This is a genomic window from Falsirhodobacter sp. alg1 (assembly GCF_000739715.2).
In the GTDB taxonomy this organism is placed as follows: Bacteria; Pseudomonadota; Alphaproteobacteria; order Rhodobacterales; family Rhodobacteraceae; genus Falsirhodobacter.
Genome location: NZ_BBJC02000001.1, coordinates 130001 through 589026, shown reverse-complemented (window position 1 = coordinate 589026; position 459026 = coordinate 130001). Strand labels below are relative to the sequence as shown.

Sequence of the window (459026 nt, the reverse complement as noted above, 5' to 3'; positions counted from 1 at the left end):
CGGCATCGCCTATCGTGAGGATGTTCCACGCGGCACTGCCGCGATGCAGGAAGCCTATGACCGGATCATCCAGATCCCGGAAATTGCGGCCGACATTATCTCCCCTCTGGAAATCCACGGTGTCACCTCGTTGGGGGCGGATTCGGTTAATATCCGCGGCCTGTTCCGCACCCTTCCGGCAAAGCACTGGGGGATCGGTCGCCGCTTTACCCAGATTCTGAAAGAGGTGATGGACGAACGCGGCATCGAAATCCCGTTCCCGCAACGCCAGTTGCATTTTCCTGAAGGGTTCGAGCGTTTGCTGAACAACCCCAAGGACGACGACCGTGTTGTCGAGGGAACGGCCAAGGCCGTGACCGAAACCTAAGCCGCCAGAAAATGCGCCGCTTTTGCCAGATCCTGGCAGAAGCGGACGCGTTCGGCGCGGGCCAGTTCCGCGTCCGGCAATCGCAACAGATAGGAGGGGTGTATGGTTATCAGAACCGGCACCCCTTTTTTCGTCTGCTCCATCATCCCGCGCCGCTGCAAAAGCCCGGCACCAGATCCGGTCAGCGTCTGAAGCGCCGTCGCGCCCATGGCAACGATCAGCCGGGGACGGATCATGGCCAGTTCCGCCTCCAGCCAGCCTTGGCAGGCATGGATTTCCGGCGTGGCCGGGCGCTGGTGGATGCGGCGCTTGCCACGCTGGGTAAATTTGAAATGCTTGACGGCATTTGTGATATAAATCCGCCCCCGGTCCAGCCCTGCCTCCAGGGCCACCTCGTCAAAGACCCGACCTGCAGGGCCGATGAACGGGCGTCCTGCCAGATCCTCCTGATCGCCGGGCTGTTCACCGACAAAAACCACGGGGGCATCCGGCGGCCCTTCGCCGAACACCGTCTGTGTGGCGGGGGCGTGCAACGGACAGCGCGCGCAATCCGCAGCCTGTGCGCGCAGGGCCTCAAGGCTCCCCGCCTCGGGCATGGGGCGGTCGGGGGTTGCCATCCGGCGGGCCACAGCCAGCCTGCGGGCGGGGGCCTCTTCGGCCTCGCGTTCCTGCATCTGGCGAACCCGCGTCTCCGCACCCCGGATCAGGCCCGGAATCAGATCGGCCTCGGGCAGGTTTTTCCAGAACTTGCGCGGCATTTCGGATTGCATGGCCTTTACCATCACCCGAGCCGGATTGAAGATGCTGGCGTAATAGGTGCGCCACAACTCCTCGGTCGCATCGGGCGGCGGGGGGGCGGTGCTGCGGGTTTCCTCGAACCGCAGTTGGCCGTCAAACCGCGCGGTTACCAAAGGTGTCGCGATCACCCAATCCATATCACCGAAGCGTTTGGCAAAAAACGGTGTTCCGACCTCAACGATCGAATGTTCCGGTTCGAACCAGGCGGCAAAGGCGCGGCGGGGGCCTGACGCCCCCACCTCGCGAAAACGGACGAAAGCATGCATCTTGTGAATATCACGCCGAACGGATTTGGCCTGTTCCAGAATGCGGCGTACCGCCGGGTCTGTCCGATCCCCCCATACCAGCCCGTCATTCAGGCGCAGCAGCACATCATGCGCGCGATTGAACCGTTCGGGGTCGGAATGGCACAAAGCCGTTTCAATCTCGTGCAGTGCGGCACGGTTGATGCGCAACTGACGCGGTGGAATGCTGGGGCGGGCATCGGCAAACAGGGTACCGGCATCCTCCCCCACCTGCCAGACCACATCCCCCGGCGCGATACCTTCGGCGGCAAGCCCGCGCACCCGCGCCCGCCATGCGGCCACCGTGCCAATGACGGGCAGCGTCATATGCATCAGAACAGGCTCAACTGTTCAGGGGGCGGCGCAAAACGCGCACGCAGATCGACGGCGTCCAGTCCGCGGGGCGACCAGCCGGGCATCGTGATGAACGGGCGCGCCTTTTTCAGGATTGCGCCCATGGCCAGCAGATGTTCGTATCGTACCGCCCCCCGGCGGCGCGCGGCCAGTACACGGTCCACCGTGCGCACCCCGAACCCCGGCACGCGCAGCAGAACCTCCCGTGGCGCACGATTGATATCCACGGGAAATGCCTCACGGTGGGCCAGCGCCCAGGCCGTTTTGGGATCTATGTCCAGATCGAGCATTCCGCCGCCGGCAATTTCCCCAACATCGAAACCATAAAAGCGCAGCAGCCAGTCGGCCTGATACAGCCGATGTTCCCGCATCAGGGGCGGCTTGACCAAGGGCAGCATTCGCGAGGCGTCAGGAATGGGCGAAAACGCAGAATAATAGACGCGGCTCAGCCCGTAATTGGCATAAAGATTGGCCGATTGCCCCAATACGGCCCGATCATCCGCCCCGTCCGCCCCGACGATCATCTGGGTGGATTGCCCTGCAGGTGCAAAACGGGCCCGTCGCTTGCCGGTATGGGTCACCTCGCGCGATTCCTCCCGCTTCAGGCGGACGGCTCCCATCGCCCGCCGAATTCCCCTAGAGGATTTTTCGGGGGCGAGTTCGTTCAGCCCACGCTCGGTCGGCAGTTCGATATTGATCGACAGGCGGTCCGCATATTTCCCTGCCTCGTCGATCAGATCTTGCGAGGCATCGGGAATCGTCTTTAGATGGATATAGCCACGGAAATGCTCCACTTCGCGCAGGGTCTTGGCGATCCGCACCATGTCGGCCATCGTATCATCCGACGACCGGATAATGCCCGACGACAGGAACAGTCCTTCGATATAGTTCCGCCGGTAAAATTCCATTGTCAGGCGGACAACCTCTTCCACGGAAAACCGCGCGCGCTCGACCTTGGAGGACACGCGATTGACGCAATAGACACAATCAAAGATGCAGAAGTTGGTCATCAGTATCTTCAGAAGGCTGATGCACCTACCATCGGGGGTATAGGCATGGCAGATGCCCGAACCACCGGAACTGCCCACCCCCTTACCATCGCGTGAATCGCGTTTTTCCCCGCCGCTCGAGGCGCAGGAAGCGTCATATTTCGCTGCATCCGAAAGCAGCGCCAGCTTTTCCGAAAGGGTACGTTGTGCCATGTGTTCACTATATGTTCACGAACGGCAAATGCCAATGAAAAAGGCCCGCTGATGCGGGCCTTTCAATCACGATCCGGATGGAATCAGCCCTCGTATTCGGGCAGCGCTTCCATCTCGTCTTCGGTCATCGTGGTATAGGCGCGAACCGTATCACCATCGGTTTCCTTGAAGAAGTTCAGCTCGGACACATTCAGCGCAACCGATTTTGCACCGATCCCGAGGAAGCCACCGACATCAACGATCACCTGCTGCGGGGTGCCTTCGGCCGGAATGACTTCGGATACACTGCCGATCGATTCGTCATCATTGCCGTAGACGTCGATACCGTCGAGCATATCCGGCTCCAGCATCGTTGCCTCGGTCGCCATGAAGCCTTCCGGCGGCTCCATCATATGTGCATCACCCATGGTCGAATGATCGTCTGTCATGGGGGCAGCATCCGTGTCACCCATGTCCGTTTCGGGCATTGACTGCTGCGAACCTTCAGGCATCGTGGTGGAATGATCGTTGTCCATTCCTTCTGATTCCAGGGCCGGTGCACCACCTTCATCACCCGTATCTTTCGGCGGGGCTTCGGGCGAGGCGGTGTTACCTGTCAGCGGGGCTTGCGACGCCCCTGTTCCGGTCGTCGTTTCACCCGTACCAGTGGTTGGTGCGGTTGATGTTTGAGCGAATGCTACACCCGACATGAGGGCAAGGGCGGCGGTCGAAATCGCAAGCTTTTTCATCTTCAAACTCCTGTTTCAGCGGCGTGTTGATGCCGCATACCCCCCTACAACCACACGACCCGCCGGATGGTTCCGCATCTAAAAAACGATAGGCGGGGGAACTCCTGCCCCCCCGCGCGGCTTGATAGATATCCCTGTAACCCGAGGAAAAAAATGACCCTTCCGACTGCGCTCTATCATCTGCTGCTGCGCAACGGGCGCAGTTTCCAGACAGGAACAGACATTTTGCCGCACCTGAAAGATCTGGGTGTCACGCATCTTTATCTTTCGCCTATCTTTCAGGCAACCACAGGGTCAACCCATGGGTACGACATAACAGATCCAAGCAGGATCGATGAAAGTCTGGGCGGGCGGGCCGGCTTTGATGCCCTGGCCGCAGCCGCCTCGGAGGCGGGCATTTCGCTGGTACTGGATATCGTGCCGAACCACACCGCCTTCAATCTGGAGAACCCTTGGCTGGTCGATGTTCTGCGCCATGGCAAGAACAGCCGCTATGCGCATCATTTCGACATCGACTGGGAGGCAGGGCGATTGCTGTTGCCATTCCTGACCGCCCCCTTTGCCGAAACCGACACATTCCGCATCGATCCTGCAGACGGCGGATATCTGACCGATGGCACATTGCACCTGCCCCTTCGCCCCAGCACGTGCCCGGATGGCGGGTTCGATGATCCGTCCGTCATTTCCCGCACCCATGACGCGCAGGCGTGGCGGTTGGTCCATTGGGAAATGGAGCGGGACAGCATCACCCACCGCCGCTTTTTCAACGTCACCGGCCTGATCGGAATGCGGGTAGAGGATGCAAATGTATTCGAGGACACCCATGCACTGATATTCGATCTGGTGCGCGGCGGTCAGGTACAGGGCCTGCGGGTGGATCACATAGACGGGCTGGCAGACCCCGCGAAATATCTGGAGCAGTTGGCTGCGGCATTGCCGGGTACCCCGGTATGGGTGGAAAAGATTCTTTCGGGGGATGAGCGGCTGCCCCCGGACTGGAAAACGCTTGGCACGACAGGGTACGAATCCGCATGTGCACTGACACGTGTGCTGACCGATGCCGAAGGGCTGGCACTGCTGGATACCCTGTGGCGGCGCGAAACAGGTATGACCGGAACCTTCGAACAGGCCCTTGAACAGGCAAAGGATGAGGTGGCCCAAGGCGATCTTGCTGCCGAACTGTTGCAACTGGTGGCCCTGGGTCGCCGCGCAACACTGGCCGGGTTCGGCGATGAATCGCTGCGCGAGGCTGTTCTGGCCCTGCTGCGGCATTTCCCCCGCTATCGCACCTACATCACCGACACGCTGACCAGCGAAGAGGATCGCGTCCTGATGGAACGCGTCGCGGATGCGGCGGCACAGGATGTACGCTCCGATCGCGCCATCCGCGCCCTGACCGCCACCATTCTGGACGCGACAACCGAGGAGGCGCGGGCCTTTCGCCAAAGGTTCCAGCAGGTCACCGGTGCCCTTCTGGCAAAATCACACGAGGATACGGCTGCATTCCGGTGGAACCGGTATCTGGCCGCCAACGAGGTCGGTAGCCAACCGGATGAGGCGACACTGGATGTTGCAGGGTTCGACCAATGGCTGGCCGGGGTTCGGCCCACCCATGTGAACCTGACATCGACACATGATACCAAGCGGGCCGAAGATGCCCGCATGCGTCTTGTGGCCATCAGCCACCTGCCCCACCAGTTCGACGCACTTTGGCAGGACGCCAACCGGATGCCCCATGCCGAGGGGGTGGATGCCAACCTGCGCTGGTACATTCTGCAAAGCCTGCTGGCGATCTGGGAAACAGGCCGCAGCGATCTGGGTGACCGGCTTGCCACCCACATCGAAAAGGCGATGCGTGAAGCAAAGCTTGTGACCAATTGGACCCATCCCGATGCCGAAGCGGAAAAACGCGCGCAGGTCTTTGCCGCCGCCCTCTGCGCCCATTGGCACACCATGCTGCCAGAGGCCGCGCGCGCGCTGATGCTGCGGGGGGATCAGCTTTCCCTTGCACAGGTTGCCCTGAAATTCGGGCTGCCGGGGATTCCCTATATCTATCAGGGGACCGAGGTCATGGCGCACCATCTTACCGACCCGGACAATCGCCTGCTGGTGGATTTTGCCGCCGTATCGAGCGCGAAAACAGCCAAGGCAAAACTGACCCGTCAGATGATGGCACTGCGCAGCCACAACCCGGCCTTTTTCGAGCACGCCGATGCACATGCCGATACCCCGGCAACAGGGGTGTTGAGATTGACCCGCACCTATCAGGGGGACAGGCTGGAAATCCATGTGGCGCTTGATGGGTCCTCCTTGTCCGATGGATCCGAAAACAGCCCTGTGCGTCTGTTCTGGAATGGCAAGGTGCCTAATAATTAGACAGAATATGGCGGTGATGCATGATATTTATGAATCCGCGTCGGACAGCTGGAACCAAGGCATCATACAAAAGGTTCTTCGGATGAAGACGGGCGGAGACCTTCCATGACATTGCAAAAGACCCTTGATCTAGGCCGGACGCTTGGCGTTCTTTTGGCGGGGGGGCAAGGCTCCCGTCTGTTCGAACTGACAGGGGCCGAGTGCAAACCCGCCCTGCCCTTCGGCGAAACGCGCCGCATCGTGGATTTCACCGTGGCGGGCGCTGTCCGCTCCGGTATCCGCAATTTGCTGGTGGGCACCCAGTACTGCCCCGCCACGCTCGAGGCACATATGACATCCCGCTGGGGGCATGCCTTCAACAGCATCCACATGCGCCACGGCCCCACGGTCACCGGGACTGCCGAAGGATATGCCGGTACCGCTGCCGTCCTGTCCGACAATATTTCAGATATCGATGCAAGCGGCGCGGCCGAGGTTGTGGTTCTGGCGGGTGACCATGTCTATGACATGGATATTGCCGCGATGATTGCCGACCACCGCAGCGCCGGCGCCCAGGTGACGGTGGCCGTGGATGCCGTTCCGCTTTCGGATGCATCCTCCTTTGGTGTCATGGGAACCGATGCGGATGGCCGCATCCGGATGTTCGTGGAAAAGCCCCGCAATCCGCCACATATGCCCGGTGATCCGTCACGGGCATTGGCAAGCATGGGGATCTATGTTTTCAACTGGAAATGGTTGCGTCAGGTCCTGCTGGCCGATCGTGCCAACCCGGAGTCCTCGCATGATTTCGGCAAAGATATCCTGCCGCATGCGGTGGCAGAGGGTGTGGCCTTTGCCCATACCCGCAAGGCCGATGCGGACGGTCATGCCCCCTATTGGCGCGATGTCGGCACGCTGGATGCCTTCCGGCTTAGCTGGATCGATCTGCGGGACGGCTTGGCCCGCTGCCGCCTGCCCGAAACGGCAGCCCCGTTGCACCGCACCCTGACCCCCGGACAAAGCGGCTGGGCAGGCTACAGCATTCAGGCCGGAGGGCTTTCGCTGATGCCTCCCTTGGGTGGAACGCGGCGCTGGACGCTGCTGGACGGAACAGTCGTCCTGCCCGGCGCCCGGATCGAACCGGGTGCCCGCCTGACCCGTGCCATCGTGGCCCCGGGCACCATCATCCCTGCCGATCTGGTGGTGGGGGAGAATGCATCCGAAGACGCGCGCTGGTTCCGCGTCACGGCCGGGGGCACCACACTGGTGACAGCCCCGATGCTGGCGCGGCGGATGGCCGCAAAAGTTACGCAGTATCGTTCGGCATCTCTTATCACGGATCATGTATGATGAAATTTTCCTTTGATCGCGACGCGTCCCGTTCGGATGTTCTGGGTGCGGATGTGGATGCCGAAGGCACCAACTTTGCGCTATTTTCGGAAAATGCCACGCGGGTGGAACTGTGCCTGTTTGATGAAACAGGAGAGAATGAACTGCAACGGCTGGATATGCCCCTGATGGAGGGCGGGATCTGGCACGGCTATATTCCCGGCATCCGCCCGGGTCAGGCCTATGGCTACCGCGTCCATGGCCCCTATGAGCCGACGCAGGGGCATCGCTTCAACCCCAACAAACTGCTGCTGGATCCCTATGCGCGTGAGGTTGTGGGCCATACCGTCTGGGATGATGCGCTTTTCGGGTATGAACTGCCCGGTGACGATCTGACCTTTGATGAACGTGACAGCGCGCCATTCATGCCCAAGGCCGTTGTCGCGGACCCCGAATTCGATTGGGACGCCGACCGGGCGCTGAACCATCGCTGGTCTGACAGCCTGATCGTTGAGGCCCATGTCAAAGGATTGACACAGCTGCATCCTGATGTGCCGGAGGCGGATCGGGGTAGTTTTGCCGGTCTGGGATCGGATGCCGTTATCCAGCACATGCACCGCATCGGGGCCACTGCGATAGAACTGCTGCCCATCCACGGCTTTCTGCATGACCGGCATCTGCAGGAAAAAGGGCTGAGCAATTACTGGGGTTACAATTCGATCCTGTTTTTCGCGCCGCATCGCGGATACCTGAAAAGCGGCACCTCGAAAGAAATGAAGGAAGCCATCCGCAAGCTGCACAAGGCTGGTTTGGAGGTGATCCTCGATGTGGTCTACAACCACACGGCCGAAGGGAACGAGCGTGGCCCGACCCTGTCCTTCAAGGGGATCGACAATGCATCCTACTATCTGCTCTCTCCTGAAAACCCGCGCCATGCGTTCGACACCACCGGAACCGGCAACACGCTGAACGTGGCGCATCCCATGGTCTTGCGCATGGTACTGGATTCCTTGCGGTACTGGGTGCAGGTGATGCATGTGGACGGGTTCCGCTTCGACCTGGCCTCTACGTTGGGCCGTGAACCCCAGGGGTTTGAGCGTGAAGGCGGGTTCTTTGCCGCCATCCGTCAGGACCCGGTCCTGTCGAAGGTAAAGCTGATTGCCGAGCCGTGGGACGTGGGTGAAGGCGGCTATCAGGTCGGCGGGTTTCCATGGCCGTTCCGTGAATGGAACGACAAGGCCCGCGACGACTTGCGCGCCTTCTGGAAACGCACTGACGGAATGGTGCCGCGCGTCAGCGAGCGTCTGACCGGGTCACCGGTACAATTCAACCATTCGCACCGTCCGGCCAACAGCTCCATCAACTTTCTGGCGGCGCATGACGGCTTTACCCTGTGGGACACGGTTTCCTACAATGACAAGCATAACGAGGCGAACGGCGAGGACGGGCGCGACGGCCACTCCAACAACCTCTCGGACAACATGGGGATCGAGGGAGAAACAGAAGACCAGGGCGTGAACGGATCACGTGAACGTCGGGTCAAGGCAATGCTGGCCTCGTTGTTTTTCAGCCAAGGGGTGCCCATGCTGCTGGCGGGTGACGAATTGGGCCAAAGCCAGTACGGCAACAACAACGCCTATTGTCAGGACAATGAAACCGCATGGATCCATTGGGCCAAGGCACGTGCGCCCCTGACGGAGGCTGTCACCGCCCTGATGGCCTTCCGTACCGAAATGCAGTTGGGCCAGTTGAACTGGGCCAAAGCACCCGAGGATGACAGTCGCGAGGGGCCGAATGTGTCGTGGTACAGCCCGACCGGTTCCCTGATGACCGATGAGGATTGGGCAGATACCGAGCGGCAGGTCATTGCCATGACCATCACCACCCCGAAGGCCGAAGTGCTGATTATCCTGAATGCCGGCGATGAAGGCGATTTCACCCTTCCCGAAGGATCATGGATCCGCAAGATCGATACGGCGCTGGACCCGATCACCTGTGATGATGCCGTCGAAGGCACGGTTATGCTGAACTGGCAAAGCGCAAGCGCCTATATCCGCGCCTGACGTTTGCGGCGGGCATCGCGCCATGTCAGATAGGCGAGGGCCAGTATGATGCTGGCCCCGCCGATCATCACATAGGGGTCTACCGGCTCTCCGAACACCAGCCATCCGATCAGGGCCGCAAAGACCAGCTGGGAGAAGGTGACGGGTTGAGTGACGGTCAACGGCGCGGATTTGAACGCGCGCGTCATGCAATAATGCGACAATGTTCCAAACAGAGCGGCCATTGCCAGAAACAGCCACTGCCGCCCGTTCAATGGTACCCAGACCGACCATGCCAGCGGTGCCAGAACGATTGTCACGATGATTGTCATCAGCATGACCACAGTTGTAGCCGGAGCAAGGGATGACAGCTTTTTTGCCGTCAGATAGCTGGTTGCGAACATAAAGGCTGCGCAAAGCTGCGCGATATGACCCGGCTCGATTGCCCGCATGCCGGGCCGCAAAATGATCAATGTTCCGATCAGCGCCACGACCACGGCCGCCGCCCTTTGCCACGACAGCCCTTCGCGGAACAGGATGGCACCGCCCAGGGTCACCAGAACCGGGTTCAGGTAATTGATGGCCGTCACCTCGGCGATGGGCAAGTGGGCCATGGCAAAAAACCAGCAGACCACGGCCACCGAATGGGCAAGGCCGCGCAATCCGAACAGGGCCCAGACAGGAGCAGCCACGCGCAGTTGCATCAGTTGCGGCACCGCGGGCAGCAACAGTAGCACCCCGATCGCAAAGCGCACGAAGGCCGCCTGTGCCGAGGGCACCCCCGGCCCCAGACCACGCACCACGCCGTTGACGGCAACGATGCTGAGAACGGCCGCCAGCATCCACAGCACCCCCGCCATCGGTCGGGAATGGGGTGCAGGTTGGATCACAACCCCAGAAGCAGCGATAGCGCGATCGTCCACATGACCACTCCCACAAGGGTTTCAAGCACACGCCAGGCGGCAGGCCGGCGAAACAACGGAGCAAGCCCCCTTGCCCCGTATCCCAATGCCGCAAAGAACACAAATGACGCCAGAACCGCCCCCGTGGCAAACATTCCCTGCCATGGCGCATATCGGGTCGAGACCGAGCCGATCAGCATCAGCGTATCCAGATAGACATGCGGGTTTGCCCATGTCAGCAGCAATGTGACCGCCACGATACGGGCCCGCGGAACCGGGGCTGCCTCGGCCTCCAGCGCCGCGCCCCCGCGCCATGCCGCAAGAAAACGGAGCCCACCATAGACGATCAGGAATGCGGCCCCCGCCCCGCGCATGACGGGCCCCAGCCATGGAACGGCCTGTTCGGCCAGCCCGAAACCGGCAACCCCTGCGGTGATCAACAAAGCGTCCGAGAACGCGCAGATCAGAACGACCGTGCCCACGTACTGACGGCGAAGCCCCTGCCGCAGCACAAAGGCATTCTGCGCCCCGATCGCAAGGATCAGGCTGAGCGAGGTAAAAAAGCCGGAAATGAATGCTGGCAGCATGAAAAGAACCCGGAATGAACCCTTCCCGGTTCCCGGCATGACGGAACCAGATGATCGGTAGCCCACCCGGTCACAGGTGCGCTACCCCAAATCTGCGGATGGATCAGTTTCCACCCGACGCACGACCATGCTCAGTCTAGCTGTGCTGCCACATCTGCGGGAATATCGAAGTTGGCAGTGACGTTCTGGACGTCATCATCTTCTTCCAGCGTATCGATCAGCTTCATCAGCTTTTGTGCGGTTTCCAGATCGACTTCGGTGCGGGTCTGCGGTTTCCAGACCAGTTTGGCCTCGGTCGCCTCACCCAGCGCGCTTTCCATGGCATCGGACACGGCCGCCAGATCGTCCATCGGACAATAGATCCAGTGACCGTCCTCGTCACTGTCCACATCCTCGGCGCCTGCCTCCAATGCGGCCATCATCACGGTGTCCGCATCCCCTGCCGTGATCGGATAGGTGATTTCACCAACCCGGTCGAACATGAAGGCAACCGAATTCGTGGTGCCCAGATTGCCGCCGTTCTTGGAGAAGTAGCTGCGGACGTTGGAGGCGGTCCGGTTGACGTTATCGGTCATCGTTTCCACGATCACGGCAATGCCGTTCGGACCGTAACCTTCGTAGCGCAGTTCCGTATAATCCTCGGAATCCCCTGCCTGCGATTTCTTGATCGCACGGTCGATCACGTCCTTGGGCATCGAAACGGCCTTGGCCGCCTTGACGGCCAGACGCAGCCGCGGGTTCTTCTCAGGGTCCGGGTCACCCATCTTGGCCGCGACGGTAATTTCCTTCGACAGCTTTGAAAACGCCTTGGCGCGCAGCTTGTCCTGCTTGCCTTTACGATGCTGGATGTTTGCCCATTTCGAATGGCCTGCCATGATACCCGTCCTCGTCGCATGAAACCCGCGCTGTCTATAAAACGGCGCGGGGGAGCACTACAAGCCCTAGAGCCCGTAAACCAAGGGGATGACAATCGCGGCGACAATCCCCATCAGGATGTTGAGCGGGATACCGACCCGCAGAAAATCCCCGAATGTGTACCCGCCCGGCCCATAGACCAGCAGGTTGCACTGATACCCGATCGGCGTTGCAAAGCCGAACGAGGCCCCCAGCATGACCGCGATCAGGATCGGCCGCGGATCGATCCCGAGCCCGAGCGACAGGCCGATTGCCACAGGCGTCACCACCACGGCCACGGCGTTGTTCGACAGCAGTTCCGTCAGCAGGGATGTCAGGGCGAACACAAAGAAGATCAGCGCCCAACCGGGCAGACCGGCCAGATAGGGCTGGGCATAGGTCACGATCAGCTCCACCGCGCCGGAATGCTCCATCCCCTGCCCGACGGCAATCATGCCGAACAGCATTCCCAGCAAACGCCCGTCGATGGAGGCAAAGGCCTCATCCGCGTCGATGCAGCGGGTGACCAGCACGACGGCCACACCAAGAAACGCAAGAATCTCGATGGGGGCCACGTTGAACGAAGACAGCACGATGATCCCCAACAGGACCGCCACCACGATCGGCGCGCGTTTGCGCCGGAACGGGCGTTCTGTCGGGTGGCTGATTTCTACCATGTCCATATCGGCGGCCAGACGTTTGACATCCTCCATCCGCCCTTCAAGAAGCAGGGTATCGCCGACGGCCACCACCAGATCATCCAGCTGGCGGCCGATGTTCTGATTCCGGCGGTGTGCTGCCAGCACATAGATACCGTAGCGGCGGCGCAGACGCACCTCTCCCAGACGGCGGCCGATCATCCGGCAGCCGGGGGTGATCAGCACCTCCACCGTGTCGGTCTGGACCGAAGACAGCTTGTCGATGGATTGCAGATCCTTGTGGTCCTGAAAGGACAGCAGCTCCTGCATCGGGGTGCGCAGAACCACGCGGTCCCCTGCCATCAGAACGGTTTCATCCAGATTGCGCCGCAGGGAATTGTCGCCCCGCAGCACGTCGATCACCCGGACGCCGCTCCGCTTGAACAGGTCCGCCTCCAGCACCGGCACCCCGACGAGGGAGCTGTCATGCGCGATGGCAACCTCGGTAAAGAATTTCATCTTGGAACGGCCACCCAGCAGCGTGCTCATGGATTCGCGGCTGGGCAGAAGCCAGCGGCCCACGGTGGCCAGATACAGCATGCCCACAATCGCGATCGGAATCCCGATGGGGGTGATCTCGAAGATGCCGAACGGCTCCAACCCCGAAGATCGGGCAACCCCGTCCACGACGAGGTTGGTGGATGTGCCGACCAGCGTCATGGTTCCGCCCATGATCGACAGATAGGACAGCGGGATCAGCAGCTTGGACGGCGCGATCTTCATTGTGTGCGCCAGCTTTATGAACACCGGAAGAAAGACCACCACCACCGGCGTGTTGTTGACCACGGCCGAAAGCCCGACGATGCCCATGCCCAGGGCAGCCACTGTGGCCGCCGGATGCGTGCGCACCCAGCGGTCGGCCAGATGGGTGATGCTGTCCAGCGTACCGGTCCGGACCAGCGCCCCCACCACGATGAACATCAGCGCGATGGTCCAGGGCGCATTGTTGGACAGGATATTCTTGGCCTCGCTCAAAGGCAGAATACCCAGCACCGTCATCAGTGCGGCGCCGGCAATGGCCGTCACCTCCACTGGAAAAGTCTCGAGTATGAACAGAACCAGCATTGCCAGAATGATTGCGATCGCAACCCAAGGCATCGCAGTGGCGGAAAGTTCAAACATTCGGCAGAGACTCCTGCAAACGTCCGCCCGTGCGGACCATTGTGATGCTTTTGGCCTTGCCCGTCCGGTCATCCGTTTCCACGAACGCCCCGGACAATGTGGCAGGGCCAGCAGCCGGTTCAAACCTGTCTTTCGGCATGCCGGTAATGAACCGGCGCAGCGGTTCCAGCTTCTGCATGCCGATCACGCTGTCATAATCGCCACACATTCCGGCATCGGTCAGATAGCCGGTGCCCCCGGGCAGGATCTGCGCATCCCCGGTTGGAATATGGGTATGCGTGCCGACCACCAAACTGGCCCGCCCGTCACACCAATGGCCCATGGCCATTTTCTCGCTGGTCGCCTCACAGTGCATATCGACAAGCACGGCCTGAACCGATCCGCCATGCGTCTTCAGGGCGGTATCCACCGCCGAGAACGGATCGTCATAGGCCCGCTTCATGAACACCTGCCCCAGAACCTGCGTGACAAGCACGCGGCGCCCGTTGGTGGCGTTCAGCACCCGCGCGCCCTTGCCCGGCGCGGTCTTGGCAAAATTCAACGGACGGATGATGCGCGGCTCGGTTTCGGCATATTGCAGCATGTCCTTCTGGTCGAAGGCGTGATCACCCAGGGTGATCGCATCCGCCCCCGCCTCGAACAGCAGGCGGGCATGGGCCCCGGTCAAACCGCGCCCACCGCTTGCATTCTCGCCATTGATTACCACGAAATCGAGACCGAGGTCGGTTCGCAGCTTGGGCAAACGCTCGGCCACCGCTGACCGACCCGCACGCCCCATTACATCGCCTAAAAACAGTATTTTCATCCTGTCAGCGTTAGGGGTGGGTCGCGCAGCAGGCAAGAACAATTTTCTCGGCCTTTGCCCTCGGGCAACATCCCCTTATCTATTGGGCGATGGATTTATCGCATTCCCTCTCCGACTGGTTTGCTGCGCGCAACTGGCAGCTTCACCCGCATCAACGCGCCATGCTGAACGCCGCCGATGCATCGGCCACCCTGCTGATCGCCCCCACGGGCGGAGGAAAGACGCTGGCCGGTTTCCTGCCCACGCTCGCCGAACTGGCGGACGGGCGGCACAAGGGGCTGCACACGCTTTATATTTCGCCATTGAAGGCGCTGACTTCGGATATCCGGCGGAATCTGACCGCCCCGGTTGAGGGGGCAGGCCTGCCGATCCGGATTGAGGACAGGACCGGCGATACCTCCTATACCGCACGGCGGCGGCAACGCGCCGATCCGCCGCATATTTTGCTGACCACCCCGGAATCCCTGGCGCTGCTGCTGTCATATGAGGATGCACCGCGCATCTTTGCCGGGCTGCAGCGGGTGATTGTGGATGAAATCCACGCACTTGCCGAAAACAAGCGCGGGGATCAGTTGATGCTTGGCCTGGCGCGCCTGCAAACGCTGGCCCCCGACATGCGGCGGATCGGCTTGTCGGCCACGGTAGAGGACCCGCCCGCCCTTGGCCGGTTTCTGGCACCGGAGGGGTGCCGGATCATCGATGCCGATCCCGGCCCTGATCCCGACATTTCGATGATGGCCACCAGCAGGCCACCGCCATGGGCCGGAAGCGGTGGGCGCTATGCCATCCCCGAGGTTCTGCGCGAGGTCGCCCGCCACCGCACCACCCTGATCTTTCACAACACGCGCGCCCAGGCCGAGCTGTTTTTCCACGAGCTTTGGCTGGCCAATACCGATGACCTGCCCATCGCCATCCATCATGGTAGCCTGTCACTGGAACAGCGCAAACGTGTGGAATCCGCCATGGCTGCGGGCGCGTTGCGCGCCATCGTCTGCACCGGCAGCCTTGATCTGGGAATTGACTGGGGCGACGTGGATCTGGTGATCCAGGTCGGCGCGCCGAAGAACGTCAAACGGCTGGTGCAGCGCATCGGTAGGGCCAATCACCGATACAATGCCCCGTCAAAGGCACTGCTGATCCCTGCCAACCGGTTCGAGGTGGTCGAATGCGTGGCCGCCCTTCAGGCGGTCCGTGCCCGCGATCTGGATGGAGAGCCACGGGGGAGCGGACCCCGCGACGTGCTGTGCCAGCATATCCTTGCCACCGCCTGCGCCGGCCCGTTCGATGCCTCGTCGCTTTATGCCGAAGTGGTGACGGCGGGCCCCTATGCCGCCCTGACCAGACCGCAGTTCGATGCCTGCCTGGAGTTCTGTGCAACCGGCGGCTATGCCCTTCAGGCCTACGACCGCTGGCGGCGGCTTATGGAAAAGGGGGGATTGTGGCAATTGCGCGATCCGCGCAGCGCCTCGGTCATCCGCCAGAACCTCGGGACGATCATCGACACCGAAACGCTGAAGGTCCGGTTCCGTGGCCGGGGTACCCCCTTGGGAGAGATCGAGGAGGGGTTCGCCGCCACCCTTACCCCCGGCGATACCTTCTTGATGGCCGGTCAGATCGTTCGCTACGAAGGATTGAGCGAACTGACGGTAGAAGTGACCCGCGCACCCGGTCGCGACCCGAAGGTGGCGACATTCGGCGGAACGAAATTCGCCACATCCACCCTCCTGACCCACCGCATCCTGCAGATGTTTCTGCAGGATCACTGGCCCGACCTGCCCGCCCACACGGCCGAATGGCTGGCGCTGCAGCAGCAGGCCTCCCGCCTGCCGACCGAGCATCGGCTGCTATGCGAGACATTCCCGCATGAGGGGCGCGCCCATTTCTGCGTATACGGATTTGCGGGCCGCAACGCGATGCAGACACTTGGCCTGCTGCTGACCAAACGGATGGAGGCGGCAGGCCTTGCGCCCTTGGGATTTGTGGCAACGGATTACGCCACGCTGATCTGGGGGCTGGAAGAGGTGACGGACCCCGCCCCCCTGTTCACACCGGACGGGCTGCGTGAGGGATTGGAAACATGGCTGGCCGGCAATGCGGTCATGAAACGCACCTTTCGCAATTCGGCCATCATCGCAGGGTTGATCGAGCGCAGCCATCAGGGCCGGCGGAAATCGGGGCGTCAGGCCACATTCTCCTCCGATATCCTGTATGACACGCTACGCAAGTTCGACCCCGATCACCTGATGCTGCAGATCACCCGTGAGGAAGCGGAACGCGGACTTGTGGATTATGCCCGGATTGAAGACATGCTGGCCCGCATTCAGGGGCGCATCGATCTGGTCGCCTGCCCCCGCGTCACCCCGCTGGCGGCTCCCATGCTGCTGGAAATGGGGCCTGTGCCGGTGGTGGGGGCCGCAAGGGAACGGCTGATGGCGGAAGAGGCCGCGCGCCTGATGCGCGAGGCTGGTCTGGCAGACCTCTGATCAGATCCACTTGGCCAAGGGAGGCAGGCTCATCAGGACGGCGTTGGCATCATGGCCGGATTCCAGCCCGAATTTCGTGCCGCGGTCATAGACGAGGTTATATTCCGCATAGAGGCCGCGATGGACCAGCTGCGCCTCGCGGTCGGCCTCGGTCCACGGGGTATCCCGCCGACGGTCGGTCAGGGGCAGGAACGCGGGCAGAAAGGCACGGCCCACAGATTGGGTAAAGGCAAAATCGGCCTCCCAATCGCCGGTGTTCAGATCATCAAAGAAAATGCCGCCAACGCCCCGCGCCCGTTTGCGGTGCGGAATATAGAAATACTCGTCGGCCCATGCCTTGAAACGGCTGTAATAATCCGCACCATGGTCATCGCAGGCCGCGCGCAGCGTGTCGTGAAACTGCGCCGTATCCTGATCGTATTCGATGCAGGGGTTCAGGTCCGCCCCGCCCCCGAACCACCATGCGCCGGGGGTCCAGAACATCCGCGTGTTCATATGCACCGCCGGACAGTGCGGATTCTGCATATGGGCCACCAGGCTGACCCCGGATGCCCAGAACCGCGGATCATCCTCGATCCCCGCCACCCCGCGCGAGGCCATGGCCCGCGCCGCCCCTGCCGACAGTGTGCCATGCACCGCCGAGACATTGACCCCCACCTTTTCAAACAACCGGCCGCCGCGCATCACGCTCATCCGGCCACCCCCACCCTCGCCGTTCGCACCGCGGCGGGTCGGCGTCACCTCGAACCGGCCTGCGGGCAGATCGGAGGTGGTGCTGTCCTCGGCCGCCTCAAAGGCGGAAACGATGGTATCGCGCAACTGGTCAAACCAGGTGGCAGCAAGCTGTTTCTTATCATCCATGGGGGGATCCCTTCGCTATCACCCACCCCTAGCAGATGCGCGGGGACCATTGGAAGCGCAACGCGCCCGCGCTATAAAACGGGGGTGGAGGAGGCCCACCATGAAGCCATTGATTCTGCTGCCCGTGATCCTTGCACTTTCGGCCTGTGCCACACCGCGTGAACGGTGTGTCAGCGATGCCACCCGGAATCTGCAGGTTGTGGACAGGCTGATCGCCCAGACCGAGCTGACGCTGGACCGGGGATATGCCACGGAACAGTATCAGGTTTCGCGCCCCACCTATCGCCAATGCGGCTTTTACAGCACGCGCACCCGAGACGGCCGGATCGTGCGGGGGGCACCGCGGATGTGCTGGGATGACGAAATCATCACCCGTACGCGCCCTGTCGCCGTCAACCTGACGGAACAATCGGAAACGCTGGCCTCACTCAAGGGGAAGCGGACCGCCCTGGCGCGCGAAGCGCAGGCAACGGTGCAACAATGCACCGCCCTTTACCCCGAATAATCAGCGTCGGCGGTTCGGGCCTTCGGCACGCACCACGCGAAACGCGCCGTCGCCGCCAATTTCCTCAACCTTGCGAAAGGCCGCCTGCAGCACCTCGCGATACGGCAGGTGGCGGTTCGCGACCAGCCACAATGTCCCCTCGCTTGCCAGAATACGTGCGGCCTGCGTGATGAACGCGATGCCAAGCGCCGGATCGGCATCCCGCCCCGTATGGAACGGCGGGTTGCAGACCACATGGCGCAGCGACCGGTCGGGCGTCCAGGTCGTGGCATCGGCCCAATGGAAGCGCACATTCTCGCCCGGCACATTGATGCGGGCGCATTCAAGCGCTGCCGCATCCGCCTCGACCAGATCCAGCTCGGCCGCGCCTTTGGCCAGTGCGGCACGGGACAGATATCCCCAGCCCGCGCCCAGATCCGCAACACGCCCCTTCAGCGGGCCCAGCAGATCGGCCAGCAGCACCGATCCGCGATCCGGACCATCTGCAGAAAATACCCCCGGCACCGTCTGGAACCCTTCGACCATCCGCGGCGCGGCGGCCCATTCATCCAGATCGGCTTCGAATACGGCCAGTTTGCCATGTGCCTTGGTCACCGCCTCTCCGACCGTGCCGCGCGCCCGCAGATCCCGCAGAACGGAATCGATGCCGTCCGTCTTCTGTCCGTCCACGACTGAGACACCGACCTTGGCCGCTACGGAAAGCATCGCCTGCGCATGCGCCTTGGCACGGGGCAGGCAAACGATCATCGTCGTGGCATCGGCGGGCGGAACCACCGCTGTCTGCCAGCCCTGAGCTGCAAAGTGATCGTGATCCGGGCGGAACCCCTGCACGACAACCGTGCGGTCCTTGGGCAGGGCGGAAATATCGTCACCGGCATGCGGACCCAATATCGCGATACGCCCCTCGGGCAACGTCAGCGCGCCGGTATCCAGCGCCAGACCAAGGCGGGCTGCCCTCATTCTTCTTTTTCCATCGTGCATTGCAGCGGATGCTGGTGGCGGCGGGCGAAATCCATCACCTGCACGACCTTGGTTTCCGCGATTTCATGGCTGAACACGCCCACAACCGCGAGGCCTTTCTTATGCACCGTCAGCATGATCTCGAAGGCCTGTGCATGGGTCAGGCCGAAGAACCGCTCCAGAACATGCACCACAAACTCCATCGGAGTGTAGTCATCATTCAGGATCAGCACTTTGTACATCGGGGGCCGTTGCGTTTTCGGCCGTGTCTTGGTCATAAGGCTGGGATCGTCGCCCGGCTGATCGGGCGGGCCGGCCATGAAATGCGGTCTCGGTGCCATGCGTTGGGCCTTCAAAGGTTCACGTGCGGGGATTGCACCAATATAGCCTATTTCACGGCAAGGAAAAGGGGCGCAAAGACGACCATGCTGACGACCATCGGATTTGATGCGGATGACACCCTCTGGGCCAACGAGGCCTACTTCAGGCTGACGCAGGAAAGGTTTGTCGAACTGCTGGCGGATTACGCCCCCGTTCCCCATCTGAACGAACGCCTGCTGGAGGCCGAGCGCCGCAATCTGGGCCATTACGGGTTCGGGGTGAAGGGCTTTACCCTGTCGATGATCGAAACCGCGATCGAGGTGACAGAGGGCCGCGTGCCGGCCGCTGTCATATCGGAACTGCTGGCGGCGGGGCGGGACATGCTGGAACATCCGGTCAACCTGCTGCCCCACGCCCGCGCCACGGTCGAAACCCTGTCCCGCAGCCACCGCATTCTTCTGATCACCAAAGGGGACCTGCTGGATCAGGAACGGAAGCTGGCGGCCTCCGGCCTCGGGGATCTGTTCCACGGGGTCGAGATCGTTTCGGACAAGACGCCCGAAGTCTATACCCGTATCTTTGCCCGCCACGGTCAGGGGGCGGGGCAGTCGCTGATGGTCGGCAATTCGATGAAATCCGACGTATTGCCGATTCTTTCGGCGGGCGGGTGGGGTGTACATGTGCCCTACGGCCCGATCTGGGCGCTGGATCATGCCGATCCACCGGAACACCACCCGCGGTTCCACGAGCTGCCGGATCTGGGCGGACTGCCCCATCTGGTTCTGGAAATCGAACGCGGCACATGATCTGGGCAGGGTGGGCTTTTCCGCCACCCTCCCCTTTCTGTGAGGTGAAAAAGGTTTCGGCACCCTGTCGGCTGTGGTACCTTTTTAAGCAATCGACAAGTCCCTTCGGCATAAAGAAAGGGACCACCGAGGCAGGAACAAAAATATGGGACAGGCGATGAAATCGCTTCTGGAGCAGTTCGTCCGGCTTTCGCTGCTGGCATTGGTTGTGGTTGTCATGGCCAGCGGGATCTCCCGCGCGGCGCCCTATGCCGCCTTTGTCATGGATGCGCGAACCGGGGAAACAATCTACGAGACCAATGCGAACACGCGGCTGCACCCCGCATCGCTGACCAAGATGATGACGCTGTATATCGCGTTCCAGTCGATCAAGGAAGGCAAGGTCACGCTGGATACCATGATCACCGTGTCCAGCAATGCCGCGTCGCAACCCCCCTCGCGCCTTGGCCTGCGGACCGGACAGAAGATCGCCCTTCGCTATCTTATCCGCGCCGCAGCCGTCAAATCGGCCAATGATGCGGCTTCGGCCATCGGGGACGCCCTTGGCGGGGATGAGGCAACATTTGCCGGAATGATGAACCGCACCGCTGCGGCTCTGGGCCTCGAGAATACCACATTCAAGAATGCGAACGGCCTGACAACGGCAGGCCACCTCTCCACCGCGCATGACCTGACCATTCTGGGCCGTCACCTGCTGTTCGATTTCCCGGAATACTACAACCTGTTCTCACGCCGCAGCACCGATGCGGGCATTGCCACGGTCGCCAGCACGAACCGCCGCTTTCTGGATGCCTACGAGGGGGCCGATGGCATCAAGACCGGCTATACATCGGCGGCGGGCTTCAACCTTACGGCCTCGGCCTTGCGTGGCAACGTCCGGATCATTGCAACAGTGATGGGTGGCACCTCCACCGCCGACCGGAATGCAAAGATGGCAAAGCTGCTGGACATGGGTTTTGACCGTGCGCCCCGCTCCGCCACGATCATTCCGCCAAGCGCACCCGATTATTCCCAAGCGGGGCCGGTCATCGCCAATATCCGCACGCCTGTCGTGACGACGGTCAGCACATCGCCGCGGCCACGGGCACGCGGCGACGGCGCATCGGCGACCGCGCTGGCCGAACTGGAAAGCCGGCCGGTCACGACAGCCTCGACGGCCGGACTGGAAAGCTCTCCGGTCCCCGAGGCAAGATCCACGACGGATGCGGCCTCCATCAATGCCGCCATCGCCTCCGCGACCAGCCAGCCCCTGCCGTTCGAACTGGTTGCCGAAAAGACCCCGACCCCGCAACCGCAAGAGGTGGTGACGACCATGTCCACCTCTGGGGGCCGGTTCTGGGGCGTGAATGTCGGGCGCTTCAATTCCAGCTATGCCGCCGATCGGGCCATGACCAAGATCACATTGGTCGAAAGCAGTACCCTGGGCGACGGGCTACGCAAGATCGTCCAGCGGTCCAGTGGCTATGATGCGAACATCATGGGATTGACCGAGGATCAGGCAAGCCTTGCATGCCGCAGGCTGCGGGCGCGTTCGGAAGAGTGCTTCGAAATCGGGCCATGAGCCTTTGCTGCAGCTGTTGAAAAGGCCGGGCGACTTGCCCGGCCTTTTTCATTCGGCAACGGCGCCCCTCGGAAGTGGCTGAAGACGTCCCGCCTGAAAGCTTTCGATCAGCGCGATCTGGCGCGGGAGGCAGATGTTGCGCAGATCATACCGGGACTGGATGGTCGCACGGGCAGCGCTTCGCAGCGCGGCAAAATCGGCAGGCCGGCTTAATGCGTCAATCAGGGCAGCGGACCATCCCGCAACATCGAAAAAATCCACCAGAAGGCCGTTCCCACCGGTTTCGATCACTTCGCGCACCGGCCCTGTATCCGAGGCCACCACCAGCGCCCCCGCCGACATCGCCTCCAGCAAGGACCACGACAGGACAAACGGATAGGTCAGATAGGCGTGGACGCGGCTTACCTGCATCAGGGACCGAAAACTGTTGTAGGGCAGCATCCCCGTGAAATGCACGCGCGACATGTCCAGCCGGTCCTGAACCTCGGCCAGAAACCGCTCTTTCCATGAACCGGATGCGGGCGTGGTGCCATAGCTGACACCATCGGCCCCCACCAGAACCACATGGGCGTTCGGTCTGGCCGCCAGAACCGCGGGAAGCGCTCGCATGAACGTGTGATACCCGCGGTATGGCTCCAGATTGCGGTTCACGAAGGTCAGGACTTCATCCCCTGCTGCGAACTTCGTACCGTCCGGCAGGATGACGCTGGCATTCGGGTCCGGGGCCACGCGGGTCGTATCGATGCCGTCATGGATGACGTTGATCATCCGTCGCAATGCGGGCGGGTGGCTATCGGCCTGCCAGCGCGTGGGAGAAATGGCGGCATCGGCATGCAATAACGCCTGCCCCAGATGCGCCGCACGCCCCTGCGCGATCATATCGGCATCCAGCCCCTCGCCCCCGAATTCCGGGTCGAACCCGACATCCATGCCCCGACCGTTGTAATAGAGCTCGGCATAGGCAATCAGCCGGGCCTCGGGCCAGACGTTCTTCAGGAAAAGCGTCTCACCCCAACCCGAATGCCCGACGATGAGATCGGGCACATAGCCGCTCTGCCGCATCTGCTGCGCCGCGCGGGCCACGACCACACCCCGATCGCTGTGCAGGGTATAGGTCCGTCCCAACCGGGTGGCCGCAGAATCCACCCCGACCGGATTAAATATGTAGCGCACCACAGGGCATATATCCGCACGCCGGTTGCTTGCGTCCGTCAGGGCACGGACATCGTGCCCCCGTGCCATCAAGGCAGGTGCAAGATGCAGAAACTGTCCGGGAAAGTTCTGGTGGACGAACAGGATCCTCATTTGCCGTGGCCGGACATTGCCGCCGCCAGAAGCGCGCGGGTATAGTCGCTTTGCGGAGTGTTGAAAACGCGCTCCGCCGGGCCGCTTTCAACCACATCACCTGCACGCATCACCATGATCTGATGCGACAACGCCCGGACCACCCGCAGGTCATGGCTGATGAACACATAGGCCAGCCCCCACTTCCGCTGCAGATCCCGCAGCAGATCCACAATCTGCACCTGCACCGTCATATCCAGGGCCGAAGTCGGCTCGTCCAGAACCACGAGTTTGGGCCGCAGGATCATGGCACGGGCAATTGCAATCCGCTGCCGCTGCCCGCCCGAGAATTCATGCGGATAGCGGGTCATCGTGGCAGGGTCCAACCCGACCTCCACCATGATACGGGCCACGGCATCGTGACGGTCGACACCGGGATCGGTGCCATGCACCCCCAGCCCCTCGGCGATGATCTGTTCGATCGTCATGCGGGGTGAAAGACTGCCGAAAGGATCCTGAAAAACGACCTGAAGGTCACGCCGCACGTTCCGCAGATGCTTTGCCTGAACATTCTGGATGTCCTGCCCCATGAACAGGATGGGGCCCTCGCTCTGGATCAGGCGCAGGACTGCAAGCGCAAGGGTCGTCTTGCCCGATCCGCTTTCGCCGACAACGCCCACCGTTTCACCGGCGCGCACCGACAGGCTGGCGGCATTCACCGCCTTCACATGGCCGGTTACCCGCCGCAGCAGCCCTCCGTGGATCGGAAACCATACGCGCAGGTCATCGGTACGCAATATCTCCGGCGCATTCCCGGCTATGGGATCAGGGGTACCCGTGGGTTCGGCCCCCAGAAGTTTGCGGGTATAGGGATGCTTCGGCGCGGCAAACAGCTCTGCCGTGCGCCCCTCCTCCACGATCACACCGTTCTGCATGACACAGACACGATCCGCGATCTTCTTGACCACGCCAAGATCATGGGTGATGAACAGCAGGCTCAATCCCTCCCGCTCTTTCAGCTCTGCCAGGAGATCGAGGATCTGCGCCTGAATGGTCACATCCAGCGCCGTGGTCGGCTCATCCGCGATCAGCAGATCCGGCCCGTTCGCCAGTGCCATCGCGATCATGACGCGCTGACGCTGCCCGCCCGAGAGCTGGTGCGGATAGGCGCCAAGGCGGCTTTCGGCATCGCGGATCCCGACCCTGTCGAGCAGCTCCAGCACCCGCGCACGGGCGGCAGCCCCGCGCAGCCCCTGATGCAGCGCAAGGCTCTCCACCAGTTGCCGTTCGATGGTATGCAGCGGGTTCAGCGAGGTCATAGGCTCCTGAAAGATGAAGCTGATGTCATTTCCCCGCACCGCCCGCAGATCGCGGGCCGCAGCCCCGACCATCTCTTTCCCCTGATATCTGACCGAGCCTGTCACCTCGGCCGCATCCCCCAGCAGCTGCACGGTGGACAGGGCGGTCACGGATTTTCCAGAACCGCTTTCCCCGACCAGCGCCACGGTTTCCCCCCTGCCCACTGCAAAGGAAACGCCCTTCACCGCGTGATGGGTCGCCCCCTCCTGACGGAAGCTGATGTTCAGGTCACGAACCTCCAGTACATTCATTTGAAGGTCTTTCTGGGGTCAAACGCATCGCGCACCCCTTCGAAGATGAACACAAGCAGCGACAGCATCAGCGCAAAGGTGAAAAAGGCGGTAAAGCCGAGCCACGGCGCCTGAAGGTTCTGTTTCGCCTGCAGTGTCAGTTCCCCCAGTGAAGGGGCCGAAGATGGCAGACCGAAGCCCAGAAAATCAAGAGCCGCAAGGCTGCCGATGGCCCCCGCCGTGATGAAGGGCAGCATCGTGACCGTGGCAACCATCGCATTGGGCAGCACATGCCGCCACATGATCGTGCCATCGCTAACGCCCAATGCCCGCGCCGCCCGCACGTATTCAAAATTGCGGGCCCGCAAAAACTCGGCCCGCACCACACCCACAAGCGCGGTCCAGCCAAAGACCACGGTCAGGATCACCAGCAGCCAGAACCCCATCTGCCAGATCGCACCGACAATGATGATCACATAGAGCATGGGGGTGGAGGACCATAATTCGATCAGCCGCTGGAAGGTCAGGTCGATCCAGCCCCCGAAATACCCCTGAACCGCGCCGGCGGCGATCCCGATCACCGATGTCAGAAAGGTTACGATCAGCGCAAAGCCGACAGACAGGCGAAATCCGTAGATCACCCGCGCCAGCACATCCCGCGCCGTATCATCCGTACCCAGCCAATGGTCCGCATCGGGCGGCGACGGGGCTGCCCGGTCCAGATTGTTCACGGTGTCATAACTGAACGGGATCAGCGGCCACAGCATCCAGCCTTTTTCAATGGGCTCTCCGTCCACCGTTCCATGCTCTCCCGCCTCGGCCATGACGCTTTCGGGATCATCGAAGCAGGCATCCGACCCGCCGGATACGATCAGGCACTGGACCTCGGGCACCTTGTAATCGGCCTCGGTCCTGAAATCGCCTCCAAAGGCGGTTTCGGGGTAGAACTTGGCGACAGGCACCATCCATTCGCCGCGGTAGCTGACCAGAATGGGGCGATCGTTCGCAACAACCTCGGCCATCAGCGACAGACCGAACAGGACCGCAAATATCCACAGCGACCAGAAGGCCCGCCCGTTCGATCGAAAATTGCGCCAGCGGCGTTTGTTCAGCGCACTCATTTCCGGCTCCCGAAATCAATTCGCGGGTCGATCCAGACATACATGAGATCGGAGATCAGCCCTACGACCAGACCGATCAGGCTGAAGACGAACAGGGTACCGAACACGACCGGGTAATCCCGTCCCACCGCAGCCTCATAGGCCAGACGCCCCAACCCATCGAGAGAGAAGATCGTCTCGATGATCAGGCTGCCGCCAAAGAAAACCGATACGAATACCGCCGGAAACCCCGCGACCACGATCAGCATCGCATTACGGAACACATGGCCATAAAGGACACGCCGTTCGGCCAGTCCTTTTGCGCGGGCGGTCATTACATATTGCTTGCGGATTTCATCCAGAAAGCTGTTCTTTGTCAGCAGCGTCAATGTGGCAAAGCTGGCGATGGTGGAGGCCAGTACCGGCAGCGCAATGTGCCACAAGTAATCCCCGATCTTGGCAATAAATCCGAGCTGGGACCAATTATCCGAGGTCAGCCCCCTGATCGGGAACCATTGGAAATAGCTGCCCCCCGCAAATACGACCAGCAGCAGGATCGCGAACAGAAACCCGGGAATGGCATAGGCGACGATGATGAGGGCCGAGGTCCATGTGTCGAACCGCGTGCCGTCCCGCGTTGCCTTGGCAATGCCCAGCGGAATGGAAATGGCATAGGCAATCAATGTGGACCAAAGCCCCAGCGAAATGGATACCGGCATCTTTTCCAGTACCAGATCGACCACCGAAATCGACCTGAAATAGCTTTCTCCGAAATCCAGCCGCAGATAGTTGCCCATCATCAGCATGAACCGCTCCAACGGCGGTTTGTCGAAGCCGAACTGTTTTTCGAGGTCGGCGATGAATTCGGGCGGCAACCCGCGAGAGCCGACATATGTCGTGCCGGTCAGCCCCGAGGTCACCTCGCGATTGGCGCCGGCATCACCGGGACCACCGGTCACGCCCTGCATCACATCGCCCTGCCCTTCCATGTTGGCGATGATCTGCTCGATCGGGCCACCCGGCACGAATTGTACAAGCGCAAAGTTGATGACCATGATTCCGAACAGGACCGGCACGATCAGCAACAGGCGGCGGAGGATATAGGCGCCCATCAGGTTTTGTCCGACCACCAGAAATCAAGCTGGCCCAGCGCATAGGGCGGCAATGTCTGGGGGCGACCGTAACCCTGCCAGTAGCTGACCCAGAATTTCCCCAGATACCAGGTCGGCACCATGAATTGTTCATAGCGCAGAATGCGGTCGACCGCGCGCACGGCAGCGGCCATATCCGCCTGCGTCGTGGCGGCGACCACCTTTTCAATCAGATGGTCCACGGCTGGTGACGCAAAGCCCGCAGGGTTGAAGATGTCTTCCTTGGCATCCGAGCCGAACCGCTGGCCAAGCCCGATCCCCTCTTCGGGGCCGTTGTTATAGGCGTCGTAGATCATGTCCCAATCGAACGCCCGTTCGCGGCTGGTATATTGCGCAGGGTCCACCCGGCGGTAGGTGGCATTCACCCCCAGCGCCTTCAGGTTATCGACATAAGGAATGACGTAGCGGTCCATCTGCGGATCCTGCGTCAGGAATTCCACCACAAGCCCTTGGCCGTCCTTCATCAGCTGACCGCGGTCATCGGAGGCATACCCCGCCTCTTCCATCAAGGCCAGGGCGGCACGCAGATTGCGGCGGTCCAGCTGGCGATCGCCAGAGGTGGGGGGCACCGTCACCTCCTCCGTCAGGATTTCCGGCGGGATCTGGTCTGCCACCTCTTGCAACAGCGCCAGTTCGTCCCCCTCGGGTACGCCCTTTGCCTGCAGGTCGGTATTCTGCCAGAAACTCTGACGTTGCTGGAACAGCCCGTATTGCAGCGTATCGTTGGTCCAGGTGAAGTTGTACATCATGCCCAGCGCCTGCCGGACGCGCCTGTCCTGAAACTGCGGACGCCGCAGGTTCATCACGAACCCCGATGCGCTGGGCATGGAGCCGTCCGGCAGTTCTTCCTTGACCACCTCACCGCGGGTCAGCGCGGGAAAATCATATCCAGTCGCCCAAGTAATAGAGCTGTTTTCCTGCCGGAACGTATATTGACCCGCCTTGAATGCCTCGAATGCGGCATTGGTATCGGCAAAAAATTCCACACGGATCGTATCGAAATTTGCGCGTCCCCGCATGATCGGCAGGTCACGTCCCCAGTAATCGGGATTGCGCTTCAGGATGATGCGGCGGTTCACATCCCAGCTGTCCAGAATATACGGCCCCGAACCCGGTGAGGTCTCGAACCGGCTTTCATCCAGGCGCGCGCCGGTTTTATCGTACCACGCCTTTGACCAGATCGGGACGCCGCCGGCCTGGCTGATCAGGTTCTTGCGTGGCACGCCATCGGCGAACACGAAGCGAACGGTATGATCGTCGATGACCTCTGCCGTCGGGATCAGCGCCTTCACGGCCTGCGCATAGGAAGGCAGGCCCTGTTCCAGCAGCAGGTTGTGCGAAAACACGACATCTGCCGCCGTAACGGGCGTCCCGTCCGAGAACATCGCTTCGGGGCGCATGTGGAAGATCACCCAATCCTGCGTTTCGGGATATTCGATCTCATGGGCAACCAGACCGTAGGCGGCGCTGACCTCATCGGCCACATCACCCAGCAGGCTTTCATACGGCATGACGGAAACCGCCGGGGCACGGCCCACGCGCGCATAGGGGTTGAAGCTGTCGAACGTTCCCTGGGACCAGATTGAAATCTCCCCGCCCTCGGGGGCATCGGGCCGCACATAGCCCAGATGCGAAAAATCGGGCGGCAAGCCCAGTTCGCCGAAAGTAGAAAACCCGTGGCGCTTCAGGATTTTCGATGGATCACCGGATGGTTCCTGCGCCCCTGCCGGTGACGGGATCAACCCCGGATAGGCCAAGCCAAATGCCGAAAGCCCGAAGCCCCCCAGTACCGCCCTGCGCGACATCCCCATACGGTTATCCTCCAATTCATTCCGTCCGATGGTAAACCGCACCACCGTCCGGCCTCAAGTTGCGATTACGTGAGACGGGGGCAAGGAAAAACTACGGCACCGTTTCAAGATAGGCGATAATGGCCTTGCGATCTTCTTCGCGCGGCAGACCTGCAAAGGCCATCTTGGTGCCCGGCGCGAACCCGCGCGGGTTGGTCAGGAATGCCTCCAGCCGTTCAGGGGTCCAGGGGGCTCCCTCCATCCGCTGCAGGGCGTTGGAATAGGCAAATCCTTCCACCGATGCTGCGGGCCTGCCAACCACGCCATTCAGATGCGGGCCGATCCCGTTGCTGTTATCCACGGCGTGGCAGGCATGGCACCGGGCGAACACCTTGCTGCCGGCTGCTTCCGCCGGATCGGTCGATGCCGTGACCACCGTGTCCGCATCCCCCACCGCACGGGGCACAAAAATCAGTGCAGCGGTCCAGTTCAACCCCGCCAGCAGGACCACTGCCCCGCCGATGCCCGTACCTGCCCGCAACAGGCTATGCCATTGAACCATGGTGCCCCTTTCCTGTTCCGGCACCTGACATCTATGCGCTTCCCCCGCTGGCCTGCAAGGTATAGGAACACCACATCTACGAGGGGGATTACGATGAAAACCGGACGCATTTCCTTTCAGGGTGAATTGGGCGCCTACTCCCATTCCGCCTGCCGTCAGGCCTTTCCCGATATGGATGTCCTACCCTGCCGGACATTCGAGGATGCGATAGAGGCCTGCCTTTCCGGAGAGACGGATCTGGCCATGCTGCCGGTTGAAAACTCGACCTATGGGCGCGTTGCCGATGTCCACTCTCTGCTGCCTGCCTCCGGCCTGCGGATCATCGATGAGGCATTCGTCAGGGTGGAAATCGCCTTGATGGGCCTGCCCGGCACGAAACTGGACCAGATCACCCACGCCATGAGCCATGTGGTCCTTCTGGGACAGGCGCGCAGCTTTCTGAACAAGCACAACATCCAGCCGAAGATCGGGGCAGATACCGCCGGATCGGCGCGGGCCGTGGCCGAGGCAGGCGATCCGACCATGGCCGCCATGGCCTCCAGCCTGGCAGGCGAGATCTACGGGCTGGACGTGATTGCCGACGGGATCGAGGACCAGCAGAACAACACCACGCGATTTCTGGTTTGCGCCCGTGAAGCGGATTACAGCAAGCGCGCGGAACGCATGGTCACGACATTCACCTTCCGCGTCCGCAACATTCCGGCCGCCCTTTACAAGGCGATGGGTGGGTTTGCCACCAATGGGGTGAACATGACCAAGCTGGAAAGCTACATGGTCGGCGGCAGCTTTATCGCGACCGAATTCTATGCCGACATCGAGGGCCACCCCGAAGAGCCGCATGTGAAACGCGCATTGGAAGAGCTGGATTTCTTCACCAGCCACGTCACCATTCTGGGAACCTATCCGCGCCGTCGCGCCTGATCGCGTTCAGCGCGGGGCTGCGGCCCTGCGCAGGCGGTCGTTGATGGCGCGGCCAAGGCCTGTTTCCGGCACCGGGGCAATGGCGATCGTGCCCCCCTCGCCGGCCAGATCATCGGCCACGCGCAACATGTGGAACAGGTTGGCTGCCGCCTCGACCAGATCCCCGGTTCTTGACAGGTTCAATGCCGCTGGCCCCGGACCGAACCCGATGGCAATTTCGTCCGGACCGGCCATGGCATTCAGCCGGACCCGCCCGCGGGGCGCGTAATGTGACAGCAATTGCCCCGGAGCCGAAGGTTTCGCCGCATCCCCGCCCGTCCCGATCGGGCCCAGAACCGCCTCCAGCGCCTCCAGCGCGACGCCGCCCGGGCGAAGCAATACAGGTGGCGCTTCGGGATCCAGGATCGTGGATTCCACCCCGACGGCACAGGGCCCGCCATCCAGAACAGCCTCAATCCGCCCGCCAAGCCCGTCCATCACATGCGATGCGCGGGTGGGGCTGATCCGCCCCGACGGATTGGCCGACGGCCCCGCCAGCGGCCCGTCAAAGGCCCGCAACAGTGCCCGCGCCACCGGATGCGCCGGAATGCGGATTGCAACCTTTGCCAGCCCTGCCGTAACCAAAGGGGACAATCCTGCATCCGCACGCAGGGGCAGCAGCAATGTCAGCGGACCCGGCCAGAACCCTGCCAACCGGTCGAACCCTTCAGGCAGATAGGCATAGCGGCCGATATCTGCGGCATCGGCCAGATGGACGATCAACGGATTGAAGCTGGGCCGCCCCTTTGCCTCATATATCCGTGCCACGGCACGATCGTTGCGCGCATCACCGCCAAGGCCGTAGACCGTCTCGGACGGAAATGCGACCAGACCGCCGGCATCCAGCAGACGCGCGGCTTCGGACAATCCCGCATCATCGGGGCAAAGCAGGCAGGTTTCGAGCATATTCGGTGGCCTTCGCAACACAGCCCCCTCGCTACCCGCCCGACCTGACCGACGCAAGCGTGACAGACAACTTCTAATCCGCTATGGCCCCAATATCCCGAGAACCCAAGGCCGGAGCCCATGCGTAACATCCTTCTCTGCCTCATCGCGCTTGTCAGCCTTACGGCATGCGCTGAATCCCGCTGGGCACCCGATGCGGCCGTTGCCCGTGCAGCCTATCATTCGGACGATCCATCCTCGATCACGCTGTTTACCGTGGTCCGGAAAAAAGATGGTCGCGGCGGCCATTCGGGCCTGCTGATCAACGGCAGCCAGCGCGTCCTGTTCGACCCCGCCGGAAGCTGGCAGCATCCGCAATTGCCCGAACGCAACGATGTGCATTACGGCATCACCGACAAGATGGTGGATTTCTACATCGACTATCACGCGCGCGACACATGGGATGTGGTGGAGCAGACCTATCTGGTACCGACCGAGGTTGCCGACCAGATTGCCAGCCGCGCCCAGGGCTGGGGGGCGGTCGGCAAGGCCCAATGCACCCATTCGATCACAGGTGTCCTGCAGGGCGTTCCGGGATTCGAGGGGCTGCACCGCACCTGGTTCCCCGTCAACCTGATGGAGCAGTTTGCCAAGCTGCCGGGTGTGACCACCCGCCGGATCACCGATCAGGAGGCCAACAAGGATTACGGTGTGATGCTGGTGCCGCCGGGGGATTCCCGCGCCACCCCCGTGGCCTATTGATCCGTTACAGCGCCCAAAGCAGGGTATAGAACGTCACACCACCGGCGAGGATCGCGATGAACGTGCTCCTCGCCCAGATACCGGCGGCCACGGTTACGGCTGCCGCGCCCAATCGTGCGGGATCCACTGCCCCCCCGGTCGCCTCGGGCCATAGCACCATCGGTGCGACCAGCCCCGGCAGAACTGCAACGGATGTGTACCGGAGCAAACGGCGGGCCCATTCCGGGAACGCAACCTCCCGCGCCAGAAACGAATAGCGCAGCAGGAAGGTGCCGATCCCCAGCCCGATGATGATGATCCATATCTCGGCGGTATTCATGCGCGCGCCCTCCGCTTTAGCCAGACCTCGGTCTGGGACCCTACGATCATGGCGATCACAGCCGCGACCAGCACCCCCGTGCCATAGGGCATGAAGGTCAGCATCAGCGACACGGCAACCGATGCCGAACAGGCCGCAACATGCGGCAAGGATCGCAACGAGGGTGCCAGCAACGCGATGAAACTGATCGGCAGCGCGAAATCGAGCGCAAAGCTTGGCGGGATCGCGCTTCCGGCCACGGCGCCCACCAGCGTGAATCCGTACCATATCATCAGTAGCGGCACTGCCGAACCGGTATAGAACGCCAGCCGGTTGCTCAATGTACGCGGGTGACGCTCGGCATCGGCCACGGTTACGGCAAAGCTCTGATCTGTCAGCGAATAGGCGATCAGCAGCCGCTGCCACAGCGTTGTGCCCTGCAGATAGGGTGCGATGGCCGCGGAATACATGACCAGCCGCAGATTAACCGCAAGGGAGGTCAGCAGGATGATGGCCAGCGGCGCATTCTCCCCTGCCAGCTGCAGGGCCACGAATTGCGCGGCACCCGCCACCACAAACAGCGAAAACCCCATGATCTGCACCAGATCCAGCCCCGCCTCGGTGGCCACGACGCCAAACAGGATCGCAAAGGGTGCCACCACCAGCAAAAACGGAGAGACGGCGATAAAGCCTTGCCAAAGGGCCTTGCGGGTTGATGTCATCCTGAAGAAACCTTCGCACTTTACTGGCGTTCCCAGCTGGCATAGGCGCTGACGGGCAGCAATGCAACGCTACAGGGACGGGGCGCATCGTGGCAAATCTAAGGATCGAACAAGGCCTTGCGCCGGAATTCCGCGATCAGGCCGCCCATTTGTACTGGCAGGCATTCGGCCCCAAGCTGGGTCGGGTTATGGGTCCGGACGACCGTGCGCGGTCGTTCATCTCGGGGGCCTTGCAGGCGGACCATACCCTTTCGGCGGTGGAGGGCGGGCGGCTGGTCGGACTTTGCGGCTTCAAGACCGCGCGGGGGGCCTTTGTCGGGGCGAACGCTGCGGCGATGCGCAGCGCCTACGGGCGCTTCGGGGCAACATGGCGACGCTATGCCTTGGGGCTGCTGGTTCAGGATACGGACAACCAGCGTTTCCTGATCGACGGGTTATGTGTTGTGCCCGACCGGCGTGGCCAGGGGATCGGCACAGCCCTGATCAATGCCATATGCGCGGAGGCCGTCACCCGCCGCTACAGCGCCATCCGGCTGGATGTGGTCGACAAAAATGAAGGGGCGCGTCGCCTGTACGAACGAAACGGTTTTGCCGCAATCCATCGGCACCCCGCCGGGGCAACTGCGGCGCTGTTCGGGTTCGACAGCACCGTCACCATGGTCCGCCAGCTTTAGACGAAGGCGCCCGCAGCCCGGGCCAGCAGCAGGAATGCGCGCGCCGTACGGGTTTCGGCCAGGGCCAACAGCTCTCCATCCGTGGCGAACTGGGCAAAGGCGGGCAGGCTTTTGTCGAATGTGCGCATGAAATGATGGGCGACATCGCGGAAAATGGCATCCTCGCGAATACGCTGCGCCACAAGTGTGACCGCGGGCCGGTCACGCACCGTACCGATGGCGCTGGTTGCGGCCCCCCGTTCTCCGGCGCTGAACCGGCGCCACAGGTCGGCGCGCGGTGGATCGCTGGCCAGCCCGTCCATGAACACTCCGTCCTCGGCCAGCAGCGTCAGCACGTCCTGCGCCGCGCGGATCAGCCGGGCCGAATCCGGGTCGGACAGAACCTGGCGCAGGGCAATGATGCCTTCCTGATCATCGGCAGAATCGGGAAAGTTCAGCGCCCGCAGATAATCGTCCATGGTCAGGCCGGCAGGTTCCGCATCATCCACCAGATCCAGCTCCGGCTCTTCCTCCACCGGTGCCGGTGGCGGGGCCATGGGCCGCGGCGCGGCCGTCGGGCGGGGTGGCGCCGGGGATTGGGCTTCTGCCCGCATTTGCTCCAGACGCGCCCGCAGGCCGTCCGCCTCCTGCTGCACATCGCGCAGCATGCGCAGGCTTGCGACCAGCCCTGCAATCAGCAGCAGCGGCACGACAAGCAGCAACAGCCCCATCAGCGCCCCCGGCCCCTGCCCCTCGGGGCGAGAGGTCCACCACCACAGACAGACCACTGCCCAAAAGACAGCACCGATCGCACCGCCAAGTTCCGGCAATGGTCCATCAGCCCCCGGACCGGAGGCGCGTGTGTGGTTCGGATTCATGCCATATCTCAGATGAAGCGGACCGAGAGCACTTCGTAGCTGCGCTCTCCACCCGGGGTTTTAACCTCGATGGAATCGCCTTCGTCCTTGCCGATCAGCGCCCGGGCCAGCGGAGACCGCAGGTTCAGGCGGCCATTCTCGATGTCGGCCTCCGGCTCTCCCACGATCTGGTAGGTCCGCTCATGCTCGGTCTCTTCGTCCAGCAGTGTCACGGTGGCGCCGAATTTGATCGAGCCTGACAGTTTGGACGGGTCGATCACCTCTGCAAGGCTCAGCAGGCCCTCCAGCTCCTTGATCCGTCCTTCGATAAAGCTCTGCTTTTCACGGGCCGAATGATATTCGGCATTCTCGGACAGATCGCCCAGTTCACGCGCCTCGGCGATGGCACGGATCACCGCAGGCCGTTCCACCGATTTGAGCAGTTTCAATTCTTCATCAAGCGCTTTGAACCCTGCGCGGGTCATCGGAATTTTGTCCATAAGCCTTTACCGTAAAAGCAAAGCCACGAACCCGGCGGGCACGTGACTTTCATATCGTTGCATCAGACCAGAACGCAATGCGCCCCGAATTGCAAGCAGGTTGACCGGCCATCGGCAAAGGTTGTCGCATGCAGAGATTGACGCTCCATGCCAGCTACTCCATTACTTTCGGACCATAGCGACAGGGCATGGCCCAAAGCCGGAGAGTGATATGACCGCCGAAACCAGCCGTGAATCGATGGAATATGACGTTGTCATCGTGGGTGGCGGCCCTGCGGGTCTATCTGCGGCGATCCGGCTGAAACAGATCAACCCGGATCTTTCGGTGGTACTGCTTGAAAAGGGGTCCGAGGTCGGTGCCCATATCCTGTCCGGTGCCGTTCTGGATCCGGTGGGCCTGACGGCGCTGTTTCCCGACTGGAAGGAAAAGGGCGCGCCCGTCACCGTGCCAGTGACCGAGGACCAGTTCCTGTTCCTGACGGAAACAGGGCAGACGCGCCTTCCCAATGCGCCCATGCCCAAGCTGATGTCGAACCACGGCAATTACATCGTCAGCATGGCGAACGTCTGCCGCTGGCTGGCCGAGCAGGCCGAGGAGCTTGGCGTCGAAATCTTTCCGGGCATGTCCTGCTCCGAGGTGGTCACGGGCCCCGACGGGGACATCAAGGGTGTTGTTGCAGGCGAATTCGGCCTGAACCCCGATGGCACCCCCGGCCCGAATTACGAACCGGGGATGGAGCTTCTGGGCAAATACGTCTTTCTGGCCGAAGGCGTTCGCGGATCACTCTCCAAGCAGGTCATTGCCAATTATGGCCTGGCAACGGGGTACGAGCCGCAGAAATACGGCCTCGGGATGAAAGAGATCTGGGAGATCGACCCGGCCAAGCACAAGGAAGGCACCGTCACGCATACGATGGGCTGGCCTCTGGGCTCCGAAGCCGGGGGTGGCTCGTTCATCTATCATGCCGAAAACAACCAGATCCTTATCGGGCTGGTCGTGCACCTGAACTATGAAAATCCCTATCTTTATCCCTATGCCGAATTCCAGCGGTTCAAGCACCATCCCGTGGTTGCCGAACTGCTGGCGGGGGGCAAGCGCGTGGCCTATGGCGCGCGCGCCATTTCCGAAGGTGGCTACCAGTCCATGCCGAAGATGGTGGCGCCGGGTGTGGCGCTTCTGGGATGCTCGGTCGGAATGGTCAATGTGCCGCGAATCAAGGGCAACCATAACGCGATGCTGTCGGGCATCGCCGCGGCAGAGGCCGCAGCGGCCGCCATCGCGGCAGGACGCCAGAGCGATACGCTGGATGATTACGAGCATACGGTCCGCACAGGTGCGATCGGACAGGACCTGAAAAAGGTGCGCAACGTCAAACCGCTCTGGTCCCGCTACGGGCTTTATGCCTCGCTGATGCTGGGCGGCTTCGACATGTGGACGAACGAGCTGTTCGGTTTTTCGGTGTTCGGCACGCTGTCGCATAAAAAGACGGATGCTGCGGCAACGGGCAAGGCCAGTGATTTCAAGCCGATCGATTATCCAAAACCCGACGGCGTCCTGTCATTCGACCGGCTGACCAATGTGGCCTTCAGCTTTACCAACCATGAAGAAAGCCAGCCGTCCCACCTGAAGCTGATGGATCCTGCGGTTCCCATCTCATTGAACCTGCCGACCTATGCCGAACCCGCGCAGCGGTATTGCCCCGCCGGTGTCTACGAGGTCGTGGGCGAAGGCGACGCCGCGAGGTTCGTGATCAATTTCCAGAACTGCGTGCATTGCAAGACCTGCGACATCAAGGACCCTGCACAGAACATCCGCTGGACCACGCCACAAGGGGGCGACGGGCCGAACTATCCGAACATGTGACAGATCACGTCCGCGGCATTGCGGGCGTCCTGACGCCGCATGGGGGTTTGCGGTCGGTGAAAAAGCGCCATATCGTCGGGTCGTACAGCCGGAGGCCACATGCGCGACCAGATGATATTCCGCCCTGCCCTATTGGCGCTTGCGCTATGCCTGCCATCCGCCACGATGGCGCAGGATGCGGGGGCCTATCTGGCCGCCCAGAATGCGGCCAGCAGCAGCGATCACCGCGCCGCGACCTATTGGCTGGACCGTGCCCTGCAAGCCGACAGCGGCAATCCAGACCTGCTTGAAGGCAGTGTCGTGGCCAATATCGCAAGCAACAACTTTCCCGCGGCCATTGCCGTGGCCCAGACCATGGGATCATCGGGCCTGCAAAGCCCAGCGATGTATATCGCGCTTCTGGACCAACAGGCCAAAGCCAAAGACTGGGCCGCCATTCTGGACTGGAAGATGGACCAGCAGCCCATCGGCGCCCTTCTGGAAAACCTCGTAAAATCATGGGCCTTGCTGGGTCAGGGCAAGCCCGCCGCCGCCATGAAGCGTTTTGATGCCATTGCCGCGACCCAAGGGCTGGAATCCTTCGGGCTGTACCACAAGGCCCTCGCGCTCGCCTCGGTCGGCGATATGGAGGGGGCGGAGGCCATTTTTTCCGACGCCGACCATCCGCTGGCCCTGACGCGCCGTGGCGTTCTGGCGCATATCCAGATCCTGTCGCAACTGGACAGGAACGAAGATGCCATTGACCTGGCGACCGAAGCCTTTCTTCCCAGCGATCCCACGTACAAGGCCGTGACCGCCGAATTGCGGGCAGGCGAGACGCTGGACTGGACCGTGGCCCGCAACGCCAGCGATGGCGTCTCCGAAGTGTTCTATACGCTGGCCTCCGCCCTTCAGGGCGAGGCAGGCGATACGTTCACCCTGCTTTATGCCCGCGTGGCCACAGATCTGCGCCCCGATCAGGCCGAAGCGCAGATCCTTGTCGGGGAGCTGCTGGACCAGCAAGGCCAGACTGAACTGGCAATCGATGCCTACGATCAGGTTTCCCCCGATGACATGCTGCATGAAGCCGCAGAAGTTGCCCGCGCCGATGCCCTGTTCGGCAATGGACAGCAGGACGAGGCGCTGGCTGTTCTTGCAACCCTGATCGACGAGCGTCCGGACGCCTTGGGACCACAGGTCGGCTATGCCGATGCCCTGCGCCGCATGGAGAATTACAAGGACGCCCTGCCCGCCTATGATCGCGCGTTGCGCACCATCGGTCGTCCCTCGGCGCAATACTGGCCTGTCCTGTTCAGCCGCGGCATCGTGCATGAACGTCTGGGCCAATATACGGAATCCGAGGCGGATATGCGCGCGGCGCTGGAATTGCAGCCTGACCAGCCGGACGTGCTGAACTATCTTGGATATGCCTTGGTAGAGCAGGGTCGCAAACTGGACGAGGCGCTGGATATGATCCAGCGGGCGGTCGAGGCCGAGCCTGATTCCGGCGCGATCCAGGACAGCCTTGGCTGGGCATTGTTCCAGCTTGGCCGGTTTGACGAAGCCGTGGAGCCGATGGTTCAGGCCGTCGCACTGGAACCGTCCGATCCGATCATCACCGACCATTTGGCCGATGTATATTGGGCGGTCGGTCGCAGGGCCGAGGCGCGCTTTCAATGGCGACGCGCCCTGTCGTTCGATCCGACAGAGGCCGAGGCCGAACGCATCCACAAAAAGCTGGAACTGGGGCTGGAGCAGGTCCTGACCGATGAAGGCAAGACCGATCTGGCCACGAAGATAACCGACGCGCATGACAACACGAATTGAGGCTCTGGCACGCGCCAAGGTCAATCTTGCCCTGCATGTCACAGGCCGTCGGGAAGACGGATACCATTTGCTGGATAGCCTGGTCGTGTTCGCGGGCGTGGGTGACCGGCTGACCGGCACCACAGCGGATACCCTGACACTGGAGGTGACGGGGCCGGAAGCCGCCGGGTTAAGCGGTGACAATCTGGTTCTGCGGGCCGCCCGGCTGATGGAGGGGACAGCTGCCCTGCATCTGGAAAAGGTTCTACCGGTTGCATCTGGCATCGGCGGCGGCTCGGCGGATGCAGCGGCGGCGCTTCGGGTGATGGCGGGGCTGACGGGTGCGCCCCTTCCCATGGCATCCGATGTGCTGAAGCTGGGGGCCGATGTGCCCGTCTGCCTGAACGGAGCCTCGGCCCGTATGGGCGGCGTCGGCGAACGGCTGGACCCGGTTCTGCTACCCAAAGGATGGCTGGTTCTGGCAAATCCGCGCGTACAGGTGCCCACCGGACCGGTGTTCAAGGGACTTCAGGCCTTCGGGGCTGCGCTGCCGGATATTCCGGCATTCGCAACCGTCATGGATCTGGTTCAATGGTTGCGGAACACGCGCAACGATCTTGAAGCCCCCGCAATTACCCTGCAACCGATTATTGCCGATGTCCGTGATACTCTGGCGGCTACCACGGGCTGCCTGATGGCACGCATGTCCGGATCAGGGGCCACCTGCTGGGGCCTGTTCGCATCCGAACGGGAGGCGCGTGCTGCCGCAGCCGCCCTGCCCCCCGAATGGTGGAGCGCGGCCGCCCCGATGGAGGGTTAGCGGATCCGCGCCACCACGTAATCCGCCACATCCATCAGCATGCCGCGCAATTCATGATCGGGCAGCGGTGCAAGGGCTGCCTTGGCGTGTTCCACCCAGGCGAGCGCATCATCCCGCGCCGCAACCAGCGCACCGTGGCGTTTCAGGATCCCCTGCGCCTGCTCCAGATCACCATCCTGCTGTTCGCCCATGGCGATCGTGCGGGTCCAGAAGGCCATCTCTTCTGCATCCGCCTTGGCCAAGGCCTTGATCAACGGCAGCGTCAGCTTGCGTTCACGGAAATCATCGCCCGTGTTCTTGCCGATCGTTTCGGCAATACCGCCATAATCCAGCAGGTCATCCACGATCTGGAAGGCAATCCCGAGCGCATCGCCATAATCGCGCAATCCGGCCTGCTGCGCCTCGGTCGCACCGGCAATCATGCCGCCCACCTCGGTTGCGGCGCCGAACAGGGCCGCGGTTTTGCCCCGTACCACCTGCAGATATACATCCTCGGTCGTGGACAGATCCTGTGCTGCGGTAAGTTGTAGCACCTCCCCCTCGGCAATTGTGGCGGAGGCGTTGGCAAGTACGCCCAGCACATCGATCCGGTCCGCCTCGACCATCAGCTGGAACGAGCGGGCAAACAGGTAATCCCCGACCAGAACCGAAGATTTGTTATCCCATAGAAGGTTGGCCGTCGGCCGACCGCGGCGACGCTCGCTTTCATCCACCACATCGTCATGGAGCAGTGTCGCGGTGTGAATAAATTCAACAGTTGCAGCCAGATGCACGTGATAGGGGCCGTCATAGCCACACATCCGCGCGGCGGCCAGAACCAGCATCGGGCGCAGACGCTTGCCCCCGGCCTCCACCAGATGGGCCGTCACCTCGGGGATGCGCGGGGCATGCCGGGAAGCCATCCGTTCACGGATAAGATCGTTTACTGCGGCCATGTCGGCGGCCAGCCATTGACCCAGGCGGTCATGCGGTTTTTGCGAAAGGTCGTCCACGTCAATTCCCGTCTCTCGACAAGCAGCGATACGCCACCTATCTGTTTGCCATGAAAGAGCTTCTGCGCACCACCGATCCCACTGTGATCGCCTTCGCTCAGGCGCTGCTACAGGGCGAGGGTATAACGGCCTTTGCAATGGACGTCCACATGAGCATCCTCGAAGGCGGGATCGGAGCATTCCCCCGCCGCCTGCTGGTGCATGAGCGGGATCACTTCCTTGCCAGCAAGATCATGCTGGATAACAAAATTCCGCTTGGGCAATGATGTTCGACGAAAGCCATCTGACCGAAGACGGCTTTCTGGACGGGCGGTTGCGGATCCTGCAACCGCGCGACGGGTATCGCGCGGCCACGGACCCGGTATTCCTGGCGGCTGCCGTACCGGCAAAACAGGGTGAGCGTGTTCTGGAATTGGGATGCGGCGCCGGAGTGGCCAGCCTGTGCGTAGCCTACCGCACCGGAGCCCTGCCAACGGGGGTGGAGGTGCAGCACCCCTATGCCGATCTGGCGCGCCGCAATGCCGCGCGCAATGGCCTGCCCCTGACCGTGATAGAGGCCGATATCGAGGCACTTTCGCTGGCGGAAACCTATGATCATGTTTTTGCCAATCCACCCTATTACGCGGGTGGCACCCCTTCGGCGGATGCGGGTCGTGACATGGCACTGCGGGAACGCATGCATATCGGACGCTGGATTGCCGTCATGGCGCGGCGGGTGCGCCCTGGCGGGACAATCACGCTGATCTTCGGTGCAGACCGTTTGCCCAATGCCCTGATCGGCATGCCTCCCAGCCTCGGCTCTACTGTCGTGCTGCCTCTTGCTGCGCGGATCGATCGTGCACCGAAGCGCCTGATCCTTCAGGCGCGCAAAGGGGGGCGTGCGGCATTTTGTCTTTTGCCCCCTGTGATTCTGCATGCAGGCACAGCACATGAAGGCGATGGTGTTGATGATACAATGCCTTTGCCGCGCAGCATCCTGCGCCACGGCAGCGGCTTTCCGCCCCTTGAGTTGGCCAAAACCGGCCCGCGCAAGAAAATTACCGAAATAGATAGGTGACACGACTCAGAAAGCGTGTTGCACTTCTGTCATCTGCAATCAGATGGAGACCGTTATGTCGATCGCTTCGCACCTGCAAGAACTACGCCGCAAGCACGAATCGCTCTCAAGCTCGGTTACGTGGGAACAGCGCCAGCCCGCCTCTGACCCCCTGAAGATCGCCGAACTGAAACGGAAGAAGTTGCGCCTGAAAGAAGAGATCAGTCGCCTGTCGCAACACTGAACGTTTCGGCGCTGGCGGCAACCGCCAGCGCCCCTCTGATTATCACGCCCGCAGTTTGTCGCGTTTTTTGTCCCATGCGGGCCGCGTCGTAGGCGCCCCGAACAGATACCCCTGAAAACAATCGACGCCGATGGATTGGAGGAACTTGGCCTCCGCCACCGTTTCAACAGCCTCGGCAACCGTGATCATCTCGAAATGCTCTCCGATGGATTGCAGTGCGCGGGTCAGCACCTGGTTGTCGCGATCCTTGTCAATGCCGCGGATGAATTGCCCGTCGATTTTCACCATGTCGAAGAAGAATTCCTTGAAGTAGCGGAATGCGGTGAACCCCGCCCCGAAATCATCCAGCGCAAAGGCAATGCCATACCGCTGCAGCTCCCCCATGAAAGAGGTCACCAGCTCCGGCACAAGCATGGCCGAGGATTCGGTAATTTCCAGAATCAGCCGTTCAGCCACGGTCGCATCCTGTGCAAGACCGTGATGTAGGGCGCGCATCCAGGGGGCATAGCCGATGGAACGGGCCGACATGTTGATGGCCAGACGGATCTTCGGATTGCGCACCAGGGTCAGCATCCCCTGCTCCAATGCGGCGACATCGATGCGGCGGCCAAGCTCCTGCTCTTCGACCACGCTCATGAAATCGCGCGCGGGAATCACCCTGCCCGACGGATCCATGATGCGGATCAGCCCTTCATGAAAGGCAACCTTGCTTGTATCCCTGCCCAGAACAACCGGTTGAAAGGCCAATGCGACACGCTGTTGGTCCAAGGCAGATGCGACCATGGAAATCGTCTGCCGATCATTTTCCGAGACCGCAAAACCGAGCGGCGTCCCGTCAATTCCGACCTTACGCTTGTTATCCGTCATATTCCGCCCCTGTATCGCGCTGTCGACAGACTTGGCCTTTGATCGTAAACAATCCCTGAATATTAGCCGTTAGCTCTAATTTTAGGCAACTTTTGAGAGGGCCGATGCAACGCTGCCAGTGGTGCGGAACAGATCCCGTCTATGTCGCCTATCACGATACCGAATGGGGTATGCCGGAATATGATTCCCGCGCGCTCTATGAAAAACTGATGCTGGACGGCTTTCAGGCCGGCCTGTCATGGATCACGATCCTGCGTCGGCGTGACGGCTTCCGGGAGGCCTTCGAAGGATTCGAGCCCGCCACAATCGCCCGCTGGGAAGAGCCGGAGGTAGCGCGCCTGCTGTCCGATACGCGAATCATCCGCCACCGCGGCAAGATAGAGGCGACAATCACCAACGCCCGCGCCTATCTCGAGATACCGGATTTTTCGGCATTCCTATGGGATTATGTTGGAAATACGCCTTTGGTGAACAGCCCGGAAACGCAGGCCGATGTCCCTGCGGCTACCGATCTGTCACGCCGGATCTCCAATGACCTTCGAAAGCGGGGGTTCAAATTCTGCGGGCCGACGATCACCTATGCATTCCTTCAGGCAACCGGTCTGATCAATGACCATCTGCTGACCTGTGCGGCGCGTGAACGGTGCATCCTAGCTGCCAAGCGCATCGAAAAAGGCCAGGGCGTCCGGACCTGACCAATCGGCATCGCCCGTCAAACGCCCCACGACCTGCCCATCCGGGTTCAGGATCAGCGTGACAGGCAGGCCGATAACCCCTGCCTTGCGCGAAAGCGACTGATCCGGATCGCGCAGGGATGTCACCGCCCCTATGTCCGCATGATCGAAGAATGCCCTGATCTTGGGCAAGGGATTCCGGCCGGATGCGATGGTGACCACCTTCAGATCAGGCCGCTCCACCTGCAGTTTATCCAGCGATGGCATCTCGTGGCGGCAGGGCGGGCACCAGGTTGCCCAGAAATTGACCACCGTCCACTGACCCGCCAGATCGCCCGTCGGCACTTCCGCACCGTCCATCGTCAGCAGCGTTCCCTCGGGCATCGGCTGCGGATCCTGAAATGCGACCTTGCGCATATCCCCCGCTTGTACTGATTGTGCAGCAGGAACATCCGCAATCGCCGCATTTGCGCCAAGCGCCAAGGCGGTATAGACGACACAAAGACCGATCCGAAGCATACCATCCTCCAAAGGCTATCTCATGACCGTATCCGATAAGACCTCTGCCAACGCTATGTGGGGCGGACGATTTGCCGCCGGACCGGACGCGATCATGACGGCAATCAATGCCTCGATCGGGTTCGATAAACGTATGGCGGCACAGGACATTGCCGGATCACGGGCCCATGCGGCAATGCTGGCCGCCACAGGTATCATTACGGATAACGATGCAGAAGCCATCGGCCAAGGTCTTCTCACGGTCTTGTCAGAGATCGAGGGCGGTGAATTTCCGTTCCGGGTAGAGCTGGAGGACATTCACATGAATGTGGAGGCCCGCCTCAAGGAAGTGATCGGTGAACCTGCGGGCCGTCTGCATACGGCCCGGTCGCGCAACGATCAGGTCGCGCTCGATTTCCGGATGTGGGTACGCGACCAGTGCGATGCGGCAATTACGGGTCTCGAGGCGCTGATCCGTGCATTCGTATCGCAGGCCGAGGCCGGGGCCGATTGGGTCATGCCCGGCTTTACCCATCTGCAAACAGCACAGCCCGTCACCTGGGGCCACCACATGCTGGCCTATGCCGAAATGCTGGGGCGTGATCTGTCGCGCTTCCGCGATGCCCGGGCACGGATGAACGAATGTCCGCTGGGTTCTGCTGCGCTGGCCGGCACCAGCTTTCCGATTGACCGCGAGGCTACGGCTCGCGCGCTCGGCTTCGACCGGCCCACGGCCAACAGCCTCGACAGCGTGGCCGACCGTGATTTCGCGCTGGAATTCCTTTCGGCGTCCTCGATCTGCGCGATGCACCTGAGCCGTTTTGCCGAAGAGCTGGTGATCTGGTCCAGTGCCCAGTTCCGCTTTGTACGCCTGTCGGATCGCTGGACAACCGGCAGCTCCATCATGCCGCAAAAGAAGAACCCCGATGCCGCTGAACTGCTCCGCGCCAAGATCGGGCGGATCATGGGGGCCACAGTAGCTCTGTTCACGGTGATGAAAGGTCTGCCGCTGGCCTATTCCAAGGACATGCAGGAAGACAAGGAACAGGTTTTCGATGCCGCTGACACGCTGATGCTCTGCCTGGCCGCGATGACGGGCATGGTCGGCGACATGCAGGCCAATACCGAGGAACTGCGGCGCGCCGCGGCCTCCGGCTTCTCCACCGCGACCGATCTTGCCGATTGGCTGGTGCGGGAACTGGGCCTTCCCTTCCGCGATGCCCACCACGTCACAGGCACACTGGTGGCACTGGCCGAATCCAGGGAATGCGATCTGCCGGATCTGACCCTGACCGACATGCAGGGCGTGCACGCCGGCATCCGCGCCGATGTGTTCGCGGTTCTGGGTGTAGAAAATTCCGTCCGTTCCCGCATGTCCTATGGCGGTACGGCCCCCGATCAGGTGCGCGCGCAAGTCGCCCGCTGGAAAGAGCGTCTGGGATGAACCCTTTTGCCATCCTTCCCCTCATGATGCTCGCCGCATGCCAGCCCGCACCCCTTGCGGGTTCGGACAGCGGCACGGTGCAGGATGGTGCCAAGTTCTCACAATCCGTCAGCAGCCGCATCGGCTCCGTTGGCGTCCACGTCAATCGCTGAGGTTATGATGAGCCATCCGATCCTTCTGGCCTGCCTTCTGGCCTTTGTCGCCTTTACGACCATGTCCGGTTGTGGCGTCGATGGTGAACCGATTGCCCCCAATGGCAGCGATACCTTCCCTGCCGAAACAGTTGCCGAGATTAATCGCTGATGGACCATTTCTTGTACCGTTCGGGCACCCTGCATGCCGAAGATGTCGCCCTTGCCGATATTGCCCAGGTCGTGCAAACGCCGTTCTACTGCTATTCCACCGCCACGCTGACCCGCCATTACAAGCTGTTCACCGAGGCGCTGTCCCCCCTGCCGCATATGGTATGCTTTGCGATCAAGTCGCTGTCGAACCTCGCGGTGCTGAAAACCCTTGGGGAACTGGGCGCAGGCATGGATGTGGTGTCGGGTGGCGAATACATGCGGGCCAAGGCCGCAGGCGTGCCGGGGGACAGGATCGTCTTTTCCGGCGTGGGCAAAACCCGTGATGAAATGCGCATGGCGCTGACCGGCGGTATCCGCCAGTTCAACGTGGAATCGGAACCCGAGATGCGCGCCCTGTCCGAGGTCGCCACCTCCCTGGGGCTGGTCGCGCCCATCACGATTCGCGTGAATCCCGATGTGGATGCCCGCACCCATGAAAAGATCGCGACAGGAAAATCCGAGAACAAATTCGGCATCCCGATTGCCCGCGCTTCCGAGGTCTATGCCGAAGCCGCATCCCTGCCCGGCCTTGAGGTGATCGGCATCGACGTGCATATCGGCAGCCAGCTGACCGAACTGGAACCCTTCGAGCAGGCCTATACCAAGGTTGCCGATCTGACCCGGCAGCTGCGGGCCGAGGGGCATGACATCCGCCGTCTGGATCTGGGGGGTGGCCTTGGCATCCCCTATGCCCGCGGCAACGAGGCGCCCCCCCTGCCTACCGAATACGGCGATCTGATCAAACGCACCGTAGGAGATCTTGGCTGCGAGATCGAGATCGAACCCGGTCGCCTGATCTCCGGCAATTCCGGTGTTCTGGTCAGCCGCGTCATCTACGTCAAGGAAGGAGAGGGTCGCGATTTCCTGATCCTTGATGCCGCAATGAACGATCTGGTCCGCCCGTCGATGTATGGCGCGCATCATGACATCGTCGCGGTGGAAGAGCCGGAGCCGGGTGTCGATACCCATACATTCGATGTGGTGGGTCCAGTATGCGAAACCGGGGATACCTTTGCCAAGGCGCGGCCCCTGCCGCAGCTCAAGGCCGGGGATCTGGTCGCCTTCCGTTCAGCAGGGGCCTATGGCGCGGTCATGGCCTCCGAATACAATACGCGGCCGCTGGTGCCCGAAGTGCTGGTGCATGGCGATCACTATGCCGTCATCCGCGCGCGACCCACATTTGAAGAAATCCTCGCACGCGATACGATCCCGGAGTGGTTGTAACAATTATGGCCACGTAAGGCAGGTGGAATGACCGGCAACGATACGATCCTCAAGCGGCTGATCTGGCCCATCCGGCTGACATGGGCCGGATTATGGGCCGAACGTCTGTCACGGTCATTCTGGCCGCTCTGGACCATCGCGCTTCTGACATTCGCCATTCTGGCCTTTGGCGTACAGGACCAATTGCCGCTGGAGGTCCTCTGGGCCTGGATGGTGATCGTGGTTCTGGGCGGGATCGCTTCGGTCGTTTACGGCATCCGCACCTTCCGCCGTCCAAGGCGGGCCGAGGCGATTGCCCGCCTTGATGCCGCTATGCCCGGCCAGCCGATTGCGGCATGGCACGATACGCAGGCCATCGGCGCTACCGATCCCGCATCTGCCGCAGTATGGCAGGCACACCGCGAACGGATGGCGAAACGTGCAGCCGCGGCCCGCGCCGTGCCACCCCGGCCCGATCTGGCCGCACGCGATCCCTTCGCCCTGCGCTATGTGGCGCTGACGGCGCTGGTGGCCGCGCTGATGTTCGGCTCGGTCTGGCGGGTCGCCACGGTATCCGATCTCGCCACCGGCGGGGCTGCCGCAACCACCGGTCCGCAATGGGAGGCATGGGTCCAGCCCCCCTCCTATACCGGCAAACCCTCGCTATATCTGAATGACCTGACGGCAGGACCGGTAGACGCGCCCCAGGGCAGTCGTATCCAGATCCGGCTCTATGGCGCGCCAGGCGCCCTGACCGTGGATGAAACCGTCTCTGCCCGAACCGAGGCCGCCACCGCCTCCGATCCCCGGCAGGACTTCGTGCTGAACCGCTCCGGCACCCTGACGATCGCCGGTAACGACGGTCGCGAATGGTCCTTGCGGATGATCCCCGACATGCCGCCCCGCATCAGCGGCCCCGCCGACATGGAGCGCGAGACGAGCGGGGAAATGCGCCTGCCCTTTCAGGCCGAGGATGATTACGGGGTCACAGCCGCCAATGCCACCATCGCATTGGACATGCCCGCCATTGACCGCCGTTATGGCCTGACCGTCGATCCCGAGGCGCGCGACCCCATCACGCTGGATCTGCCTTTGCCCATCGCCGGTGATCGTCGCAAGTTCTCCGAGGTGCTGACACAGGATCTGGCGCAGCATCCCTTTGCCAATCTGCCCGTCACCATCAGCCTTGTCGCCACGGATGCCGCCGGTCAATCCGGCACGGCAGAACCCTTGCACGTCACCCTGCCCGGCAAGCGGTTCTTCGATCCACTGGCCTCGGCGTTGATCGAAATGCGGCGCGATCTGCTGTGGTCCCGCGCGAATGCCCCGCGGGTGGGCGAGGTGCTGCGGGCGATCACCTATCGCCCCGAGGGGCTTTTCACCAACGAACGCGCCTTTCTCCGGCTGCGCGTGCTGACACGGGAACTGTCATCGCAGGCCACGACCCTGACCCCCGAGGCGCGGGACGGCATTGCGGCGCAATTGTGGGAAATCGCCCTGCTGATCGAAGAGGGCAACCCCGATTCCGCCCTTGAACGCATGCGTCAGGCACAGGACCGCCTGTCACAGGCAATGCGCGACGGTGCCGATCCTTCGGAGATCGAAGACCTGATGCGCGACCTGCGGGAAGCCACCGACGATTACATCAGCAAATTGGCCGAAGACGCCCGACAGAACCCCGACAGTCAGCAGGCGCAGGGGGAAACACAGGAACTGTCCAGCGACCAGTTGCAACAGATGATGGACCGGATCCAGCAGTTGATGAACGAAGGCCGCATGGCCGAAGCCCAACAGCTCATGGAGCAGCTGCGCCAGCTCATGGACAATCTTCAGGTTGCCGAAGGCGGCAATGGCGAAGGGAGCGGACAAAGCGGAATGCAGGGCCTGCAGCAAACACTGCGCGACCAGCAGGAGCTGTCGGACGATGCCTTTAGGAACCTGCAGGATGCCGACCCCGGCCAGGGCAGCAGGGATCTGGCGGATCGCCAGCGTGCGTTGCGCGATCAACTCGGAGAGCTGGGTGACTTGCCCGATGGGGCCGATCAGGGACAGCAAAGCCTGGACCGGGCCCGCCGCGCGATGGAGCAGGCGGAACAGGCCCTTCGGGAGGGCGATACCTCGGGCGCATTGGACCGGCAGGCACAGGCAATGGAGGAAATGCGCGAGGGGCTTCGCCAGTTCGACCAGGCACTTGCCGAAGAAGGGAACCCCGGTTCGGATACCGCCGAGGACGGGAATGACGGTGCCCCCGACAAGGACCCGCTTGGACGCGCTACGGGCGAAGGCCGGCGGATCGGATCGGATGACAACCTAAACCAGAGTGAAGACGAATTGCGTCGCCGCGCCGAGGAACTGCTGGGGGAAATCCGCCGTCGCTCCGGAGAGCAGTCGCGCCCCGAGGCGGAGCGTGACTATCTGCGGCGGCTGCTGGATTTCTTCTGATCAGCGGACCTTCTGGACCTGTCGCTGGATCAGGTCGTCGAACCACAGGCGGGCATCATCCACGGCATCCGTGTACCGGGCCAAGGGGGGCGCCAATGCGGGCGCTTCCTGCGACAGACGGGGCGCACCGACATAGACCGCCGCCGCCAGCGCCAAGGGCAATGTCGCCAACAGGAAGCCCGACATGAATCCCCCGCCACCGCGACCCGCCCGACTGTCGGCGGGCATTGCGGCAGATGGCGTATCAGGCACGGGTACGCCTTCGCGGCGCCGCGCCGCAGCCTCGCGCTCGGCCTCTTCGCGCAACAACTGTCGAAAATCGGCGGGCGGAACGGCGGCTATGCCCAGCGGAGTTTCTGCGGGAAATTCGTCATCCGGCTCCGGTTCGGGCGGAAGGTCCGGCGGGGGCATCCGGGGGCGTGCGGGGCGCGGTGCGTCATGGCCCAGTGCCGCAACCACCGGATACTGGACCCATTCATGCCCGCAGGCCGAACATTCCACCTCCCGCCCGCTGGCGGGAATGGCATCCGCACTGACCTCGTAATGCGCGCCGCAACGCGGGCAGCCTAGACGCATACGTTTATCCCCCAGTTTTCGATGTTGTAGCAATGATACGAATGCTATCCAAGCCTCGGACGTTGTAACCCGCCCGACCCTTGGGCAAAGTTGCACCAAACGCGTGGAGAACCCTGTGATCGCCTTCGAGAACGTCGCCTACAGCTATGGCGGAGGAGAGTTATTGAGCGGCGTCGATCTGACACTGCAACCCGGATCGTTCCATTTCCTGACCGGCCCATCCGGCGCGGGCAAATCGACGCTTTTGAAGCTGTGCTATGGCGAACTGCTGTCAACCAAGGGGCGTGTCGTGCTGTTCGACCGGGACATCCGCGGTGTCGGACGCGACGGTCTGGCACGGATGCGCCGCAGGGTCGGCGTCGTGCAACAGGACTGCCAGTTTCTGGACCACCTTTCGGTTGCCGCGAATGTGACCCTTCCGCTGAGTGTGACCGGCCGAGAAGGAGATCCACAGGACCTGTCGGATCTGTTGGGCTGGGTCGGGCTGACACATCTGGCCGGGGCACGTCCGCCGCAGCTTTCGGGCGGGGAACGCCAGCGCGCGGCTTTGGCGCGCGCGGTGATTACATCCCCCGATGTAATGCTTGCGGATGAACCCACAGGCAATCTTGATTGGGAGATGTCGTTGCGGTTGCTGACATTGCTGGTGGAACTGAACCGGATGGGCAAGACCATCCTGATCGCCACCCATGACATGAACCTGATCCGCGCGGCCAAGACGCAGGTCGCCGCACGGGTGCTGCGGATCAAGGGCGGGCGCGTCGAACTGGCGGGGGCGGAACTATGAGCGGTCTGGGAACGGCATTGCGCGATCTGGTCCGCCCCGATCCGGGCGCGGACCGTCTGGTTCCACCGACGGGCATGGGATCATGGCTGACGGTGTTCACGGCCGGCGTAATGGCCTTTCTGGCGGTTTTCGCCCTTGCCCTGTCGCTTGCGTCGGGACGGCTGGCGGATCGCTGGGCCGATGCGCTGGCCCGCACCTCGACCATCCGTATTTCCGCCGAAGGGGCACAGGTTGCAGCCCAGACCGAGGCAGTGCTGGCGCTGCTGGCCACCACGCCCGGCGTTGCCAGCGCCCGCGCATTGAGCGAAACCGAAGAGCGGGCCTTGCTTGTGCCATGGTTCGGCAGCGACCTGCCGCTAGAGGATCTGCCAATTCCGCAGTTGATCGAAGTGACGGAGGAGGGCAGCGGCTACGATGCCGAAGGCCTGCGCCTCCGGCTGGAGGCCGAGGCCCCCGGAGCCGTGCTGGACGATCATGCCCGCTGGCGCCAGCCTCTGGCCGAAGCGGCCAGTCGCCTGCGGTTCCTGGGATGGGGCGCGCTGTTGCTGATTCTGGCAACCACCGGTGCGATCATCACGCTGGCCGCCAATGCCTCCCTTTCGGCGAATGAATCGATTCTGAAGGTTCTGCGCCAGATCGGCGCGCAGGATGCCTATATTGCCCGTGCGTTCGTGCGACGGTTCACATTGCGGACATTGGGCGGGGCCGCCACAGGGGTGGTCTGCGGCCTGATTGCCGTATGGATTCTGCCGTCGGGGGATACCACGGGCGGCTTTCTGACGGGCCTCGGTTTCTCGGGAAGCAGCTGGCTGCTGCCATGGCTGCTGCCCGTGCTATGCGCCATTGTGGCCTTTGTCGCGACCCGCGCCGCTGCATTCCGCAAACTGGCCGAGATGACCTGATGCCCCGCCCCGCCCTGATCCAGAAACTGCTGTCGCTCCTGTTTACCTTGCAGATGTACATGGTGATGGCGGTGCTGGGTCTGGTGATGCTGCCGGCGGCACTCGTCTCACCCGAGGGGGCGCGGCGCGCGTGCAAGGCCTATTGCCACTGGGTGCGCTGGACGGCGCGCTGGATGGTTGGCATCCGTACCGAAGTGCGGGGCCCTGTTCCTGCGGGCCCTGCGCTGGTTGCGGCAAAGCACCAGTCGTTTCTGGATGTGCTGATGATTTTCGCAGCCCTGCCCCGTCCTCGATTCGTGATGAAGGCAGAGCTTTTGCGGATGCCCGTGTTCGGCTGGTATGCAACAAGGCTTGGATGCATTCCCGTATCACGGGGCGGCGGTGCATCCGCGATTGCCGAGCTGATCGCAGCCGCCCGCACAGGCGCGCCCTCCCAGCTGGTCATCTATCCGCAGGGTGCGCGCCTGAAACCGGGAACGATCGCGCCCTATAAATACGGTGTTGCGGCATTGTATGAAGCGTTGGATCTGCCCTGCGTACCCGTAGCGGCCCACACCGGGCACGTATGGCCATTGGGCCCATGGCGTCATGCGGGGGTGGCAGTGGTCGAATTCCTGCCGCAGATTGCCCCCGGCATGGACCCGGCGGACTTTTTGCGGCGGCTGGAGGCGGATATCGAACCCGCCTCCGACAGGTTGGCTTCTTAGGCCGAAAGACCCTTGCTGCCCATGCGCAGAAACTTCTGCCGGCGGTCCTTGATCAACGTTTCACGCGGTTTACCCGTCAGATCCTTGAGCATGGCCGCAATCGCCTTGCCCACAGCTTCGATCGTTTCATCCCGTCCGCGCTGTGCCCCGCCTAGCGGTTCCTGAATGATCCGGTCGATCACACCCAGCTTCTGCAGATCTTGCGCGGTCAGACGAAGGGCATCGGCCGCTTCACGCATCTTGTCGGCATCTTTCCACAGGATCGACGCGCATCCTTCGGGCGAGATGACGGAATAGACCGAATGCTCCAGCATCGCGACGCGGTTGCCCGCGGCAAAGGCGACGGCCCCGCCGGATCCGCCCTCACCGATGACGGTAGCGATCAACGGAACACCGATCTCGAGACATTTCATGGTGGATCGGGCAATGGCCTCGGACTGCCCACGCTCTTCCGCGCCCTTTCCCGGATAGGCACCGGGTGTGTCGATCAGCGTGATGACGGGCAGGTTGTAGCGGTCGGCCATATCCATCAGGCGGATCGCCTTGCGATACCCCTCCGGACGGGCCATGCCGAAATTGCGCTCAATCCGGCTTTTGGTGTCATTGCCCTTTTCATGGCCGATCACCATCACCGGCTGGTCATGGAACCGCGCCAGACCGCCCATGACGGCATGGTCGTCGGCAAAATTGCGGTCACCGGCCAGCGGTGTGTATTCTGTAAACAACGCGTCGATGTAATTCTTGCAATGCGGACGCTCTGCGTGGCGGGCCACCTGCGTCTTCTGCCAAGCGGTCAGCCCCTTGTACATGTCGCGCAGCATTTGCTCTGCCTTGCGATCAAGGGCGGCTGCCTCTTTCTCGATGTCCATCTTCTCGTTCTGGCGGGCCATGGCCCGAAGCTCTTCAGCCTTGCCCTCGATCTCGGCCAGCGGCTTCTCGAATTCCAGATATTGCATGGTTCGGTCCCTGATGGATGCTGGTGGTCTATATGCCCGCAGATTTTCCGCGATGCAACTAGAGGGCCGAAACGGTAACGCCCCGAGGCATGACCTCGAGGCGTTCCGTCCTCCCTGGATTGACTGCGGGTAGCCTCCCCGCCTCCGCAGCCGGTATTCAGGTTGATGATATTCGCATCATCTATGCAGTCAGACTGATCGAAAAGAATGCACCCTGTCAACAAATCTTTACAAAAATGTGACGGGCCGCGCATTCCCCCGCTTTGCGGGGATTTGTTGCTAGCACATCAATCCAGGCGCGATTTTATTTTACTTATCCGAAATATAATCGAATATTCTTCACCACTATCGACAATGCAATGCCAACAACGCGAAGCTATTTCACGGCATAGATCGTAAGGTCAGCACAGATCATTGAATGGAGTTTGCCATGATTCAGACGCCTTATCTGTTGTTCCTCGGCGATGCCCCCGACGCATTGGCTGCAAAAGTCGCGCAGGGCATCAAGGACTGGCGTCCGGACTTTGCCGCCGCTCAGTTCCGCATGGAAGGCTGCAAGGCCGACATGGGCCTGACGGACATGTCGCTGGCCGAGGCGAAAGCCGCGGGAATCAAGACATTGGTCATCGGCGTGGCAAACCGCGGCGGCGTCATCAGCCCTGCGTGGAAGAAGATCCTTGTCGAGGCACTGGAGCAGGGATTCGATATTGCCTCGGGTCTGCACAATCTGCTGCGGGACGAACCGGATCTGGTGGCCGCTGCCAAAGCGAACGGCCGTACCCTGCATGACGTGCGCGTCCCGTCGGTCCAATATCCGATCGCCAACGGCAAGAAGCGCATCGGCAAACGAATGCTGGCCGTGGGTACGGATTGTTCCATCGGGAAGATGTACACCGCGCTGTGCGTGGAAAAGGAAATGCGCGCACGGGGCATGGCCGCCGACTTCCGCGCCACCGGACAAACAGGCATCCTGATCACCGGGGGCGGCGTGCCGCTGGATGCCGTGATCGCGGATTTCATGGCGGGTTCGATCGAATACCTGACCCCCGACAACGATGCTGACCATTGGGATCTGATCGAAGGTCAGGGATCATTGTACCATGTATCCTACTCCGGGGTGACGCTGGCCCTGATCCACGGCGGCCAACCCGATGCATTGATCGTGTGCCACGAACCCACGCGGGACCACATGCGCGGCCTGCCGGAATACAAGCTTCCCACAATTGCCGCCGTCCGCGACACGGCGCTGGCACTGGCACGCGTGGCCAACCCCGATTGCGTGGTGGCCGGATATTCGATCAATACCCAGCACATGAACGAAGAAGATGCCAAAGCCTATATCGCCAAGGTAGAGGCCGAGTTGGGCCTGCCCGCCACGGACCCCTACCGCTTTGGGGCGGGCAAGCTGGTCGATGCATTGGCAGGCCTGTGAGTCACGCACAAAGGAGTATCGTGGCATGATCGAAGTACTGGCCCAAACCTTCAAACTGGCACAGGTCTTTACGATCAGCCGCGGTTCACGCACGGAAACCAATGTCATTGCGGTCAAGATATCCCGCGGCGGCGTGGTGGGCTGGGGGGAATGTCTGCCCTACGCCCGCTATGATGAAACCCTGGAAAGCGTAGCCGCACAGATCGCGACCGTCCCTGAAGGCGTGACACGGGCCGAATTGCAGGGGCTTCTGCCCGCAGGCGCAGCCCGGAACGCCCTGGATTGCGCCCTTTGGGATCTGGAGGCCAAGGCCACGGGCAAGCGGGTATGGGAACTGGCAGGGCTACCGGCTCCGAAACCGGAAATCACCGCTTACACCCTGTCGCTGGACACACCGGAAAACATGCGCGCTGCCGCCGCCAAGAATGCCCACCGCCCGCTGCTGAAGATCAAGCTGGGCACGCCCGATGACATGCCCCGGCTGGAGGCCGTTCGCTCCGGCGCCCCGAACACCACGATCATCGTCGATGCGAACGAAGGCTGGACGGCGGATGTCTACTCCGACCTGGCGCCGCATCTGGTGCGGATGGGTGTGGCGATGGTGGAACAGCCGCTGCCCGCCGGGGATGACGGAATGCTGGCCGAAATTGCACGCCCCCTGCCCGTCTGCGCGGATGAGGCCTGCCATGACCGCGCCAGCCTGCCCCACCTCAAGGGCAAATATGATGTGATCAACATCAAGCTGGACAAGACCGGCGGCCTGACCGAGGCGCTGGCCCTGAAAGAAGCGGCCTTGGCCGAAGGCTACGGGCTGATGGTCGGCTGCATGGTCGGAACCAGCCTTGCCATGGCCCCGGCCCTGCTGGTTGCGCAGGGTGCCAGCTTTGTCGACCTTGACGGACCGCTGCTTCTGGCCGAAGACCGTGACCACCCGCTGACCTTCGATCAGGCCGGCGTCCACCCGTCCGACGCGAAACTCTGGGGATGACCATGACACGCACAGTCTATGTAAACGGCAACTACCTGCCCGAGAACGAAGCCACGATCTCTATCTTTGATCGCGGGTTCCTGATGGCCGACGCGGTCTATGAGGTCACCTCGGTACTGGACGGCAAGCTGCTGGATTATGCGGGCCATGAAGCGCGCCTGCAGCGTTCACTGTCGGAACTGGGCATGGCGAATCCCTGCACTGCCGAGGAATTGCTGCAGGTCCACCGAGACCTGGTGGAAAAGAACGGCATCGTGAACGGTCTGATCTATCTGCAGATCAGCCGCGGAAATGGCGGCGATCGCAGCTTCATCTTCCCCGATGCAGCCACGGTTCCCTCGACAATCGTGCTGTTCACGCAGGACGTTCCAGATCTGGCGAACCCGCCTGCGGCCTCCAAAGGCATCAAGGTCATTGCGTTCGAGGATCTTCGCTGGGGCCGCCGCGACATCAAAACGGTACAACTCCTGTGGCCATCTCTGGCAAAAATGGCCGCGAAAAAGGCCGGATGTGATGATGCATTCTTTGTGATGGACGGCCTTGTGACCGAAGGGTCCTCCAACAACGCCTATATCGTGAAGGGTGGCAAGATCATCACGCGCCCCCTGTCCAATGACATCCTGCACGGCATCACCCGCGCAGCGCTCCTGACCTATGCAGCCGAAGCGCAGATGGTCGTGGAAGAGCGCCCCTTCACCATCGAAGAAGCTAAATCGGCGGATGAGGCCTTCATCACGGGTGCATCGACCTTCGTAATGCCGGTGATCGAGGTTGATGGTGCCACCATCGGCTCCGGTACGCCTGGCCCTGTGGCCAAGCGTCTGCGTGAACTCTATCTGAGCGAAGGCCGCAAGGCGGCCATCTGATTCGGCGTGGCCCCGGTTAACCCCGGGGCGCGCTTTCCCGTAGCCACAGGTCGGCCACGTCGATCGCATCCTCGGTGGCATGCTCGACCCCCGAGCCTGCCTCGAAGCCCATCAGCGCCTCATCTTCCGGCCATTCGGATGCCAAGGCAGGGCCCATTCCGCCCAGCATCATCATTGCCGCAAACAGTCGTAACATCGCAAACCTCCATCTTGGTGTCGCAAAAGCAAGATGGTCGAGGATGCGGGTAACGTCAAAACGCTGCTGCGTGATGCGGCGAAATCACTCCAGATCGGCGACGGCGGCCGTAATGATGGGGGCCAGACGGGCCGCCCAGCTTTCCTGCGCCCCGGCTGTGCCGATCAGATCGTTGCGCACCTCGATCAGGGTGTTCAGTCTGCCCACCTGAAGCGCATGCCGGTCGATCGCATCACCCGGCAGGTGGCCCATGTAGGGTTCGTTATCCCCAACCACCAGATCGGATTCGGCCTGCAGCCGGGCGATCAGCCTGTTGCTGAGGCGGCTGTCCAGATGGGAATGCAGCACCCCCACATGCCACGGGCGCGAGGGGCGCCCCCGCAAACAGGGCGTGAAACTGTGGATGGCAACGATCACCGTATCCGGCCGCCGCGCCGCCAGCCGTGCCAGTGCGGCATGATAGGGGCGATGCAACGTGGCCAGTCGCCGCTCCGTTTCGGCAGCATCGGCATGGCGATTGGCGGGAATGATTGTGCCGTCATAAAGGCGCATCAGCAGGGTCGGATCATCCTCTCCGCGATTCGGATCGATCACCAGCCGTGAAAAATCCGAAAGCACCGCCGTGCATCCCAGATGATCCGCAAGGGCAACGGACAGGCCTGCAGCCCCCACGTCATAGGCGATATGCCGCTCCATATCCGCGGCCGCGATCCCCAGATTACCGCCGTTCACATCCTGCGGCACCCGGTTGGACGCATGGTCACAGGTGATTAAAATACGCGCATCACGCGCCTCGCCGTGGATTCGAAAGGGCTGCACGGGGGATTTCCTGTCGTATTTTGTTGCCACGGGGGGTATATGCCGGAACGAAAGTAAACATTCCAGTTGCGTGGATGTTGTACGCTAACATGAAAGCGGGCAGAACATCTGCAACGGATGGGAGAATTAAATGAGACGCCTTCGCAACGTCAAGATCGTGGCCACCCTGGGCCCGGCTTCGAGCAGCTATGAAATGATCCGCGCCTTGTTTGAGGCCGGTGCAGACGTGTTCCGCCTGAACATGAGCCACGGCAGCCATGATGATATCCGTGCACGCCACGAAATCATCCGGCAGATCGAAAAAGACACCGGCCGCCCGATCGGGATTCTGGCCGACCTTCAGGGACCAAAGCTTCGCGTCGGCATTTTCGGCAGCGACACGGCCGAGCTGGTCGAAGGTGCCGCGTTCCGTCTGGACCTGTCGGACGAGCCGGGCGACGCTGCCCGCGTCTGCCTGCCGCACCCCGAAATCTTTGCGGCGCTGGAGCCGGGCTCTGCCCTGCTGGTCAATGACGGCAAGATCCGCCTGCAGGTGGAACGTTGCGGTCCCGATTTTGCCGAATGCAAGGTCATCGTCGGTGGAACGATTTCCAACCGCAAGGGCGTGAACGTGCCGGACGTTGTCCTGCCGCTGGCCGCACTTTCGGCCAAGGACCGCAAGGATCTGGAATTCGTCTGTGAGCTGGGCTGTGACTGGCTGGCCCTGTCGTTCGTACAGCGCCCCGAAGATGTTCTGGAAGCACGCGAACTGGCCAAGGGCCGCGCCGCGATCCTGTCGAAGATCGAAAAGCCTGCGGCCGTAAAGGCCTATGACGCGATTCTCGAAGTTTCCGACGGCATCATGGTCGCCCGCGGTGACCTGGGTGTCGAACTGCCCGTCCATGCGGTTCCTCCGATCCAGAAGCGTCTGGTTCGCGGCGCACGCGCGGCAGCCAAACCGGTGATTGTGGCCACACAGATGCTGGAATCGATGATCGAATCGCCGATCCCGACACGCGCCGAAGTATCCGATGTTTCCGGTGCGATCTATGAAGGTGCGGATGCGGTCATGCTCTCGGCAGAATCGGCAGCCGGCCAATATCCGATCGAAGCCGTGAAAACGATGAACAACGTCGCCATCTCGGTCGAAAGCGATCGCACCTACCGCGAGGTCATCGAGGCCAGCCGCCGGGCAGAGCGCTCGTCGGTGGCGGATGCCATCGTGGCTGCGGCCCGTGAAATCGCGGAAAGCACCCCGATCAAGGCAATTTGCTGCTTCTCGCAAACCGGCACGACCGTGTCGCTGGTCGCGCGCGAGCGGCCGCGGGTTCCGATCATGGCATTGACACCATTGATGGAAACCGCCCGCCGCATGACCCTGACATGGGGCACGCATTGCGCCATCACGCCGGTACAACACCGCTTCAAGGGTGCTGTTCTGGCCGCAGCCAAGGCTGCACGTGAAGACGGTTTCGCCACCACCGAGGAATCGGTCGTGGTCATGGCGGGTGTGCCCTTCAACCGTGCGGGCACGACCAACATCCTGCGCGTCGCGCCCTGCGACGAATCGAAGATCACCAACGCAGAAACCGAATAACCCTTGCGGGGGGCGGCTTTTGACCCTACAAGCCGCCCCCTGAATACCCGCGCGCCCGGCCAATGCGGCATTGCCGAGGCGCACGTTCACAACTCGTAAGAGGAGATAGAAATGCCCAAGATGAAGACCAAATCGGCCGCCAAGAAGCGCTTCAGCTTCACGGCCTCCGGCAAGGTGAAAGCCGGCCCGGCCGGCAAGCGCCACGGCATGATCAAGCGTTCGACGAAATTCATCCGCGACGTTACAGGAACAATGATCCTGTGCGCATCGGACGAGAAAATCGTTAAAAAATACATGCCGTATAACCGGTAAGGAGAGCGTAAATGTCCCGCGTTAAATCCGGCGTCGTTACGCACGCCCGTCACCGTAAAGTCATCAAGGCTGCGAAAGGCTACTACGCCGCTCGCTCCACGAACTTCCGCACCGCTACTCAGGCCGTCGACAAGGCCAACCAGTACGCAACGCGCGACCGCAAGACCCGCAAGCGCACGTTCCGCGCCCTGTGGATCCAGCGGATCAACGCCGCAGTGCGTATGTTCGATGCTGAAATGACCTATTCGCGCTTCATCAACGGTCTGGCCAAAGCCGGTATCGAAGTGGACCGCAAGGTTCTGGCCGATCTGGCCGTACGTGAGCCCGATGCGTTCAACGCAATCGCCGAGCAAGCGAAAAAAGCACTGGCATAAGCCAACCTGCTGCATAGGATCCTGAAGCCCCGCCTTTTGGCGGGGTTTTTTCATGCCTGCCCTTGCCAGCAAGGCGCGGCACGGCTAACCCAAACCCGACACACGGAGGCTGGCATGAACGGGATCGACACGCTGCGCGGCGCGTATCTGGAGCGGATCAAGACGGCGGCGGATGAAGCCGCTGTCGAGGAAATCCGGCTTGCCGCCCTTGGCAAAAAGGGCGAGATCAGCCTGAAGATGCGTGAACTGGGGAAAATGACCCCGGAAGAACGCCAGACCACAGGCGCATCGCTGAACCGCCTGAAGGACGAGATCGACGCGGCCCTGCGTGCCCGCAAGGCCGGGCTGGCAGATGCGGCGCTAGACGCCCGCCTTGCCTCGGAATGGCTGGATGTGACCCTGCCCGGCCGTCCACGCCGGATGGGCACGATCCACCCCGTCTCGCAGGTCATGGAAGAGCTGACGACGATCTTTGCCGACATGGGCTTTGCCGTGGCCGAGGGGCCGCAGGTCGAATCCGACTGGTTCAACTTTGACGCCCTGAACATTCCGCCAGAGCATCCGGCCCGGCAGGAACACGATACCTTCTTCATGAATCGTGCCGAGGGGGATGATCGTCCGCCCCATGTTCTGCGCACCCATACCTCGCCTGTTCAGATCCGGGCGATGACGGATCAGGGCGCCCCCATCCGCGTGATCGCGCCGGGCCGCGTGTACCGTATGGACATGGACCAGACGCATACGCCGATGTTCCACCAGGTCGAAGGTCTGGCCATCGACAAGAATATCTCCATGGCGCACCTGAAATGGGTGCTTGAGGAATTCTGCCGCGCGTTCTTCGAGGTTCCTTCGGTGGAACTGCGTTTCCGTGCGTCGCACTTCCCCTTTACCGAACCATCGGCCGAGGTCGATATCCGCTGTTCATGGAAAGACGGACAGCTCAAGATCGGGGAAGGCGACGACTGGATGGAAATCCTAGGGTCGGGCATGGTCCACCCCAAGGTCCTGAAGGCCGCAGGCGTCGATCCGACCGAATGGCAGGGTTTTGCCTTCGGCATGGGCATAGACCGGATCGCGATGTTGAAATACGGCATTCCCGATCTGCGCGCCTTTTTCGAAAGTGATCTGCGCTGGCTTCGGCATTATGGCTTTGCCGCGCTGGATATGCCCGATCTGGCGGGTGGCCTGAGCCGGTGAGCCTGTCCGACCATCTTTTCCGACACGAGCATCGTGAAACGACCGCGGAGACGCGCAAGCTTTACGCACGATTCGAGATTGCCCATACGCTGATCGATTTCGGGGCGGCTGCGGCGTTTCTTGTCGGATCGATACTGTTCTTTTTCGAATCGTGGCAAACCACGGCGACATGGCTTTTTACAATCGGTTCGGTTCTTTTCGCGATGAAGCCGACCTTGCGCCTGTGGCGCGAAGTACGGCTGTATTACATGGGCCGGACCGCCCGATTAGCAAAACGCACCGACTGATATCGACGGGGTTGTGCCAATACCCCCAACTTTTCGCGCCGGATCAATCCTGACGGAGCTTCTTCGATGAAATTCACCCTCTCCTGGCTCAAAACCCATCTCGACACGCAGGCGTCGCTTGATGACATAGTCTATGCCCTGACCGATCTGGGGCTGGAGGTGGAGGGCATCTCCGATCCCACGGCAAAGCTGAAATCCTTTACGCTGGCCAAGGTGGTCCACGCCGAACAGCACCCTGATGCCGACCGCTTGCGCGTATGTCGCGTTCAAACGGATGAGGGTGAAAAGCAGATCGTCTGCGGTGCCCCCAATGCGCGCGAAGGCATCACGGTGGTTCTGTGCAAGCCCGGCGATTATGTTCCGGGCATCGATACGACCCTTGGCATCGGCAAGATCCGGGGCGTTGAATCGCATGGCATGATGGCCTCGGAGCGGGAACTGGAACTGTCGGAAGAGCATGACGGCATCATCGAATTGCCGTCGGGTGAGGTCGGAGATCGTTTTGTCGATTGGCTGGCAGCCAACCGGCCCGCGCAGGTGGATCCGATGATCCACATAAAGATCACGCCCAACCGCCCCGATGCGCTTGGCGTGCGCGGCATTGCCCGCGATCTGGCGGCTCGGGGGCTGGGCACGCTGCGTCCGTTGGCCGTTACCCCGGTGCCCGGCACCTTTACCAACCCCGTCAACCTGCGGCTGGAAACCCCGGCCTGCCCGCTGTTTGCCGGCCGTGTGATCCGCAATGTCACTAATGGACCGTCCCCCGCGTGGCTTCAGGCGCGACTGCGGGCCATCGGCCTGCGCCCGATCTCGACGCTGGTCGATATCACCAACCTGTTCACCTTCGATCTGAACCGCCCGTTGCATGTGTTCGATGCTGCCAAGGTGCAGGGCGATCTGGTGGTGCGGGCGGCCAGGGAAGGCGAAGAGCTGCTGGCCCTTGACGGCAAGACCTATGCCCTGCGCGAAGGTATGGTCGTCATTGCCGATGATGCAGGTATCGAGAGCCTTGGCGGAATCATGGGCGGTGAAACCTCTGGCTGCACCGAAACCACAACCGATGTGTATCTGGAGGCCGCATATTTCGATCCGATCACAACAGCCACGACAGGGCGTGCGCTGAAGATCAATTCCGATGCCCGCTACCGTTTCGAACGCGGAATCGACCCTGCCTTCACGCTGGACGGGATGGAGCTTGCAACCCGCATGATCCTTGATCTTTGCGGCGGTGAGGCTTCGGAGGTGCAGGTGGCGGGGGCTGTGCCCGATACCGCCCGGGCCTATCGGCTGGATACGGATCGCGTGGTCAGCCTGGTCGGCATGGACATTCCCGCAGATGAACAGCGTGCGACGCTTACCGCCCTCGGTTTCCGGCTGGAGGGGGATATGGCGCATGTGCCGTCATGGCGCCCCGACGTTCTGGGTGAGGCCGATCTGGTTGAGGAAATTGCCCGTGTCGCCTCGCTGACCAAATTGCAGGGCACACCGCTGCCCCGCAACCAGCCGGGCGTCCCCCGCCCTATCCTGACGCCATTGCAGCAGCGTGAACGCGCGGCACGCCGGATGATCGCGGGCCTCGGTTACAATGAATGCGTCACCTACAGCTTCATCAACGCAGCCGATGCGGCCATGTTCGGCGGCGGGCAGGATGCGGTGCGGGTGGAAAATCCGATCAGCTCGGAAATGACGCATCTGCGGCCCGATCTTCTGCCGGGTCTGCTGCGGGCTGCAGCGCGCAATCAGGCGCGCGGTTTTGCCGATCTGGCCTTGTTCGAGGTTGGCCCTGCCTTTACGGGCGGAGAGCCGGGTGAACAGGTTCTGCAGGCAACGGGCTTGCTTGTGGGGGCTTCGGCGCAGCGCGATACATTCGCTTCGCGCAGGCTGGTGGATGTCTACGATGCCAAATCCGATGCCGAGGCCGTGCTGGCCACGCTTGGTGCCCCGGCCAAGGTGCAAGTATCACGCAAGGTTGCAAGCTGGTGGCATCCCGGACGCTCGGGCGTAATCGGATTGGGCCCGAACATGCTGGCCACCTTCGGAGAGGTTCACCCCCGCGTGCTGCAGGCGATGGATGTCAAAGGTCCGGCTGTGGCCTTCACCATCCAGATTGCGGCCATCCCCTACCCCAAGGTCAAGACACCCACGCGCGCCGCGCTCAAACTGTCGGACCTGCAGGCGGTGGACCGTGATTTTGCCTTTGTGGTCGACAACCGGATCGAAGCACTGACATTGGTCAACGCGGCGGCGGGCGCTGACAAGGTGCTGATTGAATCGGTACGTGTGTTCGACCAGTTCACCGGAGAAAAGGCGGAATCGCAAATGGGTGCGGGCAAGAAATCCATTGCCCTGACGGTACGCCTGCAACCCACCGACAAGACGCTGACCGAAGCCGAGATCGAGGCGGTCAGCGCCAAGGTCGTGGAAAAGGTGGCCAAGGCCACAGGCGGCACGCTTCGCGCGTGACGCCTGTCAGACGGCGAGGTTGTCGATCAGGCGCACGCCGTCCAATGTTGCCGCCACCAACAACCGCGCTGGACGATCGTTCAGCGCGGATACCGGTTCCAGCGTCTCGGCATCACAGAACGCGACATAATCAATCGGGCTGAAACCGGCCTTGTGCAGATCATCCCTTGCCTGAGCCAGTGCATCTGCAACCTCCGCCCCCTGCCGGATCGTCCGCGCCGCACGCGCCAGCGTCTGCGGAATGGCCACGGCACGCGCGCGGGCCGCTGCCCCCAGCCGCCGGTTGCGGGAGGACATGGCCAGCCCTTCTTCCTCGCGCAGCGTCGCACAGCCGACGATCCGGATCGGCAGGTTCAGATCTGCCGTAAAACGACGTATGATCTGCAGCTGCTGCCAGTCCTTTTCCCCGAAAAAGGCCGTATCCGCCCCCGACATCGAAAACAACTTGGTCACCACGGTCGCCATGCCATCGAAATGACCCGGCCGATGCGCACCTTCCAGCCGTTCGGCCAGCGCCCCCACCTTCAGGGATGTGGCAAACCCCTGCGGATACATCTGCTCGACCGACGGCAGGAATATCGCATCGACGCCCGCCTCTGAAAGCAGTTCGATATCCCGTGCCTCATCCCGCGGATAGGTTTTCAGATCCTCCGGATTGTTGAACTGCGTCGGATTCACAAAGATCGTCACGATCACCCGATCACATTCCGCCCGCGCGGTGCGGACAAGGCTCAGGTGACCATCGTGCAATGCCCCCATGGTCGGGACAAGGCCGATGGTTTCGCCCGCCGCGCGCCAGACGGCGGCCTGGCTACGAAGGGCTTCGACTGTTTTCAGGATCATGATGTCTGACTGCTGTTATCGGCAAATGAATGTTCAGGGCCGGGAAAGGCACGCGCACGGACATCCGTCGCATAGGCGGCAATCGCATCTTCGGCCACGCCCGCCATTTCGGCATAGCGGCGGACGAATTTCGGACGAAAGGCGGCAAACAGCCCCAGCATGTCATCCACCACCAGAATCTGGCCGTCGCAATCAACGCCCGCGCCAATGCCGATGGTAGGAATGGCAACGGCCCCGGTGATACGCCTACCCAGAGTTTCAGGTAGTTTCTCCAGCACCACGGCAAATGCACCGGCCTCGGCCACGGCAAGGGCATCGGCAAGAACACGGTCGGCATCGCTGGCACGGCCCTGCACCTTGTATCCGCCCAGCACATTCACAGCCTGCGGCGTCAGCCCGATATGGGCCATGACCGGAATGCCCCGTGCCACAAGAAAGGCGATGGTCGGGGCCATCGTGACACCCCCCTCCACCTTTACAGCACCTGCCCCGGTTTCACGCATCAGGCGCGCAGCATTGCGAAATGCCTGTTCCGGGCTTTCCTCATAACTGCCAAAGGGCATGTCGATCACGACCAATGATCTGGAACTGCTGCGCATCACAGCTTGGCCATGGGCGATCATCATATCCATCGTCACGCCAAGCGTGGAGGGAAGCCCGTAAACGACCATCCCAAGGCTGTCGCCAACCAATGTCACATCGCAATGGGCATCGACCATGGAAGCCATCGCGGCGGTATAGGCGGTAAGGCAAACGATGGGCGTCGCGCCCTTGCGTTCGCGGATGGCAGATGCCGTCAGGCGGCTGTGGTGTGCTGTCGCGCTCATCCCGGTTTCCCCCTGTGAAACGATTGGCGTTATAAGCCGCGGCAAAAGGGGAAGCCAGCCAAACCCGCCTAATTTGACGGCAGAATGAAAAAAGCCGCCCCGAAGGGCGGCTTGTTCAGGTCCGGATCAGCCTTGAACCGATGTATCGGCCGAGGCGGTCAGCATGTATCCCGGCGGATGGATGTCGCCATTTTCATCCTCGACCCATTTGCCTTCGTATTGCAGGCTCTCGGCCTCGGTGCGCACCTTCACACGGGTGCCGGTTTTCACACGTTCATACAGGTCGATGATGTCCTGATTGAAAAGGCGGATACAACCGGCAGAGCTTGCGCGCCCGATGGAACGGTTATCGATCGTACCGTGGATCCGGTAATAGGTGTCACGCCCGTTGCGGAACAGATACAGCGCACGTGCACCCAGCGGGTTTTCCAGACCACCCGGCAAGCCTGCGGCATATTCCGCATAAAGCTCCGGCTGGGTCCGGATCATGTTCTGCGTCGGGGTCCAGCTGGGCCATTCACGCTTCAGGTTGATCGTGGCATTGCCACGGAACGCCTTGCCCTCGGGGCCGACGCCGACCGCATAGCGCATCGCCTGACCGTCTTCCATGACGTAATACAGGCGCCGCGCAAAGGGATCCACGACAATGCTGTTCGCAGGTTCCGGACCATTATAGGCCACCATCTGACGCGTATTCTCTTCGGTCAGGATCGTCGGATCCACCGCGGGGATATAATAATCGCCATCCTGAATCGCGGCATAATCCGGATTGACAGGCGGCGGCGTGAGTTGTGCCGGTGGTGCCCCACACGCGGCAAGCACGCCAAGAGACAGGACAGCGGCGATGTGGCGAAGGCTAAAACGCACCAGGATTCCCCATTTTATTGGTCTTACCGGGCCAAACTGCTGCATCACACGCCAAGGTCAAGAGCGGAGCGTGGCTTTCATGTCTATGCCGTGACAGGAATACCACCCTTTTGTCCTAGCCATAACTGCGCACCAGTGCCGCAGAAATGAGCGACCATCCATCTGCCACGACGAAAAACGCCAGCTTGAACGGCAGGGAAACGACCGCCGGGGGGACCATCATCATCCCCATCGACATCAGCACTGCCGACACCACCAGATCGATAATCAGGAAGGGGAGATATACCAGAAACCCGATCTCAAAAGCGCGCTGGATTTCGGACAGAAGAAAGGAGGGGACCAGCACCGACAGCGGCGCAGCCTCAATACTCGTTGGCGGATCGGGACGCAGTGCGGCCAACGTGCGAAATGCGTCGGGGTCCAGACGCGCCGACATGAACGCCCGGAACGGACCGATGATCTGCGGCCACGCCGTCTGCAGATCCACCTGTCCATCGGACAGCGGGCGCACACCGTTCACCCATGAATCCGTCAGCACCGGGTCCATGACGAACCATGTCAGGAAAAGTGCCAAACTGATAATCAGCATGTTCGGCGGCGCCTGTTGCAGGCCCATTGCCTGCCGCAGGATTGACAAAACTGTGACTATGAACGGAAAGCAGGTGACCATGATGGCCAGCCCCGGCACCACGCTCAATACGCTGATAAGCGCGATTAGCTGGATCGACCGCCCGGCAAGGGTGCCATTCGCCAGATCCAGCGTCAGCTCCTGCGCCATGGCCGGGCCTGCCAGCAGCAAAAGGGCAAGGGTGCCCAGCGCCAGTTTCACAGACCGCCCCCGGGCGCCACGACCTCTGTCAGGCGGACGGCCAGCTGACCGGCCTGATCGCCCTCCCCCTCTTCCAGGATTCCGCGACCAATCAGCCGGTCACCGACATAGAGATCGACCGGATCCTCAATCCGCCTGTCCAGTGTCAGCACCGCATCACGTTGCAACCGCAGCAATTCACGCACCTGCGGGCGGGCGCGACCAACCGAAACCGTGATTTCGATCGGGATCTGGGCAAAGGGGGTATCAATACGGTCATCCATGCAGGCGTGCCTCATGAGGGGTGAAATAATCGTTCAAAGCGGCAATGGTTTGCGCCACCGCCTGCGATGGATCGATGCGCGTTTCCAATCCATGCTGGGAAAGGATGGCCGTGCCGCGCGCAATATTTGTATCGGGCAGCAATCTGACGGGTAATGCCGCCTGCCCCACCACGGCGGCACAACGGGCAGCCATGTCGGGGTGGACACCCAGCAGGATCGGCTGTTCGGCCGCCGTGCGCGCCATTGGTACCAATACCTCAAGAATGATTGGCACCAATGCATCCTGCGTCGCGACAGGCAGCACTGCCGCCAGCACGTCCCGGACCAGAGGGGCCAACCCGTCCATCAGGTGGGTCCGTGCCTCGTGGTAGGAAAATGCCATGTCCTGCAAAACCTCGGCCAATTGCGCCATGCCCGCCTCCTCTGCCCGGGCGGCTTCGGCACGTGCCTCGGCAGCCCCTGCGGCATGTCCCTCGGCAAAGGCGGCAGCCCGGGCCGCCTCCAGATCGGCGGCATGGGTCACGAACAGATCAGCCGCGTCATCCTCGAAAGCCTCCAGTCGAAGGGGCATCATGCCCGCTCCTCCCGGTCCATCCAGCCACGCAGTATCTCGACGCTTTCGACCTGCCGTGTCTCGATCAGACGGCGCAGGCGTTCCACAGGATCGGCAACATCATTGGTTATTGCAGGCGGCTCCCCCTCATCAATCTCACCCGTCAGGGTTTTGGAAACCGTGCCTGGCAATGCCAGCATCGGCGGCGGCGCATCCAAGGCCTCGGGCGGGCGCCGCATCAGGATCGGCCTGACAACGAACAGCCCCAAAATCAGCGCAACCAGCGCCAGAACGGCAATTTGCGCCATCTGCATCAGATTGAGAGAAGCCAGCATCCCGGGGACCGCCGCCGCCTCACCCTGTGTGATCCGGTCAAAGGGAAGCGAGCGCAGCGTCAGGACATCCCCACGGGATGTGTCCAACCCCACGGCAGAGGATACAAGCTCCTGCAATGCCTGGATCTCGGCATCGGGGCGCGGGGTCCATGTGACACTCCCGTCAGAGGCGGTTGTAGCCAGTTCATCCACCAGCACCGCCACACTGATCCGTTTGACGGAGCCCGGTTGGCGGACCACCTCGCGTTTGGTCTCGGATACCTCATAATTTACGGTTTCATGCGTTTCCGAATTGCTGCTGCGCCCCTCACTACTGCCAGAGGAGGCATCGCCTTCGGGCAGGTTTGACGCCACGGTCACGGCACCGGACGGACGTGTGTCGGATGCCGATTTTTCCACTGTTTCTGACGAGACCGGAACCCTGCCCTGCGGATCGATATGCCGCTCGGTGATAGATTCGCTCTGGCTTTCCAGATCAACCGACACCTCCACCACGGCATGGCCATTACCGACACGGGCGGCCAGCAGGCGCTCCACATTACGGCGCAGTTCCTCGGCCCGGTCGGTAGAGGGGGCGATACGGTCGGTGTCGATCAGGCCGCGCAGGCTATCGATGACAGAAACATCCTCGGTCCGCATACCCGACACGGCCCCCGCAACCAGATACTTCAGTGCCCGCGCCTGCTCGGGGGACAACCCGTCCTGCCGCGTGGTCAGGGTGATGCTGGCGGTGGGATGCACTTCACGCCGGAAGGGCTGGCCATTTTCCTGCGCCAGATGCACGCGGGCCGTCCGCACTTCGGGCATGGCCAAGATTGTCCGGGCCAGCTCACCCTCCTTGGCCCGTAGATAGGCGGCATCGAACATCTGCGATGTGGTGCCGAAACCCGACAGACCGTCAAGGATCTCGTACCCGGCCGCGCCCGAGGCCGGCAAACCCGCAGCGGCCAATGTCATGCGCAAACGATCCCGCTCCCGTGCATCGACACGGATCGAATCACCGTCGATGCGATAGGTGACGCCGGCCTGCTCTATCGCGGTCACGACCTCTCCCGCCGCTTTGGCATCCAGACCGGAATAAAGCAGCGCCATTTCAGGCTGGCTGGCCATTCGCGACAGCATCAGAACAGCGGCGAACATTGCAACCGTCGCCCCGACGACCGCAATGCGGCGGCCAAGGGTCAGGGCATTCCACAAGGACAGCGCATTCTGCATGACGATCTCCGGTATCTTCGGGCTTCTGCCCTATCCTGCCCTTCTGCCGCATGCCCCTTAACAGTCGGTTAGTGGACTGGGGCCTATACCCGCTTTCGACGCAGAAAGCGGAGAGATGGAATGACGGACGCAGCAGTATCGCCGGAACAGCCTGCCAAGGGATCGCGCAAGGGATTGATGATTGCTGCGGCCCTTGCATTGCTTCTTGGGGGCGCAGGATTCTATGCAACCTATGCCGGGTTGCTGCACCTTCCGTCCGGCCACGGTGAACAGGAATCCGCCCTGCCCATCGCGTTTGTTCCGCTGGAACCGCTGATCGTTTCCCTCGGGGCGGCCGACAAGCGGCAGCACCTGCGATTCGCGGCCGAGCTTGAGGTGGCTCCCGAACATCAGGCCGAGGTGGCCACTCTCAGCCCGCGCATTCTGGATGTGCTCAACGGCTATCTTCGGGCCGTATCCGTGGCCGATCTGGACAATCCCGCCCAACTGGTACGTCTGCGCGCGCAGATGTTGCGCCGTATCCAGATCGTGACGGGCGAAGGGCATGTCCGTGACCTGCTGATCACAGAATTCGTCATGAACTGAGGGGGCCGCAATGGATATGATTGCCGATATGTTTCTTGGGGCGGGCGCATTGGGGGCCGCCTTCTACTGTCACATCCTCAGCCGCCGTCTGCGCGCATTGTCCGGCCTCGAATCGGGGCTGGGGGGGGCGATCGCCGTTCTTTCGGCGCAGGTGGACGACATGACCCGCGTTCTGGAGGCTGCCCGCACCACCGCAGGCAGCTCTGCCGATGCGTTGGAGGACCGCGTGACCCGTGCCGAGGCAGCAGCGCGCAGACTGGAGCTTCTGGTCGCCTCGCTTCACGATTTGCCGGAAACAAGGGGGGCGGAATGATGCGCGCACGTTCGGGCGGCGCCCTTGTAACACTTGCGTTGCTGCTGGCCTCGGCCGGGGCGCTGAAGCTGGGGGGCGGCATCGGCGCCGCTTTGGCCCGTGCCCCCGATCCTGCCGAAACACTGGTGGAAGAGCCGCCGGCCACCTGTGCCGAACTGCCCGCGGCACTGGCCGAAGCCCTGCGTTTGCGCGAAGCACGCGTTGCCGCACAGGAAAGCGCCATTGCCGAACGCACAGCCGCGCTTGATACCGCCAATCAGACCATCGACCAACGTCTGGCCGAATTGCGGGATGCCGAATCCAAACTGTCGGAAACCCTGGCACTGGCTGATGGCGCGGCAGATGCCGATCTGACCCGCCTGACCGCAGTCTACGAATCCATGAAACCCCGCGATGCCGCCACATTGTTCACCACGATGGAACCGGATTTCGCTGCAGGCTTCATCGGCCGCATGCGCCCCGAGGCGGCGGGGGCCGTTCTGGCAGGGATGCCGGCAGAAAACGCCTATGCTGTCAGCCTTCTGCTGGCAGGTCGCAATGCGCTTGTGCCAAAGGAATAAACGATGCTCGGAATCGTCGGAATCGTCGTTATTTTTGTGATGGTCTTTGGCGGCTACAGCTTTGCCGGGGGGAAGATGGGGGTGATCCTGCACTCCCTTCCATACGAGCTGGCCATGATCGGCGGCGCGGCCTTGGGCGCATTTCTTCTGGGCAACAACGGCGCCACCGCCAAGGCAACGTTGCGGGACCTGAAAAAGGTGTTCAAGGGCGCAAGCTGGTCGTCCGAGGATTACCGCGATCTTCTGTGCCTGCTGTACGAACTGGTCAGGATCGCCCGCGCAAACCCGATTGCCCTGGAAGAGCATATCGAGAATCCCGAAAGCTCCTCTGTTTTCGCACGTTACCCCAAAATTCGTGCTGATCATGAAGCCGTGGATCTGATCTGCGACACCCTGCGCGCCGCTTCCATGAATTATGATGATCCCCATCAGGTAGAGGCAGTTCTGGACAAACGGATGGAGGCATCCGCCCATCACGCACAGGCCAGCAGCCACGCCCTTCAGACCCTTGCCGATGCCCTGCCCGCCCTAGGCATCGTGGCTGCGGTGCTGGGCGTCATCAAGACCATGGCCTCTATCGATCAGCCCCCCGAGGTTCTGGGAGGAATGATCGGAGGCGCATTGGTCGGAACATTCCTTGGCGTTTTTCTAGCCTATGGCTTTGTGGGCCCGGCAGCCATGCGGCTGCACGCCATAGCCGAGGAGGAGGGGCAGTTCTACACCCTGATCCGCGAAGTGCTGGTCGCCAATCTGTATGCGCACCCTGCCAATATCTGCATCGAGGTGGGTCGCCAGAACACCCCCCATCACGTGCGCCCGAACTTCAACGAGCTGGACGCGGCCCTGCGTGGCCTGAAAGAGGCCGCATGACACGGATTCTGGGCCTTGCCGCCCTGGCAATCTGCCTTGGCAGCGCTGCATCGGCCGAAACCATTACCGTAAGGTCCGGCGATCACGCTGATTTTTCCCGTATCGCGATGGAACTGCCCGCAAATGAAGGATGGAGCTTCGGCCGTGTCGGCAATGGCTATGCGCTGAAACTGGAGGGAAAGCAGACGCTGGATCTGTCCCGTGTCTGGCGTGCGATGGGCCGTTCGCGGATCGCCGGTTTGCGGGTGGACAGCTATGGTGCCCTCCGCATCACACCTGCCTGTACCCCCTGCCATGCAGTGGCCTTCAGGTCCGGCCCCGGGACGATCGTCATTGATCTGCGCAACGGGCCCGCGCCGGAAAATTCCAAGTTCGAGGCCCCCCTGGCCCTGCCCTACAGCGCCCCGCCGCGCCGCCCCGACAGGATGAAGCCGCCCGTCACGAGCTATGACTGGACGGCCATTCCCAAACCGGAGGTGGCAATGCCCCTTGCCGCCGCCCTGGACCCGTTCCGAACGGCAGTAGTTCGGCAGATGGCCGAAGGCGCATCGCGTGGTTTGATCGAGATGGTTGAAACGCCGCCTCCCCTGCCCGCCGGACCGCCCCTGCCACCCAACATGCAGATCGGGGCCGATGAACCGGCGTCCCCGTGGGACAGCGCGATAAATGCCGATGGCTACAAATGCCTGTCCCCCGATCAGATTGCGATCGAGACATGGGGCGATGACACAAAGCCTGTCGCCTATTCGCTCGGACCGGCACGGGCCGGTCTTGAGGGCGAATTCGATCGCCCCGATCTTGATGCGGCGCGGCGCGCTGTCCGATATTACCTCTACCTCGGTTTCGGGGCGGAGGCACGCCAGATGGCAGCGCTGTACCCGCTGCCCGAAGCGGAACGCGCGATATACGACGCCTTGGCCCATGTGATGGATGACGAACCCGCCGGGGATGGTCCTCTTACCGAACTTGCCGGATGCGAAGGGGCCTCGGCGCTCTGGGGTATTCTGGCACGACAAACGCCAGCCATCGGGCGGGTGGAAAATACAGGGGCAGCCCTTCAGGCATTTTCGGGCCTGCCGGTTCATCTGCGCCGCCAACTTGCCCCAAAGCTGGTCAGCCGGTTCGAACAACGGGGCAATGAGACATCGGCGCATATCGCACGCGATTCGGTTTTGCGCGCCACCCCGGACCCGGATGCAGCCACGCGCCTCATGGTTGCGCGCATGGATGACACAAGTGACAGCGGATTGAAGCGTCTGATCAAAGAAGGTGGCAATGGTGCCGATGATGCCGTGATCACCCTTGCGGATCGCAACCTGCGCCGGGGCGAGGCGATTGCCCCCGAAACCCTTACAGCCCTGCAGGGCCTGTTGCGCGAACGTCGCGGCGGCACGAACGAAGGGGATCTGCAACGGCTGGTCATCCTCGGGCTTGCCTCGAATGGGAATTACGATGCCGCATTCAATGCGCAGAAAGCACATCCGGTCACCGGAACAGACCTTTGGGCGTGGCTGGCCCGCAGCGGCGATGATGAGGCGCTCTTGCGACATGCGGTACTGCCATCAACAGCGAAGACCACCGATGTGCCACAGGATACGCGGCTGCTGCTGGCAAACCGGCTGATTGATCTTGGATTTGCGGATTCAGCCCTGATCTGGCTGCCACAGGAAAATGCCGCTGCATCTGCCGCCGAACGTCTGGCCAAGGGGCGAGCCTATATGGGACAGCGGGATGGCCGCTCGGCCCTGACCGTAATCGCGGGGCTTGAAGGTCCGGATGCCGACCAGATCCGGTCCCAAGCCGAAGCAGCACTGGCACCGCCCACCCCGCCGACAACGGCACCGCCCCAAAACGACACGCAGCAATCAGCCCCGACAGCCGGCCCGCTGACACGGTCCCGAACATTGGTGCTGGAGGCGGATGAAACCCGCGCGAAACTGGAGGCGCTTCTGCATCCCAAAACGAATACCCCGCAGTAACAGATTGGAAAGCTCTCTGCCCTAGGGTCAAAACAGGTGCGGCAAAGCCGCTTTGCGGGTGAAACCCAATGACTTTGCGTGTCCCTATACTTTGCATCGCGCTTTGGCTGGCTCTTGGGGGGGCGGCCGATGCGGCTGCCGATCCGGCGCAATTATGTGAACGTGCGGCAGCGCTTGCTGCCAGACAGGAAGGCGTTCCGCCGGATGTGATGCGCGCCCTGACATTGGCCGAAACCGGACATCGGCGTGACGGCGTTCTGCAACCCTGGGCGTGGGCGGTAAACCGTGCTGGGGACGGCCAATGGTTCCAGACCGAAGAGGAGGCCATCCGGTTTGCCGAGGCCACCCTCAGGCAGGGACTACGCAACTTCGATGTGGGTTGCTTTCAGCTGAACCATCGCTGGCATGGAGATCAATTTCCCGATTTGCGGACCATGTTCGACCCGGTCGCAAATGCCCTTTATGCCGCGCGTTTCCTGCACAGCCAATACGAAGCCACAGGAGACTGGACCGCTGCCGCAGGGGCCTACCACTCACTTACACCCGAATTTGCGCAGCGATACAGCGCGCGGTTTGCAGCCCTGCGCAACGGTGCCGCCAATACGCCGATCACCCCCGTGCAGGTGACCCAATTACGGGTGCGCGACAACAATTTCCCCCTTTTGCGCGGCGGGCAGGGACTGGCCGGATCTCTTGTCCCGCTGAGCGGTGGCACGCGTTTGATCGGACAATGACATGAATTGGCGCACCCTGTACCAACCCACCGTTCTGCTGGCGCTGGCCCTGACGGCCGTTGTCGTGATGATGGTGCTTCCCGTACCGGCATGGTTGCTGGATGTAGGCCTTGCCACATCATTTGCGCTTGCCATCCTGATGCTGACGGTAACGCTGTTCATCGAACGCCCGCTCGATTTCTCGGCCTTCCCCACGATCCTTCTGGCCTCCTTGATGCTGCGGCTGGCATTGAACGTCAGTTCCACCAAATTGATCATCGGTCAGGGGCATACGGGCACCGATGCGGCAGGCCATGTAATTGCGGGTTTTGCCAATTTCATCATGGGCGGAAATATCCTGCTGGGCCTCGTCATTTTCTGCGTGCTGCTGATCGTGAATTTCATGGTCATCACCAAGGGCGCGGGGCGGATGGCCGAGGTGGGCGCACGCTTTGCCCTGGACGGGATGCCGGGCAAGCAATTGGCCATTGATGCCGACATGTCTGCAGGGGCAATCGACCATACCGAAGCGAAACGCCGCCGCGAACAGGAACTGGCCGAAACGAATTTCTTCGGGGCGCTGGATGGTGTCTCGAAATTCGTCAAAGGGGATGCGGTTGCAGGCCTTCTGATCACCGGCCTGAATATCGTGGTGGGCCTGATCGCTGGGCTGGTGATGCACGACATGCCGGTGGGGCAGGCCTTTCAGACCTATGCCGTTTTGACGGTCGGGGATGGTCTGGTCGGACAGATTCCGGCGGTGCTCATCTCCATCGCATCGGCCCTGCTCCTGACGCGCGGCGGGGCGACCGGCCCTGCGGATGTGGCCTTTTTCAAACAATTGGGGCGCTATCCTGCAGCCTTGGGCACCGTTGCGGCCCTGATGGCATTGTTCGCCCTTATTCCCGGCATGCCTTTCGTTCCTTTCATTGCGGCAGCGGCCGTACTTGGGGCCGCCGCATGGTATGGCGCGCGCCGCCCTGCCCCCCTGTCCGCCCCCGAGATGCCGGCGGAAAATGCACCGCGCCCGTTGGGGGACATTCTTGATTTTGACGATATCCATATTGAATTCGCGCCCGACCTTGTCCCGATGGTGCTTGACCCGGCAACGGGCCTGGACGCCCGCATCACCAATATGCGCACCCATATCGCAACCGCCTTCGGCCTGATCCTGCCCGAAATCCGCCTGACGGATGAAGGGACATTGCCCATGGGAACATATCGAATCCGGCTGCATGGCGTTGAACAGGCGCGGGACCGTTTGCGGCCCGAACAGGTTCTGGTCCTGCTGGCCGATAACGCGGCCGCCCCCGCCGGCGATGATGTGAAAGAGCCCGTCTATGGCGCCCCGGCACGCTGGATTCCCCGCGCGCAACAGGAAGATGCGGCGGTGTCCGGCCTGACCGTCGTGGCCCCGACCGAGGTTCTGGCCACGCATCTGCTGGAGGTGATGAAGGCGAACATGGGGCGCCTTCTGACGCTCAAGGGCTTGCGGCGGCTGCTGGATGAATTCGTGAATCTGTCCGACCCGAGCCGTGCCGCCGCGAACCGTCGGCTGCTGGACGAACTGATGCCGGACAAGGTCCCTGCGGATCTGCTTCTGGCGGTCTTGCGTTTGCTGCTGGAAGAGCGTGTTTCCATCCGGAACCTACCGCTCATTCTGGAATCGGTGGCAGAAGGCAGGGGGCTGGGGGCACCCGAATCTGTCTGCGAGCATGTTCGTCAAAGACTCGGGTTCCAGATGGTGGCCGAGCTGAAACGGCCCGATGGAACAATCCCGCTGATCCAGCTGGCGCAGGATTGGGAGCAGGCCTTTGCCCGCCATACAATGGATGGTGCGCGCGATGTTGCCCTGCCCCCCGATATATTCAACCGGCTGGCCGCAGGGATGGCCGACCGGCTGAACATGGCAGCAGAAAACGGCATTTATCCGGCCATAGTTACATCTGCGCTGCGGCGCCGCTTTCTACGTACGGTCGTTGCGGCCAAAGGCTTGGGCGCACCGGTACTCTCCTATGAGGAAATCGGCCTCGATGCGCGCCCCTCCATGGTCGGTGTCGTTCCGGCATGACCGAATTATTCGCGGCCCTGACACAAATGACCGGAGAGGCGACCGATCTCTGGCGTCAGGCATTCATCATTTTCATCCGGGTCGGCGCGATGGCGGCCCTGATGCCGGGCTTTGGTGAGCAGACGATACCCGCACGGGTCCGTCTGATTATCGCGCTGGCCTTTACAATGGTGGTAGCGCCGGCTGTCCACGTTCCGGACATGGGGATGGGCGGATATGCAGGTGAATTGGCTTCGGGGTTGGCCCTCGGTTTCGGGCTGCGGTTGTTCGTCATGGTATTGCAGACCGGCGGCGCGATAATCGCGCAGGCCACCTCCCTTTCCCAGATTCTAGGCGGAGCCGGGGAGGCGCAGCCCGCCATCGGCCATCTTTTAACCTATGCCGGATTGGCACTGGCAATGGCGGCAGATCTCCACCTACGTCTGGCTGAGTTGATCATCCTGTCGTACCGGATTCTCCCGGCCGGCGGCATTCCAGATCCTTCTGTGATTGCGGAATGGGGTGTCGGACAAGTGGCGCATGCCTTCCGCCTTGCCTTCGGCATTGCGGCCCCGTTCGTTGCCGGATCGCTGGTTTACAATGTCGCGATCGGGGTAATCAACCGGGCAATGCCGCAACTGATGATGTCGATGGTCTTTGCACCGGCGCTGACCCTGGGGGGATTGATCCTGCTGGCGATCGTGGCCCCGATTTCGCTTGGCGTCTGGATCGCGGCGTTCAACGTCTGGCTTGGAAATCCGTTCACGGTCCTGCCATGAGCGAGGATGCCGAAAAAAGCCATGACGCTACCGAGCAAAAGCTTCGACAGGCCCGTGAAAAAGGCGAGATTCCCCGCTCTCCTGATCTGACATGGGCCGCAGCCTGCGCTGGTTTTGTCTGCGCTGCGGCAATGGCAGGTTCGAATGCACTGCGCAATGCCGGCGCTACGGCAGAGGTGCTTCTGGATCAGGCCGACACGCTATCGACGTTGCTTAGCACAAGTGCGCCGGCACCACTTTCGGGAATAATCCTGCAGATCTCCAGCAGTCTGTGGCCATTCTTCGTCTTTCCCGCAGTTGGCGCATTGGTGGCACTGACGCTGCAGGGCAGCTTCCGGATGACACCCTCCAAACTCGGGTTCAAGGGATCGCGAATATCGCCCTTATCCAATGCCAAACAAAANTTCGGGCCGGACGGGTTATTCGAATTCGGCAAGAACCTGATAAAGATGATCCTGATTGCGAGCGTCCTTATCCTGTTTCTACGTGGGCGGGCGGCCGAAATCATTTCCACTGTCTATCTGGACCCGCCGGTTGCGGTGGCGATGATGCTACGGCTTGTCCTGTATTTCCTGACCATGGTGCTGGGACTGAAGATTGTACTTGGCGGGGCGGATTATGCCTGGCAGCGGCATTCCCATGCAAAAAGAAACCGGATGTCACGTCAGGAAGTCATGGACGAATTCAAGCAGAACGAAGGTGATCCCCATATCAAAAGCCAGCGTCGTCAACGCGGCATGGATATTGCCATGAACCAGATGCTTGCAGAAATTCCGAAGGCCGATGTCGTGATCGTCAACCCGACCCATTATGCCGTTGCCCTGAAATGGGATCGGGCGGCGGGGCGCGCGCCGGTTTGTATCGCGAAAGGTGTCGACGAAATTGCAGCCCGTATTCGTGAACGGGCCGCCGAAGCGGGCATCCCCCTGCACAGCGATCCCCCGACAGCCCGCGCGTTGCACGCGACATTGGAAATCGGGGACCAGATCCACCCTGATCAATATCGCGCCGTTGCCGCCGCCATCCGTTTTGCCGAAGCCATGCGACAGCGTGCAAAGGACCGTTCATGACCAAGCTTGACCGTCTTCATCAGATCGCGCAGCTGCTTCTGGATACGAAACTGGCAGAGGTGCAGCGCACGGCCAAGGTGCGGGAGACAAGCCTGTCCCATCTTGCCGCGCTGAAAACCGCCCCGCAAAATGCCGGACCCGATGTGCTTCTGGAGATACAGACGGTGCTGCGTTACGAACGGTGGGCTGATGTGCGCCGCGCCGAGATCAACGCCCGGCTGGCCCAGCAAACCGCGGACTGGATGGAAGCCCAAGATAACGCGCGGATGGCATTTGGCCGCGCGGAAGTTCTACGGAAGCTGGCCTCACGCTGATCACGCATCCTGCCGCATGATGTCGATGATCAGCACGTCTGAAAGCATAGAACCGAGCACGCGCTGCCCCGCCTCCAACAGCGACCGGCGCAGCACAATCAGGTTATCGGAATCCGTAAAACTGCCCCGAAATCCGCCCGTGTTTGCATGGTCGAACAGCACCTGCAAAAAGCTGTCACGCAGTTTCGGTTCTTTGGCATAAACGGCTTCCTGTCCGCCCACCGCGGTTTCCAGAGAGAGGGACAGCACAACCAGTGACGCAACCCGCCCCGCCTCCACGACGGGGATTACGAACTGGTTGTTCAGTTTTACATAGTCATGTTCTGTGGCCGAAGCGGCGGCGTTATCCCCATCCTCGACAGATGCCTCTACCGCAGCCGGGCGCAGCATGAACCCTGCCCCCAGTCCGATGCCCAGACCCAATACGACCAGTACCAAAGGAATGATCTTATCCATCAGAACGGCAACACGATATCTGCGATCTGCTGACCGTACCGCGGTTGCTGTACGTCGGTAATCTGGCCACGTCCGCCATAGGAAATGCGCGCGCCCGCAATCTTGTCATAGGTCACCTCATTCTGGCGCGTAATATCGGCAGGACGCACATAGCCGGATACCACGAGTTCACGCAGTTCATAGTTCACCCGCACCTCCTGCTGCCCTTCGATCCGCAGCACGCCGTTCGGCAATTCCTCTACGACTGTTGCCGCCACACGCAGCTCCAATTTCTCATTGCGCTTGGTAGAGCCATCGCCCGCATATTTATGTGTGGAAGATGTATCCACCGCACTTCCCAATGAAGCGTCGCCGGAAATCTTGCCTTCCAGGCGCTGCGGCAAGCCCAGAAGATCAGGGATCTTCATCGTGTCCGAACCCGCGCGAGAGCGGTCCGACGTGTTCGACATTTCCGCCTTTTCATCAATTTCGATTACGACGGTCAGGATGTCTCCGCGGCGTTCGGCCCGTCGGTCACTCAGCAACGCCGTGCGCCCGCCCGTCCACAAGGAGGATGTCACGGCCGGCGTATTCTGTGCTGCACTATCCGGCAACGGCGTCGAATACAGCGCGTTGTACTGATAGCTGTCCTGCAATGGGGAGAAGTCCGGCGCCTTGCCAACCTGCGACATGCGTCCACAGGCTGACAGAGCGATCAGGCACAAGATCATGGCGCGCATGGCAGCCCTTTCAAAGTTGGGGACCGACGACGACCTGACCGTCCTCGGCAATGCGCCCCGTTACGGTGGCGCGCGATTGCAAATTCATTACGCGGATAACATCCCCCACACCGCCCCGCCCCAGGGCACGCCCTTCGGTCACGATCATCAGGGCACCGTTGCGATAACTGAGGGCGACAAGCTGGTTGCGATCGATAATTGCAGGGGCCCCCAGATCGGCCGCCAGCACGGGGCGCCCTGCATAAAGCGTGACCCGCGTTTCCATCCCCACGGCCAGAAGGGAATCGTCCAGCGATCCGGCGACATCGCCTGCAACCATGGTGACATCGGCCGGTCCGATGACGCTTTCGGCCCGCAGGGTGCGCGTTGCAACAACCGTATCCGCGATTGCGAAACCGGGAAAAAGGGCGATGACAAGGGCGGCCCGGATCATTTTACCTGCACCGTTGCAGACAACATCTGGTCGGCCGCCATGATGACCTTCGAATTCAGTTCATAGGCCCGTTGTGCCTTGATCAGTTCTGTCACCTCGCGCACGGCATCGACCGTACTTTCCTCCAGATAGCCCTGGCGCAGGGTACCAAGCCCATCCTCTCCGGGTGTTGAAGATATTGGCGGGCCCGATGCTTCGGTTTCCAGAAACAGGTTCGACCCCGTCGCTTCCAACCCCTTGGCATTGGTGAATGATACGAGATTCATCTGGCCCATCAGCTGCGGCTGAACCTGATCTGCAAAATAGGCGTAAACCTCTCCGTCAGCATTGATGGACAGGCTTTTCGCATCGTCGGGAATGGTAATTCCCGGCGCCACCTCGTGCCCGTCTGCCGTGACGATCAGGCCATCGGCTGACCGTTTCAGGGCCCCGTCACGGGTGTAGGAGGACACGCCACTGGGCAGCGTTACCTCCAGATATCCCGCCCCTTCAATTGCGACATCCAGATCGCCGCCGGTCTGTACCAAGGAGCCTTGCGCCAGAACCACCGAAACCGAAGACGGCCGCACGCCAAGCCCCAACTGTACCCCGGTCGGCAGCATCGTCCCATCTTCGGCAGCGACCGTTCCCGGGCGGGTCAGCTGCTGATAGTGCAGATCAGCAAAATCCGCGCGGCGAGCGTTGTACCCCGTCGTCGACATGTTGGCGAGGTTGTTGGACACGACATCGACACGCATCTGTTGCGCAGCCATGCCCGAGGCAGCAATCTGGAGGGCCTTCATCCTGTGTTCCTATTTTCCAAGGGTCTGAATAACCGATCGTAGCCGGTCATCCTCTCCGTCCATAAAACTCTGGCCCATTTCATAGGCGCGCTGCACATCGATCATCCGGGCAATTTCCGCGACCGGATTCACGTTGGAGTCCTCCAGCTGCCCTTGAATGATCATCGCGCCCTCGGCGGGTTCGGTTGCATCTGCTGCAAACACGGTGCCCCCCTCATGCCGCAGGGAAAGCGGATCCTGCGGCTGCCATACCCCCACCCGGCCAATGGGTGCGCCAGCAACAGAGATTGTCCCGTCCTGCGCCACGGCCACCCCCCCCGCATCCGGTGGTATGAAAATGGGCGCGCCGCCATCATCCATCAACGAATACCCGTCCGCATTCACCAGCAACCCCTCGGATGAGGGCGTGAAATTGCCGGCCCGTGTCAGCCGTTCGCCCGTGGGCGTCTGCACCGCGAAAAAACCGTCACCCTGAATGGCCAGATCGAAAGCCCCGCCCGTGGCCGTCAATCCGGCCTGCGACAGATCCACCTGACGCGCCGAAGCGGTGGCCATAGACAGGGACGGACCATCTTCCATTCGCTTGATGTATTCGGAAAAAACGACACCTTCGCGGCGGAAGCCCGTGGTGGAAATATTGGCGATATTGTTCGCCACGGATTGCATCTCACGCATCAGGCCCGATTGCCGTGACAGGGCCGTATATCCGCTTGCGTCCATTCTAATGCCCCACGATCCGGGGCAGCACCCCGTCATTGAAAAATGCGACAAGCGTCGAGGTCATGAAGCTCATCGAGACCCAGAAAACTGCCAGCATCCCTGCCACTTTGGGCACGAAGGTAAGGGTCATTTCCTGTACCGAGGTCAGAGCCTGAAAGAGGCCGATCACGACCCCTGCGATCAGGGCAACTGCCAGCAATGGCGCCGAAACCTGAACCGCAATCCACAAGGCCTGCCGCATGACATCGTAGATGTCGCTTTCGGTCATCAAACCTGCATCCGCAGGATTTCCTGATACGCCTCCACCACCTTGTTGCGCACGGTCACCGCAGTTTCGACCGCCAGTTCAGAGGCGGAAAGCGCCTGAACAAGGGCATGCGGATCAGCCCCGCCGACCATTGCGGCTGCGGAGGTCTGCTCCCCCTGTTCCAGTGTTTGCGCAAAGCTGTCCGCCGCCCGCATGAAGCTGTTTTCCGAAGGCTCGGTGGCGGGGCGCGCCCGTGCATAATTCTGCGCGGCAAAGGATGCTGAAATTTCCATGGAATACCTTGTTAGCTGCGGAGAAGATCAAAGAGGCTCTGGCTCATCTGCCGGGCCTGATCGAACATGCGTAGATTGGCCTCGTAGCTGCGCTGCGCCTCACGTGCGTCAGCAACCTCGACCACCAGATCGACGTTGGAGCCATCGTAATGCCCGGTGGCATCGGCCAAGGGATGCGAAGGGTCGTAAACCTGAACGAGTTCCGAACGGTCCAGATCCACCGGCCCCGGTGTGACGCCACCATCCATCGTTTCGGCAAAGCTGATCGTCTTGCGATGGTACCCCGGCGTGTCGGCATTCGCGATATTTTCGGACACATGGCGCAACCGCTGCGATTGCGCGGTCATGCCGGATGCAGATGCGGCAAGGCTCTGGAAAAGATCGCTCATCACTGCCGCCCCAGACTGGTTCGCAGGATATTCGCGGTCGCACGATAGATCGACAGCGCCATGTCGTGATCCTGCCGTATCTCGGCGGCCTTCACCATTTCGCTCTCGAGCGTTACGCCGTTGCCGTTCGGATCCGTGATGCCGGAACTGACGATGACGGATTCCCCCCCCTGCGCCTGCCGGATATGACCGGCACGCGTTGTCCGCAGCGCGCCCGCCGCTTCGTAGGATGCGGCAAAAGGCGCAAGGTCGCGCGCCTTGTATCCGGGCGTATCTGCATTCGCGACATTCTGCGAAACCAGACCCTGCCGCGCACCGGCATGTGCTGCAAACGCCTGTGCCATTTTGACGATCGGTAGACTTTCGAACATCGGGGCTTCTCCCTCGATAGGTTTCACCAAGGCTTAAGAGTGATTCCTTTAGAAACGGTAAGCGGCCGACAAAGGACACGAAATGAACACCCCTTTTGCCCCTCTCAGCGCGGTGCTTGCCGACATAACCCCTGCGCATCGGATCGGTCGTATCGCCGCCTTGGGCGGTGGCACCGTCACCGTCTCGGGTCTGTCTGACGTGGCGGCATTGGGGGACCGCCTGCAAATCGACGGCAGGATGGGTGGCGAGGTTCTGGGCCTGACACCCGACAGCCTGACGGTGATGTGCGATGATGCGCCGGACGGGCTTGCCATCGGGGATGAGGTTCTCTGGAAAGGCCCCGCATCCTTGTCCCCCGACACCTCTTGGCTAGGGCGTGTGATCGATCCGCTTGGCCAGCCGATAGACGGGCGCCCTCTGTATCGGGGACCAGAAGCCCGGCCTTTGCGTGCGCCGCCGCCGCCCCCTGCGAGCCGGCGCGGATTGGGGGCGCGTCTGGCCACCGGAATGGCTGTTTTCGATACGTTGCTTCCCGTGGTTTGCGGGCAGCGGATCGGATTGTTTGCCGGGTCGGGCGTCGGAAAATCAACGCTTCTGGCAAGTTTTGCGCGCGGGCTTTCGGCAGATGTGGTTGTGATTGCCCTGGTCGGGGAACGTGGGCGCGAGGTACGCGAATTCGTGGAGAATGTCTTGGGGACCGACGGCATGACACGCGCGATTGTCGTTGCCGCCACGTCTGACCAATCGCCGATGATGCGCCAACGTTGCGCCTTGGCCGCGATGACTGTGGCCGAACATTTTCGCGATCAGGGCCGACATGTATTGCTGCTGGTGGACTCCATCACCCGTTTTGCCGAGGCGCACCGGGAAGTGGCCGTTGCTGCCGGAGAGGCCGCGAGCCTTCGGGGCTACCCCCCCTCCACCGCCCATGCGATCATGTCGCTTGCCGAACGTGCCGGTCCCGGAGCGGGAAGTTCCGGTGATATTACGGCCGTCTTTTCCGTGCTGGTTGCCGGCTCGGATATGGATGAACCTGTGGCCGATATCCTGCGCGGAACCATTGACGGGCATGTGGTAATGGACCGGAAGATTGCCGAACGCGGGCGGTTTCCAGCCATCGATTTACTCCGCTCTGTCTCGCGAAGCCTGCCCCATGCTGCCACACCACAGGAAAACGCGATGATCCGTCGGGCACGGCAGGTTTTGGGTGCATGGGACCGCGCGGAAATGATGGTACAGGCCGGGCTTTATGCAAAGGGCAGCGATCCGCAGATTGATGATGCAATCCGCCTGACACCGGCCCTCGACATGTTTCTGGCCGAAAAATCTGAAGGGATCGGCGCGTCATTCCGACGGCTGGAGGGCTGTCTGATCTAATGCAGAATCGAGAGTATATTCGCTGCCGATCCGCTGCTTTGCAAAAGGGTCAGCGCGCTGCTTCCCTTTGTCGTGGCCGAAGAGGAGCTTCCCGTCAGATCGGACATGATCAGAAAGCGTTTTATCAATGCATCAACCTTGTCAGAATTGGCAAAGTCGGAAATGGAGGAACTGCCGAACAGGGATTTTGCCTTTGCCTTCATGACAGTCAGCTGTTGATCCAGATCGATCGAGGCAAAGGATGTCGGCAGCCCAAAGGCTGTCTGGAACACGCTTCGCAAGGATTCCGAACCCAGAATCTTGAACCACTTGGTATCGTCGCTGCTGCTTGATGCAGCCAGCGTCCCGAGCTCTCGTTGGGCATTCAGGGCCAACCGCATATCGGTATTCTGATCGCCCACGGCAGCTTCGAACTGACGCTCTCGATAAGCTGAAAGAATTTCTTCGGGAAAGTCGGATAAAACCGTCCTTGGTGTCGTGAAATCGCCAAAGCCGAAGGCCTTGGTCAACTCCAGGTACCGCTTGTCCGTCAGCTTGTTCGCAAGCGAACTGCTGTCCAGTGATCCTTCTTCCAGTACCTTTCGGATGTAGAACTTGTTCGACAGATCATCATCCAGCCCGAATGCCCCCAGGGAAACTTTCAGAAGCCGGTAATCGGATACCAATTCTTCTGCAGAACGGATCGAGCCTATTTTTGCGGTGAAATAATCTTCATCCCGCTGCTGCGCCGCCGAATTATCGAAGGCCGCTTTTTGTGTATCAAGCGTGCGTTGCAGGAATGTCCAGCCAGCATAGCCGGTCAGGGGGATGACGGGTGTAAAGCTCACGCCGGATGCGCGGCCAGAAGCCGCTCCTCCCGGGGTAGCAGACCGCGCAGGGCCTTCAATGCCAGATAGGGCTGCGAGTGAAGAACGGCCGTTGTTGCTTCGGTCAGGATGGTGCGGCTGTCGTGATCGGTCAGTGCCTGGCTCAATTGCTCGATACCGCTCAGCAGTTGGCGGCGGGCCTGGGCCGGATCGGCATCACCGGACAGGATCAACTGCGCAATATAGCAGACGCGACGCACCGGCGTATTGGCATCATCAGGGTGGATGGCGTCCCGCAGCCGCAGGATATTCGCGTTGGGTGTCTTGATCGCCAGCCGCGTCCGACGTTCACCGTTTTCCACCACGACACCGTTGATCAACACACGTTCATGCGGACCAAGTTTCAACACGAGGCCGGTCATACCGCAGCCTCGCCACGCAGGCCGCGCATGACGGCAATATTGATGTCGATCAGTGCCGTTGCATCAGCCGTCTTGCGCAAAACCTTCGGCGTATGCTGGGCCGTGAATTTATAAAGGTAGAACAGGCGTGCACGCAGATCGACGGGCAGACCATTCTCTTCCAACGCCAGATCCGTGGCCAATACGGTCCACAACCGAAGATTGTCATGCAATGCAGAAACCATCGCATTGAAATCCGGGGCACCGTCATTGTTCGCCTGCTTCATGGCGCGGGTCACCCGGGCCAGCGCATCATATTCTATATTGCGGGGGCTGCGCGTAACGGCGGGTGCGGCGCCGTAGATATTTCGGGGCATATGGTGAGCGGTCAATCCGGTTTCTCCTGATCGGGCTGCAAATCAGGGTGGGCGGGAATTTCCCCGCCCACCCCCTTGGATTATTTGAACAGAGACAGGATGTTCTGCGGCGACTGGTTCGCAATCGACAAGGATTGAACACCCAGCTGCTGCTGAACCTGCAGGGCCTGAAGACGCGCCGAGGCCTCTTCCATATCCGCATCAACCATCGAACCGATGCCGGTTTGCATGGCATCGGTCAGTTTCGATACGAAATCGGCCTGCATCGACAGCCGGTTCTCCGACGACCCGAAAGAGGCGGCCGCATCGGTGGCCGTCTTGATCAGCCCGTCGATTGCCGCCAATGCGCCCGTGGGGTCGGAGGTGACATCGATACCACTCATCGCGCTCAGGCCACCGGCCCCGGCGTTCTGATATTGGCCCGATACAGTCACGGCATCTGCATTGTCGTTCTGCAGAACCAGTGTTCCGGCATTCGCACTGTCATAATCAACCGAAATGCCGACATTGGCCCCTTCGATCGCTTTTTTCAGTCCGTTCGCCACAACACTCGATGCATCCGTCGAGGCCAGGTCAGCGGCCGTTACCGTGTAGGAAATCCGCTTGTTCCCGATGGTCAGGTTCAGCGAATCCCCTTCGGCAAGAACGCTTGCGTCAATGTTCATGCTGCTGGTGCCACCGGCATCCATTGCCGCGCTGAACACATCGCCAGCCGTGCCCACACCATCAGAACCGGTGAATGCCGCAGCCGCCGTGTAACCGCCCGTCTGCAGATCCGCCCGAGCCACCGAGATCTGGCTGGACTTCACGCCTGCGCCGCTACGGTCCAACGACGAAAGCACATTCATGCTGTCGCCGCCCTGCACCAGATTGAGACCGTTGAACTGTGCGGCCCCGACCACCGAAGAGATCTGGTCCTTCAGTGCAGCGATATCTGCCTGGATCTTTTCACGATCCACGTTCTCGCCCTGTGCCGAAACGATTTTCGTTTTCATCGAGGTCAGCAGGTCGGTTACCGTTTCTGCGGCCTGACGGGCAACGGCAACGGTCGATTGGCCCAGGGACAGGCTGTCAGTAATTCCCTGAAAGCTGTCCACATCGGATTCCATCGTCTTGGAAATGGCCCAGATGGCGGCATTGTCCTTTGCCGAGGACACCGTTTTCCCGGTAGAGATTTCGCTCTGTACTTGGCTCAGCCCGCTATTGATGCCCTTGAGTGTCTGAAGGGCAACCATCGCGCTGGAGTTGGTCAGGATCGAAGACATGTTAATTCCCCTTGCCACATTTTTGGTGGCCTGTGCCGAAATTGGCGGAAACCGGGTTTCTACCCTGCGCGGGTCTGATCGCCCTACGCGCCGCCCCAACCTTGGAACGCAGTCTTTCTTCGATCCTGAACCCTTAATCAGCGCCTAATTTCGCCACAGGCGCCCCGGCCTTTTCAATTCAACTTTTAACTTTCGTTCCCGCTTTTCACAGACGGCGCGACAGTGTGGTCTGCGCTGCCGCATCTGCACGCCGCCCCTGCCCGTCATAGGTCACCAACGACGCCCCCGTGGCCCCCATCGCCCGGATATCGGCCAAGCGCCAGGATGCGGCCCGTACCCCCTCTGCCGCTGCGGCCAGCTTGCGGGACAAGCGCTGCGCCTTGGCGTGCAGGGCCGCCAGATGCGCACCGTCCGACATTCGCAGGGTCCGGATTCCATCCTCCAACGCTGTATCAAGGCCGCCCAGTCTTTCGAACTGCCCCGAGGAAAGGGCGTTTTCCACTTGTGTCATCACGTCTTCAAGCGTGGTCATCTGTCCCTCCCATCGCACGGTAGATCGATTCGCTCAGTCCGATTCCGCCCTTTTGCACCATTGCCTTGGCCTGTTCCGCACGCAGGAATGAGGAAAACTGTTCCTCCCCTGCGCCCCCACCGAAATCGCCGGACAAACCATCAAGGCCGGCATGCCCCAGCATTTCTGCCAGAAAGGCTGCCTCCAGTTCCTGCGCCTTTTCGCGTAACGGGTTCGGGGGGGGAGATATGGCTGATGAGACGGGTGGGATCATGACGGCACCTTCGGTTTTTTCGCAAGATGGCTTGGGCGGGTAAAGAAAGCGGTAACGCTCATACGCCAATACAGAAGGGATTGCGTGGAGAATCCCGATGAACGTCCAGCCTGTACAAAGCCTACCGCAGAAAACGGCATCCCCCNTTTCCCAGCAAAAGGGCGATTCCGAGGGCGGGTTTGGCGCCGTGATGGATGAACTGGCCGCAGCCGATCAGCCCGCCGAAGACACGGATACTGAAGAGCCCGAGGGACTGGACGTTGAAATTCCTCTCCCTGAGGAGCTGCTGAATCCGCCCACCCCTGCCGAGCAATCCGTCAGCCTTTCAGCGTCCGTAAAGCCGACACTTACCGCAGCCGGACCGGATATTGCCGGTGCTGATCCGGTGCCATCCGCGATGGATACCCCGCAACCCTCCGGTGACGATGCGGCCACAGGTGGGGCAACGCCCGTGAAAAAAGCGGAGATGAACATTCCGGCCGCGACCATATCTGCGTTGCACGCTCTGGCCGATCATCATGGGGCGGCAATCGACCTTGCCGCTCCGCAGGCTGCTACGTCGGATATACAGGCCCCCTCGGCCATCACTATGCCACAGGCAGCGACCCATGCGACCGAGGCGCGGGCCATCCCCATGCCGCAACCCCGCCCTGACGCGCCCACGCCCGCGCAACAGCCTGCTGCAGAAACCGCTGACAGGGATACGACCGACGCCATTCGCATCGCCGTCCATCGCGACGGTGACCAGATGCGCCTTGTGCTGAGCGCGGACCAACCCGCCACTCTGGATCTGATGCGCCGCCATGCAGACCAGCTACAGGCCGACCTGGCACGAGAGGGGGTGCCCGAAACCGCCTTCACATTCTCGGATGGGGCGGGACAGGGCCATACCGAAGATCGCCCCGCCCCGCCAACCCGCCGCAGCGCCGAACATGCCGCAGCCCATTTTATTCTTCCCGCCGGCCCGACAGGCACCGGCCTGGACCTTCGCCTCTGAAAGGGTCGTTATGGACGTTCTCTCCTCTACCGCCGTGACCACGGCCACCGCCGCCAGCAAAACAACGGAGACCAGTTCGGATTATCAGACCTTTCTGAAAATGCTGACGACCCAGCTGAAATATCAGGATCCGATGTCACCGATGGAATCGCAGGAGTTCGCGGTGCAGCTTGCAACATTTTCGGGGGTGGAGCAGCAAACGGTCACCAACCAGTTGCTGGAGAAGATGGGCGCGAAACTGGATGCGATGACCCTGTCGGATCTGTCATCCTGGCTGGGCGCAGAGGCCCGTGTGGAAACTCCGATCACCGTCGATGGCAGCGGTGTCACCATCTACCCGCAGGCAGACGATACGGCAGATACGGCAGTGCTGGTGGTGCGCGATCAGGGCGGCGCCGTGGTGGCACGAGAGCCGATCTCGCCCTCGGCCTCCTCCATGGTGTGGATGCCATCCGATGCAACAGGCAATGCGCTGACGATGGGAAGCTATTCGCTGTCCACCGAAAGCTATTCCGGCGACGTTCTGCTCTCAACAACGGCGGTTGCGCATTATGCCAAGGTGACCGAGGCGCGGAACGGCACGGACGGCACAATGCTGGTGCTGGACAACGGAACGGAGGTGGCTGCCTCCGCCGTCAGTTCCCTCCGCCGCTAAAGCATCTGGCCAATCGCGACGCCCACCAATGCGATCCCTGCCCCCACGACCACCCACATCAGGCGTGAGGGGGCGCGGACAACAACCGTCGTCTCCGGGTCGTCGGGGCGCAGCAGGCGCGCCTCGACCAGCTCCGGCAGTCGGGGGCCAAAGCGGGACAACACCCGTGCCGTCCGTGTCAGGTCACGCAGAACGGCCTTCGGCCCAATATTCTCGCGCACATAGGATTCCACTACAGGGCGGGCCACCTGCCAGATGTTGATCTTCGGATCCAGTGACCGCGCAACCCCCTCCACCACAACCATAGTGCGTTGCAGCAGGATCAGCTCGGTCCGCGTCCGCATTCCGAACCGTTCAGTCACTTCGAACAGATAGGAAAGCAGCCGCGCCATGGAGATATGGGAGGCATCCATGCCGAAGATGGGCTCCCCGATCACACGCAAGGCGCGGGCAAACTCATCGATATCCCGATCCCGCGGCACATATCCGGCCTCGAAATGCACCTCCGCCACGCGTCGGTAATCCCGGCGGATAAATCCGTACAGAATCTCGGCATAGACACGGCGCGTGTACAGATCCAGCCGTCCCATGATTCCGAAATCATAGGCAATGATCGCACCGTCCGGCCCGACCTTCAGGTTGCCGTGGTGCATATCGGCATGAAAGAATCCGTCACGCAGGGCATGGTTCAAAAACAGCTGCAATACGCGCGCACCCAATGCCTCCCGGTCATGACCCGCAGCATCGATCGCAACCGTATCGGCCAATGACAGTCCATCGGCCCAGCCCATGGTCATCACCTGCCGCCCCGACAGGCCCCATACCGGCTGCGGCACGCGAAAACCGGTATCGGCTGCCGTGTTCAACGCAAATTCCGCAGCCGAAGATGCCTCCAGCCGCAGATCCAACTCTCCCATCACCACGCCATCGAAATGGCGGACCACTTCCGTCGGGCGCAGGCGTCGTGTTCCCGGCAGGCATAATTCGACCAGACGTGCCCCTGTGTAGAAGGCATCGACATCCACACGGAACGCCCGTTCAATTCCGGGGCGCAGGACCTTTACGGCAACTTCGGTTCCGTCAGCCAGCCGCGCGTGATGCACCTGCGCGATAGAGGCGGCGGCAACAGGTTCCGAAAATTCGGTAAAGGCGCTGTCGGCGGCAATTCCCAGATCGGCCTCGACCATCTGCTTCGCAACCTCGATCGGGAACGGCGGCAAGCGGTCCTGAAGGAACCGCAGCTGCATGGCCAGATCGTTGCCCACGATATCGGGGCGTGTCGAGAGGATCTGGCCGAACTTGATATAGGCGGGGCCAAGCGCCGTAATGGCCCGCGTGACCGGCGGCAGGTCGGGATCACCCTTCAGGCCCAGCCATTTGAACGGCCACGCCAATGCATGGGCCACCATCCGCAGCCGTGCAGGGGCCTCGGCCTGTTCCAGAATGATCGGCAGCGCACCCGTACGGGAAAAGGTGGCCAATGTCCGGATCAGGCGGAGAAAGTTATGGGGGCCTCGCAACTCAGACCTTCCAGCCGGAATGCAATGCGGCAATTCCCATCGACAGGTTCCGGTATTTCACAAGGCCGAAGCCCGCTTTGCGGATCATTCCGGCAAAGGTTTCCTGATCCGGAAACTTGCGGATCGATTCGACCAGATACTGGTAGCTGTCACGATCCCCGGTCACCATCTGGCCCATCGCGGGAATGACATTGAAACTGTAGACGTCATAGGCCTTCTGCAACGCAGGGTTCGGCAGCTGGCTGAACTCCAGCACCATCAGCCGCCCCCCGGGACGCAGCACCCGATAGGCCTCGGCCAATGCATCCTCGATCCGGGTCACGTTCCGGATACCGAAGCTGATGGTATAGACATCGAAGCTGTTGGACGGCAGCGGCAGGGCCATCGCATCGCCCACCACCCAGTCAAGTCGGTCAGCCATGCTTTCGGCATCGGCACGCTTGCGCCCCGCCACCAGCATCGATTCGGTCATATCCAGAACCACGGCCTTGGAATTGGCGGCGCGGCGCAGAAAACGGAACGCGACATCGCCGGTTCCCCCGGCCACATCCAGAATACGCTGACCAGGGCGCGGGGCCAGCCAGTCCATCATCGCATCCTTCCAAAGCCGGTGGACACCCGCCGACATCAGATCGTTCATGATATCATAGCGCGAGGCGACGCTGGTAAAAACGCCATGCACCATGCCAGCCTTTTCGCCCTCATCCACCGTGCGAAAGCCGAAATGCGTGGTCCTGTCGGTCATGCTGATCTCCGTCTTTGGGCCGATGGGTATACTGCCGCGCGCGCCGGGAAAACCGCTTTGTCGCTGCATTCCCCCCACTATATAGCGAGCAAGTGGAGGACGCCCATGCCAGAATTGCCAGAAGTTGAAACTGTTCGTCGCGGGCTGGAGCCTGCAATGACCGGAAACGTGATCGTAGGGGCCGATATCAACCGGCCGGATCTGCGCTGGCCGTTCCCGCCCCGCATGGCGGAACGGCTGACGGGGGCACGAATTCTGGCCCTGCGGCGCCGGTCGAAATATATCCTTGCCGATCTGTCCACACAGGAAACGCTGCTGATCCACCTGGGAATGTCGGGGCGGATGCTGGTATCGGGCCTCATGCTCGGGGAGTTTCACCATCACCACCCTGCCCCCGAAAAGCACGACCATGTCGTATTGCATATGGATAGCGGTGCACGCGTCACCTTCAACGATGCCCGCCGCTTCGGGGCGATGGATCTGATGGCGACAGGGGCAAGCCACCCCTTGCTGGAGGCTTTGGGGCCGGAACCCCTGGGCAACGGCTTTGATGCCGAACATCTGGCCGCCCGGCTAAAGAATCGGGCCAGCCCGATCAAGACATTGCTGCTGGATCAGCGAATCGTTTCAGGGCTGGGCAATATATATGTGTGCGAGGCCCTGTTCCGTGCCCGCATCGATCCACGGCGCAGCGGGGGGGACCTGGCCCGGTCCGAGGTAGAGGTTCTGGTGCCCGTCATCCGCGATGTCCTGACCGATGCAATCGCCGCCGGAGGGTCCTCTTTGCGCGATTATCGCCAGACAGGGGGCGAGTTGGGCTACTTCCAGCACAGTTTCCACGTCTATGGCCGCGAGGGGGCCGCCTGCACGAATTGCGGGGCCCCGATTGCCCGGATCGTACAGGGGGGGCGCTCGACCTTCTTCTGCAATGCCTGCCAGAATTGAGGATAACGTGTTGACTCATACCCAAGCAGGGCCTAAAGACCCGTCTTCAATATAGACATCGACAAAACCGGAAACCGTACTTATGGCAAATACGCCCCAGTCCAAAAAGCGCGCCCGTCAGTCCGAGGCCCGCTTTGTCGTGAACAAAGCTCGTCGTTCGCGCATCCGCACTTTCATTCGCAAAGTTGAAGAAGCAATCGCTTCGGGCGACAAAGACGCAGCAGTCGCTGCCCTGCGCGCTGCCCAGCCCGAAATGGCACGTGGCGTTTCGAAAGGCGTTCTGCACAAGAACACCGTTTCGCGCAAAATCTCGCGTCTTTCGTCGCGTGTAAAAGCTGTAGGCGCTGCCGCCTAAGCTGCGAATAACCCGTTGAAAAGGCGCGCTTTCAGGCGCGCTTTTTTTATGCCTGGTGATCAGGCGTGGCGCGAATGTCAAACGTTCCGGATTCGGCCCGACCATTTTCCTGTCAACAGCGAAGATCGGTTGCGGTTCCTCCGAAACGCGGGCTAGCGTCACTAAGCGATTCACTGTCCTGGGGGACATTGATCGCATTCTGGGACCGGTCCGGCTGCCACGCTGTGTTGCTTGATTTTCGATGCAACTGGGACATGTCCTGCGAATGCGATTCAAACGCACACCGGCTGGCGCCGAATGGTGCCTTATCTTTTGTACGCGAAGCTTATGGCTTCGTGCCAATATGGTGTTGTTGTAGGCCACCGGATATCTCCGGCGGTCATCCCCCTTGGTTTGCCATCTGGCAAATCAGGTGATCGCGCGAAAAGGCCCGATGACTGTCGGGCAGTTGATGGAGCGGTCGGGAAGACGATGACGAACGAGAACTGGGCGAAGTTGCGTGAAGATCTGCTGGTTCATGTTGGACGCAACAATTACGTCACCTGGATCGAGCCGCTCAAGCTGACCCGTTTGACCGAAGGACGCGCCGAGTTTGAAGTGCCCACCTCTTTCTTCGGAAATTGGGTGCAGCGCAATTTCTCGGATCAGATCCGCCACCGGTTGAACGAGGCCGGGCATGACGTTTCACGCGTGGAATTTTCGGTGGCCCGCATGTCGGCGCCCGCAACAGCACCGGCCCAAACACCGGTGGCAGCCGCAGCACAGCCTGCGGCCCCCGCGGCCACCCCGCGCCCTTCGCCCCTGCGCAGCCGTGCACCGGACGAAGAGCTGTCGGGCGCCCCGCTGGACCCGCGTTTCACCTTCGACAGTTTTGTCGTGGGCAAACCGAACGCCTTGGCCCATGCAGCCGCGCGCCGCGTTGCCGAAGGCGGTCCTGTCACCTTCAATCCGCTGTTTCTTTATGGCGGCGTCGGCTTGGGCAAGACACACCTGATGCACGCGATCGCGCATGAGCTGCAGCTGCGTCAGCCGCATCTGCGTGTTCTGTACCTGTCGGCGGAACAGTTCATGTACCGCTTTGTGCAGGCTTTGCGCGAACGCCAGATCATGGATTTCAAGGAAATGTTCCGCTCGGTCGATGTCCTGATGGTCGATGACGTGCAGTTCATCGCCGGCAAGGATTCAACGCAGGAAGAGTTCTTCCATACGTTCAACGCCCTGGTCGATCAGAACAAGCAGATCATCATCTCGGCCGACCGTGCGCCGGGGGAAATCAAGGATCTGGAAGAGCGGATCAAATCGCGCCTCCAATGCGGCCTGGTCGTGGATCTTCACCCGACCGATTACGAACTGCGCCTTGGTGTGTTGCAGCAGAAGGCCGAAGTCTATCGCCACCAGCTGGGCGATCTGGAAATTGCCGACGGGGTATTGGAATTCCTGGCCCATCGCATCACGACAAACGTCCGCGTGCTGGAAGGTGCCCTGACACGCCTGTTCGCCTTTGCAAACCTGGTCGGTCGCCCTGTCACGCTTGAGGTAACGCAGGAGTGCCTGTCGGACATTCTGCGCGCGTCTGACCGCAAGGTCACGATCGAAGAAATCCAGCGCAAGGTCGCAGAGCATTACAATGTGCGGCTGTCCGACATGATCGGCCCGAAGCGCGTCCGCACCATCGCCCGTCCGCGTCAGGTGGCAATGTATCTGGCCAAACAGCTGACCCCGCGGTCATTGCCGGAAATCGGCCGGCGGTTCGGTGGCCGGGATCACACCACGATCATGCATGGCGTCCGCAAGATCGAAGAGCTGTTCGCAACGGATTCGCAGCTTGCCGATGACCTGCAGATGCTCAAGCGTTTGCTTCAGGGCTGATCTCTTTGGTGGTGCCCTTGACGCGCCCCTGAAACAATCGGAAAGTCTGCGCTAATAATTCGGCCTTCGGGCGGGAAACGGGAAAGACGGCAATGAAGATCAGCATCGAACGCGGCACACTTCTGAAAGCGGTCGCACAGGCCCAATCGGTGGTGGAACGCCGCAATACGATTCCGATTCTTGCCAACGTGCTGATCGAGGCAGAGGGCGACCACGCCTCGTTCCGCGCAACCGATCTGGACATCGAGGTGATCGATCGTGCCCCGGCACAGGTGGAACGTGCGGGCGCTACAACCGTGTCGGCAGTGATGCTGCACGAGATCGTCCGTAAACTACCGGATGGTGCCCTGGTCAGCCTGACCGAAGACAGTGCCTCAGGTCGTCTGGTCGTCATGGCCGGCCGGTCGAATTTCAGCCTGTCCACCCTCCCGCGTGAGGATTTTCCGGTGATGGCCTCATCGGAATATGCCGCAAAATTCACGGCAAAGGCAAAGGTGCTGCGCCGCCTGTTCGACAAGGCGAAATTTGCGATCTCGACCGAGGAAACCCGCTATTACCTGAACGGCGTATACATGCACGTGGCTACGGGGGACGAGGGTCCGGTTCTGCGCTGCGTTGCAACGGATGGTCACCGCCTTGCCCGTATCGATGCCCCGCTGCCCGAAGGGGCGCAGGGAATGGCGGGCGTGATCGTCCCTCGCAAGACCGTCAACGAGCTGCGCAAGCTGCTGGATGATGACGATGCGGATATCGCGGTCTCCGTCTCGGAAACAAAGGTGCGTTTCGCCACACCTTCGCTGACCATGACCTCCAAGGTCATCGACGGCACATTCCCCGATTACACACGCGTCATCCCCACGCAGAATACCCGCCGGCTGGAGGTTGATGCCAAGGATTTTGCCAAGGCCGTCGACCGTGTCGCGACCGTCAGCTCCGAACGTTCGCGCGCCGTCAAACTGAGCCTTGACGAAGACCGCCTTGTCTTGTCGGTCAATGCGCCGGACGCGGGCAACGCTGAAGAGGAACTGGCCGTCGCCTATGCCGATGAAAAGCTGGAAATCGGGTTCAACGCCAAATACCTGCTGGAAATCGCCAGCCAGGTTGACCGGGAAAACGCGGTATTCATGTTCAATACCTCCGGTGACCCGACGCTTATGCGCGAAGGCAACGACAGCAGCGCCGTCTATGTCGTGATGCCGATGCGTGTCTGACACGACGCTGACATCCCTGAATATCTCGCATTTCCGGTCGCATCGTGCGGCCGGTTTGCGCTTTGACGGTCGGCCCGTCGCAATTTACGGGGCGAATGGCGCAGGCAAGACGAACCTGCTCGAAGCTGTCTCGCTGTTATCGCCCGGTCGGGGGCTACGCCGCGCCGCGACCGAGGATTTTGCCCGCCGTCCCGAGGCATTGGGCTGGAAGATCCGCGCCGAAATAGGCGGTCATGAAATCGAGACCTGGGCCGAAGGCGACAGCCCTCGGCAGGTCAGGATCGACGGCAAGGCCACACCACAGACGGCCCTGTCACGTATCCTGCGCCAGGTCTGGCTGGTTCCCTCGATGGACAGGCTGTGGATAGAGGCAGCCGAGGGCCGTCGCCGCTTTCTGGACCGCATGACGATGAGCTTCGAGCCGTCCCATGCCGAGGCTGTTCTGGCCTATGACAAACCGATGCGCGAACGGAACCGGCTGCTGCGTGACGGCATCACAGATCCGGCATGGTACAATGCGCTGGAACAACAGATGACCGAGGCGGCCGAGGCGATCACCCGCAATCGCGATCTGGCCCTGAACCGGATTGCCGCCGCACAGAACGATGCCGAAACCGCCTTTCCACGTGCCGATCTGCTTATAACCGGCAATGACGAGGATCTGGCTTCCCTTTGGGCGGACACCAGGCGGCGCGATATGGCCGCGGGGCGCACATTGCACGGGCCGCATCGGGCGGATCTGGTGGCGACCTATGCGGCCAAATCCATGCCTGCCGCGCAATGTTCCACCGGTGAGCAGAAGGCCCTGCTGGTCAGTCTGATCCTGGCCAATGCAAGGGCGCTGGCAGGCACATCCCCCCCCGTGATCCTCTTGGACGAGGTGGCCGCCCATCTGGATGCAGACCGTCGTGCCGCGCTTTATGACGAGCTGCTGGCGCTGGACGCGCAAACCCTGATGACCGGCACGGGGCCAGAGCTGTTCGACACCATCGCCCCCTCTGCGCAAATGGTTGAAATCACGGAATTTGCGCAGATGTCGGTGATCGGGTCAAAATAACGTCNACCCCCCCCTGTCACAGGGCGAAAAAGCGCCCCCCGCGCGTGACATCCCCCCCCGCTGCCTGTATAAAAAGACAACATTGCAAGAGGGTGGTCCGAATGGCCGAAACAGCACGGCAGCCAAACGAATATGGCGCGAGTTCCATCAAGGTGCTCCGGGGGCTGGAAGCGGTACGCAAACGTCCCGGAATGTATATCGGCGATACCGATGACGGGTCCGGCCTGCACCATATGGTGTATGAGGTCGTTGATAACGGCATCGATGAGGCGCTGGCAGGCCATGCGACCGCGGTCACCGTGAAGATCCACGCCGACAGCAGCGTTTCGGTCCGGGACAACGGTCGCGGCATCCCTGTGGACATCCACGAAGAAGAGGGCGTTTCGGCGGCCGAGGTCATCATGACCCAGCTTCACGCGGGTGGTAAATTCAACAACACAGATGATTCCGGCAATGCCTACAAGGTGTCCGGCGGTCTGCACGGTGTCGGTGTTTCGGTTGTGAACGCCCTGTCGGAATGGCTGGAACTGCGCGTGTGGCGCGACGGCAAGGAATATGCCGCGCGGTTCGAACATGGCGAATGCGTGGAGCATATCCATGTCGTGCGCGAAGCGCCGGGCGAAAAGGGCACCGAGGTGCGCTTCTTTGCCGCCAGCAAGGAAAACGATCCCGAGGGAACCTTCTCCAACCTGAACTACAGCTTCAAGACGCTGGAAACCCGCCTGCGGGAGCTGGCATTCCTGAACTCCGGCGTCCGGATCATCATCGAGGACGAGCGTCCGGCCGAACCGCTGAAGACCGAATTGTTCTACGAGGGCGGCGTGCGGGAATTCGTGCGCTATCTGGACCGCTCCAAGACATCGCATATGGCCGATCCCATCTTCATGGTCGGGGAAAAGAACGGAATCGGCGTTGAAGTGGCGATGTGGTGGAACGACACCTACCACGAAAACGTCCTGCCCTTTACCAACAACATTCCGCAGCGCGACGGCGGCACGCATATGGCCGGCTTTCGCGGAGCACTGACCCGGACGATCAACAGCTATGCCCAATCCTCCGGGATCGCCAAGCGCGAGAAGGTGGATTTCACTGGCGATGACGCGCGCGAAGGTCTGACCTGCGTTCTGTCGGTGAAGGTGCCGGATCCCAAGTTCTCCAGCCAGACCAAGGACAAGCTGGTTTCTTCCGAGGTGCGGCCTGCGGTCGAGAACCTTGTGAACGAAAAACTGTCCGAGTGGTTCGAGGAAAATCCCGCCCAAGCAAAAATCATCGTCGGCAAGATCGTGGAGGCCGCTCTGGCCCGTGAGGCTGCCCGCAAGGCACGCGAGCTGACGCGTCGGAAAACCGCGCTGGACGTCGCCTCCCTGCCGGGCAAGCTGGCCGATTGCCAGGAGCGTGATCCCGCAAAATCCGAACTGTTCCTCGTCGAGGGGGATTCTGCCGGCGGTTCCGCCAAGCAGGGCCGCTCGCGGGCCAATCAGGCTGTTCTACCGCTCAAGGGGAAGATCCTGAATGTGGAACGGGCGCGTTTCGACCGGATGCTGGCCAGCCAGGAAATCGGCACGCTGATCACCGCGATGGGGACCGGTATCGGCCGGGATGAATTCAACGTGGAAAAGCTGCGCTACCACAAAATCGTCATCATGACCGACGCCGATGTTGACGGGGCGCACATCCGGACGTTGCTGCTGACCTTCTTCTTCCGGCAGATGCCCGAAATCATCGAAGGCGGGTACCTCTATATCGCGCAGCCGCCGCTTTATAAGGTCGCGCGCGGCAAATCCGAGGTTTACCTCAAGGATCAGGCCTCATTGGACGATTACCTGATCGAACAGGGCACCGACGGGGCAACCCTGCGCCTGCACAACGGTGAGGTGCTGGCGGGTCAGGATCTGATCCGCGTCATTGACGGTGCGCGCCAGTTCCGCCGCGTTCTCGAAGCCTTTCCGACCCATTATCCGCGCCACGTTCTGGAACAGGCCGCCCTTGCCGGCGCCTTTGACCCGACCGAGGATGACCTGCAGAAACTGGCAGACCGCGTTGCCACACGTCTGGACGAGGTTGCCGCCGAATTCGCAAAGGGCTGGACAGGCCGGATCACGCAGGATCATGGCATCCGCCTCAGCCGCGTCTTGCGCGGTGTCGAAGAGTTGCGGACGCTGGACGGTGCGGTTCTGCGCTCGGGCGAAGGGCGGCGCATCGCGCAGGTCTCCCAGCCGCATCGCAACGTTTATGAAGGCACGTCGCGCCTTGTCCGCAAGGATCGGGAACAACTGATCCACGGCCCGATGGATCTGCTGAAGGCCATTCTGGCCGAGGGAGAAAAAGGGCTGTCGCTGCAACGCTACAAGGGTCTGGGTGAAATGAACCCCGATCAGCTGTGGGAAACCACGCTGGACCCGGATGCACGTACCCTGCTGCAGGTGAAAATCGACGATACGGTCGAAGCCGATGACATCTTTACCAAACTGATGGGTGATGTCGTAGAACCGCGTCGGGAATTCATCCAGCAGAACGCCCTGAACGTCGAGAATCTGGACATCTAGATGCCGGGCCTTGTCGAAGTCTATGATGCACGCATTGCGGCGGGGACGCTGAAGGCGGACCCCGCACAGCGGGCCGTTCTGGCCGAGCTGGAACGGATTCGGCTGGCATTGACCGAGGCCCCCGCCCCGGCCAAACGCGGATTCTTCGCGCGGTTTTCCAAGGCAGAGGTGCCGCAGATCAAGGGCCTCTATCTCTGGGGCGGCGTGGGCCGGGGCAAATCCATGTTGATGGATATGTTTGTCGAAAGCGTGGAGATCACGGCAAAACGGCGCGTCCACTTCCATGCCTTTATGCAGGAAATCCATCATGGCATGCATGAGGCGCGCAAGCGTGGCGTGGATGATGCCCTGACGCCCGTTGCGGATGCGATTATCGAAAAACTGCGCCTGCTTGCCTTTGACGAGATGCAGATCACCGACATCACCGATGCGATGATCGTGGGTCGCCTGTTCCAGAAACTGTTCGAGGCGGGCGTGGTCATCGTCACCACATCCAACAGACCGCCGGATGATCTGTACAAGAACGGCCTGAACCGCCAGATTTTCGTGCCTTTCATCGGCATGCTCAAAGAGCGTCTGGTCGTGCATGATCTCGAAAGCCCGAACGACTATCGCCAGCACAGGCTGACGGGGCAGCAGGTCTACTTCCATCCAGCAGCCGGGGCGCGGGTGCAGATAGATACGATATGGGATGACCTGACCGGCGGTCAGGACGCGCCTCCTCTCCATCTGCCAGTGAATGGCCGTCAGGTGGAAATCCCCCGCTTTGCCAATGGTGTCGGTCGGGCCAGCTTCTGGGATCTTTGCGCCAAGCCGCTTGGACCCGCCGATTATCTTGCGGTCGCCGATGCCGTGCGCGTGCTGGTTCTGGAGGATATTCCAAGGTTGTCCTCGACCAATTTCAACGAGGCCAAACGCTTCGTGACGCTGATCGATGCCCTGTACGAGGCGAAGGTGCGGCTGATCGCCAGCGCTGCCGATGAACCGGAACGCCTTTATTCCGAAGGTGAGGGCGCATTCGAATTCGAACGCACGGCCTCTCGGCTTCGGGAAATGCAGGATGCGACCTGGGGCAAATCCTAGGCGTTATCCGATGCGTCCTGCATCCGCGCCGCATATTCCCGACGGATCGTGCGGCGCAAAACGGCTCCACGATGGCGCTGCTCCTCCACCGGGGTTTGCGGCACCAGGGGGGGCACCGCAACCGGCCGCCCATCATCCCCGACGGCAACCATCGTAAAGTAGCAGGAATTGGTATGGCGGCGGTGCCCGGTACGGATATTTTCTGCCTCTACCCGGATACCGATCTCCATGGAGGTACGGCCCGTATAATTCACCGATGCCCGGCAGGTGACCAGCTCGCCCACGTTGATCGGTTCCTTGAATGTCACTTGATCCACCGAAAGCGTTACGGAATAGTTTTTCGAATATCTGGACGCCAAAGAGAAGGCGACGCGGTCCAGTAACCGCAGCAGATCACCGCCATGCACCTTGCCGCTGAAATTCGAAAGATCGGGCGTCATCAGTTCCGTCATTTCCAGCTTATGGTTCGGCGAGGATTGCATATCGGCTCCACGGTTGAATTGCCCCTCCATACCAGATGCAGGACAGGGACGATGAAGTAAATCACCTTTACTCCGCAGGCTTTGCCCGTGAAAAATGCACAAGACCGGAGGGGGAAACAGGATGACCATCACACCAGTGCTGCTTTGCGGCGGATCGGGCACGCGCCTTTGGCCGCTGTCACGCAAAAGCTATCCCAAGCAGTTCACGCCCCTGATGGGGGATGAAACGCTGTTTCAATCTGCGGCAAGGCGCGCCACCGGCGCGGAATATGCGCCGCCCGTCATCGTCACCGCTTCCGATTTCCGTTTCATCGTGACTGAACAGCTGGCGGCTGTCGGCATCGATCCGGGGGCCATCCTGATCGAGCCTGATCCGCGCAATACGGGGCCGGCCGTACTGGCCGCAGCCCTGCACATCGCCACGCGGGACCCTGCCGCCCTGATGCTGGTCACCCCTTCGGATCATGCCGTACCGGACCCGGAGGCTTTTCGCGCCGCCGTCGCGCTGGCAGTGCCCGAGGCCGAAGCCGGCCGGATTGTCACCTTCGGCATCACGCCGGACCGCCCCGAGACCGGCTATGGCTGGCTGGAAAGGGAAACGCCTGCCGCCACCCCCACGCCCCTGCTGCGCTTTGTCGAAAAGCCCGATGCCGCCAGTGCGGCCGACATGCTGACCGATGCAAGGTTTCTCTGGAATGCCGGCATTTTCCTGTTCCGGGCCGATACGATCCTTCAGGCCTTCGGCAGATATGCCCCGCACCTCATGTCCCCGGTCCAGGCGGCAGTGGATCAGGCGACCGTCGATCTGGGCTTTCTGCGTCTTGCCCCCAAGCCATGGGGGCAGGCCGAGGATATTTCGGTGGATTATGCCGTGATGGAGCGGGCGGGCAACCTGACCGTGGTTCCCTATACCGGTGGTTGGTCCGATATGGGCGGCTGGGATGCGGTGTGGCGGGACAGCGGGCCGGATGCCCAAGGCGTCGTGGCACACAACGGGGCCATCGCGTTGGAATGCGAGAATACGCTGTTGCGGGCCGAAAGCGGCACACAGGCCGTGGTGGGCATCGGCCTGAAGGATATCATTGCCGTCGCCATGCCCGATGCGGTGCTGGTCATGGATCGCAACCGGGCGCAGGATGCCCGTCTGGCCGTTTCCGCCCTCCGCGCCATAAAGGCGCCGCAGGCCGTCGATTTCCAGCTGGATCACCGCCCTTGGGGCCATTTCGAAACACTCGCCCTGTCCGACCGTTTTCGCGTAAAGCGTATAACGGTGCATCCAGGGGCAGCCCTGTCGCTGCAAAGCCATGTCCACAGGTCCGAACACTGGATCGTTGTGTCAGGCACGGCCCGCGTTACGGTAGAGGGTGAGGCGCGCCTGTTGACCGAAAACCAGTCGGTCTATGTTCCGCTCGGGGCGCAGCACCGGCTGGAAAATCCGGGAAAGCTGCCGATGGTGCTGATAGAGGTGCAGACCGGCAGCTATCTCGGGGAGGACGACATCACCCGTTATGATGATGTCTATGCGCGCGGCTGAATGAATTCATCCCGCCCGTAGCCCTGCAGATACAACAGTGCGGTCAGATCGCCATGGTTGATACGCAGGGCACACTGCGCGGCGACCGCCGGCTTGGCATGCAGCGCCACGCCCATTCCGGCCAGCCCGAGCATGCCCAGATCATTGGCCCCGTCGCCCACCGCAATCGCCTCGGCGGGGGTAACACCCATTTCTGCCGTGATCTCGTTCAGCGCGGTTACCTTTGCCTCACGCCCCAGAATGGGGGTTCCGACCTCACCTGTCAGCACACCGTCCGCCGCAAGCAGCGTATTCGCGCGGTTTTCGTCAAACCCCAGCCGTTGGGCAACGCGGGCCGTAAAATCCGTGAACCCTCCGGATACAAGCGCGGCCTTGGCCCCCTGCCCCTTCATCGTGGCAATCAGCGTTGCCCCCCCCGGCATCATCGTCAGCCGCGTATCGACCACACGGTCAATCACCGAAACAGGCAACCCCTTGAGCAGGCCAACCCGCTCCCGAAGGGCGGCATCGAAATCCAGCTCACCGTTCATGGCTCGGGCGGTAATCCCCGCAACATGGGCCCCGACCCCGGCCTCATCCGCCAGTTCGTCAATGCATTCCTGCTGGATCATGGTCGAATCCATATCCGCCAGCAGCAGACGCTTGCGCCGCCCCGTATCCGGAACCAGTGCCAGATCGATACCCTCGGCCTGCAGCAGCTGCCATCTATCCCAGAAATCCGCCGGTTCTGCCGAGATCGCGAATTCGGCAGCGATCCCTGCATTCAGCCAGCGCGTTTCGGATCCGCCCCAGTCCTTGCGTACCGCATCCACAGTCCCGTCATCCAGCACGGGGCGCAGGGGTGAAGTCATCATGAGAACGACAGGCATGAAAGCATCTCCGCAAAAGGGTCATGCCCAGCATAAACCAGATCGCGGGGCTGGGCCAGCATGGCCGGTCGTTCAGCCCTTCGCCTTGCGGATGGCCCGCTCCAGTGCGTCCAGAAAACGCGATCGGTCGGCCTTGGAAAAGGCACGCCCCCCGCCCTGCCGGAACGGATCGGCACTGCGCAGATCCGCCATCAGATCCCGCGTGGCCAGCACATTGCCAATGTTCGCGGCAGTCAGCGGGTCACCGTCGGGGCGCAGAACCAACGCCCCCGCCTCCACACATCTGGCCGCCAGCGGGATATCGTTCGTAATCACCACATCCCCGGCACCTGCCCGATCGGCAATCCACATATCTGCAACATCCGGCCCTTCGGAAACGAACACGCTCTGGATCAGCGGATTGGCCGAAGGGCGTATGCCGCCATTCGACACCATGTGGACGCGCACCTGATTTCGGGTGGCCACACGTTCCACCTCGGCCTTCACGGGGCAGGCATCGGCATCGACATAAACCTCAGTCATACAGGGCCGTCGCATGAAAACCGATATGCTCTTCCATGAAGGTCGAGACAAAGAAATAGCTGTGGTCATAGCCGCGCTGCATCCGGAATGCCCCGTCCTGACGCCTTGCGACCATCGCCTCGGCCAAGGCCTCGGGCATCAGTTTGTCCAGAAACGGATCGGCGGTTCCCTGATCAATCAGCACCGGGCCGTCAAAGCCGCGACGCCCCATCAGCAATGTGGCATCATGGGGTGCCCAAAGCGCCTCATCCTTGCCCAGATAGGCCGCGAACTGCCGCCGCCCCCAGTCCGAGGCGGTCGGATGCGCGATCGGTGCAAATGCCGAAACCGAGCGGAACCGCCCCGGCAGCCCCATCGCCAGCGTCAATGCCCCATGCCCGCCCATCGAATGCCCCGAGATTGCCTGACGGCCCGGATCCAGCGAAAAGCTGCGAAAGACCAGCTCGGGCAATTCCGTTGCTACGTAGTCCCACATCCGGAAGGCAGGCGCCCACGGATTTTCGGTCGCGTTCACGTAAAACCCTGCGCCCTGCCCCAGATCCATGGCCGGATCATCGGCAACTCCATCCCCCCGCGGCGAGGTATCGGGAAAGATCAGCGCAATGCCTTCTTCCGCCGCCCATTTCTGCGCACCGGCCTTGACCATCGCATTCTCATGCGTGCAGGTCAGGCCCGACAGAAACCACAGGACCGGAACGGGGTCGGTTTCCGCCTCGGCCGGCAGGAACAACCCAAAGGTCATATTCCCGCCCGTCGCATCGGATGGATGGCTATAAACCCCCTGAACGCCCCCGAAAGCCCGACTTTCAGCAATGGTTTTCATCGTAATCTCCTCTGGCGGCCGCATGGGGGGCAATCTTCCGGAAACACCCTTTCACGCGCCCATGGGTGATGCAAGATCAGCGCACCAGCACCTCGACCCGGCGGTTGCGGGCACGCCCCGCCTCATTGGCATTCGTATCGCGCGGGGCCAGAAAGCCGACGCCCTCGGTCTCTATCCGTGCCGTATCGATCCCCCCGGCAACCAGCCAGTCACGCACCGCGCCGGCCCGCGCCCTCGACAGATTGATGTTGATGTCCAATGCGCCGGAATCATCGGTATGCCCGACCAGAATGATCCGGCGGTCGGGATGTGCGGTCAGCCATTGCAGCAGCGGCTGCAACTCCGGCTGCTCACCTGTCAGAGAGGTTCCCCCCTGGGCAAACTCCACCCCCTCCAGCACGGTGGCGCCCTGCCCGAACTCGGCCTGCGTGGGTGGTGTTTCCCCTGTTACCACCTGCGGGGTTCCCTTGGGCGTTTTCCCCGCGGGAGAAACCTCTGTCAGCTGTACGAACCCCAGTTTGGCCGTACGGCTGATGACCACGGCAACCCGCTGTTCCGCACGGTGCGCCTCCAGAAACCGGTAGTCCCCCAGATCGACGTGCATTTCCGGTTCGGGAAACAGATCCAGCGCATAGCGGAAATCGTAGCCGCCACATTCGTCGGTTTCGCAATCCAGCCCCAGTGTCCAGCCATCGCCCGCCAGTGCCTCGCGGATGGGTTGCAGGATCGAAAGGGTGGTAAAGCCTTCGGGCGGGGTTGTCTGCCATGCGGTGCGGCGGATCTCGCCCTCCACCTCATCCTTCGGCAAGCCGTCCCGGGTCCAGCGTCCGGTGGGGATCCATGTGCTGTCCAGCGCCGCCTCCTCGGTCCGGGTGACCTGGACCTGACCGGCCAGAGGTGGATCGAATGCAAAGGCGGGACTTGTACCGCACACAATGGCCAGCGTGGCCCAGATGCCCTTCATCCGGCAACCCGGCGATAATGGTAATGGCCGGCAACACGCATTCCCAACCCTTTATACAGCGCATGGGCGATGGGGTTGTCATCCGACACCACCAGTGCAAAGCGCGTGGCACCCCGGACCACCGCCCAAAGCGCGGCCCCACGGATGATCTCACGCGCGCGGCCCTGACGGCGATGGGCTGGCGAGACCTCCAGCGCATGAAGCACGGCAAGATCACCGTTCACCCCCAGAAAACCGGCGCCCCCCGGCATGGAGATGACCGTCTTGGGATCGGCAGCCCGCTCCATGACCGCAAGACGTTCAGGCCCGATCTTGCCCTGTTCTGCCCACATTTCCACCGTCGCAGCCGAAGGCGGCCATTCCGCCACGGCATCGGACGGCCCCGCGATATCCGCAACGGCGGCCTCGTACAGCGTCACGGCAGAGACACGCCCGCCACCGCCACCGCCATCGCGCATGGTCCACTCCCCCTCGCGCCAGGCACGCAGGGGCGGCCAGGTCGGCTCCATCGCCTCCAGCAAGCAGGTGGTCATGCGGGAAACAGTGCCGCCAGGCGGGTCATCGCCTCATTCAACCGCGCCGGATCGGTGCCCCGGATCACCAGGTTCGTGCCCGTGACCCCGTTCATCGTAAAGGGATAGCTTCCCATCTGCAGGTCAGGGTATTCCGCCGCAAAGGCACCGAATTCGGAGGCAACCTCGCCCTCGCCCCGCTCTACCCGCAAGGATTGGCTCAACAAAGGGCTCCCCCCCGTGATACCGGCCAGAACCCCCGCCAGCATTGCCTCGAACACATTCGGCACACCGGCCATCACATGCACATTGGCAACGGTGAATCCGGGCGCGATGGAAACAGGGTTGTCGATCAGCGTTGCCGTATCGGGAATGCGGGCCATCCGCTGGCGCGCCTCGTTGAACGGGCGGTCCATCCGGGCGTAATGGGCACGCAGCAGCTCTGCCGCATCCTCACGCACGCCAATATTCAGATCAAAGGCGGCCGCAACGGCATCAGCGGTGATGTCATCATGCGTTGGCCCGATTCCGCCCGAAGTGAACAGATGGTCCACACTGGCCGACAGGGTTTTCACGGTTTCGACGATGATCGCATGGTCATCCGGAATGAAGCGGACCTCACGCAGGTCCACACCGGCCGCGGTCAGCTCCTTGGCCAGATGGTTGGAATTGCTGTCGCGTGTACGGCCCGACAGGATTTCATCCCCGATTACAATCATCGCTGCGGTTGGGTTTGGCATGATACCTCCTGCGGGGCTTGTTTTCTAAGGTATAGGGCGCGGCGCAACACGTTCCAAGGGGTGGGGGACTGGCATCCTGCGCCACATGCGATTATCTTGTGCCTGCACAGCAAAGGACCGATCCGTTGGAAGATACCAAAGGCCGCGTGACCCGCGAAGGCATTCGCATCTATGAATCGTCGGATTTCGATGGGATGCGCAAGGCTGGCCGTGTCGCTGCACAGATTCTTGATGAAGTCATCCCGCTTGTGGTGCCCGGCACCACGACGGGGGCGATCAATGCCTTCATCGATGACCGTATCCGCGAACTGGGCGTGGAGTCCGCCACCGTCGGATACCGCGGGTATGAACATGCCTCCTGCATTTCCATAAACCACGTCGTGTGCCACGGGATCCCCGGGCCAAAGGTGGTCAAGGAAGGCGACATTCTGAACATCGACGTCACCGTCATCGTGGACGGCTGGTTCGGGGATACCAGCCGCATGTATGTGGCCGGAACCCCCAGCCGCAAGGCCGAACGCCTGATTGAGGTCACCCATGAGGCGTTGATGATCGGCATTGCCGCCGTCAAACCGGGAAATACCTTCGGGGATATCGGCCATGCCATCCAGACATTCGCCGAGGGGCACCGCATGTCGGTCGTGCGCGATTTCTGCGGCCACGGGCTGGGGCGTGTTTTCCACGCGCCGCCGAACGTGCTGCACTATGGCCGTGCGGGTACCGGCGCCAGGCTGGAAGAAGGCATGATCTTTACCATCGAACCGATGGTAAATCTGGGTCGCCCCGAAACCAAGGTTCTGGCAGATGACTGGACGGCGGTCACCCGCGACAAATCCCTGTCGGCCCAGTTCGAACATTCGATCGGCGTCACCGCTGACGGATGCGAGATCTTCACGCTCTCGCCCGCCGGACGTTTCCATCCTACCTACAAGTAACGACAAGGCGCCCCTTCCGGGCGCCTTGTCATTTCATCACAGGCCCAGAAGGCCCGGCAGATCCGCCATGTCATGAAAGGATTCCGCGCCTTCGGCCTCCAGATGCTTGCTGCCATCGGGCGCGAAGCCAAGGCAACGGATTCCCGCCAGCCGTGCCGCACGGGCCCCTGTCAGACTATCCTCGACCACGATGCAATCCTGCGGGGCGTGGCCCAGAAAGCTTGCGACATGCAGGTAAAGCCCGGGGTCCGGTTTGGGCATATTCATGTCCTGCCCCGAAAACAGCCGTCCCTCCAGCCGTGACCATAGGCCCGGATGCTGCCCCAACGTAATGGCCATCTTCTCGCCAGAGCCATTCGACCCCACACCATAGGGAATTCCCGCAGCATCCAGACGGTCCAGAACAGCTTCGATCCCTTCTATCTTGGGCGTATGCTGGCGCAATTCGGTATAGAGTGCGGCATAGAAATCCGCGACCCAATCCGCAGGCAGATCAGCCCCCATACGGCGCGCGCCGTCATAAACTTCATGGATCGTGCCGCCCAGAAACTGCTCTTCCAGATCGGGGATAGACATGGTCAGGCCATGCGCGGCCAGATTGCGCGCAAGCGCATGGAAGGTCGCGGCCTCGCTATCGACAAGAACGCCGTCACAATCGAAGATTACTGCCTTGACCATATCACTCTTCCGCTTCGGGGCCGCGCAGGATGCTGACCCATGTTTCGCCATAGCGGCGCTGATCCAGCAGCGCGAACGGTTCGGGTGCAGCAAGGGCCGCCCCTTCTTCCCAGACCACCAGCGCCCCATCCGCCAGCCAGCCACCGCCAGCCACCGCGCCCAAGGCCAACTGCCCCAAGCCCTTGCCATAGGGCGGGTCCAGAAACACCAGATCATAGGGCGCACCGGTGTTCGGCCCCAATCGCGTGGCATTGCGACGCAACAGATCGGTCTGCGGGGTCATACGGGTGATCTCGGCGTTCCGGCGGATCAGCTTCTGCGCGGCCATGCCGTCATCCACAAATGTGGTATGGGCCGCCCCGCGGCTGATCGCCTCCAGCCCGATGGCACCGGTGCCTGCAAACAGGTCCAAGACCCGCGCATCCTGCAGGGGGTTACCGTATCCGCCGTTGATCAACAGGTTGAATATCGCCTCCCGCACCCTATCCGATGTGGGGCGAAGATGTGCGGCAGGATCACCGGCCCCGACATCGGCCAGCCTTGTCCCCCGCGCGCGGCCTCCGACGATCCTCACAACAAGTCCTGCACCTTCACGGCACCCGCCACGGCCTCGGGCGAAACCGAGCGCCCCGCCTCCAGCAGGCGCTTGCCCACCATATAGGCGCGCGGGTCATTTGCCGCATCCACGGCAATCAGCTGTCCCGCTGCAAACGACCAGAAGGATGTCCCGCCATCCTGCCGGGTAATCACCTGATCGTATCCACGATGAAGCCCCGCAATCTGCAGTTTCACATCATACTGGTCGGACCAGAACCACGGCATCGGCGCATAGCTTTGACCGGCCCCCAGCATGTTGGCGGCCACGCATTCAGCCTGCTCGATCGCGTTCTGCACCGATTCCAGCCGCATCCGCTGGCCGCGCCACATGAAAGATGTGCAATCGCCGGCAGCCCAGATATCGGGGTCAGATGTGCGGCCAAAGTCATCCACCGCAATGCCGTTGTCGATATCCAGCCCTGCGGCCTCGGCCATTGCCGATACAGGCTCGATCCCGATTCCCGTCACGACCAGATCAGCCGGAAGCACCCTGCCGTCCACCAGTTCCACCCCGGTGACACGACCCGCGTCCCCCTCGCCAGCCAGATTGGCAACGCCCGTTTCCTCCAGGATCGTCACGCCGTTCTGCTGGTGCAGGTCCCGGAAGAATGCCGCCGTTTCGGAATTGGCCACACGGGCCAGAATACGCGGAGCGGCTTCGACCAGCGTCACCTCCAGCCCCAGCTTTGCCAGCACCGCCGCTGCCTCCAGCCCGATGTATCCGCCACCGATGACCACTGCACGATGCCCGGGTGCCAGATCGGCGCGCATCGCATCGACATCGCCGCGGGTCCGCACCGTATGTACACCGGGCCGTTTGCCGCCCGCTGCAACGGGCAGACGCCGCGCCACCGATCCCGTGGTAAAAGCCAGCTGGTCATAGGGGATCCATTCGGACCCCAGCCGGATATTCCTGGATGCGCGATCAATGGACGTGACAGGATGGCCCAACCGCAGATCGATGTCGTTTTCGGCATAGAAGGAATCGCTGCGCAAGGTCAGGCGATCCACCCCGATCTCTCCCAGCAGATACCCCTTGGACAGAGGCGGGCGCTGATAGGGCGGGGTCGTTTCCGCACCGATCAGGGTGATCGGCTGGTCTGCCCCCAACCCCCGCAATTTTGCTGCCAGCGCCACTCCGGCCTGCCCGGCCCCGATTACCACGATACCCGTCATCTTTTCCATTCCCACCCCAACGCGCGGAGCCTATATCTGCCAGTAGTCAAAACACAACATGAGGGCGACGCAATGACCATCGCAAAAGGGGACCGCCTACCGACCGCGGATCTGGTCCGTCTGGGCGCAGACGGTGTGGAAACGGTTGATCTGGGCGCGCACCTGAAGGGCCGCAATGTGGTTATCTTTGCCGTTCCGGGGGCATTTACACCCACCTGCCATTCGGCGCATATGCCCAGCTTCATCCGCACCGCAGCCGAATTTCGGGCCAAGGGCGTGGACGAGATCATCTGCCTTTCGGTCAACGACCCCTTCGTGATGAAGGCATGGGGCGATTCCACCGGCGCGGCGGATGCCGGCATCACCCTGCTGGGCGATCCGCAAAGCACCTTCACCAAGGCGATCGGGCTTGATTTCGATGCCCCCGGTGCCGGTCTGAACGCCCGCTCGCGCCGCTATGCGATGCAGGTCATCGACGGCACCGTGACCCTGCTGCACCTGGAGGAATCGCCGGGCACCTGCGACATTTCCGGGGGTGAGGCGCTGCTGGCAGAACTGGCCTAAAGCCCTTCGTCGGCATCGGCCTGATCCTTGCGGAACGGGCCGTATGAGGTCAACACCTCGATCTCCTCGTCCACTGCGGCGCGTTCGGCCTTCAGATACTGGCCGACCGCGTCACGGAACCCAGGGTTGGAAATCCAGTGCAGGGAATGGGTGCTGACCGGCAGATACCCCCGCGCCAGTTTGTGTTCCCCCTGCGCGCCCGCCTCTACCCGCGCAATACCATGGGCAATCGCGTAATCCATCGCCTGATAGTAGCACAGCTCGAAATGCAGGAATGGATAATGCTCGGTAGAACCCCAGTATCGCCCGTAGAGTGTATCCCGCCCGATGAAATTGAGCGCGCCCGCCACCCAGCGTCCGTCGATCTCGGCCATCACCAGCAGGATGTCATCTGCCATGGTCCGGTGGATTTCATCGAAGAAGGCCCGGGTCAGATAGGGCGTACCCCATTTCCGGGCCCCCGTATCCTGATAGAACCGCCAGAATGCATCCCAGTGTTCAGGCCGCAGGTCATCGCCGCTCAGGGTATGGATCGTGCCACCGAAGGCCCGTGCGCCCTCACGCTCCTTGCGGATCGCCTTGCGTTTGCGTGACGACAGATCTGCCAGAAATGCGTCGAAATCGGCATAGCCGCGATTGGCCCAATGGAACTGCTGGCTGGTGCGGGGCATCAGGCCTGCCTGCGTACCGGCCTCCGCCTCTTCACCGGTGCAGAAGGTTATATGGACCGAGGACAGGTCATTCTGGTCAGCCACCGCCACAGCCCCTTCGATCAGGGCGGCACGTCCGGTTTCCTCGAACCCCGGCAGGGTCAGGAAACGGCGTCCGGTGGCAGGGGTGAACGGAACGGCAATCTGCAGCTTGGGGTAATATTGCCCGCCTGCCCGCTCGAATGCATCTGCCCAGGCAAAATCGAAGATGTATTCACCCTGACTATGGTGCTTGATGTACAAAGGAGCCGCCGCAATGATCCGGCCGTCAATGCTGGCCGTCAGGGGACGGGCCTGCCAGCCGGACCGCCCTCCCGTGGACCCTGACGCCTCCAGCGCCATAAGGAACCGATGCGTGGTGAAAGGGTCCGCGGGGCGGCCCGCGTCGGGCGCCGCCAGCGCATCCCATTCCGCAGCGGGAATGGAGGCAAATCCCTCATGGGCCGTTACGGTGATCTCTGTGCTCATTCCCCTATGCTGGCGCGGGGCACCGCAGGGTCAAGACGCTTTTGCAGCCAAATAACCCTCAAAGGTCACATTATCGGCAATGCGCCGCGCTTCATCCTCTGCCTCGGCCGAACGGATGGTCCAGCACAGCACCGCAGCCCCGCCGGATTTCAATTCAGAGATGCGGTTCCGACCCAGTTCATGCGCCTCATGGGAAATGAAGCTGGCCAGAACCCGGTCGTAATCGGGGATTTCCCGCAGCATGTCGCATTCGGCGTGGGTCAGTTCCGGCCAGTCGGCATAATCGTAGCCACAGGTGGTCAGACCGCGCGGCACCGTAGGGGCAAATTCCGCCATGCGCGCCATCGATTCCGGATCGAACGACATCACTGCCACCGGCCCGACATATCCCGTCAGGGCCTGCGCCGTGGCCCGTTCCAGCGCACCGTTGGTCGGGGTCTGCGCCTTGATCTCGATCAGCAGCGGCACCTTTCCCGCAACCAGATCCAGCACCTCTGCCAATGTCGGAATGCCGTCCTCGGCATCACGAAGACGGATACGTCCCAGGTCAGCCGCACTGCGGGCAAAGACCGGCCCTGTCTCGGCTGTCAGCCGGTCCAGTTCGGCATCATGGAAGACCATGGCCACACCATCCGCCGACAGTTGCAGGTCAATCTCGATCCCGTAGCCAGCGGCAACAGCGGCGCGTACCGCAGCACGGGAGTTTTCGGGCCGCCCCTCTGCCCGCGCATGAAGGGCACGATGCGCAATGGGAATGCGCAGGAACATGGCAGGCAAAGGGACGCGCATCAGCGAACCTCGAACAGGCCTTCGATTTCCACCGCGACCCCCATCGGCAAGCTGGCCGCCGAAACCGCCGAACGGGCATGCCGACCAGCATCGCCGAATATGGCAACCATCAGATCGGATGCGCCGTTGATCACTGCCGGTTGATCGGTGAACTCCGCGGTAGAGTTCACAAACCCCACCAGCTTGACCACACGCACGACGCGGCCCAGATCCCCGTCACAGGCCGCGCGAAGCTGCGCCAGCAGGCTGAGCGCGCAGAGCTTTGCAGCCTCGGCCCCCTCCTTGACTTCAAGCCCCGCACCCAGCTTTCCGGTGACAGGGCCATCGTCATTCCGTGCCACCTGCCCCGAAATATGCACCAGATTGCCCGTACGCACGAAAGGGACATAGTTCGCAACCGGCAGCGGTGCCTCGGGCAGGGTCAGGCCCAGTTCGGAAATACGGCTTTCGATGGCGTTCATGAAGCGGCTCCTGTTGATTTCTGCGGCACGCTAGCGATGCGCCAAAGGCAGGGCAAGTCAGCTTTCCCTCAATGCCCTGTCAAAATAAACGGCAAAAGGCCGAAGCAGATAGGCAAGCGGCGTGCGGCTTCCGGTACGGACAAAGACCTCTGCGGGCATTCCCGGCACCAGCGACGCGGGTACTGTACCGCTGTCCAGCGCCACCTCGGCACGGTAATAGGGTGCGCCTCTGTCATCGCGCAGGGTATCAGCCGAAACCGAGGTGATGGCCCCCTCGACATCCGGTGCATTCCGCATGGGAAAGGATGGCAGAACGATCCGCACGGACTGACCTGTCCGAACCTCGTCGATATTGCGCGGGGGGATGCGTGCCTCGAGCACCAAGGCCCGGTCTTGCGGGATCAGATAGAGGATCGGGTCCGCAGGGCGCACCACGGCGCGGGGGGTGGTCACCGTCAGCCCCAGCACGACCCCCGCCACGGGTGCGCGCACATCCAGATCTGCGATCTTTTGCGTCAGTGCCCGCCGGCGTTCCTGCAACTCCATCCGCTGGTAGGCGAAATCACGTGTCTGGCTGATCGCATCCTCACGGCGGGCCGCCGTCAGTCGCAATTCTTCCAACCCGAATTCGGTGATGCGGCCCTGCGCCTCGGCCTTTTGCGCATCCACGCCGCCCTGTTCGCCAGTCAGTCGGGCGGCCTCCCGCTCCAGCGCCATCACACGGCTGACCTGCGTCAGACCTTTCGAAAGCAATATGCGCTGATCCTCCAGTTCACGCCCGATCAGATCGGCCTGCCTGTCCAGCGCCGTGCGTTGGGCAGTCAGCCCTTCGATCTCGTTTCCCGTCTGCTCCTGCCGGCGATGGATCTGGTCTATCTGGCGGGCCAGCGTTTCACGGCGGGCATCGAACAGGCGCGTCTGACCCTCCATCTGCCGCCGGATCTCGGGGTTGGTCCGGGATGCCTGCAGCAGATCATCGGCAAAGATGATCCGGTCAGCCCCGTCACGCTCGGCATCCAACCGGTCGGCGCGGGCCATGATCTCGAACAGCTGCGCCTCCACCACGAACAGTTCCGACCGCAGGGCATTGCCGTCCAGCCGCAGCAGAAGCTGGCCTTCTGTAACGGATTGCCCTTCCTTTACGGCAATCTCCGCCACCACACCGCCATCGGGGTGCTGCACGATCTGGCGATCACGCTCCACCCGCACCTCGGCCATGGCGACGACCGCACCATCCAATCGCGCAAGCCCGCCCCACGCCCCGAGCACCACCCCCAAGGTCGCAATCGTCGCAAACCCAGTCATGGCAAGCGGGCGAACGGACCAGCTCATGCCATGGACCCTGCTGCAGGTCGCACGATTTCTGTATGGTTGCGCACCATCTGGCGCAGGATGTCATTGCGCAGGCCGAAGGCACGGCGCTGCCCCGCCTCCATCACCATCAGCAGATCGCACTCCTGAATGGCTGCAGGGCGATGCGCGATCACCACCACGACACGCCCCGCCATTTTGGCCGTCCGGATCGCCGACGAAAGGGCTTCGGTTCCGGTATTGTCGAGGTTCGAATTCGGTTCATCCAGCACCAGTAGTACAGGATCGCCGTAAAGCGCGCGGGCCAATCCGATCCGCTGGATCTCACCGCCCGACAGCCAGCCGCCTATGGCCTGCACCGGCGTATCGTACCCCTGCGGCAACCGGAGGATCATGTCATGCGCGGCGGCCTCCCTGGCGGCGGCAATGACGCGGGCCGCATCGGGTGTCCCCATGCGGGCAATGTTCTCCGCCACGGTTCCGTCGAACAGGGCAACCCGTTGCGGCAGATATCCGACATAGGCCCCAAGGGTATCCCCCGCATATTGCTCCAACGCCGCCCCGCCAAGCCGTACCGTCCCCGTCTGCGTGCCCCATACCCCCGTCAGCACCCGCGCCAAAGAGGTCTTTCCCGCACCCGACGGCCCGATCACCCCCAAAGCCTGTCCGGGCTGCAGGGCAAAGGACATATGCCGCAACACGGGATGCTCCGCCCGTGGCGGAATGGCCGTAACCCCTTCAACTTGCAATACCGCAGCAGGGCGCGGCAATGGCAGCGGCGGTACGGGGGATTGCACATTGGCCAGCGTAATGGCCAGCTTTTGCCAGCCCTCCTGTGCGCGGCTTACCAATGACCATTGTGCAATGACAGTCTCCACCGGAGCCAGCGCCCGCCCCATCAGGATGGAACAGGCGATCATTGCACCCGCCCCCACCATCTGATGCAAAACGAGCCATGCCCCGACCCCCAGCATGGCCGATTGCAGGAACAGCCGCATGACGCGGGTGGTGGCTGTAAAGCCGCCCGTCAGTTCTGCCGCGCGTGCCGCATCACGCAACCCCTTCCCTCGTAGCACCTGCCAGCGCCCCTCTATCGCGCGGGACATGCCGAGAGCCCGGACCACATCCCCCTCGGAACGCAGCATTCCGGCCACCCCCTCCGCCCCTGCCGCATATTGACCGGCAGCAATCAACGGCGGGCGGGACAAATGGCGGTTTAACAGCGTTACTCCGGCCAGCAGCACCCCGCCCCCCAATGCCAATCCGCCCAAAACGGGGTGAAAGACGAATATCAGCGCCATGAACAGCGGCGTCCCCGGCAGATCGAACAGGGCGGGCACCACCGGCGAGGCCAGAAAACGCTGGACGGCCTCAAGATCCGCCGGGCCACCACCCTGCGCCCCGGCTGGATCACGCATCGATGCCTGAAGCACCCTCAGATCAAGCCGGTCCTGGAATGCGGCACCGACCCGCACCATGATCCTGCCGCGCAACACATCCAGCAGAGCCATGGCCGCGAACAGCAGAACCCCTAGGGCGGACAGGGCCACCAGCGTTTCGGGCGAACGTCCCGGCAGCACCCGGTCATAGACCTGCATCATATACAGCGGGCCGGTCAGCATCAGGAGGTTAACGATGACCGAAAAAACGGCCACAGCGACGATCGCGCCCCTTGACTCGTATAAGGCGCACTTCAATTCTTTCGCACCACATCGTGAATTCGCGCGAGCCATCCGGCTTCCATTCATGCTGGATCATTGTCATCCCTGCGTGACGCGCATAAGTCGGTGCCAAATGCCCGCGACTGGGAACAATCTGTAGGAAAGCGATAGGACATGGGCCTTAATATTTCATTGCCGAAAAAGGCCTCCGCCTTTGTTGCGGCTTCTACTCTGGCCGTCCTTGCAGGCTGTGGTGCGCCCCAGAATGCGACGGGCACGAATGACCCGCTGGAATCGGTGAACCGTGAACGCCACGAGTTCAACAAATCCTTTGACCGCCGCTTTTTGCGCCCGGTATCGCAGGGATACGGCAAGGTCGTGCCCGGCCCCGTGCGCAGCGGCATCTCCAATGTCGCGGAAAACCTTGACCTTCCCAAGGAGGTCATGAACGGCCTGCTACAGGGCCGCCCCGTCCGCGCGCTGGAAAATTCGGCCCGCTTCGTCGTGAACTCCACCATCGGGATCCTGGGGATCTTCGACCCGGCGACGCCGCTCGGGCTTCGGGGGCATGAAACCGACTTCGGCGAGACCCTCTACACGTGGGGCGTCGGTGAAGGGCAATATGTCGAGAACCCGTTCTTCGGCCCGTCGACCGAGCGTGATACATGGGGGATGATCGTGGATGTGATCGCGAACCCGACCCACTTCGTGATCGAATCACCCGAAAGCACCTATGGCCTTGCCGCCAGCGGTGGCGAAATCGCCAATGATCGTTATGTATATGACGGTGCCATCAACGACCTGTTGTACGATAGCGCCGACAGCTATTCGCAGGCACGTCTGGCATACCTCCAGAACCGTCGCTTTACACTGCAACAGAACGGGCGTGGAACCGCGGCAGCCGATGACGGGTTTATAGACCCATATGCCGATGCAGCCGGAACCGGGGCAGCCGCCCCGGCGCCAGCAGACTTCATAGATCCCTACGAGGACGCAAATGTACAATAAGATGACCCTTCCGACCCTGAACCGCCGCGCAGTCACGGCTGGCATGCTTGCCGGCGGGGCGGTCTTTGCCCTTCCGGGAGTGACGCTGGCCCAAAGCGGCGCCGATGCGGCACGCCGGGCGGTGGAGCAGGCGGTAGCAGCCGTCAACCGCACAATCGCCTCGGGTGAATCCACCCAGGCGATGTACAATGATTTCGAGCGTATTTTCGCACAATACGCCGATATCCCGACCATTGCCCGCTCAACACTGGGCGTGGCCGCACGTCAAGCCTCTGCAGCGCAGCTACAGGCCTACACCAGCGCCTATCAGGGGTATGTGGCCCGCAAGTACGGTCGCCGCTTCCGTGAATTTGTCGGCGGTGAGATCAAGGTGACCGGCGTGAACCCGATCAAGAGCTATTATGAGGTTGTCTCCACAGCCTATACCCGCGGCAATTCGCCGGCAGACGTCCGCTGGCATGTGTCCACCTCGTCGGGCAGCCCCAAGTTCTTCAACATCATCATCCAAGGGGTGAACATGCTGGCGTCCGAGCGGACCGAGATTCAGGCGATTCTGGATCAGCAAGGCGGCAGCATCGACCGTCTGACCCGCGCCTTGCAAAGCGCCTGATCATCAATAGGCCGAATAAAAAGCCCCGCCGGTCTGGCGGGGCTTTTTTCATTCATCCACCGAAGGCGCGGCGAACATCGTTCAGGATGCGTTCCGCCACATTGGGATCATCCTGCTGCTGTTGCTGCACAGGTGGTGCCGTTTGCTGCGTGACCGGCTGGTTCGTCGGCTCCGACGGCGGGACGCGGGGGGCAGGAACGATCTTGCGCAAGGGGGTCAGAGGGCGGCCATCTTCGACCCGGCTCATCACCTCGCGCCAGATATCGGCGGGCAGCCCGCCACCAGTGGTCCCCTGAAGCGGGGTATTGTCATCATACCCCATCCAGACACCGACCACGTAATCGGCGGTGAAGCCCACAAACCACGCATCGCGTGCAGCTTGCGTTGTTCCTGTCTTGCCGGCTGCTTCACGTCCGGAAGGCAGCCGGGCCCTGCGGCCTGTTCCGCTCTCCACGACTTGGCTCATCATGTAGGTAAGCAGCTGCGCCGCCTCATCCGAGATGACACGCTCTCCCGTACCGCCGGATTTGCCGATCAGCGGGGCGGTGTCGCCCTGCAAGCGCAGTTCCAGCAGGCCGTAGGGTTGCACCGCGGTGCCCCCATTCAGGATACCTGCGTAGGCGCCCGTCATTTCCAGCAGCGTGGCTTCGGACACGCCAAGCGCCAGCGACGGGCTGTTCACCAGATTGCTATGGATCCCGAATTTCTCGGCCACCTGGATGACCTTTTGGCGTCCGACCGCCTCGGAAACCCGCACGGCCGGAATGTTCAGCGATTCCTGCAGGGCCTGCGTCAGCGTCACAACCCCGCGGAAACGGTGATCATAGTTCGAAGGGGTCCATGGCCCCGATCCCGGAATATTTAGGGTAAAGGGCTTGTCCTCCACGAAATCGGCAGGGCTGAAGCCTTCGTTCAGGGCTGCAGCGTAAACGAACGGCTTGAATGCCGATCCGGTTTGCCGCAGGGCCTGCGTTGCCCGGTTGAACGAGCCTGCAGGCTCTACCGTCCGGCCGCCCACCATGCCGCGCACGGCCCCGTCCGCAGACATCACGACCACAGCCGTCTGTGCCTTGGAACCGGGGCTGACCTTTTCCTTGAACACCTGCGTCACGGCCTCTTCGGCGTTCCGCTGGATCCGCTGGTCTAGCGTGGTCTGGATGATCACATCCTCGGTCGTATCACGTGTCAGGAAGGACGGGCCGGATTCCATTACCCAATCGGCAAAGAAGCCGCCGGTCCGGCTTTGTGCCGCCTGCGACAGTGTCGCCGGATGGGCGATCGCATCCTGCTCCTGCGCAGCCGTCAAATAACCTTGTTCCTCCATCAACCCGAGGATGACATTGGCCCGATCTGTGGCGCGCTGCATGTTGTTCGTGGGCGCGTAATACGAGGGCGCCTTCAACAGGCCCGCCAGCATCGCCGCTTCGGACGGGGAAACATCCGCCGCCGATTTTCCGAAATACCGCTGCGCCGCAGCCTCGAAGCCACGTGCGCCCGCACCCAGATAAACGCGGTTGAAATAGATCGTCAGGATATCGGCCTTGGAATATTTCGCCTCCATCGCAAAGGCGAAGGGTACTTCCTTGATCTTGCGCCAAAGGCTGGTCTGGCGGCAGTCCGCCTCGTAATCCGCCTCGGTATCCCATTTGTCATGGTCGTATTCCACGCCAAGGCACAGCAGCTTTGCGACCTGCTGCGTGATCGTGGACCCCCCGTTCCCCTCGAACGGGCCGCGCCCTGCCCGGAGGTTGATCGCCACAGCCGAAGCGATCCCACGGGCGCTGACACCGTAGTGCCGGTAGAAACGGCGATCTTCGGTGGCCACGACGGCATTGCGCAGGTTGGCCGAGGCATCTTCGGAGCGCAGCGATCCGCCGTAGGTCTCCCCCCGCCAGGCAAAAACCTCTCCCGCGCGGTCCAGCATGGTGACAGAGCCGCGGATACGGGCATCCAGCAGATCGTTCACGGCCGGCAACTTGGTCGAGAAATAGAAGGTGGCCCCCGCGACGACCAGCACCACAGCCAGAGTAGCGCGCCAGAACACGCCCCAGACCAGTTTGCGCAGCAGCGTCCACAGGCCGACGATCATGGCCACCAGCGGATTCCGCTTCTTCCGGCGTTGCGGCGTCTTGCGTTTGGGCGGGGGGCGCTTGTTGTTGCCCCCACCACCCGTGCCGCCGCCACTGCGGCCGCGACCCGTGCCGGATGCTGCCGCATAGCGTCGCTCCGCCACAAGGGGCTTTCCCTTACCCGGTCCACTCATGCCTGTCCGCCTCGTTCACCTTATTATTGCCTGGATCATATCCTGATTGCCGCACGATGTTTAGGGGGGCTCTACAAACCGCCAATTGTCGAACAGCCTATTTTTTAGCCATGAGGTGCAGATATAAGGCAAAACCGTTACATGCCCCCGATACACCTGCCTTATCGTTCAGCGGAACGTTGCCGAATGCCTCAAAAGCCCGCCTTCTTTCTGCAGGGCCGGGAAAGGCCGCCACCGACGAGGGGATGCACTGTGAAACTTATCATTGCAGCGATCAAGCCGTTCAAGCTGGAGGAGGTCCGCGAAGCCCTGACCACCATCGGCGTGCGCGGCATGATGGTAACAGAAATTAAGGGCTTTGGCTCACAATCCGGCCACACGGAAATCTATCGCGGCGCCGAATATGCCGTGAATTTCGTACCGAAGGTTCGACTGGAAATTGTGGTATCGGACGCCTTGGCCGAACCTGTCGTAGAGACGATCCGCACCACAGCCAAAACCGACAAGATCGGTGACGGTAAAATCTTTGTGCTGGATGTCGAGAATGCGGTTCGTGTCCGGACGGGCGAAATCAACGACGACGCGCTCTGAACGCGCGCTAGGGGACATAGGGATAATGAAAAACTTGATGAAAACCGCAAGCCTCGGCGCGCTTGCAACGCTGGCCGCCCTGCCCGCGTTGGCCCAGGATGCGGTCGCGCCGGTTGAACCGATCATGGACAAGGGTGATGTCGCGTGGATGATGATGTCCACCGTTCTGGTCCTGTTCATGATCCTGCCGGGCGTCGCATTGTTCTATGGTGGCCTTGTACGGTCCAAAAACATGCTTTCGGTGCTGATGCAGTGCACCATGATCACCGCCCTGGTCATCGTGATCTGGGTAACATACGGCTATTCGTTCGCGTTCGGCGGCGGTGAAGGCCCGTTCTTCGGCGGCTTTGCCAAGATGTTCCTTGCGGGCGTCACGCCTGACAGCATGGCTGCCACATTCTCGGATGGTTACGTCATTCCGGAATATGTCTTCATCTGCTTCCAGATGACATTCGCCTGCATCACCCCCGCCCTGATCGTGGGTGCCTTTGCAGAGCGTGTGAAATTCGGCAGCCTGATCCTGTTCACCCTGCTGTGGGTAACCTTCATCTACTTCCCTGTCGCCCACATGGTCTGGGATGGAAACGGCCTGCTGTTCAACATGGGTGCGCTTGATTTTGCAGGCGGTACGGTTGTGCACATCAATGCCGGTATCGCCGGTCTGGTAGGCTGCCTGTTCCTTGGCAAACGTCTTGGCCTTGGCCGCGACATGATGGCGCCGCATTCGATGACACTGACCATGGTCGGCGCCTCGATGCTGTTCGTCGGCTGGTTCGGATTTAACGTCGGCTCCAACCTCGAAGCCAATGGCGGTGCCGCACTTGCCATGATCAACACCTTCACCGCCACTGCCGGCGCTGTTCTGGCATGGGCTGTCATCGAAACGGCAACCCGCGGCAAAGCTTCCATGCTGGGCGCCGTATCGGGCATGATCACCGGCCTGGTCGCCGTGACACCGGCCGCCGGTCTGATCGGTCCGATGGGCGCGATCGTTCTGGGCGCAATCGCCTCGGCCATCTGCTACTTCTTCGTGGCAACGGTGAAGAACAAGTTCGGCTATGACGACAGCCTTGATGTGTTCGGCATCCACGGGGTTGGCGGTATCGTCGGCGCGATCGGCACGGGGATCTTCACCTCCGCCTCGCTGGGCGGGATCGGATATGGCGAAGGCGTCACGATGGGCGGACAAGTCTGGACACAGATCCTCGCCGTGGCCGTCACGATCGTATGGTGCGGCATCGGAACGGCCATCCTGTTCAAGATCGTGGATATGGTCATGGGCCTGCGTGTTACCGCAGAGCAGGAGCGCGAAGGCCTCGACATCACATCGCATGGGGAAAGTGCCTACCACTCCTGAGTGCAGGGCATTTCCAGAACAGGGCGGAGCTTCGGCTCCGCCCTGTTTGCGTTCAGGCAGTCACCTCGGCAATGGCACGGGCCAGAACCGGCACCGTTGCCGTGGTCAGGCCCGCCACATTCATCCGGCTGTCACCCAGCATATAGATGCCATACCGCTCGCGCAGCGTATCGACTTGCGGCACCGTCAGCCCGAGGCGTGAGAACATGCCCCGATGCTCTGCCACGAACCCGAAGCGGTCCGTCCGGCACTCTGCGCGCAATGCCTGTGCAAGCGCCTCCCGCACGCTGATCATGCCTTGGCGGATGCCCTCCACCTCGGCCAGCCAATCCGCCCGCAGATCGGGAGATTGCAGCACCGTGGAGACCAATCGTGCCCCGTGATCCGGTGGAAAGGAATAGGCCAACCGGTTGAGGGAGGTCAGATTGGCCTGCACCACATCACGCTCGCCCCCGTGGCGATCAGGATCCCTGTCCGCTCACGATAAACACCGAAATTCTTGGAACATGAGGCCGCGATCAGCACCTCGGGCAGATGGGCAACCAGCCTGCGGGTCGCCAGCGCATCCTCTTCCATGCCATCGCCGAAACCCTGATAGGCCAAGTCGATCAAGGCCACGGCGCCCCGCTGCTCCAGAACCCGGGCAACCTGCATCCACTGGGCAGGCGTCAGATTGGCCCCTGTCGGATTATGGCAGCAGCCGTGCAGCAGAACGACATCCCCGCGCGCCACCTGCTCCAGATCCGCCAGCATCCCTTCGATATCCAGACCGCCGGTTTCGGCGTTGAAATAGCGGTACTCCCGGTGGGCCATTCCCATTCCGTCCAGCATTGCCGGATGGTTGGGCCATGTCGGTGCCGACAGCCAGACCGTCACGGTAGAAGATGTGCGCCGGACAAGCTCGAACGCCTGCCGCAGTGCACCGGTCCCGCCCGGCGTGGCCACTGCGGCCCCCATCAGGGAAAGCTCCACGTTCCCGAGAATCAGCTGCTGCATTTCCGCCAGAAAGGTCTGATCCCCCGTCATGGCGGTATAGACCTTCGTCTCCTCTACCTCCCAGATGCGGCGGGCGGCTTCACGCACTGCGCGCATCACCGGCGTCTGCCCCGAGGCATCACGGTACACGCCCACCCCGAGGTCGATTTTTTGCGTACGGGTATCGTCACGGAACATCTGCATCAGGCGCAGAATGCCGTCAGGGGCCTGCGGGCCCAGCTTTTCGAACATCACCCCTGCTCCAGCGGCAGCGAGGCATCGGCGCCCCATTCGGCCCATGATCCATCATAAAGCGCATGCCCCTGATGGCCCGCCCGCTCCAAGGCCAGAAACAGAACCGCAGCCGTGACCCCCGAACCGCAAGAGGTGATGATCGGACGCGTCAGATCCACCCCCGCCCCGGTAAACACCTGGCGCAACTGTTCCGGCGGCAGCATGGTCTTGGCCTCGGTCAGTACCGCGCCATAGGGCACATTTTTCGCACCCGGAATATGGCCTGCACGCAAACCTGCGCGGGGTTCGGGGGCATCCCCGCGAAAGCGGGCCGCCGCACGGGCATCGACAATCTGGGCTGAACCGGTGTCCAGCGTTGCCGCTACCTCGGCCTTGTTCCGCACCAGCGTGTTGTTTTGCGTGGCGGTATATTCGGCGGGGGCAATTTCGGGGGCTTCGGCACTGACGGGCAGGCACTCGGCGCGCCATTTCGGAAACCCGCCATCCAGCACGGCCACATTCTCGTGGCCCATCAGGCGGAACAGCCACCAGACCCGGGCCGCCGAAAACAGGCCAGCAGTGTCATATACCACCACCTGCTTACCGGTGCGGATACCGAAATCCTCCATCGCCTTTGCGAACAGCGCCGGCGGCGGAGCCATGTGCGAGGATTGGCCATCGGGATCGGAAATAGCATCCAGGTCGAAAAACCGGGCGCCGGGGATGTGCATCGCATCATACTCGGCGCGCGCATCGCGGTTTTCGGTGGGCAGATACCATGTGGCATCCAGCACGATGACTTCGGCCAGCCGTTCGGCAAGCCATGCGGTAGAAACAAGCGTCTTGGGATCGTCGGCCATGTTGGGGCACCTCCGGCCCCGATAGGTAACCGCCGGTCAGCCCTGCTTCAAGAGCCGCGCCTTCTGCCGGTCCCAATCCCGTTTGGCCGAGGTCTGCCGCTTGTCCGCGGCCTTCTTGCCCTTTGCCACGCCGATCTTGATCTTCACCATGCCGCGTTCGTTGAAATACATGCGCAAAGGCACAAGCGTCATGCCCTCGCGCTTGGTTGCATTCCACAGACGGGACATTTCCTTGCGGCTGACAAGCAGCTTGCGGCGGCGGCGCTCCTCATGCCCCCAGGTTTTGGCCTGAAGATAGGGCGCGATATAGCCGTTGATCAGCCACAGCTCACCGCCCTCGACGCTGGCATAGCTGTCGGCAATATTGGAACCGCCCTGACGAAGCGACTTCACCTCGGAACCGAGGAGCATGATCCCCGCCTCGATGTCATCCTCGATTGCGTAATCGAACCGCGCGCGGCGGTTCTCGGAAATCAGTTTGCTGTTGGGGTCGGATATTTTCATGATGGGAAACAGATAGGCGCGGGAAGGCCCCGCGTCCAGATCAGTTCAAAAGCCCCGCATGGCGAAGGGCCGCATCGATCCGCGCCTTGACCCCGTCGATCACCGGCAGGATCGGCAACCGCACCTCATCCCCGCACAGGCCCAGACGGGACATTGCGTATTTCGCCCCCGACAGGCCCGGCTCCAGGAAAATCGCCTCATGCAGGGGCATCAGGCGATCCTGATAGGTCAGCGCCTTGGCATAATCCCCGGCAAGGGTGGCCGCCTGGAATTCGGCGCACAACCGCGGCGCCACATTGGCCGTCACGGAAATACACCCGACACCGCCATGCGCGTTGAACCCAAGGGCGGTCGCATCCTCCCCCGACAGCTGCACGAAATCCTTGCCACAGGTGATGCGCTGCTGGCTGACACGCTCCAACCGGCCTGTTGCATCCTTGACGCCGATGATCCGCGGCAGTTTTGCAAGCTGGCCCATCGTGTCGGGGGTCATATCCACGACCGAGCGGGCGGGGATATTGTAGATGATGATCGGCAGATCACAGCTGTCATGCAATGCGGTGAAATGCGCGATCATGCCGGCCTGTGTCGGACGGTTGTAATAGGGGGTCACGATCAGCGCCGCATCCGCGCCCACTTCGGCCGCATGGCGGATCAGCTGGATGCCCTCGGTCGTGGAATTCGATCCGGCGCCGGCAATGACCGGCACGCGTCCGGCGGCGTATTTCACCACCTCGGCCACCACTGTCTGATGCTCTTCATGCGTCAGGGTCGGGCTTTCACCGGTTGTTCCAACGGGCACCAGACCGGAGGATCCCTCGGCAATATGCCAGTCGACCAGCTTCTTCAGCGTGTCCAGATCCAGGGCGCCGTTCTTGAACGGCGTCACGAGGGCAGGAATGGAACCCTTGATCATGGCGCAAACTCTCCGGATATCGGGCGGGATTCGCCCTGCTGCAAACCAGCCTTCCATACGCGCCTTGTCCTGCTTTGCCAAGCTGGCGCGCTTGTGTGTTGCCGCGCCGACGATGCTTTGACACACTCCGCCGCATGAAACCGATTGCCCTTGCCCTGTGCCTTGCCCTGACCGCCCCCCTGCCGCTTTGGGCACAAGATGCCGATAGCGGCCTTGCAGCGGCCCTGAAACTGGCGGCGACCCGCGATTGGTCGGGTGCCATCGCGGTGGCCGACGGGCAGATCGCCAAGGATATCATCGAATGGCAACGCCTGCGGGCGGGGGATGGAACACTTCAGGAATACGAGATGTTCCTTGCCCGCCGTGCCGATTGGCCCGGCCTTCCCCTGATGCACGAAAAGGGCGAGGCCACGCTGGCCACGACCACGGATGCCCAGCGCATCACGGATTATTTCCGGACCTATGCGCCGCAAACTGCAGAAGGGGCGATCACGCTGTCCCGCGCGTGGCTGGCACAGGGCCGCAACGATCTGGCCGAGCAGGTTGCCGTGCAAGCATGGGCCACCCTGTCATTCACCGAGGAACAGCAGGACGAAATTCTGCGGATGTATCCTTCGGCCTTGGCGGCGGGCAACATTGCGCGCACGGACCGCCTGCTGTGGGCGGGCGAACTGGACGAAGCTGCGCAGATGATCCCGCATCTGCCGTTCGAATGGCAGGCCCTGACCCGGGCACGCATTGCCTTGCGCAGTGGTGCCACTGGGGTCGATGATTTGATCAATGCCGTCCCCGACCTGTTCGCAACCGATCCGGGGCTGGTTTACGAACGTTTCGCCTGGCGCATCCGTGCAGGGCGCGACGCCGATGCCGCCGAACTGCTGGAACAGCAGGATGCCGACCCGAACGGGCTTGGCCAGCCCGAACGCTGGGCACGCTATCGCATTTATCTGGTACGAGAGCTGAAGGATTCGGACCCTGATCTGGCCTATAAACTGGCCAAGGAGCATCAGCTGACCGAGGGAGGCAGCTTTGCCGATCTGGAATTTCTAGCCGGCCATATCGCCCTGCGCCGTCTGAACAACCCCGCCTTGGCGCTGGAACATTTCAGCCATCTGGAAGAGGGCGTCAGCACAGAGATCAGCCTGTCGCGCGCCTATTACTGGAAGGGCCGCGCCTATGAAGCGATGGGCGATACGGCCGCCGCAACGCAAGAATTCGAGCGGGCCGCGGCGCAATCCTCGGCCTATTACGGGCTGCTGGCGGCCGAGCATCTGGGCCGACTGACAGATCCGGCATGGCTGGCACCGCCCCCCGCCTCCAACTGGCAGCGGGCAGGCTTTGCCAATTCCAGCGTCCTGAATGCGGCACAGCAATTGCTGGCGGCAGGGGATTTCCAGCTGGGCCGCAGGTTCATCCTGCATCTGGCGGAAACCCAAAGCGGCGATGATCTGGAAAGCCTTGCCGATATGGCACTGGAAATGGATGAGCCGAACATCGCCCTCAGCATCGCCAAACAGGCCGCCTATCGCGGGGTGATGCTGCATGGCGCTTATTATCCCACCCCGTCGATGGTGCCCGAGGGGCTGGCCGTGACACGGGCCTTCGCACTGGCTATCTCGCGCCGCGAATCCGAATTCGATCCGAAGGTCATCAGCCCTGCCGGTGCCCGCGGGTTGATGCAGTTGCTGCCCGGCACCGCCAGCCTGATGGCAGACAAGCTGGGCACACAGTATTCCGTGGCCCGTCTGACCGAGGAACCCGGATATAACGTGCGCCTTGGCGCTAGCTATCTGCAAAGGCTGGTAGAAGAGTTCGGCCCTTCGGTCGCGCTGGTGGCATCGGGGTATAACGCAGGGCCGGGACGCTCTCGTGCGTGGATCGAATCCCTTGGGGATCCGCGCGATCCGAATGTCGATATCGTGGATTGGGTAGAGGATATTCCCTACGGGGAAACGCGCACCTATGTGATGCGCGTCGTGGAATCTCTTGTGATCTATCGGGCCAAGCTGGCCGGCGTTCCCATTCCGGTGCGTGTCACGGACGAGCTACGGGGGTAGCGGCCTCCCCCTTGCGGCCGGCCCGCCACAGCGTGAACAACCCCGCGCTGACCACAATGGCTGCCCCGATGATCATGTTCAGCGTCAGCGTTTCCCCGATGAAAAGGACACCGATCCCCATGATCCAGACCAGCTGCAGGAATGAAAACGGCTGTACGGCACTGGCCTCGGCATAGTCATAGGCACGGATCACACACCAATGCCCTGCAACGCTGGTGCAGCACAGGGTCAGCATATACGGCCATGCATCAGGCGAAAGCGGCTCCCACGAGTGCAGGCCCAGTGCTGTCGTAACCACGGCCCCCGTGATCCCCGCCCAGAAAAAGCTGACCGCCGATCCGTCCTTGGCCGCGACATATCGTGTCAGCAGCGCATAAAGGGCAAATGAGAGCGCACCGAAAATCGGCAGGAACGACCATACCGACAGCACACCCGCGCCGGGATTCAGGATCACGAGGATTCCGACCGCGCCCACGGCCACTGCGGTCCAGCGGCGCCACCCCACATATTCCCCCAGGACCGGCCCCGACAGAGCCGCCACCATCAGCGGAAAGGACACCGCGATTGAATGGGACGCGACCAGCCCCAGCTTTACAAAGGAAAAGGTCATCAGAAAGATCTGGGAGATCAGCAGCAGACCGCGTACGAACTGGATCTTCGGGAAATGCGGACGCAATACGCGGCGTATTCCCCCCGGCGCCCGCATGGCGATGGCCACCACGAACAGCGCAAAGAACCAGTAGCGGATCATCAGCACGACGGAAATGTCGTTCCCCAGGGCCAACCGCCGCGTCACCGTATCCTGCAGCGCGAAGATGAATGTGGAGGCCACCATATAGGCGATCCCCCGTCCGGTTGATGAAAGTGTCATCCCCGCACCCCTGCTGTCATGTGCCGTTTGGTTCCGAAGCCCGTACGCCGCTCCACCGTGAAACCAGCCTCGGTCAATGCCCTGCGGACATGTCCCGCTGCGGTATAGGTCGCAAAGGTACCGCCCACATGCGTATGCGCCCCGACGGCGGCCATCATCGCCCCGTTCCACAATTCGGGGTTCTTGGCGGGGGAGAATCCGTCCAGAAACCATGCGTTGGCCATGCCCTGCCAAGCCGGCAGGGTCTGCTGTGCATCGCCTGTGATGATTTCGGCCTGCAGGTCTGGCAAGGTGATGTGCCGCGCGCCGCTGCCCCATTGTTCCACGATGGGGGCCGCCACATCCGCAACCTCGGGAAACGCGGACAGGGCCCGCGCCATTTCATCACCTGTCATCGGATAGGCCTCGAAGGAGGTGAAGCGCAGCGGTCCATCCATCCCGGCCGAACGCCACGCCAGCAATGCGGCCAGCAGGTTCAGCCCTGTCCCGAACCCCAGTTCGGCAATATGGAAACCCGGCACGAACCGTGCGGGCAGGTCATTTCCATCCAGAAACACATGCCGCGTTTCCGCCAACCCGCCCACAAGCGAGAAATAGGGATCATCGAACCGTGTCGAAACCGGAATTCCGCCATCCCGCCAATCAAGATCTGCCTGCATCTTGCCCCCCCTGTTCAGGCTTCTCTGCGCCTTCATCCGCCCAAGCGCAACACCCTGCGGCACCTTTCGTCCCTACGGAATCTGGCCTAGAAGGCAGGCATGAAACCAGATCTGATCATCCATGGCGCAGGTATTTTCGGACTGACCCTTGCATGGGAGGCCACCCTGCGCGGTGCCCGCGTGGTGGTGGCAGACCCCTACGGCATAGGGGCTGGTTCATCAGGCGGAATCGTCGGTGCCCTTGCCCCGCACGTGCCGGAAAACTGGAATGCGAAAAAGGCGTTCCAGCTGCAAAGCCTGCTGGCCGCAGAGGCGTTCTGGGCCAAGGTGGCTGCAACCTCGGGGCGCGATCCGGGCTATGCGCGAACCGGCCGCCTGCAGCCCTTGGCCGATGACGCCGCCGTGGATCTGGCCCGTGCCCGCACTTTGGGGGCCGAAAGCCTGTGGCAGGGCCGTGCTGTCTGGCGTGTACGAAAGGCATCCGGCGTCTGGTGCCCGCCCTCCCCCACGGGGCTGGTGGTGGAGGATACGCTAACCGGTCGCATCCACCCCCGTCTTGCCCTGAATGCCCTTGCGGCAGCCATACGCGAAAAGGGGGGCGTGATCGGTGCCGAGGCCCCAAGCACCGCGCCCACCGTATGGGCCACGGGCGCGGTCGGGCTGGAGGATCTGTCCCGCAGCCTTGGCCGGACCGTGGGCACCGGCATCAAGGGACAGGCCCTGCTGCTGGATCATGCCGCCCCCGAGGCGCCCCAGCTGTTTGTTGACGGTTTGCACATCGTGCCGCATGCCGATGGCACCACGGCCATCGGCTCCACCACCGAGCGGGATACGATCGATCTGATCACGGATGGCCAGTTGGATGGTCTGCTGGCCCGCGCGGTGGCCGCTGTGCCCATGCTCGCTGAAGCCAAGGTAATCGAGCGTTGGGCCGGTCTGCGCCCGCGGGCCCGCAGCCGCGCGCCGATGCTGGGCCCCTGGCCCGATCGCCCCGGCCATTTCGTCGCCAATGGCGGGTTCAAGATCGGGTTCGGCATGGCTCCCGGCATTGCCCGTGTCATGGCCGATCTGGTTCTGGAAGGGCGGGACACAATTCCGGACGGCTTTCGCGTCACGGACAACACCTAACGGATATCCATATCGACCCAGACCGGCACATGGCGCGAGGCGGCCTGCGCCGTTGCCGCAAGATCCCCCTCGGTCCCGGCCAATCCTGCCGTCATGACAGGTATTCCGGCGGATGGCAGAACATATTCCAGCCGCAACCCGCCGGTCCGGTCATAGACTGCGGTGTGCAAAGATGCGTCGCCCCGCCTGAAAGGATCGCGTACCGCACCGCGCGGCTGTGGGTCCTGCAGCATCGGATGGGCCAGAAGCCGCGCAATTCCATCCGGCAGCCCGTCACCATCCACCGGATCGGCATTCGCATCGCCCAGAATGACAAAGGGGGCCTCCGGCGAGGCGAAGGGCAAGCGCCCCTCGATCAGATCGATCCAGAAAACCGATTCGTCATGATTGCGGCGGCCATTCCGGTCTTCGGGGCCGTCGAACACCGGAGGGGTCGCGTGAAAAGCCAGCAGCCGGACAACCGCCCCTGACGGAAGCATCACCGGCACATCCCAATGGCCGGTCGTGGATAACCGCTGCACGGCCCTTGCCTCTGCCGTCATATCGGCAGGCAGCATGGCACTGGGCAGATCGACCCATAGCATTGCCGAGAAATCACGCGGCGCCCCCAGCGGAAAACGGGACAGCAAAGCCATGCCCCCATCCCCGGAAAAGAACCCGAAACCCTGTGCGTCCCCTGCGCCGCCCGAACGGCCATCGCCATCCATGTCCAGCCCCGTCGCCATGCCCGTATTGGGCCGCAGCGCCAGACTATGGGGATAGGGCACGGCAAGCGTCTGATTGAAGGCATTCAGCCCTGCCCCCTGCAAATCATAATCCACATCGGTCAGGAGGATCACATCCGCATCGGTCGCATCCACCATTGCCGCGGCGGCCAGCACCTGCGCATCCCGCCCGATGATATCCCGCAGCATCAGCCCCGGGCCCTTGCGCGACAGGTCGGTGTTATATGTGGCAATGCGGATCTGTTCTGCAAAAGCAGCCAGAGGGAACATCATCAGCAGAAACAGAAACACCCCGCGCATCGGCGGGGTGTATCGGATCGTGATTAATGAACGCTTAATCAGATCCAGGGGCGCGCGGTGGCCATCTGCTCCTCGAAGCCCCGGATTGAATCGGCCTTTTCCATGGTCAGGCCGATGTCATCCAACCCGTTCAGCAGACAGTGACGGCGGAAGGGGTCCAGTTCGAACGGAAACTCTGTTCCATCCGATGTCACGACCTTCATACCCTCCAGATCGATCGTCAGCCGAGCATTCGATCCGCGCCCGGCATCTTCCATCAGGGTATCCACGACGTCCTGCGGCAAGGCGATGGGCAGGATCCCGTTCTTGAAGCAGTTGTTGTAGAAGATGTCGGCAAAGCTGGTCGAAATCACGCAACGCACGCCAAAATCCAGCAGTGCCCATGGCGCATGTTCGCGCGATGAACCGCAGCCGAAGTTATCGCCCGCAATGATGATTTCGGCATTGCGATACGCCGGCTGGTTCAGCACGAATTCCGGCTTTTCCGTACCATCGGCTTCGTAGCGCAGCTCATCGAACAGGTTCTTGCCAAGGCCCGACCGTTTGATCGTCTTCAGGAACTGTTTGGGAATGATCATATCGGTATCGATATTGACCAGCGGCATGGGGGCCGCGACGCCCGTCAGTGTCGTGAACTTGTCCATCACACGCCCTCCGCCATCAGTTCGCGCACATCGGTCAGCCGTCCGGTGATCGCCGCTGCCGCCGCCATCGCGGGCGACATCAGATGCGTGCGTCCGCCCCGGCCCTGCCGCCCTTCGAAGTTGCGGTTGGATGTGGCGGCGCAACGATCCCCCGGATTCAGCTGATCGTCATTCATGCCAAGACACATTGAGCAGCCGGCCAGACGCCATTCGAATCCTGCATTCCTGAAGATGTCCGCAATCCCCTCGGCCTCGGCCTGCGCGCGCACCAGCCCTGATCCGGGCACCACCATCGCGCGGATACCCGGCGCAATGCTGCGCCCCTTCAGCACTGCGGCAGCGGCGCGCAGATCTTCGATCCGGCCATTGGTGCAGGACCCGATGAAGACCGTATTGATCGCGATCTGATCCAGTTTCTGCCCGGCCTGAAGCCCCATGTAATCCAGCGACCTTTGTGCCGCGGCCACCTTGCCCCCGGCAAAGCTGGCAGGCTCGGGCACGACACCCGTAATCGGCAGAACATCCTCGGGCGAGGTGCCCCATGTGACCACCGGCGCGATATCTTCGGCGCGGATGGTGATAACCTTGTCGAATTTGGCGCCATCATCTGTGAACAGCGTTTTCCAATAGGCCACAGCGGCATCCCACTGTTCCCCCTTCGGCGCATTCGGGCGGCCCTTGCAATAGGCAAAGGTGGTCTCGTCCGGGGCCACAAGCCCCGCACGCGCGCCGCCCTCGATCGCCATGTTGCAGACCGTCATCCGTCCTTCCATCGACAGTTCGCGGATGGCCTGACCGCAATATTCGATCACATGCCCGTTGCCTCCGGCGGTTCCGGTCAGCCCGATCACGGTCAGGGTGATATCCTTGGCCGTCACCCCCGGAGGAAGAGAACCCGTGATCTCCACCTTCATGTTCTTCGATTTCTTCTGGATCAGCGTTTGCGTGGCCAGAACATGCTCCACCTCGGAGGTGCCGATCCCATGCGCCAATGCGCCAAAGGCACCATGCGTGGCCGTGTGGCTGTCACCGCAGACGACGGTCATGCCGGGCAATGTCCACCCCTGCTCAGGCCCCACGATATGCACGATGCCCTGACGGATGTCGTCGATGGGGTAATAATGCACCCCTGCGGCACGCGCATTCGTATCAAGAGCGGCCACCTGGATGCGCCCCTCCTCGTTGTCGATGTGCTTTTCGCGGCCGGCAGTGGTCGGCACGTTGTGATCGGGCACGGCAATGGTCTTTTCCGGCGCGCGCACGTTGCGCCCGGTCATCCGCAGCCCTTCAAAGGCCTGCGGGCTGGTGACCTCATGCACCAGATGGCGGTCGATATAGAGAAGGCAGGTGCCGTCCTCATCTGTCTGGATGACGTGATCGTCCCAGATTTTGTCATAGAGCGTACGCGGTGTGTTCGGAGCGGTCATGGCTCGTCCTTACGAAGGATAGCTGTGAAAGGGGGTTCGGAAACGCGGCATCAGGGCAGCGAAATCGCCGCCCGCCGCATCAAAGCCGTGCTAGGACAGTGCGCGCAGCACCGAAGAACCGCGCCGGAAGGCGGGCATGATCGGTGATATTGAAATAAATGAACCCTTGCATGGGGTGATTCCTACCCTTTCTTGCGTTGCGTTTCAAGTGCGGCGCTAGCTCTCGACGTTCGGCAGGAAAGGGGCTATGGGGTGCGGCTTGCCTTGGCGCAGACGGCTTTCGGTGCTAGGCTTTGCCATGCGTCGGGTATCTGCGACGCGTACGACAGCTGGAGGACGATGTCCTGTCTCATTCTGATCCATCGACCGGCCTGCCGGTCGGAGAGCGCCCCGCAATGACCGGTGGCGATTCCAACCAAGACCTCAGCAAGGCACTGCTTGCGCGTGTCCTGCAATCGCTTGACGATGACAAGGCCGAAGAGATCGTTGAAATCGATCTGCGCGGTCGCTCCGACATGGCCGATTACATGGTCATCTGTTCGGGCCGTTCGTCCCGCCAGGTCGCTTCATTGGCCGAAAAGCTGACCGAGATGGTCAAGCGCGAATTCAACCGTGTTTCCAAGCTTGAGGGCAAGGATACCGGCGACTGGGTGCTGATCGACACGGGCGATGTCATCGTTCACGTGTTCCGCCCCGAAGTGCGCGAATTCTATCAGCTCGAAAAGATGTGGCTGCCTTCGGACCAGCAACCCGAAGAGCTTTGACACGCGTCCATCTGTGCGCTGTGGGGCGGCTCCGGCAAGGCCCCGAGCGGATGTTATTCGATGATTATGTCACCCGGTTCGACCGGACCGGGCGGGCGCTTGGCTTGGGCCCCTTGTCGGTCCATGAGGTCGAGGACAAGAAAAACGCAGGCCCCGAGGCCGAAGCCGAGCTTCTGTCCCGCGCCTTGCCGCAGGGTGCCGTCATCGTTGCGATGGATGAACGCGGCAAGACACCGAACAGCCCCGAATTTGCCGACCATCTGGCCCGTTGGCGCGATGCCGGTCGCGCGGATGTCGCCTTCGTGATCGGCGGCGCCGACGGGCTGACCCCTGCCCTGCGGGACAGGGCAGATATGTCCCTGTCATTCGGGCGCATGGTCTGGCCGCATATGCTGGTGCGGGTCATGCTGGCCGAACAGTTGTATCGCGCGGCCAGCATTCTGGCGGGTGCACCCTATCACAGGGCGTAACCGCCGGTTTTTCATTCGGTCGACACGACGGTCCGTTCCGTGGCCGATATCCAGATGTAACCGCTTGGCCCCAGTTCCAGCGTATCCCCCGTCAGCGTTGCCGCTCGGTGCGGCCCCATGGCCTCTCCTGCATCCGTCACAGTCAGCGTCACCGGTTTGGCGCCCAGATTGAAGATGCACAGGATGCGCGCGTCATGCTCCTCATGCCAGCGGGTAAAGGCAAGAACCGGCTCCGGCAGATCCACAAATTCCGTATGCCCGATCCGCATGACCGGATTCGCCGTGCGAAAGGCCAGAATCGCGCGATAGGCATTCAGAACGGTATCACCCGTTTCCTGTGCGGCCACATTGCGGGCGGCCTGGGGTGGTTTCACCGGCAACCACGGCTTGCCGGTGGTAAAGCCACCTTCCGCACTATCATCCCACGTCATGGGGGTACGACAACCGTCCCGTCCCTTTTCATCCGGCCAGAAACGCAGCCCCTTGGGGTCCGTCAGCTCGCTGTATTTCAGCTCCGTATCGGTCTGCCCCAGCTCTTCGCCCTGATACAGGCAAATGGAGCCTTCGAAGCTCAGCAGCAACGCGGCGGATTGAAAGGCCACATCCTCGGACGAATTGCCGAATGATTCCCACCGTCCGGCATGGCGGGGAACGTCATGGTTCGAAAAGGCCCAGCACGGCCAGCCATCGGGCGCATCCTCGAAGAAGGACCGGATCGCCTTGGTGAAAAACCGCGCGTTATAGATGTCGCCCAGCATCTCGAAGGAATAGGCCATGTGCAGGCGTTTGTTGCCCTTGGTGTATTCGCCCATGATCTCGATGGAACGAAGCAGATCGCCCACCTCCCCCACCATCATGCGGGCACCGTATTCATCGGTCAGGCTGCGCATCCGTTCCAGCCAGGCAATATTCTCCGGCCGGCTTTTGGAATAGATCTGGCTTTGCATGTCATAGGGGTTGACCGGAACCGAACCGGTATCCAGCGGCGGGTTCGACCGCAATTGCTCATCGTGAAAGTAATAGTTCACTGTATCCAGCCGGAAGCCGTCCACGCCCCGGTCCAGCCAGAACCGCAGCACGTCGATGAAATACTCCTGCACTTCGGGATTATGGAAATTGAAGGTCGGCTGCTCGCTCAGGAAATTATGCATGTAGAACTGGCGTCGACCGGCATCCCATGTCCATGCCGGCCCGCCAAAAATGGCCAGCCAGTTGTTCGGAGGCGTGCCATCGGGTTTGGGATCGGCCCAGATGAACCAATCCGCCTTGGGGTTGGTCCGGTCCAGCCGGCTTTCCTCGAACAGCGGATGGATCAGGGCGCAATGGCTGATGACCTGATCGATGATGACCTTCAGCCCCAGATCATGGGCCACCCGCAGCAGTTCGTCAAAATCCTCCAGCGTGCCGAAATCGGGGTGGATGCCGTAATAGTCGGAAACGTCATACCCCATGTCCAGCATGGGTGAGGGGAAAAACGGGGAAAGCCAGATTGCATCCACCCCCAGGGACGCCACATGCGGCAGCCGCCGGGTGATGCCCTTCAGGTCGCCGATCCCGTCACCGTTCGAATCCTGAAACGAGCGGGGGTAGATCTGATACGTAACCGAGCCGCGCCACCAATCCTGCATCATCACTCTCCCATAGGGTTCAGATTATGAACGTAGCAACCGTTTCGAAGAAATAAAGCGGGCAATGGACGTGACCACGCAACCGCGTTACGTCAAAGGATATGGAACCCCGTGTCATTGCCCCGAATCTGAAACGTCGCCTGTCCGGAGTAACCGCCACCATCGCGCGGCTGGTTCCCCTGCAGGCCCGCGATATTGCCATTGTGGCCACAGGACCCGGCCTGCCGGAGGGCGTCCCGCACATGCCAATGTCAAAGGTCATCACCTTGCCGCGCAAGGAAGTGCGCGTCTGGCATGCCCGCCGCAATTCGGAAATGTTGCTGGGCCTCTTGCTGCGGACTGTTCTGCGCAAGAACCTGCGGCTGGTATTCACCTCTGCCTCGCAGCGCAAACATACGGCCTACAGCAAATGGCTGATCGGCAAGATGGATGCCCTGATTGCCACATCGGCCAAGGGGGCCAGCTATCTGGCCGCAGAGGCGCAGGTTGTGCCGCACGGGATAAACACCGACCGGTTTGCCCCTTCACCCGACCGCGCCGCGCTGCGGGCCCGGCTGCACCTGCCGGATGAAGTTCTGGTGGGATGTTATGGCCGCATCCGATCATCCAAGGGCACCGATAATTTCGTGACGGCCATGCTGGCCGCACTCCCCTCCCGCCCGGGCGTCACGGCAGTGGTGATGGGCCGCGCCGTGGACAGTGACCGCAGCTTTCTTGAGGAGTTGAAATCCCGCGTGACCGCCGCCGGACTGGAATCGCGCATCCTGTTCCGCCCCGAGGTGACCGTGGATGACATGCCCGACTGGTATGCCGCGCTCGATCTTTACGTAGCGCCGCAACGCTGGGAAGGGTTCGGACTGACCCCGCTGGAGGCGATGGCCTCGGCGGTTCCCGTTGTGGCCACCCGCACAGGTGCATTCGAGGAACTGGTGGATCAGGGCACGACAGGGCTGCTGGTTCCGACCGATGATGTCCCCGCTTTGCAGGCTGCCATCGAATCCCTGCTGGACGCGCCTGACGTATTGCACCGGATGGGACCGCTTGCACGCCACCGGGCCGAACAGCATTTCCGGATAGAAACCGAAGCCGAGATATTGAACGCCCTTTACCGGCGTCTGCTGGCATGACGCGCCTCGGATTCCTCTGGGCCCGCCTGATGCGGCAGGAAGCTCCGCTCTCTGCCCTTTCGGTGCCCGAGGATGCGCTGATGCAGGCGCTGGCGGGGCGGTCTGTGGCCTTGGTCGGCAATGCACGCGGGCTGGCCCAGACACAATTCGGCCCGCAGATAGATTCGGCCGATCTGGTTATCCGCATCAACCGGGCCCCGATGCCCGATCCCGCTTCGCACGGCAGGCGGACGGATTGGCTGGCCTTGGCCGTACGGCCGGATGAACGGTTGATGGAACGGCTCCACCCGTCGCGCGTGCTGTGGATGTCCCCCAAGCGCAAGCGGTTGCCGTGGAACATCGCCAGCACAGAAGGATTCTACCTGTATCCGCTGCAACAGGCGAACCGGCTGCGCGCAGCCCTGAACGCCCCTCCCACGACGGGAGCGATGCTGATCGACATGCTGGAACGGTCCGGCGCGGCGCGGATCGACCTGTACGGCTTTGATTTCTTTGCGACGCTCTCCCTGTCAGGCAGGCGCACCGCAGATCAGGTGCCCCATGATTTTACTTCCGAAGGGGATTGGGTGCGTGGCATTTGTGCCCGTGATACCCGTTTCCGCCTGAATTAATCGGTCTGTTTTGCGATGTATTCAGCAATAATCCTTTCATCGCACGGCATGGTACGGTAAGGGAACGCGTCCCTCATGAAGGGTACGTCCCTCAGACGCAAAGGAGGTCCACTATGGGCTACAGGGTCGTCATCGCGGGCGCCACGGGTAACGTCGGTCGCGAAATGCTGAACATCCTCGCCGAGCGCGAGTTTCCTATTGATGAAATCGTGGCTCTTGCCTCGCGAAAATCCATTGGAACCGAGGTCAGCTTTGGCGATAAGACACTGAAGACCAAGGACCTCGATACATTCGATTTCACGGGTTGGGACATGGCGCTGTTCGCCGTGGGTTCCGATGCCACGAAAACCTATGCTCCCAAGGCTGCGGCTTCGGGCTGCGTGGTCATCGATAACTCCTCGCTTTACCGTTATGATCCGGACGTCCCGCTGGTCGTGCCGGAGGTGAATGCCGAGGCCGTCGACGGCTACAAGAAGAAAATGATCATCGCGAACCCCAACTGCTCAACCGCGCAGATGGTCGTCGCACTGAAGCCGCTGCATGACCGCGCCCGCATCAAGCGCGTTGTCGTCTCCACCTACCAGTCCGTATCGGGCGCGGGGAAGGAAGGCATCGACGAGCTGTGGAACCAGACCAAGGGCCTTTACGTCCCCGGTCAGGAAGTTGCGCCTTCGAAATTCACCAAGCAGATCGCCTTCAACGTGATCCCGCATATCGACGTTTTCCTGGACGATGGTTCGACCAAGGAAGAATGGAAGATGGTGGCCGAAACCAAGAAGATCCTTGATAAATCCATCAAGGTCACTGCCACCTGTGTGCGCGTGCCGGTCTTTGTCGGCCATTCGGAATCAATCAACATCGAAACCGAGGATTTTCTGGACGAGCATGAAGCACGTGACATCCTGCGCGAAGCCCCCGGCATTCTGGTCGTGGATAAGCGCGAGAATGGCGGCTACATCACGCCGATCGAATGCGTCGGCGAATACGCGACCTATATCAGCCGCATCCGTCAGGACAGCACGATCGACAACGGTCTGAACCTGTGGTGCGTTTCCGACAACCTGCGCAAGGGTGCCGCCCTGAACGCGGTCCAGATTGCGGAAACACTCGGTAAACGCTGCCTGAAAAAAGGCTGACGGAATAGCGCCCTTCGGGGCGCTATTTTATTGCAGGGCTGTGGTTTGTACGACATCTAGTTCCGATAACGGAATATTGAGGTGCAGACGTGGTAGACATCCAGCAGCAGATCCTGATCGAACAGCGCGTTACCAACGAGTCCAAATCGGCAGGAATTGCTTATGCCCTGTGGTTCTTCACGGGCAGCCTCGGCGGGCACCGTTTCTATCTGGGGCGCACAGGCACAGGACTTGCGATGCTGGCCCTGCTGATCGTCGGCGTTGCCACCTCGATATTGGGCGTGGGACTGGCGCTTCTGGCCGCCCTTGGCATCTGGGTACTGATCGACGCCTTTCTGATCCCCGGCATGATTTCGGCCGACCGCAATGCGTTGCGGGACCGCCTGTTGGCGGCGGCCCCCAGAACCTGATCAGACCGGAACGAAGGCGCGCTCCTTGTAGTCATACTGCTCCAGCCCGCCTTCACCGATATCGTTCCAGCAGCCATGCAGGCTCAGAACGCCACTTTCCACGGCCTCGCGGACGAAGGGGAACGTCATCAGGTTTTCCAGACTTGTCAGGATCGCCTCGTTCTCCAGCTCGCGCATCGGATTCGAAACACCCTTGGCCTTCACGCGCTCGTAGCCCGGACGCAGGATTTCCATCCAGCGACCAACGAAGGATGTCGCGGCCTCCAGTTCCGGTGCGTTGCCTTCGCACATGTCATGGCACCCCTTCACACCACCGCAGTGCGAATGGCCCAGTACCACCAGATGCGCCACTTTCAGCGATGTCACGGCATATTCCACCGCAGCCGATGTTCCGTGATAATCGTTGTCCGGATTGAACGGCGGAACAAGGTTGGCGACGTTGCGGTGGATGAACAGCTCACCCGAATCGGCACCGAAAATCGCGGCAACGTCCACACGGCTGTCACAGCAGGCGATTACCATGGCGCGGGGATGCTGCCCTTCGGTGGCCAGTCGGCGGTACCATGCATTATTGCTTTGGAAAATCGTGGCACGCCAGCCGTGGAATCTCTGGATCAGATAGCTGGGAAGGGGACGCGCGTCCTGCATGGCAACTCCTGTAATGGGCACGCCCGGCAATATTCGGGCGCATCCGCTTTTTGCCACGGATAAACCGCAAGGAACATACGGTTCCTTTACCCTTGATGATGCAAATTGAAGCAGAAGTCACAGGACCTGCCATGCAAGACCCCATTTGCCGCCTGACCCCGCGCGATCATATCCGCCGTGACCCCATGCCGATGGACCGTATATTCTGCGAACACGGGCGCATTGCCCCTTGGGTCGTGCGACGGCGTGTTGCACTGCTGGCACGCGCCGTGGCCGAGATGGAATTCCGCGTGCGGGCCCGCCACGTTGCCGAACTGCCGGATCTGCTGCGGGCCTTTGGGCGGCAGGCCGGTCGGCTGGGGCTGCTGTCCCTCTCCTTCGTTGCACGAGAGGCGGCCGCATGCCTCGCCACCGATGACAGCGTTGCCTTTTCGGCGCTATGGGCCCGGCTCGAACGGGAGGCAGAGGCAGGGCTTCGCCCGCTTCGCGCCCTGATCCGGGCCGCGCTTTAGGGGGGTTGCGGCTGGACGGCAGAGGGATAGTCTTCGCGCCGCCATAAAAGCCGGAGCCGTGATATGGACCTTCCCCTTTCCCCCGCCAACGCGCATTCGCGTCCGCTGCACATTCTTGATCCGCAGGGACTGGATGGCTGGATGGCAGATCAGCCTGCAAATGTTCGTGCGTGGCTGGAAGGAAGCGGCTTTGCGGCAGCACTCGGGGATATGCGCCTGCTGCCCGGCCCGGATGGCACCCCCGTGGGGGCCGTCATCGGTCGCGGCAGCGAAGCCGCCCGCCGCCGTACCCGTTTCGGACTGGCCGCCGCCGCCCGCCTGCCTGCGGGTGACTGGCATCTGGCGGGTGACCTGCCGCCTGCCCTGCGGGATGAGGCTGTCTTGTCCTTTCTGCTGGGCAGCTACCGGTTTGACCGTTATCGCGCCATGCCTGCGGAACGTCCGCGCCTGAAGCTGCCCGAAGGTGCCGAACGCATGGCTGTTCTGGCCCGAGGCGAATGGCTGACCCGCGATCTGATCAATACTCCCGCGGCCGATATGGGCCCGGTAGAGTTGCATGCCGCCACGGCCGCCCTTGCTGCAAAGGCACAGGCCACACTGACCGTGATCGAGGGTGAAGCACTTCGCACAGGGTTTCCCATGATCCATGCCGTCGGCCACGGCTCCGATCGCGCGCCGCGTCTTCTGGATATGCGGTGGGGCACGACAGGCCCCACCCTGACACTGGTCGGCAAAGGGGTGTGCTTCGATACCGGCGGGCTGGATCTTAAAGGGGCAGCCGGCATGCTTCTTATGAAAAAGGACATGGGCGGTGCGGCCACCGTTCTTGGCCTTGCACAGATCATCATGGAACTGGCGCTGCCCTTGCGGTTGCGTGTGTTGATCCCCGCGGTGGAAAATGCGGTGTCGGGCCGTGCGTTCCGGCCCAAGGATATCCTGACCTCCCGCAAAGGTCTGACGGTCGAGGTGAACAACACCGATGCCGAGGGCCGGCTGGTTCTGGCGGATGCCCTTGCCTATGCCGATGAGGAAACGCCCGATCTTACCATCTCCATGGCCACGCTGACGGGCGCGGCACGGGTGGCCCTTGGCCACGATCTGGCCCCGTTCTATGCCAGCGATGATGCTGACGCAGATGCCCTTTCGGCTACGTCCGGCCTTGATCCGGTATGGCGGATGCCGTTCTGGGATGGCTACGAAGGGTTGATCGAACCGGGCATTGCCGATCTGGACAATGCCCCCTCCGGCGGTATGGCAGGGTCGGTCACGGCAGCCCTGTTCCTGCGCCGTTTCGCCCCCGCGCGTTACATGCATTTCGACATATACGGCCATCAGCCGTCGGATGCGCCGGGGCGGCCCAAGGGCGGCGCGGGCCAGGGCGCGCGGGCCATTCTGGATGCCCTGCCACGTTTGCTGGGGCTTTGAATCATGGATCGTCGTCTGTTTCCCGCCACGTCCACCGTTGCCCATGAAAGCCTGAAGGGCATCTTCGACTGCGCCCGCTACACCAGGGGAGAGGCCCGGCAGGTGTCGATTCCGCTGGTCGATCTGCTGGCAGCCCCCCAAGGCGCGCGTGAACGCCAGTTGACGATGGGCGAAGGTTTCACCGTCATCGATCATGACCGCCATTTCGCCTTCGGCTTTGCCGCGCGTGATGGATATTGCGGCTGGGTACCCGTCACGGCACTGGAGCCGGAGACGGTGGAAACCCATTGGGTTGCTGCCCCTGCCAGCCATATCTACCCCGAACCCCGTGTTCAGGCCCGCGAGATCGCGACGCTCAGCATGGGGGCAAAACTGACGATCGTTGCCGAACAGGATGGCTGGGCCGAAACCACCAAAGGCTTTATCTGGGCCGCACATCTGCGCCCCTTGGGGGAATGGATGGCGGATCCGGTGGCCGTGGCCGAACGATTCCTTGGCACTCCCTATCTCTGGGGGGGGAACAGCCGGGCCGGGATCGATTGTTCGGGGCTGGTGCAGATCTCGCAGATCGCCTGCGGGCGTCCCTGCCCCGGCGATGCCGACCTTCAGCAATCCATCGGCACCGAGGTCGAAGGCGAACTGACGCGCGGCGATCTGCTGTTCTGGAAGGGGCATGTGGCCCTGGCCATGGACGCACGCCGGATCATACATGCCACGGGCGCCTTCATGCAGGTGGTCATCGAGGAAACAAGCACCGCCATCGCGCGGATCGAGGCGGCCGGTGGCGGCCCGGTCACGGCGCAGCGCAGACCCTAATCGATGATGCGGATCGCGCGTTTCTCCAGAACGCGCAACACCTGGGCCAGATCATGCCCCCGCCGCAGGATCTGGCCATCCATCGCCACCACCGAATACATGCCTTGGCGGTTGCGCAGACGCGGCCTTTTTTCGATCCGGTACAGCGGCGTTTCGGCTGTCCGGCGGAATATGGAAAAGACCGCCAGTTCGCGCAGGGCGGATATGCCGTAATCCCGCCATTCCCCCATGGCCACCATCCGGCCATAGACCGACAGGATCGTACCCAGCTCCTTCCGGTCGAAATGGACCGTTTCGGGGGCGGGGTCGGGAAAAGGGATCGGGCTGCTCATGAAATTGATCTTGTCACGCAGCCGCGACAAATCAAGCGGCGAAGCTGCCCGAGGTCCGCAGAAGGCCCGTTTCCATCCCGCGCCAATTGGTCTGCACCGCATCCAGCCGTTTGCGCGTGGCAGGGTGATCGTATTCCAGCGCCCCCACCCGAACCAAGAGCCGGGCAATCGCGGCCTCGGCGGCACGTGTGCTGCCATCCTCGATCTTCAGGGCAATTCCCAGCCCCTGAACCGGAAGAATGGCCACGAAAACCGCTTCGGCCCCCGTCTTGATGGCCACACCGTCCATTGCACGCATCAGTTCCGTACAGGCGCGCCCGTCACCGGCCACCAGATAGGGATGCGCGATCATGGCCTGTGTCAGCCGATGGGCCGCGCGGTCCCGTGCATTGCCGGATCCGGTGGCACCCGCAAACCTGCCCATTGCCCGGGCCAGCCCTGTCAGCGACGTGGCAAAGTTCGGGGCGGAGCATCCGTCAATGCCGTAGCCGGGCGATTCCTCTTCGCAGATGTCTTCGAAGGCCGTCCGCACCGCACGCTGCACTGGGTGATCGATATCGATATATTCGCTGCCACCGCCCAGATGGCGGTTCAGGGTCAGAAAGCCCGCATGTTTGCCGGAACAGTTGTTATGCAGCTGGCACGGCGCCTCTTCTGCGCGGATCAGCCGCTCCCGTTCGGTCGCATCGCTTGGCATATGGCTGCCGCACCGCAGGGCGTGCTGGTCAACCCCCAGATCGTTCAGCCAGCGGTCCACCAGCGCGACATGCTGGGCCGATCCGGTATGGCTGGCACAGGACAGGGCCAGATGCGCATCGGTCAGGCCCATCGCCTCGGCAGCGCCGCTTTGCAGCAGCGGCAGCGCCTGAAGCATCTTGCAGGACGACCGGGGGAACATGGTCAGCGCCGGATCGCCCCATGCCTCGACCACCTGTCCGGCTGTGTCGCAAATCACGGCATGGCCCCGATGAACGCTCTCCAGCATACCACCCCGCCACAACTCTACCATGGAAACTGCCGTCATCGTTCCGCCCCCTCACAGATATGCGATTTTGAAGTATATGGCCTTTGAAACCGCGCACGATCCAAGGTATACCTGAGCGATATCGAGATGAACGAGCCCACGCCAGACAAAAGCACGCAATAAGGCGGCAGGCGGGGTCGGAACGGAGGCTGGTACATGATTTCGACGAACAGACGCCTGATGGGTGCCGCCTTGCTGGCCGCAACGCTGGGGTTCAGCGCAAACGCGGTCGTGGCGCAGGAATCCACAAACCGCGTAGCGACGAAGACCGACTGGAGCGTTTTCACCGAGAACAGCCCCAAGGAATGCTGGGGCGTTTCCAGCCCGAAGAACACCGTGAACTCGCGTGATGGTGCGGTCGTCGAGGTGCAGCGGGGGGATATCCTGCTGTTCGTGACCTTCCGTCCGGGTGCGGGCGCCAATGGCGAAGTGTCGTTTACAGGCGGCTACCCCTTTGCCAGCAACTCCACCGTCGAAGTGGCGATCAACGGCAAGACATACCAGATGTCCACCGATGGTGAATGGGCATGGCCTGCAGACAGCGGTGCGGACCGTACGATTCTTGCCGCGATGAAGGCAGGCAGCGAAGCGGTTCTGACGGCCCGTTCGGGCCGTGGCACACAGACCAAGGATACCTTCTCTCTCATGGGGTTCACCGCCGCCATGACCGAGGCCGAAAACCGCTGCAAGTAATCTTTGCGGCCTGACGAAAGCGCCCCGGCAACCGCCGGGGCGTTTCTGCATTTAAAAATCCGGCGGATATTGCTATATTACGCCTTTGCCAAACCGAGGACGCCATGAACGCCACCCCACCGATCACGCAGGATGTGCTGACCCTTCCGCGCAAGCTGCCCGAAGGTGGCAAGCGGAACATCATCGGCCTGACCCGCCCGCAGCTTCTGGCAGCGCTGGTGGAAATGGGCACGCCCGAACGTCAGGCAAAGATGCGCCTTGGCCAGATCTGGCAGTGGCTTTATCACTGGGGCGTCCGTGATTTTGAAAACATGACCAATCTGGGCAAGGACTACCGTGCCCAGCTGGCCGCACATTTTGAAATCGCATTGCCCGAGGTGGTGAACCGCCAGATTTCGGCCGACGGTACACGCAAGTATCTGGTGCGGATCGCCGGCGGGCATGAGGTTGAAACCGTTTACATTCCCGAAACGGGCCGTGGAACGCTGTGCGTATCCAGCCAGGTCGGCTGCACATTGACCTGTTCGTTCTGCCATACCGGCACACAGCGTCTGGTCCGCAACCTGACGGCTGGTGAAATTGTCGGCCAGTTGATGCTGGCGCGCGACGATCTGGGTGAATGGCCTGAACAGGGCGCGCCGCGCGAACATACGCGCCTTGTGTCCAACCTCGTGCTGATGGGCATGGGAGAGCCGCTGTACAATTTCGAAGCTGTTCGCGATGCGATGCATGTCGTGATGGACAACGAGGGGCTAACCCTGTCCCGTCGCCGGATCACGTTGTCCACGTCGGGCGTGGTGCCCGAGATTTCCCGCACGGCCGAGGAAATCGGCTGCCTGCTGGCCGTTTCGTTCCACGCCACCACGGATGAGGTGCGGGATACTCTGGTACCAATCAACAAGCGCTGGAACATCAAGACGCTGCTGGACACGCTGCGGGAATATCCCCGCCTGTCGAACAGTGAGCGGATCACTTTCGAATATGTAATGCTGAACGGCGTGAACGACAGCGATGCCGACGCCCGCCGGCTGGTAAAGCTGATCCAGGGAATTCCCGCCAAGATCAACCTGATCCCGTTCAACGAATGGCCGGGCAGCGCGTATCAACGGTCCACCCCGGAACGCATCGCGGCCTTTGCCGAGATCGTCTTCAATGCGGGATATTCCAGCCCCGTTCGCAAACCGCGCGGCGAGGATATCATGGCAGCCTGTGGCCAGCTCAAGTCCGCAACCGAGCGTCAGCGCAAATCACGCGCCCAGATTGCCGCCGAAACCGGCACCTGACCGGAACCGCCTGCGGCCCGGCACCGTTCCCGTCAAAAGGGAGCGGTTTCATGGCAAAGTTTTCCAAGGGCGATACGGTTGAATGGAATTGGGCATCAGGCACGGCCAGCGGAACGGTTGAACAAAGCTTCACCCGCCGCGTGCAGCGCACGATCAAGGGGCGCAAGATTGTCCGTAACGGAAGCACGAAGCGCCCCGCCTATCTGCTGAGCCAGAAAGACGGGACCAAGGTGCTGAAGCTGGAAAGCGAGCTTTCGAAAGCTTAACGCACGGCCTTGCGTGGGGGCGGGGCAACCCAGTTGTCCATGTACTCCATCGCCTCCTCGGCAGTTTCCACAAACTGGAACAAGCCGAGATCGGCATCGGAAATGGTTCCGGCATCCGCCAGAACCTGCCAGTTGATGATGCCCTCCCAGAATGCGCGACCGAACAACAGGAAAGGAATAGGCTCCATCCGGTGGGTCTGGATCAGCGTCAGCGCCTCGAACATCTCGTCCAGAGTTCCAAATCCGCCGGGGAACACGCAGATCGCATTCGCCCGCATCAGGAAATGCATCTTGCGGATCGCGAAGTAGTGGAAGTTGAAGCTGAGCTCCGGCGTCACATAGGCGTTCGGCGCCTGTTCGAACGGCAGCACGATGTTCAATCCGATAGAGCGGCCGCCCGCATCCTGGGCCCCGCGGTTTCCCGCCTCCATCACACCAGGGCCGCCGCCGGTGCAGATCACATCCTCATGGCCGCCGCCCGCCATCGACCGTTCGGTCATCATGCGGGCAAAGCGGCGCGCCTCTTCGTAAAAATGTGAAAGATCGGCCAATGCGGGCGTGCGCGCCGTTTCGCGCCGTTCCGGAGCCGGAATACGCGCCCCCCCGAACAGCACGATGGTGGAGGTGATGTTCTGCTCGTCCAGAATCATCTCGAACTTCTGCAGTTCCAGCTGCAAACGCACGGGCCGCATCTCAGGGCGCGTCAGGAACTCGGAATCGGCAAATGCCAGACGATAGGAGGGGGACTGGCTTTGCGGCGTCTCGGGCACATTATGCGCGGTGCGGATATCCTGCGTTGAATCACGCAACGGCTGCTGTTTGCGGCTGTGTTTTGTCATGACGCCTTCTTTCGCTTTGGCCCTTGGGAATTGCGGGACCGTCCCCTGCCGTTTATAGGCGTTAGGCAATCAAGGCCATTGGAAAGGGACCACCCATGACGAACGCTGCGCTGGAAACCGCTATTAATGCCGCATGGGATGCACGCGACCAGATCACCCCCGCCACCACGGGAGAGGCGCGTGATGCCATCGAAGCCACGCTTGCCGCGCTGGACTCCGGCAACCTGCGGGTGGCCGAGCCGCGCGACGACGGCAAGTGGCACGTGAACCAATGGGCGAAAAAGGCCGTCCTGCTCGGCTTTCGCCTGAAGGATATGGAAATGCAGTCCGGCGGCCCCCAGGGTGGCGGCTGGTGGGACAAGGTGGACAGCAAGTTTGAAGGCTGGGATGAAAGCCGCTGGCGCGAGGCCGGTTTCCGCGCCGTCCCGAATGCGGTCGTCCGCCGCTCGGCCTTCATCGCCAAGGGCGTGGTCCTGATGCCCAGCTTTGTGAACCTGGGCGCCCATGTCGGTGAGGGTACGATGGTCGACACCTGGGCCACGGTCGGGTCCTGTGCGCAGATCGGCAAGAACGTCCACCTGTCGGGGGGGNTCGGCATCGGCGGCGTATTGGAACCGCTGCAGGCCGATCCGACAATCATCGAGGACAACTGCTTTATCGGGGCCCGGTCCGAGGTCGTCGAAGGCGTAATCGTCCGTGAAGGATCGGTGCTGGGCATGGGAGTCTATCTTGGCCAATCCACCAAGATCGTGGATCGCGAAACCGGCGAAGTGTCCTATGGCGAGGTACCGGCAGGATCGGTTGTCGTCTCTGGCACCATGCCTTCGAAAAACGGCGTAAACCTGTACTGCGCGGTGATCGTGAAAAAGGTGGATGCAAAAACCCGGTCGAAAACATCGATCAATGAACTTTTGCGTGACTGATCGAAGGAACTTTCCCCGGCCAGATCACGTTGCTCCTTTGAACTAGAATTGCAGAAGGGACAACGGATATGGCTGGACTAGGTTGGATCGGCGCGATCATCATCGGTGCTATTGCAGGTTGGATTGCAGAGAAATTGATGAAATCGGACCACGGACTGCTGATGAACATCATTCTCGGCATCCTCGGCGCCGTACTCATGAACTTTCTGCTGGTTGCCATTGTCGGCGCAACGGCCGCAGGCGTGTTCGGACAGCTGCTGGTCGGCGTGATCGGTGCCTGTATCCTGATCTGGCTGGGACGGGTGCTGCGCAGCCGCAGCTAACCGACCTATCCTTGTTGCAGAAACCTCCGTACCCGCATGGGTGCGGAGGTTTTTCATTGCCTGCCCTGTCTTGCGATCATGCCCCGAACCTGCGACATCAAAGGCCGAACCGCAGGAAACAGCCATGACCGAAAAGCGCCCGCAGCAGGTTTTTACCCTTGTCATCGAAGTCGGCCGCAAGGCTGGTGACGGATTGCCCCACAAAGCGAAGGGGGCCGCCCTGATGTGCTATGCCTCGGGGGTGGATGAGGCAGAAGCCGTGCGCGAGACGGTGGCCATCCTCAAGCAGGCCAATCTGGCCCCGCTGGACGTATCCGGCTATGGAACGCTGGAAGAGCGTGAAAAGAACGGGGACGAGATCGACCCCGAAGAACGCGCCCTGATGGATCGCGCTTTGGCCGAGAATTCGGTCATCGTTGCGCAGATGACCCCCTTTTACGACTGAGGCCCCCATGACCATTGATCCCGTCGCCCTGACCGTTGACCTTGTCCGCTGCCCATCGGTCACACCGGACGAAGGCGGGGCACTGGTCCTGATGCAGCAATTGCTGTCGGATGCCGGTTTTGAATGCACACGGGTGGATCGGGGCGGCATCAGCAATCTTTTTGCCCGCTGGGGTCGCAAGGGTGCAAACCGGACGTTCGGCTTCAACGGACATACAGATGTGGTGCCCGTGGGCGATGCCGACGCATGGACCTATGATCCCTTTGGCGGCATCATCGACGGGGACTGGCTATATGGCCGCGGGGCCACGGACATGAAATCGGGTGTGGCCGCCTTTGCCGCCGCCGCCATCGATTTCGTGAAGGAAACACCGCCCGAGGGCTCCATCATCCTGACCCTGACCGGGGATGAGGAAGCTTCGGCCGAACATGGAACGGTGGCGATCCTCGACTGGATGGCTACGACCGGCGAACGGATGACCGATTGCCTCGTGGGCGAACCGACCTGCCCCGAGGTCATGGGCGACATGATGAAGGTGGGCCGTCGTGGATCGCTGACGCTACGGTTCGTCGCGCGCGGCGTGCAGGGCCATGTGGCCTATCCCCACCGCACCAAAAACCCCGTGGCCGCCTTGGCGCGCCTGATCGCGCGGCTTGAGGAAACGCCGCTGGATGAGGGGAACGCCCAATTCGATGCGTCCAGCCTTGCCACAGTCACCTTCGATGTCGGCAATCCGGCCACCAATGTGGTTCCGGCCGAGGCGCGGGCCACCGTCAACATCCGGTTCAATGACATTCATACGGGCGAAAGCCTGACCGCCCGTATCGCCGCCGTCACAGCCGAGATAGAGGAAGCGACAGGGGTTTCTATCGCCATGACCCCGACCATCGGCGGTGAAAGCTTTGCTACCCCGCCCGGTGAATTGACCGAACTGGTCGCCAAGGCGGTTCAGGCGGAAACGGGCGTCGCGCCTGCCCCTTCGACCTCGGGCGGCACATCGGATGCGCGTTTTGTAAAGAACCATTGCCCGGTGGTGGAATTCGGACTGGTCGGGCACCGCATGCACGCCGTTGATGAACGTGTGCGCGTGTCCGATATCACCAAGCTCAAATCCGTTTACGGTCGTATCCTGCGCGACTACTTCGCCTGAGCTGCCCGGAGGGTGCCCCCTGCGGGGCGCCTTTTCCTATGCGATGTCGCGCGCCAGAAGCTGGCCACCCTCTCCCAGAACCACCTCGAACCGGCTGACCTTGCGGACCAGATCCGAGAGTTTTGCCGCCCCGTAGGTCCGCGTGTCGAAATCGGGGTTTGCCTGGGTGATATATTGCCCGATCTGGCCGAGTGAATACCATTCCCCCTCCGGATCGATGGCGCGCATCGCCGCTGCGATCAGCGGGATGGCATTGGCGGGGGCCTCTTTGGCAGGGCGGGCAATGGCCGGCGTTTCTTCGGGTTCGTCCGGCTCCCGTGATGTCATGTTCTCAACATAGATGAACCGCTTGCACGCCATGCGAAACGCCTCGGGCGTCTTTTTTTCACCGATCCCGTACACATCCAGCCCCTGTTCGCGGATGCGCGCTGCCAACCGGGTGAAATCACTGTCGGAACTGACCAGCACAAAACCGTCGAACAGGCCGGAATGCAGAAAATCCATGGCCGCGATCACCAACCCGATATCGGAGGCATTCTTACCCCGCGTATTGGAAAACTGTTGATCGGCCACCAAGCCCAGATGCGCGACCTTTTCGGCCCATCCCTTCAGCCGCAACGATGACCAGTCGCCATAGATCCGGCGCACAGAGGCCTCTCCCAGCGATGCGACCTCTTCGAAAATGGCCGCTGCGTAATGCGCGGGCACATTGTCGGCGTCGATCAGAACACACAAGCGGGGGGCGCGATCTTCGGGCATGAAGCCTCCTTATTTCGGGATACTTTAACAGGCATTGCGCAGGGTGCCAGTTGCCGTATCCAAGGACACCGCTATTTCCTGCAAATAAAGGAGGACGGGATATGACACGAACCACGCGGATAGCCATGGGGATCGGCATTGTACTCGGCATCGTGGCCTGCAACCGGGAACCGGAACCGCAAGTGCAGGCGGCGGTCTGCGATCCGGACGCCTTTCAGACACTGGTGGGGCAGCCGACCAGCGCCATGTCGGGCATGGATCTGCCCCGTCTGACGCGAATCCTGCGCCCCAACCAGCCGGTAACGCTGGATTTCAATCCCGAACGGCTGAACATCCAGACCGATCGGGAAAGCATCATCACCGAAGTGCGCTGCGGTTAACGCAGCGACGCCAAGAGCGCGGGGCTGGCAAATCCATCCGGAATCAGGCCGGCCTGACGCTGATAGGCCGAAATCGCCTTGGTCGTATTGGGGCCGATCCGCCCGTCTGCCCCTTGGGTATCATACCCGGCGCGTGTCAGCCGTTCCTGCAGCTCGACCCGTTCGGCCCGGCTTAGCGCCGGTTCGGGGTTTGTGGGAATATTTCGTAGCGGACCAAGGCCGCGCAAACGGTCGGCAAGATGCCCGACGGCAATCACATAGCTGTCTGCCGCGTTATACCGCTCGATTGCGTGGAAGTTGTTCTGGATCAGGAAAGCCGCGCCTTTGGCCCCACCTGGCAGCAGGATAGAGCCTTCACCCGCCGGAATGGTACGGCCATCAGCCGAACGCACGCCCTGCGCTGCCCATGTTCCCGAAGGCTTGGTGATGGATTTGCCGATCTGTGTGTAATCGAAGCCCTGCGGCAGGACGACCTCCATCCCCCACTGGCCGCCTCGCTGCCACCCTGACCGTGCAAGATAATTGGCGGTGGACGCCAGCGCGTCGGTCGGATCGTCGGACCAGATATCACGCCGCCCGTCGCCGTTGTAATCCACGGCATATTCAAGGAACGACGATGGCATGAATTGCGTATGGCCCATCGCACCGGCCCAGCTTCCGACCAGATTGTCGGGGGTAACATCGCCGGCCTGCACGATCTTCAACGCATCGATCAGTTGCGCCTCGAAGAATTCGCCACGACGGCCGTGATAGGCAAGGGTTGAAAGGCTCTCGATCAGATGCGTGCGTCCGCGATTGCCGCCAAAGTTGGATTCCATGCCCCAGATCGCAACAACGACCTCCTTGTCCACACCATAACGGGCCTCAATCCCGTCAAGCGTCGTGGCATAGCGCGCCAGCATCGCCCGCCCCTGTTCGATCCGGTTGGCATTGACTGCCCCGGCAAGGTAATCCCAGATGGTCTTGGTGAATTCCGACTGGCGACCGTCCAGCGATACCACTTCCGAATTGTAATGCACGCCGGCAAATGCCGTGTTCAGGGTGGCGGGGCTGATGCCCGCCCGCGTGGCCCGTGGCCGGAAATCGGCAATCCACGCCTGAAGGCCCGCATCCGTGCCCGGCCCCTGGATTGGTGCGGACACCGGACGGGGCGAGGAGGTGACATTGCCCGCGCCGGGGCCGGCGCAGGCCGTCAGAAGCACAAGAGCGCTGGCCGACAAAAGGATATTCCGCATGATCTTACCGCTCGGTTTTTTATTCGTTGAACCGAGTGTAACGATTCCGCACCGATCCGTGAAGCGCGGGGTTAGGACCGTTTGCGGATCACACGCCGTTTCCGCTCCAGCTTGGCGGGTTTTCGCGGAGCAAAGCGCCCTTTGCGCTGGCTGCGACGGGGCAAGGGATCCCCCTCGACATCCAGCAATTCCAGCAAAAGCCCCCCCGTGACCGGCGTCGCCTCGGTCAGGCGCACGCGCACGCGCTGGCCGATGGCCAAAGTCAGTCCCGAATCGCTGCCGACCAGCGATTGCGCATCGGCATCGAAATGGAAGAATTCATGCCCCAGCGACCGGACCGGGATCAGTCCGTCCGCACCGGTTTCATCCAGTTTGATGAACAGGCCGAACCGCTGCACCCCGGAAATCCGGCCTGCAAATTCAGCCCCGATCCGCTCCGACAACCAGGCAGCCAGATAGCGGTCGTTTGTATCACGCTCTGCCGTCATGGACCGGCGTTCGGTATCCGAGATTTGTTTGGCCGTCTCGCCCAGATTTTCGGTATCAAAGGCAGACAAGCCATCCTTGCCCCAACCGTGCCCCGAAATCAGCGCCCGATGCACGATCAGGTCTGAATAGCGCCGGATGGGAGAGGTGAAATGCGCATAATTGCGCAGCGCCAGACCGAAGTGCCCGAAGTTTTCCGGGTAATAATAGGCCTGCGTCATGGACCGCAGGGTGCTGATATTCATCAGCTCATCGTAATCCGTTCCCTCTGCCTGCGACAACAGGCGGTTGAGATGCGCGGTTTTCAGCACCTGCCCCTTGGCCAGGGTAAAGCCTGCGCCCTGCGCCACCTCGCGCAGCGATTCCAGCTTGTCCGGGCTGGGCTCTTCATGCACGCGGAACAGCAACGGCTGTTTCAGGCGCACCAGTTCCTCGGCGGCGGCGACATTGGCCAGCACCATGAATTCCTCGATCAGGCGGTGCGCATCCAGCCGTTCGCGAAAGTTGACGGAAGACACCTTGCCGTCCTCGGTCAATTCGATCCGCCGTTCCGGCAGGTCCAGATCCAGCGGCTGACGACGTTCCCGCGCGGCCTTGGCGGCGGCATAGGCATCATACAGCGGCGTGATAATCCTCTCCATCATGGGGGCCACACGATCCGACGGGGCCCCATCCTGCGCGGCCTGCACCTCTCCATAGGTCAGGCTGGCGATGGACCGCATCATTCCGCGAACGAAACGATGGTCGATCTTGTTGCCCTCGGCATCCAGTGTCATCCGCACCGCAAGGCAAGGACGTTCCACCCCCTCGTGTAGCGAGCACAGATCGCCCGACAGCGTATCCGGCAGCATCGGAACGACACGGTCGGGGAAATAGGTGGAATTGCCGCGGCGCCGCGCCTCGCGGTCCAGCTGCGAACCGGGCGTGACATAATGTGCCACATCGGCAATCGCGACCCAGACGATATGGGTACCCCCGGGGCCCGCCTCGGCAAAGACGGCATCATCATGGTCACGGGCATCGGCAGGGTCGATCGTGACCAGAGGCAGATCGCGCAAATCTGTCCGCGCCCCCATCGGCGCGGGGCGGGCGGCATCCGCCTCCGCCACCACTGCATCGGGGAAATGATCGGGGATTCCATGCTGGTGGATCGCGATCAGCGAAATGGCCCGAGGGGCCGAAGGATCGCCCAGACGGGCCAAGATCCGCGCACGCGGCAATCCCATACGCTTGGGGCCGGATTGCTCGGCCTCCACCAGTTCACCATCCCGCGCACCATCGGTATCCTGCGATCCGACGATCCACTCCTTATCCTGCTTCTTGTCGATCGGCACGATCCGCCCGCCTTCGGAAGCGGCCCGGAAAACCCCGAGAATTCGCAGCGGGTTCGATCCGATCTTGCGGATCAAACGCCCGACATAGGCATGATCCTCATCCTCCACCTGCTCCAGGCGGGCAAGGATCTTGTCTCCCTCCCCCAGGGCATCGGAGGCGCGCGTCTGCATAAGGATGCGTGGCGCCGTACCCTGCCCGTCCCAATCCAGCGGTTCGGCAAACAGATCGCCCGCGGCATCGGGGGCCAGAACCTTCAGCACGGAAACGGGCGGCAGGCCTGCGGCATCACGATAGACGCGCTTGGATTTGGCAAGTGTGCCTTCACCCTCCATATCCTTCAGCAGACGCTTCAGCTCGATACGAAGGGCACTGCCCTTGATACCGAACGCCTTCGCGATCTCGCGCTTGGAGCTTTGGGTCGGATGATCTGCGATCCATTCAAGGATCTGCGCTTTTGAAGGGAGCTGTTCCATATACCGCAGCTAGCACGCTGCGATACCGTCGTCACCTACACCTTCACTTCAGGACAAAGTTTCCATGCAGTGACGCCGAAAAGCACGCCGCAACAGGTCCAGTTCCGCCCGGAGCGCTGCAAGTTCGGCCTGCATGTCGCTTTGATCGGGGCTGGTGGTCGCAATATTGAAATGCCCGGCCACCGTGCCATCCTCCAGCCGGATCAGGAACGTGTGCATTCCGTCATCCAGCAATTCCACGGGAACCGGCACGGAAATACGGTGAACACCCTCCCCCTCGGGCATGACGCTGATGTTCTCCAGCAGTTCTCCGCGATGGACGACATGAATGCCCGGATCATCCTCTGCGCCATGCAGAACCCCGTGCCACGTGCCGGCGTGCCAGCCTTCCTGAACCAGTGTCACCATATCAAATCTCCGCCCGGGGCCGTCGTGTAAGTGTCAGGTCTTTCAATACGATACAATTCATCCGCGGATCCTCGAAAATCAGATCCAGCCAGATCTTCTCGACCCGTGCCTCGTTCATGTTGGTATAGGCCAGATCGAATTCCGCCTGAAGGATTCCGTCTTCGTACCACAGTTCACGCACAACCTGTTCGGTATTCGGGCCATGCTGTACATTCAGCCGTGCCGATATGCGCGACGGACGCTCTTCCTCGACATCGACCGTCAGGCAGATCAGGTGCTTGCGCAGCAATCCCTGAACAGCCTCTTCCGGCAGTTCGATCGCAAGCGACATGAAGCTGCCTTGAAAGGAGAAGACATCCATCTGCAAGGCATATTGCCCGTTCGGGCGCCGTATCTGGCGCACGCCCACTTCTTCGGCAGGACAATCGTGGAACAGCGTGACATCCCCTGCCAGCTTGTCATGGGACCGCAGGGCAAGGCCTGCCGAAATGGCATCCCCCGTCCACAGCTCCGGCCGCCACGACCAATCCGTCCCCAAGGGGCGCGGAATAGGCTGATCCGCCAGCGCCCGACGGTCGGCCGTTGCAATCAGCCGGTCCAGTTGCGTGCGCAATGCCGTAGCACGTTTCCGCAAGGCCATCAGACGCTCGGGCGGGGTGGTATCCGCCTGACTGGCCGCACGCGTCCACCCGGCAATCACACGGCGGTGCAAAAAGCCTTCGATCTTGCCGTCACGATGCTGACTCTGCGTCACACGAACCCTCCAAGCTTGCCCTTCAAAGTCTTTGCGCGAATCCTCCCACTGTGCAATCCCGTAAAAAGGATGTGATCACTTGTTTTTTTGCACCATCGCAGCCAGAAAATTCTCTGTCAGGGTACGGCCAGCCGCAGGATTCAGGCCGATTTCCCCGGTCACGGTCAGCGTCACCAGCCGGTCCTGCAAAGGCACCAGAACCCGCCATCCCGGCTCTGCCAGCCCGGCATCCCGCACCAGCATGACCAGCGCCGAACCCCGGCTGCTCAGCTCCAGTATAGAGATATCTTCGGCCCGGTTGTTCGCCGACATTGCCGCCCGCCCCTGTGGCGAGGAGATCCATTGAACCGCCTCAATCGTGTCGGACAGGGCAGCGGCACTGCCCTCGGCGCCGGCCAGGGCCGTCAGCAGAATGTCCGGTGCATCGGCTTCCTCGCAGGGCCGGATCAGGACCCGCTCTTCGATCGTACCCTCGGCCACGCAAAAACCGTCGGGGGCTGCAACCTCCACCGCAGCCGCCTGGGCCACTGCGGTGGAAAGAAGCAGGAAAGCTGCACTATTGGTCCATATAGACATGGGTTTCGGCCTTTGCGCCCGGATGCGTTACCGCACCATATCGTGCGCCGCCCACAAGTCGCGCATATTTCCACAACGCGCCCGATTCATAATCCGTAGGCTTGGGCCCGGTCCATGCCCCATGGCGGTGGCGCAATTCGTCATCGCTCAGATCGACAGACAATTCTCCGGTCACGGCATTCAGGGTAATCATGTCCCCGTCCCGCAGCAGGGCAATCGGCCCGCCGTGCGCGGCCTCCGGCCCCACATGCCCCACGCAGAAGCCGCGCGTCGCGCCGGAAAAACGCCCGTCGGTGATCAATGCCACCTTCTTGCCCATTCCCTGCCCCGATAGCGCCGCCGTGGTGGACAGCATCTCGCGCATTCCCGGGCCGCCCGCGGGGCCTTCGTTGCGGATCACGATCACATCCCCCTCCGCGTAGCGACGGTTCTGGACAGCCTCGAACGCCTCTTCCTCGGATTCGAATACACGGGCAGGACCGGTAAATACCTGTTCGGCCTCGGTCATGCCCGCCACCTTCACGATGGCCCCTTCGGGCGCCAGATTACCCTTCAGCCCCACGACACCGCCGGTCTTTGTGATCGGTGCATCGATGAAATGGATCACCTTTCCATCCGGTTCATGCGTGATGCGGCCCAGGGCATCGCCCAATTCCTCTCCCGAGGCGGTTAGGCAATCAAGGTGCAGAAGTCCGGCCCGTGCCAGCTCGTTCATCACCACCGGCACGCCGCCAGCCTCGAACAGATCCTTCGCCACATACTCTCCGCCCGGACGCAGGTTCACAAAGTAGGGGGTATCGCGGAAGATCTCGCATACATCGAACAGGTCGAAATCGATCCCCGCTTCATGGGCGATGGCCGGAAGGTGCAGACCGCCATTGGTGGAACCGCCGGTACAGGCCACGACGCGCGCGGCATTCTCCAGCGCCTTGCGGGTTACCACATCCCGTGCGCGGATGTTCCTCTCGATCAGCTTCATCACAGCCTGACCGGAGAAATCCCCATATTGGTCACGTGATTCATAAGGTGCAGGCGCCCCTGACGAATTCAGCAGGGCAAGGCCGATCGCCTCGGACACGCAGGCCATCGTGTTGGCGGTGTACTGCCCGCCGCAGGCGCCGGCCGAGGGGCAGGCCACCCGCTCCAGAATCTGCAGCTCGGCATCGGACATGGTGCCGGCAGCGTGCTTGCCCACCGCCTCGAATACGTCCTGCACAACCACATCCTTGCCGTTCAGCTTACCCGGCAGGATGGAGCCGCCATATACGAAAACGCTTGGCACGTTCAGCCGCACCATCGCCATCATCATGCCCGGCAGGGACTTGTCACATCCTGCCAATCCTACCAGCGCGTCATAGCAATGCCCGCGCATCGTCAGCTCGACCGTATCCGTGATCGCATCCCGCGAGGCGAGCGAGGAGCGCATCCCCTCATGCCCCATGGCGATACCGTCGGTCACGGTGATGGTGGTGAATTCACGGGGGGTGCCGCCCCCTTTTTTCACCCCCATCTTCACGGATTGTGCCTGACGGTTCAGGGCAATGTTGCATGGGGCCGCTTCGTTCCAGCAGGTCGCCACCCCCACCCATGGCTGGTGGATTTCCTCCTCGGAAATTCCCATGGCATAGAAATAACTGCGATGCGGCGCGCGGGATGGTCCCTCTGTCACATGACGGCTGGGCAGTTTTGATTTGTCAAAACGAGCATTGGACATGGAAACCTCCGGTTTGATCCCTATATGGGTTATAATGATGACGATATATCCCATCAACCCGTAACTTTATTACCTGAATTCATTCGGGAATATGAGTTTACGGGCCATGACGAACGCCATACTGTCAGGTCATGCTTACATCCCGCCGAACTGTTTATTCCCGCACCGAATGGATCAGCGATGCAACGGTGCATGTGCTGGGCGTTGTCCTGTCGCTGATTGCCGTTCCCGTACTGGTCACGATGACCGCCATTCTGCGCCCCGAGGTCTGGCCGATCCTCGGCACCTCCATCTATGGCGCGACGATGATCGCGATGTTCCTCTGCTCGGGGCTTTACAACATCATCCGTGCCCCCGAATGGTGCGGCACGCTGAAGCGGATGGACCATTCGGCAATCTACCTGAAGATCGCCGGCACCTATACCGCCTTTGTCATGCTGTCAGGGGCTGCCGAAATCGCCTTGATGCTGCTTTTGTGGATCGCCGCAATTGCGGGCGTGGTGCTGAAGGTCGCCGCACCGAACAGGTTCGAATGGGTGGGTTTCACCCTCTACATCGCCATGGGGTGGATCGGCGTTGTGGCCGGCTGGCCGCTCTTTGCCACAATGACCAAACCCGTTCTGACGCTGATTGTGGCCGGGGGGCTGACATATACCTTGGGCACGCTGTTCTACCTGCGCCACAACATGCCGTTCCACCGTACGATCTGGCATATTTTCGTGGTGGCCGGAACGGCCATATTCTACGCGGCCGTTCTGACTCAGGTGATCCTGACCCGTTAAACCCAGAGAACGGGCTGCACCGCATATCCGATATAAAGCGGATGTTTCGGGTGCCCCGCCTGCGACAACCCGAGGTGATAGAGCGGCCTGCCCGTTGCCCGCAGGACCGCCTCTACCTGCGCACCCCGGTTCATGAAGGCGCCATGCGTCCCCCATGCGCATACGATGGTATCGGCCCAAAGCGCGCTTTCGGCGATGGCAGCATCATTTTCCGCACCAACCGGATCAGCGGCGGCGCGCATCTTCTTGGGATCCGTATCGCGCCATGCAAAGATGTTGCACACGCGAAAGGCCCCGAATCCCAGCGTCCGCGCCCGCCGTTCGCACCGCTCCACCGTCGGATCATTCTGCGCCTCGGTCGCGGTAGAGGGGTTGAGCATGATGAACAGCACCCGCTTGCCCCCCTCGTCCCATGTCCGCGTCAGCAGGAAACGATAGGCCTCATCATCTGAATAGACGGCTGTGGAGGGCGCATCGCCCTTCACGAAGGTACGCGATATCACTGCACGAACACCCGGCTGGGGTGCAGCTCACCCGCCTTGTAGATGCCGACGGCCAGCGCACGCCCCTCATAGCTGGCCCATGCCTCGTCGCCGTATTCCGCGCCGGTCAATACCATGCCCGGATTGCCGTTCCGCAAACGCGCGGCACCTTCGGGTGTCGCCTGCAGTTCGGGCAAATCGGCCAGACCGATCTCCAGCGGCCTGATATGGGCATCAAGCTCGGGCGTCTGCGCCAGCCGTTCGATCTCTTCCATGCTGATCCCGCCCTCGGCAGTGAACGGGCCTGACCATGTCCGACGCAGCCATGCCACATGGCCAAAGCATTCAAGCGCCGCCCCCAGATCGCGGGCGATGGAGCGGACGTAACCGCCTTTGCCGCAGACCATCTCCAGCTCTACATGATCGGCATCGGGGCGGGCGATCATGGTCAGGCTTTCGACCCACAGGGGGCGGGCAGCCAGATCCATTTCCTCACCACCGCGGGCAATGTCATAGGCACGCTCGCCATCCACTTTTACCGCGGAAAACTGCGGTGGCACCTGCTGGATCTCTCCGCGAAAGGCGGCCAGCGCCGCCTCGATCGCAGCATCATCAGGGCGGATGCCGGATTCCGAAATCACTGGCCCCTCGGCATCATCCGTGGTCGTGGCCTGACCCAGCCGCACCATGAAACGATAGCATTTTAGCGCATCGGTAATGTAGGGGACGGTCTTCGTCGCCTCGCCCAGTGCCACGGCCAGAACCCCGGTCGCATCGGGATCAAGCGTTCCCGCATGGCCGGCCTTTTGCGCGCCCAGGGCCCAACGTACCTTGTTCACCACAGAGGTAGAGGTGATGCCCGCAGGCTTGTCGACCACAAGCCAACCCGATACCGCGCGGCCCTTGCGTTTCCTGCCCATCCCAAAATCTCCGTCTGGCGAAAGGCCGGGTGCTACATCACCCGACCCGACATGGTCAACGGGGAATGGCCAATCCGACGATCGGACCCAATGGAAACCCGATATCGCTCCGCCCCAGATCGGGGGAATAAAGGCGCGAAATGGAACCGTCGAAATACAGCGCATTCGGGGTTTCCAGTCCGTCCCTGAAAAAGCGTCCGAATTCGTCGAACGTCACATAGTCCGATGACATGACGAACCATGCCTTCTGCCCGTCCGCGCTGACCCCTACCCCGTTGCGAATATGGCGCGAGGTGCTGTCAGGAAGAAACCGCGGATGCAGCGCCCCGTCGATCACCAGCATCGGCCCGGATTGCGTGGCAAAACGGCACCGGGGTGGATCGGCGGCATAGGCACGCGTTTCCACAACCGAAAACCGATCCCCGATGCAGAACACGCCGTTCGGAAGCAGCCCGAAATTGCCGTCGGAGGCCCCCGTCACCAGACGCGCCCTTTGCTGACCATCCTCGATCAGCAGCCCGACGGGGCTACGATCGGGGTGGTACATACCTGCATTCATGGCAAAGCCGAGGGTCTTGCCCTCGGCCTTCAATGCATTGTCCACACGGGTAAAGCTGCCATAGGTCCGCCCGTCGGGGGCCGTCTGGAACACGCGCACATCATCCGAGGCATTTGCTTCGCATACCGCGAAATCCCGCCCCTCGAACGCCATCATGTCGCATGAGGCATGGGCGGCGACAGGCATGAAGAATGCCGTCAGGGCTGCGAGCAGCCTATGTTTCATCGCCATCCTCGGCCTGAATATCGCGCTGCACCCGTTCGTCGGCAAACAGGCGGCGCGTTTCATCCAGCCGGTCGAACGTCTCGTCCGCGCGGAACCGCAGGTCGGGCGCGAATTTCAATGTCATTTCCTTGGCAACACGATGGCGCAATTCGCCCTTGTTGCGGGCCAGTGCCGCGATGATCGCCTGCACCTCACCGCCGCCAAGGGGCATGACATAGACCGTGGCGATCTTCAGATCGTTGGATACCGAAACCTCGCCCACCGTGATCGACACGGAGGTCAGGTCGGGGTCATGAACCTCACCCCTGTTCAGCACGTCCGAAAGGACGCGGCGGATGAGTTCCCCCACCCGAAGTTGACGTTGTGATGGGCCGGAGCCTGCGGATTGCGAATTACGTGCCATGCTTCGCGATGTAAGGCTTTTGTCCGCGCTTCGCAATGCGGGGGTTTCGCAACAGATCCACGCGCGTTACCACCACAGCAAAAGCATGGAGGATCAGATGGGCGAACTTCCCGGACTGGTGGTAACAGGGGCAGCGGGTCGCATGGGCAGGCTGCTGATCGCGGCCGCGCTGGCCTCCGATCATGCGCGGCTGACAGGTGCGGTCGTACGCAAGGGGCACGATTGGGCCGGTCAGGATGTGGGCGTGGCGATGGGCGGCGCCCCTGTCGGCATCATCGCGACCGATGACCCGCTGGAAGCCTTTGCAACAGCACAGGGCGTTCTCGATTTCACCACACCCGATGCCTCGGTGGAGTTTGCCGCATTGGCCGCACAGGCCCGCGCCGTGCATGTTTGCGGATCGACAGGCTTCACCCCCGCGCATCTGGCCAAACTGGAGGCGGCAGGCCGCCATGCGGTCATCGTGCAATCCGGCAATACCAGCCTTGGACTTAACCTTCTGCTGGGGCTGACCCGAAAGGTCGCCGCTGCGCTTGATGCCGATTGGGATATCGAAATTGTGGAGGCGCATCACCGCGCCAAGGTCGATGCCCCGTCCGGCGCGGCCCTGATGCTGGGCGAAGCGGCGGCCGAGGGGCGCGGCGTTGCGCTTCAGGATGTGCGCGATTCCGGGCGTGACGGCATCACCGGGGCACGCACAACGGGTGATATCGGATTTTCCTCTATCCGGGGCGGGTCCATCGTAGGCGAGCATGACGTGATCTTCGCCGGCGAAGGCGAACGGCTGGTCCTGCGCCATATTGCCAATGATCGTGGCATTTTTGCCCGGGGCGCGCTGAAGGCAGCCCTTTGGGGCCAGCAGCAGAAGCCGGGCATCTACACCATGTCGGATGTGCTGGGCCTGTGAACCCCACAGGCCCCGGCCCTCAGAAGTCGATGGCGAGGCCCTTTTTCTCCCAGTCGCCATAGCGGACGGGTTCGGGGCCCTCGCGCCCTCCAAGCTCGGTCGGCAATTGTGCGGCACGATCCGCCTCGGCGCGGCGCTCCGCAGCTTCGGCCAGCGCGCGTTGTGCGGCGGGCGGTAGAATTTGGTCGGTCATCGCGGCCTCCTTGTTTCGGGGGGTAAGGCTGATATACCGCAGGAAACCACGGGAACAAGGGGACGCGCCATGGCGGTCGAAGGCTTTCGCGCGCGGCATGCGGCGGTACAACTTCTGGGGGCAGTGCTGTCCGAGGGGGAAATGCTGTCGCAACTGATGACCCTGCCCAACGGGCCGATGGATGCGCTACCGCCGTCCGAGCGTGCCCGCGCTCAGCGCCTGGTCACGCTGACATTGCGCCATCTGGAACAGGCGGACCGCTTGCTGGAACCGCATGTCCGCCGTGCCCCGCCCCGTCTGGTACAAAACGCACTGCGGCTGGCAGTGGTCGAAATGGCCGTAGACGGAGCCGCTGCGCATGGTGCTGTGAATGCCGCCGTGGATATTGTACGTCATGGACGGAAAACGGCACATCAGGCGGGCTTTGCCAATGCCGTGCTGCGTTCGGTTTCCGCCGAAGGTGTGACGTTTGACGGGATGCCTCCCCAACGTCTTCCGCGCTGGTTGCGCCAACCCCTTGTCCATGCCTGGGGGCGCGAGGCGGTTGCCGCCATTGAATCCGTCCATGCATCGGCCCCGCCGGTGGATCTGACGCTGAAATCGGACGCGGCGGCCGTGCCCGAAGGCACTGCCCTTCCCACAGGCAGCCTGCGCCTTGATGCAGGCGCCCAGATTTCCGCGCTGCCCGGCTACGAGACGGGCGATTGGTGGGTGCAGGATGCCGCGGCGGCAATGGCTGTCCGCCTTTTGGCCCCCAAGGCGGACGAGAACATCGCCGACTTCTGCGCGGCCCCCGGTGGCAAGACGATGCAATTGGCCGATGCCGGCGCCAAGGTCACGGCCATCGACATTTCCGGCCCGCGCCTCAAACGCCTTTCGGCCAACCTGACCCGTACCGGGCTGACGGCCGAGGTCATTGCGACCGATGTGCTGACCTACGCCGGCGGGCCGTTCGATGCGATCCTGCTGGATGCCCCCTGTTCGGCCAGCGGCACGATCCGGCGGCACCCCGACCTGCCCTTTGTCAAAACGGGCGAGGAACTGGCCACCCTCGTTCCCCTGCAGGCGAAACTGATCGACCACGCCCTGACATTGCTGGCCCCGGGCGGGCGGCTGGTGTTCTGCACCTGCTCTCTTTTCCCCGAGGAGGGCGAAGGGCAATTGGCCGCCGCGCTGGAGCGCCATCCCGATCTGCGCGTACTGCGCCCGGATATGGCAGGCATCGATCCGGCCTGGATCACCGAAGCCGGCGGCTTGCGTCTGCGCCCCGACCTGTGGGCCGACAAGGGCGGAATGGACGGGTTTTTCATGGTGGCCCTGACCAAATAAGCCATCCTTTGCGGTGACAGACTGCCAAGTCGCGGTTATCCTTGGTCCATTCTGGACGTGGGGATCATTGGGTGTGACCGAAAGGGCAGGGAAAAACGGTCTCGGGGACCGGTTGGCGGTATGGCGCAGCAGAGGTGGCCCGACCCCGCAGATACTGAATCCGATGCGGGATCTGCCGATGGGCGGCAATGCCGTCCGCGGGGCCGAGCTTTGCGCCAGTCCCGTCTGGCATGGCGCCCATGTGCAAACCTTTGCATGGCTGTCCGACCTTGCGGCCCTGGGGGATGAGGCTGCCGGACGGCGGGCTGCCAGCGCCACCGAGGAATGGCTCTCTCTTTGGGGCAACGGCACAGGCTGGACCCCCGATGTTACGGGGTTGCGGCTGCTGCACTGGATCGTCAATGCCCGCTTTGTCCATCCACGGGGGGTGCCGCCTGCCGCAATGGCCGCACTGGGGCATCAGGCGCGCTACCTTGCCCGACGATGGGCGGCAGCGCCGAACGGCCTGCCCCGCCTTCAGGCCCTGGCGGGGCTGGCCATCGTTGGCCGCGCCCTGGATCTGCCGCACCTGATCCCCGACACGCAGACGGTCGAGGCAACACTGGCAAAGGCGCCTTGCCCCGCAATCCCCGACCTGCCCGAGGTTCTGTCGCTGCTGCTGTGCCTGCGGACCGCCTGCCCCGACCTGTTCCTGACCGAGTCCATCACACGCATCGGCACCACGTTGCGCGCGCTGCGGCATCCTGACGGCACGATGTCCCGGTTGGCCGGAGGGGACGGCGGCGATCCCGAGCGGATGGACGCCGCGCTTGTTCTGGCTGCCCTGCGGGGAACGACCCAGGCCCCCATGAGCGGTTTTGCCCGGCTGGCACGCGGACGCACCACGGTGATCCAGCGATTGAAGGGCGCGCTCCCCTTCGAGATGAGCAGCTGCCGCCACCCCGTCATCATTGCCACACCGGAGGCGATGGCAGAGATACAGCTTCCCAGTGTGCCGCTTGGCCCGGATGCCCTCAGCGATGTTCTGGCCACACCCTACCGGATTGCCGCACGACAGGATGGCTGGCAGAAGGCCGGGCTGGCGCAGCACCGCAGCATCACCCTGTCCGCCGATGGCAGCGCACTACAGGGCACCGACCTGATAGAGCCGCGAACCGCCAAACTGCAGCGCCGCGCCCGCCGACGGTTGCCGCTGCGGCTTGCCGTGCAATTTCCCCTTGCCCCCGATCTGGGAGTGGAGGTTGACCAAACGGGCGTCAGGCTGGCCCTGCCGAACGGCGAAATCTGGGTCTTCACCGCATCCCACCCCGTTCTGATTGTACCCCATCCGACAAGAATCGTGCTTAGTCACAGCTTTGATGACTTTCCGGCCCGCTTCGACTGGACCTTGGCGAAGACAGAGGGTACCTCCCGTGCCATCCGCTGAACGGCCGCATGATTCAGGAGTCTGAAATGACTGACCTCGTATACATTGGGCGCGCGCTCTTGTCTGTTTCGGACAAGACCGGGCTTCTGGACCTCGCAAAAGCGTTGCACGCACGGGGGATCGAGCTGATCTCCACCGGCGGCACCGCCAATGCCCTGCGCATTGCCGGCCTTCCGGTCAAGGATGTGTCCGAGATTACGGGATTCCCCGAAATGATGGACGGCCGCGTGAAAACGCTGCACCCGAATGTGCATGGTGGCCTTCTCGCCCTGCGCGACGATGACGAGCATCTGCTGGCCATGGCCGCCCATAGCATCGAGCCGATCGACCTTCTGGTCGTGAACCTCTATCCGTTCGAGGCCACCGTGGCCCGTGGCGGCAGCTACGACGATTGCATCGAGAATATCGACATCGGCGGCCCCGCCATGATCCGTGCCGCATCCAAGAACCACCGCTTCGTCAACGTGGTTACCGATGTGGAGGATTATGAGGCCCTGCTGGCCGAGATGGAGGCCCATGACGGCGCAACCTCCTATGCCTTCCGCCAACGCCTGGCCCTGACGGCCTATTCACGCACCGCTGCCTATGATGCAGCGGTTTCCAGCTGGATGGCACAGACACTGGACGAGGTTCCACGCCGCCGCGCCTTTGCCGGAACGCTGGCGTCCAACCTGCGCTACGGCGAAAACCCGCATCAGGCCGCCGCCTTCTACACCGACGGCACCAATCGCGCCGGTGTCGCAACCGCCAAACAGTGGCAGGGCAAAGAGCTTTCGTACAACAACATCAACGACACCGACGCGGCGTTTGAGCTGGTGGCGGAATTTGCCCCGCAGGATGGTGCCGCCGTTGCCATCATCAAGCACGCGAACCCTTGTGGCGTTGCCCGCGGTGCCACCCTAGCCGAAGCCTATGAGCGCGCATTCGACTGCGACCGCACCTCGGCCTTCGGCGGAATCGTTGCGCTGAACCAGCCGCTGGACGGCCCCACGGCGGAAAAGATCACCGAGATCTTCACCGAAGTGGTCATTGCACCCGGTGCCGATGAGGAGGCCAAGGCCGTCTTTGCCAAGAAGAAGAACCTGCGCCTGCTGACCACGCGCAACTTGCCGAACCCCAAGGCCCCCGGCCTGGCGTACAAGCAGGTGGCGGGTGGCTTCCTGGTGCAGGACAAGGATACGGCCGACCTGCCCGAACTGCGCGTCGTGACCAAGCGCCAGCCGACCGAAAGCGAGATGGCAGACGCATTGATCGCATGGACCGTGGCCAAACACGTGAAATCCAACGCGATCGTCTATGTGAAGGATGCCGCCACCGTCGGGATTGGCGCAGGCCAGATGAGCCGGGTGGATTCCACCCGTATCGCGGCGCGCAAGGCCGAAGATGCCGCCGAGGCGATGGGCCTTGACGCCCCGCTGACCAAGGGCTGTTCGGCCGCGTCGGATGCCTTCTTCCCCTTTGCCGACGGGGTAGAGGTTCTGGCAGGCGTAGGGGCCACCTGCGTTATCCAGCCCGGCGGCTCCATGCGCGACGCCGAGGTGATCGAGGCGGCAGACCGCTTGGGCCTTGCCATGATCTTCACCGGCCAGCGCCATTTCCGGCACTGACATGCGCCTGCTTGGCCTGACCGCTCTGGTCGTCTTTGTGCTGGATCAGCTGTCGAAACTGGCCGTGATCCACGGGCTGAACCTGCCCGTGGTGGGCCGGGTCGAGGTCATCCCCCCGTTCCTGACATTTCAGATGGCGTGGAATCAGGGAATGAACTTCGGCCTGTTCGCCGGTGACGCAAACGTTACGAAATGGCTTCTGGTGATCATTGCCCTGTCCATTTCGGGCTGGGTGCTGTGGTGGATGCGCAAACCGGGCCACACCCGGACGGCACAGATCTCGGCCGGGCTGCTGATTGGCGGGGCGCTCGGGAATGTGATCGATCGTTTGCTGTATGGGGCAGTGGCGGATTTTCTGAATATGTCGTGCTGCGGGATCGACAATCCCTATGCCTTCAACGTGGCCGATATCGCCATTTTCTTGGGGGCAATCGGTCTCGTGGTCTTTACCGGCGAACCGAAGCCACCGAAAAAACGTGTCCGAAAGAGCACGTGACCTGACTGGGGCTTTAGGCTACAGACGGGATTAGTAAGCTGATGGAGGCAGGGATGCAGGCAGCGCGTGGCGCATTTGCACTGGCAGGGATGGCGCTTTTTGCCCTGACTGCCTGCGGTGGCGGTGATCCTGATTTGGTACGCATCAAATCAACCAGCAACGGGCCGGATGAATTTTCGGTTGTGCCGCACAAACCGCTGGAAATGCCTCCGTCGTTGAATGACCTGCCCGCCCCCACCCCCGGCGGCGTCAACCGGACCGAGCTTGATCCACGGGGGGATGCGATCGCAGCCCTCGGGGGCAATCCGAACGCCCGCAGCGCATCGTCAACCGATGCGGCGCTTCTGACCGCAGCGGCCCGCTACGGGAATGAGGCGGCAATCCGCCCGGAACTGGCTGTCGAGGACGCGGAATTCCGCAATGAAAATCGCGGCAGCCTGCTGGAGCGCGTGTTCCGCAATACGACCTATTACCGGGTTTATGACGACCAGATGCTGAATCCGCAGGCCGAAGCGCAGCGTTGGCAGCTTCAGGGCACGCAGACGCCCGCAGCCCCGCCCGTGGATCAATAATCACAACCGTGTAGACCGCCCGCTGTCGGCTTGCCCTTACCTGCCCCATCAGGTCAGGTGGGGCCAACGACATTACGGGAGGATGTTAATGGCGTATCGCTTGCCGGCCCTGCTGGTCATGGGCCTGTCATGTGGCCCTGCATTCGGGCAGGACATTACCGACTTCACACTGGATAACGGGCTTCAGGTCGTCGTGATCGAAGACCACCGCGCCCCCATCGTCACCGATATGGTCTGGTACAAGACCGGCTCGGCAGATGAAAAGGCGGGCGAATCCGGTGTGGCGCATTTCCTGGAGCATCTGATGTTCCAGGGTACGCAGAAAATGGCTCCGGGAGAGTTTTCGGCCACCGTTTCTGCGCTTGGCGGGTCGGACAATGCATTCACATCCTACGATTATACCGCATATTTCCAGCGCGTATCGGCAGATAATCTGGAACGGATGCTGACAATGGAAGCGGACCGGATGGAAAATCTGGATCTGTCGCAACCCATCGTAGACAACGAACGGCAGGTGATCCTGCAGGAGCGCAGCCAGAGGGTGGACAGCAACCCATCGTCCCTGTTTCAGGAGCAGCTGAGCGCCGCGCAATATCTGAACAGCCCCTACCAGAGCCCGGTGATCGGCTGGCGTGCGGAAATGGAGGCCCTGTCGCGTGAGGATGCGCTGGACCATTACCATACCTTCTATGCACCGAATAATGCGATCCTCGTGGTGGCTGGCGATGTCACCCCAGACGGGGTACGCGAACTGGCAACCAGGCACTTCGGCCCCCTCAGCCCGTCCACGACCATTCCACCGCGTGAACGTCCGCAGGAACCGCCGCAATTGGCCGAACGCCGGATCGTGTTCAAGGATGCCCGGGTGGCACAGCCCTATGTCATGCGCAGCTATCTTGCCCCCGAACGGAATGCCGGGGATCAGAAATCCGCCGCCGCCCTGACGGTTCTGGCAGAGCTGTTGGGCGGAGAACCGACGAACTCGGTACTGGCCAAATCCATGCAATTCGGTGCAGATGCCCCCGCGATCTACACGATGGCCTCTTATGATGGCACATCGGTGGATCAGACCACCTTCAACATCGCCGCTGTTCCGGCAGAGGGTACGACGATCCAAGAGGTGGAGAACGCGATGGATGCCACCCTGCAAACCTTTCTGAAGGACGGGGTGGACCAGACGCAACTTGACCGGATCAAGACGCAGCTTCGCGCCTCCGACATCTATGCGCGCGACGATGCGGACGGTCTTGCACGCATGTATGGCTCCGCGCTGGCCGTGGGCCTGACGGTGCAGGATGTAAAGGACTGGCCGCAGATACTGCAGGATGTCACCGCCGATGAGGTGATGGCCGCCGCGCAAAGTGTGCTGGACAAACGCCAGTCGGTGACGGGCTGGCTGGAATCTGACGAGGTGACGCAATGAAGATCCTGAAAACCGCGATTGCCCTGATCTGTCTGTCATTGCCGGCATATGCAGCCGTTCCGATCCAGAAAGTGACCTCGCCCGGGGGCATTACCGCGTGGCTGGTCGAAGAGCATGACATCCCCTTTACCGCGCTGGAAATCGAATTCCGGGGCGGCACTTCGCTGGATGCCGAGGGGAAACGCGGCGCAACCAATCTGATGGCCGCAATGCTCGAAGAAGGAACGGGTGACATGGACGCGCAGGCCTTTGCCGCCGCCCGCGACACATTGGCCGCCGACATCGACTTTTCGTCCAACAAGGACATGGTTTCCGTCTCGGCACGTTTCCTGACGGAAAACCGCGATCAGGGGGCCGATCTGCTTCATTCGGCGCTTGTGGCGCCCAGCTTCAACGAAAGTGCGATCACCCGCATCAAGGCGCAGATCATCTCGGGCATCCGGTCATCGAACCAAGACCCGGAGCATATTGCACGCCAGGCGATGGCATCGCTGGTGTTCGGCAACCACCCTTACGGCAGCGATGACAGCGGCACCGAGGAAAGCGTGGCCGCCTTGACCGCTGATGATCTGCGGGATGCCCATGCAGCAGCGCTGGCCCGGGACCGGGTCTATGTGGCCGCCTCGGGTGACATTACCCCCGAGGATCTGGGCAAGCTTCTGGACAGAGTTCTGGGCGATCTGCCGGCCACGGGTGCGCCCATGCCGGCCGATACCACGCTGGATGACAAGGGCAGCACCACCGTCGTCGATTTCCCGACGCCGCAATCGGTCGTCTCGTTCCTGCAGCCGGGCCTTGATGTGCAGGACCCCGATTTCATGGCCGCCTATGTCGTGTCCGAAATTGTCGGGGGCAGCCGCTTTACCGCACGCCTGATGGATGAACTGCGGTCTAAACGCGGGCTGACCTATGGCGCCTACAGCAATATGGTCACCATGGATCACGCCAACTTCATGTCCGGGCATTTCGCCAGTGATAACGACAAGGTGGCCGAGGCTGTGCAGGTCACCCGCGATGTCTGGGCAGATGTGGCGGAAAACGGCGTCACCCAAGAAGAGTTGGACGCCGCCAAGACCTATATGACCGGCGCCTATCCGCTGCGGTTCGACGGGAACGGCCCGATCGCCTCCATCCTCGTCGGAATGCAGGTTCAAGGGTTCGACATCGATTACCCCAAAACCCGGAACCAGTTGATCAACGCGCTGACACTGGAGGACGTCAACCGGGTGGCGAAGAAGCTCTACAATCCCGACGCGCTGCGGTTCGTGATTGCCGGGCAGCCCGAAGGTATGGACCAGAATTGAAAAGGCGGGCGCGGGGGCCGGTAGCCAATCCCCCCCGCGCCTGCTAAAATCGCGGGATCATGCCTGATCCCCGAATTCGCCCCGTAATCCGCCAGCTTGACGAAAGTGCCATCAACCGCATCGCAGCGGGGGAGGTTGTCGAACGGCCTGCATCCGCCGTGAAGGAACTGGTGGAAAACGCGCTGGATGCCGGGGCAAGGCGCATTTCGATCGAAGTGGCGGGCGGCGGAAAAACCCTGATCCGCATCACCGATGACGGCTGCGGCATGTCCTCCGAAGATCTGCCCTTGGCCCTGACGCGCCATGCGACCTCCAAGATCGACGGTTCGGATTTGCTGGATATCAGGTCCTTCGGATTTCGTGGAGAGGCGCTTCCCTCCCTCGGGGCCGTGGGCCGCCTGACAATCACATCACGCGTCGCCGGCATGGAGGGGGCCTCCATCACCGTATCTGGCGGGCGGATCGACCCTGTGCGGCCGGCAGCAGCAGCCCCCGGCACGGTGGTCGAACTGCGGGATCTGTTCTATGCCACCCCTGCCCGCCTGAAGTTCCTTCGTACCGACCGGGCTGAAACACAGGCCATTTCCGACGTTGTGCGCCGGCTGGCCATGGCAGAACCCCAAGTGGGCTTTTCGCTGACGGACACCGAAACGGGTCGTACCCTGTTTCGTGCGGACCCCGAATCCGGAGAGCTGTTTCAGGCGCTTGCAGGTCGGTCCGGGCGCATTTTCGGGGCCGAGTTCATAGATAACGCCATTCCCGTGGATATTGAACGGGACGGGCTGCACCTGTCGGGCTTTGCCGCCCTGCCGACCTATTCGCGCGGATCCTCGACCCAGCAGATCCTGTTCGTGAATGGACGCCCCGTGCTGGACCGTATGCTGACCGGCGCGCTGCGGGCCGCCTATATGGATGTGCTGTCGCGGGACCGGCATCCGGCCGCAGTGCTTGGCATAACCTGCGAACCGGAACTGGTGGATGTGAACGTGCATCCCGCCAAATCCGAGGTACGCTTCCGGGATCCGGCACAGGCACGGTCCCTGATCGTATCGGGGCTGCGACAGGCGCTTTCGGACGCAAGGCATCGCGCCTCAAGCACGGTAGGCACCGCCACGCTGGAGACGATGCGACCGGAACCGCCGCGCGTCTACCAGATGGATCGCCCCTCGCAGCCCATGATTGCCCGGACCATCGCATGGCAGGCACCGGGATTTGCCGAGGCCCCTTCGGCACGAATGGACATCACGCCAGAAGCCCCGCCCGATCCGGTGCCCGAGGCCGCCCCCCTCGGGGCCGCCCGCGCGCAGGTGCATGGCAACTACATCATCGCACAGACCACCACAGGGATGGTGATCGTGGACCAGCATGCCGCCCACGAACGGCTGGTCTATGAACGGCTGAAGGCGCAACGTGATGCTGCGGGGATTGCGGCACAGGCCCTGCTGATTCCCGAAATTGTCGAACTCTCCCCCACCGATGCCGCGCAGATCTTGGAGATTTCCGACGATCTGTCACGCCTCGGCTTGTCTATCGAACCGTTTGGCGCCGGGGCCATTGCCGTACGCGAAACCCCGGCCATTCTGGGCCAGGTCGATGCCACGGCCCTGTTGCGCGATATTCTGGACGAACTGGCAGAAGGTGACAGCACGACCCTGATGGCCCGTATGGATGCCATCCTCAGCAGGATGGCCTGCCATGGCTCCGTTCGATCCGGGCGCTCCATGCGCGCAGAGGAAATGAACGCCCTGCTGCGCGAAATGGAGGCGACCCCGAAATCGGGTCAGTGCAATCACGGCCGCCCCACCTATGTCGAGCTGAAGCTGCAGGACATCGAACGTCTGTTCGGTCGCCGTTAGGTGATCGCGGTATCGAAGGCGGCCTTGGCCCGCATCCATACGCCCTGATCCAGATGCTCCAGCGCATGAAGATGCGGCAACAGCTGTGCCGCATAATCGGCAGAGCTTTCCTTCGGCAGCAGGGACGGTAAATTGTCGATCGCAACCACATCCAGCGGCGGCTCCATAGCCACCCGCAAGGCAGGGTTTTCCCAATCCGTGGTATGATCATACACGCGGATCGGTGAAAAATCCGAGGCCGGGTCGCAGGCGATATCCCCGATGACGCGGAGCGCCCGTTCAACCTGACCCGCATTTTCCGGCACGAACACCGGACAACCGGGCTGCGCGAGGATACAGTTCAACAGAACCGGATGTGCCAGTATTTCGGGGAACGGCCCTCCCGAGGCCGTATGTTCGGCATCCCAGGCAGTGACGGGGATATTCATTGCCCCGCATAAATCCGCCGCGCCCGCACCGACACGGCCATTCGCACCAACGATCAGCACGCGCGGCATCGCAAGATCCGCCATTTCGGCTGTGACCTTTTCCACAAGGTCCTCCTTGTCGGCAAACGGTTCAAGCGGCCCGCAGATTCCCCCGCGATGCTGGGCCGCCAGCGCGATAAGGGTGACCGCCGCCCCGACGTATCCGGCCCAATATCCAAACGCCGCAACCCGGCGGCCATCTTCGTCCACCAGAGCCTCCAGATCATAAAGCGTTCCACCGCCATGGCGAAAACGGTCCAACAGCCGCTGCCCCGCCGCCTGCCCCTTGAATGCATGGCCGAACATGATGTGGCGATGCACCAGCGGCGCATCATCATCCGGCAGCTCCTTGAGACCAAGGATAATCGCATCCTGCGGGGCCATGACCCAGCTTGCCGCGGGTGCGATATCGGCCCCGGCATCGATATATGCCTGTGTCGGCACGCATCGGGCGGGACTATCCTCAACCGTGATGTGAAAGCCGCTGTCGATCAGGGCCGCGACGCCATCTGGCATCAGTCCGGCACGCTGCTCGTGGGGCCGCTGTTCATGGCGCAGCCAAAGATGTGGTTTCATGCCGTATTCCAATATCCCCGCCGCCTTGCGACGATTGCAGCGCTCGGCACCGATACAGGCATCAGAGGCAGTTTGCGGGCAGTTGCCCCTTTTGCCCTAGGACCGTAGTGATAGCCGAACAGGTTTGATCCCATCTTTTCTAATCAAAGCTGCAGGCAATCCGCGGCTCGACCAGTCTGGAACAAATCCTAGCCTGCAATCGGCAGTAGGAAAGGCCTATCGGACAATGAATTCGGCGTGCAATGCCCCGGCGGCATTGATGCTTTTGAGAATGTCGATCATGTCATAGGGGGCCACGCCCAGGGCGTTCAGGCCGGCCACCACCTGTGACAGGCTTGTGGTTCCCTGCAGCTCTACAAGGCCGGTACCTTTTTCCTGCTCTATCTGCGCCTGCGTTCGAGGTACGACAATGGTTTGCCCCGGAGAAAAAGGGTTGGGCTGCACCACTACCGGCTCTTCCTGAATGCGCAGCGTCAGATTGCCCTGCGATACCGCAACGCGGTCGATCCTGACATCTTCGCCCATCACGATCGTACCCGATCTTTGATCCACGATCACGCGGGCGGCAGTTTCCGGTTCAACCATCAGGTTTTCCAGTCGTGCAAGGACATGTGCCGGTGATTGGCCACGCAAATTCAATTCCACGGTGCCGGAATCGGTCATGGTTGCCATGCGGCCACCGAAGGCCTGGTTGACGACCCCCTCGATCCGGGCCGCTGTGGTGAAATCCGGATTTCGCAGGGCCAACCGCAGGGTTTGCAGGCCGGTCAGATCGAATTCCACTTCCCGCTCCACCCTGGCCCCTGCAGGAATTGTTCCCGATGTAGGAACACCCTGGACAACGCGGGCCGCCTGCCCTTCGGCAGAGATACCGCCGGCAATGATGGTCCCCTGTGCCACCGCATAAATCTGCCCGTCGGCCCCGTTCAACGGTGTCATCACAAGCGTGCCGCCCAGCAGGCTCTTTGCATCCCCGATGGCCGAAATTGTCACATCGATCTGGCTACCGGAGCGGGCGAACGGCGGCAGACTGGCCGTGACGAACACGGCAGCAACGTTTTTGGGCCGCAGCATTTCACCGGTGACATTGACGCCCAGCCGTTCCAGCAGGTTAGACATTATATCCTCGGTGAAGGGCGAATTGCGCAATCCGTCCCCCGTGCCATTCAGCCCCACGACAAGGCCGTAGCCCACAAGGTCGTTGCCCCGCACCCCGTCTACATTCGCAAGATCCTTGATGCGGACCGGCGCTGCCATGGCGGGCAATGCGAGGCATAGAAACAGCACGAGCCAGCGCAGCATCAAAGATAATCCGTCAGGTTCAGGCGCGAAATCCGCGCGGTCACGGTATAGAGGGTTTCTATCTGCGTCTGCGTCGCCTCCAGCCGCGTGGCCGCTTCGTAGGGGTCAACGGCCAGAAGGGATGTCTGCGCCATCTCCAACGCGGATTTTTCGGCCTGATGGCGTGTCGAAAGGCTGTCGATCCGCGCCTCGACCGCGCCCAGTCTGGCAGCGGTCTCGTTGCGCTCGCCATCGGCGGAGATCAGTACAGCGCCCGCCGCATTGGCCAGCACCGCCCGTTGTTCCGGCTCTGCCTGAAGTGTACCCGACGCCAGAAGCGCGCCCAGTGCCAACCCCTTCAATGTGTTGCGAAGCCCGGTATCCGCCGCCGTCAGCCCTAGACTGACACGATCCGTTTCGCCCAGCACCATAGGTGCGCGCGGCGCCCCGCCGAGATAGGCTGTACTGTCAAATCCACCGCCGGAAGCGAACCACGCGTCGACAGCCTGCAGAATCCCCGCAGCACCATCAGCGCCCGCTACAAGCGTTTGCAACGCGGACAGAATTGTATCGGCATCTGCCAATGCAGGCCCGTTCGGCGCATCACCGGAAAACACGCCCTGCCCCGCCACCTGCACATTCAGCGCGGAGATGACGGTTTCAAAGGCCTGCTTTGCCACCTCGGCGGTTGCGCCCAAGGTGGTCGGGTTGGAGGTAACCGACGGATCCGACAAGATTGTGCCAAGCGTACCAACCGCATCATCGATAACCGACAATCCTGCCTGCTGTGCGGTGGCCAGCGTGCCCGCAAGGGATGTTGCGTTCGCCAGCGCCTGATTGCGCGCAAGGGATGTCGTGATTGCCGCCTGCTGGGTAAAATCCCCCCGCACCGCCCGCCCGGTATCGGCGGCAACACCGCTAACCACCTCTGTCGCAAGGCGTTGTTGCTGCACTTGCAGCGCGGTGTTCTGCCGCCGCAGGGCAAAGGATTGGGCCATATCGGCCAGGGAAATTGCCGACATCTACAGCTCCAACAACCGTTGCATCATCTGATCGACCGCCGACAGCACCTTGGCATTGGCGGCATAGCTTTGTTCGATCAGCAGAAGATTCTGCATCTCAACATCTGTATCCACGCCCTGCCCGAGCTCTGCCGTGTGCAGCGTGTCGTAGCGGGCCGTCGCAAAATCGGCCTGATCTTCGGCGGCAATCCGGCGCGTGGAGACGGATGAGAGAAAATCGGCCACTGTTCCCGCCGCCCCGCCGCCGGAGTCCAAGGCCGATACAAGACCATTCAGCAGTGTAGCATTGCCCCCCGCCGATGGAGTTGTCGCGCCCATACCATCACGCACCCGCCAAGGTTCGGCCAGCAATGCCGGGTCCGTTGCCAGATCGCCGTTCGCATTGCGCGTTATAAGTCCACTTCCCCCCAAGCGGGCAACAAGATCATCCCCCACCGCATCAAGCTGCTGCTGAACGGCCACAGCCTCCTGATCCCGCAGCGCAAAATCGGCGGCCATCGCGCCATTTCCCAGCCCGGCAACAGGTACGTCCCGACCATTCAGGGTCAATCCTGACAATCCCCGGCTTTCGATTGTCATATCCGGCGTTACCAGATTCATCGGTGAAAATCCGAGGGTAGCGGCCTTACCGTCCAGCAAGGTCAGCCCGCTTGTGGTGATCAGCGCAATACGCCCGTCATCCCGGGTGATTTCGCGCACCGGAATCTGCGCGGCTACCGTATCCACAAGCTGCTGGCGCTGGTCCAGAAGGGATGACACATCGCGCCCCTGCGCGGATTGCGAGGCAACGGCCGTGTTCAGCACTTCAAGCTGTTTCAGTGCCGCATTGATATCGGCCACGCCCCGTCCGATCCGCGTATCAGCCTTCAGACGAGCGGCCTGCACCTGATCCCCCAGCGAATTGACGCGGGCCGACAATGTGGAAGCCGCCGTGACCACTGCATCAAGACGCGAGATCGATTGCGGCTGGCTGGATGCGTCGATCAAGGCCGTATCAAGCGATGACAGCAATGTCCCCAATGCGCCGGCGTCCCCGGTGACGCCGATATCCCCCTCGATCCCGGAATAGAATTCCGCCAGCCGCCCGCTTGCCACCTGCGCCGCTTCGGCCACACGCCGATCCGCCGTCAGCGCCCGGTCGGCAAATCGCGTGATGCCCACGATATCCACACCGCCCGTGGAGCGCGTAGCCAGCGACAGCTCCCGTTTGCCATACCCTTCGGTCAGTGCGTTGGCGACGTTCTGTGATGTCACGTCGGCCGCTCGTGCGCTGACCGACAACCCCGAACGCGCCACCGAAAATGCGGAGCTTAGCGTCATGAAAGATCCTAACGTTTCAGATTGGTGGTTTCCTGAAGCATCTCATCCACCGTCTGGATGATCTTTGCGTTCGAGGAATAGGCGTTCTGTGTCTGGATCAGTTGCGTCAGCTCTTCCGCGACATCGGTTGTGGATTGTTCACGCGTGAAGCCCTTGGTGCTGCCCGTCGGCCCGTCCCCCGCATCCCACAGATAAAATGCCCCTGAATCAGCCGTGATCGAAAAGGTCTGGTTATCCAGAGACCGCAGGCCATTCGGGTTCGGCACATCGACCACCGGCACCTGATAAAGAACGCGGCTGAACCCCTGATCGTATTGCGCCCGGACATAGCCGTTGTCATCCACCTCAATGGATTGCAGACTTCCGACGGCACTCCCGTCCTTCTCGATGACGCTTGGCGCATATGTATCCGACAGCTGGCTCATTCCCGTGGTCTGGCCGGGTTTTCCCAACGAAAAGCTGACATTCCCACCGCTCAGCTTCAGGTTGATGGTGCCGCTGTCGGCGTCATAGGTTCCTGCCTTTGCACTGTCGCCCGATCCTGCAATGCGCGTCACGGATTCCAACGTGCCGCCCGCTTGCTGGCTGTCATCGAATACCATCCGGTAATCGCCAAGCACCGTAGACGTGGCATCATCCGTCAGCCGCATCATCCATGCGTTCGAGGCGGTTCCGCCCGTCGCAGGAACCGATGTGAAATCCACCGTCATCGACTGCGCCGTTCCAAGCGAGTCGTAATATTCGATCGTTTGCGAATACGACTGCGCCGCCGCATCAGGCTGCGTGGCAGTGGCCGGCAGGTTTACAGCCAGGGCCATCCGCGTGGTCGGATTGGAGATGAACTGGTTCATGTTTATCTTCACAGGCTCCAACCCCGACATGGATTCACGTGCCACGGCGGGAATGGTCCCGTCGGCATTGGCCGCCCATCCCATCAGCGTCAGGCCGGATTCGGTTTTCAGCACCCCATTCGCATCGGTGCGAAAGGAGCCAGTCGTCGTCAACGTAACCGCATCACCTTCATCCGGCGACACCGGAAGAAATCCGCGACCGTCGATTGAGATATCGGTCGAATTCGTGGTGCCGACCAATGCGCCCTGTTCGTCCACCATCCGCAGCGCGGTGGTGCGGACACCCCCGGCAGAATAGCTGCCGGCGTTGTTTCCGGCGTTCACCATCTGGAAAAAATCGGTCTCGGCCCGTTTGTAGCCATAGGTGCCCGAGTTCGCGATGTTATCCGATATACCGGCCAGACGGGCCGCATTGGCATTCAACCCGGAAACGCCTGCGTTGAGGGAGGAAGTGATCGTCATCTGGAATCGCACCTTGCTGCTGCATTGCCCCTAGATTGGTCACCACCGCTTAATATCGCCCTAACGGTCGCGGCGAAGCAGGATCACCTCGATCCGGTTGTTGCGGATAGACGTGGCATCGGGCGTCACCGGTTTGCGATCGGCATTGCCGGTGATCCGTGCAAAGCGTTGTCGCGGCAGTCCCATCCCTTCGATCAACCCCCGCATGGCCTGCGCACGATCCCCCGACAACTGCCACGCAGGATTGTTCTTCAGCACGATGGGATAGGATCTGACATGTCCCGAAACCGCGACCTGATTGGTGCTGAGCGCCAGCGTGTCCGCCAGAATCCATGCGACATCCCGCAGGATCTGGCTGGGAATTGCGGTATCATCCACAAAAAGCGGCATTTCGGGCAAATCGAATATTTCGATCACCACCCCTTCGTCGGTGACACGCGTCACCACATGCCGAAGGGCCCGCTCCATCGTCATGCTTTCCCCCCCGCGCGCGCGCAGAAGCTTGTCGAGGTTGCGACGCTCGTCCTCCAACCCCTCAATGCCGCTGGCAACATCGCCACGGGCGCGCTGCGCCTCGGTAGGGGCCACGTTCGAGGCGCCCGCCCCGCTCTGCACCAGCTGATCTTCGGAAAAGACGGAATCCCCGCCGAACATCCCGGAACCACCGCCCGAAACACGGTTCACCGGAATGGTCGGGTTGAAAAAGTCGGCCAGGCCCTTGCGCTGCTTCTCGGTGGTTGCGTTCAGCAGCCACATCAGCAGAAAGAAGGCCATCATCGCAGTGACGAAATCGGCATATGCCACCTTCCACGCTCCGCCATGGTGCCCCCCCTTGACCACCTTTTTCTTCTTCAGGATGATCGGGCGGTCGGCCTTGTTCATGGCATCTCTACTTTGCGGCTGGCTTCCTCTGGTCTAGGCGGCAAAGTTGAATGCGGGCTTAACGCATGAATGCCGTTGCAGGCATTGAAACTTGACCATTTAAGTCAATAATTTTAGACCTTGGGCGAGTTTGGAATAGCGAAAGGCGGAACCGATGGCCGTATGGACGAAGGCGCTCGCGATCGCGGGCCTGAGCCTCATGATGACCTCGGGGGTTCAGGCACAGGGTAATGCCCCGACCGTGCAGACCGTGGCCCCTGCCGCCACCACGGCCCCTGCAGGCAACCCTGTGGAAGCGGCACCGCCCGCTGCGGATGCCACACCCTCTGCTGCCGTGGAACCTGTCTTGCCCGCGCATGATCTGTCGGTCATGGGAATGTATGATCAGGCCCATTGGGTGGTCAAAGCGGTCATGCTTGTCCTGCTTGCCGCCAGCTTTGTCACATGGACAATCCTTCTGTTCAAAATCGTGGAAATTGCCGGGGCGAAAAGGCGCCTGAGTCGCGCCGCCCATGCCATCCGCGAAGGAGAGACACTGCCCGCTGTCGCAAAGATGCTGTCCGGTCGTCGTGACCCCGCCAGCTTCATGGTCGCAGCCGCTCTGGACGAGGTCCGCAAGTCCGAAGCCGCTCTGGATGTTGCCGGCGCATCGGGTGTGAAGGAAAGGGTCCGCTCGCTCATGGAACGGACAGAGGCGCAGGCCGGACGCCGGATGCGCAAGGGCACCGGCATGTTGGCCTCGATCGGGTCTGTCGGGCCATTTGTAGGGCTTTTTGGCACCGTCTGGGGCATCATGAACGCCTTTATCGGCATTGCCGAAAGCAATACGACCAATCTGGCCGTCGTCGCACCGGGCATTGCCGAGGCTTTGCTGGCAACGGCATTGGGACTGGTCGCGGCCATTCCGGCAGTCGTCATCTACAATGCTTTCGCCCGCCAGATCGCGGCATACAGGCAGGCCCTTGGCGATGCAGGGGCTGGCATCGAACGGCTGGTCAGCCGTGATCTGGATTTTCGCCATCTTCCGCACCATCCGACGGCAGCGGAGTGATCTGATGGCAGGTGGAATACGCGACCGCGACGATGACGATCTGGAAGAAGCGCATGAGATCAACGTCACACCGTTCATCGATGTGATGCTGGTTCTGCTGATCATCTTCATGGTCGCAGCGCCGATCTCGACCGTGGATGTGGCTGTAGACCTGCCCACTTCCAATGCTGCCCCCCAGCAGCGCCCTCAGGAACCGGTGTATGTCTCGGTGCAGCAGGATCTGACGCTGATGCTGGGAAACAAACCCGTTGCGCAGACGGCGCTGGCGGCCACCCTTGATGCCCGGACCGGCGGTGACAAGGAACAGCGCATCTTTCTGCGCGCGGATCAGGCCGTGCCCTATGGTGATCTGATGCAGGTCATGAACCGTCTTCGGGATGCAGGATACCTCAAGGTGGCTCTGGTCGGTCTGGATGCCGCCACCGCCCCGCAGGGAACATCCCCATGACACAGGCAGACTGGCAAGCGGCGCGCTCCGGCGCCGAACGCCGGCGCGAATGGCTGGGTTGGGCCGGTGCGGGGGCCTCGGTTGCGGCCCTGCTGGCTGCCACCACGGCCGTGATCCTGCATGTCACCGACGAGGGGGATCGTGACGCGCTGCGTGATGCGGTGCTTATCAACCTGGAGCCACCTGCCGCAGCACCACCCGCCACAGCCGTCTCCCCCCCTGCGCCGGATATTCCCCAGACCGATGCCCCCGAAGCCCCGGAACTGGTTCAGGACACTGCCCCCCCGCCCGAGCCGGAAGCAACGGAGCCGCCGCTTGATATTCCCGAACCTCTGGCGGAATTGCCCGAAGCCAAGCCTGATGATGTGGCCCTGCCGGATGCCCCGCCACCACCACAGCCCACCGTGCGGCCGCCCCCGCGCCCCGAACGGCTGAACGAACCGGAGCCGGAACCGGCCCCGCAGCGTGCCCCAGCCGMCCCGCCCCCGTCGCAGGCCAGACAGGCGGCACCATCGCCGGCACAGGGACAGGCCCGGCAGGCCGTTTCCTCCGGCGAGATACGGAGGCTCGAATCGCAGTGGGGATCGCAAATCCGTGCGCAGATTGACCGGCGGATGCGCGGTGGACGAAATACCGGCACGGTCAATGTGCGCATCGTGGTGACGCGGCAGGGCCAGCTGGTCAGTGTGGCGATGACGGGATCCTCCGGAGTTTCCGCATTGGACAGCCAGGCCATTCAGGCGGTGCAATCCGCTGCACGCAGCTTTCCGGCGGCGCCGGCGGGGCTGACCAATGCGACCTACACCTTTACCCTGCCCCTGGTGTACCGCTGATCACGTATCGAAGGGGTCCTTGCCCCGCATTGTCCGGACGATGACGCTGATCACGAACAATGCGGTGAACAGCGCGAAAAATGATTGTGCGATGGTTGCCGTTGCACCCGTGGTTCCGCCGAAGCCGACGGCTGCAGCAATCAGCGCGCTCATCGCATAGGTCAGAGTCCAGCCGAGCATTGGTTACATCCTTTTGATAGGTCTGTCTTGAACCAAGGCTTGCTTGGCAGGTCCCGAAACCAACAGCCCATCTTTGCAAATGTTCCGATGAATAGCGCGCAACGCCGCCCTGCAAAAAGCGGACGGGCCGCCAAGGGAACCGCAACGTGTTATTGTTCGTTGACTAATCGGGAAGAAAACATACGCCGAAAACGGTAATGATATTTATCAAATTTCGGATGACACAACATGGGGATACGGTGATGGACAAGACGGTTTTCAGGGACAGGATGCACGACCACGGTCAGGACATTCTGGAAGAGGCAACTCGTGCCGGAAAACGCGCCCGTCGCCGTGCCTCGCGCCTTGCCGGGGATTTTCGTGAAACGGCAGGCTCTGCCGCGTCCTCGGCCGAAGGCATCGCGGAAGACATCCGCAGCAGCGATATCGTCACGCGCAGTTACAAATATGCCCGCCAGAATCCGGCTGTCGTCATCGGTGGTGCCGTTGTTCTGGGCTTTGCCCTGACCCGCCTGCTTCGGAAATAGGAGGTCGTATGTTCCGTTCGGACGACTTTCTGAGGGATGCCCCCGTATCGCGCATCGCTGCCGTACTGACACGTATGGCGGCGGCGGAATTCGCCTTGGCAAAGGCCGAGGTGTCCACTGCGATCCGTGGCGCGATCATCGGTGCCGTGATGTTGATCGTGGCCCTGTTGATGGTGCTCGTCGCGCTCAACATGTTGGCAGGGGCGGCCGCAATCGCCCTTGCCTCGGTCGGCGTCCCCGATCCTTGGGCACCTGCGATCGTGGGCGGTGCCCTTGTGCTGCTGGCAATCATTCTGGCGTTCTGGGGGCTTTCCTCGCTGAAACCCTCTCGCCTCGTACCAACGCGCACGGCGGCACGCCTTCGCCGCGATGCAGAGATAATCAAGGAGATGATTAGAGATGAGCCGTAAACGTTATACCCGTGATATCGAAGACGAGCTTGACCGCGACCGCGCGCAGCTTGGTTCCATCTTTGACAGCCTGTTCAGCCGGTCCACGGTCGATCTGCTGATGCGTGAGGGCATCCAGACACTACGCGCCAATGGCGGTGCCCGTGAAACGGCCGAAGCCGTGGTGCGCCGCAATCCGCTTGCCGTGGGTGTCATCGGGCTTGGCCTCGCTTGGCTGGCCTATGGAAGCCGCAAACCCGAGGTTGCCGCCGAGGCCGAAGCGCGAACCGTTCGCAACCGCGTGCAGCGGAGCGCCGATCGTGCCCGAGCCACCTTGCGGGACGAAGCCGAAGCCATCGAGGAAAGCGATTGGGCCGAATCTCTGGACCGCCTTCGTGCAAAAGCATCCGCACGCCTGCATGACCTTGAGGACGAAGCCCGTGCTTATCGGGACGACATGGCAGCAGGGCTTGCCGACAAGGCCGATGAAGTTCGTGATTACCTGGCCGAACGGGCCGAGGTTCTGTCCGATCTGGCAGAAGACATGCGCGAACGCCTTGCCGACGGGTTGGATGATTTTTCGCATGCAGCCCAGAAGCGGATCATCCGCGCCCGCGAGGAGGCCTATGCCGCGCGCCTGAAGGCGCAGGAAGCCTTGGGCAAAGGGGGCCGTGAGGCCAAGCGCATGGTCGAGGATCACCCGATGGTATCGGCCGCAGTGGTGCTGGGGCTTGGCGCCGCAATCGGGACTGCCGTCATCCGCAGCCGCCGCTCTCCCGCCGAAGAGGCGATTGACGAAGCGGAAGAAGAGCTGGAGCGTATCCGCTCTCGCAAACGCCGTCGTTAACCCGAAGGGCCCGCTGCAAGGCGGGCCTTTTTCTGTCATATCGCCCAGTCAGAAGCAGCTGGCAAAATTGTCAAATTTGGCATCGTACTTGGTTTGGCCGTACCTCTGGTGCAGTACGCCACTCATCTCGCCTCGTTTTCGTTCCGCACGATCCAGATCATCATCCGCCAAGTCGCGCTGTTTCTGGCCGGCCCGACCTTTGATCTTCTGTTTTCCGGCAGTCTGATCCCGGTTCATACCTATTTTTCTGTACCAGGTCCCATCCCCGGCACAACGCTGCGTCCACATCGCGGCCCCAAGGGGAACCTTGGTGTTCCACCTCGCGTTTCTTCATCACATTTCCAGGAGCACCAATGGATCGCCTTGATCGTCTGGCACGATACGCTGTTATTTTCATGGGCGTTTTTGCTCTGTTTGCCGCCCTGCGCATCGGCGAGGGCATATTCGCCCCCTTGGTCCTTGCGATGGTCGCGGGCGTCGTGCTTTCCCCGATCTCGGACCTTGTGGCACGTTGGGGGATGCGGCCGGTTGTCGGAGCCCTGTTGTCCCTGCTGCTGACGCTGACGATTGTCGGCGGGCTTGCAGCGGCGGCCCAGCCTTTGGTCATGCGCCTGTTCGACAAGGCTCCGCAGATCTGGTCCGAACTGCAGACAACCGTCGATATCCTGCACCGTTTCATTTCCGGATTCAGCCAGATGTCCGATGGTCTGCGGGATGCGCTCAGCCCGCCTGCTGCTGGCGCACAGGGAACCGCCGAACCGGCTGAAGGGGGGTTGGAATCAGCCATGCCTACTATGGCCGATGCCCTGCTGTTCGCGCCCTCCTTTGCGGGCCAGATCTTGATCTTCATCGGTGCGCTGTTCTTTTTTCTGCTGACACGGGCCGATGTCTACGGCTGGGCCTCACGCCTCGCGGAACCGTCTGAACGGGCGGATCTGGCGCGCCGGCTGCACCTCGCGGAGACATTGGTCGCCCGGTATTTCCTGACGATCACGGTCATCAACCTGATAGAGGGTTTGACCGTTGCCGGGGTCCTGCATCTGATCGGCATGCCCGGTGCAATGCTGTGGGGACTGGCCGCATTTCTGCTGAATTACATTCTCTATATCGGTCCTGCCATGATGACCGTGTCGCTGCTGTTTGGGGGAATTGCCGTATTTGATGGATGGCAGGCCCTGCTGCCTGTGATCGCCTACATCCTGATCAACGGGGCCGAAGGGCAGTTCATCACGCCGACATTGATCGGGCGGCATACGGCGGTCAATCCGCTGCTGGTGTTCCTGTCGCTCGTCTTCGGAATGTGGCTCTGGGGTCCGATTGGCGGCATCGTCGCCATCCCGCTGCTGCTCTGGGTTCTTCAGATCAACAATTCCACCCGCACCGCCAAGCTTCCTGCCAACGAACCCTGAGGTCACATCATCTCGTCAGGGACACCCGGCGCGTTCTGCCCGAAATCCTCGGCCACGGTGATATCATAGGGCAGAATGAAACCACGGCGGTTTTCAGGGGCCGCCCTGTGGTTTTCACGCGCCAGTGCCGCCCAGGCAGCGGGGGCGCCGGACACGTCGAAAAATGCGGGCGCCGCATCGGCTGGCAGCCAATGCCCCATTGCCCGACGCCGAAGCTCTGCAACATCGCGGGCACTGTTCAGATATACTCCTGCCTCGGTATCCCACGACAGGCTGCGCCCGTTCAGATTGGCCGAAGACACGATGGCCGACACATCATCAAAAATCGACACCTTGGCGTGGATGTAGATCAAGGGCGCCCCCTGCAGGCGGTCCCTGTCATGGCTGGTCTGGCGCGTCATGGATCGGGGTTGCGCAGCACCGCCGATGAATATCCGCGCGCCGAATGCCTTGCGCAGCATTCTGAGCGCACGCGCCTGCTGGTATTCGCCAAAGCGCGCATCGATACCCGCGCGGTTGTCAAACGCCACATCTTCGGGGGCTGCAGGCAGGATCAGAATCAGACCCAATTGAGGATTCCGTTCTGCCGCCCGCACCAGATGCCGCGCCAAACTCAAATCACGAAAGAACTGGGTTTCGAGATAGATCAGATTCTGCGCCCTGCTGCACAGCGCCTCATGGGCCTGGCGCAGTTCATGGGCAACAGGTTTCGGCCCGTAATGCCACAAGGCAATCCGCCGCCTCCGGCTTAGCGTGCGCAGAAAGCGGCGCGCCTTTGCGGGCGGGTTTTTTCCCTCGACCACATCCAGAAAACTGTCCAGATGCGCCTGCGCCTCCGTCACGACGGGGCCTTCCATCATCATCTGCACATCATGCCATGTCTGATCCCCCGGACGATCGTGGTTCGGGGTGTCATAGCGACGTTCATCCAGATCCAGCCCGCCGATATACAGCTTACGACGGTCGAATACCGCCAGCTTCTGGTGATGGGTGGCAGGAAAAAGATGGGGCAACAGAAATCTGCGGGCACGGCACCGGCCGTCTGCAAGGGTCACAATCCGGTCCGAGAGGCCCGGCATGTCTTCCAGCACCTCATGGCGCTCTGCTTCAGGCATCTCGTTCAGCCAGGCACAGATACGATCCGTCTTGCGCTTCGCTTTCCACCAGAACGCCATACGGACCAAGGTCCCGCTTTGTGCCGGATGCATCGCAGCATGGATCTCCAGCCTCGCATCCGGCCCCGCGCTTGCAGCCGCAGCTTTCCACAACCGTACGCTTCGCCATGTTCCCCGGTGCAGGGCAGAACGGCCAACCGGATCGAAATCCGACAGGATCATCCGGATCGCCACGCCCTTTTGCAGAACATGGGCAATCAGATCCGACCAGCTTTCCCCGACAGCCAGACCTTCGGCCGATCGCAGACGGGTACGGGGATCGAAAATGCGGAAGCTGGCATGGATTTCCGTCTCGGCCGCCAGAAACGCCCGCTCAAGCTCGGGGTAGGCTTCGGACCCGGTGATGAACACCTGCGTCGAAGCCCGCCTGTCATCACCTGATACCTGCCGTCGCATTCTTACCCCATTCTTGCCAGCCGATCAGGTTCAGGATGTCACATCCCCCGAAATGCGGGCCTCAGCCTCATTCAAGGGTCGTACCTCGAATGCCACGCTAAGGGTATATTTATCGTCATCGTGGGTAATGTCGACCTTTCCCCCGATTTGTTGAGCGAAGGCCGCAAGAAGCTGGGCGCCCAGCCCCGTCCCTTCGGCATCCGACATCTGGCCATTCGGGCCTACGGTATTGCTGACCTCCAGCACCGCCTGCGTACCCCCCTCGCGCCACAAGGCCACCTCGATCCGGGGCTTGCCCTCATGGGCACCGGCATATTTCACCGCATTGGCCAACGCCTCGGTCAGCAAGAGCGACAGCGGCACAGCCTGATCCGGGGTCAGCCGCACATCGGCAAAGGAATGCCCCAGCCCGATCTGCCGCCCCGGCCCCGATGCCAGCTTCACCACCTGACGAGAGATGTCGACCAGCAGTTCATCCGCACGGATATCGGTCAGCCCCGAGGTCTGGTAAAGTTCGCGGTGGATGGTCGCAAGGCTCATCACCCGCTCCTGCAGACCCTTCATCAACGACTTTGCCTCGGCCGATCTTGCCTGCCGCATCTGCATGTTCATGATCGAGGCGATAAGCTGGAGGTTGTTCTTGACGCGGTGATGGACCTCACGCAGCAGAACCTCTTTCTGGTGGATCATGTCCTCCATCTCTGCCTCGTCATGCAGGATGGTATCGGTCATATGTTCGAATGTTTCCGACAGATCGCGCAATTCGGTCGGCGCATTCGCCATATCCATCCGGCCGATGATCCGCTTGCCATCGCCAAAGCCCGACATGGCGGTCCGCAAGACCCGCACATGCCGCGTGACCGAACGTTCCACAGCCAGAAACGCCACGATCAGACACGCGAGCCACATCGCGAACGGCAAGGTCAGCGATGGCAGCATCCGTAGATACCAGACATCATCGCCCTCGGCAGACCAGCTTCCCATTGCATAAAGCAGATCCGGCACGATCGGGATCACGGCAAAGGACCGCGAACGCCCTTCGGCCGTTCTGGCAGTGAACGACACATCCTCATTGGCCATCGACAATGCCGTCAGGGATCGGTTCTGCGGCAAAACAGAGGTAATTTCCTCCATGTCCACGCTGGAGGTCAGGATGTTTCCCGTCGCGTCATAGGTCAGCAAAGCCGGCGGATGTGCCGTGGTGCGCGGTGAAACCCGATTGGATGTCAGCGCATCATGGGGCAGCGACAACGACATGTAGCCCAGAACGGTATCACCCTGCATGACCGGATCGGCGACGATAATCACCGATTCATTTCCCGCACCGATGCCGGACGCCAAACGGATCAGCGGGCGTTTTTCTTCCAGGGCCACCTGAAACTCGGTGTCATTGGAAATATCAAGCTGGTCTTCACTCGACGAACAGTGCGATATGCCGGACCGGTCGATGAAAACGGCGCTGCGATAGATGCCGGATGTTCCGACAAAATTGCGCATCATCGCGTTGCAGGCGTCGATATCCCCCATGACCGGCACGACCAGCCGGGTCAGCGCCGCGACGGCCCCGCGTGCCCGCTGGATCAGCAGCAGGTCCGCCTCGGCCGCGCGCATGGTTTCCCCCATCAAGGCGGCCTCGGAGCGCGCGCGCGTCTCCTTCAGCATCGCGGCAGACTGGATGGCCGAGACCATGCACAGCGGCAACAGCGCAATCCCCAAAAGAAACGCTAGGCGAAAGCCTAGCGTCTTTGAGGCACGGTCGAAATCGGCCTTCCAACTGGTCATGCAGCATTCATACCCGAACGGGACATGACAGCCATCGTGGTACCATCCTCTCCGGCAAAGGCATGTTCGCCCTCTGCCAGATGTAAAAGCTCTGCCAGACGGGCACGGGCCCGGTTCGCTCGGCTTTTGACGGTACCGACCGCGACATTCATCATGCCGGCCGCCTCTTCGTAGGAAAACCCGGAGGCACCCACCAGGATAAGCACCTCGCGGTGCTCGGGCGTCAGCTTGTCGAACGCCGCGCTGAATTCGGTCAGCGCCATACGCCCGTCGTGGTCAGGCTTGACGAAAAGGGATGCGGCATGGGCACCTTCGGGATCGGGCACCTCACGACGGTTCTTGCGCTTGTCCGAATAGAAGGTGTTGCGCAGGATCGTGAACAGCCATGCCCGCAAGTTGGTCCCGACCGTGAACTTGTCGAAGTTTGTCCACGCCTTGACGATGGTGTCCTGCACCAGATCATCCGCGACCGAAACGTTCCGCGTCAGCGAAATCGCAAAGGCCCGCAATGCAGGCAGGTGATCGGGAAGCTCGTCCCGAGGGTCCCGATGGGTCTCTACAGAACGATCCATACCGCTCATTTTTCGACCCCTTTTTCCCGAAGCTGGGCAAGGAGCTGCGCAAAACGGTCAGGGACCTCCTGCTCCAGCGCCTCATCGTAGACCCGCTTGAGGTTCTCGTCTATCTGACGGAACGAAGCAGAGTTATCGCGCTCTTTTGCCATCTGATCCAAAACTCGCTACTTTCGATTCGGGAACAATATTGTTTGGAACCAAACGCCATGCAATGTGTTTGGTTCCCGAGAAAATGAGCTTGAAGAGGACATTCAATGCCGTCGGACGCCACGCGTGACCTTTCCACTGTGATCGGGGCAAACCTTCCTTATCTGCGGCGGTACGCGCGTGCCCTCACGGGTAGCCAATCTACGGGCGACGCCTTTGCCGCAGCCACACTGGAAGCAATTCTGGAAGATACGTCGATCTTCGAAGGGATCGACAATGCAAAAGTCGGCCTGTTCCACGCCTTCCACCTTGTCTGGGCAAGCGCCGGGGCACCTTTGGGTGATCCCGATAACCGCATGTCGGAAAAGGCACAGAACTACATGGCGAACCTGACCCCGAACACGCGGGAAGCGCTATTGCTCCATGCGATCGAAGGGTTCACCCATGACGAGATCGGCGCAATCATGCAGGTCGAGGCGGATGAGGCCACGGATCTGGTCGAGATTGCGCAGCGGGAAATGTCGAATGCCGTCGCTGGCAAGGTCATGATCATCGAGGATGAGGCCATCATCGCGATGGACATTTCGGCCATCGTCAAGGAAATGGGCCACGAGATCACCGGTATTGCCCGCACCCGGACAGAGGCTGGGGCCCTTGCAGCCCGCGAACGGCCGGATCTGGTTCTGGCCGATATCCAGTTGGCAGATAATTCATCGGGCGTGGATGCCGTGAACGACATCCTGAAGCAGTTCGATGACATGCCCGTCATCTTCATCACCGCCTTCCCCGAGCGGCTCCTGACCGGACAGATGAACGAACCCGCATTCCTGATTACCAAACCTTATCATGAGGATCAGGTGCGTTCGGCTGTCAGCCAGGCCATGTTCTTCTCGTCCACGGAAACACTGACGGCCTGAACCTGCCGAAACAGAAGGAAAGGGCGCCGCATCGAACATGCGGCGCCTTTTTCATGGCCGGTGGAATACAGGCGTTACAGGTATGACTGGATGGGCAGATGCCCCACAATCCATGACCGCAAACGCCGCATTTTTCCGGCATAGGGATCTGCCGCAATGACGGCGGGCATGCCATCCCGCTGCACCTCGAACACATGCTTGCGGCCCTGAGGCACCAGTCTGAACGCCGCAACCGGGGAAATCAGCGTATCGAAATCCGCCATCAGCTCTGCCACCGTATCCGACGCATCAATGTACAGGGCCAATTCGGTATTCATGAAAGCAGAGCGCAGATCATAATTGACCGACCCGACCAGCGCCCGTTCGCCATCCACCAGAAACAGTTTTTCATGCAGCAACACACGCCGCCCCGCATCGGGGGCCGGCCCGTATTCGAACAGCTCCACCCCCGCCCGCAGCAAGGCCCTACGATAACGGGCATAGGCCCCGTACACGATCAGATTATCAGTAGAACACAGCGCATTGGTCACGACCTGAACCTGTACGCCACTGCGCGCAAGGTCGGTCAGAACCCGAAGCCCCTCCTGGCCCGGCACGAAATAAGGGGTGACGATCCGCACCTGCCGTCTTGCACTGTTCAGAAATGTCGGCAGCCGGTGGATCAGCCATGCCTCCGGATCATGACCGTACACCTTGTGCGGAGGGTCGGCGACCAGCGCCACCTCCCCCTTGGCAAAGGGGGCGGAAAGTACCTTCCGGGGCATTTTCCGACAGTATTTCCGGGCGGCACCATTGCTTGCACGACGGCGAAGACGGCGACGGAAGTTTTCATCCGAAACGCGCAGCTTTGGCCAAAGCGTGACGATCGGCAGGGACAGCCCGAGGTTCCAGAAGGCATCGAAAACCGTTTCGGCCTCGGCCACCGGCGGGCCGGTCACAGCCATATCCAGATCATGCGAACGGGTTCCCCCCGCCTCCATGGCATTGAAATAGGTATCACCGATATTGCGGCCCCCGATGATAGCCATGGCCCCATCGGCAATCCACATCTTGCCATGCATTCGGCGGTTGAACCGGGCAAGACCCAGAAGCGTTTCGGCAATGCGGCGCAGCGCATGGCTGCGGCTGCGGACAGGATTAAACAGACGGATGTCGATATTCGGATGCTGGTTCAGGGCCAGGAACGTGCGGTCCAGCCCCTGGACATTCACATCGTCCAGCAGCAGGCGCACGCGGACCCCCCTGTCGGCCGCCCGGACCAGTTCCGCCATCAGCAGCCATCCGGTCAGGTCGGAATACCAAAGATAATACATCAGATCGAGGCTGCGCCCTGCAAGACGCGCCGTTTCCAGCCGCGCTGCAAAGGCATGACGCCCGTCCTGCAATGTCAGAAGCCTTGCAGCATCGCCGTCTGGCACCAGCCCGTCCAGCGCAGTCGGCGGGCCGCTTCGGAGCAATGCCTTCTGCACCGGCCCCCGCACACGCCGTGCCCACCGGCGATAGGAGCGGTAGGTCAGCATTGACGCGGCAGCCACCACCACCACAGTGCCAAAGGTCCACAGCAGAAGCGTCAGCCCGTCCATCATCATACAGGCAGTTCCAGCATGGCACGGACTGGCAGATGGTCCGACGCGCGCCGTGACAATTCCGACCGGTGCGCGGCAAACGACAGGATGCTTCCCCTGCTCAGCATGACCCGATCCAACGGCAGCACCGGATAACGGGAGGGAAAGCTGGGCGTCAGCGGGCTTTGCGGGAAATGCGGCAGGAACCCCTTGAGCGTCCACGCGCCCTTGCGCCATTCGTTCGTGTCGCCCATCAGCACTGTCGGACAATCGGCCATCGCGGCCATCCGGTCCAGCACCGCCGCCACCTGCCGGACCCGCGCCGCGCCCAGCAGTGCCATATGGGTGCCGATGGCCCGCAGCGGCACCCCTCGTACCACAAGATCAGCCACCACCGCACCACGCGGCTCCGGCCCCGGCAAGGCCATCGCATGCACTTCACCCGACACGACACTGTCCCGTACCAGCAGAACATTTCCATGCCACCCGTGGGACAGCTCATACCCCGGCACCTCGATCCGGCGCAGCCCAAGATCGCACTGCATGGCCTCCAGATCCAGCAGACCGCGCCGATCGCCAAAGCGCATATCGGCCTCCTGCAGGGCGATGATATCGGCATCCAGTTCGGCAATAACCGCGGCAATCCGGTGAAGATCACGCTTCCTGTCCGTGCCCACCCCTTTGTGGATGTTGTAGGAAGCAACCGTTACCCTATGCGTCATGCTCTCTCCGATATGACCATCGGGATATATATGGGGCGAGGTATGGCGCTTCGCAAATCAGCCGGCAACAAGGGCGGATATCCGCGCCACCTGCGCCGCCACCAGCGCGGCATCCCCCCGCGATTCCACATTCAGCCGCAGCAGGGGTTCGGTATTGGAGGCCCTCAGGTTGAAGCGCCAGCTTCCCATATCCATCGACAGACCATCCGTATCATCCCGCTGCCCCTGATAGGCGGCGGTCACGCGGTCCACGGCGGCTGTGACGTCGGCCACACGGAAATTGATCTCTCCCGAGGACGGAAATGCCGCGCGGCGTTGCGCTACCAGATCGGCCAGAGGCATTCCGGTGCGGGACATCAGTTCCACCACCATCAGCCACGGGATCATGCCACTATCGCAAAAGGCGAAGTCACGGAAATAATGGTGGGCAGACATCTCGCCGCCATATACCGCATCATGGTCGCGCATGGCCCGCTTCATGAAGGCATGGCCCGTCCGGGCCGCCACAGCATGACCACCGGCGCGCGCGACGACATCCTGCGTATTCCACACAACCCGTGGATCATGAATGATCGTGCCCTGCGGTTCCCGGCGCAGGCATACATCGGCCAGCAGCCCCACGGTATATTCACCATCCACGAAATTTCCGTTGGCATCATACAGGAAACAGCGATCGAAATCCCCGTCCCACGCCACCCCCAGATCGGCCCCGGCATCCCGGACGGCCTGCGCGGTGAACGGGCGGTTTTCCTGCAACAGCGGATTGGGGATACCATGCGGGAACTGGCCGTCAGGCTCGTGCCGTATCCGGATGAACTGCAAGGGCGTGTTTTCCAGCCCCTTCGCCAATACATCGAACGCCGGGCCGGCCGCGCCATTGCCCGCATCCACCAGCACCCGCAGGGGACGCAAAGCCTGCATGTCGATGAAGGACAGCACACGTCCGGCCCATGCGGCCCGCGCCTCGGCAGCAATACCGCGCCGCGATCCCGATTGTGCGGGGCCAAAACCGGAAAGGGCCATCACCTGCAGCCCCGACAGATCCGCAATGGGCGCAGATCCCGCATCGACCAGCTTCATCCCGTTGTAATCGGCAGGGTTATGCGAGGCGGTTACGCAGATGCCCCCGTCAGTGCCGAACTGCGTTACGGCCCAATACATCTCCTCGGTGCCGGAAAGGCCCAGTTCCAGTACCTCCACCCCCGCAGCCATCAGACCCGACACCACCGCATCCGCAAGGGCGGGCGATGACAGCCGCGCATCATATCCGACGATCACCCGCGCCCGCCCTGCACCAAAAGCCCGCCCGATGCGATATGCGATGCCCTCATCCAGATCGACGCCAAGGCGCCCCCGGATGTCATAGGCTTTGAAGCAGCTCAGGCTCATGCCGCTGACAGCCGCGCATAACGCCCGCCCGAAGCCTCGAGTTGGGCGTGGGTTCCGATTTCGGTCACCTGCCCCTCCTCCATGACCACGATGCGGTCCGCATGGCGGATCGTGGCCAGACGGTGCGCGATGATCAGCGTGGTCCGGCCGACCGACAGCGCATCAAGCGCGGCCTGAATCTCGCGCTCGGTTTCGGTGTCCAGCGCCGAGGTCGCTTCATCCAGTATCAGGATCGGCGGGTTCTTCAAAAAGGCGCGTGCAATCGCGACCCGCTGCTTTTGCCCGCCCGACAGCATGACGCCCCGCTCTCCGACGACCGTATCAAGCCCTTCGGGCATGGCGGCGATCATGGGGGACAGCTGCGCGCGATGGGCAGCCTCCACGATCTCCTCTTCGGTTGCATCCAGACGGCCATAGGCGATGTTGTCCCGCAGCGTGCCGCCAAACAGAAAGACGTCCTGGCTGACGATGCCGATCTGGCGCCGCAGGCTATCCAGCGTCATATCCGCCAGCGGAATACCGTCCAGAGTGATCCGCCCCCCCGTGGGTTCGTAGAACCGTGGCACAAGGGCCAGAAGCGAGGTCTTGCCCGCCCCCGATGGTCCGACAAAGGCCAGCGTTTCCCCCGCGCGCACCTCGATGTTGATGCCAGACAGGATCTCGCGACCGGCGTCATAGCCGAAACGCACATCCTCGAACCGCATCGCCCCCGTCAGATCAGGTGCAAGGCGCGCATCGGGCGTGTCCTTGATTTCGGGATCGATATCCAGCAGCTCCTGATACCGCCGGAATCCGGCAATGCCACGGGGGTAGAGCTCTATCACCGAGGCAATCTTTTCTAGGGGGCGGAAAAATACGGTAACAAGCAAGAGGAAACCGACAAAGCCACCTGCGGACAATTCCCCCGACAGGACATAGGCCGCCCCCACCACCATCACGATGACCTGTATCGCCCGCATTCCCATGTAATTTAGGGAAACCGACTGTGCCATCACCTTGTAGGCGGCCAGCTTCGTGCGGCGATAGGCGCTGTTGTCCGCCTCGAACAGCTGTTTTTCATGGGCCTCGTTGGCAAAGGCCTTGACCACGCGAATGCCGCCCACGTTCTCTTCCAGCCGGACGTTGAAATCGGCCACGCGCGCATAGATGTTGCGCCACGTCCGTGTCATCCGCCCGCCGAAAATGATCACGATCGCCATCGTCGCAGGCACGACCACGGCGGTGACCATGGCAAGTTCGAAGTTGATCCAGGCCATCAGCAAGAAGGCCCCGACAAAGGTCATCACGGCTATGAACAGATCCTCGGGGCCGTGGTGCGCCACCTCGCCAATCTCTTCCAGATCCCGGGTGACACGGGCCACCAGCTTGCCTGTACGCTGCCGGTCGTAATAGCGGAACGAAAGTTTCTGCAGATGTTCGAAGGCGCGGCGGCGCATTTCCGTTTCGATGTTGATGCCCAGCATGTGGCCCCAATAGGTCACCACGGCCATGAGCCCGGTATTGACCACATAGATCAGAAGCAATCCTGCGGCGGCCATCACCGTCAGCATCAGATCGCCCGCAGGCAACAGCCGGTCTATGAACCCGCGCACAGCCAGGGGGAAGGCCAGCTCCAGCAAACCGGACAGGACCGCGCACCCGAAATCCAGACAGAACAGCCAGACCCACGGACGATAATAGGAGAAGAATTCGCGCAGCATGGCCGCCCCCGATCATTCACAGGATATTCCTAGTAGTGACATCCGGGTTTGGCCAGACCTTCCGATGCGCTTGCCTATGCCCGCTGGCTGGGCCAATGATTGCCCCATGCCTACACTTCTTGTCCTTGGCCATGGCTATACGGCCGCCGCATTATCCCGTCGCCTTGTCCCGCAGGGCTGGCGCGTGATCGGCACGACCCGCACCCCCGACAGCCCGATGCCCGACGGGGTGGAGCGTCTGGTCTGGCCTGCACCGCTTCCGGTGGGTGTCACGCATCTTCTGGCCTCTGCCGCGCCGGATGCCGGGGGGGATCCGTTCTTGGCAACACATGCTGCCGAACTGGCGCGGATGCCGGTGGAATGGGTGGGATATCTGTCCACCACCGGGGTTTACGGTGACCATGATGGCGCATGGGTGGATGAAACCACGCCCTGCACCCCCAGCACCAAACGCGGCGAACAGCGGATTGCGGCAGAACAGGCATGGGCGGCGCTTGGCCATCCACTGCATATCTTCCGTCTGGCGGGAATTTATGGCCCGGGACGCGGACCTTTTGAAAAGGTGCGCGCCGGCACAGCGCGGCGGATCATAAAACCGGGTCAGGTGTTCAGCCGCGTACATGTCGAGGATATCGCTTCGGCGCTGGAGCTGACGATCCGCCATCCGGCACCGGGCATCTACAACATCTGCGATGATGACCCCGCCCCGCCCGAGGATGTCATCGCCTATGCCGCTATGCTGCTTGACCTGCCGGTTCCGCCTGCGGTATCCTTCGATCAGGCGGAAATGTCACCGATGGCGCGCAGCTTCTATGCGGAATCAAAGCGTGTGCGGAATGACAGGATAAAGGCGCTTGGCCTTACCCTTGCCTTTCCGGATTACAGGGCAGGCCTGGCCGATCTTCTGGCCTCCCAGACTGCCACGGCAAAACAGATGATCCCGAGGAATGACAGCACCGCCCCGACATACCCCGAGGATTGAAATCCGTAACCTGCCGTGATGGCCACTGCGGCCAGCGCGGGGCCGATCGCATTGGCGACGTTGAAGGCCGAATGGTTCATGGCCGCCGCCATGGTCTGCGCATCGCCCGCCACATCCATCAGGCGGCTTTGCAAGGGAATGGACAGCGCCCCCGACATGCCGATCAGCAGGACCAGCGGCATCAATGTGCCCAGATGGGCCGTGGCGACAGGATAGATCAACATCAGCGCCACCGAATAGATCATGATCCCGAAGGTGGATCCCACCGGCCATAGATCCGCAATCCGGCCCATGATCATCGTGCCCAGCACCATCCCCACACCATAGATCGCCAGCACCGCAGGCACTGCGGCCTCACCCGCCTGCGTCACCTCGATCACGGTAGAGGCGACGTAGCTGTAGACCGCAAAGAACCCACCGAACCCGATAGCCCCCGTCAGCAGGGTCAGCAGTACCTGACGGTTGCCAAGCGCCGAAAGTTCCGACAACGGCGAAGCGGATCGCCGCCCCTCATCCCGCGGAGCGTAAAGGTACAGCAATGTCACGCAGGCCAATGCCAGCAGGGCCACGACACCGTACCCCCAACGCCACCCCACGGTCTGTCCAAGGATATTGGCAAAGGGCACGCCCAGAACCGTCGCCACCGTCAGCCCTGTCATGACCCGTGCCACCGCCTGCGATCGGCGGGCACGCGGCACGACGCTGGCCGCCATCAAGGATGCCACGCCGAAATAGGCCCCATGCGGCAGGCCCGACAGGAAACGGAACGCCAGCATGCCGCCGTAGGTCTGCGCAAAGGCCGAGGCGATATGGGCAACCGCATAGACGACCATCAGCAGGATCAACAGGGTCCGCCGCGGCAAACGCGCGCCCAGCACCGCCAGCAGCGGCGCCCCCACCACTACGCCCAGGGCATAGGCCGAAATCAGATGGCTGGCCGTGGCCTGCGATATCTGCAACGCCGGAGAGATATAGGGGATCAGCGCCATTGCCGCGAATTCGGATGTACCGATTGCGAACCCGCCGAGGGCAAGCGCCAGATGGACGACACCCGGACGAACATCGGGCCGTGCGTCGATTGTCGTGTCGGTCATGCGTCCGCTCCGAATATTCTGGCCTCTTGGGCAATAGTGCGTGCAAAGCGGCAATCCAACCCCCTCTCTGCCCGCAGACAGCAAGAGGGGGTCAGAGCCGATATATTTCAGAGGGTTGAAATACCGAGCGCCTCAAGCGCCTTTGCTTCGATCTGCCGCGCATCAAGGCCGGCAATATGGTACATCGCAGCGGGGCTGGCCTGATCGATAAAGGTATCGGGCAGCACCATCGACCTGAACCGAAGTCCGTGATCGAAAACACCTTCATCCGCCAGAAGCTGCGCCACATGGCTGCCAAAACCACCAATGGCCCCTTCCTCGATGGTGATCAGCGCCTCATGGGTTCTGGCAAGCCGCAGGATCAGATCCCGATCCAGCGGTTTGGCAAAGCGCGCGTCGGCCACAGTTGTGCTGATGTCCTGCGCCTCAAGAGCCTCGGCCGCCTTTTCCGTTTCGAACAGGCGGGTGCCAAAGGACAGAAGGGCGACCCGCTTGCCTTCACGCAGAACGCGCCCCTTGCCGATTTCCAGTGGCGTGCCCTGCAACGGCAACGGCGCACCGGTTCCTTCACCCCGGGGGTACCGGAATGCGATCGGGCCGTCATCATGCGCGGCAGCCGTCGCCACCATATGCACCAGCTCCGCCTCATCCGCAGCGGCCATCACCACAAAGCCCGGCAGATTGGCCAGAAAGCCTACATCGAACGAACCGGCGTGGGTGGCCCCATCGGCCCCCACCAGACCCGCGCGATCAATGGCAAAGCGCACGGGCAGCCCCTGAATGGCCACATCATGCACCACCTGGTCGTATCCACGCTGCAGGAATGTGGAATAGATCGCGCAGAACGGCTTCAGCCCCCCTGCTGCCATGCCGGCGGCAAAGGTCACCGCGTGCTGCTCGGCAATTCCCACGTCAAAGCACCGTTCGGGAAAGCGGCCGGCCATCAGGTTCAGCCCCGTCCCGTCGGGCATTGCAGCCGTCACCGCAACGATCCGTGAATCGCGCTCGGCTTCGGACACAAGCGCCTCGGCAAATACCTTGGTATAGCTGGGCAGGTTCGATTTTGTCTTGGCCTGCACGCCGGTTTCGACATCGAATTTGGCCGTGGCGTGGCCTTTGTCCGATGCCGCTTCGGCAGGGGCGTATCCCTTGCCTTTTTTCGTGATGACATGGATCAGAACCGGCCCCGTGGCCTTGGCCTTCACCGTGCGCAGAACCGGCAGCAAAGCATCAAGATCATGGCCGTCCACCGGCCCGATATAGGAAAAGCCCAGCTCCTCGAACAGCGTGCCGCCAAAGGCCATACCCTTCAGCATTTCCTTGGCACGGCGCGCCCCTTCCTGGAACGGACCGGGCAACAGGCCGACGGCGCCCTTGGCCGCCGCCTTCAGTTCATGGAAACTCGCGTTCCCGTACAGACGGCTCAGATAGGCAGACAGGGCACCGACGGGCGGTGCGATGGACATCTCGTTATCGTTGAGGATCACGAACAGCCGCTTATCCAGATGCCCCGCGTTGTTCATGGCCTCGAACGCCATGCCCGCGCTCATGGAGCCATCTCCGATCACGGCGATCGCATCGCCCGGCTGCCCCCCCAGATCACGTGCCGCCGCAAACCCGAGCGATGCGCTGATGGAGGTGGAGCTATGGGCCGCGCCGAACGGATCGTATTCACTCTCGCTGCGCTTGGTAAAGCCGGAGAGGCCGCCCTCGGTGCGCAGGGTGCGGATACGGTCGCGGCGCCCGGTCAGGATCTTGTGGGGATAGCATTGATGACCGACATCCCAGACAAGCTTGTCCTTGGGCGTGTCGAAAACCGCATGCAGGGCCACGGTCAGCTCGACCACACCAAGCCCCGCCCCCAGATGCCCGCCTGTCACGGAAACGGCCGAGATCGTCTCTGCCCGCACATCATCGGCCAATTGCCGCAATTCGCGGTCGGTCAGGCGCTTCATATCCGCGGGAATCTTCACCCGGTCAAGGATCGGGGTAATGGGTCGGTCGGTCATGCCTGCCTATTCAACTTTCACGCGTGATGACGAAGCGCGCGGCCTCGCACAATGTTTCGGCAGCAGAACCATAGGGATCCAGTGCGGCCTCTGCCTCGGCCACCAGATCGCGGGCTTTCGCACGGGCCGCATCCAACCCCAGAAGCGAGACGAACGTGGCCTTGCCCGCCTCGGCATCCTTCATCAGCCGCTTGCCCGCCTTGGTCGCATCGCCTTCGACATCCAAGATGTCGTCCGCAATCTGGAAGGCAAGGCCCAGCGCATCGGCATATGCCGCAAGCGGTGCGGTATCCGCCCCGGCGATCATGGCCCCCGCCTGCGCGGAAAAGCCGATCAGCGCGCCGGTCTTGCCTGCCTGCAGCCGCGTAATCTGTTCAAGCGTCAATGGTGCTGTCGCGGTTTCGGCTGCAATATCCAGCGCCTGCCCCAGCACCATCCCCTGTGCCCCCGAGGCCTTCGCCAGTCCTGCCGCCAAGGTGATGCGGCAGTCTGCCGCACCGATACGCGTGTCCGTCAGACATTCGAACGCAAGGGTCTGCAGGGCATCGCCCGCCAGAATGGCAGTCGCCTCATCCCATTTGATATGAAGGGTTGGCTGGCCGCGCCGCAGATCATCGTCATCCATTGCGGGCAGGTCATCATGCACAAGGCTGTAGGCATGAAGCGCCTCCACGGAGGCTGCTACAGGCAATGCACGATCCGCAACCCCGTGCAGGCGCGCGGATTCAATCACCAGAAACGCCCGCAGCCGTTTACCGCCTCGCAGGGCATAGCGCATGGCATGCACCACCGGCACATCATCATGGCTAGCCAGCGCCTGCATCAGATGGGCTTCGGTATCCCGGGCGGCCTCGGCCAGCCGCTGATCGAACCTCACAGCCCCTCCGCAGGTGTGGTGGCCGTGGCGCGTCCTTCCTGGGCGCGGATCAGTTCCACCTTTTCCTCGGCGTCTTTCAGCTTTTGCGCGCAATGAGCCTTGAGCGCCGCGCCCCGTTCGTACAGCGCGATAGACTGTTCCAGCGGCACATCACCCTTTTCCAAAGCGGCCACGACGCGTTCAAGTTCGGCCATGGCCTCTTCAAAGCTCATCTCGGCGATCGGCTGGGTCATGCGGGCTTTCCCCCTTTGGGCGTTTCGACAACCATAACGGCCTTCGGGGCCTGATGCCAGATCAGTCCGGCGCCAGCATATAGCCGGAGCCGCGAACCGTCTGCAAATAGCGGGGCTGGCGGGGATCCACCTCGATCTTGCGACGAAGGCGGGTGATCTGCACATCCACGGCCCGTTCCTGCGTTTCCACGCCCTCTTCCCCTGCAAGGTCACCCACCAGACGCTCACGGCTGATCGGTTCGTGCGCCGAGGCCGAGAATATCCGCATCAGCGCCGATTCGGTGGAAGTCAGGCGGACGGGATCGGTGCCACGCCACAATTCGCCCCGTTCCATATCGTAGCGGACATCGCCAAGATGCAGAACCTTGGGACCAGCCTCCGGCCGTGCATTGGGAACACGGCGCAGGATCGCATTGATGCGCAGCAGCAGCTCTTTCGGCTCGAACGGCTTGGCAAGATAGTCATCCGCTCCGGCCTCAAGGCCTTCGATCCTGCTCTGGGTTTCCCCCCGTGCCGTCAGCAGAAGAATGGGCGTTGTCATATGGGCCCGCAAGGCGCGGGTCAGCGATACGCCATCCTCGCCCGGCATCATCACATCCAGCACCAGCATATCGAAATCGAGGCCCGCCAGAAGCCGCCGTGCCTGGGCTGCATCCCGGGCCACGGACACCAGAAAACCGCTGCGGACCAGGAACTTCTGCAGAAGTCCGCGGATGCGTTCGTCGTCATCAACCACCAGAAGGTGCGGCGTGTCGTTCATGATCCCGTCTCCTTCAGGCTATGATACTGTCTGCGCAATTCGGGGTCCATCATCGCTTCCAGCACCTGCCGGAAACCCTGAACCGCCCCTGGGCCTGCGGCGCGATAGGCCGCACGCATCCGCGCACGCTGCGCGTCCGACAATTCACGCTCCAATGCTTCCCCCTCGGCCGTCAGATGCAAATGCCTTTCGCGTCTATCCTTGCGCCCCACGCGCGCTTCGACAAGTCCTTCTTCCAGCAGCATGCGCAATACACGGTTCAGGCTTTGCTTGGTCACACCCAATATCGCCAGAAGATTGGTGACCGTGGTGCCGGGGGAACGGTGGATAAAATGCAGCGCCCGGTGATGCGCGCGGCCGTATCCCATCTCCTCCAGTATCCGGTCGGGATCGGCGGTAAAGCCGCGATAGGCGAAAAACATCGCCTCGATTCCCTTTCGAAGCTGCTCGTCTGTCAGAAACAGAAGCTGCTCGCCGCTTTGTGCGCCTTGGGGCATTCATGTCCTCCCTGTTCCCTCTTCACGTTTTACGTCAGAGACGTTGACATTCCAAGAGCAGAGCATTAGCGAGATGCCATGTTTGACGCAACTTTGTGTCCCCAACGGCAGATTTTACGAAACGAAGGTGATGAGCATGATTGCTACCTATGATGACCGCGATGGCAAGATCTGGATGGATGGCACGCTGGTGGACTGGCGTGATGCAAAAGTACACGTCCTGACGCACGCCCTGCACTACGCATCTTCGGTGTTCGAGGGGGAGCGTTGCTATAACGGCAAGATCTTCAAAAGCCGCGAGCATTCCGCCCGCCTGCTGAAATCGGGCGAGCTGCTGGACATGCCCATCCCCTATACCGTCGACCAGATCGAAGAGGCGAAAACGGCGATGCTGAAGGCGAACGGCTGGACCGACGCCTATGTGCGCGCCGTTGCCTTCCGTGGCGCAGGGGCCGACATGGGTGTCTCTGCCGCGCGCAACAAAGTCCAGATGGTCATCGCCGGTTGGGAATGGGGCGCCTACTACGGCGATGCCAAGATGAAGGGCGCAAAGCTGGGTATCTCCAAATGGAAACGCCCGTCACCTGAAACGATCCCGAGCCAGGCGAAGGCAGCCGGCCTGTACATGATCTGCACCATGTCCAAGCATGAGGCAGAGGCCAAGGGCTTCTCCGACGCGATGATGTTCGATTACCGCGGGTACGTCGCAGAGGCGACCGGCGCGAACATGTTCTTCGTCAAGGACGGCGAAGTGCATACGCCAAAAGCCGACTGCTTCCTGAACGGTCTGACGCGCCAGACGGTCATCCAGATCCTGAAAGAGCGCGGCATCACCGTGCATGAACGCCATATCGAGGCAAACGAACTGGAAGGCTTCGAAGAATGCTGGCTGACCGGCACCGCGGCGGAATGCACCCCCGTCAGCCAGATCGGTGACTACAATTTCGAGGTTGGCCAGCTGACCCGCGACATCACCAAGACCTATGAGGCGCTGGTTCGCGCCTGATAGCGGTGGGGGGCCCTGCGCCCCCCGTTTCCTCAGAAATCCAGATCGGCGTAGTGATGCGCCGGTGCATGTCCGGGCACCTGATCCGCCAGAATGGTACGGAACGCCGGACGCGACTTGATCTTGGCATACCAGTCCTTGACCACGGCATGCCGGTTCCAATCAACATCGGACACATAATCCAGCGATGACAGATGAGCCGCCGCCGCAAAATCGGCCAGCGTCATCTCGTCTCCGGCCAGCCAGCTGCGCTGGTCCAGCAGCCACGCCATATAATCCAGGTGATATTTGATCCGGCTGGAGCCCGACTTGATCGCCTTGCTGTCGGGATACCCCTGCCCGCGGATCTTCACCCGCTCGAACACCAGCTTCGATGTCACCTCGTGATAGAACTTGTCGTCGAACCACATGCACAGCCGGCGCACTTCATAGCGCTGCATCGGGTCGGCGGGCATCAACGCGGGCCGCGGAATCGTTTCCTCCAGCCATTCGCAGATCGCCTGACTTTCGGTCATGATCCGTCCGTCGATGCGCAGGATCGGCACCTTGCCTGCCGGATTGCGACGCAGGAATTCGGGGCTTTGCTCCCAATAGCGCTCTTCGACCAGTTCCACCTCGACCTTTTTTTCGGCCAGTGTCAGGCGAACCTTGCGGCAGAACGGAGAGAGCGAGAAATGATAGAGGCGGTTCATTGATAATATGTCCCAAGGGCGGTTCAGAGTGCCCCTCTGAATGAACCCGCACGCCTTGTTTTGCAAGCCGCTCAGCCGCGAAAGCAGGCATCCCGGCCGTCTGCGCGGATCGTTGCCGCCCCCGATTGCGCCGCATTGGCGCGTTGCTGCACGAATGGCGTGGGATGGGCGGCATCGCGCCCCTTGGGGTTGGGCAGCACTGCGGCCAGCCGGGCCGCCTGCGTGGCCGACAGATCTGCCGCCGACACGCGGAAATAATGCCGCGCGGCAGCCTCCACGCCAAAGACGCCCTCGTCGAATTCGGCCACATTCAGGTATATTTCCAGAATGCGCCGCTTGGACCATGTCAGCTCTATCATTGGTGTCAGAATGGCCTCCAGCGCTTTGCGCGGCCAGCTACGGCCCTGCCAGAGGTATACGTTCTTGACCACCTGCTGGCTGATGGTCGAGGCCCCGCGCGACGATCCCGCGCCGATGGCGCTACGGATCGCAGCCATGTCGAACCCCCAGTGGCGGCAAAAGTTCGCATCTTCGGCCGCAACGGCTGATCGTGCCATCACGGGGGCAATCCGATCCATTGACACCCATGTCCGGTCCACCCCGCCCAACCGCCGGCTTTCGGCAAGGATATAGGGAGTCGTCGGCGGGGCAACAAAACGGAACAGCAGAACAAAAGCCAGAACCCCGGCCAGAACCAGCAGGGATATCCGCTTCAATCCGCCACGACGCAACCACGCCGTTGCCGCACGAAATGGCCCCTTGCGGGGGGCCGGTTTTGATTTGGAACGCTTGGATGTTGCCATTCGCCCTTTAGCCACGAAGCGGATGTGATGGTCAACGAAAAAGGCCCGCCTGATGGCGGGCCTTTCGGGATCATTCGGCAGGTACGGCCTGGGCCTCATCCGAAAGCGGATGCGGCAGATGGCTCAGCATCTCGATCGGACAAGCCTGAAGGAAGTTCGAACGCTCTTCCTCCCAATGGCGCAGGATCCGGAGGGCCTTCTGGCTGCCCGTTTCCTTTGCATGGCGTTCGATCAGATCCCGCAGCTGTGCCTCCCAATGCGGGTGGGTCACGGCGCAGGTCACCAGCGTCTCGAGGTTCATCATATCCTCGGCCACGCCGTCCGGATCGTAGAGATAGGCCATCCCGCCCGTCATCCCCGCCCCGAAGTTTGCCCCGATCGAACCCAGGATCACCGCGACACCGCCGGTCATATATTCGCAACCATTGGTGCCACAGCCCTCGATCACCACCTTGGCGCCCGAATTGCGAACGGCAAAGCGTTCACCTGCACGACCTGCTGCAAACAGATACCCATCGGTTGCACCGTACAGGACGGTATTCCCGATGATCGTGTTGTCCGCCGCAACAAGCGGGCTTCCCATCTGCGGACGCACCACGATCGTGCCCCCCGACAGGCCCTTGCCGACATAATCGTTGGCATCGCCCTGCACCTCGATCTTCAGACCGCGCACGGCAAAGGCCCCGAGGGACTGGCCGGCATTGCCCGAAAGCTTCAGCGACAGATGGTCCGCCTGCAAGGCGTTCCGCATCCCGAACTTCTTCACGATGTGGCTGGACGCACGCGTACCGATGGTCCGCAACGTATTCCGCACCGCGTAGGAGAGCTGCATCTTCTCCCCTTCCTCGAAGAAGCGGGCCCCGTCCTTGATCACATCGGCATCCAGCGTATCCATCACGTGGTTGCGCGGCTTGGACCGGTCGTAGGTGATCCGGCTGGCCCCATCCACGGTGATCAGCAGCGGATTCAGGTCCAGATCGTCAAGATGCGCCGAACCACGGCTGACCTGCGACAGCAGATCCGCGCGGCCAATCACCTCGTCCATCGAACGGGCGCCGATGGAAGCCAGGATTTCCCGAACCTCCTGCGCGTAGAAGGTGATCAGGTTGACGACCTTGTCCGCCGTCCCCGTGAACTTCTTCCGCAGCGCCTCATCCTGTGTACAGACGCCCACCGGGCAGGTGTTCGACTGGCACTGGCGTACCATGATGCAACCCATCGCGATCAGGGCAGCGGTACCGATCCCGTACTCCTCGGCCCCCATCATTGCAGCCATCACCACATCACGGCCGGTTTTCAGGCCGCCGTCGGTGCGCAGGGTCACACGCTCGCGCAGGTTGTTCATCGACAGAACCTGATGCGCCTCGGTCAGGCCCATCTCCCATGGCAGACCCGCATATTTGATCGACGTGCCGGGCGATGCACCCGTTCCACCGTTATGCCCCGAAATCAGGATGATATCGGCCTTCGCCTTGGCCACACCGGCCGCAATCGTCCCCACACCCGAAGAGGATACCAGCTTTACCGTAACCTTGGCACGCGGGTTGATCTGCTTCAGATCGTAGATCAGCTGGGCCAGATCCTCGATGCTGTAGATATCGTGGTGCGGCGGGGGCGAGATCAGCGTCACGCCTTTCGTGGCGTGGCGCAGACGCGCGATCAGCTCGGTCACCTTCATGCCCGGAAGCTGGCCACCTTCACCCGGTTTGGCCCCCTGGGCAACCTTGATCTCCAGCTCTTCGCAGGCATTCAAGTATTCCGCCGTCACGCCGAAACGACCCGACGCCACCTGCTTGATCTTGGCCGACGGGTTGTCGCCATTTTCATCCGGAACGAAATGCTCCGGCAGTTCGCCGCCCTCGCCGGAATCGGATTTGGCACCGATCCGGTTCATCGCGATGTTCAGCGTCTTATGTGCTTCCGGCCCCAAGGCCCCGAGCGACATACCGGGCGTCACGAAACGCTTGCGGATGGAGGTGATGCTTTCCACCTCCTCGATCGGGACCGGTTTGCCCAGAGGCTTGATGTCCAGCAGGTCGCGCAGGTGGATCGGCGGATTGGCACGCAAGGCCGCCGAATACTGCTTCCAGATGTCATAGCTGGCACGGTCGCAGGCGGCCTGCAGCATGTGCATCGTCTGCGCTTCCCATGCGTGCTTTTCGCCCGAGCGGCGCGCCTTGTAGAAACCGCCGATCGGCAACACGTCCATCCGGCCCAGCCAGCCACGGGCATGCACCTCTTCGACCTTGCGCTGAAGGCCGTGCAGACCGATGCCGGAGATGCGGCTGTGCATGCCGGGGAAATATTCCGCAACCATGGCGCGGCTCAGCCCCACCGCTTCGAAATTCAGACCACCACGATAGGAGGAGATGACCGAAATGCCCATCTTCGCCATGATCTTCAGCAGGCCCGCATTGATGGCATCGCGATAACGACGCATCGCATCGGTCAGCGTGCCGTCAATCAGCCCCCGCTCGATCCGGTCGGCAATGCTGTCCTGCGCCAGATAGGGGTTCACCGTCGTGGCACCACAGCCGATCAATACCGCGAAATAATGCGGATCGATACATTCCGCCGAACGCACGTTCACCGAACAGAAGGTCCGCAGTCCCTTGCGCGTCAGCCACGAATGCACGGCGCTGGTCGCAAGGATCATCGGCAAGGGCAGCCGGGTCTCGCTTTGCGGTTCATCGGTCAGCACGATGTGGCTTGCCCCCGAACGCACAGCATCCTCGGCCTCGGCGCGAATGCGCGTCAGGGCTTCGGTCATGTCGCTGCCCACCGGGAACGTACAGTCGATCTGGGCAACCTGATCGCCGAACTGCCCCAGCATCACATCGAATTCGGAGTTGGCGATGAACGGGCTTTCCAGAACCAGAATTTCGGTCTGGCCCGAATTCTCGTCCAGCACGTTCTTCAGGTTCCCGAAACGGGTCTTGAGGCTCATCACCCGCGCTTCGCGAAGGCTGTCGATGGGCGGGTTGGTCACCTGGCTGAACGCCTGACGGAAGAAATGCGACAGCGGGCGATAGACGGACGACAGAACGGCCGCGGGGGTATCATCGCCCATCGAGGCGATCATTTCCTTGCCGTCCTCGGCCATCGGCGCCAGAACCTGCTCCAGCTCTTCCAGCGAATATCCGGCGGCCATCTGGCGCTGGCGCAGCTCTGCCCCCTGAAAGCGCGTCGCCTCGGGCACATCGCGCAGCAGCACGTTCAGATCCACGACACGCTCGATCCAGTCGCCGAACGGACGTTCGGCGGCCAGCTTATCCTTCAGCTCGGTATCGTGATAGAGTTTGCCTTCCAGCATATCCACCGCGATCATCTGACCCGGCCCCAGCGCGCCTTTTTCACGGATCTGCGCCTCATCGACCGAAACCATGCCCGCCTCAGACCCGGCAATCAGCAGCCCGTCCCCTGTCACGACATAGCGCATCGGACGCAGGCCGTTCCGGTCCAGACCGCCACAGACCCAGCGGCCATCCGTCATCGCCAGTGCGGCGGGGCCGTCCCACGGCTCCATCACGGCGTTGCAATAGGCATACATGTCGGCCCATGCCTTGGGCATTTCTCCGGTCTGTTTCGACCATGCCTCGGGCACCAGCATCGTCTTGGTCATGGGCGCGCTGCGCCCGCCGCGCACCAGTACCTCGAACACGGCATCCAGCGCACCGGAATCCGAGATCCCCGCCGGAATGATCGGTTTGATATCGCCGGCCGCGTCCCCGAACGTCGTTGCCGACATCCGGATCTCATGGCTTTTCATCCAGTTGACGTTGCCCTTCAGCGTATTGATCTCACCGTTGTGGGCCAGCATGCGGAAGGGTTGGGCCAGCGCCCATTGCGGGAAGGTATTGGTCGAATAGCGCTGGTGATAGATGGCGAATGCGCTTTCAAAACGCTCGTCCATCAGGTCGGGGTAGAAGACCGCAACCTGTTCGGCCAGCATCATGCCCTTGTAGATGATCGACCGGCAGGACAGCGAGCACAGGTACAGGCTGGTGATGTTCGCCTCGAGCGCCGCCTTTTCGATCCGGCGACGGATGATGTACAGCTCACGCTCGAACTGTTCCTCATCGATATCCTTGTCGCAGCGGATCAGGATCTGTTCAATCTCGGGGCGGGTCGCATTTGCCTTGTCGCCCATGACCGACACATCGACGGGCACATGGCGCCAGCCATAGATGTAGTGACCCATCCGCAGAACTTCGGACTCCACGATCGTACGGCAGCGTTCCTGCGCCGCAAAATCGGTGCGCGGCAGAAAGATCTGGCCAACGGCAATCTGCTTGGACGTGTCCGGCTCATGGCCCGTCCGGCGAACCTGGTCATAGAAGAAGGGGACCGGGATCTGGACGTGGATACCCGCGCCATCACCTGTCTTGCCGTCGGCATCCACGGCACCGCGGTGCCAGATCGCCTTCAGCGCATCGATCCCGGCTTGCACGACACGGCGTTGCGGCTGGCCGTCCATCGCCACGACAAGGCCAACCCCGCAGGAGGATTTCTCGTCATCCATGCGGAACATGCCGTGTTCGGCCATATACGCACGTTTGGCTTCTTCGGCCTTCACCCAGGCGTCATCATAGATGGTCATCTCAGCTCTCCTTGCGGTTGGCGGCCTTGCGGGCGAAATATTGGTCGTTAGCGGTTTGCAGTCTGGATGTTCGGTTCATTCTGGCAATCATCCGTGCGATCCCCCGGTCGGCAGGCCCGAAAGGACCTCGTCGCAATCAAAAATAGGCTGGCCTGCCTCGAACCCGTCCTCTCCGGGAAACGCAAAGGACATCGGGCGGTCATTCGAGGCCACCCATTCCCCTTCGTTGAACCGATGCTCCGAAGAGCCGGAAAAGAACGTGCCGAGTTCTTGGCTGATGAACTCGTTCCCGCGGGATTCGCGCAGGATGTTGCCAGCCTCGTCGGTTTCGGTCAGGCGGTATTTGGTCTGCGCCAGGGACTGTCCGTCAATGACCTCGGTCTGGCCGGTCAGGCTATCCCGCCCGACAGTGTGGGTACGGCTGCCATTGCTGCGACGCTGCCAGAAATCATAACTGTCGGTTCCGGTCGCCATCAGATTGCTGATGGAGCCTGCGTCATTCACCTGATCCAGCCGCTCTGCCCCGCTGTCATTGCCGTCATAGCTTTCCATCCACTCCCCTTCGGAATTGGTGCGCGATAGAAAGAACGGGCCTTGCTGGTCCGAATCCGAACGCCACATGTCCCCCGGCGCATCCTGGGTACAGACATAGTAGTTGGAAACGCGGCACTGCTTGTACTGCACCGTCATCTTGGTGGTACAGCCGGCCGGCGGCTGGAAGGACCCTGCCGCTGCTGCCACAGGCAGCAGGGCAATGATACATGCCAGTCGGATCATTCCGCAGCCACCGCCGCAGGCGCTACCAGATAGTCGAGGATCGAGGCCGCAGCCTCGCGTCCATCCCGGATGGCCCATACCACCAGCGAGGCACCGCGCACGATATCACCCACGGCATAAACACCCGGGATATTGGTGGCATGGCTCCGGAAATCGGCCTTGACCGTCCCCCAGCGGGTGGTGGCCAGATCGGCGGCATTCCACTGCTCGGGCAGATCCTCGGGCTCGAACCCTAGGGCGGTGATGACCAGATCGGCAGGCTCGACGTAATCCCCGCCCTCGATCACCTCGGGGGCCTGACGGCCGGATACATCGGGCGGGCCGAGGCGCATGGTCTGCACCATCACACCCTCGACATGATCGGTGCCGGTAAACCCGCGCGGCGCGGTCAGCCACACGAATTCCACACCTTCTTCTTCTGCATTCTGGGTTTCGCGCTGGCTGCCGGGCATGTTCGCCCGATCCCGACGGTACAGACATTTGACCGACGTGGCTCCCTGACGGATCGCGGTCCGCACGCAGTCCATCGCGGTATCACCGCCACCGATGACAACGACGCGCTTGCCTGCTGCGTTCAGCTCTCCACTGTCGAACTCCGGCACATCATCGCCAAAGCTCTGCCGGTTCGAGGCAGTCAGATAGGCCAGCGCCGGCACCAGACCCGGCGTTCCGGCACCCGGCCCCGTAAGCTCACGCGCCTTGTAGACGCCCGTCGCGATCAGAACGGCATCATGCTGCCCGCGAATGGCGTCAAAGCTGATATCGGTGCCCACATTGCAGTTCAGCACGAATTGCACGCCGGCCTCTTCCAGCTGCTTTACGCGACGCATGACGATATGCTTTTCCAGCTTGAAGCCGGGGATCCCGTAGGTCAGCAGGCCGCCCGCACGATCATGACGATCATAGACGGTGACCTGGATACCCTGACGACGCAGCACATCCGCCGCCGCAAGTCCGCCCGGCCCACCGCCGATGATGCCAACGGATTCAGCACGTTCGGAAATGGGGGTGCCGGGAACGACCCAGCCCCGCTCCCACGCGGTGTCGGTGATGTATTTCTCCACCGCGCCGATGGTTACAGTGCCGTGGCCCGATTTCTCGATCACGCAGTTTCCTTCGCACAGGCGGTCCTGCGGGCAGATACGGCCACAGATCTCGGGGAAGGTATTGGTGGCTTGGCTGATGGCATATGCCTCTTCCAGACGGCCCTCCGCCGTCATCCGCAACCAGTCCGGGATGTTGTTGTGCAGCGGGCAGTGCGATTGGCAATAAGGCACACCGCACTGGCTGCAGCGGCCTGCCTGCTCGGCGGCCTTGGCCTCGGCAAATTCGCGGTAAATCTCGTCAAAATCCTGCGCGCGGGCATCGGCCAGACGCTTTTCAGGCATCTCGCGGCGGGTGTTGACAAATTTAAGCATGCGTTGCGTGGCCATGGCTGGGCAATCCTTGCGATAAGGCGGTCGTCAGCCTTTTATACGCAGCCCATTTTCAATAAAAGTCAGCATGACTGACCTTTATGCCATTATTTATCTAGCATACTAGATTTTCCGACCAAAATTACAAAAAATAATGTCAGCAATGCTTACCCATCATATGCTAAGCGCTACCAAGGCAATGATTCCAACCACGATTCGCCACCAGCCGAAAATTGCGTAGCCGTGTCGCGATACATATCCCAGCAGCCAGCGCACCACGCAAAGGCCGGAAATGAAGGCCGCGATGAAGCCGATGACGATGGTTTCCACCTGCGCCGCATCCAGCACATCCCGGTTCTTCATCAGGTCATAGGCAAAGGCGCCCAACATCGTGGGCATCGAAAGGAAGAACGAAAATTCGGCCGCAGCACGCTTGCTAACCCCGAGGGCCAGGGCCCCCACAATCGTGGCGCCTGATCGCGACACACCCGGAATCATCGCGATGCATTGGATCACCCCGATCTTCAATGCCACGCCCAAGGGCAGACGCGTCGCATCCTCATATCGCGGCACCAATGCCAGACGATCCACGAAGATCAGAACCGCCCCGCCCAGAATCAGCATCAGTGCGATCAGACGCGGCGTCTCGAACAGAACACTCTTGATGATATCATGCGCCATGACCCCGATGAATACCGCAGGCAGGAACGCCACCAGAACCGAAGCCAGAAACCGGCGGGCCGAAGGGTCATGCGGCGCAGCCTGCACCACACCCCAAAGGCGCGCGGCGTAAAGTGAGGCCACCGCCAGCACCGCCCCCAGTTGCACCATCACCTCGAAAGCATGGCCTGCGCTGTCAAAACCGATGGCATGGCCCAACAGCAGCAGATGGCCGGTCGAGGAGACGGGAATGAACTCGGTCAGCCCCTCCACCACACCAAGGAGAAGGGCTTCGAGTACATCAATCATAATAATTGTCAGGCCTTGCGTGATTTCGCTGATTCCCGCATCCGGGCATATTGGCCGGAGGGGCGGAAACGCCACAGGTATTCCGGGATCACAGCCTCAAATGCCAGAGGCTCCACCCCAAGCTCGGCGAAACCCTGCGCATTTGCCGCCACGACGTTGTCCTTGGCCAGCAGTTTCAACTGGTCGCGGGAAACCGTGGTATTGGCGATCAGCCCACCGGACGCACTCGAAAGCCCGTCCATGACCGAAGCCATGATATTGGCCAATCCTAGAGGCAGTTCGACAACCTTGCGCTTGCGCATGATCACAACCAGCATCTGATCCATCAAGGCGCGGAAGGTTTCGACCTCCGGGCCGCCCAGCTCGTAGATCCCCGGAGCGGCCCCATCGATCCCGGCCACAACCGCCTTCGCCACATCATCGACATAGACCGGCTGGAATTTGGTATCGGCGTGGATCACCGGCAGAACGGGCCAAGGGCGGGCCATTGCGGCAAAACGGTTGAAGAATTCATCCTCCGGCCCGAAAATGATCGAAGGGCGCAGAATCACCGCGGCGGGGAATGCGGCACGAACGGCCCCTTCACCCTCTGCCTTGGAACGGGCATAGTCGCTGTCCGATTGCGCATCCGCGCCGATGGCGGAAATATGGACCAGACGCCCGACCCCAGCCTCGGCGGCCAGACGGGCAACGCGGCCAGCACCTTCCACCTGAATGGAATCGAATCCGTTCCGCCCGCTGGGGGCAAGAATACCGACGCAGTTCACCACCGCATCCGCACCCGCCAGCACCGAATGTACCGATGCATCATCCCGAATATTGCAGAAAACAGGTTCTACCTGCCCTACAGCGCCATAGGGTTTGAGAAACAGCGCCTCATTCGGGCGGCGGACGGCGATGCGAATGCGCCATCCATCCCGCGCCAACCGACGCGCAACATAGCGACCGACGAATCCGGAACCGCCGAAAATCGTGACGAGCTTGGTCATTCCCATACCCTCCGGGTCCTGCCTGACTTGGGTTGAGATACGCCGACTATCCCCTGCGGGCAAGCCTTGAGAGATCTTCGTAAAAAATCTTCAAATTCCGCATTGACACCCCCCGCCGCTCTAGGTAGATCACCGCCACGACATCAGCCCAGATGGCGGAATTGGTAGACGCGCACGGTTCAGGTCCGTGTGCCGCAAGGCGTGGAGGTTCGAGTCCTCTTCTGGGCACCAAAGTCTTGGCGAAAGCCCCGTGGTCCTCGTGACTTACGGGGCTTTGTCATTTATGGCCCCTGGCATTTCCAACGTGCCGAGCTGTCGAAGCTCTCACGTTTTATTCAGCGCGATCCGTTATCCAGACGGCAACCCACCGCAGCGTGTCGAATTAAATCTTTATATTTTGCGGACTTGGCGATCCGGTCGGGCCTTCCTAGATATCGGTCACACGCATTTCGAACAGTGCGGCGCCGCTGGACCCATACGCATCGGCGCACGTTCTGTTCATGACGCGATCAAAAAGGAACGTTCTCATGGCGCAATCGAAAACCGAAAATCGCAAATTTGTTCTGGCACAGCGCCCGACGGGGGAGCCTGACAGCAATACGCTTCGCCTTGAAACAGACAGCCTGCCGGAAGCCAAGGACGGCCAGATGCTGATCCGCAACGAGTATCTGTCTCTGGACCCCTACATGCGCGGCCGGATGAGCGATGCCCCCTCTTATGCCCCACCGGTCGAACTTGGCGATGTGATGGTCGGCGGTACCGTGGCGCAGGTTGTCACCTCCCATGTTGACGGATTTCAAGAAGGCGATTGGGTGGTAGCCTTCGGCGGATGGCAGGATTACGCGGTGACCGACGGCAAGGGTGTCATCAACCTTGGCAAATCGCCTGAAAACCCATCCTGGGCGCTCGGGGTGCTGGGAATGCCGGGCCTGACCGCCTGGGGCGGGCTGACCCAGATCGGCAAGCCGCAAAAGGGCGAGACGCTGGTTGTCGCCGGTGCCAGCGGACCTGTTGGTGCCACCGTGGGCCAGATCGCCAAGGTGCTTGGCCTGCATGTGGTCGGTATTGCCGGCGGCGCGGACAAATGCGCCCATGTGGTCGAGAAACTGGGGTTCGATGCCTGCATCGATTACAAGGCCAAGGACTTTCCGGACGCATTGGCAGCCGCCACACCCAAAGGCATCGACATCTATTTCGAGAACGTCGGCGGCAAGGTGTTCGACGCCGTATTTCCCTTGCTGAATCCCTTTGCCCGCATTCCTGTCTGTGGCCTTATCTCGCAATACAATGCCACCTCCCTGCCCGACGGTCCGGATCGCCTGAGCCTGCTGATGGGAACCATCCTGCGCAAACGTATGACCCTGCGCGGCTTTATCGTGTTCGAAGAGTTCGGCCATCTTTATGACGAATTCGCCAAGCAGATGGGCGACTGGGTCAAGGAGGGCAAGATCAAATACCGCGAAGAGATGATCGAGGGCCTGGAGAAAGCCCCCGAAGCCTTCATCGGCCTGCTGAACGGTGAAGCCTTTGGCAAACGCGTCATCAAACTGAACGCCTGAGAAAGAGAGCATCCGACATGAAAATTCTTATGGTTCTGACCTCTCACGACAAGTTGGGCGATACCGGCAACAAGACGGGCTTCTGGCTCGAGGAATTTGCCGCGCCCTATTACGTGTTCAAGGACGCGGGGGCCGAGGTTGTTCTGGCCTCGCCCAAGGGCGGCCAGCCGCCCCTTGATCCCTCAAGCGATGCGCCCGATGCTCAGACCGAGGCCACCAAACGGTTCAAGGGGGATCAAGCAGCCCAGCAAGCCCTGGCAAGCACCCGTTTGCTGGGCGATGTAGCGGCAGAGGACTATGATGCGATCTTCTATCCTGGCGGGCACGGCCCCCTGTGGGATCTGGCCGAGGATGCCCATAGCATCAGGTTGATCGAAACCTTTGCAAACAGTGATCGTCCGGTCGGTGCGGTATGCCATGCCCCCGGCGTGTTCAAGAATGTGAAGACCAAGGATGGCGCCCCCTTTACCAAAGGACGGCAGGTGACCGGGTTCACCAATACCGAAGAGGAAGCTGTCGGCCTGACAAAGGTCGTGCCGTTTCTGGTAGAGGACATGCTGACCGCCCAGGGCGGGATCTACAGCAAAGGCCCCGATTGGGGGTCCTATGTGCTGAAGGACGGCAGACTGGTAACAGGCCAGAATCCGGCATCATCCGAGGAAGCCGCCCGCCAGCTTCTTGGCATGCTGTAATCACTGAAAAGGGGAGCCGAACGGCTCCCCTTTTTATCACGACCATATCGAAGCGCACCGCCGCCCGGCAAAGGCAGCGATGAGGCTGGATGATTACTCGTTGAAGTCCTTGATGAACGTCCGGATACGCTCGGCGTTCTTGCCTTGGTCGCTGCGACCGATCCGCGAAACACTCCGCATGTCCACACGGCTCCCGGTATCAGCCGGTGAGACTGTGACAACGATATCATCAGCAAAATAGAACACGGCAGTACGGGCAGTGGCCTCGAACCGCATTGCGGCTTTATCCTCGCCCACGATCTCCCAGCCAGTGGCCTTTGCCACCTCCAGCGCGTGATCATAGGCGTCGGATTCCGACATGTCCGTCATGATCGGAACCACATCAGGATAGGCCTCGTGCTGCAACTTGGCAACTTCCGGGCCGCCGTATTCCAGATCATTGGTCGCCTCGATACGGCTGTCGTCGATCACCATGAAGGCCGGCGGGTTTTCGGTATTGGTAGAGATGTCATGGATGGGTGGAACCCGTGCTGGCGGATTGATCTTGGCCATCAGCTGTGGCCCGCACAACCCGATGCCCAACAAAAGGGCAATCACCGAATAGATTTTTCCGCCCGTGCCGCCGCGCACGATGCAATAGATCAGGGCAACCAGTGCCAGTCCCGTCACGACATAGGCGATCGAGTTGGCATAGGCGCGATACAATCCGAATCCATACCCCGGCGTCCACAGGCCAAGCCGCGCGCCGAACATGATGATCAGTGTCGCCGCCACGGCAAGAATGGCGACCACAAGAACGATGCCCCCGACCTTGGCCGATGAGCCCGCCTTCGAATTGGCCGGACGATTACTCTGGAAGTTTGACATGGATTCTCCTCGACTTGGCCGCATCGGGCCGATTGCTGGGCGTGGTGCAAATGATCATTTTTAGCGACAAGCCGGAAAGATGGCGACGGTACCTTCCGAAGGTGTGATCGCCTGTCATCGATCGCACCTCCGGAACAGGGGTCAGCGGCCGGGCTTCGGCAGCGTATTCCGCAGGGTTTCCTCACTTACACCCAGTTTTTCGGCAACTTCGGCCAGATCGGGCCGCTGGCCCGGTGCGCCCAGGGCCTGCATCAGGTCCTGCGGATCCACGCCCAATGTTTCAGCCGCCTCTTCCATTCCGGGGGGCATCTGGCCCGCACCGGGGCCGCCACCATGTTCGGAACCGATGCCGCCTGCGGCTGTGGTGGTGAAGTTGTTTTCGGCCACCACACCCTTCAGACAGGTGGGCAGGTTCGGAAAGCCTTCGGATGCGTGGTAGTGATATCCCTCACCCTCATCATGCCCGCCGCATTCATCCAGTCCTTCGGGCATGCTGCCGTTTGTTTCACGGCTGCCGTAAATCGGAAAACCGTCAAAGGCATAGGCAAATTTCTCGGTCGCGTCCTGCTGCAATGCGCAATCGGCTGAAACATTGGCCGAATTCAAAGCCGTTCCGATATCGGTCGCCGTTGCATGCCAGTGATACCAACCGCCCGGATCGATATGACCGCCACAGACATCCAGCGCGGGCATATGGCCCGTATCCAGCACGCTTGGCGCATCGGCAAAGATCGGAACCCCGTCTAGGGCAATCCCTACCTTGGCCACGGTGCCCAATTGGGATGGTTTTGCCGCCGGCTTGGGATGGGCGGGAATCAGCAACGTCATCGTCACATCATCGTCCAGCGAGGCTTGCAGGCAGGCATTGTCCACATCGGGCTGTTCGGTGCGCGGGTCGGAGATGTGAACCGTGCCATCCGCGTCGTAGAAATGGAAACCCTGCTCGTCCAGCATCTGCAGGAACGCCCCGTCAATGCGGTAAAGGCCCGCCTTGTCCCCGTCCCAATTCCACAAACCTCCGTCCTCCGAGGTGGTGGAAGGGCAGAACGGGCCGATGGTGAATTCATCCGGCTTGTTGTCCACCGTCATCTTGTAGCATTCGCTGGTAGTCCCGTCCGAAAGCTCACATTCCACCAGCTCGGGCGCATCGACAAATGCCGTCGGCAGAAAACTGTCGGCGAAATCCTGGCTTGTATCTGCCAGGGCAAATTGCGGTGCGCCCAAAAGGGCAAGCGCAGATGCGGTTATCAGGGCATGCTTCATAACTGGCTCCGTCAGGATGTTTCGGCCGTTTGTTGTGACCGATGTGGTGTCGGGTTCGTACCACCAAGCTGATCGCGCAGCTCACCGGTCAATCGTGTCAATGCGCCGCTCTTATCCGGCCCCAGGCGGGATTCAATCAAAAGATCAACCTCGCGCCATGACGCATGTATCTTGCCCAGCAGTTCCTCACCGCGGGGGGTCAGCCGCAAGACATTGCTGCGCGCCTCCGTCGGATTCGTGGTTCTGGAGATAAATCCCGCAGAGATCAGGCGTGCGGTCATTGTGCTCATGCTGGCCGGGGTTACCCCGAATTCGCGGGCCAGCTCGATCTGCGAGGCCTGCCCCATGCGATCCAGGGCATCGATCACCCGCGCCTGGCGGGGCAGCAGCTTGACCAGGGCCAGACGCTGGCGCAGCTCTTCTTCGACAAGCGCAGCCGAGTGCAACAAAAGATGAAAATCGAACTTCCGCGTCACCTGTGGAGACCCCTTGCTTCTTGCATAACATATAGCATGCTAATAATTAGGACCAAATCAAAAATTTGAATCCGCCATCTTGTCCGCGCATCCAGACGGATCGCGCGGAACATCCCGACAGACACACCGTTGCCGCATTGAAACCACCCCGAGGAGACCGGATATGCCTGATCAAGACAAAGCCGTTGATCCGGTATGTCCACCCTCGCCGGCGGGTCTGCATGACAGCACGACCGCCCCTGCCCCACCTCGAATTTCCAAGGTAGAGTTCGTATGCATGATGGCCACCATGATGGCGATCGTTGCATTCTCAACTGACGCTACGTTACCTGCCTTTCCGCAAATGGCCGCAGCCCTTTCCCCGGACGCGCCGAACCTTGTGCAACTGGTCGTCACTTTCTTTTTGCTGGGCATGGGGCTGGGCACCATCGTGACCGGCCCGATGTCGGACCATTGGGGCCGCAAGCCGGTCCTGCTGGGCGGTGCCGCGCTCTACATCACCGGGGCGGTGATGTGCTGGGCGTCCGGTTCTCTGGAGGTTCTGCTGGCGGGCCGCATCCTTCAGGGCCTGGGTGCCGCAGCTACACGGGCGGTAACAGTGGCGATGGTCCGCGATCTGTATTCAGGGCGGCAAATGGCCCAGATCACATCCTTCACGATGATGGTCTTTACCCTGTTCCCCGCCATCGCCCCCACCTTCGGAGAGGCTGTAATCAGGATTGCAGGATGGCGTGAAATCTTTCTGAGCCTGATCGTGATCGCCATTGTCGCGGCCATCTGGCTATCGGTGCGCCAGGGTGAAACGCTCCCCCCTGCGCGTCGCGTCCCCTTCCGGATGGGAAACATTCTGGCCGGTGCAAAGGAAATCCTGTCGATGCGCGTGGTCCGGATCATGATCTTCGTGCAGCTCGCGGCCTTCGGGACGCTGTTTGCCATGCTGTCCTCCATCCAGCAGATTTTCGACATCAGCTTTGACCGTGCCAGCGAATTCCACCTGTGGTTTGCCGGAATCGCCATTCTTTCGGGCAGCTCCGGGGCGATCAACGGCATGGTTGTGCAGCGGATGGGAATGCGTTTCATGATCGCGCTGATGCTGCGCCTGCAGATCGCCCTTTCGGCCCTTGCCATTCTTCTGATCGGCAGCGGCATGTTGGGGGTGAATGCACAGTTTGCGGTTTTCGTCCTCTATGCATTGGGCGTGTTCTTCCAGATCGGCCTGCTGGCCGGAAATGCGACAGCCCTCGCGATGGAGCCTCTGGGGCATCGCGCAGGACTTGCCGCTTCGGTCATGGGGTCTATCGGAACGGTAGGGGCGGTGATCATCGCCATTCCGATCGGGGCCGCGTTCAACGGCACACCGCTTCCGCTGATGATCGGTTCCCTCACGCTCGCCAGTCTGTCCTTCATCGCCACGCGGTTCCTGCCGGGTCCGGACCGGGAAACGGCGGCGTAATAGCGCAGCACCCCACGGCGGGCATAAGCCCCATTGCCCGCCATTTCACGAAACCCCAAGAAATTGTCATGGAAGCCGCGTTTTCTGTGCTTGCTTTATCCACAAGACAGGCCTACCTCCGTCAACGGGACACCCTTCCCCAACGAAGGGCGATTATCTGTAAGGATACCAGAAATGGCTATGACAGCTCCGTCCACGCGGCCGGCTAATCCGCGTTTTTCATCTGGCCCCTGCGCCAAGATCCCCGGCTTTACCCTCGACATGCTGTCCGACGCGCCCCTTGGCCGCTCGCACCGTGCCGCCATCGGTAAATCCAAGCTTGCCGAAGCGATTGACCTGACCCGCGACGTTCTGGGCGTGCCCGCCGATTACCGCATCGGGATCGTTCCCGCATCGGATACCGGCGCTGTCGAAATGGCCATGTGGTCCCTTCTGGGTGAACGCCCCGTTGAAATGGTTGCATGGGAATCCTTTGGCGAAGGCTGGGTGACCGATGTCGTCAAGCAGCTGAAGATCGACGCGCAGGTCAAGAAGGCGCCCTATGGCGAGATCGTCGATTTCTCCACGATCGACTTCAAAAATGACGTTGTCTTCACATGGAACGGCACCACCTCGGGTGTGCGCCTGCCCAATGGCGATGGCATTCCGGCTGACCGTCAGGGCCTGACCATTTGCGATGCGACCAGTGCGGCCTTTGCAATGGATCTGCCGTGGGACAAGCTGGATGTCACCACCTTCAGCTGGCAAAAGGTGCTGGGCGGCGAAGGTGGCCATGGTGTCCTGATCCTCAGCCCACGTGCGGTTGAACGTCTGGAAAGCTACAGCCCCGCATGGCCCCTGCCGAAGATTTTCCGCATGACGAAGGGCGGAAAACTGATCGAAGGCATCTTCAAGGGTGAGACGATCAATACCCCGTCCATGCTATGCGTCGAGGATTACCTCGTTTCGCTGAAATGGGCGCAATCGCTTGGCGGATTGCCTGCGCTGATCGCCCGGGCAGAAGCCAACGCGAAGGCCATTGCCGGCTTCACTGCGGCGCATGACTGGATTGCCAATCTGGCAGTTGATCCGGCAACCGCCTCCTGCACATCGGTCTGCCTTAAGTTTACCGATGATCGCATCAAGGATGGTGCGGCATTTGCCAAGGCAGTTGCCAAACGTCTGGAAAAAGAGGGTGTTGCCCTTGACGCCGGTGCTTATCGCGATGCCCCGGCAGGGCTGCGCATCTGGTGCGGCGCCACAGTCGAAACCTCGGACGTAGAAGCCCTGCTTCCGTGGATCGAATACGCATTCAACACCGAGATTGAGGCGCAGTAAGCGCCTCTCTTCCCCCATCCAATTCATATAGGAGCCGTCCAATGGCCCCCCGTGTACTTGTATCCGACGCTCTTTCGGAAACCGCTGTCCAGATTTTCCGTGACCGTGGAATTGATGTTGATTACATGCCCGCCCTGGGCAAGGACAAGGAAGAGCTGGCCCGCATCATCGGCCAGTATGACGGCCTTGCCATTCGCTCTGCGACCAAGGTCACGGACAAGCTGCTGGAACTGGCGCCGAACCTGAAGGTCATCGGCCGCGCAGGTATTGGTGTCGACAACGTCGATATCCCGGCCGCATCCAAAAAGGGCGTGATCGTGATGAACACGCCTTTCGGCAACTCCATCACCACCGCTGAACATGCAATCGCGATGATGTTTGCCGTTGCCCGCCAACTGCCCGAGGCGAGCGTTTCAACCCATGCCGGCAAATGGGAAAAATCCCGCTTCATGGGTGTAGAGCTGTTCAACAAGACGTTGGGCGTCATCGGCGCAGGCAACATCGGCGGCATCGTCTGCGATCGCGCCCTTGGCCTGCACATGAAGGTTGTCGCCTATGACCCCTTCCTGTCCGAAGAGCGTGCAACGCAGATGGGCGTGCAAAAGGTCGAACTGGACGAGCTTCTGGCCCGCGCCGATTTCATCACCCTGCATGTTCCGCTGACCGAAAAGACCAAGGGCATCCTGAATGCCGAAACGCTGGCAAAAACCAAGCGTGGCGTCCGGATCATCAACTGTGCCCGCGGCGGGCTGGTCAACGAGGTGGCTCTGGCCGAGGCGCTGAAGTCCGGTCAGGTTGCCGGTGCTGCCTTTGACGTGTTCGAGGTGGAGCCTGCAACGGACAGCCCGCTGTTCAACCTGCCGAATGTCGTCGTCACCCCGCACCTTGGCGCATCCACCAGTGAGGCGCAGGAAAACGTGGCGCTGCACGTTGCCGAACAAATGTCGGATTACCTGCTGACAGGCGCCGTGCAGAACGCGCTGAACATGCCATCGGTCACTGCCGAAGAGGCCGCAGTGATGGGCCCGTGGGTCAAGCTGGCAGGGCATATCGGTACGTTTATCGGCCAGATGACGGATGAGCCGATCAAGGCGATCAATATCCTTTATGACGGCGGCGTGGCCGAAATGAACCTTGCTGCCCTGAACGCGGCGGCTATCGCGGGCATCATGAAAGTTGCCAATCCTGACGTGAACATGGTTTCCGCGCCCATCATTGCCAAAGAGCGTGGCATCCAGATCTCCACCACCAAGCAGGAAAAGTCGGGCACCTATGACGCCTACATCAAGGTGACGATGGTAACCGAGAAGCGCGAGCGTTCGATCGCAGGAACCGTCTTCTCGGACGGCAAACCGCGCTTCATCCAGATCAAGGGGATCAACGTCGATGCCGAGATCGGTCCGCACATGCTGTACACCAGCAACAAGGACGTTCCAGGCATCATCGGTCTGCTGGGAATGACACTGGGCGAAAACGGCGCGAACATCGCCAACTTCACCCTCGGTCGCGCTGCGGCGGGCGATCAGGCCATCGCGATCATCTATCTGGATGAACCGTTGAACGAGAAAGCCCGTACGGCTCTGGAAGCGACAGGCAAGTTCCAGCAGGTCCGCCCGCTGCTGTTCGACGCCTGAGCAGCACTTGCAAACACGAAGGGCCATTCTGGGCCCTTCGTCAGCCGATCTGCGGTCAACCGCCAGTTATCAGCGCAGCTTTCGGCACCAGCCCCTTGGCATTTCCGCATAACCTCCCCTACATCAATCCCGAGGCCGACACCTGATGATGTGTCAGGTCCCGATTGCATTGGAGATGATATGCATACCTATGCCATTGGCGATATTCATGGCCATCTGGATTTGCTGCAGGCTGCCCACCAACGAATAGAGCGTGACATGGCCCTGCATGGGGCCGCCCCCATTGTCCATGTCGGAGATCTGGTGGACCGGGGACCGGATTCTGCAGGTGTGGTGGAATACCTGCGCAGCGGAATTGAGAATGGTCAGAACTGGATTGTGCTCAAGGGCAATCACGACCGCCTGCTCAGCCGGTTTCTGGACGATCCGGCCTGGCATGATCCGGGGCTAAAGCCTGAACACAGCTATATGCACCCGAAGATCGGGGGCGGTGCCACTCTTGCCAGTTACGGCGTTGCGAATGCCGCTGATCGGCCCCTGGCTCCGGTGCATGCCGAGGCTGTGGCGGCTGTGCCGCAATCGCACCGCGATTTCCTCGCCTCCCGCCCTGTCAGCTTCCGTCGGGGGGAATGTTTCTTCTGCCATGCGGGCGTACGTCCCACGCGAGAGCTGGAGGCGCAGGCCGAGCAGGATCTGATCTGGATCCGCAAGGATTTTCTGGATTTCACCGACAGCTTCGGCCCGCTGATTGTCCACGGCCATACGGCCATTGCGCAGGCCACCAGCTACGGCAACCGCCTGAATACCGACAGCAGCGCGGCCTATGGCGGCCCCCTTTCGGCAGTGGTCATCGAGGGGCGTGATGCCTTTCTTCTGACAGACGAAGGACGCAAGCCAATTCCCGCCGAACCTCATCCCCCCGCTTGACGTTATAGCGCCAAGCAGGGATTTTCCGCGCTGTTATCATAAGGGACGAACCGGTGCGCAACCTTCTAATCCATATCCTCTTTATCGCCGCCACATTGGGGGCTGGCATATTTGCCGGAACGCAATGGCAACCGGGTGCGTGGTACGAAGGGTTGCAGCAGCCGTTCTTTACTCCACCGGATTCCTGGTTCCCGATTGTCTGGTCAGTCCTGTATGTGCTGATTGGCTGGGTCGGTGCGCGGATGGCGCTGTACGGCGGGCCGGCGGTGCTGTGGATCTTGCAGATCGCGCTGAACCTGTCGTGGACGCCCGTATTTTTCGGCGCGCATGAAATGGTCATCGGGCTGAGCGTCATTGCCGCGCTCTGGGTCGTCATTCTGGCGTTTATCCTGCGCGCGTGGTCACAGGATAAACTGTCATCCCTGCTGTTCGTGCCCTATCTGGCCTGGATCAGCATCGCTACCGCGCTGAATGCATCCCTGGTTCTGCTGAACTAGGGAAAGCCGAATTTAGCTACCATGGCGGCAATGGCCCGATCATTGCCGCTGTCGCCCAGATTGCTGGCACGGAGACTCCTGGCCTGCGATCCGGGCCATTCCAGAACGCGCCCTTTGGAACCCAGTTTCTCTGCATGGTTTCCGGCGCGGCGGTGCATCCAGTAAAGCCAGACGTCATCGGCATCCGGTGCAAGCGTGCGGAACAGCTCCTTGTCCATCACATCGTGATGGAACACGCCCGGGGCATAATAGACCCCCATCACACCCGTCGGGAAAACCAGCGGTCCGGCTTCGGGGGCCGCCAGCCCTCGCTCCCACGCATCATAGGGTGCCGGAACCTGCCCGGCCATCACCACGCGGTGCGCTCGCAAAGCCCGGACCTTGCCCGTCCCCGCCAGCAAACGCTCCAGCCAGTCCGCCGGATAATAGACGTCGTCATCCGCCGTCACGATGGCCGCATCGGGAAACGCCTGCAACGCGGGAATGATCTTCTTGTAGGAACGGATATCTTCCCAGAGCCGCACCTCCACTCCCGTGGCACGCACCTCATCGGGAAGCGTCGCCTCATCGCCATGCGCCAGCCAGAGGATCGTGCGATCGGCCCGCACCGTTTGCCGCATCAGCCCGTTCAGCGTGCGGGCCAGCGTGGCATAGCGCCCCGGATAAGAGGTGAGCGATACGATCACCTCGGTCGGCATACCATGCGGACGCGGCTGCATATCGCGCGCGCCTATCTCGGCCACAGCGCGGCGTGTCCGCCATTGCGCCTTGAGGGTACGGATCAAGCCTGCCATGCGCGCCGCAGCCAATCCACATTGCCGATACGGCGGCACCATTTATGGCCCCCGCCCTCCAGCACCTCGGTCATCTTGGGGTTGCCCGCAAAGACCACCATTTTGGCCCCGGCAGGGCAGGACGGATCCTGCACGTAACTTGCGATGCCGCGTGGCACACAGTCATTCTTGAAACTGACGCACCAGCCTTTGGGCCAATAGGCCAGATGCCCGTGCTTGGCCAATTGCGCCGACTGGAACTGCTGGCTGATCTCGTAATCGCGCGTAGCGGCCTCTGGGTCCGCAACGAAAGCATCGAGAATGTAGGCGTGCCGCCCCAGTTCGAACCGGAAAACCGAGCTGTTGCCCACCGAATGCAGAAAGGCATCGCGTTCGGCGTTCAGCTTGCGCAAGGGCTTCGGTCGGAACAGGTCGTCGTCGCGCACAATCAGGAAGGTGCCTGGCTGCTCGAAGAAGGGCGCCAGATCATCCACGATCACCAGGTCCAGATCCAGAAACAGGGCCGTCCCTTCCAGCCCCAGATCGGGCCGGAATACCGACAGCTTGCGCCACCGACGATCGTTATGCCCCGCCGGCAGGCCCAGTTCGGGAATATCCCTGACCTCGATCCCCGCATCCAGCCCCGTGCCATCATCGGTAAAGCATATGAAGCGGTACGGACGGTCCAGATGCCTGCGAACCCCTGCGGCCAGATTGTTCACATACTCCGGCCCATAAAGCGTACCCCACTTCATGCAGAGGATGATGACGGGTTGATCGGCCATTCGGTTACTCTTTCGGTCGCAAGCTCAGACAGCATCCCGCGCGGCAACTTCGCGCCGGATAGGCTCGGGATATGCATTGTGCATGCCCAGTTCCACCAGCTTACGCCGTTTTGCCACCATGATCGAGACGCTCTGCTTTTTCAGGAACGGAAAGCCCAGATCGGTCATGACGATCGGGTGCAGGGCCGTGGAAAACAGGAAGATGTTGGTCTTGTCGATATCCTCCCGCAGATGGTCGCGGATCTGCAGTGCTGTCAGATCGCCCCGTTCCAGCAAGGGTTCGATCTTGGCCGCATCTCCTGCCCGGACCCCGCATTGGTGCTTCAGTATCTGGGCCATCTTGTCTTCGTCTTGCAGGTTGAGCAGGTAATCTGCCACCTCGCGCCAGCTGTGCAGCCCCCCGACGCTATAGCCCAGTTCGGCGAAATAGTTCGCCAATTTCAGCTCGCGCAGTTTGACCACAAGGCGCTTGGCACTGATCAGCGACATCTTGCGCCAATAGGCCTCGAACCGCGGATCATTGACCACCGCCTCGGAGAACCGGAAGAAATAGGACTGCACATGCGCGCCCTTGATGTTTCCCGTCAGCCGGTGGCGCCAGTCCAGATCGACGAACAGTCCCCAGACATCCTCGGGGGCGGCACGGCTCCGCTCGATGGCATCCGAATCCTCGGACAGAGGAAACCACATACTGTCGTTCATCACATAAAGCGCCTTGGGGCGCAGACCGCGCTCCAGCACTTGCAGCACACCTTCACGATAGCCGCCGAAATCATAGCCGATATTCGGCCGTTCCACAACAAATTGCGTCATGCCCTGCAAACGCACCCGATCGGCATCAAGAAGCGGCGTATTGGACACGACAACTGCCGAAATTCCCTGCGCGGCCATCCATTCCAATTGCCAGATGGTGGAATCGAGCAACCCTTTGGGCTGGTAGATCAGCAGGATCACGATCTCGTCCAAAGGCGGCTTGGTACCTTCGGTCACACGGACGGCTTTATCGCGGCGCATATCGTAGATGATGCGTTCGGCAATGCCCCAGGTCGGAAGAACCTTGGAGGCGATCTGCCGTCCGATCCGCTTTGATTCACGCACGAACTTTTCGGAGGCTGTCTTTTTCGGGGGCAAATAGGGGCTGGGCTTCAAGGTACCGCTCCACAAGGTGCTTCGGGCGCAGATGCGCGTCACCTTTGTCATAATAGAAAAAGAAGGGGCGTGAAACACGCCCCTTCTTCAATCAACCGTGCGATTACTCGGCTTCGGTCTTTGCTTCAGGTGCAACTTCTTCACCCGTTTCCTGATCGACCATCTTCATGCCAAGGCGAACCTTGCCGCGATCGTCGAAGCCCAGAAGTTTCACTTTCACTTCCTGGCCTTCCTTCAGTACTTCGTTCGGGTGTTGCAGACGCTTGTTGGCGATCTGCGAAACGTGGACGAGGCCGTCACGCTTGCCGAAGAAGTTCACGAACGCACCGAAGTCGACCAGCTTCACAACCTTACCGGTGTAGATCTTGCCTTCTTCCGGCTCGGCCACGATCGACCAGATCATGTCGTAAGCGCGCTTGATCGCATCCGCGTCATTGGACGCGATCTTGATCATGCCGTCATCATTGATGTCGACCTTGGCCCCCGAGGTTTCCACGATCTCGCGGATGACCTTGCCGCCCGAACCGATCACTTCACGGATCTTGTCGGTCGGAATCGTCAGCGTCTCGATTTTTGGCGCGTATGCCGAGAATGCATTGGCCGAGGTCAGCGCCTTGGACATTTCACCAAGGATATGCAGACGGCCGTCCTTGGCCTGGGCCAGGGCTTTGCTCATGATCTCGGGCGTGATGCCTGCAATCTTGATGTCCATCTGCAGCGAGGTGATGCCGTTTTCAGTTCCGGCAACCTTGAAGTCCATGTCGCCCAGATGATCTTCGTCACCCAGGATGTCGGTCAGAACAGCATAGCTGCCATCTTCTTCAAGGATCAGGCCCATGGCCACACCGGCAACCGGTGCCTTCAGCGGAACACCCGCATCCATCATGGCCAACGAGCCACCACAGACCGACGCCATCGAGGACGAACCGTTGGATTCAGTGATCTCGGACACGACGCGGATCGTGTAGGGGAAATCGGTCGGCGACGGCAGAACGGCCTGCAGCGCACGCCATGCCAGTTTACCATGGCCGATTTCACGACGACCGGGCGAACCGACACGACCGACTTCACCCACCGAATAGGGAGGGAAGTTGTAATGCAGCAGGAAGTTGGAGCGCGAGTTGCCGTGCAGCGCGTCGATGATCTGCTCATCCTCGCCGGTGCCCAGCGTGGTTACGACCAGTGCCTGCGTTTCACCGCGGGTGAACAGCGAGGAGCCGTGCGTACGGGGCAGAACACTGGTTTCCGAAACGATCGGGCGCACGGTCTTCGTGTCACGACCATCGATACGGACGCCGTTCTTTACAACATCGCCGCGCAGGATCGAGGATTCCAGCTTCTTGAATGCCGAACCGAGGTTCGCATCGGCCAGATCCTCTTCGGACAGGCCGGCCTTCACGGCTGCACGTGCAGCCTCGATCGCATCGACCCGTTCACCCTTGTCCTTGATGGCAAAAGCGGCACGCATCTGCTTTTCGCCGGCTTTCTTGATCTTGGCATAAAGCTTCGAATAATCGGCCGGAACGAAATCGAAGGGCTCCTTCGCCGAATCCTCTGCCAGATCGATGATCATGTCGATCACCGGCTGCATGGCATCGTGACCGAACTTCACTGCGCCCAGCATTTCGTCTTCGGTCAGCTCGTAGGCTTCCGATTCCACCATCATCACGGCGTTCTTGGTGCCGGCAACGATCAGGTCCAGACGCTGCTCGGGGTTGTTGCGCAACCCTTGCATATCATCGACCGAGGGGTTCAGAACGTATTCGCCGTTCGAGAAACCGACGCGGGCCGCACCGATCGGGCCCATGAAGGGGACACCCGAAATGGTCAGGGCCGCCGAAGCCGCGATCATCGCCACGACATCGGGTTCGTTGTGCAGATCGTGGCTCAGCACGGTGCACATGACCAGAACTTCGTTCTTGAAGCCCGGAACGAACAGCGGACGGCACGGACGGTCGATCAGGCGCGAGGTCAGCGTTTCCTTTTCCGAAGGACGCGCTTCACGCTTGAAGAACCCGCCCGGAATCTTGCCCGCTGCGTAGTATTTTTCCTGGTAGTGCACGGTCAGCGGGAAGAAATCCTGCCCCGGCTTCTGTTGTTTGGCAAAGGTTACGTTGGCCATAACCGAGGTTTCGCCAAGGGTGGCGATCACGGTGCCATCGGCCTGACGGGCCACTTTGCCGGTTTCGAGCGTCAGCGTCTCGCCGCCCCACTCGATCGTCTTTTGCGTCACGTTGAACATGTCATTTCCTGTTCTGGCCAAGGGACCCTCCCCCGGCTTTGCGTCCGGGCGGCGTTCGCCCGGGGTCCTTTGGTGCTGTCGACCCGCCGGACCTCAGCGGGGACAATGCGAAAAACGGAAACGCGCCCCGAAAGGGGCGCGTTAGCAGCTTAGCGACGCAGGCCCAGACGCCCGATCAGCGTCGTGTACCGGCCTTCGTCCTTGGCCTTGAGGTAGTCGAGCAGTTTGCGGCGCTGTGCCACCATCATAAGAAGACCACGACGGGAGTGGTTGTCTTTCTTATGCATCTTGAAGTGCTCGGTCAGGGTCGCGATCCGCGAGGAAAGCACGGCAACCTGAACTTCGGGCGAACCGGTGTCGCCTTCTTTGGTGCCGAATTCTTTAATGATGCGGTTCTTGTCTTCAACGGTGATCGACATCGATATCTCCTTGATAACGGGTGTGACGGCGCAAGCCAGGATGTCGTCCAGCAAGGCCCTTGCCCCGCCTGCATAACAGACGGATGCGCGCACATACAAAAAAAACGGAAATAAGAAAAGCGTTTTTGCGTTAATCATCTTTTAAGACTCTTCGGAAACCGCCTTCGCAGAACGCCCCTGTTCCGGTATGAAATCACGCACAAGATCATGATTTTCATACCATTTATGGTTAACAGAAGAAGGGTTCCGGCAATGATCGGGCTATTGGGGCTGGTGGGCGCACTTATGGCGGGTGCAATAGCGGATGCCGTCATGACGGATGCAACGCCGGAAACCGACGATCCCGCCGACTCGGATCAGCCCGAGATAAAGGAGGGCGACATCCAGAGCCTCGATTCCTTTCTGCATGGAACCGACGACGGCGATCTGCTGTCCGGTGGCGAAGGGGCCGATACCATCCATGGCGGAGGTGGCACGGATCAGATTGCCGGGCGCGGCGGCGACGATCTGATCATGGGTGGCAATGACGATGACCAGATCCATGCAGACGCGGGGCGCGATACGGTCTGGGGGGATGATGGCGATGACAGCATTTTCGGCGGGGATGGCGGCGATCTCCTGCTTGGCGGTCAGGGCGATGACTGGATGGCAGGGCAGAACGGGGCCGACATCCTCCGGGGCGGCGCGGGCCAGGATTCATTGCTGGGAGGGATGGGGAATGACCGCCTGTTCGGGGACGCAGGCGATGACTGGCTGGCAGGCGGTTCGATGGATGATCTTTTACGGGGCGGGCAAGGCGCGGATACGCTGGATGGCGAAGACGGCAATGACGATCTGTTCGGCGGCAATGATCAGGATCAGGATTTTCTGAACGGCGGCGTGGGGAATGACCGGCTGCAGTTGCAGTCGGGCGATTACGGCACCGGTGGTGAGGGAGAGGATACGTTCATCATCGGCAGCGGCACCGCGGGCGCACCGGCCACCATCACTGATTTTGACGCGGCAACCGACCGGATCGAGATCAGCTATGACACCGATATTCCGCCCCACATCCAGATCATGACCGGCGAATACGGCCAGTCCATCCTGATCGGCGGCGAAACCTTTGCCATCCTGCCGGGCACCACCACGCTGACCATGAATGCCGTGCATTTGGCCCCGCACCACCGATGACCCTCACAGGCGGAATTGCAATTTGCGCGAACGGCGGATATTCCATCCAACAACCCGACGCGACGAAAGGCATTCCGGCGCCATGAACTGGATCTCCAACTACGTCCGCCCGACGATCAATTCGCTGTTCTCGCGCCGCGAGGTGCCCGAGAATCTGTGGACCAAATGTCCCGAGTGCGGAACGATGCTGTTCCACCGCGAACTGGCGGACAACCTGAACGTATGCACGAACTGCGATCACCATATGGCGATCACACCCCGCATGCGCTTTCAGGCAATGTTTGACGGTGGCGTTTTCAACGAGGTTTCGGTTCCCGAAGCCGTGGTGGACCCGCTGCAGTTCCGCGACCAGAAGAAATACCCCGACCGCTTGCGTGCGGCCCAGAAATCTACTGGCGAAAAAGAGGCGATGCTGGTCGCCGAGGGCGAAATGGCCCGTACTCCGGTGGTCATGGCCGCGCAGGATTTCGCATTCATGGCCGGATCGATGGGCATGTATGTGGGCAATGCGATCGTGGCGGCCGCAGAACGCGCGGTGGAACTGAAGCGCCCGCTGGTCCTGTTTTCGGCCGCAGGCGGCGCACGCATGCAGGAGGGCATTCTGTCCTTGATGCAGATGCCGCGCACCACGGTTGCCGTGCAGATGCTTAAGGATGCGGGCCTGCCCTATATCGTCGTTCTGACGCACCCGACCACGGGCGGGGTCACGGCCTCCTATGCGATGCTGGGCGATGTGCACATCTCGGAGCCGAACGCGCTGATCTGTTTTGCCGGTCCCCGCGTGATCGAACAGACGATCCGTGAAAAGCTGCCCGAAGGCTTCCAGCGCGCCGAATACCTGCTGGACCACGGCATGCTGGACCGTGTCACGCACCGCAAGGCATTGCGTGAGGAGCTGGTGACGATCCTGCGGATGATGACGGGCCAACCCCCGGCGGTGAAGGCGGATCTGCCTGCCCCGACGCCGGAGCCTGCTCCCGTTACGCCCCCCGCCCCATGAACAAAGGCGCAGCCGTGTCTTCCGATCTGATCCTGCAACGGATGATGACGCTTCATCCCAAGGTCATCGACCTTACATTGGACCGGATGCACCGGCTGCTGCTGCGCCTTGGCAATCCTGAAAACCTGTTGCCGCCGGTCATCCATCTGGCGGGAACGAACGGCAAGGGATCGACCCAGGCCATGATTCGGGCGGGGCTGGAGGCTGCGGGCCATCGCGTCCACGCCTATACCTCGCCGCATCTGGCACGTTTCCACGAACGCATCCGCATTGCCGGAGACCTTATCTCAGAAGATCTCCTGACGGCGCTGCTTGATGAATGCTCGGCGGTCAACGGCAGCGATCCGATCACCTTCTTCGAAATCACCACGGCGGCAGGCATTCTGGCCTTTGCCCGCACCCCCGCCGATTTCACGCTGCTGGAGGTGGGTCTCGGCGGCAGGCTGGATGCCACCAATGTCATCGAAGTACCGCGACTGACCATCATCACCCCCGTGTCGATCGACCACCAGCAGTATCTGGGGGAAACGCTGACCGAGATTGCAGGCGAGAAGGCCGGCATCCTGAAGCGGGGCGTGCCCTGCATCGTTGGCCCCCAGGCCCCCGAAGCGCTGGATGTGATCGAGGCACGGGCCGCACGTCTGGGTGTGCCGCTTCTGGCCTATGGCCAGCACTGGCATGTGCAGGCCGAACGTGGGCGCATGGTGTTCCAGGATGAAACCGGTCTGCTGGATCTTCCGCTTCCCAACCTTCCCGGCCCCCATCAATTGCAGAACGCAGGGGCCGCCCTTGCCGCGCTGCGCCACATGGGATGCGATGATGCCGCATGCGAAGCTGCCGTTACGCGCGCCGAATGGCCTGCCCGGATGCAGCGCCTGCGCCAGGGTCCGCTGATCGATGTGGCTCCGCAGGCCGAACTCTGGCTGGATGGCGGGCATAATCCCGCGGGCGGCGCCGCGATTGCGGCAACACTGACCGCCATGCCTCCGCGCCCGGTTCATCTGATCTGCGGAATGCTGAATACCAAGGATGTCGCGGGCTACATGCGGACGCTGGCCGGATGTACTGCCAGCCTTACGGCTGTTTCCATTCCGAACGAGCAGAACACCCTGCCCGCTGCCGAAACATGTGCCGCAGCCCGCTCTGTCGGAATTCCGGCCACCGAGGCCGCTTCGGTCGCCGAGGCGCTGCAGAAGATTGTCGAGATCGAACCGCAGGCACGTGTGCTCATCTGCGGTTCGCTTTATCTGGCAGGGGCAATCCTGCGCGAGAACGCCTAGCGGTTGCTGTCGGCAATCCGCAACTGGCGGGCGCGGGTCAAGATCGCATCCTCTACCGCGCGGGTGGTCTCATCGGAAACAGCCGCACCGCCGCTGGTCTGAAGCGAGACATTCAGCGACCGCGCATCCAGCGCCGGGTCCTGCACGTAAACGGTGGCGCGATAGGAACGACCGCCGCCGGGCGGGGTGCCGTATCCGGTCGTGAACACACCCGAGAACGGATCAACGGTTTCGATCGGAAGGAAGCTCAACACATCCATGGACGCAGTCCAGATGTATTTGTTGACGCCGATCTGGACATTCGGATCATCGGTATTCTTGAACAGATCCCAGATCTGGTCACCACCGTTATCGTTCCCGATCGTGCTGTCGCTGTTGCTGTAGGGCTTTACAGCCTCCAGGGCAGCGCGCTGCGCATCTGCGGATTCCTTGTTGCCACAAGAGGCAACAACGACGACGAGGCCACAGCACAGGGCTGTGCGCATAAAGTAGTTGGACGTCATTCGATCCCCATACTCGTATTCACTACGGTCTACCCGACAGGCCCCACCGGAACAAGTGTCTTAACTTCAGGTTGCGCAAACTATGGTCTGACGAAAGTGTGACATTGATGCACCACAGTTGTGATCATGATGGGAACAGCATCCGTTCTGTTTGCTTTATAAATTATCCAGCGCGAAAACGTTACTAGTCCTGCCTTCAATGGTGGGTCAGCCTTTTAAGGTACAACGAGGGAAAAATGAAAAAGCTTCTTCTGGCAACGTCCATTCTCGCAGCAACAACCGGCTACGCGGCTGCTGAAATCTCTCTGACCGGTGACGCTCGTATGGGTGTTGTCTATGATGGTGAGGATGTACAGTTCTCCGAGCGCGCACGCGTCCGGTTCAACATGTCCGGCCAAACAGACACCGGCCTGGAATTCGGCGCAACGTTCCGTGCTGACCAAGCCAGCGCATCGGCTGGCGGCAGCTCGTTCGGCACCAGCACAGACAAAGACGGCACCACCTGGATCTCGGGCTCCTTCGGTAAGCTTGAAATGGGTGACGTTGTTTCGGCTGCCGAAGAAGCACTCGGCGACCTGACCGCAATCGGTTACTCCGGCCTCGGCGACTTCACCGACATCCCGTACATCAACGGCGATGGCGCTGACACGATCGACCAAGGTCCGGGCGCTCTGTACTCGTACACCATGGGCGGCTTCGAATTCCACGCCGGTATGACTGACGGAAGCCGTCAGTTCGGCCTGACCGAAACGGTCGAAGGCGAAGACGACACCAACCCGATCGCAATCACCTACGCAAACGACCGCGACACCGCATACTCGTTGGCGGCAGCCTACTCCGGCGCCAACTATAAGGTCGGCATCGGCTACCTGGACAACGGCAACGTTGAAAACAACGGTCTGTCCGGCTACGGCGGTTCGCAGGTCATCGTATCGGGTGAAGTCGACGTCGCAGGTATCGGCCTGAAAGGCTACTACACCGAGTTCCATGAAGTTATCGTTGAAGTTGGCGATTACGACGTAGAAGTGGAAAGCTCGTTCGGTCTGTCGGCTGACTACACCTTCGGCGCAACGCAGGTCATCGGTTTTGCTCGTAACGACGAACTCGTAGGCGACAACAACCTTGAGTCCTACGGCGTTGGCGCAATCTACGACCTGGGCGGCGGCGCTTCGCTGCGCGGTGGTATCCTGACCTCCGACAACATCATCGACAAAGACTTCCAAGGTCAAACTGTTGCCGACATCGGTATCCGTCTGAACTTCTGATCCATCCGGATCGACAATCAGGAAAGAGCGGGCCATGCGCCCGCTCTTTTCTTTTGAGAGGACAGGATTTATCATCAGCCCATGGGTTATGATGACATTCTTCACCGCATCCGCACCGCTGAAACCGCATCAGGCCGCACGGCAGGGTCCGTCCAGCTGATCGCCGTGTCCAAGGTTCAACCTGACGCGCGCGTGGCAGAGGTTCTATCCGCGGGCCATCGCCTGTTCGGGGAAAACTATGTGCAGGAGGCCCAAGGCAAATGGCCCGCCTTCCGCGATAAGTTCGGCCCGGTTTCCGTGCATATGATCGGCCCGCTGCAAACCAACAAGGCCAAACCGGCGATGGAGCTGTTTGACGCAATCCATACGTTGGATCGTCCATCCCTCGCACAGCGTCTCGCAAGGCTGGCACAGGATCTTGGCCGCTGTCCGGATCTTTTCGTGCAGGTGAACACCGGCGCCGAGCCGCAAAAGGCCGGAATTCTACCACAGGATGCCGATAGCTTTATCGCCACCGCCCGCGCGCTGGACCTGCCGCTGATCGGCGCCATGTGCATTCCACCCGATGGCGAAGATCCGGCCCCGCATTTCGCCCATTTGGCCCAGATTGCCGAGCGGAATGGCCTGCCCTCTCTTTCAATGGGGATGAGCGGGGATTTCGAAACGGCCATCGCCCATGGCGCAACCCATGTTCGCGTGGGCAGCGCCATCTTTGGCGAAAGGGATTACGGCACCAAGACCTCGGTTCCATAATCCACCCGATCGGCCAGCCAGCGCAAATCCGCCTCGGCCATGGCCACGCAGCCAGCGGTCGGCGCACAACGTCTGCGCCAGGTGTGCATGAAAATGGCCGACCCGCGCCCGGCCACAGCCGGCATGTTCCAGTCCAGTACCAATACCAGATTGTACATGGGGTCGGCACGGCGCAGCACCTCGTGGCTGTATCCATGCGGCACCTGCACCGGCCCGTTATATGCCGGATCCAGGGAATCATCCGACCACAAATCACGCGGACCGATCGGCTGCGCCCAATGCGGCACACCCTTTACCCGATCCGGCCGATACAGCATTCCGACAATCCGGTGCGTGCCACGTGGCGTGGCCCCGTCCCCTTCCTGCTTGGTATCGGTAATTCCGGAACGTCCGATCGTGCAGGGCAGGCGGCGACCATAAGCCAGAACACCACGAGAAGTGACGCGGATCATAGAAGATGCCCCGATTTTGCGGCCTTCGTGGCCAGATAACCCTCATTCTGTGCCGTCTGGCCCACGCGTAGCGGCACCCGCTCAGCCACCCGTACGCCCTGCGCCTCCATCATCCGGATCTTGGCGGGGTTGTTGGTCATCAGGCGCACCGCCCCGAACCCCATCTGGCGCAGAATGCCCGCCCCCAATCGGAAATCCCGCTCGTCATCCTCGAACCCCAGCCGGTGATTGGCCTCGACGGTATCGAACCCCTGATCCTGCAGTGCATACGCCCGCATCTTGTTGGCAAGGCCAATGCCACGCCCCTCCTGATTCAGGTACAGCAGGATGCCCGCCCCTTCTGCACCCATTGTTGCCAGTGCCGCCCGCAACTGGGGGCCACAATCACATTTCAGGCTGCCCAGCACGTCACCGGTAAAACAGGCCGAATGCAGGCGCGCCAGCACCGGCGCATTCCGGTCCGGACGGCCGATCTCGATGGCATAATGCTCTGCCGTGTCATCTTCGGGGCGGAAAATATGCACACGCCCCGCCTCGGAGGCGGACATCGGCAGCCGCGCCGAAACCACGGGCGCCAGAACATGGGCGCGGGCAATTTCCGCCATCACATCGGTGGCGGGCAGCAGTGTCAACGCAGGATCGGCCGCAGGAACCGCAACCATCAGCACCGCAGGCAGCAGCTGCGCCGTCTTGACCAGACCGACCGCAGCCCGGCAGGCATCGGCAGACCCCTCCCGCAGCATGGCGAACGGCCCCTTCATCGGATGGGCCAGATCCCCCGCCGGATCGGCTACACCCCGCAGCCAGCGCAGACCGGCGCCATCCGGCACCCGCACACGCGCGACGTCATGATCATAAACACTCATCCGCAGGGTCTCGGCCCGCCGTGCTGTCAGGCCCAGAATCAGCGGCCCCAAGGCACGCATATCCTCCAGCCGCTCCGGCGTCAGGGTTTCGACGGCCACCGCCAGATGCAGGCCGCCCTCCACCAGCACAACCGGCAATCCAAGCCGCAGATCACTGCGGCCGCGGGCAAGCCGTTCGGTAAGCGTAAGCGACAGCATCACATATCCCCCCATTGTCCCTGATCGAGATAACCACTGACACCACAAATTGAAACATACCCCTGTTAACCGACACGTCGCCGTGATCCGGCTGTTGTAATTATTGCTACAGGTGGCGTTCGGCCCAATTTGGGTTTCAGACACAAACCGTGATGTTTGGAGAAGCTTAAAATGGCCGCCCTGAAAAAGATTCTACTGGTAGACGACGACGACGATTTGCGTGAGGCGCTCAGCGAGCAGCTGGTCATGACCGAAGATTTCGACGTGTTCGAGGCCGGTACCGGCACGGACGGCATGGAAAAGGCAAAGAGCGGCCATTACGATCTGATCATCCTCGATGTCGGCCTGCCCGATACGGATGGGCGTGAATTGTGCCGCCGGATGCGCAAGGCCGGCGTGAAATCCCCGATCCTGATGCTGACAGGGCATGACACGGATGCGGATACGATTCTGGGCCTCGATTCCGGCGCGAATGATTATGTGACCAAACCGTTCAAGTTTCCGGTTCTTCTGGCCCGCCTGCGTGCGCAATTGCGGACGCATGAACAATCCGAAGATGCCATTTTCCAGCTTGGCCCGTATTCTTTCCGCCCCGCGCAAAAGCTGCTGGTGGATGACAAGGACAAGAAAATCCGCCTGACGGAAAAGGAAACGAACATCCTCAAGTTCCTGTACCGGGCAACGCAGGGTGTGGTCGCGCGAGACGTGCTGCTTCATGAGGTGTGGGGCTATAATGCGGGCGTAACCACGCACACGCTGGAAACCCACATCTATCGTTTGCGGCAGAAAATCGAGCCGGATCCCTCCAATGCGCGCCTTTTGGTCACGGAAAGTGGCGGATATCGGCTTGTTGCTTGATTCCACCCTTTAAGTGCGTTTCTTGCACCTTATGTTAACCATGAGATGCAATCGTCAGGCATCAACAGTTCCCCTTGTCGTGTCGGGGTTATGGCACGGCACCTCCCTGTTGGACCTTGGGCCGGGCTTTTGCCCGGCCTCTTTTTATGGCTAATGGCGGAAAACCCTTTCTGCGGAGACCTCCGATGGCCTTTACCCTTGCGACATGGAACATCAACTCGGTTCGCCTGCGCGAAAGTCTGGTTGCCCGCCTGATGACCGAACAGTTGCCCGATGTGCTGTGCCTGCAGGAATGCAAAAGCCCGGTCGATAAAATCCCGACCGAGATGTTCAAGGCCTTGGGCTATCACTGGATGGTCGCGCGGGGGCAGAAAGGATACAACGGCGTTGCGATCCTGTCGCGCCTGCCCCTGACCGATGCAGGGGATCGGGATTTTGCCTCTCTGGGTCATGCGCGCCACGTTTCGGCCACGCTGGAAAACGGCGTAACGATCCATAACTGCTATGTCCCGGCTGGCGGCGATCTTCCCGACCGCGAAGTGAACGAGAAATTCGGCCAGAAGCTGGATTATCTTACCGAAATGCGCGATTGGGCGCATGAGGCAAAGCCCCGGAAATCCATTCTGGTGGGCGATCTGAACATCGCACCGCAGGAAGATGACGTCTGGTCGCACAAGAAGCTGCTGAAGATCGTCAGCCATACCCCCATCGAGGTGGAGCATCTGGCGCAGGCACAGGATGCCGGTGCCTGGGTGGATGTGACGCGCAAGGATATTCCCGAAGGCAAGCTCTATAGCTGGTGGTCCTATCGCGCGGCAGATTGGGATGCGGCCGACAAGGGGCGCAGGCTGGACCATATCTGGGCCACGCCGGATATCGCCAGCGCCACCCATTCCAGCCGCATCCTGCGCGAGGTTCGCGGATGGACCCAACCGTCGGACCATGTTCCTGTTTTTGCCACCTTTGACCTGTGATCCCCTTGGCGTTCGGCCCGCGCACACGCATATAGGGGCCAACCCATTACGGAGGCTTCTATGTTCGGGCTTGGCAATACCACAGCGGCAGCACCTACAAACGACCTGATCAAGGACACGACCGAGGCCACCTTCATGGCCGATGTGGTCGAGGCCAGTCAGGAAGTTCCGGTTATCGTGGATTTCTGGGCCCCATGGTGCGGCCCCTGCAAAACCCTGATGCCCGCGCTTGAGGCTGCCGTGGTCGCTGCCAAGGGCAAAGTGAAGATGGTAAAGGTCGACGTGGACCAGAACCAGCAGATCGCGGCACAGCTGCGTGTGCAATCCGTCCCGACAGTCTATGCCTTCTTCCGCGGTCAACCGGTTGACGCATTCCAGGGGGCATTGCCCCAATCCGAGATCAAGGCATTTGTTGACAAGCTGGCCGCACTGGCAGGCGATGGCGGGCTGGGTGAGGCCCTTGAGGCAGCCGACCAGATGCTTGCCGAAGGTGCTGTGGCAGATGCCGCTGAAACCTTCGCCGCCATTCTGGAAGAAGAGCCTGAAAACGCCGCTGCCTTTGCCGGACTGGTGCGTTGCCAGATCGCAACGGATGATCTGGATCAAGCCGAGACCCTGCTGAACTCGGCCCCCGAAAAGATTGCCGGCACCAAGGAAGCAGAAGCTGTCCGTGCCCAGATCGCACTTGCGCGCCAGGCTGCAGCAGCCGGCCCCGAGGCGGAACTGCGTGCGGCGGTCGAGGCAGATCCCGACAACCATCAGGCCCGCTTCGATCTGGCCTCGGCACTTCATGCCTCGGGCAAGGTCGAGGACGCCGTGAACGAGCTTCTGGAACTTTTCCGCAGGGATCGTGAATGGAACGACGGGGCGGCACGTGCCCAGTTGTTCACTATTTTCGACGCCTTGAAACCGCAGGATCCGATCGTCCTGAAAGGCCGTCGTCGCCTGTCTTCCATGATCTTTCTATGACGGGTTTCCCCGCACCGGGAACGGACTAGGTTTGGCGGTATGATCAAAGCCGCCAACCTTCCCGAAACGATTCCGCTTTTCCCTTTGCCCGGCGCCTTGCTGTTGCCAAGGGCAAAGATGCCCCTGCATATCTTCGAGCCGCGTTATCTGCAGATGCTGGAAGATGTCATGGCCACCCCGGACCGTCTGTTGGGCATGATCCAGCCCCGGGAGATTCCGGGATCGGAGGATCTGAAGCTGCATGCGATCGGCTGCGCGGGCCGTCTGACCGGATTTTCCGAAACCGAGGATGGTCGCTACATGATCACCCTGACCGGAATTTCCCGATTCCGCATGCGGCGTGATGCAGGCGATGATGCCCCCTATTTGCGGGCTTATGTGGATTGGTCCAGCTTCGGGCGTGATCTGCAGGGTCCCGAAGAGGATACCGGTTTTGACCGAGAGGCCTTCATGGCCTCGCTGACCCGGTATTTTGAGGCTCTGGAGCTATCGACCGACTGGAGCAGCCTGAAGGATGCTGAAGAGGAGTTGCTGATCAACTCTCTCTCGATGCTTTGCCCTTTCCCGCCCGAGGACAAACAGGCTTTGCTGGAGGCCCCTTCGCTGGTAACCAGACGCGAAACACTGGTGACCCTGATCCAATTCGCCCTGCGCGGCGGCCTTGACGGAGATATGATGCAATGAGCGGAACCGTACTCGATCGCCGGATGCTGGAGGCGCTGGTCTGCCCCGTCACCAAATCGCTTCTGACCTATGATCCCGAACGGCAAGAGCTGGTGTCGAAATCGGCCAACCTCGCCTTTCCGATCCGGGATGGTATTCCCGTGATGCTGGTGGCTGAGGCACGCGAACTGGACTGACGCCGCTTCAGCGCAGCAGTGTCGGCATCCTGCCCGACAGCCCTGCCGCCTGGCGGATCAGGCGGCGACGCAATCCGGGCAGGGCATTGACCGCCCCCAGCCCTAGGTCACGCCCCAAACGCAGAACCGGATTGTCGTTCGAAAACAGCCGGTTCATTGCATCCATGCCAAGCGCCATTGTCGTGACCTCACCCCGGCGCCAATCCTGATACCGCTGCAAGACATCCAGAGCGCCGATATCCTCACCCCGGCGGGATGCATCGACCAGAACATCGACCAAGGCCCCCACATCGCGCAGGCCAAGGTTCAGCCCCTGACCTGCCAGCGGGTGTACGCCATGCGCGGAATCGCCCACCAGGGCCACGCGCGGCGCCACAAACCGCTCTGCCAGACTAAGGGACAGCGGATAGGTGAACCTGTCCCCTGCCAAGGCGATCTCGCCCAGAAAATCCCCGAACCTCGGGCGCAGCGCGGCCAGAAACCCGTCGTTGTCCAATGCAGAGATGGCTGTCGCCGCATTCCGCTCCTCGCTCCAGACGATCGAGGACATATGCCCCCCCAGCAGCGGCAGGATCGCCATCGGCCCCGAGGGCATGAAGACCTGATGCGCCGTCCCCCCATGCGGACGTTCATGATGCACGGCCGTTACAAGAGCCGTCTGTCTGTAATCCCATTCGTTCCGCCGGATACCGGCCAGCCGCGCGGTTTCGCTGCTACGCCCGTCGCAGCCCACGACCAACCGCGCCGTGACCCGCTCTCCCGACCCGAGCCGGACCCAGCCCGTTCCCTGATCCGTCACGGTTTCGCCGCTGCGCAGATCGATCCGCGGCTCATTGGCCATTTCGGATCGCAGGGCGGCATAGAGGAACCGGTCCTCCAGCATGAACCCCATCGGCCCCTCTTCGATCTCGGCATGATCGAACCCCAGCACGAAGGGTGAAGCGCCATGCCCCACGCGGCCATCGCCTGCCCGTATGCGTAGGATCGGTTCCGCCCGCTCTGCCACATGGCGCCATACCCCTATCGCCTGCAACAACCGCCGCGAGGCGATCGCCAGCGAATAGGCCCGCCCGTCGAACCCGCGTTCCGCCCGCGCCGGTGCGGGGCGTGCATCCACCAGCATTACATCGAATCCGGCCTGCGCCAGCCCCAGCGCCAGCGACGGCCCGTTCAGGCCACCCCCTACGATCACGATATCGGTCATTTGTTTCATGGCGGGATCTTCGGGTTGGGGTATGGGAATGTCCATCATCTATGCTAGCCTGCCCCGAAGTGAAGCGTGTTTTGACGGAAAGTTGGAGACTGCATATGGATTGGCGCACCCAAACGGCCACGGATCTTGGTCGTGGCATCCAAAGCGGCAAGATCAATGCGGTCGAACTGACCGAAGCGTTTCTGGAGGCCGCCCAAGCCCATGAATACGCGGATCGCATCTATGCCCGCATGACTCCCGAACGCGCCCGGGACGAGGCACTGGCAGCCGCCACTCGCGCCAAGGACAGCCGCCGGCACGGCCCGCTGGACGGGGTTCCGATCAGCTGGAAGGATCTGTTCGACACGGCAGGCACCGCCACCGAGGCAGGAAGCGCCCTGCTGAAAGGGCGCACACCCGATACCGATGCCGCCGTTCTGGCCACTGCCACGATGGGCGGGCTGGTGTGCCTTGGCAAAACTCATATGAGCGAGCTGGCCTTTTCCGGCCTTGGCCTGAACCCCGTCACCGCAACCCCGCCGAATGTGCATGATCCCGATGCTGTGGCCGGGGGGTCATCCTCGGGGGCGGCGGCCTCGGTGGCTTATGGCCTGGCCCCTGCGGCAATCGGCACGGATACCGGCGGGTCTGTACGGAACCCGGCAGGATGGAACGATCTGGTCGGCCTGAAGACCACTCATGGCCGTCTTAGCGGAAAGGGCGTCGTCCCCCTGTGCGAGACGCTGGATACGATCGGGCCGCTTGCCCGCTCGGTCGAGGATTGCGCGATGCTGCTGGCCGCAATGGAGGGAACCCGACCCACCGATCTGGCCGATGTCGGCATTGCCGGTCTGCGCATTGCGGTCTTGGATACCGTCGGCACCGAGGATCTGCGGCCCGAACCTGCCAAATCCTTTGAACGTGCCATTATCAAACTGGGTGCGGCAGGGGCCCAGATCACCGCGCTGGAATTTGATCCGTTGCGGGAGGCTCTGGCCTTTTCCGGCCCCCTGTTTACCGCCGAGGGCTATGCGATCTGGCGTGACCTGATTACCGCCCATCCCGACCGCATGTTCTCCCGTATCCGTGAACGTTTCGAGGCGGGGCGTGACGTGACGGCTGCGGATTACATCGCCCACACCCGCAGATTGGCCGATATCCGTGCCGAATGGCAGCAGCGGATCGCCGGATTTGATGCGGTTGTCCTGCCTACCTCTCCCATACTGCCACCGAATGCGGACCGGCTGATGCAGGATGATGAGTATTATGTGACCGAAAACCTGCTGGCCCTGCGGAATACCCGCATCGGGAATATGCTGGGGGGATGTGCCCTGACACTTCCGACATCCGTCCCGTCCTGCGGTTTCAGCCTGATGTGCGCCCCGATGCAGGAAGAGCGCCTGCTGCGCATCGGTACCGCGATGGAGGATCTTGTCCGCGCATGATCGAACAAGGTTCGCCGATTACAGGGTAATTTCTGGACCCGCAGCGCCGAAGCCGTTATCCTGTCCAAAAAAGGGGCAATAGACCCCGAACACGAGGCAGTCGATGCAATTTCCCGAAAGGTTTTCGGACCTACCCGAATACGCGTTCCCACGTCTTCGCGCCCTGCTGGCAGATCATCCGGCGGGCGGTGAGGTCATGCATATGTCCATCGGAGAGCCGAAGCACCCGATGCCCTCTTTCGTGGGCCAGGTCATCGCACAAAATCTGGGTGGTTTCGGGAAATACCCCGCAAATGATGGCACCCCCGAACTGCTGGAGGCCATATCCGGTTGGATCGGGCGTCGTTACAACGTTGCCGTGGGGCCGAACCGAATCATGACGTTGAACGGCACACGGGAAGGGCTGTTCAATGCCGCCCTTGCCCTGTCGCCCGAAACCCGGAACGGGGCGCGTCCGGTGATCCTGATGCCGAATCCCTTCTATCAGGTCTATGCGATGGCCGCCCTCGCCCTCGGGGCCGAGCCTGTCTATGTGCCTGCAACTGCCGAAACCGGATTTCTGCCTGATTATGAGGCACTGCCGCCCGAAGTGCTGGACCGTGTGACGATTGCCTACATCTGCTCGCCCGGAAATCCGCAGGGGGCCATCGCCTCGCGTGAGTATCTGGCCCGCCTGATGGCCTTGGCCGAGAAACATGATTTCCGGATCTTCTCGGACGAGTGCTATTCCGAGATCTGGCGCGACACGCCCCCTCCCGGCGCATTGGATGTCGCGAACAGCACAGGCACCGACCCCGAGCGGGTGTTCGTGTTCCACTCCCTTTCCAAACGTTCCAACCTGCCGGGGCTTCGGTCGGGGTTTGTGGCCGGCGGCCCGGAAGGTATCCGCCAGATCCGCAAGCTGCGCGCCTTTGCAGGCGCCCCCCTGCCGCTGCCCATTCAGGCCGTTTCCGTTGCCGCATGGAACGATGAGGCCCACGTCGAGGCATCCCGCGCGCTGTATCAGGCGAAATTCGATCTGGCCGATCGCATCTTTGCCGACGTCGCGGGATACCGCTGCCCCGAGGGTGGTTTCTTTCTGTGGCTGCCTGTCCCCGACGGGGAAGCGGCAACGCTGAAACTCTGGACCGAAACCGGGCTGCGCGTTTTGCCCGGTGCCTATCTGGCGCGGGAGGTCGATGGCATCAATCCCGGCGCGGGCTTCATTCGCGTGGCACTGGTGGCCGATCATGATGATACCGAGCGGGGCCTGACCACCCTGCACAGCTGTCTTTACGGAAGGGATTGAGAATGGCGTCCTATAACGCAAGACAGCGTGACCCGCTTCTGGACGAAACAACGCAGGCGATGCTGGAAAAGCGGGGCCGCGAGCTTTTGGGCGTAGGGCTGGTTTTTCTGGCCTTTCTGTTCGTGCTGATGCTGGGAAGCTATTCCCCGCATGACAAGGGATGGATGGTCGAAAGCGATCAGCCGATCCAGAACACCCTGGGATCCTTCGGGGCCGCCATCGCCTCTACCCTGATCGTGGTGGTGGGCAAGGGTGCCTGGGCCATTCCGGCGGTACTGGCAGTCTGGGGCGGGCGGTTCGTCCTGCACCGCGGGGCCGAACGGGCGATTGGCCGCACGGTGTTTGCCGTGCTTTGCGTGGCCGTTGCCTCGGTCTTTGCGGCAACCCATGCCCCCGATGCCAGCTGGCAGGAAACCTTCGGCCTCGGGGGGCTGTTCGGCGATACCGTACTGGCGGCCCTGCTGGGCATTCTGCCGCTTCCCGCCGCTGTCGGTCTGAAGCTGATGTCGATCGTGATGGGCTTTGCCCTGATGGCCGTTTTCCTGTTCGTGACCGGTTTTGCCATGGCAGAGGTCCGCGCCATTGCCCGCTTCCTGCTTGTGGGGCTGATCCTTGCCTATACGACCGTGCTGTCCCTGCTGGGGCGTTCGGCATCGGGGGCGGCGCAGGTTGCATCCTCCATGCAGGAACGCCGCAAGGAACGCGCCTTGCAACGACAGGAGCAGTGGGACGACGAGGTGCTGGAAGAGGATGAAACCTCCGGCCCGGCACCATCGCGCTTTGCCGCCCTGGGCGGTGCCATGCGCAGCCTAACCGCCCGGATCGCCCCCCGTGCCGAGCCTGAGGTTTCCTTGCCCGAGCCGCGCACCCGCATTTCGGTGGGGGATGCCGCACGGGCGGCAGCTGCGCGCCACGATGCCGCATGGGGCCGTCCGGATGCGTTGAAGGCGACCCAGCCACGGGCATTGCGTGCCGATCCGCGCCCCGCCGAGGACACCCCTCCGCTTGGCCTGTTCGCACGCGGGGCGCAGATGATGCGCCGTGTGGTCGAACCCGATCCCCAGCCCGAAGAAGATTTTGAGGATGCCCCCACCGAAGACCGGATCAAGGCCCGGATTTCGGATGTGATCCGCACGAGGGCGCGGCAATCGACCAGCGCCGTTTCTCCGGTGACAGCGGCTGTTCAACGCCGGGAGCCCCCGGTGGCAGGCCGCGCACGCGGCCCCGCCCCGCTGGTGGCAAACACGCGCCGTGGCCCTGTCGATCTGCCGCCCGAACCGCCGGTGATGGGCCGCGCGGCAATGATCCCCCGTTTGGGGGCAGCACAGGACGAGCCGGCCACGACCGCCGCCGAACGCATTGCCGAGGATGAGTGGGATGACGATCTGCAAACCTATGCCGCCGAGGATGAATACTGGGCCGAGCAGATCGATGAAGGACAGAATCAGGCCGACGATAACTGGCCCGAAGAACAGTTCGACCCGGCCCCCGCCCGCGTCAGCCCCCCCTCCCCTGCCCCGAAGGTAGCTGCAAACAAGCCTGCTGCCCCATCACGGCCCGCCCCGCAGGGCGTGCGCGTCGAGGAAAAGGCCGTCGCCTACGAACTTCCGCCGCTTTCTCTTCTGGCCAATCCCGACACGATCCAGCGCAGCCCGCTGTCGGTCGAGGTGCTGGAAGAAAATGCGCGGATGCTTGAATCGGTTCTGGACGACTACGGCGTCAAAGGGGAGATCGTCAGCGTCCGCCCCGGCCCCGTTGTCACCATGTACGAACTGGAACCCGCGCCGGGTCTGAAGGCCAGCCGCGTGATCGGCCTTGCGGATGATATCGCGCGTTCGATGTCCGCCCTGTCGGCGCGTGTTTCAACCGTACCGGGCCGGACAGTAATCGGGATCGAGCTGCCGAACGCCATCCGCGAAAAGGTCATCCTGCGCGAGATACTGGCCTCGCGTGATTTCGACGATGGCAACCATCGCCTGCCGTTGGCCTTGGGCAAGGACATCGGCGGCGATCCTGTCGTGGCCAACCTTGCAAAGATGCCCCACCTGCTGATCGCGGGGACAACGGGTTCCGGGAAATCGGTCGCGATCAACACGATGATCCTGTCGCTGCTGTATCGCCTGACACCGGATGAATGCCGGTTGATCATGATCGACCCCAAGATGCTGGAACTGTCGGTCTATGACGGCATTCCCCATCTGCTCTCTCCGGTGGTGACCGACCCGAAAAAGGCGGTTGTCGCGCTGAAATGGGTCGTGGGCGAGATGGAGGAGCGCTATCGCAAGATGTCCAAGATGGGCGTCCGCAATATCGACGGCTACAACGGTCGGGTCCGCGAGGCGCTGGACAAGAACGAGATGTTCAAGCGCACGATCCAGACCGGTTTCGATGACGATACGGGCGAACCCGTGTTCGAGACCGAGGAGTTCCAGCCCGTCACCATTCCCTATATCGTCGTCATCGTCGACGAGATGGCGGATCTGATGATGGTGGCCGGCAAGGAGATCGAGGCCTGCATCCAGCGTCTGGCACAGATGGCACGGGCATCGGGCATCCACCTGATCATGGCTACGCAGCGCCCTTCGGTGGATGTCATCACCGGCACCATCAAGGCGAACTTCCCCACACGGATCAGCTTCTCGGTAACCTCCAAGATCGATAGCCGCACAATTCTGGGCGAACAGGGTGCCGAACAGCTTCTGGGTATGGGCGACATGCTGTACATGGCCGGCGGCTCCAAGATCACCCGCGTCCACGGCCCCTTCGTTTCGGACGAAGAGGTCGAGGAAATCGTCAACCACCTGAAATCCTTTGGTCCGCCCACCTACATGTCGGGCGTGGTCGAAGGGCCGGATGATGAGGCTGCTTCGGATATCGATGCCGTTCTGGGCCTCGGCAGCACCGGTGACGAGGATTCGCTGTATGATCAGGCCGTCGCCATCGTGGCACGGGATCGCAAATGCTCCACGTCGTACATCCAGCGCAAATTGGGCGTCGGCTACAACAAGGCCGCCAAGCTGGTAGAGCAGATGGAAGATCAGGGCGTCGTCACACCTGCCAATCACGTGGGAAAACGTGACATTCTTTTGCCGGAACAGTGATGAACGGGGGGGCTGGATTGGCCCCCTCCCCTGCCCTAGATATCGGGGTATGACACCGCTTCGCACCCTCGTGGCTTCGGCCACCGCCTTCGCCCTTCTTGCGCTGCCAGCGGCCGCCGAGAAGATTCCGCTTTCGGAAATTTCGCGCTATCTGAATTCGCTGACGACCGCGCAATCCGATTTCACGCAAGTGAACCCGGATGGTTCGGTTTCAACGGGCAAGATGATGATGCATCGCCCGGGGCGCGTCCGCTTCGAATATGCCCAGCCCGACAATTCCGTTGTCATGGCCGGTGGCAGCCAGGTTGCCGTATTCGATGCGAAATCCAATCAGGCAGCGGAACAATACCCGCTTGCGCGGACCCCGCTCAGCATAATCCTTGCAGCGAATGTGGATCTGAGCCGGGCCAGAATGGTTGTCGGCCATACCGAGGTGGATAATACCACACGGGTCATCGCACAGGATCCGGCGCACCCCGATTACGGCACGATCGACATGGTGTTCACGGCCAACCCGACCGAGCTGCGGCAATGGGTCGTCACGGATAACGCAGGCGCGAAAACCACCGTCATCTTGGGAGAGCTGGAAAAAGGCGGAAACCTTCCCGCCTCGCTCTTTTCCATCTCGTTGGAAAATCAGCGCCGCGGGCGCTGATTACCGGCCACAGGATGCAAGCTGCGTGCGATATTGTTCACCGCGCGCAGCAACCTTTGCCGATACCGACATCAGCCATGGCTTGGCCGTGTAGCTTTTGCGCGCAAAACCGCCCCGTCCCTCGTGATAGGCCAGATACTGGTTGGCCGTATCATAGGGAGAGATGCCAAGCGATGTCGTGGTCTTGTGCATGTACCACCCCATGAAATCCGTGGCGTCCTCGATCCGGTCGCGTTTGGCCCGGCTTTTGCCGGTTTCCTGCTGATACTCTGCCCATGTGGCATCAAGCGCCTGGCTATACCCGTAAGCAGAGCTTTGCCGCCCCATCGGAATGATGCCTAGAGCGAATTGGTGCGGGGTACGGGCATTGCCGACAAAGCGGGATTCCTGATGGATCGTGGCCAACTGCACATGAACAGGCACGCCCCAGCGTTTTTCCGCAGCTTTCATCGCACGCCAATAGGCAGGACGTTCGTTGATGATAGCACATGCATTATCAAGATTGCCTGGCGCCGAAAAATTTGTGCTGCCACAGGAGGCCAGCAATACCAAGAGAATCGACGCACGGAGAAACCTGCTCATTTGCCCCTCGTCCGTTATATTTTTTCCTATTCTAGGGAATTTCACCCCCCGAGGAAATGCCCATAGCCCAATAAAGCCTGCGGCAAAGCGGCAGAGCGCCCAGAGTTGTGCAGGGCGCGGTGGACTCGGCGGCACGCCCGCTTTATGCGGGGCGCGTTGAGAGGGTACGGAATGATCGTGAAGTCTGAAGCCAAATACCATCTGGGTCAGGTGCTGCGCCATCGCCGGCATCCCTTTCGGGGCGTCGTCTTTGACGTGGACGCGATTTTCGCGAACACCGAGGAATGGTATGACCAGATCCCCGAAGACAGCCGCCCCGAAAAGGACCAGCCGTTCTATCACCTGCTGGCGGAAAACGATCAGAGCTATTACGTGGCCTATGTGTCCGAGGGCAACCTTGTGCCGGATGATACGGGCGAACCCGTGGATCATCCCGATCTGGCCGAATTGTTCGGCGACTTCACCGACGGGGTCTATCCCCTCCACGTCAACCTGAATTGAGCGGTCATGGATTACGAAGCCCTTTCAAAATCGCTGGATGCCCTCTGCCACGGGGAAACCGATGCCGTCGCCCTGATGGCAACGGTCGCATGTGAATTGCATCACGCGCACCCCCTGTCCGACTGGACCGGGTTCTACCGTGTCACGGCACCGGACCTGTTGAAGATCGGCCCCTATCAGGGTGGGCATGGCTGCCTGGTCATTCCGTTCACCCGTGGCGTTTGCGGAGCTGCGGCCCGTACCGGCAAGACCCAGATCGTGCCCGATGTGGAACTGTTCGAGGGGCATATCGCCTGCGCCTCCACCACCCGTTCGGAACTGGTGATGCCGGTTTGGAACGGTGCGGGGCGTCTGCTGGGCGTACTGGATCTGGACAGCAATACCGAAGCGGCCTTCGATCAGGCCGATGCCGATGCGCTGGAGATCATCATGGCCCGCATTTTCAAGGATGCCGAGTGACCTTTGTCTATGTTCCGCCGATTGATCCGCCGGTCATCCTGCATGAAGATGCCCGGATCATTGTGGTGGACAAGCCTTCGGGATTGCTGTCGGTCCCCGGCCGGGGAGAGGATAAGGCAGACTGCCTGATCGCCCGCCTTGCCGTGATGTTTCCGGATGTCCTCTTGGTACACCGGCTGGATCTGGACACCTCGGGCGTGATGGTCTTTGCCCGTGACAAGGAAACACAGGTCAACCTCAGCCAGCAGTTCGAAAAGCGGCTGACCAAGAAGCTTTATGTTGCCCGTCTGCACGGTAGTGTCGCGGGCGAAAGCGGGACCGTCGATCTTCCGCTGATCGTGGACTGGCCGAACCGCCCCCGCCAACATGTGAACCATGAAACCGGCCGCCCGTCCCAGACGGACTGGCAGGTCACCTGGCGAAGCGATACGGAAACGCGGGTCAACCTGATGCCCGTCACGGGCCGCACCCACCAGTTGCGGGTTCACATGATGGCCATGGGCCACCCCATTCTGGGGGATCCGCTCTATGCTGAACCATCGGAGCATACACGCCTGATGCTGCACGCGGAATTGCTGCGCCTGCGCCATCCCGACACAGGCCGCAGCATTACATTCACAGCCCCCGCCCCGTTTTAGACCAGCAATTCACGCACGCGCGGAATGACCTCGGTCCCGTAGAGGCGTATCCCCTCCATCGTGATCCCGTGCGGAACCGGCCCCCCGGAATACTTCAGGTCGAACCGCGACAAGGAAAGCGCCCGCGCGGTGCGTGCGATTTTCTGCGCCACGGTTTCGGGGCTGCCGACATACAATGACCCCCTGTCACATTCACGGTCGAAATCCTGCCGCGACAGCGGTGGCCAGCCCCGGCTTTTCCCCACCAGATCATGCTGGATCTTGTATCCCGTAAAAAACTGTTCGCGCGCCTCATGATCCGTGGCGGCCACATGGCCCGGCGAATGGACGCCGATTGGCGGCGGGGTCTTGCCCTGGGCCTCGAACGTCTGAAGATACAGATCCACATAGGGACGAAAGCGCGCCGGAGCCCCACCGATGATCGCCAGCATCAGGGGCATTTCGTAATTCGCGGCACGGATCACCGATTCCGGGCTTCCGCCCACGCCGATCCATGCTTTCAGGGGCCCATGCTCCATTGGTGGGAACACTTCCTGTGCCTTCAGGCCGGGGTGGATCGTTCCTTTCCACGTGACCTTCGGTTCCCGAGCCAGCCGGGCAAAGAGGTCCAGCTTTTCGGTGAACAGCTGTTCATAATCCCCCAGATCGTAGCCGAACAACGGAAAGCTCTCGGTGAAGGAGCCACGCCCCAGAATCACCTCGGCCCGACCGCTGGAAATCGCATCCAATGTGGAAAACCGCTGGAATACGCGGATCGGATCATCCGACGACAGGACCGTCACGGCAGATCCCAGACGGATGCGCCGCGTCCGGGCCGCAATTGCCGCAAGCACCACCTCGGGGGCGGAAATGGCGAAATCGGCGCGGTGATGTTCTCCGATGCCGATGAAATCGACACCCGACGCGTCGGCTTCCACGCCCTGCTCCACGACATTCCGCACCACCTGTGCATGGCTCAACGGACGGCCATCGGGCCCGTTCGTCATATCGCCAAAGGTATCCAGCCCCATTTCAAGTGTCATAGCCTGTCCTTTCGTGCTGCCCTCCAGATGGGGGATCCGAAACACCGGCACAATCTGCGAAAACGGCGGGCATTCTGTGCGTCTGCGAAGGGTCGCTGGACGGACAGGGGGGCAAAGTGTAAACCTGAGCCAACAGTTGAAACGAGGCCTTTTTCCCATGTCTTACAATCCCGCCATCTCCGAACCCAAATGGCAAACCGCATGGGATGAGGCAGGTGTCTTCACAGCCACCCGCGATGACAGCAAACCGAAGTACTACGTGCTGGAAATGTTCCCCTACCCCTCGGGACGCATCCACATGGGCCACGTCCGCAACTACACGATGGGCGATGTGGTGGCGCGCTACAAATCCTCTTGCGGGTTTTCGGTACTGCATCCGATGGGTTGGGATGCATTCGGCATGCCTGCGGAAAACGCGGCTATGGAACAGGGCGGCCACCCCAAGGACTGGACCTATGCCAACATCGCCGTGATGAAGGACCAGATGAAGCCGCTGGGTCTGTCCATCGACTGGAGCCGCGAATTCGCGACCTGTGACCCGGAATACTACGGCCAGCAACAAGCCATGTTCCTCGATATGATGGATGCAGGGCTGGTCTACCGCAAATCGGCACAGGTCAACTGGGACCCGGTCGATATGACAGTGCTGGCGAACGAGCAGGTCATCGATGGCAAGGGCTGGCGTTCGGGCGCGGATGTGGAACGCCGCGAACTGACACAGTGGTTCTTCCGCATCTCGGACTTTGCGGATGATCTGCTGGCAGGTCTGGACGGGCTGAAAGACTGGCCCGAAAAGGTCCGCCTGATGCAGGCCAACTGGATCGGCCAGTCGCGCGGGCTGCAATTCGCCTTTTCCACCGTCGATGCCCCTGAAGGTTATGACCGGCTGGAAGTCTATACGACCCGTCCCGATACGCTGATGGGCGCAAGCTTTGCCGCAATCAGCGCCGACCACCCGCTGGCAAAATATCTGGAACGTCACGATCCGAAGATTGCCGATTTCGTGGCCGAGTGCCGCAAGATCGGCACGACGGCCGAGGCACTGGAAACCGCAGAAAAACGCGGCATGGATACGGGCATCCGCGTCCGCCATCCGTTCGATACCTCGTGGGAGCTTCCGGTCTATATTGCGAACTTCATCCTGATGGATTACGGTACGGGTGCGATTTTCGGCTGCCCGGCACATGATGCCCGCGATTTCGAATTCGCGCAGAAGTACGGCCTGCCCATCGACCCGGTCTTTCAGCCGGTCGATGAAGGTATTCCGCCCGGCGCCTATGTTCCGCCGAAAACCGAAACGGTGCGCTATATCCGCGGGTTTGCCGGCGACGAGATTCAGACAGGTGATGCGGCAGTGGCCGCAGCCATTGCGTTCTGCGAAGCCAATGGCGTTGGCCGTGGCGTGACAAACTATCGCCTGCGGGATTGGGGCCTGTCGCGTCAGCGTTATTGGGGATGCCCGATTCCGGTGGTGCATTGCGACGCCTGCGGAACCGTGCCCGAGCGCAAGGAGAACCTTCCAGTCCGCCTGCCGGATGATGTGACGTTCGACCAGCCCGGAAACCCGCTGGATCGCCATCCCACATGGCGCGATGTGCCCTGCCCCTCCTGTGCCGCACCTGCCAAGCGCGAAACGGATACGATGGATACCTTCGTTGACAGTTCGTGGTACTTCGCCCGCTTCACCGCGCCCCGGTCGGTCACCCCGACCGGCGATGATACCGCCTACTGGATGAATGTGGACCAGTACATCGGCGGTGTCGAACATGCGATCCTGCACCTTCTGTATTCGCGCTTTTTCTGCCGTGCGATGCACAAGACAGGCCATCTGCCAGCATCGGCACAGGAACCGTTCAATGCCCTGTTCACACAAGGCATGGTCACGCATGAAATCTACATGACGCGGGACGCGCAGAACCGCCCCGTATACCATCTGCCCGAGGATGTGATCGACGGCCGCACCCGCGAGGGTGTGCCGGTGGAAGTCATTCCTTCGGCGAAAATGTCGAAATCGAAGAAGAACGTCGTCGATCCGATGAGCATCATTGCCGGGTTCGGCGCCGATACTGCCCGCTGGTTCGTCATGTCCGACAGCCCGCCCGAACGGGATGTGGAATGGACAGCCTCGGGCGCCGAGGCATCGGGCAAGTTCCTGACCCGGATCTGGCGTATTGCGGACGAGATCTCGCGCGAGACGACCCCGGCAAATGATGACGATGGCACGCTGGCCCGCGCCAGCGCCCGGGCGATCATCGATGTGACCCAGGGGATCGAGGGCTTCGCCTTCAACAAGTCGGTGGCGAAACTGTACGAATTTGCCAATGCGATCGCCAAGTCCAAGGCGGGGGCCGGTGCAAAGCGTGATGCAATGTCGGTGATGGCGCAGCTTCTATCCCCCTTCGTACCGCACTTGGCCGAAGAGGTGTGGTCCATGCTCGGGCATGAGGGCCTTGTCGCAACCGCCGCATGGCCCAAGGCGGATCCGGCGCTTCTGGTGGAAGATACGGTTACCCTGCCGATCCAGATCAATGGCAAGCGGCGTGCCGAGCTGACCGTTCCGGCCGATATGCCCAAAGAGGAGATTGAGCGAATGGTTCTGGCAGATGAAACTGTCCTGCGTTTCCTTGATGGTGCCGCACCGAAGAAGTTGATCGTGGTGCCGGGGCGGATCGTCAATGTGGTCGCCTGATCGCCGCAGTTTCGTGCTGCTGCTGGCCTTGGGCGGCTGCGGCTTCACCCCCGCCTATGCCCCCGGCGGGGCGGCGGTGGAATTGCAGAGCACGATCCGGATGGACGATCCGACCGACAAGAACGGCTTCGATTTCGTCGAGCGTATGGAAGAACGGCTGGGCAAGCCCGTCGTTGAAAAATACGAGCTGACCTATCAAATCGAAAGCGACACTGTCGGATTTGGCGAGCAGGTGGACAACACCACCACCCGGTACAACGTGACGGGTACGATCGAATGGGGGCTGGTCGATCTGGCGACCGGCAAACGCCTGACGGGCGGGCGGGCAACCACCTTCACCGGCTATTCGGCGACGGGGTCCACCGTGGCCGGACTGACGGCCGAGGAAGATGCCTCCTACCGTCTTATGCGCAGTCTGGCCGATCAGATCGTCACACGGTTGACGGCCACATCGGCCATCTGGAACCAATGATCCTCAAGGGGGCAGAAGCGGGGCGCTATTTCGCGCGCCCCGACCCCAGACATGCGGGCCTGCTGATCTTCGGGGCGGACCCGATGCGCGTGGCCCTGCGCCGGCAGGAAGTGATCCTTGCCCTTGTCGGCCCCGAGGGAGAGGCCGAGATGCGGCTGACCCGCCTGCCGGCCGGCGATCTGCGGCGCGATCCCGCGGCGCTGGTGGATGCGATTCGGGCACAAAGCTTCTTTCCCGGCCAGCGCGTGGTCTTTCTGGAGGATGCGACCGATGCGCTGGCCCCCGTAATCGGGGCCGCGCTGAAGGATTGGCGGGCAGGTGACGCACAATTGATCGTGACCGCCGGGGGGCTGACCGCCAAGTCCGCCCTGCGCAAGGTATTCGAGCCGCGCCCTGACGCCATCTGCATCGGTATCTATGATGACCCGCCCACGCGTGAGGAGATCGAGGCGAGCCTGCGCAATGCAGGGCTGACGGCGATATCCCCGGCTGCCATGACCGATCTCTCTGCCCTCGCCCGCGCGCTGGACCCTGGTGATTTCCGGCAGACGGTCGAAAAAATCGGCCTTTATAAACATGGGGATCCTTCCCCCCTGACCCCTGAGGAGGTGGCCACAATGGCCCCCGCTTCGATCGAGGCGGAGGTGGATGACCTGCTGCATGCCGTGGCAGAACACCGCACTGCGGATATTGCACCGCTGCTGAAACGGCTGGAAGGGCAAGGTACGCAGCCCGTTGGCCTGTGCATTGCAACACTGCGCCATTTTCGGACCCTGCACGGTGCTGCGGCGCATCCGAGCGGCGCATCCGAAGGCATCGCACGCATGCGCCCGCCCGTTTTCGGGCCGCGGCGAGACCGGATGCTCCGGCAGGCCTCCGAATGGGGAACGCACAGGCTGGAGCAGGCTCTGACACTGTTGATCGATACGGATCTGACCCTCAGATCGGCCAGCCGGGCGCCCCTGATGGCCGTCATGGAGCGCGCGCTGATCCGCCTAGCCATGATGCGGCGCTAGCGCGGATCAATCCGTTGGGCTAAGGCAGATCATAATAAAAAACGGAGCAGTCCAATGATGAAGTCAGCAGCCGGCGTTCTTGCGCTGATGATCGCAGCAACCCCCGCACTTGCCCTCGATTTTACCGGTGGAACCGTAACCCTCGGGTATTCCGCCCTTTCCGATGACGGCGACCTTTCCAAGGCCGGCGTTGCGGGCCAATTCGAATTCGGCCTGACGCCGCAGTTCGGGGTGCAGGGCGATGTGGGTGTGACCAAGTTCTTCGACATCGGCGAAACGATGCACGACCTGACGGTCCATGGCATCTATCACACCAACCCCAATGTCGCGATGGGCGTATTCTATGGTGCCGAGAGCGGTGTCGGGGACACGCAACGGTTCTATGGCTTCGAGGTTGCGCAGCACAGCACTCCGATTTCGGCCGAGCTGTACCTTGGCCGCGCAGATCGCTCCGATCTGGACGGCATGATCGGGGGCCTTTCCGGGCGATATGCCCTGACACCGGATTTCGGCGTGGGGCTGGCCTATGACCGTGCGGATCTGGAACATCAGGATCTGTCGCGCGTGGCGTTGCAGGCAGATTATGCCGTGCTGCCCAACCTGAAACTGGGAGGGGAGATCGGCAGCTTCGACGGGGATACCGACACGCTTTCGGGCCGTGAAACCTATATCGGGCTGAACGCCGAATTTACATTCGGCCGTCAGGGCGATACCACCTTCGGCCGTCGCGGTGTGCTGAACCTTATTCCCGGCCTTTGAGGGCCGCGCGACCGGCCCATCGGCCGGTCGCCAGACAACCGGTCAGCAGATAACCACCGGTAGGGGCCTCCCAATCCAGCATCTCGCCACAGGCAAAGATGCCGGGGTTGTTCCGCATTTCCAGATCCGCCGTCAGTACATCCGCGCGCAATCCTCCGGCTACGGAAATAGCCTCATCCATGGGGCGCGGTCCGCCCAAGATCAGGGGCAATGCTTTCAGCAACTGCGCAAGCGCCATCCCCTCCGGCAGGGGGCGCCCCATTTCCTGTATCAGGGCAATGGCCGCCGCAGACAAGCCCAGCTTTCGCAGCCGGTTTCCAACGCTGTCCTTTCGCATCAAACGCGCTGCGATACCTTCGGCGCTTTGATCGGGCAAAAGATCCAGAACAAGGGCCGCCCCTTCCCGCAGCGGGCGGGACAGGGCATATATCCCTCCGCCTTCGACCCCATTGGCCGTCAGCACGAATTCGGCGCGCAAGCGCTGATCGCCCGCACACAGCAGCGCCCCCTTGATCGGTTGTCCGAAATGCCGAGCCATATGGGCAGACCATGCCACATCGAACCCCATGTTCGCAGGTCGGAACGGCGCCACAAGGTCCGGCATCCTCTCTGCCCACGCACCGTCACTGCCCAGGCGGGACCAGCTTGCGCCCCCCATCGCAAGGATCACGCGCGGGGTATCAATCCGCTGCGGGCCATCCGGTGTATCGAACTGCCCATCGCCCAGCCATTGCCAGCGGGTCCGGAACTCCACACCCTGCGCTGCCAGTCGGGCCAGCCAGGCCCGCAACAGGGGGGACCCTTTCATTGCCACGGGAAATACCCGCCCCGAGGATCCGGTGAACACTTCCTGCCCCAGACCGCGGGCCCAATCCATCACCGCAGCCGGCCCGAAATCCGCAATCATGGGGTGCAGCCAATCGGGAAAGTGCGCACAGAAGGTATCGGCAGGCTCGTCCTTGGTAAGGTTCAGACCGGATTTACCCGCCATCAAGAATTTGCGCGCCACCGAAGGTTTCTGATCCGCCACCAGCACCCGCGCGCCTGCACGCGACATCTCCTCTGCCGCCATCAGGCCGGCAGGACCGCCCCCCACCACCAGCGCATCATACATCGGACCGCAACCGGTCAAGCAGCGCCGCGTGCAGGCCGGGCGCAGCCGCCAGAACACCCGAAGCCAACGGCCGCGGACGATTGAAATCCAGCGGTTTGCCCAGCCGGTCGCTGACCACGGCCCCCGCCTGACGTGCGATCAGATCCCCGGCAGCAATGTCCCATTCGAAACTGTCGCGCAGGGACAGCATTCCGTCGTGCCGACCTTCGGCCACGAGGCACATGCGGAACGCGATGGATGAACGGAAACTGCGCCGCAGATCGGGCACGCCCCCCGGCCAGAATTCCGGCTGCAGGTTGGGCCGCGTGGTCAGCAGCGAAGCCCCCTTGATACCGCTGCAGGTGCTGGCACGGATCGGAACATCATCGCGCCACGCCCCGGTAATATCGGCAGAATACATGCGCCCCAAGGCAGGCAGATAGACGGCAGCCGCCACAACCACGCCCATATCGGCAATCGCCAGAGAGATGGCGAAAGTATCCTCACCTTTGATGAAGGAACGCGTGCCATCAATCGGATCGACAATGAACACCCGATCCGCCTGAAGCCGACTGGCGTCATCGACGCTTTCCTCGGACAACCAACCGTAATCGGACCGTGCGCCGCGCAGATGATGCTCCAACGCTTCGTTCACAGCCAGATCTGCCTCGGTCACCGGGCCAAGATCATCCGGCTTTTCCCAGATACGGGGATCGCGCCGCCAGAACTGCAGCGCAATCGGCCCCGCCTCACGCGCGGCAGAGATGAGAAGATCACGCTCCGGCAAGGGTCAGACCCTCAACCAGCAGGCTGGGTACCCGCGTGGACAGATGCGCCCGTGCGTCATTGGCAGCGGTCATGCGCATCAGCATGTCACGCAGATTGCCTGCGATCGTCAGCTCGTTCACCGCATAGGCAATTTCACCGTTTTCCACCCAGAACCCCGATGCACCGCGCGAATAATCGCCCGTTGTACCGTTGATCGAGGATCCGATCAGCGAAGTCACCAGAAGTCCGGTTCCCATTCCCGAAATCAGATCGTTCCGGCTGGCGGTGCCCTGCGTCAGGTCGATATTCGACAATGAGGGGGATGGCGGAGACATGGTGCCCCGCGATGCCGATGCGGTGCTGGTCATGCCCAACTTGCGCGCGGTGGCCAGATCAAGCGTCCATCCGGTCAGTACACCATCCTCGACAATCAACCTGCGGCGAGAGGGAAGCCCCTCACCGTCAAAGGGGCGCGAAGCACTGGCACGGGGGCGCAGCGGGTCCTCGATGATGGACATACCAGGTGGCAGAACCTGCTGGCCCAGACGGTCCCGCAGCCAGCCCCCGCCCCGCGCAACATTTGCGCCGTTCGCCGCCGACAGAAGATGTCCGATCAGGCTTGATGCGATCCGCTCGTCGAACAGCACCGGATAGGCACCGGTCTTCGGCCTGCGCGCACCCGCCCGCTGCAGAGCACGTTCGGCGGCCAGCGCCCCTACACCCTCCGCGCCCGGCAGATCCGACTGGAAGATACGGGATTCAGCAGCCCAGTCCCGCTCCATCGCGGGGCCGTCCTTGGTAAAGGCAACGGCCGAAATCGAACGCCCCGTTCGCCCGTACCCGCCAGAGAATCCGTTTGTTGCCGCCAGATAGGCAGCGCGGCGGCTATAAGAGGCGCTGGCCTCTACCTGTGTGATCCCGCTTCGCGCCATTGCGGCAGCCTCAACCCGGCGGGCATCCTCCTCCAGCAGGGCCGCAGGCGGCTCATCCGCTGGGTCTGCCAGCTGCAGCGCCTCCAGATCCCAGCTGCGGGCCAGATCGGCTGGATCGGCCAGGCCTGCAGTCGGGTCCTCCGGCGCTTCGCGCGCCATGGCAACGGCGCGTTCCGCCGCCATGGCAAAGCTGTGATCCGACAGATCAGAGAGCGAGACACAGGCCTGACGCCGCCCGATCAGCACCCGCAGGCCGACCTCGATCGACTCGGCCCGCTCGGCCTGCTCCAGCGCGCCGTTGCGGATATCGACGCTGACCGCATTCTGGTCCAAGGCAATGGCATCCGCCTCGGAGGCGCCCGCCTTGCGGGCGGCATCCAGTAGGCGGGTCGTCAGCATCTCGAGTCGGTTGGTCATCAGCGTCTCCTGTCAGATATCGGACGTAATGCCCTACCGATCCCGCCGCAACCTATCGCAAGCGTTGCCCGTTGACGGAAATACCACCATCTTTCATTTCGACGGTCGATGTCACCGTATCCTCTTCCCCCCGCACGGGGCGGCCGAACATCCCCAGAATCATCCGTGCGCCAAGCGCCTGCTCTTGTGGCAGCAATCCGGCCGCAATGGCGGAATCGATCACACTGTTCCCCCCGCGCAGTTTTAGGTTCAATGTGCCGTCCGGCTCGGGTGGAGCGATGGGAAAGCTGTCCATGCTATAGGGTGGCAGGGTGAATTCGCCCGTTGCCCCCAGCTCGGCCCCCGCAAGGCGCAGCTGGAAATCGTTGATCGTCAACTGCTCCAGATTTTTTTCGCCATCATCCCCTGCAGGCCCGGCAATCTTTCCCTGAAGATCAAGGCGCAGATCGGCCGGGTCCCGGGGAAAGGCCCGCTGCGGATCGAACATATCCCATAGAGGGTCGGAAACCGTCAGCCCTGCCAGTCCAATTTTGGCGGCAACTGTCTGCGCCCCATCTGCCGCAAGGGGAGAGGTATCGACATCCCAATCCAGATTATCGATTGCCGCATCCACAACAACCGGCAGCCTGTTTCCATCCACGTTCAGGGCAATTTCCGCCAGATCCCCTGCAGACCGGCTGCCCTCGGCCGACACCGAGGTGCGCGTGGAACCGGGGCCGGTTGTGCCCTTGCCCTTCACGATGACACTCCGGTCGCTGAAGGCAAAATCGAAGGTGGAGTCGGAATAGGCGATGTTGTTCCAGCTCTCGAATCCTGCATTGACGCGATCGGTCATGCCAAGACCACCGGTTATCGCCGCAAGGGTGGAACCCTTCCCCTCCATCACCAGATTGTTCAGATGATGGTTGCCGATGAAGGAAACGGTGTCGCCGCTGCTGGCGAATTGCGCGTCGACCGCATCCGCCGTCATATGCGACGCCATTTCACCCGTATTCTGGAAATCCCCGCGCAGGTCGGCCAGATTCACCTCGGCCCGCAGGGGAAGCGGTTCATCATCCCCTGTCATGTCCGTCATCAGAAAGCCCAGCATATCCGCGGTATAATCGTACTTCACCGCCCCCGGATCACCGCTGGCAACAATCGACAAAGCATTTTCGCGCAATATCAGGTTTGCCTCGAAGGTGGAGGGATCGGGATCATACGCAACCGAAGACGGGGTGGCCCTGATTGCGACCGGCGTCTCCAGCATCGGCACGACGGCAACCGACCCATCCCCCCGATCCCGGAACGTGATGCCCGCAATGGTCGCCTCGATCGCGACATCGCTGTCGGGCAGAACCATCTTCACGCCGCGGGCAACAAAGGCACCGCCCTCGGTTGATGTGCTTTCGGCGGTGATGACCGCACCCGTCCCTTCCGCCCCGGCAGACCAGTCCTGCCAGACCTGTTCAGGGGTCACACCCGCCAGAACCCCGCCAGAGCTAAGTCCGAGGCCGATAAGGCTTGCCGTAAACAAATGGCTCGATTTCATGCGGTATTCTTTCCCTCGGCGGTATTTGGTCTAAGGTCGGCTACCAGCCCCGAAGGGTCAAGGGGCAGCACGGGTTATCATCGAAGGGTCGGCGGAATGTTGGGAAAGATCGTAGCTATCACAGGGGCGGGGCGCGGGATCGGACTGGCCACGGCCAGAGTGTTCTCGGAGGCTGGCGCAAGGGTCATGATGCTGGGGCGTGATGTGGACGCAATGGAAGCTGCCGGTCCGGATGGGGCCGAGGCAGTCCATTGCGATGTGGCCGATGCCGCCTCGGTGGCGCAGGCCGTTGCCGGCATCACGTCACGCCACGGGCGGCTGGATGTGCTGATCAACAATGCAGGAATCATTGATCCCATCGCCCCGCTGGCCGAGGCTGACCCCGACGCATTCTCGCGCGCGATGGATGTGAATATCAAAGGTGTGTTCTACGGCCTCCGCGCTGCAATTCCCCCCATGCGCGCCCAGGGCGGGGGGACAATCATCACCGTCGGCTCCGGCGCGGCATATCGCCCGCTGGAAGGATGGGGGGCCTATTGCACATCAAAGGCCGGGGCCCTGATGCTGACCCGTGCCGCCCATCTGGAAGAGGCGGCAAACGGGCTTCGCATTCTCAGCATGTCACCGGGTACCGTGGCCACCGACATGCAGCGCCAGATCAAGGCAAGCGGGATCAACCCCGTCAGCCAGCTTGATTTTGCCGACCATGTGCCGCCGGAATGGCCCGCCAGATTGCTGCTGTGGATGTGCGGAGATGCGGCAGACGACTGGCTGGGGGACGAGGTTTCGCTGCGGGACGAAAACATCCGCCGCGCCGTCGGCCTGATATAAAAAAGGGGGCCGCAAAGGCCCCCCTTTTCAACACTCAGCCTTTTTTCGGGGGCGTGAAGCGTTTGGATGTATCACTTGCGTTGCGCGGGGCGGGTTTGGCACCGGCACGCGAGGGGCGCGCTTCGGCGCCACCATGCGATTTGAAGCCACCCGAACGGGCAGGTTTGCCGTCCGCACCCTTGTATCCGCCGGCACGGGGGCCGAAGTCGGGCTTGCCGCCGTGCGACTTCGAACCGGCTGCGCGGGGTTTGCCGTCAGGCTTGCCGCCGAAGCTTTTGAAACCGGCCGAACGCGGACGATCACCTTCGCCCTTGGACGCGCGCTCATCGGCATTCCACCGCGGCTTCTTGTCCTTCGGCTTCACGCTGTCGCGCGGCAATACATCACGGCCATCTTCGGGCGACCAGTTGCTCTGCGGCTTTTCCGTACGGGCCGGACGCGGGGCATCATCCTCGACGAAACGCGAAGGCTTGGGCTGGTAGGGTGCCTTTTCACGGGCCGGACGCACAGGACGATCCTCGCGCGCTTCGCGCGGGGCACGGGCCGGACGATCATCGCGGAAACCACGGTCCTCCCGCGGGGCGCGGGCGGGGCGATCTTCACGCGGCGGACGGGGCGGACGGGCGCCACGCTCCGGGCGGTCCAGAACAGGCTCACCAGCCATACGCTCCATGTCGATACCGGCTTCTACCGTCATCCGGTCGCCGAACTTGCCGGCCGAACCCGAGGCGATCTGCACATAGCTCTGATCCTGCTGGATGCGGATCGCGCCGATCTCGTTCTTGGTGATGCCACCGGCTTCACACAATTTGGGCAGCAACCAGCGCGCTTCGGCCCGACCCGTGTGGCCGACCGTCAGCTTGAACCATACGGAATCGCCAAACTCGCCACGGGCGCGGGGGGCTGCGGCACCGCTTGCAGGCGCAGAAACATCCGTCAGCACCTCGGGGGCCGAACGGCCTTCACGCCACAGGCGGATAAAGGCGGCAGCAACGCTGGGTGCGCCGAACTGCTCGATCAGACGACCGGCCAGATCCGCTTCCTCACCCACGTCAGCGGTCAGGGTCGGATGGGTCACGATACGTTCGTCATCCTTGGCCTGCACATCTTCTGCCGAAGGGGGCGCCGCCCATTCAGCCACGACCTTGGCACCTTGCAGCAGGCGCTGTGCCTTGCGGAATTCGGCCTGTGGCACGATCAGCGCAGATACACCCTTGGCACCCGCGCGGCCTGTACGGCCCGAACGGTGCAGAAGGGTTTCGGAGTTGGACGGCAGATCGGCGTGGATCACCAGATCCAGCCCCGGAAGGTCGATCCCGCGTGCCGCGACATCGGTCGCGATACACACCTTGGAACGGCCGTCCCGCAGCGATTGCAGGGCATGTGTCCGCTCCTGCTGGCTCAGCTCACCCGAAAGGGCGACAGCCTGAAAGCCGCGGTTCGACATGCGGGCCAGCAGATGATTCACGTTGGCGCGCGTTTTGCAGAAAACGATCGCCGTCCGCGCTTCGTAGAAACGCAGCGTGTTGAAAATCGCATGTTCCTTGTCACGCGAAACAACGCTCATAGCGCGGTATTCGATGTCCACGTGCTGCTTGGACTCGCCACCAGCCTGGATGCGCAGGGCATCATTCTGGAAATCCTTGGCCAGCGCGGCGATCGCCGGCGGCACGGTCGCCGAGAACATGAGCGTGCGGCGGTCTTCGGGGGCGGCGGACAGGATGAATTCCAGATCATCGCGAAAGCCCAGATCCAGCATCTCGTCGGCTTCGTCCAGAACGGCGGCACGCAGACCGGACAGATCCAGCGACTTGCGTTCGATATGGTCACGCAGACGGCCGGGCGTACCCACGACAATATGTGCGCCACGATCCAGAGCCCGCTTTTCCGTGCGGTAATCCATACCACCGACACAGGTCGCGATCACGGCACCGGCTTCGGCATAAAGCCATTCCAGCTCCCGTGCGACCTGCAGGGCCAGTTCCCGCGTCGGGGCAATGGCCAGCGCCAGCGGGGTATCCGCAAACAGCAGGCGGTCCGAACCGTTGAGGATTTCAGGTGCAAGCGCGAGGCCGAACGCCACAGTCTTGCCCGAACCCGTCTGTGCCGAAACAAGCGCATCGCGCCCTTCGACGTTCGGGGCGATAACTGCCTCCTGAACCGCGGTCAGGCTGGCATAGCCCTTGGCTTCGAGCGCCGCTGCCAATGGCGCGGCGATACGTGTCATATCCGTCATGATCTTTTCCCAAAGGGGGGCGGCAATGCCGCCGGTCAACCGGCTATCCGTTGCCCCTTTAGGCGATGACCCAATTTCACCGCTAGGGCCTACCGGGCCGAAGGGGGGCTTCTAGACGTTGTCGCAGGGGATGTATAGCCCTTGTTATGCATCAGACGAAACTTGAAGCGCCCAAGCCACCACGATATGACCAATCCACGATCGCCAGCATCCAAGGAGGCATCATGGCCCAGCGACTGCATCTCGTTTTCGGCGGCGAGCTTATCAGCCCGTCCAAAAACGTGTTCCGAGATACGAGCAATATTGATATTGTTGGCATGTTCCCCGATTACGACAGCGCTTTCAAAGCGTGGAAAGGGGCTGCGCAGCGCACCGTAGATGACGCGCATACGCGGTACTACATCGCCCATATCCATCGTCTCCGTGATGAGGCGCAGGCCGCTTCCGCTACGGAAGAGCTTGGAATCTAATTCAAAAAGGAAAGCATGGCCCATTTGTTCGGCCTTACGCTTTACGCTCTTGCCAATCGGCGCGAGGCTGCGCGCACGGCCTTGCCCGACCGCCCGAAGGGGCGGTTGGTCTGGATTCATGCGCCGGGTGAGGATTGCGCGCGTACAGGCGCCGAACTTGCCCGCCGCCTGACCGAGGATCTGGATGTCGCCAGCATAATCACCGACACGGAGACCGCGCCCCATGACAGCATGGCGGATGTGAAGGTCTTTCTGGACCACCTCCGGCCCGATGCCTGTGTCTTTCTGGGGGGGGAGGTGCGCCCTGCCCTTCTGGCCGAGGCGAATCTGCGCGGCATTCCCCTGATGATGGCGGATGCCCATGCCCCCACACTGCCCCCGGGCGTTCGCTGGGTCCCGGGAATCTTGCACAGCACCCTTGATCGCTTTGCCCATATTCTGACGCTCGACGAATCGGCCGCACGCAGCTTTCGCCGTGCCGGTGCCGATGCCGATACCGTAAAGGTTGCGGGCCGGATGGAAGAACCGCACGGAACGCTGTCCTGCACCGAGGCCGAACGGCTGGAGCTGGCCGCCACCCTTGCCACCCGCCCCATCTGGCTGGCGGCCAGCCTGCCGCAGATCGAGGAAGACGCCGTTATCCTGGCCCATCGTGCCGCGCTCACGCTGTCGCACCGCCTGCTGCTGATCGTTGTGCCTGCCGTGCCAGAGCGGGCAACCATTCTGGCCGAACGGATGGAGGCGGCAGGCCTGTCGGTAGCGCAACGCGCCGCCGAGGATGAGATCCTGCCTGAGACCGAGGTCTATATTGCCGATAATGCCGAAGAGCTTGGCCTTTGGTACAGGCTTGCCCCCATCTGTTTTCTGGGGGGCAGCCTGACCACCGGCGCCCTGCGCGATCCACTGGAGGGGGCAGCCCTTGGCTCCGCGCTGATCCATGGCACCAGCGCCGGGGAACATGCCGGCACTTTCGCGCGGCTGGCCGGACGGCGGGCCTCGTTGCCCGTGGCCCACCCTCGCGCCCTTGCGGATGCGCTGGCGGACCTCATGTCCCCCGAGCGGGTGGCCGAACTGGCTGGCGCGGCATGGGAGGTCGCCTCGGACGGCGGAGAGGTGACGGACCGCGTTCTTGCCCTGATAGATCGCATGCTGGAAGATCGCTGATGCGCACACCCGATTTCTGGTTCAAACGCGATGATCCGCGGGCGCGGATCCTGCGCCCGCTGGGGGCGATCTATGCCCGCGCGACCGCACGCCGCGTTGCGCAATCCGGCTGGACGGCCCCCGTCCCCGTGATCTGCATCGGCAATCTGAATGCCGGCGGCACCGGTAAGACACCGACCGTCATTGCGCTGCTTGAACGGCTGGCTGTGCGAAACCGGTCGGCGCATGTCGTGTCACGCGGGTATGGCGGCGAACTGGCCGGCCCCGTGCGCGTGGATGCGGCTGTGCATACGGCAATGCATGTGGGGGATGAACCGCTGCTTCTGGCGGCCTTTGCCCCGGTCTGGGTAGCGCGGGACAGGGCCGAAGGCGTGCGCGCCGCAGTTGCCGCAGGGGCGCAAATCGTTCTGCTGGATGACGGGTTCCAGAACCCCTCCGTCCGTAAATCGCTGTCTCTCATCGTGGTCGATGCGGCCAAGGGCTTTGGCAACGGGCTATGCCTGCCGGCAGGGCCATTGCGAGAGCCTGTCGCCGCCGGGTTGGCACGCGCCGACCTGCTGCTGTCGATCGGCGATGAAGCCGCGCAGCGCGGTTTCGGCACGGATTGGCCCCTGCCGCACATGACGGGATATCTGGAGCCGCTGGAAACGGGAATGGATTGGCGGGCAACCCGTGCCATCGCCTTTGCAGGTATCGGCCATCCCGAAAAATTCTTTGCTACCCTCCGGTCCCTCGGGGCAACTGTTGTCGGTACGCACGCCCTGCGGGATCACCAGCCGCTTACACCAGCACTGATGCAACGTCTGCGGGCCGAGGCCGCAGCGCAGAACGCCATGCTGGTCACAACCGAGAAAGATGCCGTGCGTCTGCCGGCCGCGTTCCGGGCAGAGGTTCTGACCCTGCCCGTCCGCCTGAGGCTGGACGATCCGGCACCGCTGGATGCGGCACTGGACCGTCTGGGCCTTTAGATTACAGCTCTGCGTCGATCAGGGCTTTCAGGTCTTCGTAGCTCATGTTCGAATGTTTTTCGCCGTTGATGAAGATTGTCGGCGTTCCCTGAACATCGTCCGCCTTGGCGTTCGCCTCGTAATTGGAAACGAGGGCCTGAGCCATCGGGCCATCCGCCATGCATTGGTCCATCGTGGCATCATCCATGCCGGCGGTCTTGCCGATCCGCTTCAGGTTCTGCACCACGACCGCAGGATCATTCGATCCGGCCCATTCACGCTGCTGATCGAACAGGGCATCCGAAATGCCGAAATACCGCAGCTCACCACCGCAACGTGCCATCATCGACGCCCAAAGACCGTAACGATCGAAATACACCTCACGGAATACGAACTTCACCTTGCCCGTATCGATATATTCCGATTTGAGCTGCCCGAAGGCGTTTTCATGGAAATCGGCGCAATGCGGGCAGGTGTAGGAGGCATACTCCATGACCGTGACCGGCGCATCGGGCTGGCCCAGCACCATATCGGGGATGGTAATGGCTTCGGCCTCGGCCGCCGGGGCGGGGGCATCCTGTGCCAGTGCGGGCATTCCCGATCCTGCAAGCGCTGCGATCAGGGCCAGTTTTACGATACCGGTTTTCATGTCGATCTACCTTTCTTCGAATGCGCCATGCGCGTCAGATAATTGCGTGTCAGCGATTCCAGCGCCGACCGGAGCCCGTCATCGGCCACGCCGGAGGCCGTATCGGCGGCACGTGCCTCGATGACCGGATCGGGTGGAGGGGCCGGTTTGGGAACAGAGGTGAATTCGGCGTACCCGTCGGCAAAACCCGTGGGGGCGGTCTGTGTCAGAACGATGCGGGAAATGGCCGCATAGCCGTAGCAGGCATTCACCTTTTCGATCAGCCGCGGTTTCTGCATCTCGGCCATCGGCGCCTCGGCCGAACGGACAAGCAGGGTCAATGTGGCCCCGAACCCGTCACGTGGATAGCTGACCTTGACCGGACGCGTGATGCGCGCCAGATCGGGGCCGACAATCTCGGCCCAATGCGTCAGCAGGCGGGTTACGGCAAAACCACGCTTTTCCCCTACGGCGCGAATGCTTTCGCGCAGCAGGCCCGAGGCAGGCTCGAATCCGCGAAAGCGCCTTGCGCTTCGGGGGGGTGGTGGGGTGGCCATCTGGCTCCTCATCGTCATCACCGCTATCTTATGGGCGGCACCTGCCCGCGATGCCAGTCAAATGCCATGAAGGATACCATAAACATTGCGTGACGAAGATTTAAGCCGGACGCTGCTGGAATGGTATGACCGTCATGCCCGGACCCTGCCGTGGCGGGCCCCGCCCGGCAGTGACACCCGTACGGACCCCTATCGCGTGTGGCTGTCCGAGATCATGCTGCAGCAAACCACTGTTGCGGCGGTGCGCGCCTATTTTCAGCGGTTTACGGAACGCTGGCCCACGGTGGCCGATCTGGCCGCCGCCGCCGATGCCGATGTGATGGCCGAATGGGCGGGCCTTGGATATTACGCCCGCGCGCGCAACCTGCTGGCCTGCGCCCGCGCGGTAGTGGCCGATCACGGCGGCGAATTTCCACCGACCGAGGCAGGGCTGCGCAGCCTGCCGGGCATCGGACCCTATACTGCCGCCGCCATCGCCGCGATCGCCTTTGACGAACCCGCCGTGGTGGTGGACGGCAATGTGGAACGGGTAATGGCCCGACTGCGCCATATAGAAACGCCCCTGCCAGCCGCCAAACCCGAAATCGGGCAGGCTGCAGCGGAGCTGACACCTGCCCATCGCCCCGGAGATTATGCACAGGCCGTGATGGATCTCGGGGCCACCGTCTGCACCCCGCGCAAACCGGCCTGCGGCATCTGCCCGTGGCTGGACCCCTGCGCCGCACGCGCAATGGGCGATCAGGCAGAGCTGCCCCAAAAGACGGCCAAAGCAGCAAAGCCCACACGCGTGGGTACCGTCTGGCTGGCCCGCCGGGCAGACGGGTTATGGCTACTGGAGGACCGGCCTGCCAAAGGATTGCTTGGCGGCATGTGGGGCTGGCCCGGTTCGGATTGGGATCGCGCCGGCGGAGAGGTGCCGCTACAGGCCCCTTGGAAAAACATCGGAACCGTGCGCCATACCTTCACCCATTTCCATCTGGAACTGTCGGTGATGCACGCCGATGTCGGTCTGGGCGTCAATCCGGAACGCGGCAGCTTCCGCCCCTTGGTGGCAGAAAACCTGCCGACCCTGATGCGCAAGGCCTACGGTCTGGCAGAACAAAAAGACCCTGCCGGATAACGGCAGGGCAAGTGGCATCGCCGCGCGGAACGACGGCGATGCTGGCAAAACAGGTATAGGCTCAGACCATCTCGGCGCGGATCTGCTGGCGCAGCGTATCGATAGAGATCAACTTCCCCTCACGCTGGATATGCCAATAGGTCCAGCCGTTGCACGAAGGGGCGCCTTCCAGTCGAGCACCCACCTGGTGGATGGACCCCTTCACATCATCAAGTCCGACCAATGTACCATCCGCACGGATCTTGGCACTGTGGCGGTTGCCGATGGAATAGAGGTTTTCGCCCGGACGCAGCATGCCACGCTCTACCAGGGTGCCGAAGGGTACCCGCGGCTCGGCCCGCTTGGAGCCTGTTACGGCCAGGGCCTCTGCATCCAGCTTGCGCACGCGGCTGATCCGCTCGGCGGCGACCGTACGGTATTCTTCCTCGCGTTCGATCCCTATGAAATTCCGGCCCAGCATCTTGGCCACGGCACCGGTCGTGCCGGTTCCAAAGAACGGGTCCAGCACAACATCGCCCGGATTCGTCGTTGCCAGCAGCACACGGTGCAGCAACGATTCGGGCTTTTGCGTCGGATGCGCCTTTTCGCCCTCGGCGTTCTTCAGGCGTTCGTGTCCCGTGCAGATCGGCAGCACCCAATCCGAGCGCATCTGCGTCCCTTCGTTCAGGGCCTTCATCGCCTCGTAGTTGAACGTGTATTTCGAGGATTCGGATTTGGAGGCCCAGATCAGCGTTTCATGAGCATTCGTCAGCCGTTTGCCACGGAAGTTCGGCATCGGATTTGATTTGCGCCAGATCACGTCATTCAGAAGCCAATAGCCCTGATCCTGCAGCGCCGTGCCCAAACGGAACACGTTGTGATAGCTGCCGATGACCCAGATGGCACCATTCGGCTTCAGGATGCGGCGCGCCGCACGCAGCCAGTCATGGGTAAAACGGTCATAGGCCTGAAAGGAGGTGAACTGGTCCCAATGGTCATCAACCGCATCGACGCGGCTGTTGTCGGGGCGGTGAAGATGGCCCTTCAACTGAAGGTTGTAGGGCGGATCCGCGAAGATCAGGTCCACGCTTGATGCGGGCAGCGCATCCATCGCGGCCACACAATCGCCGCCCAGTATTTCATTCAGCGGCAGCTCGATTGCCGCCTTGTTTTCCGTTTTTGCCATCGTGATGCCTCATCCGTCCCGGCATTTTCGCCGTGGTTGTGGATAACTAATGGGACAAAACTGGGGCCGCCGTCAATTTATATAATGGAACAATGATTTAACAATTACTCTTGCTACAACATGTTGTGGATCGTTTTGAAAGAACGCCTATGGTGCGGGGTTATCCCCAGGCGCTGCAATCCCTGCCGGTGATCGGCTGTCGGATAGCCTGCATTCCGCTCCCACCCGTAGCCGGGATACTGGAGGGACAGATCCGCCATCAGCCGGTCCCGCACCACCTTGGCCACGATCGAAGCTGCCGAAATCGACAGTGACCGTGCGTCCCCCTTGATCAGGGCAAGGTTCGGCATGGGTGAATCGCGCAACGCCAGATTGCCGTCGATCAGGGCATAATCCGGGGCCACACGCAGCCCTGCCAGGGCCCGGCGCATCGCCAGATGACTGGCCCACAAGATGTTCAGCTGGTCGATTTCCTCGACGCTGGCATGTGCCACGGATACATCGGCCACCTCCAGCAGTTCTATATATAGTGTTTCGCGCTTTTTGGCTGTCAGCTTCTTTGAATCGTTCATACCCTTGGGGATATGTCTGGGGTCAAGCCAGACTGCGGCCGCCGTCACGGGGCCTGCCAGGGGGCCACGGCCCACCTCGTCCACGCCCGCGATGCGGACAAATCCTTGGGCACGGGCCGTATCCTCGTGCTGGAAATCGGGAAAATCGGGTATATCCATGCGCCAGCCTCTAGCCCAGTCAATGCGGGAATGTCACCCCGCTGTCATACGCGGAAGGCAATACGCTTGCACCTACGGGGGCTGGGACATATGTGTTCACCCTGATTTTGCATGCCGCTTTTGTGGGAGTGTCCAATGATCCCGACGCCATATTACCGCATCGACCTTGCCGCCATTGCCAAGAATATGGCGGTGATCGACCAACTGTGCGCGGCTTCCGGGGCAAAGGCACTGCTGGCGCTGAAGTGTTTTGCCACATGGCCCGCCTTCGATGCGATGCGCGACCACATGGCGGGTACAACCTCGTCCAGCCTGTACGAACTCCGCCTTGGCGCGGAAAAATTCGGCAAGGAAACCCATGCCTATTCGGTGGCATGGGCCGAAGACGAGATCGATGAGGCTGTCGGCCATGCCGACAAGATCATCTTCAATTCCATAGGCCAGCTAGAGCGGTTCGAGGATCGCGCCAGCAGCATCCAGCGCGGTTTGCGGTTGAACCCGGGCATCTCCACCTCGGGGTTCGATCTTGCAGACCCCGCGCGTCAGTTCAGCCGCTTGGGTGAATGGGACCCGGCAAAGATCGAGGCCGTCCTTGACCGCATTTCCGGCTTCATGATCCACTATAACTGCGAGAATGCCGATTTTGAGCTGTTTGACCGTCAGCTGGCGGAAATCGAGGCGCGCTTCGGGGATCTGATGATGCGCGTGGAATGGGTCAGCCTGGGGGGCGGTATTCATTTCACCGGCAAAGGCTACCCCGTTGACAAGCTGGCGGCGCGGCTCAAGGCATTTGCCGACCGTTTCGGCATTCAGGTTTATCTGGAGCCGGGCGAAGCTGCGATCACCGGCACGGCCACGCTGGAAGTCAGCGTGCTCGACATTCTGGACAACGGCAAACGTCTGGCAATCGTCGACAGCTCGGTCGAGGCGCATATGCTGGATCTGCTGATCTACCGCCTGCCTGCCAAGATGGAAACGTCTGGCAGCCACAGCTACCAGATCTGCGGAAAATCCTGTCTTGCCGGTGATATTTTCGGTGATTTCACCTTTGCGAATGAACTGAAGGTGGGTGACCGGCTGTCGATTGCCGATGCGGCAGGCTATACCATGGTAAAGAAGAACTGGTTCAATGGCGTGAAGATGCCCGCCATTGTGCTGCGTGACCCCGATGGCACAGAACGGGTCATGCGAGAATTCGGCTATGCCGATTACGCGGCCAGCCTCGGTTGACCGCCCTTCCCTCTGTCCTTGAAGGAGACGGTTCGAAGTGAAACGAAACGTGTTGATCATCGGCGCCGGCGGCGTCGCACAGGTTGTGGCGCATAAATGCGCGCAGAATAATGACGTGCTGGGCGATCTGCATATCGCATCCCGCACCATCGGCAAATGCGAGGCAATTCTGGCCTCTGTCGCCGAAAAAGGCTCGATGAAGGTCGATGCCCCGTTTACAGCGCATGAAGTCAACGCGATGGACAGCGCCGCGGTTGCCGCCCTGATCCGCAAAACCGGCGCGCAGATTCTGATCAACGTCGGATCGGCCTTTGTGAACATGACGGTGCTGGAAGCCTGCATCGAGACCGGCATCGCCTATCTCGACACGGCGATCCACGAGGATCCTGCCAAGATCTGCGAAACCCCGCCATGGTACGGAAACTACGAATGGAAGCGTCGCGCGCGCTGCGCCGATGCGGGCGTAACGGCGATCCTCGGTGTCGGCTTCGATCCGGGTGTGGTGAATGCCTATGCCCGTCTGGCTGCAGATGAGCATCTGGATACGGTGTCTTCCATCGACATCGTGGATATCAACGCAGGATCGCACGGACGCTGGTTCTCCACGAACTTCGATCCCGAAATCAACTTCCGCGAATTTACCGGCACGGTCTACAGCTGGCAGAACGGCGCATGGCAGTCGAACAAGATGTTCGAAGTGGGCCAGACCTTCGATATGCCCGTGGTCGGGCCGCAAAAGGCCTATATGACCGGCCATGACGAGGTGCATTCGCTTTCGGCCCGCTATCCTGATGCGGATGTGCGGTTCTGGATGGGCTTCGGGGATCATTACATCAACGTCTTTACCGTGCTGAACAATCTGGGCCTGCTGTCCGAACAGCCCGTCACCACCGCCGAAGGGCTGGAGGTTGTTCCGTTGAAGGTGGTGAAGGCCGTGCTGCCCGACCCGTCCAGCCTTGCCCCCGATTATGTGGGCAAGACCTGCATCGGTGATATCGTCAAGGGGACCAAGGACGGCGCGGAGCACGAGGTGTTCATCTACAACGTGGCCGACCACAAGGAAGCCTTCAACGAAACGGGCAGCCAGGGCATCAGCTACACTGCCGGTGTGCCGCCGGTTGCCGCTGCCATCTTGGTTGCCAACGGCACATGGGATGTGTCGAAGATGGTCAACGTAGAAGAGCTGGAGCCGAAGCCGTTCCTGGCCCTTCTGGGCGAAATGGGTCTGCCGACCCGTATCAAGGACGCTGCGGGCGACCGCCCCTTCTTGGGCTGAGAACCTGTCTTCCGTCATGGCGGCCCCCTTGCATGGCAACGGGCCGCTATGGCAAAATCGGGCTGGCAACCATCCCGGACATATCGCGATTGCCCCCGCCGCCAGCACAGACCATCGCCGGAATACCCTTTGTGCATCCGGATTTACACAGGCTGTAAACGGGCTTTCATAAAACGTCACACTGCGCCACTATTCCTTGACGGCCGGGGCGAGTCATTGCCCGCCGGGCGATGAATCTTGTTCAAGGAAACACAACGCATGATCACGATGACAACCCGGTGCATCGCACTTGCCACAACCGCAGTGCTTGCCACCAATTCGTTCGCCGCAGCGCAGGATCTGTCGGCCCTTGAAGCTGCCGCAATGGAAGAGGGCATGCTGACAACCATCGCCCTTCCCCACAGCTGGTGCGGCTATGGCGATCTGATTGCCGGCTTCAAGGCAAAATACCCCGGCATCACCGTAAACGAATTGAACCCCGACGCAGGTTCGGCCGACGAGCTGGAAGCCGTTCGGGCGAACAAGGGAAATACCGGCCCGCAGGCCCCGGACGTGCTGGACGTGGGCCTGTCGTTCGGCCCCCAGGCCAAGGAAGAAGGCCTGTTGCAGCCGTACAAGGTTTCGACATGGGACGAGATTCCCGACACCATCAAGGATCCCGACGGATATTGGTACGGTGATTACTATGGCGTCATCTCCTTCCTCGTGAATGAGGATCTGGTGACCGAAATCCCGACCGACTGGGACGATCTGCTGAAATCGGATTATGCCGGTCAGGTCGCCCTTGCGGGTGATCCGCGCGCTTCGAACCAGGCCATCCTGTCGGTTCTGGCAGCAGGCATGGCTGCGGGCGGCGAGGCCGGCTCCGATGCCGCACAGCAGGGGCTGGACTATTTCCAGGAAATGAACGCCGAAGGAAACTTCGTTCCGGTCATCGGCAAGGCGGGCACGCTTGCGCAAGGCGCCACACCCATCGTTATTACATGGGATTACAACGCATTGGCATGGGGCGATACCCTAGCAGGCAATCCCCCGACCAAGGTGGTGGTGCCGGAAAGCGGTGTTCTTGCGGGTGTGTACGTGCAGGCCATTTCCGCCCATGCACCGCATCCGAACGCAGCAAAACTGTGGATGGAGTATATCTATTCGGATGAAGGCCAGAACCTCTGGCTGAAGGGCTACTGCCACCCCGCCCGCTTCAACGCGATGAGCGAGGCCGGCAAGATTCCCGCCGAACTGCTCGAGGCGCTGCCCCCCGCAGAGAGCTATGCCAAGGCCTATTTCCCGACCCTGGAAGAGCAGGCCGCCAACAATGACACCGTTACCAGCGGTTGGGATGCCGTCGTGGGTGCCAACGTCCAGTGACAGACCAGACTCCACATTCACGCCCGCCCCGCCGGTTCAATCCGGCGTGGCTAGGGGTGCTGCCATTCGCGTTGTTCGTATCGATGTTCCTGATCGCGCCGACGCTGAACATCGTCATCGGTGCCTTCCAGACGCCTGATGGCAGCTTCACCCTTGCCAACATCCAGGGACTTTTCACGCGGTCGATCATGTCGTCCTACTGGATCTCTATAAAGATCTCTGTCGCTTCGGCGGCAATCGGGTCTTTGGTCGGGTTCCTCATGGCGACGGCGGTGGTGCTGGGCGGCTTGCCCCGTGGCCTCCGCGCCCCCCTGATGACGTTTTCCGGTGTCGCCTCGAACTTTGCCGGGGTGCCGCTTGCCTTTGCCTTTCTGGCGACGCTTGGCCCTCTCGGTCTGGTGACAGGTGTGCTGCGGACGGAATTCGGGATCAACCTGCGGGCCTACGGGTTCAACATCCTCAGCTTCTGGGGGCTGACGATCACCTATCTGTTCTTCCAGATTCCCCTGATGATCCTGATCATTACCCCCGCGCTTGACGGGTTGAAACGGGAATGGCGCGAGGCTGCATCCTGCCTGGGAGCCACCGGCGCACAGTACTGGCGCATGGTTGCCCTGCCGATCCTGTTTCCAACCATCATCGGCACCTTTGCGCTGCTGTTTGCAAACGCCTTCGGCGCAGTTGCCACCGCCATTGCCCTGACAGGTTCATCCCTGAACATCGCACCGATCATGCTGTTCGCGCAGATCCGGGGGGATGTGCTGGGCGATCCGCAACTGGGCTATGCAATGGCCTTCGGCATGATCGTCATCACGGCGGTTGCCAATGTCACCTATATCGTCCTGCGTATCCGGTCCGAGAGGTGGCTGAAATGACGCGTGCTGCTGCTTGGGCCATCCTGATCCTCGGGGCCATCTACTTCATTCTGCCGTTGATGGGCATGATCGAATTCTCTTTGTCGATGCGGCGGGGCGAATACAGTCTGGACGCCTATCGTATCGTTCTGGCGGATCCGCAATTCCGCCGCACCTTCGGTTATTCGGTCATGATGGCCATTGCCACGATCGTGGTCGGTATGCTGCTGGTGGTGCCTACAGCCTATTGGGTGCAGCTGAAACTGCCGCGTCTTCGACCGCTGATCGAGTTCATGACACTGCTGCCGCTGGTCATTCCCGCCATTGTGGTCGTGTTCGGTTATATCCGGCTGTACAACACCTCCAGCTGGTTGCCGCTGACCGGATCGCTGACGGGCACGAACATCCTGCTGATGTGCGGATATATCATGCTGGGTCTGCCCTATATGTACCGCGCAGTGGATACCGGATTGCGCGCCGTCGATGTTGCAACCCTGACAGAAGCGGCGCAATCCCTCGGGGCAGGCTGGGGTACGATCCTTTGGCGGCTGATCCTGCCAAATGTACTCGTGGCGGTGCTTTCCGGTGCATTCGTGACCTTTGCCATCGTCATGGGTGAATTCACGATGGCCGCCCTCCTGAACCGTCCGGCCTTCGGGCCATATCTGCAGCTGATGGGCGCCAACCGTGCCTATGAACCCTTTGCGCTGGCCACGATCGCCTTTGCAATCACCTGGGCCTGTATCGGGGCCATGCAGCTGTTCACACGATTTTCCAGACAAGGCCGCCCGACATGAGCTTTCTTAAACTATCGCACCTCGAGAAAAGCTTCGGGGCAAGCCATGTCGTCCGCAATTTCAATCTGGAGGTGGAGCGGGGGGAATTCATTTCACTGCTCGGCCCGTCCGGCTGCGGAAAAACAACGGTTCTGCGCATGGTCGCGGGGTTTGAAAAACCGGATGTCGGCAGCATTTCCATTGCGGGCAAGGACGTGACAGCCTTGGGGGTACGCCGCCGGGATATCGGCATGGTCTTTCAGGCTTATGCCCTGTTTCCGAACCTGACCGTGGCGCAGAACGTGGGGTTCGGGCTGAAGGTTCAGGGCACGGCACGGTCCGAAATCTCGGCCCGCGTTCAGGAGATGCTGGCGCTGATCGGCCTGCCGGACAAGGCGGATCGCTACCCCTACCAGCTGTCCGGGGGCCAGCAGCAGCGCGTTGCCCTGGCCCGTGCCCTGGCGCCGCGCCCCAAGGTGCTACTGCTGGATGAGCCGCTTTCGGCGCTGGATGCCAAGATCCGCGTATCGCTGCGGAACGAGATCCGCGAAATCCAGAAGGCGCTTGGCATCACCACCATCTTCGTGACCCATGATCAGGAAGAGGCGCTGTCTTTGTCGGATCGTGTGGTCGTGATGCACAAGGGCGTGGCAGACCAGATCGGCACCCCGTTCGAGGTGTACAACGCCCCGGCGACCCGTTTTGTGGCGGGCTTTGTCGGAACGCTGAACACCCTGGAGGCCGAGGTGATCGATGCGGCCACCGGCACCGTCGCATTGGGCGCTCAGCGTCTGGTACTGGACCGGCCCCTGCCTCCGGGTCCGGTTACCTTGGGGCTGCGTCCCGAAATGCTGCATATGGAGGGCGGCCCCGCCTATCTGACGGGCAGGGTGATGGCCTCGGACTTTCTCGGTTCGGTTGTCCGGGTCCGTGTGGATGTGGCAGGCCAGATTTTGGCGTTGGACCAGTTCAACAGCACCCGTCGGGCCCCGCCCCGCGTGGGGGAAGAGCTGCGCTTCGGGCTGAACCCTTCTGACGTCTTGGTGATCGCTCCGGCAGGCTGACACGGCGGAACCTTGCTGCGCCTCTGTCGTTGGACAAGGCGCAGCAAAGGAACCCCCATGCAAGGTCAGCCCCCCCGCTCCGCACCCTTTGGTGCGGCGCGTTATAATACCCCCACCCCAATCACCGTTGTTTTCCTGCACGCCCTTGGTGGCAGCGCGCGCAGTTTCGATGCGGTTGCGGGGCTTTTGCATCCGGCATTGACGCCACTTGCGCTAAATCTGCCGGGGTTCGGGGACAATGTGCTGCAAGGCGCACCCTCACTGGACCGGACGCTGGCCCATATTGCGGATAACGTTCCCAAGGACGGGCCATGGATCATGGTGGGGCACAGTATGGGGGCCAAGTTCGCCTCGATGCTGGCGGCGCGCAACCCGGCGGGGCTATGCGGGATTTGCCTGGTGGCAGGCTCTCCGCCCTCCCCCGAACCGATCGATGAGGCGCGACGTGCGTCGATGACTGATTGGGCCGCAGATGGGCCGCTGAGCTATGCCAATGCTGCCGAATTCATTGCAGGGAACACGGCCTCCCCCCTTCCAACCCAGGCACATGAGGCATTGGCGCATGATCTGCAGCGGACCGACCCTGCGGCGTGGACGCATTGGCTGCAAACCGGGGCGAAACAGGACGTACGGGATAAGGTAGGAGAAATTTCGCTGCCCGCTATCATTCTTGCCGGGGCCGAGGATGGCGATCTGGGCGCGGCAAACCAGCGCCTGCTGAACCTGCCCCATTACACGGATGGCACGGTGCAGGAAATCGACGGCGCCGCACATCTGATCCCCGCCGAACGGCCTGCCGCCCTAGCCGCCGGCATCCACGCGCTGTGGCATATCATCCGGCTGGACCATGCGACGGATATCGATCCGCTGACCAAGGCCGTGCTGCGCAAACGCCTTCAGGGTCCGCATCCGGTTTCCCTGCTGGAGGATGCCGACCGCAAGATATTGCGGGCAATCACCGCCCGTCTGGTCCCTGCCGAAGATGTCATAAACCTGCCCCTGCGGGTGGAGGCTGCCGTGGCGACGGGCGGTGGCGACGGCTGGCGATTTGCCGATCTGCCCCCTGATACAGACGCCTTGCGGCAGGGATTGCAGGCTGTTCGCGCCGATCGGCCCGATTTTCCCGATCTGCCACCCGCCGAACAGGACGCATATCTTCGCCGCATCCAGAAAGGCCCCCTTTCCCGCTGGTTTGAGGATCTGCGGGCCAATACCGTCAAGGAATGGGTCTCGCACCCCGTCACCCTGCAACGTCTTGGGTATGACGGGCTGACCGATCCACGAACCCTGCCCCAAAAGGAGGTTCGCATATGAACCTGACCCGGATGAAACAGTATTCCCTGCAGGACACGGTGGATGCCGTGATTATCGGCACCGGTGCCGGCGGCGCGCCTATCCTTGCACGTTTGGCGCAGGCAGGCCGGTCAGTGGTAGCCCTTGAGGCAGGGCGCAACTTTGCGCCCGAGGATCACTCTACCGATGAAACGGTTGCCGATCTTTACTGGATGGAGGAGCGGCTGAGCGGGGGAGACATGCCGCAGGTGTTCGGGCCGAACAATTCCGGCAAGGGCGTCGGCGGATCCACCCTGCATTGGGGGGCCTTCTGCCCCCGCCNGGACCCCCGTGATCTGCAACTGGCAACGCTGGACGGCAAAGGGGCCGATTGGCCTGTCAGCCATGATACCTTGATCCCCTATATCACCGAGGTGGAACACTTCCTGAGCGTTTCCGGCCCCGCGACCTATCCATGGGATGATCGTGGCCCCTATCCGAACCCGCCCGTGGACCGCAATGCCCCCGCCAACCGGATGGCCAAAGGGTGCGAGGCCTTGGGCATCACCGCCACCGATGGCCCTGCCGCGCTGGTTTCACGCCCGGTTCAGGATGACGATTGGGGCACCCGACCGGGATGTGTCGATTGCGGCAAATGCCATCAGGGATGCCGGACGGGTGCCAAGGCCTCAATGGACAATACCTATCTGCCCCTGGCCGTGACGCATGGTGCCGAAATCCGCGCCGAGGCGATGGTAACGGATATCGAACGCGATGCTGCGGGCCATGTGACGGCCGTTATCTACCAGCAAGGCGGGCAACAGCACCGCCAGCCCTGCAAGGCCGTATTCCTGTGTGCCGGGGGTGTGGAAACCCCACGCCTTCTGCTGAACCTCGGGCTTGCCAATTCCAGCGATCAGGTGGGGCGCAACTACATGGCCCATGTCGCCACACAGGTCTGGGGCTTTTTCGACGAAGACATGCATATGAACGTCGGCTACCCGTCCTCGCTGATCACCGAGGATATGCTGCGCCCTGCGGATGCCGATTTCATCGGCGGCTATCTGATCCAGAGCCTTGGCGTGGTCCCCGTGACACTGGCCAACGGGATGACCCGCGGCGCGGGGCTATGGGGGGAGCCGCTGATGCAGGTAATGAACAGGTATCGCCATATGGGTGGCATCGGGATCAATGGAGAATGCCTGCCGCATGAGGATAACCGCCTGACCCTGTCGGAGGAAACGGATCAATGGGGGCTGCGCAAGGCGCGGGTGGATTTCAGCTATCACGACAATGAACACGCCATTGACCGCCATGCCCGCACCGTGATGACCCGCATCTGGGAAGCCGCCGGCGCAAAGGATATTTTCGTCATGCCCCGCGCCGCGCATACGATCGGCACTTGCAGGATGGGCACAGACCCTGCAACCTCGGTCGTGGATGCCGACTGTCGTACGCATGATATTGATAACCTGTGGATTTGCGACAATTCGGTCTTCCCGAGTGCATTGGCTGCAAATCCGGCATTGACCATTATGGCGCTTGGTTTGCGCGCAGCAGATGCCTTCCTGCAAAAGCAACCGCGTTAATGGAGACTGCGATGACCACCGACCCCAAAGTATTCCGGCGTTACCGTGAGGATGTGGCAACCGTGCCGCTGAACGAAACACTGGAAACGATGCTCGATCACCGCTCGGTCCGGCACTACCTGCCCGACGCTCTGGACGAAGGGGTTCTGGAAACGATCGTTGCCGCAGCCTCTTCTGCCCCCACTTCATCGAACGTGCAGGCGTGGAGTGTGATCGCTGTCCAGAACCCCGAAACCCGTGACCGTCTGGCGGAAATAGCTGGCGGGCAGAACCATATCCGGCAGGCCCCCATGATCCTTGTATGGATTGCGGACCTTGCGCGGGCCAAGGTCATCGGCACGGCGGCCAACGAAGAAATGGCGGCACTGGATTATACCGAGACATTCTTGCTGGCCGCGATCGATGCAGCCATTGCGGGCCAGAACGCGCTGGTGGCGGCAGAATCCCTTGGGCTGGGAACTGTCTATATCGGTGCATTGCGCAATGATCCGGAGGCCGTGGCCGGGCTGCTGGGGCTGCCCCCGCGGACCATGGCCGTATTCGGTCTGGTGATCGGCCACCCCGATCCTGCAATCCCGTCGGATGTAAAGCCACGTTTGCCGCAGCAGGCGGTGCTGCACCACGAAACATATGCCGTCGAGGCGCAGCCCCCTGCCGTCGAACGGCATGATGCGGCCACGGTTGCCTTCCGCACCGAGCAGAACCTGCCGCGTCAGACCTGGTCCGATCTGTTGGTGGCACGCCTGCGGGATGTTGCAGCCCTGAAAGGCCGGGACAAACTGCGCGGCGCGCTGCAGCGCATGGGAATCAAGATGGAATAACACTATTCCAATACGCGAAACGTTTTCTCGCGGGATGTTGCCCCACGCACCAGTTCTAGGCGCGATGGGGCACAGCCCAGATGTTTTGCCAATAGGGTACGCGCAGCATCCGTTGCGCGGCCACCTTCGGGCGGAGCCGTCACGTAAATACGCAAGGCACCCTCTCTGGGGGTATCGACCTTGTTGCGAGACGCCCGTGGCTGGACACGGACATTGATCAACCGTTCACCCATTGCCTTCTCCTGCCATACGACCGGCTTTGGCATGCCTTGCCACCATCGGCACAGACGCTCCGGGCCAAGCATACTGCAACATTCCGGATTTCCGGCCTTGATTCTGCGGCAAAGGTGGTATTGCAGGCAGGCGTGGGCAACCTATCAATAGTATATGGTTCACCCAAACGATATTGCCCCGATACCCACGGGAATTCTAAACGACCGTATGATCGTTCAAGGTCATATCCACGGCATCTACCCTATATCCCCTGAACCGATGGTTTGCGGATCAACCGCTGCAACCGGAAGGGGGCAGGATCGATATACGGATCTTCATTCGTCACCATTCGGGCCCTCATCTCCCCTGCGGTCGGACCGATCCCGAAACCATGACCCGAAAACCCGGTGGCGATATGCAATCCGGGCAATGATGGCGCCAATCACAACGACATCACTGCCCCGGGGCAGATCCGACAAACAGACGGCATCAGGCAAGATACGAGACACGGGAGCGCGCTCCGCACAAGACCATACGAGACGTGTGGCAACAGCGGAACAGGATTGGCAACTACAACCACATACATTGACGCTGAAAACGCCTGCATGCTGGCCAAAAGAGCTGACCCTTTCGGGTCAGCGTAAGATCATGCCTATTCTTCGCCCGCAGCCCAATAGGCCAATGCGTGGCTTTCCCCGCGTTTCAACCCGAGGGCCTTGGCGTGTTCACGCGCAAGGGCGGCTTCCGATTTCTCGGCGGCCACATAGACATAGCGCGGACCTTCCGGCACCTGCATGGCACGGAACACATCCATGACCGAAGCCCCCTGATCCCTGAACGCCCAAGTCAGCTGGATGCCTTCGGGGCAGGAAACGGGCTGCACATCCGCCGCCGAAGGCACCACGATGGTCGCAACGCCCTGCGTGCCCAGAGGCGCACCTTCGATCATGCGGATGATGGCCGGCATGGCCGTTTCATCGCCCACAAGGCCGATCCAGGGAGCCTCGGTCAACCCGGTTCCCCCCGGCCCTGTCAGGGCAACTTCCTCACCCTCTTGCAGGGTGGCGGCCCAGTCGTTCACGCGACCGCCTTCATGGCGGAAAATGTCGAATTCCATCCACAATCCATGCGGGCAGATATGCCGGATCGTATAGGCTGGGCGATGCCACGCCTCTACCCCGCTGGGCCAGACCGTGCCGCCGGTTTCATCGCTATAGGGCCAGTCCGACCCCTTCGCGGCAATCAACAGACGAAAATGCAGACCGCCGTCCAGAAAGCGCGAATAATCACCCCGGACCCGCACACGTATGAACGATGGTGAAACTGCGGTGACGGATTCGCAATGGCCCAGCACCATGTTGGCCGGATTGGCCCCGGCCCGCATCCGCGCCCAGGTGATGCAGTGCTTCAGCCCCTCCAGACCCAGATGCCAGTCAAGCGTATCGCGCAGGTACAGAAGATTGACGCTGTCCTTGGACGAAAGCTCTACCTGAATACGCTCGCCATCCTCGAAAACATCCAGCAGGCCATAATGCGTCTGCACCCTTGTGCCGCGATCAAGCACCTGAACAGGGGCCTCGATCTCTGCCGCACGGCGAATCAATCCGGGCAGGAATGTCGCCGCAGGGATATCCAGAATGGCAGTTGTCCGTTCCATGACCGCATCTCCTTGGCGTGCCAGTGCAACTTGGCACCGGGATTCTCTGGCACCGCCTTATATCCATACTTATTTCGTAAAGAATTTCCAAGCGTCTTGTGAGCATCTGCCTGAATTGGCGTTCTGCCTGCAAAAAGGCATTTGCCGCATCCATCGGCCGTATGCCGCGCAAACATCTCGTCAGCGTGATTTGCCGGTTTCCATATTCCCCATTAGCAGCAAACGTCATGCCGCGATTTCCGGTTGTTGCTGTATGCCCCCCTGATGTCGGCACAGTGCGGCATCACGGTGGTTGCGACGTCGGGCAAAACAACGCTATCGATAGTCCGACACCTTTTTGACCGAAAGCAGACACCTATGCGCATGTCCGATACGATCCTGAAGCCGATGCATCCCGAAGGTTGGCGGTTCGTCGGCATCTTTGCAGTCATCACCCTTGTGCTGTTCTGGCTGTGGGAGCCATTGGGCTGGCTGGGCGTGATCCTGACGATCTGGTGCTACTATTTCTTTCGGGATCCGATCCGGCAGGTTCCGACCGGTGAAGGGCTCGTGATCAGCCCTGCGGATGGAATCATCTCGCAGATTGCCGTTGTACCGCCCCCGCCCGAGCTGGGCATGGATCCGACGCCGCTGACCCGCATCTCGGTCTTCATGTCGGTCTTCAACGTTCACGTGAACCGCTCGCCCGTTACCGGGCATCTGGTAAAGATGGCCTATACCCCCGGCAAGTTCCTGAATGCCTCGCTGGACAAGGCGAGCGAGCATAACGAGCGGAACGCGCTGCTGATCCGTGCCGGAGAGCATGATATCGCCTGCGTACAGATCGCAGGCCTGGTGGCGCGCCGCATTCTGCCCTTTGTCAAGGAAGGGGCGGTCATGCAGGCAGGGGAGCGTTTCGGGCTAATCCGTTTCGGGTCGCGTCTGGACATCTACCTGCCCACCGGCATCGCACCGCTGGTTGCCGAAGGGCAGACCATGATTGCGGGTGAAACGGTTCTGGCCAACCTGACCGGAACGGAACTGCCCCGCCCGGCACGGCGCGATTGATGGGACGTCCGCCCTTGCGCCGCATGTCGATGGCCCAGATGCTGCCCAACCTTCTGACGTTGGGCGCGATCTGCGCCGGGCTGACATCGATCCGCTTTGCCGTCGAGGGGCGGATCGACCACGCGATCTTTCTGATCATCCTTGCCGCCGTGCTGGACGGGCTGGACGGCCGCCTTGCCCGCATCCTGAAAAGCGAAAGCGCGATCGGCGCCGAGCTGGATTCCCTTGCCGATTTCCTGAATTTCGGCGTGGCGACGGGCATGCTCGTCTTCATGACCATGTTCCATTTGGAAAACAGTCTGGGCTGGATTGCCGTCCTGATCTACGTGATCTGCTGTGTCATGCGGCTGGCGCGGTTCAACGTAGGGATCAAGACGCCGGATGCCGATGCGATCCCCGGCTATTTCACGGGCGTTCCCTCGCCCGCGGGGGCCATGCTGGCGCTGATGCCGATCGCCCTGCAGCACGCCTTCCATTCCATTCCGCCGATTGCGACACCGCTGATGGCACTCTGGATGGTATTCGTGGGCTGGCTGCTCATCAGCCGGATCCCGACCCCTTCGCTGAAGCTTGTCCGCCCGCGGGCCGAGCATATGCGCTATCTGATCGTGGGCGTCATCGCCATGATCGCCATTCTTTTCACCTGGCCCTGGGAGGCGCTTCTGGCGCTCGACCTCGCCTATCTTGCAACGGTGCTGTGGTCCTTCATCCGCAGTCGCCGCCGTCTTGACCGTAAGGATGCCCGTTGAAAATAGATTCCGTCACCAGCAGCTATCGGCGTTGGGCGCCGGTTTATGATCTTACATTCGGTCGCATCACCAGCGCGGGCCGCAGGCGCGCCGCGCAGCATGTGACCGCGCGCGGGGGCCGCGCCCTGGAGGTGGGGGTTGGCACCGGCCTTGTCCTGCCGCTTTACGGATCAACGGTCAGCGTGACGGGCATCGATTTTTCCACCGACATGCTACAGAAGGCCCGCACCAAGGTATCCGAGATGAACCTGCGCCATGTGCAGGAACTGCGGCAGATGGATGCCCGCACGCTGGATTTTCCGGACGGCAGCTTCGACACGGTCGTGGCCACCCATGTGCTGTCAGTGGTGCCCGAGCCGGAGCGCGTTCTGGCGGAAATGGCACGTGTCTGCCGGCCGGGCGGGCAGATCGTAATCGTGAACCATTTTTCGGCAGAGGGCGGCGCCTTGCGCCGGATCGAACGGATGGCCGCCCCGCTGGAGGACCATCTGGGCTGGCAGTCCAATTTCCCGATCACGCGCGTTCTGGGCAACCCCCTTCTGCGGGAGGTGGAGCGTGATCGCCTGCCCCCGTTGGGCATGATGACATGGCTGGTGATGGAGCGGATCGCCTCGGCGTGACCCCACGTCCGGTCACGAAACTGTCTCTGTAATTTGATATCCATGTCATCGCGGGCTAGGTTGCACTTGCACATAACGGCCCGCACACCCCCGCGGCTTCGCTTATCTGCGAAGATGTTCGGGTAAAGCAAAAATCCGGCGGGCCCCGTTCGAGGAGGAACTTGGCCTGTTGCAACGTTCAACATCCCTATCAGCCCTGCTGGTCGTGCTTGGTACGATACCGCTGCACGCGCAGGATCTGCTGATGCCCCCTGATCAGGACAGCCGGTTCAACTGGGCCTCCTACCATGAATTTGCCGATCGGCACGATCTGACCGGCCAATCCGTTTCGATCTCCGGCACATGGACCGCCGAGGACGCCGTAACCTTTCGCCGCGTGTTCGAATATTTCGAGGAAGCCACCGGGGCGACGGTGAATTATTCCGGCTCCGACAGCTTCGAACAGCAGATCATCATCGATACATCCTCCGGCTCCCCCCCTGATATCGGAATTTTCCCGCAGCCGGGGCTGCTGCGTGGACTGGCGGGTCAGGGGCAGGTAACTCCCTTGCCCGATGATACCAACGACTGGCTGCGTGCAAATTACGCGGCGGGTGACAGCTGGGTGGATCTGGTCAATTTCGAAGGGCCAGACGGCCAGACGCGGGCTTACGGGTTTCCCTACAAGATCGACGTCAAAAGTCTGGTCTTCTACTCGCCCGAGAACTTTGCCGCGATGGGCTATGACGTTCCGGCCACTATGGAAGATCTGAAGGCTCTGACGCAGCAAATCGTCGAGGACGGGGGTACCCCGTGGTGCATCGGCCTGGGGTCAGGATCGGCCACCGGTTGGCCCGCGACCGACTGGGTGGAGGATCTGATGCTGCGGCTGAACCCGCCCGAGGTCTATGATCAATGGGTCAGCCACGAAATCCCGTTCGACGACCCGCATGTCCTGGCGGCCATCGAGGAATTCGGCTGGTTTGCCAAAACCGATGCCTATGTCGACGGCGGCGCGGGCGGTGCGGGGTGGATCGACCATCGTGACAGCCCCACCGGCCTGTTCTCCATTCCTCCCCGCTGCTTCATGATGCATCAGGCATCATTCATCGGATCCTTCTTTCCTGCGGGGACCGAGTTCGGGCGTGATGTGGATTTCTTCTATATGCCGCCCTACGCCAGCCACCCCGAGCTGGGAAATCCGGTTCTGGGTGCAGGGACTACCTTTGCCATCCTGCGCGACACCCCCGTGGCAGAGGCATTTCTGGCGTTTTTGCGCACACCCATCGCCCATGAGATATGGATGGCCCAGACAGGCTTTCTGACCCCCTTCTCGCAGGCCAATCTGGATACCTATGGCGACCCTACCCTGCGCGGTATGGGCGAGATTCTGGTGAACGCCGATACCTTCCGCTTCGATGCATCCGATCTGATGCCCGGTGCCATCGGGGCCGGGGCGTTCTGGACCGGAATGATCGATTATGTCGCCGGTCAAAGTGCCGAGCGCGCCGCAAGCGGGATCGAACGCAGCTGGTCCAGCCTTGCCCGCACCGGCGGAATTGAGGAGGGCGCCGAATGACGCATCAGATCCTTCTGGCTGTTGTGACGGTCATCATCGGGGTCGGCGGCTGCATCGCCTATTTCTGGCTGTCGAACCTTGTTCTGGATAAAACCTTTCCGCCACGGGGCAGCAACGCCGCGCAGAACCTGCGCCGCTCGGGGCGCATCCGCCCATGGCTCTTCATGGCGCCGGCCATCTTCTTTCTAGGGGTATATCTGGTTTATCCCGTATTCGCCTCCATCTGGCTGGCCCTGTCACAGGGGGGGGAGTTTTCCGGCCTCGCGAATTTCATCTGGCTGTTCCAGGATCCGAAATTCCATGAAAGCCTGATCAACAACATCCTGTGGCTATTGTTCGTGCCGACCATGGCCACCCTCGTCGGACTGGTCGCGGCACAGCTGACGGATTCCATCAAATGGGGCTCCATCGCCAAGGCATTCATCTTCATGCCCATGGCAATCAGCTTTGTCGGTGCCGCGGTCATCTGGAAATTCATCTATGAATACCGCGCCGAGGGCCTAGCCCAAATCGGGCTGCTGAACGCCATGACCACATCACTGGGCTTCGAGCCGACGGCTTGGCTGACCCTGCCTGTGGTCAACACCTTCTTTCTGATGATCATCATGGTCTGGATGCAGGCGGGTTTTGCCATGGTGCTGCTGTCTGCCGCGCTTCGGGGCATCCCCGAGGAGACGGTAGAGGCGGCGATCCTTGATGGCGCATCGCCATGGAAGGTGTTCTGGCGCATTCAGGTGCCGCAGATCTATGGCACCATCGCCGTGGTCTGGACCACGATCACGATCATGGTCCTGAAGATCTTCGACATCGTCTTTGCCATCACAAACGGCCAATGGGGCACGCAGGTTCTGGCCAACATGATGTACGACTGGTCGTTCCGTGCCGGTGATTTCAACCGCGGGGCAACGGTCGCCATCGTCATCATGGTCGCCGTCATGCCGATCATGGTGTGGAACATCCGCAATGCGCGCCGTGAGAGGGACTGAACCATGGATAATATCGCAGGCAAACGCGGACGTCTGACATGGGCCCTGAACATCGCCGTGTTCTTGCTGGTGCTGCTCTGGACGATTCCGACACTAGGGTTGCTGGTGTCATCGTTCCGCGACGCGGACCAGCTACAGGCATCGGGATGGTGGACGTCGCTGTCCCCGTCCGTCCAAAGCAGCGCCGCCCGTACCGGTCCGCCGGCTACGCAGACCAGCGGGCTGGACGGCTATGTGCTGGAAGGCAACGTATTCGGGGACGCTTCAGGAGAGGTCGTCACATTCGGCACTACGCCGATGATGCCCGATGCCTTTCCCGCCGGTGAAACCGCCCCCCGCAACGGGGGCGGAACACTGGTGGTCAATGCGGACGGCAGCTATCGCATGACCTCCCCCACCCCGTTCGAAGCCCCTGATCTGGTGACGGGCGAGACGGCAGGTGAACCGCTGCCCGATCGCGGATTGCGGGTTTTCATCACCTCGACCGAGGCGCCCGATTTCACAACAGGCAATTACGGCACGGTGCTGAATGCCGACGGAATGGCGCAATCCTTTCTGAACACGCTGACCGTGGCCATCCCGGCCACGATCATTCCCATACTGGTAGCGGCCTATGCCGCATATGCGCTGGCATGGATGAGCTTTCCGGGCCGCGCGCTTCTGGTATCGGCTGTCGTCGGACTGCTGGTCGTGCCGCTACAGATGTCTCTGATACCGCTGTTGCAGCTGCATAATGCCATCGGCCTCGGACGCGGGTATATCGGGGTATGGCTGGCCCATACGGGGTTTGGCCTGCCCTTGGCAATCTATCTGCTGCGCAACTACATGGTGGGCCTGCCCAAGGAGGTGATCGAGAGCGCGCGCGTCGATGGTGCCACCGAATTCGAGATCTTTCGCAAGATCATCCTGCCGTTGTCGCTGCCCGCGCTGGCGGCTTTCGGGATCTTCCAGTTCCTGTGGACCTGGAATGATCTGCTGGTTGCAAAGGTGTTCCTCGGCAATTCCGATACGCAAATGGTGATGACAGGCCGGATCGTGGAGCTTCTCGGCTCGCGGGGGAACAACTGGGAACTGCTGACGGCAGCGGCCTTCGTGTCAATGATCGTGCCATTGATCGTATTCTTTTCCATGCAGAAATATTTCGTCCGGGGCCTGCTGGCAGGCTCGGTCAAGGGAGGCTGAGGAGGCATCATGGCCAATCTGAAACTGAGCAATGTGTCGAAATCATACGGCGCCACCAAGGTGCTGAAGAACATCGACCTGACGATAAACGAAGGCGAACTGGTCGTGTTCGTCGGCCCCTCCGGCTGCGGGAAATCCACCCTGCTGCGGATGATCGCTGGCCTCGAAAAAATCACGGGCGGAGAGCTGCAGATCGACGGGCAGGTGGTGAACGATACCCCACCCGCCGAGCGCGGCATCGCGATGGTGTTCCAGTCCTACGCGCTTTATCCGCATATGACCGTGCGCGAAAACATGACCTTCGCATTGGAGATCGCCAAGGTTCCGAAGAAGGAGCGGAACGCCAAGGTGGAGGAGGCTGCCAATGCGCTGCAGCTTACGGAATATCTGGACCGTCTGCCCAAGGCCCTGTCCGGGGGGCAGCGCCAGCGTGTGGCGATCGGGCGTGCAATCGTCCGCAACCCGAAGGTGTATCTGTTCGACGAACCTCTTTCCAACCTTGATGCTGCGCTGCGGGTCGCAACCCGAATAGAGATTGCGCAACTGAAAGAGCGGATGCCGGATGCCACCATGGTCTATGTGACCCACGATCAGGTAGAGGCGATGACGCTGGCGACCCGTATCGTCGTATTGGCCGACAAGGGCATCAGCCAGGTCGGCACACCGTTGGAACTGTACGAGGCGCCGAGGAACGAGTTTGTGGCAACGTTCATCGGTTCTCCGGCCATGAACCTGATCCCCGGAAAGATTACGGCAACGGGCGCAACAACCGAGGTGGCGCTGGATGGCGGAGGGACCGCCATCAGCAATATCCCCTCTCCCGATGCGGCAATGGGGCGGCAGGTGAATATCGGCGTGCGCCCCGAGGATCTGACACCCGTGGAAGAGGGACAGCCCTATGTCTATCGCGGAGAGGTGGATTACGTGGAGGCATTGGGCGAAGTGACGCTGCTGTACTTCGTTGCCGAAGCCGGGCGGTCAGGGGTCATTGCAAAACTGCCGGGCATCCACCGTGACACGCGCCGCGCCACGGTGGCCGTTTCCGCCCCTGCAGAAAAGATACATCTTTTCATGGACGGGCAGTCGATGCGCCCCGAATAAGGGACGCATCATTCCATCATGCGCCGATGCGACCGCCGCCTTGGCGCGTGATGGCCACAACAGAGGGGCGAACCGGCATCGCATCGTCAAAGTCGGGCCAACGCGTGGACAGGTCCTCGTAATAGGATGGACGGCCATGGCCCTCCCAATCCTCGCCCCCATCGGCCGGATGCTGCACCGCCACGAAGAAGGTGGTCAGATCCGCCGTCGGGCAAGGGCCGCACATCTCCGCCCCGACCGGAACGCGGTAGAACAGCTTTGACGTTCCGCGTGCCGCACCTTCGGTATCCAGCGCCCAGAGGCCATCCGTCCGTCCGGTGGATTTCATCGAGTTACCGTCCGTCGAAACCCAAAGGCGGCCTTCGGAATCCACCGCCGCGTTGTCGGGGCATGCGAACCAGCCATCGTCGGTGGTTTCCGTCGAGAATGTTGCGCCGACATCGGCGACCGACGGATCACCACATTGGACGACGATTTCCCAACGGCCGTTCGTTGCGGTGAAATTACCCGCATCCTCGATGATCTCGATGATGTGGCCGAAGGCATTCTCCACGCGCGGATTGGCGGCATCAGCCTCGGTCCGCCTGGAGTTATTGGTCAGCATGACATAGGCACGGCCCGTGTCGGGGTTCGGCTGGATATCTTCCGGGCGGTCCATAGGGGTCGCCTCCAGCAGATCGGCCGCGCGGCGGGTTTCGATCAGCACATCGGCTTGGCTCTCGAAGCCGTTTTCGGCGGTCAGCGGCCCTGTTCCATGGGTCAGCGGCAGCCACTCCATCGTGCCATCTTCGTCAAAGCGCGCGACATAGAGCGTACCCTCATCCAGCAGGTCCATGTTGGCGGCCCGGTTGTCCGGATCGAATGCCTTTGCCGTCACGAATTTATAGACGTAATCGAACCGTTCATCATCGCCCAGATAGAAGACGACGCGACCGTCCTCGGCCACGACGCTTTCGGCGCCCTCATGCTTGAAACGGCCCATTGCCGTCCGTTTCTTCGGCACGGAATTGGGGTCCATGACATCGACCTCGACAATCCAGCCGAAGCGGTTCGGTTCATTCGGCTCTTTGGACACATCGAAGCGATCATGAAAGCGGCCCCAGGCATAGGTGCTTTCAGGAATGCCCAGGCGTTCGTAGTTCTGCGCTTCGGGATGGTCAGCCGGCAATTCCCCCATGAAGTAGCCGTGGATGTTTTCCTCGGCCATCACATAGGTGCCCCAGGGCGTGATGCCGCCTGCGCAGTTGTTGATCGTACCGAAAACCTTGCGCCCCGTGGTATCCGCCACGGTCTGCAAACGGGCGTGGCCTGCGGCGGGACCGGTCAGCATCATTTCGGTATTCGAGGTGATCCGGCGGTTCAATGCGCCATCGCGGACAACCTTCCATTTGCCGTTTCCATCCTTGCGGATCTCGACGACCGTGCCGCCATGGGCTGCCATCTCGATATCGACACGGGTCTGGTCGGCGTCGGCCACCACGATCTCGTTGTCGGTGATGGTCACGATGCCGGGGAACATCAGATGTTCGTTTGTGTATTCATGGTTCACACACAGCAGCCCGCGGTCATCCGCCCCGTCCAGAGGGTGGAAACCGACGAAATCGTTATTGTATCCGAACTGCCGTGCCTGCGCCTCGGGCGTTTGGCGATCGGGGTCGAATTCAGGGCTGTCGGGGAACAGGGCATCGCCCCAACGCAGCAGGATATCGGCGTCATATCCATCGGCCACATGATGGTCGGCATCCACACCTGCCTTGACCTCGGGGAAATCGAAGGCCGAGCCTTGCCCTTGGGCATGCGCCTCATTGGCGGCCATCATCGCAAGAGGGCTGACCGTGGCCGTAATTGCGGCCGTTGCCATTGCGCCCTGCAGAAATCCGCGGCGTGAAAAGCGTGCCGCAATGATTTCGCCCATGCGGCGGTTCGCCGTGGGGTTCGTGCCGGGGCCATCAGCCTCTTCCAGCCGCGTTGTACGGAAGGCGGATTCATTACTTTCGCGCATAGCGATCTCCTGCGTTCTTGGCGTGGGGTCAGCCGCTTGATCCCCACCTCCTACGCAGAAGACATGGCAGTTTGGTGACATTGTAACGAAACAGAGGAGCCTGTTATTTCGGTCGGCGCAGGCGACCGCGGAACAGGCCGCGGCGGTTCACAAGCTCGAACATTTCCTCGGGGCCATCGGGGTCGAGAATCTCGTTGTCCGCCAGCCACGTCTCGATCACGCTCAGGTCTGGCACTTCATAACGGACCAGCGATCGCCCTTCGTCACGGCGCAAGGCTTCGATGCCGCCGATAAGGGTCCCTTCCCGCTCTGCCGCTGCGCGCACCTCATCAATGCTGAAACCCAGATGCTCTGCCAACAGATCGTGACGCAACTGCTGCAATTGGGCGGCCATCCCCCCCGTTTCATCCTGCAGGGCATCAATGGCCACATCGCATTCGGAATCCAGCCGCATGGAACGGTTGTTGAAATTGGAGGATCCGATCCGCATCAGCCGGTCATCGACGATCATGACCTTGGCATGGACATAGATCGGGTTACGCCCCGCAGTTACCGGATGATAGATGGCAAGCCGGTTATACCTGTCATGCCGGCGCAGGGCCTCGAACAGCCGCGCGCGAGCGGTGTCCATCGCGATCGGTTCCAGCCAGCCATCGGCAGAATAGGGATTGATGATAACCACTTCCGGGCCATCAGGCTCTTCCAGCCGCCGGGCAAGCGCCGAGGCAATGCGGCGAGAGGCAAAATACTGGCTTTCGGCATAGATCACATGGCGGGCGGTCGCAATCATGTCGATATACAGCGCCTCGATCTCACGGATGGGATCCTGCCCTTCCATCTTGGGCCGACTGCGGGCAATGGCGATTTCCGCAGGCCCGAACAGCGGCTTGATGATCGACGGCCACTCCAGCGGCTTTCCCTTGATCGCCGGAAGATCTTCGCCCGTCGCACGTTTCCAGCGGCGGCGCGCCACCTGCCCCAGGGCCCGCGCCGCATCGGCGTCGCACATGGCCGCACAATCATGCCAAGGCTCCAGCGCGCGGCCGGACGGGGAAACACGGTTCGGTTCATCATCCAGGTGGTTGCGCGTATCCCACCGCTTCACCGTCATGTCGATGCCGCCGCAGAACGCCAGACTGTCGTCAATCACCAGAAGCTTCTGGTGGTGCGACCCGCCCGGCGGGTGGATTCCGTCGAACCGCGCGGTGATCTGGGAATGCCATTTCCATCGGCACAGGTAATAGGCATTTGCCCCCCGCAGCCAGTTCTTCATCATCCCCGAATTCCATTGCAGCATCCGGATCTGCAGATCTGGGGTACGGTTGGCCAGCCACAACATGAACTGCCCCAGATGCTCGGGCGCATCATCATTATGCTCGGGGGCATCGAACCTGATACGGGCGTCAAAATCCCAACCGACCATCATGATGGAGCTTTGCGCCCGCATCATCGCCTCCCGGGCGGCGGTGAAATAATCCGCAGCATCGATGATCACGGAAAGACGGTCAGTGCGGGCCAATTGCCAGCAGTTCCGGCCCGGTTCGAACAGCGCGCTCATATCATGTCCTGCATTCTGGCCTACGCTCTTCTGTGCCAACAAACCGGAATTATGAAAAGGGGTATACGTTCCCTTGCCACACATCCATCCTGCGGGACAAAGCGCCGCAATGGGCGAAGTCAAGCAGCCGATAAATACAATTCAGGCAAAATGCCGCGCATAAATTTGTTGCCTCTGGAACAGTCGGGCACCGAAATCTACTTCCATCCATGATATACGAGGGAACAGCATTCTATGCGTTTCCTATCCCTATTTGTTCAAATACATGGTCGCTCCACTCTGAGAGGAAATAATGATGCGAACTATGCCATACCCGGCGGCATTTCTGGCCTTGGCCGCCTTGCCCCTGATGCTGCTGCCCGAAACCGCATCGGCCTATGTCGGTCCGGGTGCGGGAATGACCGCCATCGGTACAATCCTCGCTTTGGTCAGTGCGCTGTTTCTCGCGATTGTCGGGTTCGTCTGGTACCCGATCAAACGGATGCTGAAACGCAAACCTTCGGCTGAAACCAATAAAGACCGGAACTGAAAACATGACAGCACTTGCGGCCCTGGCCTTGGGGCTGATTGCATTTGTCGTAACCCTTAAGGCGATGCGGGCAGAAGAAGTGGGGCGCGGAATCCTGACGACCGCCCGCAGCGCCACCGCAACCATGTCCGCCAAAGGGCTGAGCGATGACGAAAAGGAACGCCTGACGAGAGAGGCGGCCGTACAGATGTTCGGCTCGTTCTTCCGGATTCTGGGCATCACGATTGTCTCGCTCGGCCTGTCGGCCCTGATCATCTGGGCCGGCAGCGCGATGGGGCTCTATACCCTGAAAAAGGCCCTTACACTGGCCAGCAGCCTGCCGTTCCTGATCGGCTCTACCGTGGCGGCAGTGGCGCTCTGGATCATCATGTCCCGTGCCAGCCCCAAGGATTCCCCCTATTCCGCCATGGATCGTGCCCTGCACAGTCTCGCTTTCGCCACCCCCGGCCTGCAGAAGGCATTGGCCCGCACCGAGACCACCCGCTACGCCGATCGCATCGATATGGCCACGGCTGCCCGTCCCGTGTTCATCACGTCACTTGCGCGGGCGGGCACGACCATTCTGCTGGACGTTCTGGCCAAGCAGCCGGAATTCGCATCGGCCACCTATCGGCACATGCCCTTCGCCCTTGCCCCGCTGTTGTGGAGCGACATGACGCGCAAGGGCCGCCAAGAGGGGGCAATGGTAGAGCGTGCACATGGCGATGGCCTTCAGGTTGGCTATGACAGCCCCGAAGCGTTCGAGGAAATGGCATGGCTGGCATTCTGGAAAAACCATTACGGCAAGGACCGCATCCGTGCATGGTCCCCCATGGAAAAGAATGCGGCCTTTGAAGCCTTCTTCCCGGCCTATCGTGCAAAGGTTGTTGCCACAAAGCCCGGTGCAAGCCGCTACCTGTCCAAGAACAACGCCAATATCCTGCGGCTGGGATTGCTGGAGCGCCTGGCACCAGATGCAACCATTCTGATTCCGCTACGGGATCCGGAGGCCCATGCGGCATCCCTACTGCGCCAGCATCTGCGGTTTTCCGAACGCCATGCCGCTGATCCTTTCACCCAGCGGTATATGGAAGGCATCGGCCATTTCGAATTTGGCGAGGCCCTGCGCCCGCTGACATTCGACGGTGCCCGCCCCGAGGGGGACCCGGATACGCCAGCATTCTGGTTGCAGTACTGGTGCCAGATCCATGAAGGCATTCTGGCGCATGCAGGCCCCCGTGCGATCCTGTCGGATCATGATGCCCTTTCGGCCGACCCCACCCGCTATCTGCCTGCATTGGCCAACGCTCTGGATTTGCAGGACCCCGAAAAACTGCTGCTGCAGGCCCCGCGCTTCAAGGCGCCCAAGCCCGCCTCCCTTCCCGATGTATCCACATCGCTCCTTCATCGCGCGCGCGAAGTGCACGTGGCATTGAAGGCGCGGTGTCTGGTCCCGTAATACCGGAGCTGACCGATGTCCGAAAAACTACCGATGATTGCCTTCACCGTATCGGTGGCTGTTATGGGGACCGCCTATGGCGTGTTTGCCGCCCGTAACAACTGGTTCCCCCATCCGCAGATCACCTTGGCGATGGACACGTTGAACGATATGAAGGCAAACTGGAAAAATGACGTGGGGCTGGAGCCGACGCGCCATCTTGTACCTTCCCGCACCCCCGGCGAAGCCGCCCGTTTCATCGTGAAGGATCCTGCCAAGGTCACGCCCGGCTATACGCTGATTGCGGGTCTGTCGGCGGATCAGGACATCGCCCCCTTCACCGTTACGATGTACGACGAAAAGGGGGATCAGGTTCATCAATGGCCGATCAATTACGAGGACGCCGATCCTGACGGGCCCAGATCCCTGAACACCATGCTGCACGGAATGGAAGTGATGCCCGACGGGTCAATTCTGGCGGCATTCGACGCGGGGAATACGCTGGCCCGCTTTGATACCTGCGGTATTCCAATCTGGGCCACCAAGGGTGCGTTCCACCATACGATCAGCCCCGATGGGCCTGACGGTTTTCTGGGATGGCGTGACAATACCATCACGCATATCGATGCCGCCACCGGTGAGGCAACGCCGATGCTGAGCATTGAAGACGACCTGATCAAGGCGGGCGATGGTCAGGAGGGCATTTTCGGCATCCGCACATTCTCGGCCGGGGGGGAAGCACCGCTGACCTATGAATCCGATCCGTTCCACGCCAATGACGTTGAATCCCTGCCCGAAGCCTATGCCGCGGTATTTCCGCAGTTCGAGGCGGGCGATCTGCTGATTTCGCTGCGCGAACTGAACCTTGTCGCCGTTGTCGGCCGCACCACCGGGGAGCTGAAATGGTATCAGCACGGGCCATGGCTGAAACAGCATGATCCCGACTGGCAGCCGGATGGCACGATCACGGTTTTCGACAACCACACAGGATCGCAGAATTCCCGTATCCTGCGGGTCGATCCGAAAACCCACAAGGTGGACACCCTCTTTGCCGGATCGGAAGAGATCCCGTTCTATAGCTGGCAGCGTGGCAAACACCAGATCCTGCCTTCCGGTAATATCCTGATCACCGAGGCGCAGCATGGCCGTGTTTTCGAAGTGACGCCGGCAGGGGAGTTGGTCTGGGAACGCGACATGGGATGGGATGACGACCAGAACCTGATCGTAACGGAAGCGCGTCATGTCGCCCCGGATTTCTTTACCGACGGTGTGCCCTCCTGCGCTGTCACCGCCAGCGCGAACCACCGGATGACCCCGCGCGGATAAGCGAATACGACCGGAGAAAAAGGCGCGGAAATCCGATAGGGCTTCCGCGCCTTTTTCATGTTCCGTGCCGGCATAGGCGGGTTTTCGTTGGCCCGCGAAGAACGGGCTTTCTTGGATCATTCGCCACCCTAGGTACTGAAACCTAAGCGGTTCGGCAGGACTGTGCCAAAACAGTCATCCCGAGCGCCGGCAACCGATCATGGACTGCGAAAGGACGACAAGATGAGCATTTTTGGTAAGATCAAGGACGCGATTTTCGGCGGTAAGGCAGAAGCGGCCGAACCGGCGGTATTGACCCCGGCGGCAGACGAAAAAAAANGCGTTGATGCTGCAGTTCCGGCACCTGCCCCTGAGCCGGCACCGGCTGCGCCACAGGCGTCATCCGCACCGGTTGACGTGGCCGCCACCCTGGAGGAAACGGCCAAGGAAAAAGGATCCGATCTGAACTGGCGCACATCGATCGTTGATCTGATGAAGCTTCTTGGCATCGACTCCAGCCTGTCGAACCGCAAGGAGCTGGCCAAGGAACTGGGTTATACCGGAGAGACGGATGGCAGCGCGGAAATGAACATCTGGCTGCACAAGGCAGTCATGCGCGAACTTGCAAAAAATGGCGGGAAGGTGCCTTCGGAACTGACCGATTGATCATCCTTGAGATAATATCGTGGCGCAGGAATGCGCCACGCTTTGACCGGTAAAGACCGCGGTAAAGCAGACCGGGGCCATTATGCGTTCCGAGCTTCCTCTGCCAGAACCTCGGACATCGGGCGGGTCAGACAGTCCGAAAGTATGCCAGTTATCTGTGCCAGCCAACCGCTGTCCGCCCTAAGCATATGTGGCATGAACCCTTCCATGGCAGCGGCGGCTTCGACCATTTTTGCGGCACAGCCGGCGTTTGCGACAAGAGCCAGTTCATCGGCCCGCGGATCCTGCACCTTGTATCCCTCCCGGTCATGCGTGGCACCGCTGATATGGCGCAGCCACAGCGCCGTGGCAAAAGCGAAGGGGCGCAGGTTCTGACCGGATTTTTGTGCACATAGAGCGGGCGCAAAAATGCGCTGCGGTAGCTTCTGTGTCCCGTCCATCGCGATCTGCAATGTCTCATGCGCGATTGCCGGATTGGCGAAGCGCGTCATCAACGCATCGGCATAATGATCGGTATCGATATCCGGCAAAGGGCCAAGCGTAGCCGCAGCCGCCCGCAGATGACGCTGGACAAGGGTCGTGAGAGCCGGATCTGCCATGACCTCGCGCACGTATTCATACCCTGCATGAAATCCCGCGTAGGCCAGCATGGAATGTGTACCGTTGAGCATTCGCAGCTTCAGATCCTCATAGGCCATAACGTCCGAGACGAACACCGCGCCGGCCAGATCCCATGCCGGGCGGCCTGTGGGAAAATCATCCTCGATCACCCATTGATGGAAGGGTTCGGTTTCCACCGCGGCATGATCTTCGAACCCGATCAGATTACGGGCATCAGACAGGGTAAGCGATGTCGTCGTCGGGGTGATCCGGTCCACCATGCTGCACGGAAACGCCACCCGCGCCTCGATCATTCCGGCAAGGCCCGGATCAATGCGGCGGGCAAAATCAATTGCGGCATTGCGCAGCAGATGGCCGTTCTGCGGCAGGTTATCGCAACAAAGCACCGTGAATGGTTCGAGCCCCGCGGCAAAGCGCTGACCCAATGCCCGCACCAGCAGGCCCAGAACACCCTTTGGCTGATCGGGCATGGCCAGATCGGCGGCAACGGCCGGATGGAGGGGATCACATCCCTTCCCCGCCCGATCCAGACCATAGGCCTTTTCCGTAACCGTCAGGGTGACAATGCGGCACGATCGATCCGCCATCGCGGCAAGGACAGGACCTGTTCCGTCTGCGCCCGTCAGTGCCCGCGCGACAGAGCCGATTACACGCGCGGCGGGTGCATCCGTACCCCGCTCAATCAACGTATAACGGCCATCCTGTGCCGAAAGTGCCTCCACCGCATCACGGCTGCGCAATGATACCGCCACGATCCGCCAATCGCCGCCTGCCTTTGCCAATGCCGTATCGGTATAGGCGGCCTGATGGGCCTTGTGGAATGCACCAAGGCCCAGATGTACGATCCCCACGCCATGCGATGCAGGATCATAATGCGGGCCCAACCCTGCGCGAAGCTTGACCCTGGCAGAAAGCCGGGTCATCGGCTGGAGACCGTGACTGCGGGATGCTCCAATGCCGTCATGATACCACGCAACTCGGCCAACCCTTTCAGCCGACCGATGGCCGGATAGCCGGGTTGCACCTTGCGGTTCTGATCCTCCAGAATATCCTGCCCATGATCGGGGCGGAACGGGATATGGCAGTCGAGGCGGCCCCTGGACCGGCGACGGTGTTCCTCTGCCAGAATGGCTGCGATCATTGCCACCATGTCGGTTTGCCCTGACAGATGCTCATCCTCATAGAATGATCCACGCGGCACCTCGGGTGTATCCAGCGTGACGTTGCGCAGGTGCAGGAAATGCACCCGATCACCCAGGCGGCGCATCATTCCGACCGGGTCGTTATCAGCACGCGCACCGAGGCTGCCCGTGCAAAGGGTGATCCCGTTCGCAGGCACATCCACCGCCTGCATGACCCGCGCATAATCCGCCTCGGTGGACATGATGCGCGGCAATCCCAGCAACGGAAATGGCGGATCATCCGGATGGCAGCACAGCCGCATGCCCAGACGTTCGGCAAGGGGTGCCACCTCGGACAGGAAATCGACCAGATTGCTGCGCAGCTGATCCTCCCGGATCGGATCGTATTCGGCCAGATGGTGGCGGACATCATCCAACGTCAGGGTTCCGGCAGCGCCCGGCAACCCGAAGACCACATTGCCGGATAACTTCGCCCGCTGCGCATCCGACATTTCGGCAAAGCGCTCGGCAGCCAGTTCGACAATATCATCCGGAAAATCCTCGGTCGCCCCGTCACGCTTCAGGATGTGTATGTCAAAAGCTGCAAAATCCGTGAAATCGAACCGCATGCACGTGGCCCCGGACGGGCGCGGCCATGACAGATCCGTTCGTGTCCAATCGAGCACGGGCATGAAATTGTAACAGACCACCTCCAGCCCCGCATCGCGAAGATTATGCAGGCTTGTTTTCCAATTGGCGATATGATCGCGCCAATTGCCCTGCTGCTTCTTGATATCTTCGGATACGGGCAAGCTTTCAACAACGTCCCATGTCAGCCCCGAAGAGGGTCCGTCTGCCCGCTGGGTGATCAGATTGCGACGATCCACGATATCCTGCGGTGTCCAGACCGCCCCGGCCGGCACATGGTGCAAAGCAGAAACGACGCCCTGAACCCCCGCCTGCCGCATATCGCTGGTTGAAACCAGATCCGTGGGGCCGAACCATCGCCATGTCTGCCGCATCACCCATCCTCCCGCAGTGCTGCCGTCCAATTGCCAAGCATGCATAATGCTGACTAGTATGGAAGTATGAATGTGGCATGAGGTTGTAGGATATAAGCATGGCGGACCACCCCGACGCCCTTTGCCTCGATTCCGGATTGGCCGTGGGGCCGCAGCTTGTACGGATCTTGCGCGAACGGATCATATGCAATGAGCTTGCCCCCGGAGCGCGCATTTCGGAATCCGAGATTGCGCAACATTACAGGACCAGCCGACAGCCCGTTCGTGAGGCATTCATAAAGCTGGCCGAAGAAGGATTGGTCGAGGTGCGGCCGCAGCGCGGTACCTTCGTCCGCAAAATTTTTATTCCCGACGTCATGGATGCACGCTTTATCCGCGAGGCGGTAGAGGCGGATGTAGTCCGCGCACTGGCACGATCTGCGGATACGGCGCTGGTCCGTGAACTGGACCGGCAACTGGCCGCCCAACGCGCCCTGCCGCTGACCAATGCAAAGGAGTTTCGGGCATTGGACGACCTGTTCCACCGCACCCTAGCCGAGGGGGCGGGCCTTCCCTATGTATGGAAAGTGCTGGATGGGTTGAAGACCCAGATGGACCGTGTCCGCCAGCTATCCACCGAACAGTTTTCCATGGGAAAGCTGATCAAACATCACACCCAGATCGTAGAGGCGATCCGGGTTGGAGATGCAGATAACGCCGAGGCCGCAATGCGCAAACATCTGCGGAAGATCCTGAATGACCTGCCGATCATCCAGCAGAACCGCCCTGAGCTTTTTGATAGTATTGACTCAGGACGATCATGAAATGGCCTCACTGAACGATCTTTGCCAATCTGGTAGCGAATACATCCATATCTACAGATTTGTCGAATATCATGGCAGAATACGCCATATCGTTATGACGGGAGCGCATATAGAAATCCCGCGTCAGCATTTCTGAAGGAAAAAGTTCGAACATTGCCGCCCCCGCCTTCATGAAGGCCATGTTTGCAAGCCCCGCGCCGTGGACAGAGACGAGAACATCTGTGTTTGATGCGATCAGCACCTGTTGTTCAAAAGACAGGAGTTCAGCGTACACGACAAGAAATCCACGCTCCGCCAAGAAGGTTTCCAATTCATCTTCGTTTGAAGGCCCCCGATTACTACGTCGGCGGGATATGAAAACCTTCAATCCATCCTTCACGGTTCGCGTGGATATTTTCTGGAAGAAACTGAATACACTTTTATTCCAGTAATATGGCGGGTGCGAAGGCAAAAGCGCTTTTTGGATATTTAGATCGCTCGCCTCATCAATACTGATCAGTCGGTTTTTATCTATGCCCAACCTGTCGCATACTACTGGAAGAATTCTGTATTTATCTTCCTGATACAAGATAGGCGCATCACCCACAAGTTTCGCATACCGCAGGCCATATACCATTTCTCCCAAAACATGGTAATAATTACCTGAGTGATGCGGAATGGGAAGTAAAAGCGCGTGAGGGATAGTACGTTTAGCCGGAACGCGGAAATTCATGGGATAGGATTTTGCAATCCTGCCTGATTCCTCATTGACGTAAAGATTTTCGGAAAATGCATATGCGTGCATCATAAGATCACAACCGCAAACAAATGCATTCTCTACAACACGAAAACTGTCACTCGTGCCACCCTGCATACCCAGACCGAAACGTGCCTCTCTAAGACGACGTAATTCCGATCTGGAAAGACCGCTTAAATCTGCTTCAAATGTTGATTCACGCTCAACCTGTTCACCTATTCGGTAGAAGCCAGCAGGCAGGTCATTAAAACTGTCAGGGTATTTATCTAAAAATATTGCTTCATTCTCTGCGGCACGAAGCTTTACAGGTTCGAACTCCGCAGGCACCGATCGCTGATCAATATTCTTAATGCTCGTATACAAACCCCGCATTTGGCGTATGCGGTTATGCTCCCCTGTTGGAAAATTGCGAACATCTTGATAAATCATCTCTTCGACGGCAGCAAAATCTCCTTTGAACAGAAGATTTTTTACCGTTCGGGTCCATTCGGGTCCATTAAACACTATGCAAGTTCCATGTGCGGTATCTGCATGGAAGCTTTCACATAAGTGCCCGTATTTGCAACATCACCTTTGTTAGTATTGCAAATGACCCTTTAACCCGGCGCCCTACAAAGGCTCGACAGCTTGATCCCTGGCGCAAAACACCTGTACATCATAAGGGAGATTTGCCTTCAAAGCTCCCTTATGAAGGGTATCACCGCATAACGCGGGCAATCAGATCGTCCCATTTTGCCATCACTGTCTGATGACTGTACTCTCCGTTATCCACGAATGCGAACGCCCCCTTGGACAGCCGCCGGCGCATGGTATTGTCCTTGGCAACGGTCCGGATCGTTTCGGAGAGTGCCGCGATGGAACGTTCCTCGATCAGAATGCCGTTCTTCTTGTCACGGACAAGGTAATTGACCCCGCTGCAATCCGCAAAGCCGACAACTGGCAAGCCGTGCGCAAAGGCCTCCCCCACCACCAGCGGAAACCCTTCATGTACGGAGGGCAGCACCATGCAGGCCGCTGACAGATATTCAGCGGCAATGTCTGATGTATGACCCATCAGCTGCACTTGTCCCGCCAACCCAAGCTCTTGGATCAGGTCTGTCAGATGCTGCTCCAGTGGCCCTTTGCCGAAGATCCTGATCTGCCAGTCCGGCAGTTCATCCTTTAGCAGATGGAACGCCCGGATCAGCATTTCGTGGTTTTTGGTTGCCGTCAAACGCCCCACGGAAATCAGGATCGGCTTGCGGTACTGCACCCTATGCCGCTGTGCATCCGGAATGAAATTGGGCAGAACTTCAATGTTCTTCTGCTCGGACGCCCGGAACCACTCCCGATATTCCGGCAGCAGAACCGTTGTTGCATCGCTGTCGGAAACGGCCCGCCGACGCAGCGCGATATCGTGGCGGTTCGTGCTCCATTTCGTCAGATCGTTGAAATCGGCATTCGGCAGGTTGTGGCACGAGAAGATCACGCGCGGCTTGAAGGTCGCCTTGCGACGCGCCTTGATCACCTGTGGCGTAATGCCGGGCATGAAGGAAATCATCAGATCAGGTTTGCGCCAGTCAATGAACTGCGCAAGGCGTTTCACAAAGACATTGTTCTGCTTGTTCCACACCAGGCGGGCCAGCAGCGGTATGCGCCCGGCAACCTGCCCCGCCCTGTCGATCAACCGCTCCAGCGAGCCTTGTTCCCGCACCGCATTGCGCCACGCACGATCACTGCGGCGATCGTTGAACGGCTTCATGTTATGGAAATCGATCTTCGGGTTCAGCCGGTAGAAGGGCGCGCCTCCCGTATCCTCGAAACAAACGATGGAAACATCATGTCCGGTTTCCGCCAGATGATTGGCCACATCGACCAGCACCTTTTCAGCACCACCGCTGATACCGACGATCTTCTGAATGCACAGACAGATATCCATCAGGACCGCCCTTTCCAAAGGAAACGCTCAAGGTGCGCGATATCTATGCGACGCGCCTCCTCCCGATCGGGATTCCGCCGCCGCGACAAGGGGGCATTGGCAGTATTCAGCGTATCGAAGTAATTATAAAGCATGGCATCTTTCAATGCATTCACCTGCACTTGGCCGCTCAGGCGGGCGCCGGCATTTCGTTCAACGTAATTCGGGCCGAGTTTTGCCAGCAAAAGCTCGCTCAACCACAATTGCGATGCCTGATTGATTGAAAGCCAATCGATGGAGCTTCCAACCGGAAACCCCTCCATCAACATGCCGAATTCTGTCATGATTGCGGCAGGCCCGCTAAAAGACGGAAGATTGACGAATGAGGTGGAAATACGTGTTTGCGCCCGAAGCAGGGCAACCGCATTTTCCCCTATGGTCGCCATTGTCTCGGCAAGATACCCGGCGTCTGCCGGCGAATATCCGTCAACCAGACTTAATTGGGTGCGTTGCGCCTTGATGAATTCGGCACGTGATGGAAAAATTACTGCCAGCTTCGCATCGGGCAGCACTTTGACGATCTCGTCAAGCAGTGCATTTACAACCTTCATTGCAGCTTGAACCACATCGTCACCTGCCGCCAATATTTCCTTGGACGATAGAGGAGACAGAATGAGATTCGTCAGCAGGGGCGCAAAGATTTCACCCCCCGTATGCGATGCCATGATCTCTTTGAAAGATGCCAGATGCGCGCAATCTTCTGCGCCATCCGAAAGCATCATCCTGAAGATACTGTCGTGATTGCTTCCACGCCCTGCCCCGCAAAACTCTGCCCGCATGCAGAACATTTTTGTCAGCGTGCTCAGGGTAGGCAATTTACCGACAACCAAATCAATCGCATCGTTTTCGGATATACGCGGCTTTGCAATAATATATGTGGACATTATTTAAAGCCTTCAATTCGCGCGGGACAGGCCAAGCCGGATAAGGCTGCGGCGACGGGCATATTGGGCAGCCAGAGTATCATCGTTATTTGCAGCCGCAAATCTCTGGGCCACATAAAGATGCTTCAGAACAAGCTCCCGGCGGTACTCCCGCCCATACAGATCAATCAGATAGGAATGCTTTTTACGGATATGCGCAAAGCAACGCTCCACATCCTGTGCATTCCGCCCGATATCCGTTTTGCGATACACGCATTGCGCCCGCCCGTTCCGGATCGGAACAAAGTCGATCCCGCGCCCTGCGCAGCGAAGGAAGAAATCCAGATCCTGCAAACGGGGAAGGCTCTCGTCAAAAGGCAGGGCTGCCTGAATGACGCTTTTGCGCGCAAGCGTCAGCCATAGATAAGCCCCGAATGACCCGTCCAGCAGCGATTTCACGCTATCCCGACCAGGATCGACCTTGATCAGCTTGTCCTCGTTACGCTCTTCAAACTGCCAGTCGTAATTCGTGACGACGATGAATTTTTCGCTCTGCCGCCGCTCTCGCTGAAGAAGGAACGTCTCCATCTGGTTGCGAAGCATATCGGGATATTTTTCATCATCCGCATCCAACCAGGTCAGCAGCCCGCCCCGCGCCTCACGCGCCAGATGGTTGCGCGTGGCTGGCCGGCCCAGATTGCGACCGTTCGAGATCATGCGAATGCGCGGGTCCGTTCGTGCCATATCCTGCACGACGTCCACAGTTCCATCGGTGGATCCGTCATCACAGACGAGGATCTCGAGATCACCGGTCCAGGTCTGGTTTTGAACGGAGGCGATTGAGGCGCGTATATCATCCTGGGCATTATACGCAGGCATGGCGACAGTAATGGATAGCAACGTAAATCTCTCAATATTTCGTGCATCTACGAGGCGGCAGAAGGGCGTGTCAACCGCCGTCGCAGCGTAAACGAGGCTACTACTTAATAAGTGATAGCTCCACTGAATGAGTGTCGCTTTATATACAGCCCAGACTTAACAAGTAATTAACTGAAACATCCGGCTTGCATTATCAAATATATCGAAACCTTAATTGACCTATTTGCCCCATGATAATTCCGGCCTTTTCGCAAAGGCAAATTATACCATCATCATTCATCTCTATGCATCTACCGGCCGGGGCTCCCTGCCTGGCCGGTGCGGCACCAGATTGACGGGCGGTGCCGCTTGTCGCAATGTGCCACGGCCTGTTAGACGGCGGGTGAACGGAGCATATGCATGACCCAGCCTATTTCACCTCGCTTTCTGCAACGAATTGCCCCCTATCCCGCTGTGGTCCAAGAGGCGCTGAAGGCCGAGGTTACCCCTGCCGTGATGGAAAAAGCCGTGCGCATCATGCATGGCACGGGCATTGTAAAAGGCACGCCCCCAAGCCAGCCGATGCTGATGGACAGCTTGCTGGCCCGGCTCGTACGCTCGCAGCGGTTCATCCAGCGGACCCAGCAGATCTTTGCCCGGCTGGAGGCTGGCGACACCGAAGGTTCGGCCGGAAACATGCGGGTCCTGCTCTCGCCCCTCGCCGATACCGAACAGCCCTATTACATCAAGATCCGCGAAGCTGCCCTTGCCCAGCAAAAACAGGATCCGAATGATCCACTCGTGGATCTGCTGACCCTGCTGGATGATCTGCGCAATACGTTGCGGCTTGATCCGGCGCAGCCGCTTGGCCAGCTGATTGCCAATCAGATCAGGCTGGCCGCCACTGGCGGGGCCGCCGGCTATCTGGACGCCCTGTTTGCCGCATTGGGACACAACATCCAGTTTACGCCCGAGGATGCCACAATCCATGCCCCGCGCAACATGCGGGTTCTGCGGGGGGTGCTGATACGCCATCTGCTGGCCTCTCATCGCAATAACCGTGATCTCACGACACTCGATACACTCGCTCTGAATGCGATCGCGGATTGTCAGGCAAAGGGGCATTTGCGGACATTGCTGCCGCCACGCGAGATCGCCCTCGTCTTTGATGCGCAGCCTAACGAAGATGATATTCGCGCCTGGCAGGCTACAGAATTCAGGTTGAACGGCACTGCCGATCGCCGGCTGCGGATTGCTCCGGATCGCCGCATTTCCGATATCGGCGCTGCATTTCTGACAACGGCCGCTCTCGGCCCTGCCAGTGCATTGCACATAACCGACTGCCGGATTGAAAACGGGCAGATAACCTGGCCATCTCGAATCCGCGGGTATCGTGATGTGGGCACGGCAGACACCACAGCCCTGCTCTGGGATGGGGCAGAGCCCGCAGAAACCGGCATCGAACTGCGCATCGCGGCATTGCCGGTTCCGGCACCGGACCATCAGCGCGCTATGCCTTTGCACGATGCCTATGCCATCGTACTGGCAGAAGATGGCGTCACTCTTTCCTCGTACACAAACATCGAAAATTGCGCGGTATACACAGGGGCCGACCGCCTGCGGGCCGATCTGGCAAATGCAGGCCCGCATGTTTTGCGAAAGCCGGTCCTCGTCATCGGGCGGCGATCGCCCCAATCCCCCGATTATATCGTCTCACTGGTACCGGCCTATTGGGCGCGCACGGGCGCGCATGCAGTCAGCACAAGTACGCTGGAATATGATTCCAACAAAGGCGTGCTTCACCCGCGTCCTGCGGCGGCGATATCACTGACACGCCTGCTTTCCCCCCACACCTCGGCGCTTCCTGCCAAATGGTGGCTGTCCCTCGGCGGCCTTGATCGCGCCATGGAAACAGGCGTCCTGATCCTGTCGGATGATCTTGCCGTCACGCAACCGCTGGCATCAGGCCCCGCATTGCAGGATCTCGATCGTCTCAAACGCGCCCTCAATGATGGTCGCCTGACCCTGTGCGAACGTGACCGCATTCAGGCAACGGGCCGCCCCGGATATACCGATCTTCTTCAGGCGAATACTCCGCGCAACTGGGCAATTTCCAAGCTGGTCGTTCGCGAAACCGAAACCTATCTCGTTCTGCGCAGCGATCTGGATCTTTGCGTGGGCACCTCGGAGAATGATCACCGCATTTTCGATGCGCTGGAGCGCGACATGTCGCAACTGGCCGAGCTCGTTCAGGAGTTTGACCGTTTCGCGATGCTGCTTGGCTCTTCCCCGGCCAGAATGGCAAAGCTTTCCGATCCGCATCTGTTGCAGTTCCTCCATCTTGCGCGGTTCCTGCCGTCTGCGAACCATGTGGCAGCGGATCTGGCGCTTCATGCGGACCAGCTTGCAACTCGCGGCTCCGGCATTGTCGTGCCCCTGTTCGAAATGCTTGCCTGCTGCCTGCCCCGCCCCGCGTTCATGGCAACACTGCTGCAGGTATTCCATTGCCTTCTTGCCCTGTCGATGAAGCCGGATAATGGCGCACCCCATAAGTTCGAAACCCGACTGTTGTTCCGAATTACTGAAATCGCCCGTCGTTATGCCGATGATACGACACTGGCCTTTATTCTGACCCGTCTGGCCCGCCAGCACCCCGACCTTCTGGCCCAAAGCGGGATGGCACGGTGCTTTCAGCGCCTTCTGGATGCCCCCCAGCTTCCGGTACTGCTTGAAACGGTCGGCAGCCAAACGCTTGATACAGTCCGTGGCACCCTCGATTTCCGGGATGTGTTCCGACGCGCGGTCATCGCCCAGGACCGTGACAGGATTCTGTCCATGATCGCCAATCCCTCCAATGCCGGAAATGCGGATTTCTCGCGCTGGATGGACAGCCTCCGCAGCCTCAGCAACGAACTCCGGGCATTGCATCTGGAAGGCGTGACCATTCAGGGTGCAGACGGCCTCTATAACCGCAAGCTGGCCGCTGTCATCATGTCCGACAGACCCACGCTTGCCGAATTCCGTGATTCAGGACTGCTGGAGGTGCATTCGGACATTGATGTGGTCGCCCATAACATCCTCGGCGACAATACCGCCCTGAACAGGCTGATCGCGGCACGCTTCGAAGGCACCGACCTGCCCGCCCCGGTGATTGAAGGGACCAGCGCAAGCGATGTCTTTGTCAATGCTGCACGCTCCTTGAAGCATCTCATGCCATCGACCGAAGGGCCCGTTGTGACGGCGATCGTATCCGCCTATGAGCCCGACATCGATCTGATGCGCCTTTCGCTGCAATCCCTGGCTGACCAGTCGCATGCGGATGTGGAAATCATCGTGGTTGACGATGCCAGCACCCCTGCTGTGTCCGCCGAGATCGCTTCGCTTGTCGCCAGCTTTGCCAATGCACGATACCTGCGTGTGCCGATCAACAGCGGGCCCTATGTCGGGCGCAACCTGGCGATTGCCGAAGCGCGGGGTGAATTCATCGCGATCCAGGATGCGGACGACTGGTCCCACCCCGGCCGGTTTGCCGCACAAATCAACGCATTCCGGACGATGCCCGAACTGCAGGTCGTCACGACACCGCATATCCGTGTCGACCGCGCCGGATGTGTGCAGCTGGAGGCGCAATTCGCAATATTCGGCGACGGTCCCATGACATCCATGTTCCGCCGGTCGGTGTTCGATACCGTCGGTGCCTTTGCCAAGGTCCGGTCCCGCGGGGACGTGGAAATGCGTGAACGTATTGCCGCCTTCTTCGGCGCCCAATCCATGATGGAACTTGGCGCACCCGTCATGCTCTGCTTTGCCGATAGTGCCACCCTGTCCCAACGCACCAAGGCCGAAGCGGCAGAGCATCTGCAGCTTTTCCGGGCCAATATCGCGCGCCGCCCCCCTCTGGCAGGTCTGCGCGGTGCGGGGCAGGACCTGGGAGAGGAACATATGATCGTCGTCCCGCAGTTCCTGCGACCGACAGGTGAGGATATCTGATGACCTTCGGCACTATCGACATCTCCCTGACCGCGATCAGCACGCGGCTCCATGTGCTTCCGGCAACACTGCGGTCCTTGCTTGCGCAGGATTACGGGGATCTGCGGATCAACGTGTACCTCTCGCACACCCCTTATCTGCTGGATCAGGGCGTTCCCGGCCTGACCCCTGAACTGGAGGCGGTGCAGCGTGAGGCGGGCGAACGGCTGCGTTTCGTATTCTGCGCCAATACCGGGCCATACCGGAAACTGCTGCCCTTTCTCCACGAACACTGGGGATTGTCCCGTCTGGTCGTGACGGTCGATGATGATACGATTTACCCCCCGCACTGGCTTTCGACCATGCTGCGGGCCTATGACAGCCATGGCTGTGTCATTGCCTATCGCGGCCATCGCATCCTGATCCGAAACGGAATGCTCGCGCCCTACGCCTCGTGGATGCGCAGCGCGGTCGAGGAAAATCCGGGCACCCTGATCCTGCCGACCGGCAAGGACGGCATCCTGTATGACACCGCATTTTTTCCGATAAATGTCCTGAATGTCGAAGATGCGATGCGCATCGCACCGACTGCGGACGATCTCTGGTTCCGCTGGCACCTCGCTTCGAACGGGATACAGACCTATCTGATCCATCCGAATTACCGTGCCGGAACCTTCAGTGAATCGGATTATGACGACAGCCTTTATCTGACGTTCAACCGCGGCGGAAAAAACGACATAGCGCTGGATACGCTGGATACCTATTTCCAGAAACGATTCGACTTCTCGATGGCGGGGTAAAGGAATTGCCCCGCCCCGGGCACCACATGCCCCCTGTAAGGCCACGCAGCCTCGGTGCCTTATGGCTGGCTGGCCGCATATGAGCCCATCATGATCTGCGCATCCTCGGCCAGACGTGCGCGCATATCGGGGCTGCAGGACACCGAATCGGGTAGCGCGCCCCCCTCACCGGCAGTTTCGGCCGCCGCGCGAAAACCGTCCAGAGCGGGTGAAGTCTGTGCTGCCTGTATGAGGGCGGAATCCCTGACAGGGTCCAGCTTTTCCAGAATTGAAATGACCAGATCCAGTACATGGGCGTGATAACTGCAGTTCTTGTCAGGATCATCCAGAAAATACCCCTGCCCGGGGGATGGCTGGCGGGTGTTGAATCCATACCATGCCCATATACCACCCGCAGGATTCCTTGCATTGCTGATGAAATCGAACAGGTTCGGCGATGTTCCGGCCCCGTCATAAGGCTGCCCGAGGAACAACTGGTTCAATCCTTCCGTGATCGGTGCGGTCAGATCGGGTTCGCTTGCCCAGCCCCGACGGGAAAAATCGGATTTCATCATTCCCATATCCCGCACCACATGCAGCATCTGGTTCAGCGTACCGCCGCCGTCGGCTGCCCAATCCCGTCGGGTGATGGAATGGTACCATGCACAGGTTTCACCCGCCGCAGTATGGCAGGCGCTGCGGCTTGCAAGGCCCCCTTCATCGACATCATCCAGCAGGGTCTGCAACGATGCACGCCCCAACATCCGATAAAAGCGACTGCTTTCCGCATCCCCGTCATCCTCGGCCAATCCGGCAAGCTGGTACAGGAAATAGGCCATTCCCGATTGTCCCATCCCGTTATAAGGTTGCCCGAGGTCATTCACCTGCATGGCCGAATGGATGCCGGCACCACCGTCCGCTTTGACGGCATCGGCAAAGGAAACGACCGATCCATCCTCCAGCCGAAAGCGCACCCTGTCCTCGTCCATCTTATCCGTGACGAACGTACGGATGATATCGGGAACGGGCGCACCAAGCTCGTTCGCCAGATCCGGCTCCTTGCGGGATTGAAGCCATAGATTCCGTAAACTGCGCAGACATTCCGATAGCCCGTGCCAATAGGTCGGCCCTACGGGAACATTGATCCCCCCCGATTGGCGCACCTCCCGCCCGCAAGAGCCGAACTGATCGGACCGTGCAGGTTCAGCCGTGGCAACCGGGGATGACAGCAGGATCGTTATGACTGAAAGCATCCAGAAGCGCGCAAACATGGGATCTCTCTGCATTCGGATAAATCATACAGGGTAGACGCCAATACACCTGATGCAACCGCCTTTGAGCCACGGCCCCATTACAGCCAACAGCGCATGCTATGTCCGCCAATTTCAGTGGATCCCGCGACGGCGGTTCGCCCGGCATCCGTTAGGCTGTAACCGCCTTCCCAAGATATCTCCCGATGGCATATGCAACCAGGGGTTCATACCTGCCAATAGATTGATCAGATCCCGAATCCGGTCCTGACCATGATTACCCTATGCCCATCACGCGCCCCGTTATGACCATAACCGGGGCAACGTGTTTCCCATACGCTGAAATATCACGCATCCGTCATGCAAAGCGGCGCACTTGCATGCGGATACGATATTGCCTGCAAGGAAACTAAATATCTTTTGGGTGATTCACTTGATGTCCGGATGATGGGTCAAACGCCAATCACATATGGGTACCATTCATGCGGCTCAAAACACCGATCAGTTTGGCAGGCGTATTCGCCGTTCTGCCCGCCATAGCCTTCGCACAGGAAGAAGCACCGACACTCAGCGCAGGGGATACCGCATTCGTTGCAACCTGTGCGCTTATCGTCATGTTGATGATGCTGCCCGGCCTTGGCCTGTTCTATGCGGGTATGGCGCGCAGCAAGAACGTATTGTCCCTCCTGACCCAGATCTTTGCAGGCATCTCCATGATCTGCGTGCTGTGGATCGCCGTGGGCTATACGCTGACCTTTGATACCGATGCGCCCTTCAATGCCATCATCGGCGGGCTGTCGGTTGTCTTTCTTGCAGGCGTCACGCAGGATTCTCTGGTCGCGACCATTCCCGAATACCTCTATGTCCTGTTCATGATGCTGTTCGCGGCAATCACCGCGCCCATCATCGTCGGCGCCTTTGCCGAACGGATGAAGTTCGCTGCGGTGATGATGTTCCTCGCGATCTGGTTCCTGATCAACTACGTCCCGATGGCCCATATGGCATGGGGCGGCGGCTGGGTGTTCAACATGGGCGTGATGGACTTTGCCGGCGGCAATGTGGTCCACCTGAACGCCGGAATCGCGGCCCTGGTCTGCGCATTGGTGGTGGGGCCGCGCCGCGGATATCGCACCACGATGATGGCCCCGCACAACATGACCATGACCTATACCGGTGGTGCGATGCTGTGGGTGGGCTGGCTGGCGTTCTGCGGCGGCTGTGTGCTGGCCGCCAATGGCTTCTCGTCCCTGATCATGCTGAACACCATGCTGGGCGGCGCCGGTGGCGCGATCGGCTGGATGGTGACGGAGGCTGTTCACCGCAAGCGTGCAAGCACCTTTGGCCTGCTGTCCGGCACGATTGCGGGGTTGGTGGCCATTACGCCCGCCTGCGGCTTTGTCGGCCCGGCAGGGGCAATCGCGGTCGGCTTCCTGACCGCCCCAGTTTGCCTGTTCGCGGTCGAGGTTGTCAAACAGCGCGTCGGCTATGACGATTCGTTCGACGTGTTCGGCGTGCATGGTGTGGGCGCAATCGTCGGCGGCATCCTGACCGTTATCTTCGCCGCACCTTCCCTGGGCGGTCTGGGCTTTCCCGAAGGGCGCACCATGATCTCGCAAATGGGTCCGCAGCTTCTGGTTATGGCCTTCAGTATTCTTGTGTCTGTCGTCACTACCTTCGTTGCCCTGAAAGTCGTCGGCGCATTGATCGGCCTGCGTGTGGACGAAGAAGAAGAATACGAGGGGCTGGACACCGTTTCGCATGGCGAGGTCGGCTACCGGTTGAATGATGGCATGCTGGCAGGGGCAACCGTACATCCCTCTGCCGATGATCAGGTCACGTCGCTGGCTGCGGCACGGATCAGCAAAAAGCCTGCATAGAACAAAAAAGACAGGCGGCAAACCTGCCGCCTGTCTTTCATGATACCGGAACGGTGATGCCCGTTCTAATCGGGAAATATTCCGGCCGAAGTTTCGGCCCCGTCATCGAACCGCGCCAGATAATCGACGATCATCGACCGGTTCACGGCAAATCCCTTATACTCCGCCAGCTCATCCGGCAGATCACGCAGCACCCGATGGAAGCGGCGGCCCCATTTCGGCACCGTGACCAGATCCTCCAGCGAAATCAGATAGCAGCGGATCGGAAACACAAGCGCATTCGAGCGGGGCAACCGGTAGAAAGACTGCAGTTCCACACGCAGGTACTGCTTTGCGCCTACGTTCTCGGGGGTGATCGTCCGTTTTTCAGGCCCCCATTTGTGATAGTTCTCGGGGCTTGTATCCAGCCGGGGATTGACCGTCATTGTCCAGTTCAACCGGCGCGACGGCTTGCCCTGCTGGACATTCGTCAGGAATTTCAGCGCCCGCTGGAAAATACCCAGTTCATGCGCCTTGGGTACAGGGGCATGCCATTCGAAGAAATTCATGCCGATGTTGAAATCGAGGCTCCAGTCGGCCTGCGAGGTCACGATTCCCGCATCCATCCAGAGATTGCCCTCGCGCTGGTCCAGCAATGCATGGTCGCCCTGCGTTTGCCGCCCGATATATTCCAGCGGGCCACAGGGCAGCGTGCTGGTATCCATGAAGGTGAAACGCTGGTCGATCCCCAGTGGCCGGTTGATCCAGTGCCACCTGTCACCATCGCGGTGCAGGGTGAACATATCCGGATAATCCTCGGATTTGCACACCATCACCAGTTCCAGGAAATCCCACCCCGCCAGCTCCATATGCGGCAGGGACTGGCAGCGCAAAGGATCATCCGCCAGGGTTATGGCGCGATCCTGCATCTCCGCCACGTAGTGTTCATCCACGTCGAAGCGGTGTTCAAAAACCGATCCGGCCCGCGTGGGCCGGTGCGGTTCGATGTTCACCGAATACATGTAGCTGTCCTGATCGAACGGAAACGGAAAGCGGCGCACAGCCGCGGCCGAATTATGATAGGTGTAATCGCCGCGGAACGTCTCGTCATTGAAGCGGAGTGTCATGCATCACCTGTCCAGAATGAGGTCTTGGCCCTGAAACCGCGAAACACAGGGCATGATCTTCGTCTGCGCGGCCTTTTCGTCGTCGTCCAGCCAATGGTCGTGATGCTCGATCCGCCCATGGCAGGAAAGCACCGCCGTTTCGCATTGCCCGCACACACCGCCCCGGCAAAGCCAAGGCGCATCCACGCCCGCCGCCTCCAATGCCTCCAGCAGGCTTTGGTCAGGGCCGACCGTCAGCGTCAGCGCGGAGCGTGCAAGAGTTACGCGGAACGGCTTGCCCGGGGGTGGTGCCAAAAAGGTTTCGGAATGAAGCGCCGCCTCGGGCCATCCCAGCCGTGCACCGGCATCGGCCATTGCAGCCACCAATCCTTCGGGCCCGCATGTATAGGCATGCGTCCCCAAGGGCTGCCCCGACAGCACCTCGGCAGGATCCATCCGGTTTCCTTCATCCGATATATGGACATGCACCTGCGGCAAATCCGGCAGCAGCGCCAGCCCTGCCGCCTCGGATCGCGAACGGGCGCAATAATGCAGTTCGAACGGAAGCTGCAGCCGTGTCAGTTGACGGATCTGCGCAATAAAGGGCGTGATCCCGATGCCGCCGGCCACCAGCACATGCTTGCGCGCGCGCAGGTCCAGCCCGAACAGGTTGGCAGGCGCCCCTACGCCCAGCAGATCTCCCTCGGCCACGCGGGTATGCATGTAAAGCGATCCGCCCCGCCCCAGATCCTCGCGGCGGACGGCAATCTCGTAGCCCGAACCATCCATCGGGTCCGATACCAGCGAATAGGCATTGCGGCGGATCATCTCGCCGTCCGGCATTTCAACCACCACATGCGCCCCGCCGGAAAACAGCGGGAGCGCCGCACCGTCGGGATGCACGAAACGGAATTTCGTGACCAGCGGCGACAATGGCTCGACCGAAGCGACACGCAACATCATGGGCGGATCTCCTGCATAGCGGGAATCTGCCCCGGCGTTTCGGCGTCGACGCACACACCCTGAAAGGCGCCCAGCCTGCGGGAGAAATGGTCCCGCACGAATAGCGAAAGCCCGCAGTGGCTGCAAATGAAGGGGTCTGTCACGACATCTTCGGTAATGCCCTTGCAGTGGACGCACTGCATGCGGCGGGCAGCACCGCCGTGATGTTCTGTACTTATGGCACCGGCAGCCACACCTGCGGCCAGTGCCTCGGCTGTAACCTGACCGATGACCCCTTCGGTGCCTGCAATGTACAGGGCAGTGCCCATATGCGCATCGCCCAGCGCCTTGCGCAGGCGCGGCAGAACCGCGGGCAATGTCGGCCCCTCGTGGTACATCGCGGGGCCCAGCGCCTGCAATGCAGCACCATGACCAGTCCCTGCGGGAATATGGATGATATGGGCATGCCCCATTACCGCAGGGTCATGATCGGCAAGGGCCATCAGGGCCAGCGCCCCCTCTCCCTCTGCCAGCATGATTGCGGGGGTTGCCCCTCTGGACACCAGCCCCGCATAGACGGGACGGCTCAGGATCGAGGGGGTGAACGCGGTTCCTGCCATTGCAATGCTCCTGTTCGGGACGGTGCGGCGGGGGCTGCACCGTCTATGGATGCGCTTAGCCCTTCGCTGTGCGACGGGCCTTATCGATGTCATAGAAGGGCATCGGCGAAGTTACGGCGGCAATCTCGCCCGCAGTTTCGCACCGGACCGTCACAGCGGTTCCCGCATTCGCGCAATCCACGTCCAGCCGCGCAATCGCCACGGTCCAGTCATTCAGGGGGGAGTGCATGGCCTGGGTCACGATGCCCACCTTCTTGCCATCGCGGAATACAGGCGCGCCATTCTCCGGCACGGCGGTACCTTCCAGCTTCAGGCCCCAGATCTTGAACCGCTCACGCCCTTTCAGACGGTAATGCTCCTCGGCGCCACGGAACCCTGTCTTGCCGGGGCTGACGGTGAAATTGAGCCCCAATTCCCAAAGCGTATCACCGCAGGCCTCATCCTCGAAGGGATACATCTCCGAATTGTCATAGGGGAAGAACAGCAGGTAGCTTTCGGCCCGCAGCATATCCAGCGTGGTAAAGCGGCAGGGGATGATCCCCATCTCCGCCCCTTCGGCCAGAATGGTGTCCCAGACCAGCGGCGCGTCCTGCCCGCGGACGAACAGCTCGTATCCCCGTTCCCCGGTGTACCCGGTGCGGGAGATCATGATCGGAACGCCAAACAGCTTTGTCTGGATATGGGAGAAATACGCCAGATCGCGGATGCCCGGGACGTGCTTTTCCAGAAAATCGACGGCCAGCGGACCCTGCAAGGCCAGGTTGTGCAGATTGTCGTCAAACAATACCGCCACATCCCGACCAGTGGAGGCCATCGTCAACTGCTCGAACCCCTGCCCCGATCCATGCACGACCATGAAGGCATTCGGCCCTGTCCGGTAGATCACGCAATCATCGATCAGTTTGCCCGCGTCATTCAACATCGTGGCATAGACCGAACGCCCCGGTGCCAGCTTTTCCACATTGCGCGTGGTGGCACGGTCGATGACATGGCTGGCCCCCGCCCCCACGACATGCACCTTCTTCAGGCCAGAAACATCCATCAGTCCCGCCTTGGTGCGGATCGCCATGTATTCGGCTTCGGGGTCCCCGTCATAGGACCATGCCGTTCCCATACCACTCCAATCCTCCAGATCGGAGCCAAGGGCGCGGTGGCGGCTGGCAAGGGTCGAAAATCTCCAGGATGCGGTCATCTGTCTTTTCCTATTGTTGGTTGCTTGCCGTGGCATCGCGCCAGCGGCCGGATTCGCCGCGCACGCTTAGGACCGCGGACGCTCTTTTTTCGGGTCATAATGCGGAAAGGGTGTGATGCGGGCGGTCAGGCGCTTGATGTGCCCGTCCAGCCGGCCCACCTCCACTTCGGTGCCCGCTTCGGCATGGGCAATATCCACCCGCGCCAGCGCGATAAGCTGACCCGTACGCGGGGAGCGCATGGCCGAACACACCTCACCCACCTGTGCGCGGCCGATGCGGATGCAATCGCCATGGGCCACCTCTTCATGCCCGTCGATTTCCAGACCCACAAAGCGGCGCGATGGCGTGGTTTTGCGCCGGATCAACGCCTCCCGACCGACAAAATCCACCGTTTTCGATTTGAGCGGGACGGTGAACCCGACACCCGCCTCGAACGGGTCCGTCTGGTCACTGAAATCATATCCCGCAAAGACCAGACCCGATTCAATGCGCGTCAGATCCAGCCCCGCCAGCCCCATCGGGCGCATGCCGAATGGCAGTCCTGCCTGCCACACCGCCTCGAAAACGGCGGCACCGTCCTTGGGATGGCAGAATACCTCATACCCCAGTTCACCGGTATACCCCGTCCGCGAAACGACCACGGGCGCCCCTGTCGGCCCACCGATGCGGCCAACGGTGAACCGGAACCAGCCGATCTCTTCCACCGATGGCTGATGCGGGGCAGCCCAGATGATCTCTTTCATCAGATCCCGTGATGTCGGCCCCTGCACCGCAAGATTGTGCATCTGGTCCGTGGAGGCGCGGACGAGGACGTTAAGCCCGAGCCGTTCGGCCTCTTCGCGCATCCATACGCCCCCTTCATCGGAGCCACCAATCCAGCGGAAATTCTGCGCGCCCAGGCGGAACAATGTTCCATCGTCGATCATGCCGCCATGGGGGTAGCACATCGAGGAATAGACAATCTGTCCCACGCCCAGCTTTTCCACGTCGCGGGTCAGAATCCAGTTCATCAACCGCTCTGCGTCCGGACCGGTCACCTCGAATTTGCGAAGGGCGCTCAGGTCCATGACCACAACCCCCTCACGACAGGCCCAATAGCTTTCAACCGGGTCTGTGGTGGCAAAGGTATTGGGCAGCCAGAATCCGCGGTAATCGACAAAATCACGCGTCAAGGCGGCAAAGTTCTGGTGAAAGGTGCTTTCCCGCGTCATGACAGGCTCCGCTTCGGGGGTGGGACGCCATGCAGAGGCGCGCTGAAAGCGTTCCTCGGCGGCATAGCTGCGCACGTGAATGTCGGTCAGGGTCCAGCCGTTGGCCGGAGAGGTATCGTCCGGACAGGCCGATGAAACACAGACCAGATCCGTCAGGGCCCGCAGCAGGACATAATCCCCCGGGCGGGACCACGGCTCATCCGCGTACATCACGCCATGGGCATCGATACCGGTATTGAAAAAGAAATTGGCCGCCATCCATCCGGGACGGGCCGGAACACCGTAATCCGCCAATGCACCGTTGAAATTGTCCGAGCAGTTGGCATGGCCGGGATAACCGATGTCATCATAGTATTTGGACGCACAGGCCATCGCAAAGGCATCATGTCGGCCGCAAGTATCCTGAATGACCTCTACCAGCGGGGTCATGTCCTGATCGAAGTATTTCGCGTGCAGGCCCGGCATCGGATAGGCATGGTTCTGGATGGTCCGCGTCGTGGTCACATCCAGCGGATGGGCGATCCCCCTGTCCAGCTTGCGTGCATCGAAGCATTGGAAATCGGTGCACTGGCGGCCATCCACATCCAGGATCTGGATGAACTCCCCCGCCTTCACGCGGTAGGCGGCGGCGGTAGAGGAGGCAATGCGCAAGTCCAGTTTCATGTCGGCCAGAGGGTCCGGCAGCGCAAACTGCCCCACGCGGCGCGGTTTGGCCCGCGTCAGCCGCAGGGTCAGCGGGGTAGCTGTATCCTGCGCCTCGAAATCCATGGGTGCTGCGGGGGCGGCGATAATGATCCACCCCTTGCCCTGTGATGTGAACGACACCGCATCACCCGCCCGCGCGGCAGGGCCGAACAACCGGATGGCGCGGGCCCCCGCAAGGTCGATATTCCGCATCGCGAAGGCCTGTCGCAGGCGGGGCGCCGTGCCCGCCGCAACCAAGGCCCGCAAACCATCGGCAGGGCCATCGGCGCGGGCCGCCAGCAGGCCCGCATCCAGCCGCCCGTCAGGATGGGCCCCCAGCACCTCGCACGGCTGTCCACCTTCGTCATTCAGAATTTCCAACCGGTCACCCGGCGCGATCTCGACTACAATGGCGCCGCCCCCCTGAACGGTGTAGCGTTCAAGATCGGGCGCACGGCCGAAAATTTCGGGGCGGCGGGCGCGGCTGGCACGCGGAGCGCCGGGCCGCATCAGGGCATCTGGGGGAAGCGACAGCATCCGGAACCTTTCTGGTGAAACAGGTGTCAGCTTTGCAGATAGGTTTGCATGGAATCATCCATCGCAAGGTTCCACGGCGTGTGGTGCACGGGGGCCATCGTGCCCGTGATCACCGATTTGTAGCAGTGGTTGCGGAAGCCCATGATGTCGGTGACCTTGTGGTTCTTCCATTCAAAAAACGCATGGCAGGCCCCGTCCACATCGAAGCTGGGATAATCGGTGTCGGCAATCAGTTCCTTGACGTAGTCACCCTGATATTTGATGGCATATTTGGTATCGTCCGAGGCGTCTTCACGGGCCTCGCGGTCCGCAACATCCGCCAGCAGCACCGCTTTGTCGGCAGGCACCTCTATCCGGCCGATGATGATGTCCCGCACATACCATGCCTGGGCATCGAACATGTTGAAGGTGAACCACTGGTCCTGCATGCCCAGATAGAACATCTGCGGATTATGCACATAGACCACGCCTTTATACAGATCCCGCGCGGCCAAGCGGTTTGCGGTTTTCAGACGCAGGTCATCCGGCAAGAACGGGAAGTAGTGGCGGTACCCTGTGCACAGGATGATGGCATCCACATTCTTGCTGCTGCCATCCCGGAAAAATGCCGTCTTGCCCTCTACCCGGACCAGACCCTGCTTTTCCTCCCAGTTGTCGGGCCATGCGAACCCCATGGGGGCCGAACGGTAGCAGGAGGTTACTGTTTTCGCGCCGTATTTCCAGCACTGCGATCCGATATCCTCGGCGGAATAGGATGACCCCACCACCAGCACATCCTGCCCTTCGAATTCACGCGCGTCGCGGAAATCATGGGCATGGATGATACGGCCATAGAACTGGTCGAACCCCGGATATTCCGGGACGTTGGGGCTGGAAAAATGGCCCGAGGCCACGATCACATGATCAAAGGTCTCCTTGTAGACACGGTCGTTTTCCACGTCATGGACCGTCAGCTCGAAGGTATTGGTCGCGGCATCGAATTCCGTCCAGCGGATCACCGAACTGAAACGGATCCAGTCGCGCACACCCGCCTTCTTTACCCGGCCCTCGATATAATCGAACATGACTGCGCGGGGCGGATAGGATGCGATCTGCTTGCCGAAATGCTCCTCGAACGAGTAGTCGGCAAATTCCAGACCCTCTTTGGGGCCATTGGTCCACAAATAGCGATACATGGAGCCATGGACCGGCTCTCCATACTCATCAACGCCGGTGCGCCATGTATAATTCCACAGGCCACCCCAATTGGTCTGCTTTTCAAAGCAGACAACCTCGGGGATATCCGCACCCTTTTGTGCGGCATCCTGAAATGCACGCAGTTGCGCCAGCCCTGATGGGCCTGCCCCGATAATCGCCACACGCTTGGTCATTCCACATTCCCCGTTCCGTTCGCACCCCGGTCAAGGACCGGCCGTTTCGGCATGAATCAGCAAAGGCCGGATGGCCGATTCAAGGCAACTAATTTTCCTGCCAGGAATAATTGAGGGGGCGTAATTCGGACGAAACCCGCGCATATGCTGGTATGAAAGATCAAAACATGGGCGGAACGGCTGTGGATTAGCCCCTTTGAAGACCCGGTTTTCCCCCTGCCCTGCTAACCGCTTTCGTTTGAATCAGGGGGAACGCCGATGCCACGCAGGTGGATGGGCACATATGAAAAAGGGCAACCGCTGCTGCGGCTGCCCCCCCCCGTGATGCCATATCGGCAATTTGCAGAATTAGCCCATGCGTTCAGATGCATAGGACCCGGGAGACGCGGGAAACACCACCGTCTTGTTCCCGTTCTGGAACACGCGGCGATGAATATGGGCATGGATGGCACGGGCCAGAACCTGGCTTTCCACATCGCGCCCCAGACTGACGTAATCCTCCGCGCTCTGGGCGTGGGTGACACGGATGGTATCCTGTTCGATGATCGGGCCTTCGTCCAGATCGGCGGTCACGTAGTGCGATGTGGCCCCTATCAGCTTCACCCCCCGTTCGAATGCCTGCTTGTAGGGGTTCGCCCCCTTGAACGACGGCAGGAACGAATGGTGGATGTTGATGATCCGCCCCGACATCTCGCGGCACATATCATCCGAAAGCACCTGCATGTAGCGCGCCAGAATGATCAGTTCCGCCCCCGTATCCCGGACAATCCGCAGTTGCTCCGCCTCGGCCTGGGGTTTGTTCTCCTTGGTCACCTTGATGCAGTGAAAGGGAATGTCGTGGTTCACGACCACCTTCTGGTAATCCATATGATTGGAAATCACCGCCACGATATCGATCGGCAGCGCCCCGATCTGCCAGCGATACAGCAGGTCGTTCAGGCAGTGGCCAAAGCGTGAAACCATGATGATCACTTTCATCCGTTCGGTTTCATCATGGAACTTGGCGGTCATATCCATCGATTTGGCGATGGCGGCAAAATTGCGGGTCAATGTGTCCAGATCGATCCCTTCCTCGGAGACGAAGCTGACACGCATGAAAAAGCGGTTGGTGACCATATCATCGAACTGCGAACTGTCGGTGATGTTGCAGCCCTGATCCGCCAGATAAGTCGAGATCGCCGCCACAACGCCCCGCTTGGTGGCGCAGGCGACGGTAAGGCAGAATTTTGTCATGGAAATCTCCGGTCAGAATGCCGTTTCAGGCCTGTGGCAAATAAGGGTGGTCAGACAGTCAGCCCTTCGGGTTCGGGCAAACCGTTACTGCGGCAGCAGGCAGTTAGTGTATTAGCGAGAAGGCAGGCAATAGTCATCGGACCAACACCCCCCGGAACAGGGGAAATCGCCCCGGCAACGGTCACGGCCTCGGCAAAGGCGACATCGCCAGCCAGCCCCATGTCCGTCCGGTTGATCCCCACGTCAATGACGGTGGCCCCCGGCTTTATCCATTCGCCACGGATCATATGCGGGCGCCCGACTGCGGCAATCAGTATATCGGCGCTGCGGCAGACATCCGGCAGATCCCTGGTGCGGGAATGGGCGATCGTGACGGTACAACTCTCTCCCAGCAAAAGCTGGGCCATCGGCTTGCCGACGATATTTGATCGGCCGACCACCACCGCATTCAGACCGGCCAGACTGCCGTGATGCGCGCGCAGCATCATCAGACATCCAAGCGGCGTGCAGGGCACCATCGCCTTCTGCCCTGTTCCCAGCAGCCCGACATTCGAAATATGGAACCCGTCCACATCCTTGTCCGGTGTGATGGAATTTATGACCAGCTCGGCATTCAGATGCGCAGGCAGGGGCAGCTGTACCAGAATGCCATGTACCGCCGGATCAGCATTCAGCCGCGCGATCAATGCCAGCAGGGCCTGTTCCGTGGTATCGACAGCCAGCTTGTGCTCGAAGCTGGCCATGCCCGCCTCCAGCGTCTGCACACCCTTGTTGCGGACATACACGCGGCTGGCCGGATCTTCGCCCACAAGCACCACGGCAAGGCCGGGTGTGATCCCGTGTTCGTTGACCATCTGCGATACATGCGCCTTGACGCGGGCGCGCACATCCGCCGCAAAGGCCTTGCCGTCCAGAATTGTCGCGGTCATGTTGCGGAACCTTCCAAACGTGCGGCAGCGCCTGCCAGGGCATGCCAGATTGTGGCTGCGGCTGATCGCATGCCCATGATGGTCAAACGGTCATCAGCGCGCCGGATCACGAATACGGCCATATGTTCCAGCCCCGTCCGGCAGGCCGTCCCCGCAGCAAGACGTCTGGGGTCAATATTCACCAGCTTGGCCAGCAAATCCACGATCCGCCCGCCCCCGGCCGAGGACGCAATATCGAAGACCACCCAGCCATCGGTCTGATCCGTGACCGAGGCATCCGGCGCCTCTGCCTTTATCAGGCGGGCAAAATCCTCCTCTGCCCGGCCCGGCCCTTCAACCATCCACTGGTCCGGCCCGGTCCAGAAGGCAGCGATGCCCTCGCCTGCATGCCATTGGCCCGTGTCCGGCAGCGCCATGCCCATCGGGGCGGGCCGCACACCATTCCGGCGCAGGGCCAGAGAGGCAAGCGCCAGATCGGCAACCTCGGTCAATGTCAGGGCTCCAAAAGTCTCCGTTCGGGGCATGGTGCCCCCAAGTGCACAGGTCGGGATAAGTTCAGACACGCAACCGCCCTCCGTCAGGGTCAACAAAATGGGGGCTTACCACGCGCACGCGGACCTCACCGCCCTGCAGGGGGTTGGCCGCCACCACGACCTCTCCCATCCGCATCGCGCCGTTCGCCAGAAACCCGAGGCCGATGGCCGATCCGACATGCGGAGAATAGCAGGCCGAGGTGATCCACCCCTGATCGGTGGCCGTGCTATGCCCATCCCCTTCGGTAAACAGATGCGCGCCCGCGACAACGGGCAGCGCAGGATCCACCGGCTGCAGGCCCACCAGAACACGCGTTTCGGCCAGCAGCCCCTCCCGGCGGGACATGACGCTTCCGATCGCATCCTTTTTCGCACTGACCATCCGGCCCATCCCCAGCATCTGCGCCGTGGTCTGGCCGTTCAGCTCGTTTCCTGCCGCATGGCCTTTTTCGATCCGCATCACACCAAGTGCTTCGGTTCCGTAGGGGGTCGCCCCCAGGTCGCTGCCCACCTCCACCAACCGCGCCATCAGGGCGTTGCCATAACGGGAGGGGACCGCAATCTCGTACGCCAGCTCCCCCGAGAAGGAGATGCGGAACAAGCGCGCCCGCAACCCGCCACATACCGTCAGCCCCGCACAGGCCATGAAGGGAAACGCCTCGTTCGACAGATCAAAATTATCCACCACACGCTGCAGCAGCGCCCGCGCATTGGGTCCTGCAACCGCAAACTGGGCCCATGCCTCGGTGGTGGATACAAGCTGCACATCCAGTTCGGGCCAGAGGCACTGGCGCGCGTATTCCATATGGCGGAAAACCGGCCCCGCCTGTGCGGTGGTGGTGGTGACGACATATTCATCCTCCGCCAGCCGGGCGCAGGTGCCGTCGTCATAGGCCAGACCATCCTCGCGCAGCATCAGGCCATAGCGAACCATGCCCACCTTCAGGCTGGCCATCGCATTGGCATAGAGCCGGTCGAGGAACAGGGTCGCGTCCCGCCCTTGCACATCCACCTTGCCCAGCGTGGTCACATCGCAAATTCCCACGCCCTGCCGCGTTGCCAGAACCTCGCGGTCCACCGTTTGCCGCCATTCGGTTTCACCCGCCTGCGGAAAATACTGGGCACGCATCCAGGGGCCGACCTCGATGAACACGGCGCCCCGTTCGGCGGCCCATACATGGCTGGGTGTCAGGCGGCGCGGGCGGAAATGCGGACCGGTATCCCCACCGCCCAGAACGCCCAGTGACACCCCGGTATAAGGTGGGCGGAACATGGTGGTGCCGGTTTCCGCCACCGATTTGCCCGTCAGTTCGGCCATGACCGCCAGTGCGGTGACATTGGCCGTCTTTCCCTGATCGGTCGCCATGCCAAGCGTTGTCCAACGCTTCAGGTGTTCCACCGGACGCATGTTCTCCTGATTTGCCAGGCGGATATCCTTGACGGTCACGTCATTCTGGAAATCAACCCATGCCCGGCCCTTCCCCGGAACATGCCACAACGGATAAAGATTGGCGTCAGCCTTTTCGGCACGGGGCAACTCCGGCATTGCCGCACGCAGGCCAAGCCCTTCCATGGCTGCCACCGCAGCACTGGCGCCCGCCGTCATGGCTGCAGCCGTACTGCCCTGCCCCATGGCGGCACCGGCCACGGTCATTCCGGGCGGGCCGTTCTCGCCCGGCACAAAGGCGTGCAACGTGTCATTCCAGACAGGGCGGGCACGATGGTGAGAAGCCAGATGCAAATTCGGGTTCCACCCGCCGGACACACCAAGCACATCGCAGTCCAGATCGAAATTCTTGGCCCCGCTGCGAACCGTTACGCTTTTCAGGCCCAGACGTCCCCGCGTATTTTCAACGACACTGTCCACAAACACGGGGTAATTCCCCAGGGCGCTGACCGATCCCCGCGTATCGATCACACCGGCAATCTCGACCCCTTTGGCCGCCAGATCCAGCGCCGTACGATGCCCGTCGTCATTGTTGGTGAAGATTGCAACCTTCTGCCCCGGACAGGCCGCCCAGCGGTTGGCATAGCTGCGCAGCGCCCCCGCCAGCATGATGCCCGGACGATCGTTATTGGCAAAAGGAATGTGCCGTTCGGTTGCACCCGCAGCAAGGATGGAACGGCGCGCCGTGATGCGCCACAGGGTCTGCCGCACACCGTTACCGGGGGTGGGCAGGTGATCCGCCACACGCTCCACCGCGCCGAAAATACCATGGTCGAAGGTTCCGAAAACGGTGGTGCGGCGCATGATCCGCACATTCGGCAAGGCGGCCAGTTCCGCCTCGACCTTTGCCAGCCAGCCCCCGGCCGGAGCCTCATCCAGCAGATGCGTTTCTGCCAGCAGGCGTCCGCCCAGCAGGAAATCCTCTTCGGCCAGAATGACCTGTGCCCCCGCCCGCGCCGCCGTCAACGCCGCCGACAACCCCGCCGCACCTGCACCGATGACCAGAAGATCGCAGTGCAGGTATCCTTTGTCATAGGCATCGGGATCGGCCTGCATCGATAGCCGCCCCAGACCTGCGGCATTCCGGATAATCGGCTCGTACAGTTTTTCCCAGAAGGCACGCGGCCACATGAATGTCTTGTAATAGAACCCCGCCGCAAAGAAAGGCGACAGCAGATCGTTCATTGCCAGCAGATCAAAACGCAATGACCCGAGCCGGTTCTGGCTTGAGGCTTCCAGCCCCTCGTACAGTTCGGCCACCGTCGCGCGGGTGTTGGGTTCCTGCCGTGCGCCGCGACGCAATTCGACCATCGCATTCGGCTCTTCGGAGCCGGCGGCGATGGGGCCGCGGGGACGGTGATATTTGAAGCTGCGGCCCATCAGCCGCACGTCATTTGCCAGCAATGCCGAGGCCAACGTATCTCCGGGATGCCCCTGATACGATCGCCCGTCAAAGGTAAAGGACAGTGTCCGTGTCCTGTCGATCAACCCGCCTGCCAGTCGTGTCATGCCACCGCCCCTTTTCGTGCCAAGGCCACATCACGGGCAAGCTGCGCATCGATGATCTCATGGGTGACCGTGTTGCGTGTGACCACCAGCCACGAACGGTCCCCCTGTTCATGGAACCACAATTCGCGATGAACCCCGGCCGGGTTATCCCGCAGATAGACATAGTCGATGAATGCGCCCAGCGCCCCTTCGGCCATGCCGTCGGGGCGGGCCAGCAGGGCGGCATCCCCCAGATAGGTGAATTCCTGCGCGTCGCGCGGACCAAGAAGCGGATGGGGAATAAGCATCTCTGTCTCTCAATGCAGGTTCGGTTGGGCACCCATGCCCTTTTCGTCGATGACATGGCCACGTGCGAACCGGTCCAGCCGGAAATGCCGGGCGGTTTCATGCGGGGTATCCGTGGCCAGAAGATGCGCAAAGGAATAGCCGCTGGCAGGCGTGGCCTTGAACCCGCCATAACACCAGCCTGCATTCAGATAGAGGCCTTCCACCGGCGTTCTGTCGATGATGGGGCTGCCATCCATCGACATATCCATGATCCCGCCCCAGACGCGCAGCAGGCGCGCACGGCCGATCATGGGCATCAGGGCCATTCCCCCTTCGATCACATCCTCGATCACCGGCATGTTGCCGCGTTGGGCATAGGAGTTGTAACCGTCGATATCCCCGCCGAACACCAGCCCCCCCTTGTCGGACTGGCTGACGTAGAAATGCCCGGCCCCGAAAGTTATGACGCCGGGTATAAGCGGCTTCAGCCCTTCGGACACAAACGCCTGCAGGACATGGCTTTCGATCGGCAGACGCAAACCGGCCTTTTCCATCACACGGCTGGTGGAACCGGCCACCGCCACACCCACCTTTGCCGCCGCGATATACCCGCGGGACGTCTCGACCCCGCGAATGCGCCCCTCCTCGATCCGGAAGCCCGTAACCTCGCAGTTCTGGATCAGGTCGACCCCGGCGCGGTCGGCACCCCGGGCATAGCCCCAGGCCACACCGTCATGGCGCGCCGTTCCCGCGCGGCGCTGCATCAGACCGCCCTTGATCGGAAAACGGGCATTGTCGAAATTCAGCCAGGGGCACATGTCCCGCACCCGGTCGCGGTCCAGCAACTCGGCATCGGCCCCGGAAAACAGCATCGCATTGCCGCGCCGGCGATAGGCATCGCGCTGTGCATCCGTATGGATCAGGTTCAGGATGCCGCGCTGGCTGACCATGGCGTTGAAGTTGAATTCCTGCTCCAACCCCTCCCACAGCTTCATCGAAAATTCATAGAAGGGCTGGTTACCCGGCAATCCGTAATTGGACCGGATGATCGTGGTGTTGCGCCCGATATTTCCCGAACCGAGCCAGCCCTTTTCCAATACGGCGATGCGCGCCTTGCGAAAGGTATTCGCCAGATAATAGGCCGTAGCCAGCCCATGCCCGCCGCCCCCCACGATCACATAGTCATAGGCAGGTTTCGGATCGGGGTTGCGCCATAGCGGCTGCCAGCCCTTATGGCCGGTCAGCGCCTCTTTGATTACACGAAAGCCGGAAAATCGCATTGGAATCTCGGGATATAAAGTTCGGGGACGCGATCAGACATCAAGCGTGGTATCACGCTCCCACTGGGTCAGATGGGCGGTATAGGAATTCCATTCCTGCATCTTCAGCTTGATAAAGGCGGCCGAAAAATCTGCGCCCAGGGCGGTCTTGAATTCCTTGTCGGCATCAAATGCGCGGATGGCATCCAGCAGGTTCAGCGGCAGCTTTGGCGCCCCTTCGACCTTATGCCCCTCGGCATACATGTCGATATCCCAGCGCTTGCCCGGATCGGCCTTTGATTTCAGGCCCGACAACCCTGCCGCGATGATGACCGCCTGTAGCAGATAGGGGTTTACCGCACCGTCGGGCAGGCGCAGCTCGAACCGGCCGGGGCCCGGCACGCGGACCATATGGGTGCGGTTGTTGCCCGTCCAGGTCACGCTATTGGGCGCCCATGTCGCGCCCGAATTGGTACGCGGCGCATTGATGCGTTTGTAGCTGTTGACGGTTGGGTTGGTAATCGCCGCCAGAGCCGAAGCATGCTTCATGATCCCGCCCAGGAAATGGCGACCGTCCTCGGACAAGCTCAATTCCTTTGCCGGATCGGAGAATGCGTTCTTTCCATCCTTGGTCCAGACGGAAATATGCGCGTGACAGCCATTTCCCGTCAGCCCCATGATCGGTTTGGGCATGAACGTCGCCCGCATCCCGTGCTTTTCGGCGATGGACCGGGTCATGAACTTGAAGAAGGAATGCTTGTCGGCAGTCGCAAGGGCGCTGTCGTATTTCCAGTTCATCTCGAACTGGCCGTTCGCGTCCTCATGATCGTTCTGATAGGCCTCCCAGCCCAGATCCAGCATATGATCGCAGATTTCCGCGATCACGTCATAGCGGCGCATGATGGCCTGCTGGTCATAGCAGGGCTTGGCCGCCGTATCGGCGGGGTCCGAAATTGCAGTGCCTTCGGGGGTCAGCAGGAAAAACTCCGGCTCCACACCTGTCTTGATCTCCAGCCCCATCTCGGCCGCTTCGGCCACCAGACGGTTCAGCACGTTGCGCGGGGCCTGCGCCAGAGGTTCGCCGCCCATCACGCAGTTGGATGCAACCCAGGCCACATCCTTTTTCCACGGCAGCTGGATGACAGAGCTGGCATCCGGCACCGCCAGCATATCGGGATGTGCCGGTGTCAGATCCAGATATGTCGCAAAACCGGCGAATCCCGCCCCATCCGCCTGCATGTCTGCGATGGCCTGCGTCGGAACCAGCTTGGCCCGTTGGCCCCCGAACAGGTCGGTATAGGAAATCATGAAATACTTGATACCCTTGGCTTGGGCAAAGGCGGCCAGATCGGTCATGGGACGGTTTCCTCAGGCAGGGAATTGGAAAGGGGCGGTAGGCACGTTCAAAGTCCGGACTTGCCGGGGATCCAGTCGGTTCCGGCCAATGGCACACCCGCCATTGCCGCAGCTTCGATCGTCAGGGCGCAAAGATCTTCGGGCTCCAGATTATGCACATGGCTTTTGCCGCAGGCCCGCGCGATCGTCTGGCATTCCAGGGTCAGCACCGCGAGATAGTTGCGCAGCCTGCGCCCCGCCTCTTCCGGGTCCAGACGGGCCATCAGTTCGGGATCCTGCGTGGTAATACCGGCAGGGTCACGACCTTCGTGCCAATCGTCATAGGCGCCGGCGGTGGTGCCCAGCTTCTGGTACTCTTCCTCCAGATGCGGGTCGTTATCGCCCAGGGCGACCAGCGCCGCCGTGCCGATGGCCACGGCATCTGCCCCCAAAGCCAGGGCTTTGGCCACATCTGCCCCTGTCCGGATACCACCCGAAACAATGAGCTGGACCTGACGGTGCATTCCCAGATCCTGCAACGCGCGCACTGCGGGGCGGATACAGGCAAGCGTGGGCTGGCCGACGTTTTCGATGAACACATCCTGCGTTGCAGCCGTGCCGCCCTGCATGCCGTCCAGAACCACGACATCTGCACCGGCCTTCACGGCCAAGGCGGTGTCGTAATAGGGGCGTGCGCCTCCGATCTTCACGTAGATCGGCTTTTCCCATCCCGTGATCTCGCGGATTTCGAGGATCTTGATCTCCAGATCATCCGGCCCTGTCCAGTCGGGGTGGCGGCAGGCAGACCGCTGGTCGATCCCCACCGGCAGATTGCGCATTCCGGCCACACGTTCGGTGATCTTCTGGCCCAGCAGCATACCGCCACCGCCCGGCTTGGCCCCCTGCCCGACCACGATCTCGATCGCATCGGCTCGGCGCAGATCATCCGGATTCATACCGTAACGCGAAGGCAGGTACTGATAGACCAGCGTTTCGGAATGGTTGCGTTCCTCGTTGGTCATGCCCCCATCCCCCGTGGTGGTGGAGGTGCCCATTGCCGTTGCCCCCCGGCCCAATGCCTCCTTGGCATTGGCCGACAGCGCGCCGAACGACATTCCGGCAATCGTGACCGGAATCTTCAGACGGATCGGCTTCTTGGCAAAGCGCGTTCCCAGCACCACCTCGGTGGAACATTTCTCGCGGTACCCTTCCAACGGATAGCGGCTCATCGAGGCGCCAAGGAACAGAAGGTCGTCGAAATGCGGTACCTTGCGCTTGGCGCCGCCACCGCGGATGTCGTAGATGCCGGTGGCGGCGGCGCGGCGGATTTCCGAGTTCGCCTCGTTGGAGAATGTCCAGGACTGGCGCGGAACTGTCTGGGGCGTTTTCTTATCCATGGGTCCGGTCCTTAATAGGCTGAGGCGTTGTCGACGTGGAAATGATAAAGCGTGCGGGCAGAGCCATAGCGCCGGAACTCTTCGGGTTTCGCATCCGCGCCGGCGCGGTCCAGCAGGTCGCGCAGGATTTCCAGATGTTCGGGGCGCATCTCTTTCTCGATGCAATCTGCACCAAGGCTTTTGACATTGCCGCGCACGAACAGCCGCGCCTCGTACAGACTGTCGCCCAAGGCATCACCGGCATCGCCAAGCACCACAAGATTGCCCGATTGGGCCATGAAGGCGGACATATGGCCGATGTTGCCATGCACCACGATGTCGATCCCCTTCATCGAGATGCCGCAGCGGGAAGAGGCGTTCCCCTTGATCACCAGCAGCCCGCCCTGCCCTGTCGCACCTGCGTACTGGCTGGCATCCCCCTCGATCACGACGGTTCCGGACATCATGTTTTCCGCCACCCCCGGCCCGGCGGACCCTGCGATGTGGATACTGGCCTGCTTGTTCATTCCACCGCAATAATAGCCGGTGGAGCCGCTGACGGTGACCTCGATCGGTGCATCAAGACCGACCGCGATGGCATGCGCCCCCTTTGGGTTCACGATGTTCCAGGCCGTCTGGTTGGTTTGGGCGGCCTGCGACTGAAGCATGGCATTCATGTCGCGCAACGGCGTGGTGGCAAGGTCGATGGTCTGCATCTCAACGCTCCCAGAAATAGACGGTTGCAGGCTCGGGCTCCCAGACGCGGGCCGTCTCGATGCCCGGCAGGTTGGCCAGCGCGCGGTATTCGCTGCCAAAGGCGACGTAGTCATCGGTTTCGGCCATGACGGCGGGCTTGCAGGCGATCGGGTCCCGCACCACACCAAAGCCGTTACGGGTGCCGACCACAAAGGTGAAAAATCCGTCCAGATCCTCCAATGTCCCTTCCAGCGCCTCCCCCAGGCCCGACCCTTCGGCCAGACGGGACGAAATATAGCAGGCGGCAATTTCAGTATCGTTCTGCGTGCGGGGGGCAAAACCCTTCTGTGTCAGCACGCGGCGCATCTGATTGTGGTTCGAGAGAGAGCCGTTATGCACCAGGCATTGATCCGCACCGGTTGAGAACGGATGCGCGCCAAGGGTGGTGACGGCGCTTTCGGTGGCCATGCGGGTGTGGCCGATGCCATGGCTGCCTGCCATCTCGCGCAGCCCGAAACGGGCCGCAACATCCTTGGGCAGGCCGATCTCCTTGAAGATCTCCATCGCGGTGCCGGAACCCATGATGCGCAGGCCACGGCTGTCCATGAAGGCGCGGGCGGCAGGTTCGGCCCCTTCGGGCAATGTGATGACGGCATGGGTATCGACAACCCGCACGGTGACCGGCTGGCCCAGAACGTCGCCCAAAGCCGCCTCCAGCCCGGCAAAATCGCTGTCGGGCGTATCTGACTGGATCGTCATCTTCAGGCCGTCAGCTTCGTCGCCATAGATTGCGATACCCGCGCTATCGGGCCCACGATCCGTCATGGTGATCAGCATGTCGGCTAGAAGGCCCCCCAACTGCGGGCGCAGCTCTTCTTTCTTCAGGAACAGACCAACAATGCCACACATTCCATTCTCCGTTAGCTTGGTTCTGCGTTAAGAACTTTACTAACAGGAATAAAAATTGACCTTCAATAAGTATGAGATCCTGTGGGGAATAAATCTTTCCTAGAAAGGCTTCGCCCGTATTTTAGGCACCCACGCCATAATTACGGGCGGAATCCGAACGGAAAACGCCCGTTCACTTCGATTGCGGATAGCAGATGATCGACAGATAGCGGGCCGGAAGCGTGGTCAGCACCTGCGGACCATGGGGTGAGTCTGCGTCGAACACGAGGCTGTCCCCCGGCTCCAGATCATAGATCTGGTCGGCGTGGCGATATCCTATCCGGCCTTCCAGCATATACAGCGTCTCTATCCCTTCGTGCTGGAACGTGGGAAAGCGGTCGCTATCCTCTGTCAGCACGATCATGTACGGCTCCACCACCACGCCGGAGTTGTTGGACCCGATATGGCCCAGCATGTGGTACTGATGGCCTGCACGGGTGCCTGCACGATCGATTTCCAGCGCGGTTCCGGCCTTCACATGCATGGCCCCGCGCGGCTCCTCATATCCGGAAAACAGCTGCACCAAAGGCACGCGCAGCGCATTCGCCAGAATCTGGATCGTGGTCAGCGAGGCGGAAATAACGCCGTTTTCAATCTTTGACAGCATTCCCACAGACAGGCCGGTCTGTGCCGCCAGATCGGCCCCCGTCATCCTTTGGCGCTGGCGCAGCTTGCGAACCTCATGCCCGATGGCGACCTCAAGGTTTTTCTCGCGTGCCTCCCGTACGGCATGCGGGTTCTGCGTCAATTGCACCGCGGCGGCAGGTGTCTGGGCCATTCGATTACTTCCGGTCTTGTTGCGTCGCATCATGCTGGATGATCGTTCCATCTTATGCCTGCTTGTTTTCCAAGGCCACGAAGGAATTGTCGCAGAACAGGGCAGAAGAGGCGCTTCATTCATACGTGTCATCGCCATGGCGGCTCCCTAAGGGCCGTGGCGATGATATGCGTTCAAGGGTCGGTTCACCCCGTGGTGCGCTGCGCCATTTCGGGAACGGGTGACACCAGTGGCGCCTTTGCGGTAAAGGCATCGATATTGCGCTTCAGCAGCGCCGCGCTCAGCTCCTGCACCTCCAGCGCCAGCCCCGCGACGTGTGGGGACAGCAGCACATCGGGACTGCGGCGCAGCTCTTCAGGAATATGGGGCTCATCCTCGAACACATCGAGGGCGGCACCGGCAATGCGCCCGGAATGCAGCGCCTCTATCAGCGCCTCCGTTTTCACCACGGAACCGCGACCCACATTGACCACGTAACCATCGGGGCCCAACGCGGCCAGAACAGCTTCGTTGACCGCGTGATGGGTTTCCGGCCCGCCCGGCACGGTCAGAACCAGCACATCCACCTGCGCGGCAAGGGTTTCCAGATCCGACACGAAGGCCCAGTTCGGCGTATCCTTGGCGGTCCGGCTGCAATAGCTGACGGGCATGCCGAAGGCTTCGGCCAGCTGCGCCACCCGGCGACCGACACCGCCCATTCCGAAAATGCCGATCCGTTTACCCGAAACCATCGGCGTCGGCCCCATGGCCCCACGCCATTGACCGGCACGCGTCGTTTCATCGTATCTGGCCAGCTTGCGCATCAGCCCGATGATCATGCCGATCGTATGCTCGGCCACCGCAACGGCATTGGTGCCGGCCGCATGGGTCACATCGATATCGCGGGCAAAGGCCTCGTGGATCTGCACCTTTTCATATCCCGTGCCGACCGTACTGATCAGACCGAGGTTCGGCAAAAGATCCATCTCGGCCGCCGTCAGACCGACCGTTCCATTCGTGACCACCACACGGATTTTCGCCAGTATCTCGGGCGGCAGCGCATCCAGCCCTTTGGACCCGTCATGTACCGTGAAGTACTGGCCAAGGGCGGCCTGATAAACGGGGCCTTCAACGCGGAGCAAAATATCAGTCATCAACACTTCTTTCTATGCGCCATCCAACAGACGCTCGGCAAAACAGGCGCGTAATTGCGCGATGAAACGATGCATGAGGCCGGTATGCGGCACACCCTTGCGGGTAAACAGCACGGCCCGCACCTCACACAGCGGCAGGAAGGGGCGTTCGACCAGTGTTGGCCCATGCATGCAGGCAGAATACGGGTCCACGACGGTTGCGCCCAACCGCCGCCCCGCAAGGACGGTTGCCGTCTCGCAGTACCGCACCTCGACCCGCGGGGAATATTGGAAACCTGTCTGGTCAAAGGCGGCGCGCACCAGTTGGCCGATATTGGATTCCTGCGTCAGGCCCACCAGCGGCGTCCCCTCCAGATCTTCGGGGGTGATCTGGGCACGACCTGCCAACGGGCCATCCGCGGGAACGAGGGCAACCATATGGGCGCGCTGCAAGATATCCATATTCACAGTATCGAACCGGTCCTGCGTCAGCGCAAGGCCGATATCCGCCATTCCGGTCTGCACAGCCTCGATCACCGTTTCCAGACGGCCGATATCGAAATTGATGGAAACATCGGGACCGTCCCGCAACAGCCGCTCCAACGCCATCGGGGCCATCGTCTGCCCCAATGGCGGGGTAGAGATGATGCGCAGCCGACCGGCCAACCCCAGCTTCATGTCGCGCGCACGCATGGAAAATCCGCGCATCAATCCGAAGATCGGGCGGATTTCCTCATAAAGTTCACGCGCTTCGGCGGTTGGCGTCAGCCTGCGCGCCGTACGTTCGAACAGCTGTATCCCCAACTGCGATTCCAGCTGGCGCAATCCGGCAGATACGGCGGGCTGCGAGATCTTCAGGACATCCGCCGTTTCGACCGTAGTGGCGCACCGCATCATCGTCGCGAATATTTCCAGCATCCGCAGCGACATATCGGGAAGCGTGGTGGAGCGCGGCGGCATCAGGCAAGCACCGCGCCAAGCGCCATGACGGCAGCGGCCTGCGCCGGATCGATCACCGGTACACCCAGCCGCTCCTCCAGCAGCCGGCGACGCGGGGCGAAACCGGCACAGCCCAGCACAATGGCACCCGCCCCCATGGAAACCAGCGTGGCACCGGCCTCCAGCGTTTCCTCCAACACCACAGGCGAAGTGCCCGCCTCCAGAGCGGATGCACCCGACAGCGCAACTTCGCCCGCCAACCGGTCCAGAACGCCCATCTGCCGCATCCGCACCGTATGCCGGGGGACGGACCGGGGTGACAGCGCGATGATTCCGAACCTGTCGGCCCGTGCCATCGCCGTCAGGATACCGCACTCCTGAATGCCGAAGGCCGTCCGCCCCGCAGCACGCAGCAAGTCCAGCCCCGGGTCGGAGAAACAGGCGGTGATGATCGCGCGCGCCCGTGGATACTCCGCAGCAACCTCCAGAACCCGCAGGCCGGATCTTGCCACATCCTCGGCCGTGGATATCGTGGCGGGGCTATCGGGAATGCTGATGCAATGAAAATGCGGGCCGTAGGGCACAAGCGCTGCGGCCAATCCGTCCGTTACCGCCTGATCCGAATTCGGGTTGATCACCAGTATCATGGCGCGATCCTTGTGCCGAAATTATGTGCGGGGTCCAGTTCCTTGGCCAGATAGCCGGGTTTTCCCGTCAGATCGACTGTGGCACGGGGCACGAAACGCCCCTGCCCTTCGGCCGCACGCAGGGTGCCATGTTCCACGATGATATTGCCGCGGTTCAGAACGATCTCGGGAACGCCCGTCAGCTCCATCCCCTCGAACGGGGTGAAATCCATATTGTCGTGCTGGTCCGCCAACGTCACTTTGCGCGTCACATCGGGATTCCAGATCGCGATATCCGCATCCATTCCCGGCGCCAAAGAGCCTTTGGCTGTCATTCCGAAGGTCTGCGCCGCATTGGTTGCCGAAAGCGCCACGAACTGCTTCAGGCTGATCCGGCCCGCAACCACGCCTTCAGAGAACAAATACGGCAGGCGTGCGGCAATGCCGGGCATCCCGTTGGCGATCTTGGGGTATGGGGCATCCGGTCCTGCGGTGAATTTTCCAGATGCATCGTAACGGTACGGGGCATGGTCCGAGGATACGCTTTCAAACGTGCCCGATTGCACGTGACGCCACAGCGCCTGCTGCGTTTCCCTGTCGCGAAGCGGTGGAGAACACATGAACTTTGCCCCCTCCATCCCCGGTCGGTCTAGATCGTCGCGGGTCAGCGCCAGATATTGCGGGCAGGTTTCGGCGAACAGCTTTACCCCGTCCAGTTTGGCGCGCTGCACCAGTGCGGCCCCGCCCGCCGTGGACACATGGACAATGAACAGCGGCGCATCGACCAGTTTGGCAAGCGATATGGCACGGTTGATCGCCTCCTCCTCGGCCAGCTCGGGGCGGCTGATGGCATGGTACCGGGGTGCGGTCAGGCCCTTGGCCGCCAGACGGCGGTTCATCCATTTGACCATCTCGTTGTTTTCGGCATGTACCATCGTGATCGCGCCATGCGCCTTGGCCACGGTCAGGATATCCAGCATCCCCCCGTCCCCGAGGTTCATCAGATCATAGGTCATGAACACCTTGAACGAGGTGATCCCCCGTTTGAACGCGCGCGGCAGCTCATCGTTCAGCACGGCCTCGGTCGGGTCGGAAATGATCAGATGGTAGCTGTAATCGATAACCGACCGCCTTGACCGTTCATCATAGGTGGCCAGCACATCATCCACCGACTGGCCACGATGCTGGCCTGCGAAGGGGATGAAGCTGGAATTTCCGCCGAACGCCGCCGAAACGGACCCGGTATAGTAATCGTCGGCCGTCATCACCCCCGAGGAACTTTCCTGCGCGATATGGGCATGCGCCTCAATGCCGCCAGGCATCACAAGGCGCCCACCGGCATCGATGCGCCTGTCTCCACCGGAAATGGTTTCGGCAATGGCCGCGATGCGCCCGTCCTTGATGCCGATATCGCCGCGAAACACATCACTGGCGGTTACAAGGGTGCCGGAATGGATAACGGTATCGAACATGGGTTACACTTCCACCTTGACGCCGGTCTGGGCGGTGATGCGCCCGTAATGCTCGATACGGCGATGGGCTTCGAAATTGAAGACCGTTCGCTTACCGAACGCGCATTTGTCGAAATCGCATTCGGCCACGATCAGTTCGTCCCCCTCACCCGTGGCGCGGGCAATGACGAAACCGTCACTGTCCACGATGATGGAGCCTGCGAACATATGGTTTCCATCCTCCATTCCGCATTTGGCCACCGCCACCGCAAAGGTGGAGTTCTGGTAGGCCCCCGCGCATACCGACAGTTCGTGGTGGTAAACGCGTTTCTCGATGCCTTCGTTCTTTGACAGGTTGTTCTGGCTGGGGGTGTTATAGCCGATGGTCACCAGCTCCACGCCCTGCAACCCCAGACAACGCCACGCTTCGGGCCAGCGCCGGTCATTGCAGATTGCCATCCCCATGACGACACCTTGGTTACGCACCACGTTGAACCCGGTGTCCCCCGCCAGAAAATAGCGCTTTTCCAGATGCTGGTGGCTGCGTTCTGGTTCGAATTCGGCATGGCCCGGCAGGTGCGTCTTACGGTAGGTGGAAACAATCTCCCCCTCGGGGGATACAAGGATGGAAGTATTGAAATGCTCTCCCTCGGGGGTCAGCTCGCAATATCCGAAGGTGAAACCCATGCCGAACCCGCGCGCCATATCGAATAGCGGCTGCGTGGCGGCATTCGGCATTTCCGTTTCGAACCAGTGATCGAATTCGGCACGATCCTCGACATAGAAACGCGGGAAGAAGGTGGTCAGCGTCATCTCGGGATAGACCAGAAATTCCACCCCCTGCGCATGGGCCTGTTCCATCAGGGCCATCATCCGCGCCACAACCGCCTCACGCGGCTCATCCCTTTGGATGCCGCCGATTTGCGCCCCGCCAACGATCATTTTCATGGGATATCCTTAGATGCTGAGTTTGCGCTGGAAGCGGCTGACAAGGCGAACACAGGGCCACAGAAGCACCAGATAGATCGCCGCAGCCAGAACCAGCGGAGAGGAATTATAGGTGACGGATCGGGCCATGTTGGCCTGATAGAGAAGCTCGGCCAAGGATACGACCGAGGCGAGGGATGTCAGCTTCACCACCTCGATCGTATTGGACAGAAGATCGGGCAGCACATTCCGCACGGCCTGCGGAATGATCACATGCACCAGCGTCTGCGGCATCGACAGGCCGGTGGCCCGCGCCGCCTCCCATTGGCCGGATGGCAGGGATTGCAGGCCCGCGCGATAGACCTCGGCGTAATAGGCGGAATTGTTCAGCAGGAACGCTACCGCCACTGCGGTGAACGCTGGCATCTGCACCCCTGCGAACGGCATGCCGGAATAGATGAAGATAAGCAGCACAAGGGGCGGCAAAGCCCGCATCAGATCGATCAGCGCCATCGTCGGCCAGCGCAACCAGCGCCGCGGACTGGTGGCCGCCAGCGCCAGAAACAGCCCGCCGATCAGCCCGAGACCGATGACGACGGCACAGAGCTTCAACGTCATCACCAGCCCCTGCATCAGCAGGGGCAGTGCCTGACGCATGATATCGAGGTTGAAGAACATATCGGCGATGTTGGACATGCTACACCCTCCAGCTGAAGCGGCGTTCCAGCCAGCGGGCCAATACCACCGCCGGCAGAAAGATCGCCAGATAGGCAAGCGCCGCCATCGTCAGCGGGGTGGCCGAACCCGACATCGCCTGCGCCGAGGAGGAGACGGCGAGGATTTCCTTGACCCCGATGACCGAGCCGAGCGCTGTCATCTTGGTGATTGCCAGCGCGCGGTTCACCAATGACGGAATGCCCATCCGTACCGCCTGCGGCAGCGCCACATGAATGAGCGTCTGGAAGAACGACAGGCCCGTGGCGCGTCCCGCCTCCCATTGCCCGCGGGTCAGGGCAGTCAACCCGGCCCAGAAGATCTCTTCGGCAAAGGCGGCGAGAACGGCCGTCAGGACGATGAACAGCACCAATGGCCCGGAGAGGGTGAGGCCAAGGCCCGGCAATCCGAAATAGAAAATCAGGATCAGCACCAGCGGCGGCAAAGCCCGCATGACGTCGGCAAAGATCACGATCGGCAGCGTCAGCCACCAGCATTGTGCCGTCCGCAGGCACGCAAGGACCAGGCCCAGCCCGATCCCCGCCAGAATGATCACGAGGCCCAGCCACAGTGTTGTCATCATCGCGTACAGAACATCCGGCGCATAGCGGGCGAACACCTGTGGCGCGAAGAAAACCTCCAGAAACCGTTCCATGGCTGTTATTCGGCCCCCGTCACCCGCGACAGGAAGGCGCGTGTCCGATCCTGCTGCGGATTTCCGAACACTTGGTCCGGCGTGCCCTGTTCGACCACCACGCCACCATCCATGAAGACCACACGATCCGCAGCCTCGCGGGCAAAACCCATTTCATGGCTGACGACGACCATGGTCATTCCCTCGGCGTTCAGATCCTTCATCACCTTCAGGACCGATCCCACAAGTTCCGGATCCAGCGCCGAGGTCGGTTCATCAAAAAGCATGACCTTCGGGTCCAATGCCAGTGCGCGGGCAATCGCCACGCGTTGCTGCTGGCCACCCGACAATTCGGTGGGCATTGCCTTGGCCTTATGGGCCAGCCCGACGCGGCCCAGCATATCCATGGCGCGCGTCTCCGCCTCGGCCTTCGGGCGCTTCAGCGCCTTGGTCTGGGCCAGCATCACGTTCTTCAGGACCGTCATGTGCGGATAAAGATGAAAGCCCTGAAATACCATTCCCGTCTGCAGCCGCAGGCGGTTCAGATCCGCCGACAGCGCGTTCATGATATTGCGCCCGTCAATGAAGATGGAGCCTGACGTCGGCTCCTCCAACCGGTTGCAGCAGCGCAGCATCGTGGATTTGCCCGACCCCGACGGCCCGATCACAAAGACCAGCTCACCCCGGGCGACCTTCAGATCGATGCTGCGCAGCACCTGAACATCACCGAAGTTCTTTTCCAGTCCTGCAATTTCCAGCATCGGGGTCATGGCGATATCCGTTTTCAGAGGTCGCAGGTCACGTCATGCGCGGTGTCTTCATAGCCCGGGAAACCGGGAACACCGTATCCGGGCGTGGGGGTGACGATCGTGCTGCCCGCAGCCGGGGTGACGCCGAACCATTTTTCCGAGAGTTCGGCCAGGGATCCGTCCGATTTCAGGCATTCGATGGCGGCATCAATCCTGTTGCGGTTTTCGGCATCGTCCTTGCGGAAGGGCAAGGCCCAGACCAGCCCGGTATCGATCTCGGCGCCCAGTTCGAGGCGCGGATTCTTCTTGACTGCCCAAGCGGAGGTGGTCGATCCGGCAAGCGAGGCATAGGCGCGCCCGGTGATCACCGCCTCCACTGCATCGGTGGAGGTGCCGTAGGCAGTCACGGTCAGATCGTATTCGTCGGCCAGATCATTGAGGTAGCTTTCATAGGCCGACCCCTTGTTCACGGCCAGGGATTTGCCCCGGTAATCCTCGATCGAGGTGCCGGCGGGGGAATCTGCTAGTTGCACGAAGGTGAAATTGGTATCCATGAACCCTTCGGTGAACAGCATGTTCTCCGCCCGCTCGGCCGTGACGGTGGTAGGGGCAACAAGGAAATCATAGGTGCCGGCCTGCATCGCGGGGATCAGGCCCGAAAACTGTGCGGCGTCAATCTGTATGGTGGTGCCCAGACGTTCGGCAATCAGATTGGCAAGATCGACATTGAACCCTTCTACCCCGCCCGACAGGCTGGGCATGGCATGGGGCGCAAAAGTTCCGTCCAGGGCCACACGCAACCCGTCCTGGGCTGTTGCTGCGGTAGACAGAAGCGAGGAGCACCCAAGCGCGAGGGCGGCGGCCAGTATGCGTTTGGTCATGGAACTCTCCGGATCAGGGGAAGGAATGGATCAGCGGTGTCCCTAAGTGATGAGGGGATTCTATGTATAAAGACAGACTATAGTTTTTGTAGTTATAATCAGCCCAGTTATACAAAGGCGCATGTTTTTGAGGCATACAGAATTTTCATGCTGCTGCAGGGCCGATATAACTTAATGTTTATAATAAATATATTATAAGTATACAAAAAAATGCCAATGGGGCGCATTTTTCTGACTGCTTAATCGATATGCAAAAAACCGGCCGCAGGGCGGCCGGTTTTCAAATGCGGTATATGGGACCGGCCGTTCAGGCCTGTGCCATCAGATGCGCGGATCGATCATTTCGTGAATGCGGGTTTTTGTGCCCACCGCCATGCATCCCCGATCATATCGCGCAGGGTGGACCGGTCGGGTTGCCACCCCAGATCCCGGATCGCAGCCTCGGACCCCGAGACAAGAGTGACGGCATCCCCCGGCCGGCGATCCCCGTAGACGATCGGCACATCACGATTGGTCACGGCACGGGACGCCTCTATCACCTCGGTTACGGAAAATCCGTTGCCGGTGCCAAGGCAGAATACGCGGCTTTCCTTACCCTCGAGCAGCCATTTCAACCCGAGCACGTGGGCGTCGACCAGATCCATGACATGCACGTAATCCCGGACGCAGGTTCCGTCACGCGTGGGATAATCGGTACCAAACACGGTCAGCGCATCACGTTTTCCGGCCACGGCATCCAGCATCAAGGGAATAAGATGCGTCTCCGGCGTGTGCTGTTCACCCACCTCGGCATCCGGATCGGCACCCGCCACGTTGAAATAGCGGAAAATGACATGGTTCAGATCGTAAGCGGCCCCGAAGTTGCGGACCATTTCCTCGATCGCCAGCTTCGACCCGCCATAGGCGTTGATCGGGCGTTGCGGCGTTTCCTCGTTCAGCAGCACGCCATCCTGATCGCCATAGGTGGCACAGGTAGACGAAAACACGAAATTTCGGATGCCGGCTGCAACCGTGGCCTCCAGCAAATTCAGCGCACCATTCACGTTGACCCGCCAGTAATAGCCAGGATCCTTCATGGATTCGCCCACCAGTGACAGCGCTGCAAAATGCATGACGGCAACCGGCTGGTATTCTGCCAGAGCCGCATCGATATCGGCGCGGTTCATCAGATCCCCCTGCACCAGGGGGCCGTATTTCACCGCCTCAGCCCAGCCGGTGGTCAGATTGTCGAATGTGACCGGCGTAAATCCTGCCGCTGCCAGAACCTTGCAGGCATGCGCGCCGATATAGCCCGCGCCACCCGTTACAAGTACGTTTTTCGCCATTATATCAATATCCCACCTGCGTAACGCTGCGCGCCAACATTGCCTCTCTTTTCCTACAAGGGAAAGGAGAATGCTTGATGACAGCATCGAGAATTGACCTTGGCCCGGTCCGGACGCATAACACGCGATGTTGTAAACAAGGGGTCACGCCATGGATATTGTCAAATTCCTGTCTCAGGGCGGCGTGCACGAAAAAGAGATCCGTCGGCATTTCCGTGGTCGCGTCCAATACGAGGGCACCGGCCCCGTGTTCGACCATCCGCTGTATCTCATGGCCTTTTCCAACCGCAGCGGATCCAACCTTCTGGCGGAATATCTGCGTACCACCCCGCTGTTCTCCGGGTTTCACGAGCAGCTGAACCATACGACCGTTTGCAAGCAGGCCGAACGCTGGGGGGCTGAAACCTTTCCGGACCTGATCCGGCTGGGGACCGAGCATCTGAACGAAGGCAGGTTCATGCATGGCTACAAAGCCTCATGGGACCAGATCGTGATGCTGCACCGGTTCAACATTCCCGCGATGTACACGGGGGTGCGTGTGATCCATATCACGCGGGATGATCTGCTGGGGCAGGCCATTTCCTATCATATCGCCAGCCAGACCAAACGCTGGACGAGCGTGCAGAAAGGCGAGGAGATCGACCCCGTCTACGATACGCGCCAGATTGCCCATCTGATCACCTCCAGCCAGATGTCGGCCAATGCGATCCAGACGCTGTGCAGTGTCTTTGATATTCCGCGCCTGCATGTGACGTATGAAGAGGTGACACGACGCCCCCGCCGTGTGGTGATGCGCATCGGGAAATTCGCCGATGCCGATCTGACGGATTGGTCCCCCGGCAAGCCCAAGATCCAGCGTCAGGCAGACCGGCTGAACGATATATTCCGTACCCGGTTCATCGAGGATACGAAACAGGCGCTTCTGCGCTGATCCTCAATCGTCGTCCGGGATCGGCTCTCCATGAACGTTCATATTGCGTTCGTGGTGGGCAATCGCCTCGTCCAGATCCTCGTAATAGGTAAGCTGCCCGTTTTCCAGCACCGCGGCGGCCGAACAGATCCGGCGCACCATACCCATCGAATGGCTGACCATGATCGCGGCCGAATGCTCCAGCCGGGCCGTCAGATAGGCACTGCTTTTGGCCTTGAAGGATGCATCGCCGACCGAGGTGACCTCGTCGATCAGATATGTCTCGAACGGTATCCCCATAGAAACGCCAAAGGCCAGACGGGACCGCATGCCCGAAGAATAAGTGCGGAACGGCAGGTGGAAATGCTTGCCCAGTTCGGCGAACTCTTCCACAAAGGCGATCAGCGCATTCGTATCCACACCATAGATGCGCGCCACGAACCGTGTGTTCTGCGCGCCTGTCAACTCCGGGTGGAACGACCCCGCAAAGCCCACAGGCCAGGAGATTGTCCCCGTGGAAAGGATCCGGCCCGCAGAGGGTTCTACCGTGCCGGCAATCATCTTCAACAGGGTGGTCTTTCCGGCCCCGTTCCGCCCCAGCAGGGCCACGGCCGTACGGGACGGGAAAGTCGCATTCAGGTTGTCGGCCACCGTCTTGCGCTGGCCATACAGATAGAACGTCTTCGTCAGATTTTCTAACCTGATCATGGTACCCGCCTAGCGGCGATCTTTGAGGCTGTATCCGACCAGAACGGCGACGGCCCACAGCAATGTCAGGAACAGGGCAATCAGGATGACCGTGGAGGTCCGCTTGGGAAACTGCGATTGCTCTGCCAATGTGGGGGTGACATGCGCTGCCAGATAGCGGCTTTGCCGCCCCGCCTCGGCGCGGGCTGCGTTGAAGGCCGCGAGCGCCGCCGTATAGCTCTGCTCGGCGAATTCACGGTCTACCGTCAGACGTTCGAAATCCCCAACGACGTTGGCAAAGGCATCATCGTTGCCATCCGTCGCAGATCCCATGCCAAGCTTGCTGCGCTCTTCTTCGATACGCTGCTGGATCACGCTGATCTTGAGTTCGCCTTGGGAAATGCGGATATCATCGGGGCGGGTCGTCTGGCGCAGCATGTCCAGTTCGACCATGGCGGTTGCCAATTGGGACTGCAGGCTGCCCACAATGCCCATCTGACCCGCGGTATCAAGCGTCGGATCCACGATCTGGTTCTTGTTCCGGAATTCGGTGATCGCCGCGCGCGCCTCGCGCAGGCTTTCCACCGCGTCATCCAGATCCTCCCGGGCGTAGCGGATCGCATCTTCACGCGCAATGTCGGACAGCTGGTTGATGACCCGCGTACCTTCGGCAAAGATGGCGTCCGTTATCTTCTTTGCATCGTCGGCGTCGAAGGCCAGGGCACGGATATCAATGATCCCTGTGCTGGAGTCGAACACGATCTGGACCATGTCACCCCAGTATTTCGTCAGATCCTCGATCGTGCCGGGCGCATCGTAACTGAAGACCGGATCATTTTTCGCCTTGGACCAGATTGCCCGCAGGTCGATGTCGTCATCGATGCGCGCGACCAGATTCTGGCTCTGGAAAAACGCGTAGAGAACCTCGCTGTCCGAGGAGGAGGAGGAGGAGACACCGGTCAGCGCCGCCAACCCGCCCAGCATGTCGGTGGAGCTTTGCGTTTCACTGCGCACAGCGAACGAGACGTAGGAGGCAAACTGGTTCGATGCCACACCCCACATATAAACCGATGTGCCGATAACCGGGGCCAGAACCATGAACACGAAGCTGACCAGGGCCAGAACATGCCGGCGCAGAAACCGGCTTTCTTTTACCGTAGGGGCGACGTGGTAATGATGCTGCGGTGCCTTCGGCGCGGCCTTTCCGGCATTTGCAACCTTACGCAAACGGCGGGCACGTTGCTTCTCGGCAGCGTCCTGAGGCTCGGCCTTCGCTTCGCTTTGCGCCGTAGTGGACAATGGGTCGGAATTGCTCAAGCGACCTCCGCAGAACCGGATTGAATATTCTCTCGCCCTCCTACATAACCTACAATCTCTTTTCCAGTGCTGACGAGAGCGAGAGACCGGATGGCCATGGCCGACAAGACGGAAGAGGCCATGCTGCGCCCTGTGCAGAAGCAGCGGCGTTTTGCGATGCTCCGCTCCATCACCGCGCTGGTCATGCGCGAGATGGCGACGACCTACGGGCGTTCGCCGGGCGGGTACATATGGGCCATTCTTGAACCTATTGCCGCAATCAGCATGCTGACGATCGTATTCGGCGTCATGCTGCGGCACCCGCCGCTGGGATCGAACTTTGCCATATTCTATGCAACCGGCATGTTGCCGATGACCATGTATACCGGGCTTGTCGGTCGGGTGCAGGGTGCGATCAATTTTTCTCGTCCCCTTCTCACCTACCCCAGCGTGACCTTTGTCGATGCAATCGCGGCACGGTTCCTTCTGGCCCTGATGACGACGCTGCTTGTGGCATTCATCGTCTTTTCCGGCATACGCACCGTATTCGACACGCGGACGGTCGTTGATTTTCAAGCGGTGGCAATCGGATATTCGATGGGCGCGGCCCTTGCGCTGGGTATCGGCACCATGAACTGCGTTCTCGTCTCGTTCATTCCGCTGTGGGACAGGCTGTGGGGCATTCTGACTGTTCCGCAGATGCTGCTGTCCGGCGTGTTCTATACCTTTGATTCCCTGCCCAATCATGTGAAGGCATGGCTCTGGTACAATCCGCTGGTCCATGTGGTCGGACAGGTACGTTCCGGCTTCTACCCCTATTACAACGCGGATTACGTAAGCCCGCTCTATGTATATGGCGTGGCGATCGTGCCCCTGTGTCTGGGCATCGTGTTCCTGCGCCGTTGGCACCGGTTCATTCTTGCGCGGTAACGGACTGCCCCCTGTCACGGTGCTGCTGGCAACCTTTGACGGGGCCCGGCATCTGCGGCCCCAGCTCGACTCTATCGCAGCGCAACGCGGCGTCGATTGGGCATTGCGGGTCAGCGATGATGGCTCCTCGGACGGGACGATGGATATCCTGGCGGCATTTGCCGACGAACATGCGGATCGGGACATCCGCATCGTCACGGGCCCGAAACGCGGTGTGGCCCGCAATTTCCTGTCGATGATCGCAGCACCCGACCTGCCCCCCGCCCCAGTGGCACTGAGCGATCAGGATGATGTCTGGATGCCGGACCGTCTTGCCCGCGCCCTGTCAGCGCCCGGCTTCCCCATGCTCTATGGCAGTGCGACGATGGTCTGCGATGAACATCTGGAGAACGGGCGCCTGTCCCGTCCTGCCCCCCCTGCTACGGGCTTCGCGCGGGCGCTGGCCCAGAATGTCATTGCCGGCAATACGATGGTCCTGTCCGTCGCGGCCTGCCAGCTGCTGCGCCGGGCAATGCCGCAGGGCGATATCCCCTTTCATGACTGGTGGATCTACCAGATCATCACCGGCGCCGGACAGCGCGTGCATATCGATGCGGAGCCGGGACTGTATTACCGTCAGCATGGTCGGAACACATTGGGCGATCCGCGCGGCGCGCGGGCGATGCTGAGCCGTCTGCACAAGGCCTTTGACGGAGATTACGGGAAGTGGCTGGCGCAGAACACCGCAGCACTGACAGAGGCCAAGGATCTGTTGACCCCGGAAAACCGTGCGCTGCTGGCAGCCTTCGGCCGTGATCTGGGGCGTGCGGGGCCAGCGCGGATTCTGCGGATGAAGAAAAGCGGCATCCACCGCGAATCGCTGACAGGAACAATCGCGCTGTATGCAGTTGCAGGATTAGGGCGGATTTAGGGCGTTGCGCGCAAGGCCCGCACGGCGCACGGACCGGAGGGGGCTGATCAACCTTTGAGGCATAAGCGTCGGGAAAATGCCCAACAAGGATTGCCCCGATGTCCGACACCTCGCTTATTCTGGATCTGCCTTATATTCAGGCCGCACAGGCGCAGAAGCATGTGACCCATAACGAAGCCCTGCGCCTTCTGGATGTGATCGTGCAACTGTCGGTCAAGGACCGGACCCGCACGACCGCGCCCGAGGCACCGGATACCGGCGACAGGCATATCGTGGCGGCAAAGGCATCGGGCATATGGGCCGGACAGGATGGCAAGGTGGCCTTCTACGACGGCACGGGATGGAGCTTTGTGGTGCCGAAGGCCGGATGGCAGGCTTCGGTGCTGGAAGAGCAGCAGACCGTCATCCATGACGGGTCCGCGTGGCGCGACCCGCAAGCCCGCACGCTTGGAATCAACACCTCGGCCGATGCGGTCAATAGGTTGGCCGTGTCCGCACCGGCATCCATTTTCACCCACGAGGGCGCAGGCCATCAGATAAAGGTGAACAAGGCCGGAACCGCCAATACGGCCAGCCTGCTGTTTCAATCCAATTACTCGGGCCGGGCCGAAATGGGGTTGGCAGGGGATGACCGTTTTTCGGTCAAGGTCAGTGCAAACGGCAATACCTTCTATCAGGCGCTGACAGTGGATTCGGATACGGGGGCTGTCACCTTTCCGGGCGGTGCCGCATTTCCCGATGGAAGCACAGCCAAACCGGGGCTGCGGTTTTCGGCGGATGACGACACGGGCCTGCTACGGGCCGGTACGGACCAGATCGGATTCGTGACAGGGGGGACGCAGCGCGCCTCTCTGTCCAAAACGACATTGAAGCTGGATCTGCCGCTGACGGGTACCGCGGTGACACAATCCACCAGTGATGCAACCGCCGGGCGCGTGACCCGTGTGGGTGATTTCGGGCTGGGCGGACAGACCGAGAGCCGGAGCGCCGATGCCACCGCCACCACAGGTTTTGCCCATGCCACCAGCGGCACACGGCCCGACAGCGCCGATTGGCATCTGGTGCATCTGAGCCATTCGGCCAGTGGATCGGCGGCCCAGATCGGCCTGCGGGACGGCGCGGATGCCGATGCGCCTGCCCTTGCCCTGCGCCACCGCGGCGCCACGGGCACCTGGGCCGGGTGGAGCACCCTATATGGATCGCGCAACCTGCTGGGAACCGTGGCGCAATCCTCCGGTGTGCCGACCGGCAGCGCGATGGAGCGCGGCAGCAACGCCAATGGCGATTATGTCCGGTTTGCGGATGGGACCCAGATCTGCACACGCATCTGCTCCGTCAATGTGGCAACCACGGCGGTACAGAGCTTTGCCACCGCAATGCCCTTTGTATCGGGGGTGGTTTCGGCATCGGTATCCCATGTTTCCTCTGCGCCGCATAACCAGCTGTTGACGGCGAATATCTCTGTTCAGGGATGCGCGGGATCCGCGTTTTTCCTGCGGTTGGTCAGCAGCGGCACCTCTGCCAATGCAAGCGCGGATTCGGAAAAAGTGGTGATGCAGGCCATAGGGCGGTGGTTCTGATCCGCCATGTTCCACGCAGATTTCTTTGTCTAATATTTAAGATGAATTCTGCATAATTTCCCTTCTTAACGGGCGCGACGGCGAAGCGCCCGTTAAGATTCGGCATGACACATTCCGGCTTCCTGTGCGGAAGGGTGCGACATGTCCGGTCTGATCTATCAAACGACATTTACAGGGGGCAAAGGCGCGATCCTGACCGGCATTACCGACCTGGATATCCGGACCAGCGGGGGCACCAGTACGCTTTATGCCACAACCCGCGGGGGCGGCGGCCTGACGGCCATGACCCTGACCGGCACGGGGCTACAGACAAAGGATTACGCCCTGCACCGCTTCGACGCGGCGGCCGGTGCCACCCCTTCGGCCGAAATCGTGGGTAACCGGATCTATATCAGCGGGCTGGCCGGGGGGGCCATCGAATCCTTTGCGCTGGAGGGGGACGGCGGCATAGGGGGCTATACCCGGATCGGCACGGATTTTTCTGCGGCCACCGGCGTGACCGCCATGACAAGCCTGACCGTCGGTGGAACGGTATTCGCCTATACGGCCCATAAGAATTCCGCTGCGATCAACATACAGACCCTGTCAGACAGCAGGTTGGGCACCACTGTCCAAAGGGTCACGGATTTTGATGCACCGGCGACAGGGGCATCGGATATCGGCGGCATGACGATGGCCCGCTCCGGCTCTACCAATTTCCTGATAACAACCAGCCTTGCCGAAGACCGCGTCACGGCATGGGCCATCAGCAGTCGCGGAACATTGACTGAAAAAGGCAGTGTCGGGGGCGACGAGGGGCTGGGGCTGGGCGATCCGTCGATCGTCCGCGCGACATCCATCGGCGGGGCCAGCTATGTTCTGGTCGGCTCTACCGGCTCCTCATCCATCTCTGTTCTGTCACTGAGCGGCGGCGGGGCCTTGCGTGCCACTGACCATGTGATCGACGGCCTGGAGACACGCTTTTCCGCCCTGACGGCAATGACCACGGTCACGGTCGGCGGGCGGGTCTATGTCATGGCGGGGGGCGCGGATGACGGCGTCAGCCTCATGACGCTTCTGCCCGATGGCACACTGCTGCATCTGGCCACGATAGAGGATACGACAGGCCGAACGCTGGCGGGCATCACGGCACTGGCGGCCACATCCAGCGGCAGTGGCCTTCGCATCTTTGCAGCAAGCGGACAGGAAAACGGAATTGCCGAACTACGCTATGCCCTGCCCGACGGCCGCACCCTGACCGGCAACGACCGCGCAGATACGCTGACAGGCGGCACCGGCGCCGACCTGCTGTATGGCGGGGCCGGCAACGACAGCCTGTCGGGAATGGCTGGCAACGACATCCTGATCGACGGGGCCGGCAGTGATGTGCTGCGCGGCGGCGCAGGGGCCGATGTGTTCATCATGAGCAAGGACGGCGAGCGTGACGTGATCCTCGATTTCGACAAGGCGTCGGATCGACTGGATCTTTCGCGATGGCCGATGTTCCGCAGCGCGCTGCAGCTGGAGATCAAAACCACCACGAACGGTGCAATCTTACGGTTCGGCGACGAGGAACTGGAAATCCGCACGGCCGACGGCAAACCCCTGACCGCAACCCAGATCCGCAATCTGGACCTGTCCGATCCGATGTCCCACATCCCCCTTCAATCGACAAATGGCACAAGCGGTCGGGATCTGATTCAGGCCGGGCAGGCAAATGATTATCTGCGGGGCTATACCGGCAGCGATACACTGGATGGCGGGCTGGGTGCCGATACGCTGGACGGCGGCAACGGTGATGACTGGGCCAGCTACGAACGGGCGAAAACCGGCGTAGAGGTCAACCTGCGAAATCCCCAATCCAATACGGGAGAGGCTGCGGGCGATGTCTATATCTCCATCGAGAATATACGTGGCACGGATTACGCCGACCGCATTCAAGGCAATACCGGCAGCAACATCATTCTGGGCGGCGCGGGGAATGACTTTCTTGTGGGGGATGACGGCGACGACACCCTGATGGGCGAAGATGGCGATGACCGCCTTATCGGCGGAGCGGGCGCGGATGTGCTGGACGGTGGCGACGGCAGGGATGTGGTGGATTACCGCGATTCAAGCTCTGGTCTTATCATCGACATGCGAACCCCAAGCCGCAACACGGGGGATGCAAAGGGAGATCTGTTCATCTCGATCGAGGATATCATGGCCAGCGAAGAACGCGATGTGGTGTTCGGCAATGATATTGCCAATCAGATATATGGGCAGGGTGGAAACGACCTTTTACGCGGCTTTGGCGGTGATGATACGCTGGACGGCGGCGCCGGCAACGATACCTTGATCGGCGGGGCCGGAGCAGACTTTCTGGTGGGCGGTGATGGCAAGGACATGGTCAATTACGTCGATTCCCCCATTGGGCTGGTGATTGATCTTGCCCGCCCCGGGACCAATACCGGCATCGCCGCCGGAGACGTTTACATCAGCATAGAAAATGTTGTCGGCTCCAAGAAAGGGGACATGATCTTTGGCAACAAAGAAGCCAACATGCTGAATGGCGGAAATGGAAACGATACGCTTGAAGGGCGGCAGGGCAACGATACGATGCTGGGCGGCAACGGAAACGACTGGTTCATGGGGGGCAGCGGGGCAGACCTTATGAATGGCGGCAAAGGCCGTGATACCATCGACTACAGCCATTCGGGATCCGGCATGCGCATCGACATGCTGAATACGGCAACGTCAAGCGGTTTGGCCAAGGGGGACAAGCTGATCTCAGTCGAAGATCTGATCGGCTCAAAATTCACCGATTTCATACTGGGGACTGCAGGCAGCAACCGGATTGATGGCGGGACGGGAAACGACACCATAGAGGGTCGGGCCGGCAATGATACCTTGTACGGCGGCATCGGCAAAGACTGGTTGAAAGGCCAGAACGGTAATGACGTCCTGTTCGGCGGCCTAGGGAACGATACGCTCTCGGGGGGGGCGGGCCGTGATGTCCTCAACGGCGGGCTGGGCTCCGATACCGCTGATTACAGCGATGCATCACACGGACTTACGGCAGATCTCCAGACCAGTAAAAAGAATACCGGATTTGCAGCCGGTGATACTTATTCCTCGATTGAAAATCTGACGGGAAGCAAGTTCAACGATACGCTGCGCGGCAACCAGAATGCCAATACGATCATTGGCGGCACCGGAAATGACAAACTATTCGGTGCAGACGGAGCAGACAAACTACAAGGTGGTGCCGGCAATGATACGCTGACCGGCGGCGCGGGGGCGGACCGCTTTATCTTCAATTCCGGCCACGACCGGATCACAGATTTTCAGGATGGTATCGACACGCTCTATATCGCGCGCAGCGTTGCCGGAGGGCGAAGCCTGAAGGCCATCATCAATGAGGCGCAGGTAGAGGATGGGCACCTTGTGCTCAGCTTCGGCAAGAAACACTCCATCATAATCGACGGGCTGCATGATCCGGTGCAGCTGGTGGACGATATGGTGTTTCTCTGAAACATGCGGAACGGCCGGGTGCAGTCTGCGCGTCCGGCCATTCCTGATTCATTCCGGCAATCAGTCCGCGCCGAACAGATCGCGGGTAAATACCTTTTCGGCCACATCGCCCAGCTCCGGCGCGGCACGATTGGCCACGATCACGTCGCACTCGGACTTGAACCGCTCCAGATCCCGCTCCACTGCCGAACCGAAGAATTCGTCCTCTTCCAGCGCGGGTTCATAGACCACGATCTCCACGCCCTTGGCCTTGATCCGCTTCATGATGCCCTGAACCGAGCTTTGACGGAAATTATCCGATCCGGCCTTCATCACCAGACGGTAGATCCCGACGCGGGCAGGCGCCCGGGCCAGAATGGTGTCCGCGATGTAATCCTTACGGGTGCGGTTTGCGTCCACGATCGCGCGGATCAGGTTTTGCGGCACTTCGGAATAATTGGCCAGAAGCTGCTTGGAGTCCTTGGGCAGGCAATATCCGCCATATCCGAAGGACGGGTTATTGTAATGCCCGCCAATCCGGGGGTCGAGGCTGATGCCGTCGATGATCTGGCGCGTCTTCAGATCACGGCTCATGGCGTAACTGTCCAGCTCGTTGAAAAACGCTACGCGCATCGCAAGATAGGTGTTGGCAAACAGCTTGATGGCCTCGGCTTCCGACGGGTCGGTAAACAGGATCTGCACATCCTTTTCGACCGCACCTTCCAGCAGCAGGTTGGCAAAAATCCTTGCCCGCTCCGATTGTTCGCCCACGATGATCCGCGAGGGGTGCAGGTTGTCGTGCAGCGCACGACCTTCACGCAGGAATTCTGGGCTGAAGATGACCTGTTTCGTGCCCAGTAGTGCCGAAAGCTCTTGGGTGTAGCCGACAGGGATCGTCGATTTGATGACGATCGTCGCATTCGGTTCGGCTGCAATCACGGCACGCACAACCGTTTCGACCGAACTGCAGTCAAAGAAGTTGGTGACCGGATCGTAGTTGGTAGGCGTTGCGACAATGACGAATTCGGCCCCCTTGAAGGCCGCGGCGGCATCCGTTGTTGCTGTCAGATCCAGATCACGTGTCGCCAGATAGGATTCCAGATCGGCATCCACGATCGGGCATTCGCGGCGCTGCACCATCGCCACGCGCTTTGCATCCAGATCCACTGCCACAACGTGGTTGTGCTGCGCCAGAAGAACGGCGTTCGAAAGGCCGACATATCCGATACCGGCAACTGCAATTTTCCGTTTTTCCATCCGCCTGCCCTCGCGATTACGTCTGCCGTATCTGGCTGACGAGAGGGGTATTTGCAACCCTGCGCCAATCCCCCTCGGCGGCTTCCGCCGGATGGACTTCGCCCCTTGCGGGCATTACATCGGCAAAGGGTGATGATGAGGTGACGACGTGAGATATCTGGGCGTATTTCGCCGTGTTTTTGGCCGATACGCGCTGCGTCATCTGGATATCTCGCAACCCGGCTTTGCGCTGCAGGATGCGTCGGGTACCGCCCTGGGCGAGGTCGAGCATCTGGCCTTTCGTGCCGGTCAGTTGCACGTATCCGGATGGAGCACGGCCCGCGCGGTAACCCTGTCATCGCCCGAAGGCGCACGGGCCGCCATGCGGCCTGCAGCGGGGGCCGACAGCACCCGGCCCAGGTTCCACCTGCAGGTTCCGGCCTACCGTCTGGCCGGATCACTTCGTCTGGCATTTGCAGGTCAACCCGATACGGTTATCGACTTGCCGGAACCGGGCGTTCTGCGCCGCCGTCATGCGCAGGCCCGCATGATGCCCGGCTTTACCCTGCGGATGGCACTTGCCACCCCCGATATCCTGCGGTGGCGCTTTGCCCGCGACGCAGCAGCGCGGGCGCGGGTGAAAACCGCACTTGGTCTGGACACGCACCCCCCGGTCCTGCCCCTGCAGGCCGAAGCGTTGGAGTGCCCGCCCCACCCCGCACCGGCAGAAGATGCGCGCGTGACCATCATCCTGCCCGTCTACAATGCGTTCGATCTGCTCCCCGAGGTGCTGGACCGCGTGGTCCGCAATACGGATCTGCCGTGGCGGCTGATCGTGATCGAGGATTGCTCGACCGATGCCGCTGTACGCCCCTTCCTGCAGGACTGGGCCAAGGGGCGCGAGGCTGTGAGCCTGATCGAAAACGAAACCAATCTCGGCTTTATCGGCAGCGTGAATCGCGCGTTTGCCATCGCGCGGGGCTTCGGGGATCCGGTGGTGCTGCTGAATTCCGACGCCTTCGTGCCACAGGGTTGGGCCTCCCGTCTGCTGCGGCCGCTGGGGGATGCAGGGATCGCATCGGTTACGCCAATGTCGAATGATGCCGAAATCTTTTCCACCCCCGCGCTATGTGTCCGCACCCCCCTGCGCGCGGGCGAGGGCGACCGGATCGACCGGATCGCCCGGGCACTTGGCGCAACCGAGCCTGTCGAGGCCCCGACAGGTGTCGGCTTTTGCATGGCCATCGCACCGGCCATGCTGGAACGGATTCCGGATTTCGATACCGTCTTCGGGCGCGGCTACGGTGAAGAGGTCGATTGGTGCCAGAAAGCCCGCGCGGCAGGCGGGCGGCATGTGGGCATTGCCGACCTGTTCGTCGAACATCGCGGCGGCGAAAGCTTCGGCTCGGATGCCAAGCGCGCATTGGTACTGGCCAACAACGCCATCGTGGCCGACCGCTATCCGGGTTATGATCTGGAAGTGCAACGCTTTATCCAGAATGACCCGATGCTGACCACACGGCTGGCGCTGGCCATCGGCTTTGTTGCCGCACGTGCCGCAGGCGCGCCGGTGCCTGTCCATCTGGCCCATACCCTGGGGGGCGGCTCCGAGATGTATCTGCAGCGCCGGATAGAGGCCGAGATTGCCGAAACCGGCGGCGCAGTCATCCTGCGGGTCGGTGGTGCCCTTCGCTGGCGCATCGAGGTGCGGACCGCCTCGGGGCTGGTAGAGGGGATGACAGATGATATCGCCCTGATCCACAGGCTGCTGGCACCGCTGGACCGCCGCCGCGTAGTATACGGCTGCGGTGTGGGGGATACGGACCCTCTGGCCCTGCCCGCGTTGCTCTGTACCCTCGCCCCCTCTCCGACAGATGAAGTGGAGGTCCTGTTTCACGATTTCTATCCGCTTTCGCCCTCATACACGCTGCTGGATGCGGACGGGCGTTATCGCGGGGCCCCGGATGGGGAAACCAGCACCGATCGCGCCCATCAGGCGAAACGCGCTGATGGCACCCTCATTCCCCTGTCGGAATGGCAGGCCGCGTGGAAGGTGTTGATCGACCGGGCGACCCGTATCACCGTCTTTTCCGAGGACAGCCGCGCCTTGGTGGCCGCGGTCTGGCCCGATGCAGACCTGACGGTGAAACCGCATGCCCTGCTTTCGGTCCCCCGCCCCTGCCCCCCGGCCGGGCAAACCATTGCGGTACTGGGCAACACCGGCGCGCAAAAAGGGGCAGCGGTACTGGTAGATCTGGCAAAGCGCATGCCCCAGCAGCGGATCGTGGTATTGGGGCATGTGGACCCGGCATTCGTCCTGCCGCCGTCCGTGACGGTTCACGGCACCTATCGGCATGAGGAAATTCCCGCTTTGGTAGAGCGATACGGTATTGGCCGCTGGCTGATACCCTCCATCTGGCCCGAGACATTCTCCTTTGCCACGCATGAGGCTTTGGTAACCGGCCTGCCGGTCTATTGCTTCGCCTTGGGCGCACAGGCCGAAGCGGTTGCCGCTGCGCCCAATGGGCATGTCGTGCCCTTTGCGGCGGATGACGATATGGCGGCCCGCCTGCAGGCCGCCCTGCAGGGATGATCAGCTGGCCCGTTCGATCATCTCTATGATCTGCGCGGCACGATGGTCAAAGGTATGTGCGCCCAGAACGATACGGCGCGCCTCTGCCGCGCGGGCCAGCCATTGGCCCGGATGCGCCAGGCAGTCCTCGATCCCGGCGGCAAAGGCATCAATGTCATCCGCAGTGCTGATGGTATCGCCGAACACCTTTTCCAGCCCCGCCACACTGTCGGTCAGGATCGGCGTGCCCGTTCCGCTGCCGTCAAACAGCCGGTTCGACAAGAAGCCGTTGGTCCGCATGCTGTCCCAATGATCGTTCAGCAGCACCAGATGCGACGCATAGAACTGCGGCAGATCCGCATTGGCGATGCTGGGGGCCCGCACCAGTGCAGGATCGACCACACCATCCCAACCACCGCCATACAGCTCCAACGGTAGCCGCCGCTGAATGCACCAGCGCACCATCGTCCGGTATTCACGGCGGGAATTGCCAACGAACAGACTGGCCGGAATACGCGGCATTTCAGGCTGCTTGCCGAACAGGACCGCATCGGTTGCCTGATGCAACGTGCTGGCATGCGCGACGCCCTGCGATTGCAAACGGGCGGCATAGATATCGGACGCCACCGCCACGTGGTCGTAATCGTCGAACTCCCCCGTCTCGATCCGGTCGGGGTGGGAGATCAGCCACATGAGGTTGATATCATCAGGGTTGGTGACATAGCGGATGCGCCCGCGCAGAACCAATGCGATATCCTGATCCTCGGGGCGGGAATACCATGCATCATGGGTATCCACGCTGGCCCGTTGGCCCAGTCGTTCCATCGCCACACGCAACGAATTGGCAAAGTGATAGTCCCCCCACATCGGGGCTTCCTTGAGGTTCGGCGTCGCAATCTTGATACGCAGCGTCCGCGCAGCCTTGCGTGCGGCACGGACGGGGGCCTTGCGCCCCTTGCCCGCAGCAATCGGGCCGCCCGCCAGCAGATAATCGGAACCCGCAATGCCGATATGGACCGCAATCGGCCCATCTTCGATCTGCGGCAGGATCAGGCGAAAACGGCCTTCGTCATCCGCGCAGGCATAGGCCAGGATATTCGGACCGGAAAAAGCAACCACCGCCACAGGCCGATCCGGATTCTGCAGGTCCTGCGCCACCCCGGTGACAATGCGACCCGCCACATGCCCGATCTGCCCGGACCATCCCCCCTGCCGAATGGTGACCGGTGAATGGCTTTCGGTATCCAACCCGAGGGTGATGGTTTCATTATCCGGCGTCTGAACCGAAGCCCGCCCGCCGGCGGAGGCAACAACAGCACCGTCCAGCGTCAGCCGTACATCCGTGCCCGCCGCATCGAACAGGATCAGGCCGTTGTGCAGGACGGGAACGATGCGCGGAGCCTGCTTACCCCTCGACATGCTGCACCTCGGGGAAGGATTCACGTTCGGTCTGGGCAAAGACGAAGGCTGCCACGCGCTCTCGTGTCAGCTGCGGATGCAGCGCGATGCGCCACGCCTTTTCTGCCGCATTCGCAAGGCGGTCCTTGTCGGCCCCGTTCAGGATCTTGCTGATCTTGTCGCCAATCCATGCCGGTTCGGGCCGGAGGATACGGAAGGCACACTTCGCCTCGATCAGATCATCGGCCATGGGGCCGGAAACCAGCGCCACCGGTACACTGCGGCCCTGCACTGCCGAGACCAATGCAAAGAGTTCGGGGGCGATGGTATCGATGGGCACAGCCACTGCCACTGCACGGGCCGCAGCCTGGGCAAGGCGCAGCCCTTCGGCCTCGGACAGACGCTCGGGCCGGGCGCCGCTGACGGGGAACAGCGACCATGCCGCGCCACCCTGAACAGGTGGAACAAGGATCGGCATGTCGAATGCCTTTGCCGTCTTGGCAATATCCGAAAGCCGGTCAGGATCCTCCGGAATCAGCAGCAGCGGTGCCGGATCCGCCGGCGCTGCGGGCGCCGGACCGAAGCCCAATGTTCCGATATGAAAGCGCTGCCGACCATCCGTCAGGGACAGGCCGTCCCGTGCCGTATCGGGGCTGAACAGCTGCGTGGCGGGCAGCGCCTCACGAAGCGCCGCAAGCATTTCCGCCCCGAATCCGATACAGACCATGGGCCCTTGGGTGACGGCATCCGGCAGTGCATAGGCCCAGGTATGCACCTCTTCCACTGTGTGCAATTTCGTCGGCTCATACTGCACATCGTCGGGCAACCACCCGGGCCGGCTGTCGGCACAAAGCGTGACCGAGGCGACCGGCGTTGCATGCCGTGCAAAATCAGCCGCCAAACCCGTAGATGCCGCCCCGGGGGCTGCCAGAACAGTCAGGGACGCACGCCCCGCCCAATCGATCGCAAGGCGGACATGGCCGTCATCCAGACGGGCAATGGTCTTGCGGTTCACGAAATCCTGCGCGCCCGAATTCAGGAACAGATGCGTCACCTGCCCCCATGCCACGTTACGGCGATAATAGACCAGCGCATGATTCACGAATACCGGCTGGAATACCGAGGTATAGCGCAGCATCAGGTCCCAATCCTGCAGCCGTGGCAGCGTGGGATCGAACCCGCCCAGCCAGTCATAGACATGGCGGTGATGCACGATCGTGTTCAGATCCATGAAATTGCGCGCCGACAATTGCACCGGGCGGAAGGATGGACGCGTGATAGAGGCAAGCTCCACCCGCGATCCGACGGTTTCCGTATCCAGAAACGCAGAGTAGGCAATGGCACGGCCGGGGTTTTCCAGCAGCCGCCGCACCATCACGTCCAGAAAGATCGGGTGCCACAGGTTGTCGCTGTCAAGATAGGCGATGATATCGCCGGTGGCGAACCGAAGCCCCTTGTTGCGCGTTTCGGCGCCGTTCGATTTGGCAAAGGGCATATAGCGGATACGCGGATCGGTAAACTGGCGGACAACCTCCGCCGTCTTGTCCTCGCTGGCGTCATCGCAGATCAACAGCTCGAAATTGTCATAGGTCTGATCGAGTGCGCTCTGGATGGCATCCGCGATGGTATGCGCGCGGTTGAAGGTCGGCATGATGATGCTGACCTTCGGACGGTGGGCAAGGCGCGTCCCGTCCAGCCACTGCCGGGCTGCCATTTCATCCTCGCGCAGCAGTGCGGTCTGTTCGGCATCGATATCAAGGCGCGTCATCCATGCCTGATAGACGCTGTCCACTGCGCGTTGTTGCCATGTAGGGGGCGGCAACGGCGGATCATCCGCCACAGCCCGTGGTACAAAGCCCGTGGGCGCATCAAAACCGGACATGTCCGGTACGGTATTGAGAACACCCAGATGCAGATGGACCGCCAGGGCCGTCGGAACCTGCCCTGCCGCAATCGCATCGGCAAGGGCGGGATAGGCACGACGCACGCCATCCTCATCAAACAGCGGGGATGGCGAATGGCCCAGCGCGGCACCGCTGCGGGCATAATCTGCCAAAGCCTCGGCATGGGGGACGTCATCGCGGCCCATATACGTCAGGCCATACCATCGTGCATCGAACAGGGCGTTTGGCGGCAGGGCCGGATCACAGAATTCGGCAAAACGGGCGCGCGCCCCTTCGATCAGCGCGGGGTCGGCCAATGTACGGGCCGAAATCTCCCGCCCCGGATCGGCCACGCTGTCGTCGATGCGGCGCAGGCCATCCGCCTCTATCGCCCACTCGCCCAGAAGCGTACCATCATCGGGCGCACGAACCACGATGCGCTGTGCCCCCCGCGGTACGGGAAAGGACAGTGTGTTGAATGCCCGCAAATCATCGCTGGCCCGCGCAGGAGAGGACAGGAACGGCAAATTCGCTCCGTCGATCTCGATGTGCGCGGCAGGGGTCAGCGGTGCGCCGGTATGGTCGGTCATACGGGCGTGAAACCGCCGCCCGATCAGCTGCACATCCCGAAGCAGGGCATGGGGCTGCGCCTCGGTCCGGAAGGAGATGGGGCTACCATCCAGCGGAATGCCCGAGAACGGATGCGTAACATGCGCGGTGTGCCAGTTTCCATCCATCAAGGATGGCGGAATGGCTACCTCGAACCCGCCGCTTGGCGCACCAAGGCCGGGAATGGGCAGTGCAGCGGTCAGGGTTTCGATATCACCGTCATCAAACTGCAGGTTGAATGCGTCCGAAGGGCGGACCCAGCCGCCGATGGCGCTGGTCTTGGGTAGGAAGAAGGCCACGCCCTCGGCATGGCTGTTCAGAACACCCTCGCCACCTGAAATGACCGCACCGGATTCATTTTCCACGACCTGCACCTTATGCGGCTTACCATCGAAAATGGTTCGCGGCAGGGCAAATCGGAACCCGCAATGCAGCGGCGCCTGCCTCGAACGGGCCACATCCTTCCGCTCCATATCCGCGGCAGCGGTCAGAACCGGCTCGCCATCCACCAGCAGGCAGACATCCATGATGCGACCGGATTTTTCAGGATCCGCAAGCCATCCGGACACGTCGGAAGGCCCGAGCCGTTCGACCATGCCACTGTTCGAGGGCGCCTTGCCCCGCCGAACGCCGCCCATGGCTACACCCGAACCGGGGCTTCCGGCCAAGGGGCTACCATCGGCAAAACGGATGACAACACGCCCCGCAGCGCCCGACGGCAGGGGCAGATCAAAGCCGCACTCCCGGCGCGGAAAACCGGCCGCGGCCACGTCGCTCCGCTCCAGCTCGGCGGTAAAGGTCTTTCTGACGGCACCATCGATCACCAACTGCAGGACAGCAGGCTCTTCAGGTTTGCGACGGTCGATCGCCCATCCCAGGATACGGCCATCCTCCACCCGCTCCACGCGGCCCACCAGCCCTTTGCGGCGGGCCAAGGCTGTGCGCAAAGTTGCCAGAATCTCGTGTTTGGACATTGCCATGACCCTTCATGCGGCCCCGCACACCGGGCGGACCTGTTCCGTAGATATGTCGGTCGTCGATCAGATCGAACCATTTCTTCTGCCCACAAGACCAGTAATGCCCTGTATGTGGAAAGATATATTCCGGCAGGATGTATTGCCGATCCTTGCTCGCGTAAATACGGACGTTCATGGAAATGAGCGGAAACCACGCCTTTCAACCAACCGGCAGGCATCGCCATGAAGGGGCCGACCAAGGGGAAAAGGCGCATTTCCATAACCGCCCTTCGTACTGGCGGTATGCGATATTCGGCACATCATGACAAAACAGGCCTGCATGGACATTCCGGCCCGTAGGCAGGTGTCCGGCCTCAAAAACCATGAAAAAACCGCGCAGCCATAAGCTGCGCGGTATGTTTGCAGAACAACATCTTTTTCGCGGCAATATTACCGCGAGGTCAGATCATCCGGCAGATCCCGATGATGGAATTCGCTGAACAGTTCGCGCAATGAACCATCGGCAAAATGCGTCTTGATCCAGTCGTTTGTCCAGGCCTCCAGTTCGGGGTTGCCCTTGGCCATCCCGATCCCGAGGTTGGTTTCTTTCTGGACGAACTTTACCTCGATCGGCGTTCCGCCGCGCTTGGCATTGATACCGGCCAGAACGGTCGGCTGGCTGGACAGGATATCGACCTGCCCGGATATGACGGCGGTGATCAGGGTGGCATCATCCTCGAACCGCATGATATCCACACCCGTGGCATTTGCGGCCAGATCCTGATCATTCGTGGTGGCACGCGTCACGCCGACACGTTTACCCGTCAGATCGGCATAGTTCTTGATGTCGACATCCTCGGGGGCGGCCACGATGATTGCCAGCGTTGCATAGGGCACCGAGAAATCGATGGCCTTCTTACGCTCGTCCGTGATGCCCAGCGAGGATACCACCAGATCTGCCTTACCCGTCTGAACGGTCGGCACACGGGCGGCATTCGTGATCTCGATCAGTTCCAGATCCACCCCCAGATCTGCCGCGATCCGGCGGGCGGTTTCCACATCCGAACCGGTGGAGTGCATGGAACTGTCGATATAGGAATATTGTGGAATACCCATCGCCACGGCGATGCGGATTTTTCCGGCGGCCTTGATATCCGCCAGGTCGGCATGCGCCGCCCCTGCACAAAGCGCGAAGGCCGCGACCAGTGTCATAAGCCTCATCGTAATCTCCTCCCAAAGATTAAAGATCGTGATCCAGAAACTCGCGCAATTCGGGGGTTTCGGGGGTCGTCAGGATCGAGGCATCGCCCACTTCGTGAACGTGGCCCTGATGCATGAAGATAACCTTGTCGGCGGCACGGCGGGCAAAGGCCATTTCGTGCGTGACGACAACCATCGTCATGCCGGCCTTTGCCAGATCCTCCATGACGCGCAGCACTTCGCCCGTCAGTTTCGGGTCCAGCGCAGAGGTTACCTCGTCGAACAGCATCACCTTGGGGGCCATGGCAAGGCTTCGGGCAATCGCCACGCGCTGCTGCTGCCCACCCGAGAGCTGTTCGGGATAGTTGTCGATCTTCTCGGCCAGTCCGACCTGCCGCAGAACACGCTCTGCCACCTTGCGCGCGGCGGATCTGTCCATACGCTTGACGCGCTTCAGCGCCAGCATCACGTTTTCCCCCACGGTCATGTGCGGAAACAAGTTATAGGACTGGAAAACCATCCCCACATCCTGCCGCAGACTGCGCGGGTCCAGTGCCGGATCCTCGACCCGGTGGCCGCACACCTCGATGGTGCCGCTCTGGATCTGCTCCAACCGGTTGATGCAACGCAGGGCCGTGGACTTGCCCGAGCCGGAGGCGCCGATTAGCGCCACCACCTGGCCTGCCTCGATATCGAAAGAAATGCCTTTCAATACCTCCAGGGCGCCAAACCTCTTAACAACATTCTCAAGCTTGACGGCGGCCGGCATTGAGCTTCCTTTCCAAAATGCGGCTCCAGAGCGACAGCGGATAGCAGACGGCGAAATACAGCACCGCCGCGATACCGAAGACAAGGAACGGCTCGAATAATGAGTTGTTGATGACCTGAGCCGACCGCGTCAGCTCCAGGAACCCTACGACCGAGGCGAGGGATGTGTTTTTTACCAGCTGCACCGTAAACCCGACCGTCGGCGGCGTCGCGATCCGCAAGGCCTGCGGCAGGATCACATCGACCAAAGATTGCCAACGGGTCAGGGCCAGCGTTTCGGCCGCTTCGAACTGCGTGTTATCGATTGACAGGACCGACCCGCGCCAGATTTCCCCCAGATAGGCCGAGGAGTAGATCATCATCGCAAGGGCCGCGGCCACCAGCGCAGGCACCTCTATCCCCGCGACGCCGAGGCCAAAGTACATCAGGAACATCTGGATCAGCAGCGGTGTTCCCTGCACGATCTGGACATATCCCAGCGAGATCCGTCGTAGCCAGCGGCGTTGCGAGATTCGGGCCAGCATGACGGCAAACCCCGCGATCCCGCCCAACAGCATTGCCAGCATCGAAAGCAGAACGGTCCACATGAGGCCGTTCAGCAGATATATCATATGACCGGAGCTGAAATCACCCATCACAGAAGCCCCAGCCTGCGCCGACGCGGAAAGGCAATCTGGCCCAGGGCCCAGAATGCACCCCTCATCAGAAATGTAATGCCGATATAAAGCAAACCGACGACCACATATGTCTCCAGCGAGCGGAACGTGTTCGACTGGATGTTATTGGCCACACCCGTCAGCTCCTCGGCCGAGATCTGCGATGTGATGGAGGTGGTCAGCATCATCAGGACGAACTGGCTGGTCAACGACGGGTACACCTTTTCGATGGCCGGCATGATGATGACGTCACGGTAGATCTGGAACTTGGTCAGACCCAAGGCTTCAGCCGCCTCGATCTGGCCATAAGGAATGGCATCCATCCCGGCGCGGATGATTTCCGCCGCATAGGCCCCGACATTGATAACTAGGGCAAAAACCGCAGCCCACAGGATGGGCAGGCGCAGGCCGATAGAGGACAGGCCGAAGAATATGAAGAAAATTTGGACGATGAACGGTGTATTCCGCACCGTTTCAATATAGGCCCCCGCCGCCATACGAAGGCTGCGAACCCCCGACCGGCGGGCCACGGCGCATAGCACGCCGATCACCAGCCCCAATGCAACGGACACCACGGTCAGCTGGATTGTTACCCACGCGCCTGCCAGAAAGCTCTGCCAATAGGGCGCGAGGGCCGCAAAATCGAATTCGTAATTCATTCATCGAGCTTTCCCAAAAAAGCAGCGATCAACGAGCCAGCCATCCACCATCCACCGGTAGAACAGCCCCGTTGATGTAGTCAGACGCAGAAGAAGCCAGAAACACCGCAGCCCCGCCCATATCGGAGGGCTTGCCCCAACGCCCCGCAGGGATGCGCGCCAGAATACTGGCGTTCCGATCGGGGTCGTTGCGCAGATCGGTGGTATTGTTCGTATCGATATAGCCGGGGGCGATGGCATTCACGTTGACGCCCTTTTCAGCCCATTCACAGGCCAGAAGGCGCGTCAGACCGGCCACACCGCTTTTGGCCGCCGTATAGGCGGGAATGCGGATCCCCCCCTGGAATGACAGGAGCGAGGCAATGTTGATGATTTTTCCGCTGCCCTGCGCGATCATCGTCCGGCCTGCGGCCTGCGCCAGGAAAAACAGGGATTTCAGGTTCGTATCCATCACCGCATCCCAATCGGCCTCGGTATAATCGACCGAATCCGCACGGCGGATGATGCCGGCGTTGTTCACCAGAATGTCGATCCGGCCCATTCTGGAAATTGCCTCCTCCACGATCCCGGCAGTTGGCGCGGCCGAAGACAGATCGGCGCGAATATCATGGTGCCGGACCGAATCCGGCAGCATCGCAAGTGTTTCATCCGCTGCGGAGCGGCCCACCGTGACGATATCGGCTCCGGCCTGTGCCAAAGCCAGCGCAATGCCTTGGCCTATGCCCGTGTTGGCACCGGTGATGACAGCAACACGGCCTGTCAGATCAAAGGGGGTCATGGAGTTTCTCCTTCCCGGTCATCGAGAAAATATTCCGGATTGTTGTTTCCGGCCATTTCGATCTCGGTCAGCATCTGGCCCAGATGCATCTCCAGCGCCTGCGCTGCGGCAGCGGCATCACGCGCCACCAGACCGTCACGAATGGTCACATGCTCCTCAATCACCCGTGCCAGACGGCCGGGTTGCGGCAGCGTTGTCAGCCGATACCTGTCGATCTGGGCACGCACCGTATCCACGGTCGAAATGAACGTGCGCAGACCGGAGAAATCGCGGATGATCCGGTGAAAATCGTTATCAAGGCGATGGAATTCCAGATTGTTGCCATCAGCCCGGGCGGCATTGATCAGGGTCATGTTCTCGTCAAGGCTGGCGGTCGTCTGACGGTCCATCTTCATAGCCGCCTCCTGTACCATGACCACTTCCAGCGCGCGCCGGATCCTGATGCTCTCGTACAGGACACGCACCGGAATGCGGGCCACGAACGTGCCGACCTGCGGATAGATTACCACCAGCCCCTCATCGGCCAATCGCAGAAGCGCTTCGCGAAGCGGCGTTCTGCTGACCCCGAAATGGGCGGACAGATCACGTTCCGGCAATGGCGTATTCGGCGGACGACGCAGATTCACGATGTCATCGTAAAGCTCTCGATAAATCAGCGTCGCTGTGCGCGGCTGCTCTGCCCGTGACATTGTCGCGAGCGTAAGCGCGCCCAGGCGACGCGGGCGCCGCTGGCGTACACCTTCCTCCATACGAACCCTCCCTGATTCTTCGGTCATACTAGTATGGCCGTAATTTTACGCAATAACCTATCTGATGGATTACGTAGAATTCAGAGGAATCCGCAGATTTCTGTATGATATATTCTGGAAGTGTATTTTCATGAAAAAGGCCCCCGGAACGGAGGCCTTCGCATCACATCAGAACCGATCGTATGGCAAAAGCGACAATGCCCACTGCAAGAACGCCGCCCAGCCATAACAACCCGAACCATCCCAGCCGCCGCAGCCACCGCATCAGTGGTACCCCTCTTCGGGGTCGATCTTGCCGCGGAATACCCAATAGCTGTAGCCGCTATAGGCAAGGATGATCGGTACCATGACCAGCGTTCCAACCAAAGCGAAATACAGGCTGCTTTCGGGGGCCGCCGCCTCGGCAATGGTCAGGGTCGGAGGCACCATCATCGGGAAAAAGCTGATGCCGATACCGATGAATGCCAGCACGAACAAGGATAGCGCACAAAGGAACGGCGCTACATCATCCCCCCGCACCAACCCCTTACGGCCGCGCCAGACCACCAGCAGCACCAACAACGGCACGATAACGGTCCATATCTCCATCGGCCAGCCGAACCAGCGGTTCAGATAGGCGTCATTCTGAAAGGGGGTCGCAAGGCTGACAGCCCCCATGAACAGCAGCGTCGCCACCCCGAACGGCTGGGCCAGACTGCGCATGTGCTGCTGTACCCGCCCGACCAGCTTCATGTTCAGCCATGTGGCACCCAACAGCGCATAGCCCGTGGGCACCGCCAATCCGACCAATACGGAAAAAGGCGTCAGCCAGTCCCATGTGCCGCCGGCATAGGAACGGCCCTGCACCTCAATCCCCTGCACCAATCCACCCAAGGCAAGCCCCTGGCACACACCGGCCATCAACGAACCGCCGAAGAAGGCGTAATCCCACAGCCGTTTCCACCGGACCGTCCGCCAGCGATATTCGAACGCCACACCGCGAAAGATCAGGCCCAGAAGCATGGCGATGATCGGCATGTACAGCGCCGGCATCACGATGGAATAGGCCAGCGGAAACACTGCGAACAGCCCGCCCCCGCCAAGTACGAGCCAGGTCTCGTTCCCGTCCCAGATGGGCGCGACCGAGTTCATCATCACGTCCCGTTCCTTTTCATCCTTGGCAAAGGGAAACAGGATCCCCACGCCGAGGTCGAAGCCGTCGAGCACCACATAAGTCAGGACGGCAAAGGCGATAAGTCCCGCCCAAATCGTCGAAAGGTCAAATCCAAGCATGTCTCAATCCTCGCGATTTTTCGGATCTTCGGTCAGGCCGGGCGTAATACCGGCAGTCCGGATCGGACCGTCGCGCAGACCCAGGTTCGGGGTGCCCGGCGACTTGTGCATCATGCGCAGAAGGTAGAACGTGCCTGCGCCGAAAACGAAGAAATACACCACGATGAACGCGATCAGGGATGTGCCGACGGCGCTTGCGTTCAGGCCCGAATGGCTTTCGGAGGTGCGCAGGAACCCGTATACCGTAAAGGGCTGGCGGCCCACCTCGGTGGTGATCCAGCCTGCCAGAACGGCAATGAACCCGGCAGGGCCCATGACGATGGCTGCCCGGTGCATCAGGCTCCATTCATAAAGCCGTCCTTTCCACCGCGCGAGCAGCGACCAGAGGCCAAGCCCCAGCATGGCAAAGCCGATGGCGATCATGACGCGGAACGACCAGAACACCACCATGACGGGGGGCTGATCCTCGCGCGGGATCGTGTTCAACCCCTCCAGCGGCGCATTGAACGAATGCTTCAGGATCAGACTGGAAAGTTTGGGAATGCCCACGGCATAGCGCAATACGCCCGCGTCCTGATCCGGAATGCCGAACAGATACAAAGGCGCACCGTCAGGGTGGCTGTCGAAATGCCCCTCCATCGCCATGACCTTGGCAGGCTGATGTTCCAGCGTATTCAGGCCATGCTGGTCCCCTGCAAGGATCTGCAGGGGGGCGACAACGACCAGCATCCACATTGCCATGGAAAACATCTTGCGCGTGGCGGGGTTCGAATTGTCCCGCAACAGGTGGTACCCCCCTGTTCCCCCGACGACCAGCGCGGTGGTGAGAAAGGCTGCCAGCACCATATGCACCAGCCGGTACGGGAAAGACGGGTTGAACACGATCGCCCACCAATCCTCGGGGATGAACTGGCCGGTATCGGAAATGGAAAAGCCGGCCGGCGTCTGCATCCAGCTGTTCACCGACAGGATCCATGTGGCGGAGATGAGTGTTCCGATGGCCACCATGGCAGTTGCGAACATGTGCAACCCGTCCCCCACGCGCTTGCGTCCGAACAGCATGATCCCGAGGAAACCCGCCTCCAGAAAGAAGGCCGTCAGAACCTCATAGGCCATCAACGGGCCGACGACCGGCCCCGCCCTGTCGGAAAACACCGACCAGTTCGTACCGAACTGATACGCCATCACGATGCCCGACACGACGCCCATGGCAAAGGCGACGGCGAAGATCTTTTTCCAATGGTTGAAAAGCGTCAGATAGGTCTGGTTTCCCGTTGACAGCCACAGCGCGTTCAGCACCGCAAGATAGCTGGCAAGCCCGATGGAAAAAGCGGGAAAGATGATGTGGAATGAAACTGTAAAGGCGAACTGAAAGCGGGCGAGAAGCTCTGCCGTCATGGCGGTACCTCGGCTGTTACTTGCGCGAAAAAGAGCACGGTCGTTACGTTACGCTACGTAATCCGGAACGTGGACTGGGCAACTTGTCCTTGGACATCCTGACCATGTTGCCCGTATTTTTCTTGCGCAATCAAAGGCCGCCGCCTGGTTTCAAGCCTTTGGACAGGCGGGATGTATCGCTATCTGCGCCCGCCTGCCAGACGGCGGGATTCGGGATCCCGGCGCAGCCGCCACATGGCGATGCAGCCCAGAAACGGCCCCACGGCCAGAATCGAAAAGGCACCCGTCCAGCCCAGATGCGGCAAAACCAGCGGGACCATCTGGATGCTGCCCAGGGTCAGCAGGAATCCGGCACAGGTTTGCACCGTCAGCAGGGTACCGACCGCCTCCGGCTCTGCCAGTTCGGCAACCGAGGCCGAAAACTGGGCGGAATCCGCGATGACGGTAATGCCCCAGACGATGATGACGGGGACCAGCATCAACAGAGGTGCCTCGAACAGCCAGCCTGCCGTGGCCGCGCACAGTCCGCTGATGGCCATGGCCGTCATTGTGACGGTGGTGCGCCCGTATCGGTCCGCCAGAACGCCGCCCAGCCATGATCCGATTGCACCAGATGCGATGGCGGCGAAGGTCAGCGTGGCCGCCTTGATATTGCCATCCTCCATACCGCGCGCGGCAAAGGACTGGTGCAGGAACAGGCTCAGCCATGCCCACATGGCATAGAGTTCCCACATGTGACCAAGATAGCCGAGGTTGGCCTTGCGCACGGCCGGGCGGCGCCAGCTCTCGGAAAAGCGGGAAAATTCGATACGGGCCGCGCGTTTCATGTTCGGGCCGACCCTTACGAAGCAGATCAGCACCGACGCCGCAATCGCCGCCACGGTGGCAGCTCCGTAGATGGATTGCCAGCCCAGCCCGCCAAAGGCAGCCAGCAGATGCGGGCTGGCCGATCCCAGCGTCAGCGCCCCGACCAAAAGCCCGATCAACAGCCCGATATCCCCCTTGGCCCATGTCGCGGCCAGGCGCATGCCCACAGGATAGACCCCTGCCATGCAGACCCCCGTCAGGATGCGCAGCGCGATCACCACCCCGCCCGTCGGCTCCAGAACCACCAGCGTGCCGGTGGCCACCGCTGCGATGCCTGCCGAAAGGGCGAACAGGCGGCGCGGGTCATAGCGGTCCGCCAGCCCCAGCAGTGCCGACACGATCGTCCCGATCACGAATCCGATCTGGACGGCGCTTGTCAGCAGCGCCTCGGCCACGGGGCTGATCTGATAGGTCAGCTTGATATCGGCAATGGCCGCAGCCGAAGAAAACCACACGCTCATCGCCAGCACCTGCGCCGCCAGCAGCAAGAGCAACGAGGCCCGTTTGTCGCGCACGAACGTCGTGTCCTGCATATCCGCCCCTGCCATGATGTTCATTCCCCTGTGGGCGGATGGATGCCCGTGGCCGATCGGCCCTATCAACACTGCGCTGCGTAATGGCGAACACCCTAGCGCGCAATCACATCACTGCGGCAGATGGCTGCGGTTATGGCTGGCGCCGGTGTGGCTGGCCGGCAGACGGGCATGTCCGAACAGTTTTTCACGGTATGTGCCATCAGTATAGGACGTTTTATAGACCCCCCTTTCCTGCAAAACCGGAACCAGCATATCGATGACATCATCAATGCTGGCCGGGGTAACCGTGCGGGACAGGTTGAAACCCGCGATGCCGGTCTCCTCGCTCCAACAGATCATGGTATCGGCAATCTGTTCCGCCGAACCGACCCATGGGGTCTGGCGGCTGCCCAGAACCATCTGCTCCAGCAGTTTGCGCCGTGTCCATTTCGGGCCTGCGGCCTTGTTCATGATGGCGATGTTCGAAACGATGGCCTGACTTTTTCCCGTCTCGATCGGTTCGTCCAGATCGTATCTGGAAAAGTCGATCCCCATCGACGCTGCCGCATGGACCAGGGCCGCCTCGGAACTGGCATAGCGGCGGTATTCGGCGAATTTCTCCTGCGCCTCTGCCTCTGTCCGGCCAATGATCAGGGTGGCCCCCAGAAACAGCTTGATATCTTCGGCTGCGCGCCCGTTCGCCACGGCGCGCGAGGTGATGTCCGAAACGATCGCCTTCACATCTTCCTTTTTCTGGCCGTTCACGAACACGCATTCCGCATGGGTGCCCGCAAACCTGCGGCCCCGATCGGATGATCCCGCCTGATAGAGAACCGGAGTCCGTTGCGGCGAGGGGGAGCAGAGATGCATCGCATCCACCTTGTACTGCGGGCCTTCGTGATGGATCGTGCGTACCTTGGCCGGATCTGCGAATACGCCGGCTTCCCGATCCATCACCAGTGCATCATCGTCCCACGACCCTTCCCACAGCTTGTAGACCAGCGACATGAATTCATCCGCAAGATCGTAACGGTCATCATGCGCCGTCTGCCCCTTCAGGCCGATCGCGCGCGCTGCACTGTCCAGATAGCCGGTCACGATATTCCAGCCGATCCGCCCGCCTGTCAGATGGTCCAAGGTGGACATGCGCCGGGCAAACAGGAACGGCTGCTCGTAGGTCAGATTGCAGGTGATGCCGAAACCGAGGTGCTTGGTCACAGCGGCCATGGCCGGGATGACGATGGAGGGATCATTGGCCGGGATCTGAACCGCGTTCCGCACCGCCGCATCGGGGCTGCCGCCAAAAACATCATAGACCCCAAGGACATCGGCAAAGAAGATGCCGTCGAACAACCCCTTCTCCAGCCGCTGTGCATATTCCATCCAGTATCTGATGTCGTTCATGCGAACGGATTGATCTTGCGGGTGGGTCCATAGCCCCTGCTGGATATGCCCCGGGCAAAACATATCGAAAGCGTTCAGACGGATTTCACGCGGCATATTGGACCCCTGTTCCTGACGACTCGAATCGTCTATTATAGTGTTACTTTAATTCACCATAGGAAACACACGCGATGCGTCAAGCGCCAGCGGCCTTGTGCTTGCACTCTTTCCTGAGGACACAGGTGATCGTATCGGGATGCGGAGCGGCGAATGATAGACAATGTGGACAAACGCATCGGGGCGCGGATCAAGATAGAGCGTGAACTGCGCGGTTGGTCCCTGACCGATCTGGCAGAAAAATCCGGTGTCTCGCGCGCCATGATCCATAAGGTGGAGCGCGGGGGCGCCAGTCCGACGGCAACCCTTTTGGCACGATTGGCCGGGGCCTTCGGGATCACCATGTCCACCCTGATGGTGCGCGCCGAAATGCAGGACGGCCAACTGTTGCGCAAGGCGGACCAACCCATCTGGCAGGACCCGGTAACAGGCTATCTGCGCAGGCATGTCTCCCCCGGCACGGCGGCCCCTATCGATATCGTCAGCGTTGATTTTCCCGCTGGAAAGCAAGCCTCGTTTCCCGCCTCGGTCTATCTGAACCGGACACATCTGGTTTGGGTGCTGGAAGGGAATCTCGTTTTCATCGAAGGGCAGACCCGGCACGAGATGGCCGAAGGGGATTGTCTGGAACTCGGGCCCCCGAACGATTGCATCTTCCGGAATGAAACCGATGTGCTGTGCCGGTATGCTGTCGTTGTCTATCGTGGCATGGCAGGGCACGGGGTATAGGGTGCTGTAATGCAAAAGACCGCCCATAGGGCGGTCTTTTTGTGCTGGCCTTTCCCTTTTGGGAAAGTGGTGCCGGTGAAGGGACTCGAACCCCCGACCCCATCATTACGAATGATGTGCTCTACCAGCTGAGCTACACCGGCGCTGGTGGCGGGGATTTAGCACCCCCGACCACAGTCGTGAAGCCCTAATTTGCAGGTTTTTCGGTTTCTGCAACTTCGGGTGTGTCGGCAGCAGGCGTGACCACCGTGGCATTTGCAGCCTTCGGGCTTCCCACGATCAGCGGAAGAAGTTCTGTCCCCGTCGCACTTGGCCCTGCGGTATCTGCAGGTTCACGCCACGACAGCGTATCGAAACCGCTGCACTGATCACAGAACGGTGCCCATTGGGCATGAACCGTCTGGCAATTGTCACAGCACCATTGCGGACCCCGCGGTGCCGTCAGGGCGCGGGTCAGCCAGCCGCGAACAACCCCGTCCTCGGCCCCTTCGCCGCGTTCGATCGCAGCCATGATCGTCAACGAACGGACCGTGGGGTGGTCATAGGGCAAACGGCCAATGGCCCGGCGCGCCTCGGGGAAGTTTTCCGCAGCAATGGCCAGCTCCGCCTTCAGCATCATTGCCTCGGGGTTTTCGGCATGCACCTCGGTCAGCGGGGTGAATCGCTTGACCCGTTCCTGCGGGGTTTCGTCAGGAGCAATCTCGGCAAAGGCGGCGGCAAGATCGGGGTGCGGCTGCACCTCCCATGCCTTGCGCAGCATCCGCGTGGCATGGCGCGTATTGCCCTGCGCGATATAGGTACGCGCCGCCAGAACGGTGGCCGGAATCAGATCCGGCGACAGCTTGTTGGCTTCAATGGCGGCCTCGCGGGCTTCGATAGAGGCATTGTCCTCCATGATCGTCCGGGCCTGCTGCAACGCGAGCACCGCATCGCGCCGCTGATAGACGGCCTTGGGCAAGGCCCCGCTTTTGCGCTTGGCTTCCAGCGTCTGACGGGCACCCTGCCAATCGGAGTTTTCCGCCTGCAACTTCAGCAGCACATCCTGTGTTTCCGGATGCTTCGGCTTCAGCGCAAAGGCACGTTCCGCCAGTTTGAGCGCCGTTCCCGTATCCCCTTCGTCCAGCTTCTGACGCAGCAGGCCGCGAATGCCGACGAAGCGGGTGCGCTGATGGCCCAGCAAACGTTTCCATGCATCCTCGGCTTTCTGCCGGTCGCCCGCCTGCTCGGCGGACTGGGCAAGAACCAAGGTGGTGATGTCCGGGTCATCCATCAGCTTGTGTGCCTTTTCGGCACGGCTCAATGCCAGCTTGGGCTCACCAGAGGCCAGAGCCAGAATGGCATCCCCCAGGGCTTCCCGGCCCTTGGCCTCACGGTTGCGATGGAAATGACGGCTCAGCGCTGTTTCATCGCCGTTCAGGAACCGCAGAAATGCCACCAGAACACCGGCCAGCTTCAGCACGATCCAAAGCAGGACCACCAGAACCAGCGCGGCGATCAGAACCTGCACCGGTCCCAGCGTGAATTCCCATCCGGATACCGCAAAGCGGACCCCTGTGCCGTTGTCCAGCATCCAGCTTGCTGTCAGGCTCAGGACGGCAATGACCGCGATGAAGACAAGGATCTTGATAAGGGACCAGAGCATTTATTGCGCCTCCCCACCGGAGGACATTTCTGAAAGGGCGTTGACCGCCGCCGTGCGTTTTTCGGCATCGGCCCGCCAATCCGACATGGCAGCCTGCCCCTCCAGAGAAAGATTGCCGATTTCCGCCAAGGCACCTGCCACATCACCGCCACGAAGTGCGGATTCCGCACGGGACAGGATCGCGTCCGCGCCATTCCCTTCACGCGGGGTCAGGGACCGTGCACCGGTCTGCGCCCGGAAGAATGCCCCAGCCCGATCAGTCCAGCTTGCCCCGCTGTCCGCGCGCAAGGACGCGTCGAGCGCCTTGCGGGCAGCTTCGGGGAAATCCTGCTCCAGCGCGTTGAGCGATGGGACACCGGTTGCGGCATCGCCCAGCGCGGCTGGAATTTCGACCCCGGCGCTGCGAAGATCCTCGATTGCCGCACCAAACGGGGTGCCACCGTCGATGGCCCCCGCAATCCGTGCCAGCGCAGCAGATACGGTGGTTCCCCGTGCGGTTTCCACGGCCTGCTGCTGCAACTGTTCGGCCTGCGCGCGGGCATCCGCCAGTTCACGCTGCGTCTGGTCGATGGCCTGTTGCAGGTCCGGCGCAATCGTACCGCTCTCGATCCGGGCACGCAGATCATCCAGTTGCGCCTGAACCTCGGGGGTGGTGCCGCTTGCCTGTTCCAATGCGGTCAGACGCTCTTCCAGAGGAGAGAGATTTGGCATGGTCATAGAGGCAACGCGGTCACGAAGCGACGTGATCTCTTGGGCCTGACGCTGGATTTCCGCCTGCAGCGGGGCGTTGTCCTGAATGGGCCAGCCGCCCGGGATCCATTTTGCCAGACCGAACCCAAGCACGGCAGCAATCACCCCGCCCAGAACCAGGGGCAGAAAGACCGGGCGTTCCGAGGTGTGGGTTGCATGCGGCTCGGCAGGTTTGGTCAGTTTCGGCGGCTCACCCGGACGCGGGCCGGAGGATTCGGTATTCACTTCGGTTTTCTTGGCGGCCGGCTCGGGCTTGGCCTCGGGTTTTGGCTTTTCGAACGGCTTTGCGGCTGTGGCCGGTTTGTCGGCAGCCGTTTCCACGGGTTTGTCTGTGGCTGCAGGCGTCGTCGTCACTCCGGCAGGGGCCGTCGCAGTGGACGGCTTGGCGGAGACATCCTTCGCCTCGGAGGCCGCTTTCTCGGGGCGGGAGTCGTCTTTTGCCATGCCGTGCCTTTCAATTTTTCAGTGTGTGACTGCAATTCAGCCACGCTTGTTGCTTTTGAAACTAGTCCGATGGCGCTGATGTCTCAAGCCTTTCGCATCGCAAGGACAAGATCGCGCATTGCAGCCGCATCCGGCCTTGCGGCAATCAGGGTTTGTGCAGCGGCAGGGGCCCGTTGTGCGACGGCCCCGCTCAGGCATGCCAGATACAGGGATGCGAGGGGTGCCCCCAGCTCTTTGGCCAAGCGTACGGCTCCTGCAGGGGAAAACAATGGTACAATGACCGGCCCGGCCTGCTGCAGCAGGTCCCGCGCGGCCTGCGACAATGGAACGGGGCGCATATCGTAGACAACGGCCTCATGCGTCGTACATCCGGCATCGCTCAATCTTTGGGCAACATTCCCGTGGCTGGCACGCCCCCGTACATGCAGCAGCGGACCCGAATCACCCGATGCCAGAATGGCCGCCACCAGATCATCGGCATTTCCCGCGGCAGAGCGCGCCTCATATCCCGCCTCCCGGGCAAGCTCTGCCGTCCTGTCCCCCACGCACCACGCACGCCGGGCGGGCCGGACATTCCCCAGCGCCGCAATGGCCGTGCCCGAGGTAAAGATGACGGCAGCCGCATCGGGAAGATGCGCAGAAAGCACCACAGGCTCGGTCAACGGGGATATCACAGCAGGCACATCGCCCAGCATGCGCAGGAATGCCGCGGATTGCGCAGCGGGGCGGGTCAGCAGGATTGGCGCGCGGCATTGCGGGAACATGACGGGCAGGTTACATCTGCCCCCAATCCCACGCAACGGGCGCGCTATGACCGGCACACTTACCTTTTTGGGCATCGAAAGCAGCTGTGACGATACAGCCGCAGCTGTGGTGCGCGCGGCTGACCGCTCTTGCATCCTATCCTCGGTGGTGGAGGGCCAAGTGGCGCTGCATGCCGATTTCGGCGGTGTGGTGCCTGAAATTGCGGCCCGGGCCCATGCCGAGCGGTTGGATATCTGTGTCGAGCAAGCCTTGGAGCAGGCGGGCATAACGCTTTCGGATCTGGACGGGATTGCCGTTACCTCGGGGCCGGGGCTGATCGGCGGTGTCCTGTCGGGCGTGATGTGCGCGCGCGGACTGGCCGCGGCGACGGGGCTGCCGCTGGTGGGGGTGAACCATCTGGCAGGCCATGCGCTGACACCCCGCCTGAGCGACAATACCCCCTACCCCTATCTGATGCTGCTGATTTCGGGCGGACATTGCCAGTTCCTGATCGTGCATGGCCCCGAAAAGTTCACAAGGCTTGGCGGGTCGATCGACGATGCCCCGGGTGAAGCCTTTGACAAGACGGCAAAGCTGCTGGGGCTCTCGCAACCCGGTGGCCCCGCCGTGGCCGGACAAGCAGAAAGCGGGGATCCGAAGCGGTTCTCCTTTCCCCGCCCACTGCTGGATCGCCCGGGATGTGATCTGAGCTTTTCCGGGCTGAAAACCGCATTGCTGCGGGAACGGGACCGATTGGTCGCGGCGCAGGGCGGGCTTTATGCACAGGATCGCGCCGATATATGCGCTGGGTTCCAGGCTGCAGTTGCCGATGTTCTGGCCGAAAAAACCCGCCGCGCGCTGGCGCTGTTTGACAGGCCTTCGCCGGTTCTGGCCGTAGCAGGCGGTGTTGCCTCCAATACCCTGATCCGTACGCGGCTGCAGGCCGTTGCCGTGGAGGCCGGGGGCACGTTGATTGCGCCTCCCCTCTCTCTTTGTACCGACAATGCGGCAATGATCGCGCATGCCGGGATCGAGAAATTCCGCGCGGGATCGATCGATCCCGCCGATTTGGTGGCCCGCCCCCGCTGGCCACTGGACCCGACAGCAAACCCGCTGATCGGCTCTGGCCGCAAAGGGGCCAAAGCCTGAACCCGATAGGATGGACACAATGCTCGTAGCCCTCATCTGCAAGGACAAACCCGGTGCCCTGACCGTACGTCAGGAAAACCGGACGGACCATCTGGCCTATGCCGAGGCAACGGGGGTCGTCTTTCTGGCAGGCCCGTTCATGAACGAGGCGGGTGAGATGACAGGCTCTCTGGTGATCCTTGATGTCGCGGATCTGGACGCGGCAAGAGCCTGGGCCGGGGCGGATCCCTATGCCAAGGCGGGGCTGTTCCAATCGGTTGAAATTCAGGAATGGAAAAAGGTGATTGGCTGATGGCCTACTGGCTTTTCAAATCCGAACCCGACGCATGGAGCTGGGACCAGCAGGTTGCCAAGGGAGAGGAAGGCGAGGAATGGACCGGCGTTCGGAACTATGTGGCGCGTAACAACATGCGCGCCATGGTTCTGGGGGATCGCGGGTTCTTTTATCACTCCAACGTCGGCAAGGAGGTTGTGGGCATCGTGGAGGTCTGTGGCCTGAGCGCGCCCGACAGCACCTCCGAGGATCCGCGCTGGGATTGCGTGACGATCCGCGCGGTCCAGCCGGTGAAGACACCCGTGACACTGGAGGCGGTAAAGGCCGATCCGCGCCTTGCCGACATGGTGCTGGTCAAGAATTCCCGCATGTCCGTGCAGCCTGTCACGGAAACCGAATGGCAGATCATCTGTGAAATGGCAGGGCTTTAACGCCCTGCCGGCAATGGCCTAGATCAGGTATTCGGCCAAGGTCGCATCATGGGTGATGTCGCGATAGCCGAATCCCTGAACCTCCATCTCAGCGAACAGGCGTTCGAAGTTTGCAGGGTCGGTTGTTTCGATGCCGATCAGGATGGAGCCGAAGTTCCGCGCCGATTTCTTCATGTATTCGAACCGCGCGATATCATCATCAGGGCCAAGGATCATAAGGAAATCACGCAGCGCGCCGGGGCGTTGCGGCATCCGCAGAATGAAGTATTTCTTGCGCCCCATGAATCGCTGTGCCCGCTCCTTGACCTCGGGCAGACGCTCGAAATCGAAGTTGCCCCCGGAAACGACGCAGACCACGGTTTTGCCTGCGATCTGATCCGCTACATCGTCCAGGGCATCGATGGCCATCGCCCCCGCAGGTTCCAGAACCACCCCTTCGACATTCAGCATTTCCACCATCGTGACGCAGATACGGTCTTCTGGGCAGAGGATGACGTTTTCGGGATTCACCCATGACAGCGCGGCAAAGGTCCGGTCGCCCAGACGGGCAACGGCAGCCCCGTCCACAAAGCTGTCAACGGTTTCCAGACGATGGGGCGCGCCCGCGCCCAGCGCGGCCTTCAGGCTGGCACCGCCCGTAGGCTCCACAAAGCGGAAGTCCGTTTCGGGCGAAACCTCGCGCAGAAAGCGCGAGACGCCGGACGCCAGACCGCCCCCCCCGACAGACAGCACGACCATGTCGGGTGCCTTGCCCAACTGGTCCATGATTTCCGCACCGATGGAGGCCTGCCCCTCGATCACATCATCATCATCGAAAGGCGCAAGGAAATAGGCCCCCTGTTCCTGACACCACGCCTGCGCCGAGGCCAGCGTTCGGTCAAAGTAATCGCCCACCAGCACCACCTCGACCAGATCGCCACCAAAGGCGCGGGTCTTGGCAATTTTCTGCTGCGGCGTGGTGATCGGCATGAAGATCGTGCCCCGCACCCCGTAATGGCGGCAGGAAAATGCCATGCCCTGGGCATGGTTGCCCGCGCTGGCACATACGAAATGGGTCTGCGACGGATCGCGTTCACGGATCTTGCGCATGGCATTGAAGGCGCCGCGCAGCTTGAAGCTGCGCACAGGCGTCAGATCCTCGCGCTTCAGCCAGATGTCGGCCCCGTAGCGGTCCGAGAGGTAATCATTGCGCTGCAGCGGCGTTTCGGGAAACAGATCGCGCAGGGCTGCGGTGGCGGTACGCACAGTGGCTGAAAAATCGGTCATGATGGCCGGACACTAGGGCTGCGCCTGCGCCTTCTCAAGGGGAATCTGGCAGCTTTGGGTCCGCAGGCCTTGTCCCAAGGTCACAAAGGCCTTATCGCGGATCAACGTGTCACGCCCAAGTTCCGGAGCCTGCCCCCTATGTCCCAGCCGAAATCCACGCCCAAGAAAGTCGTGCTTGCCTATTCTGGCGGCCTCGATACCTCGATCATCCTGAAATGGTTGCAGACCGAATACGGCTGCGAAGTGGTGACCTTCACCGCTGATCTGGGTCAGGGAGAGGAATTGGAACCCGCCCGTGAAAAGGCCGTGATGCTGGGCATCAAGCCCGAGAACATCTACATCGAGGATGTGCGCGAGGAATTCGTGCGTGATTTCGTATTCCCGATGTTCCGCGCCAATGCGCTGTACGAGGGCCTGTATCTACTGGGCACCTCTATCGCGCGCCCGCTCATTTCCAAGCGTCTGGTCGAGATTGCGCGTGAAACCGGGGCCGATGCCGTATCCCACGGCGCCACGGGCAAAGGCAACGATCAGGTCCGGTTCGAGCTTTCGGCCTATGCGCTGAACCCCAATATCAAGGTAATCGCGCCATGGCGTGAATGGGACCTGTCCAGCCGTACCAAGCTTCTGGAATTTGCCGAGCAGAACCAGATCCCGATTGCCAAGAACAAGCGGGGCGAAGCGCCGTTCAGCGTAGATGCCAACCTGCTGCACACATCATCCGAAGGCCGCGTGCTGGAGAATCCGGGGGATGAAGCCCCCGAATACGTCTACCAGCGCACCGTATCGCCGGAGCAGGCGCCGGATACTCCCGAGATCGTGGAAATCACCTTTGAAAAGGGAGATGCCGTTGCCATTAACGGCGAGGCGATGTCCCCCGCGACCATCCTGACCCGCCTGAACGAACTGGGCGGCGCACATGGCGTCGGCCGTCTGGATCTGGTTGAAAACCGCTTTGTCGGGATGAAGTCACGCGGCATCTACGAAACCCCGGGCGGTACGATCCTGCTGGAAGCACACCGCGGCATCGAACAGATCACGCTGGATTCGGGTGCGGGCCACCTGAAGGATTCGATCATGCCGCGCTATGCCGAGCTGATCTATAACGGCTTCTGGTTCTCGCCCGAGCGGGAAATGCTGCAGGCCCTGATCGACAAGTCGCAAGAGCATGTCTCGGGAACGGTTCGTGTGAAACTGTACAAGGGATCGGCCCGTACGGTTGCCCGCTGGTCCGATCATTCGCTGTATTCCGAGGCGCATGTGACATTCGAGGAAGATGCCGGTGCCTACGACCAGAAGGACGCCGAAGGCTTCATCCGCCTGAACGCGCTGCGCCTGAAACTGCTGGCGACGCGCAACGCGCGGACGAAGTAATCAGGTCCGGCCCAGAAAGGCATCGACCTCGGCCGCCGCGGGCATCGCGGCGGCCGCCCCCTCGCGGGTAACCTGCAACGCCGCCGCTGCCGCCGCCCGGCGCATACCGGCCTCGGCCGGCAATCCTGCATCCAGCGCCGCTGCCAGTGTTCCTGCAAAACAATCGCCAGCACCGGTCGTATCAACGGCGGTCACCTTGAATGCGGGAACATGCAGCGCCCTGCTTCCCAGCCATTCGGCCCCTGCTGCGCCATGGGTGATGATCATATCCACCTCTGGCAACATCCCCATTGCGGTGCGCAGGGCCTCTGCTTCGCCCTTGTTCATCATCAGCAAACCCAGATACGGCAGGACATCCCGCACGGCCTGCGCATCAAAAGGGGCTGCGGAATAGACCACGGCCATTCCGCGTGCCGCTGCCAGTGCAGCCGCCTCGGCCTGGCGGGCCGTTTCATTCTGCAGCAGCAGCAGATCGCCTGCGCCTGCACCTTCCAATGCGGTCAGGATGGTTGCCCCCGGCGCCTGATTTGCACCGGGATACAGCACAATGGCGTTTTCCCCCTGATCATCGACGGTGATGATGGCATGGCCGGTCGGAACCTCTCCGACCGCTACATGGGTGACATCGACGCCATATCCGGCCAATGCCTCACGCGCCCAGACGCCATCGGTGCCGACTGCCCCGATGTGGTGACAAAGCGCGCCCGCACGGGCGGCTGCAACGGACTGGTTGGCCCCCTTGCCGCCCAGCCCCACATCATAGCTTTGGGCAGCCAGCGTTTCGCCCGCCGCCACAAGATGCGGCACGCGGTACACATGATCAAGGTTGATCGAACCGAAATTCCAGACTGCCATTATCTGCCGATCTTGCAGGCGGCCATGACAGCCATGTTCAGGATGTCATTCACGCTAGCAGTGGTGGAACAGATCTGGATCGGTTTTGCTACCCCCGTCAGGATCGGGCCGATCACCGTTGCACCCGCCATTTCCTGCATCAGCTTTACAGAGATGGAGGCCGAATGGCGCGCCGGCACGACAAGGATATTGGCGGGCCCGGTAAGGCGACAGAACGGATATTGCGCCATCTGTGCGGGGTTCAGCGCGACATCGACCGTCATTTCGCCTTCGTACTCAAAATCCACACCCCGCGCATCCAGCACCTTTGGCGCTTGTGCCAGTTTGGCTGACCGTTCGGATTTCGGGGACCCGAAGGTGGAGAAGGAGACGAAGGCCACACGCGGAACCAGCCCCAGATCGCGGGCAACGGCGGCGGCGCGCTCGGCGATGGTCGCCAGATCCTCGGCTTCCGGCCATTCATGCACCAGCGTATCGGCAATCAGCAGAATCCTGCCCTTGTGCAGCAGCGCCGTCACACCCGCCGCCCCCTGGCCCGGTGCCGCATCGAACACATGGTTGATGGCGGACAGGACATGGGCCGATTTACGCGTGACCCCCGTGACAAGGCCGTCACCATGCCCCATCGCCAGCATCAGCGCCGAAAAGACATGCCGATCGCGCCCCACCAGACGGCGGATATCGTGGGAATCGAACCCCTCTCGTTGCAACCGCTGGCTCAGGAATGTCTTGTATTCATCCAAATGTGGGCTGTTGGCGGCATTCACCACCTGCAGTTCGGATACGGCATCGCCCAGCCCTGCGGTTTCCAGCTTCTGCCTTACGTCGGCCTCACGGCCCACCACCAATGCCTGCCCCAGACCGGCACGCTGATAGGCAACGGCTGCCCGCAGAACGCGCGGCTCATCCCCTTCGGCAAAGATCATCCGGGCCTGTGCATTCTTTGCACGCGCATGCACGCCCTGCAGGATGCTTGCGGTCGGATCCATCCGCGATTTCAACGACAGTTCATAGGCGGCCATATCGGTGATCGGGCGACGGGCGACGCCGGTTTCCATACCTGCCCGCGCAACGGCCGGCGGGATCATATGGATAAGGCGTGGGTCGAACGGGGTCGGAATGATATAATCGCGGCCGAACGTCAGTTCACGGCCATAGGCTGCGGCGACCTCGTCCGGCACATCTTCACGGGCCAGCTTGGCCAGGGCCTCGGCGCAGGCGATTTTCATGGCGTCATTGATGGCACGGGCATGAATGTCCAGCGCGCCACGGAACAGATACGGAAAGCCCAGAACATTGTTTACCTGATTGGGGTAATCCGACCGGCCGGTTGCCATGATCGCATCGGGGCGCACGGCCTGCGCATCCTCGGGGGTGATTTCGGGGTCGGGGTTGGCCATGGCAAAGATGACAGGATCCGGGGCCATCGAGCGGACCATATCCTGCGTCACCGCCCCCTTGGCCGAAACACCAAGGAAGACATCCGCGCCATCCATCGCCTGTTCCAGCGTCCGCAGGTCAGTATTGGCGGCATGGGCCGATTTCCACTGGTTCATGCCCTCGGTGCGACCGGCATAGATCACACCCTTGGTATCGCACATGATGCAGTTGTCATGGCGCGCGCCCATGGATTTCAGCAACTCCAGACAGGCGATCCCTGCGGCCCCGGCCCCGTTCAGCACGATGCGCACATCCTCGATCTTCTTGCCCGAGATCGCCAGCGCATTGATCAGGCCCGCGGCGCAGATCACCGCGGTGCCGTGCTGGTCATCATGGAAAACGGGAATGTCCATGATTTCCTTGAGACGGCTTTCGATAATGAAACACTCGGGCGCCTTGATATCCTCAAGGTTGATGCCGCCGAAGGTCGGCCCCATCAGGCTGACCGCCTTGATGATTTCATCGGCGTCTTCGGTCGCCAGTTCGATATCGATCGCATTCACATCGGCAAAGCGTTTGAACAGGACGGCCTTGCCCTCCATCACCGGCTTGGATGCCAGCGCGCCCAGATTGCCCATCCCGAGGATGGCCGTCCCATTGGAGATGACCGCCACCATATTGCCCTTTACCGTATAGTCATAGGCGGTTTCGGGGTTATCGGCGATGGCCTGCACGGGCACGGCCACCCCCGGAGAATAGGCAAGGGACAGATCGCGCTGCGTGGTCATCGGCGTGGTTGCCACAACCTCGTACTTACCCGGCGTGGGGTCCAGATGGTAGGCAAGCGCCTCCTCGGGGGTGATCTTCATGCGCGACATGGGGCAGCTCCGCTTATGTGATTGCAACGTGCATATCCCGCTGCCCGCGTTGCGGCAACCGCGCGCAACGCGTATGACAAGGCGCGACAGACCGGAGGACAGCATGACCGAGCCGACGCCGATGATGGCGCAATATCTGCAGATCAAGGCAGAACACCCCGCCGCACTGCTGTTCTACCGCATGGGCGACTTTTACGAGATGTTCTTTGACGATGCCGTCATGGCGGCAGAGGCGCTGGATATCGCCCTGACCAAACGCGGCAAACATCTGGGCGAGGATATCGCCATGTGCGGTGTGCCGCATCATGCCGCCGAAAGCTATTTGCTGGGGCTGATCCGCAAGGGGTTTCGCGTGGCGATCGCCGAGCAGATGGAGGATCCGGCCGAAGCGAAGAAACGCGGCTACAAATCCGTGGTCCGGCGCGAGGTCGTACGGCTGGTCACCCCCGGCACCCTGACCGAGGATGCGTTGCTGGAGGCGCGCCGCCACAACTATCTGGTGGCGTGGGCCGAGGTGCGCGGTGAAGGCGCGCTTGCATGGACAGACATCTCCACCGGTGAGATGCGCGTGATGCCCTGCCCCCTGCCACGGCTGCTGCCGGAACTGGCCCGCCTTGCCCCGCGCGAGATTCTGGTGGCCGACGCCCAGGAGGTGGAGATGGCCGCCCTTCTGTCAGAGGTGGATGCTGCCGTCACGCCCCTGTCCCGCGCCAGTTTCGACAGTGCGGGGGCCGATAAACGTCTGCGCGCCCTCTGGAAGGTTGGATCACTCGAGGCCTTTGCGCCCTTTAGCCGGGCAGAGGTGGCCGCCCTCGGGGCCCTGGTCGATTACTTGGACCTGACGCAGCGCGGCAAGCTGCCGCTGTTGCAGCCGCCCGTGCGCGAAACACCGGGCGCCGCCCTGCATATCGACCCGTCGACCCGCCGCAATCTGGAAATTGCGCAATCACTGACCGGTGGTCGTGAAGGCTCCCTGCTGGCCGCGATGGACAGAACGGTAACCGCCCCCGGGGCGCGGCTGCTGGAACGGCGGCTTGCCGCCCCCTCATGTGATCTGGGTACGATCCATGCACGTCTGGAGGCGGTGCGGTTTCTGGTGGACCACCCCCGCCAGCGTGAGGACCTGCGCGCCCGTCTGCGGCACGTGCCGGATATGGACCGCGCCCTGTCACGCGTCGCACTGGAACGGGCCGGCCCGCGCGATATGGCACAGATCCGCGCCGGTCTGGCACAGGCCGCACTGGTGGTTCTGGAGGGCGCGCCGCCGCATCTGGCCGATGCCGTTTCGGCCCTGAAGGGGCATGATGCGATCCGGCTGCGTTTGGAAGAAGCCCTTGTGGCGGAGCCGCCGCTTCTGGCGCGGGACGGTGGTTTTATTGCGGAAGGGTTCGATGCCGAGCTGGACGAAACCCGCCGCCTGCGGGACGAAGGCCGCGGGGTCATTGCGCGGCTTCAGGCGGATTACGTGGCACAGACCGGAATCGGCAGCCTGAAGATCAAGCATAACAACGTGCTTGGATATTTTATCGAGGCAACGACCGCACATGAGGCCACGCTGCGGAATGCAGGCTTCATCCACCGGCAAACCACCGCGAACCAGATTCGCTTTACCACCGTCGAACTGTCAGAGATGGAAACACGCATCTTGAACGCCGGCAACCATGCGCTGGAAATCGAGAAGCGCCATTTTACGGCGCTGCGCGGGGCAATCATGGAAGCCGCAGCAGCCATAGGGACTGCCGCGCGGGCGCTGGCCGTGCTGGATGTGGCCGCAGCCTTGGCCGWTCTGGCCGCTGCCGAGGATTGGGTGGAACCGCGCGTGGATGACAGCCGCGCCTTTGTCATAACCGGCGGCAGGCACCCCGTGGTGGAACGGGCGCTGCGCCGCAAGGGAGAGGCCTTTGTGGCCAATGACTGCGGCCTGACCGACAAAGGAACGCCCGCGATCTGGCTGCTGACCGGCCCGAACATGGCCGGTAAATCCACATTCCTGCGGCAGAATGCCCTGATGGCCCTGCTGGCGCAGGCGGGCAGCTTTGTGCCTGCGAAATCGGCGCATATCGGTCTGGTCAGCCAGTTGTTTAGCCGCGTGGGCGCGGCGGATGATCTGGCGCGGGGCCGGTCCACCTTCATGGTGGAAATGGTGGAAACCGCCGCGATCCTGAATCAGGCGGATGATCGGGCGCTGGTCATCCTTGACGAGATCGGACGCGGAACGGCCACATATGACGGGCTGTCGATTGCATGGGCCACATTGGAGCATCTGCATGACAGCAACCGGTGTCGCGCCCTGTTCGCCACACATTACCATGAGATGACGGCCCTGTCGCAGAAGCTGGACGGAGTGGAAAATGCCACCGTGACCGTGCGCGAATGGGACGGGGATGTCGTATTCCTGCACGAGGTGAAGAAGGGCGCTGCGGACCGGTCATACGGGGTGCAGGTGGCGCGACTGGCCGGGCTGCCCCCGGCCGTGATCGAGCGGGCCAGAACAGTGCTGGAGACGCTGGAAGCGGGCGACAGGAACGGGCAGCGCAAGGAGGCCCTGCTGGATGACCTTCCCCTGTTCCGCGTTCCGCCTGCGCCCGTTGCAGCCCCCGCGCCTGCCAGATCCGGCATAGAGGCCCGCCTGGCAGAGTTGCAGCCTGATGATCTGACACCGATGCAGGCGCTGGCCCTGATCTATGAATTGCGCGGTCTGGTCTGATACAAAAAAGGCGCCCTCATGGGGCGCCTTTTTCAGATCTGTCATGCAGGGGTGGAGGATACGCCAACCTGCGCCGGACGCAGCAGCCGGTCGTGCAGCATGAACCCTTCGGTCATCACCTGAATGATGTTACCCGCGACCGTGCCGGGCACCGGGGCCTCGAACATCGCCTCGTGGTTTTGCGGATCGAATTTGTCACCGACCTTCGGGCTGACAGCCTTCACGCCATGCTTGTCCATGACATTGAGCAGTTCGCGCATGGTCAGTTCGACGCCCTCGAAAAATGCTGCCGATTCGGCGCGCTGTTCTTCGGTCGCGGCATCCAGCGCGCGGCGCAGGTTATCATGCACGGGCAGAAGATCGCGTGCCAGACGGGTGCTGCCATAGTTCTCGGCTTCACGCCGGTCACGATCGGCCCGCTTGCGCGAGTTTTCCGCATCGGCCAATGCCCGCATCCAGCGGTCACGCATCTCGTCGCGTTCGGCACGCAGCGTTTCCAGTTCCGAATCCTGCTCGGGCATATCTTCCATGAATTCGCTGGTATCCGTCATGTCGTCTTTCTTGTCGTCTTGCGTCATGTTTTTCATCCTTTGCCCCGTTCAGATACAAGGCGTCCGACCAGTTGCGCGGTATAATCGACAATCGGCACGATGCGACCATAATTGAGCCGCGTCGGGCCGATAACCCCGACCGCACCGATAATCTTACGATCGGCGTTCATATAGGGAGAGACCACCAGAGAGGAACCCGAAAGTGAGAAAAGCTTGTTCTCCGACCCGATAAAAATACGCACCCCGTCGCCTGCTTCGGCCAGATGCAGGTATTCGGCGATGTCGCGCTTCATTTCCAGATCCTCGAACAGGCTGCGGATGCGGTCCACATCGCGGGCGTCCCCTTCCAGCAGATTGGCCTGACCGCGGACGATCAGCCGTTCGGACTGTTCGCCGGGGTTTTCCCACAGCGCAAGGCCCGCATCGACCAGCGCCTGCGCCAATGTGTCGATCTCCTGCCGCCGCCGTGTCATATCCTGCACGATATTCTGGCGCAATTCACTCAGCGTCCGGCCATCGGCAAGGGCATTCAGGAAATTGGCCGCCTCGCGCATGGAGGAGGATGTCTGTCCGGGCGGTGGGGTGAAGACACGGTTCTCGACACTGCCATCCGCGAAAACCAGCACCACCAGCGCCCGGTCCGTACCCAGCTGCACGAATTCGATATGGCGGATCGGGGCCTCGTGTTTGGGTGTCAGAACCAGACTGGCCCCGCGGGTGATGCCCGACAGTGTCTTTCCGACGCGGTTCATCAGGCTGGTGATATCGGGGGCGCCGCCGCTGGCGTCTATCTTCTCCCGATCCTCTACCGACACCTCTCCCACTTCCAGCAGCCCATCCACGAACATCCGCAGGCCCAGTTGGGTGGGTACGCGCCCGGCAGAGACATGCGGGCTATCCAGCAGGCCCAGAATTTCCAGATCCTGCATCACGTTCCGTACGGTGGCCGCGCTGACCCGTTCGTTCAGTACCCGTGTCAGCGTACGGGATCCGACCGGCTCACCGCTATCGAGATATCCCTCCACCACCCGACGGAAAACATCGCGGGAGCGTTCGTTCATATCGGAAAGGATCTGTCGTGTATCTGGCATATCCATCAATTAGGGGGTGACAACCGCAAACGTCAATGCGGGTTGCATCATTGCCCCCCCAGACGGTATCTGACAGCCAGTAGATACAGGAGTTTTCCATGCGTCCCTCCGGCCGTTCCCTGAACCAGATGCGCGATGTTTCCATTGAGACAGGCGTCATGAAACATGCCGAAGGCTCGTGCCTGATCAAGATGGGGGATACGCATGTTCTGTGTTCTGCCTCGATCGAAGATCGCCCGCCGTCGTTCTTGCGCAATACCGGTCTTGGCTGGGTCACTGCGGAATACGGCATGCTGCCCCGCGCGACAACCAGCCGGAACCGGCGTGAGGCGGCGACAGGCAAGCAATCGGGCCGCACACAGGAAATCCAGCGCCTGATCGGCCGGGCCCTTCGTGCAGGGATCGACCGCAGCGCACTTGGTGAACGCCAGATCACCATCGACTGTGATGTGCTGCAGGCCGACGGAGGAACCCGCTGCGCCGCCATCACCGGTGGTTGGGTTGCATTGCGCCTGGCGATCAACAAGCTGATGAAGACCGGCGCAATCGTTTCGGACCCGGTGATCGACCACGTGGCTGCCGTTTCCTGCGGGATCTATGCAGGGCAACCCTTGCTGGATCTGGATTACGCCGAGGATTCCGCAGCGGGTACCGATGGCAATTTCATCCTGACCGGGTCGAAAAGGCTGATCGAGATCCAGATGTCGGCCGAAGGGGCAACCTTTTCCCGCACGGAAATGAACGAGCTGCTGGATCTGGCCGAGGCTGGCACCGATGCGCTGGTTGCAGCACAGAAGGCAGCCCTTGCATGAGAGCATTTTCCGGCGACCGTATCCTGTTTGCGACCGGCAATGCCGGAAAGCTGGCCGAAATGCGGGCCCTGCTTGCCCCCTATGGCATTTCGGTGGAAAGCAACCGCGATCACGACCTGCCCGATCCGCCCGAGACCGAAACGACCTTTGTCGGGAATGCCCGGATAAAGGCCCATGCCGCCGCCAAGGCCACCGGTTTGCCGGCACTGGCCGATGACAGCGGCATCACCATCGATGCATTGGACGGTGCCCCCGGCGTCTATACCGCCGATTGGGCCGAAACCCCGAACGGGCGTGATTTCAAAATGGCCATGGGGCTGGTCTGGGAGAAGCTGGAGGCAGCGAATGCCCCCTTCCCCNGGACCGCCCAGTTCAATGCGACCTTGGTCCTTGCCTGGCCCGACGGCCATGACGAAGTTTTTGTGGGGCGACTGGATGGCCGCGTCGTATGGCCCATGCGCGGGGCCGAGGGACATGGCTATGATCCCATCTTCCAACCCGACGGTTTTGAGATGACACTGGGCGAGATGTCGGCCGAGCAGAAAAACGAAATCTCGCATCGTGCCGATGCCTTCCGCAAACTCGTCAAAGGATGTTTTTCATGAAGCTGATCTCTTCCGGTTCGCCGTTCGAAACGAAAATGGGCTATTCCCGCGCCGTCGTAAAAGGCGATTGGTGTTTTGTGTCCGGCACCACCGGATACGGGGCCGATGGCGTCATGCCTGCCGGTATCGCCGATCAGGCGCGCAATTGTTTTGCCACGATTGCCAAGGCACTGGCTGACGGCGGCTTTGAAATGGCCGACGTGGTGCGTGTGCAATACACGGTCACAGATGCCGCGTTGGTCGATGATCTGATCCCGGCGTTGGGTGAGGTTTTTGCCGATATCCGTCCGGCCGCGACCATGGTCGTTGCAGGTTTGATCCGCCCTGAAATGCTGGTGGAAATCGAAGTCACCGCACTGAAGGGCGCGTGATGGAAGACTGGCGGAACGGTGGCTTCGGCCTCTATCTGCACTGGCCGTTTTGCCAGTCGAAATGCCCCTATTGCGATTTCAACAGCCATGTCTCGGCCAATATAGATCAGGAACGCTGGCAGGCCGCCTATCTGGCCGAAATTGACCGTATGGGGGCGGAAACCAGCGGGCGTGTCCTGAACACCGTGTTTTTTGGCGGAGGCACCCCCTCTTTGATGGATCCGTCGGTGGTGGATGCCATCCTGTCGCGCATCCGCATGACATGGCCCAATGCGAATGACATCGAAATCACCCTTGAAGCCAATCCGGGTTCGGTCGAAGCGGGCCGCTTCCGGGCCTATGCCGATGCTGGTGTGAACCGCATTTCCATGGGGGTGCAGGCGCTGAATGATGCCGATCTGCGCCGGTTGGGCCGGCTTCATTCGGTTGCCGAGGCGCGGAAGGCGTTTGACATTGCCCGGTCAACCTTCGACCGGGTCAGCTTCGATCTGATTTATGCACGACAGGACCAGACACTGGCTGCATGGGAGGCGGAACTGCAGGAAGCGCTGTCCATGGCGGTGGATCACCTGTCGATGTACCAACTGACCATTGAGGACGGCACGGCATTCGGAGACCGTTTTGCCCGAGGCGGACTTCGCGGGCTGCCATCGGACGATCTGGGTGCGGATATGTACACGCTGACACAGGACCTGTGCGAAGCGCACGGGATGCCTGCGTACGAAGTGTCCAATCACGCCCGAGCGGGTGCAGAAAGCCGCCATAACCGTATCTACTGGCAGGGAGGCGATTATCTGGGGATTGGCCCAGGTGCACACGGCCGTCTGACGCTGGAGGGAACACGGTGGGCCACGGTGGCGCCAAAGGCACCCGGGGCGTGGCTGCACGCTGCCGAGGCGGGCCATGGAGAAGCCCCGAGAGAGGTTGTCACCGCCAGCGAGCAGGCCGATGAATACCTGATGATGGGATTGCGCCTGCGTGACGGATTGGACCTGAACCGCTTGATGGCCCTCTCCCCTACCGCACTGGACCGGAAAGGGCTGGCACGCATGCTGGATCTGGAGATGGTTACCCTGGATGGCGACAGGCTATGTGCGACCCCCCAAGGACGTATCCTGTTGAATGCGGTCATTGCCGCACTGGCGGCATGAAGCGGGCACTATGGGGCGCTGCAGGCGCTCTGGCCTTGGGGGCCGGGCTTCTGGGGGTAATCCTGCCGTTGCTTCCCACGGTGCCGTTCATACTGCTGGCGGCATTCTGCTTTTCACGATCCTCCGAGCGGTGGCACCATTGGTTGCTGACACATCCGCGCCTGGGACCAAGCATCAGAAACTGGCAAACCAACCGCACCATCAGCCGCAGTGCCAAATGGAAGGCCACATGTTCGATGGTTATCGTGTTTGGAATCAGCGTTGCCTGGGGGCTGGCAACACCAATCATCGTGTTTCAGGCCCTGATACTGGCCTGTGTGGCCATCATGCTTTGGACACGCCCCGAGGCATAGACGACAACAGGCGACAAAGGTTATCCAGATCCTCCAGAGACCTGTAACGCACTGATATTACGCCGTTTTCACCGCCAGCCAGATGATCTATCTGCACTTCCATCCCCAGGTTGGCCGTAAGGTCGGATTCGAGGGCACGGGTATCGGCATCCTTTTCCACATCGACCCTAGGCTTGGATTCCGACTTCGGTTTTGACACGCCTTTGGCCAGACGTTCGGTTTCGCGGACCGACAATCCTTTATCGATAACCTGACGCGCGAGGCGCGAGGCATCTTGGGAAGTGATCAGCGCGCGGGCGTGCCCGGCAGACAACTGCCCATCCCGTAGATAGCGCTGCACATCATCGGGAAGGTTCAGCAGCCGGAGCAGGTTGGCAATATGCGACCGGCTTTTTGACAGGGCATCCGCCAGTTTTTCCTGCGTATGGCCAAATCGGTCCATCAATGCCCGAAAGCCCAAAGCCTCTTCGATCGGATTGAGGTCAGCCCGCTGGATATTTTCAATGATGGCAACTTCCAGCACTTCGGTATCATCGAAATCCCGGATGACCACAGGGACATCATGCAATTGTGCCAGCTGCGACGCGCGCCACCGACGCTCTCCCGCGACAATTTCATATTGATCCGTGCCCTCGATCGGGCGAACGATCAATGGCTGGATGACACCCTTGGCACGAATGGAGGCCGCAAGATCAGAAAGCGCAGCGGGTTCAAAATCACGGCGTGGCTGGTTCGGATTCGGGATAATCTTTTCGATGGGCAGCGAAGTTTCGGACCGACGTGATCCGTTTTCAACCGGAGTGTCCACATTGATATCCGCCATCAAGGCGGAGAGTCCTCGCCCCAGACCGCGCCGTTCAGCCTTGCGTTCCATCATGCGCTTACCTTCAATACCGCAGCATGTCGCTGCGTCATTTCTGTTGCGAGGGCACGATATGCCTCACTCCCCCGCGAGTTCGGATCGTATTGCAGAACCGGGAGCGCAAATGACGGCGCCTCACTAACCCTGACATTACGCGGGATGATGGTGGCGAATACAAGTTCCCCCAGCGTTTTTCGCGCATCATTTTCGACCAGTTGCGACAGATTGTTCCGTTTATCGTACATGGTCAGAACAATGCCTTCGATCCGTAATGCCGAATTTGCGGCCTGACGGACCTCCCGTACAGTCAGCATCAGTTGTGACAGGCCTTCCAAGGCAAAGAATTCGCTCTGTAGTGGAACAAGCACCGAGTCCGCGGCAACCAGGGCATTCAGCGTCAGAAGGCTAAGTGACGGTGGACAGTCGATCAGGATATAATCGAAATCTCCGCTCCCCTGCGGGGTCCGAAGTGCCGAACGAAGGATGGTCATACGATCTTCGTTATCCATCAACTGGATATCGGCCGATGCAAGATCCGCATTTGCAGGGCATACAAACAGCCTGTCTATACTGGTTGACTTTACGGCGTCGGATACACCGACATCGCCAAACAGCAGATCATACGTTGTAACGTCGCGTTGTTCGGTTTCAATTCCCAATCCGGTGGAAGCATTCCCTTGGGGGTCAAGATCCACCAGCAGAGTCTTGAGGCCCTTCTCAGCAAGTGCTGCTGCAAGATTTATGGCCGATGTTGTTTTACCAACGCCCCCCTTCTGGTTTGCGATGGCGATAATACGGCACTGATCAGACACGCGAAATGCTCCCGATTTCAACAATCACAGCAGACGGGTCTGTACTGCTTGGATGGATAACAGGTTCGAAATGCCACATCTTTTGCGCATCGGCAATCTCGGCATCATGTTTGGCCCCCTTAAGAAACAGGGATTGGCCAGAAGGTTTACGATGCAGTTCAGAATATTCACACAATACGGCCAGATTTGCCAAAGCGCGCGCAGAAAGGATATCTGCCCTAAGCGGTTCGATGGCTTCGATCCGTTCGGATATTACATTGACCTTAATTTGCGCTTCACGGGCAGCTTCCCGAAGAAACGTGCATTTGCGTTTGTCGCTTTCCACAAACGTGAAGCATAAATCCGGACGAAGTTCTGCGGCACAGATCGCGACCACCATTCCTGGAAGGCCGCCGCCTGACCCCAAATCAACCCAATGCGCCCCAGCTTCCGCCAGATCAAAAACCTGTAGGGAGTCAAGAATATGACGATCCCAAACATTGGATTCAGTAGATTTGGCAATCAGATTGATTGCACCATTCCATCGCAAAAGTTGCTTTGCAAAACCTTCCAGACGAATGGTTGTTTCACGTGAAACACGCACCTTATGCAACTTTCATAGCGCGGCGGGAATGGGATATGATCAACAACAGGGCTGACGGCGTCATTCCTTCGATCTTCTTCGCAGCAGCAATATTATCCGGGGCGCGTTTGACAAGCTTCGTCGTCAGCTCATTAGAAAGGCCTGATATGGTGGTATAATCGAGCGTTTTCGGAATTTTCAGCTCCTCATCCCGATTGATGACATCAGCCTGCGCCTGCTGGCGAGCGGAGTATCTATCGTAAATTGCATCTGTGATGATCTGCTCACGAAGCGGATCAGGCAAGGCGGCAAACGTCGGAGCCATGTCATCGAGCAAAGACGGTGTGATGCCGTCAATAGACAGAACAGCCAAGCCATTCCGGCGCGCGCCATCCATGCTCACTGCTGCACCACGCCGCACAAGCTCCTGCGGTGTGATAGAAAGTGATGCCAGTTCTTCCTTCGCGCCTTCAAGCGAAGCAAGCTTGTTCTTGAACGATGCGTCCCTGCGTTCGCCAACAAGTCCGTACTGAATACCAATAGGAGTCAATCGCTGATCCGCATTATCGGCACGCAACGATAGCCGGAACTCTGCCCGTGATGTGAACATGCGATAGGGTTCGGTTACACCACGTGAAGTCAGGTCATTGATCAAGACGCCTATATAGCTTTCGGTACGCTTGAAAATGACCGGCGCTTGATCCTTGACCCGCTGCGCTGCATTCAGACCGGCTACGAGCCCCTGAGCAGCTGCCTCTTCATACCCGGTTGTGCCATTTATCTGCCCGGCAAAGAACAATCCCTCCACTGCGCGCAATTGCAGGGATTCATCCAACTCGCGCGGATCAAAATAGTCATATTCGATCGCGTAACCGGGTTGGAGGATTTCGACGGCCTCCAACCCACGGATTGTCCGGACGTAATCCAGTTGAACATGCGCAGGCAGAGATGTCGAAATGCCATTAGGATAGATTGTGTGATCATCCAAACCTTCAGGCTCAAGGAATATCTGATGCGACTCCTTATCCGCGAACCGCACGACCTTGTCCTCGATCGAGGGGCAATAACGTGGCCCTACCCCATCAATATGGCCGCCGTACATTGCTGAAAGCGAGAGGTTATTGCGGACGATATCATGTGTCTGGGCATTGGTATGGGTAACACCGCAGGCAACCTGATCGACCAAAGGCTGTGTGTTCATGAATGAGAGCATGACAGGTTGCTCATCGCCATCCTGTCGATCCAGAATATCCCAATTGATCGTGCGTCCATCAAGTCGCGGCGGCGTACCTGTTTTCAGACGCCCCCGTGCAAGGTTCAATGCAGCGAGCTGTTCGGCCAGCTTGACTGATGGCCGGTCACCAAGCCGCCCGCCTTGATGCGAACGATTTCCGATATGGATAACGCCATTCAAGAACGTCCCTGCAGTCAGGACAACCGATTTTGCCTCGATCACCGCGCCGTCGGAAAGAATAACTCCGGCCACGATATTGTCGCGGATATCCAATCCTGCAACTTCTGCTTCCAGAACTTGCAGGTTTTCCGTTTTTGAAAGCAGATCCTGAACCGCGGCTTTATAAAGCTTACGATCCGCCTGGATGCGGGGGCCTTGAACGGCCGCGCCTTTGCGCCGGTTCAATAGCCGATATTGGATACCAGCACGATCACCTGCACGCCCCATGATCCCGTCAAGTGCATCAACCTCTCGGACGAGATGCCCCTTCCCCAGCCCGCCAATGGCCGGGTTACAGGACATGACCCCGATACCGTCCATCGAGAATGAAATCAAAAGTGTTTTGGTACCGGCACGCGCGGAGGCTGCAGCCGCCTCAACGCCCGCATGCCCACCACCGATTACAATTACGCCAAAATGTTCCACGTGAAACATTCCTTATTTTCCGATACAAAAACTTGCGAAAATTTCGCCCAACAGGTCTTCGACATCAATCCGCCCAACCAGAGAGTCGAGCTGGCCGACAGCGTCTCGCAAAAACTCGGCAGCAATCTCGCCGCGATCCAACCCTTTTAACTCATTCACAGCTGATTCTAAAGCTGCAATTGCGTGAACAGCCGCCAGGCGATGGCGTTCGCGCGTGAATGTGCCTGCGCCACTTCCCATCACTTCCAACCGTTGCCGGATTGTATCGATCAGGACATCTACACCCTGCCCTGTCAGACCAGAGACGCCTTCGCCCCCAAGGTCAGCTTTTGCCTTTACGACAATATCGGAGTCGGCAGGCATGAGCGGTAGCACCGTCCCATCGTCCAGGAATACACGAAGATCACACCGTGCGGCGCGATCCATTGCCCTTTCAATCCCCAATGTCTCGATACGGTCATCGGTTGTCCGTAGCCCTGCCGTATCAAGAAGCGTCACTGGCAACCCTGCAAGATCCATACGGACCTCGATCACATCTCGGGTTGTCCCTGCCACATCTGATGTCAATGCCGCCTCACGACCAGCTAACATATTGAGAAGAGTAGATTTTCCGGCATTTGGCGCGCCTAGGATCGCCACTTCGAATCCGTCACGTATCCGCTCGGCAATCGGGGCACCCGCCGCTTCTACCCGCAAATCGGTCAACACCGATGCGATCAGCGTAGACACCTCCGGTGTGACATCAATGGGCACATCTTCATCTGCGAAATCGATTGTCGCCTCGATCAGGGCTGCGGCCCGGATCAGATCACCGCGCCAGCGTTCTGCCCGCTTACCGATGGCCCCGGATAGAACACGCAGCGCCTGACGACGCTGGGCTTCGGTGTCAGCGTCTATCAGATCTGCAAGACCTTCCACCTGCGCCAGATCCAGACATCCGTTATCCAAGGCACGACGGGTAAATTCCCCCGCCTCTGCCAAGCGCAATCCATTACGCGTGGAAAGAGCCCGAAGCACCGCGGAAATCGTCGCGGGGCTGCCATGAATATGCAGCTCGGCAACCCGTTCACCCGTAAAGCTCTGCCCCGCCTCGAACAGAAGAACCAGCGCTTCATCCAGCTCTACCGACTTGTCGGACAACTTCCGAAGTCCAGCTTGTCTGACAGGTGGAAGCGATACGTCGAACGAGGCAACAGCATCGAATGCGGCAGGACCGGATATGCGAATGACCGCAATACCCGCTCGCCCCCGCGCACTTGCCAAGGCATAGATCGTGTCCATCTGCCGCTCCTGAAACTCAGGTATTCATCGAATCGAAGAAATCGGAGTTTGATTTTGTCTGTTTCAGCTTCGAGATAAGGAACTCGATGGCATCTGTCGTACCCATCGGGTTCAGAATACGGCGCAGAACATAGGTTTTCTGCAGATCGGATTTCTCGACCAGCAGATCTTCTTTCCGCGTACCGGATTTCAGAATGTCCATCGCAGGGAAAACGCGTTTATCCGCCACTTTCCGATCCAAGACGATCTCCGAGTTACCGGTGCCTTTGAATTCTTCGAAGATGACCTCATCCATCCGGCTTCCCGTATCGATCAGGGCCGTTGCAATGATGGTCAGCGATCCACCTTCTTCGATATTCCGCGCCGCGCCGAAGAACCGTTTGGGCCGTTGCAGCGCGTTCGCATCCACACCGCCGGTCAGAACCTTGCCGGAAGACGGAACAACCGTGTTAAACGCACGTCCCAGGCGTGTGATACTGTCCAGCAGGATCACGACATCCCGTTTATGCTCTACCAAGCGCTTCGCTTTCTCGATTACCATCTCGGCCACGGCAACGTGGCGCGTCGACGGCTCGTCAAAGGTGGAGGAAACAACCTCCCCTTTCACGCTGCGCTGCATATCCGTAACTTCTTCGGGCCGTTCGTCGATCAGAAGAACGATCAGATAGCATTCCGGATGATTCGTTTCGATCGAATTGGCAATATTCTGCAGCAGAACCGTCTTACCGGTCCGCGGTGGGGCCACGATCAGAGCGCGCTGGCCTTTACCGATCGGCGAGACGAGGTCGATAATCCGCGCAGAGCGATCCTTGATCGTCGGATCCTCGATTTCCATCTTCAAGCGCTCATCGGGATAAAGCGGCGTCAGGTTGTCGAAATGGACCTTGTGACGCGCATTCTCGGGCGTATCGAAGTTGATTTTCTGCACGCGGGTCAGGCAAAAATAGCGTTCGCTTTCGCTTGGGGCCTTGATAACGCCCTCTACGGTATCACCCGTCCGCAACGAATACTGCCGAATCATGTCAGGGCTGACATAGATATCGTCCGGCCCGGACAGATAGTTCGCCTCCGGTGACCGCAAGAAGCCGAAACCGTCCTGCAGAACCTCCAGAACACCGTCGCCGCCAATTTCCCAGCCTTCCTCGGCATGTTCCTTCAGCAGCTGGAACATCATCTCGCCCTTCCGCATGGAGGGCGCATTCTCGATCTCCCACTCTTCTGCCATGGACAGAAGGTCTGCGGGCGTTTTCGCCTTCAGATCGGACAGGTTGAGGCGTTCGAGTGTTTCAGGAATATCGTTCATGCGGGAGAAAAACTTATCTTTGGGGGCGCGACGCCCGAAAGAAGGGCTCACAGCGATCACGTCAAAACGGAAAATGCAGTGGGTCGGACGACCCTGCCCAACCCGCATATTCGCCTGACCCAGTTGAGTCAACTAGAACCGGACAATCACCGACAGGACGATGACGATCATCAGCAGCGTCGGTACTTCGTTCATGATCCGGTAGGTCCGGCCCGTCAGCTTGTTGTCTCCCCGCTCGAAGTCCTTGCGGCGGGCGGAAAGCCAACCATGAAAGCCCGTCATCGCCAGAACTGATATGGCCTTGGTCCATGGCCAGATCTGCCCCCAATCAACCGCACCTGGCGTCGCCACCAGCAATAGGCCGAAAATCCAGGTGGCGATCATGGCCGGATTGATGATCGCCTTCAGAAGCCGCCGTTCCATCGTCAGGAACAGTGCTTCCGGTACGTCATTCTCGGCATGATACACAAAAAGGCGGGGAAGGTAAAAAATCCCTGCCATCCACGCGATGACGGCGATCACATGAAATGCCTTGATCCATGGATAGGCGCCGATCAGCAGGTCGGTCATCTCGTTCCCCTCTTATTCTTAATAAGACTCTTTAAAAGAAAGAATGAAGATGATGTAGGCCCTATGGATAAGTGAATCCATAAAGATTCCCACGGCTTTTCCCTGCCCTGTTCCGCTTGTGGACATTCCTGGGGAGCAGAATCCTCGCTCATCCCAAAATCCCGTTTTCAGCTATGCATTATTGGCATATCTCAAGGTTTTCATCTTGTGGATAAGTTGCCGGAAAACTTATTGGCGACCGGTGCGTAACTTGGATTTCCACACGCAGCATTTTCCACAATCCACAGGTGGATAACTGCGGCTGGCCGTTGACTTTTGTTTCCTGAAAATCCATCCCTCCGGAAAGAGGAAATTTTCCCAACTGGCTATTCGCCCAATTCGACCCCGATTCCTCCACAGAGTCCTCCACGTCAAATGCGCCTTATTCTTGCCACAATCTCAGACAGTCGCCGGGCCATGTTTTCGGCTGCCGCAATACCCGCCGAGGCGATTCCCGCCCGGATCGATGAAGCTGCCGTAAAGGCCTCGCTGCTGGCTGAGTCGGCCCGCCCCCGCGACATTGCCGATGCTCTGGCGGAAATGAAGGCCCGAAAAATTGCTGAAAAGAACCCGGATTCACTTGTCATCGGCAGCGATCAGGTCCTCGAATGCGAAGGCACTTTGCTTTCAAAGCCCGAATCGCCCGAAGATGCTGTGGCGCAATTGTCGATTCTGCGCGGCAAAACCCACAAACTCATCTCTGCCGTAGTTGTATATGAATATGCACAACCTGTATGGCGACATATTTCCGAAGCACGGCTGACAATGGGATCATTCTCGGATAGTTGGCTGCGGGGTTACGTCGATCGGAACTGGAACAGTATCCGGCATTCGGTTGGTGGCTATAAGGTGGAGGAGGAGGGAGTGCGCCTCTTCATCGATATCAGAGGCGATCATTTTACTATTATGGGGATGCCCATGCTGCCGCTCTTGGCGTGGATGGGACAACGGGGAATAATCGAGACATGAGCCTGAGTAGAATTCCACTTGCCGGTGTTATCGGCAATCCGGTCGGACACAGCCGTTCGCCGCGTCTGCATAACTACTGGTTGCAGCGCTACGGTCTGGCCGGACATTACGTTCCTTTGCATATAGAGGAACGTGATCTGGAAAAGGTTGTACGGACATTGCATCTGGCCGGATTCGTCGGCGCCAATGTGACCATTCCGCATAAGGAAGTCATTCTGGACATGGCGGACGTCGTGACCGAACGCGCGTCGCAGATCGGTGCGGCAAATGCACTGGTTCTGACGCCGGATGGCAAGATTCATGCGGACAATACCGATGGCATCGGTTTTCTGGCCAGCCTGCAGCAGGGCGCACCTGATTGGGAGGCGACATCCGGTCCGGCAGCCCTGATCGGTGCCGGCGGTGCGGCACGCGCTGTGGTTTCGGCCCTTCTGGGCGCCGGCGTTCCGGAAATCCGTATCAGCAACCGCACGCGCGAACGTGCCGAGGTGCTGGCCAATGATTTCGGACCGCGCGTGGTCGTCTATGACTGGCTGCAGGCGGCAAACATGCTGGAAGATGCGGCCACCGTGGTCAACACATCCTCGCTGGGCATGGTGGGTGAGCCTGAATTCCGGGTTCCCCTGGATGGGCTGGAGCCTTCTGCCGTTGTGACCGATGTCGTCTATGCACCGCTGGAAACGACCTTGTTGCGCGAAGCCCGCAAGATCGGCTGCCGTACTGTCGATGGCCTGGGCATGTTGCTTCATCAGGCGGCGCCGGCGTTCGAAAGCTGGTTCGGTCAACGTCCCGAGGTCGATGCCGAAACACGGGCATTCGTGCTGGGCGGATGATCCGCCTCGGCCTGACCGGCTCTGTCGGAATGGGTAAATCAACCACCGCTGCGATGTTTGCGGCGGTGGGGATACCTGTCTGGGATGCCGATGCGGCTGTGCACCGACTATATGCTGCGGGCGGGGCTGCTGTCGCTCCCATGGCCGCAGCCTTTCCGGACAGCGTAACGGACCATGTCGATCGGGCTGTTTTGCGTGATCTGATCCTGCGCGAACCGGAGGCGCTGACCCGGATCGAACAGATTGTCCACCCGCTGGTCGCCGCAGATCGTGATGCTTTCGATCCAGCTGCGGATATTGCTGTCTACGATGTGCCTTTACTGTTCGAAAACGGCATCGATACGGCCATGGATGCCACGCTTCTGGTCACGGCCCCCGCTGCCCTGCAACGCAGGCGGGTGCTGGCACGCCCGGGCATGACCGAGCGCAGCTTTGCTGCCATTCTGTCACGCCAGATGCCGGATGCTGAAAAACGCTCGCGGGCGACCCATATCATTGAAACGCTGGACATGGATGCCACCCGCGCCCAAGTACACGCTCTCATCGCCTATCTACGGAGCAGCCATGCGTGAAATCGTGCTTGATACCGAAACCACCGGTCTTGATCCCTTTACCGGTGATCGTATCGTTGAAATCGGCGGTGTGGAGCTGCTGAACCATATGCCGACTGGGCGTACCTATCATCAATATATCAATCCTGAACGGAATATGCCCAAAGAGGCATTCGATGTTCATGGGTTGTCCGAGGACTTTCTACGGGACAAACCCGTATTTGCGGCGGTGGGGCAGGATTTTCTGACGTTTGTCGGAGATGCCAGGCTGGTTATTCATAACGCCAGCTTCGACATGAAATTCCTGAATTATGAATTGAAGCAGATGGGTCTGCCCGAGATACCGATGGCGCAGGCGCTTGATACGCTGGCAATCGCGCGAAAGCGGTTTCCGGGCTCTCCGGCGTCTCTGGATGCCCTTTGTCGCAGGTTCGGCATCGACAACTCGTCCCGTACACTGCACGGCGCATTGCTGGATAGTGAAATCCTGGCCGAAGTCTATCTGGAGCTGATCGGGGGGCGTCAGCCGGATCTGGTACTCGCACAGAATACCCAAGGCCCGGTCAGTTCGGATATGGAGGTATGGCGTCCTCGTCCACGCCCCACATCCCTTGCGCCGCGGATCACCGAGGCCGAAGCCGCCGCACACGCAGCCTTTGTCGAAAAGCTGGGCGCGGCAGCGATCTGGAACAAACGTTGACGGATCAGGATACCGTCGTGGGTGCCTCGGCAGTGGCTTGGGCGCGGCGCTGCAGTTCCATACGGTAGAGCGCCAGGAAATCGACGTTATCGATGTTCAGCGGGGGGAAACCACCGTCACGCGTTACATCGGAGATGATGCGACGCACGAAGGGGAACAACAGACGCGGGCATTCGATCAGCAGGAACGGGTGCAACTGCTCTTCTGCCACGTTTTCCACGTGAAACAATCCGCCGTAATCCAGTTCCAGCAGGAACAGCGTATCGCCGTTGTTCTTGTTTTTCGACGTCACCTTGAATTTCGTGATGACTTCGTACTGGTTCTCGGTGCTGCGTTTGCGGGCATCAAGGCTGACCTGAACCTGCACATCCGGCTGTACATCCGCACCACCAAGTCCCTTTTGCGCGACCATGTTCTCGAACGACATATCGCGTGTGTATTGGGCCAGCGCCTGCATTCTGACTTGCGGCGGTGTTGGCGGATTTGTGCCATTGGTTTCGGTCATGCGTCTCTCCTCAAAAACTCTGCAGGTGTTCTAGCAAATAGATCAGTGTCGGGTCCATGCCGAAGGCGGGCGATGGGTCGGTTTGGGATTACCGGTATCGCTCAGGTCCTCGTACTCCCCATCGATCGTGGTCGCCGAAGGCGCCGTGCTGTTGGGGGTGACCACTCTGAAACGGGAGGCGACGCGCGCAATCATGATGCGCCGAACGGGGGGAATCAGCAGGATCAGCCCAAGGGTATCGGTCAGAAATCCGGGCAGGATCAGCAGAATGCCCGCGATGACCAGCATCGCCTTATGGGCAAGCGGCGATAACGGATCATTCTGCATCGCGCGCATCTGGTTTGGTCCGCCCTGCGCACGGATCAAGGCCATGCCGCCCACGGCCCCGGCCAGGATGACCAGCAGCGTCGGACCAAGGCCAATTGCGGCCCCCACGGTCACAAACAGGGAAATCTCTATCAACGGCAATGCGATCAGTAGGGCAATAAGCCACATGCGGGCATTCCTTTCTTAGGTCGGGCGGCGGTGGACTCGGCGGTATTCGATCCCTACATAAGAGTAGCGGGGCAATTACCAAACCCCAACCGCCGATCCCGAGGTTTTTGAATGAGCTCTGCCATGATGATCCAGCTTCTAGTTCTTGCGGCCGTCGCGGTCTTTCTGATCCTGAAGCTGCGGTCCGTTCTTGGCACGCGCGAAGGTTTCGAAAAGCCGCCGGTCCGTCCGGAGGCGATTCCTGATGTTCAGGGACGGCAACCTGTCGTCAATGATGAAGATGCCCATAACCTCGAAATTGCCGACCATGTGCCCGAAGGGTCCGATAGTGCCAAGGCATTGGCGGCGATGAAAAAGGCGGAGCCGTCCTTTTCGGTCAACGAGTTCCTGTCGGGCGCACGCAGTGCCTACGAGATGGTGCTTGATGCTTTCGACAAGGGAGATATGGAGCCCGTCCGCGGCTTTATCGCGCCCGAGGTGCTCGAGGCCTTTGAGGGGGCCATCGCGGCCCGCCGTGAACAGGGGCTGGTGGTTCAATCCAAAATTATCGGGATCCGCGAGTTGGCGGTGAATGATGCTACCTTCATGCAGGGCAGCCAGATTGCCGAGATCACCGTCCGCTTCATGGCCGAGCTGACCTCCATCGTCAAAGACGCGAATGGTGTGCTGGTCGAGGGGAGCGAGACCGAAGTGAAGCGTCAACGCGATTTCTGGACGTTCCAGCGGGCGATGGGAGCGGCAGATCCGAACTGGCGTCTTGTCGCAACCGGAGAGTGAGGGCCCTTCTGGCGTTTGCACTGGGGGCGGTTCTGGCCGCGCCTGTGCAGGCGATGGAGTTTTCAGATATTGATGGATGGGCTGTTGCGGATCATGCAGCGGCCCTTGCCGTATTTCGCAACAGCTGTGACCGGATCGAGGGTGCGTCTTGGCAGCACGCCTGCGCCGAAGCCTCTCATGCCCCCGACCCGCGCACATTTTTCGAGACGACGTTCCAACCGCACCCGTTGCCTGCGCCGACGTTGTTCACCGGCTATTACGAGCCGGAACTGCATGCGTCGCTGAACAGGACCGACCGGTTTTCATCGCCTGTCTATGCCCTGCCACCCGAGGGCGCGCCTGCAATTCCCCGCGCCGATATGCCCGCTGCCCTTGCCGGACGTGGGTTGGAGATTGCGTGGCTGGAGGATCCGGCCGAGGCATTCTTTCTGCAAGTTCAGGGGTCGGGTCGATTGCGCCTGCCGGACGGCCGATCCGTACGCTTGGGCTATGCAGGCAAGAACGGCTCGGAATACCGCTCTATCGGGCGGGAAATGGTCCAGCGGGGTATCATGACGGTGGAGCAGGCCTCGGCCCCTGCGATCAAGGACTGGATTCGCGCCCATCCCCAGGACGGGCAGAACTTGATGAACCATAATCCGTCTTTCGTGTTTTTCCGCGTTTTGGACCTGCCGGATGATGCCGGTCCCATAGGGACAATGGGCGTACCGCTGACGGCAATGCAATCCCTTGCTGTGGATCCTCGGATCGTGCAGCTTGGGGCACCTGTATTTGTTCAGGCCGAAGGCGTGGATCACTTGTTTGTCGCACAGGATACCGGCAGCGCGATAAAGGGGGCTGGCCGGGCAGATATGTTCATGGGCAGTGGCGATGCTGTCGGGATTGCGGCCGGCCATATGCGGGCGCGTGGCCAGATGTTCGTTCTGATCCCGCGGGAGGATTGATATGGCGCGCCGTCGTACCCTCCGCCCCGAAGAGGAAGAGCTTTGGGCTGCTGTTGCGCGTACGGCCCAGGCCATGCATCCTGCGCAGCGTACGGCTGCCCCTGTGCCCCCTCCGACCAAACCCGACACTCCATCAGTGGCGGTTGCCCCCCAGCCGCCTGTCGCACCGTTCCGAGTGGGGGCGAGAAGCACACCCGCCCGTCCGCATGATGTCAGCCCGACCCTGCGCGAACAGATTGCGGCATATCCCCTGAAAATGGACGCGCGGCAGTTTGCGCGCATGTCACGCGGGCGTTTGGCCCCCGAGGCACGGATCGATCTGCACGGCATGACGTTGGCCGAAGCGCATCCGGAACTGATGCACTTCATTCTGGATGCGCATCGTCAGGGGATGCGACTGGTTCTGGTGATTACAGGTAAGGGAAAGATGCGTGACGATGGTGGGCCTATCCCCACCCGTACGGGGGTTCTGCGCCATCAGGTGCCTCAATGGCTGCGTCTGCCCCCCTTGGGGGTATTGGTGCAGCAAGTGGCCGAGGCGCATCTGAAGCATGGAGGCGGCGGCGCTTATTATGTCTATCTGCGCCGCCGCTGATCGTTACAGCATATAACGCGAGACGTCCGTTTCGCGGGCCATCTCACCCAGATGGGCCTCTACATACGGGGCGTCTATGGTGATTTCGGCCCCCTGCTGTTCGGGGGCATCAAAGGACAGTTCCTCGAACACACGCTCGATCACCGTGTACAGCCGCCGCGCGCCGATGTTTTCCACCGTGGCGTTCACCTGGGCCGCGATACGGGCAAGGGCCGCAATACCGTCTTCGGCAAAGGTCACGGTCACATTCTCGGTCGCCATCAGCGCGGAATACTGACGGGTCAGGGCATTGTCCGGTTCGGTCAGGATGCGGGTGAAATCACCCTCGGTCAGGGCCTGAAGCTCTACCCGGATGGGCAGGCGCCCCTGCAGTTCCGGCAGCAGGTCCGACGGTTTGGCCACATGGAACGCGCCCGAGGCGATGAACAGGATATGGTCTGTCTTCACTGCACCATGTTTGGTGGACACCGTCGTCCCTTCGATCAACGGCAGCAGATCGCGCTGCACGCCTTCACGTGAAACATCGCCGCTGCGGCTGTCAGTGCGGGCGCAGACCTTGTCGATCTCGTCGATAAAGACGATGCCGTTCTGCTGCACGGCCTCCAGCGCGGCGGCCTTCACAGCCTCGTCGTCCAGAAGCTTGTCGGCTTCCTCGCTCATCAACAGCTCATGGCTCTCGGCCACCGCGATCTTTTTGCGGGTGGTCCGCTGGCCCATCGCCTTGCCGAAAATATCGCCCAGCTGCATCATACCGGGCTGCGCATTCGGCAGATCCATATTCCCCAGCGGGTTGGACGTATCCCGGATATCCAGCTCGATCATATGGCTATCCAGTTCCCCGGCCTTGAGCCGCTGGCGGAACATTTCGCGGGTCTGTTCACGGGCATCCTTGCCGGCGATGGCCTCGATCACGCGATCTTCGGCTGCCTTGGCGGCCCTGGGTTTGACCTCTTCACGCATCCATTCGCGTGTCTCGATCATCGCGGCATCCACCAGATCGCGGATGATGCTTTCGACGTCGCGACCGACATAGCCCACTTCGGTGAATTTTGTCGCCTCTACCTTCAGGAACGGCGCGCGGGCCAGGCGGGCCAGACGACGGCTGATTTCGGTTTTTCCGACGCCGGTCGGTCCGATCATCAGGATGTTCTTGGGATATACCTCGTCACGCAGATCATCGGCCAGCAGCTTTCGACGCCAGCGGTTGCGCAGGGCAACGGCGACTGCACGTTTTGCATCCGCCTGCCCGATGATGAAACGGTCCAGTTCGCGGACAATATCGCGGGGGGTCAGATCGGTCATCGTAACTCCTTCACACGGCGCGCGGGAACATTCGGCGCAGCGGTTTCGTTGGTGGGGAAATAAATGGAGGATATGTCATGCCTACACCGGCAGAACTCGAACAGAAACTTTTCAACGCCTTGGACGACCATGCGACGGTGTTTCTCGGCCTGTCGAACGCCGAACATGGCCACGCCCGCCCGATGACATTCATCGCTGACGGTGATCGCGGCCCGTTCTACGTCTTCACGACCAAGGATAACGATATGGTCGTCCGGGCGCATACCGGCAGCGCGGCCTTTGCCCATTACGTGTCCAAGGGGCACGACCTCTGGGCCTGCGTCCACGGACATGTCACTGTCTCGGCCGATCCTGCCGTCATTAATCGCCTTTGGAACAGCCATATCGCTGCATGGTTCGACGGCAAGGACGACCCCAAGATCGCCCTTCTGCGTTTTGACCCCGAACATGCCGAGATCTGGGAAGACAGTTCCAGCGTTGTGGCCGGCGTCAAGACTGCCTTGGGCCTGTCCGACCCCAAGGCCGATGCCCAAGACAGCAAGGCTTCCGTCCAGTTGTGACGGCTCAGCTGCGGCCAACACGTTCCACCGTAAGGTTGCCGTTGGTGTAAACGCAGATATCCGATGCAATTGCCATTGCCCGCCGTGCGATATCCTCGGCGGGCATATCTGTCTGCATCAGGCCACGTGCTGCGGCCAAGGCAAAGTTACCGCCCGAACCGATGGCGGCAATATCATGTTCCGGTTCCAGAACATCACCGGCACCTGTGATAACCAGAAGCTCGGTCCCGTCGGTCACAATCAACATTGCTTCCAGATTGCGCAGATATTTGTCCATGCGCCAGTCCTTGGCCAGCTCCACGCTGGCACGGGCTAATTGTCCGGGCATCGCCTCAAGCTTCCGCTCCAGCCGTTCCAGCAGGGTGAAGGCGTCGGCAGTTGATCCCGCAAAGCCCGCGACGACATCCCGTCCGCCCGGTGACAGGCGGCGTACCTTGCGTGCGGTCCCCTTGATGACGGTCGGGCCAAGGCTGACCTGGCCATCACCGGCAATCACAACCTCATCACCGCGGCGAACACCGATGATTGTTGTGCCGTGCCAACCGGGAAACGCGGAAGAATGGTCGTTGTCCGACATGGAAGCTCCTTTTCTTTCGGGGGTATATGGCGTCAAGGATTGCCCCGCTCAACCCCGAGGGGGAGAAGCAATGCCGATCGCCAAATGAAAAGGGCGCCCGGAGGCGCCCGTTCCATCAGATCGCGCTTTTGATCCAGTTGGCCAATGCGGCCTTGGGTGCAGCACCTGTCTTGTTCGACACGACCTCGCCGCCTTTGAACATGAACAAGGCAGGAATGCCCCGAACACCCAACTGTGCCGGGCTGACGGGGTTCTGGTCCACGTTCACCTTGACAATCTTCACTTTGCCCGCATATTCGCCAGCAAGCTCTTCCAGTGCGGGGCCGATCTGGCGGCACGGGCCACACCATTCAGCCCAGAAATCGACAACGACCGGAATGTCCGACTCTCGGACTTCGGCATCGAATGTGGCATCGGTAACGGCAACAGTGGCCATGTCAAAACTCCTGTAAGGTTGTATCAGACGTAGGAAGCCGCGGCTTGGGCGTCAAGACGCTGCACATACGTGACAATACCCTGCCACACCGCTACCTTCGCGCCCGAATGATGCGCGGATGGAAACTATGCAGATCGAAAAAACGCAACTCGATGGTGTTCTGGTACTGACACCGCGCCGGTTCGGTGACCCGCGCGGGTTCTTTTCGGAAAGCTGGAACCGCAAGACGCTGGAAACGGCCGGCGTGGTTCTGCCGGAATTCGTGCAGGACAATCACTCCATGTCCGCCAAGGCAGGCACGGTGCGCGGGCTGCATTTCCAGTCTCCCCCGCATGCACAGGGTAAACTGGTCCGCTGCGGGCGCGGGGCGCTTTATGATGTCGCCGTCGATATCCGGACCGACAGCCCGACCTACGGTCAGTGGTTCGGGGCGGAGTTGTCCTTTGAAAATGGCAAACAGCTGTGGATTCCGGCAGGATTCCTGCACGGCTTTGCCACGCTGACCGATGACACCGAAATCTGTTACAAATGTACGGATCATTACGCGCCGGAATGTGATGGTGCCGTACGTTGGGACAGTGTGGGCATCGACTGGCCCATGCCTGCAGGGGTAACGCCTGTCCTTTCGGAAAAAGATGCGGCAGCCCCGGCGCTGGCCGATTTTAAATCCCCCTTCACGACGGAGCGGACATGAAGCTTCTTATCACCGGCGGTGCCGGTTTCATCGGGTCTGCGGTTGTGCGGCAGGCCATCCGCGACGGGCATGCGGTGGTGAACCTTGATGCGCTGACCTATGCCGCCTGTCTGGAAAACGTGGCCGAGGCTGCAAAGTCCCCGAATTACGCGTTTGAAAAGGCCGATATCCGGGATCGCGCGGCATTGGACCGGATATTTGCCGAACATAAACCGGATGCGGTCATGCATCTGGCGGCGGAATCGCATGTGGACCGGTCGATCGACAGCCCGGGTGATTTCATCCAGACGAATGTGATCGGCACCTTCAACATGCTAGAGGCCGCACGTGCCTTCTGGCAGGCGCAGGGAAAGCCTGCCGCATTCCGCTTCCACCATATCTCCACCGATGAGGTATTCGGCACCTTGGGGGAAACCGGCCAGTTCACCGAGGAAACGCCCTACGCTCCGAATTCTCCCTATTCGGCATCAAAGGCCGGATCGGACCATCTGGTGCGGGCATGGGCCGAAACCTACGGCCTGCCGATCGTGATGACCAACTGCTCCAACAACTACGGCCCCTACCATTTTCCGGAAAAGCTGGTTCCCGTGGTCATCCTGAAGGCCCTGGCCGGAGAGCCTATTCCCGTTTACGGCAAGGGTGAGAATATCCGCGACTGGCTTTATGTGGAAGATCACGCGGATGCCCTGCTGACGGTTCTGCAGAAGGGCGAATTGGGGCGCAGCTATAATATCGGCGGCGAGAACGAGGCCAGGAATATCGATCTGGTGCGGACAATCTGCACGATCCTTGATGAAAAGCGTCCAAAGAACGCGGCCTATGCCGACCAGATCACCTTTGTCACCGACCGTCCGGGGCATGATATGCGGTATGCCATCGATCCCGAACGTATCCGGACCGAACTGGGTTGGCGCCCCTCGGTCACGCTGGAACAAGGGCTGGAAAAAACGGTCCAGTGGTATCTGGACAACGAGGCATGGTGGCGCCCGCTGCAGGACCGTTCGGGTGTTGGCCAGCGGCTCGGGGTAAAGGCATGATCCTCGTTTTCGGGCAGACCGGTCAGGTGGCGCGCGAATTGCAGCGCTTGTTGCCCGACGCCATCTTTCTCTCGCGCGAACAGGCGGACCTGTCTGACCCCGAGGGGTGCGCCGCGGCGATCATGGCCCATGATGCGACGGCGGTTATCAACGCCGCCGCCTGGACGGCCGTGGACAAGGCCGAGGCGGAAGAACCGGCAGCCACCCTCATCAATGGTGATGCCCCCGCCGCAATGGCCCGCGCCGCTGCAGCAAAGGGAATCCCCTTTGTGCAGATTTCAACGGACTACGTGTTCGATGGCACAGGCACCGCACCATGGACGCCCACAGATGCCACCGGTCCCATAGGGGCCTATGGCCGGTCGAAGCTGGCCGGTGAAAAGGGTGTGATCGCTGCTGGCGGACCCTATGCGATCCTGCGCACCTCATGGGTGTTTTCGGCGCATGGGGCGAACTTTGTGAAAACCATGCTGCGTGTCGGGGCAACCCGCGACAGCCTGACGGTGGTGGCCGACCAGATCGGTGGCCCTACCGCAGCTGCCGATATTGCGGCCACCTGTGTCGCCATGGCCAAGGCCCTGACGGCCGATCCTGACAAAAGCGGTATCTACCATCTGTCAGGCGGGCCTGATGTTTCCTGGGCCGATTTCGCACGGGCGATCTTTGCTGCAGCGGGCATGGAAACTGCGGTAACGGATATTCCCTCTTCGGACTATCCCACCCCTGCCGCACGACCCGCCAACAGCCGGATGGATTGCAGCGACCTGGCCGTATTCGGTTTGACGCGACCCGATTGGCGCAAGGGTCTGAACGATGTGTTGAAGGAATTGGAGGAGGCAAAATGACCGACCGCAAAGGCATCATTCTCGCAGGCGGATCGGGCACGCGCCTTTATCCGATTACCATGGGCATCTCGAAGCAGTTGCTGCCGGTCTATGACAAGCCGATGATCTATTATCCGATCTCGGTTCTGATGCTGACGGGTATCCGCGAAATCGCGATCATTACCACACCGCAGGATGCCGACCAGTTCCAGCGCCTGCTGGGGGATGGCAGCCAGTGGGGCATCTCCATCACGTGGCTGGTACAGCCTTCGCCCGATGGTCTGGCCCAGGCCTATCTGATTGCCGAGGAGTTTCTGGACGGTGCCCCCTCTGCGATGGTGCTGGGGGACAACATCTTCTTTGGCCACGGTCTGCCGGATCTGCTGCAGGCAGCCGATGCGCAGCCTTCGGGCGGGACCGTCTTCGGTTATCACGTGTCCGACCCCGAACGCTACGGTGTGGTGGCCTTTGACGCGGACGGTCGTGTTCAGACCATTATTGAAAAGCCCGAGGTGCCGCCCTCGAACTATGCCGTGACCGGCCTTTACTTCCTTGACGGTGATGCCCCTAAACGTGCCCGTCAGGTCCAACCCTCGGATCGTGGAGAGCTGGAGATCACCTCGCTGCTGGAGCTGTATCTGGCCGAGGATGCTTTGCGCGTGCAGCAGATGGGCCGCGGCTATGCGTGGCTTGATACCGGCACCCATGCGAGCCTTCTGGATGCAGGCAATTTCGTGCGGACACTTGAGGAACGGCAGGGCCTGCAATCCGGTAGCCCGGATGAAATCGCCTTTGCCGCCGGCTGGATCGATGCCGCGCAGCTGGGAGAGCGGATCAACCTGTTCAAGAAAACCAACTACGGCAAGGCCCTGCGCGCCCTTCTGGGATGAATGATTCAGGAGGCCGGCATCGTCGTGCCGGCCTCCTATGCCTTTTCTGTGTCGGTCAGGCCGCGTTTCAGGGCTGCCGAGGTCAGCTTTGCAGGCAGGGGCATCAGAACGCCGGTACGTGTCCACAGGATTGCCGTCTCAATCCGCTTTTGCGGCCAGATCTGTGCCAGGGCGTGGGCATAGGCCCCCATCTGGCGCAACAGCCCTTCGGGAACGCGATCGGCCGATGGGGGAACTACGGCATTTGATTTGAAATCAACCGCCAGAACATGGTCCTCATTGATGACCACTCGATCCAGAATACCATAAAGCGGTGTACCATACAGGTCTGCTGTAACAGCAACCTCGGCCAGCGCATCTGACACGAACAGGGCAGGATGGGCAGCAATGACAGCCTCTGCTTCGGCCAGAAGGGGGGGGATATCCGCATCCGGCAGCAGGCGCGCAGCAGTGGCCGCACGATCAGCCGACAGGGGCAGATGCTCCAGCAGCAGATGCAGCTGCGTTCCGCGCAGCTTGGCCGCGGCTTCGTCCAGACCTTCCCCCGCCAATGCCTTTGCCCCGCCCATACCGGAGGGCGAAATGGCGGGAAGCGGATGTGCCGGAATCTCCAATCCCTGACGCACCCATTCAGGCAAGAGGGCGGGTTGGATGACGCTTTTCGCGGTCTCCGGCGACGGGTCGGGCCAGATGCCCCCCTCCAGCCGCAATCCGCCCTGCCATGGCATCGCGCCTGCCGCTTCCAGCCCGCGCCGGATGCGGTTGTACCAGTTGCCTTCCTGTTTCACATCCCCCGCGGCAGCGGCGATCAGCCAGCACTGGGCGCGGGTCAAGGCCACATACAGCAGCCGGAGCGATTCCGCTTCGGCCGCGGCCTTGCGCGCGGCAAGCGCAGTGGCCACGGAATCCGGTGCCTCTGCCGCAGGGGGCCGCCAGAGCGTTGTACCATCCTCCATGGACACCAATTCATCCCGATCCCGCGCCTTGTGGTCGGCAATATCGGGCAGGATCACGATAGGGGCTTCCAGCCCTTTCGAGCCGTGAACGGTCATGACGCGGATCATCCGTCCGGCACTGTCCATGCGGCGCTTCACCTCCACCTCGTCAGTGGTCAACCACGTCAGAAAACCGGTCAGGCTGGGAACGTCCGTGCGTTCATAGGCCAGGGCCTGCGACAGCAGTTCATCGATCCCATCCTCCACCTCGGCACCCAGACGTGCCAGCAATGCACGTCGCCCGTCATGGCGTGTCAGGACGCGCTCGATCAGATCATAGGGGCGCAGGAAATCGGCGTGGTTCCGCAAATCCTGCAGGATCGCAACCGCAGGAACATCCATTCCCCTGAGTGCGGCCCAGAGATAGCCCTTGCGGGGTTGTGCCAGACGATAGAGCGCATCCTCGGACCAGCCGAACAGGGGGGAGCGAAGGGCCGCGGCCAGTGACAGATCATCCTCGGGCGTGGCAAGAAACGACAGCAGGGCCGTCAGGTCTTTCACGGCCAGCTCGGCGCCCAGTTTCAGCCGGTCCGCACCCGCAATCGGCAGTCCGGCTGCTTTGCAGGCGCGGATCAGCGGGCCGAAAATGCCGCCCCGGCCCCGTACCAGAACCAGCACATCCCCGGCGTGCATGGCCCGCGTGCCGGATCCATCGGGAATCTGTACGCCCTGCCGGATCATACCAGCAATCTGGTCGGCAATATTCGCGGCCAGACGGGCATGATGATGTTCGTCCGAAATCAGGTCCACGGGCTGGGACCAGTCATCATCATCCGGGGTGGCGCTGGGCTCGGTCACGGGCCATAGATCTACTCTGCCCGGCATATCGCGAAAGGCGATGTGGCGCATCGGACCACCCAGGGCTTCGGGCGGTACATCGGCAAAGGTATGGTCGACCAGCGACAGCACCGTGGCCGACGAACGGAACGAATGTTCCAGCTGCAGATCCTGCAGCCCCTGCTCTGCCTCGGCCAGCCGCGTGGCGAAATGCGCCTTCATCCTGTCAAAGGCGGCCACATCGGCCCCTTGGAACGAATAGATCGACTGCTTCTTGTCACCGACCACAAAGATGGTCCGTTGAAGATCACGGGCCCCTTCCCCCGCAGCGAACTCTTGTGCCAGCAGTTCGATCACGCGCCATTGCTCGGGGCTGGTATCCTGCGCCTCATCCACCAGAATATGGTCTATGCCGCCATCCAGCCGGAACAGCACCCATTGCGCCACCGACGGATCGGTCAGCAGGGCCACGGTGCGACGGATCAGATCGTCGAAATCCAGCCAGCCGCGCATTGCCTTTCGCCGCTCGTATTCAGGCAGGAACACGCGGGCGAAATCATGCAGGGCCTGTGACCGTGCCGCCGCTGCCAATGCGATGCGGGTGGACCGTGCCGTTTCCACACGGCGCATCAGATCATCCAGGCGAGGTGTCAGATCCCCGAGCGCCGCGCGGGTTTTCTTGGTAGGGAAACTGGTCAGCTTGGCGGTGAAGGGTTCGGCGGCGGATTTTCCTGTCAGCATCACGCCTTCTAGGGCGGCCAGTGCGGCCATATCCGGTGCGGCGATCCGCAGGGCAGCGGCATTCTTCTGGTCGGTCACCGAGCCTGCATCCATCGCGGTGGCGACCTCGGCCAACCATTCGGCCTCTCCGCCCAGAAAAACACCGGCCAGCAAGGATGCCGTATCATCGTCCGGTGCCAATCCGAGGGAGGCGCGGATTTCGGCGGCGGTCAAGGGCGGGTTGAAGCCATCCCGCTTGCCCGCGACCTGGGCGGCCAATGTTCCGAAATCCTCGCCCGTATAGGCGCGGGCAAGGGCAGCCACCGCTTCGGGTGCCAGCCGGTCCGCCATTTCCTCGACGATGTCTGCACGCATCAGGGTGGCGGCGCGGTCATCCATTTCGGTGAATTGCGGCGATACCCCGGCCTCCAGGGGGAACCGGCGCAGAAGCGAGGCACAGAACGAGTGGATTGTCTGGATGCGCAGACCGCCCGGTGTTTCGATGGCGCGGGCAAACAGGCGGCGGGCGCGGGCCAACGTGTCAGGGTCGGGTTCCGGCACCCCCAGGGTGACCAATGCGGCCAGCAGGGGCGTATCTTCCAGCATGGCCCATTCCCCCAGCCGGCGGAACAGGCGGTTCTGCATCTCGGTTGCGGCAGCCTTGGTGTAGGTCAGGCACAGAATGCGCTGGGGGGCCACGCCGTCCAGCAGCAGGCGGGCAACCCGATCGGTCAGCACGCGGGTTTTGCCCGATCCGGCATTGGCCGACAGCCAGGTAGAAGCATCGGGTCTTGCCGCGGTGACCTGTCGCAGTGTCGCATCATCCATTGCCTGGGGCATCATCCTACGTCCTCCGGATGCGAGGGGTCCTGCATTTCCCATTCGCCATAGCGGGCAAGGTGATCGTAATCGCCCGGAAAGCGGTCTTCGAAAACCGCCCTGCGGGACACATACCCCTGCCCCTGCTCACCGTATTTTGCAATCAGGCTGTGCAGCTGTTCCCAGACCTGGCCCAGCAGATCCTCGGTGATTTCGGTCGTCTCTATCTTGGGGGTGGTGCCAAGCCCGATGTAGCTGATCCGTGCCACCTCTGACGGGCCGAGTTCGAAGAACCCGCCCCGCTCCGCCATGGCTGCCTCCAGCAGCAGCTGTTTGTCATAGGCCGCCTGCTGCTTTTTCGTAGGCGGTGTGCCGGTCTTGTAATCCAGAATGCGCAGGCGGCCATCGGGCAATCTGTCGATCCGGTCCGGGCGTGCGGTCAGGCGGAACGGCAGAGGCGTCAGATCGACACCGCCGGTATCTTCCAGAAGGACCGGGGTACCCTCGGATTCCGCCTCCAGTGCCAGAAACACCTCGGCCGCGCGATCCATCCGTGCCGTCCACAGGGCGCGGGCTGCGGGCCAGGGGACCTCCTCGGCCAGAACACGGGCGGCGATGGCGGCCAAGCGGGCGCGGGCGGTATCAGGATCACCGTCTTCGCGCACAAATCCCTCCAGAATGGCATGCAGCACAGACCCCCGCAGCCGTGCATCCGGTTCCTGCCGCAGGGGCGACAGCGGATAAAGGCGAAGGATGTTCTTGGCATAGATCGCATAGGGATCGCGGATCAACGTTTTGATGCCTGTCACTGCCAGCTTCACGGGCCGCACATTGACAGGCGGGCGGGGTGCGGGCCGGCGCGCGGCGGGGACCGGGGCAAGCGGCATGTCCAGCCGCTCTGCCAGATCCAGCCATTCCGAACCGCGCTTGCGCATCGCGGCCAAGGCCTCCGGCCCGCCCTTGTCCGGCAGGCCGGCCATCAGGTTCTGCAACCTGTTCAGCCAGCGGGACGGGACGGTTTCCGCCTCGGCATCACGCACCGCGCGGGTCAGGATAACCTGGGGGGCGGCAACCGCCTGCTGGTAATCATGGGCGGAAAGACCGATTTCGCGTTCGGGCAACAACAGGCCCGCATCCAGCCGCATCTGACGGTTGAGCCACGGATCCGGCGATGGCAGCCCCGGCCAGATGCCATCATTCAATCCGCCAAGAATGACCAGATCGGCACCCTGCACCCGTGCTTCCAGTGTTCCCCATATCATGACGCAAGGGTGCGATTGCGTCGGCTCGCGTACTTCTGCCTGTGAAAGCAGTTTATCCAGCAGGTCGGCGTAATCGGCGGGGGACATGATTCCCCCGTGTTCGGCCTCGGCGCGCAGGTCGGCAATGGTACTTTCCGCCTGTATTCCGGCCGCTGTGTCCCACAGAGCACCCGTTCCGCTTCCGTTCGGTCCGGCAGCAAGCGCCTCTGTCATGGCGATGTGACGATCCAGATGGTCGATCAGCGGCGCATCCTGTGCCTGGGCAATCGGGGTCAGGGTTTTGCCGATCCATGCGGCCCAATCAGCCACGCCGTCGGCCGGGCGCGTCCCCGCCCACAGGGCCAGATCATCCGCCGTGGGGAACGGCGGACCGTAGCGGCGCAGGTGCAATTCCAGATCACGGGTCCAGCGCAGATGGTTGCCGCGGTCGGCCCCCGTGGCGGTCAGCGGATGTTTCAGCAGCGTCAGCAGCATCTCGGGTGTCAGCCGCTGGCCGATCAGCCGCGCCACATGGCGCATCAACCGTCCGGGTGCCGAATGATGCAAGGGCGCACCAGCGGAATCATCCGGCAGGATGCCCCAGCGGTCCAATGCCGCCGTAACCTGCCGGGTAAGTTTCCTGTCCGGGGAAATCAGCGCGGCCTTCCGGCCCTGTTCCGCGGCCCGCCGCAGGATCAGGGCGATGGCCAGCGCCTCGGCCCGCGGGCGCGGTGCCTCGATCAGGGTCAACCCTTCAGTGGCGGGGATCAGGTCCGGAAGGTATCGCCCCTCTTCCAGCCATTGGTCCGTTACGGGGGCCGGCCGAAGGGAAAGGGATATGAGCCGGTTGCGATCTGCTGCCACCGGTGCGGCACCGGTCCATGGGGACAGCATATCCGCTGTCAGGTCCAGATCGCGCATCAGGCGGTGAAACCGGTACTGGGGGTGATCCTCGGCGGTCATGGCGTCATCCAGACCGTCCCATACCGCGGCCGGCAGGTCCGTATCGAACCCCGGCAAGACAAGGGTGCCCTGCGGTAGCCGCGCCACGGCCCGCATGAACAGGGCCGTTGTGCCCCGTGATCCGGTGGAACCTGCCACGATTACCGGTCCGTCAGGGGGAACCCTTTGCCACAGGTCTGCCAATGTTTCCGCAGCCAGGCGCATCCGGCGTTCGGGATCGGGCCTGTCTGCTGCTGCGAACAAGGGGGCGACAATCCCCAGAAAAGCCTGCGTTCGGGCCCAATGGGCGGAATGGCCCGAAACATCCAGTAGCGACAGCGCCTCGGGGGAAACAGCCTCCTGCTGCATTTCGCCCATCAGTTTTGCAAGGCTGTCCGCCAGATCATGGACGGCGGCACGGGGGGCAAGATCGGGCTGCACCTTCAGCAGGGCCGTGATCAGCTGTGCCAGCTCCAGCCGGCGGCGCAGCGGAGGAACCGGTGCGGGCAGATCCGGGACCAGATTGCCCAGATCACCAAGCAGGGCGATACGTGGCAGAAAACCTGCGCCGCGGGCGATCAGCAGGTCCATCACCCGCCGCCGCATCCGCGCGGTATTCAGGAACAGGCGGACACGGGCCATCGCTTCGGGTGGTTGGCCGGCCATGCGGGTGCAAAGCCCTTCGACCAGCGCCTCGGGAAAGTCGACGCCGAGGGGAACAATCGCAACCTCAGCCATTCAACAAGTCCTCGGCCAAAGGAATGCTTTCGGGGCGGCCCACGTCGCACCAGCCCCCCCGGTGTATCACGCCATGCATCCTACCTTGGGGGATCATACGGTCCCACAACAGATTCAGGCTGAATGCAGTATCGGGAATATCCCTCAGGCCATCGGGTTTCAGAATCTGCGCCCCCAGATAGACGGAACCGGGCTGCCCGTTGGCGCGGCGCAGCGTGGTGCCCTCCATCACGAAATCCCCTGTACCGCTATGGCCCGTGGCCCCGGACGCGGGCAGCAGAAGCAGCAGGGCATCCATACGGTCCGGGTCCCAGGCCGCCAGAAGCTGGGTCAGGGGGTTTTCTCCTGTCCAGACGGCGTCGGTGTTCAGCGTCATGACCGGCCCTGTGCCCAGTAGCGGCAGGGCCGCGCGCAGGCCGCCCCCCGTTTCCAGCAGTGCCTCTTCATGGGAAAGGATGATGTCGGACGGCAGATGGTTCTGCAGGGGGGCGGGGCAGTAATGCGTATTGGCTACGATACGGGTAATGCCTGCATCCCGAACCTGATCCAGCGCATGATCCACCAGCGGGCGACCCGCAACCCGGACCATCGGCTTGGGCAGATTGGCGGTCAGCGCTCCCATGCGTGTTCCTTTACCGGCGGCAAACAGCATCAGGGGCGGCATCGGGCAATCCTGTCCAGAACGTCGGGTGTGGGCGCGGGAAGATCCAGCGTGGTGGCCACATCCGCAAGCACGGGGTGCGCCAGATTGCGTTGCAGGTGCCCCCAGACACGGGGGATCAGGTGCAGATAGGCGGGTTTGCCCGCAGCCACGGCCAGGCGCGCAAAAATTCCGAGGATGCGCAAATTGCGCTGGGCCCCCAGCACGGCATAGGCCGCAGCAAAGGCCGCTGACGGGTCGAAACGCGCAATCATCGCCTGTTCTGTTTCAGGGGCCACATCGCGCCGCGCGTCCTGCAGAAGGGAGACGAGGTCATAGCCGGGCTGTCCCATCTGACCCAGCTGGAAATCCAGCAGCCCCACACGGGCAACCCCCTTGCGTTCAGGGAGCCACAGCAGATTTTCGGCATGATAATCGCGCAGGATAAGAACGCGAGGGCCATTCGCATGGCTGTCCAGCGCAGTCGCGAGGGCTGCAACCGTGGCTGCCGGGTTTCCCGCGTTGCCGGTGGCGCAATGGCGGTACCATTCAAACGCGGGGGTGATCGCATGTGCCCATTCCTGGGCGGACAAATCCGCAAGGCCGGACGGGGCGGGGCTTGCGTGCAGATGCTGCAGGACATCGGTTGCTGCCGTATAAAGCTCCGCCTCTGCCGACGGGGTATGTGCCAGCAGACGGGCAAACAGATCATCGCCCAGATCCTCCAACAACAGAAAGCCACGCGGAATGTCGGCGGCATGAACGCGCGGGGGGGAAAGACCAAGCGCGGCCAGATGATTGCCGATCGCCACGAAGTCTGCCGGATCATCCCCGCTGCGCGGTGGGGAATCCATCAGAACGGCGCGCCGGTCCCCCAAGGCCAGTCGTCGATAGCTGCGGGCAGAGGCATCTCCTGCCAGCGGGGTGTCGATAGCCCCCTCCCATCCGCCCAGAACCCCCTGGGCCTGTTGCAGGCGAAGCCGCGCCAGCAGATCGGGCGGGCCGTTCAGTGTGGCAAGACGCCCGTTCCCCTCGACCTCCAACGTGATACGCAAGGCATTCGCAGGGGCCAGATCACCCAGCCGGTCCGGCCATTCGATCAGCGTGATGGCATCCTCCATCGCATCATGGAGGCCGAGTTCGATCGCGTCATCGGGATGCGACAGCCTGTAAAGATCGGCATGCCAGATATCCGGATCGCCGGCATAGGTCTGAACCAGTGTGAATGTGGGGGATGGAATGTCCACTTCGCCCGTTCGGGCATGTATCAGGGCGCGGGACAGATGGGTCTTTCCGGCCCCTATTCCGCCTGTCAGCAACACAGTCTCGCCCCTGCGCAGAACATGGGCCAGATCCTCGCCGAGGCGGGTGGTGTCGCTGTCAGAGGCGAGCGGAAGAAGAAGGCGATGTTGGGTCATGCCGCGAAAATGACGGCCCTGCGCGCTGGGCGCAAGCGGTGATGCAATCAGGCGCGGAGCATTTGCCGTTCAACATAGGCATGAGGTGTGAAGACCACCATAGCCGCCCCGCCCGCCACGAGCGAATAGCGGCATTCCAGCCAGCGGCCATCATGCAGTTGCGCCCTGCCCGTCCCGCCGGCCCTTGGGCCGAAAGACGTGATGAAATCCTCTATATATGTCCATAATTCGGTCGGAACCGTGGCATCGCGCCATCTGGCACAAAGGGTCGTGGCTGTTTCTTCCCGCAGGGTCGTACCGATTTCATCCCGCCACAGGGCTTCATAGGGTGTGTTGGAGATCAGCAGATGACCGGAGGGTGAAAAGACGGCCACCGCCTCCGACATGCCATCCAGAACCGCCTGACCCAGCTCCAGATCGGCACGATAGCTGCGTGTACGGGTAATTTCGCTGGAGATATCCTCGAACATGAGGGCCAGTGCGCCATTCGGATGCGGGCGCCCCATGACACGATAGGTTTGCCCCCCGGAAAGATTCCATGTCTCCTTGTAGCTGCCGTTCGCGGCGGCCTTTTCCAGATCCATCATCTGCTTGCGCCAGTTGCGATAGTCCTTTGGCTCGGGGATCATGCTGTTTGCCCGCATGGCATCCAGAAAGGCGAACAATGTCGGGCGGCCGGATAGAAAATCCGACTGCAGGCCCGTCAGATCCAGCAGTGCAGGATTGAAGATTTGCAGAGTGCGTCGTTGATCGAAGATCGCGAGCCCGATGGGAAGGTCCGCAAAGGTGCGGGTCAGCGTCTGGCGGAACTCTTTCAGATCGGCCTCGGCCTGAACCGCGCGGTTGACGGAAAGAGCGAACCCCGTGCGCTGTCCGTCATTCGCCGGAATACGTTCCACGTGAAACCAGTCGGGTTTTGCTTCAGATGGAGCTGCATTGACCGCTTCGCCATTCGTGGGGAACAGATGCGGGACCGGCCAGCGTGGTGCGCTTTGCCCGAGCCGATCCAGATAGGCAGCATTGGCCCAGGTTATTTCGCCGTCCTGCCCCTCATGCCAGACGGGTACAGGAACGGATTGCACCAGTCGGCGCAATTTCATGACCTCATCCATTTCCACACGGCGGGTCAGGATGTCATGGCCTGTTCCATTATCACCATCCAGCGTGATGCGCGTAATGCCGCCATGCTTTTCTGCAAGACAAACCAGTCCTTTGCCCTGCAATTGCACGCGTCCGGATTGATCAAGCCCCGCAATCTGATCACCCGCATCCGAGAAATGAGAGGTGAGGTATGTAATAAGACAGCCACGTTCATTTCCCTTTTGCGGGGAAAGCGCCGATAGCAGATGCCTTGCCGGGGCGCTGGCATCCAGAAGCTGGTTGCCATCGAATAGAAATACCACTTCGTCATTCGGAACGACGGCAGACACATTGGCGCGCCGTGTTAATAAAGCCCTGCCGATAAAGGCGGCAATACAGGCCAAAGCCGCGATAGCCTCGATCCGCACAAGGTCGACCCACGCAACACCCATACACCACCCCCGGACTGTTTTTCTTGTTGAGAGATGGAATGTTCGTGGAGTGGTTAATAAAAAATTAAATTAATGAAAATAATCGAACATGGCGGCCTGACGGTTTAAAAATATCACAGGGCGAAGGGACGGTTTTCCTCCAATGGGCCATCGTTTGTTACCAATGCTTCGATGGGCCAGACCAGATCCACCACGGCACCGCTTCGCAAGGGATGTTCCTCGGGTGCCAGAAACGGATCCGATCCGTTTCCGAACTTCAGATGCGCGCCTGTTCGTTCCAATAGCGTTTTTGCGATAAACAGCCCCAACCCCATGCCTTCGTAATCGGGCCGCAGGATCAGATCCTGTGGTAACCGGCGGGCCCGGACAAACGGCTCGCCGATCCGTGCAATGATTTGCGGCGTATAGCCTGCCCCGTCATCGGCAATGCGGATATGGATTTCGCGGTCGCTCCATCGGGCATCCACCCAGACATTTCCATCCGCAAAATCGACGGCATTCTGCACCAGATTGCGAAGGCCGTGAATGATTTCAGGACGGCGTTGGATGATGGGGATACGGGCGTCGCTGCCGGATTCGGGTTCGGACGTGAAATGCACGGTTTTTCCGCGCGACAGATGCGGTTCTGCGGCTTCGCGCAATACGGTGGTCAGGGGGGCTTGGCGCATATGGCTGTCTTCTTTGCCGGCGCGCCCCATGGATTGCAGAATATCGCCGCAGCGTTGCGCCTGCTCCCGGATCAGGGCGGCGTCCTCGGCCAGATCGGCGCGGTCCGACAGTTCCTCCATCAGCTCGGCGCTGACCATTTTGATCGTGGCCAGGGGCGTACCCAGTTCATGAGCCGCGGCGGCCACGACCCCGCCCAGATCGGTCAACTTCTGTTCGCGTGCCAGCGCCATCTGGGTGGCCAGCAAGGCGTTGGATGTAGTGCGGATTTCCGTGGAAACGCGGCGGGCGTAAACCGACGTGAAAACGATGCCAATTACGATAGACAGCCAAAATCCGAAGCGGAACAATGCCGGAGTTTGCAGCAGGGTGCCGTCCGAAAGTTCCATCGGCAGATGCCAGAGTGTGACGGCGGATACGCAAACCGTCGCGCATAGCGCAAGGATGATCGTGGTTCTGAGGTTCAGCGCCGAGGCTGCGATGAAAACCGGCGCAAGGATCAGCAGCACGAACGGATTGGAAAGCCCGCCGGTCAGGAACACCAGAAGGGAAAGCTGTACCATATCGAACAGCAGCGTCCGGAGTGCCTCGTTTTCGGTCAAATGGCGATGGCCGGGAATGTACCATGTCAGGAACAGGTTCACGCAAATTGCCAGCGCCACCACCAGACAGCAGGGAATCAGCGGCAAATGGATGTCGAGATAGCGATAGGAAACGCTGATGGCTGCCAATTGCCCCAGAATGGAAATCCATCTCAGGATAATAAGCGTCCGCAACCGCAGCCAATCGCCACGGCGCATCATCGGTGTTGCTGTGGTGTCCATGGCATTCCTTGCAACGATAACCTAAATTGGGGATCAGCGTAATCTTGCGCGGGACAAGGTACAACGCGCGCATTATTTGACGTAGCGCCAGCAACGGTCTAACGAAAACACTTCACCGAGGAGAGCCGAGAATGCCCGAAGATATCCATCTGGATCTGGGAGAGGACCGGACGCTTCTGCTGGTGGACGACGATGAGCCGTTTGTGAAGCGCCTTGCAAAGGCGATGGAAAAGCGCGGTTTTCTGCCCCGTACCGCGGATAGCGTGGCCGAAGGCAAGGCGCTGGTTCTGGAACACGCCCCTGCCTATGCCGTGGTGGATTTGCGTCTGGCGGATGGCAACGGTCTTGATGTCGTGGAACTATTGCGAGAGCGCCGCCCGGATTGCCGCGTTGTTGTTCTGACCGGCTATGGGGCGATTGCAACCGCCGTTGCTGCGGTCAAAATCGGGGCAACGGACTATCTTTCCAAGCCTGCCGATGCGAATGAGGTCACGACCGCGTTACTCTCGAACGGCGAATCCCTTCCGCATCCACCGGATAACCCCATGTCGGCCGACCGTGTCAGGTGGGAGCACATCCAGCGCGTGTACGAAATGTGCGATCGCAATGTTTCCGAAACGGCCCGGAGGCTAAATATGCACCGTCGGACCCTTCAACGAATATTGGCAAAACGAAGCCCGAAATAAGCGTTTATTATAACGTTATCGTTAGAATGGGCGTGAATCCGCGTATGGGATTGTATTTTTCTTCAAAAGGAATAATTCGGACGTGAAGAAAAGTTTATAGGCTAACCAACATGGATTTGAATGAGCTCTCGCTAAAAGAACTTAAAGATCTAAAAAACGAATTGGATCGTACCATTGCCAATTACGAGGATCGTAAAAAGCGTGAAGCGGCCCAGAAGCTCGAAGCAGAGGCCCGTGAACTCGGTTTCTCTCTGCAGGAATTGTGCGAAATGGCACAGCCACGCAAGCGGGCGCCTGCTACGGTGAAATTTGCCAATCCGGATGATCCCAACGAAACCTGGTCCGGCCGCGGACGTAAGCCTCGTTGGTTCACGGATGCGATCGCCGCAGGTAAAACACGCGACGAAATGTCAGTTTAAGGCTGTGATCAGATCAGAAAAACGCGCCAGAAATGCCTGACGTGTTTCCATCGGAGGGCGGAGCTTCAGGCTCAGCCCTCTTGTGATGTCTTCGGCTGCTTTGCCGAAATATCGCGACGCTTCGGTTTCCGTAAAACCTGCAATCTGCACGGCTTCCATACGTGCCGAAAGTTTGTCTGCCTGTTTGATTCGCTTTTTCAACGGGGCAGGCAATTGCGCCGGCAAACCGAAACGTATGTGGATTGCCGCTGTCAGCCGCGCATCCAGCTCGGTGTAGTCCGGGCCGATCGCTGCTTTTACAGGGCTGATCATGTCGCCGATCACATATTCCGGGGCATCATGCAGCAAGGCAGCCAAACGGGCGGGCACGCCTGCCTGTGGATCGATGCGCCCCAGAATTTCCTCTACCAGCAGGGAATGTTCGGCCACGGAATAGGGCCAATCCCCACTCGTCTGGCCATTCCAGCGGGCAACGAACGACAGCCCATGCGCAATGTCCGAGATCTCGATATCCATCGGCGTCGGATCCAGCAAATCCAGTCGCCGCCCGGAGAGCATACGTTGCCATGCACGGGTCATGACTGCAGCAGCCATCTGTATCGGGCAGGTTTGTGACAGTCTGGAATCGGCAAGAGCATGGGGCCATCAATCGTAGGGAATGAAACGTGATTTCAATTGGAGGCCCTGTCCAATGTCAATCCAAACCACCGGATTTCGGTGGTTTCGCGTAGCGGTTACAAAGCGCGCTGGCACTGGCCGCTGGAACAAACCCAAGGTCCGCTCGTTGATCCGGTAACAAGGAGAGACGTGATGTTCTGGAAAATGACCCGCCATATGGCCCTTGCCGGGGCGATGACCACCCTGACAGTGTGGCCGGCAGCTGCGGTGATGCCAGCGGACAGGGGCGCCGAACCGGTCGATCTGGCCTATTACGACAGTATTACCCGCACCGGGGTCGACCAGCTACCCACGGATCCCTATTGCGCCAATCCCGAAATGCTGGGCGCCGATCTAGGTGAGGCATATGGCGAAGAGGTTATTCTTTCCTCCTCGCGCAGTGACGGTCGCAAATTCGACGTCTGGGCGTCCGATCAGCAAGGGACCTGGACGGTCAGCTATACCCGTCCGGACGGCATTGCCTGCGTGATCGGTTCCGGTACGGGCTGGACCGGGGAAAGCAGCGCAAAGGCGCGCTTGATCGAGGTCGGCCTGACCCGCTGATTGCCCTGTTGACAGCCCGATGATAAGGCCTGCTCTGTAAATGATTTAACGGAGCGACCTTATGTCTGACTTTATTGTCAAGGATATCGCCCTCGCCGGTTTCGGTCGGAAAGAGCTGACAATCGCCGAAACCGAAATGCCGGGCCTGATGGCCTTGCGGGAAGAGTACGGAACAACCAAACCGCTGAAGGGCGCGCGGATTGCCGGCAGCCTTCACATGACCATCCAGACAGGTGTTCTGATCGAGACGCTCACCGCTCTGGGGGCCGAGGTGCGTTGGGCGTCCTGCAACATCTTTTCCACGCAGGATCACGCGGCAGCAGCGATTGCCGAGGCAGGCGTTCCCGTTTTCGCCATCAAAGGGGAAACGCTGGAAGAATACTGGTCCTACACTGACCGGATTTTCCAGTTTGAAGAGGGGGCAAACCTCATTCTTGACGATGGTGGCGATGCCACGATGTACATCCTTATGGGGGCACGCGTAGAAGCGGGTGAAACCGGCCTTCTGGACGTACCGACCAGCGAAGAAGAAACGTTCCTGTTCGCGCAGATCAAGAAGCGTCTGGCTGAAACCCCCGGTTGGTTCACCAAGCAACGCGCTGCCTTGAAGGGCGTTTCCGAGGAAACGACGACAGGCGTTCACCGTCTGTACGATCTGCACAAAAAGGGGCAACTGCCCTTCCCCGCGATCAATGTGAACGACAGCGTGACGAAGTCGAAGTTCGACAACAAATACGGCTGCAAGGAATCGCTGGTTGACGGTATCCGTCGTGCCACCGACGTTATGATGGCCGGTAAGGTTGCGGTCGTGTGCGGCTATGGCGATGTCGGCAAGGGCTCGGCTGCAAGCCTTCAGGGGGCAGGAGCCCGTGTGAAGGTGACCGAAGTCGACCCGATCTGTGCGTTGCAGGCTGCGATGGACGGCTTTGAGGTGGTAACACTGGAAGACGTGGCCGATAGCGCCGATATCTTCATCACCACCACGGGCAACAAGGATGTGATCCGGATCGAGCACATGCGCGCGATGAAGGACATGGCGATCGTGGGCAATATCGGCCACTTCGATAACGAGATCCAGGTTGCAGCGCTGAAAAACCACAAATGGACCAACATCAAGGACCAAGTGGATATGATCGAAATGCCCTCGGGCGCGCGGATCATCCTGCTGTCCGAAGGCCGTCTGCTGAACCTTGGTAATGCCACCGGCCATCCGTCGTTCGTGATGTCGGCCAGCTTTACCAACCAGACGCTGGCCCAGATCGAACTGTGGACCAAAGGTGAGGATTACGCACCGGGCGTCTTCATCCTGCCGAAGGCGCTGGATGAGAAGGTGGCACGTCTGCACCTTGCAAAGATCGGGGTGAAGCTTTCGAAGTTGTCCAAAGAGCAGGCGGATTACATCGGGGTCGCGCCCGAAGGTCCGTTCAAGGCAGAGCATTATCGTTACTGATTACCCTGCCCCAATATTGAAAAAGGCGCCCCGGAGGGCGCCTTTTTTTATGCCGATACATCCTGATGCGGATGGGTCGGGTCATGGTCCTTGCCACGGATTTTCAGCACCAGCCCAAGGACGAACACGAAGAATACCGGAACAAGGAACACCGCCAGAATTGTGGCCGTGATCATCCCGCCGATCACACCTGTCCCAAGCGCATTCTGGCTGGCCGCCGAAGGTCCGGTTGCGATGGCCATCGGCACGACGCCAAGGGTGAATGCCATCGACGTCATGAGGATGGGTCGGAACCGCAGCTTGGCCGCCTCTACCGCCGCCTCGATGAGCGATTGACCTTCGGCCCGCAGTTCTTTGGCGAACTCCACGATCAGGATCGCGTTCTTGGCCGATAGCCCGATGATCGCGATCAACCCCACCTTGAAGTAGATGTCGTTGGGCATGTCACGCAACATGACGGCCGCTACGCAGCCAATGACCCCCAGCGGCACCACCAGCATCACGGCCAGCGGAATGGACCAGCTTTCATAAAGGCCCGCCAGCAGCAGGAATACGAACAGGATCGACATGCCGAACAGCAGCGTCGAGGTATTGCCCGAGCTGATTTCCTCAGCGGTCTGGCCTGTCCATTCATAGGCAAAGCCGCTGGGAAGTTCGGATGCCAGCTGTTCCATCACCGCGATCGCATCCCCCGAGGAGACGCCGGGAGGCGCCTGCCCGGCGATGCGCACCGCCGGATATCCGTTGTAGCCCACAACCTGCGATGGCCCCACTTCCCAGTCGATGGTGGCAAAGGAGGAGAATGGAACCAGCCCGCCGTTCGCATTAGGTACCCGCAGATCCAGAATATCCTCGGCCCGCATCCGCGACCCTTCGTCTGCCTGCACGATCACGCGCTGCAGGCGGCCACCGTTGGGGAAGTCGTTGACATAGGTCGAGCCGAGGTTGGTGGTGATGGTCTGGTTGATGTCGGAAAAGACCACGCCGAAGGTTTCGGCCTTTTCCCGGTCGATGGTCACATAGACCTGGGCCGCCGCAGGCAGTCCTTCGATCCGTCCGGCCACGACCTTACCGCTCTGGGCCGCCCCGGCCATAAGCTGGGCCGCCGCAGCCTGTAGCGCGTCCTGACCGAGGCTGCCCCGATCCTCCAACCGGAACGAAAAGCCGCCCGTTGTCCCGAACCCCGGGATCGGAGGTGGAGACAGCGAGTAGATCTGCGCATCCTTGGTGCCGTAGAGCGCCATGTTGGCAGTATCCGCGATTTCCTGCGCGCTTTCGCTGCGGTCGGCCCAATCGATGAAGGTGGTGAACATCAGGCCCGCATTCGCACCCTGACCCGAAAAGCTGAATCCGCGAATGGTGATCGTGTTTTCCACGGCGTCATTCTGCAGATAATAGTCGCTTGCGGTTTTCAGCGCGGCATCGGTGCGCTGCGAACTGGCCGTCGGAGGTGTCTGCACGTCCGAGATGACAAAGCCCTGATCCTCATTCGGCAGGAACGAGGTCGGCAGGCTGATGAAGCCCCAGCCTGTCAGCCCTACGATACCCGCGTAGAAGACCATGGCTACAAGTGACCTGCGCGACACAACGCGCACGCCCCGGGCATAACGGTTGGTCAGCGCATCGAACCGGCGGTTGAACCATCCGAAGAAGCCCGTCTTTTCGTGATGCCCCTTGATCGGTTTCAAAAGGGTGGCGCAAAGCGCAGGTGTCAGCGACAGGGCAAGGAAGGCTGAGAAAAGGATCGACACCACCATGGTCAATGCGAACTGGCGATAGATGATGCCCGTTGACCCGGGGAAGAAGGCCATCGGGATGAACACGGCCGACAGAACCAGCGTGATCCCGATGATCGCGCCCGTAATCTGGCCCATTGCCTTTTGCGTTGCCTCTTTCGGTCCCAGCCCTTCATGGGCCATGATCCGTTCGACGTTCTCGATGACCACGATGGCATCATCCACCAGAATGCCGATTGCCAGCACCATGGCGAACATCGTCATCACGTTGATGGACAGGCCCAGAACCAGCATCATTCCCAATGTGCCCATCAGGGCGATCGGAACCACGATAGTCGGGATCAGCGTATAACGGATGTTCTGAAGGAACAGGAACATCACGATGAATACGAGAACCATCGCCTCCAGCAGTGTGTGCAGCACCTTCTCGATCGAGGCCGAGACAAACGGCGTGGTGTCATAGGGAATCTGGTATTCGACGCTGTCCGGGAAGTAGGATTTCAGCTCCTCCATCCGTTGCTGGATCGTCTGGGATGTTTCCAGCGCATTCCCGGTCGAGGACAGCTGGACACCCATGGCGGCCGCAGGCTGGCCGTTCAACTTGGAAGTGAAGCTATAGCTGTCGGCCCCGATTTCCGTCCGGGCGACGTCCCGCAGCCTTACGCTGGAGCCGTCCGCATTGGCGCGAAGGACGATATCGCCGAATTCCTCGCTGGACCCGAGCTGGCCCTTGACCAGCACCGTGGCGGTCAACTGCTGCCCGGTGGGGTTCGGATCGGCCCCGACGCGGCCGGGGGCGACCTGCGCGTTCTGCGCCTGAATGGCAGCCAGAACCTCGGCTGCGGACAGGTTGTATCCCGTCAGCTTGGCCGGATCGAGCCAGACGCGCATCGCTTCTTCAGAGGCGAAGACCTGAACCGTGCCGACACCCGGCACGCGCCGGATCTCGTTGGCAATGTTCTTGGTCATGTAATCACCAAGGCCGGTGCTATCCATGGACCCGTCATTGGAGGTGATGGCAACCACCATCAGAAAGCCGGAACTTGCCTCATCCACGGTCACGCCCTGATCCACCACGGATTGCGGCAAGACAGGTTCCACGCGTGAGACGGAGTTCTGAACATCCACCTGCGCCTGACCGATATCGGTTCCAGCAGCAAAGGTTGCCGTGATCGATATCGCGCCCGAGGCATCGGAGGTCGATTCGAAGTACAGGATGCCATCAACGCCGTTCAGCTCTTCCTCGATAGGTTGGGCAACGGATTGATACATCTCTTCGGGTGAGGCGCCGGTATAGACCGCGCTGATCGAAATCTGCGGCGGGGCAACCTGCGGATATTGGGCAATTGGCAGTTGTACCAGCGACAGAAGGCCGGCGATGACGATGAAGATCGAAATGACCCACGCCAGAACCGGACGAAGAATGAAAAACTGTGCCATGCGCGGTCCTTAGTTGGCCGAAGGGGCGGTGGCGGGTTCATAGGGTTCGGGAACGACCTGTGCATCAGGCCGCAATTTCTGCGCACCTTCCACCACGACGCGCTCTCCCGGTTGCAGGCCATCGGTCACGAGCCAGCGGTTTCCGATCGTCTCGCCCAAGGTGACTTTGCGCGGGGTAACGGTATTGCCCTCACCAATCACGAAAACACTCGTCTCGCCGTTCCCGGCACGCTGGATTGCCATCTGCGGAACGGCCAGCGCATCGTTGCGTGTGGCCTGTTCGATGCGCACACGCACATACAGACCGGGAAGCAGAAAGCCGTCGGGGTTCGGAAACTCTGCGCGAAGCGTGATCTGCCCTGTTGTTTCATCTACGGTTGCATCCGAAAACAGCAGCCGGCCGGAATGGTCGTAATCACTGCCGTCATCATAGACCAGGGAAACGGACGCCTGACCCGAGGCGGTGGCCGCAAGCTGCCCCGCGTCCATTGCCCTGCGCAGGTTAAGCACTTCGGACGTGGATTGGGTGAAATCGACATAGATGGGATCAAGCTGATTGATCGTGGCCATCACGTCGGTCTGCGCCGACACCAAGGCCCCCTCGGTGATCGTGGCGCGGCCGATCGTGCCGCTGATGGGGGCGCGCACCTCGGTGTAATCAAGGTTCAGCTGCGCGTCTTGCAACTGGGCCTCGGCAATCGTCACATCGGCATTGGCTTGTGCCAGGGCCAGAATGGCGGAATCCAGGGCCTGTTCGGATGTCGCGCGACGCTGGCGCAGCTCTTGCTGGCGGTCGGCCTCGCTTTTGGCATTGCTTTGGGACGCGCGCGCGCGGGCAAGCGTTCCTTGAGCACTGGCCACCTGAACGCTGTATTGCGCGGGATCAAGGCGGTAGAGAATATCCCCTGCCTGCACCTTGCTGCCCTGCTCGAACACGCGCTCCAACACGATACCGCCCACACGGGGGCGAACCTCGGCCACACGCGTGGCCGCAACACGGCCCGGCAGCGTATTGACCACCGGCAAGGGTTCGGGGGTCATTTCAATAAAGGATACGGGCGTCGGGGGCATACCCCCGCCCTGTTGGGCCATCGCCGCTGCGGGAACAAAAGCCAGCGCGGCCATGCGGAGAATTCGGAATAATTTCATGGTTGGGCCTGTTACCTGAGAGGGGAGGAGAGGTTCGGGATCAGGTCGTCACTTCGTTGGCAGATCACTTGTCAGAAGCGTTCGTATATCCTGCAGCAATTGGTTCCGTTCCGTTTCCGGAAAGGTGAAAAGACCGAAATATTCAAGCGAGGCGAGCCCATGCAGTGTGGCCCAGACCAGACGTGCCCGACGCGGGTCCGCTGTCTGGTTCATCACAAGGTCCATATCCTCGGCGAACCGGGCATTCATGAGGGCGCGGCAACGGTCATCGCTGGCAACGCTGGCGCTGATGGACATGGCGCAGGCCATATCCTCGTCCGAACGACACCCACCAAAGACATCCAGAAGCGCATGCAGGAATGCATCAGGATCATCCTTGTAATCCAGTGCCGCGGTATCGATCTTGGCCCGCTTCTCGGTCATTTTCTGGCCGATGAAGGCTGCCAGAAGCGCGCTCTTGTTCTCGAAATCGTAAACGACGCTTGATTTGCTGATACCTGCTTCCCGGGCAACGGCATCAATGCTTAACCCTGCAACGCCATGCTCACGCACCACCGCTTCGATGGCGTTCATGGTTTGATTGCGGTCGATCGTACGTTTGCGCCCCACAGCATATCCCTCGGATCGGCGGAAAATTTCCAGTCAATCGTTCGGATATGATCCGCATCCCCAAGCGTCAAGGTTATTTCCGCCCAATCGTTCCGAAAAGGCGGGGTGCGTCAAATGGCGCGCCCTAGCTGCGCAGCAAAGTGGCAACGCGCTGCAGGCCAAGGGCATAGCCCTGTACCCCGCAGCCGACAATCACCCCGTCGGCCCGTCCGCTGATGTAGGAATGATGACGAAACGCCTCCCGCCGGTGCACATTGGAAATATGGATTTCGATGACCGGCCCGTCAAAGGCGTTCAACGCATCAAGGATCGCAACCGATGTATGGGTATAGGCACCGGCGTTGATGACGATCCCCTGCCCCGTGTGGCGTGCCTCGTGGATCCAGTCCACCAGCTGCCCTTCGTGGTTCGATTGTTCGCACCGAACGGCCAGCCCTAATCCGCTGGCGGTTTCACGGCAGAGTGTCTCCACATCCGCCAGCGTTTCCCGGCCGTAAATTTCCGGCTGGCGCTGACCCAGCAAATTCAGGTTCGGGCCGTTCAGAACGAATACCGTCATATCATTATCCTATGGGCCGCCTTATTTGGTCTTTGTGGCATCCAGTGCTGCCAGATAGGATTTGCACCACGTTTCGATATTATTTTCCAGCAGATAGTCCATCATCACCCGCCACCGCGCCCGCCGCTCGTCCAGCGTCATCTCCAGCGCCCAGGCAATGGCGCGCGCGGTCTGCTCGCTGTCATGCGGATTGCACAGAACCGCGCCCTGCAGTTCGCGCGCAGCCCCGGCAAAGCGTGAAAGAACCAGAACGCCGGGATCATCCGGATCCTGTGCGGCCACATATTCCTTGGCCACAAGGTTCATGCCATCACGCAAGGGTGTAACAAGCCCGACCCGCGCCGCACGATATAGACCGGCCAGCGATTCACGCGGGATCGATTGGTTCACGTAGCGGATCGGTGTCCAGTCGATCCTGCCCATGGTTCCGTTCACATGGCCAGCCAATGCCTCTACCGTCGTCTGCATATCGCGGTATTCAGGCACTTCGGAACGGGAAGAGGGCGCAATCTGCAAAAGGGTGACAGTGCCGCTCCGGTCCGGGTTCAGATCCAGAAATCGCTCGAAGGCGGTGATCCGTTCGGGAATGCCCTTGGAATAGTCCAGCCGGTCCACGCCGATGACCAGGTCGCGCCCCGCAAGGGATCGCTCCATCTCTCGCACCGGCTCGGACGTGTTGGCGCGGGCCGCCATATCGGCAAATTCCTGGGTTTCGATACCGATACCGAAGGTACGGGTGCTGAATTCGCGCCCATAGGCGGTGACGCGGGCTTCTGTCGGATCCTGTTCCAGCTGGGCGGGATCCCTGACGCGCTTTCCGACCCCTTCGCGGATCAGGCAGGAAATGAAATTATCCATGTCATGATCGGTCTGGAAGCCGATCAGGTCATATGAGGCCAGACACCGCAGGATCTGGTCATAGATCGGCATGGCAAACAGGATATCTGCGGGGGGCCATGGAATATGCAGGAAAAACCCGATGCGGTTCTTCATGCCACGGCGGCGCAGTTCCTCGGCCAGCGGGATCAGGTGGTAATCATGAATCCAGATCACATCGTCCGGTTCGATCAATGGCATCAGCCGATCGGCGAACATCCGGTTCACCCGGAAATAGCCATCCTTGTCCCGACGTGAATATTCGGCAAGATCGATCCGGCAGTGAAAAAGCGGCCACAGCACCCGATTAGCGAAACCGCTGTAATATTCGTCCACATCCCGCGTCGAAAGATCGGTCAGGGCATAGGTGATCGGGCCATGCTCCCGATGTTCGACCGCGCCCGGATCCTCGTCCTCCACGGCCTTGCCGGACCAGCCGAACCAAAGTCCGCCCTTGTCCTTCAATGCGGCATGGACGGCGACTGCAAGACCGCCCGCCGGAAGTTTTCCATCCTTGTCAGGGACCGGAACGCGGTTTGAGACAACGATCAGACGTCCCATTGGGCAACCCTCTTCAAGCTGTTACGAAGTGTGGCGGTATCCGGCAAATGAGCCTGTGCTGCGGTCGGTTGATCGGGCGGTGCGATGCGGATGGAAATGCCACCCATCTCGTTCGCAACGGGAAACATCGTCTCATCCGTGATATCATCGCCGATAGTTACCGGTTTGCGGCCCGCAAAAGGTGCCGATTCCATGAAGCTGCGAACGGCCGCGCCTTTGGTCGCGCCCGCAGGCCGCATTTCCACCACCATTTTGCCGAACTGCAATTCCCACGCCGGCCCTAGGTTGGAGGCGAGATCGCGCATTGTCGTCTCTACCTCTTGCTGCCGTTCGGGGGCATTACGGTAATGGAGGGCGATTGCCGTCCCCTTGTCCTCCAGCGTCACGCCCTGTTGGCCGGCAAAGGAGGCCAGATGCGCGCGGGCGTGATCCAGTCCGTCAGGTACGGGGGCCGTGCCGAAGGTGCCATCCGCCTGCCGCATCTGAAAGCCGTGCAGTGCAGCAAGCGGGAATTTTTGGGGAGCAAAGGTGCGATCAACCCATGTTCCCTCCCGCCCTGTCACAAGGGCGAGGGCGCCGCCCAGACGTTTCGACAGGTGGGCCAGCAGTGCGGGCAGGCCCTCGGGTATCGTAATTCCGTCGGGGGTATCGGCCAGATCAATCAGACAACCGTCGATATCCAGGAACAGGGCATAATCGTCAGGGGCGTTCAAAAGCGGAGAGAGCGGATTTTCAGGCATGGTTCATTCACGGTTAGGTGAATGACCAACGCCCCGACCCCGCAGATGGTTTCAGTGCTGAGTGGACAAAATTTCACCGGGAACCATCCTGTGCTGCCATGCGCTTGATCGACAGCAATCCAGATAAGGATATGATTATGGAACGTGACGCCCCCGCCGACTTCACCCCCNGTTTTCAGGGATCGAACCGCCTGAAGGACAAGGTCTGCTTTATCTCCGGATCCTCGTCCGGGATCGGCCGGGCGGTAGCCCAGCTTTATGCGCATGAAGGTGCAAAGGTGGTCGTGACCTATCACAGCAGCAAGGACGAAGGCGAAGAGGTTCTGGCTGCCGTCCGGAGCGAAGGGGCCGATGCGCTGCTTCTGCATCTGGATGCTTCGGACCAGAAGGCCTGTCAGGATGCCATCCGCAAGACGGTCGATCATTTCGGTGGGCTGGATGTGCTGGTTTGCAATGCCGGCATCCAGAAAACCGAAGAGGACCCGACCAGGATTTCTGCCGACTGGATCAAGACGATCTTTGAGACGAACGTCTATGGGTACATCTGGCTGGCACAGGCCGCACTGGAGGTTATGGAAAAAGGCAGCGCGATCGTCTGCACCACTTCGGTCAATGCCTATCGCGGCCATCCTGTCCTGATCGATTATTCTGCGACCAAAGGGGCGGAGCTGGGATTTCTGCGCGCCTTGGCTGCCAATCAGGCCGCTAAGGGGGTGCGGGTGAACGGCGTGGCCCCCGGCCCCATCTGGACCCCGCTGATCAGGGAGACGATGTCGCCCGAGTCTGTTGAAAATTTTGGCCGCGATGTTCCCATGAAGCGCCCCGGCCAACCGAATGAAGTGGCTCCGGCCTATCTTTTCCTTGCCTGCGACGATTCAAGCTACATGACTGGACAGGTACTGCACCCGAACGGGGGCATTCCGATCAACGGCTAATTGCGCAAAGGGTGCAGATGATGACACGCCGATATCAATGGGGTGCCGAACCGGCCGCGTCCGGCCATTGGAGCTTCGCCCTGTGGTCCCCCGAGGCGCAGCAGGTCAGCGCAAGGGTCGAAGGGCGTGATATTCCCCTGTCAAAGGATCCCGAGGGATGGCACCGCGGCGAAGGCCCCGCATCCGCCGGAGAAACCTATATGCTGGTCGTGGATGGCACGGCCATACCCGACCCCGCATCGCGCGCGCAGTCGGGGGGTGTTCATGATCCATCTATCCTGATTGCGCCACACCATGATTTTGCCCCGTGGACAGGCCGCCCATGGGAAGAGGCGGTTATATTCGAGCTGCACGTGGGGCTGTTTACGCCCGAAGGCACATTCTTCAGTGCAATCCACCGCCTGCCCGCCCTTGCAGAGATGGGGATCACCATGATCGAGGTGATGCCCGTCGGGCAGTTCGCGGGCAATCGCGGGTGGGGGTATGATGGCGTTCTGCCTTGGGCGCCGCATCCTGCCTATGGACCGCCCGAAGCGTTCCGCGCCTTTGTGGATGCAGCCCATGCGCTCGGGCTCAGCGTCATTCTTGATACCGTACACAATCATTTCGGCCCCGATGGCGCATGGCTGGGTCATGTAACCCCAAGTTTCTTCCATCCCGAGATAAAGACACCATGGGGGCCTGCCATTGCCTTTGATCAGGCACCCGTCCGGGCCTTTTTCATCGAAAGTGCGCTGCATTGGCTGCGGGAATACAATCTGGACGGATTCCGCTTTGACGCCGTGGACCAGATCCGTGAAACCGAAGATAGCGATTTTCTGGTCGAGCTGGCAACGACGCTGCGTGGGGCCGGTTTTGAACGCCCCATCCATCTGACGACAGAAGATAACCGCAACATCACGCGCCTGCATGATCCGGCTGCGGGGCTGTATGATGGCGAATGGAATGACGATTACCACCATTGCATTCACGTGATGCTGACGGGGGAAAGCCACAGCTATTATGCTTCATTCGGAATGGCTCCGTTTGAGGATCTTATGCTGTCATTGAAGTGCGGTTATGTGGAACAGGGTCAGCCACGACCGCCGCAGAAAAGCTTTCGTGGTGAAAGCTCGCTTGGTCTGCCATGGCCGGTATTCGTCAATTTCAACCAGAACCACGATCAGATCGGCAATCGTGCCAAGGGCGAACGGCTATTGGCCTTGGCTGATCCGGACGCGGTCAGGATTGCCCATGCCCTGCTGCTACTGGGTCCCTTTGTGCCGATGCTGTTCATGGGGGAGGAGGCGGGTGAAACCGCACCGTTCCAGTTCTTCGTGGATTTCGAAGGGGATCTGGCCGAGGCTGTCCGCAAGGGACGCTATGCCGAATTTCCGGGTGTAACCGAGTTTCCCGACCCGACCTCTCCCGAAACCTATGAGCGCAGCCGCCCGTATGCGCCCGAGGCCGCCGATGCCGAAATGTGGCGGGATCAGACCTATCGGCTTTTGTCCTTCCGCCATGATTATATCGTTCCCCTGATGAAAAGCGGGGGAGTGGGCACCCCGGATGTCCAGAGACTGGGCACGCAGGCGCTGATGGCGGAATGGACGTTCGGCGGGGGAAGATTGCGGATCGCTGTCGATTTCGCCTCGAACGCCGACATTCCGGCAGGCGGCGATATGCGGCTGGAATACGGTGCCCATCGCATCGCCTGCTGGATCGATACCTGATCACATCATCGGCACGCCACCGGTCACTGCAATCGTGGCGCCGGTGGTGTAGCTGGAGGCAGGGTCGGCCAGCATGACATAGGCACTGGCAAGCTCGGCAGGCTGACCGGGACGGCCCATGGGCGTATCCCCGCCAAAGCCGGTAACCTCCTCATCGCTCATGGTGGAGGGGATCAGCGGGGTCCAGATCGTGCTGGGGGCCACGCAATTCACACGCACACCACGCGGGGCCAGCATCTGCGCCAGACCGACCGTGAAATTCTGTACTGCGCCCTTGGTCGTGGCATAGGCCAGCAACGACGGATTGGGATGACCCGCGTTGATGGAGGCGGTGTTGATGATGGCAGATCCGGGCTTCATATGAGGCAGGGCTGCCTTGGTCAGCCAGAACGGTGCGTGAATGTTCACGCAGAATGTCAGATCCCAATCGGAATCACGCACATTCAGGATATCGGGCGCGGATATCTGGTGGGCCGCGTTATTGACGAGGATATCGAGCCAGCCGAAATGATCCACCACACGCTGGACGACGCTGCGGCAGTGGGTGGGTGTTCCAATATTGGCCTCTATGGCAAGTGCGCGACGCCCCTCGGCCTCGATCAGGCGCACCGTATCCCGCGCCTCATGGGTTTCGGACAGATAGCAGATGGCGACATCGGCCCCTTCACGGGCATAGGCGATCGCAACAGCCCGGCCGATACCGCTGTCACCGCCGGTTATCAGGGCAATGCGCCCTTTCAAGCGATTGCTGCCGACATAGCTTTCCTCGCCGCAATCCGGCACGGGTTGCATCTGCCGGGAATCGCCCGGAACGTTCTGAGGCTGGCTGGGAAACGGCGGTTTAGGATAAGAGGTCATGGCGGATCACCCTTTGCTCGATATCTGTGCGACAATGTTATTATAGCACGTCCGGTTCCGTTCACGCAGCGGTGATCGCATTTTTCGGGAACCTATCTGGTGCGGCATAGTTTCCCCTTCGACACGCACGGCCGCACGCGTCCCCATCGTCGAATGGCCTTGCCCATGTCCAAGCCCGCCCGCAGGATACTTTTTCCCTCTCCTGCGGGCGGCTACAGCCTTCAGCAGGTTTCTTGTGTTTGCCGTATTCTGGCCTATCCTGTGGAAAAAGCAGGACTGGTGCCATGACAGACAAGATCGAAACCCCGAATATGCCCGCGCCAGAAGCGTTCATGAACGCAGAGGCGGCCGTGGCCCGCCTGAAGGAGCTGTATAGCGACGCCACAGGCTTTCTGGCCAAGGCATTTGCCGACGCCGTTGCCGGCAAACGCCCTGCGTCCCGCATGCGCGCCTATTATCCTGAAATACGGATGACGACGACCAGCTACACCCGTGTCGATAGCCGGCTGAGCTTTGGGTATGTAGCCGAACCGGGAACCTATGTCGCCACGATCACGCGTCCGGAACTATTGGGTCATTATCTTCTGCAGCAGATCGAATTGTTGATCCAGAACCACGGCGTTCCCGTATGGATCGGCCCATCAAGCACACCGATGCCGTTGCACTTCGCCCTTGCCGGTACGGCCGATCCCGTGGTGCCCCAGGAGGGGGCGCTGACCTTTGCGCTGCGCGATCTGTTCGACGTGCCGGATCTGGTCACCACCAGCGATGATATCGTGAACGGTTCACGCGTGATGCCGGATGGCGCGGCACCGCTGGGTCCGTTCACCGCACAGCGGATCGATTATTCATTGGCACGTCTGACCCATTACACCGCCACGGACCCGGATCACTTCCAGAACCATGTGCTGTTTACCAACTACCAGTTCTATATCGATGAATTCGAGGATTACGCCCGCAAGATGCTTGCTGATCCCGAAAGTGGCTACACATCGTTCGTTGCGCCCGGGCAGCAGGAAATCACGACGGCGGACGGAGTGATCACGCCCCTTCCGCGCCTGCCGCAAATGCCAGCCTATCACCTGAAGCGTCCGAACGGTCAGGGGATCACGCTGGTCAATATCGGTGTCGGACCTTCCAACGCCAAGACGGCCACGGACCATATCGCCGTGCTCCGGCCCCACGCATGGCTGATGGTCGGCCATTGCGCGGGTTTGCGGAACAGCCAGAACCTGGGTGATTTCGTGCTGGCCCACGCCTACCTGCGCGAAGACCATGTGCTGGACGCCGATCTGCCGGCCTGGGTGCCGATTCCCGCGTTGGCCGAAATCCAGGTGGCACTGGAAGAGGCGGTCGAGGAGGTAACCAAGCTGGAAGGGTACGAGCTGAAACGCATCATGCGTACCGGTACCGTCGCCACTATCGACAACCGCAACTGGGAGCTGCGCGACCAATCCGGCCCGGTGCACCGTCTGTCCCTGTCGCGGGCCATCGCGCTGGATATGGAAAGCGCGACGATCGCCGCGAACGGATTCCGGTTCCGCGTCCCATACGGCACCCTTCTGTGTGTTTCCGACAAGCCTCTACACGGTGAATTGAAGCTGCCCGGAATGGCCAGCGATTTTTACCGAACGCAGGTCGCAAGGCACCTTTTGATCGGAATCAGGGCAATGGAGCGCCTGCGCGCCATCCCGATCGAGCGTATGCACAGCAGAAAGCTGCGCAGTTTCGACGAAACCGCCTTTCTTTAGGCGGTCCGCCGCGAAACCACGTGAAAAAGGCTTGCTATACCTGAAAAAAAGCTGTGTAGCGGCTTAGCTGCCCTATATGGGGCGAGAATAAACACGATCAGGAGACAGCGAATGTCCACCAAACCGATGACCAAAACCCAGCTGGTCGCAACGCTTGCCGAGGAAATGGGCGGGGACAAGAAAACCGCAACTGCCGCGCTGGACGCGATCGCAGCGATCATCACGCGCGAGGTTTCGGGCGGTGGCGCTGTCACGCTTCCGGGCCTTGGCAAAGTGATGTGCCGCGAGCGCCCCGAGCGTCAGGTTCGCAACCCCGCCACCGGCGAAACAATGACCAAACCGGCTGACAAGCAGGTCAAGGTAACGATAGCAAAAGCGCTGAAAGACAGCGTAAACAGCTGAGCGGCCATTCTGGGCCAGCCCAAGGGTCGCCATTTGGCGGCCCTTTTTTCGTTTTCGGGGACGTTATGGATATACGCTCGCTTTTGATGGGACTCGGGTTTTCCCTGATGTGGTCCTCGGCCTTCACGGCCACGCGGATGGTGGTGCTGGAGGCGGCTCCGTTGCACGCACTCGCCGCCCGGTTCCTGCTTGCCGGAATTGTCGGTGTCATCATCGCCCGTTTGATGGGCCAGACGGCGCGGCTGACGCGGGAGCAGTGGCGTGGGACCATTCTGTTCGGCCTGTGCCAGAACGTGATCTATCTGGGATGCAATTTTGTGGCCATGCAATCGGTCGATGCGGGGTTCGCCTCGATCATCGCGGCCAGCATGCCGCTGGTGGCGGCGGCAATGGCATGGGCCGTTCTGGGCGAAAAGGTGCGCCCCTTGGGCCTCTTCGGCCTGGCGATGGGGGCTGCGGGGGTTCTGATCATCATGGGGTCCCGCCTGTCGGGGGGGACGGATCCGATGGGGACCGCCCTTTGCGTCGTGGGCGTGGTGGCGCTGGCTGCGGCCACGTTGTTCGTGAAGGGTGCCGCCGGCAATGGCAACCTCATGATGATCGTGGGCCTGCAGATGCTGGTCGGTGCGGTGGTTCTGTGGCTGATCGCCCCGATCGTGGAACCGTTCCGCCTTCACCTGACGCCTCGCCTTGTCATCGCCTTTCTTTATACCGCCTTTGTCTCGGGACTGCTGGCAACCTGGGTCTGGTTTGCACTGGTATCGCGGATCGGGGCGGTCCGTGGGGCATCGTTCCACTTTCTGAACCCGTTTTTCGGATTGGTGATCGCCTCGTTGCTGTTGGGCGAAACAATTGGGCCGTGGGACGTCGTTGGGGTTCTTGTGGTGGCGGCCGGTATTCTGGCGGTGCAAAGATCAAAGGCCAGACGGGTTTGAGTGTCGGGGCACGAGGCCTTATATCCGGCGTATCATGCCCAGTTTGTGTCGCGCCTGTCTGACCCTGTTCGAATGCGGTGCGCGGTGTCCCGCGTGCCGCAGTCCGCGTATCCTCTCCCACCCCGAGCTGTATGATCTGCCGATCGCGCATATGGACTGCGATGCATTCTATGCCAGCGTGGAAAAACGCGATAACCCGGATCTGCGGGACAGGCCCGTGATCGTGGGTGGTAGTACACGCGGGGTGGTGGCGACCTGCTGCTATATCGCCCGGATTTCCGGAGTGCGCTCTGCGATGCCGATGTTTCAGGCGCTGTGTCTGTGCCCCGAGGCTGTGGTCGTGCCGCCGCGGTTCGATGTTTATGTCGAGGTCAGCCGTGCTATTCGCGACATGATGGCCGCCCTGACACCAAGGATAGAGCCGCTTTCGCTGGATGAGGCTTTCATGGATCTGTCGGGCACAGCCCGGCTGCACGGCGCACCGCCTGCCCTGCTGATGGCACGTCTGGTGCAACGGATGGAAACGGAGCTAGGTGTCTCCGGGTCGATCGGGCTGTCACATAACAAGTTTCTGGCCAAGATTGCCTCTGATCTGGATAAGCCGCGGGGGTTTTCGGTGATCGGGCAGGCCGAAACACCGGCGTTTCTGGCGCAGCAGAAGGTCAAGGTGATCTGGGGCGTGGGAACAGCCACGCAGGCGGCGCTGGAGAGCGCTGGTATCCGCACAATCCCCGATCTGCTGCGATGGGACAGGCGCGATCTGTCGGCACGTTTCGGGTCCATGGGGGAGCGGCTCTGGCGTTTGGCACGGGGCGAGGATACGCGACCCGTGGCACCCGATCGGGCCGTGAAATCCATTTCCAAGGAAACCACGTTTTCCGAGAATACCGCTGACCCGGCCATTCTGGACGGGCATTTGTGGCGATTGGCGGTGCAGGTTGCCGATCGGGCCAAGGCGCGCGATATGGCGGGGCGGACCGTTACCATAAAGCTCAAAAGGGCGGATTTCAGCGCCATTACCCGCCGCCATGCCTTGGGGGATCCGACGCAATCCGCCGACCGGATCTATACCGAGGGGCGGCGCTTGCTGGATGCGGCGGGGCCGATCGGGGCCGTGCGGTTGATCGGAATCGGCATTGCGGATCTGGGTCCCGGGGATCAGGCAGACAGGGCCGGTGATCTGCTGGACCCCGATGCCGCCCGCCGGCGCAGGGCGGAGGCAGCAACCGATGCCATCCGGGCGCGGTTTGGTGCGGATGCGATCATCAAGGGGCGGGCCCTGCGGTAGCTATTCCGCCGCCAAAGGCAGGGCCGTGCCGTCAATCCGGCACAGATCGGCGACGATGCGCTGGATCAGCGCTGCAAATTCCTGAAAATCGGCACGTTTTTCAATCCGGGCCTCATCCATGTACAGCGCGCGGTCAATCTCTATCTGGATGGCATGCTGGTTCTTGGCCGGGCGGCCATAGGCTTGCGTGATATACCCCCCCGCAAAGGGGGCATTCCGGCTGACCCGCAGGCCCGCTGTCCGGAATGCTTCCTCCACCTGTTCCATCTGGGCCTGTCCACAGGCCGCGCCAAAGCGATCTCCCAGCACCACATCCGCCAGCGGGATATTATGGCGCGCGCGGCCCGTGATGGCCTCATGCGGCATGGAATGGCAATCGATCAGCAGTGCCGTGCCAAAATCTGCGCGGGTCGCATCCATCAAGCTGCGAAGCTGTGCGTGATAGGGGGCCCAATAGGCGGCAATGCGATTCTGCGCCTCGGCCATGGTCAGCTTGCCGGTGTAGATGGGCTGCGCCTGCGAAACGACTCGGGGAATCACCCCGAGGCCGGATGCGATGCGCGGATTGTGCGGGGCGCGCTGTACCCCTTCGATGACAGCAGGGTCCAATTCATCCGCAGCCCGATTCAGGTCGACAAAGGCACGTGGCGCCTTGGCTGCGATCAGGGGGGCACCATGGATAGGGGCCGCCGAAAACAGCTCCTCCACAAAGGCATCTTCGGAGGATCTGATCGCCAGATCATCCAATCTGGACCTGTGTACAAAGGCTTCGGCGTAATTCCGGCCGCTATGGGGCGAGGAGAAGACGACAGGCACCCGCCCCCCTGTTTCGGGCAGGGTCAGATGATAGGTATCGGTGTCCGGCATCGGGCAGGTTCCTCCACTCCGATTTTATAAGCCGGTTTGATCTTGTGCTGAAAGCCCTTGATCCGCCCCGCGACTCTGATTATAGACGCGCCACACCGACATGGACGACGGTCCTTATCGGCAGCGTGGGCGGTTAGCTCAGCGGTAGAGCACTACGTTGACATCGTAGTGGCCACTGGTTCGATCCCAGTACCGCCCACCATTCTATCACCGCCCCCAAACGCGGGGGCAAATTGTATTTTCAAGGCGCACGCGCGCCGCGAATGGGAGATTAGAGATGAAGGTTGCGAACTCGCTCCGCTCGCTCAAGCTGCGCCACCGCGATTGCCAGGTCGTGCGCCGCAAGGGCCGCGTTTATGTGATCAACAAGACACAAAAGCGCTTCAAGGCTCGTCAGGGCTGATATCCGCTTCACGGATGTATACGACAGGCCGCAGGGGTTCCCCGGCGGCCTTTTCGTATGTCCAATGCCGTGCAGACAGGTCTGACCGAATGAGCGCGTACGCCGGATGATCATTTCGAACCCTTGGACAGTATGGCGACCACTGGCGGCAGCCTTGCTGCTGGGGCTGGTGCTATGGATTCCGGCGGCCCCGGCTCTGCCCGCCGCCTTTCTGTCGCTGGAACTGCCGGTGATTCTGGTAATCGCGGCATTCCCTATGCTGCGCGGGCCGGTTCTGGCCGCCTTGGCGGGCCTTGTCATCCTCAAGGGATTGGAGGCCGGAATGCTCGCGGCCTTTCATCGACCGTTCGATCTGCTGTCGGATTGGCCGCTGGTCAGGGCGGCCTGGCAAACGGCAGGCGGGGCAATCGGCGCACTGCGGCTGACGATCGGTCTGGTGGCAGGTGCAGGGGCACTTGTCCTGCTGGGGTTTGCCGCACGCTGGTCGCTGTGCCAGCAAAGGATATGGATACCGGGGGTGACACTGGCGATGCTGGCCCCTTTTGTGCCGCATCAGGCACAGAATACCACGTTTGTCCTGCGCAAGGCGGCAGAGTTCCGAACCGCCTTGGCCGATCGGGCCATCTTTCAGGCCGAATCAGCGGCCGATCCATTTGACGGGGCCGCGACTGTCTTGGCGGGGCTGGGAAATCATGACGCGGCGATCCTGTTCGTTGAAAGTTATGGCCGCACAAGCTTCGACAATCCCCGCTATGCCGCCCATATCGATCTGCTGCGGGGTGCCGAGGCCGATCTGCGTCAGGCTGGTCTGTCGATGCGATCCGGCTGGCTGACCTCACCCGTTTCGGGGGGGCAAAGCTGGCTGGCACATGGCACATTGGCCTCGGGGCTATGGATCAACAGCCAAAGCAGGTACGGGGCACTGCTGGACAGCCCGCGGCGTACCCTGTTCCATCTGGGGCAGCAGTCGGGGCGGCATACCCTCTCTGTCGCTCCGGCGATCACCTTGGAATGGCCCGAGGGGCCGAAGCTGGGCTTTGATGAGATTCTGGATGCCGAAACGCTTGCCTATCGGGGCCAACCGCTGAACTGGGTGACGATGCCGGATCAATACACGCTGTCTGTGCTGGAACGACGGATGCGTGCCCCGCATGACGCGCCGCTGCTGGCCGAGGTATCGCTCGTTTCCTCCCATGCGCCATGGGTGCCGGTGATCGGAATGATTCCATGGGATGACGTGGGGGATGGTTCGGTGTTTGACGGGCAGGGCTGGGATGACCGCAGTCCTGAACAAATCTGGGCCGATCCGGACACCATCCGCAGCCAATATGCCGCGGCAATCGCCTATTCCCTGCGCGCTGTTATGGGATTTGCGAAAAGACAGGCCGGAAATCCGCCGCTTTTGGTGGTTCTCGGCGATCATCAGCCCGCAAACTTCGTGGCCGAGATGGACAACCGCGACGTGCCGGTCCACATCATCGGGCCTGCGGGTCTCGTGGACCGGATCGCAGGCTGGAGCTGGACGGACGGGTTGATCCCCGATGAAACCGTTGCGGCATGGCCGATGGATTTGTTTCGGGACCGGTTTCTGACCGCCTTTGGAGGATAAGCGTTTTGAGATTCAACAAGGACGCGCCGATCTGGCGGGTTGCCCGCCTCGTGGTGCCATTGCTGATTCTCTGCGCGCTATGGGTATTCGCGGACGGGCAGCAAATTGCGGCGCAATTGCGCAAGGCCAATCCATGGTGGCTGCTGGCTGCTGTGGTGATCATTCACGCGCAGACCCAGATGTGCGCCGTAAGGTGGAAGATGACGGCCAACCGGCTGGGCCAGTTCCTGCCGCTGCGGGTGGCGGTGACCGAATATTATCTTGCGCAGTTCCTGAACCAGACCATGCCCGGCGGTGTTGCAGGGGATGTGGCCCGCGCCGTACGCGTCAAGGGGGACAGCATGGCCACCTCGGGGGCCGGTGTCGCAATTGAACGGATCAGCGGGCAGGTCGGCATGCTGGCGATCATGATCACCGGATTGTCGGTGGCCATGACGCAGGGGCTGGTACCGTGGCGCATCGGGGCCACGCCATTCATCATCGGTATCGGCATCGCCGTGGCGCTTCCGGCTGTGTATTTCATCATCCCCGAGCGTGTGCGCAATGCGATCCGCCGTGGAATTCTGGATATCTGGGCACGGCAAAGCGCACTCGGTCTGGTGATTGCCGCCTGCAACATCCTTGCCTTCGCCTTCTGCGGAGAGGCGATCGGGGCCGAACTTTCCCCCATCGCTGCCGCGGCGCTGGTTCCCGTGATTCTGTCGGCGATGCTGATTCCCGCATCCGTTGCAGGCTGGGGGTTCCGGGAGGGGGCGGCCGTTCTGTTTTTGCCGGTGGCCGGTGTCGGGCCCCAAGCGGCGATCGCGACAAGCGTGGCCTTCGGGGCCATGGCGCTGCTGGCCGCCTCTCCGGGGGCGTTTTTCCTGCGACGACCGCAACTTGTACGCCAGCCCGGCTGAACTTTACACAAGGGACGGCTCACCCTAGTCTTTCCATGTGACTGCGCCTTTTCCAGGGATCGCCCCATGCCCGTTCCGCTTCGCCCGCTTGCTGTTGTTGCCCTGCGTACCGGATTGGTGGCCGTGGCCATCTGGGCCGTCAGGCGCGGGTTGCAGGATGGCCGGACCGACCAGCGTGCCGAAGAGGCGCTGGATGATCTGTCCGAGGGGCTGGCGATTCACCGCCCGTCGGATCGCAGGGCCTTGGGTGACAGCCAGACCAACGGGGCCGCCCGCCTGCGCCGCACGTTCCGCTGGAATGGCGGGGGCGTGGAAATCGACGCGGCGCTGCTGGGGCGGGTCCGTATTCGCAGGCTATAGCCCTGCCCTGCGACACCCCGCCACAGCGCGATCACGGCTTCGGCACTCCACATCATTGCGAACCCATCTTACCGGAGCACTTTTGTGGAATTCCTTTCGATCTTCTCTGACCCCACTGTCTGGATCGCGCTGGCGACGCTGATCACGATGGAGGTGGTGCTGGGCATCGACAACCTGCTGTTCATCTCCATTCTGACCAACAAGCTGCCGCCGGCAAACCGCGAACGCGCCCGCCGGATCGGGATCGGCCTTGCGCTGATTCTCCGGCTGGGGCTGCTGGCCACGGTGTCATGGATCGTGCAGCTGACCGAGCCTCTGGTCACGATCATGGGCAATGAATTTTCGTGGAAGGATGTGATTCTGATTGCCGGTGGCCTGTTCCTGGTATGGAAGGCGACCAAGGAAATCCATCATGCCATGGACCCCGAGGACAAGACCGAAACCGTTGCAGGGGCCGTGGGCATGACATTCGGGGCGGCGATCGCGCAGATCCTCGTGCTGGATCTGGTCTTCTCGATCGACAGCATCATCACGGCCGTAGGCATGACGCCCCATGTGCCCGTCATGGTCATCGCGGTTGTCGTGGCGGTGACGGTCATGTTGCTGGCGGCCAACCCGCTGGCGAACTTCATCGAAAAGAACCCGACGATCATCATGTTGGCTCTTTCGTTCCTGATGCTGATCGGAACCACGCTGATTGCCGAAGGTTTCGGTTTCCACGTGCCCAAGGGCTATGTCTATGCTGCCATGGCCTTCTCGGCCGGGGTGGAATTCATGAACATGATCGCCCGCAACCGCCGGGCCCGCAAATCGCGCAGCTGACCTGCGCTGGACGCTTGCCCCATCCGGGTTTATGACCGGATGCGGGCAGGTAATGCCCGACGAAGCAACATTCCGGTGCCCCCCGTGTCCGACCCCGAAGGTTCCCGTCGCGAGTTTCTGTACTATGCCACCGGCTGTGCGGGCTGTGTGGCCGTCGGGGGGGCGGCCATTCCGCTGGTGCGGCAGATGAACCCCGCCGCGGATACCCGTGCACTGTCCACCATCACCGTCGATGTGTCGGGCGTGGAGCGGGGCCAGCAGATTTCGGTGCAATGGCAGGGCAAGCCCGTCTTTATCCGCCGCCGGACCGAAGCCGAAATTACCGAGGCCCGGTCTGTGCCCCTGGCCGATCTTCGGGACCAGCGCGCCGAAAACGCCAATATATCCTCGGATGCCGATGCGTCGGATGCCAATCGCAGCCTGGATCCTGATGGAGAATGGCTGGTGATGCTGGGTGTCTGCACCCATCTGGGATGCGTCCCCCTTGGCAACGAGGCGGGGGATTACAACGGCTGGTTCTGTCCCTGCCATGGTTCGCATTACGATAGTGCGGGCCGTATCCGCAAAGGTCCTGCACCGGAGAACCTGCATATTCCCGTGGCGCGCTTCGAGGATGCCACGACGCTTCGGATCGGAACGGCTGTCTGATGGAACCTTATCGTCCCAAAAGTGCGGCGGCGCGCTGGCTGCAAAGCCGCCTGCCCCTTCCGGGGATCATTCACCATCTGTTTGCCGCCCGAACGCCGCGCAATCTGAACTGGATGTGGGTCTGGGGAATCATCCTCGTGTTCTGCCTGGGGCTGCAGATCGTGACGGGGGCGGTGCTGGCCTTTCACTACACACCCCAGACAGAGCTGGCCTTTGCCAGCATCCAGCGCATTGTCCGGAATGTGAACGGGGGGGCGCTTTTGCAGTCTCTTCATGCCAATGGCGCATCGCTGTTCTTCATCGCCATCTATTTCCATATTTTCCGCAGCATCTACTACGGCAGCCACAAGCCCCCACGAGAGGTGACATGGCTTATCGGCATGACCATGTATCTGGTGCTGATGACCGTGGCCTTCATGGGGTATGTCCTGCCGTGGGGCAGTATGGGGGTGGGCGCCGCCACCGTTGTGACCGGAATGTTCGGCACGATTCCCTGGGTGGGCGATGCGCTGCAAGCCTGGGTTCTGGGCGGGCCATCGGTGGGAAATGCCACGTTGAACCGTTTTGCCGTCTTGCACTATCTGCTGCCGATGGTGGCCCTGGGGCTGATGGCGCTGCATATCTGGTCGGTACATGTCAGCGGCAATTCCAACCCCGACGGGGTGGAGCCGCGGCAGGATCCGGAGGGAAATGCCCGCGATACGCTGCCCTTCTGGCCTTATTTCGTGTTGAAGGATCTGCTGGCCCTTGTGCTGGTGCTGGTCATATTCTTTGCCGTCGCCACCTTTGGTCCCGATACCTTTGCCCACCCCGAGAATTTCGTGGAGGCGGGAGGGCCCATTACCGATGCCGCCCCCGAATGGTATTTCCTGCCGTTCTACGCCATCCTGCGGTCGATCACGCCGGATCTATGGCCAGTACAGGCGTTGCACTGGATCAGTGGCGGGCTGCTGGATGCGGCATTTCTGGGGGTTCTGGCACTGTTTGCTTCGGTGCTGGTGCTGATGTTTCTGCCGTGGCTTGATCGTTCACCGGTTCGATCGGCCCGATACAGGCCGGTGTTTCGCGTGGCGGCCCTATTGCTTGCGGCGGATTTCGTGATGCTGGGGTGGTGCGGCGCTGGATCCGGTGAGGGGCCTTGGGGGCTGATTGGCACCCTGTACTGGTTCGGGTTCTTTCTGGTCATTCTGCCTGTGCTATCGCGCAGGGAACGGACGCGCGCCCTTCCCGAAACGATCGGACGCGCATGATGAAGATAGCGCTCCTTGTCGCGATGCTGATGGCCCCGCCCGCTGTGGCGCAGGGAATTTTCCAGACCTATGACAGCGATCAGCTGCGTCGGGGTCTGGAGGTCTACACCGATACCTGTAGCGCCTGCCACGGGTTGAAGCATGTGCCCCTGCGTAGCCTGGGGGATCCTGATGGCCCGGCACTGGATGCCGCGGCCATTGCGGCCATCGGCACGCCGACCGATCATTTCCCCCCCTCCGCCTTGCCCGAGGCCCCTGACCTGAGCGTGATGGCCCGGGCCCGCAGCAACCCCGATCACATCCGGGCGCTGCTGCAGGGATATACCGGAGAGGAGCGGGAAGATCATGGCGCCTATCTGTACGGCAATACCGAATTTGCAGGGGGCTGGATTGCCATGCCACCTACAGGATTGGATGCAGCACAATCCGAAGACGTAGCGGCATTTCTGGCGTGGGCTGCCGATCCGAACATGGCGGCGCGCAAGCGATCGGGGTTCACCGCAGTGGCATACCTTCTGGTTCTGGCGGTGCTTCTGGCATTGACCACTCGGTCCGTCTGGCGGCGTCAGCCCAGATAGGCGCGGAGCGCAGGGGGCGGATGATCCAGCAGGGGGATCGTATCCTGCGGAGGATGCGCCACCCCTTCGGCCAGCAGGATGGTCTGCCCGCACAGCCGCCGTGCATCTGCGGGATCATGCGTTACCATCAGCACGGTGGCCCCGGTCGTATCGGCAACATCCGCCACCTGCCCCAGCATTTCGGTCTTCAGGGCTGGCCCGAGCGCGGCAAAAGGTTCGTCCAGCATCAGAACCGGTTTGTCCCGCAACAGCGCGCGTGCCAATGCCGCGCGCCCTTGTTGCCCTCCGGAAAGCGAGGCCGGTTTGCGCGCGCCCATTCCGCCCAGCCCCACGCGGTCCAGTGCGGCATTGATGCGGGAATGGTCGTCCTTGCGCAGCCGCAGTCGTGGCGAAATCCCCAAGCCGAGGTTCTGCGTCAGGCTCAGATGCGGAAACAGGTTCTGATCCTGAAACAGGGTCGTCATGGGGCGATCTGCGGGGGGCATACGGGTCACATCCTGCCCGTTCCACAGGATATGCCCCGCAGACGGCAGGATGAATCCGGCCAAGGCCATCAACAATGTGGATTTTCCCGCACCGGACGGGCCGATGATGGCAACACGGGCACCGGTTTCAATCCGCCAGTTGGCCGTCAGGCGGAAATCATCCATCCGGATATCGATGTTTTCACAATGCAGAGCCACGGCGCCCCCCCCAATCCAGCAAGGCGAACAGCCCGAATGACAGCAGAACCAGAAGCAGTGCCGCCCCTGCCGCCTGATCCATCCGGTAGGCCCCCAGAAGCTGCTGGACCATCAGCGGCAGAGTTGGCCTGTCCGGGGCGGCGAAAAGCGCGATAACGCCGAGATCCCCCATTGAAAGCGCCGCACTGACCCCCGCGGCAAACCCCAAGGGCGCCCGCAGCCGGGGCCACGTCAGCCAGCGCAATCGTGCAACCCCCCGCAGTCCGAGGGATTGCGCAAGCACGCCATAATCCGATGTCAGCGTGGTGGCGGCAGGGCGCAGGATGCGGAACGCAAATGGCAGGGCCAGAACCGCATTCACCATCAGCGTAACGGGCAGGGCCACCGCCTCGGGCGCGACCAGCGGATACAACCCGATGAACAACCCTGTTCCCATGACAAGGGACGAAGCGGCCAGAGGCAGCATTGCCACCAGATCCACCCACCGCCCCGGCGTCAGGGCCAAGGCCAGTGCCGCCCCCGTTACCAGAACGCTGGAGCCGCAGGCAACCAGCACCGACCGTGCGGCCGCCCACCAGACACCGGCAGGCAAGTCTACCAGTATCGGGGCGCCGCGCAGGGCCACCGCCCCCAAAGGCACGATCAGAAACAGGGCCGCCAGCACCAGTACCAGCGTATCGGAGCCGCGTCGCCAGCCCGCCGGCGCGATATCCACAACGCGGTCCAATCCACGTCCGAAGCCGCCGGGGGCCGAAAGCCGCAATGCCAGAAGAACGGCCATTGCGCATAATCCGAACTGCAAGGCCGAAAGGCTGGCCGCCCGCCCCAGATCGAACTGGAAGCGCAGGGCCTGATAAATGGCCAGCTCCACCGTAGTGGCGGCGGGCCCGCCGCCCAATGTCAGGGCCACGGCGAAGCTGGTCAGGCAGATTACGAAGATCAATGCCGTCAGGCCGGGCAGCACCTCTTGCAGCATGGGGCGTTCCAGATGGCGGAAAATACCGCGGGGGCCAAGCCCGAGCGATTGCGCCAGACGGAACCTTTCTGCCGGAATGGCCAGCCAGCCTTGCAGGATAAGGCGGACGGCAAGCGGCATGTTCAGGAACACATGCGCCAGAACGACGCCGTGCAATCCATAGATATCAATCCGCGGCAGACCTGCGAGGCCGGTCAATTGGTTCAGGACCCCGGATCGTCCGAACACGGCCAACAACCCGAGAACCGCCACGATGACCGGAAGCAGAAACGGGGCCCCCAGCAGGGCCACCAGCGCGCCCCGCCCGCGAAAGCGCCGCCGCGCCAGTGCGCGGGCAACGGGAATTGCGGCCCCGACCGAAATCAGCGCCGACAATGCCGCCTGAACAACGGTGAATCGCAAGGCGCTGTAATCCGTGGACCAGCCGCCCTCTGCCCGCAGCCCGACCAGAGCAAGGGTGCCGAGCGTCAGCGCGACGATCGCCGCGCCGACAGTCAGCGCGAAAGCGCGGCCTGCCATTCGCGGACCGCTGCATCACGGATATCGGCCACCTCGGAAGGGGCCAGAAACAACGTTTTTTCCGGGCGGGGCAGATCGCCAAAGCCGTCGGGCAGCGGCACCTCATGTGCCGGATACATCCAGTTCGTATTGGCAATGACCGTTTGCGCAGCCGGGGTCAGAAGATAGGCCAGAAACCGATCTGCCAGATCGGAATTCTTGCTGGTTGCCAGCTTGGCCGCCAGCTCCACCTGCAGGTAATGCCCTTCGTTGAAGATTGCCGCGACTTTGGACGGGTCGTTTTCCGCAATCGCGTGATAGGCAGGCGAGGTTGTATAGGACAGGACAGCATCGGCCTCTCCCTCGGTGAACAGGCCATAGGCCTCGGACCAGCCGGGTGTCACGGTCAGGATGTTATCGGCCAGATCGGCCCAGATCCGGGGCGCGCGATCGCCATAGGCGGCCTTGATCCACATGACCAGTCCCAGTCCGGGGGTAGAAGACCGTGGGTCCTGAATGGCGATCTTCAGGTCGGACGCAGCCAGTTCCTCGAAGCTATGGGGCACGGGGGTGCCCTTGTTCATCACGATGGCGAACCAGCCCCAGTCAAACGGCAGGAACGTGGGATCGGTCCATTCGATGGGCAGGTCCAGCGCTGGGGTGGCAGCATGGGGGGCGAACAGGCCGCTCTGTTCCGCCTCGGCCATCAGGTTGGTATCAAGGCCAACGACGACATCCGCCGTGCTTCGCGTCCCTTCCAGGCGCAGGCGCGACAGGACAGCCGCCGCATCGCCCGGTGCCACGAAACGGAGGGTGCAGTCGCATTCCTCCTCGAATCCCTGTTTCAGCTGCGGGCCCGGCCCCCATTCGCTGACAAAGCTGTCATAGGTCATCACGGTCAGATCCTGCGCCCCGGCGGCGGCGGGGATCAGGCATAGAAAGGCAAGAATATGGCGCATGGGGCATCCCTTCTTGACAAAGGCAAAGGGCTGGCCCGTCCATGCACCTTCCCTCCGCCGGTATCAGCCGGTTCAGGTTCAACGGGTCCGCGATCGCGTCTCAGCCCTTGGGCCCCCCGAGGTTCATTGTGATGTAGGGGTTACGCCCTGCCCTGTCCAGCGCGAAGCGGGTTTTCCCGCGCGGCGGTTTGCCCTATGCCAAGCATGGGAAAAAAGGAGTCGGTGGATGAGCTTTAATACCTTCGGGCATATGTTCCGCGTCACCACCTGGGGGGAAAGCCACGGGCCGGCATTGGGCGCGACCGTTGATGGCTGTCCGCCCGGCATCGCGCTGGACGAGACATACATCCAGACATTCATGGATCAGCGCAAACCCGGTACCAGCCGGTTCACGACCCAGCGGCGTGAGGCGGACGAGGTGCGCATCCTGTCGGGGGTGTTCGAGGGGCGGACCACCGGCACGCCGATCCAGCTGATGATCGAGAATACGGACCAGCGCTCCAAGGATTATGGCGATATCGCCACCAGTTTCCGCCCCGGCCATGCGGATGTGACATACCACATGAAATACGGCCTGCGGGATTATCGCGGGGGCGGGCGGTCATCCGCGCGGGAAACGGCGGCGCGGGTTGCTGCGGGCGGTGTGGCACGGGCAGTTCTGGCGTCCATGGTGCCGGATCTGGTGATCACGGGGATGATGGTCCAGATGGGGCCGCATGCGATCGATCGCGGTCGGGCCGATCTGGCACAGGTATCGCAGAACCCGTTCTGGTGCCCGGATGCCATCATGGCCGCGGAATGGGCGACCTATCTGGATGATCTGCGCAAGGCCCATGATTCCGTAGGGGCGCTGATCGAGGTTGTGGCACAGGGGGTGCCTGCCGGGCTTGGCGCGCCGATCTATGCCAAGCTGGATACCGATCTGGCGGCGGCGATGATGTCGATCAATGCGGTCAAGGGGGTGGAGATTGGCGAAGGCATGGCGGCAGCCGCGCTGACGGGCCGCGAGAATGCCGACGAGATGCGGATGGGGGCAGGTACGCCGACCTATCTGTCCAACCACGCGGGCGGCATTCTGGGCGGCATTTCTACCGGGCAGGATGTTGTCGTTCGTTTTGCGGTCAAGCCGACCTCCTCGATCCTGACGCCCCGGCAGACGGTGAATGTTGCGGGGGAAGAGGTGGATCTGGTCACCAAGGGGCGTCACGATCCCTGTGTCGGTATTCGTGCCGTTCCCGTGGCCGAGGCGATGATGGCCTGCGTCCTGCTGGACCATCTGCTGCTGGACCGCGGACAGACCGGTGGTTTACGCGGGCATATCGGCAGCTGATTCCGTGCATCCCCTCAGGACGTTACCATGAACGGGGCCGGGGGCCGGCCTTGTTTCATGGGGCATACTGCCTTCGGGACGGGAACTTTTATCGGATGGGGCGGTTGATTGGTCATACAGACAGAGGAGCTATCTAATGTCCGACTATCGCAATGACGACCACCTTCGTGCCCCGCCCAGAACCGTACAAGCCGAACGTTCCGGAAGCTCTATCTTTCTGATCGTTGCGGCGGTGATTGCTCTCTTGGCAATCCTCTGGTTCGCGTTTTCAAGCCCGGCCGTAGAAGAGAATACGGCAGCGCCAGCCATCTCGGGGCAGACGCAATCAACGCAGCCAGCTGTCCCCGATACGACAGTGGCACCCGAAAGCACGACCGGCAATTCCGGCGTGACGGAAACACCCTGATATATGATATGAGAAAGGGCGGCCTTGGGGCCGCCCTTTTTATGTCAGGCTCTGGATGATGGCTTCGGCGGCTTTCGCGGGATCGGCAGCTTTCCAGATGGGACGGCCCACCACGATATGATCTGCCCCAGCCGCAATGGCGGATGCAGGTGTCGCGATACGTTTCTGGTCGCCTGCGTCACTGCCTTCGGGGCGGACACCGGGGGTGACGATCAATTTCCCTGCAGCCTGTGGCAGCGCACGGATCAGGGCAGCCTCATGCGGGCTGGCAATGACGCCATCGGCGCCGGCCTCAAGCGCGCGGGCTGCACGTTCCACGGTGATTTCGGTCAGGTCACCCGCGCGGATCATGTTTGCATCCAGATCGGCCCGGTCCAGAGAGGTCAGGATTGTTACGGCCAGAATACGGGTATCGGTTCCGGCGCGCCCTTCGGCTGCGGCCCTGACCACCTGCGGATCACCATGTACCGTCAGAAAATCAAGGCCGTGCTGGGAAATGCCTCGTACCGCAGCCTCGACCGTTGCCCCGATATCGAACAGCTTCATATCCAGGAACACGCGTTTGCCACGTTCGTGCTTCAGTTCGTTGGCCAAGGCGAAGCCGCCGCCGGTCAGCATGCCCAGACCGATCTTGTAGAAACCTGCCGCATCGCCGATGCGGTCGGCCAGTTCCAGGCCCTGCACGACATTCGGAACATCAAGTGCCACTATCAGGCGATCATCGGTCATCGGGCTTCTCCGCTGGGACATTGCCAAAGGGGCATGCGGAACGGTGGGCCACATGTCAACGCCGAAGCATGAAAAAGCCCCCGGTGCAGATGCAGCGGGGGCGGATCATCGGGGTGGGGTTCAGGCGGCGCGGTCAAACCTCTGGCGCTCGGGCGCAACGTCAATCCGCGCCCGGTAGAGGTTGCTTGCGCTGTCCAGCAGGCGCTTGCGCAGGTTTTCGCCCTGCGTCGGTTCTGCAGTGCGAATACGTACCTCATACGGGACGGGACGATGCTCGTCCTTGACCAAGAGCGTCACCATCGCCTCAACCTGTCCGAAATCGCGGGCATAGCGGGCATGTTCGATTTGGGCTGAGAGAATACGCATGGCGTCATCCTTTGTGTTACACCATGTCAACCTATGAAACGCGCGTTTGTTCCAACAGGGACAGGCCCGTCACGTCACGGATGAGTGATTTTATCCACAGGATGGTCTTGCAACAGGCCCTTTCGCTACGCATCTTCCTATCCGAGACCCGATATTGGTGTGCCGAATGCGGGCGCCGGCTCGGGGGCTTGTAACAAAGGAGAACAACCGATGAATTTGGAAAAGTTCACGGAGCGGTCGCGCGGCTTTCTGCAGGCGGCCCAGACGATTGCGACACGGGAAAGCCACCAGCGGTTGGCACCGGAGCATCTGCTGAAGGCATTGATGGACGATGATCAGGGGCTTGCCTCCAATCTGATCAGGCGCGCGGGCGGCGATCCGGCGCGGGTGACCGAGGCACTGGATCTGACGGTCGGCAAATTGCCCAAGGTATCGGGCGATGCGCAGCCGTTCATGGACCCTGCATTGGTCCGGGTGCTGGACGAGGCGGAAAAGGTTGCGACCAAGGCCGGTGACAGCTTTGTTCCGGTGGAACGGGTGTTGACCGCACTGGTGCTGGTGGCCTCGAAAGCCAAGGAGGCGCTGGTTGCAGGCGGTGTTTCCGCGCAGGCGCTGAACACGGCGATCAATGACATCCGCAAGGGGCGTACAGCCGACAGTGCCTCGGCCGAGGAGGGGTATGACGCGCTGAAGAAATATGCCCGTGATCTGACCGAGGCGGCCGAACAGGGCAAAATCGATCCGATCATCGGTCGGGATGATGAAATCCGGCGGACGATGCAGGTGCTTTCGCGGCGCACCAAGAACAATCCGGTGCTGATCGGGGAACCGGGCGTGGGCAAGACCGCGATTGCCGAAGGTCTGGCCTTGCGGATCGTGGATGGCGATGTGCCGGAATCCCTGCGCAACAAACGCCTGATGGCGCTGGATATGGGTGCACTGATTGCCGGCGCAAAATACCGTGGTGAGTTCGAGGAGCGGCTGAAGGCCATTCTAAAGGAGATCGAGGCCGCAGCCGGTGAGGTGATCCTGTTCATCGACGAAATGCATACGCTGGTCGGGGCAGGCAAGGCAGATGGCGCGATGGATGCGGCCAACCTCATCAAGCCTGCGCTGGCGCGCGGAGAGCTGCACTGCGTCGGGGCTACGACTCTGGATGAATACCGCAAGTATGTAGAGAAGGACGCGGCCCTTGCCCGCCGATTCCAGCCGGTGATGGTGTCCGAACCGACGGTCGAGGATACGGTCAGCATCCTGCGCGGGATCAAGGAGAAGTACGAGCTGCACCATGGCGTGCGGATCAGCGACTCTGCGCTGGTGGCTGCGGCGACGCTCTCGCATCGCTACATCACGGACCGTTTCCTGCCGGATAAGGCGATCGATCTGGTGGACGAGGCGGCATCGCGGCTGCGGATGGAAGTGGACTCCAAGCCCGAGGAACTGGATGCGCTGGATCGTCAGATCCTGCAGATGCAGATCGAGCAGGAAGCGCTGCGCAAGGAGGATGACGCCGCCAGTGTTGACCGGCTGGAGCGGCTGGAAAAGGATCTGGGCAACCTGCGTGAACGTGCGGACGCCATGACCGCGCAATGGCAGGCCGAGCGGGACCGCCTTCAGGCCTCGCGCAATGTGCAGGAAGAGCTGGACCGTGCGCGTGCCGATCTGGACGTGGCCAAGCGCGAAGGCAATTTCGCCAAGGCAGGGGAGCTGCAGTACAGCACCATTCCGTCCTTGGAAAAGCGCCTGTCCGAAGCCGACAGTGCCACGGACGGCCTGATGGTCGAGGAAGCGGTGCGCCCTGAACAGATTGCCGAGGTGGTGGAACGGTGGACCGGTATTCCAACCAGCAAGATGCTGGAAGGGGAGCGGGACAAGCTGCTGAAGATGGAGGACGAGCTGGGACGTCGTGTCATCGGCCAGTCGCAGGCCGTGACGGCTGTGGCCAATGCCGTACGCCGGGCGCGGGCAGGGCTGAACGATGAAAACCGTCCGCTTGGCAGCTTTCTGTTCCTTGGGCCGACCGGTGTGGGGAAAACCGAACTGACCAAGGCCGTGGCGGAATATCTGTTTGACGACGATCAGGCGATGGTCCGGATCGACATGTCCGAGTTCATGGAGAAACACGCCGTTGCCCGTCTGATCGGCGCCCCTCCAGGATATGTCGGTTACGACGAAGGAGGCGTGCTGACCGAGGCTGTTCGGCGCAGGCCCTATCAGGTCGTGCTGTTCGACGAGGTGGAGAAGGCCCATCCCGACGTGTTCAACGTGCTTCTGCAGGTTCTGGATGACGGTGTGCTGACGGACGGACAGGGGCGGCGGGTCGATTTCAAGCAGACGCTGATCATCCTGACGTCGAACCTTGGGGCCCATGCCCTAAGCGCACTGCCGGATGGGGCCGATCCCGCCCCTGCCCGTGCCGCGGTCATGGAAGCTGTCCGCGGGCATTTCCGCCCCGAGTTCCTGAACCGTCTGGATGAAACGATCATCTTTGATCGTCTGGGGCGGGCCGATATGTCGGGCATCGTGGATATCCAGCTGCGCCATCTGCTGGGCCGTCTGGCGCAGCGCAAGATCACGCTGGAGCTAGATGATGCCGCCAGGACATGGTTGGCGGACGAAGGGTATGATCCCGTATTCGGTGCACGTCCCTTGAAGCGGGTCATCCAGCGCCATCTGCAGGATCCGCTGGCCGAGATGATCCTGTCGGGCAAGCTGGCGGATGGCACGGCACTTCCCGTCAGCGCGGGGCCGGAGGGTCTGATCGTCGGGGATCATGTCAGCGGTAGCCGGCGCGACAAGCCGCAGGATGTCGTGGTTCATTGATTATAGCAGTTGGAGGGCGCGGATCATTTCCGCGCCCTACGTATTCGTGAGCGGGTTTTTGTTGGAATTCGGCGCTTTTCTGCCAGACTGCTATAAAAGGAGACGCCGAACATGCGCTATCGCAATGATCTCAAATGGTCCGA

At 61.2% G+C, this 459026-nt stretch carries 448 protein-coding genes, 3 tRNA genes, 2 pseudogenes and 1 riboswitch (2 of these 454 running past the window's edge); of the genes and pseudogenes, 211 read left to right on the top strand and 242 right to left on the bottom strand.

Translation table 11 applies throughout. The features are described 5' to 3' along the window. Window positions 1-367, top strand: the 3' portion of a protein-coding gene (locus tag TR36_RS02860) for a mechanosensitive ion channel domain-containing protein (RefSeq protein WP_062762344.1). 1853 nt of this gene lie to the left of the window's left edge; only the last 367 of its 2220 coding nucleotides appear in the window; its start codon lies off the left edge, out of view; its stop codon occupies window positions 365-367. On the opposite strand, the gene TR36_RS02855 is transcribed toward TR36_RS02860, so the two are convergent. The 3 genes from TR36_RS02855 to TR36_RS16005 all read right to left on the bottom strand — a co-directional run bounded on the left by TR36_RS02855 (window position 364) and on the right by TR36_RS16005 (window position 3733). Continuing rightward, window positions 364-1785 carry a UdgX family uracil-DNA binding protein gene (locus TR36_RS02855; protein WP_153010470.1) on the bottom strand — a complete coding sequence of 474 codons (1422 nt, stop codon included), beginning with the start codon at window positions 1783-1785 and terminating at the stop codon, window positions 364-366. The genes TR36_RS02860 and TR36_RS02855 overlap by 4 nt on opposite strands. Then, entirely contained in the window at window positions 1782-3005 is a 1224-nt protein-coding gene (locus TR36_RS02850) for a putative DNA modification/repair radical SAM protein (protein WP_062762339.1), read from the bottom strand. Before TR36_RS02850 ends, TR36_RS02855 begins: the two co-directional genes overlap by 4 nt. 83 nt (window positions 3006-3088) lie before the next feature. Then, entirely contained in the window at window positions 3089-3733 is a 645-nt protein-coding gene (locus TR36_RS16005) for a PRC-barrel domain-containing protein (RefSeq protein WP_052362440.1), read from the bottom strand. A gap of 153 nt (window positions 3734-3886) precedes the next feature. On the opposite strand from TR36_RS16005, the gene treY reads away from it, so the two are divergent. The 3 genes from treY to glgX all read left to right on the top strand — a co-directional run bounded on the left by treY (window position 3887) and on the right by glgX (window position 9480). Next, window positions 3887-6109: a malto-oligosyltrehalose synthase gene (treY, locus tag TR36_RS02840; protein WP_045387533.1), complete on the top strand. Its 2223-nt coding sequence runs from the start codon at window positions 3887-3889 to the stop codon at window positions 6107-6109. 105 nt (window positions 6110-6214) lie between these two features. Continuing rightward, window positions 6215-7438 (top strand): sugar phosphate nucleotidyltransferase, encoded by a 1224-nt coding sequence (locus TR36_RS02835; RefSeq protein ID WP_045387536.1) that lies wholly within the window; start codon window positions 6215-6217, stop codon window positions 7436-7438. Next, the gene (gene glgX, locus TR36_RS02830) at window positions 7438-9480 is read left to right on the top strand and encodes a glycogen debranching protein GlgX (protein ID WP_237763499.1); all 2043 of its coding nucleotides are present in this window, start codon (window positions 7438-7440) and stop codon (window positions 9478-9480) included. The genes TR36_RS02835 and glgX overlap by 1 nt, the downstream gene beginning before the upstream one ends. Here the strand turns inward: glgX and TR36_RS02825 are convergent. From TR36_RS02825 to TR36_RS02805, 5 genes are all read right to left on the bottom strand, one after another. Then, the gene (locus tag TR36_RS02825; protein WP_255357340.1) at window positions 9465-10319 is read right to left on the bottom strand and encodes a DMT family transporter; all 855 of its coding nucleotides are present in this window, start codon (window positions 10317-10319) and stop codon (window positions 9465-9467) included. The two genes, glgX and TR36_RS02825, sit on opposite strands and share 16 nt — an antisense overlap. A 26-nt stretch (window positions 10320-10345) precedes the next feature. Next, window positions 10346-10948 (bottom strand): LysE/ArgO family amino acid transporter, encoded by a 603-nt coding sequence (locus tag TR36_RS02820; protein ID WP_192841305.1) that lies wholly within the window; start codon window positions 10946-10948, stop codon window positions 10346-10348. 131 nt (window positions 10949-11079) lie between these two features. Next, window positions 11080-11823: a YebC/PmpR family DNA-binding transcriptional regulator gene (locus TR36_RS02815; protein ID WP_045387542.1), complete on the bottom strand. Its 744-nt coding sequence runs from the start codon at window positions 11821-11823 to the stop codon at window positions 11080-11082. Between the two features lie 66 nt (window positions 11824-11889). Then, the gene (locus TR36_RS02810; protein WP_045387545.1) at window positions 11890-13662 is read right to left on the bottom strand and encodes an SLC13 family permease; all 1773 of its coding nucleotides are present in this window, start codon (window positions 13660-13662) and stop codon (window positions 11890-11892) included. Further along, on the bottom strand, window positions 13655-14467 hold the full coding sequence (locus tag TR36_RS02805; RefSeq protein ID WP_045387548.1) for a TIGR00282 family metallophosphoesterase: 813 nt from the start codon (window positions 14465-14467) through the stop codon (window positions 13655-13657). Before TR36_RS02805 ends, TR36_RS02810 begins: the two co-directional genes overlap by 8 nt. Before the next feature lie 89 nt (window positions 14468-14556). Between TR36_RS02805 and TR36_RS02800 the strand changes: the two genes are divergently transcribed. Beyond that, window positions 14557-16950, top strand: a complete 2394-nt coding sequence (locus tag TR36_RS02800) for a ligase-associated DNA damage response DEXH box helicase (RefSeq protein WP_062762335.1) — start codon at window positions 14557-14559, stop codon at window positions 16948-16950. Here TR36_RS02800 and hemF read toward each other — a convergent pair whose 3' ends face one another. Continuing rightward, window positions 16951-17811, bottom strand: a complete 861-nt coding sequence (gene hemF / locus TR36_RS02795; RefSeq protein WP_062762333.1) for an oxygen-dependent coproporphyrinogen oxidase — start codon at window positions 17809-17811, stop codon at window positions 16951-16953. 100 nt (window positions 17812-17911) lie between these two features. Between hemF and TR36_RS02790 the strand changes: the two genes are divergently transcribed. After that, a complete protein-coding gene (locus tag TR36_RS02790) occupies window positions 17912-18316 on the top strand; it encodes a hypothetical protein (protein ID WP_045387557.1) in 405 nt (134 codons plus the stop codon). Here the strand turns inward: TR36_RS02790 and TR36_RS02785 are convergent, their stop codons facing one another. After that, window positions 18317-19276 carry a class I SAM-dependent methyltransferase gene (locus TR36_RS02785; RefSeq protein WP_045387560.1) on the bottom strand — a complete coding sequence of 320 codons (960 nt, stop codon included), beginning with the start codon at window positions 19274-19276 and terminating at the stop codon, window positions 18317-18319. Further along, window positions 19273-19617: an ATP-dependent Clp protease adapter ClpS gene (gene clpS / locus TR36_RS02780; RefSeq protein ID WP_062762331.1), complete on the bottom strand. Its 345-nt coding sequence runs from the start codon at window positions 19615-19617 to the stop codon at window positions 19273-19275. The genes TR36_RS02785 and clpS overlap by 4 nt, the downstream gene beginning before the upstream one ends. An 84-nt stretch (window positions 19618-19701) precedes the next feature. Between clpS and TR36_RS02775 the strand changes: the two genes are divergently transcribed. Beyond that, window positions 19702-20403, top strand: a complete 702-nt coding sequence (locus tag TR36_RS02775; RefSeq protein WP_045387566.1) for an HAD family hydrolase — start codon at window positions 19702-19704, stop codon at window positions 20401-20403. Between the two features lie 157 nt (window positions 20404-20560). Next, complete coding sequence (locus TR36_RS02770) at window positions 20561-21964, top strand: D-alanyl-D-alanine carboxypeptidase family protein (RefSeq protein ID WP_045388724.1); 1404 nt, start codon at window positions 20561-20563, stop codon at window positions 21962-21964. Window positions 21965-22012: 48 nt separating this feature from the next. On the opposite strand, the gene TR36_RS02765 is transcribed toward TR36_RS02770, so the two are convergent. From TR36_RS02765 to TR36_RS02740, 6 genes are all read right to left on the bottom strand, one after another. Then, window positions 22013-23269, bottom strand: a complete 1257-nt coding sequence (locus TR36_RS02765) for a glycosyltransferase family 4 protein (RefSeq protein ID WP_045387569.1) — start codon at window positions 23267-23269, stop codon at window positions 22013-22015. Next, a complete protein-coding gene (locus TR36_RS02760; protein WP_045387572.1) occupies window positions 23266-24858 on the bottom strand; it encodes an ABC transporter ATP-binding protein in 1593 nt (530 codons plus the stop codon). The genes TR36_RS02765 and TR36_RS02760 overlap by 4 nt, the downstream gene beginning before the upstream one ends. Next, the gene (locus tag TR36_RS02755; RefSeq protein ID WP_045387575.1) at window positions 24855-25958 is read right to left on the bottom strand and encodes an ABC transporter permease; all 1104 of its coding nucleotides are present in this window, start codon (window positions 25956-25958) and stop codon (window positions 24855-24857) included. The genes TR36_RS02760 and TR36_RS02755 overlap by 4 nt, the downstream gene beginning before the upstream one ends. Next, window positions 25955-27049, bottom strand: coding sequence for a microcin C ABC transporter permease YejB (locus tag TR36_RS02750; RefSeq protein ID WP_045387578.1), 1095 nt, complete (start codon window positions 27047-27049; stop codon window positions 25955-25957). The genes TR36_RS02755 and TR36_RS02750 overlap by 4 nt, the downstream gene beginning before the upstream one ends. Next, window positions 27049-28899: an extracellular solute-binding protein gene (locus TR36_RS02745; protein WP_062762329.1), complete on the bottom strand. Its 1851-nt coding sequence runs from the start codon at window positions 28897-28899 to the stop codon at window positions 27049-27051. The genes TR36_RS02750 and TR36_RS02745 overlap by 1 nt, the downstream gene beginning before the upstream one ends. A gap of 91 nt (window positions 28900-28990) precedes the next feature. Continuing rightward, on the bottom strand, window positions 28991-29440 hold the full coding sequence (locus TR36_RS02740) for a cytochrome c family protein (RefSeq protein ID WP_045387581.1): 450 nt from the start codon (window positions 29438-29440) through the stop codon (window positions 28991-28993). 93 nt (window positions 29441-29533) lie between these two features. On the opposite strand from TR36_RS02740, the gene TR36_RS02735 reads away from it, so the two are divergent. Beyond that, window positions 29534-30361 (top strand): prephenate dehydratase, encoded by an 828-nt coding sequence (locus tag TR36_RS02735; protein ID WP_045387584.1) that lies wholly within the window; start codon window positions 29534-29536, stop codon window positions 30359-30361. A gap of 6 nt (window positions 30362-30367) precedes the next feature. Here TR36_RS02735 and TR36_RS02730 read toward each other — a convergent pair whose 3' ends face one another. Then, complete coding sequence (locus TR36_RS02730) at window positions 30368-31306, bottom strand: L-threonylcarbamoyladenylate synthase (protein ID WP_045387587.1); 939 nt, start codon at window positions 31304-31306, stop codon at window positions 30368-30370. A gap of 120 nt (window positions 31307-31426) precedes the next feature. On the opposite strand from TR36_RS02730, the gene TR36_RS02725 reads away from it, so the two are divergent. Beyond that, window positions 31427-32047, top strand: coding sequence for a hypothetical protein (locus TR36_RS02725; RefSeq protein ID WP_045387590.1), 621 nt, complete (start codon window positions 31427-31429; stop codon window positions 32045-32047). 4 nt (window positions 32048-32051) lie between these two features. Here TR36_RS02725 and TR36_RS02720 read toward each other — a convergent pair whose 3' ends face one another. Next, the gene (locus TR36_RS02720) at window positions 32052-32366 is read right to left on the bottom strand and encodes an AzlD domain-containing protein (RefSeq protein WP_045387592.1); all 315 of its coding nucleotides are present in this window, start codon (window positions 32364-32366) and stop codon (window positions 32052-32054) included. Further along, complete coding sequence (locus tag TR36_RS02715; protein ID WP_045387594.1) at window positions 32363-33067, bottom strand: AzlC family ABC transporter permease; 705 nt, start codon at window positions 33065-33067, stop codon at window positions 32363-32365. Before TR36_RS02715 ends, TR36_RS02720 begins: the two co-directional genes overlap by 4 nt. An 89-nt stretch (window positions 33068-33156) precedes the next feature. Between TR36_RS02715 and TR36_RS02710 the strand changes: the two genes are divergently transcribed. Continuing rightward, the gene (locus TR36_RS02710; protein WP_045387598.1) at window positions 33157-33741 is read left to right on the top strand and encodes an N-acetyltransferase; all 585 of its coding nucleotides are present in this window, start codon (window positions 33157-33159) and stop codon (window positions 33739-33741) included. Here the strand turns inward: TR36_RS02710 and TR36_RS02705 are convergent. Continuing rightward, entirely contained in the window at window positions 33738-34598 is an 861-nt protein-coding gene (locus TR36_RS02705) for a hypothetical protein (protein ID WP_052362445.1), read from the bottom strand. The genes TR36_RS02710 and TR36_RS02705 overlap by 4 nt on opposite strands. Before the next feature lie 8 nt (window positions 34599-34606). After that, window positions 34607-35077 (bottom strand): transcription elongation factor GreA, encoded by a 471-nt coding sequence (gene greA, locus TR36_RS02700; RefSeq protein WP_045387601.1) that lies wholly within the window; start codon window positions 35075-35077, stop codon window positions 34607-34609. Between the two features lie 211 nt (window positions 35078-35288). On the opposite strand from greA, the gene TR36_RS02695 reads away from it, so the two are divergent. The 3 genes from TR36_RS02695 to TR36_RS02685 all read left to right on the top strand — a co-directional run bounded on the left by TR36_RS02695 (window position 35289) and on the right by TR36_RS02685 (window position 39546). Further along, a complete protein-coding gene (locus TR36_RS02695; RefSeq protein ID WP_045387604.1) occupies window positions 35289-36941 on the top strand; it encodes an electron transfer flavoprotein-ubiquinone oxidoreductase in 1653 nt (550 codons plus the stop codon). Window positions 36942-37040: 99 nt separating this feature from the next. After that, the gene (locus tag TR36_RS02690) at window positions 37041-38747 is read left to right on the top strand and encodes a tetratricopeptide repeat protein (protein WP_045387607.1); all 1707 of its coding nucleotides are present in this window, start codon (window positions 37041-37043) and stop codon (window positions 38745-38747) included. Next, complete coding sequence (locus TR36_RS02685) at window positions 38731-39546, top strand: 4-(cytidine 5'-diphospho)-2-C-methyl-D-erythritol kinase (RefSeq protein WP_045387610.1); 816 nt, start codon at window positions 38731-38733, stop codon at window positions 39544-39546. The genes TR36_RS02690 and TR36_RS02685 overlap by 17 nt, the downstream gene beginning before the upstream one ends. Here TR36_RS02685 and TR36_RS02680 read toward each other — a convergent pair. Continuing rightward, on the bottom strand, window positions 39543-40481 hold the full coding sequence (locus TR36_RS02680; protein WP_082714842.1) for a polyprenyl synthetase family protein: 939 nt from the start codon (window positions 40479-40481) through the stop codon (window positions 39543-39545). The two genes, TR36_RS02685 and TR36_RS02680, sit on opposite strands and share 4 nt — an antisense overlap. A 107-nt stretch (window positions 40482-40588) precedes the next feature. Here TR36_RS02680 and TR36_RS02675 point away from each other — a divergent pair, with 107 nt between their 5' ends. Genes TR36_RS02675 through TR36_RS14735 form a run of 3 tightly spaced genes read left to right on the top strand, consistent with a single transcriptional unit; the run spans window position 40589 to window position 41818 of the window. After that, window positions 40589-40804, top strand: a complete 216-nt coding sequence (locus TR36_RS02675; protein ID WP_045387613.1) for a DUF2007 domain-containing protein — start codon at window positions 40589-40591, stop codon at window positions 40802-40804. Beyond that, the gene (locus TR36_RS02670) at window positions 40804-41595 is read left to right on the top strand and encodes a tRNA1(Val) (adenine(37)-N6)-methyltransferase (RefSeq protein ID WP_045388728.1); all 792 of its coding nucleotides are present in this window, start codon (window positions 40804-40806) and stop codon (window positions 41593-41595) included. Before TR36_RS02675 ends, TR36_RS02670 begins: the two co-directional genes overlap by 1 nt. 55 nt (window positions 41596-41650) lie before the next feature. Then, entirely contained in the window at window positions 41651-41818 is a 168-nt protein-coding gene (locus TR36_RS14735; RefSeq protein ID WP_067397891.1) for a YdcH family protein, read from the top strand. Window positions 41819-41860: 42 nt separating this feature from the next. On the opposite strand, the gene TR36_RS02665 is transcribed toward TR36_RS14735, so the two are convergent. Beyond that, window positions 41861-42685, bottom strand: a complete 825-nt coding sequence (locus TR36_RS02665; RefSeq protein WP_062762327.1) for an EAL domain-containing protein — start codon at window positions 42683-42685, stop codon at window positions 41861-41863. Between the two features lie 104 nt (window positions 42686-42789). Between TR36_RS02665 and TR36_RS02660 the strand changes: the two genes are divergently transcribed. Further along, window positions 42790-43380: a DNA-3-methyladenine glycosylase I gene (locus TR36_RS02660; protein WP_045387619.1), complete on the top strand. Its 591-nt coding sequence runs from the start codon at window positions 42790-42792 to the stop codon at window positions 43378-43380. Here the strand turns inward: TR36_RS02660 and TR36_RS02655 are convergent. Beyond that, window positions 43336-43878: a TlpA disulfide reductase family protein gene (locus tag TR36_RS02655; protein WP_045387622.1), complete on the bottom strand. Its 543-nt coding sequence runs from the start codon at window positions 43876-43878 to the stop codon at window positions 43336-43338. The genes TR36_RS02660 and TR36_RS02655 overlap by 45 nt on opposite strands. A 22-nt stretch (window positions 43879-43900) precedes the next feature. On the opposite strand from TR36_RS02655, the gene argH reads away from it, so the two are divergent. The 5 genes from argH to TR36_RS02640 are packed head-to-tail and all read left to right on the top strand — an operon-like array spanning window position 43901 to window position 49290. Further along, a complete protein-coding gene (gene argH / locus TR36_RS02650; protein ID WP_045387625.1) occupies window positions 43901-45301 on the top strand; it encodes an argininosuccinate lyase in 1401 nt (466 codons plus the stop codon). After that, on the top strand, window positions 45298-45453 hold the full coding sequence (locus TR36_RS15700) for a hypothetical protein (protein WP_192841304.1): 156 nt from the start codon (window positions 45298-45300) through the stop codon (window positions 45451-45453). The genes argH and TR36_RS15700 overlap by 4 nt, the downstream gene beginning before the upstream one ends. 7 nt (window positions 45454-45460) lie before the next feature. Next, window positions 45461-45604, top strand: a complete 144-nt coding sequence (locus tag TR36_RS15695; protein ID WP_192841303.1) for a hypothetical protein — start codon at window positions 45461-45463, stop codon at window positions 45602-45604. Further along, window positions 45604-46869 (top strand): diaminopimelate decarboxylase, encoded by a 1266-nt coding sequence (gene lysA / locus TR36_RS02645; protein ID WP_062762325.1) that lies wholly within the window; start codon window positions 45604-45606, stop codon window positions 46867-46869. Before TR36_RS15695 ends, lysA begins: the two co-directional genes overlap by 1 nt. Before the next feature lie 27 nt (window positions 46870-46896). Next, window positions 46897-49290, top strand: a complete 2394-nt coding sequence (locus TR36_RS02640) for a DUF4175 domain-containing protein (protein WP_062762323.1) — start codon at window positions 46897-46899, stop codon at window positions 49288-49290. On the opposite strand, the gene TR36_RS02635 is transcribed toward TR36_RS02640, so the two are convergent. After that, window positions 49291-49866: a zinc-ribbon domain-containing protein gene (locus TR36_RS02635; protein WP_045387631.1), complete on the bottom strand. Its 576-nt coding sequence runs from the start codon at window positions 49864-49866 to the stop codon at window positions 49291-49293. Window positions 49867-49981: 115 nt separating this feature from the next. On the opposite strand from TR36_RS02635, the gene TR36_RS02630 reads away from it, so the two are divergent. Genes TR36_RS02630 through TR36_RS02620 form a run of 3 tightly spaced genes read left to right on the top strand, consistent with a single transcriptional unit; the run spans window position 49982 to window position 52262 of the window. After that, on the top strand, window positions 49982-50653 hold the full coding sequence (locus TR36_RS02630; RefSeq protein WP_045388731.1) for a cell division ATP-binding protein FtsE: 672 nt from the start codon (window positions 49982-49984) through the stop codon (window positions 50651-50653). Then, window positions 50650-51555, top strand: a complete 906-nt coding sequence (locus tag TR36_RS02625) for an ABC transporter permease (protein ID WP_045387634.1) — start codon at window positions 50650-50652, stop codon at window positions 51553-51555. Before TR36_RS02630 ends, TR36_RS02625 begins: the two co-directional genes overlap by 4 nt. Continuing rightward, entirely contained in the window at window positions 51555-52262 is a 708-nt protein-coding gene (locus TR36_RS02620; protein WP_045387637.1) for a 1-acyl-sn-glycerol-3-phosphate acyltransferase, read from the top strand. Before TR36_RS02625 ends, TR36_RS02620 begins: the two co-directional genes overlap by 1 nt. Here the strand turns inward: TR36_RS02620 and TR36_RS02615 are convergent. Then, window positions 52259-53218, bottom strand: a complete 960-nt coding sequence (locus TR36_RS02615) for an acetyl-CoA carboxylase carboxyltransferase subunit alpha (RefSeq protein ID WP_045387640.1) — start codon at window positions 53216-53218, stop codon at window positions 52259-52261. The two genes, TR36_RS02620 and TR36_RS02615, sit on opposite strands and share 4 nt — an antisense overlap. A gap of 430 nt (window positions 53219-53648) precedes the next feature. On the opposite strand from TR36_RS02615, the gene dgcN reads away from it, so the two are divergent. The 3 genes from dgcN to TR36_RS02600 are packed head-to-tail and all read left to right on the top strand — an operon-like array spanning window position 53649 to window position 56504. Continuing rightward, window positions 53649-54650: an N-acetyltransferase DgcN gene (gene dgcN, locus TR36_RS02610; RefSeq protein ID WP_045388734.1), complete on the top strand. Its 1002-nt coding sequence runs from the start codon at window positions 53649-53651 to the stop codon at window positions 54648-54650. Between the two features lie 25 nt (window positions 54651-54675). Then, window positions 54676-55638 (top strand): N-acetyl-D-Glu racemase DgcA, encoded by a 963-nt coding sequence (gene dgcA / locus TR36_RS02605; protein WP_045387643.1) that lies wholly within the window; start codon window positions 54676-54678, stop codon window positions 55636-55638. A 2-nt stretch (window positions 55639-55640) separates the two neighbouring features. Next, on the top strand, window positions 55641-56504 hold the full coding sequence (locus tag TR36_RS02600) for a D-amino-acid transaminase (protein ID WP_045387646.1): 864 nt from the start codon (window positions 55641-55643) through the stop codon (window positions 56502-56504). Between the two features lie 16 nt (window positions 56505-56520). Here TR36_RS02600 and TR36_RS02595 read toward each other — a convergent pair whose 3' ends face one another. Together TR36_RS02595 and TR36_RS02590 are read right to left on the bottom strand one after the other, a co-directional pair. Then, window positions 56521-56700 (bottom strand): hypothetical protein, encoded by a 180-nt coding sequence (locus TR36_RS02595; RefSeq protein ID WP_045387649.1) that lies wholly within the window; start codon window positions 56698-56700, stop codon window positions 56521-56523. 84 nt (window positions 56701-56784) lie between these two features. Further along, window positions 56785-57519 carry an N-formylglutamate amidohydrolase gene (locus TR36_RS02590; RefSeq protein ID WP_045387652.1) on the bottom strand — a complete coding sequence of 245 codons (735 nt, stop codon included), beginning with the start codon at window positions 57517-57519 and terminating at the stop codon, window positions 56785-56787. A gap of 130 nt (window positions 57520-57649) precedes the next feature. On the opposite strand from TR36_RS02590, the gene pyk reads away from it, so the two are divergent. From pyk to pheT, 6 genes are all read left to right on the top strand, one after another. Continuing rightward, complete coding sequence (gene pyk, locus TR36_RS02585; RefSeq protein WP_045387655.1) at window positions 57650-59095, top strand: pyruvate kinase; 1446 nt, start codon at window positions 57650-57652, stop codon at window positions 59093-59095. Window positions 59096-59206: 111 nt separating this feature from the next. Continuing rightward, window positions 59207-59407, top strand: a complete 201-nt coding sequence (gene rpmI, locus TR36_RS02580; RefSeq protein ID WP_045387658.1) for a 50S ribosomal protein L35 — start codon at window positions 59207-59209, stop codon at window positions 59405-59407. Window positions 59408-59418: 11 nt separating this feature from the next. Continuing rightward, the gene (rplT, locus tag TR36_RS02575) at window positions 59419-59781 is read left to right on the top strand and encodes a 50S ribosomal protein L20 (RefSeq protein WP_045387661.1); all 363 of its coding nucleotides are present in this window, start codon (window positions 59419-59421) and stop codon (window positions 59779-59781) included. Between the two features lie 114 nt (window positions 59782-59895). Then, window positions 59896-60978 (top strand): phenylalanine--tRNA ligase subunit alpha, encoded by a 1083-nt coding sequence (gene pheS, locus TR36_RS02570; protein ID WP_153010469.1) that lies wholly within the window; start codon window positions 59896-59898, stop codon window positions 60976-60978. Further along, window positions 60975-61265: a YrhK family protein gene (locus TR36_RS02565; protein WP_237763497.1), complete on the top strand. Its 291-nt coding sequence runs from the start codon at window positions 60975-60977 to the stop codon at window positions 61263-61265. Before pheS ends, TR36_RS02565 begins: the two co-directional genes overlap by 4 nt. Window positions 61266-61331: 66 nt before the next feature. Then, window positions 61332-63728: a phenylalanine--tRNA ligase subunit beta gene (gene pheT / locus TR36_RS02560; protein ID WP_062762321.1), complete on the top strand. Its 2397-nt coding sequence runs from the start codon at window positions 61332-61334 to the stop codon at window positions 63726-63728. Between the two features lie 6 nt (window positions 63729-63734). Here pheT and panC read toward each other — a convergent pair whose 3' ends face one another. The 7 genes from panC to fliF form a co-directional block, all read right to left on the bottom strand. Then, on the bottom strand, window positions 63735-64571 hold the full coding sequence (gene panC / locus TR36_RS02555; protein ID WP_045387667.1) for a pantoate--beta-alanine ligase: 837 nt from the start codon (window positions 64569-64571) through the stop codon (window positions 63735-63737). Then, window positions 64568-65398, bottom strand: coding sequence for a 3-methyl-2-oxobutanoate hydroxymethyltransferase (gene panB, locus TR36_RS02550; RefSeq protein ID WP_045387670.1), 831 nt, complete (start codon window positions 65396-65398; stop codon window positions 64568-64570). The genes panC and panB overlap by 4 nt, the downstream gene beginning before the upstream one ends. A 126-nt stretch (window positions 65399-65524) precedes the next feature. After that, window positions 65525-66271, bottom strand: a complete 747-nt coding sequence (locus TR36_RS02545; protein WP_045388744.1) for a L,D-transpeptidase — start codon at window positions 66269-66271, stop codon at window positions 65525-65527. Between the two features lie 109 nt (window positions 66272-66380). Then, window positions 66381-67094 (bottom strand): flagellar type III secretion system pore protein FliP, encoded by a 714-nt coding sequence (gene fliP, locus TR36_RS02540; RefSeq protein ID WP_062762319.1) that lies wholly within the window; start codon window positions 67092-67094, stop codon window positions 66381-66383. Further along, entirely contained in the window at window positions 67091-67357 is a 267-nt protein-coding gene (locus tag TR36_RS02535) for a FliM/FliN family flagellar motor C-terminal domain-containing protein (RefSeq protein WP_045387676.1), read from the bottom strand. Before TR36_RS02535 ends, fliP begins: the two co-directional genes overlap by 4 nt. Then, window positions 67350-67931, bottom strand: coding sequence for a hypothetical protein (locus TR36_RS02530; RefSeq protein ID WP_045387679.1), 582 nt, complete (start codon window positions 67929-67931; stop codon window positions 67350-67352). Before TR36_RS02530 ends, TR36_RS02535 begins: the two co-directional genes overlap by 8 nt. Further along, window positions 67928-69460, bottom strand: coding sequence for a flagellar basal-body MS-ring/collar protein FliF (gene fliF / locus TR36_RS02525; protein ID WP_045387682.1), 1533 nt, complete (start codon window positions 69458-69460; stop codon window positions 67928-67930). The genes TR36_RS02530 and fliF overlap by 4 nt, the downstream gene beginning before the upstream one ends. 120 nt (window positions 69461-69580) lie before the next feature. Between fliF and fliL the strand changes: the two genes are divergently transcribed. The 10 genes from fliL to TR36_RS02475 all read left to right on the top strand — a co-directional run bounded on the left by fliL (window position 69581) and on the right by TR36_RS02475 (window position 78693). Next, a complete protein-coding gene (fliL, locus tag TR36_RS02520; RefSeq protein WP_045387685.1) occupies window positions 69581-70045 on the top strand; it encodes a flagellar basal body-associated protein FliL in 465 nt (154 codons plus the stop codon). A gap of 10 nt (window positions 70046-70055) precedes the next feature. After that, window positions 70056-70358: a DUF6468 domain-containing protein gene (locus tag TR36_RS02515; RefSeq protein WP_062762317.1), complete on the top strand. Its 303-nt coding sequence runs from the start codon at window positions 70056-70058 to the stop codon at window positions 70356-70358. After that, the gene (locus TR36_RS02510; protein WP_045387691.1) at window positions 70355-70918 is read left to right on the top strand and encodes a MotE family protein; all 564 of its coding nucleotides are present in this window, start codon (window positions 70355-70357) and stop codon (window positions 70916-70918) included. Before TR36_RS02515 ends, TR36_RS02510 begins: the two co-directional genes overlap by 4 nt. 3 nt (window positions 70919-70921) lie before the next feature. Further along, complete coding sequence (motA, locus tag TR36_RS02505; RefSeq protein ID WP_045387694.1) at window positions 70922-71788, top strand: flagellar motor stator protein MotA; 867 nt, start codon at window positions 70922-70924, stop codon at window positions 71786-71788. Further along, window positions 71785-73767: a hypothetical protein gene (locus TR36_RS02500; RefSeq protein ID WP_045387697.1), complete on the top strand. Its 1983-nt coding sequence runs from the start codon at window positions 71785-71787 to the stop codon at window positions 73765-73767. Before motA ends, TR36_RS02500 begins: the two co-directional genes overlap by 4 nt. 68 nt (window positions 73768-73835) lie before the next feature. After that, on the top strand, window positions 73836-74501 hold the full coding sequence (locus tag TR36_RS02495) for a transglycosylase SLT domain-containing protein (RefSeq protein ID WP_045387700.1): 666 nt from the start codon (window positions 73836-73838) through the stop codon (window positions 74499-74501). Between the two features lies 1 nt (window position 74502). Continuing rightward, the gene (locus tag TR36_RS02490; RefSeq protein WP_062762314.1) at window positions 74503-76551 is read left to right on the top strand and encodes a flagellar biosynthesis protein FlhA; all 2049 of its coding nucleotides are present in this window, start codon (window positions 74503-74505) and stop codon (window positions 76549-76551) included. Continuing rightward, window positions 76548-77309, top strand: a complete 762-nt coding sequence (locus tag TR36_RS02485) for a flagellar biosynthetic protein FliR (RefSeq protein ID WP_045387703.1) — start codon at window positions 76548-76550, stop codon at window positions 77307-77309. The genes TR36_RS02490 and TR36_RS02485 overlap by 4 nt, the downstream gene beginning before the upstream one ends. Further along, the gene (locus TR36_RS02480; RefSeq protein WP_062762311.1) at window positions 77306-78379 is read left to right on the top strand and encodes a flagellar biosynthesis protein FlhB; all 1074 of its coding nucleotides are present in this window, start codon (window positions 77306-77308) and stop codon (window positions 78377-78379) included. The genes TR36_RS02485 and TR36_RS02480 overlap by 4 nt, the downstream gene beginning before the upstream one ends. Next, window positions 78376-78693, top strand: a complete 318-nt coding sequence (locus TR36_RS02475; RefSeq protein WP_045387709.1) for a hypothetical protein — start codon at window positions 78376-78378, stop codon at window positions 78691-78693. The genes TR36_RS02480 and TR36_RS02475 overlap by 4 nt, the downstream gene beginning before the upstream one ends. Here the strand turns inward: TR36_RS02475 and TR36_RS02470 are convergent, their stop codons facing one another. Genes TR36_RS02470 through TR36_RS02430 form a run of 9 tightly spaced genes read right to left on the bottom strand, consistent with a single transcriptional unit; the run spans window position 78694 to window position 83103 of the window. Further along, a complete protein-coding gene (locus TR36_RS02470) occupies window positions 78694-79152 on the bottom strand; it encodes a flagellar basal body-associated FliL family protein (protein WP_045387712.1) in 459 nt (152 codons plus the stop codon). After that, window positions 79149-79868, bottom strand: coding sequence for a flagellar basal body L-ring protein FlgH (gene flgH, locus TR36_RS02465; protein ID WP_045387715.1), 720 nt, complete (start codon window positions 79866-79868; stop codon window positions 79149-79151). Before flgH ends, TR36_RS02470 begins: the two co-directional genes overlap by 4 nt. Before the next feature lie 10 nt (window positions 79869-79878). Then, entirely contained in the window at window positions 79879-80298 is a 420-nt protein-coding gene (flgA, locus tag TR36_RS02460) for a flagellar basal body P-ring formation chaperone FlgA (protein WP_045388747.1), read from the bottom strand. Continuing rightward, entirely contained in the window at window positions 80298-81083 is a 786-nt protein-coding gene (flgG, locus tag TR36_RS02455; protein WP_045387718.1) for a flagellar basal-body rod protein FlgG, read from the bottom strand. Before flgG ends, flgA begins: the two co-directional genes overlap by 1 nt. Window positions 81084-81092: 9 nt before the next feature. After that, the gene (locus TR36_RS02450) at window positions 81093-81803 is read right to left on the bottom strand and encodes a flagellar hook-basal body complex protein (RefSeq protein ID WP_062762308.1); all 711 of its coding nucleotides are present in this window, start codon (window positions 81801-81803) and stop codon (window positions 81093-81095) included. A gap of 1 nt (window position 81804) precedes the next feature. Continuing rightward, window positions 81805-82071: a flagellar biosynthetic protein FliQ gene (locus tag TR36_RS02445; RefSeq protein ID WP_045387722.1), complete on the bottom strand. Its 267-nt coding sequence runs from the start codon at window positions 82069-82071 to the stop codon at window positions 81805-81807. Beyond that, window positions 82071-82343 carry a flagellar hook-basal body complex protein FliE gene (gene fliE, locus TR36_RS02440; RefSeq protein WP_045387724.1) on the bottom strand — a complete coding sequence of 91 codons (273 nt, stop codon included), beginning with the start codon at window positions 82341-82343 and terminating at the stop codon, window positions 82071-82073. Before fliE ends, TR36_RS02445 begins: the two co-directional genes overlap by 1 nt. 11 nt (window positions 82344-82354) lie before the next feature. After that, window positions 82355-82732: a flagellar basal body rod protein FlgC gene (gene flgC / locus TR36_RS02435; protein ID WP_045387727.1), complete on the bottom strand. Its 378-nt coding sequence runs from the start codon at window positions 82730-82732 to the stop codon at window positions 82355-82357. Beyond that, a complete protein-coding gene (locus TR36_RS02430; RefSeq protein WP_062762468.1) occupies window positions 82732-83103 on the bottom strand; it encodes a FlgB family protein in 372 nt (123 codons plus the stop codon). Before TR36_RS02430 ends, flgC begins: the two co-directional genes overlap by 1 nt. A gap of 82 nt (window positions 83104-83185) precedes the next feature. On the opposite strand from TR36_RS02430, the gene TR36_RS02425 reads away from it, so the two are divergent. Next, window positions 83186-84481 carry a FliI/YscN family ATPase gene (locus TR36_RS02425; RefSeq protein WP_045387730.1) on the top strand — a complete coding sequence of 432 codons (1296 nt, stop codon included), beginning with the start codon at window positions 83186-83188 and terminating at the stop codon, window positions 84479-84481. Here the strand turns inward: TR36_RS02425 and TR36_RS02420 are convergent. From TR36_RS02420 to TR36_RS02395, 6 genes are all read right to left on the bottom strand, one after another. Beyond that, window positions 84478-85308 (bottom strand): DUF1217 domain-containing protein, encoded by an 831-nt coding sequence (locus TR36_RS02420; protein WP_045387733.1) that lies wholly within the window; start codon window positions 85306-85308, stop codon window positions 84478-84480. The two genes, TR36_RS02425 and TR36_RS02420, sit on opposite strands and share 4 nt — an antisense overlap. Continuing rightward, window positions 85305-85709, bottom strand: a complete 405-nt coding sequence (gene flbT / locus TR36_RS02415; protein ID WP_045387736.1) for a flagellar biosynthesis repressor FlbT — start codon at window positions 85707-85709, stop codon at window positions 85305-85307. The genes TR36_RS02420 and flbT overlap by 4 nt, the downstream gene beginning before the upstream one ends. Further along, on the bottom strand, window positions 85706-86080 hold the full coding sequence (gene flaF / locus TR36_RS02410) for a flagellar biosynthesis regulator FlaF (protein ID WP_237763495.1): 375 nt from the start codon (window positions 86078-86080) through the stop codon (window positions 85706-85708). Before flaF ends, flbT begins: the two co-directional genes overlap by 4 nt. 65 nt (window positions 86081-86145) lie before the next feature. Next, entirely contained in the window at window positions 86146-87330 is a 1185-nt protein-coding gene (locus tag TR36_RS02405) for a flagellin (protein WP_045387741.1), read from the bottom strand. Window positions 87331-87535: 205 nt separating this feature from the next. Next, on the bottom strand, window positions 87536-87862 hold the full coding sequence (locus TR36_RS02400; protein WP_045387744.1) for a hypothetical protein: 327 nt from the start codon (window positions 87860-87862) through the stop codon (window positions 87536-87538). Beyond that, a complete protein-coding gene (locus TR36_RS02395) occupies window positions 87849-88115 on the bottom strand; it encodes a rod-binding protein (protein ID WP_062762305.1) in 267 nt (88 codons plus the stop codon). Before TR36_RS02395 ends, TR36_RS02400 begins: the two co-directional genes overlap by 14 nt. Before the next feature lie 97 nt (window positions 88116-88212). Here TR36_RS02395 and TR36_RS02390 point away from each other — a divergent pair, with 97 nt between their 5' ends. Both TR36_RS02390 and TR36_RS02385 read left to right on the top strand, forming a co-directional pair. Then, window positions 88213-89112 (top strand): flagellar hook-length control protein FliK, encoded by a 900-nt coding sequence (locus tag TR36_RS02390; protein WP_062762303.1) that lies wholly within the window; start codon window positions 88213-88215, stop codon window positions 89110-89112. Between the two features lie 10 nt (window positions 89113-89122). After that, window positions 89123-89767 (top strand): flagellar hook capping FlgD N-terminal domain-containing protein, encoded by a 645-nt coding sequence (locus tag TR36_RS02385; RefSeq protein WP_052362447.1) that lies wholly within the window; start codon window positions 89123-89125, stop codon window positions 89765-89767. Here TR36_RS02385 and ubiB read toward each other — a convergent pair. After that, entirely contained in the window at window positions 89764-91287 is a 1524-nt protein-coding gene (ubiB, locus tag TR36_RS02380) for a 2-polyprenylphenol 6-hydroxylase (protein ID WP_045387753.1), read from the bottom strand. The two genes, TR36_RS02385 and ubiB, sit on opposite strands and share 4 nt — an antisense overlap. A 1-nt stretch (window position 91288) precedes the next feature. After that, entirely contained in the window at window positions 91289-92032 is a 744-nt protein-coding gene (gene ubiE, locus TR36_RS02375; protein WP_062762300.1) for a bifunctional demethylmenaquinone methyltransferase/2-methoxy-6-polyprenyl-1,4-benzoquinol methylase UbiE, read from the bottom strand. A 105-nt stretch (window positions 92033-92137) separates the two neighbouring features. On the opposite strand from ubiE, the gene mutM reads away from it, so the two are divergent. The 7 genes from mutM to zapE all read left to right on the top strand — a co-directional run bounded on the left by mutM (window position 92138) and on the right by zapE (window position 101098). Next, window positions 92138-92977 carry a bifunctional DNA-formamidopyrimidine glycosylase/DNA-(apurinic or apyrimidinic site) lyase gene (gene mutM / locus TR36_RS02370; protein WP_045387759.1) on the top strand — a complete coding sequence of 280 codons (840 nt, stop codon included), beginning with the start codon at window positions 92138-92140 and terminating at the stop codon, window positions 92975-92977. An 82-nt stretch (window positions 92978-93059) separates the two neighbouring features. Next, complete coding sequence (rpsT, locus tag TR36_RS02365; protein ID WP_045387762.1) at window positions 93060-93332, top strand: 30S ribosomal protein S20; 273 nt, start codon at window positions 93060-93062, stop codon at window positions 93330-93332. Between the two features lie 471 nt (window positions 93333-93803). Next, window positions 93804-95201 carry a chromosomal replication initiator protein DnaA gene (gene dnaA / locus TR36_RS02360; protein WP_045387765.1) on the top strand — a complete coding sequence of 466 codons (1398 nt, stop codon included), beginning with the start codon at window positions 93804-93806 and terminating at the stop codon, window positions 95199-95201. Window positions 95202-95293: 92 nt separating this feature from the next. Then, the gene (gene dnaN / locus TR36_RS02355) at window positions 95294-96412 is read left to right on the top strand and encodes a DNA polymerase III subunit beta (protein ID WP_045387768.1); all 1119 of its coding nucleotides are present in this window, start codon (window positions 95294-95296) and stop codon (window positions 96410-96412) included. Next, window positions 96405-97469 (top strand): DNA replication/repair protein RecF, encoded by a 1065-nt coding sequence (gene recF / locus TR36_RS02350; RefSeq protein WP_062762298.1) that lies wholly within the window; start codon window positions 96405-96407, stop codon window positions 97467-97469. Before dnaN ends, recF begins: the two co-directional genes overlap by 8 nt. Before the next feature lie 101 nt (window positions 97470-97570). Beyond that, window positions 97571-100015, top strand: coding sequence for a DNA topoisomerase (ATP-hydrolyzing) subunit B (gyrB, locus tag TR36_RS02345; RefSeq protein WP_062762296.1), 2445 nt, complete (start codon window positions 97571-97573; stop codon window positions 100013-100015). After that, window positions 100016-101098, top strand: coding sequence for a cell division protein ZapE (zapE, locus tag TR36_RS02340; RefSeq protein WP_062762293.1), 1083 nt, complete (start codon window positions 100016-100018; stop codon window positions 101096-101098). Here the strand turns inward: zapE and TR36_RS02335 are convergent. After that, a complete protein-coding gene (locus TR36_RS02335; protein WP_045388753.1) occupies window positions 101095-101580 on the bottom strand; it encodes an acyl-CoA thioesterase in 486 nt (161 codons plus the stop codon). The two genes, zapE and TR36_RS02335, sit on opposite strands and share 4 nt — an antisense overlap. 121 nt (window positions 101581-101701) lie before the next feature. On the opposite strand from TR36_RS02335, the gene TR36_RS02330 reads away from it, so the two are divergent. After that, window positions 101702-103114, top strand: a complete 1413-nt coding sequence (locus TR36_RS02330) for a mannose-1-phosphate guanylyltransferase/mannose-6-phosphate isomerase (RefSeq protein ID WP_045387777.1) — start codon at window positions 101702-101704, stop codon at window positions 103112-103114. Here TR36_RS02330 and serB read toward each other — a convergent pair. The 6 genes from serB to TR36_RS02300 form a co-directional block, all read right to left on the bottom strand. Continuing rightward, complete coding sequence (gene serB / locus TR36_RS02325; protein ID WP_045387780.1) at window positions 103099-103983, bottom strand: phosphoserine phosphatase SerB; 885 nt, start codon at window positions 103981-103983, stop codon at window positions 103099-103101. The genes TR36_RS02330 and serB overlap by 16 nt on opposite strands. 72 nt (window positions 103984-104055) lie before the next feature. Continuing rightward, the gene (locus TR36_RS02320) at window positions 104056-104505 is read right to left on the bottom strand and encodes a YaiI/YqxD family protein (protein WP_062762291.1); all 450 of its coding nucleotides are present in this window, start codon (window positions 104503-104505) and stop codon (window positions 104056-104058) included. After that, window positions 104498-105328: an S-formylglutathione hydrolase gene (fghA, locus tag TR36_RS02315; RefSeq protein ID WP_062762289.1), complete on the bottom strand. Its 831-nt coding sequence runs from the start codon at window positions 105326-105328 to the stop codon at window positions 104498-104500. Before fghA ends, TR36_RS02320 begins: the two co-directional genes overlap by 8 nt. Window positions 105329-105404: 76 nt before the next feature. Beyond that, window positions 105405-106292, bottom strand: coding sequence for an OmpA family protein (locus tag TR36_RS02310; RefSeq protein ID WP_052362449.1), 888 nt, complete (start codon window positions 106290-106292; stop codon window positions 105405-105407). Continuing rightward, window positions 106289-106825: a GNAT family N-acetyltransferase gene (locus TR36_RS02305; RefSeq protein WP_062762287.1), complete on the bottom strand. Its 537-nt coding sequence runs from the start codon at window positions 106823-106825 to the stop codon at window positions 106289-106291. Before TR36_RS02305 ends, TR36_RS02310 begins: the two co-directional genes overlap by 4 nt. After that, window positions 106822-107544, bottom strand: coding sequence for a molybdopterin-binding protein (locus TR36_RS02300; RefSeq protein ID WP_045387788.1), 723 nt, complete (start codon window positions 107542-107544; stop codon window positions 106822-106824). Before TR36_RS02300 ends, TR36_RS02305 begins: the two co-directional genes overlap by 4 nt. A 125-nt stretch (window positions 107545-107669) precedes the next feature. Here TR36_RS02300 and map point away from each other — a divergent pair, with 125 nt between their 5' ends. Continuing rightward, window positions 107670-108479, top strand: a complete 810-nt coding sequence (map, locus tag TR36_RS02295) for a type I methionyl aminopeptidase (RefSeq protein WP_045387791.1) — start codon at window positions 107670-107672, stop codon at window positions 108477-108479. A gap of 36 nt (window positions 108480-108515) precedes the next feature. On the opposite strand, the gene TR36_RS02290 is transcribed toward map, so the two are convergent. The 3 genes from TR36_RS02290 to TR36_RS02280 are packed head-to-tail and all read right to left on the bottom strand — an operon-like array spanning window position 108516 to window position 110930. Beyond that, window positions 108516-109157 (bottom strand): HAD family phosphatase, encoded by a 642-nt coding sequence (locus TR36_RS02290; protein WP_045387793.1) that lies wholly within the window; start codon window positions 109155-109157, stop codon window positions 108516-108518. Window position 109158: 1 nt separating this feature from the next. Next, window positions 109159-109731 carry a 16S rRNA (guanine(966)-N(2))-methyltransferase RsmD gene (gene rsmD / locus TR36_RS02285; RefSeq protein WP_045387796.1) on the bottom strand — a complete coding sequence of 191 codons (573 nt, stop codon included), beginning with the start codon at window positions 109729-109731 and terminating at the stop codon, window positions 109159-109161. Beyond that, window positions 109728-110930: an NAD(P)/FAD-dependent oxidoreductase gene (locus TR36_RS02280; protein WP_062762466.1), complete on the bottom strand. Its 1203-nt coding sequence runs from the start codon at window positions 110928-110930 to the stop codon at window positions 109728-109730. Before TR36_RS02280 ends, rsmD begins: the two co-directional genes overlap by 4 nt. A gap of 72 nt (window positions 110931-111002) precedes the next feature. On the opposite strand from TR36_RS02280, the gene TR36_RS02275 reads away from it, so the two are divergent. Beyond that, window positions 111003-111494, top strand: coding sequence for a peroxiredoxin (locus tag TR36_RS02275; RefSeq protein ID WP_045387799.1), 492 nt, complete (start codon window positions 111003-111005; stop codon window positions 111492-111494). On the opposite strand, the gene TR36_RS02270 is transcribed toward TR36_RS02275, so the two are convergent. Genes TR36_RS02270 through TR36_RS02250 form a run of 5 tightly spaced genes read right to left on the bottom strand, consistent with a single transcriptional unit; the run spans window position 111491 to window position 116966 of the window. Continuing rightward, a complete protein-coding gene (locus TR36_RS02270) occupies window positions 111491-112672 on the bottom strand; it encodes a GNAT family N-acetyltransferase (protein ID WP_045387802.1) in 1182 nt (393 codons plus the stop codon). The genes TR36_RS02275 and TR36_RS02270 overlap by 4 nt on opposite strands. A 30-nt stretch (window positions 112673-112702) precedes the next feature. Then, window positions 112703-113461 (bottom strand): glycerophosphodiester phosphodiesterase family protein, encoded by a 759-nt coding sequence (locus TR36_RS02265; protein ID WP_045387805.1) that lies wholly within the window; start codon window positions 113459-113461, stop codon window positions 112703-112705. Next, on the bottom strand, window positions 113461-113922 hold the full coding sequence (locus tag TR36_RS02260) for a RidA family protein (RefSeq protein WP_045387808.1): 462 nt from the start codon (window positions 113920-113922) through the stop codon (window positions 113461-113463). Before TR36_RS02260 ends, TR36_RS02265 begins: the two co-directional genes overlap by 1 nt. 57 nt (window positions 113923-113979) lie before the next feature. Then, window positions 113980-115254: an HlyD family type I secretion periplasmic adaptor subunit gene (locus TR36_RS02255; RefSeq protein WP_062762285.1), complete on the bottom strand. Its 1275-nt coding sequence runs from the start codon at window positions 115252-115254 to the stop codon at window positions 113980-113982. Next, window positions 115251-116966 (bottom strand): type I secretion system permease/ATPase, encoded by a 1716-nt coding sequence (locus tag TR36_RS02250; RefSeq protein ID WP_062762464.1) that lies wholly within the window; start codon window positions 116964-116966, stop codon window positions 115251-115253. The genes TR36_RS02255 and TR36_RS02250 overlap by 4 nt, the downstream gene beginning before the upstream one ends. 102 nt (window positions 116967-117068) lie before the next feature. On the opposite strand from TR36_RS02250, the gene TR36_RS02245 reads away from it, so the two are divergent. Next, complete coding sequence (locus tag TR36_RS02245) at window positions 117069-117902, top strand: VacJ family lipoprotein (RefSeq protein ID WP_045387814.1); 834 nt, start codon at window positions 117069-117071, stop codon at window positions 117900-117902. 1 nt (window position 117903) lies between these two features. Continuing rightward, on the top strand, window positions 117904-118512 hold the full coding sequence (locus TR36_RS02240) for a phospholipid-binding protein MlaC (protein WP_153010467.1): 609 nt from the start codon (window positions 117904-117906) through the stop codon (window positions 118510-118512). Window positions 118513-118564: 52 nt separating this feature from the next. On the opposite strand, the gene TR36_RS02235 is transcribed toward TR36_RS02240, so the two are convergent. Beyond that, window positions 118565-120775 (bottom strand): transglycosylase domain-containing protein, encoded by a 2211-nt coding sequence (locus tag TR36_RS02235; RefSeq protein WP_062762282.1) that lies wholly within the window; start codon window positions 120773-120775, stop codon window positions 118565-118567. A gap of 252 nt (window positions 120776-121027) precedes the next feature. Here TR36_RS02235 and TR36_RS02230 point away from each other — a divergent pair, with 252 nt between their 5' ends. Together TR36_RS02230 and TR36_RS02225 are read left to right on the top strand one after the other, a co-directional pair. Further along, the gene (locus TR36_RS02230) at window positions 121028-121366 is read left to right on the top strand and encodes a P-II family nitrogen regulator (protein ID WP_045387823.1); all 339 of its coding nucleotides are present in this window, start codon (window positions 121028-121030) and stop codon (window positions 121364-121366) included. 37 nt (window positions 121367-121403) lie between these two features. Next, window positions 121404-122723: an ammonium transporter gene (locus TR36_RS02225; RefSeq protein ID WP_370553265.1), complete on the top strand. Its 1320-nt coding sequence runs from the start codon at window positions 121404-121406 to the stop codon at window positions 122721-122723. A gap of 52 nt (window positions 122724-122775) precedes the next feature. Here TR36_RS02225 and TR36_RS02220 read toward each other — a convergent pair. From TR36_RS02220 to dapA, 4 genes and pseudogenes are all read right to left on the bottom strand, one after another. Then, window positions 122776-123950: pseudogene (locus TR36_RS02220) on the bottom strand (aromatic amino acid transaminase). Next, window positions 123950-124792, bottom strand: a complete 843-nt coding sequence (gene sseA / locus TR36_RS02215) for a 3-mercaptopyruvate sulfurtransferase (RefSeq protein ID WP_045387829.1) — start codon at window positions 124790-124792, stop codon at window positions 123950-123952. The pseudogene TR36_RS02220 and the gene sseA overlap by 1 nt, the downstream one beginning before the upstream one ends. Before the next feature lie 36 nt (window positions 124793-124828). Beyond that, window positions 124829-125299, bottom strand: a complete 471-nt coding sequence (smpB, locus tag TR36_RS02210; protein ID WP_153010466.1) for an SsrA-binding protein SmpB — start codon at window positions 125297-125299, stop codon at window positions 124829-124831. A 37-nt stretch (window positions 125300-125336) separates the two neighbouring features. Continuing rightward, the gene (gene dapA, locus TR36_RS02205) at window positions 125337-126212 is read right to left on the bottom strand and encodes a 4-hydroxy-tetrahydrodipicolinate synthase (protein WP_045388765.1); all 876 of its coding nucleotides are present in this window, start codon (window positions 126210-126212) and stop codon (window positions 125337-125339) included. Window positions 126213-126346: 134 nt separating this feature from the next. On the opposite strand from dapA, the gene TR36_RS02200 reads away from it, so the two are divergent. Beyond that, entirely contained in the window at window positions 126347-128269 is a 1923-nt protein-coding gene (locus tag TR36_RS02200) for a lytic transglycosylase domain-containing protein (RefSeq protein WP_062762277.1), read from the top strand. Here TR36_RS02200 and TR36_RS02195 read toward each other — a convergent pair. Both TR36_RS02195 and mnmD read right to left on the bottom strand, forming a co-directional pair. Continuing rightward, entirely contained in the window at window positions 128247-129140 is an 894-nt protein-coding gene (locus tag TR36_RS02195) for a DMT family transporter (RefSeq protein WP_045387837.1), read from the bottom strand. The two genes, TR36_RS02200 and TR36_RS02195, sit on opposite strands and share 23 nt — an antisense overlap. Beyond that, window positions 129137-129799: a tRNA (5-methylaminomethyl-2-thiouridine)(34)-methyltransferase MnmD gene (gene mnmD, locus TR36_RS02190; RefSeq protein ID WP_062762275.1), complete on the bottom strand. Its 663-nt coding sequence runs from the start codon at window positions 129797-129799 to the stop codon at window positions 129137-129139. Before mnmD ends, TR36_RS02195 begins: the two co-directional genes overlap by 4 nt. 99 nt (window positions 129800-129898) lie before the next feature. On the opposite strand from mnmD, the gene TR36_RS02185 reads away from it, so the two are divergent. Next, entirely contained in the window at window positions 129899-130927 is a 1029-nt protein-coding gene (locus tag TR36_RS02185; RefSeq protein ID WP_062762273.1) for an FAD-binding oxidoreductase, read from the top strand. On the opposite strand, the gene TR36_RS02180 is transcribed toward TR36_RS02185, so the two are convergent. The 3 genes from TR36_RS02180 to leuC all read right to left on the bottom strand — a co-directional run bounded on the left by TR36_RS02180 (window position 130924) and on the right by leuC (window position 134023). Then, window positions 130924-131922 carry an endonuclease/exonuclease/phosphatase family protein gene (locus tag TR36_RS02180; protein WP_045388767.1) on the bottom strand — a complete coding sequence of 333 codons (999 nt, stop codon included), beginning with the start codon at window positions 131920-131922 and terminating at the stop codon, window positions 130924-130926. The two genes, TR36_RS02185 and TR36_RS02180, sit on opposite strands and share 4 nt — an antisense overlap. 68 nt (window positions 131923-131990) lie before the next feature. Next, the gene (gene leuD, locus TR36_RS02175; RefSeq protein WP_045387846.1) at window positions 131991-132596 is read right to left on the bottom strand and encodes a 3-isopropylmalate dehydratase small subunit; all 606 of its coding nucleotides are present in this window, start codon (window positions 132594-132596) and stop codon (window positions 131991-131993) included. Continuing rightward, a complete protein-coding gene (leuC, locus tag TR36_RS02170; RefSeq protein ID WP_045387849.1) occupies window positions 132596-134023 on the bottom strand; it encodes a 3-isopropylmalate dehydratase large subunit in 1428 nt (475 codons plus the stop codon). Before leuC ends, leuD begins: the two co-directional genes overlap by 1 nt. 395 nt (window positions 134024-134418) lie before the next feature. Here leuC and rsfS point away from each other — a divergent pair, with 395 nt between their 5' ends. Continuing rightward, window positions 134419-134787, top strand: a complete 369-nt coding sequence (rsfS, locus tag TR36_RS02165; RefSeq protein WP_045387852.1) for a ribosome silencing factor — start codon at window positions 134419-134421, stop codon at window positions 134785-134787. Then, a complete protein-coding gene (rlmH, locus tag TR36_RS02160) occupies window positions 134784-135257 on the top strand; it encodes a 23S rRNA (pseudouridine(1915)-N(3))-methyltransferase RlmH (protein WP_082714815.1) in 474 nt (157 codons plus the stop codon). Before rsfS ends, rlmH begins: the two co-directional genes overlap by 4 nt. An 11-nt stretch (window positions 135258-135268) precedes the next feature. Here the strand turns inward: rlmH and TR36_RS02155 are convergent, their stop codons facing one another. Further along, entirely contained in the window at window positions 135269-136885 is a 1617-nt protein-coding gene (locus tag TR36_RS02155; RefSeq protein WP_062762461.1) for an alpha-glucosidase, read from the bottom strand. A gap of 101 nt (window positions 136886-136986) precedes the next feature. Here TR36_RS02155 and TR36_RS02150 point away from each other — a divergent pair, with 101 nt between their 5' ends. The 4 genes from TR36_RS02150 to TR36_RS02135 all read left to right on the top strand — a co-directional run bounded on the left by TR36_RS02150 (window position 136987) and on the right by TR36_RS02135 (window position 140169). Beyond that, window positions 136987-138012 carry a glycosyltransferase family 4 protein gene (locus TR36_RS02150; protein ID WP_045387858.1) on the top strand — a complete coding sequence of 342 codons (1026 nt, stop codon included), beginning with the start codon at window positions 136987-136989 and terminating at the stop codon, window positions 138010-138012. Continuing rightward, the gene (locus tag TR36_RS02145; protein ID WP_045387860.1) at window positions 138009-138623 is read left to right on the top strand and encodes a glycosyltransferase family 29 protein; all 615 of its coding nucleotides are present in this window, start codon (window positions 138009-138011) and stop codon (window positions 138621-138623) included. Before TR36_RS02150 ends, TR36_RS02145 begins: the two co-directional genes overlap by 4 nt. A gap of 113 nt (window positions 138624-138736) precedes the next feature. Further along, window positions 138737-139759 carry an aspartate-semialdehyde dehydrogenase gene (locus tag TR36_RS02140; RefSeq protein WP_045387863.1) on the top strand — a complete coding sequence of 341 codons (1023 nt, stop codon included), beginning with the start codon at window positions 138737-138739 and terminating at the stop codon, window positions 139757-139759. Between the two features lie 89 nt (window positions 139760-139848). Then, window positions 139849-140169: a TM2 domain-containing protein gene (locus TR36_RS02135; protein ID WP_045387866.1), complete on the top strand. Its 321-nt coding sequence runs from the start codon at window positions 139849-139851 to the stop codon at window positions 140167-140169. Here the strand turns inward: TR36_RS02135 and TR36_RS02130 are convergent, their stop codons facing one another. Then, window positions 140170-140817, bottom strand: a complete 648-nt coding sequence (locus TR36_RS02130; protein ID WP_045387868.1) for a carbonic anhydrase — start codon at window positions 140815-140817, stop codon at window positions 140170-140172. It abuts the gene before it with no gap. 131 nt (window positions 140818-140948) lie between these two features. On the opposite strand from TR36_RS02130, the gene TR36_RS02125 reads away from it, so the two are divergent. The 3 genes from TR36_RS02125 to TR36_RS02115 all read left to right on the top strand — a co-directional run bounded on the left by TR36_RS02125 (window position 140949) and on the right by TR36_RS02115 (window position 143570). Further along, complete coding sequence (locus TR36_RS02125) at window positions 140949-141329, top strand: hypothetical protein (RefSeq protein ID WP_062762270.1); 381 nt, start codon at window positions 140949-140951, stop codon at window positions 141327-141329. Window positions 141330-141392: 63 nt separating this feature from the next. Continuing rightward, on the top strand, window positions 141393-142754 hold the full coding sequence (locus TR36_RS02120; RefSeq protein ID WP_045387871.1) for a M17 family metallopeptidase: 1362 nt from the start codon (window positions 141393-141395) through the stop codon (window positions 142752-142754). Between the two features lie 3 nt (window positions 142755-142757). Continuing rightward, window positions 142758-143570, top strand: coding sequence for an NlpC/P60 family protein (locus TR36_RS02115; RefSeq protein WP_045387874.1), 813 nt, complete (start codon window positions 142758-142760; stop codon window positions 143568-143570). On the opposite strand, the gene TR36_RS02110 is transcribed toward TR36_RS02115, so the two are convergent. Beyond that, on the bottom strand, window positions 143567-143902 hold the full coding sequence (locus TR36_RS02110; protein ID WP_062762459.1) for a DUF2794 domain-containing protein: 336 nt from the start codon (window positions 143900-143902) through the stop codon (window positions 143567-143569). The two genes, TR36_RS02115 and TR36_RS02110, sit on opposite strands and share 4 nt — an antisense overlap. A 31-nt stretch (window positions 143903-143933) precedes the next feature. Next, entirely contained in the window at window positions 143934-144926 is a 993-nt protein-coding gene (locus TR36_RS02105) for an asparaginase (RefSeq protein ID WP_062762268.1), read from the bottom strand. Between the two features lie 156 nt (window positions 144927-145082). On the opposite strand from TR36_RS02105, the gene TR36_RS02100 reads away from it, so the two are divergent. From TR36_RS02100 to TR36_RS02090, 3 genes are all read left to right on the top strand, one after another. Beyond that, window positions 145083-145619, top strand: coding sequence for an invasion associated locus B family protein (locus TR36_RS02100; protein WP_045387879.1), 537 nt, complete (start codon window positions 145083-145085; stop codon window positions 145617-145619). 104 nt (window positions 145620-145723) lie between these two features. Beyond that, complete coding sequence (gene rlmN / locus TR36_RS02095; RefSeq protein ID WP_045387882.1) at window positions 145724-146902, top strand: 23S rRNA (adenine(2503)-C(2))-methyltransferase RlmN; 1179 nt, start codon at window positions 145724-145726, stop codon at window positions 146900-146902. A gap of 50 nt (window positions 146903-146952) precedes the next feature. After that, complete coding sequence (locus TR36_RS02090; RefSeq protein ID WP_045387884.1) at window positions 146953-147168, top strand: DUF2945 domain-containing protein; 216 nt, start codon at window positions 146953-146955, stop codon at window positions 147166-147168. On the opposite strand, the gene TR36_RS02085 is transcribed toward TR36_RS02090, so the two are convergent. Beyond that, window positions 147165-148007: an LOG family protein gene (locus tag TR36_RS02085; protein ID WP_062762266.1), complete on the bottom strand. Its 843-nt coding sequence runs from the start codon at window positions 148005-148007 to the stop codon at window positions 147165-147167. The genes TR36_RS02090 and TR36_RS02085 overlap by 4 nt on opposite strands. Before the next feature lie 95 nt (window positions 148008-148102). Between TR36_RS02085 and dapD the strand changes: the two genes are divergently transcribed. The 4 genes from dapD to dapE all read left to right on the top strand — a co-directional run bounded on the left by dapD (window position 148103) and on the right by dapE (window position 150848). Beyond that, a complete protein-coding gene (gene dapD / locus TR36_RS02080; protein ID WP_062762264.1) occupies window positions 148103-148930 on the top strand; it encodes a 2,3,4,5-tetrahydropyridine-2,6-dicarboxylate N-succinyltransferase in 828 nt (275 codons plus the stop codon). Window positions 148931-148998: 68 nt separating this feature from the next. Beyond that, the gene (locus TR36_RS02075; RefSeq protein WP_045387891.1) at window positions 148999-149253 is read left to right on the top strand and encodes a GlsB/YeaQ/YmgE family stress response membrane protein; all 255 of its coding nucleotides are present in this window, start codon (window positions 148999-149001) and stop codon (window positions 149251-149253) included. 124 nt (window positions 149254-149377) lie between these two features. Beyond that, window positions 149378-149698 carry a hypothetical protein gene (locus TR36_RS02070; protein ID WP_045387894.1) on the top strand — a complete coding sequence of 107 codons (321 nt, stop codon included), beginning with the start codon at window positions 149378-149380 and terminating at the stop codon, window positions 149696-149698. 7 nt (window positions 149699-149705) lie between these two features. Further along, window positions 149706-150848, top strand: a complete 1143-nt coding sequence (gene dapE, locus TR36_RS02065; RefSeq protein ID WP_045387897.1) for a succinyl-diaminopimelate desuccinylase — start codon at window positions 149706-149708, stop codon at window positions 150846-150848. Window positions 150849-150884: 36 nt separating this feature from the next. Here dapE and TR36_RS02060 read toward each other — a convergent pair whose 3' ends face one another. Continuing rightward, window positions 150885-151607, bottom strand: coding sequence for an NYN domain-containing protein (locus TR36_RS02060; protein ID WP_045387900.1), 723 nt, complete (start codon window positions 151605-151607; stop codon window positions 150885-150887). Window positions 151608-151708: 101 nt separating this feature from the next. Here TR36_RS02060 and TR36_RS02055 point away from each other — a divergent pair, with 101 nt between their 5' ends. Further along, window positions 151709-151987 (top strand): I78 family peptidase inhibitor, encoded by a 279-nt coding sequence (locus tag TR36_RS02055; protein ID WP_082714814.1) that lies wholly within the window; start codon window positions 151709-151711, stop codon window positions 151985-151987. On the opposite strand, the gene TR36_RS02050 is transcribed toward TR36_RS02055, so the two are convergent. From TR36_RS02050 to ilvD, 6 genes are all read right to left on the bottom strand, one after another. Then, complete coding sequence (locus TR36_RS02050; RefSeq protein ID WP_045387903.1) at window positions 151984-153222, bottom strand: lytic murein transglycosylase; 1239 nt, start codon at window positions 153220-153222, stop codon at window positions 151984-151986. The genes TR36_RS02055 and TR36_RS02050 overlap by 4 nt on opposite strands. A gap of 71 nt (window positions 153223-153293) precedes the next feature. Then, entirely contained in the window at window positions 153294-155516 is a 2223-nt protein-coding gene (gene rnr, locus TR36_RS02045; protein ID WP_045387906.1) for a ribonuclease R, read from the bottom strand. Between the two features lie 48 nt (window positions 155517-155564). Beyond that, window positions 155565-155924 carry a hypothetical protein gene (locus TR36_RS02040; RefSeq protein WP_062762261.1) on the bottom strand — a complete coding sequence of 120 codons (360 nt, stop codon included), beginning with the start codon at window positions 155922-155924 and terminating at the stop codon, window positions 155565-155567. A gap of 1 nt (window position 155925) precedes the next feature. Further along, window positions 155926-156678 carry a DUF6478 family protein gene (locus TR36_RS02035; protein WP_067397890.1) on the bottom strand — a complete coding sequence of 251 codons (753 nt, stop codon included), beginning with the start codon at window positions 156676-156678 and terminating at the stop codon, window positions 155926-155928. Between the two features lie 75 nt (window positions 156679-156753). Continuing rightward, window positions 156754-157254 (bottom strand): hypothetical protein, encoded by a 501-nt coding sequence (locus tag TR36_RS02030; protein WP_062762258.1) that lies wholly within the window; start codon window positions 157252-157254, stop codon window positions 156754-156756. Continuing rightward, window positions 157235-158968, bottom strand: a complete 1734-nt coding sequence (gene ilvD / locus TR36_RS02025) for a dihydroxy-acid dehydratase (protein WP_045388782.1) — start codon at window positions 158966-158968, stop codon at window positions 157235-157237. Before ilvD ends, TR36_RS02030 begins: the two co-directional genes overlap by 20 nt. A gap of 131 nt (window positions 158969-159099) precedes the next feature. Between ilvD and TR36_RS02020 the strand changes: the two genes are divergently transcribed. Further along, complete coding sequence (locus tag TR36_RS02020) at window positions 159100-159750, top strand: hemolysin III family protein (RefSeq protein ID WP_045387918.1); 651 nt, start codon at window positions 159100-159102, stop codon at window positions 159748-159750. Here TR36_RS02020 and TR36_RS02015 read toward each other — a convergent pair. Genes TR36_RS02015 through rbfA form a run of 4 tightly spaced genes read right to left on the bottom strand, consistent with a single transcriptional unit; the run spans window position 159747 to window position 162339 of the window. Next, window positions 159747-160253, bottom strand: coding sequence for a DUF1643 domain-containing protein (locus TR36_RS02015; RefSeq protein ID WP_045387921.1), 507 nt, complete (start codon window positions 160251-160253; stop codon window positions 159747-159749). The genes TR36_RS02020 and TR36_RS02015 overlap by 4 nt on opposite strands. After that, a complete protein-coding gene (gene truB / locus TR36_RS02010; protein WP_045387924.1) occupies window positions 160250-161152 on the bottom strand; it encodes a tRNA pseudouridine(55) synthase TruB in 903 nt (300 codons plus the stop codon). The genes TR36_RS02015 and truB overlap by 4 nt, the downstream gene beginning before the upstream one ends. A gap of 55 nt (window positions 161153-161207) precedes the next feature. Beyond that, window positions 161208-161936 carry a phosphodiester glycosidase family protein gene (locus TR36_RS02005; RefSeq protein ID WP_045388785.1) on the bottom strand — a complete coding sequence of 243 codons (729 nt, stop codon included), beginning with the start codon at window positions 161934-161936 and terminating at the stop codon, window positions 161208-161210. Further along, complete coding sequence (gene rbfA, locus TR36_RS02000; protein WP_045387926.1) at window positions 161926-162339, bottom strand: 30S ribosome-binding factor RbfA; 414 nt, start codon at window positions 162337-162339, stop codon at window positions 161926-161928. Before rbfA ends, TR36_RS02005 begins: the two co-directional genes overlap by 11 nt. A 97-nt stretch (window positions 162340-162436) precedes the next feature. Here rbfA and dapB point away from each other — a divergent pair, with 97 nt between their 5' ends. Next, window positions 162437-163246 (top strand): 4-hydroxy-tetrahydrodipicolinate reductase, encoded by an 810-nt coding sequence (gene dapB / locus TR36_RS01995; RefSeq protein ID WP_045388788.1) that lies wholly within the window; start codon window positions 162437-162439, stop codon window positions 163244-163246. A 19-nt stretch (window positions 163247-163265) separates the two neighbouring features. Here the strand turns inward: dapB and TR36_RS15690 are convergent, their stop codons facing one another. Continuing rightward, complete coding sequence (locus TR36_RS15690) at window positions 163266-163439, bottom strand: DUF1674 domain-containing protein (protein WP_045387929.1); 174 nt, start codon at window positions 163437-163439, stop codon at window positions 163266-163268. A gap of 69 nt (window positions 163440-163508) precedes the next feature. On the opposite strand from TR36_RS15690, the gene TR36_RS01985 reads away from it, so the two are divergent. The 8 genes from TR36_RS01985 (at window position 163509) to mutL (ending at window position 173452) form a co-directional block, all read left to right on the top strand. Then, window positions 163509-164768 (top strand): RsmB/NOP family class I SAM-dependent RNA methyltransferase, encoded by a 1260-nt coding sequence (locus tag TR36_RS01985; protein WP_045387932.1) that lies wholly within the window; start codon window positions 163509-163511, stop codon window positions 164766-164768. Window positions 164769-164841: 73 nt separating this feature from the next. Beyond that, a complete protein-coding gene (locus tag TR36_RS01980) occupies window positions 164842-166194 on the top strand; it encodes a heparinase II/III family protein (protein ID WP_153010465.1) in 1353 nt (450 codons plus the stop codon). A gap of 26 nt (window positions 166195-166220) precedes the next feature. Then, entirely contained in the window at window positions 166221-167801 is a 1581-nt protein-coding gene (purH, locus tag TR36_RS01975) for a bifunctional phosphoribosylaminoimidazolecarboxamide formyltransferase/IMP cyclohydrolase (protein ID WP_045387938.1), read from the top strand. Window position 167802: 1 nt separating this feature from the next. Continuing rightward, entirely contained in the window at window positions 167803-168297 is a 495-nt protein-coding gene (gene lspA, locus TR36_RS01970) for a signal peptidase II (protein WP_062762256.1), read from the top strand. 53 nt (window positions 168298-168350) lie between these two features. Continuing rightward, window positions 168351-168869 (top strand): DUF3035 domain-containing protein, encoded by a 519-nt coding sequence (locus tag TR36_RS01965; RefSeq protein ID WP_062762455.1) that lies wholly within the window; start codon window positions 168351-168353, stop codon window positions 168867-168869. 82 nt (window positions 168870-168951) lie between these two features. Beyond that, window positions 168952-170292, top strand: coding sequence for a pitrilysin family protein (locus tag TR36_RS01960; RefSeq protein ID WP_082714812.1), 1341 nt, complete (start codon window positions 168952-168954; stop codon window positions 170290-170292). Next, window positions 170289-171596 (top strand): pitrilysin family protein, encoded by a 1308-nt coding sequence (locus tag TR36_RS01955; RefSeq protein WP_045387947.1) that lies wholly within the window; start codon window positions 170289-170291, stop codon window positions 171594-171596. The genes TR36_RS01960 and TR36_RS01955 overlap by 4 nt, the downstream gene beginning before the upstream one ends. 59 nt (window positions 171597-171655) lie before the next feature. After that, window positions 171656-173452: a DNA mismatch repair endonuclease MutL gene (gene mutL, locus TR36_RS01950; protein ID WP_062762253.1), complete on the top strand. Its 1797-nt coding sequence runs from the start codon at window positions 171656-171658 to the stop codon at window positions 173450-173452. On the opposite strand, the gene TR36_RS01945 is transcribed toward mutL, so the two are convergent. The 6 genes from TR36_RS01945 to TR36_RS01920 form a co-directional block, all read right to left on the bottom strand. After that, the gene (locus tag TR36_RS01945; RefSeq protein ID WP_045387953.1) at window positions 173449-174495 is read right to left on the bottom strand and encodes a saccharopine dehydrogenase; all 1047 of its coding nucleotides are present in this window, start codon (window positions 174493-174495) and stop codon (window positions 173449-173451) included. The genes mutL and TR36_RS01945 overlap by 4 nt on opposite strands. A 216-nt stretch (window positions 174496-174711) precedes the next feature. Next, window positions 174712-175797 carry a flagellar basal body P-ring protein FlgI gene (locus TR36_RS01940; RefSeq protein WP_370553260.1) on the bottom strand — a complete coding sequence of 362 codons (1086 nt, stop codon included), beginning with the start codon at window positions 175795-175797 and terminating at the stop codon, window positions 174712-174714. After that, complete coding sequence (locus TR36_RS01935; protein ID WP_045387958.1) at window positions 175797-176798, bottom strand: flagellin; 1002 nt, start codon at window positions 176796-176798, stop codon at window positions 175797-175799. The genes TR36_RS01940 and TR36_RS01935 overlap by 1 nt, the downstream gene beginning before the upstream one ends. Then, a complete protein-coding gene (gene flgK, locus TR36_RS01930) occupies window positions 176799-178118 on the bottom strand; it encodes a flagellar hook-associated protein FlgK (protein ID WP_045387961.1) in 1320 nt (439 codons plus the stop codon). Window positions 178119-178126: 8 nt separating this feature from the next. Beyond that, window positions 178127-179431 carry a flagellar hook protein FlgE gene (locus tag TR36_RS01925; RefSeq protein ID WP_045387964.1) on the bottom strand — a complete coding sequence of 435 codons (1305 nt, stop codon included), beginning with the start codon at window positions 179429-179431 and terminating at the stop codon, window positions 178127-178129. A gap of 60 nt (window positions 179432-179491) precedes the next feature. Beyond that, window positions 179492-180313 (bottom strand): flagellar motor protein MotB, encoded by an 822-nt coding sequence (locus TR36_RS01920; protein WP_062762251.1) that lies wholly within the window; start codon window positions 180311-180313, stop codon window positions 179492-179494. Window positions 180314-180512: 199 nt separating this feature from the next. Here TR36_RS01920 and exbB point away from each other — a divergent pair, with 199 nt between their 5' ends. From exbB to TR36_RS01905, 3 genes are read left to right on the top strand one after another with little or no spacing between them, the layout of a single operon-like run. After that, window positions 180513-181364: a tonB-system energizer ExbB gene (exbB, locus tag TR36_RS01915; protein ID WP_370553318.1), complete on the top strand. Its 852-nt coding sequence runs from the start codon at window positions 180513-180515 to the stop codon at window positions 181362-181364. Window positions 181365-181368: 4 nt separating this feature from the next. Further along, the gene (gene exbD / locus TR36_RS01910; RefSeq protein WP_045387970.1) at window positions 181369-181812 is read left to right on the top strand and encodes a TonB system transport protein ExbD; all 444 of its coding nucleotides are present in this window, start codon (window positions 181369-181371) and stop codon (window positions 181810-181812) included. Continuing rightward, on the top strand, window positions 181809-182645 hold the full coding sequence (locus TR36_RS01905; protein ID WP_062762248.1) for an energy transducer TonB: 837 nt from the start codon (window positions 181809-181811) through the stop codon (window positions 182643-182645). The genes exbD and TR36_RS01905 overlap by 4 nt, the downstream gene beginning before the upstream one ends. On the opposite strand, the gene TR36_RS01900 is transcribed toward TR36_RS01905, so the two are convergent. Continuing rightward, a complete protein-coding gene (locus TR36_RS01900) occupies window positions 182646-182825 on the bottom strand; it encodes a DUF1328 domain-containing protein (RefSeq protein WP_045387974.1) in 180 nt (59 codons plus the stop codon). Between the two features lie 242 nt (window positions 182826-183067). Between TR36_RS01900 and TR36_RS01895 the strand changes: the two genes are divergently transcribed. The 4 genes from TR36_RS01895 (at window position 183068) to TR36_RS01875 (ending at window position 185997) form a co-directional block, all read left to right on the top strand. After that, window positions 183068-183352 (top strand): hypothetical protein, encoded by a 285-nt coding sequence (locus tag TR36_RS01895; RefSeq protein WP_153010464.1) that lies wholly within the window; start codon window positions 183068-183070, stop codon window positions 183350-183352. An 8-nt stretch (window positions 183353-183360) separates the two neighbouring features. Then, window positions 183361-183762, top strand: coding sequence for a phage holin family protein (locus TR36_RS01890; protein WP_045387979.1), 402 nt, complete (start codon window positions 183361-183363; stop codon window positions 183760-183762). Further along, window positions 183752-184588, top strand: a complete 837-nt coding sequence (locus TR36_RS01885) for a hypothetical protein (RefSeq protein ID WP_045387983.1) — start codon at window positions 183752-183754, stop codon at window positions 184586-184588. The genes TR36_RS01890 and TR36_RS01885 overlap by 11 nt, the downstream gene beginning before the upstream one ends. Window positions 184589-184941: 353 nt before the next feature. Further along, on the top strand, window positions 184942-185997 hold the full coding sequence (locus tag TR36_RS01875) for an AI-2E family transporter (RefSeq protein ID WP_062762244.1): 1056 nt from the start codon (window positions 184942-184944) through the stop codon (window positions 185995-185997). A 2-nt stretch (window positions 185998-185999) separates the two neighbouring features. Here the strand turns inward: TR36_RS01875 and TR36_RS01870 are convergent, their stop codons facing one another. The 4 genes from TR36_RS01870 to TR36_RS15440 are packed head-to-tail and all read right to left on the bottom strand — an operon-like array spanning window position 186000 to window position 190074. Further along, entirely contained in the window at window positions 186000-187568 is a 1569-nt protein-coding gene (locus TR36_RS01870) for a phospholipase D-like domain-containing protein (protein ID WP_062762241.1), read from the bottom strand. Between the two features lie 30 nt (window positions 187569-187598). Beyond that, on the bottom strand, window positions 187599-189350 hold the full coding sequence (locus tag TR36_RS01865; protein WP_045388800.1) for a sensor histidine kinase: 1752 nt from the start codon (window positions 189348-189350) through the stop codon (window positions 187599-187601). Further along, window positions 189347-189931 (bottom strand): RNA polymerase sigma factor, encoded by a 585-nt coding sequence (locus TR36_RS01860; protein WP_062762238.1) that lies wholly within the window; start codon window positions 189929-189931, stop codon window positions 189347-189349. Before TR36_RS01860 ends, TR36_RS01865 begins: the two co-directional genes overlap by 4 nt. Further along, entirely contained in the window at window positions 189928-190074 is a 147-nt protein-coding gene (locus TR36_RS15440; protein WP_153010463.1) for a NepR family anti-sigma factor, read from the bottom strand. The genes TR36_RS01860 and TR36_RS15440 overlap by 4 nt, the downstream gene beginning before the upstream one ends. A 105-nt stretch (window positions 190075-190179) precedes the next feature. Between TR36_RS15440 and TR36_RS01855 the strand changes: the two genes are divergently transcribed. Next, the gene (locus TR36_RS01855) at window positions 190180-190989 is read left to right on the top strand and encodes a response regulator (RefSeq protein ID WP_045387995.1); all 810 of its coding nucleotides are present in this window, start codon (window positions 190180-190182) and stop codon (window positions 190987-190989) included. Window positions 190990-191063: 74 nt separating this feature from the next. On the opposite strand, the gene TR36_RS01850 is transcribed toward TR36_RS01855, so the two are convergent. The 4 genes from TR36_RS01850 to TR36_RS01835 are packed head-to-tail and all read right to left on the bottom strand — an operon-like array spanning window position 191064 to window position 196365. Further along, entirely contained in the window at window positions 191064-192578 is a 1515-nt protein-coding gene (locus TR36_RS01850) for a phosphatidylserine/phosphatidylglycerophosphate/cardiolipin synthase family protein (protein WP_062762235.1), read from the bottom strand. After that, entirely contained in the window at window positions 192575-193276 is a 702-nt protein-coding gene (locus tag TR36_RS01845) for an endonuclease/exonuclease/phosphatase family protein (protein WP_045388000.1), read from the bottom strand. The genes TR36_RS01850 and TR36_RS01845 overlap by 4 nt, the downstream gene beginning before the upstream one ends. A gap of 57 nt (window positions 193277-193333) precedes the next feature. Continuing rightward, the gene (locus TR36_RS01840; protein ID WP_045388003.1) at window positions 193334-194665 is read right to left on the bottom strand and encodes a phosphomannomutase/phosphoglucomutase; all 1332 of its coding nucleotides are present in this window, start codon (window positions 194663-194665) and stop codon (window positions 193334-193336) included. Beyond that, entirely contained in the window at window positions 194662-196365 is a 1704-nt protein-coding gene (locus tag TR36_RS01835) for an ABC transporter ATP-binding protein (protein ID WP_045388006.1), read from the bottom strand. The genes TR36_RS01840 and TR36_RS01835 overlap by 4 nt, the downstream gene beginning before the upstream one ends. 106 nt (window positions 196366-196471) lie before the next feature. Between TR36_RS01835 and TR36_RS01830 the strand changes: the two genes are divergently transcribed. Continuing rightward, window positions 196472-197347: an SDR family oxidoreductase gene (locus tag TR36_RS01830; RefSeq protein WP_067397888.1), complete on the top strand. Its 876-nt coding sequence runs from the start codon at window positions 196472-196474 to the stop codon at window positions 197345-197347. On the opposite strand, the gene TR36_RS01825 is transcribed toward TR36_RS01830, so the two are convergent. The 6 genes from TR36_RS01825 to TR36_RS01800 form a co-directional block, all read right to left on the bottom strand. Then, the gene (locus TR36_RS01825; RefSeq protein ID WP_045388008.1) at window positions 197245-198441 is read right to left on the bottom strand and encodes an MFS transporter; all 1197 of its coding nucleotides are present in this window, start codon (window positions 198439-198441) and stop codon (window positions 197245-197247) included. The genes TR36_RS01830 and TR36_RS01825 overlap by 103 nt on opposite strands. A 107-nt stretch (window positions 198442-198548) precedes the next feature. Continuing rightward, window positions 198549-200450, bottom strand: a complete 1902-nt coding sequence (gene dxs / locus TR36_RS01820; protein ID WP_045388011.1) for a 1-deoxy-D-xylulose-5-phosphate synthase — start codon at window positions 200448-200450, stop codon at window positions 198549-198551. Between the two features lie 10 nt (window positions 200451-200460). Further along, window positions 200461-201327, bottom strand: a complete 867-nt coding sequence (locus tag TR36_RS01815) for a farnesyl diphosphate synthase (protein WP_045388013.1) — start codon at window positions 201325-201327, stop codon at window positions 200461-200463. Continuing rightward, complete coding sequence (locus TR36_RS01810; RefSeq protein ID WP_045388019.1) at window positions 201324-201560, bottom strand: exodeoxyribonuclease VII small subunit; 237 nt, start codon at window positions 201558-201560, stop codon at window positions 201324-201326. Before TR36_RS01810 ends, TR36_RS01815 begins: the two co-directional genes overlap by 4 nt. Before the next feature lie 61 nt (window positions 201561-201621). After that, entirely contained in the window at window positions 201622-202320 is a 699-nt protein-coding gene (locus TR36_RS01805) for a response regulator (protein ID WP_045388022.1), read from the bottom strand. After that, window positions 202317-202817: a MarR family winged helix-turn-helix transcriptional regulator gene (locus TR36_RS01800; RefSeq protein WP_062762232.1), complete on the bottom strand. Its 501-nt coding sequence runs from the start codon at window positions 202815-202817 to the stop codon at window positions 202317-202319. Before TR36_RS01800 ends, TR36_RS01805 begins: the two co-directional genes overlap by 4 nt. A gap of 136 nt (window positions 202818-202953) precedes the next feature. Here TR36_RS01800 and TR36_RS01795 point away from each other — a divergent pair, with 136 nt between their 5' ends. Further along, a complete protein-coding gene (locus TR36_RS01795) occupies window positions 202954-203823 on the top strand; it encodes a branched-chain amino acid aminotransferase (RefSeq protein ID WP_045388029.1) in 870 nt (289 codons plus the stop codon). Window positions 203824-203855: 32 nt separating this feature from the next. Here TR36_RS01795 and TR36_RS01790 read toward each other — a convergent pair whose 3' ends face one another. The 7 genes from TR36_RS01790 to TR36_RS01760 form a co-directional block, all read right to left on the bottom strand. Further along, on the bottom strand, window positions 203856-204515 hold the full coding sequence (locus tag TR36_RS01790; RefSeq protein WP_062762229.1) for a glutathione S-transferase family protein: 660 nt from the start codon (window positions 204513-204515) through the stop codon (window positions 203856-203858). 71 nt (window positions 204516-204586) lie between these two features. Next, complete coding sequence (gene mtgA, locus TR36_RS01785; protein ID WP_082714811.1) at window positions 204587-205318, bottom strand: monofunctional biosynthetic peptidoglycan transglycosylase; 732 nt, start codon at window positions 205316-205318, stop codon at window positions 204587-204589. A gap of 70 nt (window positions 205319-205388) precedes the next feature. Then, window positions 205389-209918, bottom strand: a complete 4530-nt coding sequence (gene gltB / locus TR36_RS01780; protein WP_045388035.1) for a glutamate synthase large subunit — start codon at window positions 209916-209918, stop codon at window positions 205389-205391. 87 nt (window positions 209919-210005) lie between these two features. Further along, the gene (locus TR36_RS01775) at window positions 210006-210695 is read right to left on the bottom strand and encodes a hypothetical protein (RefSeq protein WP_045388038.1); all 690 of its coding nucleotides are present in this window, start codon (window positions 210693-210695) and stop codon (window positions 210006-210008) included. Further along, on the bottom strand, window positions 210692-212128 hold the full coding sequence (locus TR36_RS01770; RefSeq protein ID WP_045388041.1) for an NAD(P)-dependent oxidoreductase: 1437 nt from the start codon (window positions 212126-212128) through the stop codon (window positions 210692-210694). Before TR36_RS01770 ends, TR36_RS01775 begins: the two co-directional genes overlap by 4 nt. Before the next feature lie 156 nt (window positions 212129-212284). Next, window positions 212285-213079: an undecaprenyl-diphosphate phosphatase gene (locus tag TR36_RS01765; protein WP_045388044.1), complete on the bottom strand. Its 795-nt coding sequence runs from the start codon at window positions 213077-213079 to the stop codon at window positions 212285-212287. Between the two features lie 8 nt (window positions 213080-213087). Further along, window positions 213088-214068: a complex I NDUFA9 subunit family protein gene (locus tag TR36_RS01760; protein WP_045388809.1), complete on the bottom strand. Its 981-nt coding sequence runs from the start codon at window positions 214066-214068 to the stop codon at window positions 213088-213090. Between the two features lie 146 nt (window positions 214069-214214). Here TR36_RS01760 and TR36_RS01755 point away from each other — a divergent pair. The 3 genes from TR36_RS01755 to TR36_RS01745 all read left to right on the top strand — a co-directional run bounded on the left by TR36_RS01755 (window position 214215) and on the right by TR36_RS01745 (window position 216319). Further along, window positions 214215-214299 (top strand) — tRNA-Leu (locus TR36_RS01755). Window positions 214300-214595: 296 nt separating this feature from the next. Continuing rightward, window positions 214596-215627, top strand: coding sequence for an NADP-dependent oxidoreductase (locus tag TR36_RS01750; protein ID WP_045388047.1), 1032 nt, complete (start codon window positions 214596-214598; stop codon window positions 215625-215627). 17 nt (window positions 215628-215644) lie between these two features. Then, window positions 215645-216319 (top strand): type 1 glutamine amidotransferase domain-containing protein, encoded by a 675-nt coding sequence (locus TR36_RS01745; protein ID WP_045388050.1) that lies wholly within the window; start codon window positions 215645-215647, stop codon window positions 216317-216319. Between the two features lie 93 nt (window positions 216320-216412). Here the strand turns inward: TR36_RS01745 and TR36_RS01740 are convergent, their stop codons facing one another. The 3 genes from TR36_RS01740 to TR36_RS01730 all read right to left on the bottom strand — a co-directional run bounded on the left by TR36_RS01740 (window position 216413) and on the right by TR36_RS01730 (window position 218925). After that, on the bottom strand, window positions 216413-217186 hold the full coding sequence (locus TR36_RS01740) for a DUF1499 domain-containing protein (RefSeq protein ID WP_045388053.1): 774 nt from the start codon (window positions 217184-217186) through the stop codon (window positions 216413-216415). 141 nt (window positions 217187-217327) lie between these two features. Beyond that, a complete protein-coding gene (locus TR36_RS01735) occupies window positions 217328-218449 on the bottom strand; it encodes a YHYH protein (RefSeq protein WP_052362461.1) in 1122 nt (373 codons plus the stop codon). 11 nt (window positions 218450-218460) lie between these two features. Next, window positions 218461-218925 (bottom strand): MarR family winged helix-turn-helix transcriptional regulator, encoded by a 465-nt coding sequence (locus TR36_RS01730; protein WP_045388056.1) that lies wholly within the window; start codon window positions 218923-218925, stop codon window positions 218461-218463. A 163-nt stretch (window positions 218926-219088) separates the two neighbouring features. On the opposite strand from TR36_RS01730, the gene TR36_RS01725 reads away from it, so the two are divergent. From TR36_RS01725 to TR36_RS01705, 5 genes are all read left to right on the top strand, one after another. Further along, window positions 219089-220378, top strand: coding sequence for a multidrug effflux MFS transporter (locus tag TR36_RS01725; RefSeq protein WP_082714810.1), 1290 nt, complete (start codon window positions 219089-219091; stop codon window positions 220376-220378). Between the two features lie 174 nt (window positions 220379-220552). Then, the gene (locus TR36_RS01720; protein WP_045388059.1) at window positions 220553-221695 is read left to right on the top strand and encodes a phosphoserine transaminase; all 1143 of its coding nucleotides are present in this window, start codon (window positions 220553-220555) and stop codon (window positions 221693-221695) included. A gap of 41 nt (window positions 221696-221736) precedes the next feature. Continuing rightward, window positions 221737-223329 carry a phosphoglycerate dehydrogenase gene (serA, locus tag TR36_RS01715; RefSeq protein ID WP_045388062.1) on the top strand — a complete coding sequence of 531 codons (1593 nt, stop codon included), beginning with the start codon at window positions 221737-221739 and terminating at the stop codon, window positions 223327-223329. 180 nt (window positions 223330-223509) lie between these two features. Further along, complete coding sequence (locus TR36_RS01710) at window positions 223510-224256, top strand: metallophosphoesterase (RefSeq protein WP_045388065.1); 747 nt, start codon at window positions 223510-223512, stop codon at window positions 224254-224256. Between the two features lie 53 nt (window positions 224257-224309). Then, window positions 224310-224753, top strand: a complete 444-nt coding sequence (locus TR36_RS01705) for a TspO/MBR family protein (RefSeq protein ID WP_045388068.1) — start codon at window positions 224310-224312, stop codon at window positions 224751-224753. Here TR36_RS01705 and TR36_RS01700 read toward each other — a convergent pair. The 5 genes from TR36_RS01700 to rpsO all read right to left on the bottom strand — a co-directional run bounded on the left by TR36_RS01700 (window position 224750) and on the right by rpsO (window position 230121). Then, on the bottom strand, window positions 224750-225547 hold the full coding sequence (locus tag TR36_RS01700) for a hypothetical protein (RefSeq protein WP_045388817.1): 798 nt from the start codon (window positions 225545-225547) through the stop codon (window positions 224750-224752). The two genes, TR36_RS01705 and TR36_RS01700, sit on opposite strands and share 4 nt — an antisense overlap. Beyond that, window positions 225535-226311 carry a hypothetical protein gene (locus TR36_RS01695; RefSeq protein WP_062762226.1) on the bottom strand — a complete coding sequence of 259 codons (777 nt, stop codon included), beginning with the start codon at window positions 226309-226311 and terminating at the stop codon, window positions 225535-225537. Before TR36_RS01695 ends, TR36_RS01700 begins: the two co-directional genes overlap by 13 nt. Before the next feature lie 24 nt (window positions 226312-226335). Continuing rightward, window positions 226336-227460 carry a rhamnan synthesis F family protein gene (locus TR36_RS01690; protein ID WP_192841301.1) on the bottom strand — a complete coding sequence of 375 codons (1125 nt, stop codon included), beginning with the start codon at window positions 227458-227460 and terminating at the stop codon, window positions 226336-226338. A gap of 103 nt (window positions 227461-227563) precedes the next feature. After that, window positions 227564-229702, bottom strand: coding sequence for a polyribonucleotide nucleotidyltransferase (gene pnp / locus TR36_RS01685; RefSeq protein ID WP_045388074.1), 2139 nt, complete (start codon window positions 229700-229702; stop codon window positions 227564-227566). Window positions 229703-229851: 149 nt separating this feature from the next. Next, entirely contained in the window at window positions 229852-230121 is a 270-nt protein-coding gene (rpsO, locus tag TR36_RS01680; protein WP_045388823.1) for a 30S ribosomal protein S15, read from the bottom strand. 252 nt (window positions 230122-230373) lie between these two features. On the opposite strand from rpsO, the gene TR36_RS01675 reads away from it, so the two are divergent. The 3 genes from TR36_RS01675 (at window position 230374) to TR36_RS01665 (ending at window position 233574) form a co-directional block, all read left to right on the top strand. Next, window positions 230374-231294 carry a calcium-binding protein gene (locus TR36_RS01675; RefSeq protein WP_045388077.1) on the top strand — a complete coding sequence of 307 codons (921 nt, stop codon included), beginning with the start codon at window positions 230374-230376 and terminating at the stop codon, window positions 231292-231294. Between the two features lie 82 nt (window positions 231295-231376). Further along, complete coding sequence (gene accD / locus TR36_RS01670; protein ID WP_062762224.1) at window positions 231377-232294, top strand: acetyl-CoA carboxylase, carboxyltransferase subunit beta; 918 nt, start codon at window positions 231377-231379, stop codon at window positions 232292-232294. Beyond that, on the top strand, window positions 232291-233574 hold the full coding sequence (locus tag TR36_RS01665; RefSeq protein WP_045388083.1) for a folylpolyglutamate synthase/dihydrofolate synthase family protein: 1284 nt from the start codon (window positions 232291-232293) through the stop codon (window positions 233572-233574). Before accD ends, TR36_RS01665 begins: the two co-directional genes overlap by 4 nt. On the opposite strand, the gene TR36_RS01660 is transcribed toward TR36_RS01665, so the two are convergent. Next, window positions 233571-234077 (bottom strand): DUF3576 domain-containing protein, encoded by a 507-nt coding sequence (locus tag TR36_RS01660; protein ID WP_045388086.1) that lies wholly within the window; start codon window positions 234075-234077, stop codon window positions 233571-233573. The genes TR36_RS01665 and TR36_RS01660 overlap by 4 nt on opposite strands. Before the next feature lie 236 nt (window positions 234078-234313). Between TR36_RS01660 and TR36_RS01655 the strand changes: the two genes are divergently transcribed. Together TR36_RS01655 and TR36_RS01650 are read left to right on the top strand one after the other, a co-directional pair. Then, window positions 234314-235342, top strand: a complete 1029-nt coding sequence (locus TR36_RS01655; protein ID WP_045388089.1) for a porin — start codon at window positions 234314-234316, stop codon at window positions 235340-235342. An 81-nt stretch (window positions 235343-235423) separates the two neighbouring features. Further along, window positions 235424-236095, top strand: coding sequence for a YggS family pyridoxal phosphate-dependent enzyme (locus tag TR36_RS01650; protein ID WP_045388092.1), 672 nt, complete (start codon window positions 235424-235426; stop codon window positions 236093-236095). Here the strand turns inward: TR36_RS01650 and TR36_RS01645 are convergent. Continuing rightward, window positions 236068-236547, bottom strand: coding sequence for a L,D-transpeptidase (locus tag TR36_RS01645; protein WP_062762222.1), 480 nt, complete (start codon window positions 236545-236547; stop codon window positions 236068-236070). The two genes, TR36_RS01650 and TR36_RS01645, sit on opposite strands and share 28 nt — an antisense overlap. After that, window positions 236544-237614, bottom strand: coding sequence for a GTP cyclohydrolase II (gene ribA / locus TR36_RS01640; RefSeq protein ID WP_062762450.1), 1071 nt, complete (start codon window positions 237612-237614; stop codon window positions 236544-236546). The genes TR36_RS01645 and ribA overlap by 4 nt, the downstream gene beginning before the upstream one ends. Window positions 237615-237782: 168 nt before the next feature. Between ribA and TR36_RS01635 the strand changes: the two genes are divergently transcribed. From TR36_RS01635 to TR36_RS01615, 5 genes are all read left to right on the top strand, one after another. After that, window positions 237783-238469 (top strand): response regulator transcription factor, encoded by a 687-nt coding sequence (locus tag TR36_RS01635; RefSeq protein ID WP_045388098.1) that lies wholly within the window; start codon window positions 237783-237785, stop codon window positions 238467-238469. Between the two features lie 185 nt (window positions 238470-238654). Then, window positions 238655-239443 (top strand): exodeoxyribonuclease III, encoded by a 789-nt coding sequence (locus TR36_RS01630; protein ID WP_045388101.1) that lies wholly within the window; start codon window positions 238655-238657, stop codon window positions 239441-239443. A 60-nt stretch (window positions 239444-239503) separates the two neighbouring features. Continuing rightward, complete coding sequence (trxA, locus tag TR36_RS01625; RefSeq protein ID WP_045388104.1) at window positions 239504-240412, top strand: thioredoxin; 909 nt, start codon at window positions 239504-239506, stop codon at window positions 240410-240412. Between the two features lie 39 nt (window positions 240413-240451). Continuing rightward, on the top strand, window positions 240452-241096 hold the full coding sequence (locus TR36_RS01620) for an LON peptidase substrate-binding domain-containing protein (protein ID WP_062762220.1): 645 nt from the start codon (window positions 240452-240454) through the stop codon (window positions 241094-241096). Beyond that, window positions 241093-241272, top strand: coding sequence for a Trm112 family protein (locus TR36_RS01615; RefSeq protein WP_045388110.1), 180 nt, complete (start codon window positions 241093-241095; stop codon window positions 241270-241272). The genes TR36_RS01620 and TR36_RS01615 overlap by 4 nt, the downstream gene beginning before the upstream one ends. Window positions 241273-241279: 7 nt before the next feature. Here TR36_RS01615 and TR36_RS01610 read toward each other — a convergent pair whose 3' ends face one another. After that, complete coding sequence (locus TR36_RS01610; RefSeq protein WP_062762448.1) at window positions 241280-242485, bottom strand: UbiH/UbiF/VisC/COQ6 family ubiquinone biosynthesis hydroxylase; 1206 nt, start codon at window positions 242483-242485, stop codon at window positions 241280-241282. 95 nt (window positions 242486-242580) lie between these two features. On the opposite strand from TR36_RS01610, the gene TR36_RS01605 reads away from it, so the two are divergent. From TR36_RS01605 to TR36_RS01590, 4 genes are all read left to right on the top strand, one after another. Continuing rightward, window positions 242581-243909 carry an amidase gene (locus TR36_RS01605; protein WP_062762218.1) on the top strand — a complete coding sequence of 443 codons (1329 nt, stop codon included), beginning with the start codon at window positions 242581-242583 and terminating at the stop codon, window positions 243907-243909. A gap of 103 nt (window positions 243910-244012) precedes the next feature. Beyond that, the gene (locus TR36_RS01600) at window positions 244013-245197 is read left to right on the top strand and encodes an aminotransferase class I/II-fold pyridoxal phosphate-dependent enzyme (protein WP_045388113.1); all 1185 of its coding nucleotides are present in this window, start codon (window positions 244013-244015) and stop codon (window positions 245195-245197) included. Window positions 245198-245199: 2 nt separating this feature from the next. Next, entirely contained in the window at window positions 245200-248298 is a 3099-nt protein-coding gene (locus TR36_RS01595) for a DNA translocase FtsK (RefSeq protein WP_062762215.1), read from the top strand. Window positions 248299-248347: 49 nt separating this feature from the next. Continuing rightward, the gene (locus TR36_RS01590; RefSeq protein ID WP_045388116.1) at window positions 248348-248953 is read left to right on the top strand and encodes an outer membrane lipoprotein carrier protein LolA; all 606 of its coding nucleotides are present in this window, start codon (window positions 248348-248350) and stop codon (window positions 248951-248953) included. Here the strand turns inward: TR36_RS01590 and TR36_RS01585 are convergent, their stop codons facing one another. After that, the gene (locus TR36_RS01585; RefSeq protein WP_062762213.1) at window positions 248954-249535 is read right to left on the bottom strand and encodes a transglycosylase SLT domain-containing protein; all 582 of its coding nucleotides are present in this window, start codon (window positions 249533-249535) and stop codon (window positions 248954-248956) included. Window positions 249536-249706: 171 nt separating this feature from the next. On the opposite strand from TR36_RS01585, the gene hspQ reads away from it, so the two are divergent. From hspQ to TR36_RS01570, 3 genes are read left to right on the top strand one after another with little or no spacing between them, the layout of a single operon-like run. After that, window positions 249707-250036, top strand: a complete 330-nt coding sequence (gene hspQ, locus TR36_RS01580) for a heat shock protein HspQ (RefSeq protein ID WP_370553255.1) — start codon at window positions 249707-249709, stop codon at window positions 250034-250036. 6 nt (window positions 250037-250042) lie between these two features. Beyond that, on the top strand, window positions 250043-250495 hold the full coding sequence (locus TR36_RS01575; protein WP_045388122.1) for a GAF domain-containing protein: 453 nt from the start codon (window positions 250043-250045) through the stop codon (window positions 250493-250495). Beyond that, window positions 250492-251133, top strand: coding sequence for a pseudouridine synthase (locus TR36_RS01570; RefSeq protein ID WP_045388125.1), 642 nt, complete (start codon window positions 250492-250494; stop codon window positions 251131-251133). Before TR36_RS01575 ends, TR36_RS01570 begins: the two co-directional genes overlap by 4 nt. On the opposite strand, the gene TR36_RS01565 is transcribed toward TR36_RS01570, so the two are convergent. Further along, on the bottom strand, window positions 251130-252155 hold the full coding sequence (locus TR36_RS01565) for an LLM class flavin-dependent oxidoreductase (RefSeq protein WP_045388128.1): 1026 nt from the start codon (window positions 252153-252155) through the stop codon (window positions 251130-251132). The two genes, TR36_RS01570 and TR36_RS01565, sit on opposite strands and share 4 nt — an antisense overlap. Window positions 252156-252312: 157 nt before the next feature. Here TR36_RS01565 and leuS point away from each other — a divergent pair, with 157 nt between their 5' ends. From leuS to TR36_RS01545, 4 genes are read left to right on the top strand one after another with little or no spacing between them, the layout of a single operon-like run. Further along, window positions 252313-254844: a leucine--tRNA ligase gene (gene leuS, locus TR36_RS01560; RefSeq protein WP_062762208.1), complete on the top strand. Its 2532-nt coding sequence runs from the start codon at window positions 252313-252315 to the stop codon at window positions 254842-254844. After that, entirely contained in the window at window positions 254831-255316 is a 486-nt protein-coding gene (lptE, locus tag TR36_RS01555) for an LPS assembly lipoprotein LptE (protein ID WP_045388134.1), read from the top strand. The genes leuS and lptE overlap by 14 nt, the downstream gene beginning before the upstream one ends. Then, window positions 255313-256332, top strand: a complete 1020-nt coding sequence (holA, locus tag TR36_RS01550; protein WP_045388137.1) for a DNA polymerase III subunit delta — start codon at window positions 255313-255315, stop codon at window positions 256330-256332. Before lptE ends, holA begins: the two co-directional genes overlap by 4 nt. A gap of 54 nt (window positions 256333-256386) precedes the next feature. Further along, window positions 256387-257091 (top strand): hypothetical protein, encoded by a 705-nt coding sequence (locus TR36_RS01545; RefSeq protein WP_045388139.1) that lies wholly within the window; start codon window positions 256387-256389, stop codon window positions 257089-257091. On the opposite strand, the gene TR36_RS01540 is transcribed toward TR36_RS01545, so the two are convergent. From TR36_RS01540 to TR36_RS01525, 4 genes are read right to left on the bottom strand one after another with little or no spacing between them, the layout of a single operon-like run. Further along, on the bottom strand, window positions 257075-258205 hold the full coding sequence (locus TR36_RS01540) for a TIGR03862 family flavoprotein (RefSeq protein ID WP_062762206.1): 1131 nt from the start codon (window positions 258203-258205) through the stop codon (window positions 257075-257077). The genes TR36_RS01545 and TR36_RS01540 overlap by 17 nt on opposite strands. Beyond that, window positions 258198-258971, bottom strand: coding sequence for a 3'(2'),5'-bisphosphate nucleotidase CysQ (locus tag TR36_RS01535; RefSeq protein WP_045388144.1), 774 nt, complete (start codon window positions 258969-258971; stop codon window positions 258198-258200). The genes TR36_RS01540 and TR36_RS01535 overlap by 8 nt, the downstream gene beginning before the upstream one ends. Then, window positions 258958-260301 (bottom strand): TldD/PmbA family protein, encoded by a 1344-nt coding sequence (locus TR36_RS01530; protein WP_045388147.1) that lies wholly within the window; start codon window positions 260299-260301, stop codon window positions 258958-258960. The genes TR36_RS01535 and TR36_RS01530 overlap by 14 nt, the downstream gene beginning before the upstream one ends. 52 nt (window positions 260302-260353) lie before the next feature. Beyond that, window positions 260354-261832 (bottom strand): DUF2125 domain-containing protein, encoded by a 1479-nt coding sequence (locus TR36_RS01525; protein ID WP_062762204.1) that lies wholly within the window; start codon window positions 261830-261832, stop codon window positions 260354-260356. Between the two features lie 96 nt (window positions 261833-261928). On the opposite strand from TR36_RS01525, the gene TR36_RS01520 reads away from it, so the two are divergent. Next, a complete protein-coding gene (locus tag TR36_RS01520; protein ID WP_045388152.1) occupies window positions 261929-262663 on the top strand; it encodes an SDR family oxidoreductase in 735 nt (244 codons plus the stop codon). A 34-nt stretch (window positions 262664-262697) separates the two neighbouring features. Here the strand turns inward: TR36_RS01520 and TR36_RS01515 are convergent, their stop codons facing one another. After that, window positions 262698-264890: a DEAD/DEAH box helicase gene (locus tag TR36_RS01515; RefSeq protein WP_370553317.1), complete on the bottom strand. Its 2193-nt coding sequence runs from the start codon at window positions 264888-264890 to the stop codon at window positions 262698-262700. Between the two features lie 233 nt (window positions 264891-265123). Here TR36_RS01515 and TR36_RS14830 point away from each other — a divergent pair, with 233 nt between their 5' ends. Genes TR36_RS14830 through lpxK form a run of 3 tightly spaced genes read left to right on the top strand, consistent with a single transcriptional unit; the run spans window position 265124 to window position 267501 of the window. Next, window positions 265124-265369 carry a DUF4170 domain-containing protein gene (locus tag TR36_RS14830; RefSeq protein WP_045388155.1) on the top strand — a complete coding sequence of 82 codons (246 nt, stop codon included), beginning with the start codon at window positions 265124-265126 and terminating at the stop codon, window positions 265367-265369. A 15-nt stretch (window positions 265370-265384) separates the two neighbouring features. Further along, window positions 265385-266533 (top strand): 3-deoxy-D-manno-octulosonic acid transferase, encoded by a 1149-nt coding sequence (locus tag TR36_RS01505; protein ID WP_062762202.1) that lies wholly within the window; start codon window positions 265385-265387, stop codon window positions 266531-266533. Then, a complete protein-coding gene (gene lpxK, locus TR36_RS01500; RefSeq protein ID WP_045388158.1) occupies window positions 266533-267501 on the top strand; it encodes a tetraacyldisaccharide 4'-kinase in 969 nt (322 codons plus the stop codon). The genes TR36_RS01505 and lpxK overlap by 1 nt, the downstream gene beginning before the upstream one ends. A 1-nt stretch (window position 267502) precedes the next feature. On the opposite strand, the gene TR36_RS01495 is transcribed toward lpxK, so the two are convergent. Together TR36_RS01495 and TR36_RS01490 are read right to left on the bottom strand one after the other, a co-directional pair. After that, on the bottom strand, window positions 267503-268129 hold the full coding sequence (locus TR36_RS01495) for a DsbA family protein (RefSeq protein WP_045388160.1): 627 nt from the start codon (window positions 268127-268129) through the stop codon (window positions 267503-267505). Next, the gene (locus tag TR36_RS01490; protein WP_082714808.1) at window positions 268126-268665 is read right to left on the bottom strand and encodes a DUF721 domain-containing protein; all 540 of its coding nucleotides are present in this window, start codon (window positions 268663-268665) and stop codon (window positions 268126-268128) included. Before TR36_RS01490 ends, TR36_RS01495 begins: the two co-directional genes overlap by 4 nt. A gap of 85 nt (window positions 268666-268750) precedes the next feature. On the opposite strand from TR36_RS01490, the gene mutY reads away from it, so the two are divergent. Then, the gene (gene mutY / locus TR36_RS01485) at window positions 268751-269785 is read left to right on the top strand and encodes an A/G-specific adenine glycosylase (RefSeq protein WP_062762199.1); all 1035 of its coding nucleotides are present in this window, start codon (window positions 268751-268753) and stop codon (window positions 269783-269785) included. Between the two features lie 61 nt (window positions 269786-269846). On the opposite strand, the gene TR36_RS01480 is transcribed toward mutY, so the two are convergent. Together TR36_RS01480 and TR36_RS01475 are read right to left on the bottom strand one after the other, a co-directional pair. Beyond that, window positions 269847-270950, bottom strand: coding sequence for a site-specific DNA-methyltransferase (locus tag TR36_RS01480; RefSeq protein ID WP_062762196.1), 1104 nt, complete (start codon window positions 270948-270950; stop codon window positions 269847-269849). A gap of 113 nt (window positions 270951-271063) precedes the next feature. Beyond that, window positions 271064-271681, bottom strand: a complete 618-nt coding sequence (locus TR36_RS01475; protein ID WP_153010462.1) for a ribonuclease HII — start codon at window positions 271679-271681, stop codon at window positions 271064-271066. Between the two features lie 135 nt (window positions 271682-271816). Between TR36_RS01475 and TR36_RS01470 the strand changes: the two genes are divergently transcribed. The 9 genes from TR36_RS01470 to TR36_RS01430 all read left to right on the top strand — a co-directional run bounded on the left by TR36_RS01470 (window position 271817) and on the right by TR36_RS01430 (window position 281928). Then, the gene (locus TR36_RS01470; protein WP_062762194.1) at window positions 271817-272911 is read left to right on the top strand and encodes a carboxynorspermidine decarboxylase; all 1095 of its coding nucleotides are present in this window, start codon (window positions 271817-271819) and stop codon (window positions 272909-272911) included. 37 nt (window positions 272912-272948) lie between these two features. Further along, window positions 272949-274187 (top strand): saccharopine dehydrogenase family protein, encoded by a 1239-nt coding sequence (locus tag TR36_RS01465; protein WP_045388169.1) that lies wholly within the window; start codon window positions 272949-272951, stop codon window positions 274185-274187. 267 nt (window positions 274188-274454) lie between these two features. After that, entirely contained in the window at window positions 274455-275552 is a 1098-nt protein-coding gene (locus TR36_RS01460) for an ABC transporter substrate-binding protein (RefSeq protein WP_202814361.1), read from the top strand. 83 nt (window positions 275553-275635) lie between these two features. Further along, entirely contained in the window at window positions 275636-276427 is a 792-nt protein-coding gene (locus TR36_RS01455; protein ID WP_082714838.1) for an ABC transporter permease subunit, read from the top strand. After that, window positions 276424-277203 (top strand): ABC transporter permease, encoded by a 780-nt coding sequence (locus tag TR36_RS01450; RefSeq protein WP_045388177.1) that lies wholly within the window; start codon window positions 276424-276426, stop codon window positions 277201-277203. Before TR36_RS01455 ends, TR36_RS01450 begins: the two co-directional genes overlap by 4 nt. Then, window positions 277200-278246, top strand: a complete 1047-nt coding sequence (locus tag TR36_RS01445; protein WP_062762191.1) for an ABC transporter ATP-binding protein — start codon at window positions 277200-277202, stop codon at window positions 278244-278246. The genes TR36_RS01450 and TR36_RS01445 overlap by 4 nt, the downstream gene beginning before the upstream one ends. 57 nt (window positions 278247-278303) lie before the next feature. Next, the gene (locus TR36_RS01440) at window positions 278304-279560 is read left to right on the top strand and encodes an alpha/beta hydrolase (protein WP_062762189.1); all 1257 of its coding nucleotides are present in this window, start codon (window positions 278304-278306) and stop codon (window positions 279558-279560) included. Continuing rightward, entirely contained in the window at window positions 279557-281107 is a 1551-nt protein-coding gene (locus TR36_RS01435) for a GMC family oxidoreductase (protein ID WP_045388186.1), read from the top strand. Before TR36_RS01440 ends, TR36_RS01435 begins: the two co-directional genes overlap by 4 nt. Window positions 281108-281118: 11 nt before the next feature. Continuing rightward, on the top strand, window positions 281119-281928 hold the full coding sequence (locus tag TR36_RS01430; RefSeq protein ID WP_045388845.1) for an NADPH-dependent oxidoreductase: 810 nt from the start codon (window positions 281119-281121) through the stop codon (window positions 281926-281928). A 2-nt stretch (window positions 281929-281930) separates the two neighbouring features. On the opposite strand, the gene TR36_RS01425 is transcribed toward TR36_RS01430, so the two are convergent. After that, window positions 281931-282161 (bottom strand): DUF167 domain-containing protein, encoded by a 231-nt coding sequence (locus TR36_RS01425; RefSeq protein ID WP_237763494.1) that lies wholly within the window; start codon window positions 282159-282161, stop codon window positions 281931-281933. 632 nt (window positions 282162-282793) lie between these two features. Then, entirely contained in the window at window positions 282794-283798 is a 1005-nt protein-coding gene (locus TR36_RS01420; protein ID WP_062762187.1) for a siderophore-interacting protein, read from the bottom strand. Between the two features lie 357 nt (window positions 283799-284155). Between TR36_RS01420 and TR36_RS01415 the strand changes: the two genes are divergently transcribed. The 7 genes from TR36_RS01415 (at window position 284156) to TR36_RS01385 (ending at window position 291041) form a co-directional block, all read left to right on the top strand. Next, window positions 284156-284845 (top strand): phosphatidylserine decarboxylase, encoded by a 690-nt coding sequence (locus tag TR36_RS01415; protein WP_062762184.1) that lies wholly within the window; start codon window positions 284156-284158, stop codon window positions 284843-284845. After that, window positions 284845-285594 carry a CDP-diacylglycerol--serine O-phosphatidyltransferase gene (gene pssA / locus TR36_RS01410; protein ID WP_045388191.1) on the top strand — a complete coding sequence of 250 codons (750 nt, stop codon included), beginning with the start codon at window positions 284845-284847 and terminating at the stop codon, window positions 285592-285594. Before TR36_RS01415 ends, pssA begins: the two co-directional genes overlap by 1 nt. Then, window positions 285591-286214 carry a class I SAM-dependent methyltransferase gene (locus tag TR36_RS01405; RefSeq protein ID WP_045388194.1) on the top strand — a complete coding sequence of 208 codons (624 nt, stop codon included), beginning with the start codon at window positions 285591-285593 and terminating at the stop codon, window positions 286212-286214. The genes pssA and TR36_RS01405 overlap by 4 nt, the downstream gene beginning before the upstream one ends. 169 nt (window positions 286215-286383) lie before the next feature. Continuing rightward, window positions 286384-287772, top strand: coding sequence for an ABC transporter substrate-binding protein (locus TR36_RS01400; RefSeq protein WP_045388197.1), 1389 nt, complete (start codon window positions 286384-286386; stop codon window positions 287770-287772). Further along, window positions 287769-288758: a carbohydrate ABC transporter permease gene (locus TR36_RS01395; RefSeq protein WP_062762181.1), complete on the top strand. Its 990-nt coding sequence runs from the start codon at window positions 287769-287771 to the stop codon at window positions 288756-288758. The genes TR36_RS01400 and TR36_RS01395 overlap by 4 nt, the downstream gene beginning before the upstream one ends. 3 nt (window positions 288759-288761) lie before the next feature. After that, complete coding sequence (locus TR36_RS01390) at window positions 288762-289940, top strand: carbohydrate ABC transporter permease (protein WP_045388203.1); 1179 nt, start codon at window positions 288762-288764, stop codon at window positions 289938-289940. A 9-nt stretch (window positions 289941-289949) separates the two neighbouring features. Further along, the gene (locus tag TR36_RS01385; protein WP_045388206.1) at window positions 289950-291041 is read left to right on the top strand and encodes an ABC transporter ATP-binding protein; all 1092 of its coding nucleotides are present in this window, start codon (window positions 289950-289952) and stop codon (window positions 291039-291041) included. Window positions 291042-291057: 16 nt separating this feature from the next. Here TR36_RS01385 and TR36_RS01380 read toward each other — a convergent pair whose 3' ends face one another. Then, window positions 291058-293043 (bottom strand): PhoX family phosphatase, encoded by a 1986-nt coding sequence (locus TR36_RS01380; RefSeq protein WP_045388209.1) that lies wholly within the window; start codon window positions 293041-293043, stop codon window positions 291058-291060. A gap of 103 nt (window positions 293044-293146) precedes the next feature. Beyond that, the gene (locus tag TR36_RS01375; protein ID WP_045388212.1) at window positions 293147-294601 is read right to left on the bottom strand and encodes a phospholipase D-like domain-containing protein; all 1455 of its coding nucleotides are present in this window, start codon (window positions 294599-294601) and stop codon (window positions 293147-293149) included. Between the two features lie 295 nt (window positions 294602-294896). Here TR36_RS01375 and TR36_RS01370 point away from each other — a divergent pair, with 295 nt between their 5' ends. The 4 genes from TR36_RS01370 (at window position 294897) to TR36_RS01355 (ending at window position 298518) form a co-directional block, all read left to right on the top strand. After that, the gene (locus TR36_RS01370; RefSeq protein ID WP_045388215.1) at window positions 294897-295130 is read left to right on the top strand and encodes a hypothetical protein; all 234 of its coding nucleotides are present in this window, start codon (window positions 294897-294899) and stop codon (window positions 295128-295130) included. A gap of 4 nt (window positions 295131-295134) precedes the next feature. Next, window positions 295135-296568: a sulfotransferase gene (locus tag TR36_RS01365; protein WP_062762179.1), complete on the top strand. Its 1434-nt coding sequence runs from the start codon at window positions 295135-295137 to the stop codon at window positions 296566-296568. Window positions 296569-296583: 15 nt separating this feature from the next. Continuing rightward, on the top strand, window positions 296584-297873 hold the full coding sequence (locus TR36_RS01360) for an arylsulfotransferase family protein (protein ID WP_062762177.1): 1290 nt from the start codon (window positions 296584-296586) through the stop codon (window positions 297871-297873). A gap of 222 nt (window positions 297874-298095) precedes the next feature. After that, window positions 298096-298518 (top strand): DUF3597 domain-containing protein, encoded by a 423-nt coding sequence (locus TR36_RS01355; protein ID WP_062762174.1) that lies wholly within the window; start codon window positions 298096-298098, stop codon window positions 298516-298518. A gap of 80 nt (window positions 298519-298598) precedes the next feature. Here the strand turns inward: TR36_RS01355 and TR36_RS01350 are convergent, their stop codons facing one another. Both TR36_RS01350 and uxuA read right to left on the bottom strand, forming a co-directional pair. Beyond that, entirely contained in the window at window positions 298599-300062 is a 1464-nt protein-coding gene (locus tag TR36_RS01350) for a mannitol dehydrogenase family protein (protein WP_045388221.1), read from the bottom strand. After that, window positions 300059-301282, bottom strand: coding sequence for a mannonate dehydratase (gene uxuA, locus TR36_RS01345; protein ID WP_045388223.1), 1224 nt, complete (start codon window positions 301280-301282; stop codon window positions 300059-300061). The genes TR36_RS01350 and uxuA overlap by 4 nt, the downstream gene beginning before the upstream one ends. Before the next feature lie 98 nt (window positions 301283-301380). On the opposite strand from uxuA, the gene TR36_RS01340 reads away from it, so the two are divergent. Further along, entirely contained in the window at window positions 301381-302085 is a 705-nt protein-coding gene (locus TR36_RS01340) for a GntR family transcriptional regulator (RefSeq protein ID WP_062762171.1), read from the top strand. 7 nt (window positions 302086-302092) lie between these two features. On the opposite strand, the gene TR36_RS14820 is transcribed toward TR36_RS01340, so the two are convergent. The 4 genes from TR36_RS14820 to TR36_RS01320 all read right to left on the bottom strand — a co-directional run bounded on the left by TR36_RS14820 (window position 302093) and on the right by TR36_RS01320 (window position 306520). Then, complete coding sequence (locus tag TR36_RS14820) at window positions 302093-303325, bottom strand: DUF563 domain-containing protein (protein ID WP_153010461.1); 1233 nt, start codon at window positions 303323-303325, stop codon at window positions 302093-302095. Window positions 303326-303518: 193 nt separating this feature from the next. Continuing rightward, window positions 303519-304739: a glycosyltransferase gene (locus TR36_RS01330; protein WP_062762168.1), complete on the bottom strand. Its 1221-nt coding sequence runs from the start codon at window positions 304737-304739 to the stop codon at window positions 303519-303521. Further along, window positions 304739-305443 (bottom strand): hypothetical protein, encoded by a 705-nt coding sequence (locus tag TR36_RS01325; RefSeq protein WP_153010460.1) that lies wholly within the window; start codon window positions 305441-305443, stop codon window positions 304739-304741. Before TR36_RS01325 ends, TR36_RS01330 begins: the two co-directional genes overlap by 1 nt. A 231-nt stretch (window positions 305444-305674) precedes the next feature. Continuing rightward, window positions 305675-306520 (bottom strand): glycosyltransferase family 2 protein, encoded by an 846-nt coding sequence (locus TR36_RS01320; RefSeq protein WP_052362474.1) that lies wholly within the window; start codon window positions 306518-306520, stop codon window positions 305675-305677. 399 nt (window positions 306521-306919) lie between these two features. Here TR36_RS01320 and TR36_RS01315 point away from each other — a divergent pair, with 399 nt between their 5' ends. Then, a complete protein-coding gene (locus TR36_RS01315; protein ID WP_062762166.1) occupies window positions 306920-310489 on the top strand; it encodes a glycosyltransferase family A protein in 3570 nt (1189 codons plus the stop codon). Further along, window positions 310489-311268: a glycosyltransferase family 2 protein gene (locus tag TR36_RS01310; RefSeq protein ID WP_045388241.1), complete on the top strand. Its 780-nt coding sequence runs from the start codon at window positions 310489-310491 to the stop codon at window positions 311266-311268. The genes TR36_RS01315 and TR36_RS01310 overlap by 1 nt, the downstream gene beginning before the upstream one ends. A 59-nt stretch (window positions 311269-311327) precedes the next feature. Here TR36_RS01310 and TR36_RS01305 read toward each other — a convergent pair whose 3' ends face one another. Further along, on the bottom strand, window positions 311328-312518 hold the full coding sequence (locus TR36_RS01305; protein WP_045388244.1) for a hypothetical protein: 1191 nt from the start codon (window positions 312516-312518) through the stop codon (window positions 311328-311330). Between the two features lie 461 nt (window positions 312519-312979). On the opposite strand from TR36_RS01305, the gene TR36_RS01300 reads away from it, so the two are divergent. Then, window positions 312980-314374 carry an ammonium transporter gene (locus tag TR36_RS01300; protein ID WP_045388247.1) on the top strand — a complete coding sequence of 465 codons (1395 nt, stop codon included), beginning with the start codon at window positions 312980-312982 and terminating at the stop codon, window positions 314372-314374. Window positions 314375-314439: 65 nt separating this feature from the next. Here TR36_RS01300 and TR36_RS01295 read toward each other — a convergent pair whose 3' ends face one another. From TR36_RS01295 to galE, 27 genes are all read right to left on the bottom strand, one after another. Further along, complete coding sequence (locus TR36_RS01295) at window positions 314440-315480, bottom strand: DUF3445 domain-containing protein (protein ID WP_045388250.1); 1041 nt, start codon at window positions 315478-315480, stop codon at window positions 314440-314442. Window positions 315481-315483: 3 nt separating this feature from the next. After that, complete coding sequence (locus TR36_RS01290) at window positions 315484-316422, bottom strand: PDR/VanB family oxidoreductase (RefSeq protein ID WP_045388253.1); 939 nt, start codon at window positions 316420-316422, stop codon at window positions 315484-315486. Further along, the gene (locus TR36_RS01285) at window positions 316419-317021 is read right to left on the bottom strand and encodes a dimethylamine monooxygenase subunit DmmA family protein (protein ID WP_045388256.1); all 603 of its coding nucleotides are present in this window, start codon (window positions 317019-317021) and stop codon (window positions 316419-316421) included. Before TR36_RS01285 ends, TR36_RS01290 begins: the two co-directional genes overlap by 4 nt. Window positions 317022-317076: 55 nt before the next feature. After that, on the bottom strand, window positions 317077-318213 hold the full coding sequence (locus tag TR36_RS01280; protein WP_062762163.1) for an aminomethyltransferase family protein: 1137 nt from the start codon (window positions 318211-318213) through the stop codon (window positions 317077-317079). 66 nt (window positions 318214-318279) lie between these two features. Beyond that, a complete protein-coding gene (locus TR36_RS01275) occupies window positions 318280-320646 on the bottom strand; it encodes a DUF1989 domain-containing protein (protein WP_062762161.1) in 2367 nt (788 codons plus the stop codon). 26 nt (window positions 320647-320672) lie between these two features. Next, window positions 320673-322016, bottom strand: coding sequence for an NAD(P)-binding domain-containing protein (locus TR36_RS01270; RefSeq protein ID WP_045388265.1), 1344 nt, complete (start codon window positions 322014-322016; stop codon window positions 320673-320675). 348 nt (window positions 322017-322364) lie between these two features. After that, window positions 322365-323249, bottom strand: coding sequence for a formyltetrahydrofolate deformylase (gene purU, locus TR36_RS01265; RefSeq protein ID WP_062762159.1), 885 nt, complete (start codon window positions 323247-323249; stop codon window positions 322365-322367). 50 nt (window positions 323250-323299) lie between these two features. Further along, window positions 323300-324178 carry a bifunctional methylenetetrahydrofolate dehydrogenase/methenyltetrahydrofolate cyclohydrolase gene (locus TR36_RS01260; protein ID WP_045388271.1) on the bottom strand — a complete coding sequence of 293 codons (879 nt, stop codon included), beginning with the start codon at window positions 324176-324178 and terminating at the stop codon, window positions 323300-323302. After that, window positions 324175-324741 carry a sarcosine oxidase subunit gamma gene (locus TR36_RS01255; protein ID WP_062762156.1) on the bottom strand — a complete coding sequence of 189 codons (567 nt, stop codon included), beginning with the start codon at window positions 324739-324741 and terminating at the stop codon, window positions 324175-324177. Before TR36_RS01255 ends, TR36_RS01260 begins: the two co-directional genes overlap by 4 nt. After that, on the bottom strand, window positions 324734-327667 hold the full coding sequence (locus tag TR36_RS01250; protein WP_062762153.1) for a sarcosine oxidase subunit alpha family protein: 2934 nt from the start codon (window positions 327665-327667) through the stop codon (window positions 324734-324736). Before TR36_RS01250 ends, TR36_RS01255 begins: the two co-directional genes overlap by 8 nt. Next, complete coding sequence (locus TR36_RS01245) at window positions 327664-327954, bottom strand: sarcosine oxidase subunit delta (RefSeq protein WP_045388278.1); 291 nt, start codon at window positions 327952-327954, stop codon at window positions 327664-327666. Before TR36_RS01245 ends, TR36_RS01250 begins: the two co-directional genes overlap by 4 nt. A gap of 9 nt (window positions 327955-327963) precedes the next feature. Then, the gene (locus tag TR36_RS01240; protein ID WP_062762150.1) at window positions 327964-329214 is read right to left on the bottom strand and encodes a sarcosine oxidase subunit beta family protein; all 1251 of its coding nucleotides are present in this window, start codon (window positions 329212-329214) and stop codon (window positions 327964-327966) included. A gap of 33 nt (window positions 329215-329247) precedes the next feature. Then, window positions 329248-330549 carry a type III glutamate--ammonia ligase gene (gene glnT, locus TR36_RS01235; protein WP_045388281.1) on the bottom strand — a complete coding sequence of 434 codons (1302 nt, stop codon included), beginning with the start codon at window positions 330547-330549 and terminating at the stop codon, window positions 329248-329250. Between the two features lie 47 nt (window positions 330550-330596). Beyond that, the gene (locus tag TR36_RS01230) at window positions 330597-331925 is read right to left on the bottom strand and encodes an FMN-binding glutamate synthase family protein (protein WP_045388283.1); all 1329 of its coding nucleotides are present in this window, start codon (window positions 331923-331925) and stop codon (window positions 330597-330599) included. A gap of 11 nt (window positions 331926-331936) precedes the next feature. Beyond that, complete coding sequence (locus TR36_RS01225) at window positions 331937-332620, bottom strand: GXGXG domain-containing protein (RefSeq protein WP_045388285.1); 684 nt, start codon at window positions 332618-332620, stop codon at window positions 331937-331939. A gap of 1 nt (window position 332621) precedes the next feature. Continuing rightward, window positions 332622-333509, bottom strand: coding sequence for a glutamine amidotransferase family protein (locus TR36_RS01220; protein ID WP_045388287.1), 888 nt, complete (start codon window positions 333507-333509; stop codon window positions 332622-332624). 172 nt (window positions 333510-333681) lie between these two features. Further along, on the bottom strand, window positions 333682-334326 hold the full coding sequence (locus TR36_RS01215; RefSeq protein ID WP_045388289.1) for an XRE family transcriptional regulator: 645 nt from the start codon (window positions 334324-334326) through the stop codon (window positions 333682-333684). 185 nt (window positions 334327-334511) lie between these two features. Then, window positions 334512-335459: a 2-hydroxyacid dehydrogenase gene (locus TR36_RS01210; RefSeq protein WP_052362476.1), complete on the bottom strand. Its 948-nt coding sequence runs from the start codon at window positions 335457-335459 to the stop codon at window positions 334512-334514. 12 nt (window positions 335460-335471) lie between these two features. Next, window positions 335472-336398 (bottom strand): LysR substrate-binding domain-containing protein, encoded by a 927-nt coding sequence (locus TR36_RS01205; RefSeq protein WP_052362478.1) that lies wholly within the window; start codon window positions 336396-336398, stop codon window positions 335472-335474. Further along, window positions 336398-337024: an aspartate/glutamate racemase family protein gene (locus tag TR36_RS01200; protein ID WP_062762148.1), complete on the bottom strand. Its 627-nt coding sequence runs from the start codon at window positions 337022-337024 to the stop codon at window positions 336398-336400. The genes TR36_RS01205 and TR36_RS01200 overlap by 1 nt, the downstream gene beginning before the upstream one ends. Then, entirely contained in the window at window positions 337021-338475 is a 1455-nt protein-coding gene (gene hydA, locus TR36_RS01195) for a dihydropyrimidinase (RefSeq protein ID WP_062762145.1), read from the bottom strand. Before hydA ends, TR36_RS01200 begins: the two co-directional genes overlap by 4 nt. Before the next feature lie 3 nt (window positions 338476-338478). Beyond that, complete coding sequence (locus TR36_RS01190; RefSeq protein WP_062762141.1) at window positions 338479-339402, bottom strand: N-carbamoyl-D-amino-acid hydrolase; 924 nt, start codon at window positions 339400-339402, stop codon at window positions 338479-338481. Window positions 339403-339411: 9 nt separating this feature from the next. Continuing rightward, window positions 339412-340077: an amino acid ABC transporter permease gene (locus TR36_RS01185; RefSeq protein ID WP_045388301.1), complete on the bottom strand. Its 666-nt coding sequence runs from the start codon at window positions 340075-340077 to the stop codon at window positions 339412-339414. Window position 340078: 1 nt separating this feature from the next. Continuing rightward, entirely contained in the window at window positions 340079-340750 is a 672-nt protein-coding gene (locus tag TR36_RS01180) for an amino acid ABC transporter permease (protein ID WP_045388303.1), read from the bottom strand. Window positions 340751-340755: 5 nt separating this feature from the next. After that, window positions 340756-341490 carry an amino acid ABC transporter ATP-binding protein gene (locus TR36_RS01175; protein WP_082714835.1) on the bottom strand — a complete coding sequence of 245 codons (735 nt, stop codon included), beginning with the start codon at window positions 341488-341490 and terminating at the stop codon, window positions 340756-340758. Between the two features lie 23 nt (window positions 341491-341513). After that, window positions 341514-342359, bottom strand: a complete 846-nt coding sequence (locus TR36_RS01170; RefSeq protein ID WP_082714805.1) for a transporter substrate-binding domain-containing protein — start codon at window positions 342357-342359, stop codon at window positions 341514-341516. Between the two features lie 338 nt (window positions 342360-342697). Continuing rightward, a complete protein-coding gene (gene galE / locus TR36_RS01165) occupies window positions 342698-343684 on the bottom strand; it encodes a UDP-glucose 4-epimerase GalE (protein ID WP_045388309.1) in 987 nt (328 codons plus the stop codon). 151 nt (window positions 343685-343835) lie between these two features. On the opposite strand from galE, the gene TR36_RS01160 reads away from it, so the two are divergent. Further along, entirely contained in the window at window positions 343836-344615 is a 780-nt protein-coding gene (locus TR36_RS01160; RefSeq protein WP_045388311.1) for a Stf0 family sulfotransferase, read from the top strand. Window positions 344616-344618: 3 nt separating this feature from the next. Here the strand turns inward: TR36_RS01160 and TR36_RS01155 are convergent, their stop codons facing one another. Together TR36_RS01155 and TR36_RS01150 are read right to left on the bottom strand one after the other, a co-directional pair. Then, window positions 344619-345302: an ABC transporter ATP-binding protein gene (locus TR36_RS01155; RefSeq protein ID WP_045388313.1), complete on the bottom strand. Its 684-nt coding sequence runs from the start codon at window positions 345300-345302 to the stop codon at window positions 344619-344621. Between the two features lie 9 nt (window positions 345303-345311). Further along, window positions 345312-346598 carry a capsule biosynthesis protein gene (locus TR36_RS01150; RefSeq protein WP_237763493.1) on the bottom strand — a complete coding sequence of 429 codons (1287 nt, stop codon included), beginning with the start codon at window positions 346596-346598 and terminating at the stop codon, window positions 345312-345314. 96 nt (window positions 346599-346694) lie between these two features. Between TR36_RS01150 and TR36_RS01145 the strand changes: the two genes are divergently transcribed. The 4 genes from TR36_RS01145 to TR36_RS16400 all read left to right on the top strand — a co-directional run bounded on the left by TR36_RS01145 (window position 346695) and on the right by TR36_RS16400 (window position 353489). After that, complete coding sequence (locus TR36_RS01145; protein WP_237763492.1) at window positions 346695-347507, top strand: ABC transporter permease; 813 nt, start codon at window positions 346695-346697, stop codon at window positions 347505-347507. Beyond that, window positions 347497-348417, top strand: a complete 921-nt coding sequence (locus tag TR36_RS01140; RefSeq protein WP_067397885.1) for a glycosyltransferase — start codon at window positions 347497-347499, stop codon at window positions 348415-348417. Before TR36_RS01145 ends, TR36_RS01140 begins: the two co-directional genes overlap by 11 nt. A gap of 98 nt (window positions 348418-348515) precedes the next feature. Continuing rightward, window positions 348516-349997 carry a DUF2793 domain-containing protein gene (locus tag TR36_RS16000; RefSeq protein ID WP_062762135.1) on the top strand — a complete coding sequence of 494 codons (1482 nt, stop codon included), beginning with the start codon at window positions 348516-348518 and terminating at the stop codon, window positions 349995-349997. A 141-nt stretch (window positions 349998-350138) separates the two neighbouring features. Beyond that, window positions 350139-353489, top strand: coding sequence for a calcium-binding protein (locus TR36_RS16400; protein ID WP_062762132.1), 3351 nt, complete (start codon window positions 350139-350141; stop codon window positions 353487-353489). A 60-nt stretch (window positions 353490-353549) separates the two neighbouring features. On the opposite strand, the gene TR36_RS01125 is transcribed toward TR36_RS16400, so the two are convergent. Beyond that, window positions 353550-354725 (bottom strand): nucleotide sugar dehydrogenase, encoded by a 1176-nt coding sequence (locus tag TR36_RS01125; protein WP_062762130.1) that lies wholly within the window; start codon window positions 354723-354725, stop codon window positions 353550-353552. A 148-nt stretch (window positions 354726-354873) separates the two neighbouring features. Between TR36_RS01125 and TR36_RS01120 the strand changes: the two genes are divergently transcribed. Next, entirely contained in the window at window positions 354874-357297 is a 2424-nt protein-coding gene (locus TR36_RS01120; RefSeq protein WP_062762127.1) for a glycosyltransferase, read from the top strand. On the opposite strand, the gene TR36_RS01115 is transcribed toward TR36_RS01120, so the two are convergent. The 13 genes from TR36_RS01115 to TR36_RS01060 form a co-directional block, all read right to left on the bottom strand. Beyond that, window positions 357298-358695, bottom strand: a complete 1398-nt coding sequence (locus tag TR36_RS01115) for a glycosyltransferase (RefSeq protein ID WP_045388321.1) — start codon at window positions 358693-358695, stop codon at window positions 357298-357300. After that, window positions 358682-362140, bottom strand: coding sequence for a glycosyltransferase family A protein (locus TR36_RS01110; RefSeq protein WP_062762124.1), 3459 nt, complete (start codon window positions 362138-362140; stop codon window positions 358682-358684). The genes TR36_RS01115 and TR36_RS01110 overlap by 14 nt, the downstream gene beginning before the upstream one ends. Before the next feature lie 432 nt (window positions 362141-362572). Beyond that, the gene (locus TR36_RS01105; protein ID WP_045388326.1) at window positions 362573-363343 is read right to left on the bottom strand and encodes a transporter substrate-binding domain-containing protein; all 771 of its coding nucleotides are present in this window, start codon (window positions 363341-363343) and stop codon (window positions 362573-362575) included. A 19-nt stretch (window positions 363344-363362) separates the two neighbouring features. Then, entirely contained in the window at window positions 363363-364091 is a 729-nt protein-coding gene (locus TR36_RS01100) for an amino acid ABC transporter ATP-binding protein (protein WP_045388328.1), read from the bottom strand. Continuing rightward, the gene (locus TR36_RS01095; RefSeq protein ID WP_045388330.1) at window positions 364069-364725 is read right to left on the bottom strand and encodes an amino acid ABC transporter permease; all 657 of its coding nucleotides are present in this window, start codon (window positions 364723-364725) and stop codon (window positions 364069-364071) included. Before TR36_RS01095 ends, TR36_RS01100 begins: the two co-directional genes overlap by 23 nt. Further along, window positions 364725-365405 (bottom strand): amino acid ABC transporter permease, encoded by a 681-nt coding sequence (locus tag TR36_RS01090; RefSeq protein ID WP_045388333.1) that lies wholly within the window; start codon window positions 365403-365405, stop codon window positions 364725-364727. The genes TR36_RS01095 and TR36_RS01090 overlap by 1 nt, the downstream gene beginning before the upstream one ends. Window positions 365406-365433: 28 nt before the next feature. Further along, window positions 365434-366183, bottom strand: a complete 750-nt coding sequence (gene kduD / locus TR36_RS01085; protein ID WP_045388335.1) for a 2-dehydro-3-deoxy-D-gluconate 5-dehydrogenase KduD — start codon at window positions 366181-366183, stop codon at window positions 365434-365436. Further along, complete coding sequence (locus TR36_RS01080; protein WP_045388337.1) at window positions 366180-366932, bottom strand: GntR family transcriptional regulator; 753 nt, start codon at window positions 366930-366932, stop codon at window positions 366180-366182. The genes kduD and TR36_RS01080 overlap by 4 nt, the downstream gene beginning before the upstream one ends. A 163-nt stretch (window positions 366933-367095) precedes the next feature. Beyond that, window positions 367096-367197, bottom strand: a complete 102-nt coding sequence (locus tag TR36_RS15425; protein ID WP_153010457.1) for a DUF2474 family protein — start codon at window positions 367195-367197, stop codon at window positions 367096-367098. After that, window positions 367197-368204 carry a cytochrome d ubiquinol oxidase subunit II gene (gene cydB / locus TR36_RS01075; protein WP_045388339.1) on the bottom strand — a complete coding sequence of 336 codons (1008 nt, stop codon included), beginning with the start codon at window positions 368202-368204 and terminating at the stop codon, window positions 367197-367199. The genes TR36_RS15425 and cydB overlap by 1 nt, the downstream gene beginning before the upstream one ends. A 3-nt stretch (window positions 368205-368207) precedes the next feature. Beyond that, entirely contained in the window at window positions 368208-369602 is a 1395-nt protein-coding gene (locus TR36_RS01070) for a cytochrome ubiquinol oxidase subunit I (RefSeq protein WP_045388341.1), read from the bottom strand. 179 nt (window positions 369603-369781) lie between these two features. Then, window positions 369782-371026, bottom strand: a complete 1245-nt coding sequence (locus tag TR36_RS01065; protein WP_237763491.1) for a nitrate/nitrite transporter — start codon at window positions 371024-371026, stop codon at window positions 369782-369784. Between the two features lie 87 nt (window positions 371027-371113). Next, entirely contained in the window at window positions 371114-372484 is a 1371-nt protein-coding gene (locus tag TR36_RS01060; protein WP_062762122.1) for an LLM class flavin-dependent oxidoreductase, read from the bottom strand. A 153-nt stretch (window positions 372485-372637) separates the two neighbouring features. Between TR36_RS01060 and TR36_RS01055 the strand changes: the two genes are divergently transcribed. Continuing rightward, window positions 372638-373213 (top strand): XRE family transcriptional regulator, encoded by a 576-nt coding sequence (locus TR36_RS01055; protein WP_062762120.1) that lies wholly within the window; start codon window positions 372638-372640, stop codon window positions 373211-373213. Between the two features lie 67 nt (window positions 373214-373280). On the opposite strand, the gene TR36_RS01050 is transcribed toward TR36_RS01055, so the two are convergent. From TR36_RS01050 to TR36_RS01035, 4 genes are all read right to left on the bottom strand, one after another. Beyond that, window positions 373281-373356 (bottom strand) — tRNA-Thr (locus TR36_RS01050). A 44-nt stretch (window positions 373357-373400) separates the two neighbouring features. Next, the gene (locus tag TR36_RS01045) at window positions 373401-374855 is read right to left on the bottom strand and encodes a heme biosynthesis protein HemY (RefSeq protein WP_067397882.1); all 1455 of its coding nucleotides are present in this window, start codon (window positions 374853-374855) and stop codon (window positions 373401-373403) included. Further along, entirely contained in the window at window positions 374856-376049 is a 1194-nt protein-coding gene (locus TR36_RS01040) for a COG4223 family protein (RefSeq protein WP_062762117.1), read from the bottom strand. An 83-nt stretch (window positions 376050-376132) separates the two neighbouring features. Beyond that, window positions 376133-376813: a uroporphyrinogen-III synthase gene (locus TR36_RS01035; RefSeq protein ID WP_045388349.1), complete on the bottom strand. Its 681-nt coding sequence runs from the start codon at window positions 376811-376813 to the stop codon at window positions 376133-376135. A gap of 46 nt (window positions 376814-376859) precedes the next feature. Between TR36_RS01035 and tsaD the strand changes: the two genes are divergently transcribed. Genes tsaD through TR36_RS01020 form a run of 3 tightly spaced genes read left to right on the top strand, consistent with a single transcriptional unit; the run spans window position 376860 to window position 378647 of the window. Then, a complete protein-coding gene (gene tsaD / locus TR36_RS01030) occupies window positions 376860-377942 on the top strand; it encodes a tRNA (adenosine(37)-N6)-threonylcarbamoyltransferase complex transferase subunit TsaD (protein WP_062762115.1) in 1083 nt (360 codons plus the stop codon). Between the two features lie 19 nt (window positions 377943-377961). After that, window positions 377962-378234, top strand: coding sequence for a YciI family protein (locus TR36_RS01025; RefSeq protein ID WP_045388355.1), 273 nt, complete (start codon window positions 377962-377964; stop codon window positions 378232-378234). Then, window positions 378234-378647 carry an EVE domain-containing protein gene (locus TR36_RS01020; RefSeq protein ID WP_045388358.1) on the top strand — a complete coding sequence of 138 codons (414 nt, stop codon included), beginning with the start codon at window positions 378234-378236 and terminating at the stop codon, window positions 378645-378647. Before TR36_RS01025 ends, TR36_RS01020 begins: the two co-directional genes overlap by 1 nt. An 18-nt stretch (window positions 378648-378665) precedes the next feature. Here the strand turns inward: TR36_RS01020 and ilvA are convergent, their stop codons facing one another. Next, entirely contained in the window at window positions 378666-379913 is a 1248-nt protein-coding gene (gene ilvA, locus TR36_RS01015; RefSeq protein WP_062762112.1) for a threonine ammonia-lyase IlvA, read from the bottom strand. Window positions 379914-380051: 138 nt separating this feature from the next. Here ilvA and TR36_RS01010 point away from each other — a divergent pair, with 138 nt between their 5' ends. After that, window positions 380052-381287 carry an argininosuccinate synthase gene (locus TR36_RS01010; protein WP_045388365.1) on the top strand — a complete coding sequence of 412 codons (1236 nt, stop codon included), beginning with the start codon at window positions 380052-380054 and terminating at the stop codon, window positions 381285-381287. Here TR36_RS01010 and TR36_RS01005 read toward each other — a convergent pair whose 3' ends face one another. Continuing rightward, complete coding sequence (locus tag TR36_RS01005; RefSeq protein WP_045388368.1) at window positions 381288-382142, bottom strand: ribokinase; 855 nt, start codon at window positions 382140-382142, stop codon at window positions 381288-381290. Continuing rightward, a complete protein-coding gene (locus TR36_RS01000; protein ID WP_045388371.1) occupies window positions 382142-384400 on the bottom strand; it encodes an NADP-dependent malic enzyme in 2259 nt (752 codons plus the stop codon). Before TR36_RS01000 ends, TR36_RS01005 begins: the two co-directional genes overlap by 1 nt. 103 nt (window positions 384401-384503) lie before the next feature. Between TR36_RS01000 and mutS the strand changes: the two genes are divergently transcribed. Further along, on the top strand, window positions 384504-387107 hold the full coding sequence (gene mutS, locus TR36_RS00995; protein ID WP_062762110.1) for a DNA mismatch repair protein MutS: 2604 nt from the start codon (window positions 384504-384506) through the stop codon (window positions 387105-387107). 41 nt (window positions 387108-387148) lie between these two features. On the opposite strand, the gene TR36_RS00990 is transcribed toward mutS, so the two are convergent. Further along, a complete protein-coding gene (locus TR36_RS00990) occupies window positions 387149-387658 on the bottom strand; it encodes a nucleotide exchange factor GrpE (protein ID WP_370553316.1) in 510 nt (169 codons plus the stop codon). A gap of 32 nt (window positions 387659-387690) precedes the next feature. Continuing rightward, window positions 387691-388749, bottom strand: coding sequence for a heat-inducible transcriptional repressor HrcA (hrcA, locus tag TR36_RS00985; RefSeq protein ID WP_045388895.1), 1059 nt, complete (start codon window positions 388747-388749; stop codon window positions 387691-387693). Window positions 388750-388847: 98 nt separating this feature from the next. On the opposite strand from hrcA, the gene rph reads away from it, so the two are divergent. From rph to TR36_RS00960, 5 genes are all read left to right on the top strand, one after another. After that, window positions 388848-389561 carry a ribonuclease PH gene (gene rph, locus TR36_RS00980; protein ID WP_045388380.1) on the top strand — a complete coding sequence of 238 codons (714 nt, stop codon included), beginning with the start codon at window positions 388848-388850 and terminating at the stop codon, window positions 389559-389561. Next, a complete protein-coding gene (gene rdgB, locus TR36_RS00975; RefSeq protein WP_062762107.1) occupies window positions 389558-390166 on the top strand; it encodes an RdgB/HAM1 family non-canonical purine NTP pyrophosphatase in 609 nt (202 codons plus the stop codon). Before rph ends, rdgB begins: the two co-directional genes overlap by 4 nt. Next, a complete protein-coding gene (locus tag TR36_RS00970) occupies window positions 390163-390537 on the top strand; it encodes a RidA family protein (protein ID WP_045388386.1) in 375 nt (124 codons plus the stop codon). Before rdgB ends, TR36_RS00970 begins: the two co-directional genes overlap by 4 nt. Beyond that, complete coding sequence (gene hemW, locus TR36_RS00965) at window positions 390537-391688, top strand: radical SAM family heme chaperone HemW (RefSeq protein WP_045388389.1); 1152 nt, start codon at window positions 390537-390539, stop codon at window positions 391686-391688. The genes TR36_RS00970 and hemW overlap by 1 nt, the downstream gene beginning before the upstream one ends. After that, window positions 391685-392041 (top strand): YbaN family protein, encoded by a 357-nt coding sequence (locus TR36_RS00960; RefSeq protein WP_045388391.1) that lies wholly within the window; start codon window positions 391685-391687, stop codon window positions 392039-392041. Before hemW ends, TR36_RS00960 begins: the two co-directional genes overlap by 4 nt. On the opposite strand, the gene TR36_RS00955 is transcribed toward TR36_RS00960, so the two are convergent. The 7 genes from TR36_RS00955 to hemJ all read right to left on the bottom strand — a co-directional run bounded on the left by TR36_RS00955 (window position 392013) and on the right by hemJ (window position 399310). After that, complete coding sequence (locus TR36_RS00955) at window positions 392013-392915, bottom strand: ParB/RepB/Spo0J family partition protein (protein ID WP_082714833.1); 903 nt, start codon at window positions 392913-392915, stop codon at window positions 392013-392015. The genes TR36_RS00960 and TR36_RS00955 overlap by 29 nt on opposite strands. Next, entirely contained in the window at window positions 392915-393715 is an 801-nt protein-coding gene (locus TR36_RS00950) for a ParA family protein (RefSeq protein ID WP_062762105.1), read from the bottom strand. The genes TR36_RS00955 and TR36_RS00950 overlap by 1 nt, the downstream gene beginning before the upstream one ends. Then, a complete protein-coding gene (rsmG, locus tag TR36_RS00945; protein ID WP_237763490.1) occupies window positions 393708-394298 on the bottom strand; it encodes a 16S rRNA (guanine(527)-N(7))-methyltransferase RsmG in 591 nt (196 codons plus the stop codon). Before rsmG ends, TR36_RS00950 begins: the two co-directional genes overlap by 8 nt. A 1-nt stretch (window position 394299) precedes the next feature. Beyond that, window positions 394300-396156, bottom strand: coding sequence for a tRNA uridine-5-carboxymethylaminomethyl(34) synthesis enzyme MnmG (gene mnmG / locus TR36_RS00940; protein WP_045388898.1), 1857 nt, complete (start codon window positions 396154-396156; stop codon window positions 394300-394302). Between the two features lie 12 nt (window positions 396157-396168). Next, window positions 396169-397437 (bottom strand): tRNA uridine-5-carboxymethylaminomethyl(34) synthesis GTPase MnmE, encoded by a 1269-nt coding sequence (gene mnmE, locus TR36_RS00935; RefSeq protein WP_062762103.1) that lies wholly within the window; start codon window positions 397435-397437, stop codon window positions 396169-396171. A 16-nt stretch (window positions 397438-397453) separates the two neighbouring features. Next, window positions 397454-398740, bottom strand: coding sequence for a transcription termination factor Rho (rho, locus tag TR36_RS00930; protein WP_045388401.1), 1287 nt, complete (start codon window positions 398738-398740; stop codon window positions 397454-397456). 132 nt (window positions 398741-398872) lie between these two features. Next, window positions 398873-399310: a protoporphyrinogen oxidase HemJ gene (gene hemJ / locus TR36_RS00925; protein ID WP_045388403.1), complete on the bottom strand. Its 438-nt coding sequence runs from the start codon at window positions 399308-399310 to the stop codon at window positions 398873-398875. A 414-nt stretch (window positions 399311-399724) separates the two neighbouring features. On the opposite strand from hemJ, the gene TR36_RS00920 reads away from it, so the two are divergent. The 4 genes from TR36_RS00920 to dnaQ are packed head-to-tail and all read left to right on the top strand — an operon-like array spanning window position 399725 to window position 402402. Continuing rightward, window positions 399725-400318, top strand: coding sequence for a nucleoside triphosphate pyrophosphatase (locus TR36_RS00920; protein ID WP_045388406.1), 594 nt, complete (start codon window positions 399725-399727; stop codon window positions 400316-400318). Further along, window positions 400315-401151 (top strand): shikimate dehydrogenase, encoded by an 837-nt coding sequence (locus TR36_RS00915; protein WP_045388409.1) that lies wholly within the window; start codon window positions 400315-400317, stop codon window positions 401149-401151. Before TR36_RS00920 ends, TR36_RS00915 begins: the two co-directional genes overlap by 4 nt. Further along, window positions 401148-401723: a dephospho-CoA kinase gene (gene coaE, locus TR36_RS00910; RefSeq protein ID WP_045388412.1), complete on the top strand. Its 576-nt coding sequence runs from the start codon at window positions 401148-401150 to the stop codon at window positions 401721-401723. The genes TR36_RS00915 and coaE overlap by 4 nt, the downstream gene beginning before the upstream one ends. Next, entirely contained in the window at window positions 401716-402402 is a 687-nt protein-coding gene (gene dnaQ / locus TR36_RS00905; RefSeq protein ID WP_045388415.1) for a DNA polymerase III subunit epsilon, read from the top strand. The genes coaE and dnaQ overlap by 8 nt, the downstream gene beginning before the upstream one ends. A 4-nt stretch (window positions 402403-402406) precedes the next feature. Here the strand turns inward: dnaQ and secB are convergent, their stop codons facing one another. Then, window positions 402407-402907 (bottom strand): protein-export chaperone SecB, encoded by a 501-nt coding sequence (gene secB, locus TR36_RS00900; protein WP_045388418.1) that lies wholly within the window; start codon window positions 402905-402907, stop codon window positions 402407-402409. 42 nt (window positions 402908-402949) lie between these two features. Beyond that, window positions 402950-403402, bottom strand: coding sequence for an FxsA family protein (locus TR36_RS00895; protein ID WP_045388421.1), 453 nt, complete (start codon window positions 403400-403402; stop codon window positions 402950-402952). Window positions 403403-403513: 111 nt separating this feature from the next. Here TR36_RS00895 and TR36_RS00890 point away from each other — a divergent pair, with 111 nt between their 5' ends. Genes TR36_RS00890 through TR36_RS00880 form a run of 3 tightly spaced genes read left to right on the top strand, consistent with a single transcriptional unit; the run spans window position 403514 to window position 405718 of the window. After that, a complete protein-coding gene (locus TR36_RS00890) occupies window positions 403514-404179 on the top strand; it encodes a Tim44/TimA family putative adaptor protein (RefSeq protein ID WP_045388424.1) in 666 nt (221 codons plus the stop codon). Window positions 404180-404232: 53 nt separating this feature from the next. Continuing rightward, the gene (locus tag TR36_RS00885) at window positions 404233-405123 is read left to right on the top strand and encodes an MltA domain-containing protein (protein ID WP_082714832.1); all 891 of its coding nucleotides are present in this window, start codon (window positions 404233-404235) and stop codon (window positions 405121-405123) included. A 1-nt stretch (window position 405124) separates the two neighbouring features. Further along, on the top strand, window positions 405125-405718 hold the full coding sequence (locus tag TR36_RS00880) for a Smr/MutS family protein (RefSeq protein WP_045388430.1): 594 nt from the start codon (window positions 405125-405127) through the stop codon (window positions 405716-405718). Between the two features lie 3 nt (window positions 405719-405721). On the opposite strand, the gene hslU is transcribed toward TR36_RS00880, so the two are convergent. After that, window positions 405722-407020 (bottom strand): ATP-dependent protease ATPase subunit HslU, encoded by a 1299-nt coding sequence (gene hslU, locus TR36_RS00875; protein WP_045388433.1) that lies wholly within the window; start codon window positions 407018-407020, stop codon window positions 405722-405724. A 77-nt stretch (window positions 407021-407097) separates the two neighbouring features. Between hslU and TR36_RS00870 the strand changes: the two genes are divergently transcribed. Continuing rightward, window positions 407098-407580 (top strand): pyridoxamine 5'-phosphate oxidase family protein, encoded by a 483-nt coding sequence (locus TR36_RS00870; protein ID WP_045388436.1) that lies wholly within the window; start codon window positions 407098-407100, stop codon window positions 407578-407580. A gap of 4 nt (window positions 407581-407584) precedes the next feature. Here TR36_RS00870 and hslV read toward each other — a convergent pair whose 3' ends face one another. Both hslV and trxA (TR36_RS00860) read right to left on the bottom strand, forming a co-directional pair. Further along, on the bottom strand, window positions 407585-408157 hold the full coding sequence (gene hslV / locus TR36_RS00865; protein WP_045388439.1) for an ATP-dependent protease subunit HslV: 573 nt from the start codon (window positions 408155-408157) through the stop codon (window positions 407585-407587). A 115-nt stretch (window positions 408158-408272) separates the two neighbouring features. Further along, entirely contained in the window at window positions 408273-408593 is a 321-nt protein-coding gene (gene trxA, locus TR36_RS00860) for a thioredoxin (protein WP_045388442.1), read from the bottom strand. Window positions 408594-408720: 127 nt separating this feature from the next. Here trxA (TR36_RS00860) and rfbC point away from each other — a divergent pair, with 127 nt between their 5' ends. The 4 genes from rfbC to rfbA are packed head-to-tail and all read left to right on the top strand — an operon-like array spanning window position 408721 to window position 412038. Continuing rightward, window positions 408721-409287 (top strand): dTDP-4-dehydrorhamnose 3,5-epimerase, encoded by a 567-nt coding sequence (gene rfbC, locus TR36_RS00855; RefSeq protein ID WP_045388901.1) that lies wholly within the window; start codon window positions 408721-408723, stop codon window positions 409285-409287. Further along, window positions 409284-410324: a dTDP-glucose 4,6-dehydratase gene (rfbB, locus tag TR36_RS00850; protein ID WP_045388445.1), complete on the top strand. Its 1041-nt coding sequence runs from the start codon at window positions 409284-409286 to the stop codon at window positions 410322-410324. The genes rfbC and rfbB overlap by 4 nt, the downstream gene beginning before the upstream one ends. After that, window positions 410321-411169 (top strand): dTDP-4-dehydrorhamnose reductase, encoded by an 849-nt coding sequence (rfbD, locus tag TR36_RS00845; protein WP_045388448.1) that lies wholly within the window; start codon window positions 410321-410323, stop codon window positions 411167-411169. The genes rfbB and rfbD overlap by 4 nt, the downstream gene beginning before the upstream one ends. Continuing rightward, the gene (rfbA, locus tag TR36_RS00840) at window positions 411166-412038 is read left to right on the top strand and encodes a glucose-1-phosphate thymidylyltransferase RfbA (RefSeq protein ID WP_045388451.1); all 873 of its coding nucleotides are present in this window, start codon (window positions 411166-411168) and stop codon (window positions 412036-412038) included. The genes rfbD and rfbA overlap by 4 nt, the downstream gene beginning before the upstream one ends. A gap of 35 nt (window positions 412039-412073) precedes the next feature. Here rfbA and addA read toward each other — a convergent pair whose 3' ends face one another. The 7 genes and pseudogenes from addA to regB all read right to left on the bottom strand — a co-directional run bounded on the left by addA (window position 412074) and on the right by regB (window position 423350). Then, window positions 412074-415370 (bottom strand): double-strand break repair helicase AddA, encoded by a 3297-nt coding sequence (gene addA / locus TR36_RS00835; protein ID WP_062762443.1) that lies wholly within the window; start codon window positions 415368-415370, stop codon window positions 412074-412076. Beyond that, window positions 415370-418270 carry a double-strand break repair protein AddB gene (gene addB / locus TR36_RS00830; protein ID WP_045388454.1) on the bottom strand — a complete coding sequence of 967 codons (2901 nt, stop codon included), beginning with the start codon at window positions 418268-418270 and terminating at the stop codon, window positions 415370-415372. Before addB ends, addA begins: the two co-directional genes overlap by 1 nt. Next, window positions 418263-418934, bottom strand: a complete 672-nt coding sequence (locus TR36_RS00825) for a nucleotidyltransferase family protein (protein ID WP_045388457.1) — start codon at window positions 418932-418934, stop codon at window positions 418263-418265. The genes addB and TR36_RS00825 overlap by 8 nt, the downstream gene beginning before the upstream one ends. Beyond that, the gene (locus TR36_RS00820; protein WP_067397901.1) at window positions 418922-419902 is read right to left on the bottom strand and encodes a phosphotransferase; all 981 of its coding nucleotides are present in this window, start codon (window positions 419900-419902) and stop codon (window positions 418922-418924) included. The genes TR36_RS00825 and TR36_RS00820 overlap by 13 nt, the downstream gene beginning before the upstream one ends. A gap of 24 nt (window positions 419903-419926) precedes the next feature. Next, a pseudogene (gene tsaE / locus TR36_RS16425) lies at window positions 419927-420328 on the bottom strand (tRNA (adenosine(37)-N6)-threonylcarbamoyltransferase complex ATPase subunit type 1 TsaE); the annotation flags it as partial. 47 nt (window positions 420329-420375) lie between these two features. Continuing rightward, window positions 420376-421860: a PAS-domain containing protein gene (locus TR36_RS00815; protein ID WP_052362490.1), complete on the bottom strand. Its 1485-nt coding sequence runs from the start codon at window positions 421858-421860 to the stop codon at window positions 420376-420378. 113 nt (window positions 421861-421973) lie between these two features. Beyond that, window positions 421974-423350: a sensor histidine kinase RegB gene (gene regB, locus TR36_RS00810; RefSeq protein ID WP_052362491.1), complete on the bottom strand. Its 1377-nt coding sequence runs from the start codon at window positions 423348-423350 to the stop codon at window positions 421974-421976. A gap of 131 nt (window positions 423351-423481) precedes the next feature. Here regB and TR36_RS00805 point away from each other — a divergent pair, with 131 nt between their 5' ends. Together TR36_RS00805 and TR36_RS00800 are read left to right on the top strand one after the other, a co-directional pair. After that, the gene (locus TR36_RS00805) at window positions 423482-424036 is read left to right on the top strand and encodes an ActR/PrrA/RegA family redox response regulator transcription factor (RefSeq protein ID WP_045388463.1); all 555 of its coding nucleotides are present in this window, start codon (window positions 423482-423484) and stop codon (window positions 424034-424036) included. A gap of 110 nt (window positions 424037-424146) precedes the next feature. After that, complete coding sequence (locus TR36_RS00800; RefSeq protein ID WP_062762100.1) at window positions 424147-424455, top strand: H-NS family nucleoid-associated regulatory protein; 309 nt, start codon at window positions 424147-424149, stop codon at window positions 424453-424455. Here TR36_RS00800 and TR36_RS00795 read toward each other — a convergent pair. Continuing rightward, complete coding sequence (locus TR36_RS00795) at window positions 424447-425034, bottom strand: HD domain-containing protein (RefSeq protein ID WP_045388468.1); 588 nt, start codon at window positions 425032-425034, stop codon at window positions 424447-424449. The genes TR36_RS00800 and TR36_RS00795 overlap by 9 nt on opposite strands. A gap of 231 nt (window positions 425035-425265) precedes the next feature. Between TR36_RS00795 and TR36_RS00790 the strand changes: the two genes are divergently transcribed. Together TR36_RS00790 and ahcY are read left to right on the top strand one after the other, a co-directional pair. Further along, window positions 425266-425676 carry a hypothetical protein gene (locus TR36_RS00790; protein WP_045388471.1) on the top strand — a complete coding sequence of 137 codons (411 nt, stop codon included), beginning with the start codon at window positions 425266-425268 and terminating at the stop codon, window positions 425674-425676. Window positions 425677-425737: 61 nt separating this feature from the next. Beyond that, window positions 425738-427126 carry an adenosylhomocysteinase gene (ahcY, locus tag TR36_RS00785; protein WP_045388474.1) on the top strand — a complete coding sequence of 463 codons (1389 nt, stop codon included), beginning with the start codon at window positions 425738-425740 and terminating at the stop codon, window positions 427124-427126. 47 nt (window positions 427127-427173) lie between these two features. Here ahcY and TR36_RS00780 read toward each other — a convergent pair whose 3' ends face one another. From TR36_RS00780 to otsB, 6 genes are all read right to left on the bottom strand, one after another. After that, window positions 427174-430302, bottom strand: coding sequence for an efflux RND transporter permease subunit (locus TR36_RS00780; RefSeq protein WP_045388476.1), 3129 nt, complete (start codon window positions 430300-430302; stop codon window positions 427174-427176). A gap of 9 nt (window positions 430303-430311) precedes the next feature. After that, window positions 430312-431451, bottom strand: coding sequence for an efflux RND transporter periplasmic adaptor subunit (locus tag TR36_RS00775; RefSeq protein WP_062762097.1), 1140 nt, complete (start codon window positions 431449-431451; stop codon window positions 430312-430314). Window positions 431452-431499: 48 nt separating this feature from the next. Next, window positions 431500-432060, bottom strand: coding sequence for a TetR/AcrR family transcriptional regulator (locus TR36_RS00770; protein WP_052362493.1), 561 nt, complete (start codon window positions 432058-432060; stop codon window positions 431500-431502). 124 nt (window positions 432061-432184) lie between these two features. Continuing rightward, window positions 432185-432619, bottom strand: a complete 435-nt coding sequence (gene aroQ / locus TR36_RS00765) for a type II 3-dehydroquinate dehydratase (protein WP_045388482.1) — start codon at window positions 432617-432619, stop codon at window positions 432185-432187. A 21-nt stretch (window positions 432620-432640) separates the two neighbouring features. Further along, the gene (gene otsA / locus TR36_RS00760; RefSeq protein ID WP_045388485.1) at window positions 432641-434056 is read right to left on the bottom strand and encodes an alpha,alpha-trehalose-phosphate synthase (UDP-forming); all 1416 of its coding nucleotides are present in this window, start codon (window positions 434054-434056) and stop codon (window positions 432641-432643) included. Beyond that, complete coding sequence (otsB, locus tag TR36_RS00755; RefSeq protein WP_045388488.1) at window positions 434044-434796, bottom strand: trehalose-phosphatase; 753 nt, start codon at window positions 434794-434796, stop codon at window positions 434044-434046. The genes otsA and otsB overlap by 13 nt, the downstream gene beginning before the upstream one ends. A gap of 137 nt (window positions 434797-434933) precedes the next feature. Here otsB and TR36_RS00750 point away from each other — a divergent pair, with 137 nt between their 5' ends. Beyond that, window positions 434934-435731 carry an SDR family oxidoreductase gene (locus TR36_RS00750; protein ID WP_062762095.1) on the top strand — a complete coding sequence of 266 codons (798 nt, stop codon included), beginning with the start codon at window positions 434934-434936 and terminating at the stop codon, window positions 435729-435731. A gap of 20 nt (window positions 435732-435751) precedes the next feature. Beyond that, window positions 435752-437443 (top strand): malto-oligosyltrehalose trehalohydrolase, encoded by a 1692-nt coding sequence (gene treZ, locus TR36_RS00745; RefSeq protein ID WP_062762092.1) that lies wholly within the window; start codon window positions 435752-435754, stop codon window positions 437441-437443. On the opposite strand, the gene TR36_RS00740 is transcribed toward treZ, so the two are convergent. Then, entirely contained in the window at window positions 437444-438301 is an 858-nt protein-coding gene (locus tag TR36_RS00740) for an SDR family oxidoreductase (RefSeq protein ID WP_045388497.1), read from the bottom strand. Window positions 438302-438612: 311 nt separating this feature from the next. On the opposite strand from TR36_RS00740, the gene TR36_RS00735 reads away from it, so the two are divergent. The 4 genes from TR36_RS00735 to TR36_RS00720 all read left to right on the top strand — a co-directional run bounded on the left by TR36_RS00735 (window position 438613) and on the right by TR36_RS00720 (window position 442677). Continuing rightward, window positions 438613-440052 carry an AMP nucleosidase gene (locus tag TR36_RS00735; protein WP_370553314.1) on the top strand — a complete coding sequence of 480 codons (1440 nt, stop codon included), beginning with the start codon at window positions 438613-438615 and terminating at the stop codon, window positions 440050-440052. Between the two features lie 111 nt (window positions 440053-440163). Continuing rightward, entirely contained in the window at window positions 440164-440454 is a 291-nt protein-coding gene (locus tag TR36_RS00730; RefSeq protein WP_045388503.1) for an HU family DNA-binding protein, read from the top strand. A 65-nt stretch (window positions 440455-440519) separates the two neighbouring features. Continuing rightward, window positions 440520-441389, top strand: coding sequence for a DMT family transporter (locus TR36_RS00725; protein WP_045388506.1), 870 nt, complete (start codon window positions 440520-440522; stop codon window positions 441387-441389). Window positions 441390-441423: 34 nt separating this feature from the next. Then, on the top strand, window positions 441424-442677 hold the full coding sequence (locus tag TR36_RS00720) for a DNA polymerase IV (protein ID WP_045388509.1): 1254 nt from the start codon (window positions 441424-441426) through the stop codon (window positions 442675-442677). Here the strand turns inward: TR36_RS00720 and TR36_RS00715 are convergent, their stop codons facing one another. Then, window positions 442678-443544: an N-formylglutamate amidohydrolase gene (locus tag TR36_RS00715; protein ID WP_045388512.1), complete on the bottom strand. Its 867-nt coding sequence runs from the start codon at window positions 443542-443544 to the stop codon at window positions 442678-442680. 127 nt (window positions 443545-443671) lie between these two features. Between TR36_RS00715 and TR36_RS00710 the strand changes: the two genes are divergently transcribed. From TR36_RS00710 to TR36_RS00670, 9 genes are all read left to right on the top strand, one after another. Beyond that, a tRNA-Val gene (locus TR36_RS00710) sits at window positions 443672-443746 on the top strand. A gap of 75 nt (window positions 443747-443821) precedes the next feature. Beyond that, window positions 443822-443947 carry a type B 50S ribosomal protein L36 gene (ykgO, locus tag TR36_RS00705; RefSeq protein WP_045388515.1) on the top strand — a complete coding sequence of 42 codons (126 nt, stop codon included), beginning with the start codon at window positions 443822-443824 and terminating at the stop codon, window positions 443945-443947. A gap of 106 nt (window positions 443948-444053) precedes the next feature. Next, window positions 444054-445556, top strand: coding sequence for a hypothetical protein (locus TR36_RS00700; RefSeq protein ID WP_045388518.1), 1503 nt, complete (start codon window positions 444054-444056; stop codon window positions 445554-445556). Between the two features lie 5 nt (window positions 445557-445561). After that, window positions 445562-446455: a lysylphosphatidylglycerol synthase transmembrane domain-containing protein gene (locus TR36_RS00695; protein ID WP_062762090.1), complete on the top strand. Its 894-nt coding sequence runs from the start codon at window positions 445562-445564 to the stop codon at window positions 446453-446455. A 66-nt stretch (window positions 446456-446521) separates the two neighbouring features. Continuing rightward, window positions 446522-446815, top strand: a complete 294-nt coding sequence (locus TR36_RS00690) for a hypothetical protein (protein ID WP_045388521.1) — start codon at window positions 446522-446524, stop codon at window positions 446813-446815. An 84-nt stretch (window positions 446816-446899) separates the two neighbouring features. Then, window positions 446900-447637, top strand: a complete 738-nt coding sequence (locus tag TR36_RS00685) for a TerC family protein (protein WP_045388524.1) — start codon at window positions 446900-446902, stop codon at window positions 447635-447637. A 39-nt stretch (window positions 447638-447676) separates the two neighbouring features. After that, on the top strand, window positions 447677-448285 hold the full coding sequence (gene petA / locus TR36_RS00680) for a ubiquinol-cytochrome c reductase iron-sulfur subunit (protein WP_062762087.1): 609 nt from the start codon (window positions 447677-447679) through the stop codon (window positions 448283-448285). Continuing rightward, window positions 448285-449535 carry a cytochrome b N-terminal domain-containing protein gene (locus TR36_RS00675; RefSeq protein ID WP_062762084.1) on the top strand — a complete coding sequence of 417 codons (1251 nt, stop codon included), beginning with the start codon at window positions 448285-448287 and terminating at the stop codon, window positions 449533-449535. The genes petA and TR36_RS00675 overlap by 1 nt, the downstream gene beginning before the upstream one ends. Then, entirely contained in the window at window positions 449535-450113 is a 579-nt protein-coding gene (locus TR36_RS00670) for a cytochrome c1 (RefSeq protein ID WP_192841300.1), read from the top strand. Before TR36_RS00675 ends, TR36_RS00670 begins: the two co-directional genes overlap by 1 nt. Here TR36_RS00670 and TR36_RS00665 read toward each other — a convergent pair. Genes TR36_RS00665 through thiB form a run of 3 tightly spaced genes read right to left on the bottom strand, consistent with a single transcriptional unit; the run spans window position 450101 to window position 453229 of the window. Beyond that, a complete protein-coding gene (locus TR36_RS00665; protein WP_045388530.1) occupies window positions 450101-450763 on the bottom strand; it encodes an ATP-binding cassette domain-containing protein in 663 nt (220 codons plus the stop codon). The two genes, TR36_RS00670 and TR36_RS00665, sit on opposite strands and share 13 nt — an antisense overlap. Window positions 450764-450779: 16 nt before the next feature. Further along, window positions 450780-452291: an ABC transporter permease subunit gene (locus tag TR36_RS00660; RefSeq protein ID WP_062762081.1), complete on the bottom strand. Its 1512-nt coding sequence runs from the start codon at window positions 452289-452291 to the stop codon at window positions 450780-450782. Then, window positions 452267-453229: a thiamine ABC transporter substrate binding subunit gene (thiB, locus tag TR36_RS00655; RefSeq protein ID WP_062762078.1), complete on the bottom strand. Its 963-nt coding sequence runs from the start codon at window positions 453227-453229 to the stop codon at window positions 452267-452269. The genes TR36_RS00660 and thiB overlap by 25 nt, the downstream gene beginning before the upstream one ends. 32 nt (window positions 453230-453261) lie before the next feature. Then, window positions 453262-453358: riboswitch (TPP riboswitch) on the bottom strand. Window positions 453359-453455: 97 nt separating this feature from the next. Here thiB and aroC point away from each other — a divergent pair. Beyond that, complete coding sequence (gene aroC, locus TR36_RS00650; protein ID WP_045388537.1) at window positions 453456-454559, top strand: chorismate synthase; 1104 nt, start codon at window positions 453456-453458, stop codon at window positions 454557-454559. Between the two features lie 136 nt (window positions 454560-454695). Beyond that, complete coding sequence (locus TR36_RS00645; RefSeq protein ID WP_045388539.1) at window positions 454696-454965, top strand: hypothetical protein; 270 nt, start codon at window positions 454696-454698, stop codon at window positions 454963-454965. A gap of 39 nt (window positions 454966-455004) precedes the next feature. Here TR36_RS00645 and pyrF read toward each other — a convergent pair whose 3' ends face one another. Together pyrF and TR36_RS00635 are read right to left on the bottom strand one after the other, a co-directional pair. Then, window positions 455005-455694, bottom strand: coding sequence for an orotidine-5'-phosphate decarboxylase (gene pyrF / locus TR36_RS00640; RefSeq protein WP_045388541.1), 690 nt, complete (start codon window positions 455692-455694; stop codon window positions 455005-455007). A 120-nt stretch (window positions 455695-455814) separates the two neighbouring features. Further along, the gene (locus tag TR36_RS00635) at window positions 455815-456060 is read right to left on the bottom strand and encodes a hypothetical protein (RefSeq protein WP_045388543.1); all 246 of its coding nucleotides are present in this window, start codon (window positions 456058-456060) and stop codon (window positions 455815-455817) included. Between the two features lie 210 nt (window positions 456061-456270). Between TR36_RS00635 and clpB the strand changes: the two genes are divergently transcribed. Both clpB and msrP read left to right on the top strand, forming a co-directional pair. Then, window positions 456271-458883 (top strand): ATP-dependent chaperone ClpB, encoded by a 2613-nt coding sequence (gene clpB, locus TR36_RS00630; protein ID WP_045388545.1) that lies wholly within the window; start codon window positions 456271-456273, stop codon window positions 458881-458883. 111 nt (window positions 458884-458994) lie between these two features. Beyond that, window positions 458995-459026, top strand: partial view of a protein-methionine-sulfoxide reductase catalytic subunit MsrP gene (gene msrP / locus TR36_RS00625; RefSeq protein WP_045388547.1) — the 5' portion only. Its footprint extends 871 nt past the window's final position; only the first 32 of its 903 coding nucleotides appear in the window; the start codon lies at window positions 458995-458997; its stop codon lies beyond the right edge, outside the window.

Bases quoted from the DNA above. Each gene is read 5' to 3' on its own strand.
- TR36_RS02330 (WP_045387777.1), top strand. From the start codon at position 101,702: ATGACCATCACACCAGTGCTGCTTTGCGGCGGATCGGGCACGCGCCTT.
- TR36_RS01665 (WP_045388083.1), top strand. From the start codon at position 232,291: ATGAACAAAGGCGCAGCCGTGTCTTCCGATCTGATCCTGCAACGGATG.
- TR36_RS02665 (WP_062762327.1), bottom strand. From the start codon at position 42,685: ATGACGGATAACAAGCGTAAGGTCGGAATTGACGGGACGCCGCTCGGT.
- TR36_RS00885 (WP_082714832.1), top strand. From the start codon at position 404,233: ATGGAGTTTTCAGATATTGATGGATGGGCTGTTGCGGATCATGCAGCG.
- TR36_RS01520 (WP_045388152.1), top strand. From the start codon at position 261,929: ATGTTGGGAAAGATCGTAGCTATCACAGGGGCGGGGCGCGGGATCGGA.
- TR36_RS02760 (WP_045387572.1), bottom strand. From the start codon at position 24,858: ATGAATGTACTGGAGGTTCGTGACCTGAACATCAGCTTCCGTCAGGAG.
- TR36_RS01645 (WP_062762222.1), bottom strand. From the start codon at position 236,547: ATGATCCGCGTCACTTCTCGTGGTGTTCTGGCTTATGGTCGCCGCCTG.
- hslU (WP_045388433.1), bottom strand. From the start codon at position 407,020: ATGACCGATCTGACCCCCCGCGATATTGTCCGCGAACTGGACCGTTTC.
- TR36_RS02225 (WP_370553265.1), top strand. From the start codon at position 121,404: ATGAAAACCGCAAGCCTCGGCGCGCTTGCAACGCTGGCCGCCCTGCCC.
- flbT (WP_045387736.1), bottom strand. From the start codon at position 85,709: ATGACCGGCCTCGTGTTGAAACTTGGTCCGCATGAACGTGTGTTGATC.
- TR36_RS02260 (WP_045387808.1), bottom strand. From the start codon at position 113,922: ATGAACGCCATCGAAAGCCGTATTTCCGAACTGGGCCTGACCCTGCCC.
- TR36_RS01695 (WP_062762226.1), bottom strand. From the start codon at position 226,311: ATGGCCGATCAACCCGTCATCATCCTCTGCATGAAGTGGGGTACGCTT.
- fliE (WP_045387724.1), bottom strand. From the start codon at position 82,343: ATGGAAATTTCAGCATCCTTTGCCGCGCAGAATTATGCACGGGCGCGC.
- TR36_RS02020 (WP_045387918.1), top strand. From the start codon at position 159,100: ATGCTTACATCCCGCCGAACTGTTTATTCCCGCACCGAATGGATCAGC.
- addB (WP_045388454.1), bottom strand. From the start codon at position 418,270: ATGGCTGAGGTTGCGATTGTTCCCCTCGGCGTCGACTTTCCCGAGGCG.
- rph (WP_045388380.1), top strand. From the start codon at position 388,848: ATGCGTCCCTCCGGCCGTTCCCTGAACCAGATGCGCGATGTTTCCATT.
- TR36_RS01525 (WP_062762204.1), bottom strand. From the start codon at position 261,832: ATGAAATCGAGCCATTTGTTTACGGCAAGCCTTATCGGCCTCGGACTT.
- TR36_RS01825 (WP_045388008.1), bottom strand. From the start codon at position 198,441: ATGACCGACACGACAATCGACGCACGGCCCGATGTTCGTCCGGGTGTC.
- dnaA (WP_045387765.1), top strand. From the start codon at position 93,804: ATGACGAACGAGAACTGGGCGAAGTTGCGTGAAGATCTGCTGGTTCAT.
- TR36_RS00690 (WP_045388521.1), top strand. From the start codon at position 446,522: ATGCCCGTTCCGCTTCGCCCGCTTGCTGTTGTTGCCCTGCGTACCGGA.
- pyrF (WP_045388541.1), bottom strand. From the start codon at position 455,694: ATGACCGATGATCGCCTGATAGTGGCACTTGATGTTCCGAATGTCGTG.
- TR36_RS01155 (WP_045388313.1), bottom strand. From the start codon at position 345,302: ATGATCAGGTTAGAAAATCTGACGAAGACGTTCTATCTGTATGGCCAG.
- flgC (WP_045387727.1), bottom strand. From the start codon at position 82,732: ATGAGCGATCTTTTCCAGAGCCTTGCCGCATCTGCATCCGGCATGACC.
- TR36_RS02145 (WP_045387860.1), top strand. From the start codon at position 138,009: ATGACGCGCCTCGGATTCCTCTGGGCCCGCCTGATGCGGCAGGAAGCT.
- rfbB (WP_045388445.1), top strand. From the start codon at position 409,284: ATGAAGCTTCTTATCACCGGCGGTGCCGGTTTCATCGGGTCTGCGGTT.
- TR36_RS02245 (WP_045387814.1), top strand. From the start codon at position 117,069: ATGGGCCTTAATATTTCATTGCCGAAAAAGGCCTCCGCCTTTGTTGCG.
- TR36_RS02535 (WP_045387676.1), bottom strand. From the start codon at position 67,357: ATGGATGACCGTATTGATACCCCCTTTGCCCAGATCCCGATCGAAATC.
- TR36_RS00970 (WP_045388386.1), top strand. From the start codon at position 390,163: ATGAAGCTGATCTCTTCCGGTTCGCCGTTCGAAACGAAAATGGGCTAT.
- TR36_RS01475 (WP_153010462.1), bottom strand. From the start codon at position 271,681: ATGGATATACCCGATTTTCCCGATTTCCAGCACGAGGATACGGCCCGT.
- TR36_RS00990 (WP_370553316.1), bottom strand. From the start codon at position 387,658: ATGACGGATACCAGCGAATTCATGGAAGATATGCCCGAGCAGGATTCG.
- TR36_RS02640 (WP_062762323.1), top strand. From the start codon at position 46,897: ATGACCGGCAACGATACGATCCTCAAGCGGCTGATCTGGCCCATCCGG.
- TR36_RS01190 (WP_062762141.1), bottom strand. From the start codon at position 339,402: ATGAAAATGATCGTTGGCGGGGCGCAAATCGGCGGCATCCAAAGGGAT.
- TR36_RS01115 (WP_045388321.1), bottom strand. From the start codon at position 358,695: ATGTCGAGGGGTAAGCAGGCTCCGCGCATCGTTCCCGTCCTGCACAAC.
- TR36_RS01595 (WP_062762215.1), top strand. From the start codon at position 245,200: ATGGCGTCCTATAACGCAAGACAGCGTGACCCGCTTCTGGACGAAACA.
- TR36_RS01380 (WP_045388209.1), bottom strand. From the start codon at position 293,043: ATGCGCGAAAGTAATGAATCCGCCTTCCGTACAACGCGGCTGGAAGAG.
- TR36_RS02115 (WP_045387874.1), top strand. From the start codon at position 142,758: ATGGATCGTCGTCTGTTTCCCGCCACGTCCACCGTTGCCCATGAAAGC.
- TR36_RS01325 (WP_153010460.1), bottom strand. From the start codon at position 305,443: ATGGCATCGCATACGGGGGGTGAAATCTTTGCGCCCCTGCTGACGAAT.
- TR36_RS01445 (WP_062762191.1), top strand. From the start codon at position 277,200: ATGAGCTTTCTTAAACTATCGCACCTCGAGAAAAGCTTCGGGGCAAGC.
- TR36_RS01285 (WP_045388256.1), bottom strand. From the start codon at position 317,021: ATGGCAGGAACCGCGTTCACCCCCTCGATCCTGAGCCGTCCCGTCTAT.
- TR36_RS01600 (WP_045388113.1), top strand. From the start codon at position 244,013: ATGCAATTTCCCGAAAGGTTTTCGGACCTACCCGAATACGCGTTCCCA.
- TR36_RS01795 (WP_045388029.1), top strand. From the start codon at position 202,954: ATGATTGCTACCTATGATGACCGCGATGGCAAGATCTGGATGGATGGC.
- TR36_RS15695 (WP_192841303.1), top strand. From the start codon at position 45,461: ATGAGCCATCCGATCCTTCTGGCCTGCCTTCTGGCCTTTGTCGCCTTT.
- TR36_RS01340 (WP_062762171.1), top strand. From the start codon at position 301,381: ATGGCGGACCACCCCGACGCCCTTTGCCTCGATTCCGGATTGGCCGTG.
- TR36_RS02775 (WP_045387566.1), top strand. From the start codon at position 19,702: ATGCTGACGACCATCGGATTTGATGCGGATGACACCCTCTGGGCCAAC.
- TR36_RS01000 (WP_045388371.1), bottom strand. From the start codon at position 384,400: ATGTCGCGCATGAAGATCACCCCCGAGGAGGCGCTTGCCTACCATCTG.
- TR36_RS01420 (WP_062762187.1), bottom strand. From the start codon at position 283,798: ATGGAACGGACAACTGCCATTCTGGATATCCCTGCGGCGACATTCCTG.
- hemW (WP_045388389.1), top strand. From the start codon at position 390,537: ATGGAAGACTGGCGGAACGGTGGCTTCGGCCTCTATCTGCACTGGCCG.
- treZ (WP_062762092.1), top strand. From the start codon at position 435,752: ATGACACGCCGATATCAATGGGGTGCCGAACCGGCCGCGTCCGGCCAT.
- TR36_RS02235 (WP_062762282.1), bottom strand. From the start codon at position 120,775: ATGAGTGGACCGGGTAAGGGAAAGCCCCTTGTGGCGGAGCGACGCTAT.
- TR36_RS01370 (WP_045388215.1), top strand. From the start codon at position 294,897: ATGCGAACTATGCCATACCCGGCGGCATTTCTGGCCTTGGCCGCCTTG.
- TR36_RS02335 (WP_045388753.1), bottom strand. From the start codon at position 101,580: ATGCAATCCTCGCCGAACCATAAGCTGGAAATGACGGAACTGATGACG.
- fghA (WP_062762289.1), bottom strand. From the start codon at position 105,328: ATGAAAACCATTGCTGAAAGTCGGGCTTTCGGGGGCGTTCAGGGGGTT.
- TR36_RS01490 (WP_082714808.1), bottom strand. From the start codon at position 268,665: ATGGCCACCCCACCACCCCCCCGAAGCGCAAGGCGCTTTCGCGGATTC.
- TR36_RS01605 (WP_062762218.1), top strand. From the start codon at position 242,581: ATGGATTGGCGCACCCAAACGGCCACGGATCTTGGTCGTGGCATCCAA.
- pheS (WP_153010469.1), top strand. From the start codon at position 59,896: ATGAACGGGATCGACACGCTGCGCGGCGCGTATCTGGAGCGGATCAAG.
- TR36_RS02305 (WP_062762287.1), bottom strand. From the start codon at position 106,825: ATGACCACCTGCTTGCTGGAGGCGATGGAGCCGACCTGGCCGCCCCTG.
- TR36_RS01735 (WP_052362461.1), bottom strand. From the start codon at position 218,449: ATGAAGCATGCCCTGATAACCGCATCTGCGCTTGCCCTTTTGGGCGCA.
- TR36_RS01175 (WP_082714835.1), bottom strand. From the start codon at position 341,490: ATGCTGGAAATTGCAGGACTGGAAAAGAACTTCGGTGATGTTCAGGTG.
- TR36_RS01090 (WP_045388333.1), bottom strand. From the start codon at position 365,405: ATGAATTACGAATTCGATTTTGCGGCCCTCGCGCCCTATTGGCAGAGC.
- TR36_RS02195 (WP_045387837.1), bottom strand. From the start codon at position 129,140: ATGACACTTTCATCAACCGGACGGGGGATCGCCTATATGGTGGCCTCC.
- panC (WP_045387667.1), bottom strand. From the start codon at position 64,571: ATGATCCTGAAAACAGTCGAAGCCCTTCGTAGCCAGGCCGCCGTCTGG.
- TR36_RS01065 (WP_237763491.1), bottom strand. From the start codon at position 371,026: ATGAACATCATGGCAGGGGCGGATATGCAGGACACGACGTTCGTGCGC.
- TR36_RS02085 (WP_062762266.1), bottom strand. From the start codon at position 148,007: ATGACAAAACACAGCCGCAAACAGCAGCCGTTGCGTGATTCAACGCAG.
- TR36_RS01215 (WP_045388289.1), bottom strand. From the start codon at position 334,326: ATGGCCCAGACACCTGCCGCCGCGGTGCAATTGACGCAGAACCCGCAT.
- TR36_RS02475 (WP_045387709.1), top strand. From the start codon at position 78,376: ATGACCAAGCTTGACCGTCTTCATCAGATCGCGCAGCTGCTTCTGGAT.
- TR36_RS01145 (WP_237763492.1), top strand. From the start codon at position 346,695: ATGGCCGACAAGACGGAAGAGGCCATGCTGCGCCCTGTGCAGAAGCAG.
- TR36_RS01460 (WP_202814361.1), top strand. From the start codon at position 274,455: ATGACAACCCGGTGCATCGCACTTGCCACAACCGCAGTGCTTGCCACC.
- TR36_RS01615 (WP_045388110.1), top strand. From the start codon at position 241,093: ATGAGCGGAACCGTACTCGATCGCCGGATGCTGGAGGCGCTGGTCTGC.
- TR36_RS00645 (WP_045388539.1), top strand. From the start codon at position 454,696: ATGTCCGACTATCGCAATGACGACCACCTTCGTGCCCCGCCCAGAACC.
- hslV (WP_045388439.1), bottom strand. From the start codon at position 408,157: ATGTCGGACAACGACCATTCTTCCGCGTTTCCCGGTTGGCACGGCACA.
- TR36_RS00895 (WP_045388421.1), bottom strand. From the start codon at position 403,402: ATGTGGCTTATTGCCCTACTGATCGCATTGCCGTTGATAGAGATTTCC.
- hspQ (WP_370553255.1), top strand. From the start codon at position 249,707: ATGATCGTGAAGTCTGAAGCCAAATACCATCTGGGTCAGGTGCTGCGC.
- TR36_RS01890 (WP_045387979.1), top strand. From the start codon at position 183,361: ATGTTCCGTTCGGACGACTTTCTGAGGGATGCCCCCGTATCGCGCATC.
- TR36_RS01935 (WP_045387958.1), bottom strand. From the start codon at position 176,798: ATGTCGGCAATTTCCCTGGCCGATATGGCCCAATCCTTTGCCCTGCGG.
- TR36_RS02110 (WP_062762459.1), bottom strand. From the start codon at position 143,902: ATGAGCAGCCCGATCCCTTTTCCCGACCCCGCCCCCGAAACGGTCCAT.
- TR36_RS00715 (WP_045388512.1), bottom strand. From the start codon at position 443,544: ATGCCGGACACCGATACCTATCATCTGACCCTGCCCGAAACAGGGGGG.
- TR36_RS02730 (WP_045387587.1), bottom strand. From the start codon at position 31,306: ATGCTCGAAACCTGCCTGCTTTGCCCCGATGATGCGGGATTGTCCGAA.
- aroC (WP_045388537.1), top strand. From the start codon at position 453,456: ATGAGCTTTAATACCTTCGGGCATATGTTCCGCGTCACCACCTGGGGG.
- purU (WP_062762159.1), bottom strand. From the start codon at position 323,249: ATGACAAAATTCTGCCTTACCGTCGCCTGCGCCACCAAGCGGGGCGTT.
- TR36_RS02270 (WP_045387802.1), bottom strand. From the start codon at position 112,672: ATGAGCACAGAGATCACCGTAACGGCCCATGAGGGATTTGCCTCCATT.
- TR36_RS00740 (WP_045388497.1), bottom strand. From the start codon at position 438,301: ATGACCTCTTATCCTAAACCGCCGTTTCCCAGCCAGCCTCAGAACGTT.
- mnmE (WP_062762103.1), bottom strand. From the start codon at position 397,437: ATGGACACGATCTATGCCTTGGCAAGTGCGCGGGGGCGAGCGGGTATT.
- dgcA (WP_045387643.1), top strand. From the start codon at position 54,676: ATGATCGAAGTACTGGCCCAAACCTTCAAACTGGCACAGGTCTTTACG.
- TR36_RS01390 (WP_045388203.1), top strand. From the start codon at position 288,762: ATGGATAATATCGCAGGCAAACGCGGACGTCTGACATGGGCCCTGAAC.
- TR36_RS01225 (WP_045388285.1), bottom strand. From the start codon at position 332,620: ATGCAGACCATCGACCTTGCCACCACGCCGTTGCGCGACATGAATGCC.
- TR36_RS00815 (WP_052362490.1), bottom strand. From the start codon at position 421,860: ATGGGTGTTGCGTGGGTCGACCTTGTGCGGATCGAGGCTATCGCGGCT.
- dgcN (WP_045388734.1), top strand. From the start codon at position 53,649: ATGATTCAGACGCCTTATCTGTTGTTCCTCGGCGATGCCCCCGACGCA.
- TR36_RS00920 (WP_045388406.1), top strand. From the start codon at position 399,725: ATGCGCCTTATTCTTGCCACAATCTCAGACAGTCGCCGGGCCATGTTT.
- TR36_RS01960 (WP_082714812.1), top strand. From the start codon at position 168,952: ATGTTAATGGCGTATCGCTTGCCGGCCCTGCTGGTCATGGGCCTGTCA.
- secB (WP_045388418.1), bottom strand. From the start codon at position 402,907: ATGACCGAAACCAATGGCACAAATCCGCCAACACCGCCGCAAGTCAGA.
- dnaN (WP_045387768.1), top strand. From the start codon at position 95,294: ATGAAGATCAGCATCGAACGCGGCACACTTCTGAAAGCGGTCGCACAG.
- TR36_RS01330 (WP_062762168.1), bottom strand. From the start codon at position 304,739: ATGGATATCTGTCTGTGCATTCAGAAGATCGTCGGTATCAGCGGTGGT.
- TR36_RS01160 (WP_045388311.1), top strand. From the start codon at position 343,836: ATGGATATTGTCAAATTCCTGTCTCAGGGCGGCGTGCACGAAAAAGAG.
- TR36_RS01635 (WP_045388098.1), top strand. From the start codon at position 237,783: ATGGCCGCCCTGAAAAAGATTCTACTGGTAGACGACGACGACGATTTG.
- TR36_RS02675 (WP_045387613.1), top strand. From the start codon at position 40,589: ATGAAAGAGCTTCTGCGCACCACCGATCCCACTGTGATCGCCTTCGCT.
- rfbD (WP_045388448.1), top strand. From the start codon at position 410,321: ATGATCCTCGTTTTCGGGCAGACCGGTCAGGTGGCGCGCGAATTGCAG.
- panB (WP_045387670.1), bottom strand. From the start codon at position 65,398: ATGAGCGCGACAGCACACCACAGCCGCCTGACGGCATCTGCCATCCGC.
- TR36_RS01855 (WP_045387995.1), top strand. From the start codon at position 190,180: ATGCCGTCGGACGCCACGCGTGACCTTTCCACTGTGATCGGGGCAAAC.
- TR36_RS02155 (WP_062762461.1), bottom strand. From the start codon at position 136,885: ATGCAGGATTGGTGGCGCGGCTCGGTTACGTATCAGATCTACCCCCGC.
- TR36_RS02400 (WP_045387744.1), bottom strand. From the start codon at position 87,862: ATGACCACGCTTGAAGACGTGATGACACAAGTGGAAAACGCCCTTTCC.
- TR36_RS01110 (WP_062762124.1), bottom strand. From the start codon at position 362,140: ATGTCCAAACACGAGATTCTGGCAACTTTGCGCACAGCCTTGGCCCGC.
- TR36_RS01865 (WP_045388800.1), bottom strand. From the start codon at position 189,350: ATGACCAGTTGGAAGGCCGATTTCGACCGTGCCTCAAAGACGCTAGGC.
- TR36_RS01295 (WP_045388250.1), bottom strand. From the start codon at position 315,480: ATGACACTCCGCTTCAATGACGAGACGTTCCGCGGCGATTACACCTAT.
- TR36_RS02485 (WP_045387703.1), top strand. From the start codon at position 76,548: ATGACCGAATTATTCGCGGCCCTGACACAAATGACCGGAGAGGCGACC.
- TR36_RS01655 (WP_045388089.1), top strand. From the start codon at position 234,314: ATGAAAAAGCTTCTTCTGGCAACGTCCATTCTCGCAGCAACAACCGGC.
- TR36_RS01800 (WP_062762232.1), bottom strand. From the start codon at position 202,817: ATGCCCCAAGGCGCACAAAGCGGCGAGCAGCTTCTGTTTCTGACAGAC.
- TR36_RS02100 (WP_045387879.1), top strand. From the start codon at position 145,083: ATGATTTCGACGAACAGACGCCTGATGGGTGCCGCCTTGCTGGCCGCA.
- tsaD (WP_062762115.1), top strand. From the start codon at position 376,860: ATGACCGGCACACTTACCTTTTTGGGCATCGAAAGCAGCTGTGACGAT.
- TR36_RS00870 (WP_045388436.1), top strand. From the start codon at position 407,098: ATGCCTACACCGGCAGAACTCGAACAGAAACTTTTCAACGCCTTGGAC.
- TR36_RS01505 (WP_062762202.1), top strand. From the start codon at position 265,385: ATGGCCCATTTGTTCGGCCTTACGCTTTACGCTCTTGCCAATCGGCGC.
- dapE (WP_045387897.1), top strand. From the start codon at position 149,706: ATGACCATTGATCCCGTCGCCCTGACCGTTGACCTTGTCCGCTGCCCA.
- cydB (WP_045388339.1), bottom strand. From the start codon at position 368,204: ATGCTTGGATTTGACCTTTCGACGATTTGGGCGGGACTTATCGCCTTT.
- lptE (WP_045388134.1), top strand. From the start codon at position 254,831: ATGTGGTCGCCTGATCGCCGCAGTTTCGTGCTGCTGCTGGCCTTGGGC.
- TR36_RS02810 (WP_045387545.1), bottom strand. From the start codon at position 13,662: ATGTTTGAACTTTCCGCCACTGCGATGCCTTGGGTTGCGATCGCAATC.
- TR36_RS01105 (WP_045388326.1), bottom strand. From the start codon at position 363,343: ATGAGGCTTATGACACTGGTCGCGGCCTTCGCGCTTTGTGCAGGGGCG.
- mtgA (WP_082714811.1), bottom strand. From the start codon at position 205,318: ATGGCAACATCCAAGCGTTCCAAATCAAAACCGGCCCCCCGCAAGGGG.
- TR36_RS15440 (WP_153010463.1), bottom strand. From the start codon at position 190,074: ATGGCAAAAGAGCGCGATAACTCTGCTTCGTTCCGTCAGATAGACGAG.
- uxuA (WP_045388223.1), bottom strand. From the start codon at position 301,282: ATGCGGCAGACATGGCGATGGTTCGGCCCCACGGATCTGGTTTCAACC.
- TR36_RS01300 (WP_045388247.1), top strand. From the start codon at position 312,980: ATGCGGCTCAAAACACCGATCAGTTTGGCAGGCGTATTCGCCGTTCTG.
- TR36_RS01610 (WP_062762448.1), bottom strand. From the start codon at position 242,485: ATGAAACAAATGACCGATATCGTGATCGTAGGGGGTGGCCTGAACGGG.
- trxA (WP_045388104.1), top strand. From the start codon at position 239,504: ATGTTCGGGCTTGGCAATACCACAGCGGCAGCACCTACAAACGACCTG.
- TR36_RS00780 (WP_045388476.1), bottom strand. From the start codon at position 430,302: ATGGCACAGTTTTTCATTCTTCGTCCGGTTCTGGCGTGGGTCATTTCG.
- TR36_RS02720 (WP_045387592.1), bottom strand. From the start codon at position 32,366: ATGAATACCGCCGAGATATGGATCATCATCATCGGGCTGGGGATCGGC.
- TR36_RS02255 (WP_062762285.1), bottom strand. From the start codon at position 115,254: ATGAGCTGGTCCGTTCGCCCGCTTGCCATGACTGGGTTTGCGACGATT.
- TR36_RS01585 (WP_062762213.1), bottom strand. From the start codon at position 249,535: ATGAGCAGGTTTCTCCGTGCGTCGATTCTCTTGGTATTGCTGGCCTCC.
- TR36_RS02120 (WP_045387871.1), top strand. From the start codon at position 141,393: ATGGACCTTCCCCTTTCCCCCGCCAACGCGCATTCGCGTCCGCTGCAC.
- TR36_RS02125 (WP_062762270.1), top strand. From the start codon at position 140,949: ATGCAAGACCCCATTTGCCGCCTGACCCCGCGCGATCATATCCGCCGT.
- TR36_RS01260 (WP_045388271.1), bottom strand. From the start codon at position 324,178: ATGACCGCGACAATTCTGGACGGCAAGGCCTTTGCGGCGGATGTGCGC.
- TR36_RS01805 (WP_045388022.1), bottom strand. From the start codon at position 202,320: ATGAACGACACGCCGCACCTTCTGGTGGTTGATGACGACGAACGCATC.
- TR36_RS01275 (WP_062762161.1), bottom strand. From the start codon at position 320,646: ATGCTGTCGCTTCCCCCAGATGCCCTGATGCGGCCCGGCGCTCCGCGT.
- TR36_RS02745 (WP_062762329.1), bottom strand. From the start codon at position 28,899: ATGGGGATGTCGCGCAGGGCGGTACTGGGGGGCTTCGGGCTTTCGGCA.
- fliL (WP_045387685.1), top strand. From the start codon at position 69,581: ATGACGGACGCAGCAGTATCGCCGGAACAGCCTGCCAAGGGATCGCGC.
- serB (WP_045387780.1), bottom strand. From the start codon at position 103,983: ATGCCTGTCGTTCTCATGATGACTTCACCCCTGCGCCCCGTGCTGGAT.
- rpsO (WP_045388823.1), bottom strand. From the start codon at position 230,121: ATGTCGATCACCGTTGAAGACAAGAACCGCATCATTAAAGAATTCGGC.
- TR36_RS00730 (WP_045388503.1), top strand. From the start codon at position 440,164: ATGTCCACCAAACCGATGACCAAAACCCAGCTGGTCGCAACGCTTGCC.
- coaE (WP_045388412.1), top strand. From the start codon at position 401,148: ATGATCCGCCTCGGCCTGACCGGCTCTGTCGGAATGGGTAAATCAACC.
- gltB (WP_045388035.1), bottom strand. From the start codon at position 209,918: ATGACCATCTATGATGACGCCTGGGTGAAGGCCGAAGAAGCCAAACGT.
- leuS (WP_062762208.1), top strand. From the start codon at position 252,313: ATGTCTTACAATCCCGCCATCTCCGAACCCAAATGGCAAACCGCATGG.
- hemF (WP_062762333.1), bottom strand. From the start codon at position 17,811: ATGGATGATAAGAAACAGCTTGCTGCCACCTGGTTTGACCAGTTGCGC.
- TR36_RS01220 (WP_045388287.1), bottom strand. From the start codon at position 333,509: ATGTGTGGCATTGTTGGTCTGTTCCTGAAGAAAGAAGAGCTGCGCCCG.
- TR36_RS01240 (WP_062762150.1), bottom strand. From the start codon at position 329,214: ATGCGATTTTCCGGCTTTCGTGTAATCAAAGAGGCGCTGACCGGCCAT.
- holA (WP_045388137.1), top strand. From the start codon at position 255,313: ATGATCCTCAAGGGGGCAGAAGCGGGGCGCTATTTCGCGCGCCCCGAC.
- TR36_RS02180 (WP_045388767.1), bottom strand. From the start codon at position 131,922: ATGTTCCCTCTGGCTGCTTTTGCAGAACAGATCCGCATTGCCACATAT.
- TR36_RS01440 (WP_062762189.1), top strand. From the start codon at position 278,304: ATGCAAGGTCAGCCCCCCCGCTCCGCACCCTTTGGTGCGGCGCGTTAT.
- TR36_RS01005 (WP_045388368.1), bottom strand. From the start codon at position 382,142: ATGGCAGTCTGGAATTTCGGTTCGATCAACCTTGATCATGTGTACCGC.
- argH (WP_045387625.1), top strand. From the start codon at position 43,901: ATGACCGTATCCGATAAGACCTCTGCCAACGCTATGTGGGGCGGACGA.
- TR36_RS02815 (WP_045387542.1), bottom strand. From the start codon at position 11,823: ATGGCAGGCCATTCGAAATGGGCAAACATCCAGCATCGTAAAGGCAAG.
- TR36_RS01025 (WP_045388355.1), top strand. From the start codon at position 377,962: ATGCTCGTAGCCCTCATCTGCAAGGACAAACCCGGTGCCCTGACCGTA.
- TR36_RS00805 (WP_045388463.1), top strand. From the start codon at position 423,482: ATGCCCGAAGATATCCATCTGGATCTGGGAGAGGACCGGACGCTTCTG.
- TR36_RS00725 (WP_045388506.1), top strand. From the start codon at position 440,520: ATGGATATACGCTCGCTTTTGATGGGACTCGGGTTTTCCCTGATGTGG.
- TR36_RS02660 (WP_045387619.1), top strand. From the start codon at position 42,790: ATGCAACGCTGCCAGTGGTGCGGAACAGATCCCGTCTATGTCGCCTAT.
- TR36_RS01320 (WP_052362474.1), bottom strand. From the start codon at position 306,520: ATGCCTGCGTATAATGCCCAGGATGATATACGCGCCTCAATCGCCTCC.
- galE (WP_045388309.1), bottom strand. From the start codon at position 343,684: ATGGCGAAAAACGTACTTGTAACGGGTGGCGCGGGCTATATCGGCGCG.
- TR36_RS02755 (WP_045387575.1), bottom strand. From the start codon at position 25,958: ATGAGTGCGCTGAACAAACGCCGCTGGCGCAATTTTCGATCGAACGGG.
- TR36_RS02715 (WP_045387594.1), bottom strand. From the start codon at position 33,067: ATGACATCAACCCGCAAGGCCCTTTGGCAAGGCTTTATCGCCGTCTCT.
- TR36_RS01310 (WP_045388241.1), top strand. From the start codon at position 310,489: ATGACCTTCGGCACTATCGACATCTCCCTGACCGCGATCAGCACGCGG.
- TR36_RS02300 (WP_045387788.1), bottom strand. From the start codon at position 107,544: ATGCCAAACCCAACCGCAGCGATGATTGTAATCGGGGATGAAATCCTG.
- TR36_RS01895 (WP_153010464.1), top strand. From the start codon at position 183,068: ATGGACAAGACGGTTTTCAGGGACAGGATGCACGACCACGGTCAGGAC.
- TR36_RS02385 (WP_052362447.1), top strand. From the start codon at position 89,123: ATGGACGTTCTCTCCTCTACCGCCGTGACCACGGCCACCGCCGCCAGC.
- TR36_RS00675 (WP_062762084.1), top strand. From the start codon at position 448,285: ATGGAACCTTATCGTCCCAAAAGTGCGGCGGCGCGCTGGCTGCAAAGC.
- TR36_RS02750 (WP_045387578.1), bottom strand. From the start codon at position 27,049: ATGGGCGCCTATATCCTCCGCCGCCTGTTGCTGATCGTGCCGGTCCTG.
- pheT (WP_062762321.1), top strand. From the start codon at position 61,332: ATGAAATTCACCCTCTCCTGGCTCAAAACCCATCTCGACACGCAGGCG.
- thiB (WP_062762078.1), bottom strand. From the start codon at position 453,229: ATGCGCCATATTCTTGCCTTTCTATGCCTGATCCCCGCCGCCGCCGGG.
- TR36_RS02425 (WP_045387730.1), top strand. From the start codon at position 83,186: ATGAACACCCCTTTTGCCCCTCTCAGCGCGGTGCTTGCCGACATAACC.
- TR36_RS02275 (WP_045387799.1), top strand. From the start codon at position 111,003: ATGACCATCGCAAAAGGGGACCGCCTACCGACCGCGGATCTGGTCCGT.
- TR36_RS01775 (WP_045388038.1), bottom strand. From the start codon at position 210,695: ATGATCCGACTGGCATGTATCATTGCCCTGCTGCCTGTGGCAGCAGCG.
- TR36_RS01965 (WP_062762455.1), top strand. From the start codon at position 168,351: ATGCAGGCAGCGCGTGGCGCATTTGCACTGGCAGGGATGGCGCTTTTT.
- TR36_RS02280 (WP_062762466.1), bottom strand. From the start codon at position 110,930: ATGACGGGTATCGTGGTAATCGGGGCCGGGCAGGCCGGAGTGGCGCTG.
- TR36_RS01565 (WP_045388128.1), bottom strand. From the start codon at position 252,155: ATGACACTTGAAATGGGGCTGGATACCTTTGGCGATATGACGAACGGG.
- TR36_RS02680 (WP_082714842.1), bottom strand. From the start codon at position 40,481: ATGGCCGCAGTAAACGATCTTATCCGTGAACGGATGGCTTCCCGGCAT.
- greA (WP_045387601.1), bottom strand. From the start codon at position 35,077: ATGGACAAAATTCCGATGACCCGCGCAGGGTTCAAAGCGCTTGATGAA.
- TR36_RS02785 (WP_045387560.1), bottom strand. From the start codon at position 19,276: ATGAGGGCAGCCCGCCTTGGTCTGGCGCTGGATACCGGCGCGCTGACG.
- TR36_RS02850 (WP_062762339.1), bottom strand. From the start codon at position 3,005: ATGGCACAACGTACCCTTTCGGAAAAGCTGGCGCTGCTTTCGGATGCA.
- TR36_RS00795 (WP_045388468.1), bottom strand. From the start codon at position 425,034: ATGACCCGTGCATGGCAACGTATGCTCTCCGGGCGGCGACTGGATTTG.
- rplT (WP_045387661.1), top strand. From the start codon at position 59,419: ATGTCCCGCGTTAAATCCGGCGTCGTTACGCACGCCCGTCACCGTAAA.
- TR36_RS15425 (WP_153010457.1), bottom strand. From the start codon at position 367,197: ATGCGGTGGCTGCGGCGGCTGGGATGGTTCGGGTTGTTATGGCTGGGC.
- clpS (WP_062762331.1), bottom strand. From the start codon at position 19,617: ATGGCACCGAGACCGCATTTCATGGCCGGCCCGCCCGATCAGCCGGGC.
- TR36_RS01760 (WP_045388809.1), bottom strand. From the start codon at position 214,068: ATGACCAAGCTCGTCACGATTTTCGGCGGTTCCGGATTCGTCGGTCGC.
- TR36_RS02500 (WP_045387697.1), top strand. From the start codon at position 71,785: ATGACACGGATTCTGGGCCTTGCCGCCCTGGCAATCTGCCTTGGCAGC.
- TR36_RS01125 (WP_062762130.1), bottom strand. From the start codon at position 354,725: ATGGAAAAACGGAAAATTGCAGTTGCCGGTATCGGATATGTCGGCCTT.
- serA (WP_045388062.1), top strand. From the start codon at position 221,737: ATGGCCCCCCGTGTACTTGTATCCGACGCTCTTTCGGAAACCGCTGTC.
- TR36_RS01365 (WP_062762179.1), top strand. From the start codon at position 295,135: ATGACAGCACTTGCGGCCCTGGCCTTGGGGCTGATTGCATTTGTCGTA.
- motA (WP_045387694.1), top strand. From the start codon at position 70,922: ATGCTCGGAATCGTCGGAATCGTCGTTATTTTTGTGATGGTCTTTGGC.
- TR36_RS02310 (WP_052362449.1), bottom strand. From the start codon at position 106,292: ATGAAGGGCATCTGGGCCACGCTGGCCATTGTGTGCGGTACAAGTCCC.
- rnr (WP_045387906.1), bottom strand. From the start codon at position 155,516: ATGGAACAGCTCCCTTCAAAAGCGCAGATCCTTGAATGGATCGCAGAT.
- pnp (WP_045388074.1), bottom strand. From the start codon at position 229,702: ATGTTCAACGTGACGCAAAAGACGATCGAGTGGGGCGGCGAGACGCTG.
- TR36_RS01170 (WP_082714805.1), bottom strand. From the start codon at position 342,359: ATGACCAAACGCATACTGGCCGCCGCCCTCGCGCTTGGGTGCTCCTCG.
- rpmI (WP_045387658.1), top strand. From the start codon at position 59,207: ATGCCCAAGATGAAGACCAAATCGGCCGCCAAGAAGCGCTTCAGCTTC.
- TR36_RS02005 (WP_045388785.1), bottom strand. From the start codon at position 161,936: ATGAAACATAGGCTGCTCGCAGCCCTGACGGCATTCTTCATGCCTGTC.
- TR36_RS16400 (WP_062762132.1), top strand. From the start codon at position 350,139: ATGTCCGGTCTGATCTATCAAACGACATTTACAGGGGGCAAAGGCGCG.
- TR36_RS02765 (WP_045387569.1), bottom strand. From the start codon at position 23,269: ATGAGGATCCTGTTCGTCCACCAGAACTTTCCCGGACAGTTTCTGCAT.
- TR36_RS16000 (WP_062762135.1), top strand. From the start codon at position 348,516: ATGTCCGACACCTCGCTTATTCTGGATCTGCCTTATATTCAGGCCGCA.
- kduD (WP_045388335.1), bottom strand. From the start codon at position 366,183: ATGACCCCCTTTGATCTGACAGGCCGTGTTGCTGTCATCACCGGTGCC.
- TR36_RS01850 (WP_062762235.1), bottom strand. From the start codon at position 192,578: ATGATGATGGACGGGCTGACGCTTCTGCTGTGGACCTTTGGCACTGTG.
- TR36_RS01530 (WP_045388147.1), bottom strand. From the start codon at position 260,301: ATGACCAACCGACTCGAGATGCTGACGACCCGCCTACTGGATGCCGCC.
- TR36_RS15700 (WP_192841304.1), top strand. From the start codon at position 45,298: ATGAACCCTTTTGCCATCCTTCCCCTCATGATGCTCGCCGCATGCCAG.
- TR36_RS01720 (WP_045388059.1), top strand. From the start codon at position 220,553: ATGGCTATGACAGCTCCGTCCACGCGGCCGGCTAATCCGCGTTTTTCA.
- TR36_RS02690 (WP_045387607.1), top strand. From the start codon at position 37,041: ATGCGCGACCAGATGATATTCCGCCCTGCCCTATTGGCGCTTGCGCTA.
- TR36_RS01010 (WP_045388365.1), top strand. From the start codon at position 380,052: ATGTCCCAGCCGAAATCCACGCCCAAGAAAGTCGTGCTTGCCTATTCT.
- TR36_RS02030 (WP_062762258.1), bottom strand. From the start codon at position 157,254: ATGTCTATATGGACCAATAGTGCAGCTTTCCTGCTTCTTTCCACCGCA.
- TR36_RS02200 (WP_062762277.1), top strand. From the start codon at position 126,347: ATGAAACCGATTGCCCTTGCCCTGTGCCTTGCCCTGACCGCCCCCCTG.
- TR36_RS01925 (WP_045387964.1), bottom strand. From the start codon at position 179,431: ATGACGATCACTTCCTCCCTCAACGCAGGCGTTTCCGGGTTGAATGCC.
- TR36_RS01770 (WP_045388041.1), bottom strand. From the start codon at position 212,128: ATGGCCACGCAACGCATGCTTAAATTTGTCAACACCCGCCGCGAGATG.
- TR36_RS01185 (WP_045388301.1), bottom strand. From the start codon at position 340,077: ATGTCCAACATCGCCGATATGTTCTTCAACCTCGATATCATGCGTCAG.
- TR36_RS01430 (WP_045388845.1), top strand. From the start codon at position 281,119: ATGACCACCGACCCCAAAGTATTCCGGCGTTACCGTGAGGATGTGGCA.
- TR36_RS02735 (WP_045387584.1), top strand. From the start codon at position 29,534: ATGAAAACCGGACGCATTTCCTTTCAGGGTGAATTGGGCGCCTACTCC.
- TR36_RS01060 (WP_062762122.1), bottom strand. From the start codon at position 372,484: ATGCCGCGTGAAATCCGTCTGAACGCTTTCGATATGTTTTGCCCGGGG.
- TR36_RS01725 (WP_082714810.1), top strand. From the start codon at position 219,089: ATGCCTGATCAAGACAAAGCCGTTGATCCGGTATGTCCACCCTCGCCG.
- TR36_RS02600 (WP_045387646.1), top strand. From the start codon at position 55,641: ATGACACGCACAGTCTATGTAAACGGCAACTACCTGCCCGAGAACGAA.
- flgH (WP_045387715.1), bottom strand. From the start codon at position 79,868: ATGCGCGCCATGATCTTGTGCCTGATCGCTCTGTCAGCCTGTGGACGC.
- TR36_RS01080 (WP_045388337.1), bottom strand. From the start codon at position 366,932: ATGGAGGAAGGTGTACGCCAGCGGCGCCCGCGTCGCCTGGGCGCGCTT.
- TR36_RS02685 (WP_045387610.1), top strand. From the start codon at position 38,731: ATGACAACACGAATTGAGGCTCTGGCACGCGCCAAGGTCAATCTTGCC.
- TR36_RS01745 (WP_045388050.1), top strand. From the start codon at position 215,645: ATGAAAATTCTTATGGTTCTGACCTCTCACGACAAGTTGGGCGATACC.
- rsfS (WP_045387852.1), top strand. From the start codon at position 134,419: ATGACCGGTGGCGATTCCAACCAAGACCTCAGCAAGGCACTGCTTGCG.
- TR36_RS02445 (WP_045387722.1), bottom strand. From the start codon at position 82,071: ATGACCGAAAGCGACATCTACGATGTCATGCGGCAGGCCTTGTGGATT.
- fliF (WP_045387682.1), bottom strand. From the start codon at position 69,460: ATGCAGAATGCGCTGTCCTTGTGGAATGCCCTGACCCTTGGCCGCCGC.
- TR36_RS02800 (WP_062762335.1), top strand. From the start codon at position 14,557: ATGGATTTATCGCATTCCCTCTCCGACTGGTTTGCTGCGCGCAACTGG.
- TR36_RS01315 (WP_062762166.1), top strand. From the start codon at position 306,920: ATGACCCAGCCTATTTCACCTCGCTTTCTGCAACGAATTGCCCCCTAT.
- rbfA (WP_045387926.1), bottom strand. From the start codon at position 162,339: ATGGCACGTAATTCGCAATCCGCAGGCTCCGGCCCATCACAACGTCAA.
- TR36_RS01055 (WP_062762120.1), top strand. From the start codon at position 372,638: ATGATAGACAATGTGGACAAACGCATCGGGGCGCGGATCAAGATAGAG.
- TR36_RS01540 (WP_062762206.1), bottom strand. From the start codon at position 258,205: ATGTATGATGCGCTGGTGGTGGGGGGCGGTCCTGCCGGCCTGATGGCG.
- TR36_RS01305 (WP_045388244.1), bottom strand. From the start codon at position 312,518: ATGTTTGCGCGCTTCTGGATGCTTTCAGTCATAACGATCCTGCTGTCA.
- TR36_RS01045 (WP_067397882.1), bottom strand. From the start codon at position 374,855: ATGCTCTGGTCCCTTATCAAGATCCTTGTCTTCATCGCGGTCATTGCC.
- TR36_RS02510 (WP_045387691.1), top strand. From the start codon at position 70,355: ATGATGCGCGCACGTTCGGGCGGCGCCCTTGTAACACTTGCGTTGCTG.
- dapA (WP_045388765.1), bottom strand. From the start codon at position 126,212: ATGATCAAGGGTTCCATTCCTGCCCTCGTGACGCCGTTCAAGAACGGC.
- TR36_RS01480 (WP_062762196.1), bottom strand. From the start codon at position 270,950: ATGGCAAAAACGGAAAACAAGGCGGCAATCGAGCTGCCGCTGAATGAA.
- TR36_RS01545 (WP_045388139.1), top strand. From the start codon at position 256,387: ATGATGAAGTCAGCAGCCGGCGTTCTTGCGCTGATGATCGCAGCAACC.
- TR36_RS14830 (WP_045388155.1), top strand. From the start codon at position 265,124: ATGGCCCAGCGACTGCATCTCGTTTTCGGCGGCGAGCTTATCAGCCCG.
- TR36_RS01200 (WP_062762148.1), bottom strand. From the start codon at position 337,024: ATGATACTGGTGATCAACCCGAATTCGGATCAGGCGGTAACGGACGGA.
- hemJ (WP_045388403.1), bottom strand. From the start codon at position 399,310: ATGACCGACCTGCTGATCGGCGCCTATCCATGGATCAAGGCATTTCAT.
- lpxK (WP_045388158.1), top strand. From the start codon at position 266,533: ATGCGCACACCCGATTTCTGGTTCAAACGCGATGATCCGCGGGCGCGG.
- rfbC (WP_045388901.1), top strand. From the start codon at position 408,721: ATGCAGATCGAAAAAACGCAACTCGATGGTGTTCTGGTACTGACACCG.
- TR36_RS02450 (WP_062762308.1), bottom strand. From the start codon at position 81,803: ATGGACGCAAGCGGATATACGGCCCTGTCACGGCAATCGGGCCTGATG.
- TR36_RS14735 (WP_067397891.1), top strand. From the start codon at position 41,651: ATGTCGATCGCTTCGCACCTGCAAGAACTACGCCGCAAGCACGAATCG.
- mutL (WP_062762253.1), top strand. From the start codon at position 171,656: ATGCCTGATCCCCGAATTCGCCCCGTAATCCGCCAGCTTGACGAAAGT.
- TR36_RS02770 (WP_045388724.1), top strand. From the start codon at position 20,561: ATGAAATCGCTTCTGGAGCAGTTCGTCCGGCTTTCGCTGCTGGCATTG.
- TR36_RS01955 (WP_045387947.1), top strand. From the start codon at position 170,289: ATGAAGATCCTGAAAACCGCGATTGCCCTGATCTGTCTGTCATTGCCG.
- dnaQ (WP_045388415.1), top strand. From the start codon at position 401,716: ATGCGTGAAATCGTGCTTGATACCGAAACCACCGGTCTTGATCCCTTT.
- TR36_RS02185 (WP_062762273.1), top strand. From the start codon at position 129,899: ATGAAACCAGATCTGATCATCCATGGCGCAGGTATTTTCGGACTGACC.
- otsB (WP_045388488.1), bottom strand. From the start codon at position 434,796: ATGCCTGAAAATCCGCTCTCTCCGCTTTTGAACGCCCCTGACGATTAT.
- TR36_RS01835 (WP_045388006.1), bottom strand. From the start codon at position 196,365: ATGCTGCGCGAATTCTTCTCCTATTATCGTCCGTGGGTCTGGCTGTTC.
- petA (WP_062762087.1), top strand. From the start codon at position 447,677: ATGCGGGCAGGTAATGCCCGACGAAGCAACATTCCGGTGCCCCCCGTG.
- TR36_RS00665 (WP_045388530.1), bottom strand. From the start codon at position 450,763: ATGGATGATTTCCGCCTGACGGCCAACTGGCGGATTGAAACCGGTGCC.
- TR36_RS01740 (WP_045388053.1), bottom strand. From the start codon at position 217,186: ATGTCAAACTTCCAGAGTAATCGTCCGGCCAATTCGAAGGCGGGCTCA.
- ilvD (WP_045388782.1), bottom strand. From the start codon at position 158,968: ATGTCCAATGCTCGTTTTGACAAATCAAAACTGCCCAGCCGTCATGTG.
- TR36_RS01840 (WP_045388003.1), bottom strand. From the start codon at position 194,665: ATGAGCCTGAGCTGCTTCAAAGCCTATGACATCCGGGGGCGCCTTGGC.
- TR36_RS01270 (WP_045388265.1), bottom strand. From the start codon at position 322,016: ATGACCAAGCGTGTGGCGATTATCGGGGCAGGCCCATCAGGGCTGGCG.
- TR36_RS02740 (WP_045387581.1), bottom strand. From the start codon at position 29,440: ATGGTTCAATGGCATAGCCTGTTGCGGGCAGGTACGGGCATCGGCGGG.
- TR36_RS00700 (WP_045388518.1), top strand. From the start codon at position 444,054: ATGATCATTTCGAACCCTTGGACAGTATGGCGACCACTGGCGGCAGCC.
- TR36_RS01495 (WP_045388160.1), bottom strand. From the start codon at position 268,129: ATGAAAACCGGTATCGTAAAACTGGCCCTGATCGCAGCGCTTGCAGGA.
- TR36_RS02835 (WP_045387536.1), top strand. From the start codon at position 6,215: ATGACATTGCAAAAGACCCTTGATCTAGGCCGGACGCTTGGCGTTCTT.
- TR36_RS15690 (WP_045387929.1), bottom strand. From the start codon at position 163,439: ATGACCGACCAAATTCTACCGCCCGCCGCACAACGCGCGCTGGCCGAA.
- TR36_RS02825 (WP_255357340.1), bottom strand. From the start codon at position 10,319: ATGGCGGGGGTGCTGTGGATGCTGGCGGCCGTTCTCAGCATCGTTGCC.
- rho (WP_045388401.1), bottom strand. From the start codon at position 398,740: ATGAACGATATTCCTGAAACACTCGAACGCCTCAACCTGTCCGATCTG.
- TR36_RS01945 (WP_045387953.1), bottom strand. From the start codon at position 174,495: ATGAAACCACATCTTTGGCTGCGCCATGAACAGCGGCCCCACGAGCAG.
- TR36_RS01245 (WP_045388278.1), bottom strand. From the start codon at position 327,954: ATGCTTATTCCCCATCCGCTTCTTGGTCCGCGCGACGCGCAGGAATTC.
- TR36_RS02495 (WP_045387700.1), top strand. From the start codon at position 73,836: ATGACTTTGCGTGTCCCTATACTTTGCATCGCGCTTTGGCTGGCTCTT.
- TR36_RS00880 (WP_045388430.1), top strand. From the start codon at position 405,125: ATGGCGCGCCGTCGTACCCTCCGCCCCGAAGAGGAAGAGCTTTGGGCT.
- TR36_RS01020 (WP_045388358.1), top strand. From the start codon at position 378,234: ATGGCCTACTGGCTTTTCAAATCCGAACCCGACGCATGGAGCTGGGAC.
- TR36_RS01395 (WP_062762181.1), top strand. From the start codon at position 287,769: ATGACGCATCAGATCCTTCTGGCTGTTGTGACGGTCATCATCGGGGTC.
- TR36_RS01100 (WP_045388328.1), bottom strand. From the start codon at position 364,091: ATGCCGGCCGCCGTCAAGCTTGAGAATGTTGTTAAGAGGTTTGGCGCC.
- TR36_RS00790 (WP_045388471.1), top strand. From the start codon at position 425,266: ATGTTCTGGAAAATGACCCGCCATATGGCCCTTGCCGGGGCGATGACC.
- TR36_RS02070 (WP_045387894.1), top strand. From the start codon at position 149,378: ATGACCGAAAAGCGCCCGCAGCAGGTTTTTACCCTTGTCATCGAAGTC.
- TR36_RS01790 (WP_062762229.1), bottom strand. From the start codon at position 204,515: ATGAACCGCCTCTATCATTTCTCGCTCTCTCCGTTCTGCCGCAAGGTT.
- TR36_RS00670 (WP_192841300.1), top strand. From the start codon at position 449,535: ATGAAGATAGCGCTCCTTGTCGCGATGCTGATGGCCCCGCCCGCTGTG.
- TR36_RS01385 (WP_045388206.1), top strand. From the start codon at position 289,950: ATGGCCAATCTGAAACTGAGCAATGTGTCGAAATCATACGGCGCCACC.
- TR36_RS02790 (WP_045387557.1), top strand. From the start codon at position 17,912: ATGAAGCCATTGATTCTGCTGCCCGTGATCCTTGCACTTTCGGCCTGT.
- hrcA (WP_045388895.1), bottom strand. From the start codon at position 388,749: ATGCCAGATACACGACAGATCCTTTCCGATATGAACGAACGCTCCCGC.
- rlmN (WP_045387882.1), top strand. From the start codon at position 145,724: ATGAACGCCACCCCACCGATCACGCAGGATGTGCTGACCCTTCCGCGC.
- purH (WP_045387938.1), top strand. From the start codon at position 166,221: ATGACTGACCTCGTATACATTGGGCGCGCGCTCTTGTCTGTTTCGGAC.
- flgK (WP_045387961.1), bottom strand. From the start codon at position 178,118: ATGACGCTAAGCTCCGCATTTTCGGTGGCGCGTTCGGGGTTGTCGGTC.
- TR36_RS02395 (WP_062762305.1), bottom strand. From the start codon at position 88,115: ATGATCCCACCCGTCTCATCAGCCATATCTCCCCCCCCGAACCCGTTA.
- trxA (WP_045388442.1), bottom strand. From the start codon at position 408,593: ATGGCCACTGTTGCCGTTACCGATGCCACATTCGATGCCGAAGTCCGA.
- TR36_RS00635 (WP_045388543.1), bottom strand. From the start codon at position 456,060: ATGCGTATTCTCTCAGCCCAAATCGAACATGCCCGCTATGCCCGCGAT.
- TR36_RS02060 (WP_045387900.1), bottom strand. From the start codon at position 151,607: ATGCCCGAAGATCGCGCCCCCCGCTTGTGTGTTCTGATCGACGCCGAC.
- TR36_RS01035 (WP_045388349.1), bottom strand. From the start codon at position 376,813: ATGTTCCCGCAATGCCGCGCGCCAATCCTGCTGACCCGCCCCGCTGCG.
- TR36_RS00720 (WP_045388509.1), top strand. From the start codon at position 441,424: ATGCCCAGTTTGTGTCGCGCCTGTCTGACCCTGTTCGAATGCGGTGCG.
- ilvA (WP_062762112.1), bottom strand. From the start codon at position 379,913: ATGACCGATTTTTCAGCCACTGTGCGTACCGCCACCGCAGCCCTGCGC.
- TR36_RS01455 (WP_082714838.1), top strand. From the start codon at position 275,636: ATGTTCCTGATCGCGCCGACGCTGAACATCGTCATCGGTGCCTTCCAG.
- TR36_RS00735 (WP_370553314.1), top strand. From the start codon at position 438,613: ATGCCCGCGCCAGAAGCGTTCATGAACGCAGAGGCGGCCGTGGCCCGC.
- TR36_RS01810 (WP_045388019.1), bottom strand. From the start codon at position 201,560: ATGACCCAGCCGATCGCCGAGATGAGCTTTGAAGAGGCCATGGCCGAA.
- TR36_RS02075 (WP_045387891.1), top strand. From the start codon at position 148,999: ATGGCTGGACTAGGTTGGATCGGCGCGATCATCATCGGTGCTATTGCA.
- TR36_RS01830 (WP_067397888.1), top strand. From the start codon at position 196,472: ATGCCTACACTTCTTGTCCTTGGCCATGGCTATACGGCCGCCGCATTA.
- lysA (WP_062762325.1), top strand. From the start codon at position 45,604: ATGGACCATTTCTTGTACCGTTCGGGCACCCTGCATGCCGAAGATGTC.
- TR36_RS02240 (WP_153010467.1), top strand. From the start codon at position 117,904: ATGACCCTTCCGACCCTGAACCGCCGCGCAGTCACGGCTGGCATGCTT.
- addA (WP_062762443.1), bottom strand. From the start codon at position 415,370: ATGCCCCAGGCAATGGATGATGCGACACTGCGACAGGTCACCGCGGCA.
- TR36_RS02250 (WP_062762464.1), bottom strand. From the start codon at position 116,966: ATGGCTCGCGCGAATTCACGATGTGGTGCGAAAGAATTGAAGTGCGCC.
- TR36_RS02620 (WP_045387637.1), top strand. From the start codon at position 51,555: ATGCCCCGCCCCGCCCTGATCCAGAAACTGCTGTCGCTCCTGTTTACC.
- pyk (WP_045387655.1), top strand. From the start codon at position 57,650: ATGAGACGCCTTCGCAACGTCAAGATCGTGGCCACCCTGGGCCCGGCT.
- TR36_RS01675 (WP_045388077.1), top strand. From the start codon at position 230,374: ATGATCGGGCTATTGGGGCTGGTGGGCGCACTTATGGCGGGTGCAATA.
- TR36_RS02670 (WP_045388728.1), top strand. From the start codon at position 40,804: ATGTTCGACGAAAGCCATCTGACCGAAGACGGCTTTCTGGACGGGCGG.
- dxs (WP_045388011.1), bottom strand. From the start codon at position 200,450: ATGACCGACCGACCCATTACCCCGATCCTTGACCGGGTGAAGATTCCC.
- TR36_RS01425 (WP_237763494.1), bottom strand. From the start codon at position 282,161: ATGGGTGAACGGTTGATCAATGTCCGTGTCCAGCCACGGGCGTCTCGC.
- ahcY (WP_045388474.1), top strand. From the start codon at position 425,738: ATGTCTGACTTTATTGTCAAGGATATCGCCCTCGCCGGTTTCGGTCGG.
- otsA (WP_045388485.1), bottom strand. From the start codon at position 434,056: ATGGGACGTCTGATCGTTGTCTCAAACCGCGTTCCGGTCCCTGACAAG.
- TR36_RS02055 (WP_082714814.1), top strand. From the start codon at position 151,709: ATGACACGAACCACGCGGATAGCCATGGGGATCGGCATTGTACTCGGC.
- sseA (WP_045387829.1), bottom strand. From the start codon at position 124,792: ATGGCCGACGATCCCAAGACGCTTGTTTCTACCGCATGGCTTGCCGAA.
- TR36_RS01360 (WP_062762177.1), top strand. From the start codon at position 296,584: ATGTCCGAAAAACTACCGATGATTGCCTTCACCGTATCGGTGGCTGTT.
- TR36_RS00800 (WP_062762100.1), top strand. From the start codon at position 424,147: ATGGATTTGAATGAGCTCTCGCTAAAAGAACTTAAAGATCTAAAAAAC.
- TR36_RS00955 (WP_082714833.1), bottom strand. From the start codon at position 392,915: ATGGAACGCAAGGCTGAACGGCGCGGTCTGGGGCGAGGACTCTCCGCC.
- TR36_RS02290 (WP_045387793.1), bottom strand. From the start codon at position 109,157: ATGGTCAAGGCAGTAATCTTCGATTGTGACGGCGTTCTTGTCGATAGC.
- truB (WP_045387924.1), bottom strand. From the start codon at position 161,152: ATGGGCAGGAAACGCAAGGGCCGCGCGGTATCGGGTTGGCTTGTGGTC.
- TR36_RS02140 (WP_045387863.1), top strand. From the start codon at position 138,737: ATGGGCTACAGGGTCGTCATCGCGGGCGCCACGGGTAACGTCGGTCGC.
- ykgO (WP_045388515.1), top strand. From the start codon at position 443,822: ATGAAGGTTGCGAACTCGCTCCGCTCGCTCAAGCTGCGCCACCGCGAT.
- mutM (WP_045387759.1), top strand. From the start codon at position 92,138: ATGCCAGAATTGCCAGAAGTTGAAACTGTTCGTCGCGGGCTGGAGCCT.
- TR36_RS01205 (WP_052362478.1), bottom strand. From the start codon at position 336,398: ATGCCGCCGCGCTCCACCACGCTTCCCGATATGTCGCTGCGGATGCTG.
- TR36_RS01630 (WP_045388101.1), top strand. From the start codon at position 238,655: ATGGCCTTTACCCTTGCGACATGGAACATCAACTCGGTTCGCCTGCGC.
- TR36_RS01180 (WP_045388303.1), bottom strand. From the start codon at position 340,750: ATGGAACGGTTTCTGGAGGTTTTCTTCGCGCCACAGGTGTTCGCCCGC.
- TR36_RS02655 (WP_045387622.1), bottom strand. From the start codon at position 43,878: ATGCTTCGGATCGGTCTTTGTGTCGTCTATACCGCCTTGGCGCTTGGC.
- TR36_RS02430 (WP_062762468.1), bottom strand. From the start codon at position 83,103: ATGTTCGAAAGTCTACCGATCGTCAAAATGGCACAGGCGTTTGCAGCA.
- TR36_RS01920 (WP_062762251.1), bottom strand. From the start codon at position 180,313: ATGAACAAGGCCGACCGCCCGATCATCCTGAAGAAGAAAAAGGTGGTC.
- exbD (WP_045387970.1), top strand. From the start codon at position 181,369: ATGGCAGGTGGAATACGCGACCGCGACGATGACGATCTGGAAGAAGCG.
- glgX (WP_237763499.1), top strand. From the start codon at position 7,438: ATGAAATTTTCCTTTGATCGCGACGCGTCCCGTTCGGATGTTCTGGGT.
- TR36_RS00960 (WP_045388391.1), top strand. From the start codon at position 391,685: ATGAAGCGGGCACTATGGGGCGCTGCAGGCGCTCTGGCCTTGGGGGCC.
- TR36_RS02105 (WP_062762268.1), bottom strand. From the start codon at position 144,926: ATGACGGCAGTTTCCATGGTAGAGTTGTGGCGGGGTGGTATGCTGGAG.
- TR36_RS02595 (WP_045387649.1), bottom strand. From the start codon at position 56,700: ATGTTACGACTGTTTGCGGCAATGATGATGCTGGGCGGAATGGGCCCT.
- leuD (WP_045387846.1), bottom strand. From the start codon at position 132,596: ATGGACAAGTTCACGACACTGACGGGCGTCGCGGCCCCCATGCCGCTG.
- TR36_RS02405 (WP_045387741.1), bottom strand. From the start codon at position 87,330: ATGTCTTCGATCCTGACCAACTCCAGCGCGATGGTTGCCCTTCAGACA.
- TR36_RS02615 (WP_045387640.1), bottom strand. From the start codon at position 53,218: ATGCAATATCTGGAATTCGAGAAGCCGCTGGCCGAGATCGAGGGCAAG.
- TR36_RS01940 (WP_370553260.1), bottom strand. From the start codon at position 175,797: ATGCTGCGCTGGCTCGTGCTGTTTCTATGCCTCGCATTGCCCGCCATG.
- TR36_RS01650 (WP_045388092.1), top strand. From the start codon at position 235,424: ATGGGTTATGATGACATTCTTCACCGCATCCGCACCGCTGAAACCGCA.
- TR36_RS01470 (WP_062762194.1), top strand. From the start codon at position 271,817: ATGATCCCGACGCCATATTACCGCATCGACCTTGCCGCCATTGCCAAG.
- rfbA (WP_045388451.1), top strand. From the start codon at position 411,166: ATGACCGACCGCAAAGGCATCATTCTCGCAGGCGGATCGGGCACGCGC.
- TR36_RS01450 (WP_045388177.1), top strand. From the start codon at position 276,424: ATGACGCGTGCTGCTGCTTGGGCCATCCTGATCCTCGGGGCCATCTAC.
- TR36_RS02150 (WP_045387858.1), top strand. From the start codon at position 136,987: ATGGAACCCCGTGTCATTGCCCCGAATCTGAAACGTCGCCTGTCCGGA.
- TR36_RS01765 (WP_045388044.1), bottom strand. From the start codon at position 213,079: ATGATTGATGTACTCGAAGCCCTTCTCCTTGGTGTGGTGGAGGGGCTG.
- leuC (WP_045387849.1), bottom strand. From the start codon at position 134,023: ATGACCGCTCCGAACACACCGCGTACGCTCTATGACAAAATCTGGGAC.
- TR36_RS01985 (WP_045387932.1), top strand. From the start codon at position 163,509: ATGGCGGTCGAAGGCTTTCGCGCGCGGCATGCGGCGGTACAACTTCTG.
- TR36_RS02515 (WP_062762317.1), top strand. From the start codon at position 70,056: ATGGATATGATTGCCGATATGTTTCTTGGGGCGGGCGCATTGGGGGCC.
- TR36_RS01290 (WP_045388253.1), bottom strand. From the start codon at position 316,422: ATGATGTTGCGTGTCGCTTCGGTCGAGCCATTGTCGCCGCTGGTCACG.
- gyrB (WP_062762296.1), top strand. From the start codon at position 97,571: ATGGCCGAAACAGCACGGCAGCCAAACGAATATGGCGCGAGTTCCATC.
- lspA (WP_062762256.1), top strand. From the start codon at position 167,803: ATGCGCCTGCTTGGCCTGACCGCTCTGGTCGTCTTTGTGCTGGATCAG.
- exbB (WP_370553318.1), top strand. From the start codon at position 180,513: ATGATGACCTCGGGGGTTCAGGCACAGGGTAATGCCCCGACCGTGCAG.
- rpsT (WP_045387762.1), top strand. From the start codon at position 93,060: ATGGCAAATACGCCCCAGTCCAAAAAGCGCGCCCGTCAGTCCGAGGCC.
- TR36_RS01210 (WP_052362476.1), bottom strand. From the start codon at position 335,459: ATGACTGATATTTTGCTCCGCGTTGAAGGCCCCGTTTATCAGGCCGCC.
- TR36_RS00775 (WP_062762097.1), bottom strand. From the start codon at position 431,451: ATGAAATTATTCCGAATTCTCCGCATGGCCGCGCTGGCTTTTGTTCCC.
- TR36_RS02130 (WP_045387868.1), bottom strand. From the start codon at position 140,817: ATGCAGGACGCGCGTCCCCTTCCCAGCTATCTGATCCAGAGATTCCAC.
- TR36_RS01700 (WP_045388817.1), bottom strand. From the start codon at position 225,547: ATGGCAGGCTTGATCCGTACCCTCAAGGCGCAATGGCGGACACGCCGC.
- TR36_RS01250 (WP_062762153.1), bottom strand. From the start codon at position 327,667: ATGACACGACTGGCAGGCGGGTTGATCGACAGGACACGGACACTGTCC.
- TR36_RS01280 (WP_062762163.1), bottom strand. From the start codon at position 318,213: ATGACCGCATCCTGGAGATTTTCGACCCTTGCCAGCCGCCACCGCGCC.
- TR36_RS01845 (WP_045388000.1), bottom strand. From the start codon at position 193,276: ATGACGCATAGGGTAACGGTTGCTTCCTACAACATCCACAAAGGGGTG.
- TR36_RS01230 (WP_045388283.1), bottom strand. From the start codon at position 331,925: ATGGATAAGAAAACGCCCCAGACAGTTCCGCGCCAGTCCTGGACATTC.
- TR36_RS02635 (WP_045387631.1), bottom strand. From the start codon at position 49,866: ATGCGTCTAGGCTGCCCGCGTTGCGGCGCGCATTACGAGGTCAGTGCG.
- TR36_RS02050 (WP_045387903.1), bottom strand. From the start codon at position 153,222: ATGCGGAATATCCTTTTGTCGGCCAGCGCTCTTGTGCTTCTGACGGCC.
- TR36_RS01875 (WP_062762244.1), top strand. From the start codon at position 184,942: ATGGATCGCCTTGATCGTCTGGCACGATACGCTGTTATTTTCATGGGC.
- hydA (WP_062762145.1), bottom strand. From the start codon at position 338,475: ATGTTCGATACCGTTATCCATTCCGGCACCCTTGTAACCGCCAGTGAT.
- aroQ (WP_045388482.1), bottom strand. From the start codon at position 432,619: ATGACGGTATTCGTTCTGAACGGCCCGAACCTGAATTTGCTGGGTCAG.
- ubiE (WP_062762300.1), bottom strand. From the start codon at position 92,032: ATGACCGACAGGACCACGCATTTCGGCTTTCGCACGGTGGATGAGGGC.
- zapE (WP_062762293.1), top strand. From the start codon at position 100,016: ATGCCGGGCCTTGTCGAAGTCTATGATGCACGCATTGCGGCGGGGACG.
- TR36_RS01515 (WP_370553317.1), bottom strand. From the start codon at position 264,890: ATGACACGTATCGCCGCGCCATTGGCAGCGGCGCTCGAAGCCAAGGGC.
- TR36_RS02040 (WP_062762261.1), bottom strand. From the start codon at position 155,924: ATGGTGACACTGGTTCAGGAAGGCTGGCACGCCGGCACGTGGCACGGG.
- TR36_RS02265 (WP_045387805.1), bottom strand. From the start codon at position 113,461: ATGCGCGTCCCTTTGCCTGCCATGTTCCTGCGCATTCCCATTGCGCAT.
- TR36_RS02695 (WP_045387604.1), top strand. From the start codon at position 35,289: ATGACCGCCGAAACCAGCCGTGAATCGATGGAATATGACGTTGTCATC.
- glnT (WP_045388281.1), bottom strand. From the start codon at position 330,549: ATGACCGATCTGGCCGCCTTTGCCCAAGCCAAGGGTATCAAGTATTTC.
- TR36_RS00660 (WP_062762081.1), bottom strand. From the start codon at position 452,291: ATGGCAGGCCGCGCTTTCGCGCTGACTGTCGGCGCGGCGATCGTCGCG.
- TR36_RS01900 (WP_045387974.1), bottom strand. From the start codon at position 182,825: ATGCTCGGCTGGACTCTGACCTATGCGATGAGCGCGCTGATTGCTGCA.
- dapB (WP_045388788.1), top strand. From the start codon at position 162,437: ATGGGCGAACTTCCCGGACTGGTGGTAACAGGGGCAGCGGGTCGCATG.
- TR36_RS02090 (WP_045387884.1), top strand. From the start codon at position 146,953: ATGGCAAAGTTTTCCAAGGGCGATACGGTTGAATGGAATTGGGCATCA.
- regB (WP_052362491.1), bottom strand. From the start codon at position 423,350: ATGGACACCACAGCAACACCGATGATGCGCCGTGGCGATTGGCTGCGG.
- TR36_RS01620 (WP_062762220.1), top strand. From the start codon at position 240,452: ATGATCAAAGCCGCCAACCTTCCCGAAACGATTCCGCTTTTCCCTTTG.
- TR36_RS01575 (WP_045388122.1), top strand. From the start codon at position 250,043: ATGGATTACGAAGCCCTTTCAAAATCGCTGGATGCCCTCTGCCACGGG.
- TR36_RS02625 (WP_045387634.1), top strand. From the start codon at position 50,650: ATGAGCGGTCTGGGAACGGCATTGCGCGATCTGGTCCGCCCCGATCCG.
- TR36_RS01885 (WP_045387983.1), top strand. From the start codon at position 183,752: ATGAGCCGTAAACGTTATACCCGTGATATCGAAGACGAGCTTGACCGC.
- TR36_RS01350 (WP_045388221.1), bottom strand. From the start codon at position 300,062: ATGACCCGGCTTTCTGCCAGGGTCAAGCTTCGCGCAGGGTTGGGCCCG.
- TR36_RS02820 (WP_192841305.1), bottom strand. From the start codon at position 10,948: ATGCTGCCAGCATTCATTTCCGGCTTTTTTACCTCGCTCAGCCTGATC.
- TR36_RS01095 (WP_045388330.1), bottom strand. From the start codon at position 364,725: ATGGGTGATTTCAGCTCCGGTCATATGATATATCTGCTGAACGGCCTC.
- TR36_RS01710 (WP_045388065.1), top strand. From the start codon at position 223,510: ATGCATACCTATGCCATTGGCGATATTCATGGCCATCTGGATTTGCTG.
- TR36_RS16005 (WP_052362440.1), bottom strand. From the start codon at position 3,733: ATGAAAAAGCTTGCGATTTCGACCGCCGCCCTTGCCCTCATGTCGGGT.
- pssA (WP_045388191.1), top strand. From the start codon at position 284,845: ATGGGACGTCCGCCCTTGCGCCGCATGTCGATGGCCCAGATGCTGCCC.
- TR36_RS01870 (WP_062762241.1), bottom strand. From the start codon at position 187,568: ATGCGACGGCAGGTATCAGGTGATGACAGGCGGGCTTCGACGCAGGTG.
- TR36_RS01415 (WP_062762184.1), top strand. From the start codon at position 284,156: ATGCGCATGTCCGATACGATCCTGAAGCCGATGCATCCCGAAGGTTGG.
- TR36_RS01040 (WP_062762117.1), bottom strand. From the start codon at position 376,049: ATGGCAAAAGACGACTCCCGCCCCGAGAAAGCGGCCTCCGAGGCGAAG.
- TR36_RS01750 (WP_045388047.1), top strand. From the start codon at position 214,596: ATGGCGCAATCGAAAACCGAAAATCGCAAATTTGTTCTGGCACAGCGC.
- TR36_RS02725 (WP_045387590.1), top strand. From the start codon at position 31,427: ATGCGTAACATCCTTCTCTGCCTCATCGCGCTTGTCAGCCTTACGGCA.
- accD (WP_062762224.1), top strand. From the start codon at position 231,377: ATGAACTGGATCTCCAACTACGTCCGCCCGACGATCAATTCGCTGTTC.
- TR36_RS02805 (WP_045387548.1), bottom strand. From the start codon at position 14,467: ATGAAAATACTGTTTTTAGGCGATGTAATGGGGCGTGCGGGTCGGTCA.
- TR36_RS00825 (WP_045388457.1), bottom strand. From the start codon at position 418,934: ATGCCGCCCCTGATGCTGTTTGCCGCCGGTAAAGGAACACGCATGGGA.
- TR36_RS01590 (WP_045388116.1), top strand. From the start codon at position 248,348: ATGACACCGCTTCGCACCCTCGTGGCTTCGGCCACCGCCTTCGCCCTT.
- TR36_RS02530 (WP_045387679.1), bottom strand. From the start codon at position 67,931: ATGATGCCCCTTCGACTGGAGGCTTTCGAGGATGACGCGGCTGATCTG.
- TR36_RS01660 (WP_045388086.1), bottom strand. From the start codon at position 234,077: ATGACGTCCAACTACTTTATGCGCACAGCCCTGTGCTGTGGCCTCGTC.
- TR36_RS02705 (WP_052362445.1), bottom strand. From the start codon at position 34,598: ATGAATCCGAACCACACACGCGCCTCCGGTCCGGGGGCTGATGGACCA.
- TR36_RS01070 (WP_045388341.1), bottom strand. From the start codon at position 369,602: ATGACGGCAGAGCTTCTCGCCCGCTTTCAGTTCGCCTTTACAGTTTCA.
- TR36_RS00890 (WP_045388424.1), top strand. From the start codon at position 403,514: ATGAGCTCTGCCATGATGATCCAGCTTCTAGTTCTTGCGGCCGTCGCG.
- mnmD (WP_062762275.1), bottom strand. From the start codon at position 129,799: ATGCAGGCAGATCTTGATTGGCGGGATGGCGGAATTCCGGTTTCGACA.
- TR36_RS01860 (WP_062762238.1), bottom strand. From the start codon at position 189,931: ATGAGCGGTATGGATCGTTCTGTAGAGACCCATCGGGACCCTCGGGAC.
- TR36_RS02320 (WP_062762291.1), bottom strand. From the start codon at position 104,505: ATGACTGAGGTTTATGTCGATGCCGATGCCTGCCCCGTGAAGGCCGAG.
- TR36_RS01375 (WP_045388212.1), bottom strand. From the start codon at position 294,601: ATGAGCGCGCTGTTCGAACCGGGCCGGAACTGCTGGCAATTGGCCCGC.
- flgG (WP_045387718.1), bottom strand. From the start codon at position 81,083: ATGAAGGCCCTCCAGATTGCTGCCTCGGGCATGGCTGCGCAACAGATG.
- TR36_RS02490 (WP_062762314.1), top strand. From the start codon at position 74,503: ATGAATTGGCGCACCCTGTACCAACCCACCGTTCTGCTGGCGCTGGCC.
- TR36_RS00915 (WP_045388409.1), top strand. From the start codon at position 400,315: ATGAGCCTGAGTAGAATTCCACTTGCCGGTGTTATCGGCAATCCGGTC.
- clpB (WP_045388545.1), top strand. From the start codon at position 456,271: ATGAATTTGGAAAAGTTCACGGAGCGGTCGCGCGGCTTTCTGCAGGCG.
- treY (WP_045387533.1), top strand. From the start codon at position 3,887: ATGACCCTTCCGACTGCGCTCTATCATCTGCTGCTGCGCAACGGGCGC.